At 62.2% G+C, this 461373-nt stretch carries 419 protein-coding genes, 2 tRNA genes, 1 other RNA gene, 5 pseudogenes and 1 riboswitch (2 of these 428 cut by a window edge); of the genes and pseudogenes, 202 read left to right on the forward strand and 225 right to left on the reverse strand.

Translation table 11 applies throughout. The annotated features are described in order from the left end of the window. Together P3T42_RS13565 and P3T42_RS13570 are read right to left on the reverse strand one after the other, a co-directional pair. On the reverse strand, positions 1–1577 hold the 5' portion of the coding sequence (locus P3T42_RS13565; protein WP_429306338.1) for a methyl-accepting chemotaxis protein. It extends 82 nt beyond the left edge of the window; 1577 of the gene's 1659 nt are visible here — the first part of the coding sequence; the start codon lies at positions 1575–1577; its stop codon lies beyond the left edge, outside the window. Positions 1578–1825: 248 nt separating this feature from the next. Next, complete coding sequence (locus P3T42_RS13570) at positions 1826–2212, reverse strand: hypothetical protein (RefSeq protein ID WP_074302146.1); 387 nt, start codon at positions 2210–2212, stop codon at positions 1826–1828. A gap of 203 nt (positions 2213–2415) precedes the next feature. Between P3T42_RS13570 and P3T42_RS13575 the strand changes: the two genes are divergently transcribed. Then, positions 2416–3519 (forward strand): MraY family glycosyltransferase, encoded by a 1104-nt coding sequence (locus P3T42_RS13575; RefSeq protein WP_074302147.1) that lies wholly within the window; start codon positions 2416–2418, stop codon positions 3517–3519. A 113-nt stretch (positions 3520–3632) separates the two neighbouring features. On the opposite strand, the gene P3T42_RS13580 is transcribed toward P3T42_RS13575, so the two are convergent. From P3T42_RS13580 to P3T42_RS13605, 6 genes are all read right to left on the reverse strand, one after another. Further along, positions 3633–5516 carry a polysaccharide biosynthesis protein gene (locus P3T42_RS13580; protein WP_429306339.1) on the reverse strand — a complete coding sequence of 628 codons (1884 nt, stop codon included), beginning with the start codon at positions 5514–5516 and terminating at the stop codon, positions 3633–3635. A 5-nt stretch (positions 5517–5521) separates the two neighbouring features. Further along, a complete protein-coding gene (locus tag P3T42_RS13585) occupies positions 5522–6556 on the reverse strand; it encodes an MraY family glycosyltransferase (RefSeq protein WP_429306340.1) in 1035 nt (344 codons plus the stop codon). Positions 6557–6564: 8 nt separating this feature from the next. Next, positions 6565–7521 carry a UDP-glucose 4-epimerase family protein gene (locus P3T42_RS13590; RefSeq protein ID WP_429306341.1) on the reverse strand — a complete coding sequence of 319 codons (957 nt, stop codon included), beginning with the start codon at positions 7519–7521 and terminating at the stop codon, positions 6565–6567. Beyond that, positions 7518–8366, reverse strand: coding sequence for a glycosyltransferase family 2 protein (locus P3T42_RS13595; RefSeq protein ID WP_429306342.1), 849 nt, complete (start codon positions 8364–8366; stop codon positions 7518–7520). The genes P3T42_RS13590 and P3T42_RS13595 overlap by 4 nt, the downstream gene beginning before the upstream one ends. A 170-nt stretch (positions 8367–8536) precedes the next feature. Then, a complete protein-coding gene (locus tag P3T42_RS13600; protein WP_429306343.1) occupies positions 8537–10570 on the reverse strand; it encodes a hypothetical protein in 2034 nt (677 codons plus the stop codon). Positions 10571–10743: 173 nt separating this feature from the next. After that, a complete protein-coding gene (locus P3T42_RS13605) occupies positions 10744–11748 on the reverse strand; it encodes a glycosyltransferase family 2 protein (protein WP_429306344.1) in 1005 nt (334 codons plus the stop codon). A 749-nt stretch (positions 11749–12497) separates the two neighbouring features. On the opposite strand from P3T42_RS13605, the gene P3T42_RS13610 reads away from it, so the two are divergent. Beyond that, positions 12498–13343, forward strand: coding sequence for a sulfotransferase family 2 domain-containing protein (locus P3T42_RS13610; RefSeq protein WP_429306345.1), 846 nt, complete (start codon positions 12498–12500; stop codon positions 13341–13343). A 149-nt stretch (positions 13344–13492) separates the two neighbouring features. Here the strand turns inward: P3T42_RS13610 and P3T42_RS13615 are convergent, their stop codons facing one another. The 6 genes from P3T42_RS13615 to P3T42_RS13640 form a co-directional block, all read right to left on the reverse strand. Then, positions 13493–14200: a methyltransferase domain-containing protein gene (locus P3T42_RS13615; protein WP_429306346.1), complete on the reverse strand. Its 708-nt coding sequence runs from the start codon at positions 14198–14200 to the stop codon at positions 13493–13495. Then, positions 14178–14579, reverse strand: coding sequence for a GtrA family protein (locus tag P3T42_RS13620; protein ID WP_429306347.1), 402 nt, complete (start codon positions 14577–14579; stop codon positions 14178–14180). The genes P3T42_RS13615 and P3T42_RS13620 overlap by 23 nt, the downstream gene beginning before the upstream one ends. Positions 14580–14589: 10 nt before the next feature. Continuing rightward, positions 14590–15741: a glycosyltransferase family 2 protein gene (locus P3T42_RS13625; RefSeq protein ID WP_429306348.1), complete on the reverse strand. Its 1152-nt coding sequence runs from the start codon at positions 15739–15741 to the stop codon at positions 14590–14592. Between the two features lie 38 nt (positions 15742–15779). After that, entirely contained in the window at positions 15780–17159 is a 1380-nt protein-coding gene (locus P3T42_RS13630; protein ID WP_429306349.1) for a hypothetical protein, read from the reverse strand. A 317-nt stretch (positions 17160–17476) separates the two neighbouring features. Further along, a complete protein-coding gene (locus P3T42_RS13635; RefSeq protein ID WP_429306350.1) occupies positions 17477–18883 on the reverse strand; it encodes an MBOAT family O-acyltransferase in 1407 nt (468 codons plus the stop codon). A gap of 2 nt (positions 18884–18885) precedes the next feature. Continuing rightward, positions 18886–20058 (reverse strand): hypothetical protein, encoded by a 1173-nt coding sequence (locus P3T42_RS13640; protein WP_429306351.1) that lies wholly within the window; start codon positions 20056–20058, stop codon positions 18886–18888. A 733-nt stretch (positions 20059–20791) separates the two neighbouring features. Here P3T42_RS13640 and P3T42_RS13645 point away from each other — a divergent pair. Together P3T42_RS13645 and P3T42_RS13650 are read left to right on the forward strand one after the other, a co-directional pair. Further along, positions 20792–21748 carry a glycosyltransferase family 2 protein gene (locus P3T42_RS13645; protein WP_429306352.1) on the forward strand — a complete coding sequence of 319 codons (957 nt, stop codon included), beginning with the start codon at positions 20792–20794 and terminating at the stop codon, positions 21746–21748. Positions 21749–21922: 174 nt separating this feature from the next. Beyond that, positions 21923–23380 (forward strand): glycosyltransferase family 39 protein, encoded by a 1458-nt coding sequence (locus P3T42_RS13650; protein ID WP_429306353.1) that lies wholly within the window; start codon positions 21923–21925, stop codon positions 23378–23380. Positions 23381–23498: 118 nt separating this feature from the next. On the opposite strand, the gene P3T42_RS13655 is transcribed toward P3T42_RS13650, so the two are convergent. The 10 genes from P3T42_RS13655 to P3T42_RS13700 form a co-directional block, all read right to left on the reverse strand. Then, entirely contained in the window at positions 23499–25010 is a 1512-nt protein-coding gene (locus P3T42_RS13655; protein WP_429306354.1) for an acyltransferase family protein, read from the reverse strand. A 353-nt stretch (positions 25011–25363) separates the two neighbouring features. Then, positions 25364–26857 (reverse strand): mannose-1-phosphate guanylyltransferase/mannose-6-phosphate isomerase, encoded by a 1494-nt coding sequence (locus P3T42_RS13660; protein ID WP_429306355.1) that lies wholly within the window; start codon positions 26855–26857, stop codon positions 25364–25366. 142 nt (positions 26858–26999) lie between these two features. After that, positions 27000–30368, reverse strand: a complete 3369-nt coding sequence (locus tag P3T42_RS13665) for a methyltransferase domain-containing protein (protein ID WP_429306356.1) — start codon at positions 30366–30368, stop codon at positions 27000–27002. Beyond that, positions 30365–31747, reverse strand: coding sequence for an ABC transporter ATP-binding protein (locus P3T42_RS13670; protein ID WP_429306357.1), 1383 nt, complete (start codon positions 31745–31747; stop codon positions 30365–30367). The genes P3T42_RS13665 and P3T42_RS13670 overlap by 4 nt, the downstream gene beginning before the upstream one ends. After that, on the reverse strand, positions 31737–32579 hold the full coding sequence (locus P3T42_RS13675) for an ABC transporter permease (RefSeq protein ID WP_429306358.1): 843 nt from the start codon (positions 32577–32579) through the stop codon (positions 31737–31739). Before P3T42_RS13675 ends, P3T42_RS13670 begins: the two co-directional genes overlap by 11 nt. Positions 32580–32591: 12 nt before the next feature. Further along, positions 32592–33485 carry a dTDP-4-dehydrorhamnose reductase gene (gene rfbD / locus P3T42_RS13680; RefSeq protein ID WP_074302172.1) on the reverse strand — a complete coding sequence of 298 codons (894 nt, stop codon included), beginning with the start codon at positions 33483–33485 and terminating at the stop codon, positions 32592–32594. Next, positions 33482–34033: a dTDP-4-dehydrorhamnose 3,5-epimerase gene (gene rfbC, locus P3T42_RS13685; RefSeq protein ID WP_074302173.1), complete on the reverse strand. Its 552-nt coding sequence runs from the start codon at positions 34031–34033 to the stop codon at positions 33482–33484. Before rfbC ends, rfbD begins: the two co-directional genes overlap by 4 nt. After that, entirely contained in the window at positions 34018–34911 is an 894-nt protein-coding gene (rfbA, locus tag P3T42_RS13690; RefSeq protein ID WP_074302174.1) for a glucose-1-phosphate thymidylyltransferase RfbA, read from the reverse strand. The genes rfbC and rfbA overlap by 16 nt, the downstream gene beginning before the upstream one ends. A 10-nt stretch (positions 34912–34921) precedes the next feature. Then, complete coding sequence (rfbB, locus tag P3T42_RS13695) at positions 34922–35983, reverse strand: dTDP-glucose 4,6-dehydratase (protein ID WP_074302175.1); 1062 nt, start codon at positions 35981–35983, stop codon at positions 34922–34924. A gap of 383 nt (positions 35984–36366) precedes the next feature. Beyond that, entirely contained in the window at positions 36367–37296 is a 930-nt protein-coding gene (locus tag P3T42_RS13700; protein WP_429306359.1) for a GDP-mannose 4,6-dehydratase, read from the reverse strand. 197 nt (positions 37297–37493) lie between these two features. Between P3T42_RS13700 and P3T42_RS13705 the strand changes: the two genes are divergently transcribed. Then, a complete protein-coding gene (locus tag P3T42_RS13705; protein ID WP_429306360.1) occupies positions 37494–38348 on the forward strand; it encodes a symmetrical bis(5'-nucleosyl)-tetraphosphatase in 855 nt (284 codons plus the stop codon). On the opposite strand, the gene P3T42_RS13710 is transcribed toward P3T42_RS13705, so the two are convergent. The 8 genes from P3T42_RS13710 to P3T42_RS13745 all read right to left on the reverse strand — a co-directional run bounded on the left by P3T42_RS13710 (position 38345) and on the right by P3T42_RS13745 (position 45254). After that, positions 38345–39241 (reverse strand): lysophospholipid acyltransferase family protein, encoded by an 897-nt coding sequence (locus P3T42_RS13710; protein WP_429306361.1) that lies wholly within the window; start codon positions 39239–39241, stop codon positions 38345–38347. The genes P3T42_RS13705 and P3T42_RS13710 overlap by 4 nt on opposite strands. Positions 39242–39312: 71 nt before the next feature. After that, positions 39313–40590, reverse strand: coding sequence for a dihydroorotase (locus P3T42_RS13715; RefSeq protein WP_429306362.1), 1278 nt, complete (start codon positions 40588–40590; stop codon positions 39313–39315). A gap of 42 nt (positions 40591–40632) precedes the next feature. Beyond that, positions 40633–41664 carry an aspartate carbamoyltransferase catalytic subunit gene (locus P3T42_RS13720; RefSeq protein WP_074302180.1) on the reverse strand — a complete coding sequence of 344 codons (1032 nt, stop codon included), beginning with the start codon at positions 41662–41664 and terminating at the stop codon, positions 40633–40635. Between the two features lie 109 nt (positions 41665–41773). Then, the gene (gene pyrR / locus P3T42_RS13725) at positions 41774–42295 is read right to left on the reverse strand and encodes a bifunctional pyr operon transcriptional regulator/uracil phosphoribosyltransferase PyrR (protein ID WP_074302181.1); all 522 of its coding nucleotides are present in this window, start codon (positions 42293–42295) and stop codon (positions 41774–41776) included. After that, positions 42282–42722, reverse strand: a complete 441-nt coding sequence (ruvX, locus tag P3T42_RS13730) for a Holliday junction resolvase RuvX (RefSeq protein WP_074302182.1) — start codon at positions 42720–42722, stop codon at positions 42282–42284. The genes pyrR and ruvX overlap by 14 nt, the downstream gene beginning before the upstream one ends. Then, positions 42719–43297, reverse strand: a complete 579-nt coding sequence (locus P3T42_RS13735) for a YqgE/AlgH family protein (protein WP_074302183.1) — start codon at positions 43295–43297, stop codon at positions 42719–42721. The genes ruvX and P3T42_RS13735 overlap by 4 nt, the downstream gene beginning before the upstream one ends. Before the next feature lie 169 nt (positions 43298–43466). Further along, positions 43467–44897 (reverse strand): hypothetical protein, encoded by a 1431-nt coding sequence (locus P3T42_RS13740; protein ID WP_429306363.1) that lies wholly within the window; start codon positions 44895–44897, stop codon positions 43467–43469. Positions 44898–45083: 186 nt separating this feature from the next. Beyond that, positions 45084–45254 (reverse strand): rubredoxin, encoded by a 171-nt coding sequence (locus tag P3T42_RS13745; protein WP_074302185.1) that lies wholly within the window; start codon positions 45252–45254, stop codon positions 45084–45086. 269 nt (positions 45255–45523) lie between these two features. On the opposite strand from P3T42_RS13745, the gene P3T42_RS13750 reads away from it, so the two are divergent. Both P3T42_RS13750 and cysC read left to right on the forward strand, forming a co-directional pair. Continuing rightward, positions 45524–46384 (forward strand): hydroxymethylpyrimidine/phosphomethylpyrimidine kinase, encoded by an 861-nt coding sequence (locus tag P3T42_RS13750; RefSeq protein WP_074302186.1) that lies wholly within the window; start codon positions 45524–45526, stop codon positions 46382–46384. 779 nt (positions 46385–47163) lie between these two features. Beyond that, positions 47164–47763, forward strand: a complete 600-nt coding sequence (cysC, locus tag P3T42_RS13755) for an adenylyl-sulfate kinase (protein ID WP_367117704.1) — start codon at positions 47164–47166, stop codon at positions 47761–47763. 214 nt (positions 47764–47977) lie between these two features. On the opposite strand, the gene groL is transcribed toward cysC, so the two are convergent. The 6 genes from groL to P3T42_RS13785 form a co-directional block, all read right to left on the reverse strand. Continuing rightward, positions 47978–49621, reverse strand: coding sequence for a chaperonin GroEL (gene groL / locus P3T42_RS13760; RefSeq protein WP_074302187.1), 1644 nt, complete (start codon positions 49619–49621; stop codon positions 47978–47980). A gap of 52 nt (positions 49622–49673) precedes the next feature. Then, a complete protein-coding gene (gene groES / locus P3T42_RS13765; protein ID WP_025496518.1) occupies positions 49674–49964 on the reverse strand; it encodes a co-chaperone GroES in 291 nt (96 codons plus the stop codon). A 382-nt stretch (positions 49965–50346) separates the two neighbouring features. Further along, positions 50347–51423: a hypothetical protein gene (locus P3T42_RS13770; RefSeq protein WP_429306564.1), complete on the reverse strand. Its 1077-nt coding sequence runs from the start codon at positions 51421–51423 to the stop codon at positions 50347–50349. A gap of 64 nt (positions 51424–51487) precedes the next feature. After that, complete coding sequence (locus tag P3T42_RS13775) at positions 51488–51967, reverse strand: VOC family protein (protein ID WP_429306364.1); 480 nt, start codon at positions 51965–51967, stop codon at positions 51488–51490. A 55-nt stretch (positions 51968–52022) separates the two neighbouring features. Then, positions 52023–52340 carry an ArsR/SmtB family transcription factor gene (locus P3T42_RS13780; RefSeq protein WP_429306565.1) on the reverse strand — a complete coding sequence of 106 codons (318 nt, stop codon included), beginning with the start codon at positions 52338–52340 and terminating at the stop codon, positions 52023–52025. A gap of 44 nt (positions 52341–52384) precedes the next feature. After that, positions 52385–52882 (reverse strand): DJ-1/PfpI family protein, encoded by a 498-nt coding sequence (locus P3T42_RS13785; RefSeq protein WP_429306365.1) that lies wholly within the window; start codon positions 52880–52882, stop codon positions 52385–52387. Positions 52883–53301: 419 nt separating this feature from the next. Between P3T42_RS13785 and P3T42_RS13790 the strand changes: the two genes are divergently transcribed. Both P3T42_RS13790 and mug read left to right on the forward strand, forming a co-directional pair. Continuing rightward, positions 53302–54327, forward strand: a complete 1026-nt coding sequence (locus tag P3T42_RS13790) for a GlxA family transcriptional regulator (protein WP_429306366.1) — start codon at positions 53302–53304, stop codon at positions 54325–54327. Then, positions 54324–54854, forward strand: a complete 531-nt coding sequence (gene mug, locus P3T42_RS13795; RefSeq protein ID WP_429306367.1) for a G/U mismatch-specific DNA glycosylase — start codon at positions 54324–54326, stop codon at positions 54852–54854. The genes P3T42_RS13790 and mug overlap by 4 nt, the downstream gene beginning before the upstream one ends. Here mug and P3T42_RS13800 read toward each other — a convergent pair. Further along, entirely contained in the window at positions 54815–55747 is a 933-nt protein-coding gene (locus P3T42_RS13800) for a LysR family transcriptional regulator (protein ID WP_074302198.1), read from the reverse strand. The two genes, mug and P3T42_RS13800, sit on opposite strands and share 40 nt — an antisense overlap. Before the next feature lie 258 nt (positions 55748–56005). Here P3T42_RS13800 and P3T42_RS13805 point away from each other — a divergent pair, with 258 nt between their 5' ends. From P3T42_RS13805 to P3T42_RS13825, 5 genes are all read left to right on the forward strand, one after another. Further along, positions 56006–56680: an antibiotic biosynthesis monooxygenase family protein gene (locus tag P3T42_RS13805; protein ID WP_429306368.1), complete on the forward strand. Its 675-nt coding sequence runs from the start codon at positions 56006–56008 to the stop codon at positions 56678–56680. A gap of 105 nt (positions 56681–56785) precedes the next feature. Then, positions 56786–58417 carry an MFS transporter gene (locus P3T42_RS13810; protein ID WP_429306566.1) on the forward strand — a complete coding sequence of 544 codons (1632 nt, stop codon included), beginning with the start codon at positions 56786–56788 and terminating at the stop codon, positions 58415–58417. A gap of 12 nt (positions 58418–58429) precedes the next feature. Then, positions 58430–59506: an HlyD family secretion protein gene (locus P3T42_RS13815; protein ID WP_429306369.1), complete on the forward strand. Its 1077-nt coding sequence runs from the start codon at positions 58430–58432 to the stop codon at positions 59504–59506. Then, complete coding sequence (locus P3T42_RS13820) at positions 59503–61044, forward strand: efflux transporter outer membrane subunit (RefSeq protein ID WP_429306370.1); 1542 nt, start codon at positions 59503–59505, stop codon at positions 61042–61044. The genes P3T42_RS13815 and P3T42_RS13820 overlap by 4 nt, the downstream gene beginning before the upstream one ends. Before the next feature lie 234 nt (positions 61045–61278). Then, on the forward strand, positions 61279–61848 hold the full coding sequence (locus tag P3T42_RS13825; RefSeq protein WP_429306371.1) for an AAA family ATPase: 570 nt from the start codon (positions 61279–61281) through the stop codon (positions 61846–61848). Positions 61849–62027: 179 nt separating this feature from the next. On the opposite strand, the gene P3T42_RS13830 is transcribed toward P3T42_RS13825, so the two are convergent. After that, positions 62028–62933 carry a LysR substrate-binding domain-containing protein gene (locus P3T42_RS13830; protein ID WP_429306567.1) on the reverse strand — a complete coding sequence of 302 codons (906 nt, stop codon included), beginning with the start codon at positions 62931–62933 and terminating at the stop codon, positions 62028–62030. Between the two features lie 166 nt (positions 62934–63099). Here P3T42_RS13830 and P3T42_RS13835 point away from each other — a divergent pair, with 166 nt between their 5' ends. From P3T42_RS13835 to P3T42_RS13845, 3 genes are read left to right on the forward strand one after another with little or no spacing between them, the layout of a single operon-like run. Then, complete coding sequence (locus tag P3T42_RS13835; protein WP_429306372.1) at positions 63100–63645, forward strand: sugar ABC transporter; 546 nt, start codon at positions 63100–63102, stop codon at positions 63643–63645. 7 nt (positions 63646–63652) lie between these two features. Then, positions 63653–63979 (forward strand): hypothetical protein, encoded by a 327-nt coding sequence (locus P3T42_RS13840; RefSeq protein ID WP_429306373.1) that lies wholly within the window; start codon positions 63653–63655, stop codon positions 63977–63979. A gap of 21 nt (positions 63980–64000) precedes the next feature. Then, a complete protein-coding gene (locus P3T42_RS13845; protein WP_429306374.1) occupies positions 64001–64846 on the forward strand; it encodes an MBL fold metallo-hydrolase in 846 nt (281 codons plus the stop codon). Between the two features lie 229 nt (positions 64847–65075). Here the strand turns inward: P3T42_RS13845 and P3T42_RS13850 are convergent, their stop codons facing one another. After that, on the reverse strand, positions 65076–65942 hold the full coding sequence (locus P3T42_RS13850) for a LysR family transcriptional regulator (RefSeq protein WP_429306375.1): 867 nt from the start codon (positions 65940–65942) through the stop codon (positions 65076–65078). Between the two features lie 84 nt (positions 65943–66026). On the opposite strand from P3T42_RS13850, the gene P3T42_RS13855 reads away from it, so the two are divergent. Together P3T42_RS13855 and P3T42_RS13860 are read left to right on the forward strand one after the other, a co-directional pair. Beyond that, positions 66027–66944: a DMT family transporter gene (locus tag P3T42_RS13855; RefSeq protein WP_429306376.1), complete on the forward strand. Its 918-nt coding sequence runs from the start codon at positions 66027–66029 to the stop codon at positions 66942–66944. 120 nt (positions 66945–67064) lie between these two features. After that, the gene (locus tag P3T42_RS13860; RefSeq protein ID WP_074302210.1) at positions 67065–67352 is read left to right on the forward strand and encodes a DUF1330 domain-containing protein; all 288 of its coding nucleotides are present in this window, start codon (positions 67065–67067) and stop codon (positions 67350–67352) included. A gap of 149 nt (positions 67353–67501) precedes the next feature. On the opposite strand, the gene P3T42_RS13865 is transcribed toward P3T42_RS13860, so the two are convergent. Beyond that, positions 67502–68947 carry a DEAD/DEAH box helicase gene (locus P3T42_RS13865; protein ID WP_429306377.1) on the reverse strand — a complete coding sequence of 482 codons (1446 nt, stop codon included), beginning with the start codon at positions 68945–68947 and terminating at the stop codon, positions 67502–67504. Positions 68948–69197: 250 nt separating this feature from the next. Then, positions 69198–69809 (reverse strand): NIPSNAP family protein, encoded by a 612-nt coding sequence (locus P3T42_RS13870; RefSeq protein WP_074302212.1) that lies wholly within the window; start codon positions 69807–69809, stop codon positions 69198–69200. A gap of 116 nt (positions 69810–69925) precedes the next feature. Between P3T42_RS13870 and P3T42_RS13875 the strand changes: the two genes are divergently transcribed. After that, entirely contained in the window at positions 69926–70804 is an 879-nt protein-coding gene (locus P3T42_RS13875) for a LysR family transcriptional regulator (RefSeq protein WP_429306378.1), read from the forward strand. Positions 70805–71157: 353 nt separating this feature from the next. Here the strand turns inward: P3T42_RS13875 and P3T42_RS13880 are convergent, their stop codons facing one another. Together P3T42_RS13880 and P3T42_RS13885 are read right to left on the reverse strand one after the other, a co-directional pair. Then, positions 71158–71355: a hypothetical protein gene (locus tag P3T42_RS13880; RefSeq protein ID WP_429306379.1), complete on the reverse strand. Its 198-nt coding sequence runs from the start codon at positions 71353–71355 to the stop codon at positions 71158–71160. 119 nt (positions 71356–71474) lie between these two features. Further along, positions 71475–72338: an SDR family oxidoreductase gene (locus P3T42_RS13885; protein ID WP_074302215.1), complete on the reverse strand. Its 864-nt coding sequence runs from the start codon at positions 72336–72338 to the stop codon at positions 71475–71477. 229 nt (positions 72339–72567) lie between these two features. Here P3T42_RS13885 and P3T42_RS13890 point away from each other — a divergent pair, with 229 nt between their 5' ends. After that, positions 72568–73461 (forward strand): AraC family transcriptional regulator N-terminal domain-containing protein, encoded by an 894-nt coding sequence (locus P3T42_RS13890; RefSeq protein WP_429306380.1) that lies wholly within the window; start codon positions 72568–72570, stop codon positions 73459–73461. Positions 73462–73582: 121 nt separating this feature from the next. Here P3T42_RS13890 and P3T42_RS13895 read toward each other — a convergent pair whose 3' ends face one another. Continuing rightward, positions 73583–73927 carry a DoxX family protein gene (locus P3T42_RS13895; RefSeq protein WP_074302775.1) on the reverse strand — a complete coding sequence of 115 codons (345 nt, stop codon included), beginning with the start codon at positions 73925–73927 and terminating at the stop codon, positions 73583–73585. A gap of 2 nt (positions 73928–73929) precedes the next feature. Next, positions 73930–74853: an NAD-dependent epimerase/dehydratase family protein gene (locus tag P3T42_RS13900; protein ID WP_429306381.1), complete on the reverse strand. Its 924-nt coding sequence runs from the start codon at positions 74851–74853 to the stop codon at positions 73930–73932. Positions 74854–74983: 130 nt separating this feature from the next. Between P3T42_RS13900 and P3T42_RS13905 the strand changes: the two genes are divergently transcribed. Next, positions 74984–75589, forward strand: a complete 606-nt coding sequence (locus tag P3T42_RS13905; RefSeq protein ID WP_429306382.1) for a TetR/AcrR family transcriptional regulator — start codon at positions 74984–74986, stop codon at positions 75587–75589. Between the two features lie 48 nt (positions 75590–75637). Here the strand turns inward: P3T42_RS13905 and P3T42_RS13910 are convergent. The 8 genes and pseudogenes from P3T42_RS13910 to P3T42_RS13945 all read right to left on the reverse strand — a co-directional run. Next, positions 75638–75973, reverse strand: a pseudogene (locus tag P3T42_RS13910) (nucleotidyl transferase AbiEii/AbiGii toxin family protein); the annotation flags it as partial. Then, a complete protein-coding gene (locus P3T42_RS13915) occupies positions 75966–77066 on the reverse strand; it encodes a type IV toxin-antitoxin system AbiEi family antitoxin (RefSeq protein ID WP_253190301.1) in 1101 nt (366 codons plus the stop codon). The pseudogene P3T42_RS13910 and the gene P3T42_RS13915, both read right to left, overlap by 8 nt. A 225-nt stretch (positions 77067–77291) precedes the next feature. Then, positions 77292–78206 carry an SMP-30/gluconolactonase/LRE family protein gene (locus P3T42_RS13920; protein ID WP_429306383.1) on the reverse strand — a complete coding sequence of 305 codons (915 nt, stop codon included), beginning with the start codon at positions 78204–78206 and terminating at the stop codon, positions 77292–77294. A 42-nt stretch (positions 78207–78248) separates the two neighbouring features. Further along, positions 78249–79583 (reverse strand): MFS transporter, encoded by a 1335-nt coding sequence (locus P3T42_RS13925; RefSeq protein ID WP_429306384.1) that lies wholly within the window; start codon positions 79581–79583, stop codon positions 78249–78251. Positions 79584–79661: 78 nt separating this feature from the next. After that, positions 79662–81041 carry a tripartite tricarboxylate transporter permease gene (locus tag P3T42_RS13930; protein ID WP_429306385.1) on the reverse strand — a complete coding sequence of 460 codons (1380 nt, stop codon included), beginning with the start codon at positions 81039–81041 and terminating at the stop codon, positions 79662–79664. After that, positions 81038–81541, reverse strand: a complete 504-nt coding sequence (locus P3T42_RS13935; protein ID WP_429306386.1) for a hypothetical protein — start codon at positions 81539–81541, stop codon at positions 81038–81040. Before P3T42_RS13935 ends, P3T42_RS13930 begins: the two co-directional genes overlap by 4 nt. A 69-nt stretch (positions 81542–81610) precedes the next feature. After that, positions 81611–82546 (reverse strand): hydroxymethylglutaryl-CoA lyase, encoded by a 936-nt coding sequence (locus tag P3T42_RS13940; RefSeq protein ID WP_429306387.1) that lies wholly within the window; start codon positions 82544–82546, stop codon positions 81611–81613. Then, entirely contained in the window at positions 82539–83825 is a 1287-nt protein-coding gene (locus P3T42_RS13945; RefSeq protein WP_074302222.1) for a hydroxymethylglutaryl-CoA reductase, degradative, read from the reverse strand. Before P3T42_RS13945 ends, P3T42_RS13940 begins: the two co-directional genes overlap by 8 nt. A 166-nt stretch (positions 83826–83991) precedes the next feature. On the opposite strand from P3T42_RS13945, the gene P3T42_RS13950 reads away from it, so the two are divergent. After that, the gene (locus P3T42_RS13950; RefSeq protein WP_429306388.1) at positions 83992–85377 is read left to right on the forward strand and encodes a PLP-dependent aminotransferase family protein; all 1386 of its coding nucleotides are present in this window, start codon (positions 83992–83994) and stop codon (positions 85375–85377) included. A gap of 94 nt (positions 85378–85471) precedes the next feature. Here P3T42_RS13950 and P3T42_RS13955 read toward each other — a convergent pair whose 3' ends face one another. Further along, entirely contained in the window at positions 85472–86740 is a 1269-nt protein-coding gene (locus P3T42_RS13955; RefSeq protein ID WP_429306568.1) for an SGNH/GDSL hydrolase family protein, read from the reverse strand. 144 nt (positions 86741–86884) lie between these two features. Here P3T42_RS13955 and P3T42_RS13960 point away from each other — a divergent pair, with 144 nt between their 5' ends. The 3 genes from P3T42_RS13960 to P3T42_RS13970 all read left to right on the forward strand — a co-directional run bounded on the left by P3T42_RS13960 (position 86885) and on the right by P3T42_RS13970 (position 89006). Next, complete coding sequence (locus tag P3T42_RS13960) at positions 86885–87799, forward strand: LysR family transcriptional regulator (RefSeq protein WP_429306389.1); 915 nt, start codon at positions 86885–86887, stop codon at positions 87797–87799. A gap of 192 nt (positions 87800–87991) precedes the next feature. Beyond that, on the forward strand, positions 87992–88516 hold the full coding sequence (locus P3T42_RS13965) for a DMT family transporter (RefSeq protein WP_429306569.1): 525 nt from the start codon (positions 87992–87994) through the stop codon (positions 88514–88516). Between the two features lie 358 nt (positions 88517–88874). After that, the gene (locus P3T42_RS13970; protein WP_290439589.1) at positions 88875–89006 is read left to right on the forward strand and encodes a hypothetical protein; all 132 of its coding nucleotides are present in this window, start codon (positions 88875–88877) and stop codon (positions 89004–89006) included. Positions 89007–89053: 47 nt separating this feature from the next. Here P3T42_RS13970 and P3T42_RS13975 read toward each other — a convergent pair whose 3' ends face one another. Further along, the gene (locus P3T42_RS13975; protein ID WP_074302225.1) at positions 89054–89596 is read right to left on the reverse strand and encodes a cupin domain-containing protein; all 543 of its coding nucleotides are present in this window, start codon (positions 89594–89596) and stop codon (positions 89054–89056) included. A gap of 816 nt (positions 89597–90412) precedes the next feature. Between P3T42_RS13975 and P3T42_RS13980 the strand changes: the two genes are divergently transcribed. Continuing rightward, positions 90413–91549, forward strand: coding sequence for a branched-chain amino acid ABC transporter substrate-binding protein (locus P3T42_RS13980; protein WP_429306570.1), 1137 nt, complete (start codon positions 90413–90415; stop codon positions 91547–91549). A 114-nt stretch (positions 91550–91663) separates the two neighbouring features. On the opposite strand, the gene P3T42_RS13985 is transcribed toward P3T42_RS13980, so the two are convergent. Beyond that, entirely contained in the window at positions 91664–92140 is a 477-nt protein-coding gene (locus tag P3T42_RS13985; RefSeq protein ID WP_429306390.1) for an Lrp/AsnC family transcriptional regulator, read from the reverse strand. A 170-nt stretch (positions 92141–92310) separates the two neighbouring features. Between P3T42_RS13985 and P3T42_RS13990 the strand changes: the two genes are divergently transcribed. From P3T42_RS13990 to P3T42_RS14035, 10 genes are all read left to right on the forward strand, one after another. Then, positions 92311–93540, forward strand: a complete 1230-nt coding sequence (locus P3T42_RS13990; protein ID WP_429306391.1) for a diaminopropionate ammonia-lyase — start codon at positions 92311–92313, stop codon at positions 93538–93540. A gap of 36 nt (positions 93541–93576) precedes the next feature. Then, positions 93577–94740, forward strand: coding sequence for a M20 aminoacylase family protein (locus P3T42_RS13995; protein WP_429306392.1), 1164 nt, complete (start codon positions 93577–93579; stop codon positions 94738–94740). A gap of 709 nt (positions 94741–95449) precedes the next feature. Then, positions 95450–96418: a CobW family GTP-binding protein gene (locus P3T42_RS14000; RefSeq protein ID WP_429306393.1), complete on the forward strand. Its 969-nt coding sequence runs from the start codon at positions 95450–95452 to the stop codon at positions 96416–96418. A 46-nt stretch (positions 96419–96464) separates the two neighbouring features. Continuing rightward, entirely contained in the window at positions 96465–96968 is a 504-nt protein-coding gene (locus P3T42_RS14005; protein ID WP_144158400.1) for a DUF1097 domain-containing protein, read from the forward strand. 46 nt (positions 96969–97014) lie between these two features. Further along, positions 97015–97758 carry a nitrile hydratase subunit beta gene (nthB, locus tag P3T42_RS14010; protein WP_429306394.1) on the forward strand — a complete coding sequence of 248 codons (744 nt, stop codon included), beginning with the start codon at positions 97015–97017 and terminating at the stop codon, positions 97756–97758. Positions 97759–97779: 21 nt separating this feature from the next. Then, positions 97780–98406, forward strand: coding sequence for a nitrile hydratase subunit alpha (nthA, locus tag P3T42_RS14015; protein WP_429306395.1), 627 nt, complete (start codon positions 97780–97782; stop codon positions 98404–98406). Positions 98407–98414: 8 nt separating this feature from the next. After that, on the forward strand, positions 98415–98798 hold the full coding sequence (locus P3T42_RS14020; RefSeq protein WP_144158392.1) for a nitrile hydratase accessory protein: 384 nt from the start codon (positions 98415–98417) through the stop codon (positions 98796–98798). Between the two features lie 31 nt (positions 98799–98829). Continuing rightward, entirely contained in the window at positions 98830–99879 is a 1050-nt protein-coding gene (locus P3T42_RS14025) for a HoxN/HupN/NixA family nickel/cobalt transporter (RefSeq protein ID WP_429306396.1), read from the forward strand. A 73-nt stretch (positions 99880–99952) separates the two neighbouring features. After that, positions 99953–100960, forward strand: coding sequence for a GlxA family transcriptional regulator (locus tag P3T42_RS14030; protein ID WP_429289056.1), 1008 nt, complete (start codon positions 99953–99955; stop codon positions 100958–100960). Positions 100961–101306: 346 nt separating this feature from the next. Then, positions 101307–101867 (forward strand): hypothetical protein, encoded by a 561-nt coding sequence (locus P3T42_RS14035; protein WP_074302232.1) that lies wholly within the window; start codon positions 101307–101309, stop codon positions 101865–101867. A gap of 481 nt (positions 101868–102348) precedes the next feature. On the opposite strand, the gene P3T42_RS14040 is transcribed toward P3T42_RS14035, so the two are convergent. Further along, entirely contained in the window at positions 102349–102705 is a 357-nt protein-coding gene (locus P3T42_RS14040) for a phytanoyl-CoA dioxygenase family protein (protein WP_074302234.1), read from the reverse strand. Between the two features lie 791 nt (positions 102706–103496). Here P3T42_RS14040 and P3T42_RS14045 point away from each other — a divergent pair. Next, entirely contained in the window at positions 103497–103844 is a 348-nt protein-coding gene (locus P3T42_RS14045; protein WP_429306397.1) for a DUF6176 family protein, read from the forward strand. Between the two features lie 110 nt (positions 103845–103954). On the opposite strand, the gene P3T42_RS14050 is transcribed toward P3T42_RS14045, so the two are convergent. After that, complete coding sequence (locus P3T42_RS14050) at positions 103955–104590, reverse strand: HAD family hydrolase (RefSeq protein ID WP_074302237.1); 636 nt, start codon at positions 104588–104590, stop codon at positions 103955–103957. Between the two features lie 124 nt (positions 104591–104714). Between P3T42_RS14050 and P3T42_RS14055 the strand changes: the two are divergent. Beyond that, a pseudogene (locus P3T42_RS14055) lies at positions 104715–105322 on the forward strand (IS110 family transposase); the annotation flags it as partial. A gap of 977 nt (positions 105323–106299) precedes the next feature. Here P3T42_RS14055 and P3T42_RS14060 read toward each other — a convergent pair. Both P3T42_RS14060 and P3T42_RS14065 read right to left on the reverse strand, forming a co-directional pair. Then, positions 106300–106512, reverse strand: a complete 213-nt coding sequence (locus P3T42_RS14060; protein WP_074302239.1) for a hypothetical protein — start codon at positions 106510–106512, stop codon at positions 106300–106302. A gap of 227 nt (positions 106513–106739) precedes the next feature. Then, on the reverse strand, positions 106740–107624 hold the full coding sequence (locus P3T42_RS14065) for a LysR family transcriptional regulator (RefSeq protein ID WP_074302240.1): 885 nt from the start codon (positions 107622–107624) through the stop codon (positions 106740–106742). Between the two features lie 116 nt (positions 107625–107740). Between P3T42_RS14065 and P3T42_RS14070 the strand changes: the two genes are divergently transcribed. Both P3T42_RS14070 and P3T42_RS14075 read left to right on the forward strand, forming a co-directional pair. Continuing rightward, positions 107741–108955: a serine hydrolase domain-containing protein gene (locus tag P3T42_RS14070; protein ID WP_074302241.1), complete on the forward strand. Its 1215-nt coding sequence runs from the start codon at positions 107741–107743 to the stop codon at positions 108953–108955. Next, positions 108948–110183 (forward strand): MFS transporter, encoded by a 1236-nt coding sequence (locus P3T42_RS14075; protein ID WP_429306398.1) that lies wholly within the window; start codon positions 108948–108950, stop codon positions 110181–110183. The genes P3T42_RS14070 and P3T42_RS14075 overlap by 8 nt, the downstream gene beginning before the upstream one ends. A 451-nt stretch (positions 110184–110634) precedes the next feature. Here the strand turns inward: P3T42_RS14075 and P3T42_RS14080 are convergent. Then, positions 110635–111633 (reverse strand): annotated as a pseudogene (locus P3T42_RS14080) (IS110 family transposase). A 317-nt stretch (positions 111634–111950) separates the two neighbouring features. After that, positions 111951–112850: a LysR substrate-binding domain-containing protein gene (locus P3T42_RS14085; RefSeq protein WP_429306399.1), complete on the reverse strand. Its 900-nt coding sequence runs from the start codon at positions 112848–112850 to the stop codon at positions 111951–111953. A gap of 234 nt (positions 112851–113084) precedes the next feature. On the opposite strand from P3T42_RS14085, the gene P3T42_RS14090 reads away from it, so the two are divergent. Together P3T42_RS14090 and P3T42_RS14095 are read left to right on the forward strand one after the other, a co-directional pair. Then, on the forward strand, positions 113085–113546 hold the full coding sequence (locus P3T42_RS14090; protein WP_429306400.1) for a Rid family hydrolase: 462 nt from the start codon (positions 113085–113087) through the stop codon (positions 113544–113546). 330 nt (positions 113547–113876) lie between these two features. Beyond that, positions 113877–114242 carry a VOC family protein gene (locus P3T42_RS14095; protein WP_429306571.1) on the forward strand — a complete coding sequence of 122 codons (366 nt, stop codon included), beginning with the start codon at positions 113877–113879 and terminating at the stop codon, positions 114240–114242. A 135-nt stretch (positions 114243–114377) separates the two neighbouring features. Here P3T42_RS14095 and P3T42_RS14100 read toward each other — a convergent pair whose 3' ends face one another. The 3 genes from P3T42_RS14100 to P3T42_RS14110 form a co-directional block, all read right to left on the reverse strand. Next, entirely contained in the window at positions 114378–114836 is a 459-nt protein-coding gene (locus tag P3T42_RS14100) for a hypothetical protein (protein WP_074302246.1), read from the reverse strand. 154 nt (positions 114837–114990) lie between these two features. Continuing rightward, positions 114991–115443: a GNAT family N-acetyltransferase gene (locus P3T42_RS14105; RefSeq protein WP_429306401.1), complete on the reverse strand. Its 453-nt coding sequence runs from the start codon at positions 115441–115443 to the stop codon at positions 114991–114993. Positions 115444–115524: 81 nt separating this feature from the next. Next, positions 115525–116763 (reverse strand): EAL and HDOD domain-containing protein, encoded by a 1239-nt coding sequence (locus tag P3T42_RS14110; protein WP_429306402.1) that lies wholly within the window; start codon positions 116761–116763, stop codon positions 115525–115527. A gap of 27 nt (positions 116764–116790) precedes the next feature. On the opposite strand from P3T42_RS14110, the gene P3T42_RS14115 reads away from it, so the two are divergent. After that, entirely contained in the window at positions 116791–116913 is a 123-nt protein-coding gene (locus P3T42_RS14115; RefSeq protein WP_429306403.1) for a hypothetical protein, read from the forward strand. Positions 116914–116926: 13 nt separating this feature from the next. On the opposite strand, the gene P3T42_RS14120 is transcribed toward P3T42_RS14115, so the two are convergent. Further along, complete coding sequence (locus P3T42_RS14120) at positions 116927–117451, reverse strand: DMT family transporter (RefSeq protein ID WP_429306404.1); 525 nt, start codon at positions 117449–117451, stop codon at positions 116927–116929. 45 nt (positions 117452–117496) lie between these two features. Further along, positions 117497–117898: a hypothetical protein gene (locus P3T42_RS14125; RefSeq protein ID WP_429306405.1), complete on the reverse strand. Its 402-nt coding sequence runs from the start codon at positions 117896–117898 to the stop codon at positions 117497–117499. Between the two features lie 210 nt (positions 117899–118108). Between P3T42_RS14125 and P3T42_RS14130 the strand changes: the two genes are divergently transcribed. The 3 genes from P3T42_RS14130 to P3T42_RS14140 all read left to right on the forward strand — a co-directional run bounded on the left by P3T42_RS14130 (position 118109) and on the right by P3T42_RS14140 (position 120036). Next, the gene (locus P3T42_RS14130) at positions 118109–119152 is read left to right on the forward strand and encodes a rod shape-determining protein (protein WP_074302250.1); all 1044 of its coding nucleotides are present in this window, start codon (positions 118109–118111) and stop codon (positions 119150–119152) included. Between the two features lie 323 nt (positions 119153–119475). Next, entirely contained in the window at positions 119476–119727 is a 252-nt protein-coding gene (locus tag P3T42_RS14135) for a DUF1488 domain-containing protein (protein ID WP_074302252.1), read from the forward strand. 111 nt (positions 119728–119838) lie between these two features. Further along, positions 119839–120036, forward strand: coding sequence for a hypothetical protein (locus tag P3T42_RS14140; protein WP_429306406.1), 198 nt, complete (start codon positions 119839–119841; stop codon positions 120034–120036). Between the two features lie 110 nt (positions 120037–120146). Here P3T42_RS14140 and P3T42_RS14145 read toward each other — a convergent pair whose 3' ends face one another. From P3T42_RS14145 to P3T42_RS14160, 4 genes are all read right to left on the reverse strand, one after another. Further along, on the reverse strand, positions 120147–120551 hold the full coding sequence (locus P3T42_RS14145; RefSeq protein WP_367117702.1) for a GFA family protein: 405 nt from the start codon (positions 120549–120551) through the stop codon (positions 120147–120149). A gap of 87 nt (positions 120552–120638) precedes the next feature. Further along, positions 120639–121901 (reverse strand): multidrug effflux MFS transporter, encoded by a 1263-nt coding sequence (locus P3T42_RS14150; RefSeq protein ID WP_074302254.1) that lies wholly within the window; start codon positions 121899–121901, stop codon positions 120639–120641. A 251-nt stretch (positions 121902–122152) separates the two neighbouring features. After that, on the reverse strand, positions 122153–124864 hold the full coding sequence (gene pepN, locus P3T42_RS14155; RefSeq protein WP_429306407.1) for an aminopeptidase N: 2712 nt from the start codon (positions 124862–124864) through the stop codon (positions 122153–122155). A 234-nt stretch (positions 124865–125098) separates the two neighbouring features. Further along, positions 125099–125863 (reverse strand): SDR family oxidoreductase, encoded by a 765-nt coding sequence (locus P3T42_RS14160; RefSeq protein ID WP_074302256.1) that lies wholly within the window; start codon positions 125861–125863, stop codon positions 125099–125101. Between the two features lie 139 nt (positions 125864–126002). Here P3T42_RS14160 and P3T42_RS14165 point away from each other — a divergent pair, with 139 nt between their 5' ends. The 4 genes from P3T42_RS14165 (at position 126003) to P3T42_RS14180 (ending at position 129972) form a co-directional block, all read left to right on the forward strand. Beyond that, positions 126003–126917, forward strand: coding sequence for a LysR family transcriptional regulator (locus P3T42_RS14165; protein WP_429306408.1), 915 nt, complete (start codon positions 126003–126005; stop codon positions 126915–126917). Positions 126918–127080: 163 nt separating this feature from the next. Beyond that, positions 127081–127821, forward strand: a complete 741-nt coding sequence (locus P3T42_RS14170; RefSeq protein ID WP_074302258.1) for an ATP-binding cassette domain-containing protein — start codon at positions 127081–127083, stop codon at positions 127819–127821. Between the two features lie 11 nt (positions 127822–127832). Beyond that, positions 127833–128873, forward strand: a complete 1041-nt coding sequence (locus P3T42_RS14175) for an ABC transporter permease (protein WP_083640832.1) — start codon at positions 127833–127835, stop codon at positions 128871–128873. A gap of 1 nt (position 128874) precedes the next feature. Beyond that, a complete protein-coding gene (locus P3T42_RS14180; RefSeq protein ID WP_253190306.1) occupies positions 128875–129972 on the forward strand; it encodes a sugar-binding protein in 1098 nt (365 codons plus the stop codon). Between the two features lie 69 nt (positions 129973–130041). On the opposite strand, the gene P3T42_RS14185 is transcribed toward P3T42_RS14180, so the two are convergent. Then, a complete protein-coding gene (locus P3T42_RS14185) occupies positions 130042–131559 on the reverse strand; it encodes a PLP-dependent aminotransferase family protein (protein ID WP_429306572.1) in 1518 nt (505 codons plus the stop codon). Between the two features lie 385 nt (positions 131560–131944). Between P3T42_RS14185 and P3T42_RS14190 the strand changes: the two genes are divergently transcribed. Further along, a complete protein-coding gene (locus P3T42_RS14190; protein ID WP_429306409.1) occupies positions 131945–132865 on the forward strand; it encodes a hypothetical protein in 921 nt (306 codons plus the stop codon). Positions 132866–132909: 44 nt separating this feature from the next. Here P3T42_RS14190 and P3T42_RS14195 read toward each other — a convergent pair whose 3' ends face one another. The 4 genes from P3T42_RS14195 to P3T42_RS14210 form a co-directional block, all read right to left on the reverse strand. Then, on the reverse strand, positions 132910–133338 hold the full coding sequence (locus P3T42_RS14195) for a TOBE domain-containing protein (protein WP_074302260.1): 429 nt from the start codon (positions 133336–133338) through the stop codon (positions 132910–132912). Positions 133339–133415: 77 nt separating this feature from the next. Then, positions 133416–134477 carry a glycosyltransferase gene (locus tag P3T42_RS14200; RefSeq protein ID WP_074302261.1) on the reverse strand — a complete coding sequence of 354 codons (1062 nt, stop codon included), beginning with the start codon at positions 134475–134477 and terminating at the stop codon, positions 133416–133418. 57 nt (positions 134478–134534) lie between these two features. Continuing rightward, positions 134535–135848: a glycosyltransferase family 87 protein gene (locus P3T42_RS14205; protein ID WP_429306410.1), complete on the reverse strand. Its 1314-nt coding sequence runs from the start codon at positions 135846–135848 to the stop codon at positions 134535–134537. Beyond that, on the reverse strand, positions 135845–137086 hold the full coding sequence (locus tag P3T42_RS14210) for a glycosyltransferase family 87 protein (RefSeq protein WP_074302263.1): 1242 nt from the start codon (positions 137084–137086) through the stop codon (positions 135845–135847). The genes P3T42_RS14205 and P3T42_RS14210 overlap by 4 nt, the downstream gene beginning before the upstream one ends. Before the next feature lie 618 nt (positions 137087–137704). Here P3T42_RS14210 and P3T42_RS14215 point away from each other — a divergent pair. The 14 genes from P3T42_RS14215 (at position 137705) to P3T42_RS14280 (ending at position 149406) form a co-directional block, all read left to right on the forward strand. Then, the gene (locus tag P3T42_RS14215; protein WP_074302264.1) at positions 137705–137944 is read left to right on the forward strand and encodes a hypothetical protein; all 240 of its coding nucleotides are present in this window, start codon (positions 137705–137707) and stop codon (positions 137942–137944) included. Between the two features lie 93 nt (positions 137945–138037). Further along, the gene (locus tag P3T42_RS14220) at positions 138038–138208 is read left to right on the forward strand and encodes a Flp family type IVb pilin (protein ID WP_074302265.1); all 171 of its coding nucleotides are present in this window, start codon (positions 138038–138040) and stop codon (positions 138206–138208) included. A 96-nt stretch (positions 138209–138304) separates the two neighbouring features. Next, complete coding sequence (locus P3T42_RS14225; protein ID WP_429306411.1) at positions 138305–138535, forward strand: Flp family type IVb pilin; 231 nt, start codon at positions 138305–138307, stop codon at positions 138533–138535. Between the two features lie 17 nt (positions 138536–138552). Beyond that, the gene (locus P3T42_RS14230) at positions 138553–139098 is read left to right on the forward strand and encodes an A24 family peptidase (RefSeq protein WP_429306412.1); all 546 of its coding nucleotides are present in this window, start codon (positions 138553–138555) and stop codon (positions 139096–139098) included. A 229-nt stretch (positions 139099–139327) separates the two neighbouring features. Next, complete coding sequence (gene cpaB / locus P3T42_RS14235; RefSeq protein ID WP_074302267.1) at positions 139328–140167, forward strand: Flp pilus assembly protein CpaB; 840 nt, start codon at positions 139328–139330, stop codon at positions 140165–140167. Positions 140168–140285: 118 nt separating this feature from the next. After that, the gene (locus P3T42_RS14240) at positions 140286–142019 is read left to right on the forward strand and encodes a type II and III secretion system protein family protein (RefSeq protein ID WP_083640834.1); all 1734 of its coding nucleotides are present in this window, start codon (positions 140286–140288) and stop codon (positions 142017–142019) included. A gap of 21 nt (positions 142020–142040) precedes the next feature. Continuing rightward, the gene (locus tag P3T42_RS14245) at positions 142041–142352 is read left to right on the forward strand and encodes a hypothetical protein (RefSeq protein WP_074302268.1); all 312 of its coding nucleotides are present in this window, start codon (positions 142041–142043) and stop codon (positions 142350–142352) included. 26 nt (positions 142353–142378) lie between these two features. Continuing rightward, a complete protein-coding gene (locus P3T42_RS14250) occupies positions 142379–143587 on the forward strand; it encodes an AAA family ATPase (RefSeq protein WP_074302800.1) in 1209 nt (402 codons plus the stop codon). A gap of 19 nt (positions 143588–143606) precedes the next feature. Continuing rightward, on the forward strand, positions 143607–144974 hold the full coding sequence (locus P3T42_RS14255; RefSeq protein WP_074302269.1) for a CpaF family protein: 1368 nt from the start codon (positions 143607–143609) through the stop codon (positions 144972–144974). 55 nt (positions 144975–145029) lie between these two features. Then, positions 145030–146007 carry a type II secretion system F family protein gene (locus P3T42_RS14260; RefSeq protein ID WP_074302270.1) on the forward strand — a complete coding sequence of 326 codons (978 nt, stop codon included), beginning with the start codon at positions 145030–145032 and terminating at the stop codon, positions 146005–146007. A 55-nt stretch (positions 146008–146062) separates the two neighbouring features. Further along, entirely contained in the window at positions 146063–147034 is a 972-nt protein-coding gene (locus P3T42_RS14265; protein WP_429306413.1) for a type II secretion system F family protein, read from the forward strand. 28 nt (positions 147035–147062) lie between these two features. Then, positions 147063–147515 (forward strand): TadE/TadG family type IV pilus assembly protein, encoded by a 453-nt coding sequence (locus tag P3T42_RS14270; protein ID WP_074302272.1) that lies wholly within the window; start codon positions 147063–147065, stop codon positions 147513–147515. Further along, positions 147512–148033, forward strand: a complete 522-nt coding sequence (locus P3T42_RS14275) for a TadE/TadG family type IV pilus assembly protein (RefSeq protein ID WP_429306414.1) — start codon at positions 147512–147514, stop codon at positions 148031–148033. Before P3T42_RS14270 ends, P3T42_RS14275 begins: the two co-directional genes overlap by 4 nt. A 35-nt stretch (positions 148034–148068) precedes the next feature. Beyond that, positions 148069–149406: a pilus assembly protein TadG-related protein gene (locus P3T42_RS14280; protein WP_429306415.1), complete on the forward strand. Its 1338-nt coding sequence runs from the start codon at positions 148069–148071 to the stop codon at positions 149404–149406. A gap of 71 nt (positions 149407–149477) precedes the next feature. On the opposite strand, the gene P3T42_RS14285 is transcribed toward P3T42_RS14280, so the two are convergent. From P3T42_RS14285 to P3T42_RS14300, 4 genes are all read right to left on the reverse strand, one after another. Beyond that, positions 149478–149816: a YbjQ family protein gene (locus P3T42_RS14285; RefSeq protein WP_074302275.1), complete on the reverse strand. Its 339-nt coding sequence runs from the start codon at positions 149814–149816 to the stop codon at positions 149478–149480. Positions 149817–149825: 9 nt separating this feature from the next. Then, positions 149826–151142 (reverse strand): hypothetical protein, encoded by a 1317-nt coding sequence (locus P3T42_RS14290; protein ID WP_429306416.1) that lies wholly within the window; start codon positions 151140–151142, stop codon positions 149826–149828. Positions 151143–151209: 67 nt separating this feature from the next. Beyond that, on the reverse strand, positions 151210–152046 hold the full coding sequence (locus tag P3T42_RS14295) for a glycosyltransferase family 9 protein (protein ID WP_253190307.1): 837 nt from the start codon (positions 152044–152046) through the stop codon (positions 151210–151212). A 580-nt stretch (positions 152047–152626) separates the two neighbouring features. Next, the gene (locus tag P3T42_RS14300; RefSeq protein ID WP_429306417.1) at positions 152627–152992 is read right to left on the reverse strand and encodes a hypothetical protein; all 366 of its coding nucleotides are present in this window, start codon (positions 152990–152992) and stop codon (positions 152627–152629) included. Positions 152993–153174: 182 nt separating this feature from the next. On the opposite strand from P3T42_RS14300, the gene P3T42_RS14305 reads away from it, so the two are divergent. Next, positions 153175–154194 carry a Crp/Fnr family transcriptional regulator gene (locus P3T42_RS14305; RefSeq protein ID WP_074302279.1) on the forward strand — a complete coding sequence of 340 codons (1020 nt, stop codon included), beginning with the start codon at positions 153175–153177 and terminating at the stop codon, positions 154192–154194. A gap of 14 nt (positions 154195–154208) precedes the next feature. Here P3T42_RS14305 and P3T42_RS14310 read toward each other — a convergent pair whose 3' ends face one another. The 4 genes from P3T42_RS14310 to P3T42_RS14325 form a co-directional block, all read right to left on the reverse strand. After that, complete coding sequence (locus P3T42_RS14310) at positions 154209–154535, reverse strand: hypothetical protein (protein ID WP_143788582.1); 327 nt, start codon at positions 154533–154535, stop codon at positions 154209–154211. Between the two features lie 389 nt (positions 154536–154924). Continuing rightward, positions 154925–155491: a GNAT family N-acetyltransferase gene (locus P3T42_RS14315; RefSeq protein WP_429306418.1), complete on the reverse strand. Its 567-nt coding sequence runs from the start codon at positions 155489–155491 to the stop codon at positions 154925–154927. Between the two features lie 83 nt (positions 155492–155574). Further along, the gene (locus tag P3T42_RS14320; protein WP_074302281.1) at positions 155575–156219 is read right to left on the reverse strand and encodes a response regulator; all 645 of its coding nucleotides are present in this window, start codon (positions 156217–156219) and stop codon (positions 155575–155577) included. After that, positions 156216–157631 (reverse strand): cache domain-containing protein, encoded by a 1416-nt coding sequence (locus P3T42_RS14325; RefSeq protein ID WP_074302282.1) that lies wholly within the window; start codon positions 157629–157631, stop codon positions 156216–156218. The genes P3T42_RS14320 and P3T42_RS14325 overlap by 4 nt, the downstream gene beginning before the upstream one ends. 218 nt (positions 157632–157849) lie before the next feature. Between P3T42_RS14325 and P3T42_RS14330 the strand changes: the two genes are divergently transcribed. Both P3T42_RS14330 and mctP read left to right on the forward strand, forming a co-directional pair. Continuing rightward, positions 157850–158047, forward strand: a complete 198-nt coding sequence (locus P3T42_RS14330; RefSeq protein WP_074302283.1) for a DUF3311 domain-containing protein — start codon at positions 157850–157852, stop codon at positions 158045–158047. Further along, the gene (gene mctP / locus P3T42_RS14335; RefSeq protein ID WP_429306419.1) at positions 158044–159525 is read left to right on the forward strand and encodes a monocarboxylate uptake permease MctP; all 1482 of its coding nucleotides are present in this window, start codon (positions 158044–158046) and stop codon (positions 159523–159525) included. The genes P3T42_RS14330 and mctP overlap by 4 nt, the downstream gene beginning before the upstream one ends. 143 nt (positions 159526–159668) lie before the next feature. Here mctP and P3T42_RS14340 read toward each other — a convergent pair whose 3' ends face one another. The 6 genes from P3T42_RS14340 to P3T42_RS14365 all read right to left on the reverse strand — a co-directional run bounded on the left by P3T42_RS14340 (position 159669) and on the right by P3T42_RS14365 (position 167239). Then, positions 159669–160451: a tetratricopeptide repeat protein gene (locus P3T42_RS14340; protein ID WP_429306420.1), complete on the reverse strand. Its 783-nt coding sequence runs from the start codon at positions 160449–160451 to the stop codon at positions 159669–159671. Beyond that, positions 160423–160959 carry a tetratricopeptide repeat protein gene (locus tag P3T42_RS14345; RefSeq protein ID WP_429306421.1) on the reverse strand — a complete coding sequence of 179 codons (537 nt, stop codon included), beginning with the start codon at positions 160957–160959 and terminating at the stop codon, positions 160423–160425. The genes P3T42_RS14340 and P3T42_RS14345 overlap by 29 nt, the downstream gene beginning before the upstream one ends. Positions 160960–161016: 57 nt before the next feature. Beyond that, positions 161017–161850 (reverse strand): hypothetical protein, encoded by an 834-nt coding sequence (locus P3T42_RS14350; protein ID WP_429306422.1) that lies wholly within the window; start codon positions 161848–161850, stop codon positions 161017–161019. A 199-nt stretch (positions 161851–162049) separates the two neighbouring features. Then, complete coding sequence (locus P3T42_RS14355) at positions 162050–164236, reverse strand: prolyl oligopeptidase family serine peptidase (RefSeq protein WP_429306423.1); 2187 nt, start codon at positions 164234–164236, stop codon at positions 162050–162052. 123 nt (positions 164237–164359) lie between these two features. Continuing rightward, complete coding sequence (locus P3T42_RS14360; RefSeq protein ID WP_429306424.1) at positions 164360–166558, reverse strand: prolyl oligopeptidase family serine peptidase; 2199 nt, start codon at positions 166556–166558, stop codon at positions 164360–164362. A gap of 27 nt (positions 166559–166585) precedes the next feature. Then, positions 166586–167239 (reverse strand): glutathione S-transferase family protein, encoded by a 654-nt coding sequence (locus P3T42_RS14365; RefSeq protein WP_074302290.1) that lies wholly within the window; start codon positions 167237–167239, stop codon positions 166586–166588. Between the two features lie 268 nt (positions 167240–167507). On the opposite strand from P3T42_RS14365, the gene P3T42_RS14370 reads away from it, so the two are divergent. Both P3T42_RS14370 and P3T42_RS14375 read left to right on the forward strand, forming a co-directional pair. Next, positions 167508–168731 carry a lanthionine synthetase C family protein gene (locus tag P3T42_RS14370; RefSeq protein ID WP_429306425.1) on the forward strand — a complete coding sequence of 408 codons (1224 nt, stop codon included), beginning with the start codon at positions 167508–167510 and terminating at the stop codon, positions 168729–168731. A 396-nt stretch (positions 168732–169127) separates the two neighbouring features. Next, the gene (locus P3T42_RS14375; protein ID WP_074302292.1) at positions 169128–169355 is read left to right on the forward strand and encodes a hypothetical protein; all 228 of its coding nucleotides are present in this window, start codon (positions 169128–169130) and stop codon (positions 169353–169355) included. Between the two features lie 138 nt (positions 169356–169493). Here the strand turns inward: P3T42_RS14375 and P3T42_RS14380 are convergent, their stop codons facing one another. The 4 genes from P3T42_RS14380 to P3T42_RS14395 all read right to left on the reverse strand — a co-directional run bounded on the left by P3T42_RS14380 (position 169494) and on the right by P3T42_RS14395 (position 175592). Then, the gene (locus tag P3T42_RS14380; protein WP_429306426.1) at positions 169494–171722 is read right to left on the reverse strand and encodes an NADP-dependent isocitrate dehydrogenase; all 2229 of its coding nucleotides are present in this window, start codon (positions 171720–171722) and stop codon (positions 169494–169496) included. A 555-nt stretch (positions 171723–172277) separates the two neighbouring features. Continuing rightward, complete coding sequence (locus tag P3T42_RS14385; RefSeq protein ID WP_429306427.1) at positions 172278–174341, reverse strand: M3 family metallopeptidase; 2064 nt, start codon at positions 174339–174341, stop codon at positions 172278–172280. 143 nt (positions 174342–174484) lie between these two features. Continuing rightward, complete coding sequence (locus tag P3T42_RS14390) at positions 174485–174955, reverse strand: N-acetyltransferase family protein (RefSeq protein WP_429306428.1); 471 nt, start codon at positions 174953–174955, stop codon at positions 174485–174487. Positions 174956–175088: 133 nt separating this feature from the next. Continuing rightward, the gene (locus tag P3T42_RS14395) at positions 175089–175592 is read right to left on the reverse strand and encodes a cupin domain-containing protein (RefSeq protein WP_074302295.1); all 504 of its coding nucleotides are present in this window, start codon (positions 175590–175592) and stop codon (positions 175089–175091) included. A 347-nt stretch (positions 175593–175939) separates the two neighbouring features. Between P3T42_RS14395 and P3T42_RS14400 the strand changes: the two genes are divergently transcribed. The 4 genes from P3T42_RS14400 (at position 175940) to P3T42_RS14415 (ending at position 177566) form a co-directional block, all read left to right on the forward strand. After that, entirely contained in the window at positions 175940–176254 is a 315-nt protein-coding gene (locus P3T42_RS14400) for a hypothetical protein (RefSeq protein WP_074302805.1), read from the forward strand. A 13-nt stretch (positions 176255–176267) separates the two neighbouring features. After that, entirely contained in the window at positions 176268–176615 is a 348-nt protein-coding gene (locus P3T42_RS14405) for a hypothetical protein (RefSeq protein WP_074302296.1), read from the forward strand. Between the two features lie 205 nt (positions 176616–176820). After that, a complete protein-coding gene (locus P3T42_RS14410) occupies positions 176821–177267 on the forward strand; it encodes a lytic transglycosylase domain-containing protein (RefSeq protein ID WP_429306573.1) in 447 nt (148 codons plus the stop codon). 128 nt (positions 177268–177395) lie between these two features. Continuing rightward, positions 177396–177566: a hypothetical protein gene (locus P3T42_RS14415; protein ID WP_429306429.1), complete on the forward strand. Its 171-nt coding sequence runs from the start codon at positions 177396–177398 to the stop codon at positions 177564–177566. A gap of 103 nt (positions 177567–177669) precedes the next feature. Here the strand turns inward: P3T42_RS14415 and P3T42_RS14420 are convergent, their stop codons facing one another. Further along, a complete protein-coding gene (locus tag P3T42_RS14420) occupies positions 177670–178746 on the reverse strand; it encodes a hypothetical protein (protein ID WP_429306430.1) in 1077 nt (358 codons plus the stop codon). Between the two features lie 405 nt (positions 178747–179151). Between P3T42_RS14420 and P3T42_RS14425 the strand changes: the two genes are divergently transcribed. Further along, a complete protein-coding gene (locus P3T42_RS14425) occupies positions 179152–179292 on the forward strand; it encodes a hypothetical protein (protein ID WP_171991773.1) in 141 nt (46 codons plus the stop codon). 117 nt (positions 179293–179409) lie between these two features. Here the strand turns inward: P3T42_RS14425 and P3T42_RS14430 are convergent, their stop codons facing one another. Beyond that, positions 179410–179871 (reverse strand): DUF3331 domain-containing protein, encoded by a 462-nt coding sequence (locus P3T42_RS14430; RefSeq protein WP_429306431.1) that lies wholly within the window; start codon positions 179869–179871, stop codon positions 179410–179412. Positions 179872–179899: 28 nt separating this feature from the next. Beyond that, positions 179900–181609 (reverse strand): thiamine pyrophosphate-dependent enzyme, encoded by a 1710-nt coding sequence (locus tag P3T42_RS14435; RefSeq protein ID WP_074302299.1) that lies wholly within the window; start codon positions 181607–181609, stop codon positions 179900–179902. 261 nt (positions 181610–181870) lie between these two features. On the opposite strand from P3T42_RS14435, the gene P3T42_RS14440 reads away from it, so the two are divergent. Further along, positions 181871–182659: a sulfite exporter TauE/SafE family protein gene (locus P3T42_RS14440; protein ID WP_074302300.1), complete on the forward strand. Its 789-nt coding sequence runs from the start codon at positions 181871–181873 to the stop codon at positions 182657–182659. Between the two features lie 43 nt (positions 182660–182702). Here the strand turns inward: P3T42_RS14440 and P3T42_RS14445 are convergent, their stop codons facing one another. Together P3T42_RS14445 and P3T42_RS14450 are read right to left on the reverse strand one after the other, a co-directional pair. After that, positions 182703–182957: a hypothetical protein gene (locus tag P3T42_RS14445; RefSeq protein WP_074302301.1), complete on the reverse strand. Its 255-nt coding sequence runs from the start codon at positions 182955–182957 to the stop codon at positions 182703–182705. A gap of 210 nt (positions 182958–183167) precedes the next feature. Beyond that, positions 183168–183524, reverse strand: a complete 357-nt coding sequence (locus P3T42_RS14450) for a BON domain-containing protein (protein WP_074302302.1) — start codon at positions 183522–183524, stop codon at positions 183168–183170. A gap of 655 nt (positions 183525–184179) precedes the next feature. On the opposite strand from P3T42_RS14450, the gene P3T42_RS14455 reads away from it, so the two are divergent. From P3T42_RS14455 to P3T42_RS14465, 3 genes are all read left to right on the forward strand, one after another. Then, positions 184180–185574: a TAXI family TRAP transporter solute-binding subunit gene (locus tag P3T42_RS14455; protein ID WP_074302303.1), complete on the forward strand. Its 1395-nt coding sequence runs from the start codon at positions 184180–184182 to the stop codon at positions 185572–185574. Positions 185575–185730: 156 nt separating this feature from the next. Further along, a complete protein-coding gene (locus P3T42_RS14460; RefSeq protein ID WP_074302304.1) occupies positions 185731–186372 on the forward strand; it encodes a 2-hydroxychromene-2-carboxylate isomerase in 642 nt (213 codons plus the stop codon). Positions 186373–186633: 261 nt separating this feature from the next. Further along, entirely contained in the window at positions 186634–187632 is a 999-nt protein-coding gene (locus P3T42_RS14465) for a LysR substrate-binding domain-containing protein (RefSeq protein WP_074302305.1), read from the forward strand. Positions 187633–187652: 20 nt separating this feature from the next. Here the strand turns inward: P3T42_RS14465 and xdhC are convergent, their stop codons facing one another. The 3 genes from xdhC to xdhA are packed head-to-tail and all read right to left on the reverse strand — an operon-like array spanning position 187653 to position 192166. Then, a complete protein-coding gene (gene xdhC, locus P3T42_RS14470) occupies positions 187653–188225 on the reverse strand; it encodes a xanthine dehydrogenase accessory protein XdhC (protein ID WP_429306432.1) in 573 nt (190 codons plus the stop codon). A 25-nt stretch (positions 188226–188250) separates the two neighbouring features. Then, positions 188251–190617, reverse strand: coding sequence for a xanthine dehydrogenase molybdopterin binding subunit (xdhB, locus tag P3T42_RS14475; protein ID WP_429306433.1), 2367 nt, complete (start codon positions 190615–190617; stop codon positions 188251–188253). A gap of 31 nt (positions 190618–190648) precedes the next feature. Then, on the reverse strand, positions 190649–192166 hold the full coding sequence (gene xdhA / locus P3T42_RS14480; protein ID WP_429306434.1) for a xanthine dehydrogenase small subunit: 1518 nt from the start codon (positions 192164–192166) through the stop codon (positions 190649–190651). A gap of 377 nt (positions 192167–192543) precedes the next feature. On the opposite strand from xdhA, the gene P3T42_RS14485 reads away from it, so the two are divergent. After that, positions 192544–193755 (forward strand): MFS transporter, encoded by a 1212-nt coding sequence (locus P3T42_RS14485; RefSeq protein ID WP_074302309.1) that lies wholly within the window; start codon positions 192544–192546, stop codon positions 193753–193755. A 60-nt stretch (positions 193756–193815) separates the two neighbouring features. On the opposite strand, the gene P3T42_RS14490 is transcribed toward P3T42_RS14485, so the two are convergent. From P3T42_RS14490 to P3T42_RS14500, 3 genes are all read right to left on the reverse strand, one after another. Further along, positions 193816–194055: a DUF6900 domain-containing protein gene (locus P3T42_RS14490; protein ID WP_429306435.1), complete on the reverse strand. Its 240-nt coding sequence runs from the start codon at positions 194053–194055 to the stop codon at positions 193816–193818. Positions 194056–194359: 304 nt separating this feature from the next. Then, positions 194360–195589, reverse strand: a complete 1230-nt coding sequence (locus P3T42_RS14495; RefSeq protein ID WP_074302311.1) for a pyridoxal-phosphate-dependent aminotransferase family protein — start codon at positions 195587–195589, stop codon at positions 194360–194362. Positions 195590–195810: 221 nt separating this feature from the next. Further along, positions 195811–196014, reverse strand: coding sequence for a hypothetical protein (locus P3T42_RS14500; RefSeq protein ID WP_429306436.1), 204 nt, complete (start codon positions 196012–196014; stop codon positions 195811–195813). Positions 196015–196604: 590 nt separating this feature from the next. Here P3T42_RS14500 and P3T42_RS14505 point away from each other — a divergent pair. Further along, positions 196605–197348, forward strand: coding sequence for a hypothetical protein (locus P3T42_RS14505; RefSeq protein WP_429306437.1), 744 nt, complete (start codon positions 196605–196607; stop codon positions 197346–197348). A 115-nt stretch (positions 197349–197463) separates the two neighbouring features. Here P3T42_RS14505 and P3T42_RS14510 read toward each other — a convergent pair whose 3' ends face one another. The 3 genes from P3T42_RS14510 to aspT (P3T42_RS14520) form a co-directional block, all read right to left on the reverse strand. Further along, positions 197464–199113 (reverse strand): bifunctional aspartate transaminase/aspartate 4-decarboxylase, encoded by a 1650-nt coding sequence (locus P3T42_RS14510; protein ID WP_429306438.1) that lies wholly within the window; start codon positions 199111–199113, stop codon positions 197464–197466. A 111-nt stretch (positions 199114–199224) separates the two neighbouring features. Then, on the reverse strand, positions 199225–200910 hold the full coding sequence (aspT, locus tag P3T42_RS14515) for an aspartate-alanine antiporter (RefSeq protein WP_074302315.1): 1686 nt from the start codon (positions 200908–200910) through the stop codon (positions 199225–199227). Positions 200911–201106: 196 nt separating this feature from the next. Continuing rightward, positions 201107–202789, reverse strand: coding sequence for an aspartate-alanine antiporter (gene aspT / locus P3T42_RS14520; protein ID WP_429306439.1), 1683 nt, complete (start codon positions 202787–202789; stop codon positions 201107–201109). Between the two features lie 557 nt (positions 202790–203346). On the opposite strand from aspT (P3T42_RS14520), the gene P3T42_RS14525 reads away from it, so the two are divergent. Then, positions 203347–204345: a LysR family transcriptional regulator gene (locus P3T42_RS14525; RefSeq protein ID WP_429306440.1), complete on the forward strand. Its 999-nt coding sequence runs from the start codon at positions 203347–203349 to the stop codon at positions 204343–204345. 30 nt (positions 204346–204375) lie between these two features. Continuing rightward, entirely contained in the window at positions 204376–205374 is a 999-nt protein-coding gene (locus tag P3T42_RS14530) for a 2-hydroxyacid dehydrogenase (RefSeq protein ID WP_429306441.1), read from the forward strand. A 68-nt stretch (positions 205375–205442) separates the two neighbouring features. On the opposite strand, the gene P3T42_RS14535 is transcribed toward P3T42_RS14530, so the two are convergent. Next, positions 205443–205964 carry a plasmid fertility inhibition factor family protein gene (locus P3T42_RS14535; protein WP_074302319.1) on the reverse strand — a complete coding sequence of 174 codons (522 nt, stop codon included), beginning with the start codon at positions 205962–205964 and terminating at the stop codon, positions 205443–205445. 161 nt (positions 205965–206125) lie between these two features. On the opposite strand from P3T42_RS14535, the gene P3T42_RS14540 reads away from it, so the two are divergent. The 3 genes from P3T42_RS14540 to P3T42_RS14550 all read left to right on the forward strand — a co-directional run bounded on the left by P3T42_RS14540 (position 206126) and on the right by P3T42_RS14550 (position 209438). Continuing rightward, the gene (locus P3T42_RS14540) at positions 206126–206908 is read left to right on the forward strand and encodes a crotonase/enoyl-CoA hydratase family protein (RefSeq protein ID WP_429306442.1); all 783 of its coding nucleotides are present in this window, start codon (positions 206126–206128) and stop codon (positions 206906–206908) included. A 134-nt stretch (positions 206909–207042) separates the two neighbouring features. Then, complete coding sequence (locus P3T42_RS14545; RefSeq protein ID WP_429306443.1) at positions 207043–208209, forward strand: MFS transporter; 1167 nt, start codon at positions 207043–207045, stop codon at positions 208207–208209. Between the two features lie 71 nt (positions 208210–208280). Beyond that, positions 208281–209438, forward strand: a complete 1158-nt coding sequence (locus P3T42_RS14550; RefSeq protein ID WP_429306444.1) for an MFS transporter — start codon at positions 208281–208283, stop codon at positions 209436–209438. Between the two features lie 47 nt (positions 209439–209485). Here P3T42_RS14550 and fahA read toward each other — a convergent pair whose 3' ends face one another. Together fahA and hmgA are read right to left on the reverse strand one after the other, a co-directional pair. Next, positions 209486–210814 carry a fumarylacetoacetase gene (gene fahA / locus P3T42_RS14555; protein WP_429306445.1) on the reverse strand — a complete coding sequence of 443 codons (1329 nt, stop codon included), beginning with the start codon at positions 210812–210814 and terminating at the stop codon, positions 209486–209488. Then, the gene (gene hmgA, locus P3T42_RS14560; protein WP_253190308.1) at positions 210811–212190 is read right to left on the reverse strand and encodes a homogentisate 1,2-dioxygenase; all 1380 of its coding nucleotides are present in this window, start codon (positions 212188–212190) and stop codon (positions 210811–210813) included. The genes fahA and hmgA overlap by 4 nt, the downstream gene beginning before the upstream one ends. 268 nt (positions 212191–212458) lie before the next feature. On the opposite strand from hmgA, the gene P3T42_RS14565 reads away from it, so the two are divergent. Continuing rightward, positions 212459–213283 carry an EAL domain-containing protein gene (locus P3T42_RS14565; RefSeq protein ID WP_074302323.1) on the forward strand — a complete coding sequence of 275 codons (825 nt, stop codon included), beginning with the start codon at positions 212459–212461 and terminating at the stop codon, positions 213281–213283. Positions 213284–213346: 63 nt separating this feature from the next. Here P3T42_RS14565 and P3T42_RS14570 read toward each other — a convergent pair whose 3' ends face one another. Next, positions 213347–214132 (reverse strand): IclR family transcriptional regulator, encoded by a 786-nt coding sequence (locus P3T42_RS14570; protein ID WP_074302324.1) that lies wholly within the window; start codon positions 214130–214132, stop codon positions 213347–213349. Positions 214133–214245: 113 nt separating this feature from the next. Between P3T42_RS14570 and P3T42_RS14575 the strand changes: the two genes are divergently transcribed. Next, a complete protein-coding gene (locus tag P3T42_RS14575) occupies positions 214246–215436 on the forward strand; it encodes an acyl-CoA dehydrogenase (protein WP_074302325.1) in 1191 nt (396 codons plus the stop codon). A gap of 105 nt (positions 215437–215541) precedes the next feature. On the opposite strand, the gene P3T42_RS14580 is transcribed toward P3T42_RS14575, so the two are convergent. Continuing rightward, a complete protein-coding gene (locus tag P3T42_RS14580) occupies positions 215542–216180 on the reverse strand; it encodes a peroxiredoxin (RefSeq protein ID WP_074302326.1) in 639 nt (212 codons plus the stop codon). Between the two features lie 339 nt (positions 216181–216519). On the opposite strand from P3T42_RS14580, the gene P3T42_RS14585 reads away from it, so the two are divergent. From P3T42_RS14585 to P3T42_RS14595, 3 genes are all read left to right on the forward strand, one after another. Further along, positions 216520–216822: a DUF883 family protein gene (locus tag P3T42_RS14585; protein WP_007584918.1), complete on the forward strand. Its 303-nt coding sequence runs from the start codon at positions 216520–216522 to the stop codon at positions 216820–216822. 113 nt (positions 216823–216935) lie between these two features. Then, complete coding sequence (locus tag P3T42_RS14590) at positions 216936–217322, forward strand: phage holin family protein (RefSeq protein WP_074302327.1); 387 nt, start codon at positions 216936–216938, stop codon at positions 217320–217322. A 63-nt stretch (positions 217323–217385) separates the two neighbouring features. Further along, positions 217386–217853: a DUF3318 domain-containing protein gene (locus P3T42_RS14595; protein WP_429306446.1), complete on the forward strand. Its 468-nt coding sequence runs from the start codon at positions 217386–217388 to the stop codon at positions 217851–217853. Here P3T42_RS14595 and P3T42_RS14600 read toward each other — a convergent pair. From P3T42_RS14600 to glyA, 7 genes are all read right to left on the reverse strand, one after another. Continuing rightward, complete coding sequence (locus tag P3T42_RS14600) at positions 217847–218323, reverse strand: type IV pilin protein (RefSeq protein ID WP_429306447.1); 477 nt, start codon at positions 218321–218323, stop codon at positions 217847–217849. The genes P3T42_RS14595 and P3T42_RS14600 overlap by 7 nt on opposite strands. Before the next feature lie 12 nt (positions 218324–218335). After that, positions 218336–218830 (reverse strand): pilus assembly PilX family protein, encoded by a 495-nt coding sequence (locus tag P3T42_RS14605; RefSeq protein ID WP_429306448.1) that lies wholly within the window; start codon positions 218828–218830, stop codon positions 218336–218338. Continuing rightward, positions 218827–219660, reverse strand: a complete 834-nt coding sequence (locus P3T42_RS14610; RefSeq protein WP_429306449.1) for a PilW family protein — start codon at positions 219658–219660, stop codon at positions 218827–218829. The genes P3T42_RS14605 and P3T42_RS14610 overlap by 4 nt, the downstream gene beginning before the upstream one ends. Beyond that, the gene (locus tag P3T42_RS14615) at positions 219657–220082 is read right to left on the reverse strand and encodes a type IV pilus modification PilV family protein (protein ID WP_429306450.1); all 426 of its coding nucleotides are present in this window, start codon (positions 220080–220082) and stop codon (positions 219657–219659) included. Before P3T42_RS14615 ends, P3T42_RS14610 begins: the two co-directional genes overlap by 4 nt. Further along, complete coding sequence (locus tag P3T42_RS14620; RefSeq protein ID WP_074302333.1) at positions 220079–220648, reverse strand: GspH/FimT family pseudopilin; 570 nt, start codon at positions 220646–220648, stop codon at positions 220079–220081. The genes P3T42_RS14615 and P3T42_RS14620 overlap by 4 nt, the downstream gene beginning before the upstream one ends. A gap of 151 nt (positions 220649–220799) precedes the next feature. Continuing rightward, on the reverse strand, positions 220800–221282 hold the full coding sequence (gene nrdR, locus P3T42_RS14625) for a transcriptional regulator NrdR (RefSeq protein ID WP_074302334.1): 483 nt from the start codon (positions 221280–221282) through the stop codon (positions 220800–220802). A gap of 6 nt (positions 221283–221288) precedes the next feature. Next, positions 221289–222536 (reverse strand): serine hydroxymethyltransferase, encoded by a 1248-nt coding sequence (gene glyA / locus P3T42_RS14630; RefSeq protein WP_429306451.1) that lies wholly within the window; start codon positions 222534–222536, stop codon positions 221289–221291. Between the two features lie 175 nt (positions 222537–222711). Then, positions 222712–222811: riboswitch (ZMP/ZTP riboswitch) on the reverse strand. Between the two features lie 370 nt (positions 222812–223181). On the opposite strand from glyA, the gene ydfG reads away from it, so the two are divergent. The 9 genes from ydfG to P3T42_RS14675 all read left to right on the forward strand — a co-directional run bounded on the left by ydfG (position 223182) and on the right by P3T42_RS14675 (position 229708). Beyond that, positions 223182–223928, forward strand: coding sequence for a bifunctional NADP-dependent 3-hydroxy acid dehydrogenase/3-hydroxypropionate dehydrogenase YdfG (gene ydfG / locus P3T42_RS14635; protein ID WP_429306452.1), 747 nt, complete (start codon positions 223182–223184; stop codon positions 223926–223928). A gap of 57 nt (positions 223929–223985) precedes the next feature. Beyond that, positions 223986–224465: a tol-pal system-associated acyl-CoA thioesterase gene (gene ybgC, locus P3T42_RS14640; protein ID WP_074302337.1), complete on the forward strand. Its 480-nt coding sequence runs from the start codon at positions 223986–223988 to the stop codon at positions 224463–224465. Positions 224466–224619: 154 nt separating this feature from the next. Further along, the gene (gene tolQ, locus P3T42_RS14645; protein ID WP_074302338.1) at positions 224620–225297 is read left to right on the forward strand and encodes a protein TolQ; all 678 of its coding nucleotides are present in this window, start codon (positions 224620–224622) and stop codon (positions 225295–225297) included. A 10-nt stretch (positions 225298–225307) separates the two neighbouring features. After that, on the forward strand, positions 225308–225760 hold the full coding sequence (tolR, locus tag P3T42_RS14650) for a protein TolR (RefSeq protein ID WP_074302339.1): 453 nt from the start codon (positions 225308–225310) through the stop codon (positions 225758–225760). Then, positions 225757–226770, forward strand: a complete 1014-nt coding sequence (tolA, locus tag P3T42_RS14655) for a cell envelope integrity protein TolA (RefSeq protein WP_074302340.1) — start codon at positions 225757–225759, stop codon at positions 226768–226770. Before tolR ends, tolA begins: the two co-directional genes overlap by 4 nt. A gap of 114 nt (positions 226771–226884) precedes the next feature. Next, complete coding sequence (gene tolB, locus P3T42_RS14660; protein ID WP_429306453.1) at positions 226885–228177, forward strand: Tol-Pal system beta propeller repeat protein TolB; 1293 nt, start codon at positions 226885–226887, stop codon at positions 228175–228177. An 18-nt stretch (positions 228178–228195) separates the two neighbouring features. Beyond that, positions 228196–228705 (forward strand): peptidoglycan-associated lipoprotein Pal, encoded by a 510-nt coding sequence (pal, locus tag P3T42_RS14665; protein ID WP_074302342.1) that lies wholly within the window; start codon positions 228196–228198, stop codon positions 228703–228705. A gap of 15 nt (positions 228706–228720) precedes the next feature. Beyond that, the gene (ybgF, locus tag P3T42_RS14670) at positions 228721–229470 is read left to right on the forward strand and encodes a tol-pal system protein YbgF (protein ID WP_074302343.1); all 750 of its coding nucleotides are present in this window, start codon (positions 228721–228723) and stop codon (positions 229468–229470) included. Positions 229471–229632: 162 nt separating this feature from the next. After that, a tRNA-Lys gene (locus tag P3T42_RS14675) sits at positions 229633–229708 on the forward strand. Positions 229709–230649: 941 nt separating this feature from the next. Here the strand turns inward: P3T42_RS14675 and P3T42_RS14680 are convergent. The 4 genes from P3T42_RS14680 to P3T42_RS14695 all read right to left on the reverse strand — a co-directional run bounded on the left by P3T42_RS14680 (position 230650) and on the right by P3T42_RS14695 (position 233021). Further along, positions 230650–231030 carry a hypothetical protein gene (locus tag P3T42_RS14680; RefSeq protein ID WP_429306454.1) on the reverse strand — a complete coding sequence of 127 codons (381 nt, stop codon included), beginning with the start codon at positions 231028–231030 and terminating at the stop codon, positions 230650–230652. Continuing rightward, positions 231027–231314, reverse strand: coding sequence for a hypothetical protein (locus tag P3T42_RS14685; RefSeq protein ID WP_429306455.1), 288 nt, complete (start codon positions 231312–231314; stop codon positions 231027–231029). The genes P3T42_RS14680 and P3T42_RS14685 overlap by 4 nt, the downstream gene beginning before the upstream one ends. A 151-nt stretch (positions 231315–231465) precedes the next feature. After that, entirely contained in the window at positions 231466–231972 is a 507-nt protein-coding gene (locus tag P3T42_RS14690; RefSeq protein ID WP_429306456.1) for an Imm42 family immunity protein, read from the reverse strand. Positions 231973–231974: 2 nt separating this feature from the next. After that, the gene (locus P3T42_RS14695; RefSeq protein ID WP_429306457.1) at positions 231975–233021 is read right to left on the reverse strand and encodes a hypothetical protein; all 1047 of its coding nucleotides are present in this window, start codon (positions 233019–233021) and stop codon (positions 231975–231977) included. Between the two features lie 146 nt (positions 233022–233167). Between P3T42_RS14695 and P3T42_RS14700 the strand changes: the two genes are divergently transcribed. The 8 genes from P3T42_RS14700 (at position 233168) to P3T42_RS14735 (ending at position 238530) form a co-directional block, all read left to right on the forward strand. After that, the gene (locus tag P3T42_RS14700) at positions 233168–233443 is read left to right on the forward strand and encodes a hypothetical protein (protein ID WP_429306458.1); all 276 of its coding nucleotides are present in this window, start codon (positions 233168–233170) and stop codon (positions 233441–233443) included. An 87-nt stretch (positions 233444–233530) separates the two neighbouring features. Continuing rightward, positions 233531–233926 carry an IS66-like element accessory protein TnpA gene (gene tnpA / locus P3T42_RS14705; RefSeq protein ID WP_133891063.1) on the forward strand — a complete coding sequence of 132 codons (396 nt, stop codon included), beginning with the start codon at positions 233531–233533 and terminating at the stop codon, positions 233924–233926. Then, positions 233911–234105, forward strand: a complete 195-nt coding sequence (gene tnpB, locus P3T42_RS14710; RefSeq protein WP_367117703.1) for an IS66 family insertion sequence element accessory protein TnpB — start codon at positions 233911–233913, stop codon at positions 234103–234105. The genes tnpA and tnpB overlap by 16 nt, the downstream gene beginning before the upstream one ends. A 259-nt stretch (positions 234106–234364) precedes the next feature. Further along, the gene (locus P3T42_RS14715; protein WP_429306574.1) at positions 234365–235024 is read left to right on the forward strand and encodes an N-acetylmuramoyl-L-alanine amidase family protein; all 660 of its coding nucleotides are present in this window, start codon (positions 234365–234367) and stop codon (positions 235022–235024) included. A 67-nt stretch (positions 235025–235091) separates the two neighbouring features. Then, complete coding sequence (locus P3T42_RS14720; protein ID WP_429306459.1) at positions 235092–235508, forward strand: DUF2628 domain-containing protein; 417 nt, start codon at positions 235092–235094, stop codon at positions 235506–235508. 469 nt (positions 235509–235977) lie between these two features. After that, complete coding sequence (locus P3T42_RS14725) at positions 235978–236331, forward strand: hypothetical protein (protein WP_074302349.1); 354 nt, start codon at positions 235978–235980, stop codon at positions 236329–236331. Between the two features lie 392 nt (positions 236332–236723). Further along, positions 236724–237860: a glycosyltransferase gene (locus P3T42_RS14730; protein ID WP_429306460.1), complete on the forward strand. Its 1137-nt coding sequence runs from the start codon at positions 236724–236726 to the stop codon at positions 237858–237860. Between the two features lie 298 nt (positions 237861–238158). Then, positions 238159–238530, forward strand: coding sequence for a hypothetical protein (locus P3T42_RS14735; protein ID WP_074302351.1), 372 nt, complete (start codon positions 238159–238161; stop codon positions 238528–238530). Between the two features lie 104 nt (positions 238531–238634). Here the strand turns inward: P3T42_RS14735 and P3T42_RS14740 are convergent, their stop codons facing one another. Continuing rightward, entirely contained in the window at positions 238635–239261 is a 627-nt protein-coding gene (locus tag P3T42_RS14740; RefSeq protein WP_074302815.1) for a ParB-like protein, read from the reverse strand. A gap of 278 nt (positions 239262–239539) precedes the next feature. On the opposite strand from P3T42_RS14740, the gene P3T42_RS14745 reads away from it, so the two are divergent. Beyond that, on the forward strand, positions 239540–240352 hold the full coding sequence (locus tag P3T42_RS14745) for a mechanosensitive ion channel family protein (protein WP_074302818.1): 813 nt from the start codon (positions 239540–239542) through the stop codon (positions 240350–240352). Positions 240353–240525: 173 nt separating this feature from the next. Here the strand turns inward: P3T42_RS14745 and P3T42_RS14750 are convergent, their stop codons facing one another. Next, positions 240526–241206: a VTT domain-containing protein gene (locus P3T42_RS14750; protein ID WP_074302352.1), complete on the reverse strand. Its 681-nt coding sequence runs from the start codon at positions 241204–241206 to the stop codon at positions 240526–240528. Positions 241207–241461: 255 nt separating this feature from the next. Here P3T42_RS14750 and mutL point away from each other — a divergent pair, with 255 nt between their 5' ends. Continuing rightward, the gene (mutL, locus tag P3T42_RS14755; RefSeq protein ID WP_429306461.1) at positions 241462–243534 is read left to right on the forward strand and encodes a DNA mismatch repair endonuclease MutL; all 2073 of its coding nucleotides are present in this window, start codon (positions 241462–241464) and stop codon (positions 243532–243534) included. A 100-nt stretch (positions 243535–243634) separates the two neighbouring features. Next, a complete protein-coding gene (gene miaA, locus P3T42_RS14760; protein WP_429306462.1) occupies positions 243635–244588 on the forward strand; it encodes a tRNA (adenosine(37)-N6)-dimethylallyltransferase MiaA in 954 nt (317 codons plus the stop codon). 749 nt (positions 244589–245337) lie between these two features. Here miaA and purM read toward each other — a convergent pair. Continuing rightward, on the reverse strand, positions 245338–246405 hold the full coding sequence (gene purM / locus P3T42_RS14765) for a phosphoribosylformylglycinamidine cyclo-ligase (protein ID WP_074302356.1): 1068 nt from the start codon (positions 246403–246405) through the stop codon (positions 245338–245340). A gap of 143 nt (positions 246406–246548) precedes the next feature. Between purM and P3T42_RS14770 the strand changes: the two genes are divergently transcribed. The 7 genes from P3T42_RS14770 to panB are packed head-to-tail and all read left to right on the forward strand — an operon-like array spanning position 246549 to position 252858. Continuing rightward, entirely contained in the window at positions 246549–247625 is a 1077-nt protein-coding gene (locus tag P3T42_RS14770) for an AI-2E family transporter (protein ID WP_074302357.1), read from the forward strand. Between the two features lie 49 nt (positions 247626–247674). Continuing rightward, positions 247675–248427 carry a DnaA regulatory inactivator Hda gene (gene hda, locus P3T42_RS14775; protein ID WP_074302358.1) on the forward strand — a complete coding sequence of 251 codons (753 nt, stop codon included), beginning with the start codon at positions 247675–247677 and terminating at the stop codon, positions 248425–248427. After that, positions 248420–249106, forward strand: a complete 687-nt coding sequence (locus P3T42_RS14780; protein ID WP_074302359.1) for an HAD family hydrolase — start codon at positions 248420–248422, stop codon at positions 249104–249106. The genes hda and P3T42_RS14780 overlap by 8 nt, the downstream gene beginning before the upstream one ends. Then, positions 249103–250689, forward strand: coding sequence for a polynucleotide adenylyltransferase PcnB (pcnB, locus tag P3T42_RS14785; protein WP_429306463.1), 1587 nt, complete (start codon positions 249103–249105; stop codon positions 250687–250689). The genes P3T42_RS14780 and pcnB overlap by 4 nt, the downstream gene beginning before the upstream one ends. A gap of 48 nt (positions 250690–250737) precedes the next feature. Continuing rightward, positions 250738–251292 carry a 2-amino-4-hydroxy-6-hydroxymethyldihydropteridine diphosphokinase gene (gene folK / locus P3T42_RS14790; protein ID WP_074302361.1) on the forward strand — a complete coding sequence of 185 codons (555 nt, stop codon included), beginning with the start codon at positions 250738–250740 and terminating at the stop codon, positions 251290–251292. Next, complete coding sequence (locus P3T42_RS14795; RefSeq protein ID WP_074302362.1) at positions 251289–252005, forward strand: deoxynucleoside kinase; 717 nt, start codon at positions 251289–251291, stop codon at positions 252003–252005. Before folK ends, P3T42_RS14795 begins: the two co-directional genes overlap by 4 nt. A gap of 37 nt (positions 252006–252042) precedes the next feature. Continuing rightward, positions 252043–252858, forward strand: a complete 816-nt coding sequence (gene panB / locus P3T42_RS14800) for a 3-methyl-2-oxobutanoate hydroxymethyltransferase (protein ID WP_074302363.1) — start codon at positions 252043–252045, stop codon at positions 252856–252858. A gap of 78 nt (positions 252859–252936) precedes the next feature. Here the strand turns inward: panB and pabB are convergent, their stop codons facing one another. The 9 genes from pabB to hrcA form a co-directional block, all read right to left on the reverse strand. Then, on the reverse strand, positions 252937–254889 hold the full coding sequence (gene pabB, locus P3T42_RS14805; RefSeq protein WP_429306464.1) for an aminodeoxychorismate synthase component I: 1953 nt from the start codon (positions 254887–254889) through the stop codon (positions 252937–252939). Between the two features lie 28 nt (positions 254890–254917). Then, positions 254918–256060: a molecular chaperone DnaJ gene (dnaJ, locus tag P3T42_RS14810; protein ID WP_074302364.1), complete on the reverse strand. Its 1143-nt coding sequence runs from the start codon at positions 256058–256060 to the stop codon at positions 254918–254920. Positions 256061–256327: 267 nt separating this feature from the next. Then, on the reverse strand, positions 256328–258286 hold the full coding sequence (gene dnaK, locus P3T42_RS14815) for a molecular chaperone DnaK (protein ID WP_074302365.1): 1959 nt from the start codon (positions 258284–258286) through the stop codon (positions 256328–256330). Positions 258287–258427: 141 nt separating this feature from the next. Beyond that, on the reverse strand, positions 258428–258853 hold the full coding sequence (locus P3T42_RS14820; RefSeq protein ID WP_429306465.1) for a thioredoxin family protein: 426 nt from the start codon (positions 258851–258853) through the stop codon (positions 258428–258430). A 46-nt stretch (positions 258854–258899) separates the two neighbouring features. Then, on the reverse strand, positions 258900–259493 hold the full coding sequence (gene grpE, locus P3T42_RS14825) for a nucleotide exchange factor GrpE (RefSeq protein WP_074302367.1): 594 nt from the start codon (positions 259491–259493) through the stop codon (positions 258900–258902). Positions 259494–259806: 313 nt separating this feature from the next. Further along, on the reverse strand, positions 259807–259980 hold the full coding sequence (locus P3T42_RS14830) for a hypothetical protein (RefSeq protein WP_429306575.1): 174 nt from the start codon (positions 259978–259980) through the stop codon (positions 259807–259809). Continuing rightward, a complete protein-coding gene (locus P3T42_RS14835; RefSeq protein WP_074302369.1) occupies positions 259977–260384 on the reverse strand; it encodes an RNA-binding S4 domain-containing protein in 408 nt (135 codons plus the stop codon). Before P3T42_RS14835 ends, P3T42_RS14830 begins: the two co-directional genes overlap by 4 nt. Positions 260385–260435: 51 nt before the next feature. Further along, positions 260436–261506 (reverse strand): ferrochelatase, encoded by a 1071-nt coding sequence (gene hemH, locus P3T42_RS14840; RefSeq protein ID WP_074302370.1) that lies wholly within the window; start codon positions 261504–261506, stop codon positions 260436–260438. A 218-nt stretch (positions 261507–261724) separates the two neighbouring features. Beyond that, positions 261725–262744, reverse strand: a complete 1020-nt coding sequence (hrcA, locus tag P3T42_RS14845; protein WP_074302371.1) for a heat-inducible transcriptional repressor HrcA — start codon at positions 262742–262744, stop codon at positions 261725–261727. A gap of 170 nt (positions 262745–262914) precedes the next feature. Between hrcA and P3T42_RS14850 the strand changes: the two genes are divergently transcribed. Together P3T42_RS14850 and recN are read left to right on the forward strand one after the other, a co-directional pair. Continuing rightward, positions 262915–263817, forward strand: coding sequence for an NAD kinase (locus tag P3T42_RS14850; RefSeq protein WP_074302372.1), 903 nt, complete (start codon positions 262915–262917; stop codon positions 263815–263817). 43 nt (positions 263818–263860) lie between these two features. Then, on the forward strand, positions 263861–265540 hold the full coding sequence (recN, locus tag P3T42_RS14855; protein ID WP_429306466.1) for a DNA repair protein RecN: 1680 nt from the start codon (positions 263861–263863) through the stop codon (positions 265538–265540). A 190-nt stretch (positions 265541–265730) separates the two neighbouring features. Here recN and glnE read toward each other — a convergent pair whose 3' ends face one another. Further along, on the reverse strand, positions 265731–268523 hold the full coding sequence (glnE, locus tag P3T42_RS14860) for a bifunctional [glutamate--ammonia ligase]-adenylyl-L-tyrosine phosphorylase/[glutamate--ammonia-ligase] adenylyltransferase (protein WP_429306467.1): 2793 nt from the start codon (positions 268521–268523) through the stop codon (positions 265731–265733). 175 nt (positions 268524–268698) lie between these two features. Between glnE and P3T42_RS14865 the strand changes: the two genes are divergently transcribed. The 6 genes from P3T42_RS14865 (at position 268699) to P3T42_RS14890 (ending at position 277753) form a co-directional block, all read left to right on the forward strand. Continuing rightward, positions 268699–272916, forward strand: coding sequence for a YhdP family protein (locus P3T42_RS14865; RefSeq protein WP_429306468.1), 4218 nt, complete (start codon positions 268699–268701; stop codon positions 272914–272916). Between the two features lie 140 nt (positions 272917–273056). Next, entirely contained in the window at positions 273057–273899 is an 843-nt protein-coding gene (locus tag P3T42_RS14870; RefSeq protein WP_429306469.1) for a carbon-nitrogen hydrolase family protein, read from the forward strand. A gap of 97 nt (positions 273900–273996) precedes the next feature. Next, a complete protein-coding gene (gene tldD / locus P3T42_RS14875) occupies positions 273997–275463 on the forward strand; it encodes a metalloprotease TldD (RefSeq protein ID WP_074302377.1) in 1467 nt (488 codons plus the stop codon). A gap of 321 nt (positions 275464–275784) precedes the next feature. Continuing rightward, positions 275785–276858, forward strand: coding sequence for a 3-deoxy-7-phosphoheptulonate synthase AroG (gene aroG / locus P3T42_RS14880; protein WP_429306470.1), 1074 nt, complete (start codon positions 275785–275787; stop codon positions 276856–276858). A gap of 221 nt (positions 276859–277079) precedes the next feature. Then, on the forward strand, positions 277080–277424 hold the full coding sequence (locus P3T42_RS14885) for a type II toxin-antitoxin system RelE/ParE family toxin (protein WP_429306471.1): 345 nt from the start codon (positions 277080–277082) through the stop codon (positions 277422–277424). Next, positions 277421–277753, forward strand: coding sequence for a helix-turn-helix domain-containing protein (locus P3T42_RS14890; RefSeq protein ID WP_074302380.1), 333 nt, complete (start codon positions 277421–277423; stop codon positions 277751–277753). Before P3T42_RS14885 ends, P3T42_RS14890 begins: the two co-directional genes overlap by 4 nt. A 77-nt stretch (positions 277754–277830) precedes the next feature. Here P3T42_RS14890 and hmpA read toward each other — a convergent pair whose 3' ends face one another. Then, positions 277831–279036, reverse strand: a complete 1206-nt coding sequence (gene hmpA, locus P3T42_RS14895) for an NO-inducible flavohemoprotein (protein WP_429306472.1) — start codon at positions 279034–279036, stop codon at positions 277831–277833. Positions 279037–279150: 114 nt separating this feature from the next. Next, a complete protein-coding gene (locus P3T42_RS14900) occupies positions 279151–279705 on the reverse strand; it encodes a cob(I)yrinic acid a,c-diamide adenosyltransferase (RefSeq protein WP_074302382.1) in 555 nt (184 codons plus the stop codon). Positions 279706–279917: 212 nt separating this feature from the next. On the opposite strand from P3T42_RS14900, the gene P3T42_RS14905 reads away from it, so the two are divergent. The 6 genes from P3T42_RS14905 to proC all read left to right on the forward strand — a co-directional run bounded on the left by P3T42_RS14905 (position 279918) and on the right by proC (position 286934). Next, positions 279918–281333, forward strand: coding sequence for an FAD-binding oxidoreductase (locus P3T42_RS14905; RefSeq protein ID WP_074302383.1), 1416 nt, complete (start codon positions 279918–279920; stop codon positions 281331–281333). A gap of 77 nt (positions 281334–281410) precedes the next feature. Further along, positions 281411–282904 (forward strand): FAD-linked oxidase C-terminal domain-containing protein, encoded by a 1494-nt coding sequence (locus tag P3T42_RS14910; protein ID WP_074302384.1) that lies wholly within the window; start codon positions 281411–281413, stop codon positions 282902–282904. 103 nt (positions 282905–283007) lie between these two features. After that, entirely contained in the window at positions 283008–284096 is a 1089-nt protein-coding gene (gene glcE, locus P3T42_RS14915; protein ID WP_074302385.1) for a glycolate oxidase subunit GlcE, read from the forward strand. A gap of 8 nt (positions 284097–284104) precedes the next feature. Continuing rightward, positions 284105–285331, forward strand: coding sequence for a glycolate oxidase subunit GlcF (glcF, locus tag P3T42_RS14920; protein ID WP_074302386.1), 1227 nt, complete (start codon positions 284105–284107; stop codon positions 285329–285331). 72 nt (positions 285332–285403) lie between these two features. Next, positions 285404–286102, forward strand: a complete 699-nt coding sequence (locus tag P3T42_RS14925; RefSeq protein ID WP_429306473.1) for a YggS family pyridoxal phosphate-dependent enzyme — start codon at positions 285404–285406, stop codon at positions 286100–286102. 16 nt (positions 286103–286118) lie between these two features. Beyond that, positions 286119–286934, forward strand: a complete 816-nt coding sequence (gene proC, locus P3T42_RS14930) for a pyrroline-5-carboxylate reductase (protein WP_429306474.1) — start codon at positions 286119–286121, stop codon at positions 286932–286934. Between the two features lie 75 nt (positions 286935–287009). On the opposite strand, the gene ubiA is transcribed toward proC, so the two are convergent. From ubiA to recG, 8 genes are all read right to left on the reverse strand, one after another. Then, the gene (gene ubiA / locus P3T42_RS14935) at positions 287010–287873 is read right to left on the reverse strand and encodes a 4-hydroxybenzoate octaprenyltransferase (RefSeq protein ID WP_074302389.1); all 864 of its coding nucleotides are present in this window, start codon (positions 287871–287873) and stop codon (positions 287010–287012) included. Positions 287874–288037: 164 nt separating this feature from the next. After that, complete coding sequence (locus P3T42_RS14940) at positions 288038–288526, reverse strand: Dps family protein (RefSeq protein ID WP_074302390.1); 489 nt, start codon at positions 288524–288526, stop codon at positions 288038–288040. 219 nt (positions 288527–288745) lie between these two features. Continuing rightward, positions 288746–289231 (reverse strand): DNA starvation/stationary phase protection protein Dps, encoded by a 486-nt coding sequence (gene dps, locus P3T42_RS14945; RefSeq protein ID WP_429306475.1) that lies wholly within the window; start codon positions 289229–289231, stop codon positions 288746–288748. A gap of 44 nt (positions 289232–289275) precedes the next feature. Next, positions 289276–289434: a hypothetical protein gene (locus P3T42_RS14950; RefSeq protein ID WP_171991774.1), complete on the reverse strand. Its 159-nt coding sequence runs from the start codon at positions 289432–289434 to the stop codon at positions 289276–289278. 151 nt (positions 289435–289585) lie between these two features. After that, on the reverse strand, positions 289586–291037 hold the full coding sequence (locus tag P3T42_RS14955; protein WP_429306476.1) for a catalase: 1452 nt from the start codon (positions 291035–291037) through the stop codon (positions 289586–289588). Positions 291038–291128: 91 nt separating this feature from the next. After that, positions 291129–291266: a hypothetical protein gene (locus tag P3T42_RS14960; RefSeq protein WP_171991775.1), complete on the reverse strand. Its 138-nt coding sequence runs from the start codon at positions 291264–291266 to the stop codon at positions 291129–291131. Positions 291267–291437: 171 nt separating this feature from the next. Continuing rightward, the gene (locus tag P3T42_RS14965) at positions 291438–292397 is read right to left on the reverse strand and encodes a LysR substrate-binding domain-containing protein (protein ID WP_074302393.1); all 960 of its coding nucleotides are present in this window, start codon (positions 292395–292397) and stop codon (positions 291438–291440) included. Positions 292398–292586: 189 nt separating this feature from the next. Continuing rightward, complete coding sequence (recG, locus tag P3T42_RS14970) at positions 292587–294905, reverse strand: ATP-dependent DNA helicase RecG (RefSeq protein ID WP_429306477.1); 2319 nt, start codon at positions 294903–294905, stop codon at positions 292587–292589. A gap of 190 nt (positions 294906–295095) precedes the next feature. Here recG and queA point away from each other — a divergent pair, with 190 nt between their 5' ends. The 5 genes from queA to secF all read left to right on the forward strand — a co-directional run bounded on the left by queA (position 295096) and on the right by secF (position 301137). Beyond that, positions 295096–296145 carry a tRNA preQ1(34) S-adenosylmethionine ribosyltransferase-isomerase QueA gene (gene queA, locus P3T42_RS14975; RefSeq protein ID WP_429306478.1) on the forward strand — a complete coding sequence of 350 codons (1050 nt, stop codon included), beginning with the start codon at positions 295096–295098 and terminating at the stop codon, positions 296143–296145. 129 nt (positions 296146–296274) lie between these two features. Next, the gene (gene tgt, locus P3T42_RS14980; RefSeq protein WP_429306479.1) at positions 296275–297510 is read left to right on the forward strand and encodes a tRNA guanosine(34) transglycosylase Tgt; all 1236 of its coding nucleotides are present in this window, start codon (positions 296275–296277) and stop codon (positions 297508–297510) included. 146 nt (positions 297511–297656) lie between these two features. After that, on the forward strand, positions 297657–297980 hold the full coding sequence (yajC, locus tag P3T42_RS14985) for a preprotein translocase subunit YajC (protein ID WP_074302395.1): 324 nt from the start codon (positions 297657–297659) through the stop codon (positions 297978–297980). A 145-nt stretch (positions 297981–298125) separates the two neighbouring features. After that, on the forward strand, positions 298126–300168 hold the full coding sequence (gene secD, locus P3T42_RS14990) for a protein translocase subunit SecD (protein ID WP_429306480.1): 2043 nt from the start codon (positions 298126–298128) through the stop codon (positions 300166–300168). Positions 300169–300186: 18 nt separating this feature from the next. Then, positions 300187–301137 carry a protein translocase subunit SecF gene (secF, locus tag P3T42_RS14995; RefSeq protein WP_074302396.1) on the forward strand — a complete coding sequence of 317 codons (951 nt, stop codon included), beginning with the start codon at positions 300187–300189 and terminating at the stop codon, positions 301135–301137. A gap of 107 nt (positions 301138–301244) precedes the next feature. Here the strand turns inward: secF and P3T42_RS15000 are convergent, their stop codons facing one another. The 4 genes from P3T42_RS15000 to P3T42_RS15015 all read right to left on the reverse strand — a co-directional run bounded on the left by P3T42_RS15000 (position 301245) and on the right by P3T42_RS15015 (position 304421). Further along, a complete protein-coding gene (locus tag P3T42_RS15000) occupies positions 301245–302522 on the reverse strand; it encodes an MFS transporter (RefSeq protein WP_429306481.1) in 1278 nt (425 codons plus the stop codon). 102 nt (positions 302523–302624) lie between these two features. Further along, complete coding sequence (locus tag P3T42_RS15005; RefSeq protein ID WP_074302832.1) at positions 302625–303191, reverse strand: YceI family protein; 567 nt, start codon at positions 303189–303191, stop codon at positions 302625–302627. A gap of 97 nt (positions 303192–303288) precedes the next feature. Continuing rightward, complete coding sequence (locus P3T42_RS15010) at positions 303289–303852, reverse strand: YceI family protein (protein WP_429306482.1); 564 nt, start codon at positions 303850–303852, stop codon at positions 303289–303291. 8 nt (positions 303853–303860) lie between these two features. Then, complete coding sequence (locus tag P3T42_RS15015; RefSeq protein ID WP_074302399.1) at positions 303861–304421, reverse strand: cytochrome b; 561 nt, start codon at positions 304419–304421, stop codon at positions 303861–303863. Positions 304422–304844: 423 nt separating this feature from the next. Between P3T42_RS15015 and P3T42_RS15020 the strand changes: the two genes are divergently transcribed. The 8 genes and pseudogenes from P3T42_RS15020 to P3T42_RS15055 all read left to right on the forward strand — a co-directional run. After that, the gene (locus tag P3T42_RS15020) at positions 304845–305564 is read left to right on the forward strand and encodes a paraquat-inducible protein A (RefSeq protein WP_074302400.1); all 720 of its coding nucleotides are present in this window, start codon (positions 304845–304847) and stop codon (positions 305562–305564) included. Between the two features lie 7 nt (positions 305565–305571). Then, the gene (locus P3T42_RS15025; protein ID WP_429306483.1) at positions 305572–306282 is read left to right on the forward strand and encodes a paraquat-inducible protein A; all 711 of its coding nucleotides are present in this window, start codon (positions 305572–305574) and stop codon (positions 306280–306282) included. Next, positions 306275–307933 (forward strand): intermembrane transport protein PqiB, encoded by a 1659-nt coding sequence (locus tag P3T42_RS15030; RefSeq protein WP_074302402.1) that lies wholly within the window; start codon positions 306275–306277, stop codon positions 307931–307933. The genes P3T42_RS15025 and P3T42_RS15030 overlap by 8 nt, the downstream gene beginning before the upstream one ends. After that, entirely contained in the window at positions 307930–308748 is an 819-nt protein-coding gene (locus tag P3T42_RS15035; RefSeq protein ID WP_429306484.1) for a PqiC family protein, read from the forward strand. The genes P3T42_RS15030 and P3T42_RS15035 overlap by 4 nt, the downstream gene beginning before the upstream one ends. Before the next feature lie 110 nt (positions 308749–308858). Next, a complete protein-coding gene (locus P3T42_RS15040) occupies positions 308859–310970 on the forward strand; it encodes a site-specific recombinase (RefSeq protein ID WP_429306485.1) in 2112 nt (703 codons plus the stop codon). A 30-nt stretch (positions 310971–311000) separates the two neighbouring features. Continuing rightward, a complete protein-coding gene (locus tag P3T42_RS15045) occupies positions 311001–312284 on the forward strand; it encodes a THUMP domain-containing class I SAM-dependent RNA methyltransferase (RefSeq protein ID WP_074302405.1) in 1284 nt (427 codons plus the stop codon). Positions 312285–312611: 327 nt separating this feature from the next. Continuing rightward, a complete protein-coding gene (locus tag P3T42_RS15050) occupies positions 312612–312998 on the forward strand; it encodes a VOC family protein (RefSeq protein WP_074302406.1) in 387 nt (128 codons plus the stop codon). A 54-nt stretch (positions 312999–313052) separates the two neighbouring features. Continuing rightward, positions 313053–313745: pseudogene (locus P3T42_RS15055) on the forward strand (helix-turn-helix transcriptional regulator); the annotation flags it as partial. 49 nt (positions 313746–313794) lie between these two features. Here P3T42_RS15055 and P3T42_RS15060 read toward each other — a convergent pair. The 3 genes from P3T42_RS15060 to P3T42_RS15070 are packed head-to-tail and all read right to left on the reverse strand — an operon-like array spanning position 313795 to position 316741. Next, positions 313795–315249, reverse strand: a complete 1455-nt coding sequence (locus P3T42_RS15060; RefSeq protein WP_074302407.1) for an NAD(P)(+) transhydrogenase (Re/Si-specific) subunit beta — start codon at positions 315247–315249, stop codon at positions 313795–313797. After that, positions 315246–315587 carry an NAD(P) transhydrogenase subunit alpha gene (locus tag P3T42_RS15065; RefSeq protein ID WP_074302408.1) on the reverse strand — a complete coding sequence of 114 codons (342 nt, stop codon included), beginning with the start codon at positions 315585–315587 and terminating at the stop codon, positions 315246–315248. Before P3T42_RS15065 ends, P3T42_RS15060 begins: the two co-directional genes overlap by 4 nt. 11 nt (positions 315588–315598) lie before the next feature. After that, positions 315599–316741: a Re/Si-specific NAD(P)(+) transhydrogenase subunit alpha gene (locus tag P3T42_RS15070; protein WP_074302409.1), complete on the reverse strand. Its 1143-nt coding sequence runs from the start codon at positions 316739–316741 to the stop codon at positions 315599–315601. Between the two features lie 220 nt (positions 316742–316961). Between P3T42_RS15070 and P3T42_RS15075 the strand changes: the two genes are divergently transcribed. The 3 genes from P3T42_RS15075 to P3T42_RS15085 all read left to right on the forward strand — a co-directional run bounded on the left by P3T42_RS15075 (position 316962) and on the right by P3T42_RS15085 (position 320317). Next, positions 316962–317462 (forward strand): NUDIX hydrolase, encoded by a 501-nt coding sequence (locus tag P3T42_RS15075; RefSeq protein ID WP_074302410.1) that lies wholly within the window; start codon positions 316962–316964, stop codon positions 317460–317462. Further along, the gene (gene mnmA, locus P3T42_RS15080; RefSeq protein ID WP_429306486.1) at positions 317459–318604 is read left to right on the forward strand and encodes a tRNA 2-thiouridine(34) synthase MnmA; all 1146 of its coding nucleotides are present in this window, start codon (positions 317459–317461) and stop codon (positions 318602–318604) included. Before P3T42_RS15075 ends, mnmA begins: the two co-directional genes overlap by 4 nt. A 102-nt stretch (positions 318605–318706) precedes the next feature. Then, positions 318707–320317: an FMN-binding glutamate synthase family protein gene (locus P3T42_RS15085; RefSeq protein ID WP_074302414.1), complete on the forward strand. Its 1611-nt coding sequence runs from the start codon at positions 318707–318709 to the stop codon at positions 320315–320317. Between the two features lie 93 nt (positions 320318–320410). Here P3T42_RS15085 and P3T42_RS15090 read toward each other — a convergent pair whose 3' ends face one another. Then, positions 320411–321025, reverse strand: a complete 615-nt coding sequence (locus P3T42_RS15090) for a glutathione S-transferase C-terminal domain-containing protein (RefSeq protein WP_074302415.1) — start codon at positions 321023–321025, stop codon at positions 320411–320413. Positions 321026–321229: 204 nt separating this feature from the next. On the opposite strand from P3T42_RS15090, the gene P3T42_RS15095 reads away from it, so the two are divergent. The 5 genes from P3T42_RS15095 to purH all read left to right on the forward strand — a co-directional run bounded on the left by P3T42_RS15095 (position 321230) and on the right by purH (position 327005). After that, positions 321230–322642, forward strand: a complete 1413-nt coding sequence (locus tag P3T42_RS15095) for an aminopeptidase P N-terminal domain-containing protein (protein ID WP_429306487.1) — start codon at positions 321230–321232, stop codon at positions 322640–322642. Positions 322643–322666: 24 nt separating this feature from the next. Beyond that, on the forward strand, positions 322667–323908 hold the full coding sequence (locus tag P3T42_RS15100; RefSeq protein WP_429306488.1) for a UbiH/UbiF/VisC/COQ6 family ubiquinone biosynthesis hydroxylase: 1242 nt from the start codon (positions 322667–322669) through the stop codon (positions 323906–323908). A gap of 178 nt (positions 323909–324086) precedes the next feature. Beyond that, entirely contained in the window at positions 324087–325151 is a 1065-nt protein-coding gene (gene dusB, locus P3T42_RS15105; RefSeq protein WP_074302421.1) for a tRNA dihydrouridine synthase DusB, read from the forward strand. Next, positions 325148–325381, forward strand: a complete 234-nt coding sequence (locus tag P3T42_RS15110) for a Fis family transcriptional regulator (protein WP_007180440.1) — start codon at positions 325148–325150, stop codon at positions 325379–325381. Before dusB ends, P3T42_RS15110 begins: the two co-directional genes overlap by 4 nt. Before the next feature lie 58 nt (positions 325382–325439). Then, on the forward strand, positions 325440–327005 hold the full coding sequence (purH, locus tag P3T42_RS15115; RefSeq protein ID WP_429306489.1) for a bifunctional phosphoribosylaminoimidazolecarboxamide formyltransferase/IMP cyclohydrolase: 1566 nt from the start codon (positions 325440–325442) through the stop codon (positions 327003–327005). A gap of 157 nt (positions 327006–327162) precedes the next feature. On the opposite strand, the gene P3T42_RS15120 is transcribed toward purH, so the two are convergent. Then, positions 327163–327402, reverse strand: a complete 240-nt coding sequence (locus tag P3T42_RS15120; protein ID WP_074302424.1) for a hypothetical protein — start codon at positions 327400–327402, stop codon at positions 327163–327165. 169 nt (positions 327403–327571) lie between these two features. Here P3T42_RS15120 and ruvC point away from each other — a divergent pair, with 169 nt between their 5' ends. The 3 genes from ruvC (at position 327572) to ruvB (ending at position 329942) form a co-directional block, all read left to right on the forward strand. Next, positions 327572–328114: a crossover junction endodeoxyribonuclease RuvC gene (gene ruvC / locus P3T42_RS15125; protein ID WP_074302425.1), complete on the forward strand. Its 543-nt coding sequence runs from the start codon at positions 327572–327574 to the stop codon at positions 328112–328114. Positions 328115–328180: 66 nt separating this feature from the next. Continuing rightward, positions 328181–328762, forward strand: coding sequence for a Holliday junction branch migration protein RuvA (ruvA, locus tag P3T42_RS15130; RefSeq protein WP_074302427.1), 582 nt, complete (start codon positions 328181–328183; stop codon positions 328760–328762). 115 nt (positions 328763–328877) lie between these two features. Then, on the forward strand, positions 328878–329942 hold the full coding sequence (ruvB, locus tag P3T42_RS15135; RefSeq protein ID WP_429306490.1) for a Holliday junction branch migration DNA helicase RuvB: 1065 nt from the start codon (positions 328878–328880) through the stop codon (positions 329940–329942). A 99-nt stretch (positions 329943–330041) separates the two neighbouring features. Here the strand turns inward: ruvB and P3T42_RS15140 are convergent, their stop codons facing one another. The 3 genes from P3T42_RS15140 to tyrS all read right to left on the reverse strand — a co-directional run bounded on the left by P3T42_RS15140 (position 330042) and on the right by tyrS (position 332603). After that, positions 330042–330713 carry a histidine phosphatase family protein gene (locus P3T42_RS15140; protein WP_429306491.1) on the reverse strand — a complete coding sequence of 224 codons (672 nt, stop codon included), beginning with the start codon at positions 330711–330713 and terminating at the stop codon, positions 330042–330044. A gap of 155 nt (positions 330714–330868) precedes the next feature. Continuing rightward, positions 330869–331327 (reverse strand): D-aminoacyl-tRNA deacylase, encoded by a 459-nt coding sequence (gene dtd / locus P3T42_RS15145; protein WP_429306492.1) that lies wholly within the window; start codon positions 331325–331327, stop codon positions 330869–330871. A 28-nt stretch (positions 331328–331355) separates the two neighbouring features. Continuing rightward, positions 331356–332603, reverse strand: coding sequence for a tyrosine--tRNA ligase (gene tyrS / locus P3T42_RS15150; protein ID WP_429306493.1), 1248 nt, complete (start codon positions 332601–332603; stop codon positions 331356–331358). 130 nt (positions 332604–332733) lie between these two features. Here tyrS and P3T42_RS15155 point away from each other — a divergent pair, with 130 nt between their 5' ends. Next, a complete protein-coding gene (locus tag P3T42_RS15155) occupies positions 332734–333867 on the forward strand; it encodes an anhydro-N-acetylmuramic acid kinase (protein WP_074302434.1) in 1134 nt (377 codons plus the stop codon). A gap of 101 nt (positions 333868–333968) precedes the next feature. Here P3T42_RS15155 and erpA read toward each other — a convergent pair whose 3' ends face one another. The 3 genes from erpA to rplM form a co-directional block, all read right to left on the reverse strand. Next, positions 333969–334334, reverse strand: a complete 366-nt coding sequence (gene erpA, locus P3T42_RS15160; RefSeq protein ID WP_074262450.1) for an iron-sulfur cluster insertion protein ErpA — start codon at positions 334332–334334, stop codon at positions 333969–333971. 195 nt (positions 334335–334529) lie between these two features. Then, positions 334530–334922 (reverse strand): 30S ribosomal protein S9, encoded by a 393-nt coding sequence (gene rpsI / locus P3T42_RS15165; RefSeq protein ID WP_074302436.1) that lies wholly within the window; start codon positions 334920–334922, stop codon positions 334530–334532. Between the two features lie 11 nt (positions 334923–334933). Further along, positions 334934–335362, reverse strand: coding sequence for a 50S ribosomal protein L13 (rplM, locus tag P3T42_RS15170; protein WP_074262452.1), 429 nt, complete (start codon positions 335360–335362; stop codon positions 334934–334936). 602 nt (positions 335363–335964) lie between these two features. On the opposite strand from rplM, the gene P3T42_RS15175 reads away from it, so the two are divergent. After that, on the forward strand, positions 335965–336387 hold the full coding sequence (locus tag P3T42_RS15175) for an OsmC family protein (RefSeq protein WP_074302834.1): 423 nt from the start codon (positions 335965–335967) through the stop codon (positions 336385–336387). 146 nt (positions 336388–336533) lie between these two features. Here the strand turns inward: P3T42_RS15175 and rnpB are convergent. The 3 genes from rnpB to pyrC all read right to left on the reverse strand — a co-directional run bounded on the left by rnpB (position 336534) and on the right by pyrC (position 339116). Continuing rightward, positions 336534–336945, reverse strand: an RNA gene (gene rnpB, locus P3T42_RS15180) — RNase P RNA component class A. Positions 336946–337087: 142 nt separating this feature from the next. Beyond that, positions 337088–337924 carry a DUF3025 domain-containing protein gene (locus P3T42_RS15185; RefSeq protein WP_429306494.1) on the reverse strand — a complete coding sequence of 279 codons (837 nt, stop codon included), beginning with the start codon at positions 337922–337924 and terminating at the stop codon, positions 337088–337090. A gap of 130 nt (positions 337925–338054) precedes the next feature. Next, a complete protein-coding gene (gene pyrC / locus P3T42_RS15190; protein WP_074302839.1) occupies positions 338055–339116 on the reverse strand; it encodes a dihydroorotase in 1062 nt (353 codons plus the stop codon). 184 nt (positions 339117–339300) lie between these two features. Between pyrC and P3T42_RS15195 the strand changes: the two genes are divergently transcribed. Continuing rightward, a complete protein-coding gene (locus tag P3T42_RS15195) occupies positions 339301–340251 on the forward strand; it encodes a class II glutamine amidotransferase (protein ID WP_074302438.1) in 951 nt (316 codons plus the stop codon). Between the two features lie 112 nt (positions 340252–340363). Here P3T42_RS15195 and P3T42_RS15200 read toward each other — a convergent pair whose 3' ends face one another. From P3T42_RS15200 to P3T42_RS15220, 5 genes and pseudogenes are all read right to left on the reverse strand, one after another. Further along, a complete protein-coding gene (locus P3T42_RS15200; protein WP_074302440.1) occupies positions 340364–341089 on the reverse strand; it encodes an amino acid ABC transporter ATP-binding protein in 726 nt (241 codons plus the stop codon). Then, positions 341086–341215 (reverse strand): annotated as a pseudogene (locus tag P3T42_RS15205) (amino acid ABC transporter permease); the annotation flags it as partial. The pseudogene P3T42_RS15205 and the gene P3T42_RS15200, both read right to left, overlap by 4 nt. A gap of 62 nt (positions 341216–341277) precedes the next feature. Then, complete coding sequence (locus P3T42_RS15210) at positions 341278–342171, reverse strand: glutamate/aspartate ABC transporter substrate-binding protein (protein WP_074302442.1); 894 nt, start codon at positions 342169–342171, stop codon at positions 341278–341280. A gap of 284 nt (positions 342172–342455) precedes the next feature. Further along, positions 342456–343760, reverse strand: a complete 1305-nt coding sequence (locus tag P3T42_RS15215) for a Glu/Leu/Phe/Val family dehydrogenase (protein WP_074302444.1) — start codon at positions 343758–343760, stop codon at positions 342456–342458. Between the two features lie 227 nt (positions 343761–343987). Next, the gene (locus P3T42_RS15220) at positions 343988–344944 is read right to left on the reverse strand and encodes a LysR family transcriptional regulator (protein ID WP_074302446.1); all 957 of its coding nucleotides are present in this window, start codon (positions 344942–344944) and stop codon (positions 343988–343990) included. 199 nt (positions 344945–345143) lie between these two features. Between P3T42_RS15220 and purB the strand changes: the two genes are divergently transcribed. Continuing rightward, a complete protein-coding gene (purB, locus tag P3T42_RS15225) occupies positions 345144–346532 on the forward strand; it encodes an adenylosuccinate lyase (RefSeq protein ID WP_429306495.1) in 1389 nt (462 codons plus the stop codon). Positions 346533–346646: 114 nt separating this feature from the next. On the opposite strand, the gene P3T42_RS15230 is transcribed toward purB, so the two are convergent. Further along, the gene (locus P3T42_RS15230; RefSeq protein ID WP_429306496.1) at positions 346647–349502 is read right to left on the reverse strand and encodes an RHS repeat domain-containing protein; all 2856 of its coding nucleotides are present in this window, start codon (positions 349500–349502) and stop codon (positions 346647–346649) included. Between the two features lie 45 nt (positions 349503–349547). Then, positions 349548–354002 carry a SpvB/TcaC N-terminal domain-containing protein gene (locus tag P3T42_RS15235; protein ID WP_429306497.1) on the reverse strand — a complete coding sequence of 1485 codons (4455 nt, stop codon included), beginning with the start codon at positions 354000–354002 and terminating at the stop codon, positions 349548–349550. Positions 354003–354061: 59 nt separating this feature from the next. On the opposite strand from P3T42_RS15235, the gene P3T42_RS15240 reads away from it, so the two are divergent. The 4 genes from P3T42_RS15240 (at position 354062) to P3T42_RS15255 (ending at position 364959) form a co-directional block, all read left to right on the forward strand. Beyond that, positions 354062–354211, forward strand: a complete 150-nt coding sequence (locus P3T42_RS15240; protein ID WP_429306498.1) for a hypothetical protein — start codon at positions 354062–354064, stop codon at positions 354209–354211. Positions 354212–354599: 388 nt separating this feature from the next. After that, complete coding sequence (locus P3T42_RS15245) at positions 354600–358958, forward strand: Tc toxin subunit A (RefSeq protein WP_429306499.1); 4359 nt, start codon at positions 354600–354602, stop codon at positions 358956–358958. 57 nt (positions 358959–359015) lie between these two features. Continuing rightward, positions 359016–363719, forward strand: a complete 4704-nt coding sequence (locus P3T42_RS15250) for a neuraminidase-like domain-containing protein (protein WP_429306500.1) — start codon at positions 359016–359018, stop codon at positions 363717–363719. Positions 363720–363984: 265 nt separating this feature from the next. Further along, the gene (locus tag P3T42_RS15255; RefSeq protein WP_429306501.1) at positions 363985–364959 is read left to right on the forward strand and encodes a LysR family transcriptional regulator; all 975 of its coding nucleotides are present in this window, start codon (positions 363985–363987) and stop codon (positions 364957–364959) included. 27 nt (positions 364960–364986) lie between these two features. Here P3T42_RS15255 and P3T42_RS15260 read toward each other — a convergent pair whose 3' ends face one another. The 4 genes from P3T42_RS15260 to edd form a co-directional block, all read right to left on the reverse strand. Then, the gene (locus tag P3T42_RS15260) at positions 364987–365481 is read right to left on the reverse strand and encodes a gluconokinase (RefSeq protein ID WP_429306502.1); all 495 of its coding nucleotides are present in this window, start codon (positions 365479–365481) and stop codon (positions 364987–364989) included. Between the two features lie 10 nt (positions 365482–365491). Next, on the reverse strand, positions 365492–366865 hold the full coding sequence (locus P3T42_RS15265; protein WP_074302460.1) for a GntP family permease: 1374 nt from the start codon (positions 366863–366865) through the stop codon (positions 365492–365494). A 395-nt stretch (positions 366866–367260) separates the two neighbouring features. Further along, a complete protein-coding gene (gene eda, locus P3T42_RS15270; RefSeq protein WP_429306503.1) occupies positions 367261–367902 on the reverse strand; it encodes a bifunctional 4-hydroxy-2-oxoglutarate aldolase/2-dehydro-3-deoxy-phosphogluconate aldolase in 642 nt (213 codons plus the stop codon). A 2-nt stretch (positions 367903–367904) separates the two neighbouring features. Beyond that, positions 367905–369776 carry a phosphogluconate dehydratase gene (gene edd / locus P3T42_RS15275; protein WP_429306504.1) on the reverse strand — a complete coding sequence of 624 codons (1872 nt, stop codon included), beginning with the start codon at positions 369774–369776 and terminating at the stop codon, positions 367905–367907. 294 nt (positions 369777–370070) lie between these two features. Between edd and P3T42_RS15280 the strand changes: the two genes are divergently transcribed. Continuing rightward, entirely contained in the window at positions 370071–370916 is an 846-nt protein-coding gene (locus tag P3T42_RS15280; RefSeq protein ID WP_074302466.1) for a MurR/RpiR family transcriptional regulator, read from the forward strand. A gap of 205 nt (positions 370917–371121) precedes the next feature. On the opposite strand, the gene P3T42_RS15285 is transcribed toward P3T42_RS15280, so the two are convergent. From P3T42_RS15285 to P3T42_RS15330, 10 genes are all read right to left on the reverse strand, one after another. Next, positions 371122–374058, reverse strand: coding sequence for a YadA-like family protein (locus P3T42_RS15285; protein WP_429306505.1), 2937 nt, complete (start codon positions 374056–374058; stop codon positions 371122–371124). Positions 374059–374611: 553 nt separating this feature from the next. Continuing rightward, complete coding sequence (locus P3T42_RS15290) at positions 374612–375028, reverse strand: CopD family protein (protein WP_074302469.1); 417 nt, start codon at positions 375026–375028, stop codon at positions 374612–374614. A gap of 59 nt (positions 375029–375087) precedes the next feature. Next, positions 375088–376359 (reverse strand): glutamate-5-semialdehyde dehydrogenase, encoded by a 1272-nt coding sequence (locus tag P3T42_RS15295; RefSeq protein WP_429306506.1) that lies wholly within the window; start codon positions 376357–376359, stop codon positions 375088–375090. A 216-nt stretch (positions 376360–376575) separates the two neighbouring features. Next, positions 376576–377694: a DNA polymerase III subunit delta gene (gene holA / locus P3T42_RS15300; protein WP_074302473.1), complete on the reverse strand. Its 1119-nt coding sequence runs from the start codon at positions 377692–377694 to the stop codon at positions 376576–376578. 48 nt (positions 377695–377742) lie between these two features. Then, positions 377743–378294 (reverse strand): LPS assembly lipoprotein LptE, encoded by a 552-nt coding sequence (gene lptE, locus P3T42_RS15305; RefSeq protein ID WP_253190312.1) that lies wholly within the window; start codon positions 378292–378294, stop codon positions 377743–377745. 88 nt (positions 378295–378382) lie between these two features. Beyond that, entirely contained in the window at positions 378383–380974 is a 2592-nt protein-coding gene (gene leuS / locus P3T42_RS15310) for a leucine--tRNA ligase (RefSeq protein WP_429306507.1), read from the reverse strand. A gap of 142 nt (positions 380975–381116) precedes the next feature. Then, a complete protein-coding gene (locus P3T42_RS15315) occupies positions 381117–381548 on the reverse strand; it encodes an ExbD/TolR family protein (RefSeq protein WP_074302481.1) in 432 nt (143 codons plus the stop codon). 30 nt (positions 381549–381578) lie between these two features. Beyond that, the gene (locus P3T42_RS15320; protein ID WP_074302483.1) at positions 381579–382283 is read right to left on the reverse strand and encodes a MotA/TolQ/ExbB proton channel family protein; all 705 of its coding nucleotides are present in this window, start codon (positions 382281–382283) and stop codon (positions 381579–381581) included. A gap of 75 nt (positions 382284–382358) precedes the next feature. Continuing rightward, positions 382359–383156, reverse strand: coding sequence for a 4-hydroxy-tetrahydrodipicolinate reductase (dapB, locus tag P3T42_RS15325; RefSeq protein WP_429306508.1), 798 nt, complete (start codon positions 383154–383156; stop codon positions 382359–382361). Positions 383157–383274: 118 nt separating this feature from the next. Next, positions 383275–384096, reverse strand: a complete 822-nt coding sequence (locus tag P3T42_RS15330) for an outer membrane protein assembly factor BamE (RefSeq protein WP_074302486.1) — start codon at positions 384094–384096, stop codon at positions 383275–383277. A gap of 162 nt (positions 384097–384258) precedes the next feature. Here P3T42_RS15330 and fur point away from each other — a divergent pair, with 162 nt between their 5' ends. Further along, the gene (gene fur, locus P3T42_RS15335; RefSeq protein ID WP_074302488.1) at positions 384259–384687 is read left to right on the forward strand and encodes a ferric iron uptake transcriptional regulator; all 429 of its coding nucleotides are present in this window, start codon (positions 384259–384261) and stop codon (positions 384685–384687) included. Between the two features lie 226 nt (positions 384688–384913). Here fur and P3T42_RS15340 read toward each other — a convergent pair whose 3' ends face one another. The 3 genes from P3T42_RS15340 to P3T42_RS15350 all read right to left on the reverse strand — a co-directional run bounded on the left by P3T42_RS15340 (position 384914) and on the right by P3T42_RS15350 (position 387893). Continuing rightward, positions 384914–385402, reverse strand: coding sequence for an ureidoglycolate lyase (locus P3T42_RS15340; protein ID WP_429306509.1), 489 nt, complete (start codon positions 385400–385402; stop codon positions 384914–384916). Between the two features lie 30 nt (positions 385403–385432). Next, the gene (gene alc, locus P3T42_RS15345; protein ID WP_429306510.1) at positions 385433–386443 is read right to left on the reverse strand and encodes an allantoicase; all 1011 of its coding nucleotides are present in this window, start codon (positions 386441–386443) and stop codon (positions 385433–385435) included. A gap of 121 nt (positions 386444–386564) precedes the next feature. Then, entirely contained in the window at positions 386565–387893 is a 1329-nt protein-coding gene (locus tag P3T42_RS15350; RefSeq protein ID WP_429306511.1) for a C4-dicarboxylate transporter DctA, read from the reverse strand. 227 nt (positions 387894–388120) lie between these two features. Here P3T42_RS15350 and P3T42_RS15355 point away from each other — a divergent pair, with 227 nt between their 5' ends. Next, the gene (locus P3T42_RS15355) at positions 388121–388813 is read left to right on the forward strand and encodes a FadR/GntR family transcriptional regulator (protein ID WP_074302497.1); all 693 of its coding nucleotides are present in this window, start codon (positions 388121–388123) and stop codon (positions 388811–388813) included. A gap of 140 nt (positions 388814–388953) precedes the next feature. Here the strand turns inward: P3T42_RS15355 and gap are convergent, their stop codons facing one another. After that, on the reverse strand, positions 388954–389964 hold the full coding sequence (gene gap, locus P3T42_RS15360) for a type I glyceraldehyde-3-phosphate dehydrogenase (protein WP_074302499.1): 1011 nt from the start codon (positions 389962–389964) through the stop codon (positions 388954–388956). Between the two features lie 100 nt (positions 389965–390064). Beyond that, positions 390065–392086 (reverse strand): transketolase, encoded by a 2022-nt coding sequence (gene tkt / locus P3T42_RS15365; RefSeq protein ID WP_074302841.1) that lies wholly within the window; start codon positions 392084–392086, stop codon positions 390065–390067. A gap of 348 nt (positions 392087–392434) precedes the next feature. Here tkt and speE point away from each other — a divergent pair, with 348 nt between their 5' ends. The 3 genes from speE (at position 392435) to P3T42_RS15380 (ending at position 394577) form a co-directional block, all read left to right on the forward strand. Further along, entirely contained in the window at positions 392435–393304 is an 870-nt protein-coding gene (gene speE / locus P3T42_RS15370) for a polyamine aminopropyltransferase (protein WP_429306512.1), read from the forward strand. A gap of 99 nt (positions 393305–393403) precedes the next feature. Continuing rightward, the gene (locus P3T42_RS15375) at positions 393404–393817 is read left to right on the forward strand and encodes a VOC family protein (protein ID WP_074302503.1); all 414 of its coding nucleotides are present in this window, start codon (positions 393404–393406) and stop codon (positions 393815–393817) included. A gap of 19 nt (positions 393818–393836) precedes the next feature. Further along, positions 393837–394577: a 16S rRNA (uracil(1498)-N(3))-methyltransferase gene (locus P3T42_RS15380; RefSeq protein ID WP_074302505.1), complete on the forward strand. Its 741-nt coding sequence runs from the start codon at positions 393837–393839 to the stop codon at positions 394575–394577. A 170-nt stretch (positions 394578–394747) separates the two neighbouring features. Here P3T42_RS15380 and P3T42_RS15385 read toward each other — a convergent pair whose 3' ends face one another. The 3 genes from P3T42_RS15385 to P3T42_RS15395 form a co-directional block, all read right to left on the reverse strand. After that, positions 394748–395308 carry a barstar family protein gene (locus P3T42_RS15385; protein ID WP_074302843.1) on the reverse strand — a complete coding sequence of 187 codons (561 nt, stop codon included), beginning with the start codon at positions 395306–395308 and terminating at the stop codon, positions 394748–394750. Positions 395309–395324: 16 nt separating this feature from the next. Further along, a complete protein-coding gene (locus tag P3T42_RS15390) occupies positions 395325–395753 on the reverse strand; it encodes a ribonuclease (protein ID WP_074302507.1) in 429 nt (142 codons plus the stop codon). Positions 395754–396122: 369 nt separating this feature from the next. After that, entirely contained in the window at positions 396123–398462 is a 2340-nt protein-coding gene (locus P3T42_RS15395) for an NADP-dependent malic enzyme (protein WP_074302509.1), read from the reverse strand. Positions 398463–398627: 165 nt separating this feature from the next. Here P3T42_RS15395 and thiL point away from each other — a divergent pair, with 165 nt between their 5' ends. From thiL to P3T42_RS15415, 4 genes are read left to right on the forward strand one after another with little or no spacing between them, the layout of a single operon-like run. Continuing rightward, the gene (thiL, locus tag P3T42_RS15400) at positions 398628–399623 is read left to right on the forward strand and encodes a thiamine-phosphate kinase (protein ID WP_429306513.1); all 996 of its coding nucleotides are present in this window, start codon (positions 398628–398630) and stop codon (positions 399621–399623) included. Next, positions 399613–400215 carry a phosphatidylglycerophosphatase A family protein gene (locus P3T42_RS15405; protein ID WP_074302513.1) on the forward strand — a complete coding sequence of 201 codons (603 nt, stop codon included), beginning with the start codon at positions 399613–399615 and terminating at the stop codon, positions 400213–400215. Before thiL ends, P3T42_RS15405 begins: the two co-directional genes overlap by 11 nt. A 25-nt stretch (positions 400216–400240) precedes the next feature. Further along, on the forward strand, positions 400241–400741 hold the full coding sequence (locus P3T42_RS15410; RefSeq protein ID WP_074302515.1) for a CinA family protein: 501 nt from the start codon (positions 400241–400243) through the stop codon (positions 400739–400741). A 9-nt stretch (positions 400742–400750) separates the two neighbouring features. Continuing rightward, a complete protein-coding gene (locus P3T42_RS15415) occupies positions 400751–401269 on the forward strand; it encodes a cupin domain-containing protein (protein WP_429306514.1) in 519 nt (172 codons plus the stop codon). A 51-nt stretch (positions 401270–401320) separates the two neighbouring features. On the opposite strand, the gene pyrF is transcribed toward P3T42_RS15415, so the two are convergent. The 16 genes from pyrF to mpl all read right to left on the reverse strand — a co-directional run bounded on the left by pyrF (position 401321) and on the right by mpl (position 420215). Further along, positions 401321–402136: an orotidine-5'-phosphate decarboxylase gene (gene pyrF / locus P3T42_RS15420; protein WP_074302520.1), complete on the reverse strand. Its 816-nt coding sequence runs from the start codon at positions 402134–402136 to the stop codon at positions 401321–401323. A gap of 165 nt (positions 402137–402301) precedes the next feature. Further along, a complete protein-coding gene (locus P3T42_RS15425; RefSeq protein WP_429306515.1) occupies positions 402302–403366 on the reverse strand; it encodes an aldose 1-epimerase in 1065 nt (354 codons plus the stop codon). A gap of 214 nt (positions 403367–403580) precedes the next feature. Further along, the gene (locus P3T42_RS15430; protein WP_429306516.1) at positions 403581–404507 is read right to left on the reverse strand and encodes an SMP-30/gluconolactonase/LRE family protein; all 927 of its coding nucleotides are present in this window, start codon (positions 404505–404507) and stop codon (positions 403581–403583) included. Continuing rightward, a complete protein-coding gene (locus P3T42_RS15435) occupies positions 404504–405304 on the reverse strand; it encodes an SDR family NAD(P)-dependent oxidoreductase (RefSeq protein ID WP_429306517.1) in 801 nt (266 codons plus the stop codon). The genes P3T42_RS15430 and P3T42_RS15435 overlap by 4 nt, the downstream gene beginning before the upstream one ends. A gap of 53 nt (positions 405305–405357) precedes the next feature. After that, the gene (gene araH / locus P3T42_RS15440; protein WP_074302528.1) at positions 405358–406374 is read right to left on the reverse strand and encodes an L-arabinose ABC transporter permease AraH; all 1017 of its coding nucleotides are present in this window, start codon (positions 406372–406374) and stop codon (positions 405358–405360) included. Between the two features lie 69 nt (positions 406375–406443). Further along, the gene (araG, locus tag P3T42_RS15445; protein ID WP_074302530.1) at positions 406444–407973 is read right to left on the reverse strand and encodes an L-arabinose ABC transporter ATP-binding protein AraG; all 1530 of its coding nucleotides are present in this window, start codon (positions 407971–407973) and stop codon (positions 406444–406446) included. Between the two features lie 198 nt (positions 407974–408171). Next, positions 408172–409170: an arabinose ABC transporter substrate-binding protein gene (locus P3T42_RS15450; protein WP_074302534.1), complete on the reverse strand. Its 999-nt coding sequence runs from the start codon at positions 409168–409170 to the stop codon at positions 408172–408174. 191 nt (positions 409171–409361) lie between these two features. Continuing rightward, on the reverse strand, positions 409362–410228 hold the full coding sequence (locus P3T42_RS15455; protein ID WP_429306518.1) for an SDR family oxidoreductase: 867 nt from the start codon (positions 410226–410228) through the stop codon (positions 409362–409364). After that, complete coding sequence (locus P3T42_RS15460) at positions 410225–410905, reverse strand: 2-dehydro-3-deoxy-6-phosphogalactonate aldolase (RefSeq protein ID WP_074302538.1); 681 nt, start codon at positions 410903–410905, stop codon at positions 410225–410227. The genes P3T42_RS15455 and P3T42_RS15460 overlap by 4 nt, the downstream gene beginning before the upstream one ends. Positions 410906–410940: 35 nt before the next feature. Continuing rightward, positions 410941–412071 carry a 2-dehydro-3-deoxygalactonokinase gene (locus tag P3T42_RS15465; protein WP_429306519.1) on the reverse strand — a complete coding sequence of 377 codons (1131 nt, stop codon included), beginning with the start codon at positions 412069–412071 and terminating at the stop codon, positions 410941–410943. Further along, on the reverse strand, positions 412068–413012 hold the full coding sequence (locus P3T42_RS15470; RefSeq protein WP_429306520.1) for an IclR family transcriptional regulator: 945 nt from the start codon (positions 413010–413012) through the stop codon (positions 412068–412070). The genes P3T42_RS15465 and P3T42_RS15470 overlap by 4 nt, the downstream gene beginning before the upstream one ends. A 1114-nt stretch (positions 413013–414126) precedes the next feature. Then, positions 414127–414849, reverse strand: coding sequence for a monofunctional biosynthetic peptidoglycan transglycosylase (gene mtgA, locus P3T42_RS15475; RefSeq protein ID WP_074302545.1), 723 nt, complete (start codon positions 414847–414849; stop codon positions 414127–414129). 135 nt (positions 414850–414984) lie between these two features. Further along, positions 414985–415929, reverse strand: a complete 945-nt coding sequence (aroE, locus tag P3T42_RS15480) for a shikimate dehydrogenase (protein ID WP_429306521.1) — start codon at positions 415927–415929, stop codon at positions 414985–414987. Beyond that, positions 415926–418052 (reverse strand): ribonuclease catalytic domain-containing protein, encoded by a 2127-nt coding sequence (locus P3T42_RS15485; RefSeq protein ID WP_429306522.1) that lies wholly within the window; start codon positions 418050–418052, stop codon positions 415926–415928. The genes aroE and P3T42_RS15485 overlap by 4 nt, the downstream gene beginning before the upstream one ends. Before the next feature lie 130 nt (positions 418053–418182). Beyond that, positions 418183–418785 carry a YqiA/YcfP family alpha/beta fold hydrolase gene (locus P3T42_RS15490; protein WP_429306523.1) on the reverse strand — a complete coding sequence of 201 codons (603 nt, stop codon included), beginning with the start codon at positions 418783–418785 and terminating at the stop codon, positions 418183–418185. Further along, the gene (gene mpl, locus P3T42_RS15495; RefSeq protein ID WP_429306524.1) at positions 418782–420215 is read right to left on the reverse strand and encodes a UDP-N-acetylmuramate:L-alanyl-gamma-D-glutamyl-meso-diaminopimelate ligase; all 1434 of its coding nucleotides are present in this window, start codon (positions 420213–420215) and stop codon (positions 418782–418784) included. The genes P3T42_RS15490 and mpl overlap by 4 nt, the downstream gene beginning before the upstream one ends. A 196-nt stretch (positions 420216–420411) precedes the next feature. Here mpl and P3T42_RS15500 point away from each other — a divergent pair, with 196 nt between their 5' ends. The 10 genes from P3T42_RS15500 to P3T42_RS15545 all read left to right on the forward strand — a co-directional run bounded on the left by P3T42_RS15500 (position 420412) and on the right by P3T42_RS15545 (position 428505). Further along, the gene (locus tag P3T42_RS15500; protein WP_074302553.1) at positions 420412–421065 is read left to right on the forward strand and encodes a UDP-N-acetylmuramate--alanine ligase; all 654 of its coding nucleotides are present in this window, start codon (positions 420412–420414) and stop codon (positions 421063–421065) included. A 10-nt stretch (positions 421066–421075) separates the two neighbouring features. Then, a complete protein-coding gene (locus tag P3T42_RS15505) occupies positions 421076–421627 on the forward strand; it encodes a TlpA family protein disulfide reductase (RefSeq protein WP_074302555.1) in 552 nt (183 codons plus the stop codon). A gap of 194 nt (positions 421628–421821) precedes the next feature. After that, positions 421822–422277: a type II 3-dehydroquinate dehydratase gene (gene aroQ, locus P3T42_RS15510; protein WP_074302558.1), complete on the forward strand. Its 456-nt coding sequence runs from the start codon at positions 421822–421824 to the stop codon at positions 422275–422277. Positions 422278–422346: 69 nt separating this feature from the next. Continuing rightward, positions 422347–422814, forward strand: coding sequence for an acetyl-CoA carboxylase biotin carboxyl carrier protein (accB, locus tag P3T42_RS15515; protein WP_074302560.1), 468 nt, complete (start codon positions 422347–422349; stop codon positions 422812–422814). 107 nt (positions 422815–422921) lie between these two features. Continuing rightward, a complete protein-coding gene (accC, locus tag P3T42_RS15520) occupies positions 422922–424289 on the forward strand; it encodes an acetyl-CoA carboxylase biotin carboxylase subunit (RefSeq protein WP_074302562.1) in 1368 nt (455 codons plus the stop codon). A 3-nt stretch (positions 424290–424292) separates the two neighbouring features. Beyond that, positions 424293–425195: a 50S ribosomal protein L11 methyltransferase gene (gene prmA / locus P3T42_RS15525; RefSeq protein ID WP_074302564.1), complete on the forward strand. Its 903-nt coding sequence runs from the start codon at positions 424293–424295 to the stop codon at positions 425193–425195. Between the two features lie 48 nt (positions 425196–425243). Next, the gene (locus P3T42_RS15530) at positions 425244–426368 is read left to right on the forward strand and encodes a zinc-ribbon and DUF3426 domain-containing protein (RefSeq protein ID WP_429306525.1); all 1125 of its coding nucleotides are present in this window, start codon (positions 425244–425246) and stop codon (positions 426366–426368) included. Positions 426369–426449: 81 nt separating this feature from the next. Continuing rightward, positions 426450–426950 carry a thiol peroxidase gene (tpx, locus tag P3T42_RS15535; protein WP_074302567.1) on the forward strand — a complete coding sequence of 167 codons (501 nt, stop codon included), beginning with the start codon at positions 426450–426452 and terminating at the stop codon, positions 426948–426950. A gap of 111 nt (positions 426951–427061) precedes the next feature. Next, entirely contained in the window at positions 427062–428000 is a 939-nt protein-coding gene (locus tag P3T42_RS15540; protein ID WP_074302569.1) for a carbohydrate kinase family protein, read from the forward strand. Positions 428001–428028: 28 nt separating this feature from the next. Further along, complete coding sequence (locus P3T42_RS15545; RefSeq protein WP_074302571.1) at positions 428029–428505, forward strand: glycine zipper 2TM domain-containing protein; 477 nt, start codon at positions 428029–428031, stop codon at positions 428503–428505. A 219-nt stretch (positions 428506–428724) separates the two neighbouring features. Here the strand turns inward: P3T42_RS15545 and P3T42_RS15550 are convergent, their stop codons facing one another. From P3T42_RS15550 to P3T42_RS15580, 7 genes are all read right to left on the reverse strand, one after another. Then, a complete protein-coding gene (locus P3T42_RS15550) occupies positions 428725–429312 on the reverse strand; it encodes a histone H1-like DNA-binding protein (protein ID WP_074302573.1) in 588 nt (195 codons plus the stop codon). Between the two features lie 30 nt (positions 429313–429342). Then, complete coding sequence (locus P3T42_RS15555) at positions 429343–429660, reverse strand: hypothetical protein (protein ID WP_074302575.1); 318 nt, start codon at positions 429658–429660, stop codon at positions 429343–429345. Positions 429661–429742: 82 nt separating this feature from the next. After that, a complete protein-coding gene (locus P3T42_RS15560) occupies positions 429743–430999 on the reverse strand; it encodes a ribonucleotide-diphosphate reductase subunit beta (protein ID WP_429306526.1) in 1257 nt (418 codons plus the stop codon). 475 nt (positions 431000–431474) lie between these two features. Further along, positions 431475–434483, reverse strand: a complete 3009-nt coding sequence (locus P3T42_RS15565; RefSeq protein ID WP_429306527.1) for a ribonucleoside-diphosphate reductase subunit alpha — start codon at positions 434481–434483, stop codon at positions 431475–431477. 529 nt (positions 434484–435012) lie between these two features. Then, a complete protein-coding gene (gene ampD, locus P3T42_RS15570; protein ID WP_429306528.1) occupies positions 435013–435609 on the reverse strand; it encodes a 1,6-anhydro-N-acetylmuramyl-L-alanine amidase AmpD in 597 nt (198 codons plus the stop codon). Continuing rightward, positions 435606–435926, reverse strand: coding sequence for a PP0621 family protein (locus tag P3T42_RS15575; protein WP_074302583.1), 321 nt, complete (start codon positions 435924–435926; stop codon positions 435606–435608). The genes ampD and P3T42_RS15575 overlap by 4 nt, the downstream gene beginning before the upstream one ends. A gap of 7 nt (positions 435927–435933) precedes the next feature. Beyond that, positions 435934–436851 carry a cytochrome C assembly family protein gene (locus P3T42_RS15580; RefSeq protein WP_074302585.1) on the reverse strand — a complete coding sequence of 306 codons (918 nt, stop codon included), beginning with the start codon at positions 436849–436851 and terminating at the stop codon, positions 435934–435936. A gap of 81 nt (positions 436852–436932) precedes the next feature. Here P3T42_RS15580 and ffh point away from each other — a divergent pair, with 81 nt between their 5' ends. Further along, on the forward strand, positions 436933–438300 hold the full coding sequence (gene ffh, locus P3T42_RS15585) for a signal recognition particle protein (protein WP_429306529.1): 1368 nt from the start codon (positions 436933–436935) through the stop codon (positions 438298–438300). Positions 438301–438463: 163 nt separating this feature from the next. Next, complete coding sequence (locus P3T42_RS15590; RefSeq protein WP_074302589.1) at positions 438464–439015, forward strand: hypoxanthine-guanine phosphoribosyltransferase; 552 nt, start codon at positions 438464–438466, stop codon at positions 439013–439015. A 129-nt stretch (positions 439016–439144) separates the two neighbouring features. On the opposite strand, the gene P3T42_RS15595 is transcribed toward P3T42_RS15590, so the two are convergent. Beyond that, on the reverse strand, positions 439145–439744 hold the full coding sequence (locus tag P3T42_RS15595) for a MarC family protein (RefSeq protein ID WP_074302591.1): 600 nt from the start codon (positions 439742–439744) through the stop codon (positions 439145–439147). Positions 439745–439756: 12 nt separating this feature from the next. Then, entirely contained in the window at positions 439757–441493 is a 1737-nt protein-coding gene (locus P3T42_RS15600) for a proline--tRNA ligase (protein WP_074302593.1), read from the reverse strand. 305 nt (positions 441494–441798) lie between these two features. Between P3T42_RS15600 and P3T42_RS15605 the strand changes: the two genes are divergently transcribed. Both P3T42_RS15605 and P3T42_RS15610 read left to right on the forward strand, forming a co-directional pair. Continuing rightward, a complete protein-coding gene (locus tag P3T42_RS15605; RefSeq protein ID WP_074302595.1) occupies positions 441799–442458 on the forward strand; it encodes an RNA pyrophosphohydrolase in 660 nt (219 codons plus the stop codon). A 76-nt stretch (positions 442459–442534) separates the two neighbouring features. Then, a complete protein-coding gene (locus P3T42_RS15610) occupies positions 442535–443092 on the forward strand; it encodes a CNP1-like family protein (protein ID WP_429306530.1) in 558 nt (185 codons plus the stop codon). Positions 443093–443221: 129 nt separating this feature from the next. Here P3T42_RS15610 and proB read toward each other — a convergent pair whose 3' ends face one another. From proB to rplU, 4 genes are all read right to left on the reverse strand, one after another. Continuing rightward, positions 443222–444340, reverse strand: a complete 1119-nt coding sequence (gene proB, locus P3T42_RS15615) for a glutamate 5-kinase (protein WP_429306531.1) — start codon at positions 444338–444340, stop codon at positions 443222–443224. A gap of 76 nt (positions 444341–444416) precedes the next feature. Beyond that, complete coding sequence (gene cgtA, locus P3T42_RS15620; protein ID WP_074302601.1) at positions 444417–445541, reverse strand: Obg family GTPase CgtA; 1125 nt, start codon at positions 445539–445541, stop codon at positions 444417–444419. 179 nt (positions 445542–445720) lie between these two features. Beyond that, complete coding sequence (gene rpmA / locus P3T42_RS15625; RefSeq protein ID WP_007180330.1) at positions 445721–445984, reverse strand: 50S ribosomal protein L27; 264 nt, start codon at positions 445982–445984, stop codon at positions 445721–445723. 24 nt (positions 445985–446008) lie between these two features. Next, positions 446009–446320: a 50S ribosomal protein L21 gene (gene rplU / locus P3T42_RS15630; protein WP_007180329.1), complete on the reverse strand. Its 312-nt coding sequence runs from the start codon at positions 446318–446320 to the stop codon at positions 446009–446011. Positions 446321–446535: 215 nt separating this feature from the next. Here rplU and P3T42_RS15635 point away from each other — a divergent pair, with 215 nt between their 5' ends. The 13 genes from P3T42_RS15635 to P3T42_RS15695 all read left to right on the forward strand — a co-directional run. Further along, a complete protein-coding gene (locus P3T42_RS15635) occupies positions 446536–447528 on the forward strand; it encodes a polyprenyl synthetase family protein (RefSeq protein WP_074302603.1) in 993 nt (330 codons plus the stop codon). A gap of 49 nt (positions 447529–447577) precedes the next feature. Continuing rightward, a tRNA-Pro gene (locus tag P3T42_RS15640) sits at positions 447578–447654 on the forward strand. A gap of 763 nt (positions 447655–448417) precedes the next feature. Continuing rightward, the gene (gene tssA / locus P3T42_RS15645; protein WP_429306532.1) at positions 448418–449521 is read left to right on the forward strand and encodes a type VI secretion system protein TssA; all 1104 of its coding nucleotides are present in this window, start codon (positions 448418–448420) and stop codon (positions 449519–449521) included. A gap of 51 nt (positions 449522–449572) precedes the next feature. Next, positions 449573–450106, forward strand: coding sequence for a type VI secretion system contractile sheath small subunit (gene tssB, locus P3T42_RS15650; RefSeq protein ID WP_429306533.1), 534 nt, complete (start codon positions 449573–449575; stop codon positions 450104–450106). Positions 450107–450157: 51 nt separating this feature from the next. After that, positions 450158–451663, forward strand: coding sequence for a type VI secretion system contractile sheath large subunit (gene tssC / locus P3T42_RS15655; RefSeq protein WP_074302609.1), 1506 nt, complete (start codon positions 450158–450160; stop codon positions 451661–451663). 54 nt (positions 451664–451717) lie between these two features. Further along, the gene (locus tag P3T42_RS15660; protein ID WP_074302611.1) at positions 451718–452200 is read left to right on the forward strand and encodes an Hcp family type VI secretion system effector; all 483 of its coding nucleotides are present in this window, start codon (positions 451718–451720) and stop codon (positions 452198–452200) included. Positions 452201–452286: 86 nt separating this feature from the next. Next, positions 452287–452859 carry a type VI secretion system baseplate subunit TssE gene (gene tssE / locus P3T42_RS15665; protein WP_429306534.1) on the forward strand — a complete coding sequence of 191 codons (573 nt, stop codon included), beginning with the start codon at positions 452287–452289 and terminating at the stop codon, positions 452857–452859. After that, positions 452859–454739, forward strand: a complete 1881-nt coding sequence (gene tssF / locus P3T42_RS15670) for a type VI secretion system baseplate subunit TssF (protein WP_429306535.1) — start codon at positions 452859–452861, stop codon at positions 454737–454739. Before tssE ends, tssF begins: the two co-directional genes overlap by 1 nt. Next, complete coding sequence (gene tssG / locus P3T42_RS15675) at positions 454703–455779, forward strand: type VI secretion system baseplate subunit TssG (RefSeq protein ID WP_429306536.1); 1077 nt, start codon at positions 454703–454705, stop codon at positions 455777–455779. Before tssF ends, tssG begins: the two co-directional genes overlap by 37 nt. Positions 455780–455845: 66 nt before the next feature. After that, entirely contained in the window at positions 455846–457690 is a 1845-nt protein-coding gene (locus P3T42_RS15680) for a type VI secretion system Vgr family protein (RefSeq protein ID WP_429306537.1), read from the forward strand. A gap of 35 nt (positions 457691–457725) precedes the next feature. After that, positions 457726–460266, forward strand: coding sequence for a DUF2169 family type VI secretion system accessory protein (locus P3T42_RS15685; protein ID WP_429306538.1), 2541 nt, complete (start codon positions 457726–457728; stop codon positions 460264–460266). Beyond that, positions 460263–461321 carry a pentapeptide repeat-containing protein gene (locus tag P3T42_RS15690; protein WP_429306539.1) on the forward strand — a complete coding sequence of 353 codons (1059 nt, stop codon included), beginning with the start codon at positions 460263–460265 and terminating at the stop codon, positions 461319–461321. The genes P3T42_RS15685 and P3T42_RS15690 overlap by 4 nt, the downstream gene beginning before the upstream one ends. 29 nt (positions 461322–461350) lie before the next feature. Further along, positions 461351–461373, forward strand: partial view of a DUF3540 domain-containing protein gene (locus P3T42_RS15695; protein ID WP_429306540.1) — the start only. 658 nt of this gene lie beyond the right edge of the window; 23 of the gene's 681 nt are visible here — the first part of the coding sequence; its start codon is at positions 461351–461353; the stop codon falls past the right edge of the window.

Raw genomic sequence — 461373 nt, forward strand, 5'->3', positions numbered from 1 at the left:
TCGCTGCCCTCGTCCGCCCGCGACTCGCCCGCTTCAAGCTGAAACACGGACACCGCCTCGCGCAACACGGACGCCTGCTCTTCCAGCGATTTCGCCGCTGCAGCCGCCTCTTCCACCAGCGCGGCGTTGTGCTGCGTGACCTCGTCGATCTGGGTAATCGCCTTGTTGACCTGCGCGATGCCCTCGCTTTGTTCGCGGGCGGCTGCTTCGATTTCGCCCATGATGCTGGTCACGCGTTCGACCGACTGCATCGCTTCGTGCATCGTCTTGCCCGCTTCGGCCACAAGCGATGCGCCCTGCTCCACCTTGGCCGCCGACTCGCCGATCAGCTCCTTGATCTCCTTCGCCGCCGTACCGGAGCGCTGCGCGAGACTGCGCACTTCCGACGCCACTACCGCAAAGCCACGTCCCTGTTCGCCCGCGCGTGCGGCTTCGACGGCGGCGTTCAGCGCGAGGATGTTAGTCTGGAATGCAATCCCTTCGATCATGCCGATGATCTCGGCCACCTTGCGCGACGAGGTGGTGATGCCCTCCATCGTTTCGGTCACGCGGCCCACTACGGTGCCGCCGCGCGTCACGGTCTCCAGCGCGCCGTGAGCGAGGCGGTTGGCCTGCTGCGCGTTGTCGGCGTTCTGCTTCACCGTCGCCGACAGCTCTTCCATGCTGGCCGCGGTCTCCTCGAGCGCCGCCGCCTGCTGTTCCGTGCGGCGCGACAGATCGGCGTTGCCCGAGGCGATCTCATTCGCACCCTGGGTAATCGCGCCGGTGCTGCCGCGCACCTTCGATACCGTGTCGATCAGGCCATCGCGCATCTGCGTCAGGGCGCCGAGCAACTGGCCCATCTCGTTGCGCGAACGCACCTTGACGGCGATCGTCAGATCGCCCGCGGCAATACGCTGAAAATGGCGAATGGTCTGGTTGACCGGCCGGATCACCGCCGCCGACAGACCGACGCGCGCCAGCACGCCAATCACGATGGAGATCACGCCGATCGCCGCAAACAGCAGCGTGGCAATGCGAAAACGCGCACCGGCGGTGTCGGCCTGACGCTGCTGGTTATCGGCTTCCAGTTGCTCGAGCGCGTCGATCGCTTTCGCGTACGTGGCGTAGAAACTGTTGGCGGTCTCGCCCTGGATATTGCGGAAGGTGTTGAAGTCGTTATCGGCAAGCGCCTTGAATTCCGGCTCGATGGCCTGATCGACCAATGCCGATCGGGCCGTCTCCACGGCATGGGCGAGCCGCTGCTCGTCGTCGCTGCCGAAAGGACCTGCCGCATAGGTGTGGAAATCGTCATTCGACTCGATCAGCACCTTGTGCGCAGCGGGCAGCAGATCGTCCGTTTGCTTGCCGACGCTGAACAGGGTCTCGTAACTGCCCAATGCGAGCCGCACCTGCAACAGCTTCGCAGAACTGGCGTTCAGATGCGTCAACGCGACCGAATTGCGCTGCACATCGTGCAAGCCGTTGCTCGCGAGCTTGAGCGCGCCGTATCCGACCCCGATCACGGTCAGCAAGAACGCGACGAAGACGCCGATGACCAGCGTCAATCCGCCCCGAATGGTGATGTTATTTAGCATTGTTTCTCCGTAACGTCCTGGTCGAGCGGCGCACGACCAAAGCTCCCTGTTCGCACCTCGCCGCCTCTGCGTTAACGGTCGTCCGGACCCCGGGCTAGATAGGGGGAATCCATGACAGGCAAGGGTTTCGGGGGGTTACGGAGTCACTATGTGGGAGCGGGAGGCTGAATGCTGTCCGGGACGTACGCGAAATATGCGCAATGCTTCGTGCAAGGGGTGAATCGGGCCACCCCATTACGGAGAGACGCTTAGTGTTGCGTAACTTTCCACAGCATGGAAAAGGTCGCGGCCCCGAGGGTCACATAGCCGGTTGACATGCAGTTATCCGAGCGCGGGTCGCATAGGATGGTCAGCTTCTGCTTGCCGCTGAAATCGAGGTTGACCGCCGGGTCAACGGTTCCGCGCTGCGGGGTCGGCAAACTGTAGACGAATGGGTAGCTTTGCTTCGGCGTTTTCGTGTGATCGCCCAGAATCACCAGCGTGCCGGTGTCTTTGGGAGCAGGATCGAAGTGCAGCTCGGCCGTGTCGGCCATTTGCGTGACACCGGTCATCACGACGGGGTGCGAATAGCCGTCGGCCAAGGCACTGCCAGCAATAGAAAACAGAATGAAAGCAACGGTGAACTTGCCAAACATGGGTGTCAATCAGTCAAACAGTAGACCAGCAGTATGACGGAACGGCCGATTCTTTTCAGTGGCGAAGCCGTGCCTTGCTGCGCGGGGCTCCAGGGCCATCAGCGAGAGGGTCGCTGACTGAAACTGTAGTCCGTCCCGGGCCGCTTTTCGAGGCCCGTTCGTTTCGTTTGTATAATGCGGCGTCTTCGCTCAGGCTCACCTTCATGCTCAGTTTCGCGCTCGGGTTTCTCGTCTCTCTGCTGATCACCTTGTTGATCGTGCGCTACGCGCATCTGCATGAAAAATTCTCCACCGATACCGATCTGGCCGGCGTGCAGAAATTCCACGCGCAACCGGTGCCGCGGATCGGCGGCACGGGCATCCTGATCGGCCTGGTGGTGTCGGCCTTGCAGTTGCATCACGCGTATCCGGCTGTGTCCGGGGGGATTCTGGGGCTCGTGGCGTGCGGCCTGCCGGCCTTCGGCTCGGGACTGGTGGAAGACCTGACCAAGCGCGTCTCGCCGCTCGCGCGGCTCGTCTGCACGATGGCGGCCGCTGCCCTCGCCTATTTCCTGCTGAATATCGCCGTCACGCGCATTAGCGTGCCGCCGCTCGATTTTCTGCTGTCCTATGCGGTCATTTCCTGCGCGGTCACGGTGCTGGCCGTGGCGGCGCTGGCGAATGCCGTCAACATCATCGACGGCTTCAACGGGCTTGCCTCGATGGTCGCGTTCATGATGTTCGCGTCGCTGGCGTATGTGGCGTTCGAGGTGTCGGATCCGATCGTGCTGTCCGCGTCGCTCATCATGATGGGCGCGGTGATGGGCTTCTTCATCTGGAATTTTCCGGCCGGCCTGATCTTTCTCGGCGACGGCGGCGCGTACTTCATCGGCTTCATGCTCGCGGAACTGTCGATCATGCTGGTGATGCGCAACCGCGATGTGTCGGCGTGGTATCCGGTGCTGCTGTTCATGTACCCGATCTTCGAGACGTGTTTCTCGATCTACCGGAAGAAATTCATTCGCGGGATGTCGCCGGGGATTCCCGATGGCGTCCACCTGCATATGCTGGTCTACAAGCGGCTGATGCGCTGGGCCGTGGGCGCACGCACAGCACGCGAGCTGACGCGGCGCAATTCGCTGACCTCGCCGTATCTGTGGCTGCTGTGTCTGGTGGCCGTGATCCCGGCCACGTTGTTCTGGCGGCACACGCTGCATCTGTTCTGCTTCGTGGTGGTGTTTGCCGCGACCTACGTGTGGCTCTATGTGAGTATCGTGCGCTTCAAGTCGCCGCGATGGCTGGTGGTGAGGAAGAAACGGCGGGCATAGAAAAAGGCGCATAAGCGCCTTTTTCTTGTCGTACCGTGCTGCTGTCGCGATGGATTCGCTACCTCTACCTGCCCGAGTCGAGCGCCGCAGCGCCCAGAAGCAGCGCTACATTGCTACGAAGCGCGAGCGTTGGTGACCGAAGGCACGCTCTGCAGCGGCGGCGCCAGCGTCGGCTGATATTCCGGCACCCAGCGACGCAGATCGCGCCGTACGTCCTGATCCGGCAACACACGGTGCTGCATCAACCAGGGCAACAATTCGTCCAGCAGGTTATCCGGCACGCCGCGCGCCTGAGCGATCCGCAGTTTCGGATGCGGCGTACGAGTGGTGGTTTCGTCGTCGGCGAGCAATTCTTCGTACAGCTTCTCACCTGGCCGCAGACCGGTGAACACGATGCGGATATGCTCCTCGCTGAACCCATACAGACGGATCAGATCGCGCGCCAGATCGACGATCTTCACGGGTTCGCCCATATCGAGAATGAAGATCTCGCCGCCGCGTCCCATGCTCGACGCCTGCAACACTAGTTGCGAGGCCTCGGGAATCGTCATGAAGAAGCGCGTGATCTCCGGGTGCGTCACGGTGACCGGACCGCCCTTGGCGATCTGCTGCTGGAACTTCGGAATCACGCTGCCCGCGCTGCCCAGCACATTGCCGAAGCGCACCGTTTCGAACTGGGTGCGCGAGCTGGTTTGCTGCAAGGCCTGACACGCCATCTCCGCGAGACGCTTGCTCGCGCCCATCACGTTGGTGGGATTGACCGCCTTGTCCGTGGAGATCAGGACGAAGTGCTTCACATCGTGACGGATCGCCGCCCGCGCCACGCGGTACGTGCCCAGCACGTTGTTGCGAACCGCTTGCCACGCGTTCTGCTCTTCCATCAACGGCACATGCTTGTAGGCCGCCGCGTGAAACAAGATGTGCGGCGCATGGCGCGACAGCACCTCGTCGAGCAGCAAGGAATCCTTGGCATCGCCGATTACCGGCACCACCGGCAAGCCCGGGAAGCGGTCGTGCAGCTCTTCCGTGAGCTTGTACATCGCGTACTCGGACAGATCGAAAGCGATCAGTTGCGCCGGCTCGAAACGCAGGATCTGACGGCACAGTTCCGAACCGATCGAGCCGCCTGCCCCCGTCACCATCACCACGCGATTGCGCAGCAGGGCTTCGACGTGCGGCGTATCGATCTTCACCGGATCACGTCCCAACAGGTCTTCGAGGTCGATCTGCCGGACCCGCGACAGGAACGCCTGACCTTGCGTCAGCGTGGTCAGGGCCGGCAACACCATGGCACGCACGCCGGCGCGCACGCACAGCGTCGCCACGCGGCGCTGTGCTTCAACAGAAGCAGAAGGAATCGCGATGATGGCGTATTCGGTCTTGAGCGACTCGGCCAGTTGCGGCAACTCGCTGATCGAGCCCAGCACCTTGTAGCCGTAGATTTCGCGGCCATGCTTGGCTACATCGTCGTCGAGCAGGCCAACCAGACGCCACTCGCTCGAACGCGACAATTCGCGGGCGAGGCTCGCGCCTGCGGAGCCCGCGCCCAGCACGACGACCGGCTTGCCCTGGCCGACGAGACCACCGTAGAGATAGAACTCCTTGGTCGCGCGATAGAGCGCGCGAGTGCCGCCCATGACGAGGAACAGCAGCAGCGGCGAGACCACCAGCACGGAGCGCGGCACGATCGGTACCGGTTGCACCATCACCGAGACCACCATCGTGACGAGCGCGCCGGCGATAACCGACTTCGAGATCCGCATGAGATCCGGGAGACTGGCGAACACCCACATGCCGCGGTACAAGCCAAAGATGCGGAACATCACGCCGTATACCGGCAGCACCCAGAACAGCGAATGCAACGCCCCGCCCATGAAGTCAGCCGGGACGGAGCCGTTGAAGCGAATGACGTAGGCGGTCAGCCATGCCGCCGCGACCGCAAACAGATCGAACAGGAAGGCACTGAGGGACAGCAAAGAGGCTTTATTTTTTAACATCTGCGTCATACCTCAGAGGATTGTTCAGACAGTGTTGATTGAAAGCGACGCCAACGCAGATCTACTGCCACGCCCAACAGACAGAGCGCGACGATCCATGCAGCGACAACGCACCATTGAACAGCCGGAGGCCGGCCAAGCAAATACACCGCAATCATTATGCCAGCCGCCATCACCGCATACCACGTGATGGCGGTTCTGGCATGGCCCATCCCTGAACGCACCATACGCTGATAGTAGTGCTCCCGGTGCGCTTGCCAAAATTTTTCGCCGCGCAACAGGCGGCGCGCCAAGGTGATGGAGGCATCGGTGATGAACGGCGCGAACACCAGCACCGGAAACCAGATGGGCCAGACGCCGCGAAGCCAGCCCCAATAGCCCAAAGCACCGGCAAGAAAGCCTAACGAGATCGAGCCGGCGTCGCCCAGGAAAATCCGTGCGGGGTGGAAATTAAACAACAGGAAGCCCAGCGCCGCTCCCGACACCAAAGCGCACGCCAAGGCCAGTTCGGGCAGCGGCTGGGCCGAGCTCAGCGCGGCCACGGCATAGCCGCCGAAGCCAAACAGCGCCATCCCGCCGGCGAGACCGTCCGCGCCGTCCATGAAATTGTAAAGATTGACCAGCCAGATCATCAGAATCGACAGGGCCACGAGCATCACCCACGGCACCGGCGCCGGATAGAGCACCACGAAGCCGGCGACGGCGATCAGATGGGCCGCAAAGCGGACGCGAGCCGGCAGTCCGCGACGGTCGTCGACCTGCGACACGGCGGCCAGGAACGCCGCCGCCACGGCCGCGCACCACAGGCCCGGCGCGGCCAGCAGAATGCCCACCACCGCGACCGGCACGATGCCCCAGCCCCCGACGCGCGGCGTGGGCCGGACATGAAGCGAACGATCGTTCGGGATATCCGTGGCGAGACGCCAGGCGAGGCCCGTTCTCAGCAGGACCAGCAGAATCAGCGCACAGGCGCAGGCGGCCACCAGGGCGGCCAGTGCGATAGCCGTCCAGGGCGTCGTCGTAAGCGCTTGCATGACCATGGACGACCTCAGTGCGTGGCTCGATACCAGCGGGCGGTCGCGGCCAGCCCCTGGTCGGTTGTATAGGGAGGCTGCCAGCCGAGCACCGTGCGAATGCGGCTCGTATCGACCTGCAAGCTGCCGATCAGACGATCCACCTGGGCAGAACGGCCGGTCAGGCTGCCCGCCAGGCGCAACCAGCTCGCCGGCACCGGCACCAGGCGAGCCGGCGCCTGCAGATGCCTCGCCAGTGAGCGAGCCAGCTCCGCGACGGTCAGATCCTCGCCGTCCGCGACGTGGAAAGACTGGCCCGCCGCCTGGGGCGCGGTCACACAATGCACCAACGCATCGGCCAGATTGTCCACGTAGACAAGACTGCGCTTCGCGCGAACAGCACCGAGCGGCAACGGTAAGCCTTTGGAAAGGGCCGTCATCAGACGCAGAAAATTGGCGCGCACGTCGGGGCCATACACGAGCGGCGGGCGGACGATCACGATCTCGAGCCCAAAGGCGTTGCCATATTGCACCAGCACCTGCTCGGCTTCGTGCTTCGACTGGCCATAGGGGTCCTGCGGCTGCGGCTGCGCGTCCTCGCGCAGTGGGCGGCCGGCGTCGGCCTCCGCCATGGCCTTGATGCTGCTGACAAAGACCATGCGTCGCACGCCTTTTGCGCGCGCGGCCTCGGCAACCCGCAGGGCGCCGTCGACATTCGTCGCGCGGAATTCGGCAAGCGGGTTCGCAGCCGCGTCCTGCATGACGTGGACACGCGCCGCGAGGTGCACGACGCAGTCAGCCTGAAGTGCGTCAGGCCAGGCCTCGGTGAGGCCCGCGAAATTCTGCCCCGTGTGCACCCATTCCTGGGTTCCTGTCGGACAGCCGCCGGGCTGACGGATCAAGCCGGTCACTTGATGACCGCCCTGCAACAGCGCGCCGCACAGGGCGCGTCCGACGAAGCCGTTGGCGCCGGTGACGAGAACCTGACTCATAGCCACTTCCAGCCGAACCGGTTGAAGAACTTGAACGCGGACGCGACGAACATCTGGATGTGCGTCGAGCCTTTGCGCGCGGCGCCGCCGCCGTGGTGGAGCACCCGCACGTCCGGCGTGTAAACCACGCGGGCGTGCTCATGCGTGCGTAGGCTCAGGTCGTAGTCTTCGAAGTAAAGGAAGTAGCGCGGATCGAAGCCGGCGAGCCCTTTGAGCAAATCCGTGCGGAACAGCATGAAGCAGCCGCTCACGATGGGCGGGTCCCAGACGATGTCGCGGTCGTTGATGACGTCGCGCATTTCGTAGCGCGAGAGCCGTCGCGTGAACAGTCGTCTGATGCTGCCCGGCATGAAGCCCCTGACGAACAGATCGAGCAGCGTCGGATAGCGGCGGCAGAGGTATTGCAAACGCCCTTCGTCGTCGCCGATGCGCGGCGTCAACAGACCGGCCTCGGGATGTTGGGCGAAGAAATCGAGGGCGTTCACCAGGGCGTCGCCGTCGAGATCGATATCGGGGTTCAGGACGAGGTGATAGCGGCTCGCAGACCGTTCGATGGCGAGGTTATGACCGCGTCCATAGCCGACGTTGCCGTGGCCGCTGATGAGGACCGTGGGAATGCCTCGCTCCTGCAGGGTGTTCAGGTCTGCGGAGATGTCCGGCGGCAGTCCGCCGTTGTCGACCAGGTAAAGGGTGACCGCGAAAGCAGGACTGTTGACGCGCAACGCGTTGCATGCGGCCTCCAGACTCGACAACGTGCGAGTGAGGAGCGCCAGGTCCGGCCGGTAGACGACCACGGACACGGACAAGTTATCGCTCTCAGGGCGCGGCGCGTTTGTAGCTGTCATGTTCGTAAGTGGGTGTCGTCTTTGGTCTTCGCGACACTTACATCTGTATGGCCCGCGACGGAACCCCGATTTTGCTCAAATTGGGGGGGGTCGGCAACCTGGCTTTCGTTTTGTTACGGGGGGAAACACCCTCGTAAACGGGGAGGCGGCATGGACTTGCGAGCCTTTGTTCAGGGCTTAGCTGGGGTCTCCACCAACTCCATCGAGCGGAGTTTGAACGATCTCAGGCGGTTGTCCGCGTCAATTTGCGGAATCAAAGGAACGTGGTCGTCAACGCTCAGATTAACCTGGAAAGGCTGTGCCATCGGCAAACCTTGGCAGGTCAAAGGCAAAGAGACGGTCCGTACGCCAACCTTGTTCAGCGGCAACGCTTGGTCCAGGCAACCCGGGCTAGTCACATGCAGCAAAGCGGCCTTCGGAGCGAGGCCTTTGACGAGTTCGCGCGGCACCTCGAACGTCATCCGCAAGACATTCTCGTTTGAACGCCTCAGCATTACTGCAGCGTCGACGCTCACCCACGCGTCTCGATTGCTTTCCCTCTCGAAGATACCTCGTCTATGCGGATAGTCCTCGCGTGCAAAATCAAATCCGCTCGCGAGATCGGCCGGATTGCTGTCTTCCGCCGTGAACGGGGCATAAGACTGGACGGAATCCAGCTTGTACAACGATCCGCCGTTCAGCTTTAGAAGCGTGTGATACGTCGATCTGTCGAGGACGGCATGAATCGACGACTGGCTTATCCCCTCGGTGTACATGTCAGTGACAAAGTATTTGTCCCCAAGCGCGTTGACCTTGGGGGCGAGCCAGTGATCGATATTCATGAATTGACGCTGCGAAAACAGCGATACCACCGGTGCCTGCCACCAAGCAGTGCCAAAGATCGTTGCATCCTGCGGAAGTGAGCGCACCTTATCGGCGACCCGGTACATATCCAATGCATAGCTCGGCGACTGAGGAGGATGCGTGATCGATTGACCACTGCGGACGAGTTGCAATTGACATATGACAACGGGGATTAGCGCAAGCAACATCACCGGGCGCAGTATCTTCGCTTTACCAATCGATGGCTCAGACGCTTCCCGCGGGCGCAGCCAAACGGCAGCAAGAACCCCCACAGTCAGGCACTGCAGCAACAGGAAGCCATCGAGGATTCGGCGCAACCACGTCATCGCAGTCGGACTCATGAACAGCCACCAATAGAAGTACAGGCCGGTCACCGCGACGAGCGACCACAGCACCAGACGCGCATTGGCGCTCCTTCTGCGGTCGCGCGCCAGGATGGCACCAATGACGATCGGCACGACGATACCGATCGCAAGCCATGGGGCTGCTACACCTGTCAGGTCGGCAAGAATGGACAGGTGATGTACACCCTTGCTCAAAAATCCTTCTGCTGCATCCGTTCGATTCGCACCGGACTGCGCACGAATCTGAGCCAATTGAAACCACCACCAATGGACGTAGTCACGGACACTGCCTACCTCGACCAACCGAAAGATTTCCCAAGCAAAAACGGGCACTGCGAAGCCGGCGCACAGAAACCCTAGACGCCGAAACTTGTTGGGTTGCGCAAGCAATGTGCAACCAAGGACAACTATCGCCGGGGCAACGCAAACAAGCGCTACGACCTTCGTGAGATAAGCCATCCCGAACAACAGCCCAACAGAAAACAGTCTCGCGAGGCTGAGGTTCTTGTGCGATTCGGCTGAGGCCAGAACGGCAAGCGCCGCAAGGAACCAGACCATCACCGGTACCTCGCCATAGCCGTTCATCGAATATTCGACAAATCCGGGCGTCGCCACGCAGACCATCACACCGAACAGCGCGAGCCACAGCGGGGCACCGACACGGCGGAGCAGAACCACCATCACGCAAATCAGTGCCGCGATATAGACAAGGTTGACGACCTGACTCGTGAACGGCGTGATCCCGCCCAGCCAGAACGCAATGGTGGCGGGCAAGATAAATGGCCCGTCGGTCTGCGCGGGAAACGGGAAGAAGCGGTCGTAGAAGAATCCGTAACCGTGGCCGTGCAGGAACGACGCAGCGGTATTGAGATTCATCGCGCCATCGAAGCTCGGCGGCGCGACGATTGCGTATCGCACCAAGCCGAGGAAGGTCCACGCGATGATCCCGCTGAACAATACGCTTGCAAGAAGTCCAATGATCGTTGAGCGGGATTGGTCGGACTCGTACGTTTCCATGTCGAAAAAGCAAGCAGTAATGCACCGAAAGACCATAGGCTAGCGTCGTAACGTCAGCTTTCAAGCGCGATCAGTGGTGAGTGGTTACAGTGGCTACCGATAGAACCCGCAAATCGTCCGTTCGCAGAGATGGAGAAGCTGATCATCCCCACTACGCAAAGGTGACAAGAATTTCAACATCTATTCTTGCGCGGAGCAGCGGACGGCCCCGGTATTGCAAGGTACGCGAAACGCTTCGCTTCAAGCCGGCCCTTCGTCACGGTGTCAAGGACGAGCCCACAGATCAGGAACAGGAAACCTAGGAGCGAAAGCGCTGCGCACAACAAAGCGGTCGGCAGACGCGGTACCAGACCCGTCTTGAAGTAGGTCCCGAAAATCGGAATTGCCAAGGCAATCGACAATATCAAGCTTGCTGCAAAGCAAATAGAGAAGAATGCCAAAGGACGTTCCAGCTTAAACAGCTTGATAATCGTCATTAGGATTCTGAAACCATCCCTATAGGTGTTCAGCTTACTTACCGATCCTTCGGGCCGACTACCATAATATGTGTCAACCTCAGCGACCGGCATACGCAATTCAAGCGCGTGCACTGCCAATTCAGTCTCGGTTTCAAAACCCGCTGCATGTGCAGGAAACGACTTCACGTATCGGCGGGAAAAAACCCGATATCCAGATAGCATGTCGCGGAATGCACGTCCAAAAATAGAGGCTGCAAAGCCGGTCAGCATAGCGTTACCGAACCTGTGTCCTGGCCGGTAAGCAGCGGCCTCGTCGGACACGCGGCAGCCGACCACCATATCAAGGCCGTCATTGAGCAGCGTCTCGATCAACTTGGGTGCAACACTCGCGTCATACGTGTCGTCGCCGTCAACCATCACATAAACGTCCGCCTCTACGTCGCCAAACATCCGATGGATCACATTACCCTTGCCCTGAAGGGCCACAGAGCGAACCAGAGCCCCCGCTTCCCGCGCAACTTCCGCCGTTCCATCGGTCGAGTTGTTATCGAACACGTAAATTTCCGCGTCCGGAAGATAGCGCTGGAAATCGGAAATTACCTGTCCGATTGTGCTTGCTTCGTTGTAGCACGGCACGATGACCGAAACTCTTTGATCCACTTTTTCCTCTGCCTGTCTGCTAGCCTCGCCAAGGCGCTTGACGTTCACGCCCCAGTTCATCAAGCTTCGCGCGCGAAAACTGCCAAATCATCAAAGCCGAGATGATACATGTCCGCGCACTTGAAACGAACGCTGGCGAGTAGAAAGGGAGGAATCCGGGCGAAATCTGGCACAGACATCGCCCACAGGCATCGACAATCGTTCGCAAGTGGCGTGCGCTCGAAGGGCACTCCAGCATCGCCGGCTCCTGATCTCATCAACCTGGCCGAGCCAACGACATGACAATTTCTTCCGAACGGCGGTGGTCAAATAGGTTCGGTATAATTGCGGCCGGATGAGGCAGGAAGCGGATGGGTGCTAGCTGCGGGCGCTAGAGCCGCGATACATGGGCACGTAACGCTTCGTTAGGCTGCGGCAAGCCGTCAAATCTGATGAAAAGCGATTGGCGACGAAGGCGATCCAGCGCGGACGTTCGCACTCAGATTCGCAAACCCAGGTAAGGCAAAGCTGGCTTACCACGTTGGGCATTTACTGGAAAAATGCAACCCTCGATCAGATGAGGCCCTGGCCACTCGCTCATGGTAAGCATTCGAACACGCGATCAATCGAACGATAAGTGCCTTTCATCAATTCGGCACAATAACCGTTCGGCGCGTTTTCATCGAAGCAAGATACCGACCTGCCCGAGCCAATCGTTTGATCTGTATAGAAATACGAGTCCCAAGCGTGGGAATCGTTTGCAACGGGTTGATCTGGACCACGAAGCAGGGTAACAGATCGGCCTGAATATATTTTGCAAATTGGCGAAAATGCGCTCAGTAATCATTCACTACCACCTGTTCAAGAACGCTGGCACGACCATCGACAGCATCCTCAGCAGAAATTTCCCAGACGACGCCCACGGTCATATAGAGGGCCCATACCCTTGGTCGACTGTGAGCAGTGAGCAAATGCTGGAATACGCCCTCGCCAACCCCCGCTTGCGCGTAATTTCTAGCCATCAGGCACGATTGCCCCTACCGAAACATCCGGATATCACATTTCTCCCAATTCTATTCGTGCGCCATCCGATTGACCGCTTCGCATCCGTGTACGAGTTTGAGCGTCGTCAGCCGGAACACGATCTGAGCCCAAGCGCGAACATCGCACGCAACGGTGGTATCAGCGAGTTTGCACAGTGGGTAGTCGACCGCGGAGCCACTGCCGTTTGCCGGAACTTTCACGTGACACATCTGGCAGCTACCCAACACGACATGCGCGAAGCGCGCGCGACGCACGAAGACTACCTGCAAGCTTTGGCTCATCTGAAGGCTCTCCCTTTTTTTGGCCTTGTCGAATCGTTCGACAAGGCGCTCAGAGGCGTTCAGGAGTTGGTCCGGCCGCATTTCGGCGAACTCGAACTCGCATTCACTGTGCAAAATTTCAGGACTGATCGACGGGCAACGCTCGGCGAACGGCTTTCTCTTGTCGAAAACCAACTCGGACCGTCTCTCTACCGTGAATTACTAGAGCACAATTCGCTCGACATGTTGCTGTACAAAGAAGCCGAAAAGATGTTCTCAGCCCACACATCGAGGCAAGAGGCCGACCGTCCAGCCGCGACGGCCAAAAGTTTTCCACGCCGTGTTGTACAGGCGCTCTGGCCGCGCACATAATGCACCCCACCCCGACGCATCTGCGTTGCGGGGGTTGGCAGCGCCTGACCTCGCCGGTCGCGAGACCGGGACACCACGCGAAGCCATGGGCTCAGATAGTAGGATCCGTCAACAAGATGCGCGTGTGTAATCAACGCCAATCCGTCAGATCAGTGGCCTACCCTGTGGGACTGCTTGCGGTGGCCGATCAACAATAGGTTGCTGGGCCAAAGTCCGAGACTGACCGTTTCGACCCGGACATCAAAATCAACCAACTCGCTAGCCAATACTTTTAGCTCACTGCGACTGAGCAAGTTTAAATTTGACTCCTGAGCGAAAAATCCCATTCCTATCTTTCGGAGAATGGCCCGGAAAAGTTTCTTGGGTAGCCAGTGAAGCAGCGGAATGGTTGTATGAAACTCAATAGGAAACCAGCGGTTAGGAGTAGTCATAAAAAATCCAACCCTACTAACCCTCGCGCACTCCGCGATCAGCTTTTTCTGGTTTAATTTATCACCAACGTGCTCGATAACCGCTGAAGAATGAACATAATCGAACGCTTGATCATCGAATGGCAAATTCAAGCCATTACCCCGCACAAATCGAGTACCGGGGAATTTTTTTTCAATAAATGATGCGTCGTCTATACCTAACGCAGTGAGTCTGTCCTTATGTGCGTACCACGCAACGAGGTAGTTGGACGATTCATAAGTATCATCGCTGGTCGCGCCCACGTCGAGAATAGACTCAGCCAAGGCAGGGCGCAACGCGCTCAGAAACCGTGAGAACATCCTTCGGCGCTGATATGTAGCCACGCGCACAGGTAGACTATCGGGCGCTGCGACGTTGTACTGGCTATTTGGTATCTTTCGAAACATTGCCGAAAACCCATTTTGACGAAATGATGAAACTCATTCCTGCCGCAAAAATCGTTGCAAGCAGTGAAATCGGGAGGGGCGATACACCCGGAAATTCGAAAGAAACCCCCCGTACAGCAAGCGTTGTCAGCACTAACAAACTCAATTGCACAGCCGCATATCTAGGGAGTGCCCGGTTGTGCGCAGCCGAGCTTCCGAATGTCCATCCGCGCTGAAGCAAGTATGTCACGCCAAAAGTCAACGAGTAGGCGCCCCCGCTAGCAGCCCAAGGGGCAAGTGCGAATGCTTTCTGCAGCAACAGCATGATCAGGAAATAGCAAATGGCACTCGACGTTCCGACCAAAAGAAAGCGAGCCAACGGATGGACAGTCGAGCGCATAGTACACGTGTCACTTGGGTGCAGATTCAATTTCCAAGACTTCTGACAGGAAACTCGTAAATGCGATTTGGAGACCAATCGCAATGGCGGTTCCCGAGGTCACCAAAGTTCTGACCAAGTTTCCATACGGGAGTTGCCCCAATCCGACTCGCCACCACGACAACAGGCAAAATCCGACGCCAACTACACCACCGACGATCAACAGAGCGGCGAAGATAAGTGCTCTCTCAAGGGTAAAAGCTGAGGTTACTTTCTCAAAGGAATACGTTTCCGGTAAAAATCCTCGAAAAGCAGCGTAGCGTCGGGCAACAATCGCAAAAGACAAGCATTGGGCACCGATCAGCATGGTCATGCACCCGGCCACAACACTGTGCACGTCGAGTGCAACGCCGGGCGCCACCTCGATTGGACCAGGTAATGCTGCGAAGGTGACAAGGGACCCGAACACAAGAAACGCAACACCCGGGTAAAAGAACAGCCATCGCGGACTAAACATGAGCAGAAAGCGCAGGTGCCGCCAGCCATCACGCCAAGTTCTCAGATGGGGAGGTCTTGAGCGCCCATCCTTAGATAACGTGGTCGGTACCTCGCAAATCGCGAAACCCGACAGCGCGGCTCTGACGATCATCTCGCTAGCGAACTCCATGCCTGTCGTGGTCAAACCAAGAGCTACAAAGCGCTCGCGGTTAAACCCTCGGAGTCCACAGTGAAAATCGCCGACTGGTATGGAAAAAAATAACCTGCCAATGAAGCTGAGAACGGGATTACCTAGATACTTGTGTAGAAATGGCATCGCTCCATTCGCGATCCCACCTTTGAATCGATTGCCCATGACCAGATCGAAGCCATTGCGCAGTTGCTCCACGAACACGTCTAGATTCGCGAAATCATAGCTATCGTCAGAATCACCCATAATCACATACTTGCCGTTAGCCGCTTTTATTCCATGTAGCAGCGCGGCGCCGTAGCCACGGACAGGCACGTGCACAACTCGGGCACCGCAACTGGAAGCGAGATCAATCGAGCCGTCACTGCTCCCATTGTCGGCGATGAGCACTTCTCCATCGATACCACAACGCGCCAGAAATGCTTTGGCTTTCTTTATACATGTTGCCAGCGTCTCAATTTCGTTTAGACAGGGCATTAATATGGTTAATTCCATTCTCACCAGCCGTTTAATTTAATCCACTTCCAACGAATCTACGAGCTTTTCCGACAAACCAGCCTGGTATTTTGGTCGGTTACGGCGCGGGAATTACGAAAATCAATATATTCAGAATAACCAACAATCTTCTCAGCCGGACCGCTGTTGACATATGAATCGGGCACACTCGCCGACATATACCTAGAATCCCAAACGTAGCCCCATGAAGAAGCCAAGGCCATTACAACAAAAGGGGCAATTATTAATAAATTTCCCACAACCCCGATGCCGTGCATCGAAATAAAGCGAATTGTACTGACGTTCAAGATTAGCGGCAGATAAAGCCAATATCTCAATTCATGCGACTGCGGCATGAATGAAGTAATTATCAAAAGAACGATCGAAAGACCGAGTAACGTGCGCTGTGTTCTGTCGATACGGCGCCACCCGAGAGTTTGCGCGATCAAACATGCGAAAGTTGCAATAACATAGGCTTGGCCAAATCCACCTGTCCTGCTCTGCCCAAACATACGCGAGATATCACCAGCGCCCATCTCGAGACTATAGGCTGGCACCACGCCGCGCTTGATCCAATCAAACTCAGTGATTGATGTTATAAAATAAAATGACCCAATGTGGGGACCGTACTCCGGCCGAACAACATAATTCTGTTCTGGGCCAGAAAATAGCGTTTTGCCGGCCAATTCGACAGTTATTGGATAAAACGGGTTGCTGTGGACCAATAGATTGCGTATTTCCCAAGCGTTTACAGCAACGCCAATCGCAAAAATCCAAAAAAGGCAACTCCACGTTAGACGCCCCTGAAGAAACAAGGCGATCGCGAAGATCACCATAATGACCGAAGCAACCAGCGTGGATTGAAATTTAGTCATTGAGGCTGCTGCAAACACACAACCAAGCAGAAGCCACGATCCTGCCGCAACATTCTTCTTTTCGGCCAACACTTCAACGATGAGAACCAGGCCACACGAGAGCAAAAGTCCTGCTAGCAAATCGTTGTACGACGCAACCGCGTGTATTATAAGCAACGGACTCATGCAGCACGCCATGAGCATAAGTACAGGCGAAACCGCTAATCGGCGCTGCACGAGAATGACAAACCCAGCAAGCACTAGCAATTGTGGGACCACGACTGATCGAATAGTGCCAGTTAGCTTCCACATGAGTCCCTGAGTGAACTCGGAAAGCATTGGAAATCCTCGATAGCGATTCGCGATCGCAGCGCAAAGCTCAAATGTGCCCTTCCCGCCACCGATATTAAACAGGTACGAAGAAAATGGTAGATGATACGCCCAGCTATCGTAACCGATCACCGGAAATGTACACGCATACACAGCCAACAAGCCAATTAGCGAAAGTGCAATTGACAGATCGATACGCCGGCGAAGTTGTGTTGCATCGAGGCCAAGAGCCATAACGGATGTCGGTAATGGTTAGTTTAACGATGCACGAAAGTGGATCACTTCGGAACAGCCATTCCCGTTGTCGTCGTCCCCTTCGGCGGCGATAACAGATGCCGCCTGCCGCACGAAATCTGTTGACCAGCGCCGCGCGATTATACGCGGGCCGAGAAGCTGGAGAGGTTCATTTTTTCAGCCGCACCGAGCTATCCTGCACTGCGCAGCATCCTGTCCGCAGCCACGCTACGGCCCGTCAAGATAGGATTCCAGCAACCGAGCGCGCTGCCGCAGGGAGCAGTCGCCCCGCATCCGTCCTTGCGCTGGCCACGATGTTAGAACTTGAAGTAGATGAAGGGAATTTCGACACCGAACTGCCCGAGCAGTTGAAGCGCGACCAAACCGAATGCGATCGGCACGCCCACCAGTGCATAAGGCATCCGCTCCACCATCCAGTTTTGCAAACGGCGGTGTGTGTCTAGGGCACACCAAGCGGCGCTGATACCAAGCAACCACCAATACTCGCTGCTTGCACCTGCCGTGCTAAGCACATTTTTCGTTACGACCTGCTGGAGGATAGTCGAAGTGGTTGCGAAGTCAGTAGCACGGAACGGCACCCACGCAATGACTACCATAAGGAACGTCAGCGTGGTACTGAGGACTATAGTCAGGGGGCGCAACAGGCTGGGAACAGAGATACGACGTGCGACCGTGCGACCCCAAACGCGGTGAATGCACAGCATGGTGCCATGCGCGACACCCCACACCATGAAGTTCCAACTCGCGCCGTGCCATAGACCGCCTAATGCCATCACAATCATCAGGTTGACGTAGACGCGCAACGGTCCGACCCGATTACCTCCCAATGGGATGTACAGATAGTCGCGCAACCAGTTCGAAAGCGAAATGTGCCAACGCCTCCAGAAGTCCGCGATATTGGCCGCCAGATACGGTCGCTCAAAATTCGAGGGAAACCGAAATCCCAGAAGGGCTGCGCAGCCGCGTGCGATGTCCGTGTAACCGGAGAAATCGAAGTAAATCTGCATCGCGAACGCCACGATACCTACCGCAGGGCCGACAGCTCCGCTTCTCGGGTCATTGAAATATCCATCGGCGACAACAGCGAAGAAGTCGGCGAAGACTACTTTTTTTAATAGACCCTTAAGTATCTGGCAAAAACCCCATTTGACGTCTACCAAAGTCAACCCTGATTGCTGCCGAATCTGGGGGAAAAAATTCTCCGGGCGAATGATTGGCCCAGCTACCAGATGCGGAAAAAAAGAAATGAAGAGCGCAAAATCAACTGGACTCCTTACAGCGGGCACATCCTTCCGGTAAACGTCGCAGCAATATGCGATGCCTTCGAACGTGAAGAAGCTAATTCCCACGGGCAACACAATGCTGAGCGCCCAAGGATGTCCTTGGAGACCCAATAGGGTACTCAATGAATCTGCAAAAAAATCAAAATATTTGAAAAACCCCAGAACTGCAAGATTCAACACAATCGCGCAAGTAACCAGAGCCTTGCGTCGAGACTCCGCCGCATCGTCAATCGCGATACCAAGGTAGAAATTGGCGAGCGTTGAGGCGAACAACAGGATGCAAAGGCGAGGATCCCAAAACGAATAAAAGATGTAGCTTGCACCAACGACAATTATACGTCTCGCGTTCGGCTTAAAAAATGCAAGCAGCACTACTACAACCGCGAAAAATATCCAGTACTCGAAAGAATTGAAAAGCATCTCTACCGGCCCACAGGAAGTTTTTGGGTAACGAGATGTGCGAGTATTGGAGTAAGTAACTCACGACCGGTCTCATTTACGTGCAAAGAATCGAAGAAATACTTCGGCTGCTCCAAAGCGTCAATGGGGCTGGGATCAAGGAGGGTCAACTTTCCATTAGCCGCAAGCTCTCGCAAAGCACCACCGCCGGTGTCCGAATCCGACAGAAATTGCTCGTACGGCCCTCTAGGCGCCTGAAACACAAAGACTGGTATGCCGACTCGCCCGTACTCGTCAGCGATAGCCCCGTACCACCTCAAGCGGTATTGCGTAACCTGATTCGCGGATATCACTGGCTGCTTACCCAGCACGTGCTGCACATAGCCTTGCATCGCCACTACTTTGACCGGCGGCAACCCTGCTCCGGCAAAATCAAAAGAAGCAAGTTCATCGCGGCGCACGTCCGGCACATGCCCAGAAGCCCCCTTGTACCCCAACGACCACTCATAGAAATGGTCATGCCAAAGCCTCGCGTCAAACCTTCGCTTCCTTGGAGCTGCAGCAAAATCGAGTAAATCAAGCCGCGCGGTAGCAATAGGCAGCAGCATGCCTGCGAGCGCATGAATCTTATCGTCGAGCCCTGGGTAGCTTAAAGCAACGTCAAAAGCGTCTTTGTAGGTCGTCAATGGCTGCAAATAGGTCAGGTCATCTGTCCGCGCAGCAGCGTCGTAAGCCTGATGATCGTCATCGAACCTAGGAGCCATTAAAACAATGGCGGAAAATTTATTGAGATTCGGATCGATTTTCCGTAAAAAATAATACCAAACGCGCGGCTCTGTACCGGGCATTCCCGCCTGTACAAAGTTCACGTCCCGCCGACCGCTTGAGAGATTCGCGTTAACAGCAGAAAAGCCCTCACTAACTCGCGAGTCGCCTATAACGATTACATTCTTTGCACCGGGAACAATTTGATGGGATACTAGGCCCTCTCCTTGCTCCGCGGTCCCCATCGTCGAATCCGGCTTAACCCAGTAATAGTAATTACAAAGCCTGAATATTATGAAATTCATAGCGATGAGAAGGAAAATTGCAACAGCAAGCGGCCACGCTAGATGGCACACCAATTGTAGGCCGTTGAACTTGCCTACCAGTTGCTGCTCTTCTCGTTTTTTGTAATCGATTGCCGTCTCGGGCATAAAATCTCACCTGTTAAGCGGGCTATTCGCAAGCCGACAATCAACTTGGGAATCCACGCGATGCTCCCTAAACTCGCCCTTCGACGACGCGCCTAGGCACGCATAGACGACGAGGACAGTCGGCACCCACAAACACTTCCACCAACTCGCTGGCTACCGCTCCCCCGAATCGTCGCGATGTCAGTCGCGCCAACCGACGGCGTGGCACCGTCAACAGAGAGATTGCCAGACGGTCATGGACGCAAAGGCTTCGCAGGACGCCTAGAATCGCCCATAAAGCCTTGCATTGTACAGAGCAAGCTCTAGCTTAGGAACAGTCAGACCCATGGACCGCAAATGGGACACTAACAGCCTCGGCGAAAGCAGGCGAAGCAGGACATCCCCGAGCGGATCTTTCTTTCCGTTCTTGAAACGGGCGCTAACTTGCGGCAAGCTTACGCGCGCCAAAACTGCGCCGCACGAGCGACACAGTTAAAAAAAAGATTGAGCCGTAACCCCACTAGCCGTTGCTGCGGCCTTCGGGCATGATTTCACGTACGCAAAAACAGCGTCCTGCCAGTGATTTTTTGCCCGCCCGCACGGCGGGTCGCAAAGCCAATGGTACGCCGCAGCACAATTCATGTTTCGAATTATGCCCTGTACACCTTCGACGCAGATCCCGTCCAGAGATGCCTGCAATGCGTGGAGTCACTCTGCAGGGTCACGGGAAGCATCACTTGAAAAATTTATTGCAATGAAAAAAACGCTCTTGTCCTTGGTCGTACCCTTCTACAACGAAGAGGAAAGCGTCGAGCAATTCTTCCTGCGGGTACGCCTCGCGCTCGAGGCAATCGAATCAGTGGATTACGAAATAGTCTGCGTGAACGATGGAAGCAAGGACGATACCTTACTCAAGTTGATCGAGGCGGCCAGACACGACTCCAAAATCCACATCATCGATCTTTCGCGAAACTTCGGCAAAGAAGCAGCGCTCACGGCAGGTCTTAATGAAGCGTTAGGCGATATCGTTATCCCATTTGATGCGGATTTACAGGATCCGCCCGAGGTCATAGCGGATCTCGTTATGAAGTGGCAAGAAGGCTACGACGTCGTCGTGGCGAAGCGAGTAGATCGTGCCAGCGACACATTTCTGAAAAGATTTTCGGCGGCCGCATTTTACCGACTTCACAATAAGCTATCCGACGTGAAAATCCCTGAGAACGTCGGTGATTTTAGACTTATTACACGAGAGGTCGTTGAGGCTATAAAACTCATGCCCGAAAGCAGGAGATTTATGAAAGGTCTATTCGCCTGGGTTGGTTACAGGACGGCAACGGTAACTTACGCTCGTGAGTCCAGGGTGGCAGGGAAAACCAAGTTCTCAGCGTGGAAACTATGGAACTTCGCGCTTGAAGGATTGACTAGTTTCGGGACTCTTCCCCTTAGAGTCTGGTTCTACCTGGGACTGGCGGTCGCTCTTCTCTCCCTGGTCTACGCTGGTTACCTAGTTGCTCGGACGATGCTCCTGGGTATAGTCGTACCCGGATACGCCTCGATTATCACTGCGGTCTTGTTTTTGGGTGGCGTACAGCTTATAGGAATCGGCATCATCGGCGAATACGTCGGACGAATTTATGTTGAATCCAAGCAGCGCCCCGTCTACCTGATACGTCGTCGATATCGGGCGATGGAAAAGGAAGACGAAATCTAGATGATTCGGTCGCACCTTTAATCAACAATTATTTTTTATAAACCAATATTGCGACGATAAATCGTTAATTACAATCACTTTGACCAACACAATCCAAATTGAAAATTCAATCGACCGGAGTCGGGTTCAACTTGATTCCAAATAAACTTGCGCCCCATCAAATCCGGAGAGAAAGTGTCGACGCAGATCAACTTTAACTCACCGAAGAATCTTCTTTGGTCCGAAACATCGCAGGGCAAAATATTTGCGCTTTTCTGCATCGTTGCAACCTGTCTGCTATACAACAGCTGGCTCATCACTGGCCATCTATTCTTTTACTTCGACGACTGGAACTGGCTGGAGTTAGCGCAATTTTCACCGTGGAGCACCTATTTTCACGTTCTACCGGACATGATATACAATGACCGCCCGGTCGGCGGTCTGTTCATTAAAATAATCTACCAGATATTTTTTCTAAATCACACCGCGTTTAGTATTTCTTTTTTAGCGCTTCATACCATTAACTGCATATTTCTCTATGCAATTGGATCTCGCTATATTTCCCGAGTTGGGGCGCTTTTAGCCGCGATGTTAGCGGCGACGTGGCTATCATCCCTTACCAGTCTTACTTGGTCTGCGGCGGTATTTGATGTGCTAGGAGCGACTCTTTGCCTTGCGGCAATTTTTGTAAGGCAACTTTCAGTTAAAAGAAACGGTTCGTTTGCTCTCGACGTTTTAGGTGCGCTAATCTTTGCACTGTCGATACGGACTAAGGAATTTTCGCTGGGAAATATTGCCGTTATATTGCTTATTAACCTCCTCGCAGATCGTCAGAAATTCCGCGATGCGGTTAGGCAACTTGCGCCATATCTTGTGGTCTTCATAGTTTATTTTATTCGTTACGCATATCTCGAGGCGCACAAACCTCTCGACAGCGCTAATCCGTATAGCCTGAACCTGAATCCGATATCTATTGCCGGAAATTTTCAATTTTACCTTTCGACCCTTTTTTACAGCAATTTATTTGGTCAACTCTGGACTATATCAATAACTGCGCTGATATTGACTGGACTGGCATTCTCGACAAAAAAATCGATCAATTTATTTTTGATAGGTTTGTTCGGCTTCGCCGCGATGCTTGGCCCTACACTACTATTGCCAAAACATAGAGACGAGTTGTATTTGTACGCGCCACATTTTTTTATGGCCTTGGCGATTGGCGCAACTTACTCCAGAAATCGAATTAGCAAAATTACGGCAATCGCCGTGTGCATAGCAATTTTCGCCATGCCTGTCCTTGCTGGCCGATATCACGATATCGTGAATTACTATGAGACCTTGGCACTCAAGAACACCACGCAGTTATCTTCAGCACAGCGGGCTCTGGGACCTGTTGAAAAAGGAACCCGTGTTTTCATTACCGGCACGACACCAGTGTTTAATCCGTTCTCTTACGGACCTGGAAGTTCACTGAGAGTCGTCTATCGAGACAGTACGATCTCAGTAGTTGAATCGCCGTCTGTCGACACAATGAAAAACGCGTTTTGCAACAGCCGCGAACCTAAAAGAGCGCTTCAGTTTAATGACCAAACGGGGATAGACATTACATCGGAGATGTTATCATTTTGCGATAATCAAACAAAGGAGAAATAATTTTTCATTGAGATTTTTTTTAAAAATCGACCCTATTTCTCAAATCAAATGCATCGCTTGCAAATAGCAGTGCATTTGATTTATTAAATCTTAAAGAAACCTGAACCCGAATTAATCGCTAGTTCGTAAGATTCAACACAACTGCGTTCGAGCGTTCAATCTTGCTAAGTGATCGATACTCCAGAAATAAACTTTTCTCGCCAGCAACACTCAAGAGACCAGGTCTAATTTTGGCCGTCACTACTTTCGGGCCGATTGACGTATCCAGCTTGTGCCCAGCAAATATGATCGCCGTTCCGTCGGGTGGGGTTGAATCGACCGTCATCCATATAGCGGACGCGCCGTCCGGTTGCTCATTGAAAGAGGCCCCCCTCTTGCCCTCTTTCGGACCGAAATCCACAATGCGGACGGGTAACTCCGTCACGGCGATGAGATCGTGGGTTGTCGACACGGACCTCATTACAAAACAAGCTATCAAGAGTACGAGAAGAATTACGCCAAGCCTAGTCGCGGCCGACTGACTAGGGGAAAGCGTTGCACGTTGCTGCTTGTCGTGTAAGCGCTGCATTATAGACGGGAGCAGATGCCCTAGGAGAATGGCTGGCTTTTCGACAAAGCGCCAACTTGCAGCTGCGAACAAACATGCGACTGGCAATGCCAGAATCGTAAGAAGATAAGGATTAATATGGGTTGACGTGACCGAAGTGACAAACTGCTGACACGGCCACCCGTAAATATAGATTCCGTAGCTGAGATCCTGCTTCGGACGCCCAATTCTAGCGAGCAATGGCAATTGACCGAGATACACGATCGCCCAAATCAAGGCCATAAAAAAGAAAATTTCTTGTGCAATCCCCGAGCACAACGCAGCCAGAGTGCCGAGTATTATTCCGTGCCATATTTTTGGATAGATTTTCGGGGAAAGTGAAAACGTTAAAACGCCAGCGAAAAACATTGCGGCGGCACGATGTGCATAAGGAGCCGGGAAAAAGAAATCCGCTCCGGGCAAAGACACACGAGTCGCAAAGCAGCCGATAATTAAAATTATACTAATCAATGCGATGCGACGAAAGTTGGCCAAAAGCCCCAAGGCACCCATCGCCCCCAGAATTAGATACATCTTCATTTCTAGCGGCAGGGTGTGAATTGGCCCATTTATGGCCGATAAGGCGTGATCTCCGAAAGTGCCGTTGATATACCAATTTATGTCAAAACATGAATTTTTAACTATATAGTCGTAAAATCCATCATACAGTGGAGCGAAACGAAAATCACTCGGCGAAGAGAACAGACACGCAAGAAGCGCAGTGATAATCAAGCAAACGAAGAGCCCCGGCCAAACGCGAAATATCCGGCGAAGCGCAAACCGAATTACGTTGCGATCTTTGAAATAACTCTGCGCGACAAAAAGGCCACTAAGGAAAAAGAATGACTGGACGGCCAGTTGCCCCAGACTATTATTCGGCAACAACATTAAATCTATCGGATCCGAATAGCGCGTATCAAATGTCAGTCCAAACGAATGATAAAAGATGACACTCGCAGCCAGAAAGGCTCGAATCAACGTGTAATTATTTTCGTAACCGTTAATCGTCTCGCGTAAGGAACGACTGTTTGTCCAAAGTGACATACGAGGCCAAAGAATATGTGTGTGGAGGAGCAGACTTTCTGAAACAAACCGTTTTCGATTCGCTCGAACCAGTACTTCCGTTTTACTACCTCGCCAGTTTTGCCCGCAGTAATTATAACGGTCGGCACGGGGGGGAAGTCAGTCAAAAGTGGGGTGTCGATGTCACCTATCTGCCGAAGGCAACAACAACGCAGCACGTTGATCTCTCAGGGGTCTAAGTACCAATGTTCCAACCGAAGGGCGGTGGGGTTGGCCATCCCACGTATGTCCTGCCAGCGCAATCAATCTGTGCGCCACCGAGACGGTATAGCTCAAGCCCTCGTCGGTTGGAAGCATTCCTGCTATGCAGACCATTACGACGGTTCCACCGCCGCCGCACCCAACCGCCCATAAACATCCTCAAAACGCACGATATCGTCTTCGCCAAGATACTCGCCGCATTGGACTTCGATCAAGATCAGATCAACGACGCCCGGATTGGTCAGACGATGCTTCCGTCCAGCAGGAATATACGTAGACTCGTTCGGCTGCAACTGCATCACCTGATCGTCACAGACAACATCCGCGCAACCCTGGACGACAATCCAATGCTCGCTGCGATGATGGTGCATCTGCAGCGACAGCGACGCCCCCGGCTTCACGAAGATCCGCTTCATCTTGAAGCGCTCCCCCTCTTCGAGCACGGTATAGGTACCCCACGGACGATGCACCGTGCGATGAAGCACGCAACTCTCGTGTCCGTCACGTTTCAGTTGCGCGACGATCTGCTTCACATCTTCCGCCCGGTCACGACTCGCAACAAGCAAGGCATCGGGCGTATCGACAATCACCAGATCGCGTACGCCAATCGCACCGATCACCCGCCCTTGCCCGCGGATATAGCAGTCATTCACCTCGTACAGAGCCGCAGTGCCTTCAACCCGATTGCCCTGGGCATCCGGCGGCGTCAGTTCACTGACGGCCTTCCACGAGCCGATATCGCTCCACCCAAGGTCACACGCCACCACCGATACATTCTTCGAACGCTCCATGACCGCGTAGTCAATCGATACGTTCTCGACACGCTTAAACGACTCAAGTCCCAACTCAGCGACGTAGCTGCCACTGGAGACACTGCGCGTGCCCTCGGCCAACGCGCTCGCGACGCAATCGGTCATCCCCGGCACCCAATTGTTCAGTTCGTCAAGCATCGTCTCCGGCCGAAAGCAGAACATGCCCGCATTCCAAAGATGGCGACCGCCGTCCAGAAAGCGCTTCGCCACATCGAGCACGGGTTTCTCAACGAACTGCTTCACGGGTACGAGCGCCGTCGGCGCAGACACGCGCTCGTCGACTTCGATGTATCCATATCCTGTTTCCGGGCGCGTCGGCTGGATGCCGAACACCACGATGCCTTTCTCAGATGCGGCTTGCGCAGCAAGGGTCGCTGCGGTCACAAAGGTATCCAGTTTCTCAACCAACTGATCAGCCGGCATGACCAGCAGAACCGCGTCGGCGCCATGGCGCTCGCGCGCTACCAGCGTAGCGGCTGCGATCGCCGCCGCAGTGTTGCGGGGCGCGGGCTCGAGCACAAACCCGAGCTCGACGCCGTCGACCTTCACTTCGGCGCAATCGTCCTTGACGAGAAAGTAGGTATCCCGATTCGTGACGATCATGACCTCGTCGACGCCCGGTAGCGCACAGGCACGCAGATACGCTTTTTGCAGCAGACTTTGCCCATCCGAAAGTCGCATGAACGGCTTCGGGAATGCCTCGCGCGAGACTGGCCACAGTCTCGTACCCGAACCACCGCAAATAATCACGGGAACGAGCTTCGTTGAAGCCCCGGTGGATTCGATAACTTTCATGCTTCACCTCGCAATGGGGCAGCGTTCAACAGATGAGCGCACGAGATCGAAACCTGGCTGCCCGCTAGAAATTTCGGGAACGGCCGGCCCACCGCTACAGCGCGAGCGCACATCCCCGTGAATCTGAAAACTTTAAGCATCGTCAGTACGCGTCCACAGGCACGCCAACATCAATGTCCTGTGCCAAAGCATTTCGCATGGCTGCTCGCGAAAAATGTGCTGCGACATAGCCTCGACCCGCATTCGCGGCCGTGTGCCAGCGATCATCGTCACGCACCAGGGCCACCACATCTTCCGCGAGCTTGTATGGATCGTCCGTGACGGGAACGATGTCCTCCAATCCAGGTAGGCCCTGTGCTCCGACCGGTGTAGTGACAAGCGGGACACCGAAATGCAGCGCCTCGACCACTTTGTTCTTCACCCCTGCACCGAAACGCAACGGCACGATCACAACACGCGCAAGATCGTACAACGCGGTGAGACGCTCATCGCTCACGTACCCGGTCACCGTCACGTTAGGGCCGGCAAGTGCCTTGACCTCGTCCGTCGGATTGGAACCCACCAGCGTCAGGTGAATCTTCGGCAGTTCGGCTCTGATGAGCGGCAGAATCGCCGTTACAAGCCAAGTGGCGGCATCAACGTTCGGCGGATGACCGAACCCCGCCACAAACACAATATTGCTGCGCTCAGCTAGCGCGATCTCGTCACCGGCGTTCGGCCGTGGTTCGAAGAAATAGCCAGGCAAGGTCCGGGCCGTCACACTCGGATCAAGCCGCTTCACCGTCTCTGTCTCCGTGGGGGACGGATAATAAACGACGTCGGCCGCTTTCCAGATCTTCATCTCGCGCACACGCTCTGTCTCGGACTGACGCTGCACCTTTTGATCGCCCGTGATCGCAAACTCGCGCTGCAAGCGCTCGAAATGGATGTCGTGGCCGTAGTAGAGCAGCTTTGCCTTAGGCGCGTATTTGCGCAGCGGCGCGATTAACGATTCACTGATGTGCGGCCGATTCAGGAATGCATAGTCCAGCGTACCGGCATTCTCCTTCGCCCACTCGTCGAACCCGCCCACGAACTCAGCACCGTAGAAGACCTCGACGCCCATGGCCTGCAAAGGCTTCACGTAGACCGGGTCGTACCAAAGATTCTCGGGCCAAAACTTCACACTTAGGCCCATTTCCGTCAAAACGCGGATGACGCACATCACCGATCGCGATCCAGCGTCACGGTCCGGCTGCGGAACATAGTGATCCACGATGAGAATCGATTTCTTGCGAGCGCTTCGATCCCGCGCCACCGTTACATGGGTACCGTTCTCGAAGTGCTCCGCGTCCAACACCTCGCGCCAGCGCTCACGCAGCTTCTTCTGGTTCACAACCTGGTATGCCTTGATACCGGTTCCGGTGTCGGTGCCGTGAGAAATGCCCTCGTAGTGGATGATGACGGATGCCGGCTGGTAGTAGACCTTCTTACCCGTCGCACGCACCTTGAACGCGAGATCCGCATCTTCGCAATAGGCCGGAACGTAGTGCTCGTCGAAGCCACCCAACTCGGTGAACAGATCACGTCGAATCAGAAGAGACGCGCCAGAGCAATAATCCACTTCCTTCACGTAGTTATAGGCGCTCTTGGACGGATCATCGAGTCGCCCGAAATTCCAAGCGGAGCCGTCCTTCCAGAAAATCCCACCCGCCTCTTGAAGACGGCCGTCCGGATACACCAGCTTCGAGCCGACCATGCCGCAATCCGTCCGCGTTTCGAACAGATCCACCATGGTGTCGATCCATCCTGGCGTGACTTCCGTGTCGTTGTTCAGGAAGTAAACAAAATCACCTCGCGCATGCGACGCCGCGTAGTTGCAGGACCGAACGAAGCCAAGATTTTGCGGATTCAATACAAAACGGATGCCCGGAATCTCTTGCATCCTCATGATGTCCGCGTCCCCGGACGCATCCTCGGCGACGATGATCTCAATTGACGCGACAGGTAGGTGCTCGGCGATCGAACGAACGCAAGCCAAGGTATGCGGGAGATTTCCGTAAGTGGGAATGATCACCGAGACACGCGGTGCCTCCACTTGCGTGAACTTCAGGCTAGCAATCGTGCTGTCGATTTCTGCCGGCACAATTGGGCCACGGCCCAATACGCTTGGGAGTGGCTGACCCTGACGTTTCCAGGCCTCGTAGTACACCACGCCCTCGAAAAGAGGACCCGCAACACGGAAAACGAGATCCGCCACCTTCGCCTTTTGCCGAGGAGTCAAAGGCAGAGCCAGATATGCCGCACGGGCCCATTTTCGAGCATAAGGTCGCAGCGGCTTCACGATCGACGCAAAATCGCCTCTTGCAGCACGCACAATTCCTCGGACCGGCGCAGTTATCCTCCACGAAGTCGAAGCATAGACTTCAGTGAGTTTCGCTTGCAACTCACCGACCTGCACCTGCAAGTCGTCGCGCTCGTTCCGCAATTTCTCGAAGCCGGTCCCATCAACGATGGACTCAAAGGCTTGCCGCGCTTCTTCAGCCTCTCGGCGAGCCTCCTCCAGGTCGCGTTTGGCGACCTCGGCTTCTCGCTGAGCTTCTTCTGCCTTTTGCCGTAAGCCCTCAAACGCCTCCAAACCACCCGCAGCGTGATACTGGGTTAGCTGAGCATCGAGATCCAACGCCCATTTCGTACGCTCCTCGAATTCGGTCTGCAGCCGGAAAATCTCTTTGTCTCGCGCTGCGACTTCATCAGTCTGGCGGTTAGCCCACTCGATGATTTCGTCTTGCCTCGCGTAGAGATCGCTGCCTTCTTCGAAAAATACCGAGGCCTGAAGTTTTGACGGCACCGACCCGCTGTCCTTCGAGCATACCGCCAGGAAGTACATGATCGCGTCGAGCTTCGGGGTGCAACCCGCCACCACGTCGTCGCTGAGCGTGTGGGCCGTGTAGGACGTATCGCGCCGGTCTTCGGGCAGGATGATCGAACTCGTCGCCAGTCGTTGACCAAAGTAGGTCACGTCGGAGAAGTGGCGTTTTACGAGCGCATCGAGTTCTTCGAAATACAGTTCTTTAACGTGAAATTCATTCTGGTAATTCCGGTCGTCGGAATATACCTTCTTATTCGGCGAAGAGAGAATGAGAAAACCACCCGGCCGAAGCACGCGATGGATTTCGGACAGCATCTCCTCCTGCTCCAGCAAATGTTCGATCGTTTCGAAAGAAACAACCGCATCGAAAGAAGCGTCCGGCAACGGGAGGTCGCTCGCACTGCCACTCAAAAACGAGAGGTTCTTGACATTCGAATACTGCTCACTCGCGTGCGCAACCGCCTCCGGCGAGATATCGACGCCTGTGACAGTCTTCGCCACTCTTGCGATGATCGCCGAACCGTAACCCTCGCCGCATGCCACATCGAGAACATCCAGCCCTGCGATACCCTGCGAGGCCCACGCATAGCGATGCCAGTGTTCATAGCGGATATCGCCCGCCTCAGTCGGAACGTACCGCTCGCCGGTAAACTGGATCATGCCACTGACCTCTCTTTTTCAACGCTAATGCGCAACATAGGAATGCCAATCAGGCCATGACGCATCGTGCTGTCGACCGTGCGAAATTGCAACGCGTCGTGGAGCCAATGCTGTTGTGTATGATCGAGTTGTGTCCCGGATGCCACGGCGGTGTCGATGGAGTAAGCACCCGCCGGCATCACCGGCATGCGGAACTGGAACGAGGCACGGAACTGGTCTTCCGCGGCGCCCTCGATAAGATCCTCATAACTCAGATGGGTATTGTCGCCAAACAGCCGCTGTCCGAGTCGGTCCTTCACATAGAAACCGAAAATCAGTCCGGAGAGCTCGGCATGAACCTCGACTTTGATTTCCAGCGTGACGAGTTCACCGCCCTGCAGCAGTTGTGTCTGGTTCCCGTCTTCGTCAAGTAACGCAACGTTGACGATCGACGCCCCGCCGGCGCCGAACGCGCTCTTATCCGCGTCCGGATCGAACTCGAATACCTGGGTTACGTTACGATCCTTCAATCCCTCGAGCCTGACATCCACGACATCCCGCGCTTCCATCTTGGCGCGCGCGCGTGCTTTCTTGGCCGCGGTTACCGAAACCCCCTGAGCCTTCCGGTCGAGCACATGTTGCTCGGCGAGATAGGCCTCGACAACTTCCTTTGCCGAGCCGTCCATACGCACGGAGCCACGGTCAAGCCAGACGGCTCGCGAACACAGACTCGTTACCGCGCCAACGTCATGACTGACAAACAACAACGTGCCGTTTTTCTGGAACTCACGCAGGAATCGCATGCATTTCTGCGTGAAGCGCACGTCGCCGACGGACAGCGCTTCGTCCACCACGAGCACGTCGGCGTCCACGTGCGCAGCGATCGCGAACGCAAGGCGAACGTACATCCCGCTCGAATACGTCTTCACCGGTTGTGAGACAAAATCGCCAATCTCGGAGAACTCGATAATCGACTGGTAACGCTCCTTCAACTGCTTTTCGCTCAGCCCATAGAGCATCCCGCTCAGGTAGACGTTCTCTTCGCCAGTGAATTCTGGGTTGAAGCCCGCACCGAGCTCAAGCAGAGCGGCGACCCGACCGTGACGCTGCACCTGTCCCTGTGTCGGGAACAGCGTGCCGCAAACCAGCTGGAGGAACGTCGACTTACCCGAACCGTTCTGCCCGATGATCGCGACCGTCTCGCCGCGGGTAATGGTCAGATCGACGTTTCGCAGCGCCCAGAACTCGCGAAAATATTCCTTCGGCTGCCGACCGATCATCCGCGCGAGGCGCGGCAGAATCATCTGTTTCAGCCGGTCCTGCGGAGCACGGTAAATTTCGTATCGCTTGCCGAGACCCTGTACCTCGACAGCGGTCTGCTTCACGCTATCAGAGCACATCAGCGAATCCTTTCCGCGTTTTTTGAAACCACAATAGTCCGAGCGTAGCAATCACGTAGGCAACCACAGCATAGATCGCCCAGCCGATCCAATTAACCTGTCCACCCCAGATTGCGACAGTGCGAATCTGGTCGATGACGAACGTCAAAGGATTCAGCATGATGACGGAGCGCAAACGCGGCGGCACTGACGTCAAAGGATAGAAAACCGGCGCCATGAACATCAGCAGGGATGACACAATCCCCATCACCTGTCCCAGGTCACGCATGAACACGCCGAACGACGCGAGAAACCACACCAGCCCAGCAATCAGTACCACGAACGGCAGCAGGATCACGGGAACGAAAATCACCGTCCACGGAATATGCCCTTGCCAAAGCAAGATCGCGACAAGGAGGATCACCGACGCCACCAGCATATGGAACAACGCCGTACCAATCGCGATCCACGGCAGCGTCTGAAGAGGAAACACAACCTTCTTGACGTAATTCGGGTTACCCACCACGAGCATCGGTGCACGCGTCAGACACTCGGAAATCAGGTTGTGCGCAAGAATACCCACAAACATCACGACAGCGAATTCAATATGGTCGTCGGATGCCGCCCGCCATCTCGACTTAAACACAAACCCAAACACAAACGTATAAATGCTCAACATCAACAACGGCGTAATGAACGACCAGAAGAGTCCGAGAAACGAACCCTTATAGCGGCCGGCCACCTCGCGTTTGACGAACTGCACGATCAGGTGCCAGTTCTCCGTGAGCGAGTACACGACTGCCAGCGGATGCAGCAGTCGATTTGGTGTTTCCATACCTGTTCCTGTTTGCAATGCGGGACGCGCTTACTGCCCCAAAAGATCGTCCAGCGCCAGCGCGAGCCCTTCGCGCCAGTCGAGGCGACCGAGCCTGAAGCGTCGGTCGAACTTATCGTTGTCGAGCATGGAGTACTGCGGGCGGCGTGCCGGCGTCGGATACTCGTCCGAGGCAATCGGCTCGATCGAGGTCGCCTTGATCGCCATCTTCCCCGACGCGCGCGCACCTTCGATGATCGCGCTCGCGAAGCCATGCCACGTGGTCTGGCCCGCGGCCGTCATATGGAACAAGCCGGACTCGAATTCGCCGGCATTGCGCTCGCGCTGAGCCTGCGCCACCACATGCGCCGTGAGATCCGCAATCATGCGCGCCGAGGTCGGCGCACCCGTCTGGTCCGCCACCACGCGCAGGCTGTCGCGCTCGCCGGCCACGCGCAGCATGGTGCGCAGAAAGTTGCGGCCGCGCGGGCCGTACACCCAGGTGGTCCGCAGCGTGAGCCAGTCGCCGGCCACGTTTTCAATCGCCCGCTCGCCGGCCAGTTTGCTCGCGCCATAGGCATTCAACGGCGCCACCGGATCGAGCTCGACGTACGGTGTGCTCGACGAACCGTCGAACACGTAATCGGTCGAGTAGTGGACCATCAGCGCGTTCTGCGCGCGCGCCGCCTCAGCCAGCACGCCCACCGCCTCGGCGTTCACACGGTTTGCCAACGCGGTTTCGGTTTCCGCGTTGTCGACCGCCGTGTAGGCCGCCGCGTTGACGATCACGTGCGGACGCACCGACGCCACCAGCTTCGCCAGCGTCTCCGGCTTCGCCAGGTCGGCTTCGTTGCGGTCGAACGCCACGACGTCGCCCAGCGGCGCCAAGGCACGTCGCAGCTCCCATCCGACCTGCCCGTTACGGCCAGTCAGCATGATCCTCATTCGAACACCTCTGCTTCGGCAAGCGGCCGCCCTGCCGCATCTTTCGCGGCAACCTGCGGCTCGCCCTCGAGCGGCCATTCGATACCCAGCGCCGGATCGTTCCACAGCAGGCTGCGTTCGAACTCGGGAAACCAGTAATCCGTAGTCTTATAGAGAAACTCGGCGCTTTCCGACGTCACGCAGAAACCGTGCGCGAAACCAGGCGGCACCCACAGTTGCCGCTTGTTGTCGGCGGACAAGACCACGCCCACCCACTTGCCGAAGCTCGGCGAACTGCGCCGGATATCCACCACGACATCGAACACCTCGCCGGACACCACACGCACCAGTTTGCCCTGCGGATGCTGGATCTGGTAATGCAAGCCACGCAGCACGCCCTTCGCCGAACGCGAATGGTTGTCCTGCACGAACTCGGCGTCGACGCCGGTTTCTCTCGTGAATTCGCGTGCGTTGAAGCTTTCGTAGAAGAAGCCGCGCGCGTCACCGAACACCTTGGGCTCGATGATCTTCACGTCCGGCAAAGCGGTCTCAATTACATGGATGGCCATGCCAAGGGGTCCGAAAGTAGATGTTGCAGATACTGCCCATAGGCATTCTTCGACAGCGGCGCGGCCAGCTTCTCGAGTTGCTCCGGGCTGATCCAGCGCCGCCGGAACGCAATTTCCTCAGGGCAAGCCACCACCAGCCCCTGACGCTTCTGCAGCGTTGCGATGAAGGTGGCCGCTTCGATCAGCGAGTCGTGCGTGCCCGTATCGAGCCAGGCATAACCGCGCCCCATGATCTCGACGTTGAGCGCGCCGTTGGCGAGATACCGCGAATTGACATCGGTAATTTCCAGCTCGCCGCGCGGCGACGGCTTGATGTCGGCCGCGATATCGCAGACCTGCTTGTCGTAGAAGTACAGGCCCGTCACCGCGTAGTTGGAGCGCGGCTTGACCGGCTTCTCTTCAATCGAAAGGGCCCGGAACTGCTTGTCGAATTCCACCACGCCGTAGCGCTCGGGATCGTGCACGTGATACGCGAACACGGTTGCACCGTCGTCCTGCCCGGTGGCGCGCTCGAGCTGCTTGGCGAGGTCGTGCCCGTAGAAAATGTTGTCGCCGAGAATCAGCGCCGACGGATCGTTGCCCACGAAATCGCGGCCAATGATGAAGGCCTGCGCCAGACCGTCGGGCGACGGCTGAACCGCATACTGGATGTTCATGCCCCACTGGCTGCCGTCGCCGAGCATCGTCTCGAAGCGCGGCGTGTCTTGCGGCGTGGAGATAATCAGAACGTCACGGATGCCCGCTACCATCAGTGTGGATAGCGGGTAATAGATCATCGGCTTGTCGTAGACCGGCAGCAATTGCTTCGATACGACGTGAGTGATCGGGTACAGACGCGTACCCGACCCGCCTGCGAGAATAATGCCCTTGCGCGCCATGACGGTGCCCTTACGCGCGCTGCGCGTAGTTGGTCTCAACCCACTTGCGGTATTCACCCGAAGCCACTTCGTCCACCCACTCCTGGCTGTCGAGATACCAGCGCACGGTCTTCGCCATGCCCGTCTCGAACGTCTCAGCCGGCTTCCAGCCCAGTTCGCGCTCCAGCTTGCGGGCGTCGATTGCGTAACGGCGGTCGTGACCCGGACGGTCCGTCACATAGGTGATCTGTTCGCGGTACGAGCCGGCCGCCTTGGGACGCTGCGCGTCGAGCAGGTCGCACAGGGTATGCACGACTTCGAGGTTCTTCTTCTCGTTCCAGCCGCCCACGTTGTAGGTCTCGCCGGGCACGCCGCGCGCGAGCACTTCGCGGATGGCGCTGCAGTGGTCGCCCACATACAGCCAGTCGCGCACGTTCTGACCGTCGCCGTACACCGGCAGCGGCTTGCCGGCCAGCGCGTTGGCGATCATCAGCGGAATCAGCTTCTCGGGGAACTGGTACGGGCCGTAGTTATTCGAGCAGTTGGTGGTCAGCGTCGGCAGGCCGTAGGTATGGTGATACGCGCGAACCAGGTGGTCGGAGCCGGCCTTGGTGGCCGAATACGGGCTGTTCGGGGCGTACGGCGTGGTTTCCGAGAACTGCGGGTCGGTTGCGGACAGCGAACCGAAGACTTCGTCGGTCGAAACGTGCAGGAAGCGGAAAGCGGCCTTGTCGGCCTCGCCCAGCGTGTTCCAGTAAGAACGGGTGGCTTCCAGCAGCGTGAAGGTGCCCACCACATTGGTTTGCACAAAATCGGCAGGGCCATGAATCGACCGGTCGACGTGGCTTTCGGCCGCGAAGTGCAACACGGCACGCGGCTTGTGCTCGGCGAAGAGCGCGTCGAGCGCGGCCCGGTCACAGATATCGGCTCGTACGAAGACATGGCGCGGGCTGTCCTGCAGCGACTTGAGCGTGCGCAAGTTGCCTGCGTACGTCAGCTTGTCCACATTCAGGACCGACTCATCCGAGGCGTTCAACCAGTCAAGCACGAAATTGGCGCCGATAAAGCCGGCGCCGCCCGTTACCAGGATCATGAAATTCCCTTCTAGATGTTCGTGGCCGATGCAACCGGACTTGTTGATCTGGTCACCCGCGTTGTGGTCGTATGTAGCGATTTTTATCGCCTTACACCTGCACCCTATATGTAAAAAAGGCGTCAGCACCCGCTATTTTATGAAGCCCCGATTATAAAGCGGCAGCGGGCAAAAACTAGAGACCTAACAACTTGAAACAGCTTGACAAAGTTCATTCCCGAATGGCAGCAAAAAAGGCAAATCTTTCCTGAACTTTATAAAACACGACCTCTGTCAGTTCCGGCACGAATGATCGGAAGAAAACGGCCTGTCACTGCCTGAAGTATTCTGACAGGTAAGACTTACAGCGCTGAAAGATAAGGGCGTTGTGCTGCAACAACGGACTACGCCGCCAACATCCACTCCAGCGTCTGCCGAAACTCGATCGCCTCCAACTCCGGCACCAAGGTCCGCAGCTTGGCGGGCGATCCGACCAGCACCTTCACATCGGTCTGCCGCACGAAGGCCGGATTCACCCGAATCTCCAGATCATGGCCGGTGATGTCGCTGGCCATTGTCAGGATTTCCCTAAGCGTATAGGGCTGCCCGGTACACACGTTCACCGTTTCGCCTACCGCGGCGGAATCGAGCAGCGCCTCATAGGCCCGCACGACGTAGCGCACATCCGAAAAGTCGCGCGCCACGTCGATATTCCCCAGCGAGATCTCAGGCTCGCGCCGCGCGAAATGCTCGACGATCTTCGGTACGAGGAAGTTCGAGGTCTGGCCGCGGCCGGTGTAGTTGAAGGGCCGGGCAATCAGAATGGGCAGCCGGTCGAACCACGTGCGCGCCATCGACTCCATCGCCGCCTTGCTCGCCGCATAGTGATTGACGGGCGCCACGGGAAAGCTCTCGTCGATCGCGTCGCTGGTCACGTTGCCGTAGACGTTGGCACTGCTTGCCACCAGCACCTTGCGCGGCGTATGGCCCACATCCGCACAGGCCTGCAGCAGGTTCAGCGTGCCGAGCACGTTGACGCGGTAAAAATCGAGCGGGTCGTCGTGGCCGACAAAACTGATGGCGGCCAGATGCACGATGTAGTCGGGCCGCACTTCGTCGATCACCTGCCGGCATTGCTCGAGCGAGGTGATATCGAGCCGGCGCCGTGAAGGCGTCCCCGGCGCGCCGGCGCCGGCCACGGTCTCGGTGACCGCGTGGCCGCTCGCGAGCAGACCGGCGATCAGCCATGCGCCGGTAAAGCCACTGGCTCCGGTAACGAGTGTTCGTGTCAGGCGTTCAGCATGCGTTGCTGGTTTCGTCGTTTCTCCGCTCACCCAGATTCTCCTGTTTGCGACGTGTTGGCTACCTGCCTGTGACCTCTGGGCAGCCTGCTCTGCAGCCGGTTTGCTACGGTGACCTGGCGCCGCGCGACAACGTCGCAATAACGTCTCAATCGCGCTGCACCAATCGGGCTATTATGTCACGCTAACGCGCAGCCTCCTGCGCCCGTGCATCCCTGATTCCGCCCCAGATGACCGTCTCCAGCCTGCCGAATTCCATCCCCCTTGCCTTCGGTGACCTGCAAGGTTGCCGCACCCAGTATCAGCAACTGCTCGCGAAGGCCGCGCCTTCCGCCGACACGCCGCTGTGGTTCGCCGGCGATCTCATCAATCGCGGCGGCGAGTCCCTTTCCACCCTGCGCGACATCATCGCATTAGGCGAACGCGCCAAGCCGGTGCTGGGCAATCACGATCTGCATCTGCTGTCGGTATCCGCAGGCATTCGCAAGTCGAAGAAAGGCGACACCATCGACGAGATCCTCGCCGCGCCCGATGCGCAAGACCTGCTGCATTGGGTCCGCCATCGTCCGCTGGTGCATTTCGAGAACGGCATGCTGCTGGTGCATGCCGGCGTGTTGCCGCAATGGGATGTGACGCTCACGCTGGAACTCGCCGATGAACTGCAGCGCGCGCTGCAGGCGCCCAACTGGAAGGAAACGCTGGCGGGTCTGTACGGCAACGAGCCGAATCGATGGAAGCCCGGCCTGAAGGGAATCGACCGTCTGCGGCTCACTTGCACCGCGCTCACGCGCATGCGTTTCTGCAATCCGGATGGCGTGATGGATTTCAGCACGAGCGGCGGCCTGAACTCCGCGCCGCCGGGCTTCATGCCGTGGTTCGACGTGCCGTCGCGCAAGACGGTCGACGTCACGGTGGTGTTCGGCCACTGGGCCGCGCTGGGCCTCTTGATGCGGGACAACCTGATCGGCCTCGATTCAGGTTGCGTGTGGGGCGAGAAGCTGTCCGCCGTGCGGCTCGCGGCCAACCCGGCCGATCGCGCACTGACCCAGGTCGAGTGCGAGGGCTGCCGCGCCTCCGCCGACTAGGCTGAGCGCCCTTGCTGATCGACGCCGTCGATCAGCGTTCCTGTTTGAGCGCCTTGAATGTCTTGAGACGCTTGAGACCTGCCTGCCTCCGCTCCACTCGCCCTGGCAACCGGTGCGCTTTCGAGCGCTGCTGTTGCGCCTGCGCCCATGCCCATGCTCTCGCCTTGCAGGCTGCGTAACGCCGCGCCGATCGTCTGCTCCGCCTGCGCCGCCAGCGAGCGCCGGTCGGCCCCCGGCGCCAGCGCCTCGCCCACGTAGACATGCGCCGTCAGCGGTCCGCCGCGCAGCAGCGCGTCAAGCGACTCGCCGAGCGAGAGCTCGCCGATATACGCCGGCGCCGTCGATTGCCGGCCCTGCGCGTCTTCGTACATCAGGCAGAGCGGTTGCACCGGACTCCCCGCCGAGACGGCCGCCTGAAACATGTTGGCGTGGAACGGCAGCAGCGCCAGACCATCGGACGTGGTGCCTTCCGGGAACACGCACATCAGTTCGCCCGCGCTCAGCCGGTCGGACAGTTCATGCATGATGCGCTTCGCATCGCTACGCTTTTCACGCTGGATGAACACCGTGCCCAGTTGCTGCGCGAGCCAGCCCACCACCGGCCATTGACGGATCTCGGCCTTGGAGACGAACGGCGTCGGCCGCCAGGCGTTGATCACGTAGATGTCGATCCACGAGATGTGATTGGCCACCACCAAGGCGCCGGCGTCGAGCCGCGCGCTGTCGTTATGGACCACGAGGCGCATGCCGCACAGCCGCAACATCTTCAGCGACCACGCGCGATTGAGCGCTTCCCGTTGCGCAGCAGTGGCACGCGGGAACCGCGTCGCCACCGTCCACATGCCGTGCAGCAGGTGCACGATCAACCGGGCCTTGCGAAGTGCGAGCTTCATGGTCAGAACGTTCCGTTTCGGTCGCCAGGGGTCGATGTTAATTTTAGGCGCGAGGCCGGGTCTTCAGGAAATCAGCGCTGTTCGAACGCCACGTGTCCGGAGACGATCGTCGCCCGGACGCGCGCCGGCAATTCGTAGCCGAGGAACGGCGTGTTGTGCCCCTGGCTCTTCAGCGCACGCGGCTCGACCCGCCAGTACGCGTGGCGATCGAAGACGCACAGATCCGCGGCCGCGCCGACTGCGATGCGCCCCGCGTCCAGCTTGAGTACACCGGCCGGCGCCGCGGTAATGCGGTTGAGCGCCTTCGCGAGCGGCACGCCCGCTTCTTCCGCCCACTTCACCGTCAGCGACAGAAACAGCTCCAGCCCGGTCGCGCCCGGTGTGGCCTCGGCGAACGGCAGCAGCTTTTCGTCGTCGTCGACGGGGGTGTGATCGGAGCAGATCGCGTCGATCGTGCCGTCCGCGAGTCCCGCACGGATCGCATCGCGATCGCGCTGCGAGCGCAGCGGCGGGTCGAGGCGGAACTGCGCATCGAAGTAGCCGATGTCCAGATCGATCAGGTGGATATGATTCACCGTCACGTCGCAGCTCACCGGCAAGCCTTCCGCTTTCGCCGCGCGCATCAGTTCGACCCCCGCCGCCGAGGACAGATGCGACAGATGCACGCGCGCGCCGGTCACGCGGACCAGTTCGAAAATCGTATGCAGTGCGATGGTCTCAGCCGAAACCGGCACGCCCGAAAGCCCCAGCCGCGACGCCAGCGCGCCGCTGGCCGCCACGCCACCCTTGCCGAGATACGCATCCACGGGACGCAGCCACACGGTGTAGCCGTAGGTGTTCGCGTACTGCAGTGCGCGCAGCAGCACCTGCGTATCCACCACCGGCACATCGGCCTGCGAGAAGCCGATGCAACCCGCTTCGGTCAGCTCGACCATCTCGGTGATCACCTGGCCTTTGAGGCCCACCGTCAGCGCGCCGAGCGGATACACATGCGCCTGGTTCAGATTGCGCGCGCGGAACTTGAGCATTTCGACGAGGCCCGGCTCGTCCAATACCGGATCCGTGTCGGGCAGGCAGACGAGGCTCGTCACGCCGCCCGCGAGTGCGGCGGCCATTTCCGATTCGAGCGTGGCCTTGTGTTCATAGCCCGGCTCTCGCAGGCGCGCGGCGAGATCGACGAGGCCCGGCGCGATCGCGAGGCCGGTGGCGTCGATCGTCTTCTCGGCCTGGAAATCCGCGGGGGCGCTGCCAAGCGCAACGATCTTGCCCGCTGAGATAAATACGTCCTGCTGCTGTTCGGTGCCGGCTGACGGGTCGATCAGCGTGCCGCCTTGAATATGAATCTTCATGCGCTGCCTTTTTCTGTGTTGCCTGAGACGCTCAGTCGTTGCCTAGTCGTGATTGCCCGCGACGATCCCCATCACCGCCATGCGCACGGCAATGCCGAACGTGACCTGATTCAGGATCACCGATTGCGGACCGTCGGCCACCTGCGAGTCGATCTCGACGCCGCGGTTCATCGGGCCCGGGTGCATCACGATTGCATCGGGCTTCGCAAGCGCGAGACGCTCGGGCGTCAGCCCCCAGCTCTTGAAGTACTCCTGCGCCGACGGCAGCAGCGCACCGCTCATCCGTTCGTTCTGCAGACGCAGCATGATGATGACGTCGACGTCCTTCAGGCCTTCGTCGAGATTGTGGAACACCCGCACGCCCATCTGTTCCAGGCCGCCCGGCAGCAAGGTGCGCGGACCGATGGCGCGCACTTCCGGCACGCCGAGCGTGGTCAGTGCATGGATGTCCGAACGCGCCACCCGCGAATGCAGGATGTCGCCGACAATCGCCACCCGCAGATTCGTGAAGTCCTTCTTGTAGTGGCGAATCGTGTACATGTCGAGCAGGCCCTGCGTCGGGTGCGCATGACGGCCATCGCCGGCGTTGATCACGTGCACGTGCGGCGCGCAGTGCTCGGCGATCAGGTACGGCGCGCCGCTCGACGCGTGACGCACCACGAACATGTCGGCATGCATCGCGGACAGGTTGTTGATCGTGTCGAGCAGCGACTCGCCCTTGCTGGTGGACGAGGCATTGATGTTCAGATTGAGCACGTCCGCCGAGAGGCGCGTCGCCGCAATCTCGAAGGTGGTGCGGGTGCGCGTCGAGTTCTCGAAGAACAGGTTGAACACCGACTTGCCGCGCAGCAGCGGCACCTTCTTGACCTCGCGGTCCGTCACGCTGACAAACTGCTCGGCGGTGTCGAGGATGTGATTGACGATCGCGCGCGGCAGGCCTTCGATCGTCAGCAGATGCTTGAGCTCACCGTTTTTGGTGAGCTGCGGGTTGCCCTTCAGGAAGCCGTGCCGAAAGCGGTCCGGCGACGGCGTCTGGCCGGTAGTGTCCTGGGAAACCTGGGTGGCGGTGTTCATGAGAGACCTGATTCAAACGTGTACGAGTCGTGCTGCGAGTGCGTGTGGGGTGCAGCGTGTTGCTTGGAGCGTGTAGCGTATGGCGTGTGGTTTGCGGCACACGTCGCGCTCAATCGGCGCGTGCTTCGGTGTGGAACGTGAAACGCTCGGTGGCGCCAGTGGTGTCGCGCGCGAGTACGAGCGTAGCTTCAGCCGGCACATCAACCACGCCGCCGACAAAGCGCGCCGCCACCGGCAACTCACGGCCGCCGCGATCGGCCAGCACCGCGAGTTCCACCGAGGCCGGCCGTCCATAGTCGTAGAGCTCGTTCAAGGCCGCGCGCACGGTGCGGCCGGTGTACAGCACGTCGTCCACCAGCACGATGCGGCGCTTGTCCACTTCGAACGGCAGCGCGGTCGGGCTCGCTTGCGCGTGCAGACCTTTCTTCGCGTAGTCGTCGCGATGCAGCGCAACGTTGACGACTCCGAAGGCGGCGTTCAGATCGCGCGCCAGACGCTCCGCGAGCCACGCCCCACCGCTGTAGATGCCGGCCAGCACGGCGCCATCCGCGCCGCCGAGCGCGTCGCCATAGGCGGCACGAATCTGTTCAAGGACGGAGCGATACAGCGCTTCGGCGTCAATGGAACTCATGGTCGTCAGAAAGTCCGTCTAGATATTGCTGGAGGATGATGCAGGCGGCTTCGGCGTCGAGCATGTCCGCGCGCCCTTTGCCGGAGCGAATCTCGGCCTTCGCTTCGACCGACGAATAGCGTTCGTCAACCCACGTCACCGGCAGATTGAAGCGGCCGTTGAGCTGGTTGCCGAAGCGTTTCGCGAGTTGGGTCATTTCGTGGGGTGCGCCATCGGGATGCATGGGCAAACCGACCACCAGCGCATCCGGCTTCCATTCGGCGATCAGCTTGCCGAGCGCCTCGAAGCGGTACTCGCGATTGCGGTTTTGCACCACCACGAGCGGCCGTGCGCTTTTGGTCAGCGAGTTGCCAACCGCCACGCCAATGCGTTTTTCACCATAGTCGAACCCGAGCAGCGTGGCTGCCCGTCCGGCCGCACTGCTCATGCGTGGCCTGCTTCGCCGGAGAGCATGGAGAGGGAAATACCGAGCAGCGCCAGGGCGGCTTCGAGACGTTCTTCAGCCGGCACATCAAATACGATCTTCGGATCGGCTTCGACCGTGAGCCAGCCGTTCTTTGAGATCTCTTCTTCGAGCTGACCCGCGCCCCAGCCGGCGTGGCCGAGCGTGAGCAGGAAACGTTCCGGACCGGTGCCGCTTGCCACGGCCTCGAGCACGTCCTTGGAGGTGGTCATTTCCAGACCGCCTGGCACCGACATGGACGACGTATACGGGCTGCCGTCCTTCGGATAGTGCAGCACGAAGCCGCGCTCGGTTTGCACCGGGCCGCCGAAGTACACGGGGACATGCAGCAGGGGTTCGATCTCCAGCTTCAGATCGATGCGACTGAAGAGCGCTTCCAGATCGATGTCGGTCGGCCGGTTGATCACCAGACCGAGCGCACCGCGCTCACTGTGATCGCAAAGGTAGACCACCGTTCCTGAAAACGTGGGGTCCGCCATGCTGGGCATAGCGATCAGGAACTGGTTGGTCAGATTGATGCGATCGGTACTCTTGGACATAGTTCGGATTTTAGCAAAGACGATGCGGAATGGCGGGCTTTGAGCGTGGGCAGATCAGGTTTGCCGCGATCCATGAACGGCGGATCATGTTGCCACTCTATCACGCGCTTACACCTTGCCAACGACGCGTATTCGGGTGCGCATCCGCGCGTGCCTGGCGCTTAGCCTTTCACGCGCCGCCGCCCTGCTCGATGGCTCGGGTCAGCGCGGCCAGCACAGGGCTGCCGCCGGGCGGCGCGACACCCGCCGCAATAGTGTGCAGCATGGCGCGCAGGCCTTCGGCGCCCTGCTCGAGCGCCCGCGCGTCGGGCGCTTCAACGACCACGTGCGAGCGCACCGCCGGGGTCGACACGCCGGCGTGCGCGCGGCGCCGCCAGGCGAGCCCGAGCGCATCCGCCAGCAGCGCGACGTGACCCAGACCCAGCGCGCCGGCGGCGGCGCCGAGCCGGTAGGCGGCGTCGCCTGCCTGCAACGCTTCGCTCGGATCGGCTTTCTCGGGATGACCCGCGGCCCGTGCATGCTCGGCGAGCGCGGCGATCGCCCCATCTGCGGTCTGCAGGAAATCTTCATAGGCGTGGGCGTTAACGGTCAGCACGCCCAGTTCGCGCGTGCGCGCTTCGCGCAAGCCCGCGCTGGCGCCGATGCCTTGCGCTTCGGCCGCGCCCGCTTCCCACAAGGCTTCCGATTCCTGGGTGGCGGCCACGTGCCAGTCCACCGTCAAGCCATAGTCGCGCAGCAGCTCGACGTGCTCGGCATCCTCTGCCGCAGCGCCGAACAATGCGTAATCGCGCCATAGCAGCGACAGCGTGGCACGCACCATCGAGCGCGGCGCGAGCGGCAAGCCCCGCGCGTGATCGGCGAGCGCCAGATTGCAGCGGGCATGAAAGCGCCGGGCGTCTGCGTCTCCCACCAGGTGACCGCTCACGCGCAACGAGCGGGCACAGGCCGAGGCGAGACGCCAGAAGTCATAGGGATCGGGGGTGGCGAGTTCGGCCAGACAGGCGTCGAGTTCATCGAGCGCGGCGCGCGTCAGGGCGGCGGCCGCGGCGCTGGCCGCGCCGTCGCTCGAATGCGCCCTCAAGACCGGCAGCAGCGCACGCTCGTAGCGCGCCCGCAAGTGCGCCAGCCGTTGCGCGGGCTGCTGGCTGAACGACACCGGCGGCAAAGGCCTCGCGGCAAGCGCGAGATCTTCATACGTAACCGTGAAACCGGGCGTGCGCCGCGCAATCAGCGCGCTGAGCGCCTGATAGTGCGTGAAGAGCGTGGGCGAGCAAGCGAGCTCGCGCAGGTTGTGGCGGCCAATCGCCGCGCGGAAATCGTGCAGCGCCGCGGCGAACAACTGACGTGCGTCAGGTTCTTCCGACGGTTCGGCCGCCGTCAGCGGCGACACCAGCACCAGCGCATCCGCGAGACGCTGCGCCCCGAGCCAGCCCGCCTGGCGCAAGGCCTGAACCGCGCGCAACAGCGCAGCCGCCATCTCGCCGCGCTGCTCGAACGCAAGCTGCGCTTCGGCGAGCGCGAGTTCCGCAGCACGCACCGACCCGCCACGCGGGTTCGGCAGTGCCTCGAAAGAGCCGGGGGGTACGGATCCAGGAATCATGGGCAAGCGGCATGAACACTGACAGACCGGCGCACGGCCGTGCGCGCCAATGAGCACGCGAGCCCGCGACAGGACGATGACGAACTACCGTTGCGACAGAACGTGAAAATACAGGTTCCACGATGCCGCGCTGCGCGGCCGCCAGACGCGTTCATGCCGTCCACCGGACGCACGAACGCCGGATGGTCAGATCTGGACCATCTCGAAGTCTTCCTTGCGCGCACCGCATTCAGGGCAGGTCCAGTTAATGGGAACATCTTCCCAACGCGTGCCCGCCGCGATTCCTTCCTCTGGCAAACCGGCTTCTTCGTCATAAATCCAGCCGCAGATCAGGCACATCCAGCTTCTATATTCCATTCTTGTGTCGCGTCAAAAGGGGCGTTGAAACGAGAGCCATGATGGTACCGTGTTACCGCCCTAATGCCTAGCAATCGAAAGTCGCCATCGTACCGCGTTGCGGGCGCGCTGACCGCCCATCTGGATAAGGCGTGACGCGATCCTCGGTTCGGTGCGAGAAGCCCCTCTCAGCGTGCGAAAAAACGCCCCCGTTGCACTTTAGGCCGCATAATTGAGCCGACTGCGTGCCCGGTGCGCGCTTACATGCTCATTTCCTGCCAACCATCTTCATGCCCAGCGACACGCCTCCGATCGTTCTCACCTTCGGCCTCTCCGACCCGACGGGCGCCTCCGGCCTGCAAGCCGACCTGATGACGCTAGCCAGCATGGGCTGCCACGGCGTCAGCGTGCTGACGGGCTACACCGTGCGCGACTCGGCGAGTTGCGACGAAGTGACCGGGCTGGACCCGGAAGTCGTCGCGACCCAGGCGCGCATGCTGCTCGAAGACATGCCGATTGCCGCCTTCAAGGTGGGCGCGGCGACGCGAGCGGAAGTGGTAAGCGCCATCGCCGAAGTCGTGGCCGACTACGACGACATCCCGCTGATCCTCGCCCCCGACTTCACCCTCGACGACGAACACGTACTCGCCGCCGACGAACTGCGCGAAGCGATCGCGGACCTGCTCGCGCCGCAAACCACCTTGCTGGTCGCCGATCACGCTACCCTGCTCGCGCTGGCGCAGCCGGACGGCGACGCCGAGGCGCCGAGTCTCGACGCGGCGATCTCGCATCTGCTGTCGCAAGGCTGCGAATACATCCTCTCCACGGAAACCGGCACGCATCGGCTCGTCAATACGCTCTTCAGCGACGACGGCCAGTTGCGCCAGGACATGTGGGACCGCGGCGCACACCGCATCATGGGACTGACCGATACGCTGGGCGCCGCGATCGCGGCCTTGCTCGCGAACGGCCAGGACCCGGCCGAAGCCGTGCGTGAAGCGCAGGAGTATCTGTATCAGGCCATGCGCGCTGCGTTTCGTCCCGGCATGGGCGCGTATCTTCCGGACCGGTTTTTCTGGGCGCGCAGCAGCGAAGAAGAAACGCCGCTCGGCAGCGCCAAGGATGCGCCGCCGGGAGAGGCGCGGCACTGAGGGCGCGAGTGGGCGCGGATCGGGGAGTCGGGGCGGCAAAGGCCGGCTCGCCGAACGTCGCCTTAAAGCTTACTCAATACCCACGCTCGCCTTTCATCTGCTTGCGCGCGCCGCTGGATTCCGCGCAACCCGCCCGGTTAAGGTGATGCCCTCACCTCCCTCCGGGGCGTTTCGCCGGCGCACCTGATTAACCCCATCCCCTCAAGCTTCCAGCGCATGGCCTTGGCGTCGATTTGATCTCCGCCGAATTGCATTGCTTCTATCTTGCGGACGCAAACGTTTCCGAACCTACATCGCGCGCCTCTATCCTCACAACGTGACCGGATAGCCATGCCTCACTTCGCACGCGTACGGTTCGTTCGCGGCTCGCAAGGTCATCATGTTACGGACGATCACACGTCTCGCCTGAAGCGCCCGCGTCCCTACAAAATCGTCACCGGCGTATTACTAACGTAATTAAACGTTACAGATGGAATACTTATCACACAGTAGAATTTACGGACTGTAATCTCGCGGGTTGCACATCATGCCCCTACGAATCCTGTCGTTTCATCCGCCGGAACGTGATCCAGCACGCGTGGTCCGTTTCCGCTGCATCGAGATTGAGACAGGTAGCCTCGGCCCCTCAACCGGAATCGACCTCTGCGGGAATCGCTAAAGTGGACAATTCGCCAGCCTACGCCCGCACCCTTTACGACGCCACGCCGGACTCTCCGGACACCTCCTCAGGCGCCCAAACCAACTCCGAAGAATGCCGCTCCATCGCCACCGCGAAACCGGTGCGAGCGTTCCTGCAACGCGTCAGCGGTACCGTCAGCGACCAAGACCGGGCACACATGTTCAGGCAGAAGGCCGTCACGGTCTGGCTCACCGGCTTGTCCGGGGCGGGTAAATCCACGATTGCCTATGAACTGGAACGCCGGCTGATCGAGTTAGGCCATCCGTGCTACGTGCTGGACGGCGACAACGTCCGGCATGGTCTCGGCAGCGACCTCGGTTTTACCAAGGAAGACCGGCGTGAGAATATCCGCCGCGTGGCACACGTCGCGCAATTGATGAACGACGCCGGGCTGATCGTGATTACCGCGCTGATTTCGCCCATGGATGAAGACCGCGCTATGGCTCGCGAGATTATCGGCGGCGAGCGGTTTGTGGAAACCTACCTGTCCGCGTCCGTGGATGACTGTGCACGGCGCGATCCCAAGGGTCTCTACGCCAAGGCACGAGCCGGTGCGATCGCCTCGTTTACCGGTGTGTCGGCGCCCTACGAGCCGCCCGCGAACCCGGATCTGTGCGTGGATACGGCGCGTCAGAGCAAAGAGGCGAGCGTGTCGGGGATCTTCGATTACCTGCACGAGACGTATCTCATGAAGCCCTGAGTGCGAATCGCGACGCGGGCGTGCCTTGAGCCAGCTGCCCGCTCTCGATTGAAGCAACTCACGTTGAAGCAACCCATGCGCCGAGCCAAGCCGGCGCCGGAAAAGAAAAAACCCGCATCGCTGCGGGTTTTTTCTTTCGGGAAGCACGCCTTGCGGCGCGCTTCCCCATGCGTTTCGAACAGGCCTCCTCTCGCGAGAAAGGCCCGAAGCGAAATTACATGTCCATGCCCATGCCGCCCATGCCGCCCGGCATTCCGCCGCCGCCCATCGGAGCATCTTCCTTCGGCAGTTCGCAAACCGCTGCGTCGGTCGTCAGCAGGAGACCTGCCACCGATGCTGCGTTTTGCAGTGCCGTACGCGTGACCTTCGTCGGGTCCACGACACCTGCGTCAACCAGGTCGACGTACTCGCCCGTTGCTGCGTTGTAGCCGTAGTTGCCCGTACCGGCTGCAACTGCTGCCACCACGACGCTGGCTTCTTCGCCGCCGTTCGTGACGATCTGGCGCAGCGGTTCTTCCATGGCGCGCAGAACGATCTTGATACCTGCATCTTGATCGGCGTTAGCGCCCTTCAGACCGGCGATTGCCGTGCGAGCGCGGATCAGTGCAACACCGCCGCCAGCCACGATGCCTTCTTCCACAGCTGCGCGCGTTGCGTGCAGTGCGTCTTCGACACGTGCCTTCTTTTCCTTCATTTCGACTTCGGTCGCAGCGCCGACCTTGATCACTGCCACACCGCCGGCCAGCTTGGCCACGCGCTCTTGCAGCTTTTCACGGTCGTAGTCCGACGTTGCTTCTTCGATTTGCGTGCGAACTTGCTTCACACGTGCTTCGATGTTCGCGCCTTCGCCAGCGCCGTCGATGATCGTCGTGTTTTCCTTGCCCACTTCGATACGCTTCGCTTGGCCCAGTTCGGCCAGCGTTGCCTTTTCGAGCGTCAGGCCGGTTTCTTCAGCGATAACTTGACCGCCGGTCAGGATCGCGATGTCTTCCAGCATGGCCTTACGACGATCGCCGAAGCCCGGAGCCTTGACAGCCACCGTCTTCAGGATGCCGCGGATGTTGTTCACCACCAGCGTTGCCAGTGCTTCGCCTTCGACGTCTTCTGCGATGATCAGCAGCGGACGGCCAGCCTTGGCGACTTGTTCCAGAACCGGGAGGAGGTCACGAATGTTCGACACCTTCTTGTCGTGCAGCAGCACGAACGGGTTGTCGAGCACAGCAACTTGCTTGTCCGGGTTGTTGATGAAGTACGGCGACAGGTAGCCGCGGTCGAACTGCATGCCTTCGACGACGTCCAGTTCGTCTTGCAGCGACTTGCCGTCTTCAACCGTGATGACGCCTTCCTTGCCAACCTTGTCCATCGCTTCAGCGATACGGTCGCCGATCGACGAGTCGCTGTTTGCCGAGATCGAACCGACTTGAGCGATTTCCTTGTTGGTCGTGCACGGCTTGCTGATCTTGCGCAGTTCTTCGATTGCTGCGAACACAGCCTTGTCGATACCGCGCTTCAGGTCCATCGGGTTCATGCCCGATGCGACGTACTTCATGCCTTCGCGAACGATGGACTGAGCCAGAACCGTAGCGGTCGTGGTGCCGTCACCTGCGTTGTCGCTGGTCTTGGAAGCGACTTCCTTGACCATTTGTGCGCCCATGTTCTGGAGCTTGTCTTTCAGTTCGATCTCTTTCGCGACCGACACACCGTCCTTGGTGACCGTCGGGCCGCCGAAGCTGCGTTCCAGGACAACGTTGCGACCCTTCGGGCCCAGCGTGACCTTCACAGCGTTCGCGAGGATGTTCACGCCTTCGACCATCTTGGCACGAGCGGAATCACCGAATACGACGTCTTTAGCTGCCATCTTCTAACTCCTTGAATTCTTGGGATATAACCGGGTAAGTAGCGCTTTGCGCTTACTTCTGCACCACGGCCATGATGTCTTCTTCGCGCATCACGAGCAGTTCGCTGCCGTCGACCTTGACGGTCTGGCCTGCGTACTTGCCGAACAGGACGCGGTCACCGACCTTCACGTCGAGCGCGATTTGTGCGCCCTTGTCGTCACGCTTGCCCGGGCCGACTGCCAGAATTTCGCCTTGATCCGGCTTTTCCGCTGCGGCTTCGGGGATCACGATGCCCGACGCAGTCTTGGTTTCTTGATCCAGACGTTTGACGATCACGCGATCATGCAAAGGACGAAGGTTCATACATACTCCTCTCTTGATTGAGACTGAAGAACGCTGAGAAAACCCGGCTGGCTGAGCCAACCGGCGATGTTGTTAGCACTCTCGTGCAGCGAGTGCTAATTATATGGACGGGTGGTGACAAATTCAAGAAGGAAGGGGGGAGGAAATTTTTACCCTAGGGTAAACCCAGGCGAACTTGTCGAGATTCACTCCGGCGCGTCGGGTGCTTCCGCATTGGGCGGAAGAATTTTGGTGGGCTCAAGTACAGACACGCTTGCGTCCTCGCCATATTCCGCCTGGTACGTCGTCTTGAACGTCTGCTCCTGCTTCTTCCCGGCGGTACCGTATTTGCACCTGCTTCGCCGACGTGGGGCCGGGGCACACCAGGGCGAATTCGTCACCGTCAATGCGCATCGCCCCCCGGAACCAACGACGCACTCCCCTGCGCCGCACCGCATTGATGGCAATGCGGGAAAAAGAAGAAATTGCGCCCACCGCATCCACACAGATTGAACAGCCTCAATCCGCAATGCACGCAGAACGTGGAGTCGTCGCCACCGAGGTTCCATTGTTTGTCGCACGACGGGCAGCGTTTCTTTTCGAGTGAACGAACGGCCTTCTCGTAGCCGATCGTGCGTGCGCGCTCTCCCTGGTCCTGCTGCAATTCCAGTTGCTTGCGCTCGGCATAGCGCTGAAACGCTTTCAGCATATAGAGGCCGGCAAACACCGTGAGCGCGATGCCGACCAGCACCCTCACATAGCCGCCGAAATTCGGCAGATACGGGACCAGTTCGATAAAAAACGCGCTCAACGCAAACAGACCGAAGCCATACACGAAAGGCCAGTAACGAACCTTGCGGTAGCGAATGAACAGCCAGATCGCGATCAGCAGAATGGGCAAGGTCAGCGCGAGGCGCAGGCCAAACACCTGCAACTCATAGTGCCGGGTCGCCTCGTCGAAGCGCTGTTCGGCTGCTGCATCCTCGCTGGCGATTTGCACGTCCAGCTGACTCTGCTGCGCGACGAGTGCCCGTTGCTGGTCGCCGATCGCGTCGATCTGATGCTGCCAGTCGATCGTCACGGCCTGCAGCGAGTCCAGCTTGCGGGTTCTCGCGAGCAGGTCAGGGTCCCGTGTGCTGTCGCCCGTCACTGAGCGCGTGGCCAGCCAGTTGCGGAAACTCTCCTTCTCGTCCGCGTACTGCTTCGCGGCGCGTCCGCGCGCCACCTCCAGGGTTTCAGCCTTTTCATCGAGCGTGTCGCGCTGCGCCTGCAGGTCGCGTCGTGCTGCATCCAGCCGCGCCTTCGCCGGTGCATCCGCGAATTGCTCCATGACGGGCGGCCCGCCATGGGGTGCAAACTCCATGTCGCGGATCACGAGGCTGCCGAGCATGTTCAGAAACACGGCGAAGACGATGGCGATCGCCCATGATGCAAGTCGTAAGAGCCGCGCGGGACCGGTCAAACCGTCGCTGGAGGTCATCATTGTTTTTAGCCTCGGTGGAATGGTAGAGCTCAACGACGAGTTGCTTCGCTGACGCTACGTCTTATGTTTTGACCGCCGCAGCGCGCTCTATCATAGCGATATCGATCTTCTTCATGGTCATCATCGCGTCCATCGCACGCCCTCCGGCATCGCGATCGGACCCGCTGACGAGCTCAAGCAGCCGCCTGGGCGTGATCTGCCAGGAAAAGCCCCAGCGGTCCTTGCACCAGCCGCAAGGCGCCTCCTCCCCGCCGTTGCCGACAATGGCGTTCCAATATCGGTCAGTCTCTTCCTGGCTATCCGTCAGGACGATGAAACTGACCGCCTCATTCGCCTTGAAGGCGGGGCCACCGTTGAGCCCCAGGTAGCGCCGGCCCAGCACAGTGAACTCGATCGTCAGCTCCGCGCCCTGCCCCACGCCCGGCTTCGGCGACACATGGCCGGCACTAACATGGCTATCGGGGAAGGTAGCGGCGTAAAACTCCGCAGCCTCACGCGCTTTGCCTCCATCGAACCACAGGCATGTTACAAGCTCAGTCATTGCAACCTCCTTGTCGGAAACTCGAACCGTCGAGTGGCTTCAATAATACTCGCCGCTACAGATGCAGTTTGATCCCTTCCGCAAAGGCGTGAATGACTGCTTCGCATCGCGCCAGAAGCATCCACTGACCCACGCGGGTCGACACCAGCAATCGCGCCTCGATCAATGCCGCGACGTGCGCCGATACGGTGGACTGAGAGAGCCCGCTGCGCGCGTGAATTGCATTCAACGGCACCCCGCAACCCACGTCGAACGATCCCTGTACGAAGTAGGCGTTCGGCGTCTTCAACCACTTCAGGATCTCGCGCCGGAACGGGTTGGCGAGCGCCTTATGAATCAGATCCTCGTCAAGCGCCGCTTGCGACACACACATCGCAGGAGTTGGACTGCCCTGCGAAGGACTGGTTGGGCTTTGAGTCATGGTTGGCTCGACAGTGACTTGACGATGCTTCTGGCGAACGCTTCGCCAAGGTCTTCCCTGACGAAAGCCAGGGCCATCTGGATAGCGTCACCGACACCGCGCGACGAGTACACGTTGCCATCCTTCAGGCAGCGGCGGTCGGCAAGGCCGGCACGCGCGAGTAGAAACGCCCCGTTCGACACCGATGCGAGCCTTCGCACTCTGCACCCGGCATCGCCAAGCCAGCGCACAAGTTCGCGATGCTCGCGCCCCGAGCCGATGAGCGGCGAACCGGGCACCACGACGATGTCGAATGCAGTACGAACATCCGACAGACACTCCGTCGTGCCCACCGCTACGCCACTCGAGCACAGCACGGGCCCCGGCGACGCTCCCACAAGATGTTGCTCATACAACGTTGCGCCGCACAAACGGTTCGCTTCGTGGAAGACATCCATGGGGCCCGTCACTTCGAGCAGCCGAAATCCTGCGTACAACATCATCGCAACCTGCATGCGCCGTCACTCCTTGTGCTGGGTTACTCTTCCACATCAACGCAGACCGCGACTTTTGAAGCGGCGGCGGCTGTAGCCGAATCCACCAGGTCAAGTCTAATCAGCAGGCATGGGAGAAGAAACACGTGGATGACGCGACGCCCGGCCAATTCACGTGAGATTTCGGCCAACCCGGGGCCAACCCGGAGCCAAACGCAAGACTAGGCGCAGGACCACGCGCGACCCGAATCCCGCCGTCTTGTTACACGGACGCAAAAGTCAATTACCGGTTAGCACATCCCTCTTTCCGGATCATTGCGGTAAGCTGCGATACCGCTCGTCGATACAGATTAGTCAGCCTGGCCCAGTCCTCCGGGCGAAGCCAATCGAAGCATTGCCGGTATCGGAAACGGGTCTACTCACTCCACCAAGGTCACGGCATGAAAGTCGCCATTGTGATATTCGATGGTGTCCAATCGCTCGATGTTGCGGGCCCCCTCGACGTATTCGCGGAAGCCAACACGGTCCTGTCCGGCCAGCAAAAATACGAGGTCTCGCTGGTGGGGCCGCGGGCCGGCGCCGTGACCTGCTCGAACGGCATGCAACTCTCCGTGCCGTTCGGCTATGCGGATCTCGACACGCAATGGGACCTGCTGCTGGTCGCGGGCGGCCCGCAATTGCCCGATGCTCAACTGTCCGGTGACTTCCTGACCTGGCTGCAAAATCAGGCGCGCGACGCGAAACGGTTCGGCTCCGTATGCAATGGGGCGTTCGTGCTTGCGCATGCGGGACTGCTCGACGGCAAGGAAGTGACGACGCACTGGGCAGACGCAGGACGCCTCGCTCACGAATTTCCGCAGGCGCGCGTACAGCCCGACAAGATCTTCGTTCGTGACGGACGCCTCTTTACCTCGGCGGGCGTAACGGCCGGCATCGATCTGTGCCTGTCGCTGGTCGCCGAAGACTGGGGACACGAACTGGCGGTGCGTGTCGCCAAGCGGCTGGTGGTGTATATCCAGCGCGAAGGCGGCCAGTCGCAGTACAGCCCGTATATCGGCGCAGGAAGAGACGAGGATCCGATCATCGGCAAAGTGCACCGTTATGTGACCGAGCACATAACCGATGCGCTTTCTATCGAACAGCTCGCGGAGGCGGTAGCAGTGAGCCGACGGACCTTCTCAAGAGTGTTTTCGAAGTATGCGAAGGTGACACCGTCCGTGTTTGTCGAGCAGGTTCGCGTCGACACCGCGCGCAAGCTGCTGGAAGACACGGACGCACCGCTAAAAACCGTGGCATTCAAATGCGGCTTCCGCAACGCCACGCATATGCGCACGACTTTCTCCCGACGGCTGGATGTCACCCCGAAACAATATCGGCAACGCTTCCGCGGCGAGGCAGGCCAACAGCCGTGGACGAATAACGGTGCCGGCAAGCAGGTCTCTTTGCAAGGACTGTCTCATCTGTGACTGACGCAGCTTCCCCTCCATCGCTTCCCGATGTTCTCGAACCGGGCTTGCCATTGATATTTTGCGGCATCAATCCGGGGCTCCGCTCGGCATCGACAGGTCATCACTTTGCAGGTCGAAGCAATCGCTTTTGGCGAGTACTACATCTGGCAGGTTTTACGCCCGAACAGATTCGTCCTGAGGACAGCCACACGATTCTTCAATACGGTTGCGGTCTCACCACGGTAGTCCCGCGGCCCACCGCACAGGCCGCCGAACTCTCGCGAACGGAAATTGAACTCGCCGGCGAGGCCTTCCGGCAAAAGATCGAGCACTACGCCCCGCGCTACGTCGTCTTTCTTGGCAAGATGGCGCTCGCGGCGATCTCCGGCACACGCGATCTTCAATGGGGGCTGCAAGCGGAGCCCTTCGGTGGCGCACACGCGTGGGTCGTGCCGAATCCAAGCGGACTCAATCGGGCCTTCGACCTCGCTGCACTGGTAGCCGCCTACCGGGAAGTTCGCGTTGCAGTCGCATCCATGCCCTGAAGGTGGGCGTTTTCGCGTAGTGCCTCGGTGACGAACTCCACGAAAGCGCGAATCTTGCCGCTGGTGCTACGCCGCTCTACATGAAGCAGGCTCACCGGAATCGACTCGGGCTCGAACGACGTCAGGATAGGCTGGAGGCTGCCATCGAGCACCTCGGGCGCCGCCTGATACGACAGCAACTGGATAATCCCCACGCCGTCGACGGCTGCAAGCACGGCAGCGGGACCAAGGTCGACAATCATTCGCGGCTGAAGTCTCACAGGCAACCTTGAGCCGTTCTCGTTGAACACCCATTCAAGCGGCGACGAAACGCCCGTGAAAGACACGCAGTGGTGGTGGGTCAGATCTTTAGGGTGAAGCGGCTCTCCATGCGCGGCGAGATAAGCGGGCGCCGCATACGTGCGACGCCGCACATGGCCCAATGGAATCGCGAATGTCGATGAGTCGCCAAGGTGCCCGACACGGATGGCAATATCCACGCCCTCCTCTAACAGCCGTGTCGTGCGATCGGCGTACACCGCATTGATGCTGACGTCCGGATAACGCAGCGCGAAAGCGTTGACCAGAGGCGCCACATAGCGCTGACCAAACAGGACCGGTGCGGAGACGGTCAACGTACCCACTGGATTGAGCGGATCGGCGGCAATGGTGGCTTCCGCATCCGTGATGGTGTCCAACACCTTCCTGCAGGCTTCGAGGTAGGCCAAGCCTGCATCCGTCGGACGCACCGAGCGTGTCGTCCGCGCCAGCAGATGCGTGCCGAGACGCGATTCCAGCGAATTGACCGCCCGCGACACCGCGGCCGCCGACATCGCTACTTTTTCGGCCGCGCCCGTAAAACTGCCCCGGTCGACGATGGCGACAAAAACCTCCATCTCACGCAATTTGTCCATTCGCTTTCCACCCTGATCAAGACGTCCTCGTGCCGTCATTCTATGCGTTGTGATCCGCAGCGTGACGATCGGACCGTTCGCATTGCCGTTATGCAAAGGACTCTTTCAGCTAGCGAGGGTTATCGGAACCTTCGCAAACCGGTTGGCAAAATTCGCAAACTCATTGGCCCAATACTCACTAGCGTGGACTCCAAAGAATTGGGCCGATCCACCACAATGACTTCACGCCGTACAGCCCAACCAACGAACGAGGTTCTCATGTTTACCGCGATGCTTGAAGTTCACCCCATCCCCGAACAGTTCGATGCCTATCTCGGCATGGCCAAGATGCTGCGCCCTGAACTGGAGAAGATCGACGGGTTTATCGACAACAACCGCTATGCCAGTCTCACACGCGAGGGTTGGCTGCTTTCGCTGTCGAGCTGGCGCGACGAGAAGTCGCTCATCCGCTGGCGTAGCCAGGAGACGCACCACAAGATCATGCAGGCTGCGCGCGACCGGGTGTTTTCCGACTATCGCTTGCGCATTGGCCAGACCGTCAGCGATACCCAGGTGCCCGCGGGACAGGTGTTGCGTGAGCAGCGCCTGGACGTCACCGAGGTGGGCCAAGGCACGGCGGTGACGCTGCATGACGGCAAATTCTCGCCGGAGTGGCTCAAGCAGGCTGGCGCAGATGCGGTGGCGAAATCGCTTGGCGTGGATACAAGCGCGCCCGGCCTCGTTTCGTGGGACGTATTCGACGCACTGATGGCGCCAGGGGATGCGATCGCGGTGGTGACGTGGCGTGACCATGCGGCAGTCGAAGCATTCGAACGCAACGCGGCGAAAGCGGATGTGTTGCGCTTGCGGAATATCCGCATCATCCGGCAGTACGGCATGTTCGATCGCCGGGAAGCTCCGCAGTATTTCAAAGAGGCACAAGCGAAGGCGTAAGCCAGCCGCGTTCCGTTATCGAGGTTGGAGGACTTTCATTTTTCATGCGGCTTCCAACCACGATATTTAGATATCCGATCTAATCTTTGCAACAACGAGGTTCCTATGAGCACAGACAATGCCTTGGCAACTGGAGCACAAGCGCCGAGCGCCGCGGCGTCGCCCGCGTCAGTGCCCGCAGTAGTGCCGGCGACCGCGGCCCCTGCACAACTTGCGCCGACGCAAGCCACGCTTTCGCTGCGTCTCGCCATCGGCCTCGTCGGAATGTTGCTGGCGTCTCTCCTCGCCATTCTCAACGAGCAGGTCACTGCATTGTCCATGGCGGACATTCAGGGTGCGCTCTCGATCGGCCATGACGACGGCACCTGGCTGACTGCGCTGTTCGAGGCGGCTAATGTCGCCACGATGGTGTTTGCACCGTGGTTCGGCATCACCTTCACGCTCAAGCGCTTCACCATCGGCGCCGTAATCGCGACGATGCTGCTGGGGTTCCTCTGCCCCTTCGCGCCGAACCTGCCGACGCTCTATGTATTGCGCGTCATGCAGGGAATGGCCGGCGGATGCCTTCCGCCGATGCTGATCATCGTGGCGCTGCGCTATCTGCCGCCCAAAGTAAAGCTGTACGGACTCGCCGGGTACGCGCTCACTGCCACTTTCGGGCCGGCGCTCGGCACACCGCTCGCAGCGTTGTGGACCGAGTATGTTGGCTGGCAAATGGCCTTCTGGCAAATCGTGCCGCTTGGCCTCGTCTGCTGCGTGGCGATCCAGCAAGGACTGCCGCCCGATCCGCTCAAACTCGAACGGCTCAAGGACTTCAACTGGAGCGGATTTCTGCTGGGGTTTCCAGCCGTCGCGATGCTCGTGATCGGTCTTCTGCAAGGCGATCGTCTCGACTGGCTCGACTCCGGGTTCATTCGCGTGATGTTTATCGGCGGCGGACTGCTGCTGGTGACGTTCCTCGTCAACGAATGGTTTCACCCGCTTCCTTTTTTCAAGCTGCAGATGCTTTCGCGCAGAAACTTTACGCACGGCCTGACGACGCTTATGGGCGCCGTCATTCTGCTGGTTGGTGTGGCTGCCATACCCAGCCAATATCTCGCCAAGGTTCACGCCTACCGGCCGCTGCAAACAGCGCCCTTGTCGTTGCTGGTTGCGCTCCCGCTATTGATTACGCTGCCTCTGACGGCCGCTGTGCTGAATCTGCGCCGGGTCGACCACCGTTGGGTGATGGCTATAGGACTGTGCCTGATGATCAGCACCTGCCTGATGGGAAGCTTCATCACCTCCGAATGGATCCGCAACGATTTCTACTGGCTCCAGTCCTTGCAGATCGTGGCGCAACCCATGGTGATCCTGGCGATTCTGATGGGGGTCACGACGGGCTTGCCGCCGACCGAAGGTCCATTTGCGTCGGCGATGTTCAACTCGCTCAAGACATTTTCCGCGGCGGTGGCGACGGGTCTCATCGAAGGGTTGGGTACCGATCGCGAACGCCTTCATTCGAACGTGCTCGTGGACCACCTGGGCAATCACGCGCTTGTGACGAGTCAAAGCATCGACGCGACGCCGGGACTCGGCGAACTTGCACACCGGATCCACGAGCAGGCAGTGGTACTCGCCTCGGCGGATCTCTACCGGGTCATGGCGGGAGTTGCCATCGCCCTTCTTCTCCTGGTGCTCGTGTTACCCGTGCGGATTTATCCGCCGTGGTGCACGACGCCCCCCTCTTCTCGTTAAGGGACGGTCATCATGTCATCCGTTGCTCGCTCTCCCCTCAGGATTATTCGTGTCGCCGCTGTGGCTGTCGCACTCGGCGTTGGTGCATGGGCTTGTTCGAGCCTGTCAGGCAGCTCGAATACCGAATCCACCAACGATGCTTATGTCGACGCCGATTTCACGCTCGTGGCACCGCGTGTGGCCGGCCAGATATCCGACGTGTTCGTCAAGGACAACCAATCAGTCAGGGCCGGCCAATTGCTGGTGCGCATTGACGACCGCGATTTCAAGGCCGCGTTGATGAGTGCAGAAGCGGACGTGACGGCGGCCAGGGCGTCCGTCGCAAACTACGACGCCGAGATCGCGCGGCAGCCCTCGCTCGTCGAGCAGGCGCGCGCGACGCTCAAGGCCGATGATGCATCGATCGGGTTTGCGCGTGCCAATGCTGCGCGCTACCAGAACCTGTCGGATGCCGGCGCAGGCACGGCAGAGGAGCAACAGCATGCTTCGAGCACGCTCGCCGAGCAACTCGCGCAGGAGGCCCACGATGGGGCCGTGCTGGCATCGACCGAGCAGAACCTGAGCATCCTGCAGACGCAGCGCGACAAGGCGGCCGGCGCACTCGCGCGCGCCGAGGCAGCGCTCGATCAGGCGCAGCTCAATCTCTCCTATACGGAGATTCACGCACCGGTCGACGGCAAGGTCGGACGGCGCTCGGTGCGAGTGGGCGCGTTCGTGACGCCAGGTGCGCCGCTTCTGGCGATCGTGCCGCTTTCCGATGCGTACGTCGTAGCCAACTTCCAGGAAAACCAGATCACCCACATGCGGCCTGGCGAGCGCGTGCGGATCAAGGTCGACAGCTTTCCGGGCGTGGTGATTCACGGGCGTGTCGATAGCCTTGCTCCTGCAACCGGTGTGAGCTTTGCGCCGATCGCCCCCGACAACGCGACGGGCAACTTCACCAAGGTCGTCCAACGCGTGCCGGTCAAGATCACCCTTGACCAGGGTCAGGAGGCAGCGTCCGTGTTGAGCGTGGGGCTGTCTGTCGAAACGGAAGTCGCCGTCGGTCAGCATGGCGATGCGTCGGCCGAAACGGGAGAGACAAAATGAAAGCGAGCGACTTTTCCTACCGCGCGTTAATGCTGGAAATATTGGCGTGCCTGGTAATGGCGGGCTGCACCGTCGGACCGGATTTTCAACGCCCCGCGACGTCCACGCCGGCGCAAGTCTTCGATCGCACCCAATCTGAGCAGGCGCCGAGCAAGGCCGTCGAATCCGGTTTCAATTCGGACTGGTGGACGCTGTTTAACGATCCGACGTTGAACGCCCTCGAACAGCAACTGGCCGACGCGAACCTCGATGTGGCCGCGGCGTCGGCGCGTCTTCGCCAAAGCCGGGCCGAACAGCGTGTGGCGGGTGCCGCGGAATATCCCACACTGGACGGCGCTGCTTCGTACGACCGCGAGCGCGGCAGCCCGAACGGCATTCTCGGGCTGCTCGGGGTAAGCCCGACCGACACCCCATCGCAATCCGCTTCGGGCGATACACCGCTGGGCGTGGCGCCATTGCCTGGGTCCAAGGGTTCGCCGGCTTACAACCTCTATCAGGCCGGCTTCGATACATCCTGGGAACTCGATATCTGGGGCCGCAATCGACGCGGCGTCGAAGCCGCCTCCGCCCTGGCGGACGCTTCGTACGAAGACCGGAACGCCGTATTATTGTCTGCCCGCGCCGAACTCGCGCGAGACTATATCGAGTTGCGCGACACACAATCATTGCTTCGGATCGCGAAGCAAAACCTGGAGATTGCTCGCGACACGACGAAACTCACGCAAGTGCGAGCGCATGAAGGCGTGACGACGGATCTGGACGTGGCCAACGCTTCCGCGCAGGCGGCGTCGATCGAAAGCCTCATTCCGACGCTCGAATCGCGCTGCACGACCACGATCAACGCGATTGGCGTCTTACTTGCCGAGGAACCGGGCGCACTTGCGCAAACGCTCGGCGAGCCGCACGACGTGCCCGCGCTGCCGGCTCAGGTGCCGATCGGCTTTCCGTCGGAACTGGTGCAACGCCGGCCCGATATCCGGAAGGCGGAAGCGCAGTTGCATGCGGCCACGGCGTCGATCGGTATGGCAAAGGCCGACTTCTATCCGCGCATATCGCTGAACGGCAGTGCAGGTTTCCAGAGCCTTCAGCTCTCGAGCCTCGCCAACTGGGCGTCGGGACAGTTTGTTGTCGGCCCCTCCATCACGATGCCGATCTTCGAAGGCGGACGCCTCAAGGGGACGCTGCACTTACGCGAGGCGCAACAACAGGAAGCTGCGATCGACTACAAGCGCACCGTACTCGAGGCCTGGCGCGAAGTGGACGATGCCCTTGTCGTCTACGACGCCGAGCAGGTGCGCCGCGACCGGCTCACGGCGGTGGTTGCCCTGAACCAGCGTGCGCTCTCGGTCGCGCAGCAGCGCTACAAGGCTGGGGCACTCGATTATCTCGACGTGCTGAACGTGCAGAAGCAACTACTCGATGCCCAGAGCAATCTGGAACAAAGCCAAGCGACGGCCGCCACGAATCTCATCACGCTCTGCAAGGCACTGGGCGGCGGCTGGCAATCGACTTACGCCGATCCGTATGCGTCGCGTTGATGGTGGACGGCAATGCTTGGGTGGGAGCTGGCCGTCCGGCGATGGGGTAGCGGCTCCTGCTTGTCTCGTTCGGTCCGCTGCACTATGCTTCGGTACATGAACCGATTCCACATCAACTCGATTATTCACGCCGCGAGAGTCCCGGCGGGATAGCGATTGAGTTGACAATACGCCATCACAACCCGCCCAGAAGGCGGGTTTTCGCTTTCTGGGCCCTAATCGGAGCGCCAGGAAATGACGAGTGAGAGCACGTTGGCCGATGAAGTTGAATTGGGTAACCCAGCCGTTCTGCATATGGTCTGCGGCAAGATTGCCGCGGGCAAATCCACACTGACCGCCCACCTCGCAAACGCTCAGCGGACGGTGTTGATCAGCGAAGACGTATGGATCGCACGTCTCTATCCGGACGAAACCCATACGCTGGCCGACTATGTGCGCTGTGCAAGTCGCATCAAGACGGTCCTCACCGGGCACATTCAGGCGCTCCTCTCGGCAGGGCTTTCCGTGGTACTGGACTTCCCGTTTAACACAACCGACACCCGTGCGTGGGGACACGCATTGCTTCGGGCCGCCGGCTGCGAACATCAGCTGCACTATCTGGATGTGAGCGACGAGATTTGCAAAGCTCGTCTAAGGGCGCGGAACGCGTCAGGCGAGCATCCATTCCAGACATCCGATGCACAGTATGAGCTGATCACCCGCTATTTCGTCCCGCCCGCGCTCAACGAAGGCTTCGACATCGTGGTGTACGACGAGACAGGGAATGTCCGTTGTCCAGGCGCGCACGATCTTCAGCCCAAATAAAAGTCCATTTCGTCCGATATCACGAAGGCGATTAGACGTTTATCGGTGTTGAGACTCCCGCAACCATCAGGCCATCACGCAGGACCGGGTAGTCGGCACGCAGATTTGCCGGACCGAACAAGGCATCAGCCGGCCGATTCTGGGTTCCGCACTGGGGCAGTGGCGTCTTGTGATGCGCGTCAGGCGCTGCTGCAAGACGCCACGCCCCGGGCTTCGTGAAGAATCCATTTCGCAAATGCCTGGAGCGGCGCTTCACTCAACTCGATAGGCTCAGGAAGAACAAGGCAGAAGTTTTTAGCGATCGTTTTGCTGTCCGGCCAAGGCGCGACGAGACGGCCTTGTTCAAGCTCTGCCCCGATGTAAAGACGCGGCACCAATGCAACACCCAAGCCGGCTAGCGCCGCCTCGATGAGCATGGAGTGGAGATCGTAACGCGCGCCAACCGCCGAATTGGTCAGCACGATACCGGCCTCTTGTGCATAACGCTGCCATGCGTCCGGATTTTGTCGTCGGTGAAGGCGCGGCAGTTCATCCAGCGATAGGTTCGCATCGGCGCCTGCGAGAAGCGCCGGACTACAGACGGGCACCAGCACCTCCTCCAGCAGGCGATGCACACGCATACCCGCCCATGCTGGATGCTCGAAGTGGATTGCCACGTCGAAACCGCTACCAGCAAGAATGAAGGGTTCCATGCGTTCGGCGATGTGCACGGTAATGTTCGGATGCTGATGTTGAAAGCGTTTCAGTCGAGGGATAAGCCAACGGGTGGCGAAGGTCGGAATCGCGGCGATATCAATGCTTGCGCCCTCGATAGGCTGCCCCATCAGATACAGGCTGTCGCGTTCCAGCCGGTCCAGAATCTCGCGAACCTGCACCGCGTATCGCGTGCCGTTGGGCGCAAGCCGAACCCGATTTCCAATGCGTTCAAACAGCGCGACACTCAAAAACGCCTCCAGGCGACCAATCTGACGACTGATGGCGCCCTCGGTCAGCGCTAATTCCTCGGCCGCGCGGGCGAAGCTGCCGTGTCGTGCCGCGGCTTCAAAAGCCAGCAGCGCGGAATTGCTTGGGATCTTACGTCGCATTGGGTTCTCGCCGATTGATATGCGCTCGACGCCAGCTTGAGCAAACATCACTGAAGGCTGACTTTATATCGTTATATGCGCCGAACACCTCAGATTAGCATTACGTTACCGCAATGAACATGGATCGTTTGCAGCAATCTGCTTACGCGCCACCAAGGATAGCCTGATGATCTACACCGTGGAATGCAGCTTCGCCGATCTCAGCAGCGAAGCCGAATGGAACGACTTCTACAGCCTTGAGAAACTGCCCGCCCTCATCTCGGTTACCGGCTTTCACACGTCGCAGCGCTTCAAGTCGTTAAGCGATGGTTGCCCGGTCTACCTTGCCGTCCACACGATCGACGGTCTCGATGTTCTGACGGGAGAAGAATATCGCCAGAAAGGCGGCGGCAATTTTGCAAGGTGGCAGCAACACATCACCCACTGGCACCGAAATCTCTACAGCGATATCGGCCTTGCACCAGCAGTAAGTGCAGACGAACTCCTCGTGCTTTGTGCAAACGGCCCCGAACCGCTGATCCAGATGGGCCTCACACCGTTGGCGATGCGAGCCGTTGCGCTGGAGAAGTTTCCAGAACGCCGTTGGCTCGCAAAACTGCCTCGGCGAAACGCTCAGCTTGTCGGGAGCTTGTCCGAAGGTGTTCACCTCTACTCCCCGATGACTGAACAACTGACACGCTCATGCACCGTTTCGACCGGACAGGGAACATAGGTCCGCGATGCCCAATGTCACTCTCTATATTCCTGCGGGACACATGCCGTCTCATGGGCGACTTGCCGAGCTTTCCTGCGACTGCATCAAACTCTGTACGAGTGTCCTTGAAGCGGCACTCGAAAACGTTCATGTCATCTATGTCGAAGTTCGGCATGGGTACGGACATCCCGTCTTCGCGGAAGTCCAATATCGCCTTGAGACGTTTCGCACACCCCCGGTAATGAACCAGTTCATGGAAGCCCTGGACGACGCCATCGCGCGCCGCACGGGTCTCACGGCACGCATCCGTTGTTTTGGTTATGCCGCGTCGAGCATTCACGCCCGAAATTAAGAAGTCCTCTGGAGAAGAATTGTGTCCACCGTCACCTTTCCAAGTCAGCGAGCCGGCGATTTCACGATCATCGCAATCAGCGACGGCTACCTCACCGCTAGTCTCGACCTGCTCGCGAATATCGACCCGTCCGAGGCCTCCAGAATGCAAAGTGATGCAGGGCAGCAAGCACCTTCCACCGTGCATATCAATTGCTACGTGGTACGAAGTGCGGGCCGCACCATTCTCATCGACGGTGGGGCGGGAGGCATCAAGCAATGGGGCGGCCGCCTGAGGGCCAATTTATCGCTGGCTGGTGTCGAACCCTCCGAGATCGACACGATCCTGCTCACACACGCTCATCCCGACCATGTTGGAGGGCTAGTCGACCCAGCCGGACACATTGCCTTTCCGAATGCGGAGCTTGTTGCGCATCAGCGAGAGGTCAAATTTTGGCAGGATGACGGAAATCTCAGTCGTGCCAGCGAGCGTGCTCGCGGCAACTTCCTGATAGCGCGTCAAGTGTTCGACGGCTACCGCGACAAGCTCCGTACTTTCGATGAGGGCGAAGTGCTGCCCGGTATCAGAGCGATGCCGCTACCGGGACACACAGATGGGCACTCCGGATATCTTCTCGAATCCCATGATCAAGGCCTGCTTGTCTGGGGAGATATTGTTCATTTTCCTCACATCCAGATTGAACGGCCAGACGTGTCGATTGCATTCGATCAGGACCCTTCCCTCGCGGCCACGACACGATCGCGGCTTCTGGACCTGGTCAGTTCAGAGGGACTTTTGGTCGCCGGTATGCATTTGGGGGAACTCGGCTTCGCGCGAATAAAGCGGACGAGCGGGAGCTATGGTCTGCTTTACGAGGTTGAAGCATGAGGCCACAAACGATAGCGCTTGGCAGTCGCAACATAACGGAGACACCGGGCGATGGCTAGCCTTGAACCGAATAGCCGCCGTCCACCGGGATGATTTTGGAATGTTGATTCTCGCGCTTCGGCTGACTCGATTTACCTGCGCTTTTCGAATGCCGCGAGCTTGGAGCTTGGTTTGCCGGCGCGGGGCCGTTGTCTTCGCGCGAAGTCCAGCGGCGGCTCGTAGCGGGTTCTTACTCCGTGCGGCTTAAAGTACGGATGAGTTGCTCAAACATCGCTCCTGCCGCAGCCGATTGTTTGGCCTGCTTTGAACGGATGACGACCACCTCCATTTCAGGCAAATCCGGGAGTCCGTGACGGCTGTCGAGCACTTTCAGGCCGGCAGGGAGACTGCATTGCGTTAGCACCGCCACCGCCATGCCGCTCTCTGCGGCGGCCAGTTGTCCAGCGACGTTTGGGCTGTGATAGACGATCCGATACTGACGCCGCTGGGATGAAATAGCTTTGAGCACGGCATCGCGCGGTCGACTTCCTGATTCGTGGACGGCGATGGGCAATGGATTACGACGCCAGGCCTCATATCGTTCTTTTCCGACCCAGACAAGCTTTTCTCGAAACAGCAACGTCCCTCTGTCAGCGCGATCCCGCGTGACGACCGCCAGGTCCAGTTCGCCCCGTTCTACTTTGGGAATGAGTGCGGTTGACTGCTCGCAGACCAAAGTGATTTCCACCGCTGGGTAGCGGCTCGAGAAGGTGCGAAGGACTGGTGTGAGATAAGCCATCGCATAGTCCTCCGGCACGCCCAAACTAATGCGGCCTGTGACCTCTGGCCCCCGAAGCGCAGCGATGGCCTCGGCGTGTATATCCAGCATTCTCCGCGCATAGCTCAAAAGCTCACTGCCGGCTGCTGTTAAAAGCATATGACGTGGCCCGCGCAACATCAGCGATTGCCCCACGGCATCCTCGAGCTTCTTCAACTGCATGCTCACAGCGGACTGCGAGCGATAGACCTGCTTCGCCGCTGCCGTGAGCGACCCCGTGTCGGCGACGGCGACAAACGCGCGTAGCCAGTCAAGCTGTAGATCGGGAGATTGGGACATGGCGGTCAACCATTTGAAAATCGAATAATAACGAAACGATAAATTCGCTTTTCGTGACGGTCAACCCATTCCACAATTCAGGACATGAAAAGCGCAACGCCTTGCCCGTCTGAATCTGCCCTGCTGGCCCCATCAAGCACCTCGGAACGGCAAGGCACTGCGTTGATGGTCGCGGGCGGGCTAATTCTCGGGACCATCGGCATATTCGTCGAAGAAGCCCGCCAGGACCCGATGACCACGGTGTTCTTTCGCTGCTTCTTTGGGGTGCTGGCCCTTTCGCTGTGGGGCGCGGCAACGGGACGGTTGCATGAACTCAAACTGCGATGGCGGGAGCTGACGGTGGCACTGGGCGCAGGCGTGCTAATCGTGCTCAATTGGGTTTTGTTCTTTGCCGCCATTCCACGGGTGTCTATTGCAATAGCGACAGTTCTGTTTCACATCCAACCATTTTTGGTCATCGGTCTGGGTGCCTGGTGGCTGGGCGAGCGCGTATCCAAAGCGCAGGTCATTGCTTGCGTTGTAGCACTAGCCGGACTTGTACTCGCCACCGGACTCATTGGAAGCAAGACGAGCTTGATCGCGACATCGTCTTATCAGACCGGCGTCACCCTATGCCTCGTGGGTGCCATCGCCTATGCTGGCTTACCGTTAATCGCGCGCAAGGCAAAGCGAGTTAGTTCGTTTGCGTTGTCCTGGTGGCAGAGTGCTGTCGGCGTGCTGCTTACAGCTTGGTGGCCGCTCTGGCATGGAATGCCGCAAACGACGACTGCATGGCTTTGGTTAGCCGGGCTAGGAAGCATCCATAGTGGCGTCGCGTACGTCGTTCTCTATGCCGGGATGAGCCGGCTGCGCACCAGTCGTGTGGCGCTGTTGCAATTCGTCTATCCGCTGACAGCCATTGTCGTGGACCGGGTTGTATACGGACACCAACTAACCGCACTACAGACCGTCGGGGTCCTAATCATGGCGGGCGCATTGTGGACCGTTCGCCGCGACAGCTAACGCGGCTGCAAAATGCCGTCTGGCGCAGAGGCAACCCCATCGGCTTCGCGCCAGGCAACGGCCACTCGGATCGGGTACCGTTCTACTGCAGCATCGCTCTTCACTTTAAGGAGCCAACACATGGCAGCATTTGTTGTCGTACAGGAATCGATCGAAAACGAAGCTGTTTTCAATCAATATCGCGCAAAGGCGCCGGCGACGATCGAGGCATATGGCGGCAAGTTCCTCGCGCGTGGCGGCAACCTCGAAGTGATGGAGGGCGAATTGCCGTACAAGCGGCTCGTCATCATCGAGTTCCCTACGCGCCAGGACGCAATTGCATGGTACAACTCGTCCGCATACCAAGAAATCCTGCCCATGCGACTCTCAAGCAGTAAAGGCATTTTCGCAGTGGTGGACGGCGTGTGATTGGAGCGCCGAACTGGTTTGGAAAAGCCGCTTCCCGCTCGCCTCGAACGGCTGTTGATGGCCGCCCTGAGACGGCTGGCGGCCATCTCAGGTCGCCCCCAAGCGGTAATTCGCAACGCTCCAGGGCCGGCGTGACTCATCCCCACGGATCAGGGTTGGCGTTTGCCGCGGCCACCAGCGGGTTTGCCAACCGGCTTATGTGAACCGGCAGCTGGCTTGCCGGCGGGTTTGCTGCGTGGCTTTTGCACGCTGAATGGACTACCGCTGGAAAAGGGTGTGCCTTCGCCCACGGCCGCAGCGCGTTGCGCCCCAGGCTTGCGTTTGCTTTCGCCGCTTTGCGGACGTGGCTTTTTGCCAAGCACCTGCACGGCGCCCGGCGCAGCTTGCGACACTTTGGGCTTCTTAGGCTTTTTGGGTTTCTTGATGATCTGGCCCGTCGCGCTCGTTTGCGGCACGCGGTGTTCGGCCTCAAAACCCGGCTCTTCTTCACGGGGCAGCGTTTGCCGGATCAGCGCTTCAATCGCGGCCAGTTGCGGCGCTTCATCGGCACACACAAGGGACACCGCCACGCCGCTGGCGCCCGCGCGGCCGGTACGGCCAATACGGTGCACGTAGTCTTGCGCCACGATCGGCAGATCAACGTTGATCACGAGCGGCAGGTCGTCGATATCCAACCCGCGCGCAGCCACATCGGTGGCTACCAGCATATGTACTTCGCCCGTCTTGAAGCGCTCCAGCGCACGCAGGCGCGCGGGCTGGGGTTTGTCGCCGTGGATGGTGTCGACCGCGTAGCCAGCTTCGTCCAGCATGGCCGCCAGGTAGTCCACGCCGTTGCGGGTTTTGACGAACACCAGCGCGTGCTGCCAGTTGTTCTCAGCCACAAGATGCATGAAGAGGTCGGGCTTGTTCTTTTTATCCACCGTCACCACCCACTGCTTGATCCTGCTGGCCGTGGCATTGGGCGGGCTAACGCTGATATTGACCGGGCCCCTCAGAATGGCCGCCGCGATGGCGCGGATATCATCGGTAAACGTGGCAGAGAACAGCAGGGTCTGGCGCTCGGCGGGCAAGGCAGCAAAGACAGCGTTGAGTTCGCGTGCAAAGCCCAGATCCAGCATGCGGTCGGCTTCATCCAGCACCAGCGTTTGTATTTGATCAAACTGCACTGCGTTCTGGCGATGGAGATCCAGCAAACGGCCCGGCGTGGCAACGAGCACATCCACGCCCTTGCGCAACTTCATCATCTGCGGGTTGATACTCACACCGCCGTAGGCGGCCAGAAATCGTAACTCGAGGCCTTTACCGTAATCGACAAAGCTTTGCAACACTTGTTCGGCCAGTTCACGCGTGGGCACCAGCACCAGAACACGCGCGCGGTTGCTGGACACCGCCGGGCCGTATTGCACTAGCCGTTGCAACAGCGGCAGCGCAAAACCCGCCGTTTTGCCGGTACCGGTCTGTGCCGCAGCCATGACGTCCTTGCCACTGAGCACAGCAGGAATCGCCTTGGCCTGCACCGGCGTAGGTGTCTGGTAATTGAGGTCCTGCAGATTACGCAGCAAGGGATCGATCAGGCCAAGCGAGGCAAAAGACATTGGCGTATTCCGGGCTAAAGCCGCAATTCTAGCGGTTACCGCCTGATTGCGCCGCGCATCATCGTGTCCGGCATCGAAATCGCGGACACGATCCGCACAGAGCCGATGCAGAGCGACGGCGGCGCGAACACCGCAGCGGAGCAATTCTATTCGCTGATCATGTAAGCATTCCTACTCATTCGTGAATTCTGCCCCTTCGTTTGTGTAATCGCGGCCCAACCATTAGGCTTCTGCCGATCGACCTGCGAATTCACCGCAGGGGCGAATTGATAGTCGGTATCCAGATAGTGGACGTCGCCTCATAGAAATTCTCAGGCCCGCCTTTTGGCGGCCAGATTCCATCAGCGTAAGACTTTGCACGTATCGCGATCCGTTCATCCAGGCTTTCCCAGGGCCATATGTGCGTGATGCGCGGCACGCCATCAAGCGCGTACATATTGACTGTCAGAGGGGACCGTTTTGACCGCTCGGGCATCGCGGCCTCCCACGCCTCAATCGTAGGCGCCAGTCCACCGGGTCTTAGCCAGTAGGTGCGAAACTCGTAGTACCTGCCGAACGAGCCCGGCTCGACCGGAGGCAAGAAAGGAAAACCAGCGTAGCTCTCCATCTCGATCGTAGACGTGCTGTCGGCCACCCCGAATGGATTGGCGTGATGTAAAGCACGCGCTCTTTCCTGAGACAGTGTCCCGGGATCGACGAATCCTCGCAGAATACGCACGCTTCCTAGCCGCCCGTTTTCCGAGGTCCATGCGCCGAGCCAGCGCCCCGCGGTTTCGGGATGATTGAGGTAAGCCTCCGCGCTCGCGATTACCTCCGGCAGCTTCAGAATATGCGACGACAAGGTAACCAGTTCGTAGAACATGTCAAATTCTCCTGAGTCCGTGTACGGCGATCAGACGACCGCTACAAAGGAGGCTAGACTTGCTCTCGTCACTTGGGAATTCCTCATCGGTTCACACACTCTGTTAAAAATTCACTATGTTCGACTGGCAAGATTTGCAGTACTTTCTGGTACTCGCGCGCACGGGAACGCTCTCAGGCGCCGCCAGCGAACTGTCGGTCGAACACGCCACGGTTGGGCGGCGTGTCATGTCCCTGGAGTCCGCGCTCGGATTGAAGCTGATTTATCGGCTACCCCGCAGCATCCGTTTGACCGAGGATGGAAAAGCCATCGCCATGCTGGCCCGATCGATGGCACAAGGCGCCCAGGCAGTTGAAACATATGCGTTGCGGGCATCGTCGGCGCTGTCCGGAACGGTCCGTATCAGCGTGCCGCCTACGATCGGCAGTTACTGCATCGCGCCACACATACGCGTGCTACGGGAATCGCATCCGGCCTTGAAGATCGTGATGGAGGGATCTCCCGACATCGCACCGCTGGACCGGGGCGTCGCCGATATTGCCGTTCGCATGGTCAAGCCGGAGGACGGCAGCCTCGTTACGCGCCGCATAGGCACAGTCCGATTCGGTCTCTATGCCAACCATACCTATGCGGCTCGCCCTTCTGCGCAATGGGAGTTCATCGCTTATGACTCGTCGCTGGACCATGTGAAACATCAAAAGTGGCTGCGCAAAAATATCGACGGACGGCCCATCGTATTCGAAGCGAGCGATGCAATTGGGCAGCAGATGGCCGTGCGCAACGGCGTCGGGGTTGCGGTTCTGCCTACGTTGATCGGCGATAACGACGCTGAACTGGTCAGACTCGACATGGGATCCGAGCCGCCCGAAACCGGGCTTTGGCTGGTGACCTACCCCGACCTGCGTCGAACGCCGGCGATCAAGGCTGTGATGGAATTTTTGGTCCATTGCATCGGTCGTGAAACCCGTTACACGGATAAGGATGTGCGCGGATAAGTCGCCGTCGCCGAACGGTTCGCTTTACTCTCCGAGCATGCGATCCTCTGAAAGCAGCCATTCGCTGAATGGCTCGCGGACAGCCAAAGTTGAGCGGTCGCTGCCTGACGATGGTTCGTAGAGCGAAGATACCGATGTCGATTTCGACCTCTTCGTATAGCTACGACGAACGACAGAGGCACGACTCGACATGGCCCGAGGAACGGTTTGAATTTGCCCTCAAGTATCGCCGGCATGGGCATCGGGCCGTGTCTCAAGAGCTAGCTAAGGGTAGCTGAGTGACCGCTTGCGGCCGAACAGGGCATGGTGGCGATCAGCCCACACCGACCCGTTGCAGCCGTTCACTGCTTGCACTAGGCACGCCGGGTATCGTCAATGATCGCTCGCGCGAGCGCAGCCTGCGCGCTTCGAATCTCGCTACTCGAGAGTCCGGTGGCGAGCATATCCTCGATAAGGTTAATGTGCAGTGCGCTAAGCAGGACGTGCGCCGAATATCCCGCGTCGTCCGCTGCCGCTCCGCTCGCGGCTTCCTTGATCAGGCTCCGTAGCAAGCCATGCATCCACCTGTAATGCTCCGACTGCCGCAGTCCGGTGGAGGCTATCCGCAGTTGCTGACATTTGCCGGTTGGGTAAAGAAATACACTGACGAACACTGACCGGCGACCGTGTTTTAGGCCTGCCGCGCGGCAGCGTATTCAGGAGAGTGTGCAAGAGATGAGGACAGTTCGCGGTGGGCATTCGCCTGAGCGAGTAAGGTGTTTGCCTTCGCCTCAAAGGCTTCGACCGCATCCGCGCCAGCGGCGAAGCGAGCAGGAGGCTCATCCTGCGCCGTCAGCGCTACCAACGCAGCGGCAAGCTTGGCCGGATCGCCGCCCTGCTTTCCGCTCATGCCTTTCCACGCGGTCACGGTCTCCTTAGTACGGGATGCGTAGTCTTCGATGGAGAGTTCGGCGTAGGTAGTTGACTCTGCGGTGAGAAGGTCGGTCCGGAAGAACCCCGGCTCCACCAGCATGGTGCGGATGCCAAAGGGAGCAATCTCCTGCGCAAGCGACTCCATCCATCCTTCGACTCCAAACTTTGCAGCAGCATATGCGCTGCAAAAGACAAGACCAGTAATGCCAGCCGTCGATGAGATCGTGACTACCAGGCCAGAGCGCTGCCTGCGCATCACGGGCAATACGGCCCTGGTAACATTCATCGGACCGAACAAAAGCGTTTCGAACTGGCTGCGCACCTGGGCGGCGCTAAGCTCCTCGAAGAAGCCCCCATAGAAGTTGCCTGCGTTGTTGACCAGTACGTCAATGCGCCCGAACTTTTGGACCGCAGCCTTGACGGCGGCGTCGGCATCGACCGGGTTCGTCACGTCAAGCGACGCAATCAACAGACTATCGTGATCGCCGATGGCGTTCCTGATCTTTGCGAGATCGCGGCCGGTCGCCACAACGTCGTGGCCGGCTGCCAGTGCCGCCTTCACAATGTCCACGCCCATGCCACGGCCGGCGCCGGTCACGAGCCAAACTTTCTTGCTGTTCATACGTGGGTCCTTTGTGTCGTGATGCCTCGCCGAAACTTAGGCATCGGGATATGAATCGGGTGGTTTCAGTGTCGCGCGATTGGCACTCAGGCGGTTGCCGAAACCGCTGTACCTTTTGCCTAAAATGACGAAAGCAGCATGAAACTGCACCGATGTCCCGCGGCAGGGGTAAAGTGTGCCTACCGTTTTCTCGTTAGAAATACGCATGAATCGCAGGGCTTTCAAGCCAATGAATACCAGTACCGCCCCTACGGACGGCCTCGCGCGAGCCATTGCACGCTTTGCCCAGTCTGACGGCGACCACACCACAGCTATACCGGCGCTCTCACTTCATCGCCGGAAGGGGCCAACCGAGCCGTTGCATTGCATCTTTAGCCTCGGGCTGGGTATCGTTGCTCAGGGCCATAAGCAGGTATTGGTAGGGAAAGAGGTGGTGAACTACGGCCCCGGCCAGTCACTGCTGACCAGCATCGACCTGCCTGTGATCTCGCATGTCACGCGGGCTAGTATTGAGGAGCCGATGCTTGGCCTGATGCTGACACTAGACCGGCGTGACATCGTGAAGATAGCTGAGGAGATGCAGTTACCGGCTCCCCCCCGAACGCCAGCTTTCACGCCTATCACGATCGAAACCCTTGACGATGCGCTGATAGGCGTCCTGATTCGGCTGATCGAATTGCTGGACCAACCGGTACTGGCTCCGCAATTGGCGCCGCTCTATCAGCAGGAAATAATCGTCCGGCTTCTCGCTGGTCCCCATAGTCCGCAATTGCAGCGTCTTGCAGCCAACGGATCACCGAGCCAACAAATCGCCAGGGCAGTGACCTGGCTCAAACAGAATTTCTCAAAGGAACTATTGGTGGATGATCTGGCCGCGCAAGCGCACATGAGTCCTTCGACGTTCCGTCAGCATTTCCGCAACATCACGGGAACAAGTCCTCTGCAATACCAGAAGCAACTGCGCTTGCAGGAGGCGCGGCAACTGATGCTCAGCCTTGGCATCGACGCGGGAAGTGCCGCAATCCGGGTCGGGTACGAAAGCGCCTCGCAGTTCAGTCGCGAGTACAGCCGCCTGTTCGGTGCGCCTCCGCAGCAAGATGTGAGGCGACTGCGGCTACTGTGATGTATCAAACTGGAGTTGCTCCAAGGCCGCTTTCCGTGTGCGCATTTCAAATACCTGCAGCGCGGATTGCCCGCGCGGCCTGTTAGCGTCCCGGGCTCATTCGTCTGATGGCGAGCAAGCCTCAACCGCGGAGCGCCACAGTAGCTACAACGAGAGCCGAGAAGATCAGCGCCGGGGCAAGATGTCCGAACGGCTCCCGATTTCGTAGCAACGTGAAAAGAGCGCCGATCATGATTGCACCGGCCAGCGTCAAGCCCAAGATTCTGGTTTGCTGTCCAGGAAGAAGTGCCGCGCTAAGCAGCTCGAGAGCGCCACAGAGCCAACGAAACCATGCCGGGTAACCCCAGCGTGCGAAGTCGCGCTTCACCGCACCTAGCCCCGAAAGATTGACCACCCCAGCAACCGCGAACAGAACCGCCACGATCATCGCGAGAACCGATCCTGAAGATGCACTGTTCCACGCCATCGTCATGCTCCCTTGATCTGCTGAAAGTGCTCTCGTACAGAGAGATCCGCAATCAGACCGGGGCCGTGGGGTTCCCACGCAAGCACTCGCCGGGCATGCTGGCCGCTGACTGTCTGATCGAGCGCCAGTGCGTCAGCGAACGGTCCAAGCGATTGGCGAGCATCGTCGAGCGGCCAGAGTTCGACGCGATCGGCGCCGACCGAGGCCCGAATCGCTTCACCCATTTCGGCAACGGCAACGGCATCTTCCGCGACCACGTTGAAGATCTGTCCCGTGACTCGACCGTCTCCGCTTGCCACCCGCTCCACCGCGCTCAGGTAAGCCGTGGCGAGATCGTCGACGTGAACCGCTGGCCAGTGGTTGCGACCATCGCCGACGATCCTCACACTGCCAGTCTGACGGACCATGCCGGCAAGCATGCCGAAAACGCCGCCGCCGTAGCCATGCACCATCGCCGGCCTAAGGATCACTGCGGCAATCGAGCGGCTTGCTGCTAGCGCCTGCACACGTTGCTCCACTGCGGGCCGCCAGGCGATGAGTGGCGTCGGGTTCAGCGCCGACGCTTCAGTCGCGGGCTCCCCCTCCGTATTGCCGTAGACCCAGGTGCCCGACGTATAGACAAATGCCGCGCCCGGATGCAAATGCGAAAGCATCGCTACAGCCGCGGCCTCATCAGCCGCACCGGCGGAAGCATCGTTGGTCGACGCGGTGTGCACCACGCCATCGGCGGTACCGGCAATCGCAGCGAACGACTGTGGCTCACGCAGGTCGCCGGAATGCAGTTTCACTCCGAGACGCGCCAGCGCGCTGGCGGCCGGCGAGTTGGCCTGGCGCACCAACGCCGTCACCTGATGACCGAGGCTAATCGCCTTGCGCGCGACCGCTTGCCCGATGAAGCCCGTACCACCTGTAATGAACAGTTCCAAAGCGTTCCCCTCGATGATTGCCTGCAAAGTTGATAAATCACACAAACGAGACTTATCGGTCTCGTTTTGAGGAATCTAAACGAGACTGGTCAGTCTTGTCAACTACTCGATGATCTGCTATTAATCGGGCATGAACACGTCCTCTCCCCCCGACCTGAGCCCGCTGCAGCACCGTAAGCGGTCCGCTATCCTCGACGGCGCGAAAGCCGTTTTTTTAAGCCAGGGTTTCGGCCTGGCGACGATGGATGATGTCGCCGCGGCCGCGGGCGTCGGCAAACAGACGGTCTACCGCCACTTCAAGTCGAAGGAGGCGCTCTTCGTTGGTCTGGTGGGCTCGATGTGCGCTCAGGTGGGTGGCGTTCTCGCCAGCGCTCAGGACGAGCAATCCGATGGATCACCCGAAGACGAGTTGCGCAAGTTGGGATGGGTGTTGGCACAAATCCTTATCGCGCCGGATTATCTGCGGCTCTACCGGGCCATCGTTGCTGAGGCCGAGCGTCTTCCGGAACTCGGCCAGGTGTTTTACGAAAATGGTGCAAAGGGCGTGCGTGCCTTCGCCGCAAAAATTCTGCGAAGGCGATTTGACGAATCAACTGCTGCATTGCGGGCAGCGACGTTTGTTCAGTTGGTGCTAGGCGACGCGTATCTGGAACTGTCAGTTGGCTACACGGTGCCCGATGTTGAAGCGCGCTTTGCAGTGCAGATTGACGAGGCGGTGGCAGCGGCACTTCGCTAAGGAGCGCCGCATATCCTAAGCGGTACGAAAGTACATCGGTGTCGCCATGCCGAATGGCCGGTTGTGCTCGATCTCGTAGTCGTCCGGGCTGCGCTTGAACAAGAATTTCTGCTGCTGCTTCGGGTGACGTCTGAAGCGCTGCGTTTGCAATAGCAGGTCGATCAGCATGTCGTGGAACTCCCAACTCACCGCGCAGACCGCCACGTCGACATCACGCGTGGCGACAGGGGCCTTAATGTCGTGAAGATGCCACATGAGGATGTCGCGCGCGGTCGCGCCCGCGAGCACGAACCGCGTGCCGAGTTGCGCGCACGCGCCTTTGACGTCTCGAAGCAAGGCGATCGTGAGCGGCTCGACCGGACGTTCGACGGAGACTTTAAGCATTCTTTTTCGCCATGTAGCTTGCGTAGATCGCTTGGGCCACTTCGCGATTCCGGTCGTCGCCCGACATGATCAGATCCGCGTAGACGAGGAGAGGGTGAACGACTCCGCGATCGGACAAGCCCCATCGGTCTTCCGCCGCCACGGGCCAGAACGCATCGAGCACTTCGACGTCACCGCGCTCGTCTGGCCTCAGCATGGCTTTCGACATCATTGTCGGCGCGAGCCCGCCTCGCGCGTAGACAGTCACGGTCGCGGGCTTGAGATTTCGGGTGAGGATGTCTGCCGCCACTTCGCCGCCAAGACGGGCTTGGGGATCGAGCGCCTCCGGGTTAAGCCACCAACTCTTGTCTTTCGCCCAACTGGTAAAGCGTTGCGGGCCGAGCTTGGGGCGCAGCCGGGTCGGATAGAGGCTCACCCAGTCGTCGACCAGTCGGCGGCGGTCGACGATCACCCTGTTCTTGCCTTTGACCACCACCAGACCACGATCCATAAGGTCGTCCATCGCCAGATTCACCGTGTTCAGGGCAACACCCGAGAAGTCTGCGATCGTGCGATAGGGTTCATCCACGAGACCGGGCAAAGTCAGGAGCGCAAAGGTCACGCGCATGCCCTTTGGTGTGGTCGACCGCGACGTCCGGTCCAGACGCTGCAGTGTGGGTTTGCCGCGGCCGACGATCATGATCGTCGCCTCCGGCGCCTGGAGGAAGACGTTGCCCGCGGTGTCGAGGAACGGAATACGTTTGGCGATCAGCTCATCCGCCAGCCGCGGCGTGACATGCTGCGTGACGAGCATCAACGGACGATTGTCTTCAGGCGTGGAGCGAGAGCGCATGCGGTTGACAATGACCCCCGCGCCGAGCGAGCTGGCGCTCGCCTTGATGACTACGGGGATTACGAGGTGCTTTCCCGCAACGTCGAAGCGGATCCACGCGTCCGGGCCATCGTTTGTCGACATCCGCGCGTCGACTTGCCCTTTCCTGCCTGACGCGCTGAGGGGCGTCGCCTGATAGAGGCGCGTCGCATCTGAAAACGCTTCGCAAGCCAGCGTCAGCGCGCGCTGCTCACTACTGGCGAGGCGATCCGAGAAGGTCACGTGCAACTCCCATGTACGTTTATTCACCAGTGTATGATAAAAACATACACAATACAAATAACGTACATATGCCCGGAACGGCGCCTACGGTAGGGAATGTTTAGCTGGTGAGCGATCTATATACGTTATAGAGCGATGTCAGCACATAGAGTCTCGCGGACAACATCGCTAGCCGTCGCGAAAGATTGACCGGTGCCCGCAGCAAAAGCGCGGACACCACCGGCGCTAAGCTTGCCGCCCCACCGCCACTCGAACCGCCTCCAGTTTTCCGGTCCGGCGCGTGGCCGCGATATTCGGATTCGATGTTTCGGCCGTGCAGCATATCAAGGTCCTTCCGTCCGGACCGCTCAGCCCTACCGCGAAGCACGGTTGCGAGGTCCTTATGCGATCGGTCACTCGGCCATGGCGGTCCAGGCGGATAGCCCGGCTGTGCGCCGGGTCGGACACCCAGATCCCATCTTCGGCATCCGCACAGATGCCATCAGGCAACACCCTGTCGCCGTCAGGCCCGAGTTCTGAAAGATCGGCCCAGATCCGCCGGTCGGTCAGCTTGCCTGCTGGGTCAATCGAAAAGGCCGTCAGGCAAGTACCCACGGTCTCGGCGATCACCAGGGTTCCGTCGGATAGCTGCACCGTGCCGTTCGGGAATTGCAGCCCCTGCGCGGCACAACTCACCGTGCCGTCCAGGCGCACGCAAGCGATATCGGCCGTCGGAGGATTCGCGCCGGGTCCGAACAGCGGGTCGGCGTTCGGATCCGCTTCCAGAAGCCCGTAAAAGTCGAACCCAAACGAGCCGACCCATGCGCGTCCTTGCGCGTCGACCTTCATGTCGTTTGCCGCACCACGAGCGACCGGCGACAGATCGGCATGGATCGAAAGGTTTCCGTTTTCTTCGAGTCGCAACAGCTTGAGGTCTCGCATGGATACCACGAGCATCCGGCCATCGGGCAACCAACCAAGGCCCGATGGTTGCGCAGGCACCGTCGCAGCGACGCTGGCACTCCATGTTCGCGGGTCGATCCGCAGCACCTCGTGCGCATAAAAGTCCGACACGTAAAGCAACCCATCGGGCCCCTCGGACGGCGATTCGGCAAAATGAAGACCGTCCCTGACTACAGTTGTATCGACCATCAATTTCATCGCGCGGTTACCCGCGTGTCTCCTGGTGTGTTTGCCAATATCCTAGCGGTGGATCTTCTCAAGCACGGTCTGCGGCGCAATGCGCTTCATGCTCATGGCGGACACCGCCGCAATCAACGGCGCAGCGACGCACCATATGATAAGGGTCGTGGTATAGCCGGCATGGTTCAGAAGCCACGGTCCAGTCAGCGCCGCAACCATGAAGCCGATCCATTCCGATCCCGCGACGAGGTTTGAACCCGTACCGCGCACACGCGTCGGAAATGCTTCGGCGGCAAATCCCACTGCCGAGGTGACATGGCCAAGCGTGAAGAAATAAAATAATGCGTAGAACGCAGTCAGCAGCGCCCACGTGCCCGCATAAAATGCGAGCAAGGCACCCGCTGCAGCGCCGAGTACGAGAAAGACAGCGCACACTTCGCGCCGGCCATATTTTTCGCCGAGAAAGGCCGACAGGACATAGCCGAAAGCGGCAACACCCGTCGCAATCGCCGATGACTCGAACATGTTGGTCAACGAAATATTGAAGTGCGTATACACGGTCGGCAGATAGCTGATGATTCCCGCCGCGCCGAATGCATAGACGAAGTGCCATATCGCCAGGCACACCGACGAGCGGCGCAGGTCCGCTTCGAACAACTGCCCAAAGCGGTTTTGCCGTAGCTGACCATGGGCCTGTTCGATCGCTTTCTCCTCCTGGAAGCGCTCGGTATCGTGGATACCGCGACGTGCCACGATCATCAGCACCACGGGCAGCAGGCCACACACGAACAGCACTCGCCAACCGAAGCGATCGACGATCAGCATGGCTAACAAAGCGCCAACAAAAAAACCCAGCGGATAGCCAATCTGCGCGAGTCCAATCAATCTGCCGCGGACCTTCGCCGGTGCCTCCTCCGCGACCATCACCTGTCCCGACATCCATTCGGTCGCGGCGCCAATCTGGGTGATCGACCGCCCAACGACGAGGATCAGGAAACCGGGCGCCGCAGCGGTGACGAGACTCCCTAGCGCAGCTGCAAACAGACACGCCTGATAAATCGGCTTGCGGCCGATGCGGTCCATCAACGGCCCCGCGACGAACGTCGATATTGCGCCCACCGCGTACAACAACGTGTAGATCACGCCGATCTGATTGTCGGAAATGCCGAGGTCCTTCTGGATCAGCGGATAGGTGAAATTGAAGAGGCTGCCGTCCGCGTTGACGAGTAGCCAGCCGCCCATCGAAAGGATCGTTACCATCCATGCGCGCTTCGGGATGCCTTGCAACCCAAGCACGCCGAGCAAACCACCGCGCCTGTCCGGCATGATGCGCGCCTCTGCCGCGCCCACGGGTTCGAATGCGGCTCGCGCATCTGCGATTTCTTTGTCGATCACGATGTTGTCTCCTGAGTCAAACATTTAACGACAATGGAACGGCTATGCGGATCTGAGCCCGCTAACACCGGTGAATCCTCAAAACAGTTTGACGATGGCCGGCACGCTCAACACGGCGACGTAATAGCCCATGAACTGAACGCCTGTGTTGAACGCAAACGCCCTGGATAACAGCCCGCCGAACAGGCCGACAGTCAGGATGACGGCGAGGCCGAGCAGTTGCCCCTCCCATACGCTGATCACCACGATGAGTCCCGCAAACGTCGCGATGATCGCCTCGTGGCTGAGGCGTCGTGCGACGAACGACGCGGCACGATGCGCATAATTCATGGTCAGCGGGTAAGCGATCAGCGCGGCAAGCAGCACCGACAGCAGCCCAAAACCGAGGAATTCCCACCCCGACATCAATGTGTGCAGGTTGTTGATATGGCCCGTCGCCGTGTCGACAGAAAAGCGCGGTGGCGCGTTGAACAGCGGCGCCGCCGGTCCCGCCGCCACCGGACTGAGCGGCAAACCAAAGGCGATCAACGGAATGAGCGCTTCAGCGATATAGGTCGCCTCGGTCACGCCGTTTCGCGCCGCGATGACCGTGGTCAGTCGCTGATACGCATGCTTCACGCGAGCGCCGACGAGTTCACCCATCACGACCGTCATCGCAACCGGGCTGAAAACGAACGTGGCGCTCGACACCGCTGCGGTTGCCACGGTCCACGCCGTTTGTTGCCGGTCGAGCACCCTGAACGGATTGGGAAAATAGCCGCTCCACCCTTTCACATCCGGCGCGAGGGAAAACGTCGCCTTGCCTGAGCGGCGCATGCGTTGTCTTTCCACCGGCGAAAGAATCGAAAACAGATCGGCGATGAGTGGTCCGATCGCGATCCCCAGGAAGTAACTGACGCTCAACTTGACGCCATACTTTCCGGTCAGGGCCTGAAGCCCGACGATCAGCAGAACGAACGGGATCAGCAACAGCATCGACGCCCATCTGCCGGCGGAAAAGTAAGCGATGCCTAATGCGGCGGCGAGGAAAACCCACGGCGCGGCTTTACTGATCGACCCGCCGAACGGCGCAAGGAGGACCGCGAAGAGCACCGCGAGCGGTACCGCCACAAAGGCCGCGATGATCGCGCCCGACGTCATCTTGCGCAGCGCGATATGGGGCACACCCAGCGCCCGAAGCATCGTCGCCTGTTGCAGAAGCGGTGCCGCCATCGTGTCGCCGGGGATGCCGAGTAGCGCGGTCGGAATCGAGTGCGTCATGTGTTTCGACACCGCGCCCGACATGAAAAACGTGAAGACGCCCGCAGGCGGCACGCCAAGCAGTGCGACCAGCAAGGTGAGCGGCGCAATCGTCGTGGTTTCGTCGGTGCCGGAAATCAGCCCGATACCGGCAAAGACGATGGCGCCGACCAGTCCCATCGATAACGCAACGAATATTTGATGGAGCAGCGGAGTCATGCCTGCTCTCCCTGGCGAGGGGACGGCGCTGCATGCCCATGCGTCGCTTCGTACGACGCGAACAACTCGAGAATGCCCAGTTCCTTCATCTCGGCGCGCGTTGCCGGCGAGAGATCGCTGATCGAGCCAAGACCGCCGGATTCTGCCGCGAGCTGTTCGAGCACGTGAAAACGCTCGCTCTCATCGCTCGCATGCTCGACGACTTCTCGTTTCGGTTTGAACAGGATGGCGCAGACGACGCCCGCTACGAGGCAACCCGCCAGACCCACGAGCATGGCGTAGGCACGGGCGATCGCGCCATCCGCGACGAAGCTCGACAGCACGCTCGTGCCGGCAAGGAACGCGCCGACACTGATGCCGACCCCCAGCACAACCGACCATGCAAGATGGCCGAGGTCGACGGTGTCGCCCCATACTTCCGCATAGCGTGTTGCGGCTGTATCGGTCGACGCGCGATCCGGCATGACGGCCGCCGTCTGACCAGCGCGATACTGTTCCATGTGTCTCCTCCGTATTCGGGGGTTTTGATTGATATGAATGTCAGCCATGACATTCCATGCGTACTCGAACTATCGTTGCATTGACGCTGCACGAGCGCGTCGCGCCGCCATCGCCCTGGCCACGCGCGACGACGTACTTCTCTCGAGTGACGACGAAATGAATTCACCGGCGTCAACCAGGGCTGCAAGGTCGATGCCTGTCTGAATGCCGAGTTCGTTGCATAAATAGACGACGTCTTCGGTCGCGACGTTACCCGTCGCGCCCGGCGAATAGGGGCACCCGCCGATGCCGGATACCGAACTGTCGAACGTCGCGACGCCGGACTGAAGCGCCGCGTAAATATTGGCGACGGCCATGCCCCAGGTATCGTGGAAATGCCCGGCGAGCGCCGACGTGGGCACGCCCTTCGCGCATGCCTCGATCATGCGGCGGGTCTTGAGAGGCGTGCCCGTGCCGATGGTGTCGCCCAGACTGATCTCGTAGCAGCCCATCTGATAAAGCCGCTCGCTCACGCGAGCGACTTGCAGCGGATCGATCTCGCCCTCGAACGGGCAACCGAGTACGCAGGAAACGTAGCCGCGCACCCGCACGCCTTCTCGCAGTGCTCGCTCCACGACGGGCGCAAACCGGTCGATACTCTCGGCGATCGAGCAATTGATGTTCTTCTGCGAGAAGGTCTCCGAGGCGGCGGCAAAGACGGCGACCTCGTCGCATCTCGCTTCCAGTGCAGCCTCCAGACCTTTGAGGTTGGGCACCAACGCTGAAAAAACCACGCCGTCCCGGCGCTCGATTTCGCGAAGTACATGAGACCCGTCGGCCATCTGCGGCACCCATTTCGGCGAGACGAAAGCCGCTGCCTCGATATGGGTCACGCCGGCATTCGCGAGCCTGCGGATCAGTTCGACTTTCGTCGCGGTCGGGACAAACGACGGTTCGTTCTGCAAACCGTCTCGAGGACCGACCTCGACGATCTTCACCTGGGCAGGAAATTGTTCGTCAGGCATCGCGCGGCCCCGCCAGCAAGGCGACAGCGAGGTCTGTGCGGACGTCCTTCGCCGCGATCATCTTTTTGACCACCCAGTCGATATCGGCACCGGTGGCGCCTGCAGCCATCGCGATGTTGCGCGCATGAAGCGCCATGTGACCGCGCTGGATACCTTCCGTGGAAAGCGCCCGCAGCGCGCCCATGTTCTGAGCCAGGCCGACCGCCACGGCGATTTCGCCGAGCTCTTGGGCGGACTTGACGTCCATGATCTTCAGCGCGAGGCGCGCAAGCGGATGGGTCTTGGTTGCGCCTCCAACCAGGCCGACGGGCATCGGCATTTCGATCGTACCGACGAGGTCCCCGTTATTGGCCTTCTCCCAGGTCGTGAGCGAGGTGTAGCGGCCGCCGCGGCAGGCATAAGCGTGTGCGCCTGCTTCGACTGCGCGCCAGTCATTGCCGGTTGCGACGATGACCGGATCGATACCGTTCATGATGCCCTTGTTATGGGTCGCGGCACGGTACGGATCGATCGCCGCAAAAAGATAGGCGTCGATCACGCCGTCGATGATCTCTTCTCCCGAGTATTCCTTCGTCTCGAGCGTCTCGGCCGAGTACCGGACCTGCGCACGTGCGAGCCGGAGATCCGCGAGGTTGGAGAGAATCCGCAAGCGCACCTTGCCGCCCGTGACTTCCTCGATCCGCCCGGCGACCGACTCTGCCATTGTGTTGACCGTGTTCGCGCCCATGGCGTCGCGGACGTCGACGATCAGGTGGGCGACGACCATCGCGCCACGAGGCGTGTCCGGGAACACGTGCACCTCGATGTCCTTGCAGCCGCCGCCCAGGCCGATCAGCACCTTGTCGCGGCTATTGGCGAGTTCAATCAGTTCATCCTTGTGTTTGAGGATGGAAAGACGCGCGCCATAAGGATCGGAAACGCCGAGGACCTGAACCTGCGCGCGCATCAGCGGACCTGTGCTGGAGGTCGCGAAGCCGCCCGCGTCACGGGCGAGTTTGGCCATGAACGAGGCAGCCGCGACGATGGACGGCTCTTCGACGGCCATGGGCACAATCACGTCCCGCCCGTTGATCTGAAAGTAACCGGCGACCGCCAGGGGCAATTCGAAGGTGCCGATGACGTTCTCGATCATGCCGTTTGCGGTCTCGAGCGACAGCGCGCCGGGTTTCGCGAGTTGAGCGTACTGCGCGTCGTCCAGTCCAACGACCTTGCCGAGATGGCCCAGACGCTCAGCCGGGGACAGCGTACGAAAATTCGGAAGGGTGGAATCGATGGTCATGCGTTGTCTCCAGGTGTCGTGAGTGCCGCACTGCGCTGATTGGGCTTGCGACGGTGGGTAGATGGCCGAATAATAGGCCTTGCGTACCCTTTATAAAGGTACAGTAAGCCCAGACAGCCAACTCACTGTACCCAGAACAGTGGATGTATTTTGCGGAGCAACAATCATGATTCGGCGTGAGAAGACCACCCTGTCGGATTCGATGGCGGACAATCTGGCCAGACAGATCGAAGAAGGTGTGTTGCCCGCGGGATCGAAGCTGCCTTCCATTAGGGAATATGCTGAGGCGTCCGGATGCTCGAAGAACACAGTCATCAGCGCGTTCGACATCCTCACCGCGAACGGTCTGATCGAGCCACGGCGTGGCTCCGGGTTTTTCGTGTCGCGCCTCGTGAAAGCGACGGACGAAACCGAGGAGACGTCCACGCTCGATCGGGCGATGGATATCGTCTGGTTGATGCGCGAACAGTTGCAGGTCAAACCCGACGTGCTGAACCTCGGAGAGGGATTTCCTCCGGTCGAATGGCTGGAGGAGACACGTCTCGATCAGTACCATCAGCGTGTCGTTCGCACGGGCGTTGCCTCGCTGTTTCGCTATGGGAGCCGGTATGGCTACGCCCCGCTACGGCAATCGCTTCAGCAGAAACTGGCAGGTTATGAGATCGAAGCCACCCCATCCCAGATCGTTCTCACGCACGGTGCAAATCAGGCAATGGACATGGTCATCCGGTATTTCGTCAAACCCGGCGATACCGTTCTCGTCGACGACCCAGGCTACTACCCGTTGTTCGGCAAGCTGAAATTGAGTGGCGCCAACATCGTGGGCGTGCCGCGCGATGTGGACGGACCGAACATCCAGAAACTCGAAGAATTCCTGATTACGTATCGGCCACGGCTTTTCTTCACGCAGTCTGTCGGCCAGAATCCAACCGCGACCGATACGAGCGCGGCCAAAGCGCATCGAATCCTGCAACTTGCCGAAGTGCATGATCTGACTGTTGTGGAGAACGATGCGCTCGCCGATTTGCGGCCCCGCTCCCTGACCCGCATCGCGACGCTCGATCAATTGCGGCGCACGATCTACATCGGCAGTTTTGCGAAGTCCGTGTCGGCGGCGCTGCGAGTGGGCTTTCTCGCATGCGACGCGTCGCTTGCCAGCGATCTGGCCGACGTGAAAATGCTGACGCATGTGAGCAGTTCCGAATATTGCGAGCGCACGCTCGATGCGATCATTAGCGACGGCCATTTCCTGCGTCACACCAATCATCTTCAGGACAAGCTTCACCGGGCCACGGACGTTGCCGTCAACGCACTGACAAAACTCGGCGCGGAGATTTTCAAGGTGAGCGACCAGAGTCTGTATTTGTGGGCATCGCTACCCGGATACCCCGACTCCATGAAGCTGGCCGAGGCCCTGATCAAACACGGTGTGATTCTCGCCCCGGGCGCGATCTTTTCGCCGAGAAGCGATCAGGCCTCCGCGTACTGCCGATTCAATGTCGCGTATCTGGCGGACAAGCGTTTTGCGGCTGCGCTGCGCGATGTCGCGTGAGGTTGACCCAGGAACGCGCTGTTTGTGCGGAGTGCGATGCCGGCAGCGGTGGATCGAAACGGTGGGTTCCGCTAATTGGCATCGGAACCGGGCATCAGCGGGCCGGTGAACGGGTGTGGCCGATGTCGGGCAGCAAGGCTTCGAGGTCGACGGTTTCGGCCATGACGCGGTTGCCTTCGTCTCCCGGATGCAGGTGATCCCCGGAATCGAACGGCGCACTGATGCGGGCCGGGTGAGCGGGATCGCGTAGTGCCGCATCAAAATCGATGACAGCATCGAACGCGCCGCTGTGACGAATCCACTCGTTCACTCGCTGACGCAGCGCGTCCTTGTCGGGCTGGTAGTAGTTATCGAGCGGCGTGTCGGGCAACGCGCCTTCAAACGGCGTAAGCGTCGCGCCGATCACGCGCACGCCACGGTTATGGGCTTGCTCGATCAGTTGGCGATAGCCCGCCGTCAAAGCATCCAGTGTCGGCCGTGAACCGGTTGGCGCAAAGGCCGTCCCTGGCCAGGAAATGTCGTTGATTCCCAGCATCACAATGACGCTCCGCACACCAGGTTGCGCGAGGACATCACGGTCGAGCCGCGCCAAGGCATTGACGCCCATGCCATCCGACAACAGGCGAGCACCGGAGATACCTGCATTGATGACCGCTACCCCATGCGGCGCCAGGCGAGCGGCAAGAAAATCAGGCCACCGGCTATCTTGGTCCAGGCTGGCTGTCGCGCCATCTGTGATGGAGTCGCCGATTACCGCAATCGCGCGTGTGTCGGGTGCGGCTTCGACGAAAACCCCGGTCAGCAACGGGCGCGCTGTGGTGCGTTCGATGTGAGGACCGGACACGTCCGGTTTCGCAGCAGCAGTCTGGTCGCCGGAAGCGATCCATCCGGTCTGACGACCATCCCAATGGAAGGTGGTAATCGGTGTTTCTTCCGGGAAATACAGACTCACCGCGACCTGTCCAAGCGCGGGTACGGGTAACGCGACAGGGTCGCTGACCAACGATGCGCCAGGCAGGATCGTGGCAACTTTTCGCCCGCCGAAGTTGGCGGTGTTCAGGCTGTCGACGATCACCGCTCCATCCGCTGCAGGCAGCGCAATCGTGGCCTTGCCCACGGTGACCGGCTGCTTTCCATAGGCATTGGACAACACGATGCGCACGCGCGCTCCACCCAGACTGACACGGACCACCTGACGCACGGTCTGGTCACGCAGCGTGGTGGGAACGTTGGTGGGGAACAGGAAATCCGCTCCCCATACCGGCTGCGGACTGGCGGTCCAGGTGGCCACCCAGGTGGGGTCCGTAGCGCTGGCACGGCCAGAAGGCGCAATGGCGCCGGCTGTCAGCGTCAAGGCCAACATTGCGCAGGTCGATGGTTTGTAGCGTTTTTTCATATCAGTGAATTCAATGGCGGTACGAGCGCCAATGATGAATTCAACGACGAATACGGGATAGACTGGCTCCAGTAAAAACATTTGTGAATTGAATTCACCGTGGAGGCCGGCATGGCGCGTCTTGAGGTCAATCGATCTGGCGAACTGGAAGTGTTCGTCCGCGTAATCGAACTGGGCGGCTTCTCGGCTGCAGCACGTGCCTGTGGGATGACCCCATCTGCCGTCAGCAAACTGGTCGGGCGTATGGAACAGCGCCTCGGAACGCGATTAATCAATCGATCCACACGGCAACTTCAACTCACTCCAGAAGGTTGCGTTTTCTATGAGCGTGGCGTGCGCGTGCTGGCGGATCTGGACGAAGCGGAACGTTGTGCCAGTGCACATATCACGCCTCGCGGCAGGCTGCGGGTCAATGCAAATGTGCCATTCGGACATCACTTCCTGTTACCGCTCGCGCCGGAATTTCTGAAGCGCTATCCCGATGTCACACTGGACATCGTGCTGACCGATGAGGTCATCGACATTCTGGAGCAGCGCACCGACGTGGCTGTTCGTGCAGGCCCACTCAAAAGTTCCAGCCTCATGGCACGCAAGCTCGGCCAGACACGCATGGTCATCGTCGGAGCACCAGGTTACCTGGCGCGTCACGGCATACCCTCGATGCCAGATGAGCTGCGGCGACATAATCTCCTCGGGGCAAACTACCTACGTTCTCAGGCCGGTTGGCCCATACGGCACGAAGGTACGGATATCGTGCTTCCCGTAACTGGAAACGCACAAGCCAGCGATGGCGAAGCCTTGCATCGCCTGGCGCTCGCCGGGTTAGGCCTGGCGCGCCTTGCTGCGTTCCAGGTTCGAGAGGACATTGCTGCCGGCCGGCTGTCGGCGGTACTCGAAGCCTTCAACCCCGGTGACGTTGAAGAAGTCCATGCCGTCTTCGTCGGACAAGGTGGCCACATGCCCATGCGAGCGCGAGTTTTTCTGGATTTCCTTGCGGATCGGGTCAGCATTCATGACATACCGTGATGGATAAGAGGTTCGTTGAACTCCGCGCGTGCCGCTCCGGGATTGCCACGAGTCAAGGCTACCAGGTTGCAGACGGGCCAAGGTGCTCGTGAATGATTTGCCACCGATCTCCATCACGTACGACCACTGTGGTGCCTCGCCCCGTTCCCGACGCTGGTTGACCCTCGATCAATCGCGCTGATCTTATTGAAGGTGCAGCCGAATAAGCAACAGGCGTTGGGTGCTGCCATGGCAGCGGTCGGATTGGCTCTCCTTACCATAAGTGACCTCTCTGTTCACATCGGCGACGTCCTGGTCCTCGGCTGCGCAGTGTTTACGGCGCTCCATATCGTCATCCTGTCGAAGGTCAGCAAGAACCATGATGCCGAAGTCCTGGCGTTCATTCAGGTCATGGTGGTCGGCGTGTTGTCTCTCGTATGGTCAATCGCGACCGGAGAATTCTCTACGCCACATACGTCGCAGGCCCTGACCACTATCGTCGTACTAGGCATCGGAGGTACAGCGGTCGGCTATTTCGTGCAAACCAAGGCCCAGGTGGAGTCGCCTCCGAGCCGGATCGCACTTATCCTGGTTCTTGAGCCGGTTTTCGGCGGATTGTTCGGTTACCTGCTGGGGGGCGATCGCCTGAGCGTCATCAATTTATCTGGAGCCGTCCTGATCATCGTCGCCATGGTCGTAACGGAGTTCAAGCTGAGAATGCGTGCCGTGTCGAGCTAGAAACATTGGCGACGATACTGCAGGTTGTTGTTGGTCGATCATCGACGGAATTGGCAGGAAAGTATGGGGACACCCGCCCGGTTTTGACTCGGGCTTCGTTCTCGCCATGGAACTCCGCAACGCCTACGCCCCGTAGGGCCCATCGGGGTGCAGGAGCATATCGATGTTCTCAACGCGAATACAGAAGTCATGGCAAGTAGTGTGCGTTGGGAGGGTCTGCTGTTGCCGGTGTTGATATCCGACGGGTCGCTGTCGAGCCGGAGCACCCGGTGGACGACTTCCAGCGCGAACGGCGGGTTGCAACGGCGAGATCGCAAAAAAGCCGGAACCTCACGCAGCCACTCGACAGCCCTTTCATTTGAACGACATCACGCTCGGCAACAATAACAGCTTCGAGGCTGATCCCGGCTGGGATTCGGTGGTGGGGCTGGGCTCGCCCAAGGGGGATGCGATCGCAGCGACCCTGTCGGAGGTGTCAGTGTATTCATGACGCGACTCGAGCCGGACCCGCCCTAGGGCCAACCTCGCGTGCCCCGATCAGACAGGTGCGTCGCGGCCGCGCGTCAGAAGCGGCGTGGGTTGTGGCTGCCCCTCGTAATAATCGGCCTCGCGCAGGAATCCGTGGCGATGGAGGGCGTCGACAACGAGCGCGCCGCTGTCGGGATAGGTGCACACCTCCGCGGGCGGCTCGGCGCCGATCGCGAGATAGACCAGGTCGCCCGTGCCGTCCGGGGTCACAGGGTTGGCGATCTGATGGGCGATCCCCGTGTCTGCCGGACAGGAAATGCAATCTCCGGGGCGGATCTCGTACACGCGATCGCCGTAGCGGAACAGACCTTGCCCTTCGAGCACGACGAAAATCTCGTCGGCCATAAGGTGCGTGTGCGCCGGGCACGCGCTGTGGCCCGGGGGCACACGCCTGGCGTTCATGCCAAGACGGCCCATCCCGAAACGCCCTGGGCCCGCATCCTTCATCGCAGGCGTCAACTCGCGCTGGAAATGCGTCCAGGCGGCGGGCACTTCGGCTGCGATTTCCGGCGCCGTGTGCATGTTAACAATCATAGGCGCCTTCTCGGTCATGTCGTCCTCTAGTATCCGCGCCAATCAAGCGCGCGCCGATCTTCCGGCATGCGCGCCGCGAGCACAAAATTGTGCCGGAGGGAGCAGAGCCGGTCAAGATTCCGTCGTGGAAGACCGATGCAAGACCAGCGGAGGGGATTACGGAGCAAGACGATCCGCAGCGGCGGGACTGCCGGTCGGTCGGCATCGACACCAAGACGTGGCCTGCACGTCGCGTCCTGCTGATGAACAGAAGGCCCGCGCCCGCTTGCGTGTCCTTGCGGGTGGGGTGATGAACTGTCATCGACACTGCCAGATTCATCGACCGCTTTCGGAGCGCTAGCGACGCTTGAATGTCCTCCGGCATTTTCCAGTGAACGTCTCTTCCTGGCCAACTCCGGCCCGATTCTGACTGAATCACCGATACGCCGCAGACCGCCTGGCGTCGGGCTCAGTTCGACCCACAACGGTCCCCCACAATACGCGCCCGAACGACCATTGCTTGACCCATAGCAGCCACACCTGTTGCTGCGAGCGCAGCATCTGGAAGCGCGATAGTGCCGTTACGCTTCATATCCGCGAACCCTTACAGTTCGCGACGCGATCGTAGCTTTACCGACCGTCGCGGTTGTTCCGCTTTCTCGCGGCGACATGGACATCAAAAATCTCTCACTTTTCCGCATCGGAACGATCAGAAATTGCATCGCAGGACAACCGAAGGATTTTGGCTATCACACCCGTCTTTTACGATCGTTACAGCCTCACGCGATCCAAAAAGGCCGCGGAAGTGCCAGAGTTTCCTTCAATCCGTCGACGCAACCTAGCGAGCGCCCGAGCATGAAAAATCTGAAATTCATCCCTCCTCTTTTGACGATGGTGTTCGCGGTGCAGCCGCTTCTGGCAGAGGCGGACGTCACGGTCGAGATCGGCCAGGTATCGCCATTGACCGGCGAACTGGCTCACATTGGCAAGGACGACGAGAACGGTGTTCGGCTCGCAATCGAGGATCTCAACGCGAAGAAACTCCGTATCGGAGGGCAGCCGGTAACCTTCGCACTGGATTCGCAGGACGACGCCGCCGACCCGAAGACAGCTGTGACTGTTGCGCAAAAGTTGGTCGATGACCGTGTTGCAGGCGTAGTCGGCCACGCCAACTCCGGCACGTCGATTCCCGCGTCGAAGATCTATTCGGATGCCGGCATACCAATGATCACCGAGTCCGCAACCAACCCCAAGCTCACGGAGCAGGGCTACAAGAACGTCTTTCGCATGGTTGCGAACGACGTGCGGCAAGGAATGGTCATTGGCACCTTTCTTGTGAAGGAACTGAAGTCGACGAAGATCGCGATCGTCGACGATCGAACAGCCTACGGACAGGGACTCGCCGACGAAGTCGAAAAAGCAGTCAAGGCTTCGGGAGGCATCGTTGTCGCGCGTGAATACGGTACCGACAAAACCACTGACTGGATGGCGGTCCTCACGACGATCAAGAGCCACGTTCCCGACGGGATCGTCTTCACCGGCGGAGATACGCAAGCGGCCGCATTCGTTCAGCAAGCCCAGAAGCTCGGTCTGAAGGCCAAACTCATCGCAGGTGACGAAGCCTGTACGCCGCAATTCATTAAGCTCGCGGGCGCCGCGATGAACAGCGGCACGTATTGCACGCTGGCGGGAGTGCCGCCGTCGAAAATGCCGCAGGGAGACGCCTTCTTCAAGCGCTACCAGCAGCGGTTCGGCGTTCCGGTGCAACTCTACGCGCCGTATGCGTATGACGCTGTGATGGCGATGGCCGGTGCGATGCAGGCCGCCGACTCGGTCGACCCGAAAGTCTATCTGCCCAAGCTTCAGAACCTGACCCTGGACGGTGTGACGGGAACGATCAAGTTTGACGCGAACGGCGACATTCGCAACGGAGCGATTACTGTCCGGCAGTTTGGTCAGGGCGATTGGCACGACGCGAGCGTCGTCAGATAAGCGACTTCGTCGCGATAGACGACGATGTCCATCGCGACGCCGTGGGCATTGTCAGCCGCGTGCCGGCGGCGATGCAACAGAGACGTCACGTTCCGCGCAGCCGGGTGATCTGCTTCAGTCGTCGATATCTACAGGTACGCCGAGCCCTACTTTCACCCGACTCATGCTCACGAGCGTCTTGAAGCGCTTCACATTGTTATTGGAAAAGAACAGCTGCCGGGTCAGGTCGTTGTATTGCTCCATGTCCCGCACTGTGAGGATCAGTACGAAATCCCATTCACCCGCGACGTAGTAGCACTGCTGGATCTGCGGGCATTGCTCAAAGGTTCGCTTCATGGAATCGAGCAGGTCGATCTGCTCGCTCTCGACTTCCACCATGGAGACGATGGTGAGAGGACAGCCCACCTTTTCGGGCGCGACGATCGCTGCATACCGATCAATCACGCCGTCTTCGGCGAGGCGGCGCAAACGACGGTTTACCGCGGCAGTCGAGAGGTTGACCCGGGCGCCAAGTTCGTTTTGCGGGAGTTGAGCGTCCTGCTGGACCTCGGCTAACAGCTTGCGATCGAAAGCGTCGAGAGTGATAGTCATGAGGCGGGTCCTTGTACGAAAGCGAGAGATTATTGCGCCGGGACCCTAGATTTAGGGATTAATTTGAGCACGTCAAGCAATATTATTTGGGCATTAGTTGACGTATGGATTCCTCGCAGGGGGAATGCGACGGTCCGCCCCGGACACTTATTCACTGGAGCCTCACCGCAATGCTGATCGCTAACAAGCACGCGTCGCACACTGACTATCCCAACGAACTGAAGACAATTCTGAGTGTCGAGTCCGCTGAGCAGAGCCGTGCATGGCTTAAGAACTGGAAGCTTCTCAGTCCGTCCGCTACGCCGCTATGGGACCTGCCCGATGCGGCAGCACGACTTGGCGTGGCGCGCCTGAGCCTCAAGGACGAATCCGTCCGCTCACCACTCGGTAGCTTCAAGGCTCTGGGTGCACCGATCGCGCTCGTACGCCTGATTCTGCGTTTGTGGCCCGAGCATGATCTCGATCCGAAGGGCCTGATCCAGGGACGCTACAAGGAAGTGCTCACGAACCTCGTCGTGATCAGCGCGACCGACGGCAACCATGGCAAAGCCTTGGCCGCAGCGGCGCAAACACTCGGCTGCAATTGCGTGATCGTCCTGCACGCCAATGTGAGCGCTGAACGCGAGCGTGCCATCGCTGCATACGGTGCGCAGATTGTTCGTATCGAGGGCAACTACGACGAGTCGGTGGAAGAAGCGGCGCGCCTTGCAAAAGACAACGGTTGGCACGTGGTCTCAGACACATCTTATGAAGGATATGAAGCCATTCCTCGCGACGTCATGCAGGGCTACGGTGCGATCGCGGCCGAGCTCGTCGAGCAATCAGAAAGTCATGCCGACGAATGCGCCTTCACGCATATATTTCTGCAAGGCGGTGTCGGCGGTCTTGCTGCCGGAGTCGCCAGCTATCTGTGGGAAATTCATGGCAGCAAACGTCCGCGCTTCGTTGTCGTCGAGCCGCAGCAGGCAGACTGCCTGTATCAAAGTGCGCGCGAAGGCCGGGCGGCGAAAGCAACCGGCTCCGTCGATTCAATCATGGCCGGCCTTGCATGCGGCGAAGCTTCACCGCTCGCGTGGAAAATCCTCGAGTCGTGTGTAGACGATTTTATGACGATCAGAGACAAAGACGCGATTGCCGCGATGCGCACGCTCGCAGTTGGAACGGGTGCGGACGTTCCGCTGGTAGTCGGTGAATCCGGCGCAGCGGGCTACGCGGGCCTCGAAGTCCTCATGCAGGATTCGCAACTGGCACGCGCCGCCGGCCTGGACAAAGATTCGCGCGTTCTCGTGATCAGCACCGAGGGAGCAACGGCGCCATCGGTCTACCGTGAATGCGTGGGTGAAACGGCCGACTCGGTGCTTTCACGTCAGGCTCAATGGCTCGAAGCTGCGGTTCGATAAGACAACCTGAATGGCCATCGAAATGGGATAGACGTCATGGAAATCGCCTTGCAATCGCAGTTGAAGAGTTGGCGTCAGCATCTGCACCAGAACCCGGAAACCGGCTTCGAGGAAGTCGCGACTTCGGACTATGTCGCACGCGCCTTGAAGGCCCTCGGCCTCGACGTGCACCGAGGAATCGGCGGTACCGGCCTCGTTGCCAATCTCACGGTCGGCAACGGCCGTGGCGTGATTGGTCTGCGTGCGGACATGGATGCGCTCAATATCGCGGAGAACGCACCGGATCGCCCGTATGCCTCGCGAACGCAAGGTAAGATGCACGCCTGCGGACACGACGGACATATGTCGATGATTCTCGGCGCGGCGCGTCTGCTTGCCGAAAAGAAGAATTTCAGCGGCACCGTACGATTTATTTTTCAACCGGCTGAAGAACATGGCCGCGGTGCGAAAGCGATGATGAACGACGGGCTTTTCGAGCGATATCCCGTCGACGCAATCTTTGGCGCGCACAATATGCCCGGCATGGCCGCCGGAACCTTCGCGACACGCGCGGGCGGCATCATGGCCAGCGAAGACAACTTCGTCATCCATATCAAAGCCCGTGGCACGCATGCAGCGAGACCGCACATGGGCGTCGATCCCATTGTGATCGCGTCGCAAATCGTGCTGGCATTGCAGACAATCGTGTCCCGCAATCTCGATCCGAGTCTGCAGGCGGTGATCTCCTGCACGGAGTTCATTACGGATGGCATCCGCAACGTCATCCCGTCGAACGTCACGATCAAGGGCGACACGCGCAGCTACACGCCCGAAATCCAGGCCATGCTGGCAACCCGCATGCGAGAAATCAGCGAAGGGATCTGTCATACGCACGGGGCTGAATGCACGTTCGAATACACGCACGAATTTGCGCCCACCGTAAACTCGCCGGAATATGTCGACCTTGCCGTTGCGGCGGCCCGCAATATCGCCGGCGCAGACAAAATCGACGCCAGCGTGCAGCCCATGATGATATCCGAGGATTTCGGCGCGTTCCTTCAGGCCGTACCGGGTAACTTTATTTTCATTGGCAACGGCGATACGGGGAAGGAAGGAGGTATCCCGCTCCACAACGCCACGTACGACTTCAACGACGACATATTGCTCACCGGCGCGCGATACTTTGCAGAGATAGCACGACTTGCCCTCCCTCTTTCCTGAGTGACATCCGCTTCGAGTCCCCGGCTTGGTCAACGGCCAGCCGGCTCTCGCCCGGAATTTCAATGTCTCATTCATTTCTGTGAACGGCCTTTCGAATTGAGAGGCTGAATGACGACAATTGGCCGATGCCTGCCTGATGGCGATCGGCAGCACGCGACCCATTGCCGTCATTCAGACCACAGCGGGAGCAGCGACCGCTTCTAAGGTCCAACGGACATTCGCTCGCGCAGGTCGACTACCCATTCGGCGGAGTGTCGTTTTCCTGCAAGGGCCGTTGTTGATTAGCCAAGTCATTTTCGGCCAGTCATTTCCTTCCAGCGGTCAATGTCGACGAGTTGCGCACGCGGCTCGGGCACCACCCCGTCCTGCTGTTGACCGCACATAGGTCAACACTCGTCGTTTTGCTGCTATTGGTTAGGCGCTGCATCAGATCGCCCCGTCAAGAGTCATCTCGCTGCGCTCTCGGCACAACTTCTGGGAAACGTGCACCGATACAGGGTCCGTTAGCGGAGGACATTGCAGGCTCATCAAAGTGCGCCACAGCGCGCTGTCTGTCTGGAATTCACGGTTTCGACAAATCTGGCCACGTAGCCCGGCGAATCACGCCAAATGCATCGGGCATTGGGACACGCGGGTTTTCTCGGCCCGGAAGTCGCTCTATCCGTCTGATCTTCCGGCATTTCTGCCGACGAACATGAGGAGAGTAGAGATGCGACTCAAAAAAATTCCGACTACAGTCGTCACCGGTTTTTTGGGCGCCGGCAAGACGACACTGGTCAATCATCTTCTCGAACATGCGCGACCGGCGCGTGTCGGCATCGTCGTAAATGAATTCGGTGAAGTCGGCATTGACGGCAACCTGATCGTCGCCGATGAAGACGCGCTGGTGGAGATCAATAACGGCTGCGTTTGCTGCACCGTCCGCAAAGACCTCGTCAAGAGCGTGTCCGAACTACTGGCACGCGCCGGCGAGCCTCTAGCGCGGCTGGTCGTTGAGACTTCGGGGCTTGCCGACCCGGCTCCCGTACTGCAAACATTTCTTGCAGACCCTGATGTACGGGAACGCGTTGAACTCGAGTCGGTGGTCGCTGTCGTGGACGCTCATCATTTCCATGAGCAGCTCTACGATGAGATCGCCCGTGAGCAGGTCGTGTTTGCGGATCACATCATTGTCAACAAGACAGATCTCGTCAGTGCTAAAGAGGTGACGAGCCTCATCGCACGTATTCGCACACTCAATCCCACCGCGGCGATCGACATCGCGCGTCATGGCGCAGTCGACGTCGAAGCAGTCTTTGGCATCAAGCACTTCTCGCTGGATACATTGCTCCGTGTCGAGCCCGATCTGCTCGACGAAGGCGCGCATGAGCATGAGCACGACAACTCCATTGCGTCGTGTTCGTTCGTCATTCCGGGACCATTGGACGCTACGCGCTTCAATCGCTGGGCCAATCAGCTCGTGCAAACCCACGGGCAACAACTCCTGCGCATGAAAGGTGTACTGAACCTGCACGAAGAGCGCCGCCGCCTGCATTTCCACAGTGTTCACATGCTGCTCGACTCGAGCTTTGGAAAAGCGTGGGCACATGACGAAGCGCGCGACAGCAAGTTCGTGATGATCGGGCGCGACCTGGACATGCCAGCCATGCGCGAGGGCTTGTTCGGTTGCGTGGCTTGAACGAAACGTTTTCCCTACCGCTGTTACACACATCAGGAGTACGAAGATGAAAAAGTCAGAAGCCTACACCGTCAGCATCGGTGTCCTCGCGGTGGCCGATACATGGCTCACGGCCACCGTCTTTCCCGTGCCCGTGTGGGTCACGTTCATCGCCTGGGCATCGTTCTTCGTGTTAGGCGCCGGGCGCGCGGGTTTCGTCAAAAGCGTGGCCTCGAATCTGGTCGGCGCTGTGATCAGCTCGCTCACCCTGCTCGCCATCGCAACAACGAACGGTAGCGCACTGGCGGTTGCAGTGCTGGTCGGCATCGGCAGCGCTGCGATGGTACAGGCGTCGAAGATCAAGTTGCTGGATGTGCTGCCAGCCATCGTCTGGGGGTTTGCATCGACCGTCGGAACGACGGTGGCCGCAGGCAAGCCCATCACCACCTTGGGACTCAGCAACCCAGGCCTCGTCGCCGCCGCCGCGCTCATAACGGGTGCCGCATTCGGGTTCGTGTCAGAAGTGCTGGGCGATGCACTTGCATTCAAGCGCGAGCACAAGCTGGGATAAGGCGTACGCCGACTGGCTGCCAGTCGCTAACTTTCTGGAGCGAACCATGAAACTACAGCACCACCTCGGGGGCGTCGAGAATCTGGGCCCCGTCAATGTCGAAACGCGGGTCTTCGTGGAACCTTGGGAGCGTCGCATCTTTGGCATTCACACGGCGATGATGGCCGAGAGCAGCCACCTCGGCGATGCGTTACCGGCTTACCCAATCAAGGAACTACCGACTGCGTTCAAAAGCACGTGGACATGGGCGTCTTTGCGCACCGGCGCTGAAGACATGCAGCCCTTCGAGTACTTCAAGTACCGCTACTACGAGAAATGGCTGATGGGCATCTCGCAGTTCTTCGTGGATCAGGGGTACATCACCGCCGATGAATTGACCGAACGCACTTCGCTGTACCGGGCGGATCCCCAGGCTCCGATGCCCGATAGCCCTCGTGCTTCGATCAAGCAGCAGATCGATGCGTATCTCGAGAAAGGAGATTCCGGTTATCACGAACGGCGTGCCCAGGCGCGCTTCTCGAACGGAGAAACAATACGGGTCGCCGATCCTGAAGCGGTCGATCACACCCGTTTACCGGGTTATCTGCGCCGCAAGACCGGAAAGGTGGTGGAGGTCTATCCTGGTACGTTCTCGTACTTCGTTTCAACCGGTGTCGACGGAATCGGTGAGCCGATGGCGGTCTACCGGGTCGCATTCGACGCCGCCGACATCTGGGGCGAGGGCAAGAGCGAGCCCCACACCACGATCTACGCAGACCTGTACGAAGCCTATCTTCAGGCCACCCCCTAACCAGCGCAAAAAGGAATCGTCATGACTCCACTGTTTCAGTATGAAGACGACCGCGAGGCATCGAGCGCAGCCAAAGTACGCGCACTCGAAGCATTGCTGATCGAAAAAGGTGTAATCGGCAGCGACTCGGTCGATGCAGTGCTGCAGCATTTCGAAACCGTCGCCGGTCCGTTCAACGGGGCAAAGATTGTCGCCCGTGCATGGATCGACCCTGCGTTCAAGCAGCGCCTCGTCGAGGATACGCCGAAGGCAATCGCCGAACTGGACCTGCCAGCCGGCATGGCCGGCGCGGAAGGTGAACATATGGCGGCCGTTGCAAACGGTGACGGCGTACACAACCTGATCATCTGCACGTTGTGCTCATGTTATCCGTGGCCCGTGCTTGGCCTGCCACCCTACTGGTACAAGGACCCGGTATTTCGAGCACGCGGCGTGCGCGAACCGCGAGCGGTGCTACGTGAATTTGGTGTGGACGTACCAACGGAAACCGATGTCAAGGTATGGGATAGCAGTGCGCAGATCCGCTGGTTCGTTGTGCCGGAGCGCCCCGCGAACACCGAGCATCTGAGCGAGCAGGAACTGGCTGCGCTCGTGACCCCTGAATCGATGATGGGTGTCGCGCTGGTTGCGTCTCCCGCTGCCACATAAGGTTAATCATGTTTACGCGCTTCGAAGAATATGCGGCAGCGTCGATGCTCGGTGCTGATGATTCTCCCCCTCGGCTGGACGGCAAGCTGTTTTTTTCCAATCGCTGGGAAAGAGATGTGTTCGGCCTCGCGTTGTCGCTTTCAAAAGCAGGGTACTTCGAGTGGGAAGACTTCCGCCAAAGCCTGATTACGGCAATTGCGCACTGGGAATCCGCACCGTGCGAAGGTCAGCCTCGCTGGGACTATTACGAGCGCTTTCTCGAAGCGCTACTGGATGTGGTCGGCTCAAGCGGTGTCCTGTCGCGTGACGAACTCGCGCAGGTCGTGGTCGCCAGACGCGGGGCGACCACGACGCGCACAGCCGCTAAATCTCCGCACTCGAACAGCCATTGAACTTGAGTCCGTCCCAACCCAGGAGAAACACATGGAAACGCTTAACGCCGTGATGACGCGCTTCAGCTCACCTGCACGTCAGAAGGTGGGCGCAATGTATGTCGCGCTTGCGCTCATCAACATCCTTGCATGGACATGGGCATGGATCGTACTGCGCGCTTCACCCGCGCTGATCGGTACCGCCTTCATCGCCTACAGTTTCGGCTTGCGCCATGCCATGGACGCGGACCATATCGCCGCAATCGACAACGTGACACGCAAACTGATGAACGACAGGAAACGTCCCGTGGCGGTTGGCTTTTTCTTCGCGTTTGGCCATTCGTTGACCGTGGTATTCGGCGCGGTGGCGGTTGCGTTCACAACCAAAGCTCTGGCACATCACTTTGATGCGTTCAAAGAGACCGGCGAAGCAATCGGCACCGTCGTATCAGCGACCTTCCTGATCATGATCGGCGCCATGAATATCGTGCTGCTGCCAGGTTTGTTCCGCGCGTTCGGACGCATGCGTCGCGGCCAGCGCCGTGACGGCGACCTTCGCCTGACGCAATTCGAGGGCAATCTGCTGGCGCGTCTGTTCAGGCCGCTCTTTCGTCTGGTCCGCTCGAGCTGGCTGATGCTGCCGCTGGGTATCCTGTTTGGACTCGGCTTCGAAACCGCCACCGAAATGGCATTGTTCGGCACGTCGGCCGCACAGGCCTCGGCCGGCTTTTCGATCTGGACCATCCTCGTGTTTCCATGCCTGTTCGCGGCAGGCATGATAACCATCGATACGACCGACGGCATCCTGATGCTGGGCGCCTATGGCTGGGCCTTCGTCAAGCCCCTGCGCAAGCTTTACTACAATCTGACGATTACGCTGATTTCCACGGTCGTTGCGTTGATAATCGGCGGCGTCGAGGTGCTTGGACTGCTCGGTGACCAACTGAGCCTGACCGGGCCGTTCTGGCAGGCCATCGGTTGTCTCAACGACAATTTCGGCTTGCTAGGATATGGCATTGTCGCTGTGTTCGTGATCGGCTGGCTGGCGTCTGCGTTGCTCTATAAAATGAAGGGGTACGATCGCGAAGCCGCCTCGGCGTGACCCGTGCGCAAACCAGCTCTGACACTGCCCCCCCGACTCTCCATGACCATGACGACCTGAGCGTGTGAACGGGATGAAACAGATCAAAATCGGCGTGATTGTCTTCCCAGGCTTCCAGCTGCTGGATGTTGCTGGACCCAAAGATGCGTTCGCGGAAGTCAAGGTATTGAGTCAAGGCGAGTGCCAATATGAAATGCTCACTGTGGGGACCACGCGCGGCAGTGTGCAGTCGTCGAGCGGGCTGACGGTCGTACCGGATCGCACGATCTTCGACCTGTGCCCGCACTTCGATACAGTGCTGGTCCCGGGGGGCCTCGGAATTTTCGAAACCTTTGACGACCCGGCGCTCAGTGACTGGCTCAAGGAACAATATAAACATGCCCGGCGCGTGTCCGCCATTTGCAATGGCCTGTTCGCGCTTGGATCTGCGGGGCTGCTCAACGACCGCGTGGTGACCACGCACTGGATGGATGTGCCACGTTTGGCCACCACGTTTCCGCGCGCCCGGATCGAGCCGGATCACATCTACGTGAAGGACGGCAGCATTTACACGACGGCAGGAGTGACGGCAGGAATCGATCTTTCCCTGGTGATGATCGAGGAAGATTTTGGCCGAAAAATGGCGCTGGATGTCGCCAAATATCTGATCGTGTATCTGCGACGAGCAGGCGGTCAATCGCAGTTCAGCCCGCTACTCGAATCTCAGGCAGCGCCTGATTCTCAGATGGTGGAGATCCAGCAATATATGCTCGACAATCTTGCCGTGGAGCATACGCTTGCATCGCTCGCCGAGCGCGCTCATATGAGTGCACGCAACATGACCCGCCTGTTCACGAAGGAATGTGGCCTCAGTCCGACACTGTTCCTGAACAACGCGCGTATCGACGCCGCAAGGCGCTATCTGGAGAGCACCGATCTTCCTCTACGCGAGGTTGCCCGACGCTGCGGATTCGATGGTACGGATGGGCTGCGCCGCACCTTCCAGCGGCGACTGCAAATCAACCCGGCTGACTATCGAAGCCGCTTCCGTTCCGCCGATTCGCCTGATCGCACGCGGGATGCTGTCTCTGAGGCACGTTAGAGGCTAGCAACGCACTCGACTTCCAGTCCATTGCCGTAATGCTGCCGATCGTTGCGCAAGTGCTATAGACAGTACTCGAATCTCGGCAGCGGTGGAAGCGGCGGCCATGTCAATGGCCGCTTTCGGAGTTGAAGGGACCCTTGAATGTCCACACCGAAGCGTCGGCGAACGGCGACTTCTGGCCGGCTACAGCTCATGCGGCCGGCACATCGCGACCCCGAACGGTCTCTCAGATCCCTCCAACGCAGCCACTCAAACCGATAAAACTCGATCGTCGGTGCAAGTTCTGAAAGTTGGCGTCAGTCTATACTGACGGCCAGTTCGAAAAATCTACTTAGGTGGCCTGGTGACGATTACGTCTTTGATCGGTGACGTACAGCGACGTTACATTGAATTTTTCACGGCTGCCCGCGACCGCATTTCGGCCTCTGAAGAAAACGTCGCCGCAGAGGTATTAATCGCTCTCAACAACGAACAGATCCCGTATCCGTATCGTTATCTCAGAGTCGATGTGCTCTCCAAAAACTCCGATGACGCGATCAAGCCATTCGAGTTGGCGCTTGACCCAGACCCAAATTTCGAGGCGACCGCATTCAAGTTTGGTGGGCTTCAGGTCGCATTTTATCCGTTCAGTTGGAACAGGGCACAAATCGTTTTCGAAAAGGCGATCGCCGATCAGCAGCAGTTGGACCGATTTATTACTCGGTGGCTCGACGTTGAAGAAACAGAAGCTCATGCCTATGACAATCTTAGCGGGGCGGCTCATTCCTTCACTCCTGTCGAATCGAATGGCGAGTGGTGGTACCTGACAGTTGACTTTGGTACGGCGCCGGCGCAAGCAATGATCGAGTTTATCGAAATTCTGGCGTCTCACGGCATGACGCGGATTACCGTAAAGGCTGGATGACGATCGTCAACGATCTACGCAGCGCGGTCGACAGGCCGCTGTTGGCCGACCGTCGCCTTATTACATTCGCGTAGCGGGCCGGCACCTAGGACTGCAGATTCGCCATGAGCGCCCGCTCGCTTCGAGGAGGCGGTGATTCACGGGGGTAGAGTTCGGCCAGTAACGACAAACACAACGAATAACGAACGGTCTCGCAAGGAATGCAAGAAATCCCGGGCTGCAGAGATGCCCTCGTCGACGTTGTTTCCCTCGTAAAACCAATTGTCGTACGTGGGCTCAAGACTTCGTCCGTCTGACGTTGCGCGGTAAACGTCCCCTCCAAGGAGCAGCCATTTTTGGCCTGCAAACAGGTCCAACGCTTGCCCTGCTTCAGAGAGATCTAGCGCGGCTTCCTTTAGGCCCATATCTTCAAGCGACCGTCCGCTCCGAGCGTAAAGTTCGAGAATTCTGGAGATGGTCATTGGCACTCTCGCGGCGCTGTCTAGCGAAAAACTGGATGGATTGACAAGTCGTCGATCGGCGAAAGACGCCGGATTGTCAGCAATCTGAGGGCGATCGTCAAATGGTCTTGAGCGAACACCTGAAAATCATCAAGCGAGGCTAAGGAGAGTACATCTTGCGCGCGGGAACGGAGGCAGGATCTACTCCATCCGAATTGAATAACAATGATGTCGCGTTCTTGCTCGCTGCGGTTGGGTGAACTTCCGTGAAGCGTTGCGGAGTGTATAGCCAAGCCCGTACCTGCAAATACGGTCGGCCATATCGCGTCATCAGTGGAGTCGTCCTTCACCAGATGCGAGCCCGGCACGACCCCTGTGCCGCCGTTGCTCGCGGACATCGATTGGATGTGGAATCAATAGACGCAAGGTACGGCCATCCTCTATGGTGAAATAGGTATTTTTCGCATCCCGATGCCATGAAATAGCGGGGCCTGCCGTGGGGGTTTACGGGTGAGGTTGCAAAAATGGAAAGCAACGTCCACGACGGAGCACTGCAGCATTTCAGCTACGCTATGCCACATGCGCTCATTGGCAAAGAGGGTTGCCAATCCAGGCTCGAGAGCAATGAGATCGCTGATGATGAATGGCTCACACTCCCAATGCGCTGGCTCGATTCCTAGATTTCGTTCTGGCTGCATTCGATAGGCCGCTGCGATGCTGAGCGTGGCTGCAAGTACTTTGGGATCACCCGAACGATGTCGGGTCACTAATCCATTTGCCAACTGTCGAAGGGCCTGAACTTCCGACCGGTCAAATATTTCCGGAACAATCGAATACCCTTGAACGGAAAACTCCGCATGCCGTTGACTCACAACGCCCCTCTCTTAACTGAGGTGAGGAAATTCTAGTCCGTCGGCTGACCGACGGACCGCTTCTGGACGAACCCGGTCCAACACCGACCTCCACTAGCCGGCGCTCGCAGCGGAAGTGCGAAAGGTGAAAACCGACCCCTAGCGGGCATTCGCGGCGCTCGAAAGCGGTCGTTCACAGCTGTGTCGCATCAAGCCTGCGCAACAATTTGAGCGGTTAAGCTGCGAAATCGAAGTAATATTTACCCGAATAACTTTCACTGTTCTACAGCAACACGCTTCATCGCTCGAAGGCTGCGACTACGGCTTACAAAACGACATTGACGACCTTTACCGTGAAGGAGGGAATGGAAGCCAAGGCCGATGAGTGGCTACGTGTCTTAATCGAGCGAAAGGCGGAATGTCTTGAGACGCTGGATCGAGAAAAGATGCATTTTGAAACGATGTTCAAGTCCGTGCGAGACGGACGTCTGCGTCTAACGTGGTTCGACGTACAAAGCCCGGACGGTGCGCATGTTGGCACCTCGATGCTGGCGATCGACAAGATTCATGTGGATTACTGGCAGCAATGTATTGACCGCGAGATCCCACCAGAGACGTTTGAGCATGTGGTGAACTTCGTCCCCTTTGAGCTTGAGACCATGATAAATCAACGAGGCGAAATTTAGATCGCGCCGCGGCTGGAACAAGCCCAGCGGCAAAGTACCGCAGTCGACCCTGAGCGATCCTTCATTTTTCTCCAAAGTGGACGCTCCGGGCCATCCGTCGAGATCCATGATCACTTGCTCGACGAAAATGCCGCAGCGATCCATGGATGCGTGTCGCAATCCATCAAACCACGATACAACACCGCATCCCACCCGTATTCCCGGGCGCTATTCACGACGGATTCGGAATCGTCAAAGAACAATGGCGGCTCATCTTGCGGCCCCAAGATCTCTTCAATCCTTGCGTAAAATCCGAGATCCGGTTTGAGTACCCCCAAACGCGCCGAATGAAACAGATCATCGAACAGGTTTTCAAAACCCAGCTTGTTCCACAGATAAAAGGCGCGCATGTGCTCTTGATTAGTCGCGATGCACAGCCGGACCTTGCCCGTCAGTCGCAGTCGGCGCACAAGATCCAGCAACTGGAAATTGACCTGACTGTCGCGAGTGAGCCAGTAGCTTGCCACCGTGAACGGCGATCCCCGATAGCCTAGAGCAGGCAAGGTTTCTTCCAGAGCCGTCAGCAATGCCTTGCGACCAGTCAGCACTTCCTTCTCGAACACTTCCCTGATAAACGAGTCTCTAAACCTGTCCGGATTGATTCCGAGATCGGCTTCGATATGCGTGTCCCAACGTCGAAGGCGCTCAAGCTGGCCGGTATATCCGTGGACCAGAACTCCATCTACATCGAAAATTACTGTTCTCAACCCGTTTCTCCCCTACGTCTGTCTAGCGATTGAAAATCATCTAGCGGACTTCCTGCCGTCGCCCTGTTGGGCGACGGGGTTAAAGTGAGTTTGCCGAAACAGCTTTAACCGGAAGGAGGTCATCATGAACTATAGCGGCATCGACCTGCATTCGAACAACAGCGTGGTGAGCGTGATCGACGAAACGGACCGCGTGGTCGCCGAAAAGCGGCTGCCGAACGACCTGGCAAGGATTATGGCGTTCCTTGCCCATGGCAGGCCGATCTGGCCGGCGTCGTGGTCGAATCCACGTACAACTGGTACTGGCTCGTCGACGGTCTGCAGGCGGCTGGTTTTGTCGTCCATCTGGCCAACACCACAGCGATCAAAAAATACGATGGACTGAAGCACAGCGGTGACGAGACCGACGCGCGTTACCTCGCCCACCTGCTGCGCCTGGGCATTCTTCCCACTGGCACCATCCTGCCGGTCCAGCACCGTGAGGTGCGAGACCTTGCCCGCAAACGCATGCAACTGGTGCGCAGCCGCACCAGCCACATCCTCGCCGTCAAGAACATAACGGCGCGCCAGTCCGGCACGCGAATCACGAGCAATCAGGTCAAGCAACTCGATCAGGCTGCAGTTGACCAGTTGCACCTCCCGGATGACGTGGCGCTCGCGGTCCGCGCGAACGTCGCGGTCATCACGACGCTGTCGGCACAGATTGCCATCGTGGAAAGGCGTCTTCAGGAAGCCCTGATCGCTGACTGGTGATAAGCCACCGCAATTGAATGGGATACCGTGCCGCCGTCCCCGATGTGCAGTAAAGCGGATCGCCCGCAACACGAGCCCGTCCTGGATTGGTGCCGGACATCCGGTAACCACGAGTATTGTGCGAGTCCCATGGACGTGTTGCGGCACCAATGGTCTTCTGGGGTGGCAAAGTCACTAGGGCGAGAGGCAACGGATGTACGCCGATCGCTTGATCCTGATGGGGGTCTGGCGCGATCCGTCGCAGCCATGAACTGAAGAGACGGGTGCGCTCAGCTACTGCATTCGGTCAGTGCAATCGGATTAGGTTGCTCAGGTAGCCGAGGGTACTGCTTGCTCACTTGACACCGGGCCCGCTAATGGGTGTCAGCGATCTATACGCCAATGTCGACCGGCCGCTTCTGGCCGATGCCTATCGGAAGCAATCGGCATACGCCGCCCGAAACTTACGGGCCGGCGATCGACAGCACGCGACCCACAACGGTCTTTCAAACCTCCCGAGAGCAGCCATTCCAGCACGGTTGTGTGTTTGATAGGATGCCGCATGTGCCTACACTCGCGCGGCTCGGATACACGCGTCCGCAATTTTAATGAAAAAATTGGTTTGGATTCTTCTCATGCTCGCCGTGATTTCATGGGGGATCTGCTATGCATACGTATCCAGTTCCATTCACTTTGGCTGGCTTGGAACCTTGCTTGCATCGGCTGCAGGAGTACTCGCAACAATATCTGCTTATCTGACAGAAGAGAAAGCGCACACTCGCGGCGGCGTCGTATACAAGTCCAAATCGCCCATCCAGTTTCTCCTCGTTCACCTCTGGTTGGGCTTATTCCTGACGGCAATTGGGCTCTTTAGCGTAATGGGTTGCCTTGGGTACACGACTGGCTTGTAGGAAGCTACAGGTCTAAGAGTTGTTCCCAATTGGTGGACGGTGTCGACCGCCCGAAACTGGCCGTCCTCAACGTTTCTCACGCTCGGACTCGTCCGGCTCTTGCTCGTCTTGGGAGAGAAGGTCAGATAGCTCAGGCGGGGAAAGCCGCTTCATTTTCCTTTCGAGCTTGCGATCGTATTGCCGGTCGTTCGGATGCGAGGCTTGAGCCTTGCGGGCGTACTGCTGTACGAAGCGACCGAGTTCACCGGCTAGCCGAGATTTTGTTCGTTTCGTGGTCATGTTTCAAATCTTGCGCTGCTCGAAGTCATGCGTAGTGTATGCCCACGCATCGATTGCCAACGATTCAGATGCTGACGTCGAACGGCCGGTTGTGGCCGAACCCGGTCCGACGCTGAACTTCCGTACTCGACCCGATAGGGACCTCCGCGTTTCTCCAAAGCTGTCATTCGCGATGACGCAGAGGGTAATAGCGGATCACGTAGCCATTGACGTGCGAAATTACTGCGCTACATATGCAAATGCTCGTGCAGAAAATCGATAAAGACACGCAGCTTCGGCGGCAGGTTTCGTCCTGAAGGCCAGATCACGTTGAGCGCGATGATGCGTTCGACGTGATCATCGAGGATCGAGCGAAGCGAGCCGTCCGCGAGCGCCTGCGTGACCGAAAACGCCGGCAGACAGGCAATGCCCAGCCCGCGCAACGCGAAGCACAATCGCGTTTCGATGTTGTCGCAGACCATCGAGATCGGCAGCGCGATTTCGGGCTCACCGTCCGCGCGACGCAGCGGCCACGATTCGAGCTTTCCCGTATTCGGAAAACGATAGTGCAGGCAGACGTGATTCAGCAGATCGGCGGGAACGGCGGGCGTGCCGTGTTGCGCGAGATAAGCGGGAGACGCGACCAGCAGCAGACCGAAGGTGCCGAGGCAGTGTGCGGACAGACGCGAATCCGACAGCGGACCGGTACGTACCACCGCGTCGAATCCTTCGTCGATCACGTCAACCGTCCGGTCGGTGAAGTTGAGGTCGAGTTGCACGTCGGGATATGCGCGCATGAAGTCGGCGAGCACCGGCAACACGAGCGAGCTGACGAGCGGCAAGCTGACGCGCAACCGGCCGCGTGGCGCTTCGGCCCGGTGCGACAACTCCAGTTCAGCGGCTTCGATTTCAGCGAGTATCCGTCGACTGCGTTCGAGCAACAGCGCGCCTTCGGAGGTCAGCGTGATGCTGCGCGTACTGCGATGAAACAGGCGCACGCCGAGCCGTTGCTCGAGCCTCGCGACTCGCTTGCCGACCGCCGATGCGGACACGCCGAGCAGCCGCCCCGCGTCGACGAAGCTGCGCGTTTCAGCGACCTGCACGAAGACCATAAAGCCATTCAGACTTTCCAAAGAGGCGCTCCACGATTGCGGACAAACTTGTCCGGTCAAAGCGGAACTCTAGCCTGTTTTTCTTTAGTTGGTGCGCCCGTACCATCGTCCGGACTCACACTTCTAAAGGATTCGGCATGTCGGGGCAATCCTTATCAGCCGGCTTGAACGCAGACACGCGCGCGTTGCACCAGCGCGTCAATGCAGCCATCGATGCCGCGCTCGACGAACGGCGGCTGGTCGGTACGGTCGTTCTCATCGCGAAGCGGGGCGAATCTGTCTACCGGCGTGCAGCCGGCCTCGCGGATCGTGAGCGCGCACAGCCGATGCGCGAGGACACAATGTTCCGGCTGGCGTCGGTCAGCAAACCGATCGTATCGACGGCGGCGATGGTGCTGGTCGCGCAATCGCGGCTCAGACTCGACGACGACGTCACACGCTGGCTTGCCAATTTCCGTCCGCGTCTACCGGACGGCCGTGCTGCGCGGATCAGCGTGCGTCAGTTGCTGTCGCATACGGCCGGTCTTGGCTACCGATTTCTCGAGACGGACGAATCGGGACCGTATGCGCAAGCCGGTGTCTCCGACGGGATGGATTCGTCCGGGCTTTCGCTCGAAGACAATGTGCGCCGGATTGCAAGCCTGCCGCTGTCTTACGAGCCCGGCACCGCATGGGCCTACTCGCTGTCGATCGACGTGCTCGGGCTGTTGATCGAACGAGTGACCGGCGCGTCCCTTCAGGACGCGGTTCAGGCACTCGTCACGACGCCGCTCGCCATGGCCGACACTGCCTTCTATGCAACCGATCCACTACGGCTCTGCACACCGTATGTGAGCGACACGCCAACGCCGCACCGGATGCGCGACTCGGAAGTCGTCCCAGTGTTCGACGGCACGTCAGGGATTCGCTTCACGCCGTCACGTGCGCTCGATCACGATGCGTTTGCGTCGGGCGGTGCGGGAATGGTTGGCACCGCCGGGGACTTTCTGCGCTTGCTCGACACGCTGCGCAGTGGCGGCGGAGCATTGCTGCCGGCCGCGCTGGTCGATGAGATGGGCACGATCCAGACCGGCGATGCAGGTCCGCCGGATGCGCCAGGATATGGTTTCGGACTGGGTTTCTCGGTGTTGCGCGATCCGCTGCTGGCCCACTCGCCGGAGTCGGTCGGGACATGGCGATGGGGTGGCGCGTATGGCCATTCGTGGTTCGTCGACCGCGCGCGCGGACTGAGCGTGGTAGCGTTCACGAATACACTGTACGAAGGGATGTCGGGCGGGTTCGTTGCCGAGTTGCGCGATGCCGTGTACGGCGCGGCGCGCGTCTCGAACGACGGAGACCACGAGCATGAGTGACGTCGATCTCGCCGCGTGCGACGTCACGTCCGATGCCGTGGGTTCCGGACGGCCGCAGCGTCTGCCGGTTGCGGGCCTGCTTGTGCTCGCGACGTGCGGTTTCATCACCATCCTGACCGAGGTGCTTCCAGCAGGATTGCTGACGCAGATGAGCGGCGATCTCGGCGTCTCCGAAGCGCTGATCGGGCAGTTCATGACGACATATGCTATCGGCTCGTTGCTCGTCGCGATCCCGCTCGCTATCGTCACGCGTCACTGGCGGCGTCGGCCTTTGTTATTGCTGTCAATCGCCGGATTCGTCGTCGTCAATACAATCACCGCGGTCTCGACGCGTTATCCGGTAATACTCGTGGCGCGATTCCTTGCGGGCGTGTCGGCGGGCGTGATCTGGGCCTTGCTGGCCGGTTACGCCGCGCGGATGGCGCCGCCGCATCTTCGAGGACGCGCTATCGCGGTTGCGATGGTCGGGACACCACTTGCATTGTCGATCGGCATTCCCGTCGGCACGTGGCTGGGTGCGTCGGTGGGCTGGCGGATGACGTTCGGCGCGCTGAGCGCGCTGGCTTTGGCGCTGACGATTTGCGTGCGCTGGATCGTGCCGGACTTTGCGGGGCAATCGTCAAGCAAGTCTGGCGGTGTGGTGGCGACGCTGCGTCGACGCGGTCTCAAGACGGTGCTCGTGGCAACCTTTCTCTATGTGCTTGCGCATAACGTGCTCTACACGTATATCGCACCATTCCTCGCGTTGTCGGGCAGCGCGAATCGTGTCGATGCAGTGTTGCTGGTATTCGGTTTGACGGCACTCGTGGGGATCGGTGTGGTCGGGTTGATGATCGATTCGCGGCTGAGGCAGTTGCAAATCGCGAGTACGCTTTTGTTCGCCTTTGGAGCGGTCTTGATGGGCGTTGCTGCTTATCAAACCGTTATGGTTTTTGCGGGTGTTGCCATGTGGGGGCTAGCATTTGGCGGCGTGGCAACCGTGTTTCAGACAGCAGCGGCGGAAGCGGCCGGCGAACTGGGTGACATTGCGCAATCGTTGATCGTCACGGTATGGAATCTGGCGATCGCGGGCGGCGGCATACTCGGCGCGATGACGATCACCTCGGTCGGTCCCGGAGCGCTGCCGTGGAGCGCGGCCGGATTGCTCGTGATTACGCTTTCGGTGGTGTTAGGGACTTGGCCGCGGGCGCTGCGGCGTAGTAACGGGGTGCCTGAATACGCTCGGTAATGTGCCGAATGACGTTCGTCCGGGATGGGAAACGGCCGTGATTGCTGACGCCCATTAGCGGGCCGATGTCAAGCGAGCAATCCATATCCCCGGCTGCACGAGCAGCCGTTTCCCAATTCTCCGAATGCAGCGGCCAACCGCGCCCGTTTCTTCATTTGCTGGCTGCGACGGAACGCGCCAGACACCCATCTGGATCAAGCGAAGAGCAATACTGCTGGTGCCTTTCGCCCTGGCGGCTATGCCGCCCCGGAAGAACTTTGGTGCCGTAATGCGTCCATGGGATTCGCACAATTGCGTGGGCTGCCGGGTTGTCGGCGCCAATCCACAGCTGGCTCGCATTCCGGGCGATCCGCTTTTACTGCATATCGGGGACGGCGGCACAGCATCCCATTCAATCTCGGTGGCTGTTCGCCAGTCAACAATCAGGGCTTGCCGGTCGCCGTCGAAACTCTTATGCGAAGCAGCGCGTCATATCGAATGGTTTGTGCTCCTTCAGCATATGGAAACATGCGCGGGCGAGCTTGTGCGCCAGGATGGTATTGGTCTTGCCTTTCTTTCGCTCGTAGAAACGTTTGGCCTCGGCGCAATAGCGCAGCGCAAAATTGGCCGCCTCGATGAACGCCCAGGACAGATACGGGTTGCCATTCTTTGTGTTGCCTTCGCCTTTCTTTTTACCGTTGCTTATACGCTGGCTGTCCACGCAGCGCGCATAGGAGGCGAAGTTACCGGCGCTGGCGAAGCGCTCGATGGTGCCCACCTCCAGCAGAATGACAGTTGCAAGGGTTTGGCCGATGCCCGGCACCGTGGTCAGCAGGGTGTAGTCCGCGTCTGGTGCGACCTTTTGTTGAAGACGCTTTTCCACGATGGCGATCTGCGCGGAGAGCGTCGTGATGACCGCGACGTTGGCCCGAAGCGCGAGTGCGACGTCCTCTGGCAGGCGCATTTATTTGATGGTTTCTTCGTCGAGCCGGATGACCTGATTGCTCGTGATTCGCTTGCCGAACTGGCGTGCCGTTATGTTCTCCACCGCGAGAATGCAGCTCGTGCGGCTTCGCACGAGCTGCATGCGTTTCCTCGCAAGATCACGGACGGCACGCTGTTGGGGTGGCAGGATGGTGCCTGTCGGGAGTATCCCCAGGCGCAGTAAATGAGCCAGATAGCGCGCGTCGGTCTCATCCCCACTGTGCTTGAGCCCGTCGTATTTCCTGATCGCGGTGGTGTTGGCCAGATGCACCACGAAGCCGGCGGCCTGCAGGCCGTCGACAAGCCAGTACCAGTTATACGTCGATTCGATTACGACGCCGGCCAGCCCGGCTTGCCACGGGGCAAGGAACGTCAGGATCTTGGCCAGCTCGTTCGGCAGCCGCTTCTCGGCGACCACGCGGTCCGTTTCGTCGATCACGCTCACCACGCTGTTGTTCGAATGCAGGTCAATGCCGCTATAGTTCATGATGGGCCTCCTTCCGGTTAAAGCGCTGTTGGCAAACTCACTTTAACCCCGTCGCCCGTCAGGGCGGCGGCGGAGGCCCGCTAGATGATTTTCAATCTAGAAGTCCCGATCGACTGACCGTTCCTGGCCGCACTGAGTCCGACGGCGATCGGCTCAGTTCGACCCGAACCGGTCACTTGGCTTTCCCGCTAACGGTCATTCAACACGCGCGTGGAAATCCCTCCAAGGTTGTTTCGGGTACCAGAGTAGGTGCAGCCGTGACTGCTTTGTGCCCACCGTGTGAGAATTCCAATGGGCAGGATTGAGCCGGCCACAGATCATGTTTTCTGGTCATGTCGCAAATTCGCGGACACATTCTTAAGCACGTCGGCGAAAGTTGTCGCGACGCGGGTCCGCCCGGCTCCCTTCGGCCATAGCAAACCGAGTTTTCGGGACAATTCAGGATGCGCTATGGGTATCAGGTTGATGCATTCGAAGGCCGCCCCGGCACGTTCAGGAACGATGGTTGCAAGCTGCCCTTCCGCGGCGACTGCCAGAAGAGACTCCGTGGTATCCATTTCTACGACTACCCGCGATTGCACGCCGGCAGCTCTGAACGCCTCTTCAATCAGGATGCGCGTTGAGAATTTTCGCGTGAGCAGCGCAAGGGGAATCGAATCAAGCGTTTTCCATTGAACCCGGTGCTTTTGTGCGAACGGGTGGCCCCGGCCGACGGCCAGGACGAGCCGCTCCGAGAAAAGATACTCGGATTCGACGTCGTTCCGTGAAGCCGGATGGAATGCAATACCGAGATCAAGTGTTCCCAGTGCTAGTTTTTCCTCAAGCTCTGCCGCGAGAAAATCCTGGACCACGATCCGCACCTTCGGGTACTGCTGATTGAAGGACGAGACAGCTCGAGGCAGAAATGAAAGCGGAAATACCGGGATAGCGCCCAAAGTAAAGGTACCTGCATCGAGCTCGTTGAGTTCTTGCATGGCACGCTTGGCTCGCATGGTTTCATTGCACGTTCGCGCCGCATAGTCATGAAAGACCCGGCCTGCCTGTGTGAGGCGAATGGTTCGCCCTACTCTGTCGAACAACGCGATGCCCAGTTCCTCTTCGAGTTGACGAAGGGCGTGCGACAGCGTGGATTGCGCAACACACATCTTTTCGGCTGCGCGTGACAGGTTGTTGAGCTCGACAATAGCCAGGAAATAGCGAAGGTGGCGCAGTTCCATATGTCTCCCGCCGGATTATTGATCAGCGTAACGATATTGATCGACAGTATCGAACGATTTTATCGAATTAATTCATTTTTCCGATCATCGAAACCTACGTACCATCATGCGTTGACACACCTCGATATCCCGATCGACCAATGAGCGGGCTCGTCGCACGTGGTTGATGCACGTGACGGACGGTCAACTCAACTGCCGATGTCAAGTCCGTCGGTCTCACCTTTGGAGCACCTAATGAGCGACACCATTGTGCGGCACCGTACCCCCGCGCGCCTCGAAGCATCGTGGGCACGAGAATTTTCGGAAGCAATTGAGGTCCCCGCGAGCGCGAAAACCATCACGTTGAGTGGGGTAGGCGCACTGCCGTCAAATCTCGACGCCGAACCGCACACGGTAAGCTATTTCGGCGATTTACAAACGCAAACGAAAAGCGTGTTGGATCAGATTCAGCGGATCCTCGAAGGTAAAGGATATGCGTTAGGCGATGTGATTACCGTGCAAGCTCTTTTCGTTGCAGAGCACGCGAAAAATGGTGCGCCAGACTACGGCAGTTTTTCGAGCGTCTATGCCGATTATTTCGGCTCGGCAGCGCAACCCCACCTGCCCACCCGGACTCGTGCACAGGTAGTGGGCCTTGTCGAACCAGGCTGGCTGGTCGAAGTGACTGTGACGGCGGCGAAGGTCATGAAGGTCTGATCGCACCACCATCGATCCGACCTTTTTGTTCACTGATCCCGCGACATTGTCGACAATCCAGACGCAGCAGTCGAAGGGCTGCTCCTGGCCGAACCCGGGCCGACGGCGACTGGCCCTGCTCGACCCACGACGGTCTATGGATATGCTCCAAAGCCGCCATCCGATGACAACCCAAAAATTCAACCACTGTGGCTCCCTATGCATCGATGGCATTAGAATCAGCCGGGAGAGCTACTCTGCACATCCAGCAAACTATCTCTCCCTCGCGCGCCGTGCCAATCGCTATGAACGGAGGAGAGCAAGTCATTTGGTCTAAATCGTATAGGGCAAATTGCCTTATCTACCCCGGATGTAAACAGAGCGGAAACGTTCTATCGTGACACGCTCGGGCTAAGGCACCTGTATCGGTTCGGTGAACTTACATTTTTCGACTGTGGCGGAGTTCGTCTGCTCATCGAGAAGTCCGAGCATCTTCAAAGCCCCGCTCAGGCGTCGGCAATATACTTCAGCTGCAGAGATATCACTTTGGGTGTGAGCGAACTCGAACGACGCGGGGTTGCATTCAAAAGCCGGCCGCACCTTGTTGCGCCCATGGAAGACCACGACCTATGGATGGCGTTCTTCGAGGACCCGGATGGGCACACTCTGGCGCTAATGCATGAAGCGCCGAAAGGTTACATTCCGATGATCACCTAAGGTAACGGCGTCTGCCCAAACTTTTATTCATCTAACAAATACAGGACCGTCAACTCAACGGTCCGTATTTGGCCTCCTCGCACGCCACCGCCACAACGCCCGGCCTAGGCAATACATCAGCGCGTCTCTGGCGTCTCAGCGTACCGGCTCGATCTTGAAAGCATCGACCGCTACACCAAGGTCCACGCCTTCGCCACTGCCGCTCAACGCCATCGACGTCGTTCCCTTGGTCAGCACCTGTGCGGTACCGCTACTCCCTGCACCGGCCGAAGCACCGGCCTGCGCATAACTGCCGTACACATCCCTGATGCTGTAGACATGGGTGATATCGCCGTGGCCGCTGACGTGAAACTTGCCGGCCGTCAGGCCACCGCCATGCACGCTGATGGTGACAGCGGCCCTCTGCCCATTATCGCAAGTTACTCTGCCGCGTCCTTCGGCGTGCTGATAAATCGCCGACCATCCGGACATGCTGAAGGTCAGATGGCATTTCACCGGCGCGCCGCCTGCCTGGGCCGGAGTAGCGGTCAAGCCCGTCAGCGCACCCACGCACAGCAATGTGGCGGCAGTCGATACAAGGGTATGCTTGCTCATAGAAGTCTCCTGGCACGTGAAACATGAACATAGGATAACCAGTGTAACCGTCATTCGCAGTGGCCCACCGGTGATGAACGCAGGAACGCAAATGGGATTGCGAACACAAACCGAATATCTGGTCACGCCGGGTGCCGGTAGACACCACCAATGATCAGGCCAGGTGCTTAGCCATAAATACCCGCTTCAGGCCATTCTCCTCGGCGCGGTGCGTCTCGGCATAACCAATGCGAGAGTAAAGCGCGATATTTTCCGTCATGGTCTCGTGGGTGTAGAGCCTGATGACGCGGTAGCCTGCCGCTCTGGCTGAGTGCTCGGCGTATTCCAACAGGCTGCGGCCTATTCCTGTTCCCTTGGCGGAAGGTGCTACGGCCACGTTGTCCAGTAGCATCGCATCCTGCTCCGGGATCAGCACAAGAAGGCCTTGTATGGCACCTTCCAGTTCGACAACATAGACCCGGCCCTCGCTGATCAGTACTTCATAGTCGTCCAACATCGGTCCCGGCTGCCGCCCGATACGACTGATATAAGGCGAGTAGGCGTGTCGAACGATCTCCTCGATAGCTTGACGGTCAGCGAGAATGGCGATTCGGGGATGGGGATGCATTGGAATGTTTCCGAAGTAGTCGGCGACTAACAGCAGTTCACCGGAACGAGCGCATGGAATCCAAAGCGGCGAGAACCCACATCAATAGCACTCCACAACCTTCCGAACCCCCGCCGGCGAAACCGCCAGCCGTTGAAGTTCCACCCTCGCCGCGTCCACCTCGCCCCGCTCCAGCACTTCCGCAATCGACAGCAATTCGCCGAGCACACCACCACCGCCAAGAATAGCCACCCGGATGGAATCGGAGACAGGCAGCTCCTCGACAAAGCTGCGCAATTCCATGTGATACGCGACATGCAGTAGCGACAGCATACCCGTCAGATAGGCCGTAGCCGCCAGCGAGCGCGATCCGTCCTCCATCGCCTCGATCGCTTCTTCCATGAAAAGCGCCCGTCGTTGCGCAAGCAGCACAAGCGGATCATCCGCGACCGGAAGACCGTCCCGGTTAACGTAAAGCAGAAGTCCACACCAATGCAAAAGTCTGCGGCTACCCGCGATTGACAACGCTTGCTTCAGTGATGAAATGCGCTCCGTTTTACCGTTCGACTGCTCGCTGCTATTTGCAAGCCGCAACAGTTGAGCAACCAGCAGTGGCGTCTCTCTTAGTGCCCCTGCGATACTACCCAACGCGGCATCGCTGCCGACCAGTTCGACCACGTGAAGGATCGCCTTGACTGGCGGCATCGCGTGCTTGCCTGAAAGAATCTGCGGTTTGGCGAAGTAATAGCCCTGCAGCAGATCACAACCCAGTTGCCGGGCCAGCTCCGCATCCTCAGTACTTTCGATTTTCTTGGCGAGCACGACCTTTCCCGCCCGTTTGAACTGACCGACCAGCTCCGCTAACACCGAACGCTCCACAGACGGCCAGTCGATCTTGACGATGTCGACGGAAGGAAGAAACCCTCGGATCTCGTCAGTCATACCCGTGACGTCGTCCAGCGCTATCTGGAAGCCCGCTCCTCGCAACTCGCTGCAGCGGCGCGAGAGGTTCGATGTCAGTTCGGCAGACTTCCTGATCTCCAGAACGAAGCGTGACGCCGGCAGCACATACGGGTAATCCGAAAACAGAAAATCATGCGCGCAGTTCAGAAAGCAGGCCTTACTGGCGGAAAGCCGTTCGAGACCGATCGAGCCCAATGCGCGTTCTATCAGCGCCGTCGTACTCCGCAGTTCGTCCCCTATCCGTGCCGCTCCCGCGGCCCCGTCCCTGAAAAGCAGTTCGTAAGCGACAACGCGCCCCGCCCGATCCATGACGGGTTGACGTGCCACAAACACGTCGGCATCGCCCGGCGCGACGGGATCAATGGGAATGCTGCTCACGACGACCTCTGAAAGGAAGGCTTGAAGATGGATACGACGACACACCTGGGCTCGAACCTCAAGGCAGGATTGTCGGCGATTCCAGCGTGCCTGTCCAAAGGACACATCGTGGCCGCTCGCTGCTTCATGCGAACGGCATGGATTACCTGAATCCAGGCCGGGTTTAAGACCGGGCGGCAGTTGTACCGAATGATTGCGCAGTCTCGCGCGCTGCCCGTTGCCTTCCAATCTGCAACATCGCGATACTGGCAAGAATCAAGGCGATGGCGCTCACTTCCAATACACCAACCTTTTCCCCGACGACCCACCCAATCAGTAGCGCAACGGTAGGTGTAATGTAAGTTGAACCCGAGGCCGCAACGGCTCCGAGTTCCTGCAGCAGAAAGTAGTAGAGCAGAAAGGCGGTTCCGGTTCCCAGGATACCCAGTCCGACCACGGCGCCGGCTGCCGCCCGCCAATCGTGCAGGATGTGCCCTATCCCGGTGAAGTCTGTGAGCACGGTCAGGATCAGCAGGGCCAGTCCCATCTGCCACGTGACCAACGCCAGCGGCGGAAGGCTGAATGGCGATAGAAAACGGCGGACGTAAACATACGACGTCCCGAGGACGATCGAACCGGCCAGCATCCAGAAGACACCGGCGAGATCGATGGGGTTGCCTGCACCTTCCCAAGGCCGCGCCGTCAGCACAATGCCGGATCGAAACAGGCGTACTGCGCGAATTCAGAGGACAAGCTAGCCGAAAACCCGTGTCCATGCTGACCGGAGACGTCGCGCGTGGTCCTCGAAGAGATATGACGCAACGAGCGTCAACAGACCCGAAATCACCCCCGTCACGACGTGCTCCACAAAGGGAAACCGGTAGTGGCTCTTATGCGAGAAGACGTCGCCTGACATCGTCAGCACGCCCATGACCAGCGCGTTGCCGTAGCGGTTTTCGTAGCATTTCGCCGCGGGCGCGAAGGTCAAAAGGATGGCGAGGAGTCCGGTGAAGAGACCCGTCTGAAATGCAATGGTCCAGTGGGCGAGGCTCATGACATTGCCCCAGCTCCCCGGCATGCAACTCATGCACGCGCTGGTCGGCTGCCAGAAACGCTGGACAAACAGCTTGATACGCCGCTTCCATTCGCTTGACACAACGTATCTCCATCTATGCCCTTGCCACGGCTGAAGCCCATACTACACCGCGATGACGCGGCCATCGCTTCGACCGGGACCGCAATGGGCCCGTGCACAAGCGGCACAGCGTCTCGCGATTGATGAAACTGTTATTCTGTCTTCTTCCGACTGTCGCATGGTCGCTCCTGGTGGACCAACCGCCTGGCATGAAGCCAGTCAGGATTTTGCATGTTCGGTTTTTTGCGCAGCTACTTCTCCAACGATCTGGCGATCGATCTCGGCACTTCCAACACATTGATCTACATGCGCGGCAAGGGCATTGTGCTCGATGAGCCGTCGGTCGTGTCGATCCGCCAGGAAGGCGGCCCCAATGGCAAGAAAACCATTCTGGCAGTCGGCAAGGAGGCCAAGCAGATGCTTGGCAAGGTGCCCGGCAACATTGAAGCCATCCGCCCGATGAAGGACGGCGTGATCGCCGACTTCAACCTCACCGAGCAGATGATCAAGCAGTTCATCCGCATGGCCCACACGCCGCGCGTTTTCGCGCCCTCGCCGCGCATCATCATCTGCGTGCCGTGCGGATCGACCCAGGTCGAACGGCGTGCCATCAAAGAAGCCGCGCACAGCGCGGGCGCGTCGCAGGTGTTCCTGATCGAGGAACCGATGGCCGCTGCAACCGGCGCCGGCCTACCCGTCTCCGAGGCGACCGGCTCGATGGTGGTCGATATCGGCGGCGGCACGACCGAAGTCGGCGTGATCTCGCTTGGCGGCATCGTGTACAAAGGCTCGGTGCGCGTGGGCGGCGACCGGTTCGACGAGGCCATCGTCAACTACATCCGCCGCAACTACGGCATGCTGATCGGCGAACAAACCGCCGAAGCGATCAAGAAAGAAATCGGCTCGGCGTTCCCCGGCTCCGAAGTCAAGGAGATGCAGGTGAAGGGGCGCAACATGTCGGAAGGTATACCGCGCAGCTTCACCATCTCCAGCAACGAGATCCTCGAAGCCCTCACCGACCCGCTGAACCAGATCGTATCCGCGGTCAAGATCGCGCTCGAACATACCCCGCCCGAACTGGGCGCCGATATCGCCGAGCACGGCATCACGCTCGCGGGCGGCGGTGCGTTACTGCGCGATCTCGATCGCCTGCTCGCCGAAGAAACCGGTCTACCCGTGTTCGTTGCCGAGGCTCCGCTGACCTGCGTCGTGCGCGGCTCCGGCATGGCGCTCGAGCGCATGGACAAGTTCGGCGGGTTCTTTTCCTACGAATGAGCCTGGCGACGCACCACGCCAGCGCACTATCGAGCCTTTCGGCTAATAAACGACGCCGCCACTCCAAGAAGGGTATACAGTGGGCAAAGGACGGCTCGCGCCTCGCGACCTCCAGCTTCGGGATCAATCATGCAATCAAAGACCAAACCCGCTTCGGCCACTGTCCATAGCGTGAGTTCGTACGCCCACGAACGCCGGACGAATGCCCTTGTTCTCGAGACGGCGGACGCTTTGCGTGCAGAACAGCGCCGCGTGAATGATGCCACTATTGATTCGAACGCCAGTAAGTGGCGTTACTCCGTCACACGCAGGGAAGGCTGATCGTGGCGCTTGAATTCCCCAATCCCAGTCGTAGTTACGATGCCGCAAGACATTGTGTGTGTTTCTGGGGTTACGACAATTCGCGCGAGATCACTTTCCAGATTGACGACGCGATGATCCGAAATCTGCAGCCCGATGCCGGCTCAGACGAGCGTTCGATACTCAGTGCGTTCGACCAGTTCCGCGAGAAGCTCCTCGATATCGCTCGCAAGCGGTATGTAGCCGGCCCACAGAACCGGTATTCCATTTCCTGAGCAACCGTCTCGGGCGATAATTCGCATTCCTGCAGATGGGCGCGGACAAAGCGCGCCACTTCCGCTCGCAGTTCCCGGTCTTCCGGCGCCCCCATAAAGCCGCCGTGGGGCATGGTTTCGAAGATGTGCAACTCGCAGGGAACGCTCGCGCGCAACTGGCCGGCCGACTGGGCCATGGCGGCGCCGTATTGCGCGTCGACGGCGGCTTTGAAGCGCATCCAGCCGTCGATGTCCTCGGGGTGGGGCGGGCTATGCAAAGCGTTCAACGGCATGCCGTCGGCATTCACCGGGCGGCGCAGCGCGGCCTGAGCCTCCGCGCTGATGCTTTGAGGAAAGCGGATGTCATGGACCAGCTCAGCCTCGGGCAACGCATAGCCACACAGCACCGCGCGGCTCAGCTTTAGGACACACATGCAGGGTCAATTCGCCGGCGGCCATTCGGGGTGGCGCGGAATCGGCTCGTCTTCGCAGATCCACGAACGATCGTGCGAAGTCCAGATATGCATAGCAGGCGTGACGCCGGGATCGTCGTCGAGGGTCGGCACTCGCAGAATGACGTGCGGCTGTTCGGGACGTTCGGCAACGAGGTGCGTGCCGCAAACCGAACAGAAGTGCCGCAGCTTGCCCGGAGAAGATTCGAAACTGCGCAACAGGCTCTCGCCGGAGGTCCAGCGAAAGTGCTCTCGCTGCACGCGGGCAGTCGTGGCATATGCACTCGCGTGGGCCTTCTGACACGTCCGGCAGTGGCAGTGAGAAATAGCCGTGGACAGCGCGTCTACCTGATAGCCGACCGCCCCGCATAAGCAGCTGCCTTTCATTTCCATCCGCCTCGATCCAGGTTGATCAACCGTTGACCCGTACGCCTGCCAAACGAATCGCCGTGCGAGCCGCCGCGGCTTACGCGCCGCTACCTACGCCGCCTCGCCGTTGGGGCACGCGACGGCCTCGGTCTGCAGTTGCGCCAGATGCCGCAGCAGTTTCGTCACCATGCCGACGACCGTGAGCGCGAGGATCACGAAGAACACTGCGAGCGGCGTCAGGACCTGCACCGACACGAAGCCGGCGAGTCCCATCATCGCCGACGACACCAGCAACAGCGCACACCCCAGGATCGCGCTCGTCAGGCCGGCGATATGCGGGAACAGCGAATTGCCCTTGGCCATCAGCGTGGGATACATCGCCCCGGCGCAGAAACCCATGACGAGCACGGGCGTGGCGAGTGTCCAGACGCGCAGGCCGGCCGTGAGCGCGAGCACCAGCATCGCGATCGACGACGCCGCCATCACGCGCGCACCGATCTGCAGCCGCCGCTCGGCGCTCGGCAGACGCGGGCTATGCACGCGATTCGACAGACCGCCCAGGAAGTACATCATCCCGATGCCGAGTGCGAGGTAGGCGAAATAGGTCGGCGGCTTGTGCAAGGTGTTCTGCACCATGAACGGCCCGACGATGTTGAACACGAGCAGGATGCTGTAGCACAGCCCCTGCGCGAGAAAGCAGCTCTGGAACACGGGGCTCGAGAGCACTTTGCCGGCGTTGGTCAACAGCGTGCGCGGCGCGAGGTGCACCGGCCGCCGCAGCGTCTCGCGATAGCGCCACACCAGCGCCCACATCACAAGCGAATAGACGAGCAGGAAGACCAGGCAGGACTTCCAGCCGAACAAGGTTTGCAGATGGGCACCGATCACCGGCGCGACAATCGGTGCGAGTCCCCACGCAATCGCCATGTAGGTGAACGCGTGGACCAGCGCCTGGCCGGAAAACGAATCGGTGATGATCGCCTTCGCGAGCAGGTTGGTGGCGGCGATACCGAAGCCCTGCAGACAGCGGGCAAGGAGGAACGTCTCAAGATTCGGCGCGGCGAGCGACAGCAGGCAGCCGATCGTAAAGATGACGAGACCGAAAGCCAGTACGGGCTTGCGCCCATGCGCGTCGGCGACGGGTCCGAAGACGAGCTGGCCGATCGCATAGGCCGCCATGTAGCCCGACACGCTCGACTGGATCGCCTGAGGCGAGGTCGCGAAGAAACGCGCCATGGCGGGTAGCGCGGGTACGTAAATGTCGATCGCGAGCTGCCCGGCGGAGGCGAACAGGCAGATCAGGAGCAGCAGAAACCGCGGCGAGTTCGGCTCGCGCGCGGGCATGGCGGCGCGCTCGGGGATGGTGTGGTTCATGACGACATTGAAGAGGCAGATTCCAGGGGCGCGACAGGTTACGCTGCGGGCGGCCGCAGCGTATGTCTGGCGCCGTCGTCACGTATTGTGCCTGTTATCGCGCAAATCGACGCGATACCCCTTGTTCCGTGTCCGCTTCCCGAGCGTCGGGCGCCGCCTGATTTTCCATGCTCTGCGCAGGTGCGTGCGCGGAGCGCCATGACGGATGGGTACCGGAACGCCTCGATACCCACCGCCACATCACTCGCCGTTCAGCCGAGCGCCTTTTCGACGATCTCGCGTACGGCGCGCGACTTCACCCTCGCCGCGACCTGCTCCAACGCAGCGCGCATTTTCTCGCGCAGCGTGGGCGTGAAGCGATGCCACATTTCGAGCGAACGCGCGAGGCGCGCCGCGACCGCCGGATTCAGCGCATCCAGCGCGATCACCTGCTCGGCCCAGAAAACGTAGCCGGAGCCATCCGCAGCATGGAACTGGGCCGGATTCGCCGCACAGAAGGTGAAGATCAGGGCATAAACCCGGTTCGGATTTTTCAGCGTGAAAGCCGGATGCGAGCTCAGGTTGCGAACCATGTCGATAGTCGGGCGGCTCGCGCTGCCACGCTGTCTCGCCAGTAGTGCGAACCACTTGTCGATGACGAGCGGCTCGGTCTCGTAGCGTTTGTAGAAATCGGCGAGCACCGGTTCCGCGATCGCGTCACCGCGTGTGGTGGCCGCACTCAACAGCGCCGAGAGTGCCGCTTCGCGATCCGTCATGTTGTTGGCCGCGTCGTACTGGGCACGGGCGAGACGGATGGCGTCCGACGGATCGTCGAGTTCCGCGAGGTACGACAAGGCAAGGTTCTTCAGCGCGCGATGGCCGATTGCCTTCGCCGTGGCTTCATACGCACCGGGCGTGCGGTTCTGCTCGTACGCGGCGAGCCATGCGTTTTTCAACGCGGCGGCGAAGCGCTTGCGCACATACTGGCGCGCCGTATGGATCGCGGCGGGATTCGACTCGGCCATCTGCTCGGCCAGGTAGCCCTCCGACGGCAGCATCAGCACCAGTTCCCGGAACGACGGCGACAACGATTCATCGGCTAGCACGCGGCCAAACGCGTCGACGACGGAATCGTCGAGGCTCAATGCGGTGCCTTCGGCAGCATGCTGGGCGAGCGACAGCAGCTCGCGCGTGATGAGCCGTTGGCCGGCGTCCCAACGGTTGAACGGATCGCTGTCGTGGGCGAGCAGGAACGCCAGTTCCTCGGTGGTGTAATCGTATTCGACAATCACCGGCGCCGAGAAATCGCGCAGCAGCGACGGCAGCGGTTGCTCGGCGACATCGACGAACGTGAACGTCTGCGTGGCCTCAGTCAGTTCGAGCACGCGCGTGGTGCCCGGCGCAGCGCTCGCCTCGCCTTCGAGCCGCAGCGGCAGATCCTTGCCGTCCTTGCCGATCAGGCCAATCGAAAACGGCATCAGCAGCGGTCCTTTCTGCGTCTCGCGCGCGGCGGCGAGGCTTTCACCGTAGCTTTGCGTGAGCGTCACGCGGTAGCTGCGCTGCGCGGCGTCGTACGCGGTCTTGACGGCTACGCGCGGCGTGCCCGCCTGGCTATACCAGCGCTCGAACTGCGCGAGGTCGCGCCCGTTGGCATCCGACATGGCATGCCGGAAGTCGTCGCACGTCACCGCCTGGCCGTCGTGCCGCTTGAAGTACAGGTCCATGCCCTTGCGGAAGCCGTCGCGGCCGAACAGCGTCTGATACATCCGCACGACTTCCGCGCCGTTGTTGTACACGGTGGTCGTATAGAAGTTGTTGATCTCGACATAGCTCTCCGGGCGCACCGGATGCGCCATCGGGCCCGCGGCTTCCGCGAACTGCGCCTGCCGCAGCGTGCGGACGTTCGCGATCCGCTTGGTGGCGCGTGCCGCGTCCGCGGATGCATTTGCTTCGTCGCCAGCGGCCATGTCGGCGGAGAATTCCTGATCGCGGAACTTGGTCAGGCCTTCCTTCAGGCTCAGCTGGAACCAGTCGCGGCAGGTGACGCGGTTGCCGGTCCAGTTGTGGAAATACTCATGGCCCACCACCGCTTCGATGTTGGCGAAGTCGGTATCCGTTGCCGTTTCCGGGTTGGCCAGCAGGTACCGCGAACTGAAGATGTTGAGCCCTTTGTTCTCCATCGCACCCATGGTGAAGTCGCTCACGGCGACGATCATGAAGCGGTCCAGATCCAGCTCGAGGCCATAGCGCGCTTCGTCCCAGCGGATCGAATGGATCAGCGAATCCATGGCGTGACGGGTCTTGTCCAGGTCGTGCGGTTCGACCCACACCTGCAGCAGCTTTTCCTTGCCGGAGGCGCTCTTCACGCGCTCCTCGATGCATTCCAGCTTACCCGCGACCAGTGCGAACAGGTAGCTAGGTTTCCTGAACGGATCGTCCCAGCGGGCGAAGTGCCGGCCGTCGGGCAGGTCGCCTTCTTCGAGCAGATTGCCGTTCGACAGCAGCACCGGATATGCGGCCTTGTCGGCGCGCAGCGTGACCGTGTAAGTGGACATCACGTCCGGGCGGTCGAGGAAATAGGTGATGCGCCGGAAGCCCTCGGCTTCGCACTGGGTGAAGAAGTGGCCGCCGGACACATATAGCCCGGAGAGCGTGGTGTTTTCAGCAGGGTGGCAGAGGCTTTCGAGCGTCAGCTCAAACGCGTCCGGCACCTGGTCGATGCTGAGGCCGGACTCGTGCACGTGCACCGCGGTATGCGGCTTACCGTCCAGCGTCGCGGAGACAAACTGGATCTGTTCGCCCATCAGATCGAAACGCGCGGCATGCACCGCGTGAGGATTGCGGCGCACTCGCATCGTGTTGCGCACCCGCGTGCGTTCAGATGCAAGGTCGAATTCAAGCGCGACCGTCTCGATGAGGAACGCGGGTGGCGCATAGTCGGCGCGATGAACGACAGCAGGTGTCGCGATGTCTGAATCAGCCATGATGTCTCACTTGAAAGGTCTGTAGGCGTTGACGAGTGCCGGCATCATGCGAGAAAAACAGGAAATTGAAAACGGATAGGATTGGTCTTTCAGATTTCCTCTTTTATGGTCTGGAATGCGAGGCATGTCCAAAGCGTTCGGCGGAGTAGTTTCAAGCGTGGCGCAAAAACCGAATATGGCGATGCCCGGCATCGCGTTGTCGACGACGCTAATGCTGGGCACCGCCAACGAAGCTTACGTACGCGTAATCGATGCGCCGCCATCGACCAACGAGGCGGTACCGGTCACGAAGGACGAATCATCGGACGCGAGATAAAGCACCGAGCGAGCGAGTTCTTCGGGGCGTGCGACCCGCTTGAGCGCATGCAATCCGGTCACGAAGGCCTGCGACTCGGCGGTATCGTTCATGTCGCGATACATCGGTGTGTCCACAGCGCCAGGCAAAATGGCATTCACGCGCACGCCTTGCGGTCCATACTCGGCAGCCAGCGCCTGCGTCAATCCGATCAACCCTGCCTTACTCGCAGCGTAGGCCGCGGTCCCTGGGAACGCGAATGAGTAGCCGACGAACGTCGACGTGAAGATGATCGATCCACCCCCTTGCTTCACCAGTTCGGGGATCTGGTGCTTCGCACCTAAAAAGGCGCTCGTCAGATTGGTCGCCAATGCGGCCGACCAGCCTTCTTCCGACACACCCGTGCTCGGCCCCATTTCGCCCAAGGTGCCGGCGTTGTTATAGGCGATATCGAGGCGGCCGAAGCGGCTCACCGCGAGCGCGACCAGCGCTTTCGCGAACGCTTCCGACTGCACGTCGCCCGCGAGAAGCGCGACCTCGCCGCCTTCGCTGACGATCTCGGCAGCGAGCGTTTCAAGTTCGGCTTCGCGCCGCGCTGCAATGACAACTTTTGCGCCTTCCGCCGCGAACAGCTTTGCGGTGGCACGGCCAATTCCCGCACTGGCGCCGGTCACGATGGCGACTTTTCCTGTCAGGCGTTCCATGTTGAATCTCCTGCTGCTGTTGGTTGGCCGGTGCCCAATGCCCCGGTCCATGGGAAGCAATATAGGCTTCAGCCGCAGAGGCAGAAAGGCGCAAAACATGGGTATATCATTCAGCAATTGTGAACGATCGGGGAAGCACATGGATCGGCTGCGCGCTTATGAAGTCTTCGTGACCGTGGTGAACCGCAGCAGCTTCACGCGCGCCGCCGATGCGCTCGACACGTCGCCCGCCAACGTCACCCGCTACGTCAATGAGTTGGAAGCGCACCTCGGCACACGCCTGCTGAATCGCACTTCACGCAGGCTTTCTCTCACCGAAAGCGGCGAGACCCTTTTTGCCCGCTGCAAGGCGATCCTCGACGACGTCGCCGAAACCGAGGGCCTGGTGTCATCTGCATCCGTCAAACCGCGCGGACGGCTTCGCATCAATGCTCCTGTAAGCTTTGGCATTCTGTATCTGGCGCCTCTATGGCCCGAGTTCATGCGGAGATATCCCCATGTGGAACTCGACGTTTCACTGATCGACCGCGTTGTCGATATCGTCGATGAAGGCTATGACCTCGCCATTCGCATCTCACACACCGGCTCGACCCATCACGCGGCTCGCAAGCTGGCGACATCGAGAAACATCCTGTGCGCGTCACCGGCCTATCTCGCGCGCTGCGGATATCCGGCGGCACCATCGGACCTGATCGGGCATCGATGCATCGGCTACTCGTACGCGGCCACCGGCGACGAGTGGCAACTGATCGATAGCGAGAACACGGTTCACCCCGTGAAAGTCAACTGTCACATGCACACCAACAATGGCGATACGGCGCGCGCTGCGGCGCTCGCCGGGGAAGGCGTAATCTGGCAACCCACCTTTCTGGTCGGCAAGGACCTGCGCGCCGGCAAGCTCGTTCGGGTCCTGCCTGAGTATCGCTTGCCCGACATTGACGTGCTCGCGTTGTACCCGAGTCGCCGGCACCTGAGTGCCAAGATACGTGTGGCGATCGATTTCCTCGTCGAGGCGTTCGGTGAGCTGCCGCCGTGGGATCGGGCGGATACATGAGGTTGTCCGAGGCTTCGATCCTGGCCCGCAGGTAAACCCGATAACCGCCGGAACCCTGCTTGCCAAACAGCGCCCGTGTGCTATAAAAAAATGCTAGTTAGCACATCTACCGGTCGCTCGGCCGCAGCAACGGGCGGCTCTACGGGAGCGAGCGCGACATTCCATGAGTCTTCTGGAGCTCAGAGACGTTTCCAAGCACTTCGGCGCCATTCGCGCCCTGAACGACGTCACGTTCAGTCTGGAGCCGGGCCAGGTGGTCGGGCTCATGGGAGACAACGGCGCCGGTAAATCGACCCTGGTGAAGGTCATCGCCGGTAACTTTCCGCCCTCGCACGGCGAAATCCTCATCGACGGCAAGCCGGTGCATTTCAACAAGCCGGTCGACGCCCGCGCCCGGGGAATCGAAGTCGTCTATCAGGACCTCGCACTTTGCGACAACCTGACGGCAGCCGCCAATGTGTTTCTCGGCCGCGAGCCACGGCTCGGTTTCTGGCCCATCCGCATTCTCGATCACGCCACCATGTACCGCCGCGCCGGCGAGCTCTTCAAGGAACTGAAATCGGAGACGCGTCCGCTCGATCTGGTGCGGCAGATGTCGGGCGGTCAGCGGCAAGCGGTGGCGATCGCGCGCACGCGTCTCTCCGAAGCGCGGCTCGTCATCATGGACGAGCCGACGGCCGCGATCAGCGTGCGTCAGGTGGCGGAGGTGCTCGAACTCATCAAGCGGCTGTCCGAACATGGCATCGCGGTCATTCTCATCAGCCACCGCATGCCGGACGTCTTCGCCGTCGCCCAGCGCGTGGTCGTCATGCGGCGCGGGCGCAAGGTGGCGGACAAGCAGACCGAAGCGTCCTCGCCGGAAGAAGTGACCGGCCTCATCACCGGAGCCATCGCCACCGCCTGAAGCCGACTCGCATGGGAGTCCCGAACGTGAACGATCCGCAGGAAAGGCCGACGCCCATCGCCGCATTGATGGACGATCCGCAAGCCACGAAGACCCACACCCGCTGGACGGGTCTGCTCGCGAGCCAGGTGTTCTGGGTAGTGCTAGCCACGATCGTCGCCTGCGTCGTGCTGTCGTTCGTCACCTCGACCTTCGCGACGCCGCAGAATCTCTTCAACGTCACGCGCAACTTCGCTTTCGTCGCCATCGTCGCGCTCGGCATGATGGCGGTAATCGTGACGGGCGGCATCGATATTTCGGTCGGTTCGACGATTGGCCTCTCGGGCATCGTTCTCTCGGTGGTGATGAATGCCGGCTATCCGATCTGGGCCGGCATCGGCATGGGGCTCCTGACCGCCGGGATTGTCGGCCTCGTGAACGGTCTGCTGATCGCCTATCTCGACATGCAGCCGTTCGTCGTGACGCTCGGCATGCTGAGCGTCGGCCGCAGTCTCGCGCTGGTGTTCTCCGGCAGCCGGACCATTTTCGATTTCGGCCCCGACGGCAGCAAGCTGCTTGCGCTCGGCGGCGGCAAGACATTCGGCCTCGCCAATCCCGTGTGGTTCCTCCTCGTCCTCGCCGTGCTGTTCTGGTTCGTGTTCGCCTGGACACGCTGGGGCCGCTACGTCTTCGCGATCGGCGGCAACCGTCATGCGGCCAGACTCACGGGCGTGCCGGTGCGCCGCATCATCTGCTCCGTCTATATCCTCGCCGGCCTGATGGCGGGCGTCGCGGCGATTCTCGAAGTCGGCTGGCTCGGCGCGGTGACGACCGGCCTCGGCACCGGCGACGAATTGCGCGTGATCGCCGCGACCGTGATCGGCGGCACCAATCTGATGGGCGGCGTCGGCAGCGCCTTCGGGACCGTGGTCGGCGCCGCACTCATCGAAGTGATCCGCAACAGCCTGATCCTGCTCGGCGTCGACTCGTTCTGGCAGGGCACGGTCGTGGGGGCTTTCATCATCGTCGCCGTGCTGTTTAACCGGCTCGGCGGCGAGCGGCAAGGAGATTGAAATGTCTTTGGGCGCAACGGCCGCGCGACGACCGTTGCCCGAGGGGCGGCCGGATAACGAGGCACTGCCGGACGCCGGGATTCACAAGATCACACAGGAGACGACCATGAAGAAAGTATTGATGTGTCTGGCTGCGATCGGAGGGCTCGCGCTAGCGGCCTCCTCCGTCTTCGCAGCCGATAAGACCCTGGCGCTGGTGGTGAAGGGGCTCGACAACCCCTACTTCGACCTCATGCATCAGGGCTGCGAGCGGGCCAACAAGGAACTCCACAAGGAAGGCTATACCTGCTACTACACGGGCCCGGCAACGGCCGCGGACGAAAGCGCCGAAGTGCAGATCATCGACGACCTGCTGACCAAGGGCGTGGCGGCCATGGCGATCTCGCCCGCCAACGCGCCGGCCGTAGCCGAGGTGTTGCGGCGCCGCAATGTGCCGATTCCGGTCATCACCGCGGATGCGGATCTGTTGCCGAAAGACGCGTCGCTGCGCAAGAGCTACGTCGGCACCGACAATTACGAACTGGGCGTCAAGCTCGGCGAGCAGTTGAAGGCGCTGATGCCGAAGGGCGGCAATATCTGCCTCGTGATGGGCAATCCCGCGGCGGAGAACATCAACCAGCGCGCCCAGGGGACGCGCGACGTTCTCTCCGGCAAGAAGGGCATCGCCAAGCTCGCCGGCGAAAACGGCTGGCAGGAGATCAGCGCCTGCCCGCTCTACGTGAACGACGACGCCGCCAAAGCGAACCAGATGATGCAGGACACGCTGACCGCCAACGCCACCGGTCTCGATGCCTTTGTGCTCGAAGGCGGCTGGCCGTTGTTTGCGCCGCAGGCCTATTCGCAGGTCGTCGCGCCGATCATGGACAAGATCAACAGCGGCAAGTTCGTGATCGTTTCGGCCGATACGCTCGGACCGGAACTGCAGGCCCTCAAGGATCACAAGGTCAATGTGCTGGTTGGGCAGCGGCCGGAGGAAATGGGTTATCAGGCGGCGATGGTCATGCGTGACCTCGCGGAAGGCAAGACGGTGAAGCCGGTCATCCACACCGGGCTCGATACCTGCACCTGGAAGAATGCGGATACCTGCCTCAAGCATTGAGGTGCGGCGGGGCCCGTTGCGACGCTGGATGCGGCGGGCCACGCTGGGCCGAGGCGGCGATCTCGGATATCAAGAACGATGCGAGGCAGGACTGCTACATGACACGTCCTCGACCACGTCGCTATCCGCCCTTTGAGCAACGACCGCGACCTTCCTGCGCGCCTCGCGCTTCAGCGTGGCGGTCAGCTTGCCGAGCGTGACCAGCGCCTTCTCGATCGACGCCGACCACGCGTAGCTGTAGTTCAGGCGGATAAAGTTGCCGTAGGCGTTGGACGTCGAGAACATATATCCCGGCCCCACCGTGATCCGTCTTTCGAGCGCGAGTTCGTACAGCCTGAGCGAGTCGACCTCCGGCGGCAGCTCGACCCATAGCACGTAGCCGCCCATCGGACTCGAGGTCCGGGTGCCCGCCGGAAAGCATCGTTCGATCGTGCCGCGCATCAGATTCGCGTTCTGCTGATACACCTTGCGCAAGCGGCGCAGGTGATGCTCGTAGCGGTCGTTTTTCAGATACTCGGCGATGGCCTGCTGCGGAATCGTCGGCGTGGTCAGCGTATTGAGGAATTTCAGCTTCTCCACCTGGTCGCGATAACGCCCTGGAATGGCCCAGCCAATCCGGTGCCCGGTAGACAGGCTTTTCGAAAACGACGAGCAATGCAACACGAGTCCGTTCTTGTCGAGGGCCTTGAGCGAGCCGGGATGGACCTCGCCGAAGTAGAGCTCGTGATACACGTCGTTTTCGATGATCGGCACGTCGTGGTGCGCGAGCAGATCCACCAGCCGCTGCTTGTTCGCATCGGACATGCGAAAGCCCAGCGGGTTCTGGAAATTCGGCATCACCATGCACGCGGCAATCGGCTCGCGCGCGAGTATCCGTTCGAGCGCATCGAGATCCATGCCTTCGTCGGGATGCGTCTCCACCTCGATGGCGCGCATGCCCATCCGCTCAATCGCATGCAGCATCGCGTAGAACGTGGGCGACTCCACCGCGATCGTGTCACCCGGTTTTGCCACCGCCTGCAGGCACAGATTGATCGCTTCCGTCGCGCCGATGGTCACGATGATCTCGTTCGGGTCGACCGGCTGGCCGTTCTCCAGATAACGCCGCGCGATCTGCCTGATCAGTTCCAGATTGCCCGGCGGCAACTCGTCCGCTGTCCCGCAGGGCGGATCGCGACGCGCAGCGGAATAGCCGTAGGCATTGATCTTCTGGACCGGGAACAGCGACGGGTCAGGATAGGGCGAGCCCAACGGTATCGCATCGTCGCCGCGAATCGAGCGCAGCGTGGAGAGGACGAGACGGCTGACGTCCACCTGTGCCGACACGGCAATCGGTTGCGACGCCCGCAATTCGCGCGCAGCGGGCGGGCCCGGCAGGCGGCCCGCCTGCACGAAATAGCCCGACTTCGGGCGGCTCTGGATCACGCCCTTGCTTTCAAGCAGGAGGTAGGCGTGCAGCACCGTCTTGATGCTCAGACGATGCTGCTGACTGGTCTGCCTGACCGATGGAATGCGTTCGCCGGGAAGGAAAACGCCGCTACGCACCTGATCTTCGATTCGGCTAGCCAGCGCCTCATACAACTTCACGGCCTTCACGTTCGCCTTGGCTTGTTCGGCGTGCCTGGTGTTCAACATGGGCGGAATTCAATTTCGGTCGGGGACACATCCCGCGCAGCATCATGGAGGGCCAAAACCGTAATATACCATCGGATATAACGGTGGGTGTTTTGCAGGCCCGCTTTGTATGTGCCGCGGCATGGGTCGCTGCATGGGCCTTTACACGCCGGCAGCGTGGCGTCACGCGCCTTGCCGCGCCTTGCCGCACGTCACCCGCGCGCCGCTGCATAAGCCACCGGACGCTTATGTGTATATTACGAACCCATGGCGTCGCAGCACCATCCACCCTGCGACCGCGCGCAACACGGCCTTCGGGTCCGCCGTTTATTCAGCTTGAATGCCTTCTGGAGGAAGCATGCTCATATCGCATGGGGTTTTGCGTAAGGCCGCAGCGGCTTTCGCAAGCTGGAGCCTCGCTGCCGCGTTGATAGGCTGCAGCACGCCCGAAGCCTCCGTCCAACCGCACAAGGTCGCCGTCGATGCGTTGCCGAACGGCATTGCCGTACGGCCCGGCGATGGCGCCGTGTTCATCACGGATGACCGCACCAGCAGCGTGCTGACTTCGACCGGCGCGGCCTATACACCATACGCATCGATTCCGGTCGAAGCGGGTCAAGGCAAGAGTCTTAGTCAGTTGAGCCTGACCCGCTCGGGCGAACTGGTCGTCGAGCGCTTCGGCTTTGGCAGCGCGAGCGCGATCTTCGACATTGGGGGCAGCGGCATCGCGGTTCCGCTGGCGGGCCTTAATCCGGCCCGGCGCAGGCTCGGACTGATTGAGCTCGCCCCTGGCCAGTTGCTTTCCACCTGGTTCATCAAGAACGGCAACAACCCGCCGCTGGGTGCGCTGACGCTGGTGACGTACAACCCGGCCACCCACACGGCCAGCGAACGCGATTTGCTGACGGGGCTCGGCAAGCCGGTGGGCATTGCCGTATCAGGGGGCGATGTATTCGTCTCGGATCAGGCCAGCAACACTATCGTGAAGGCGAATCTGAGCGAACTTCTGAATGCGGCCGCACCGGTGACGCCTACGGTGTTCGCGCACGTCGACAGCCCCGATTTGATGACGGTGGATGCACAAGGGCGGCTCTATACGAAGTGCAACAAGAACGGCCTCTGCGAGATCGCACCGGACGGCACGATCCGCGTGCTTGCCAACGACTTCCAGGATGCCCGCGGCGTGGCGATCGACCCCGTGCGTCATGTGCTGTACGCGGTGGATCGCGCGACACCGTCAGGCGGGACCAGCTACGTGCGCACCTTTGCCATCCCGTGACGGCAACGCTTGTCTCGCGATAGCGGCTCGCGGACCTAGCCCGGTTATTGATCCACGCCGACGATCACGCTCGACGCCTTGAAAATGGCGGTAGCGGCTTTGCCGGTGGCGAGACCGAGGCGGTCCACGCTTTCATTGGTGATGATGGCCGCGATCTGCGCGCCGCTTGCGCCGGCGATCGTGACCTCGGCATTCACCGCACCCTTGGTCACGGCCGTTACCGTCCCGGCGATGCAGTTGCGCGCCGACACCTGATTGCTGCTGACGTCCACCATGACGATCACCGACGACGCCTTCACCAGCCCGAACGCCGGCTTGCCCTGGGTCAGCCCAAGCGATTTCGCGCTGCCATGCGTGATGACCGCCACGATGTCGAGACCGTCTTTGGTCCGCAGCGTGATCTCGTCGTTCACGGCGCCGTGTTCGACGTTGACAACCTCACCTTCAAACTGATTCCGTGCACTGGTTCGCATGTTCGATCTCCTGATATCGAGCGCTCACGTGATAGATCGAGCGCGCTCTGTTTAAGGTCAGCGAACAAGTGTACTACCTACCGTCCGGCCACACGCATGCGCGGCGCAATCCGCTTGCGCGCATGCTCGAAGCGCAGCGCCGCAGCCGCCCCCGTCGCGCCTTGGCGCACCGGCAACGCGCTCACCTTGCTGCGGGCCTGATAGCGGCGCCGCACGAGATACACCGGCCGCTCTTTCGACTCGTAGTAGATACGTCCGATGTATTCGCCCACCACACCAATGCCGATCAGTTCGATGCCGCCCATGAAGAGCAGCACGCACAACAGCGACGCATAACCCGGCACCGGATTGCCGAATAACAGCGTGCGTCCGATCATGAAGCCGCCATACACGAACGACAACGCGGCAATCGCGAGACCGATATACGTCCAGCAGCGCAGCGGCACCGTGCTGAAGCTCGTGATGCCTTCGAGCGCGAAATTCCACAGCCGCCATCCCGAGAACTTCGAATGACCGGCGCTGCGTGCTTCACGCTGATACTCGACGATTACCGTGCGATAGCCGACCCACGCAAACAATCCCTTCATGAAGCGACGGCGCTCGGGCAAGCGCTTTAGCGCGTTGACCACCTGCCGGTCCATCAGGCGGAAGTCGCCCACATTCTCCGGCACCTTCAGATCGGACAGCGCGTTGTGGACGCGGTAGTACAGCGCGGCCGCGGTGCGCTTGGCGAACGAATCGCAGGCGCGGTTGGTCCGCCTGGCGGCGACCACGTCGGCGCCGGCGCGCCAGTGTTCGATCATCACCGGGATCAGGCTGGGCGGATCCTGCAGGTCGGCGTCGATGGGGATCACCGCGTCGCCGAGCGCCTCGTCGAGGCCCGCCGTCAACGCCGCTTCCTTGCCGAAATTGCGCGTGAGGTCCACCACGCGCACTCGCGCATCTTTCGTGCTGGCTGCGATCAGCTTGTCGAGCGTCGCATCCTTGCTGCCGTCGTTCACGCAAACGATCTCGAAGCGGATCCCTTCGATGCCTTCCAGCACCGGCACGATCTCGGCAAAGAAATGGTCGACGGCCTCGCCCTCGTTATAGAACGGCACCACCAGCGAAATCAGATTTCTAATGTTATGTGCGGACATGATGCTCCCCTTCCCCTTTGATTCACTTGTTTTGACTCACCTGTTTTTGACCGGCGCCTAACGTCGCCATCCTCGCAGCGGGGCAAGCGGCAAAGCGGTATGCTCGCCGTCCCCTTCCAGCACAACCGGTCCTTGCCGTTCCTGCGCAATCCGCCGCATCAGCATCCACAGCGTCGCCGCAATCACCAGCGGCATGAACTGGAATTTCACCTGCGTCACCACGAGGACACCCGCAATGGGCACGCACCACAGCCCCACCAGCCATTCGCGCTCATAGCGCTTCCAGCCGCGGGCAAGTCCGTGCCGCGCGCACCACGCAATCAGCACGCCCAACCAGGCGAGGTCGTAGTCGAACAGATACGGGCTGACCAGCAGACTGGCGCAGATCAGCACGGCGGCGCGCAGCGCATAGGAAGATTCGCGGCCCCATGCGTTGCATACCGCTGCTGCGGCTGCGAGCGCGGCTGCACCCTGTGCGGCATACGCCCATGCGGCCGGCACATGCGCGAGCGTCGCCAGCGCAAACACGGTGGGTATCCGGGCGAGTGCGGCGCGGCCTGAGGCGACCAGGCCAGCCATCATGCCGGCGTTGTGCAGAAAGGCCACCAACGTCCCGCTGCCGAACATCAGCACGGAAACCGCCAGCATGAGCGCCGCCGTCGCCGCCATCGCGGCAAGCGCGCGCCACGACCGCGAACACAGCAGCGCAAGCGGAAACAGGACGGCCAGATGCGGCTTCATGCATAGCAATCCCAAACAAATACCGGCCATGACGGGATGACGCCGTAGCAACACCAGACCCAGACCCGCGATGGAAGCGGTCAGCAGGCCATTTTGGCCGCTGACCAGGACGAGGGCCGCCCCCGGAAACGCGACAGCCAACAGCAGCGTATGACGGCCCGGCACGATCGCGCACACGACTCTCACAAACAGCGCCAGCGTACCGCCGAGGAACACCACCGCGGCAACCTTGAACGGCAGCAGTGCCAGCGGATACACCACCAGCAGAAAGGTAGGCGGATAGAGCCAGGGCAGGATGCCCGGCGCGCGTGCAATCGCCGCTGTTTCGACGGCGGTCAGTGCCGCGAGGTTGTAGGCGTCGATGGCGTGACGATGCAACGCAAGGAACGACGCGCTCCAGAACGGCAGAAAGTCCATCGCCAGTGGGCCGAAGTCGGGCCGGTGCTGCCACTCGGTCCGATACAGATACACGAGCAGGAACAACGCATAACAGGCCAGCGCGACCAGCGAATAGGTACGCAGACGTCCGCTGTCGAGCCAGTGTTGCCCGCGCGGGGCATGGGGGGTCCGGCTAGCGTGCAGCGGCGAGGGGCGCATGGCCCGCAGAGGATTCGGCGAAATCGGATTCATTGCACGCTCCCAGCGCCGGCGCGCACGCGCTGCACGATCATCAGGAGCATCAGCAACAGGATGATCGGCCCCACTTGCGGCCATTCGGCGACGCGGTTGAAGAACTCATACAGCGGCAGGATCCACGCAAGCGCGAGGATCGTCTGCTCGCCGCGTGCCCAGCCTCGGCGCAGTCCCGTCGCGACCATGCACGCCAGCGCGATCCCCAACCATGTCAGCTCGTAGTGCCAGGTATAGGGATTGGCGATCAAGGTCGCCACGGCGAGAATCGACGCACGCGCGCCGATCTCTTGTGTGCGCCGCCACACATAGCAGGCAGCCGCCGTTGCGACGAGCGCCACGCCCGCTTGCGCGAGATAAGCCAGCGTCAGATCCATGCCGGCGAGCCGGAACGCGGCAAACGGCGTGGACGACGCGAGCCAGAAACGATCACCGTGTTCGAGCGTGATATCGCGCGCCAGGCTGGCGCTAGCAAGAAACAGATGCAGCGACTGCGGCCCGCACACCGCCAGGCTCAACACCGTGAACAGCCCCGCCGTCACCGCCGCGACTGCCATCACGCGCCATGCGCGCGCCGCAATCAACACCAGCGGAAACAGCAGCGCCATCTGCGGTTTGGCGGCCAGCAAACCGATGCAGAGACCGGCAAGGACCGGCTTGCGCTCGACCCAGTACACGGCGAACGCCGCCAGCGCCGCCGTCAGCAACGCGTTCTGTCCAAACGTCGCACACACGAATACACAGGGACAGGCCACCACGACGAGCCGGGCCAACTTCGCATTGCCGAGAGCGTTCGCGAGACCCGACACACGCAATACCGCCGCCACGAAGACCGCCGCGCTTGCCGCCACGAACACAAAGAACGCCGGCCAGAACGGCAACAACGCCAGCGGCGTGACGAGCAGAAGAAACATCGGTGGGTACAGCCATGGCAGAAAGCCGCCGTGCTGATAGCCGTCCAGCAACAGCCTCTCGAGCTTGCCGAACGCGACATAGTCGTAGACCTGCGCCGGCGCGCCATGCAACATCACGTGAGAGGCGACCCAGAATACCGAGAAGTCCGTACCAGGACGATAGCTGCCGCTCGCCGTGAAGCCGTCGCTACTCCAGGCCCACAAGCCCAGAATCGTGGCATGGACCACGAGCGCCACCATGCTATACGCGACCACCCGGTCGCGTCTCACCCAGTCGCGAATGCGGCGCTCTGTGGAGGCTAGTCCCCGAAGAAAGATATCCATCACCCCGCCCTATGTATGCGCCGAATGGCAGTTCGGCGTATCCGGTCACTTATGATTTTGTTTCGATTCCTAAGCATGCACGCTGTGTTTCGCACGCCCACGTTGGGTTCATTGTTGTAGGAAAACAATCCAACTTTCAAGCTCCGCGTTTTCCATCGTGGACGTCAACTGACACTCGTTGCCCTCGGAACGGACGAAATTCACGCACGCACCGCCTCGACGCTCAGGATTTGCGTCAACCGTGAGACATCTTGTCCAAACGGCCCATTTGAAACTCGGCCGTTTTTCGCAAAATCGTCGTTCGTGCGAACTCATGGAAAGTCCCTGGTCGAAAGACGCGAGGCAGACAGCACGGGCGTTTCCGCGCGGTTGGAGAGATCGCCTGGCACCTCGATTCGTCTCAATGTTGCGACAAACCGGACACGGACGCCTCGCCAGGCGCGTGAATCGGCGGGCACCCCCAATGTTTTCGCGGTTTTGCGCGAGCTGGCCCACCCCTTGCGTAGGGATGAGCGCGGCAGTCGAACAGGTCCTGTGCAGATAACGGACCGGACACCGCGGACAGGGGAGCCGACCAGCCCCATGCCCTAGATAAGCAACCGAACACGGGGAAACATCATGAACAACGACACCTTGACGCGGAAGACCCACCGCCTTCACCGCGACCCGCTGAACTGGACGCCGCTGGCAGCTGCCTCGAAGCGTCGCGGCGAGCCGGCCGCCAGCGGTGCGTTCGTGTCGTTGCCCGCATGGCCGGGCTACCGCGATGGCGGCACCCCGACTCCCCTCGACTGCAATGCTGCTTGCCAACAGCTCCCTGTATCCGACGATACGGATCCGCCGCGCGAGATCAGCTAAGCCAGTCCACCATTTTTTGCTGTACCCGCAGTCCCTTCCCGACGCCAATTCCGGCTCAGGGTTATATCCGTAGTAGTCCTCTTGGAGTTAATCATGCAAAAGATCCTCAACAACGCAAAGCGTTTCCTCCGCGACGAAGACGGCGTCACCGCCATCGAGTACGGCCTGATCGCAGCGCTGATCGCCATCGTCATCATTGGTTCGGTGAAGACCCTCGGCACCAACCTGAACACCGTGTTCAGCGACATCGCCGCTTCGGTTTGAGCCTCCCGGCGGCGGACGACTCCATGCCTCGCGTCGTCCGTCCCGCCTGTTTCCGCTGCTTGGGGTCCGCGCCGGCCCATCGACCAGGAGTCAATCGTGAACACAGTCCGTTTCGTTTTCCGAATCGCCCAGCCGATGCCGGTCGCGCCCATTCGTTGGCTTCGTGCCGCCACCGCCGCGCAAGTCTTTGCCGGCGATGAAGACGGTGTGACCTCCATCGAATACGCGTTGATTGCCACGTTGATCGCCATGGTGATCATCGGTACCGTCCTCACGCTCGGCACCAACCTGAATTCGCTGTTCGGCAGTATCGCAACGTCGGTTTGAACCCAGTCACGAGGCTCATGATGCCAGGCTTCCCGCTTCCTCCTCACCCGATCCCCGCATGCGTCGCCTTGCTGGTGATCGTGACGGCAAGCACGGATCTCGTGAGCCGCCGCATCCCCAACCCGATCATCGTGGCGGGGCTCGTCGGCGCCCTGCTGGTGCAAGGTTGGCTGCATGGTCCGCTCGCGGGCAGCGTCACCTGGTTCGCGGGCGCCCTCACCGGCTTCGCGTTGCTGCTGCCGTTTTACCTGCTGCGCGGCATGGCAGCCGGGGACGTCAAGTTACTGATGATGGTGGGCGCGTGGGTCGGCGCATTCATGACCTTCCATATCGCGCTCGCCGCCTTCGTGATCGGCGGTATCTGGTCACTGGCGCTCGCCGCCCGGCGCGGGCGGATCGGGCACCTCGTGACCAACCTGCAGTACCTGATGACGAGCGCCACGCAACGCGGCCTGAGCCGCGCGGCAGGCGAGCCGCCCGCGCTCGAATCGGTCGGCTCGCTGCCCTACGGCGTCGCGATTGCGGCAGGAACCCTGGGCGTGCTGTTCACGACGCTCGCATGAGCACGCTGCCGCACCACGCGAGCCGGGCAGAACGCCGCGCGGCCGCGAAGCAAAGACGGCTCCGGTCGCAGACCGGCACCGGGCATCACGAACACCAGGCAGGCAGCGCTCATGGCGGTTTCGCCGCCCTCATCGCCGCCCCTTTCATTGTCACGCTGGCCGGACGTCAGACAGGCGCTAGCACGCCGGACGACCGTCGAGTTTCACCCGCTTTACGAGGAGTCACGTCATGAAGAACAGTCGCGCATTCGTCATGCTGGCGGTCGCCATGCTGGCAGGATTGGCCGCCGTGGTGTTCGCTTCCCGATGGCTGGTGCAAACCTCGTCGGGCGCGGTCACCCAGGTGGCCGTCGCCACCGACGACCTCAACCTCGGCGAGCCGATCAGCGGCGCCATGGTTCACACCGTCAGCTGGCCGACCAACAGCATCCCACCGGGCGCGTTCACCGATCCGAAGTCGCTCGACGGCCGCGTGCTGCGCGCCAGTCTGCAGCGCGGCGAACCGGTGCTCGAATCGAAGCTCGCGCCGGTCGGCACCAAAGGCGGCCTGTCCGCGGTGATCGGCGAAGGCCATCGGGCCATTACGGTGCGTGTGAACGACGTGGTCGGCGTGGCGGGCTTCGCACTGCCTGGCAATTATGTCGACGTCATCGTCAACACCCAGCAGGACCAGGCCAACAAGAGCGACACGCAGCAAAGCATTTCGAAGACCGTGCTCGAAAAGATCCTTGTGCTGGCTGTGGCTCAACAGGTCAATCGCGACGACACGGCGCCGAAGGTGGTCAACGCCGTCACGCTCGAAGTCACGCCCGATCAGGCGGAAAAGCTGGATCTGGCTCGCAGCGTAGGCACGCTCTCGCTGGTGCTGCGCAACCAGGTGGATGCCGACACGCTCGCCACCGCCGGCGCCACCAAGCTGACCCTGCTCGGCGCTTCGGCTCCTGTGGTGGCGTCGGCTCCGGTCGCCGCGCCGCAACCGACCCGCGTGAAGTACGTCGCCCGTGCGCCGGTGAAACGCGACTGCATCGGCGTGCTGTCCGGCGTGAGCGGCAGTCAGGAATGCTTTTGACGGAGACCGGGATAGCGCAGCGACGGCCTGAAGCCTCGCGCGCCAACCGTAACCCGCACGAACACCACACCAAACAACGACCGCGGTCTACAGCATCTAGCAACGGGGGCACGACAAAATGACTAGCAAACCTGATTTCTCGTCCGGCCAGGCGCCGCGACGCACCAGAGCGAGCCGCGCGGCATGCGTCGCGTGGCTGAGCGCGGGACTGTTGCTCGGCCAGGCCGCACTCGCAGGGGATGAAGGCGCGGCCGCCAAGGCGAGCGCCACCGCCCCCGTCCCGACCGGCCGCCAGCCGCTGCAGATGACCATCAGCATGGCGCCCGCTCCCGCCAGCGCCGCGGGCGCAGCCGCCGCCACCGCACCGCTGCGCGGACCGAACTGCACCGGCTCGATTCGCGGCGAAAGCACCGTGTTCGTCTCGGTGGGCAAGTCCGCGTTGGTGCCGGTCGACGAGCCGGTGCGCAATCGTACGCTCGGCAATCCCGCGGTCGCGCAGGCCACCATGGTCTCGCCGCAAACGCTCTATGTGCTGGGCGAGTCGGTCGGGACAACTAACATGATCGTGCAGGGACGCAGCGGCGCATGCCAGATCATCGACGTGGTCGTCAACGTGGATTCGGGCGGCCTGCAGGCGTCGCTGACGCAACTGATGCCGGAGGAACACGGCATTCGCGTCTCCACCGCGGCGGACAACCTCGTGCTCGCGGGTCATGTGTCGAGCGCCCAGGCCGCACAGCAGGCGGTTGAAATCGCCACGGTCTACAGCAGCCACACCACCGCCGACGGCAGCGGCGCGGGTGCCGGCGCCGGCAAGTCCGGCGGCGTGCTCAACATGCTGACGGTCGATTCGCCGCAGCAGGTGATGCTCGAAGTGAAAGTGGCCGAAGTCGACAAGACGCTGATCAACCAGCTCGGCGCATCGCTCAATATCCAGGGCGGCTTCGGTTCGTGGACCGGCGCACTGGTGAGCAGCCTGCTCGCGGGTGTGTCGAGCGGGATCTCGGTGAACAAGAACAACAAGCTGCCGTTCCAGGTGTCGGTGGATGCGCAAAAGACCGACAACCTCGTGAAGATTCTCGCCGAACCGAATCTGGTGACAATCAGCGGTCAGGAAGCCACCTTCCTCGCCGGCGGCGAAGTGTTCATCCCGGTGCCGCAGAGCAGCAGCACGGGAGCCACCTCGATCGTGCTGCAGCAGGAAGACTTCGGCGTCGGCCTCAAATTCACGCCGACCGTGCTCGGCAACGGCCGCATCAACCTGAAGGTCGCGCCCGAAGTGTCGGAACTCTCGCCCACCGGCGTGACGCTCTCCGCCACCAACATCAGCGGCACGACGATCCTGCCGCTCATCACCACACGCCGCGCCTCGACCACCGTGCAGATGAGCGACGGCGAGACCTTCGCGATCGGCGGGCTGATCAGCAACAACATCAGCGGCGCGCTGAAGGCGCTGCCGGGGATCGGCGAAGTGCCGGTGCTCGGTGCGCTGTTTCGCAGCACGTCGTTCCAGCAGGATCGCACCGAACTGGTGTTCATCATCACGCCGCATCTCGTGAGGCCGCAACGCACCGCCAACGTGCCGCTGCCGACCGACAGCTTCACGCAGCCCAAGGACGCCGACATCTACGCGACCGGCAACATGGAAGGCCGCGCGGCGACGCCGAGGATGGATGCGCCTGCAACGGGCAATGCACCCGTGCCGGCACCGGTGAGCGCTCCCGCCAACGTAACGCCCGCAGCACCTGCAACGCAACCGCCGGTGAACACGAGCGCCGCACCGCAGGCCGCACTCACTGCACCGCAGGACCTTGCCAACGCGGGCAGCACCAACGCCGCGCCCGCTCACTGATGTGACGTAAAGGGGAATTCCATGAAACTCACCACCCTCCTCTGCGCGGCTCGCGCCGCGCTGATCGTCCCGGTGTTCGCCGCACTCGGCGGCTGCATGACCAGCACGCCGATCTGGGACGCGCATTTCGGCGAGGCCGAAAGAGCCGCCACCCAGGCGCAGATCATCGATCCGCAAGCCGCCGAGCACACCGCCTCGCCCGACGGCATCGACGGTAAATCCGCTGCCTCCGCGATGACCCAGTACGACAAGTCGTTCTCGCAACCGGCCACGAACACCAATCCGTTCGTGATCGGCGTGAGCAGCGGCAGCAGTGGCGGCAGCGGCCAATAACCTCAGACAGCGTGGCGCAGACGATCATGATCGACATCCTCATCACCTCGAAAGACGCGGCGCGCCTCTCCCAGGTCGTGCACGTGCTCGGCGAATGCGGCGACTACCGCACCACTCGCGCCGCCGACAGTCCTTCGCTGCTGGTCGAGCGCGGCGACAGCCTCGATGCCTTCGATGTCCTGATCGTTGATGCGGCGTCGACCCAGGATGCCGAGCTGCCCGTGGTGGCGCAGTTGTGCCAGAAGCACAAGCACCTCTCGTGCATCCTGCTCACGCCCGATGCTTCGCCTGAGACCTTGATCGCCGCGATGCGCGCCGGCTTTCGCGATGTGCTGAACTGGCCGCTCGAGCGCCGCGCGCTGGCCGACGCACTGGTGCGCCTCGAAGCGCAGCGCCTCAAGACCCACACGCACACCACCGAGATCGTCTCGTTCATGTCGTGCAAGGGCGGCGTGGGCACCAGCTTCATCGCTGCGAACGTCGCGGACATGATTGCCGGCGCGCGGCAAAAACGCGTGCTGATGATCGACCTCAACCAGTTGTTCGCCGATGCCGCCTTCCTCGTGACCGGAGAAACGCCGCCGTCGACGCTGCCGCAACTGTGTTCGCAGATCGATCGCATGGACGTGGCGTTCTTCGACGCGAGCGTGCTGCACGTCAGCGACACCTTCCATATCCTCGCCGGCGCCGGCGATCCGGTGAAAGCCGCCGAGATCAAGGAAGACCGGCTCGAATGGATCCTCGGCGTGGCTGCGCCGCGCTACGACTTCGTGATCTTCGACCTCGGCCAGACCATCAATCCGATCTCGATGCTGGCGCTCGACCGCAGCGACCAGATTCACATCGTCCTGCAGGCCACCATGCCGCACGTGCGCGCCGGCCGCCGGCTCCAGGAGATTCTCGGCTCGCTCGGCTACGCGGCGGAACGCACGCGGCTGCTGCTCAACCGCTACTCGCGTCACGAGGAACGGGCCCGCGCCGCGATGGAACAGGTGCTCGGCATGCGCCCCTACCAGGTGATTCCGGACGACGTCGCGGCCGTATCCGAGGCGATCAACCAGGGCGTGCCGGTCTCGAAGACGGGCCGCAAGAGCGGCGTGTCGCGCAGCCTGCAGACGCTGGCCGACAACATCGCCGGCGGCGCGTCGAACAGCGGGGCCGAGCGGCCGAAGAGCGAGTCGCTGTTCGCGCGCATGCTCGGCCGCCACCCGGCACCGAACCTTGAAATGCAATAGGACCAACAGGGGAATCATCATGTCGCTTCGTGAGCAGATCACCGCCCAACGTGTCCAGCCCTTCGTCGAACGCTCCGAGATGAGCGGCGCCCAGGGCAGCATGATGCGGGCCGCCTATCAGAAGCTCAAACGCGAGATCCATCTGGCGGTGCTCGAACGCGTCGAACTGGAGCGGCTCTCGCGCATGCCGCCCGACCAGGTGCGCCAGGAAATCGCCGCGCTGATCGGCCGCATTCTCGACGAGCAGAAAGCCCCGGCCAACGACCTCGAACGCAAGCAGCTGGTAGTCGACGTGCATGACGAAATGTTCGGCTTCGGTCCGCTCGAACTGCTGCTGCGCGACCCGACCGTCTCCGACATCCTGGTCAACACGTATCGCCACACCTACGTCGAACGCCGCGGCCGGCTCGAGCCGACCGACGTCACGTTCTACGACGACGCGCATCTGATGAAGGTGATCGAGAAAATCGTCTCGCGCGTGGGGCGGCGCATCGACGAATCGTGCCCGATGGTCGACGCGCGCCTGCCCGACGGCTCGCGGGTCAACGCCATCATCCCGCCGTCCGCGGTGGATGGCCCTCTGCTGTCGATCCGGCGTTTCGCGGTCACGCCGCTGCAGGTCTCGGACCTGATCGAACTGCAGACCTTGACGCCGCCCATGGCGGAAGTGCTCGACGGCCTCGCCCGCGCCAAGGTCAACATCCTCGTCTCGGGCGGCACCGGCAGCGGCAAGACCACGCTCCTGAACATCCTGTCCGGCTTCATTCCGGCCGACGAGCGCATCGTCACGATCGAAGATGCCGCGGAACTGCAACTGCGGCAGGAGCATGTGCTGCGGCTCGAAACGCGCCCGCCGAATATCGAAGGACGCGGCGAGATCACGCAGCGCACCCTCGTTCGCAACGCGCTGCGCATGCGCCCCGACCGCATCATCCTCGGCGAAGTGCGCGGCGACGAAGCCCTCGACATGCTCAACGCCATGAACACGGGCCATGAAGGCTCGCTCGCCACGATCCACGCCAACACCCCGCGCGACGCCCTCACGCGCCTCGAAAACATGATCAGCATGGGCGGCCTGTCGTTGCCGACCAAGACGATGCGCCAGCAGATCGCCTCGGCGATCTCGGTGGTCGTGCAGGCCACCCGCCTGACCGATGGCCGCCGCAAGATCATCAGCATCTCGGAGCTGACCGGCATGGAGGGCGACATGATCAACATGCAGGAAATCTTCACGTTCCGGCGCTCCGGCGTCGATTCGAAGGGCAACGTGCAGGGACATTTCTGCGCGACCGGCGTGCGGCCGAAATTCTCCGAGCGTCTGCAGGCGTTCGGCGTGGCCCTGCCCGAGCGCATTTACGACCCGACACGGCACTTCGACACCGCCTGAACCGCGCGGGCAGCAAGCGCACCCGCACCCGCACCCTTAGCGTCTGGAGACTGGCATGGCCCCGATCTTCTATGCATCCATCGTTCTGCTGTTCGCCGCCATCGTGCTGTCCATCGAAGGCGTGTACGAGTGGTGGAACAGCCGTCACGGGCCCGCCGCACGGCGCATCGAATCGCGTATTCGCGCGGTGTCGGCCGGTGGGCACCTCGACGGCGAACGCCTCTCGATCCTCAAGCAGCGTCTCCTGAGCGAGTCGTCGCTGCTCGACAAGGGCTTGATGTACCTGCCGCGCGTGCATGCGATCGACCTCTTTCTGCAGCAGTCCGGCGTCGGCTGGACGGTCGGGCGTCTGCTCGGCACCTGCGCCACCCTGCCGCCCCTCGCGCTCGCCATTCTGCTGTTCGCCGGCGTGCCGCTGCTGATCGCGCTCGCCGCCGCGCTGGCGAGCGCCGTGGTGCCGCTGCTGTATGTGCGCTTCCGGCGCGGCAGACGGCTGCGCAAGCTCGACCGGCAGTTTCCGGACGTCTGCGACATGCTCGCCCGCGCGCTGCGTTCGGGGCATGCGTTCACCGGCGCAATCGGCATGGTCGGCACGGAATTCGCCGAGCCGATGAGCAGTGAATTCCGCATCACGTTCGACGAAATCAACTACGGCATCTCGCTCAACGACGCCTTGCTGAATCTCGCCACCCGTGTGCCGATCCGCGACCTGCGCTACCTGGTGATTGCCGTGCTGATCCAGCGCGAGACCGGCGGCAATCTCGCCGAACTGCTCGACGGCATCACCGCGCTGATTCGCGAACGCTTCAAGCTGTTCGACAAGGTTCGCGTGCTGTCTGCCGAGGGCAAGCTGTCGGCATGGATTCTGGGGCTGCTGCCGTTCGGCACGGCCGCCATCATGATGACGATCAATCCGGGCTTTCTCGACGTGCTGTGGCAAGACCCGGCCGGCCTGAAACTGCTCTATACCGTACTCGGCTCCATGGTGTTCGGTATGTTCTGGATGCGCCACATCGTCAGGATGCGCGTGTAGCGGCACACCCGTTTAATCGCAGTACTGACCGTTAATAGAATAGTTGGGGGATACCATGCAAACGCCAGATCCGATGCACATGTTGATGCTGTTCGGCGTGTTCGCCATCGTGTGCGGCGCGGCATTCTTTGCGATGCATGCCTTCGCGCCGCGCGACATGCGCCAACGGATCGAGCAGGCCGGCGGCGCGAATGCCGCGCCCGCCGCCGCTACGCCCGAGCGCGACGAGTCGTCGGGCAGCGATTGGCTCGAAAAACTCGCGGACATCTCGAGGCCCATCTCCCAGTTGTCGATCCCTAAGGAAGGCTGGGAAAGTTCCTCGCTGCGCGTGCGGCTCATGAACGCGGGATGGCGTGCGCCGGGCGCCGCGCCCGTCTACTTCCTGGCCAAGACCGCTCTCGCGATCGTCTTGCCGCTGTCGGCCATGCTGTGGCTGGTTCACACCTCGGTGGCGCAAGACACCTACGAATTCTCGGTGGTGCTGTTCGCGTTGGGCGGCATCGGCTACTACCTGCCGAACCTCGTGCTGGCGCGCCGCATTGCATGGCGCAAACGCACACTGTTCGAAGACTTTCCCGACGCGGTGGACCTGCTCACGGTATGCGTCGAAGCGGGCCTGAGTCTCGATGCCGCGCTGATGAAGGTGTCCGCGGAAATCCGCATCAGCAGCCCGGTCGTGGCAAGCGAGCTCGATCTGATGCTGCTCGAAATGCGCTCGGGTTTTACCAAGGACAAGGCGCTGCGCAACTTCGCGCTGCGTACCGGCGTCGACGATATCGATTCGTTCTGCACGCTGCTGATTCAGTCGGAGCGCTTCGGCACGAGTATCGGCGCGTCGCTCAGGGTGCTGTCCGACACGCTGCGCACGCGGCGCCGCATGCGCGCCGAAGAGCAGGCCGCGAAAATCGGGCTGAAGCTGCTGTTCCCGCTGATGTTCTGCATCTTCCCTGCCCTCCTCGTGGTGTTGCTGGGACCGGCGTTCATTCACATCTATCGGGTCCTGCTGCCCGGCATGGCAGGCGCCTGAAAGCGCTACGACACAACACGGAGGACCTATGAAACGTGAACGTCAACGCGGTGCAACAGTGGTCGAGTTCGCACTCGTCTTGCCGGTCCTGTTCCTCGTGCTGTTCGGCGCGGTCCAGTTCAGCTGGTTGATGAACAACTACCTCATGCTGACGGATGCCGCCTCGGTAGGCGCGCATCTGCTCGCCTCCGAACGCGGCTATACCACGCCCTATAGCGACACCGAAGCGGCCGTGCTGGCCGCAACGTCGACGCTGAAGAACACCTTGTCGATCACCATCAAGGTGGGCGGCGCGACCTGTACCAGCGACTCGGCCTGCGCCAGCGCGCTCGGCACCCAAACCCAGCCGCCCGCGACGGGGACGCAGGCCAGCGTGTCGCTCAGCTATGCGTTCAGCGCGCCGTACAAGGGTGCCTTATACAGCCTCAAGTCGATGATGCCCTCGTCGTTGAGCGCCACCATGACGGAGATCGTGCAATGAACACCGGCACCGTGCGTCTCAGGAAGTGGACCTCGTCGCGACCGGCAGCGTCCACGCCGGCACACGCGCGCAAGGCCGCGCCGCGGCAACGGCAACGCGGCATTGCCGCGGTCGAATTCGCGCTGCTCGCGCCGCCGTTGCTGGTCATCGTGCTCGGCATCGCGCAGTTCGGCTGGTTGCTCGGCAACTACGTGATGGTGACCAACGCGGCCTCGTCAGGCGCGCGCTACTTCGCGGCGCAACGCGGCACCGCCACACCGTATACCGCCACCAAGACGCAGGTGGTGAGCTCGGCCGCTTATCTGAACTCGGGGAATCTCTCGATCACGACCTACGTCAACGGAACGCAGTGCACGAGCGATTCGGATTGCGCGACCGCGCTGTCGGCCGCCGCGAGTTCTCCGGCGACCGTCACCGTCACCTACAGCTCGTTTTCCGCACTCTTCAAGGGCACGTTGGCCGGGCTGATCGGCATGCCCGGCTCCCTGAACTCAACGATGGTGGAGCGTGTGCAATGAACCCAACAAGCCATCCGCCTGGCCGGAGGACCAACATGAACAAGACTCTTGCACGCCACCGCGCGCGCGCCGGACAACGCGGCTCCGTGTCCGTCATCGTCGCGCTGTCGTTGATCGCGCTGCTGGCGTTCACGGCCGTCGCCGTGGATGTCGGCTATCTGATGTTCAGCCAGCGGCGTCTGCAGGCCGCCACCGACGCGGCCGCGCTTGCCGGCGCGATGGATCTGTGGACCAAGAGCTGGGCAACCGCCTCGGGCAATGCACAGAACTATGCCGCGGGGCAAACCGCCAGCACGAGCAACACGCTGCCGGGCAATGTCACGGTCACGAGCACGTCGATTCAGGGGCTCAAGCTGGCGAGCGTGACCTTGCCCTATGCGCAGGCGGTCTCGGGCTACAACGGCATACAGGTGACGCAGCAGGCCAGCGTGCCGACGTTCTTCGCGCGGGCCATCGGCATCAAGTCGTCGACGATCTCGGCCACCTCGAAGGCGGGCGCGGGCGGCGGCACCCAGGCGGCCCAATACAACGTGATGATCATTCTCGACACCACCGCGTCGATGAATACGACGGACAGCAACTGCAAGAACGCCAAAGGTGTGGCGCAGACCCGGGGAAATTGCGCGAAGGCCGGCGCCCTTCAGCTACTGACGGGGCTGACCAACGCCGGGGACAACGTCGGCCTGATGGTGTTTCCACCCATGTCCTCCACCTACAACTTCTCCTGTTCGAAAACGCAGCCCGGCACCGGCAGTAGTTATTCCGCCATTGCTTCGGGTGCCAGTTCAACGCTGGCGGGGTACCAGATCGCTTCGCCGTCTTCGGGCTTTCTGAGCAGCAGCGGTTCGGCGAATACGAGTTCCGGCGTGGTGCAGGCGCTGGGGGGCGGCAGTTGCGGCGGCCTCTCGGCGATAGGCGGTCTCGGCACGTTCTACGGCGACGCGATCACCCAGGCGCAAAGCGCCTTGAGCACGCTTTCGGCATCGCAGAACCCGGCGGGACAGAATGTCATCGTGCTGCTGAGCGACGGCGACGCGACATCCAGCAAAGCCCAGTTGGGCAGTACCTTTAGCAGTACCTATAACCAGGAATGCCAGACCGCCATCAACGATGCGGGCGCAGCCAAGACGGCGGGGACGCTGATCTATACGGTCGCGTATATCGGCGGCGAGTCGGCCTCGTCCACCTGCAGCGACGGCTCGGACAGTCTTTCGCCGTGCGCCACGATGGCGTCGATCGCGACCAGTTCGGCTTATTTCTACTCGGACACCTGCTCCAATGCGACGGGCGGCACCGCCAGCCTCAGCACGATCTTCGGGCAGATCACGTACACGTTGACCAAACCGCGGCTGATTCCCGGAGGCGCGACCTGAAGCCGGGCGCAGGATGCCGCGCCGGTTTTGGCGCGGCGCGTCCCTCGTGCCTGTACTTGCGCTCGTGCTTGTTACGCGGCGGCCGGCCGCGCCAAAACCGCCGTTCCATAGCACAGCACTTCCGTCACGCCAGGGGCCACTTCAGTCGCGTCGTAGCGCATCCCCACAATGCCGTTAGCGCCGAACCCAACTGCCTGCGCCAGCATGCGCTCATACGCGTCTTCCCGGGCGCGCTCGCACAGCGACGTATAGAGGGAGATGTTGCCGCCGAAAATCGTCTGCAGCGACGCACCGATCGAACCCACCACCGAACGCGAACGGACAATGATCCCCCGCGCGATACCGAGCGACTGCTCGACCGTGTACCCGGGAATTTCAAATGCGGTCGACACCATGTGACGTTCTACCATTGCGCGCTCTCAAGTTGGATGGCCAGTGGTAGGCAGCTTGCCGTCACGGCGCACGCGGCGCAAGAGTTTTGACGCACGCAGCTTGCGTACGCGTTTGATCAGGCGCAACAGCGGCGATTTGTGCAGGCGTGCCAACTCGCTCCTGACCTCGGCCAATGCCGCGCGTGTCGAGGCGAGTTCGCTCAGCAAGATCTCATCAATGCCCACACCGTCGATCAGCGCGACATCCACCATCCGGGTGGCGCGCCCCGCCGATACCTGCGGCTGCGGCCAGTTCGCCGCCGCGCCGAACGCCATCACCTGGGTGGCCTGGGCCAGCTTGCTGGTCCAGAGCACCAGCGCATCGGCGTCGACGCTCTCGCTGCCCGCCAGGGTCCGCGCGAAATCCAGGGCTTCCAGGTGGACCTGCAATCCTTCGACGGCATCGAAGCCCACGCTGCGTTCGGCCGCCTCTTCGCGGCGCGCGCTGCCGAACGACGGCTTGAGGCCGGTGAGCTCACCGATCCACTGTTCGGCGCCCGCGATATATGCCGGTGAATGGCCCGCCAGATCGCAGTCGAAGATCGCATGGGCGTGCGTCGCCGCGTCTCTTAGCGTCAACAGCCAGTGCGCGAGAAAGGCCCGGTAGGCCTGCAGCGGCGTGATCGCCGCAATGTGTTCCTTATAGACGGCGAGACACGCTTCGACCGTCTGTGCTTGCGCATCGCCGGTCGGCGGCGGCAGCACGACGCCCAGCGCAGCCATGGTCTGCTGGACGAGCGGCACGTGCCGGTTCAACGCCAGCACCACAAACGGCACGGCGACAAAGTGCGGATTGCGATGCGCGGCGAACAATTGCCAGCACGACTGCCACTGCGAGATCGGATTTTTCTCGACCACGATATGCACGGCATCGGGAAAGGTAGCGCGGAACCACTGCAGGCGGCCTAGCGAGCGGCAGAACTTGAGGACCGGCACGCGGCCCTGGTCGTGCGCGCTGCGCATGAGACCGCGCACATAGGCCTCGAGACGTTCGGCGGCCTCCGGGGTTTGGCCGTCGAGGCGGTCGATCGAGAACACCGCGTCGTAGCCGGGGATACCGCGCCCCTGCGGGCCCAGCAGGTGAGCGAACTCGGCAAAGTACGGCGCCTCCAGCGCCGGGTGACCCGAACGCCAGCTATTAGCCGTACTGCTCGCCAACTTGTCCGTGTCGATCGTCGCCAGCATTTCGTGCAAGGGCTCGTAGTAGGCGGTGACGTTGTCGAGCTTGCGAAAGCATGACCATAACCACGTTCCGGCCGTTCTGTAACCGGTATGAAGGAAGACGGCCTGGCATTGAGCGTTCATGGTGTCTGGGGAAAAGGCATGCGGTTGCACCGGACAGGGTCCGGGCAAGGTTGAGGGAGCGCGGGGGTCATGCGAAGCTTGGATTGGCGCGCATCTGGTCGAACGCGCGAGAGACCTGCCTGACGGACAACATGTATTTCCAGTAACGCTCTTTCAGAAATCCGGTGGGCAGAAAAGTGCTGCCGATCAGCACCTGCCCCGCCCCCCAGTCCGGCCGCCAGGTATGCGCAATGCCGCGGCGCATGAACAGCGACAGCGTGGGAATATGCAGGCTCGACGCCAGATGGCCGATTCCCGAGTCGTTGCCGATAAACCAGCCGGATTCGAAAACCCACGCGGCGACGTTGTCGAGCGAACCCAGGTCGGGCAGCGCGAGGCCAAGACGTTCGATGTGAATCCAGTCGGCGCGCTCTTGCGGGGCGACGACGAACTCCGGACTGAAGCCCAGTTCGCGCAGTTTGATGGCAAGGCGGATGAAACGCGAAGGCAGCCAGCACTTGTCGGCAGTGCTGGCGGTGGGGTGAATCGCCACGCGCAGCGGGTACTTCCTGTGTTGCAGTCCGGCAGGCGCCGTCATGCCGTTGCTCTTGTGCGCGCTCGCCAGACCGAACTCGTCCTGGCAAAAACGTGCGAGCCGGTCCGCCATCGAATGCGACGATCGCACCCGGCAAATGTGATCGAGCAGGATCACGCGCGGATGGGCCTGCTCGAGGCCAGCGAACGGCTTGTTTCGATGCATCTGGATAACGCGGTCGAAGCCGCCCAGCCTTGCCGCGAGATCGCCGGCGCTCAGGTCGTCTTCTGTTGCGACATCCGGAAACCAGTCGCGCAACGCATGGATCTGCCGGCCGAACACCGTGACCGCAATACCGCTTTGCTGCAGATTGCGCGCAATCGTCATCATCAGCAGCGAATCACCGATTGCTGGCGAAAGAACCAACGCTACGCTAGAGATTGGCGGTACAGCCGGCCACATAGGTCAATCCGGATAACGCGCCCAATGATGGGAGAACGCTTGCCCGCCCGGAAATGCATCACCGCCTTCCGAACCAGCAGCAGTCTAGAACCGATGCATATTATTAAAGTTACAGAATCGGTTACGGTCGTTTACGTCTGCATAACTTGACGGGGCGCCGCAGCACGGCGAGGCACAATGTCAAATTGACTTGACGTCGAGACCGTCTGGCTGAAAGAATGAAGAAACGCGACGGGTCATATCAATGCGCACACGACGGGGAAATCCTGGACGCCCTGTCCAGGCGGCAACGCGCAATCTCCGCACCCGGAAAATCAGCGGCGACGATCTTCTGATCTGGGGCGGCGTATCGATCGGGGGCTTGTTCACGGTCGTGCTGGCGATACTCGTCTGGTACCTCTGAGCCTTTAACGTTCGGAGTCCGTATCGAATGGCGCGAACCGATCGCCGCGCTGCGCATCACTCTTCGCTCCACTTGCGCCGCTAGCGCGACGCGTGTTCTCCCGACTTACTCCGCACCGTCGGTCTCGATCGCCGGCGTGACAGCATGGGGCGCGATCGAATTCGCGAATGCCGTCGAACCGGGAAAGATGACCGGGATAATCTGCTGAAGCTGGATGGCACACGCCTGTGCTTCGCCGGGCGCATTTAACTCCAGCGCTTCCAGAAGATTGACGAAGGTCGCGAGGAAAGCGTCGGCAACCGGCGTTGCACGCGAGCGTTCGCGCAGGTAAGCGACGTAGCCGAACAGATCCTTGACGAACTCCATTTGCCGGGCGGCAAATTGCTCGCCATCCAGTGCGTCGGAAACAATAGCGTCCGAGGCAAGCGCATGTAATGCGACGGGCAAACGGATGGAGGAGAATTCGCTCATGTGGCAGGCCTCGAGAGCGCAGGCGCCCGTCGAAAATGGTGAGCCCTATCGCGTCTCCGCGAGACGTGCGCAGCTATGATATAAATGTCGAATGAATTTGACAGATTTAGCCAATTTTTGATTCTTTCATTCGACTCAGCGCGCGTCAAGTGAATTTGACACCATTCTAACTATCGAACACCATGAACGATTGGAACGCCCTATTCGATGAAGTAAAAGCGAAGGGCCAGTTCGGTAGCGACGCCCAACTGGCGGAGAGCCTCGGCCTGACGCGCGCGCAGATTTCGGCCTGGCGGACCGGCAAAAGCGACCTCGGTACGCTGACCAAGCTCAAGCTGCTCGACGTGCTCGGCTATGCCGACCTCCGTTCGGCCGTGCTGAGCCTGGTGCCGGAGAAGAGCCGCGATCATATGATTGCGCAGCATCTGTTGCTCGCACAGCGGGTCACGCGTGGCGCGCAAGTCGTTGAAGAAGAAGTGCAGCCTATCCAGGTGGGCCAGCACAAACCCGAGACCAACCGGCTGCTGGCAGCTCTGCCGGCCGAGGAGCGCGAGCGTCTCACCCCGCACCTGTCACCGGTGTCGCTACCCTTGGGGCATGTCGTCTACGAGTCGGGGGATCGTCTGAGCCACATCTACCTGCCGACCACAGCGGTCGTGTCGATGCTGCATGTCATGGAAAATGGCGCGTCGGCGGAAATCGCCGTGGTCGGGAAAGACGGCCTGCTCGGCGTCACCATGTTCATGGGCGGCGAGACCATACCGAGCCGCGCCATTGTGCAAAGCGCGGGCGAGGCTTACAGGCTGAGCGGCGATGTCGTGCGCCAGGAGTTTGCGCGCGGCGGCGCGGTCCAGCATCTGTTTCTGCGCTACACACAAACACTGATTACGCAGATTGCGCAGACCGCCGTCTGCAACCGCCATCATTCGATTGCGCAGCAATTCTGCCGCTGGCTGCTGTTGACGCTCGACCGGGTCGAATCGAACGAGATTCGTATGACCCAGGAGTTGATCGCGAACATGCTGGGCGTGCGGCGCGCGGGGGTGGCCGAAGCGGCGGCCAAGTTACAGGGCGACGGTGTGATCCGCTACCGGCACGGCGTCATCGAGGTACTCGACCGGCCGGCCCTTGAAGCGCACGCCTGCGAATGCTACGGCGTGGTCAAACGGGAATGCGACCGGTTGTTTAGCCGCTTCCTCTGAGAGGGGTCCGGTCGTCAGACCTCGCTGGTCCCCAGCACGTCCCCATGCTTGACGACCGTAGCGATCCAGCTATGCAACTCATGCCGGTCCATCTCCAGCAGCAGCTCCGGCAAGCCGGGTGTGTCGGCTACCGCCAGTACGTTATGCAGCGCGAGAAACGCCTTGGTTTGCGAATACATCACGTGGGCGAGACGCTTGCGCGCTTCCGGGTGAGCCACGCCGGCCGCGTGCGTATCGATGATGGCGTGCGACAACTTTTCGCTGACGTAGCTGAGCGGCACGCCCTGTCGAATTTCGCGTGCCGTGTACGCTGGCCCTCTGGATGACAGATTCAGACTCACAGCCATTCCTCAAATATTTGCAGACGCATCGAATATCACTCTATCGGTATGCCTAACTACCTGCACGGGTGGACCGGCCGGTCGCAAAACGCTTTGAGGTGCGACGGCCTCAGCCTCATCAGGATAGCGCTGCGCGTTTCGCGCGAGGTTCGGAACCGGTAATGTCGGATCGTAAACGGAATGACACGATCGATCTGTGGATCGTTCGTCTATATTTGTGTCGATTTGTCACAGGCGCTTCACGTTCGCCCGGCGGCGCTCCGGCTTCTGCCCGAAGGACGCTCCCCGTCTACCCGGTTGCCGGCAAAGGGTGACTCGCCGCACAAGCCCATCGTAGCGAGTATTTTGCCCGCACAGCCGCGGCGCCGATACGCTCCCACACCCTTATTTCAGCGGGTCCGCGCGTAGACCCGGGTGTTGCGAAGCTGTCCGTCCGGCGCCGCCCGCGAATGACGCAGCGTGCCCTCGTAATCCATGCCGAGCCGCTCGCAAAGCCTGCAGCTTCTGTCGTTGAGATCGTCGGTGAAGGCTTCGACGCGGCGTGCGCCGAGAGCCGAGAAAGCGAAGCCGAGCATCGCCTCGACGCCTTCGCTGATCAGACCTTGGCCAAGATACGGCGTGCGGCCCCACCAGCCCACCTCGAAGGCGGGAATCTCCCAGCGCGGCTCGTGGATACCACCGCAGCCGACCACCGTCTGCGTGCCGCGCAATAGCATGACGAATGGAAAGTCACGGCGCGCCGCGAAGTTCGAAAATCCCGTGCGCGCAAACGCCTCGGATCCTTCGATGGAGGGTTCGTAGACCGCCCACGGCAACGACGCCGGAAACTGCCGCAACTCGGCGAGCGCATCGACTACCGCCTCGTAGACCTGCGGACCGTCGCCCGGCTTCGGACAGCGAATGGTCAGGCGCGAGGTACGAAGGACGTCCGGCACGTCGAGGAGGATAGGCTGCATGCTAAGTTTCGACTAGTTGAGGCGGCGCAGGTGGAAACATTGATCGGAGGAAATATACCGGTTCCGCCGCTTCAATGCCGCTTCTAACGCTTACGCCGATTCTCCACGGCGAACTTGATCAGCTCCGCCTGCCCTTCAATCTCGAGCTTGCGTTTCATATTGAGCCGGTGGGTCTCCACCGTGCGCACGGACAAGCCATTACGTTGTGCAATCTGTTTGCTGGAGAGTCCTTCCGCGAGCGCATCGAGAATGTCCCGCTCGCGTGGCGTCAATTGCTCAACGGGCGTTGGCATGGCCGAAGCCTGGATCATCCGCTCCCCGAGCCCCGCACTGAAGAACGTGCGCCCATCGAGTACCGCGGCAATCGCCTGAACAATCTCCGTCGCGGGCGAATCCTTCAGCACGTAACCGCTCGCACCGGCCCGCACCGCCTGCGTCAGATACTCGATGTTGTCGTGCATCGACAGCATCAACACCCGGATCGCCGGAAACCGCTCATGGAACACACCGGCGAGCGCGATGCCGTTCATCCCGCTCATGCCGACATCCATCAGCGCGAGATCGGGATTTTGCTCGGCCGCGAGCGCCAGCGCGTCATCCGCGCCGCCCGCTTCGCCAACCACCTCGAGATTCGGCACCGCTTCGAGCCGCGCGCGCAAGCCGTCGCGCACCAAAGGATGATCGTCGACCAGAATCAGCCGGGCTGCACGGGACGGCGCGTCGTTCATAGCGAGTTTTCCTGCAAGGTTTGCGGAGCCTGTGCACGTGCCCCGACCGGCACATGCGCCGTCACATTCGTATGACCCGGCTGCGACACCAGAGACAAGCTACCGCCCAACGTATCGAGCCGCTCGCGCATGTTGCGCAGGCCGATGCCGCCACGCGGATCGGCCAGCGCGCGCTGCACATCGAAGCCGCAGCCGTTATCCGCAATCGACAAGGTGACGGCGCTGGCCGACACCTCGAGCGACAGCGACGCGCGCGAGGCCCGCGCATGCCGCACGATGTTGGTCAGCGCTTCCTGGGCGATCCGGAACACCACCGTGTTGACGGCATCGGGCAACACGGCGGCATGGGTGTGGGCGATCTGCGTGAAGCCGATTTCGATCCCGGCCTGCTCGCTCAGTTCACGCGTGAGTTGCTGGAGCGCCGCGGCAAGCCCGAGGTCGTCGAGCATGGCCGGCCGCAGCGCATGCGAGATGCGGCGCACTTCGCGCAGCGTATCGCCGAGGCGCGCGAGGCTCGTGGCCAGCGCGGCCTCCGCCGCCGGCACGCGCGCCTCGCCGCGCTCGAAGCGCATCAGCGCCGATTCGAGCAGCAGCTTCACCGACACCATCATCTGGCTGATACCGTCGTGCAGTTCGCGCGACAGCCGCGCCCGCTCCTTTTCCTGCGACTCGACCACCTGCTGCGCGAGCCGCTTCAACTTCGCATCGGCGCTGCGCGACTCGCTGACGTTCAGCACCAGCGCGCACAGCGCAATCACGCCCAGCCCGGTCAGCGCGATCGCGTCGATCCACATCATCGTGCGCTCGATGTTGGCCGACGCGCGCTGGTCGATGCTCGCGAGCGTCGTATCGACGTCGTCCAGATAGATGCCGGTGCCGACCAGCCAGCCCCAGCGCTCGAGCGGCACGACATAGCCGAGCTTCGGCTCGAGCTTGCCCGTCGACGGGCGATGCCACACATAGCGCACATAGCCGCCGCCGCGCGCCGCCGCAGCGATCAACTGCTGGATCACCAGCGCGCCTTGCGGGTCGCGCATGGTCCACAGATCGCGGCCCACAAGATCCGGCTCGCGCGGATGCATCAGCGAGCGGCCATGCATGTCGTACACAAAGAAATAGCCGTCCTTACCGAAATCCATCTTCTCCAGCGCGGCGAGCGCGCGGCTGCGCAACATTGCGTCGTCCCGTGCGTTATCGCGCGAGGCGTCGTAAAGTGGCTCGATGGTGCTCGTCGCCAGTTCGACGTAGTGCTTGAGTTCGATCTCCTTGCTCGCCAGATAGGCGGCCTGCATCGTCGCATGCTGCGTCCCGGCGAGCGCCGTCGCCTCCTGGCGAACACCGATTTCGATCCCGGCAATAGCGGCCAGAAACGGTACGATGGCGAGCAGGAAGATCTTCGCTTTGAGTTTCATCGCTGAAAGGACGGATGGGCGGTCTACGTAATTGTACGTAGCGTGCTTACGTAGTTGTGCGCTTGTAAGGAGGCAGACGAAAGCGAATACTACACGCCCAGGACGCCGCCCGCATTCGTCGATGCGCCGCGCCGTGCGGCGCGTAGCAATGCATGCGCCGACGATCGACCATTCCTATAAATATATGGCGTTTCAGTTTCAAACCTAAGGAGAAATTCGTGGAGACCACTCATCCGGCCGGCCGTTCATGGCTATGGCTCATCTTGCTGCTTCCGTATATCGCCCTGTTATGGCTGCCGTTCTATAACGACACGCGTCCTTCGTTCGCCGGCTTTCCGTTCTTCTACTGGTATCAGTTCCTGTGGGTCCCGCTCACGTCGCTGCTGATCTACGTCGTGTACCGAGGTCTCAAATGAGCGGATCGATTCCAGTCAACCCGGTCGCAATGGCCGTTTTCATTTTCTTCTTCCTGCTGGTTACCGTGGTGGGTTTCTTCGCGGCGCGCTGGAAAGCAGGCGACCTCACGCAGTTGCATGAGTGGGGCCTCGGCGGCCGGCAATTCGGCGTGGTGATTTCGTGGTTCCTGGTGGGCGGCGATTTCTATACCGCCTATACCGTGATCGCCGTGCCGGCGCTGGTGTATTCGGTGGGCGCCTATGGCTTCTTTGCGCTGCCTTATACGATCATCGTGTATCCGTTCGTGTTCGCAGTGATGCCGAAGCTATGGCAGATCGCCCATGCGAAAAATCACATCACGGCAGCCGACTACGTGCAGGGCGAATACGGCGGCAAGTGGTTCCCGGCTGCGGTGGCGCTCACGGGCATTGTCGCGACCATGCCGTATATCGCGCTGCAACTGGTGGGCATGCAGGTGGTGATCAAGGGCCTCGGCGTGGACGGCGAACTGCCGCTGATCGTCGCGTTCGTGATCCTCGCGCTCTACACCTACACCAGCGGCCTGCGGGCGCCGGCGATGATCGCCTTCGTCAAGGACATCATGATCTACATTGTCGTAATCGCGGCAGTATGGCTGATTCCAGCGAAACTCGGCGGCTACGCGCATGTGTTCGATGCAGCCGATACGTATTTCAAGGCCAAGGGCGGCGCGACCGGCATCATCCTGAAGCCGACCCAGTTCACCGCGTATGCGTCGCTCGCGCTCGGCTCCGCGCTGGCCGCGTTCATGTATCCGCATACGATGACGGCGGTGCTGTCGTCGTCGTCCGCGGCAACGGTGCGCAAGAACGCCATCTTCCTCCCGGCGTACACGCTGCTGCTCGGCCTGATCGCGCTGCTCGGCTATATGGCGATTGCAGCCGGCGTGCATGTGAAGTCCGCTTCGGATGTCGTGCCGGCGCTGTTCGGTACGCTGTTCCCGTCGTGGTTCGTCGGCTTTGCCGCGGCGGCGATTGCGATCAGCGCGCTGGTGCCGGCCGCCATCATGTCGATTGGCGCCGCTAACCTGTTCACGCGCAATCTGTGGCGTCCGATCGTCTCGCCGGATATGTCATCCAGCGCCGAAGCCTCGACGGCGAAGATCGTCTCGCTGGCGGTGAAGTTCGGCGCGCTGCTGTTCATCGTGTTCCTGCCCACGCAGTACGCGATCGATCTGCAGTTGCTCGGCGGCGTGTGGATCCTGCAGATTTTCCCGGCCATCGTGTTCTCGCTGTACACGCGCCGCCTGAATACGCCGGGGCTGTTCCTCGGCTGGCTGGTGGGGATCGTGCTGGGGACCGGGCTGGCGATTTCGCAAGGCCTGAAGCCGGTGTTCGCGCTGCATCTGGGCGATGCGACGTATCCGCTGTATATCGGCCTGATTGCGCTGGCAGCGAATATCGTGGTGACGTTCGTGGTGTCGGTGGTGACGCCGAAGCGCGTGAGCGTTAGCGTTTAAGAAGTTGGTTGAGCGGGCCGGCCTCGATTTCGCAGGCCGGTCCGAGAAGTGGCGTTGCGTTAGTGGCGTTAGTGGCGCTGGCAGCGTCCACGGCATCCGAAGCGTCCAGGGCTCCCCTCAAGCGGGCTCGCCCTTCACCTCACTCAGTATCCCGGCAAGAACGGCGCGTTCAGATTGAACGCGCTCAACCCGACATACCCCGGCGGTTCGTCAGTCAATACCACGTCGCGGCCCGGTTGCCATGCAGCGGCGGCCCGTTCGGCCTGCTTGCGCTGATCGAACGAGACGCCGGTCCTGCCCTCCGCCAACGACGTCTTCGCAAGCGCGTAACCATTTGCTGCCGAAACCACCAGCCACGCACAACCGCGTCGCAAGTCACGGCTCACACCCGTACCCATCAGGTAGGTCCAGCCCAGGTCGTACTGCGCCTTGTTATTGCCGCCACGGGCGCCGAGCGTCAGCCACTTGAGCGCCGCGGCGTAGTCGAGCGTCGCATACTTTCCGTGCTGGTACACGCTGCCCACAATGCCTTGTGCGTTCGCGTCGCCCTGCTGCGCCGCGCGCAGCATCCAGCGCATGCCCTCGGCGTTGTCTTCGGCCACCCCACGTCCGAGCATGTAGAAGCGCCCCACCGAGATTTCCGATTCCGTATAGCCGCTATTCGCCGCCTTGCGATACCACGCCAACGCCTGGGCATCGTCCTTCGGCACGCCGGCGCCATGCTCGTAGAGATAGCCCACCCCTGCTTGACCCACCGGGTCGCCCAGCGCGGCAGCTTTCGCATACCAGGTCATCGAGGCCTTGTAGTCCGGCTTGCCGTCGATGCCTTTATAGAACAGGCTGCCCAGTTCGTCATAGGCCGCCCCATCGCCGCGATCCGCGCCTTTGCGAAGCCAGTTATAGGCTTGCGCACCGTCGGCCTTCACGCCGAGACCCGCGGCGTAAAGCCGGCCGATGCCCGTATAAGCCTGCGCGAAACCCTGTGCCGACCCCTGTCAGATACAAGCCGCCTAGTCCAGCCTGCGCCATTGCGTTGCCTTCCAGCGCGTGCTTGCGGTAGAGCGCTTCCGCCCTGGCATAGCTTTGCGGACCCGGCTGCCGCAGCACATAAAACGACGCGAGTCCAAGGTCGCCCAGCGGATCGCCCGCCTTCGCGGCCTGGTTGAACAGGGCGAGTGCCGCCGCGTCGTCGCGAGGCAACCCTTGACCGAGCATGAGGAGCGTGCCGAGGTCCACCTGCGCTTGCGCGTTGCCGGCCTTGGCAAGCGGCTGCAGTTCGGCCTGCGCATCGGCAAAGCGCTGTTGCTGCATCGCCTGCTCGGCGCTTTTGATATCGGCGAATACGTGCGGCGCGTAGAGTGAAAGCACGCCGGCAATGAGAAGCGCACTTGAACAAACGGGGCGCAACGTGGCGATAAAGTTCGGTCGGGTCACGGAGCGGTACCAGGCGAATGCGTGTTGAGTGAGATGCGCTGTCACGAGGCCGCCGCGCTACAGATAGTCGGGCATCGTCAGCGGCGCCCTCGGACGCGGCACACGGCTCATCTGCAGCATCGTCAAAGCGAGCGCGCCGATGATCGACGTCAAGGCAATCGCGACGCCCCACAGCATGTCATAGGGACGGTAAGCCGGGCCCAGATAACGCGCGAGTGCCGGCGCATAGGGCAGATATCCGAGCAGCGCGAAAGCGTCGACGACAACGAACACCATCAGCGCAACACCGCTGCGCCACACGCGCGAACCCTTCTGCGACAGGAGCGCCCCGACAGCGATCAACACGGCCGATGCGATCAGCGTAGTCCAGGCCGGCCAGCCGGGCAGCACGCGCACGATCCAGCCCGCCGTCGTGCACATGGTGAGGTGGGTCAGGTAGAGCAGCGTGCTCGACAGTACGAAGCACAGCGTGGCGAAGCGCGCGCGCCATCCCGAGGCGGCGTTGTGCCGCGCCGCGTCGTCGCGCAGATAGTGCGTGCCCGCACGGCTGAACAACACCGCTGTCGTCGCTGCGGCAACAGGCACCGCGCACAACGCAAGCGGCCACGGCGCCACGATGAAATACGCAAGGAGTGCCAGGCATGCCGCGCACGCGTACGACACGCGTCCCCAGCCGCGACCGCGCAGCAGCGCGAGGCCGGAGATCAGCGTGACCAGCGACCACAGCAGCGCAATCAGCCACAGCCAGCGCTGCGCGACAGGATAGGCGGCGTAAAGCGACGCCGACGCATGCCGGTACGCCCGCACGAAGCTCGCGAACGACACGAGTGACAGAGCGGACTGCAGGATCATCGAGAAAATCGCGATCCGCACGGTGGTGTAGCGCCTCACGGCACTATGCGTGGACGGTAAATTGGCTGAGGACAAGGCGTAGCGAGGTGGGTAGAAAGGTCTAAGCGGAATGCTTTCTACCCTGCTATATCGGCTCGTCCGCTCGCACCTTGAGGGCACGCGCTCGACGCAAACGTCAAACGCTGCTGTCCCGCGACCGGGCATCCACCCCGCAACACCCAGTCGCGCACCGCCTTAATTAACGCTTCGGCTGAAAACCCGGCTCGCCCATCTGCCACAGCGCGAATGCCCACTCGTCGGCGAGCAGGTTGGCGTACTGCGACACGCTCGAACCGAAGCCGTGACCCGCGTCGTAGTCGATGCGCAACAGCACCGGCCGCCCGCTGCTCGTCGCCGCCTGCATCCGCGCCGCCATCTTCAGCATGTGCCACGACGAGACGCGCGGATCGTTGGCGCCGGTCGTGAAGATGATCGCAGGATACGGCGTGCCGTCATGAATGTGCGTGTAGGCGCTCATGCCGTAGAGCGCATGAAAGCCCGCCTCATCCGATGACGAGCCCATCTCCGGCACGTTCGGCGGTCCATTGGGTTCCGTCTCGAAGCGCAGCGCATCGGACAGGCCCACGTCGTCCATCACGACGCGGAACAGGCCCGGGTTGATCTCCATCGCGCCGCCCATCACGAAGCCACCCGCGCTGGCGCTGTTCGCCGCCAGATACTTCGACTGCGTGTAGTGCTGATCGATCATGTACTGCGCGCTCGCGTTGAAATCGAGCAAGGTGTTGATCTTCCAGAGCTTCTGGCCGGCACGGTGCCAGGCATCGCCATATTCGCCGCCGCCGCGCATATGCGACACCGCGATGATGCCGCCCTGCGCGAGCCACGCTTGCCACGCGGGACGATACGCCGGATCGATCGACACCCCGTAGCTGCCGTAGCCGAACACAACCGTCGGATGCGAGCCGTCGCGTTTCACGCCCTTCTGCGCGATGATCGACACCGGAATGCGCGTGCCGTCATAGCTGATAGCAAACTCGTCGTGCGCTTCGACATCGGCCGACTCGGACTTCGCCGGCGGAATCAGCCCCGTATCGGTCGCGGCGTTGCTCTTCGGATCGTAGGCGAACTCACGCGGCGCCTTCACCCAGCCCTGCAGGTTGAACATGACGCCCGGCTCGCGCGGATCCGTCGTCAAGCTCGCCACCGTGCCGCCGAAGGGCAACGCGATGTCCTGGCTCTCCTTGCCGTCGAAGGACACCCGCTTTAGCTGGAAGCTCGCACCCGCACGTTCGCCGACATACATCGCATCGTTAGCCAGCACGAAAGCGTCGATCACGTTCGGGCCCTCCGGCACGACGACGTCCGCATGCGCGAGATCCGGATGCGCGGCCGGCAGCGAAAGAATCTGGAAGCGCGAAGCACCCTTCTCCGACAGCAGATACAGGCGGTCGCCGTGCAGATGCACGTCCGTCACGCCGTCTGCGGTTTCCGCAAATTTTTGCCAGGGCGTGTCCGCACCATGTATCTGATCGAGTCTCGCCACATAGAAGATGTTGGGGTTGTCATCCATGTTGTGATTCACCACCGCAACCGCATAGGGCGAATCCGGCGACAGCAACACATAGGTCGCCTGACCTTCCGCCACCTCGAGCTTCGCCGACACGCCGCGGCCAAACACGGCCTCGTCGCCCTCGCCGTTGGGATTCTGGCCGAGCACGTGGAGATAGGTCACGGCGTTGTACTTGCTCTTCGCCAGCGGCGTGTCCGGCCCCGGCTTCGGATAGCGCAGATAGAAGAACGAGCGGTTGTCGTTGCGCCATGAGACGACGTCGTCGCCGGCACGGTCGATGACTTCGGCGGTATCGCTGCCCGACTGCGTGTCGATCACATGCAGCACGCTGTTTTCCGAGCCGCCTTCGGAGATGCCATACGCCACGTAACGGCCATCCCATGAAGGCGAATACCAGTCCAGCGCGGAGTGGTGGGCGCTGTCTTTCGCCAGCTTGGCCGGGTCCACCAGAATGTGTTCCTCGCCGTTGACGCCGTCGCGGTAAGCGAGCTTGGGCAGATTGGCGCCCGGCTCCCGCACCTGGTAGAAGATGCGCTCGCCGCGCCGCCTGAAGTCGCCGCGATGCAGGTCGTTACCCGTCAGCGCATCGATGCGTTGCGCAAGCGCGGCGCGGCCGGGAATCGCATCGAGCACCTTGCGTGTGTAATCCGCCTGCGCTTTCATCCAGCTCTGCACTTCGGGGTCCTTCAGGTTCTCCATGTAGCGGTAATTGTCGACGACCGGCGTACCGAAGTAGGTATCCGTCACCGGACGCACAGGCGCCACCGGCGGAGCGTCGGCGGCATGCGCCGCAGCGGAGGCGGCGAGCAGGACAGCAGCAAGCGTGACGGCCGTGAAAGACTGGGTTGGTTTCATTCGAGCTTCCAAAGATACGAGGCGCCGCAAGATTAACGCGACTTGCGGCAGCCCGGCTAGAGAGTCAAAAATCGCGGACGTGAACCCCGCCACGCCCGCTCGACGTGTGTGCTACGGCTACGGCTACGGTTTCGGTTTCGGCTCCGGCTGAAAACCCGGCTCGCCCATCTGCCACAGCGCGAACGACCACTCGTCGGCGAGCTGGTCGGCCGCTTGCGAGAGACTGGAGCCGATCCCATGACCCGCGTCGTAGTCGACCCGCAACAGCACCGGGCGTCCGCTGCTGGTCGCCGCCTGCACGCGCGCCGCCATCTTCAGCATGTGCCACGACGCCACGCGCGGATCGTTGGCGCCGGTGGTAAACATCACCGCCGGATAGGGCGTGCCGTCCTGCACGTGCGCATAGGCGCTCGTCGAGTACAGACCGTGAAAGCCGCTTTCCGTCGAGGTCGAACCAAACTCGGGCACGTTCGGCGGTCCGTTAGGCTCGGTCTCGCCGCGCAGGGTATCGGAATCGCCGACGTCGTCGAGGATCACATGGAACAGTCCCGGATCGATCTCCAGCGCGCCGCCCATCACGATGCCGCCCGCGCTGGCGGCGTTCGCCACCAGGTACTTCGACTGTGTGTAGTGCTGATCGATCAGGTATTGCGCGCTCGCGTTGAAGTCGAGCAGCGTGTTGATCTTGGTGAGCTTCTGACCGGCCCGATGCCACGCCTCGCCATATTCGCCGCCGCCGCGTATATGCGTCACCGCGACGATGCCGCCGTGCGCGAGCCACGCCTGCCATGTTGCGTCGTAGTACGGGTCCATGGAATCGCCATAGCTGCCGTAGCCGATCACCAGGGCAGGATGCGAGCCGTCGCGCGTCACGTCCTTGCGCGCGATGATCGACACCGGAATGCGCGTGCCGTCGTAGCTGGTGGCGAATTCATCGTGCGCCTCGATCTCGTCCGACTCGGTCTTCGCCGGCGGGATCAGTCCGGTGTCGATCGCAGCGTGGGTCTGCGGGTCGTAGGCGAGTTCGCGCGGTGCCTTGACCCAGCCCTGCAGATTGAACATGACGCCGGGCTCACGCGGGTCGACCGTCAAACTGGCGACGCTGCCCGCAAACGGCAAACCGATTGCCTGGCTATCCTTACCGTCTAGCGATACGCGCTGGAGCTGGAAACTCGCGCCCGCACGCTCGGCGAGATAGATGGCGTCGCCGGCGAGATCGAACGAGTCGATCACGTTGGCGCCTTCCGGCACCACCACCTCGGCATGCGCGAGATCCGGACGATCGAGCGGCATCGAGAGGATCTGAAAACGCGACGCGCCCTTCTGCGACATGAAGTACAACCGGTCGCCGCGCAGGCGCACATCGATCACGCCGTCTTCGGGCGCGGCGATTTTTTGCCACGGTGTCTGAGCACCGTCGATCTGCGCGAGCGGCACCACGTAAAACGTATTGGGTGCGTTGTCCATGTTGCGGTTCGCGACGGCTACCGCATACGGCGAATCCGGCGCGAGCAGCACGTAAGTACCCTGTCCTTCCGGCACGTCGAGGCTCGCCGATACGCCTTTGCCGAACACCGCCTGGTCCGCATTGCCGTCGGGATGCTCGCCGAGCACGTGGACGAACGTCACCGCGTTGTACTCGGTTTGCGACGGCGGCGTGTCGGGGCCGGCCTTCGGATAGCGCAGGTAGAAGAACGAGCGGTTATCGTTGCGCCAGGAGACGACGCAGCCGCTTGTGCGATCGATGCGCTCCGCGAGCGTCTTGCCGGTGCTCAGATCGACGACATGCAGCACGCTTTCTTCCGAGCCGCCTTCCGAGACCCCATAGGCCACATAGCGGCCATCCCAGGAGGGCGAAAACCAGTCGAGCGAGACATGATGCGCGCTGTCTTTGGCGAGCTTCGCCGGGTCCACCAGAATATGTTCCGCGCCATCGATGCCGTCGCGATACGCGAGCCTGGGCAGATTGGCGCCCGGCTCCATCACTTCGTAAAAGAGGCGCTGGCCGCGGCGCGTGAACTGATCGCGGTGCAGGTCCTTGCCGCCCAGCGCGAGGATGCGTTGCGCGAGGGCAGCGCGGCCGGGAATCGCATCGAGCACCTTGCGCGTGTAGCGCGCTTGCGCTTTCATCCAGCGCTGGACTTCGGGGTCCTTCAGATTCTCCATGTAGCGGTAGTTGTCGACAACGGCCGTACCGAAGTAGGTATTTGTCACGGGCCGCACCGCTGCAACGGGTGGACCCTCAACCGCTTGCGCGGCCGTGGATGAGGCGAGTACTGCAACTGCGAGAGAGATGGCCAGGAAAGTCTTTGTTGGTGTCATTCGCGCTTCCAGAAGTACGAGATGCTGCTAAGCCTGGCCCACCGGATTGCTCCAGTCGCTCAGGCCTTCTCTTGCATTGAGTTCGATGAACGACGGCAAGGCGCGCACGCGGATGATGTAGGGCATGAGGTTCTCCCGGCTTGTGGCCTTGCGCGGCATGTTGCGGGTCCAGCGCATCAGCATCAGGGCGAGGAAGTCCGCGGTGCTGAGCCGGCCGCCTACGAGGAAGGCACGGCCGTCGGCAAGCGTTGCGCCGAGGCGCTCCCACGCTTCTTCGATGCGACGCTCCGCAAGTGCACGGACCGCTTGTGCGCCGGCCGGGTCGCCGTCGCTATCGGCGTAAAACCAGTCGCGCATCGCGGGCAGCAGTGTGTTGGCAAAGAAGACCATCCACTCGAACCACTCGGCGCGATCGGGCGAACCCGGTGCGGGTGCAAGACCGGCCGTGGGATGGCGCTCGGCCAGCAGCATCAGCAAGGCGGCGGACTCGTGACGCGGCACGCCGTCGACGATCAGCGTCGGCACGCGCCCCGCCGGATTCAGCCGCCGATACTCGGGGTCGTGCTGGGCGCCGGTGTCGATGTCGATGAGGCGTGCCTCGAACGGAATGCCCGCTTCGATCAGCATCCAGTGCACGGCCATGCTGGCCGCACCTGGCGAGTAATACAACACATAGCTCATGTCTCGACTCCGTTTCTGTGTCTTGCGACAACGTCGCCATACCCGGAATATTTGTCTATCGTGCCTTTCGACAACGCTTGCGTCCTGAGGCATCATCGGGATCGGCCAAGGGCGCAAGGGCTAGATGATCGGACAGCATGACGCCTTGCGCAAGCTGATTTGCGCGCTTATCGAGCGTGCAATGCAACATCCGATTCGCCGTGCATAGAGCCGAACGACAACGCCCTCACACGGCGGCCACACTCTCCCATTCCAACGCGAGGTATGCATGCTTTTCAATCCGGCCCGTCACGAACCGCTGCAAACGACCGCATGGGATGAGACCCGGGTGCGCCAGTTCATCACGCGGATCGTCAGGCAGACCGAGGCGCACATGAACGTGGATGGACTGTGGCCCACGCATCCCAACGACGGCGACGGCGAAGACAATCCGCGCGAGCCGCTCACGCCGCTCTATCACGGCGCATGCGGCGTGGTCTGGGCACTCGATTACCTCGCAGCCGTCGGCGCAGTCGAACTCGAACGCGATCCGCTGGCGCATGCCGCGTCATTGCAAGCGTTGAATCGCGCGTGGCTCGAAGCGGATCACAACACCTCCTTCGGCGCGTGGATGATGGGCGAAACGCCCTGGCTGATGCTCGCGTACGGACGCGCGCCCAGCGAAGCGCTTGCCGACCAGCTCGCCGGACTGATCGCCGGCAATATCGACAACCCCACCCGCGAACTCATGTGGGGCTCGCCCGGCACGCTGCTGGCCGCGTCGTTGCTCCATGAGCGCACCCACGACGAACGCTGGGCCGAACTGTTTCGCCGGACCGCCGGCCAACTCGCGGCCGAACTGAAGTGGTCGGAAGAGCGCGGCTGTCATTACTGGACCCAGGATCTGTATGAGAAGGAGTGGACCTTCCTCGACGGCGTCCACGGTTTCGTCGGCACCGCACTGCCGCTGATACGCGGCCGGCATCTGCTCGACGCCGCCAGTTGGAGCGAATGGGAAAGCCGTATCGTCAACACACTGCAACGGACCGCGACGCTTGAAGGCGGCGCGGCCAACTGGCCGGCATTCCTAACGCCGCCCGAAGGCCGCAAGCCGACCATGCTCATGCAGTTGTGTCACGGTGCGCCGGGGTTCATCGTTTGCGTGGCGCATTTGCCGAGCCGCGAGCTGGACCCGCTGCTGCTCGCGGCAGGCGAGGCAGTCTGGGCAGCGGGACCGCTCACCAAAGGATCCAACCTGTGTCACGGCACGGGCGGCAATGGCTATGCGTTTCTCTGCCTTTACCAGCGCACGGGAGACATCAAGTGGCTTGAGCGAGCCCAGGCCTTCGCGATGCACGGCATCGCACAGACCGAGGCCGATGAAGCAACGCACGGGCAATTGCGCTACTCGCTGTGGACGGGCGACCTCGGCTTCGCGATCTATCTGTGGGACTGTCTGCGCGGCGCAGCGGCCTTCCCGACTTTGGATGTGTTCTACGGCGCGGCGGGGTGATCGGTTTGCGTGGCGTGGCGCTACCGCCGGCGCCACGCCGCACCAAACGGCCAAATATCGGGAAATTTCACGATGTGGCATGAGTCGCTGCACTACAAAAAATCGTGGTGCATGGCACAAAGCACCCGTTTCGCAATGCCGTCCCACATTCCACCATCCGGAACAAACTCAATAAGTTACTGTTTTATAACATTATTTTTTATCTGAACGATCACACCACCAACGCTTTCCCGGCGGCTCGCTGACGTAGACTCTTTTACATGAGCTGGCGTTCTGAGCGGCTGGATCGAGCGGCCTACCGCAACCGATCCGCAAAGCCTGCTTTTGAACCGGCCCGCGTCCCGCACGCAGGTCAGCCACGGAATCGCATTTTTTATGATGATCGGGAGAGAAAAAATGAAAGGCTTTCGCTTTGGCTCGACGGAAGGATCGTTCTACATTTTGCCCGGCAAGGACGGCTGGGAAGCATCGTTCGGCAACGAAACGCTTGGGGCGTTTGACAGCCCCCAGCAGGCCGCCGACGACCTCGCACGCGGCGTGTGCTGTCCGCATCTGTCCGAATCCGATACTTCGACGCTTGAAATACCGGAGAAGATCGCCGACTGGGAAATCGTGCACGTCTGAGTGAATCCACGCGCAAATGCGCCGCGGGCGGGTTGCAAGGCAGGGCTTAACGACCCCACCTTGCAACCCGCCCGCGGCGTTTTAACCGAAGCTTATTGACGCAAGCTCGTTGACGTCAGTTCATTGACGTCAGCTTCCTTACGCAACCGCATCCACGATCTTGTTGAGCGTAGCGCTCGGACGCATGGCCTGGCTCGTCAGCTCGACGTTCGGGCGGTAGTAACCGCCGATGTCCACCGGCTTGCCTTGCGCAGCCGCCAGCTCTTCGACAATCTTCGCTTCGTTCTCGGCCAGCGCCTTCGCCACACCGGCGAACTGTGCCTTCAATTCAGCGTCGTCGTTTTGCGCGGCCAGCGCCTCGGCCCAATACGTCGCCAGGTAGAAGTGGCTGCCGCGGTTGTCGATACCGCCCACCTTGCGTGCCGGCGACTTGTCGTTGTCGAGGAACTTGCCCGTTGCCTGATCCAGCGTCTTGGCCAGAACCTGTGCCTTCGGGTTGTGGTACGCGTTGCTCAGGTGTTCGAGCGAAGCGGCGAGCGCGAGGAATTCACCCAGCGAGTCCCAACGCAGGAAGCCTTCTTCGACGAGCTGCTGCACGTGCTTCGGCGCCGAACCGCCCGCGCCGGTTTCGAACATGCCGCCGCCGGCCATCAACGGGACGATCGACAGCATCTTCGCGCTGGTGCCCAGTTCCATGATCGGGAACAGGTCGGTCAGGTAGTCGCGCAGCACGTTGCCGGTGACCGAGATCGTGTCCTTGCCCGCACGAATGCGTTCGATCGAGAACTTCGTGGCTTCGACCGGCGTCAGGATGCGCAGATCCAGACCGTTCGTGTCATGGTCCTTCAGGTATTGCTCAACCTTCTTGATGATCTGGGCGTCGTGCGCACGCGCCGCGTCCAGCCAGAACACCGCCGGCGTGCCGGTCGCGCGGGCGCGGTTCACGGCCAGCTTGACCCAGTCCTGCACCGGCGCATCCTTGGTCTGGCACATGCGCCAGATGTCGCCTTCCTCAACGGCCTGCTCGAGCAGCACCGTGCCGGCTTCGTCCGTCACGCGGACCACGCCGTTCGTCTTGATCTGGAACGTCTTGTCGTGTGAACCGTATTCTTCCGCGGCTTGCGCCATCAGGCCGACGTTCGGCACGCTGCCCATCGTCACCGGATCGAATGCGCCGTGCTTCTTGCAGTCTTCGATCACAGCCTGATACACGTCGGCATAGCAACGGTCCGGAATCACGGCCTTGGCGTCGTGCAGCGCGCCGTCGGCGCCCCACATCTTGCCGGACTCGCGAATCATGGCGGGCATCGATGCGTCGACGATCACGTCGCTCGGCACGTGCAGGCTCGTGATGCCCTTGTCCGAGTTGACCATCGCCAGATGCGGGCGTTGTTCGTATTGGGCCTTGATATCCGCTTCGATCGCTTCGCGCGTTTGCTCGGGCAGATCCTTCAGGCGCGCATACAGGTCGCCGATACCGTTGTTCGGATTGAAGCCGACCTTCGCCAGCGCATCCGCGTGCTTCGCCAGCACGTCCTTATAGAACACCGAGACCACGATACCGAAGATGATCGGGTCCGAGACCTTCATCATGGTGGCCTTCAGGTGCACCGAGAACAGCACGTTGTTAGCCTTCGCATCGGCGATCTGCGCTTCGATGAAGCTGCTCAGCGCCTTCTTGCTCAGCACCGACGCGTCGATAATCTCGCCGGCCTTCACCGCCGTCTTTTCCTTCAGGACCGTCTTGCTGCCGTCAGCGGCCGTCAGTTCGATCTTCACGCTGCCGGCTGCGCCGATCAGCGCCGATTTTTCGCTGCCGTAGAAATCGCCGCTATTCATATGTGCGACGTGCGACTTCGAAGCCGCGCTCCATGCACCCATTTTGTGCGGATGCTTGCGCGCGTAGTTCTTGACCGACAGCGGCGCGCGGCGATCCGAATTGCCTTCGCGCAGCACCGGGTTCACGGCGCTGCCCTTGATCTTGTCGTAGCGCGCCTTGACGTCCTTCTCTTCGTCCGTCGTGGCGACGTCCGGATAGGACGGCAGCTTGTAGCCCTGATCGCGCAGCTCGGCGATCGCAGCCTTCAATTGCGGCACCGACGCGCTGATGTTCGGCAGCTTGACGATGTTCGCTTCCGGACGGGTAGTCAGCGCGCCCAGTTCGGCGAGATCGTCGGCCCCCTTTTGTTCCGCCGTCAGATAATCCGGGAACGCGGCGATGATCCGGCCGGCCAGCGAGATGTCGCGCGTTTCGACGGCGACGTCCGATGAGCGCGTGAAAGCCTTCACAATCGGGAGCAGCGAGTAAGTCGCCAGAGCCGGCGCTTCGTCGGTGAGGGTGTAGATGATCTTCGGCGTTGTAGACATAGCTGATGCGTTGCTTGATGAAGTGATAGACAGAGCGTTGGTCGCGCTGGGCTGGCAAGGCGGCACGGTCGGAACGGCAGACCCATGCGCACCGGACCGGCGCGGCCCACGGACTACTTTTAAGGCGCGCCCGTGAGTATAGGCGTGTTTACCAGAATACGCTTCCGGACCTTGACATAACGGCCGGGATTCGGGTGAGGTCGACCATGCCGATCCGGCACCTTTCCGGCCTCCCGCATGCACCTCGCCGAGCCAGTGAAAGCGCCGTGCGGCGCGGCTTTCGGCGATGTTGAGCCATCCTGGACGCGCGGGCCGGCCCGACGATTCGACGTCCGGCGGGACTCGCCCGCGTTTCGTCAAGCGCCGAAACAGTGCCTTGCGCGCCACGCGGGCAATCGGGCCCGGGCGGTATTGTAAGAAACGGAAGGGTAGTGATTTGAACACGACAAATTTCGTCGTGCGAGGGGGACGACCGGCAGGTGCGGGTATACGGTCAACGGTCGGGCGCACCCGGTAGATGCGCCCGACCGTTCCAACATGACACTACGCGCTGCGTCAGCCCAGCGCGGAGGTTTCCAGCAAGCCGCGTTTTTCCAGCATCGGCTCGACCGACGGATCGCGCCCGCGGAAGCTTCTAAAGGCCGTCGCCGGATCGATCGAGTTGCCCACGCTGTAGATCCACTTCAGCAGACGCTCGGCGGTGGCGCGGTCGAACGGATCGCCGGCCTCCTCGAAGGCGGCGTAGCCATCCGCCTCCAGCACCTCGGCCCACATGTAGACGTAGTAACCCGCCGCGTAGCTGTCGCCCGAGAACAGGTGCTGGAAATGCGGCAGGTAGTGACGCATGCCGATATCCTCAGGCACACCAAGCCGCGCAGCCTGCTCGGCCTGGAACTGCGCGATATCCACGGGCGTGTTGTCGGTGCGCGCGTGCAAGGCCATATCGAGCAGCGCCGGGCCGACATACTGCACGGTGGTGAAGGCCTGATTGAAGCGGCTCGCCGCCTGCAAACGTTCGAGCAGTTCCGCCGGAATCGGCTCGCCGGTTTCGACGTGACGCGCATGACGCAACAGCACTTCACGCTCCCGCGCCCAGTTCTCGAACAATTGCGACGGCAGTTCCACGAAGTCCCTGAGCACGTTGGTACCCGCCAGGCGCTCATACTGCACGTTCGACATCAGGCCGTGCAGCCCATGACCGAACTCGTGAAACAGCGTGCGGATATCGTCGAAGCTCAACAGCGCCGGCGAACCCTTGGCGAAGTTGTTGTTGTTCAGCACGATCGGCAACGTGCCGCCGTTGCGGCCCGACTGCGAGCGCAAGAGGCTCATCCACGCACCGCTGCGCTTGGTCTGCCGCGCGAAGTTGTCGCCGATGAACACGCCGATCATTTTTCCTTCGGAGTCCATCACTTCCCATAGACGCGCGTCCGGGTGATAGAGCGGAATGCCGTGACGTTCCTTGAAACGCACGCCGAAGAGCCGCGAGGCGCAATCGAACATCGCGGTCAACATCGCGTCGAGCGAGAAGTACGGCTTGACCTGCGCATCGTCGATGGCAAAGTTTTTCTGCCGCACCTTCTCCGACAGATAGCGCCAGTCCCATGCGGCAATCGGCGTCGGCTGGCCGAGCTCCACCGCTAGCGCATTCAGGCGCTCGCGGTCGTGCTTCGCCTTGCTGATGGCAGGCTTCCAGGCACGCTGCAGCAGTTCGTCCACAGCCGCCACGGAAGGCGCCATGCGATCGGCCAGCTTGTACTCGGCATAGGTCGCATAGCCCAGCAATGCCGCTTGCTCCTGGCGCAGCGCCACGATCCGCGCCGCCAGCGGGCGGTTGTCGTGCTCGCCGGCCTGGGCACCACGTGCGCCGCGCGCGCGCCAGACCTGCTCGCGCAGATCGCGCCGCTCGGAGAACGTCAGAAACGGCTCCGCGAGCGACGGCGACAGCGTAATCACATGCGTGCCTTCCGGCAGACCGCGTTCGCTCGCCGCCTGCAAGGCCGCGTCCAGAACGAACGGCGGCAGGCCGGCACGCTCGTCGGGCGTGGCGAGCGTCAAGGCGAAAGACGACTCGTCGGCAAGCACGTTCTGCGAGAACTGCGTGGACAGCGCAGCCAGTTCCTCGACGATCGCCGCGAAACGCGCTTTGTCCTGCTCGGCGAGCGTGGCGCCGGCGAGCTCGAAGTCCAGATGAAAACGTTCGAGCAAACGCAGTTGCTCGGTCGTCAAGCCGAGACTGTTGCGCTTTTCATAGAGCGCATGGAGTCGCGCGAACAACGCTTCGTTCTGGTAGACCGCGCTCGAATGCGCCGCCAGACGCGGCGACAACTCGCGCTCGATCGCCTGCAACGCGGGCGAAGTCTCGCTTGACGCGAGGTTGTAGAACACCATTTCGATGCGGTTCAGCCATTCGCCGCACGCATCGAACGCGGCTACGCAATTATTGAAAGTGGGTGCGTCAGCGAGTGTGGCAACGGCTTCGATCTCGCGCTTATGCTGCAGCATCGCGGCATCGAAGGCGGGTGAGAAATGCTCGGGGAGAATGCGATCGAACGGCGGTAAACCGTAAGGTGTTTGCCATTCTTCGAGTAGAGGATTGGCTTCTTGCGAGAGGGACATGGATGGTTTCCTTAACGCGGGGCCACCATTCTATTCCTCGCCAATAGGCGTTTGCATAAATCTCATAGAGGCGAGGCTCAGCGCGCCCTGCCGTCCGGCAAGGCGCGCTGCGTTATGCAGAACACATCTTCTGTAAGCGCGCGTTAAGGTGCTGCGTTCGTCGGCACGACATGCGGATATTCGTAGTCGAGGTATTCCGCACCGGTCCTCACGCATTGAAAACCCGCGGACTCGTAGAGGAAGCGCGCCGGGTTGCCGAGGAACACGCTCAAGGTCAGTTTCGCAAAACCGCGCGCACGCGCATCGTCAATATACTGATCGAGCAGCAGACGGCCGAGACCGCGTTGACGACACTCGTTCACTACATAGATCGAGGCGAGACAGGCTGCGCCGTCGATCGCTTCCCAGAAGCAATATCCCACCGGCACACCGTCCTGCTCGACGACGAACATGCGCTCGAGTGCGGAGGTCCACTGTCGCAAGTGGGAATGCATGGCATCCTTCCAGCGCTGCTCGTGCTCGGGTTCGATGGTCTGGATGTAATGGAGCTCGCCCTTGTAGACCATCGGCAGATCGGTTGGCCGCGCTTTTCTAACTGTTTGTTTCAGATTCAAGCCGCACTCCTTTTGGCGGAAGATCATTCCCGCCAAGGTTGCGCGGACGGCGCATTCTATAGGCGATCCCCGTATCGTGTTGGCGTGATCAATATTCGCGCGCAATGGTTGCGCGCTCAACCAACCTCGGCGCTCACGGCTCGGCGTCCCAGTAATCGAGCGAATTTTCCTTGCGCTGAATCGCGGTGAACAGCCCACCGCGTGCGCCGCGCACGATAGCCTGGTACTTGCCGGAATCGGGATACTCAACCACCTCCGGATCGTCGCGCGTGCTGATGGACAGATACTTCAACGGCGCCTCGGATGAGTTGACGATCTGATGCGGATATTGCGGACCAGGCGGAATGAAAATGACGTCGCCACCACGGATCGGCAGCAACTCGCCCGCCACTCTCAACGTGCCTTCGCCATCGAGGATCACGAACATCTCCTCCTGCGCATAATGAAAGTGATAGGGACATGAGCACTTGCCCGGCGCGACGATATCGATCGAAGCACCGAGTTTCTGTGCCGCCGTCCCCGACGCCAGCCGGGTGCACAGCGTTTCGTAAAGCGGCGCCCGGACTTCGGCATTCAATTCGACCTCGTTGAAGTTTCTGATGAGCTTGGCCGCAAGCTCCCTGGCGGTGTCGTTCACGTTTCCTCCGGTGGACGTTGCATTAAAAACGGTGTGTGCGCACGCAATGGCTACGCCGTTATTGTCTGATCTTTCGGCACCGCCCACCAGGTAAAAGCGCCCGCTGACCCGCACGACCGTGCAGGGCAACTTTACTTCCTGACGCGGGCCGGCAAGCCGTTGACTCACGCCTCACGGCCAATCTTGAGATACGTTTTCTTTTTTGCCAAACGTTTGCGTTCTGCATATCAAGTTCCCGCCTAAGCCTGCCGAAAACGCGTTCATAGCGTCGACGACACTTAAGGGAGCCTCTTGTGAAGCAGCTATGGTTTTTCGTGGCCCTTCTCGCATTGGCCGGATGCGCGCAAATGCCTCCGGTGACCGCCACGCAAGCGCCGAAGCCGCCGGTCAGCAACGAGATCATGAGCTTCACGATTCCGCCGGATGCACTCGGCGCACGCGATCCGCAACTGACCGCCGTGCTCGCCAAAGCGGGCGCGCTTGCTGCAGCGCAAAAACAGCCGACCACTATTCTCGTGACGGCGCTGGGGCAGGACCTGCCGTACCTCAACCAGGCCATCTGGCGAGGCGTGCCGGCCCAACATGCCGTCCGGCTGAGCCTCGATAACCTGACGGCCGGTGCGAATCAGCCGTACAGCGTATCGATCAAGCCCACGCAATAAGGAAGCCGAGTTTATGTATCGCCTGACCTTACTGACAACCAGCCTGCTGCTGGCGACGTCCGCGTTTGCGGGCCAGCCGGGCAGCGACGTGCAGCCCGGGGCAGCCGTGACCGTGGCGTCCATACCGCCCGCGGCGGCTGCGGCGGACAAGGTGTATCCGCCGCTGCCGACCCTCGCCATGCTGCCGCCCGCCACCGATGACGACGACGAGCCGCCCGTCAAACCGTCGAGCAAGAAAAAGAAGGTCCGCACCCAGGACCGGAAATGGGTGCCGCCGACTGCGCACCTTGTGGTCTCGGATGCCTCGCATGCGTACCTCGGCGGCATCGAAAAGCAGCTCGATCTCGCGCTTGCCAAGTAGCGCCGGCACGCCGGCTTCAACCCGCATCAACTCGCATTGACCTGCATTACCCGCATCACCCGTCATTCCCGAGTAACCGCAAAGCGCCCACGCCACACCGGGCTCCATCACCCATCGCCAGCACGCGGAGGCTTCAGCCGTGTCGAACGAACAACCCATCGCTCCGGCGGCTGCACGCCGCCGGGCCACCCATGCGGGCCATGCCGTGCGGCATGCCTACGCAGCCCTCGTCCTGTCGCTGTTGTGCGGCGCCGCGCACGCGGAGGATTGCTTTAACCAGGCCGCCGCCTACCAGGGGGTCAACCCTTCGGTGCTGCGCGCCGTGGCATGGTTCGAATCGAAGGGCGACGCGAGCGCGATCAATCGCAACGCGAACGGCTCGATCGACGTCGGCCAGTTGCAGATCAACTCCATCCATTTCGGCGATCTCGCCCGCGAGGGCGTCCCCCATCGCGCCCTCACCGATCCGTGCGTGAACGTGTATGTGGCGGCCTGGCTGCTCAAGCAAAAGATGGTGAAGTACGGCAACACCTGGCGCGCGATCGGTGCGTATCACTCGGAGTCGCCGAAGCTGCGCGACGCGTATGCGCGGAGCATTCAGAAGATCCTGGTGACATGGGGTGAGTTGCAGGTCGCGCAGAAGTCGGATTAGGTTGGGGTCGATCCGTTGTCCGGGCGGGTCTGAGTGGGCGGCTCGGGCCGGGTCCGCCACGTAGTTGGGGACGGTGGAACAGGGATTGCTGCTCGTTCCATACCTCCACTCCTGCCAGGGAGATCAACGTGACGAGCGCGCCCCGCGATGCAGAGAAGGACCCCGAGCAACCCGCTGACGAACCTGCGACTCCGGTCTCCAAACCGATTGGCGACGCTATTCCCACGCCCGTCGAACCGGGCCTCGATCAGCCGCTGCCGGAGAAGCCGGCGGATGAGCCGGCGGAAAGGAAGCCTTGAAGCTTGAGCCCCCCGCCGACTTCCGGAGACGACACGCGGTCTTGAGGGCCGATCTGCTTCGTTAGCAACGGTCCAACCTTTCCCATTTCCCAAGAACACGCATTCAATGATGCGGAGCAGGCGGCGACGCCGGCTCGTGTGGCGCCTCGGCGCTGGGCGCCGTCGCCGGTCTGCGCTCCGTCTGGGCCTCATGCATCGCCTCGGCGACGATACGCTTCGCGTCCGCGCTGCCCGAGTCGATCACCAGCGCGCTGCCGGCATTGTGCCAGGCACAGGTCCAGCGGCTCATGTATTCGCAACCGCGCGCGACATCGAGCGCGGCGTCGCGTTGCTGTTCGCGCGCGCTCAGGTCGGCGCGCATGCCGAGTGCATCGCGGTTCTTCGGCTGGACGTTGAGGACCGCCGCGAGCCGTGAGTCAGCAGCGGACAGGTTGTCCCGCTGCAGCATCGCGCGGGCGATTTGCAGATTCCTCGTGACATCCGCCTGTACATCGGGGCGCGTCGGGTTCTGGTTGCCTGCGATGTCGCGCTTCGTTGCAGGCGTTGGAGCTGTTGGAGGTGCGGGAGGCGTTGCGTGATGAGGCGTCGCCGCGAGCGCTTCGGCAGGCTTGGGAGCGGTGGTTGGCTTGGGCGCGGCGGCTGGCTTGGGAGCCGTGGATGGCTTAGTGGCAGCAGGGTTTGTGACCTGAGCGGCTTGGGTAGTCGAGGCTTGGGTAGTAGCGGTTTGTTGGGTCGAAGTCTGCGCGGTTGAGGTTTGTACCGCCGAACTCTGCACGCCAGGACTGCGCACGCCTGAGGCTTGCACGGCCGCGCTCTGACTAGTCGTGACCGAGCCGAACACGGCTTTCGGCGCCACATTGCCCACCTCGCGACCCGACCGCAATCCAAAGTACGCCACCCCAGCTACAACCAGCAACGCCAACCCCGACAGCAAGACCAACACCACACCCGGCAGCCGGCGAACTCGCCCCGGCCCGCCCCACGGATCGTGCCTGGCGTAAAAGCGGTCGTCCTCAGCGCCTGCGGGCGTGTTCCACGCAGCGGGCGCGGCGAGTTGCGGTTTGATGGAGGCAGCAGGGGCTGGCAGGCGGGCTGTCGCCGACGAGGACTTCGGTGGCAACCAGCCGAGCGGGTCGAGCGAGTCGGCCTGGTTGGCGCCACAAGAAGGACAGGACAGCAAACGGGTGGCTAAGGTCGCACCACAGTGCCGGCACTGTGTGAAATCGGGCTGATCGGAAGTGATATCACTAAGCATTGGCCGAACCGCCACTCACGTTGCGAGAACAGACATGTCCGCCTGTTGAGCGCGGCACGCGCAAAATATGACTGGCTTGCGCACAAAGATCAATCGGCGATTTCGGCCAATTGGCGGATGAAGGATATTCGCGCGCGTTAGCGACTCAATACCGCGCAATAAGGTGGGATGAACCCCATCCTCAAGACTCGATGTTGAAGCGAGGCAAGCGGTGCGGGACAACGTCCGGCTTGCTGGCGCAAATGTTGCGCGACAGCGCAGACAATTCAGCGCACACTGAGTGGAGGCTCGGACATTTCGCCGGGCACACATGCAAACGGGAGTCTTGTCATGGCAAAAGGTCAAATGCGCAGCAATCGCGAAGTCAAGAAACCGAAGCAGGACAAAAAGTCCGCGCCGGCCACGTTGCCTTCGGGCGCGCCACCCATTCGGGTGACGCCGGCTTCGTCGTCCACAACCAAGAAGCATTAAGCCAAGATCGATAAGGACTCAGGCTAAGGACCCAGCCGAATCGCAGTTCGATTCGGCAACGCGTGTGGCGAGCAGCGCACATGAACGCCACACGCGAGTTCATTGAATTAGTCACGCTCAACCGCGCTGTGCAGCAGTCAACACCCCCGCCGTCAGGCGAGCGGGTTCTCCTCTTTCCAGCCGTGCAATCGCCGCCGCCGAAATCGACTGATGGGTGTTGCTCGCACTGCTTTGCCGCACGTTCGGGCGATAGACCGGGGCCCCCGGCAAAATGGGTTCGCCACTCACCGAACACACGCCCTTACGACGAGCCGTACGCAAATTCCAGGTCTGCTCGCCATACCGGCCTGACGTCGCGTCGGCCCAGGAAATCACGATCGAAGTGGGTGAAAGACGCTCCAGTATCTCTACGCAGGCAGCGTTTCGTCTGGAGTCCCGACCTTTGCCATGCCGTGCCGTCGAAGCCAGGCGAGCTTCGGCATCCCGCTCGGCCCAGGGCGACGACACCGGGGCAAGCAAGGCCAGCATGTGCAACCACCGCTGATCGTCGGCACTGCCGTTGATGAGTCCCATGTCCATGGTCGCGACGCCTCAATGCGGGCCAGTCCTATAAGTTTTCGCGGATCATCGCGAACACGTCGGCGGACTGCCCCTGCAGCAGGGCTTTCGCCGAATACAGGACCATCCCGTACGCCGCGCCCCACTCGATCTTCGGCGGCATCACGAGCGTCATCGTATCCACCTTGACGTTGAGCAGCGCGGGACCGGGCTCGTTCAGCCAGGCGACGACAGCGTCTTCGAGCTCGTCGGATTTCGTCACCGTGCGCCCCCACAGTCCGATCACTTCCGCGACCTTGCCGAAGTCGGGGTTTTGCAGGCCCGTATAGAGCGGCAGCATGCCTTCGGACTTCTGCTCGATGTCGATAAATCCCAGCTTGCCGTTATCGAACACCACCACCTTGATGGGCAGCTTCTCCTGCACGATCGTCATTAGCTCGCCGAACAGCATGGCGATACCGCCGTCGCCGGACATTGCAATCACCTGGCGGCCCGGTTGGCACTTTTGCAGGCCCAATGCCATCGGCATGGCCGCCGCCATCGTGCCGTGCAGCAGACTCGAAAACACCCGGCGTTTTCCATTCGTCTCGATGTGCCGATAGAGCCACACCGTGGGCGTGCCGTCGTCGGCGCAGAAGATCGCATCGTCCGTTGCGTGGCGGTTGATCAGCTCGGTCAGATAGATGGGTGGAATCGTCCCGCGGTCCGAGGCCACAGCCTTGGAGCGGTGGGTTTCGAGCGCCTGAGCATGCCGTGCGACGAGCTTGTCGCGGAACTCGGTCGACGTGCGCGGCTTGAGGCGTGGCAGCAATGCCTCCATGGTGGACTTGATATCGCCCACCAGCCCGAGCGTGACCGGATGGCGGCGGCCGAGATGATCGGGCGCAAGATCGATCTGGACGATTTTGGCCTTCTCCGGATAGAACTGCCGCCACGCGAAGTCGGCGCCGAGCAGTAGCAAGGTCTCGCATTCGGAGACCGCCAGATAGCCCGCTTCGCCGCCGATAATCCCGGTCATGCCGACGTTGTACGGGTTGTCGTGCTCGAGCACGTCCTTGGCGCGGGACGTGTGCGCAATCGGCGCCTTGAGCCGCTCGGCGACCGCGAGAATTTCAGCGTGGGCGCCGCGGCATCCCGAACCGCCATAGATCGCAATCTTGTCGCCCGAATTGAGGATCTCGGCAACGCGGTCGAGGTCGGCGTCGCTCGGCCGGACCATCGGCACGTTCGTGTGCACGGAATACGGGACGTTGTCGTTCGCACTGGCGTGGGCAATGTCGACCGGCACGATCAGCACGGCCACCCCACCCTTCGCAATGGCGGTCTGACAGGCGATCACCGTCTTGCGGCGCGCCTGCTCCGGCGTAATGATCATGTCGCAGAACACGCTGCACGAGCCGTAGATCGCCTTGAAGTCGACCTCTTGCGGAAAGTTGAAGCCGAGTTCCTCGCTCGCCACCTGGGTGGCGATGAGGATAACCGGCGCCCGATTGCGGTTGGCGTCCACCAGGCCGTTAATGAAGTGAAGACTGCCGGGGCCGCAGCTTCCGGCGACGGCCGTCAGGTTGCCGGTCAACATGGCTTCGCCTTCGGCGGCGAACGCGCCTGCCTCCTCGTGACGCACATGGACCCACTCGATCTCGCTCTCGTTGATGTGGTGGGCGATGAGATTCAGCGTGTCGCCCACGATTCCGTAGCAATGTTTGACGCCGGCTGCAGCGAGGGTCTCCACAATGATCTCGGCAACTTTCTTGCTCATCTCCACTCTCCTGAAAGGGATCCATGCACCATGTGCGAAGATTGATTTTGCATGGACCCCTTATCAGCAGATATCACCCCGATGGGGGATCGGTGCCATGCCGATGGCTCCGTGAAAGCAGCGGACACGCTGACCCGCCAGTTTTGCGACAATAGCGCCTTTGCCGCACCGGTTCGCGCCGCGAATCCCACCTCTGCCGTGGGACGCGCCAGGCTCGAGGATGCGGTTCGCAACCCCATACGACCGGTAGCGGTCCGCCCCATGGCACTCCCCCATATCGAACTCCTGTATTCGTTCTCCGGCCTGTTCGTCGGCTTCCTCGTCGGACTGACGGGCGTCGGCGGCGGCTCGCTGATGACGCCGATCCTGGTTCTGCTGTTCAAGATCCACCCCGCCACCGCGGTCGGCACCGACCTGCTGTACGCCGCCGCTACCAAGGCGACCGGCACGCTGGTGCACGGCCTGAAGGGATCGGTGGACTGGCAGGTGACCACGCGGCTTGCCGCCGGCAGCGTCCCCGCGGCCACCGTCACGCTGATCCTGCTGCACCGCTATGGCATGGATACGCCGGGCGCGAGCCGGCTGATCCAGATCGTGCTGGGCGCGGCCTTGCTGATCACGTCGGTGGCGCTGGTGTTCCGGCCGCAACTCGCCAAACTCGGCGCGGGCCGCGAGAGCTCGCTCACCCAGGGCCGCACGCTCGGCTTGACCGTACTGACGGGGGCGGTGCTGGGGGTGTTGGTATCGCTGACTTCGGTGGGCGCGGGGGCGATCGGCGTGACGGTGCTGTTGCTGCTGTACCCGCGGCTGCCCACGACGCGGATCGTCGGCTCGGACATCGCCCATGCCGTGCCGCTGACGCTACTCGCCGGCGCCGGCCACTGGCTGCTCGGCTCGATCGACTGGTCGATGCTGCTGTCCCTGCTGGTGGGCTCGCTGCCGGGCATTGCGATCGGCAGTTACCTATCTGCGCGGGCGCCGGATGCGCTGCTGCGCAACATCCTCGCCGCCACGCTGACGCTGGTCGGCGTGAAACTGGTGATGTCCTGAGGCGCGGGCCGCCGCGCCTTGCGGCCCGACCTGCGCCCGCCCGCTACTTGAAAAACCGGCAGGTCAGGTCGGTTTCGAACTGCCGCACCCAGTAGCCGGCCTCGTCGGCACGATACGACTGGGCCCAGCCGCCGCGCCGCACGGTCACGAGCCGGCGGTGATGGTCGATATCGTCCGGATCCGCCGACCCGGTGATCTCAAAGTGCGCCGGCGCGAAGCCGTGCCGCGCGCACACCAGTTCGAAGGCTGCCCGATCGCCGATCGGCAGGTCCGTATAGCGCTGTTGCGTGGTGTCCATTTCGGTTCACTCCGGGTTCACTCCGGTTCCAAGCCCTTACAGTACGCCTCAACCCGCGAAATTTGTGTGTCATAGCGCACCGCGCATATCGCTCGCATCGGCCAGCTTCGCGGCGTCCTCTACTGCGTCGCCCCGGTCCCCAAAGCAGAACGGGCCCCGGCGAAACGCCGGAGCCCGTTCCAGACACTGCGGCGCACGCGCCGCGGCCGATCAGTTCGGCAGAACCACCGTCAGCTTGTTCGACACCGACGTCACGCCGTCGACACCCTTGGCGACTTCGCCGGCCTTGTCGACCTGACCCTGGTCAGGCACCGAGCCCGTCAGCGTCACTGCGCCGCCACGCGAGCGCACAGCGATGCTCGACACGTCGATACCCTGAGCCTTGGCCAGCGCGCTGCGCACTTTGCGACCCAGTGTACGGTCCGCTTTCTTGACCGTCTTGGCGCTCGGAGCGGCCGGTGCGGCGCCCGTCGTGCCCGTTGCATCGCTTGACTGCGCGTACGTGTTGCACGCGACAACCACCGCCACCACACCACCCAGCGCCTTCAGAAAATCGACCGATTTCATGATTTCTCCTGTTTACTTCGGTTATGACCGCATCTAACAAGCGGCTTCGTTACGACTTCGGGCGGCCGTTGCGGCGCACGCATACGCGCGGCTGGGCCACGGCCGATTTGAGGCTTCGACACGGTGTGCGAGAGGCGAGAGAGGCCGGCCCGAGCCATCGCATTGCGACGCCCAGCCGACGAGCCGCGAAGTCCGCCAACGCGCCCGGTTCTACTTTGTCGTGCCGGGTCGCGCTGCGCAAACGTTGAATCGCAGCAGCGATGCACAATTTAATCTACGCGCGCCAGAAGCGCAAAGGGTTTAGCGCAGGACGCCGGCCTTCATGTTGGGTCCCCGCCGGGTTCCTGCGGGGTTGGCGCGGGGTTTCAAGCAGGGTTCCTGCGCGGTTCGCGTGGGGTTCCGCGCGCGGTTCACGCGCGGTTCACGATTTGTTACGGGTTTATGGAACCGCACCCGCACCGCGCCTGCCGCCACCGCGTCAATCTCATGTACCATCGGCGCGAGTAAGCCGCCTGGCGCGGCCGCCCGGCCTCCGGAGAGAGGCCGGCAGAGGTTTCGTCGAGCCGGACGGGCGGCCCCCGCGCACCACGACGCGGCTCGCCGCCGGCCTGAAGCCGCTCCATTCACCGAACCATCGTCGCCGTCACGTCATCCCATGAAGTCTTCCACCGGCCGCAAACCTGCCCGCCTCGTCGCCCGTTTTGTGGCGATCTCCTGGCGCGATCTGGCGGTGTCGTTCGGTCCGATCCTGTTGATCGCCGCCGCCGCCATCTGGGTCGCCGTGCGCCTGATCCAGCCCGCGCCGCCCGACACCCTGACGATCACCACCGGTCCTCAAGGCAGTTCGTTCTGGAATGCCGCGCAAAAGTACAAGGCCATTCTTGCGCGCAACCGCATCACGCTCAACGTGCTGCCCTCCGAGGGCTCCGCCGAGAACCTGCAGCGCCTGGCCGATCCGCATAGCAAGGTCGACGTCGGCTTCGTGCAGGACGGCGTGGCGGCCGGCCCGGTGCCGGACGGCCTGATATCGCTCGGCAGCGTGGCTTATGTGCCGCTCGCGATCTTCTACCACGGCGCCACCGTGACCCGGCTGTCGGAGTTCAAGGGTCAGCGCCTCGCGATCGGCGCAGAGGGCAGCGGCACGCGCCAGCTGGCGCTGGCGCTGCTGAAGGCCAACGGCATCGAGCCGGGCGGCGCCACCAAACTGCTGCCGCTGTCCGGCGACGATGCGGCTGAGGCGCTGGTGTCGGGCCAGGTCGACGCGGCCTTCCTGACCGGCGATTCCGCCCAGCCGCCGGTGATGGGCAAGCTGTACCGCACGCCCAACGTGCAGTTCTACAATTTCACCCAGGCCGAAGCCTATGCCCGGCGCTTCCCCTACCTGACGCAGATCCATCTGCCGATGGGCGCCTTCGATCTCGGCAAGAACCTGCCGTCGGCGCCGATCCAGATGGTCGCGCCGACCGAAGAACTGGTGGCGCGCGACTCGCTGCATCCGGCGCTCTCCGATCTGCTGATCGACGCGGCCCGCGAAGTACACGGCAAGGCCAACGTGATGCAGCATGCCGGCGAGTTCCCGGCGCCGCTCGCACACGATTTCCCGATCAGCGACGACGCCGCGCGCTACTACAAGTCGGGCAAGAGCTTTCTGTACCGGATCCTGCCGTTCTGGATCGCAAGTCTCGCCGACCGTCTGCTGGTGGTCGTGGTGCCGCTGATCGTGGTGCTGGTGCCGGCGCTGCGGCTGGTGCCGTCGCTGTATGCGTGGCGCGTAAAGTCGCGCATCTACCGCTGGTACGGCGCGCTGATCGCCATCGAGCGCAGCGCGCTCAGCGAGACCTCGGCCGAGGAGCGCGTGACGCTGATCGAGCGGCTCGATGCGATCGAGGAGTCGGTTAACGGACTGAAAATGCCGCTCGCCTACGCCGACCAGTTCTATGTGCTGCGCGAGCATATCGGCTTCGTGCGCGATCGGCTCACGCACGGCGGTGAGCCGCCATTGGACGCGGCCCGGCCATCCGTGCCCAACGAAAGCTCGGAAACGGCCTGAGCGCCCAGCACTTCAGCAAGCACTGAAGATAATGCGGACTGCACGGGACCCCGCCTCCGCGTAAGATCACGACAATCTGGATGGTTTAGCAGACGCGTGTAACAGACGCGCGTGCGCAATCGCTCCGTCCAGATCCGAGCAATCCGGGAGACATTTATGACCGATGGCATCGACGCCACGCAACCGTTGTGGTTTTACGACTTCGTCTCGCCGTTCACGTACCTGTTGCTCGAGCAACACGATAAATGGCCGGGCTTTCCGTTCGTCGTCACACCGGTTGTATTGAACGATCTCTATCAGCACTGGGGCCAGCGCCCCGCCTACGGCGTGGCCGCCAAGCGCGTGTTCATGTACCGTCACGCGCTGTTTCGCGCGGATCAGCTCGGCATCCCGTTCAAGATGCCGCCGGCCCATCCGTTCGATTCGACGAGGCCGCTGCTGCTCGCCGTCGCGGCCAAGGCGGACATCAACTGCGTGCGGGAGATTTTCCGCTTCATCTGGCGCGAGGGACGCGATCCGTCGAGCGACGAAGCGTTCGCCGAACTGTGCGAACGGGTCGGCTTGCCGGACGGTCCCGAGCTGATCCAGCAAGAAGAGGTCAAGGCACAATTGCGCCGCAACACCGCCGATGCGATCGCGCTGGGTGTGTTCGGCGTGCCGACCTTCTGGCTCAACGATCAGCTGTTCTGGGGCGAAGACGCGCTGCCGATGGTGCTGTACTGCGCGCGCACGCCGAACTGGCTCGAGTCGAAGGAAGTGAAGCGGATCAGTTCGCTGCCGTCCGGGCTGAAGGGTTGAAGAACGGAATAGCCAGGAGGCCAAGGCGAGTCGAGCTGAAAGCCCGATGTCAGCGCCTTCGCCGCGCATCGAAGCGGCATGGCGCCACCATGCACGCCACCCATGCCCTGGCCGCCCTGTGATCCCGGCCATACCGCGTCCGCTATGGCGGCCGCACGGCAAACAGGCCTAAGGTTATGCACTTCGCGCCCCGCTCCGCGAGCCGCCTGGGTGGGGGCTCCGAACGACGCCTCTCCCGAGTCTGATCCGCGCACCTGATCCATGGACGACACTGCCGCCTCCCTCGATATCTGGCTCGTGCGCGTGCTGCGCACGCTGCTCGTCGAGCGCAGCGTCACGCAGACGGCGCAGCGCCTGAACCAGACCCAGCCCGCCATCAGCACCGCGCTGCGCAAGCTGCGCGAGACGCTGAACGACCCGATCCTCGTGCGCGGCAAGTCCGGCATGGTGCCCACGGAATACGGCGCATCGCTGCTGCCGTCGGCGCAATGCGTGCTGCGCGAGGTGGATTTTGTCGCGACACCCCATGGCGACTTCGACGCGGGCCGCTCGCGCCGCACCTTCCGGATCGCCGCGCCCGACTATCTGAACGATTTCTTCATGCCCACCGTGATCGCGCAGTTCCGCGAAGCGGCGCCGCACGCGCGTCTGGAAATCGATTCGCTGAACCCCACGCTCGACCACGCCGCCGCGCTCGAAGCCGGTGAACTGGACCTCGTGATCGGCAACTGGCCGAAGCCTGATACGCGCTTCGAGAAAAGCGACCTGTTCGCGGATACGGTGGTGTGTCTGATGCGCGCCGACCATCCGCTCGCGCAGGCGCCGCTGACGCGGGAGACCTATCTGGCGGCCCCGCATCTCGCGCCGACGCCGTACAGCGGCGCCAGCAGCGGCGCGATCGATATCGGCTTTGCACGGGCGGGCGCCGAGCGGCGCATCGTGACGACGCTGCCCTACTTCGGCCTCGTGCCGCAAACGCTGCTGCAATCGGATCTGATCTTCACGACGACGCGCCGCTTCGCGATGCACTACGCGAACATGCTGCCGCTCGCGGTGGTCGATGTGCCGATTCCGTTTCCGCGTATCCGGTGCTACCAGTTATGGCATCCGCAACCGGATCGGCCGAGCGATGTCGGCTGGTTGCGGACCTTGATGTCGCAGGTGTCGGAGCGCCTGGTGGCGCAAAAGGCGCGGCGCGTGAAGAAGCCGGGCGCGGTGGGGAATGCCACGGGGAAGGCGGCCGGAACAGAAGCGGCGTAAAAGCACGCCGCTACGCGAACTCAAACGCTTGCGCAGACCTCGCGCGCCATCGACGCCGTCGGCCGCGCCGCCTCTCGCGAGCGCACCTGCAGCAACTCGGCGCACACGGCCACTGCGATGGATTGCGGCGCCTTGTCGACGATACCGCCCACGCCAATCGGGCAGGTCATCTCTACCAGCCGCTCCAGATCCACCCCACGTTCGATCAACCGCCGCTCGAACTTCACGCGCTTGGTCTTCGAGCCGATCATCCCGAAGTAGGTGAAATCGCGCCGTCGCATGATGCGCGCGGCGAGCGAGAAATCGAGCGCATGGTTGTGCGTCATCACGAGGAAGTACGCGCCCGCCGGTGCGGTGTCGACGATCGCCTCGGGCGTGTCGGTGGCCTCGACCTGCACGTTGGCCGGGACTTCGTCGGGGAACAGCTCGTCGCGCTCGTCGACCCATTGCACGACGCACGGCAGGCTCCCCAGCAAGGCAATCAGCGCATGACCGACGTGACCCGCGCCGAACAGCACGATATGCATCGGTGCCGGACGCGACACAGCATGGCTGCTGCGCCGGCCGATCTGAACGAAAGAAGACAGGTCCATGGCGGGCATTCCGGTAGCGCTTCGGTTATTGACGCGGTGCGGCCGTAGCGGCGCGCACGGCCGCAACCGCTTTCAGGATCTCTTCGCTCGTCGCGGGTGCGTTGAGCGGCGGATTGACCTTGTAGTCGCCCACGCTCGCCACCGCATCACGGACTGCGAAGAACACCGAGAACGGCAGCAGCAGCGGCGGCTCGCCCGTGGCCTTCGAACGGTGGATGCTGTCTTCAGCATTTTTGTTCTTGAACAGCCTGACGCGGAAGTCCGGCGGCGTATCGTTGACGGTTGGGATCTTGTAGGTGGATGGCGCATGCGTCATCAGCTTGCCACCGGGGTTCCACCACAGCTCTTCGGTCGTGAGCCAACCCATGCCCTGAATGAAGGCCCCTTCCACCTGCCCGACATCGAGTGCCGGATTCAGCGAATCGCCCACGTCATGCAGCGCATCGGCGCGCAGCACGCGCATTTCGCCGGTCAGCGTGTCGATCACGACCTCCGCCACCGCCGCGCCATATGAGTAGTAGTAGAACGGCCGACCCTGCAGCTTCGACTGATCCCAGTACAGCTTCGGCGTTGCATAGAAACCGTCGGACCACAACTGCACGCGGGCAAGATACGCCTTGGCGATGATCTCTTCGAACGGCACCACGGCGTCGCCCACGGCCACGCGGTCGTGACCGAAGCGCACGCTGGCGGCGCTCACCTCGCCCGCGCCGTAACGATCGGCGGCAAAAGCGGCAAGGCGCTCGCGCAACTGGCGCGCGGCGTCCTGTGCGGCCTTGCCGTTCAGATCGGAGCCGGTCGAGGCCGCCGTGGCCGAGGTATTCGCCACCTTGCTGGTGTCGGTTGCCGTGACACGTACTCGGTTGAAGCTGATGCCGAGTTCATGCGCGACCACCTGCGCAACCTTCGTGTTGAGCCCCTGGCCCATCTCTGTGCCGCCGTGATTCACCAGCACCGAACCGTCGGTGTAGATGTGCACCAGCGCGCCGGCCTGGTTGAAGTGGGTGACGTTGAACGCAATGCCGAACTTCACCGGCGTGAGCGCCATCCCCTTCTTCAGCACTTCGTTGTTCGCATTGAACTCGCGAATCGACTCGCGACGCGCACGGTATTCGCTGGTCGCTTCGAGTTCGTCGATCAACTCGTGGATCACGTTGTCTTCGACGACCTGGCCATACGGCGTCTGATTGCGCTCGGTCTTGCCGTACAGATTGCGACGGCGCACGTCGAGCGAATCTTCGCCCAGCGAACGCGCGACGTTGTCCATGATGTATTCGATCGCGAACGCGCCTTGCGGACCGCCGAAACCACGGAACGCCGTATTCGACTGCGTGTTGGTCTTGCCGCAGAAGCCGTCGATCGTCACGTCCGAGAGCCAGTACGCGTTGTCGAAGTGGCACAGCGCCCGCGTCATCACGGGACCTGACAGGTCGGCGGAGAAGCCGCAGCGCGAAGTCATGTCCACGTTCACACCTTCGATCACACCCTTGTCGTCATAGCCGACTTCGTAGGTGTAGTGGAAATCGTGGCGCTTGCCGGTGACCATCATGTCGTCGTCGCGGTCCGGGCGCAGTTTCACCGGACACAGCAGCTTCCACGCGGCAATCGCCGCGCAGCAGGCGAACAGGCCCGATTGCGATTCCTTGCCGCCGAAGCCGCCGCCCATCCGGCGGCATTCGACCAGCACGTTGTGCGACGGCACGTGCAATGCGTGCGCCACCAGGTGCTGCATTTCGGTCGGGTGCTGAGTTGAACAGTAGACGTGCATGCCGTCGTCGTCCTTCGGCACTGCGTACGAAATCTGTCCTTCCAGATAGAACTGCTCCTGGCCGCCGAGCAGCATTTCGCCGGCGTCATGATGGGCCGCACGCGCGATCTTCGCGCCGGCGTCGCCGCGAGCGAGCTTCATGGGCGGCAACACGTGCTGATTCGCGGCGCGGGCCTGCTGCGCGGTGAGAATCGCCGGCAGCTCTTCGAAGACGGTTTCGGCGCGGCGCGCGGCGAGCCGCGCTGCTTCATGCGAAATCGCGACGACGATGAACATCGGCTGACCGACATACTGCACCACACCGTCCGCGAGGATCGGATCGTCGCCATGGATGATCGGGCCGACGTCGTTCACGCCCGGGATGTCCTGCGCCGTGAAGACGGCGACCACGCCGGGCGTCGCGCGCACCTTGTCGAGCGACATCGAGACGATCTTCGCATGCGCTTTCGGCGAGAGGCCGAGCGCCGCGTGCAGCGTGCCGGCGAGCACCGGAATGTCGTCGGTGTAGGTGGCGCGGCCGCTCACGTGCAGATGCGCGGACTCATGCGGCCGCGAGATGTGTACCTGGGTGAAATCGTCGAAGTCCTGAACGTCTTTCAGGAACGGTTCTGCTTGCTGATTCATTCGAGTGGTTCTCCGTATCCGGTTGACTGGGTCAGGCGTTCGCGCAGGCGGCCTGCACCGCGCGCACGTCGAGCGCGGATTTGGGCAGCGGATTGTGCGGCCGGGTCTCCAGCCAGAAGCGATACAGCGTGTTCTTCGCCGCCTCGAGGCGATAGTTGCTGGTGGCGCGCATGTCGCTCAATGGCGCGTAGTCGTTGCCGAGCGCGATCATCGCCGCCTGCGCGGTGGCTTCGTGCCATTCGGCGTCACGCAGCACGGTTTCAGCGTGCGTCGCGCGCTTCGAGGTCGCGGCCATGCCACCGAAAGCAATGCGCGGTTCGCGGATCGTGTCGCCGTCGGCAATGAACGAGAACGCCGCGCACACTGCCGAGATATCCGAATCGAAGCGCTTCGAGAGCTTATAGGTGCGGAACTGCAGGTTCTGGCGCACGCCGGTGCGCGTAGGCACCTTCAGTCCGACGACGAACTCGTGCTCGGCCATGTCCTTCTTCTGATACGCGAGGTACAGGTCTTCGAGCGGCATTTCGCGTTCGATCTCGCCGCCGCGCACCACCACATGCGCGCCGAGTGCGATCAGGCCGGGCATCGAATCGCCGATCGGCGAGCCGTTGGCAATGTTGCCGCCGAGCGTGCCGGCGTTGCGGATCGGCAGCGAGGCGAAGCGCTTCCACATCTCCGTCAGTTCGGGATAGTGCTTCGCGATCTCCTCGTAGGCCGCCTCGACGCTCACGCCCGCGCCGATCTCGATCCACTCGTCGGAGACCTCGATGCGCCGCAAGGCTTCGATCTGGCCGACATAGACGATATTGCCCAGCTCGCGCATCTGCTTGGTGACCCACAGGCCGATATCGGTGCTGCCGGCGAGGATGCGGGTGGCCGGTTGGGCCGCCTTGATCTGCGCGAGCGCGGCGACCGTACGCGGCGCGTCGAACTGCTGGCCGGCGAATTCGTAGTGGAAGGTCTCGCCGCGCTTGAGCGTGGCGAGCTTCGCCGACAGCGCGGCGAGGTCGACCGGCGCCATCGGAGCCGGCGCTTCGAACATGCGTACCGCCGCGTCGACGATCGGCCGGTAGCCGGTGCAGCGGCACAGGTTGCCGGTCAGGGCATTGCTGATGTCGTCGCGCGAGGGCACCGTCCTGTTGGCGCAGCTCTGTTCGTGGCCGTGCTTTTCGTACAGCGACCACATCGACATCACGAAACCCGGCGTGCAGAACCCGCACTGCGAGCCGTGGCATTCGACCATCGCCTCCTGCACCGGATGCAGCGAGCCGTCCGGCTGGCGCAGGTCCTCGACCGTGAACAGCGCCTTGCCGTCCAGGGTAGGCAGGAACTGGATGCAGGCGTTGACCGCCTTGAAGTTCACGCCGCCCGCTTCGTCGCGCTCGCCGACCACGACCGTGCACGCGCCGCAGTCGCCTTCGGCGCACCCTTCCTTGGTGCCGGTGCAGTGGGCATCTTCACGCAGGTACTGCAGCACGGTGCGGGTGACGGGCGCATTCGCGATCTCGCGGATCGCGTTGCGGTGGTAGAAGCGAATCGGCTGGGTCATGTCTCTTACTCTTGAGTTGTTCTGTCCGTGGGGACAATGCTGCGGTGACGATTCGAACGCTATCACCGTCAATATCTGCAACCCATAGCGAAGGGCACATGCGGGACATATCGTTGGGACGATAAGGAGACAGGTTTGGAGCGAAGCGCGCTTATATGAGGTGCGTTAAATTGCAGTATTTATTATCAAAATACCGCAATCTAGCCACCTCGTTCGCCATCTAAGCGAGCCCGGCGCGTGAAGCGACACCGAAATCCGTCCTTTATATCGATCCGGCACCGTATTTTTGGCGCAAAAAGTATTAAGCAAGTCCTGCAAGGGAATCGGTTCCATGGGAAAATCACGCCTTCCCGCCGATTTCAAGTCTCGTTTTCCCCATGTCCGCCGACACCGCTACACCGCGCAGCGAATTTGCGACCACCCTGCAGATCATTCCGGTCGTTTTTTTCACGTTTATTTGTTATCTGACCATCGGCATTCCGCTCGCGGTGCTGCCTGGCTATGTCCACGACGACCTGGGCTTCAGCGCGATCGTCGCCGGGGCGGCGATCAGCGTGCAGTACCTGGCCACCCTCGCCTCGCGCGCGCTGGCCGGCCGCTCGGCCGACACGCTCGGTCCGAAGCGGACCGTCGCCATTGGACTGATCGGCTGCGGCACGAGCGGCGTGATGCTGCTGCTCGCCGTGCTGTGCGGACACTGGCCGGGTCTCAGCCTGACGCTGCTGGTGTTGAGCCGGCTGGTGCTCGGTTTCGGCGAGAGCCTGTGCGGGACCGGCGCCATTCTGTGGGGGATCGGCCGCGTGGGGGTGTCGCACAACGCACGCGTGATCTCGTGGAACGGCATTGCCACTTACGGCGCGCTGGCGATCGGTGCGCCGCTCGGCGTGGCGATTGCGCATCTGGTCGGCTATGCGGCGCTCGGCATCGTGGTGATCGCACTGGCTGCGCTTGGCTACTACCTCGCGCGGCACATCGCGCCGGTGCCTGTCGTACATGGCGAACGCATGTCGTATCGCAGCGTGTTCATGCGCGTGCTGCCGCACGGCATCGGACTCGCGCTCGGTTCGGCCGGCTTCGGCTCGATCGCGACCTTCATCACGCTGTTCTACGCTGCGCGGCATTGGCCGAACGCAGCCCTGTCGCTGACCGTGTTCGGCACGCTGTTTATCGGCGCGCGCCTGCTGTTCGCCAATACCATCAAGACGTATGGCGGTTTTCGGGTGGCGATTGCGTCGTTTTCGTTTGAATGCGTGGGCTTGCTGATGCTCTGGCTCGCGCCCGAGCCGCACTTCGCGCTGGCCGGCGCCGCGTTGACCGGCTTCGGCTTTGCCCTCGTGTTTCCGGCGCTCGGCGTCGAAGCGGTCGGCCTCGTGCCGCCGGCCAGCCGCGGTGCGGCGTTGTCCGCGTACTCGGTGTTTCTGGATCTGTCGCTGGGGATTACCGGACCGCTCGCCGGCTATATCGCAGGTGCGTTCGGCTACGGCTCGGTGTTCCTGTTTGCGGCGGCGGCCTCCGCGGCCGCGGTGGTGCTGTCGACCATGCTGTATCTGCGCAACGCCCGCGTACCGAACGCGCCGGCCGCGACCTGACGGGCCAACCCTGTTCCGCCCGGAGTGGCCGACCGGCCGTACCGGGCAGCCTCGCGCCGCTCAAGGAAAGAAAACTTCGTCGATCGAGCGGGTGTCGTCATTGCCGCCGCGCGCCACGCGATGCCCCACCATCAGGCCCGCATCGTAGGCGGCTTCGAGCGCATGGGTCAGATCCTCGATGTGGACAATGCGCAGGTCCTTCGTCAGCTTGCCGGTCTGCTCGAGCTGATCGATGCCGAGGATGTCGGTGGAAATCGTCCGCAGTAACTCAAGACGTTCGTCGTAGATGGTGTTGCTCATTTCGTACCCCCTTTACAGGCGGGGCGTGAGACCTCACATGAGAAATCACTGTTGCCCAATTAGCCTTTGATTTGCGTCATCCTTCAGTTGTAATAATAGTAAGGAAACGCAGGCTTGGCACGTGACCTGCAGTCGCAGGTTGAAGCTCTATTCCAAAAAAGTGACGGCATCTGCGGCGATCAGACGCTCAAATGGGGACAATGTCGCGGCCGGGCGATGTGAACAGCCGCGAACGTACCGCACCGCCCGCCGGCGAGCCGGCCTCAGCGGCCGGCTCGCACCCAGGAGACACCGCGCCGCGCAACTAGCGCGCCGTCACGCTACGCGCCCCGCCCGACAGCGACTTTTCCAACGCCGCCACACCCGCGGGCAAATCGACGGCCACACCCAGATCCAGTACGGTCCGGCCCAGCGCATGCAGCGTCCGGAACAGGTTGTGTTCGCGGCATTGCTCGCCCATCTGCCCGATCCGCACGATCGGCAAACCAAACGAGCCCGATATCTCCACCTGATGATGCCGCGAGATGTGCCCGCAGATATCGCCGGGGCTCAGGCCCTGCGGAACCTCGATGCCGACCACCGAGTTCAGCCGGCACGCCTGCGGTGTGTAGAGCTGCAGACCGAGCGCCGTGATGCCTTCCTGCAGCGCCACGGAACACTTCAGATGCCGCGCGAAGCGCTTCTCGAGCGTCTCCGCGCACACGAGGCGCAGCGCCTCATGCAAGGCCAACACGCCCGACACCGGCGCCGTGTAGTGATAGCCCGCGTTGTGCCAGAAATTCTCCGCCAGCGACGCGTCGAGACACCAGTGCGCATTCGGCGCCGTGCGGCGCTTCACCCGCTCCCATGCGGCATCCGAGAACGCGATCAGGGACACGCCGGGAATCGACGACAGTCCTTTCTGGCCGCCGGTAATCACCGCGTCGATACCCCACGCGTCCATTTCCAGCGGCATCGTGCTGAGCGTGCACACGGCGTCGACGATCACCAGCGCGCCCGCCGCCTTCGCCAGCGCCGCAATGTCTTTCAGATGATGATTCACCACCGTGTTGGAGGTCTCGCCCTGCACGATCGTGACGATCTCCGGCCGCTCGCGGCGGATCGCTTCGGCCACCTGATCAAGACTCGCCACCGTGCGATCCGCTACGTCGAGCGTCGCCACCTCGGCGCCGACGCGCCGGCCCATCTCCGCCATCCGTTCGCTGAAAAAGCCATTCTTGATGCTGAGCACACGCGTGCCCGTCCAGGCCAGATTGGAGATCGCCATTTCCATCGCCGCCGAGCCTGGGCCCGCCACGCCGAGCACCCACTTGGAGCGGGTCTGGAACACGTAACGCGCCATGGTCTTCACCTGACCGATCACCTTCACCATCGTGCTGCCAAGGTGATTGATCACCACCGTATTGGCCTTGGCGACAGCGGCGGGAATCGGCACCGGGCCGGCGCCCATCATCAACAGCGGTTCTTCGGGGAGGATGGCGTCGAGCGATTCGACGTCCGGACAGGGAACGGGTGTGGAAGTAGTGGTGGACATGATCGGTACGGAGGAAGTCAAGGTGCCGGAGGTGCAAGCGGCCTCGCCAACTGTGACGCTGGCGAGGCCGCTTATACGTTGACCAGCGATCATTCACCGATCCGGCCGATTGTGCAAGTTTTTTGACAGCATGGCCTGGCCGTGATGAACGGCCCGTCTCCTCGCCCGCTGCGACGGGTATTCCACTTCGGATCGAGGCTGGTCATGAAGGCTACTCCGCGTCACTCGTAGCCGTTCTCGTCGAGAAGTTTTTCGATCGCAAGCCAGAGCGGACGCTCGTCATAACAGCCGTTGTGCCTCGGGACGTTGCACGGATACAAAGGATGCCCGCGCCCCTCGTCCGGCTCTTCGTCGGGCGTCCGCGTCCACGCTCGCAGTACGCGCAGCAGCGTAAGCGCTTCAGTGTTCGTCTGTTCGATGTTCATGACCGTGCCCTCCAGGCAGGCGCCTCGAACCCGGAGGTTCAGGACGGTTCCGTACCATGCGTGCCGCCCTGGGACTCCGGGGATGAGTTGCCTATTCGCGAATACCTATGTTTACTTCGATTAACCCCTCTTCGACTTTATTCAATCAATACGATCTCGCAGACAACGACAACATAAACGAATCCGGGCGACTTCACTATTTAACCGGCCGCAATGATCGGAATGGCATTTTACGGACTCGCCTGCCGCATCGCACCACAACCTGCCACCCGTGAAAATTGCCAGACCCGCTTTCCATTCCAGCCAATTTTTGTATATCATCAGATCAGTGTCAAGCGCATTTGACGCGCATGTTGAACGAGCCGCTCGAACCCGAGCATGGCTCTTTTGTTGCCTGAAACCATGCACTCGTCATTGACGAACGCCACGTTCCACAGGCAACTCCGCGCGAAATCCAGTCTCTCTGCTTTCAAACGACTCGCACTTTTTAATTAGCATAAAAATTTAACAGCCGTTTAATTCATTTTTTAATGCAATATGCCGCCGGCTCTCTTGTGGGATATCAAGCATCGTCACATGGAGGTTTACCCGTGATCAGCGCATCTTCGCAATGCACAAAAGTATTCCGTTCTGTTTTGACGAATTCCAGTCAGTTCGAAGCGTACGTAAACCGGATCGGGCGGCCGAGGTTTGCCATTAATTGCGTTGGCGATCAATTCGACGAGCAAGGTCCAGGTCTGCTGCCGGACGAATGGCTATTCGCGGATGACCTGGAACGCCTGATGATGGATTTCTTTGCCTGGGAAGCACGCGGCATCCGCATGGAATGGGTCACACCCACGGTCAGCGGCAAGCCCTCGCCAAGGTGGAGAGTGGCGGGCTTATCCGACTACTTCAACAAGTCGGCCTCGCACCTTAACGCGGCCCTTCTCGGTACCTTGTGTCAGGCGATGGGGGCCGACGGCGCGCGCAAGGCCTTTCTCGAAGCAGTTTTCGCAGACGCCGGCAGCTACGGATTCATCGCATTGCATGCGGATCGTTACGACCACTTCATTGAAGAATGGAGAACCAACGACGACAAAGCCGCGCGCCCCGCGGACTATCGGGCAGACAAACGTTTCGGGGTGGTGAGCGCGGTCGGCGAACTGGGCGTCGAGCATGCGTCGGTTCAGTACTGGGCGTCGATCGGCTGGGCGAGCGGTTGGCTCAGCGAGGCGCAACTTCGCGAAGTCGGCCTCTCTTACGATGTGCTGATCGGTCAGACGTGCGTGATCAACGGACTGGGCGAGGTTGAGTGGATCGGCAATATTCCCCTTCCAGACTGCGACTTGTGAAGAAGCCGCTACCCAGCAAGAGCCCGCACGGCCCGACCACGGCCGTACGGGTGCGCCTGGATCGGGGCGGGCCTGGCGGGCGACTCGCATATCACGCTAGCCGCCCGCCAGGTCTTCACTTCACCGCATGCCTGTCCAGCTTGCTGCCGGTTTCCTTGTTGTAACGTTCGACGTACTCCTCGATCAGCTTGCGCATTGCACGGCCAATCTGGCGATAGTCGGACTCGTTGAGGTTGGCGAGCGACACCCGGCCCGACGGATGCTGCGTGCCGAAGCCCTTGCCCGGCAACAGCACCACGCGTGCCTCGCGCGCGAGGCGGAACAGCAACTCGCTCGGCTCCGTATTCTTGAGCAGCCATTCCACGAACTTGCGGCCGAACATGCGCTCGCCGAGAAACTCGATGTCGAGAATCGTGTAGTAGTCGACCTGATTCGGATCGTCGTCCTCGAAGGAGATGCCCACCTCCTCGTACAACGCCTGCTTGCGCTTGCGAATCAGCCGCTTCAACGCGTTCTTGTAAGCATCCGGCGTATCCATCAACGAGAACAGCGAGAACAGCACCATCTGCACCTGCTGCGGCGTCGATAGACCGGCCGTGTGATTCAGCGCGACAGTGCGGCTGTCCGCCACCAGACGGTCGATGAACTTCAGCTTGTCCGGTTCCGTGGTGATCGACTCGTACCGCGTGTGCAACTCCTTCTTCACGTCCTTCGGCAACTCGGCCAGCAGCTTGTCGAGCACGTTGTCGCGATGCGTGGCGATCGTGCCGAGACGCCAGCCGGTCGCCCCGAAGTACTTCGAATAGGAGTACACGAGAATCGTGTTCTTCGGCGCCAGCGCGAACAGCGACACGAATTCGTCGGCGAAGGTGCCGTACACGTCGTCGGTGAGCAGGATCAGGTCCGGGCGCTCCTTGACGATGTCGGCGATATATTCAAGGCTCTCGTCATTGATCTTCACCGAGGGCGGATTGCTCGGATTGACGAGGAAGAACGCCTTCACCTTCGGATCGCGCAGCTTGTCGAGTTCCTTCTTCGAATACTGCCAGCCGCTTTCCACCGTCGCTTCGAGATTCACGACATTGAGCTGATAGTCGTTCAGACGCGGAATCTCGATGTACGGCGTGAAGATCGGCATGCCGAGCGCGATCGTATCGCCCGGCTTGATGAGCCGGTTTTCGCGCATCGTGTTGAAGATGTAGGTCATCGCCGCAGTGCCGCCTTCCACTGCGAAGATGTCGAACTCGCCGACAAACGGATGCTTGCCGATCATCTCGCGGCGCAAATACTGGCCGACAATGATCTCCGAGAGCTTGAGCATGCGGTCCGGCACCGGATAGTTCGAAGCGAGGATGCCTTCGCACATCTCGTACAGGAAGTCGCCCGCCGAAAGACCCAGTTGGTCGCGCACGTACGAGATGGCGCCGCGCAGGAAGTCGATGCCTGGCACACCTTTGTTTTCGCGCAGGAACAGGTCGAAGCGTTCCGTGAGCCCCTCGCGGCGTGGGAAACCGCCCACGCCCTCCGGCATGTAGGCGAACGAGCGCTCCGATTCGCGCATCGCGAACAGGCCCAGTTGCCAGAAACCATGGCGCGGGATGGTCGCCAGAAAGTTCGGGTTGCCGCGGCCGGCGTTGAGCATCGAAACGTTGGCGGCGCGCTCGACCGCCCCGCCGCCAGCGGCCTTGATCAGTTCATCCTTCAGTTCGAACGGGCTGAGTGCTGCCAGCTTGTCCTGTTCGGTTTCGCTTTTGCCTTTTGCCATGATGCATTCTCCATTGCAAGGGTGAGATACGCCGGCGGCGGGCGCTCCTGCGGCAGCGCCGGCGTGAAGGAATGAGAGTGGCGAATCGAGCCTTATGAGACCGGCTCTGCGTTAGACAAGACCCACGACAAGCGGCCCGAGCAGCGTCAGCGCCACATTCGCAATCGCATAGGTAATCGCGAACGGCACGGTGGGCACGGCGCTTTCCGCCTTGTCGAGCACGCCGCCGAAAGCCGGGTTCGCGCTGCGCGAACCGGACAGCGCGCCGGCCAGAATCGCGGCGTTCTTGTAGCCGAGGACATAGCGGCCGAACAGCATCGTCAGCAGCAGCGGGAACAGCGTGACGAACACGCCCAGCAGGAAGATCGTCATGCCGCTCTGCTTGACCGTCACCACGGCCTGCAGGCCGGAGTTCAGGCCCACCACCGCGACGAACGCAGCCAACCCGAAGTCTTTCAGCAACTGCGAGGCCGCCGACGGCAACACGCCGTACATGGGATGCTTGCCGCGCATCCAGCCGAACAGCAGGCCGGCGAGCAGGCAGCCGCCGCCCGAGCCGAGCGTGAGCGGAATCCCCGCCACATTCACCACGATCAGGCCGATCAGCAGCCCGAGCACCAGACCCACACCCATGTAGATGAAGTCGGTCTTGTTGCTGTACGGCAGCTCGTAGCCGGCCGCATCCACGGCACGCTTGGTGTCTTTCGGCGAGCCGTAGAAGGTGATCACGTCGCCGTGTTCGAGCTTGGTCTCCGGCAGGATGGGCAGCGGCTGGCCGGCACGCTTCGCGCCCTGGATATACACGCCATGACGCACGTCGCGATCCACGACTTCGCGTGCAGCGGCGATCGTCGTATGGTTCATGCCTTTGCGGGTGAACACGCCTTCGCGGGTCTGCATCACGACGCCAATGTCGTCCACGTTGGCGATCTCACTGCCGTTCGCGCCGAATGCGACCACAGCTTCGCGGCGGCCGATCACCAGCACTTCGTCGTTGAGTTGCAACGTCAGATCGGGTGTCGGCTCGAGGTTCTGACCGTCGCGCCTGATGCGCTCGATGGTCAACATGTCCTGATGCTGCGTCTCGACTGCCTTGACCGTTTTTCCGGCGCTTACGTCGATCTTGTAGGCACGCCCCACCAGTTCGGGCAACGCACGAATTTGCCCCGCTCCCAGCGACGACGACGAACCGGCAGACAGCTCCTTCTCCGCCTCGATCGACGCCTCTCGCAAGCCCTGCCCCATGAACTTCGGCAGGATGTTCACGCAGACGATGATCGCCCCGAGCGAGCCGAACACATAGGTCACCGCATAAGCGATGGCCACGTCGGACTGCAACGACTTGATCTCGTCGGCGGGCAGGCTGAGTCGCGCGATCGCGTCGCCCGCCGTGCCGATGATCGCCGACTGCGTCAGCGCGCCGCCGGCCAGTCCTGCCGCGAGTCCCTTGTTGAGGTGGAACAGCTTCGCGCACACCACCACAGTGATCAGCGCGGACACCGCAAGGAAGATCGCCATGGCGATTTCACGCAGCGTCTTGCGGTTGAGCGAGTTGAAGAAGCCCGGTCCCGAGTCGTAACCGACCGCGTAAATGAAGACGGCGAACATCACCGACTTCACGCCATTGTCTATGGTGACGCCGAACTGGCTGATCACGACAGCGGCAAGTAGCGAGCCGCCCACCCCGCCTAGCTGGAATTTGCCGAAATTGATCTGGCCGACGTAATAGCCGACTGCCAGAGAGAGAAATAACGCGATCTCAGGTGACTTATGAAAAATGCTATGTAGCCAGTCCATCGTGCCCTCGCTGTGATGAGTGATCGTACTGCCCGGTGTAATTGCCGGCGGACGTCGTGGCACTCCCGTCCGCGGCCCTGACTGCGTCAAGCCCTGTGCGACCTCTGTCTCGCCCCTGTCCTGTCGTTTTGTCGAGCCGCGCGGCGTCCGGTCTGCGTGCGGTCTCTGTGGTATTGCTGCCGTCCTGCCGCAGCGCCTAGCCGAACTTGCCGGCCAACCCCACCACCACTGGCCCCATCAACGGCAGCAGGATGTTGGAAAGCGCATAGGTGATCGTGTAACCGATGACCGGCGTCGAATTGCCGGTCACGCCGACGAGCGCGCTGATAGCCGGCGTGCTGCACTGCTGCCCGGCAATCGCGCCGAGCAGCATGGGGGTTTCGAGCTTGAGAAACATACGGCCGATCCACAGCGACAGCAGCCCTGGAATCAGCACCATGAGAATCCCGACGACCGGCAACGCGATGCCGTACTCGCGCACCAGCCTGATCGCGTCCGGCCCCGCCGACAGGCCGACCGCGGCGATAAACGTCGCAAGGCCGAAGTCCTTCAGGATTTGCGCGGCGGCGGAAGGCAGCGAGCCGATCAGCGGATGGCGCGAGCGGATCCAGCCGAACAGCAGCCCCGACAGCAGGCAACCGCCGCCGGTGCCGAGCGCAATCGAAACGCCGCCGATGCGGCCGCCCAGATGCCCAATGGCCATGCCGAGCAACACCCCCAGCCCGAGATAAACGAAATCGGTCTTCTGGGTCGCGGGCAGCACGTAACCAAGCTGGCGCGCGCCGCGTTCCACGTCGGCCTTGGCGCCGACGAGGGTCAGCACATCGCCGCGGTTCAGTTCGGTGCCCGGCAAGGCCGGCACCGTCGTCTCCAGGCGCGTCACGGCAGCGATATAGACGCCGCGCCCTTGTTCCGGCGTGGCCTGTTCGCGCAACTGCGCGACGGTCATGCCGTGCGCCTCGCGCCGCGTCAGGACCACGTTCACGCGCTCGGCGGCCAGCGCGCCGAAGCGCGCGTCGGATACTTCCGTGCCGATTGCCGGGCCGGCCGCCACCACCGCCTCGCGCCGCCCGGCGACCAGTGCGATATCGCCGGCAGCCAGCAGCAGATGCGGTTCGAGCGCCAAACGCGCGCCGTCCCGGTCCACCTGCTCGACCGTCAGGTTGCAGCCATAGCGCTGTTCGAGCGCTTCGATCGCGAGCCCCGCCGCCGGGCCGACGCGAAACACCCGGCTCACCAGCGCAGGCGCGCCCATGCGCTGGCCTTCGTCGAGCGCGCCGTCGCCGCCCAGCTTGCGCCACACGCGCTCGGCTTCCTCGCGCAAATTGACGCGCAGCAGCAGCGGCGCGAACTGGCTGGTAAACAGCACGATGGTGATCAGGCCGAACAGGTAGCTGACGCTATAGGCCGTCACGATGTTGGCCTGCAGACGCGCGGTTTCGGCCTCGGCGAGGCCCAGCCTGCCAATGGATTCCGACGCCGTGCCGATCACCGCCGACTCCGTCGCGGCGCCCGCCAGCAGGCCGGCCGCCGTGCCGGCATCGAGACGCAGCGCGAACACCGCGGTCATCACGAGCAGCAGCACCGAAACGATTTCGACAATCGACAGCAAGCCGTAGCGCCAGCCCCGGCCGATATTGGCGAAGAACTGCGGGCCGCCGGTGAAACCGAGCGCAAAAATAAACAGGGCGAAGGCAATGTTTTTCAGGTCGGGCGCAAGCCGGGCGCCGGTTTGGCCCAATAGCAACGCCACGATCAACGTGCCGCAGACCCCGCCAAGCTGGATCGGTCCAATCTTGAATGAGCCAATGAAATAGCCTAAAGCAAGGCTCGCGAACAGCGCGATTTCCGGTTGCGACCTGAGCAATTCGCCGATCATGTTCTGGGTTGCCGCTTTACCGTTGATTTATAACAATCGTGAGAAAAAATCGCCTTGAAATTTCTAAAAAGCCAATTCCTGGCAATCCTTCCGGGTGCGACAAGCGGCACATTGCCGCAATGCGATATGCGTCATTGAATTAAGGATTAAGGATTTATTGCACTCGGACGAGGCGAGACCGGGACCCGGAACCTGAGACTCCATGTCGCAGCGTGGCGACGGCCCGCCATTCGAGTCGGATTGCATAAGCGCATTGCTTCCTCGTTGAGTTGCCCAGGTACCATAAAAAGTCAGGTTATTTGGGTCATGGGTCAATACATTGCGTCCCGAATCATGCCGATTCGGTCAATACCTATTACCCTACAGACAAGTCGGAAAATTCCCAAACCCGAATTCGACAAGTCTGATCAATAAATATTGTAATTCGTCGTAATAGTCAATATGATTTTCCACAGTAGTCGCAGCACCCCTGGTCCGGACGATTGCTGATTCGGCCGTTCGTTATGCCGCAGCAAGTCTCACCCTCGCGGTTTTTCTAGCACATGAGGCGAATTCCAATGAACCAGATTCACGCAATGCGAGTTTTCGTCCGGGTGGCCGAAACGGAAAGTTTCCGCCGCGCCGCGCAACAACTCGCGGTATCGAATGCGCTCGTCACGCGCTCCATCGCCACGCTCGAAGCCCATCTGAAAACGCGGCTGATCAATCGCACCACCCGCAATCTCGCCCTGACGGAGGCCGGCACACGCTACCTCGAAGGTTGCCGCGGGCTGCTCGAAGAACTCGATCGGCTGGAAAACGCCCTTGCCGACAGCGAGTCCGAGCCGGGCGGCACGCTGCGGCTCGTCGCCTCCGGTGCGCTCTCGCTGCTCTCGCTGACCCCGCTGCTCGACGGTTTCCGCCGCCAATACCCGAAGGTCAAGGTGCGGCTCACACTGACCGACCGGCATGTGGATCTGATCGAGGACGGTTACGACGTCGGCCTCGTCACCGGCTTCGTCGCGCCCAGCCAGGATCTGGTCGAACGGCCTATCGGCACGCATGCGCTGGTGGTATGCGCCGCGCCCGGCTATCTCGCGGAGCAAGGTGTGCCGCACACGCCGGAACAACTCGCCCTGCACGCGTTCATCGCGCTGCCGGCGGAGCAGCCCAACAGCACCTGGCATTTCACCGGACCGGGCCGGCGCACCGAAGAGGTCACGCTGCAACCGGTCTACTCCGTCAACAGCGCGATGATGCTGCGGCTGGGCGTGCTGGCCGGCATGGGCGTCGCGATCCTGCCGTGGCAAATGGTGGCCGACGACCTGGCAGCGGGCACCCTGACACGCATCATGGACGATCACCGGGTCGACGACCCGGACCTCAAGGTGTCGATCGTCTATCCGAATCGCCAGTTCCTGCCGGCCAAAACGCGCACCTTCGTCAACCATACGCTCGAGCATTTCAGCCGGAGCGTTGCGAGCGCGGACGCCGCCGCCGTGCCGGCAGCGGCGCAAACACCGCTATCGGTGGCCGGCGAGATGAGCACCAGCCTGCATGCGCTACGGGACGCTTAAACTATCGGCATACCGTCTGCGGAGCACCTCATGCGCATGATCCTGTTCAGTAGCCGTCAGTACGACAGCGAAACGTTTAACGAAGCGAACGCAACCTACCGCTACGACCTGCACTTTCAGGAATCGCACCTCGACGCCGAAACCGCTGTGCTGGCAGAGGGCTTCGAGGTGGTCTGTCCGTTCGTCAACGACTGCGCGGACGCAGCGGTGCTCGAGCGCCTGCACGCAGGCGGCACACGCCTGATTGCGTTGCGCTCGGCCGGCTTCAATCACGTCGATCTGGCGGCCGCCCAGCGGCTCGGCGTGACGGTGGTGCGCGTGCCGGCCTATTCGCCGCACGCGGTGGCCGAACATGCGGTGGGATTGATTCTCGCGCTGAACCGGCGCTTGCCGAGAGCGGCCGCGCGCACGCGCGAAGGCGACTTCTCGCTCAACGGCTTGCTCGGCTTCGATCTGCACGGCAGGACCGTGGGTGTGATCGGCACCGGCATGATCGGCCGTGTTTTCGGCCGCATCATGGCGGGCTTCGGCATGCAGGTGCTCGCCTACGACCCCGGCACGCCCGCGCAGGATCTGCTCGCGCTCGGCGCACGCTACGTGCCGCTCGATACGCTGCTCGCCGAAAGCGACGTCGTCAGCCTGCACTGCCCGCTGGTGCCGGACACCTACCATCTGATCGACGAACGCGCACTCGCCAAAATGAAGCGCGGCTCGATGCTGATCAATACGGGACGCGGCGGGCTGGTCGAAAGCAATGCGCTGATCGGCGCACTCAAGAGCGGGCAGCTCGGCAACCTGGGGCTCGACGTCTACGAGGAAGAAGGCGGCCTGTTCTTCGAGGATCATTCGAACCTGCCGCTCCAGGACGACGTGCTGGCGCGTCTGCTGATGTTCCCGAACGTGATCGTCACCGCTCACCAGGCGTTCTTCACCCGCGAGGCGATGAACGAAATCGCGCAGACCACGCTCGGCAATGTGGCGGCGTGGCATGGCGGCACGCCGCGCAACAGGGTGTCCGTGCGCGGCTAGAACAACGGCCAGGGTGCAGCGAAGGCACCGCCCACGCTCAGCCGCAACGCAGCCGGGCAAGGACGCGGCTAAGGCGCCCGATCCATGGTCTGACGAATCGCGGTGCGCGCATCGTCGGCCGCGCCGCACACTTCGCGCAGCAACGCCACTTCGCGCTCGTGCACCTCGACCGGAAACCAGCGAGCGCCGGCATCGGCCAGATAGCGCGCGCGATGCTGGCCGTTGCGAAACGCCACGACGCCTTCGTGTTCGAGTCCAAACCAGCCCATCAGACCCGGCGCGCGGCGCGTCGAAACGGTCACATAAGGCATCTGCGGAATGCGCGGGTTGGCGGGATCGAGAAACTCGCGAATGCCGCGCACCTTGCCCGTATGCCACTCGTTGACGGGCTTCAGGACGTAGTCGGTATTGTCGCGATTCGCGCAGTCGAGCAATTTGCGGGCGTCGACCAGCACAACCTGATGACGGGTGCCGTCGGCAATGAAGACGCGCTTCAGACGAACGTGGTCGTACCACGGGTGTTCGTGCAAAGGCACGATCCAGATGGGCTCCGCCAGAGGCGATTCGAGAGTCGGCGTGGGTGATGACATGGACAATAACAAGTGCAGACTCGATGTGCCGGCGTACGAAGCCGGCATGCTAAAAAAGCGCTTACGCTACGGTTCCCTCGTGAAGTATATGTGACAGCGTCGAGCAATAATCAGCGCGCATAGCAAATAGCTGGCGATCTGGACAGCCCGCGGAGATGGCGATGACACCCGAAGAATTTGGCGACCACGTGAGAATTGAAGCAAGCGAAACCGTGGCGACGATCGTGCTCGAGCGGCCAGCGCGGCGCAACGCGGTCGACCGTCCAACTGCCGACGCACTATCCGCCGCGTTCCGACGCTTCGAAGCCGAACCAAGCTGGCGCGCAGCGGTGCTGTTCGGCGCGGGCGGCACTTTCTGCGCGGGCGCCGATCTCAGCGCGCTCGCAGACGACACGCGCCGCAACGAACTGCACGCCGATGGCAGCGGCCCCGGTCCGATGGGTCCGACGCGCATGCCGTTCACGAAGCCGGTGATCGCCGCGATTGCCGGCTACGCCGTTGCGGGCGGTCTCGAACTGGCCGCGATGTGCGACCTGCGAGTGGTCGAGGAAGACGCGGTGCTCGGCGTCTTCTGCCGGCGCGTCGGCATTCCGCTGATCGACGGCGGCACGATCCGGCTGCCACGGCTGATCGGCCTGTCGCGCGCGCTGGACCTGATCCTGACCGGCCGTGCGCTCGACGCGCACGAAGCCCTCGCGTTCGGCCTCGCCAATCGCGTCGTGCCGCCGGGTACGGCGCGGGCGGCGGCCGAGCGGCTGGCCGCGGAACTCGCCGCGTTTCCGCAGGGCGCCTTGCTGGCGGACCGTCGCTCCGCACTCGAAAACAGCCCGCTCGACGACCTGCCGGAGGCCTTGCGTCGCGAGGGCGCGGGCGGTTATCAGGCAGTCTTCGCCGAGGGCGTAGCGGGCGCGCTGCGCTTTATTGAGCGAAAAACAACACCCTGAGCGCTCGCCAGCAGCACCGTTTTGGCTTAGGTACAATCCCTTACTTGCTTGCCCTGCCGACGCCCGCGCTCTCGTTCCGAAACGCGCGCCGGCCACGCGCGCATCGCGCGGACTTCGTACCGATCTCCCCCATCATGCCTTTGCCTTTGCTTGCCCTCGCCGTAGCCGCGTTTGGAATCGGTACCACTGAATTCGTCATCATGGGCTTGCTGCCCGATGTGGCTCGCGATCTGGCCGTCTCGATCCCCGCCGCCGGCATGCTGGTATCGGCGTACGCGCTGGGCGTGACAATCGGTGCGCCGATCGTCGCCATCGCAGTGGCCAACATGCCGCGCAAGAAAGCGCTGATGAATCTGATCGGCGTGTTTATCGTCGGCAATCTGCTGTGTGCCGTCGCGCCCAACTATGGCGTGCTGATGGCCGCGCGCATCGTCACGGCGTTTTGCCACGGCGCGTTCTTCGGCATCGGCTCGGTGGTCGCGGCGGGGCTCGTCGCGCCGAACCGGCGTGCCCAAGCCATTGCCCTGATGTTCACCGGCCTCACGCTCGCCAACGTACTCGGCGTGCCGCTCGGCACCGCGCTTGGCCAGGCAGTAGGCTGGCGCGCCACGTTCTGGGCCGTCACCGTCATCGGCGTACTGGCGGCAGCGGCGTTGGCGGCGTGTCTGCCCGCGAAGATCGAAATGCAGAAGGCCAGTCTCGTGCACGAGTTCACCGTGCTGAAGAACCCACAGGTATTGATGGTGCTCGGCATCAGCGTGCTGGCATCGACCAGCCTCTTCTCCACCTTCACCTACATCACGCCGATTCTCGAAGACGTCACCGGCTTCACGCCGCATGCGGTGACGCTGGTGCTGCTGCTGTTCGGTCTCGGCCTGACCGTGGGCAGCACACTTGGCGGCAAGCTGGCCGACTGGCGTCTGATGCCGTCGCTGATCGCGTTCCTGCTCGCCATCGTCGTGATCCTCACGATCTTTGCCGGCACCATGCACGCGGCCGTGCCCGCGATGATCACGATCTTCGTGTGGGGCGTGCTCGCTTTTGCGATCGTGCCGCCGCTGCAAATGCTGATCGTCGATCGCGCGAGCCATGCGCCGAATCTCGCCTCGACGCTCAACCAGGGCGCCTTCAATCTGGGTAACGCCAGCGGTGCATGGCTTGGCGGCATGGTCATCAGCGCAGGCGCGCCGCTCACCACGCTGCCGTGGGTCGGCGTTGCGGCGGCTGCCGGCGCGCTCGCCTTGACGCTGTGGTCGGTGCAGATGGGACGCCGCACGCAGAGCGTCGCCGTCACCGGCTAAGCCTGCCTGTCGACGCCGGCGGCGCCTTGCCGGGATGCGCATGACAGACGGGCGGTGTAGCATCTCGCCCGATGAAAGTCATCTACACACGCGATTTTCTCGCACTCATCCTCAGCGTCGCCGTGGTCGGACTCGGCAGCGGCGCGACCCTTCCTCTCACTGCGCTTGCCTTGACCCAGGCCGGCTACGGCACCGACGTGGTCGGCCTGCTGAGCGCCGCGCAAGCGGGCGGCGGCCTGCTCGTGGTGCCGCTGGCCGGCTGGATCGCGGCGCGCTTCGGCGGCCGCCAGGTGATCGTCGGCGCGGTGCTGGTCGTGGGCCTGGCCACGGCGTCGATGCAGATGAGTTCGAACCTGTGGGTCTGGGGCGTGCTGCGCATCCTCTGCGGCGCCGCGTTGATGCTGCTCTTCACGATCGGCGAAGCATGGGTCAACCAGCTCGCCGACGATGCGACGCGCGGCCGCGTCGTCGCCATCTATGCGACGAACTTCACGTTGTTCCAGATGGCCGGCCCGGTGCTGGTGAGCCAGATCGCCGACTTCACCGCCTGGCGCTTTCTGCTGTGCGGCGCGCTCTTCATGCTGGCGCTGCCGGCACTCGCGGCCATCCGCTCGACGCCCGTCTCCAGCGGCGAGCCGCAAGCGCACGATAACTGGCGGCACGTGCTGCCGCAGATGCCGGCGCTCGTGATCGGTACCGGCTTCTTCGCGCTGTTCGACACCATCGCGCTGTCGCTGATGCCGCTCTTTGCGATGGCGCACGGCATCTCCGGCGAGGTGGCCGTGCTGTTCGCCTCCGCCCTGCTGCTCGGCGATACGACCATGCAGTTTCCGATCGGCTGGCTCGCCGACCGCCTTGGCCGCGAGCGCGTGCATATCGGCGCGGCCGTGGTGGTCGTGGTGCTGTTGCCGCTGCTGCCGTGGGCGATCGCGTCGCCGTGGCTATGCTGGCCGCTGCTGTATGTGCTGGGCGCGGCGGCGGGGTCGATCTACACGCTCTCGCTGGTGGCATGCGGCGAGCGCTTTCGCGGCGTGGCCCTGGTATCGGCCAGCTCGCTGGTCGGCGCGTCGTGGAGCGCCGCGAGTTTCGGCGGTCCGTTGCTCGCGGGGGCGTTGATGAAAAGCGTGGGCGATGACGCGATGATCGGCGTGCTGCTGGCGAGTGCGCTCGCGTTTCTGGTGGCGGTGTGGTGGGAAAAGCGGCGTGGGGCGATGCAGGCGCTGCAGTGAGCGAGCGGTGGGGCCAGGGGCCCGCGCCCGTAAGTGCGCCTGCGACTTTAACGCTGCGCCGGCAGAATCTCGCCGCTGCATGCGCCGAAACCGACCCGGTAGCCTTCGCCCTGGCACCATCCGGCAAGCGTCAATTCATCGCCGTCTTCGATGAAGGCGCGCGTTCCACCCTCCTTCAACTCCAGCGGATTCTTGCCGTTCCATGTCAGCTCAAGCAAGCTGCCGTACGAGTCTGCGGCAGGCCCGCTGATCGTCCCCGAACCCATCAGGTCGCCCACTCGCGTATTGCAGCCCGACACGGTGTGATGCGCGAGTTGCTGCGCCATCGTCCAGTACATGTGCCGGAAATTGGTGCGGGCGATGGTCGTCGCCTGTTGCGCGCGCAGCGGGCGTAGCGTGACTTCAAGCGCGATATCGAACGCATGCGCGCCGTCATGCCGCAGATACGCGAGAGGTTGCGGCTCCTGCACCGGTTGCGCGACGCGGAACGGCTCCAGCGCATCGAGCGTGACGATCCACGGGGAGATCGTGGTCGCAAAGCTCTTCGCGTTGAACGGCCCGAGCGGCACGTACTCCCACTGCTGGATGTCGCGTGCGCTCCAGTCGTTAAGCAGCACCATGCCGAAGATATGCGCCTCCGCATCGGCGCAGGCAATCGGCTCGCCGAGCGCATTGCCGCGTCCGACGATAAAGCCGGTCTCCAGTTCGATATCCAGCTTGCGGCATGCACCGAACACCGGGCGCTCCTGGTCCGGCAGCTTGAGCTGGCCGTTCGGCCGCCGCACCGGCGTGCCGCTCACCACCACTGACGAGGCCCGGCCGTTGTAGCCGATCGGCATCTCCGACCAGTTCGGCAGCAGCGCATTCTTAGGATCACGGAACATCGAACCGACGTTCGTCGCATGCTCCTTCGACGAATAGAAATCCGTGTAGCCGGGAATCTGCAGCGGCAGATGCAGCGTGGCGCTTGCCTGAGATACCAGCGCGCGTTCGCGCAGGGCGGCATCGTCGCGCAGTGTGGCGCTTTCGCGGGCCAGCAACTGGCTCAACTGGATACGCACGCTGCGCCAGGCATCGCGTCCGAGGGCGATGAAATCGTTCAGCGTGTCGCGGGCGAAAACCGGTGCGCTTGCGCTTACCCCTGCACCTGCGCCGGCATCCGGTAGACGCAGCAGCCCGCTCGCCTGCAAGACCGCAAGGTCGACGATGCTGTCGCCAATCGCCACGCCCACCCGCCGCGCCGCATGGCGTGTATCGCTGAACACGCCGAACGGCAGGTTCTGGACCGAAAAATCACAGGCGGGATCGTTCGCCGCTTCGATCCAGCTTTTGCGCGACGCATCGAGCGTCGCCTGAAGATCGCTCGCTGCGCTCATCGTTGCTCCGGGTTGAAGTGTTTCTTGAGACCTTGCCAGCACTCGTAGTAGTGCGCCTGCAATTGCGCGGTTTCGAGGGCAAAGCGGGTCGGCTTGATCAGCGTGCGGGTTTCGAACATGAACGCCATGGTGTCGCCGACCTTGTGCGGTTTCGAGGTATCGCTGTGCGACGCCTTCTCGAAGGTACCCGCGTCCGGGCCGTGGCCCGACATGCAGTTGTGCAGGCTCGCGCCGCCCGGCACGAAACCCTCGGCCTTCGCGTCGTAGACGCCGTGCACCAGTCCCATGAATTCGCTCGCCACGTTGCGATGGAACCAGGGTGGCCGGAAGGTATCTTCGGCGGCGAGCCAGCGCGGCGGGAAGATCACGAAGTCGATCGTGTCGACGCCCGGCGTGTCGCTCGGCGAATGCAGCACGAGGAAGATCGACGGATCGGGATGATCGAAACTGATCGAGCCGATCGTATTGAAGCGGCGCAGGTCGTACTTGTACGGCGCGTAGTTGCCGTGCCACGCGACCACGTCGAGCGGCGAGTGGCCGATGTCCGCGCGCCACAGATTGCCGTTGAGCTTGGCGATCAGTTCGAACGCGCCTTCGCGGTCTTCGTAGGCCGCGTGCGGCGTGAGGAAGTCGCGCGGATTGGCGAGACCGTTCGAGCCGATCGGCCCGAGGTCCGGCAGCCGCAGCAAGGCGCCGAAGTTCTCGCAGATATAACCGCGCGCGGCGCCATCGGGCAGCGTCACGGCAAAGCGTACGCCACGCGGGATCACCGCGATCTCGAACGGCTCCACGTCCAGCCGCCCGAGTTCGGTGGCGATGTGCAGCCGCCCTTCCTGCGGCACGATCAGCAGTTCGCCGTCGGCGCTGTAGAAGAAGCGGTCCTGCATCGAACGGTTGGCCGCGTACAGGTGGATCGCGCAGCCGCTCATGGCCTCGGCCGAACCGTTGCCGGCCATCGTCACCCAGCCGTCGATGAAATCGGTCGGCTCGGCGGGCATCGGCAGCGGATCCCAGCGCAACTGGTTGGGCGGGGTCGGCGGCACGTCATGGAAGTTCGCCACCAGACGATGCGACGGCAGCGCCGTGAACGGCTGATGCACTGCCGCCGGCCGGATCCGGTAAAGCCACGAGCGGCGGTTGTGACTACGCGGCGCGGTGAAGGCCGTGCCCGACAGTTGCTCCGCGTACAGGCCGTAAGCGGCCCGCTGCGGCGAGTTGCGACCTTGCGGCAGCGCGCCCGGCAACGCTTCGGTGGCGAATTCGTTGGCAAAGCCCGACTGGTAGCCCGATTGATAGCCCGGCTCGATGTCGGGCCGCGCGGGGTTGCCGGTGGGGTTGTCCGCACTGGCGTGGGCGGAGCTTGGGTGGGCATTCATCGAGTCGTCTCCTCATCCTGACCGGGTTCCTGGGGGCAAGCGTGGCGCAGGCGGCACAAGCGCACCCACCACCGCCGCCATTCTGCGATTTACGAATGGTAAAACGAATTACGAATAGTGAAATTAACGTTAACCCTGAATCATCCGTAGGAACCCCGATATGGTTATCAGCATTTTGTTCATGTGACGGCGGTGCGGACTGCTACCATCGAAAGATGCGGCCAAAGCCGCCTTTCGATGCGCGCACGACGCGCCACCACCACCACACATGATCCCGCAGACTGTTCCCGAACTCGTCGCCCGTGCTGCCGACCATCCGTTTCTCGGCCAGCATCTGGCGTTGGGCGAAGGCATCTATCACGACAGCGCACTGGCCCGTTTCGAAGGGCTGGAACTCGCCAGCGCCTATGAGCCGATCTTCGATATCAGCGTGCATGCGCTTGCCCAGTCGCTGTCGGCCGCACCGGAGAGCGTGGATCGTTTCGGCGACGAACTGGGATTTCAGGCGGTGACGGTGCGCCTCGACGGCGAACCCTACGACCCGTTCGACCGCATCGAGGACGACCCGCAACTGGTCACGCTGGACCGCATGTCGCGCGCGCTGCATGCGATCAATTTTTTCGGCGCGCAGCGCCATGGGCTGTTGTTCCTGCGGGTTCACGAACGCTTGCTGAAGAGCGTGAAGTACGACCATGGCCGGCACTTCTCGACGGTGCTGGTGTCGTTCGGACTCAATCCGTCGCGCATCGTGATTGAATTGCCGGCTGCCGCGGTCGCACACCGCACCTTCCTCGGCTATCTGACGAAGAGCTACCAGCGCTATGGCTTCAAGGTGGCGGGAAATCTGCCGAACGCCGGCCAGATCCTCTCGGTCTCCGACATGGCGCGGCTCGACTTCATCAAGATGGATGCCGGCCTCGCCTTGCGCGACGCCATGGTAAAGCCGCTAGTGGGCTATGCGAATCGCTTGCGCATACCGTTGATCTTCAACCGCGTCGCGAGCGAAGCGCAGTTCGACTTGCTGCAGCAGTACGACGTGCGCTTCGTGCAAGGGCCGCTGTTTGCGGTGCATAGTCACAACGGCACGGTTTGACGTGCACGGCAGAGGAAGTCGCCGGTAATCAGGCGTGCAATCAGGCCTTCAATCTACCCGGGTTCAACCGGCGTCGCCGAGGCGCCGCGCCAACGCCTTCAGCCGCGGCGCGACGCTCTCACGAAACACCTCTTCCCCCATTGACGACGCCGGCCCGCTGCAACTGAGCACCAGCCAGCGCCCTTCGCGCGGCTCGCGAAACGGTACGGCGACCGCGTTCACATCGTCGTGCCAGTCGCGAAACGAATAGCAGCAGCGTTCGAGCGCGAACGCCGCGATCTCCTTCTCCGCGTCCGCCACCAGCGTCGCGCCCTCTTTGCCGGCCGCCTTCTTCAACTCCGCCATCAACGCGGCACGCACGTCGAGCGCTTGCACCGCGAGATACGCGCGGCCCATCGAACTCGTCAGCATGGACAGCTTCGAACCCGACGCGAGACCGAGCGTCAACGCCGTCTCGCTGCGGATCGTGTCCAGATAAATCATGTCGAGCCCGTCACGGCATCCCAACGACACCGCCGCCCCCACCTCGCGCGCGAACGTGCGCATATGCGGCCGCGCCAGTTCGAGCGTGTCGGTGCCCGAGAGCAGCGCGAAGCCGAGTGACAGCACCCCCGCATCGAGCGCATATTTGCCGAGCGACTCGTCAAGACGCAGGTAGCCGAGCACCGTCAGCGTATAAGCCAGACGATTGACGGTGGCCTTCGGCAAGCCGGTGCGCTCGACGAAATCGCGGTTGCCCAGCATCGTCTCGCCGGGCCGGAACGCGCGCAGCAGGTCAAGGCCGCGGGCCAGCGCGACGACAAACTTGCGCTCGTCCAAGGGTTCGAGGGGAGTAGATGCAGGCGTCATCGGGTGATACACTCGGGGCTGATTTGCAAAACATTGTTTCGCATAGCGGAACTCAAGTCAAGCACTTCAAGTCAACACCAGACACATCAGATTCGATTCAGGAGATACGCATCATGGCCGACGCCGCGCAGTTTCACTGGGAAGATCCTCTGTTGCTCGATCAGCAACTCACCGAAGATGAGCGCATGGTGCGCGACGCCGCGGCGGCCTACGCGCAAGACCGGCTGCAACCGCGCGTGCTCGAGGCGTTCCGGCATGAGAAGACCGACATCGAGATCTTCCGCGAAATGGGCGAACTTGGCCTGCTCGGCCCGACCATTCCCGAGCAATACGGCGGTCCCGGTCTGAACTACGTGGCCTACGGCTTGATCGCACGCGAAGTGGAGCGCGTCGATTCCGGCTACCGCTCGATGATGTCGGTGCAGTCGTCGCTGGTGATGGTGCCGATCTACGAATTCGGCTCGGATGCGCAAAAAGACAAGTACCTGCCGAAGCTCGCCACCGGCGAATGGATCGGCTGCTTCGGCCTGACCGAGCCGAACCACGGCTCCGATCCGGGCAGCATGGTTACGCGGGCGAAGAAGGTCGACGGCGGCTTCTCGCTGTCGGGCGCGAAGATGTGGATCACCAACTCGCCGATCGCCGACGTGTTCGTCGTCTGGGCCAAGCTCGAAGAAAACGGCAAGGACGCGATCCGCGGCTTCATTCTGGAGAAAGGCTGGAAAGGCCTGTCCGCACCGACGATCCACAGCAAGGTGGGCCTGCGCGCCTCGATCACGGGCGAGGTCGTGATGGACGAAGTGTTCGTGCCGGAAGAAAACATGCTGCCGAAGGTGAGCGGCCTCAAAGGCCCCTTCACCTGCCTGAACTCGGCGCGCTACGGCATTGCCTGGGGTGCGCTCGGCGCCGCCGAGGCCTGCTGGCATACGGCGCGTCAATACGTGCTCGACCGCAAGCAGTTCGGCCGGCCGCTCGCCGCCAACCAGTTGATCCAGAAGAAGCTCGCCGACATGCAGACCGAAATCACCCTCGGCCTGCAAGGCGTGCTGCGCCTCGGCCGCATGAAGGACGAAGGCACGGCCGCGGTCGAAATCACCTCCATCATGAAGCGCAACTCGTGCGGCAAGTCGCTCGAGATTGCGCGTCTTGCCCGCGACATGCTCGGCGGCAACGGCATCTCGGATGAGTTCGGGATTGCGCGGCACCTGGTGAACCTCGAGGTCGTCAATACCTACGAAGGCACGCATGACATTCACGCGCTGATTCTCGGACGCGCGCAAACGGGCATTCAGGCGTTCTTCTGATTTCCTGAACGTTCCGAGGCGGTGGAAAGAAAAAGGCCAACCCGTGCGGTTGGCCTTTTGCATTGCGGCAGCGCTTCGGCTTGCTGCCGCGGCTTGCTGCTTCGCTTACTTGTTCGGCTGCGGCGTCAGGCGCAGATACGGACGCAGCGCCTTGTAGCCCTTCGGGAATTTCTGCTTGATCACTTCCTCGTCCTTCAGCGACGGCACGATCACCACGTCGTCGCCGTGCTTCCAGTTGCCCGGCGTGGCGACCTGGTAATTATCGGTGAGCTGGAGCGAGTCGATCACGCGCAGCACTTCGTCGAAGTTGCGGCCCGTGCTGGCCGGGTAGGTGATGGTCAGACGAACCTTCTTCTTCGGATCGATCACGAACAGCGAGCGGACCGTGAAGGTTTCGCTCGCATTCGGGTGGATCATGTCGTACAGCTCCGAGACCTTGCGGTCGCCATCGGCGAGAATCGGGAAGCCGACGTTGGCGGCCTGCGTCTCGTTGATGTCCTTGATCCATTCCTTGTGCGACTCTGCGCTGTCCACCGACAGGGCAATCGTCTTCACATTGCGCTTTTCGAATTCGCCGGCGAGTTTTGCCGTCAGGCCAAGCTCGGTCGTGCATACAGGCGTGAAGTCCGCCGGATGGGAGAACAACACGCCCCAGCTATCGCCCAGCCACTCATGGAACTTGATGCGGCCAATGCTCGATTCCTGCTCGAAATCCGGTGCGATGTCGCCAAGACGTAGACTCATGATGCTGCTCCTTTGTATGTTCGGACGGTCCGTTCAGGCTGGCGCCTACGGTACCCCGCAAATTTAGAGCATACGGGAGCGCGCGTACACCGCGAACGAACATCGCGTCACAACTTTATGAGTTTTTGTAATTTTCATCGGAATGGAGGAAACTTTGCGGGACAGATCAACTCCATCATGATCGCGGTATGCCGTTTGACCGCCGGGTGAGGCGGTCGCTAACCGGTCGTGGATTGGCCGGGAACGGATCGTGCGTTGTCGTGCGCTAACCCGCTGCGCTCGCCACGTGACGTTTCTTTGGTTACGATTCACGCATGCCATACGAGATGGGAGCTGTAAATGTCGGAAGTCAACAAGGAGAGATTGATGTCGGATATCAAAACCGTCCTCGCGGACGCTGAAGACCTGCTGAAACAGGCCGCGAGCGCCACCGGCGAACGCGCTTCCGAATTGCGTGAAACGGCGCTGTCGCGCCTGAAACAGGCGAAGGAGAAGGCTGCTGATGTGCAGGTCGTGGTGGTCGAGAAAGGCAAGAAGGCCGCCCGTGCAACGGATGACTACGTGCACGAGCATCCTTGGGCTTCGATCGGCATCGCCGCAGGTGTGGGCGTACTGGTCGGCCTGCTGATCAATCGCAAGTAAAAACAGCTGGCGTTGCCGGGCGGTTTTTCCGGCACGCCGCCGACACGGGTTGACCGGTGCGTGCCTGACCGGTCCGCTTCTTCTGGCGCATCTCACGCGCAAGCGCCCAAGCCATGACGATCGACAATCAATCGCAGCGCGCGGATCACAGTCCCTTGCGCCGCATCCTCAGTTCCGTATTTGCGATCCTGCAAACGCGGCTTGAACTGGTGGGTATCGAACTGGCCGAGGAAAAGGACCGCCTGCTGGGCGTCCTGTTTCTCGGACTCGCGGCGATGATGCTCGCCACGATGGCCTTGATCGCGCTCACGGCGCTGGTCGCCATCGCGTTCTGGGATACCTACCGGTGGCAGGCGCTGGCCGGTATTACGGCGGTCTATGCGATCGCGGCACTGGTCTGCGCGATCAAGGCGCGCAGTGGCTTGCACAGTGCACCGATGGTGTTCGAAGCCACGCTGGCCGAGTTCGAGAAGGACCGCGAGATATTTCGCAAACCGTGACACAGGCCCGGGCACGGCCGCTGGCGCCGCTTGCCCGTTCGACCACCCCTTGCGCCCGACACCATGAGTTCTCGACACCCCGATACCGCCTTCCGCAACAAGCGCCCGGCCGCCCGCGACCTGAGCGCGCCGCACCTGCGTGCACTGCGCAAGGAATTGCTGCTGGTGCGCTCGGAAGTCGAGCGTATGGAACTCGCGCAGGCCGCGGTTGAGTTGCGTCAGGCCGTCACGCACTTCAGTTGGATCAAGTTCATCGTGCCGGGCTTTGCCGGCGGCATGCGCTGGAACAAGGCGCGCGGCGCGACAGCGGGGATCAGCGCGCTGCTCAAGGAGTACCCGCTGGTCAGCTCGATTGTTTCGATGCTGCTTGCCAAACCGTTGCGCGCCACGGTCGCGGCCACCGCCAAGCCGGTGTTGAAATGGGGCAGTCTGGGACTCGCCGCGTGGGAAGCCTATCGCATCTGGCAGCAGATGAAGAGCGACTCGGGCCGGACCAAAGGCGAAGCCGCGGCGCAGGACAGCGGTTACTGAGTGTTCCAGCATATGTTTGAATCCGGCGCGTTGGCGCCATCCGCGGTGCGATTTCCCCGTAGACCCGTTGCGTCGAGCGTGAAGGTGCCGCAGGCATCGTCGCGCATCGGGCCTGTCTCTAGAGGCTGCGCTTCCACCGCGTAGCCGCCGTTCGTTTCGTCAGCAGGTAAGGCGCGCAGCCGGTAGACGGGTGTGCCGAAGGGCGGCGCCTGGTCGAGTCCGCTGGGTAAGGGACTTACTGCGGGGCTCACTGCGGGGCTTACTGCGGAACTCATCCCTGAGCTCACTTCTCCGGCGGCCCCCGCTTCGACAAACTGCGCCGCGCGATACAGCGCCGATGCCGCGTCGATCCGATGCGAACGCGCGACATGACTGCGATACGAGGGGACCGCGTACACCACCAGGATGGCGCCGATCGCCAACGCGATGACCAGTTCGAGCAGCGTGAACGCCGATGCTTGCGACCTCATGCCGATGCGCCTTCAAAACGGCCTGGCGGTAACCCGCCGCCAGTGTTGCTCGGTCGTGCTGCCGGCCACGACCAGCTCCAGTTGCACCCAGGCTTGCGACTCCTGGGTGCGGCCGAAGCCGCGCGCCGTCAGCAGGTAAGCGCTGACCTCGGGACGCGTGCTCGGGCGCCAGGCTTCGGCCAGGCATTGCGGCGCCATGGCTGAGCCCGGCCACACGGCGATGGGCGTGACGGCGCCGGCTGTGAAGGTCGATTCGAGTCTCCATCCGGTTGGTTCGCTAGCCACTGCGCTTGCGACGCGCGCCGTACCTGCTGCGACGGCTCGGGCGCACAGGGTAAGCGCCGAATCGGCGGCATGGAAGGCTTGCAGGGTGTCGCGAAGATTGGCGGACACACGCGCCGCTGCCAGGGAGGTTTCGAACCAGGCGGCGGAAGTGATCAGCATCATCGACGAGATCAGCAGAACGATGGGTAAGGCGGCGCCACGGATGTGAGGTGCGGTCTTCATGACGCACTCACCTCGTTATTGCGGATCGCCACGCGCCGCCAGAATGCCTGGCGCGCGCGCAAGTCTGTTCCTGCGACGTTCGCGCCGTCGCAATCGACGTAGCGTGAGCGCCGCCCCTGAGGCGCACCGCGCACCAGGACGCACAGGTCCACGGCGACGACATTCGCCCATTGATCAGGCGCGAGCGCCGATGCATCGAGCGCGGTCTGCGCGCCGGCTAGCCAGTACCTGGCGCGCAGCCGTTCAACGCCCTCCACCAACGGCTGCGCGGAACCGGATTTGCCATTGCCGTCGCAATACAGCTCGGACTCGCCCGTCGAGGCGCTGAGCTTCGCGAAGAAGCGATTGACGATCATCACGCGACCCGCACCGTAAGCCGCATTCCCGACGCTCACGGCCTGGCCCAGACAGTCGGTTGGCTGTCCCGTGGACGAAGGCCACGTGGAAACGTTGTCGCCAACGTAGCGAATCGCGATGCCATCCGATCGGCTTGTCAGCGCTTCGCAAGTGGGGTTGTCGTCGGTCCCTGTCGGCCGCGCGGCAGAGCATCCGAACAGCGTGGGTTTCTGTTGCGGCTGCGGCTGCGGCAGGTCGGCCGGCACAAAGCCGGTCATCTGGATTTGCTGACCGATCAAGGTGAGCGCCGTCAGGCCGGCTTCGCGAATCTGGGTAGTATCGTCTGCACGGCCAAACGCCGCGCGCTGCGAACGGTACAGGGAGACGGCGCCCACGGTGACGACGAGCCCCAGCGCCACGGCGATGACCAGCTCGACGAGCGTATGCCCGCGCGCTCGAATCCGCCTGCGCGGATGAATCTCACGCGGCTTCATTTCGCGAACGCCAGGGCGACGCACGAGCGGTTGGCGGAGAGCGCCAGATCGCCGCACGATTCGGGCTTGTCGATAATCTCGCCCGGCGTTCGCAAAGTGGCCGCTGCCGACCATGTGACGCGGGCGAACGAAACCCCGCCGCCGCGCTCGCTGACCGACGCATCGCCCTGGGGCAGCAGACTCGCCGCACGGGCGCTCCATTGCCGCAGGACAACGTCGCCGCCGGTCGGCGCGCGTGAGGCCTCGGCTACGGCATCAGCCACGAGAGCTGCATGTTCGCGCGACGCTGCGGCACGCGCCTCGCGCGCGATCCACAACTGCGAAGCAATCAGACCGAGGGCCGTGACTGCGGTCAGCGCGACTGCGAGCATGACCTCGATCAGCGATGCGCCGCATGACTGTTCGACTCGGATGGTTTTCATGACGTCGCTCCACAAGCACCGTCCGCAATGCGCGGCCGTCCGCCCGCAGCGATGCGGATGCAGCGCCGCCAAGGCTCGCCGCGCGTGACCTGCGAAGGCACATGCGGTGCGATGTCGAAGCTGCGAAAGCTGCCGATCAACTGCCCCGCGGGCGGTGTGAAGGTAAGGTTGGTCTGCGTCCCGGCAATACTCACTGCCGCGAGTTCGGTTTGCGCGCGCAATACCGTGGACATTCCACCGCGCTCGACCATCACCGCCCAGCCGCACGACCAGTCCGCGACTCCCACGCGGCACGCTTGCCCCGAGGCCAGACAGTGGCGCGCCGCATCGACGCGGCACACCGTCACGCGCACGCCGCGCCGAACCGCCTCGCTGCGGGCGTAGGACAGCGTCGACAGCAGCGCCCGGGCTCGTGCATCGACCTGATCGCGCATGCGCCAGGCAACCAGCGACGGCGTCGCCATCACCGCAGTGACAGCCAGAACGGCGACCACCACTAGCGTTTCGATCAACGTGAAACCGCGGCGACGCACACGCGGCAATTCGGCATCCTGCTTCATCTGCATTCCTTAGCTTCGAAAGAATGCAACCAATTTACTCAGGCAGGAGCGTGTCGACAATCGGCCGAACGGCCAGGTAGCGAGCGTGCGGCGTCACCGGCAACAATGTCGGCGTGACGCATACAGAAAGGGAATACCGATGCTATTACGAGAACAATCAGCGCTTACGGGGCGGCTTGGGCGGCGTGGCCGCACGGCGAAATTCTTCAATGACGTCTTCGAATTCAGACACGTCTTCGAAGCGGCGGTACACCGAGGCAAAACGGACGTAGGCAATCGTGTCGAGCTCGCGCAACTCGTTCATCACGAGTTCGCCAAGACGCTCACTGCGCACTTCGCGTTCGCCACTGCCCAGCAACTGATATTCGATGCGGGCGACCGCCGCGTCGACCGCGTCCGCAGCAACCGGGCGCTTTCTCAGCGCCAGTTGCATGCTCGCGACAATCTTGCGGCGATCGAATTCAGTGCGGCTGCCATCCTTCTTGACGACCGACGGCAACGCCAGCTCGACCCGCTCATACGTCGTGAAACGTTTGTCGCAGGCCGGGCAGCGGCGGCGCCGGCGAATCGCGGCGCCGTCCTCGGATACGCGGGAGTCCACGACCTGCGTATCGTCGTGCCGGCAGAAGGGGCAGCGCATCGTCGCTTACTTGTAGACCGGGAAGCGCTTGGTCAACTCGGAGACCTGCGTGCGGACGCGTTCGATCGTCGCGGCGTCTTCCGGGTTGTCCAGCACGTCGGCGATCAGGTTACCTACCTGCTCGGCTTCCTTCACGCCGAAACCGCGCGTGGTCATGGCAGGCGAGCCCAGGCGCACGCCGCTCGTGACAAACGGCTTTTCCGGATCGTTCGGGATCGCGTTCTTGTTGACCGTGATGTGCGCCGCGCCGAGCGCCGCTTCAGCGGCCTTGCCGGTGATGTGCTTCGCACGCAGGTCGACCAGCATCACGTGGCTTTCGGTGCGGCCCGAAACGATACGCAGACCGCGCTTGACAAGCGTTTCCGCCAGCACGCGAGCGTTATCCACGACCTTTTGCTGGTATTCCTTGAATTCAGGCGACAGCGCTTCCTTGAACGCAACAGCCTTACCGGCAATCACGTGCATCAGCGGACCACCCTGGATGCCCGGGAAGATAGCCGAGTTGATCTGCTTTTCGAACTCGGCCTTCATCAGGATCACGCCGCCGCGCGGACCGCGCAGGCTCTTGTGGGTGGTCGTGGTCACGAAGTCGGAGTGCGGCACCGGGTTCGGATAGACGCCCGCCGCAACGAGACCCGCGTAGTGCGCCATGTCCACCATGAAATAGGCGCCCACCGACTTCGCGATCTTCGACAGACGTTCGAAGTCGATGCGCAGCGCGAACGCCGACGCGCCCGCGACGATCAGCTTCGGCCTATGTTCCTGAGCGAGCTTTTCAGCGGCTTCGTAGTCGATATCTTCCGCTTCGTTCAGGCCGTAGCTGACGACGTTGAACCACTTGCCCGACATGTTCACGGGCGAGCCGTGCGTCAGGTGGCCGCCGTGGGCGAGGCTCATGCCCATGATGGTGTCGCCCGGCTTGAGCATGGCGAAGAACACACCCTGATTCGCCTGCGAACCCGAGTTCGGTTGCACGTTTGCGGCTTCGGCGCCGAACAGTTCCTTCACGCGGTCGATCGCGAGCTGCTCGACGATGTCCACGTACTCGCAACCGCCGTAGTAGCGCTTGCCCGGATAACCTTCGGCGTACTTGTTGGTGAGCTGCGAGCCTTGCGCAGCCATCACGGCCGGGCTCGTGTAGTTTTCCGACGCGATCAGTTCGATGTGATCTTCCTGACGGCGGTTTTCCTGCTCGATCGCCTTCCAGAGTTCGGGATCGACGTTGGCGATGGTGCTTTGGGCTCTATCAAACATACGGGTTCCGTTGAGTGTGTTCAGGTTGACCGGATCTCGCGCCGAATTTCGTGCAGAAAGCGTAGTGGGTACGCGGCGCTGCTGGCGGCTGGGCCAGCCCTGACGTGGCGGATGAAGATGGGCCGCACACGCGAGGCAGGACAGCCACCGGCGGCGCAGATGAATGCGCGCGGATCACGGCTGCCCAGGCGAACGGCAAAACGGCACCCTGCGCTTCACGGTGGGTCGCTCCACCTTGAACCTGTTTGGTTCTATCGCCAGTCACGCAGGGATGAGCGCGTTAGTGTATTGGAAGCGCCCCGAATAGGCAACCGCGTCTCCGCCAGGCTCACGGCCACGGCGCAAACCCCGTTCACGAGCGTCACAGCCGGTCGTCGCATCATCGGCGTCCCGCCCGGAATCGGAGAGGCAGCGGCTCTCGCCAGCCGGTCGCAAACATCTGATGAAAACGGCACACAGGCAGGAGCCGCCGGCGCCCTGCATGCCCACTCCGGTGCGCCCGATCCGGCCACGGTCCGCGCGCCGACCGTCCCCAGCCAGTCCGCCCGCCTGACGGTAGTCCGCTGGGACCAGGGTCATTCTTGCCGCAGCGCCGCAATGGAAGTAGGCTTGGCAACTTTCCCCCCTCCCGACCAGGAAACCGCAATGATCGTCTTCGTCACCGGGGCGTCCGCCGGATTCGGCGCCGCCATCGCCCGCACTTTCGTCAAGGGCGGCCATCGCGTCGTCGCCACCGCGCGCCGCAAGGATCGTTTGCAAGCGCTTGCCGACGAACTAGGCGAGGCCCTTCTGCCGTTCGAACTCGACGTGCGCGACAGCGCCGCCGTCGCGGCCGTGCCCGCCGCGCTGCCGGAAACGTTCGCCGCCATCGACGTGCTGGTCAACAACGCGGGCCTCGCGCTCGGCCTCGAGCCGGCGCAGCGAGCTAACCTCGACGACTGGCGAACCATGATCGACACCAACTGCACCGGACTCGTACAGGTCACCCACGCGCTGCTGCCGGGGATGGTCGAGCGCCAGCGCGGCCACGTGTTCAACCTCGGCTCAGCGGCCGCCAACTGGCCTTACGCGGGCGGCAACGTGTATGGCGCCACCAAGGCATTCGTGCGCCAGTTCAGCCTGAACCTGCGCGCCGATCTGGCCGGCACGCCGCTGCGCGTGACCGACGTCGAACCGGGCCTGTGCGGCGGCACGGAGTTCTCGAACGTACGCTTTCGCGGCGACGACCAGAAGGCTGCTAACGTCTACCAGAACGTGCAGCCGCTGACGGCCGAAGACATCGCCGACGCGATCTACTGGACCGCGACGCGCCCGGCACACGTCAACGTCAACACGATCGAACTGATGCCGGTTGCGCAGTCGTTCGCGGGGCTCTCGGTGCATCGCGGTTGAACGCCTTGAGCCGGAGCGCCGCCCCGAAAATAACGCCGGGGTGTGCGTTCCGGTAAAATGCGCCGCATGAATATGTCCCCCAGCGAGTCCGGCGCCGAAATCGGCTTCACCTGGCCAATTCGCGTGTACTACGAAGATACCGACGCCGGCGGCATCGTGTTCTACGCGAACTATTTGAAGTTTTTCGAGCGGGCGCGCACCGAATGGCTCCGCGCGTGCGGCGTCGAGCAGGATCGCCTCGCGGAAGAGACAGGTGCATTGTTCATCGTACGCAGCACTGCAGTCGACTATCGTGCGCCGGCCCGGCTTGACGATCTCGTGAAAATTGTCAGCCGCCCTGAACGAATTGGCCGCGCGTCGGTCGATTTCTCGCAGGAGGCCTGGCGTGACGGCACGCTGCTTGCTACCGGAAGCATTCGGGTCGGCTGTGTCGACCGGGTAGCGCTGCGTCCTGCCGCCATTCCAGCACAGGTTCTCGCCGCATTGCGGCGCGGGCCGAAGCTTACTGCGCCCAACGTGTCAACGGACAACGCCTGAACATCGTTGTTACGGGGCCAGTGAACTCGTATCGATCAAGCAACACAAAGCATGGTTCGGCCCGCGGTTTGCCGATGCTTCCGGTTTCCCCACGGAAAGCTTCGACGGACCTTGCAGCCGGACGCCCCCTTTCGGGACGTTACAGCGAACCTATATGAACACTACACAAGATCTATCGATCATTTCTCTCGTTCTTAATGCGAGCCTGCTGGCGCAGGCAGTGATGGCACTGTTGCTGTTGCTGTCGCTGCTGTCGTGGACGTTTATCTTCCGCAAGTGGTTTGCGATCCGCCGGGCGCGCGCGCAAACTGAACGCTTCGAACGCGATTTCTGGTCCGGTGGCGACCTGCAGGCGCTGTATCAAAGCGCAGCGAACAACCGTCACACGATCGGCGCACTCGAACGGATCTTCGAATCCGGCATGCGCGAGTTCCTCAAGGGCAAGGAAAAGCGTCTCAACGACCCGGGCCTGATCCTCGACGGCGCACGCCGCGCCATGCGCGCAGCGTTCCAGCGCGAGATGGACGTGCTAGAGGCCAATCTGTCGTTCCTCGCCTCGGTGGGTTCGGTCAGCCCGTACATCGGTCTGTTCGGCACCGTGTGGGGGATCATGAACGCGTTCCGCGGCCTCGCCAACGTCCAGCAAGCCACGCTCGCCAACGTCGCGCCCGGCATCGCCGAAGCGCTGACTGCAACGGCCATCGGTCTGTTCGCCGCCATTCCGGCGGTGGTCGCCTACAACCGTTACGCGCACGACATCGACCGTCTGGCGATCCGCTTCGAGACCTTCATCGAAGAATTCTCGAACATCCTGCAACGTCAGGCGCACTAAGGAGTCCACGATGGCCGGTTCCTCCAGTCGCTCCTCCAGTATGCGCGGCGGCCGTTCGCGCCGCGCGATGGCCGACATCAACGTCGTGCCGTATATCGACGTGATGCTCGTGCTGCTCGTGATCTTCATGGTGACCGCGCCGCTCGTCGCACCGTCGATCGTCAATCTGCCTACTGTCGGCGGCGCTGCGCCGCAACAGCAAACACCCCCGGTTGTCGTCAATATCCGCGCAGATGGCAACATGAACGTCAAATATAAAGACGACAATGGCGCCATGCAGCAGGAAGACATGACGCGCGCGGATCTGGACAGCTTCGTCACCGACCGCGAGCAGTCGCATCCGGATCAACCGGTGGTGATCGCCGCTGACAAGACGGTGAAGTACGAAGCCGTGATGAACGTGATGTCCGACCTCAAGGCTCGCGGCGTCAAGCGCGTTGGCTTGCTCGTCAAATCGCAATGATCCGCAAGAATTCCGCCCGCCCGCTCCAGCCACCGCGTGAACGCGGCACCTGGCGAGCCTTTGTGCTCGCGCTGGTGATGCACGTGCTGCTCGGGTTCTTCCTGTACCACGGCATTCAATGGCAAAACAGCACGCCGGCCGGCGCCGAAGCCGAACTGTGGACGGACGTACCCGAGGTAACGACGCCCCAGCCGCCCCCGCCTCCCCCGGTGCCGGTGGCCCCTGCCCCGCCGCTGCCTGACGAGCAGGCCGATATTGCGCTGCAGGAAAAGAAGCGTCAGCAGCAGGAAGCCGCCCGCCAGGCGCAGCTCGCCGAACAACAACGCCAGCAGCAATTGCAAGCGCAGCAGGAAGCCGAGGCGAAGCGCCAGCAGCAGCTCGCGGCCGACCAGGCTGCGCAACTGGCCGCCCAGAAGGCCGCGGCAGCCAAGCTGAAGCAACAGCAGCAGCAACAGGCTGACAAGCTCAAGCAACAGCAACTCGCCGACCAGCAAAAGCAGGATCAGTTGAAGCAGCAACAACAGGAAGACCAGCAGAAGCAGGCCCAGGCGGACGCGCAGAAGAAGGCCGATGCGCAGAAGGCGAAGGCAGCCAAGGCGGCGGCCGATGCAGCGCAAGCGAAGAAGGTCGACCAGGAACGTCGGGCGCGGCTCGCGCAGATGCAGGGTATGGCCGGCGGTGAAGGCTCTACCGGCAACGGTCTTGCGAAGAGCGGCACAGGCACTGGCTCGGGTGGCACGTCAACCTCGCCGGGCTACGCGGACAAGGTCAGGCGGCGCGTGCGGCCCAACATCGTATGGTCGGGCGACACGCAAGGCCTGGAAACCGAAATTTCCGTGCGTTGCTCACCCACCGGCACGCTGCTGGACGTGACGGTGACCCGTCCCAGCAGCAATCCCCAATGGGATGCAGCCGCTGAGCGGGCGGTCCGGGCGTCCGATCCGATGCCGGTCGACGTGGATGGAAAAACGCCGTCGAGCTTCAAGATCACCTTGCGACCAGCAGGTTGACAGCAGCCCATGCGCCCCGCCCAGCGTGGCGCGCCCGGGAACGAATTGAACGTTTCCGGGTCTGTCTGCTGTCATACCGTGTTAGAAATCTGATTTTTTGGGAATCCATACAGCATGACTTTGATGACCAAGCTAGGCCTGCGGACTTTGGTGGCGTCGTGCCTGATTGCGGCCGGCGGCGCTGCGCACGCGCAACTCAACGTCCTCGTCACGGGCGTCGGCTCCACCCAGTTCCCCATCGCAACGGCGAATTTCGCCAATGAAGCGAGCTCGCCGCAACAGGTCAGCACGATCGTGCGCCAGGATCTGCAGCGCAGCGGCAAATTCACCAATATCGACGCCGGCAGCACGCCGGTGGCGGAAACGGATTCGGTCGACCTCGGCAGCTGGAAGGCCAAGGGCGCCAACGCGTTCGTGGCCGGCAGCGTGAACCGCCTGCCCAACGGCCAATACGAAGTGCGCTTCAAGCTGTACGACACGGTCAAGGGCGAGAGCCTCGGCGGCCTCGTCCTCGTCAGCCCCGAAAGCGGCCTGCGGATGAGCGCCCACAAGGTGGCGGACTACATCTACGCCAAGCTGCTGGGCGATCGCGGCGTGTTCGCCACGCGTCTGTCTTATGTGATCAAGACCGGCAACCGCTACCAGTTGCAGATTTCCGATTCGGACGGCCAGGACGCGCACATCGCGCTGTCGAGCCCCGAGCCGATCATCTCGCCGGCGTGGTCGCCTGACGGCACGAAGGTGGCCTACGTATCGTTCGAAAAGAAGAAGCCCATCGTCTACATCCACGATCTGCCCACGGGCCGTCGTATCGTCGTATCGGACCAGAAGGGCAACAACAGCGCGCCGGCCTGGTCGCCGGATGGACGCACGCTGGCAGTGGCGCTTTCGCGCACCGGCAACACGCAGATTTTCGCCGTCAACGCTGACGGCAGCGGCCTGCGCCGGCTGACTCAAGGCACCTCGATCGACACCGAACCCAACTACTCTCCTGACGGACAGTGGATCTATTTCACCAGCGACCGCGGCGGTCAACCGCAGATCTACAAGATGCCGGCGCAGGGCGAAAGCGCAGGCGCGGCTCAGCGCGTCACGTTCACGGGCAACTACAACACCAGCCCGCGCGTGAGCCCGGACGGCAAGCAACTGGCCTACATCTCGCGTGTAGGCGGGGCCTTCAAGCTGTACGTCCAGGACTTGCAGTCCGGCTCGGCAACCGGCCTGACCGATACAACACATGACGAATCGCCCAGCTTCGCGGCGAATGGTCAGTACATTCTTTACGCCACACAGGTGAACGGCCGTGGCGTGTTGGCCGCAGTATCGACCGATGGTCGCACTCGGCAGGTCCTGTCCGTTCAGGGCGGCATCGTTCGCGAGCCGTCCTGGGGCCCGTTTATGCAATAACACACAAGGAGAGTAACAATGATGTCCAAACTTCGTATCGTATTTGCCGCATTGCTGGTCGGTGCACTCGCTGCATGTCACTCGGGCGTCAAGCTCGACGACAACGCCAATAAGGGCGGTGCTGTCGCCACGCAACCGAACCCGAATGCAGTCGCACAGGTGAACGTGGACGAGCTGAACGATCCGAACAGCCCGCTCGCCAAGCGTAGCGTCTACTTCGACTTCGACAGCTACTCGGTCAAGGACGAATACCAGTCGCTGCTGGGTCAACACGCCCGTTACCTGAAGGCACATCCGGAACGTCACGTACTGATCCAGGGCAACACCGACGAACGCGGCACGAGCGAGTACAACCTGGCACTCGGCCAGAAGCGTGCTGAAGCTGTGCGTCGCGCACTGTCGCTGCTTGGCGTGCCGGATTCGCAAATGGAAGCCGTGAGCCTCGGCAAGGAAAAGCCGATGGCCGACGGTCATGACGAAGCGTCGTGGGCACAAAACCGCCGCGCCGACCTCGTCTACCAACAGTAATAGGTGATGAGCCGTATGACGCAACGTTTCTCCTGGCTGCGCTTTGCTGCAGCCGCCTGCGTGGCGGGCTCGGCCTTGATGGCCGCGCCGGCTCACGCCGGCATGTTCGACGACGACCAGGCCCGTCAGGCGATTCTCGATCTGCGTACCAAGACCGATAGCCTGTCGAGCCAATTGTCGGCCGCACAGCGGACCATCCTCGATCAGTCCAACCGCCTCGACCAGCTCAACCAGCAGGTCGCGACGCTGCGCGGGCAGAACGAGGACATGGCCAACCAGCTTGCCACGGTGCAGAAGCAGCAGAAGGACTACTACACCGATCTCGACACGCGGCTCAAGAAATTTGAACCGCAGCAGCAGACGGTCGACGGTGTGGAAGGCACGGTACAGCCGGGCGAGACGGACGCGTTCAATGCGGCTTCAACGCAGTTCCGCAACGGCGACTTCAAGAACGCGGCGGCCTCGTTCCGCAGCTTCATCGCCAAGTATCCGCAGAGCCCCTATCAGCCGACCGCGCAGTACTGGCTCGGCAACGCGCTGTATGCACTGCGCGACTACAAGGGCTCGACGGCGACCTGGGAAGGCGTCGTGAAGAATTACCCGCAGCATCCGCGTGCGCCGGAAGCGATGCTCGCGATTGCCAACAATCAGCTCGAACAAGGTCAGAAGGCTGCGGCCAAGAAGACCCTCGAGCAGATCGTCGCGCAATACGGCAGCTCGGACGTCGCACAGTCGGCACAAAGCAAGTTGTCGCAAATCAAGTAGTTTTACAGGTAGCAGTAAACGCGTAGTGTCGGATGAAACGCCACGCGCGCCTCTCGCCGGGAAGCCCAGGGCAGTCGATGCCTTGGGCTTTTCGTTTTGTGGCGCGGCGCTGGATGGGTTGACAGGATCGAAGGCTTATCGCTATAATCCCGCTTCTCTTTTGGGTCGTTAGCTCAGCTGGTAGAGCAGCGGACTTTTAATCCGTTGGTCACAGGTTCGAATCCCGTACGGCCTACCAAGAAAACCAAAGGGTTACAGGCGTAAGGCCTGTAACCCTTTGTCCGTTTACGGCTTCATGTAGGCGCTGTGTAGGCATTCTGGGTCAACATCGAACCATGTCAACCGCCCGGCGTTAGCGCGTTTTGACATCAACGATTTATTGTCTGCCCCTTCACGTACCCAATAGCTAGAGCGATTCCCAAAACCTGTCGAAGGATTGCGCTCTCGGCTTATCGGCCAAGCCCGTGCGCTATATATGCGCCACGGTTGTGGGAGTCAGGTCTCGTAGCGCGACAGTTAATATCGACCGCCCGTGATCTTGCGCTACGGTACCCTTGAGGAACGACAACGCGAGAAGGCGCTGGGTGTGTGGGGAGATGATGTTCATCCGAAGAGTTTACTGATGTTCTTCGCCATAGCCACCCGACCACGCCTTTCTCCTGCCGTCCGATGGCTTTTGTCCCCTCTCATTTTTCCGTGATATTCCAAATGCCCAGCCTCCCAAGTTTCGCAGCGAACTGGACCCGGGCAGAGCGCCAGTCGATTGCGCAGCGCCTTTGCTTTTATGGAATTCATCTTGATTTTTCTATTGCATCAGGCGTTCTGAAGAGAGGCGAGGCGCCGGTAGTAGACCGCGCAACATTTAGGGAACTCCACCGCACGACACCCGATATGCAGCAGTTCACCAAAACGGGATTTTGCCTCCGAGTGGCCACCGAGCGCGATGCAGACTTCGAAATAAATGCATCGCGGAGGACTTCCGCAGGGAAGTCGCCACGCAGTTTTTCTAGCCATGTGATCCCGCACGCACAACCATCAAGGATTGCACAAACCAGATCACAACGCAGCGATACTCGCGGATGCCATAGAGAACAAATCAGGCCGAAGCCGGGTCTGTATCGTCGCGCTCTGGCCTAGTAAAAACCGACACGGCCCTATCCTGCATTTGCTCAGAAACATCTATTTTTCCCGTCCGACATATGGCGATGGCAACGCGAACCACAAACCGCCGGGATCCGGATCGACAGAGCCCAAAGCAATCCACTCATTCACTATCGCGTTCGCGACTTCTTCGTTTGCCTCGCCATATTGTGATTGAAGTATCCAGTCGTACTCGGTGCCGCCGCCACCCACAACGGGCTTCGCGCCTCGCTCTAATAAGGCAAGTACGCATCGATGTACAAACTCAGCGAGCTCACTACCCCTCAAATCAAATCCATCACGTCCGGCTGGGACGATCTGCCACAACCCAACCGCATCGACGGGCAGTTCGTCTGGAACCGTTCGAATGTGCTCGGCAACGGTATGGCCGTAGAGCTTGTGTTTAGCGTCGAGGTTCATTGTTGATGCACCTTAAATCCAGATGGCAAACTGGGATTATTGCTCTTAATCACGTCTATGGTGGTACCGCTAGACTTACTTGTTCTGATACCAAAGACTGAACCATCCGACATTTGGTAGTAAGTCCCGCTGTAGCTTGAAGGAGCTGAGATGGGCGTGGAACCCTGCATTAGTTGCGATTCAATTTGGGCAAATTGCTCGGACGTGACCGTCTGAATATTCTGGCCAGCACCCGGCTTCACAAAACCGACCGGCTGACCATTCGGCAGCAAAATATCGCTCATATTGCCACTGCTTGTGGCACCAGGCGATGTACCCGATCCCGTATTGTTTCCACCGGAGTTGGCCGAAGTAGACGAACCAGAATCGCCTGAATCGTTCCCACCACTATTCAACGTGGCATTGTCCGGCGCATAGCCCGGTGTTTCTAACTGGTCACTGGGAAGTTTCTAATAGGCTATCCAATTCGCGGTAGACAGTGGATGCGACGCGATCGAATTCCCCTAGCCCTAACTCGACCTTCATTACGTTGTTTTCGCCATCGACCGAATACACAATCTTCGAAAGCTCTTGCGCATCCACCAAGTAGATATGCCAAGCATTGAAGATGTCGACGTGTGGGCAAATGTCAAAGCACGCTGGCATGGAATCAGCAGGAATCAGACTTGATAGATCGAGGCCACTTTCGTTCAGAGATTCCTGAATAACGCGGAAAATCTCTTTTTCGTCGCGAAGTGCCAGAGACGGTGCGGTACGCTTGCCGGCGTCGCCAATTATGTATCGCATTGAAAACAGGACGTCGCGCAAGGAAGTCCCTTCATCGTAATCCCCGACTTGTGCACCGCCGATCCAATAGCAGAATTTGCCAAACATCCACGCGCCGCCCGAATGCCCGTTTAGTTCAAACTCGATCCCAAACCTTGCTTTGTCGCCGTATAGCATCCTCATTTCCCCAAGATTTTTAGAACACTCGGAGGAACCTTCGAGGCCGGAATCGTGCCACTGAAATGGACCGTTCCGGCGCTGTCCGAGAAATATTGATAGTAGCCAGTCTCCCCTTGGGCATACCAAGTTCCCATACCCCCAAGCACTGCACCATCTTCGTATGCACTTTGAGCGTCTGCCGGCTCTGGTGTCTTATTAGGGTTGTACAGCGGACTGCTTGTATCGTGCGCCGGGTTAGTCTGATACGTGGGTTTCACCCGCGCGTCCACATTCGACGGATTATAGGGGTCATCTGATAGCACGGGACTTGGAGTGCTGTTGTCCGAACCCTTTGAAAGGGTCGTGTTGTCGGGCACATACCCCGGGGTACCCGATACGGCATTCGGCGTACCTGATACAGCATTCGCAGCCTGTCTCGACGAATTTACCAGCACGCCTCCCGCACTCGGTGCCGGCGGCTCGCCACCCTCAACCACGCCCGCAGACAGACCGTTCGCAGCGCCCCTAGCCATCTGTGTCGTGGGAGGTTGAGACATTATCGCCAGAGCATCGCCGTCCATCTTCGCTTTAAACTGGGCTGCCCAGCCGTCCACCGTCTTGTTTGCCGAATCGAGCGGGCCGGTAATCCACGAGGGCAGGTTGTTCTGCAGGTAGGAAGCGATCACGTTCTGCGATGCTGCCAGATCCTTTTTCGCCTGATCATTGCCGAGGTCATTATTCCGGTTGTAGAGGTCGACGTTCGAGGCCGCTGCAGCCCCCGCCGTGCCCCCAACCAGCGCGCCACCTACCCCGGCGAGGATATTGCTGCTGATGTTGCCCACCAGCGACGAGCCGGTCGCATCCGTCACTGCATCGGCGACAGCCCTGGTCTGGTCGGCGCTTTTCGATGACAGCCCTGCGCCAAGCCCCCCACCCACAGCCGTGAACACGCTGCCGCCCCCGAGACCACCGATGAGCGCGCCACCCACAACCTGTAGTTCAGCGCGCGAGTCGCCGCCTTCCATCCACTGTTTGGCTTCGTCCGAATCCACCGCGAAGGCGGCCAAATCGCGACTCTTGGCGTCCGCCGTGGCCCGTCTACGACGACAAAATCGCGAAAATCGACCTTTCCAAACTGCGTACCTAGCATCTGAAAGACTGGCTGGCGAACCAGATCGACTCGATCGAAGAAGGCGCCGAAGACGAAGACGATTTGCGCCGTGCCAAAGACAGCGCAAACCGCAATCTTGCATCATTGAAAGCGGCTTTGAATCTCGCGTTGCACGACCGGCTGGTTGCGACGGATGCCGGCTGGAAAACGGTCTCAAAATTCAAGGACGTCGGCCGCGGGCGCCGATCGTTCCTGCCAAGCGAGCAACGCCTCGCTTTCGTCGCCGCATGCACCGAAGACATTCGGCAGTTAGTGAAGGCAATGCTCTTTGCAGCGGCTCGGCCTGGAGAGCTTGCCAAAACAAACGTCAAACAGTAACCGTCCGACCCTGACCGTATAGACGCCTGATGAAGGCGACGCCATGCTTTCCGGGGGCACAAATGTGACTGTGTCCACAAAGGAATCATGGACACAGTGACTGAATTCACCGAAGTCAAAGTCGCCCGGAAGTATCGCCGGCGTACCGTGGACGAGAAACGCCAGATCGTCGAAGAGACGTTATCCAGTGGACGTTCGGTGGCGGAGATTGCACGCAGTCACGAAGTGAACGCGAATCAGCTGTTCGACTGGCGCAAGCAGTATCTGGATGGACGCCTTGGCGTGAACGGTCGCGAATGCGCCTTGCTGCCGGTCACCGTGAATGAGGCCAGTGACAGCGGCGCGGCCGAACCGGATGCATCGACGCCTTCGGCACAGGCGTCCGGCACGATCCGAATCCAGTTGCCACGGGGCGAGGTACACGTTGAAGGGAGCGTCGATCCCGACACGCTGCGCGTGGTGATCCAGTGCCTGATCCGATGATTGGTCCGCTGGCAAACACGCGCATCTGGGTTGCCGCCGGATTTACGGATATGCGCTGCGGCTTCGACGGCCTGGCCGCGAAGGTGCAGACCGTGCTGGCGAAGAATCCGGCCCTCTGTCAGCCGCGCAGCATGCGCGAGAAAACACCGGAAATTCTTCATTTTTTGAGTGGCGCTTAACGTGTCGTGGAGTCTAACCAGGCGCGCGCCTATTGTCGCGATAATGGCCGCGGCTTAGAAGCGACAACGCCAATCTCCATGCAATATGAATCGCATTTTCGCGCCTATAGATCGTGAGATTTAGATACACTAAACGCCCAAACGATGCCTGCTTTTCAGCCTCAATGCATTTTGAATATCCGTGAAATCGTTCACGACTTCACCGTGTCAAACCTCACCATTCCGGCGAAATAACGTGACCCGATTCCTGCGTTCAGCACTGATTCCTTTTGTACTCGCGTTGTCCGCAATACCCTGCCATGCGGTCTCGGTTATCGTCGACGCGGGGCACACACCGGCTCGTCCTGGCGCCACCGGCGCGAGCGGGCGTGTCGAGCATCTTTACAACCTCGATCTAAGTGCGGCGGTTGCTCGCGATCTCCAGGCAGAGGGTTATAGCGTGACACGCACGGGCACGGACAGCCGCGAGATCGCGCTTGCGGATCGGCCCAATGCGAAGCCGGACGCCAACTTCTTCATCTCGATTCATCACGACTCGCTGCAGCAGGCATGGATCGATGCAGGACGACGCCGTGAGTTCAAGGGGTACTCGATCTTCGTTTCCGAGCGCAATCCGCACTATCAGGAAAGCCTCGTCTGTGCGAAGGCAATTGGCGAGAAACTGCTCGCGGCGGGCGAAACGCCTTCGCTGTATCACGCCACGCCTATCAAGGGCGAGAACCGTCCGTTGATAGACCGGCGACTCGGCATTCACCGCTTCGACGATCTGGTCGTGCTCAAGACAGCGCCGATGCCGGCGGTGCTGGTTGAAGCAGGCGTCATTGCGAATCCGGACGAAGAACCGCGTCTGCAGAATCCTGACACGATTGCCAAGCTCGCGAATGCGATTGCGGGCGGCATCGTGGCATGCCAGCAGTAACGACACACCTTAGCCGTCCGTCCGCCCAAGCGCCGCTTGCGCCATCCTCTTATGGAGACAAACTATCTTGAGTACGTCCAACGTAGCCGATATCAAACCGAAGTGGCGCGAACGCTTTGAATTCTTCGACGCCTACGGATCGCCCGCGTCTGCCGAGTTTCGTGCGGCCTTCAAGGCGCTGCCGCGCGGCAAAAGACGGCTCATCAATTTCAGTTTCCTCGCCTTCTTCTTCGGCCCATTCTATTTTTTCGCACTCGGTCTGTGGAAGAAGGGGCTGTCGTTGCTTGCCATCGCGCTTGCGATCGCCGTCGTGGAAGTCATCTTCTCGGCCGTCACCGGCATCGATATTCCGCGGCCCGTCGATACCGGCCTCAATATCGCGATCGCCTTCGTCTTTGCCTTGTGTGTCAACTACGCCTACTACCTGAAAGAGGTAAAAGGCAGCCAGGGTTGGAATCCATTCGAAGGCATGCGAGCGTTCTAGGCGAATCACGGCGTGCCTCGATAATGGGGCACTGTCAGCCGTCAAGGTTTGAAACACTATCGTCGCGCGCCAACCTTGCCAATATGGCATGCCGTAGCTATCCGTATTCCATTCATACATATTTTTGAAACGTTTTCTTATGTCAGATTTAAGTCCACAGTAACAAACGTCGCTTGAGACCGGCTAACTGTCTCCGCCAATCGAGCCCGTCCTCTGAGCCACCCCATAGAAATACGCAAACGGCGAACTTACCCGGTCTTTGGGTAAGCGAAGGAATGCGCTTGCGCTTGAAAAAACACCCCCAGTTCGCGACAAATCACGCAGCAGCAAAGTAGCCGTCATTCCCGTTGCTTGTCATCGTATTGCATACACGCTCTCAAAGATCTTTCCAATTTTCGAATGGATAAGGTTTGAATATCCCGAGTGGCTGCAAACCACCGACCTGCCCAATACGACCATGGAGGTTTTGATGCGGCTTTTGCTCTCGAATGCATTTCTGTCGATAGTCAGCAACCCCGCCGATACGTCCTCGCTGACCGTGCGGGCAAGCCGGGCCGGAGATATTGAAACGGTGTTCGGCCAGGGCTTCGAGGTGGTGACATCGCCTGGCCACGTCTATCCGTTCCGCGCGTTCATCCCGCGCCGGATCGTCGCGGACACCATTGCCGCGCATGTCTTCCACATCAACTACGGCAAGTTCAGGGAAGCGGTAGTGGACGCGCCGCTGTACGACGTCTACACGAAGGTGTATGACGCCATGGTCGACCTGCGAGATAGTCCACAGCACGGCACGCCCCCACGCAACGGACTGGGTTCTCTTTGAGCGCCGTGGTCGTGCGACGCGCACTGCCTTACGCATCGCGCCACACGAATGACGTATGAAACGACGATCCGTCCAGCTCGCAAGCGATCAGCCATATCTGCGGGCGCGGTCGTATTTTCCGAATTTCCCCTTAATCAGAACGCCATTTGCAGTACGGAATACTGATATCTCTCGGTTTTATTACACCATCCAGTCAAAGCACGCCTAACGTTCGCCTCTCTCCGCTCACAAGTCGTAAGCCAGTTCTTACGCTGCTAGCATTTCAATCGTCGGGAGAATCGAATGCAACCGGGCAGCATCGCAGTCTGCACGGGTGCACCCAGCTTGCCCGGCGAGAAGACGGTAGTTGCCTCAAGTGTCGGGCTGCCCCACAAACATGGCGAGGACAAACGATGAGCGATACACCGCTGGAGCCTGGATGCGCAACGTCGCATGAGAAACTGACGGTGTTTTACGTGCAACCGCTCGTCACGCGTTATCGCGTCGAGGTTGTCGACTCCCTGAACCGGGCATTCAAGGTGCGAGTATTTGCCAGTTCGCCGGAAGTCGACCCGCGCGGGTTTTCGCGCGAAACGCCCACTTGCGACGAATTCGTGGTGACCGGCATCACCCGTATCTTTTCCGAGCGAGTCAAGCTTCAGACACGGGTCTTCGGACAGATCGTCCGCGTGCGTCCCGCTGCCGTCCTGATCTTTGCCGACATGCGGTATCTGTCGCTATGGCTCGCGCTGCTGGCCGGCAGGGCGCTCGGCGTGCCGGTGATCATTCATGGCCAGGGGCTCTACCGCAACGCGCAGCCGAGCCTGATGCGCAAACTCCGCTACCGCGCCGCGGTTGCACTCTGCACGCGCTATGTGTGCTATTCCGAAGGGTCGAAGCTGTCGCTCGCGCGCATCGGTTGCCCGAGCTCGAAGCTGGTCGTCGCAGACAATTCGTTGCGCGTCTCCCATACCGTCAGGCCAACCGAGAAGTCCGGCAACGAGCAAGGCGTGATGTTTCTGGGGCGCATGCGCGACGGTTCGAAAGTCGAATGCCTGATCGAGGCAGTCGAATCATTGCGCCGAAAAGGCCACGACATCGTGCTGCACCTGGTAGGCGACGGCAAACACGGCGAGCGGCTGCAGCGTACCTATGCGGACCGTCCTTACCTGGTGTGGCACGGCGCGGTGTTCGACGATAGCGAGATCGCCTCGATCAGCCGCGCCTGCCGGATAGGCTGTTATCCCGGCGACGCGGGTCTGAGCGTGGTCCACATGTTCGGCCTGAGCCTGCCACCGCTGATCCACGACCAACCGGCTTCGCACATGGGGCCCGAGCCCGAATACGTGGAAGACAACGCCACGGGGTTCCTCTACCGACGCGACGGCGGAGTCGAGGCGCTGACGACCGAGCTCGAAAAGATCTGGCTCCTGCCAGCGGACGAGATCCGGGCCATCAGCACGGGCGCGTTCTCCAAATATCAGCAACTCAACTCGCCCACCCTGGGCCAGCGTCTCGCCACCATTGTCGACAGCGCCATTCATCAATAACGCGCAGCGGACAAATCTCGTTGCGTGGGTCGACGGAGCGCTGAGTCACTCAGCGTGATGCCGCCAGCCGCCGTTCCTACAGAATGCAGCCAGCCTTTGGTCGGACTATCCCACTCCATCAACAGAGACACTGACAGCACCCCTTCAATCGACTCAATCGGAGTCCGAACATTCGAATTTATTGAGATGTAAAGACGTGTGATGATCGCGCCCGGCTTGCCGATAACGTGTTGCTTCAGCCTGCTGAAGCGCGCACGGGGAAAGCCAACAACAACACCCGCGCTTTCATTCCAACATCATGAGCAACTTTCTGTTCGACCTGGCCACGAACCTCGCGATTCTTGCGACGCTGCTGATCGCGTGTCATCTGTGCAATCTGGCCAGGCCCGACCTCGCGTTAAACGGCGGTTATATCTACGTCCTGCTGGCAGCAACAGCCCTGGTGTTCGATGCCACGCTGACCTTTCTCGTGTTCGCCGATGCGGCGAGCCGCTATGGACAATTCAGCACGCCGAGCGCGTTCGTCGAGCGTGCCTGCTCCTATACGCTTGCTTGCGCGTTGGCGCTTTACTTCGCACGATGCACGCGCATCCGCATGGAAAAGGCCAAAGCCGGTCACGCGCTGGTGATCCACACCTCGCCATACAGCGAGTCGCATCTGCCGATGTGATACCCGTCCAGTGACGCCGCCATAGCGTGGCCTTGGCGCCCCGCCGCGCGCCATCCCGCAACCGGAGCACGCGGCGCCCACGCAGCCAATCCTCCGTCAAGTCGTCAAGCCGGCGTCGCGATCACCCCGGACCAGCCTGGCAGGTAACGCGCCTCGGGGGTATGGGCGAGGGTCTTTGCCTGGTCGAGCGCCTTTGCAAAGTTCTTCGCAATCTTGCTCGCGGACACTCGCGGCCGCAGGAAGTCGGCCCACAGGAACTCGCTGAACGGCGTGGCGTCCTTCGCATAGCCGCCCGCATTGCGCAGCTCGCCGGCGAGACTGCGATAAGGGTCGTCGCTCATTTCGGTGACCACCTTCGGCAGATGTTCGTAGTCGTAGCGCGAGCCGTCTGCCCCAAATGGATGGACCCACTGGTTGTGCTCCATCATGCGCCAGAAAATGGTGAAATCGAGCCACGACAGGTCTTTGAGCACCATCACCTTCACTTCCTTGACGCCCTCTTCGAGCAACGCCCGGCCAAGGTGATGATGGTCGACGATGTAGTAACAGTGCTCCGGCCCGAGCACCGCAGGAAACGAGTGCGCATCGATCGCGGCGCTGCGCTCCTTCTTGTTCAGCGTCTTCCAGTGAGCCCGCTTGAGCGCGACCTCGCGATAGCCCACCGTCATCTGCGTGGGCCGCAATGCCGTGAGCTTTGCCGGGATGAAATGAATGTCTCTGTTCGGGACCATGGTCTGCCTCATCAAATCGTTAAAGACAATTTCGTTGAAAGCCATTTCGCTGAAAGCAATTCCGCGGGGAACGATAGCGCGAATTGCATACGCCGTTAATACCACCGATACATTTCGCATACCTGACAGGAATGGTCCTTGCGCAGGCGCGAGCCGTCAGCTATAACTGGCGAAGACCGAGAGTGAGAGATCGCGCCCGTCGTCGGGCATTGCAGGCGCTGTGTTGAATCGAAGCAGTTCGTCATCCGTCACACGCAACCGACTTGAGCGAGGGCATTTTGAATCTCGAAACCGTACGCATCTTCCTGATGACGCGAGGCATCGACCTCGGCACCAAAGTTCTCGGCGCGATTGTCCTATGGATTGTCGGCCGCTGGGTGATCGGGGTCATCACCGGCCTGCTGCGCAAGCTGCTCTCGCGCAACGGGCGCGTCGACCCTACCCTCGCGCACTACCTCGGCTCGATCCTCGGTGCCTTGCTGAACCTGCTGCTGATCCTTGCGATCCTGCAGGTCTTCGGAGTCCAGACCACCTCGTTCGCGGCGCTGCTCGCAGGCCTCGGTCTCGCCATCGGCACAGCATGGGGCGGCTTGCTCGCCCACTTCGCGGCCGGCATCTTCATGCAGGTGTTGCGCCCCTTCAAGGTCGGCGACTTCGTGATGGCCGGCGGCGTAACCGGCACCGTCCAGGAGCTGGGCCTGTTCGGCACCACGATCATCACGCCGGACAATGTCACGACGATCGTCGGCAACAACAAGATCTTCTCGGACACGATCTCGAACTACAGCGCGCTGCCGGTGCGCCGCGTCGAGCTGACGGCGAAGATCGCCAACGGAGTGGACCCGCTCGATGCGGCCAACCGGTTGCGAGCCGCCGTCGTCAAGATTCCTAACGTTGCGGACAGTCCGGCGCCGGATATCGAGGTGCTGTCGTTCACGCCGGAGGGGCCCTTGCTGTGCGTGCGTCCCTACACGCATACGAACAACTACTGGCAGGTCTATTTCGACACCAACCGCGCCATCATCGAAACCTTTCGCGAAGCGGGCTACCCGACACCGGAAACTCCATTGGTGCGCCGCGCCGCGACCTAGCGAACCCACGCCTCTCCCCTACCGGCCCGCCCTGCGCGGAGGGCCGGCAGGGCCATTTGCGTCGCTCGCCGAGGGCGAAAAAAAGCGGCGCCGCGATATCTCGCGGCGCCGCTTGTGTTTGCAGGGCCCTGACGACGGGCCCGATCGCCGCGCGCAGGCGGCTTGCTGACTGCTTACCGGCTGCCGGGCCCAGACTTCGCAGCCGCCGGCTTGCGCAGCATCTTCCACAGCGCGCCGAGCACCACCGGCACGACCGCCGCGCCAATCCCCACCAGCACGATCACGTTCAGGTACTGGCGAATGAACGGGATGTTGCCGAAGAAGTAGCCCAGCAGCACCAGCAGCAGCACCCAGAACAGCGCGCCCACGAAGTTGAACAGCTGGAAGCGGCTCAAGGTCATCTGCGACGCGCCGGCGACGAACGGCGCGAAGGTGCGCACCACCGGAATGAAACGCGCGAGCACGATGGTCTTGCCGCCGTGCTTCTCGTAGAAATTGTGGGTTTTCTGCAGCGCTGCGCGATCGAGGAAGCGCTCGAGCACCGGAATATGCGAATTGAACACCTTGGGTCCGATCGCCTTGCCGATCAGATAGTTGAGCGTATTGCCCCCCACTGCGGCCACGAGCAACAGCACGATCAGCAGACCGAGGTTCATTTCGCCGCTCGCGCAGAACGCGCCGCCGATGAACAGCAGCGAGTCGCCCGGCAGAAACGGCAGAACGACCAGCCCGGTTTCGCAAAACACGATCAGAAACAGCACGGCGTAGACCCACGCGCCGTATTGTTGAATGAAGACTCCCAGAAACTTGTCGATATGCAAAACAAGATTCACGAACTGCAGCAGCGTGTCCAAAAGCGTCCCTTATTGAGCGAGTGGCGTGAACGGCGGAAGCGGCGCGCCGTCATGACATGGTGAAATGGGCAACGATCCGAGCGCCCGAAGGCGCCGAAATTGACCGCGCCATGATACCGAAAGTGCCCGGCTGCGATAAAAAAACTGCGTACGCGGACGCACACCCGCCGCCGGTTGTCCGCAGCGACGGCTTGAGCCAACCGCCGGATTCCGATGCTCACCAGCCGGTTCGCCACGAATCGCTATAATTTCGCCATGTCCGAATTCTCCGAACCGCCCGTCGACGCCGCCAGCCAACCTGTGGCGCCAGTCCTACGTCCATTGCGGGCGATCCAGCCCTTGCCCGACCTGCTGATCAGCCAGATCGCCGCCGGCGAAGTGGTCGAACGGCCGGCCTCGGTCGTTAAGGAGTTGCTGGAGAACGCGCTGGACGCCGGCGCGCAGACGTTGCGCATCCTGCTCGACGAAGGCGGGGTCAAGCGCATTTCGATCACCGACGACGGCTGCGGCATTCCCGAAGCCGAACTCTCACTCGCGCTGATGCGCCACGCGACCAGCAAGATCCGCTCGCTCGCCGAGCTCGAAGCGGTCGGCACGCTCGGGTTTCGGGGCGAGGCGCTGGCGTCGATTGCCTCGGTGTCGGAGCTGTTCGTCACGAGCCGCACGGCCGACGCCCCCCACGCGGTGCGCATCGAAGCGCAAACCGGCGTGCTGAGCCCCGCGGCCGGCACCCAAGGAACGACCATCGAAGTGCGCGAACTGTACTTCAACACGCCAGCGCGCCGTAAATTCCTGAAAAGCGAGCAGACCGAACTCGGCCACTGCCTCGAGATGATCCGCCGCGCGGCGCTGGCGCGGCCGGACGTGGCGATTTCGGTGCTGCATAACGGCCGTGCGGTCGAGCACTGGAACGCGTCGGAACCGGCCACGCGCGTCGCAAAGATCATGGGCGAGACCTTTGCCACCGCCCATCTGCCGCTCGACGAATCGGCCGGGCCGCTGGCCGTCTATGGCTGCGCCGGCCTGCCGACCGCGAGCCGCGGCCGCGCCGACCAGCAGTATTTCTTCGTCAACGGGCGCTTCGTGCGCGACAAGCTGCTGACTCATGCCGTGCGCGCCGCATACGAGGACGTACTGCACGGCGAGCGCTACCCGTCGTATGTGCTGTTTCTCGATCTGCCGCCCGAGGGTGTCGACGTGAACGTGCATCCGTCGAAGATCGAGGTGCGCTTTCGCGATTCGCGCTCGATCCACCAGTTTGTCTTCCATGCCGTGCAGCGGGCTCTGGCGCGGCATGCGGGCGCCTCGCCGGAAGCCACGGCAGGCGGCCACGCGGCGCATCTCGAACCGGTCGCGGGCAGTCCGGCGTCGTTTGCGGCCACGCCGCTCGGCGGTCTGGCGAGCACAGGCGGGATCAGCGGTGCCGGTGGCATCGGCGGTGGAAGCGCAGGCGGTGGGGCCTTCGCAGGCGGCATGGCGGGTGCTGGAGGGAATGCCGGCGGCGGGTTTGGCGGCGCCCAGGCGGGCAACACCTGGCTGCGTCAGGCGCGTATGACGCAGGGCACGCTGCCGGTCGCGCAACCGTTGGCCCTTTACGACGCGCTGTTCGGGCGCAAGGATAACGGCATCGGCACCGCGCAGGGCGCGACCACGCTGGAGGCGCGCGATTCGGCCGCCGAGGCGCCGTCGTTCTTCGCGCCGCCGGGATCGGCGTCAGGCGGCCCGTCGTTTCATGCGTCGGACGAACAGCCGCTCGGCTTCGCGCTCGGCCAGATTCACGGCATCTATGTGCTGGCGCAGAACGCGCAGGGCCTGGTGATTGTCGACATGCATGCGGCACACGAACGGATTCTGTACGAGCAGTTCAAGAACGCGCTGGCTGACCGGGCGATTGCGGTGCAGCCGTTGCTGATTCCTCTGTCGATGCAGGCCGACCCGGTCGAGATCGGCACGGTGGAGGAAGAGCGCGACACGCTCGACGCGCTCGGCTTCGACCTTGCGGTGCTGTCTCCGACCACGCTGGCGATTCGCGCGGTGCCGGCGCTGCTCAAGGACGCCGACCTGCAGGCCCTGGCCCGTGCCGTGCTGACCGATCTGCACGCTTACGGCGGCTCGCGGGTGCTGACCGAACGGCAGCACGAACTGCTCGGCACGCTGGCCTGCCACCACGCGGTGCGCGCGAACCGGCGGCTGACGCTGGATGAAATGAACGCGCTGCTGCGCCAGATGGAAGCGACCGAACGCGCGGACCAGTGCAATCACGGACGCCCGACGTGGTATCAACTGACGCTGTCCGACCTCGACCGACTGTTCATGCGTGGTCAATGAGCGCGCGCATCGCGAGAAGGCTGCTGCGATCGCGCGCACCACTCACACCACTCACGCCATTCGTTCCGTACGCGCCACTCGCGCCGCGGACATGCCGGTCATGACGCAACCTACCCCCACACCGATTGCCTGCATACTGGGCCCGACTGCCTCGGGCAAGACCGCGGCGGCGCTTGCGCTGGCTGCGCGCAGGCCGGTGGAGATCATTAGCGTGGATTCGGCGCTGGTGTATCGGGAGATGGACATTGGGACGGCCAAGCCGACTGCGGAGGAACGGGCGCGGGTGCGGCACCATCTGATCGATATCGTCGACCCTGCCGATGCTTATTCGGCGGCTGAATTTCGCACGGACACCTTGCGGCTGGTGGGGGAGATTTCCGCGCGGGGGCGGGTACCGTTGCTGGTTGGCGGGACGATGCTGTACTACAAGGCGTTGACGCAGGGCCTGAACGACCTGCCGACGGCTGATCCTGAGATCCGCGCGGCGCTTGATGCGGATGCCTTGCGGGACGGCTGGCCGGCCTTGCATGCGCGGCTGGCTGCGGTGGATGCGGTGACGGCTGCGCGTCTGGCGCCGAACGATTCGCAGCGGATTCAGCGGGCGCTGGAGGTGTTCATGGTGACGGGGCAGCCGATGTCGGCCTTGTTGGCAGCGCCTACGCGTACTGACGATGCGGCGTTGCCGTGGCGGTTTGTGCCGGTGGCGCAGGAGCCTTCGGATCGCGGCGTGTTGCATGCGCGGATCGCGGCGCGGTTTGATGCCATGCTGGCGGGCGGGTTGGTGGAGGAGGTGGAGCGGTTGCGGGCGCGCGGGGATTTGCATCCTGGGTTGGCGTCGATGCGGTGTGTGGGGTATCGGCAGGTTTGGGAGTATCTCGATGGGGGGGGTGATTTTTCGACCATGCGTGATAAGGGGGTTTTTGCTACTCGGCAGTTGTGTAAGAGGCAGCTTACGTGGCTGCGGAGTATGCCGGAACGGGTTGTGGTTGATTGTTGTGCTCCGGACGCTACTGAGCGGGTTTTGCAGGTTGTTGAAGGGGTTATTGCTGGCTGATGTTTTTTTTGTCCTTTCTGACCGGGGTTTTGCCTGCGGCGCCTTGGTTTTGGCTGTCTTCTTCGGGTGTTGGCCTTTCCTTGCATTCTTAGCGGTCTATTTGCGTTGCCCCTGTGCGGGGCGGCACTTACTTTCTTTGCCGCCGCAAAGAAAGTAAGCAAAGAAAGCGGGCTCACACCGCTAGCTCTTAGGTGTCCACATCTTTTACATATCCGGAGTGGTCCGAGACGAGGGCCGCCCTCGCATTTCCCACGTTCGTGACACAGCACTCATCCACCCCACTCCGCACTACGTGCGTCGCGGATGGGTCTGCAAGGGAACCCCGTTTGCCATGGGAACCGGAAGAAGGTCGAGCCGACGAGGTACCGGGGACGCTCGCATGCAAAGCGCCCCGCCCCAACGGCGACAAGCCAGGATAGTTAGAATACCTACAGAATCCGCAGGAGGCGCCATACCCGACGGCGGGGCGCGCAGCGCAACGCTGGAACGGATGACAGCCTTGTCACTAACGTGGATGGTGCGAGGAAGGATCTTGTGTTGGGCCGTTCCCGGATGCAGACTGGGATGGCTCACTACGGGCTGGCGGTTGCAGCCCGCTTTCTTTGCGGCGGCAAAGAAAGTAGGTGCCGCCCCGCACAGGGGCGACGCAAATAGACCGATAAGAATGCAAGGAGAGGCCAACGCCATAGGCAAACAACCAACAACAAGGCGCCGCAGGCAAAACCCCGTCCGGAAGGACAAAAAAAACCTCAAACCACTACAGTCTGCGCCTCACCCTCAAGCGACTTCCGCACAGCCCCGATCGCCCAAACCTGCTCCCCGGCGGCAGCCAGCAAACCAATAGCCTTATCAGCATCCGCAGCAGCAACAACAACAACCATCCCGATGCCGCAATTAAACACACGGTGCATCTCAGCATCAGCCACGCCACCATGCTTCTGCAACCACGAGAACAACGGCGGCAGCGGCCAGGCCCGATGATCCAGCTCGGCAGTCAACCCATCACGCAAAACGCGCGGAATATTCTCCACCAGCCCACCGCCGGTGATATGCGCCATCCCCTTCACCGACACCTGCTCCATCAGCGAAAGCAAAGGCTTCACATAGATATGCGTAGGCGCCATCAACGCATCCGCCAACGACCGCCCATCAAAGTCAGCGTTCAGATCCGGCTGCGCCCGCTCAATAATCTTGCGCACCAGCGAGAACCCATTCGAATGGATGCCACTCGAAGCCAGACCCAGTACTACGTCGCCCGGGACAATCGTGCTACCGTCAATGATCTTGCTCTTTTCGACCGCGCCCACCGCAAAACCGGCCAGATCGTATTCGCCGTCAGGGTACATGCCCGGCATTTCCGCCGTCTCGCCGCCAATCAGCGCGCAGCCAGCCAGCTCGCAACCCTGCGCGATGCCCTTCACGACCGTCGAGGCCGTGCCGACATCCAGCTTGCCGCAAGCAAAGTAATCGAGGAAAAACAGCGGCTCAGCACCCTGCACCAGGATGTCGTTGACGCTCATCGCCACCAGATCCTGGCCCACCGTGTCATGCTTGTTCAGATGAAACGCCAGCTTCAGCTTGGTGCCGACGCCGTCCGTGCCCGAGACCAGCACCGGTTCGCGGTATTTCTTCGGCACCTCGAAAAGCGCGCCAAACCCGCCGATGCCACCCAGCACGCCGTCGCGCATCGTCTTTTTGGCAAAGGGCTTGATCGCGTCGACAAGGGCGTCGCCCGCGTCGATGTCCACGCCGGCGTCGCGATACGACAGACCTTGGGCCGAATCGGTTGAATGCTGGGCGGATTTCGGTTGATTCATGGGGAAGAGCTCGAAGGTCGGTAAAATGCGATTTTACCCGATGCCGACCCGAGTTGGCGCTTCAGCGCTTACTCGGGTCCCATACAGAGTTGCCGGCCAGTTGGCTGGACTTTCCCCTGCGCCAATCATCTGGGAACCGCACTTTGCAGCAAAACTCGTCATTTCTTACGCCGTATCAGCGCCAGGCTTTCATCTGGGTCGCCATCGCGCTCGGCCTCGGCATCCTGCTGTGGCTGCTCAGTCCGGTCCTCACGCCGTTCCTGCTCGGCGCCATCCTCGCCTACATCCTGCAGCCCGGCGTGGCGTGGATGGTACGGCGCCGCGTGCCGCGCAGCCTCGCCGCCCTGCTGATGATGCTGCTGTTCACCATCGCCCTGACCCTCATGATCCTGCTGGTGCTGCTGGTGATCCAGAAAGAAGGCCCGCAGCTCAAGCAGCAGGTGCCCGTACTGTTCGCCCACGTCAGCGCATGGCTGCAGCCCAAGCTCGCGCTGCTAGGCCTCGCCGATTCGCTCGATTTCGCCAGCATTCGCGACCTCGTCACCGGCCAGCTCGAAGGCAGCGCGCAAACCATCGCGCTGTACGCCTGGACCTACCTTCGCACCAGCAGTAACGTAATGATCACCGTGATCGGCAACGTCGTGCTCGTACCGCTCGTTCTGTTCTATCTGCTTTACGACTGGAACCGCATGCTCGCGCGCGCCGAAGGTTTCGTGCCGCGCCGCTGGCTCGACAAGACCGTGCAGCTCGCCCACGACATGGACCAGATGCTGTCGCAATACCTGCGCGGCCAGTTGCTCGTGATGGCCGTGCTTGCCGTGTTTTACGCCGTCGCACTGAGCATCGCCGGCTTCGAGATCGCGCTGCCGGTCGGCATTTTCACCGGCGTGGCCGTGTTCATTCCGTACATCGGTTACGCCACCGGCCTCGCGCTGGCGCTGCTCGCCGCGCTGCTGCAGTTCGGCGACTGGTACGGCTTCGGCGCGGTCGCCGTCATTTACGGGGTCGGGCAGATTCTCGAGAGTTTTTTCCTGACGCCACGCCTCGTCGGCGAACGGATCGGCCTGCACCCGCTCGCCGTGATCTTCGCCCTGCTCGCGTTCGGTCAACTGTTCGGCTTTTTCGGCGTGCTGCTCGCGCTCCCCGTCAGCGCAATCCTCTCGGTAGCCCTGCGCGAATTGCGGCAAGGCTATCTGTCGAGCACGCTTTACAAGAACTGACCATGAGCGAACCGGCTCCTGGCCGCCCCCATTTCCGGCTTCCACTACTGTGCTTCGTCAACTGACGCTCGATCTCGGCACCCCGCCGCCATCGACATTCGACAACTTCTTCGCCGGCGCCAACGCCGAGCTGGTCACGCGGCTGCGCGAGCTGGAAGGCGCGCTCGCCGCCGGTCCGGTGGCCGATCGTACCTTCTACGTGTGGGGCGAAAGCGGCAGCGGCCGGACCCATCTGCTGCAGGCGCTGATCCACGAGGCACAGCCCGGGCACGCCCGCTTTGTCAGCCCGCAAAGCAGTCTTGCAGCCTTTGCCTTCGACCCGCGCGTCGCGCTGTACGCCATCGACGACTGCGACGGCCTGTCCGGCGCGCAGCAGATCGCCGCGTTCAACCTGTTCAACGAAGTGCGGGCGCATCCCACCAGCGCGCTGGTGGCCGCGGGCAACGCGGCGCCCATCGGGCTCGCCGTGCGCGAGGACCTGCGCACGCGGCTCGGCTGGGGCCTCGTATTCCACCTCGCGCCGCTGGCCGACGAAGGCAAGGCCGCCGTGCTCAAGCACGCCGCCCGCGAACGCGGCATCGCGCTCGCCGACGACGTGCCGGCCTACCTGCTCACCCACTTCCGGCGCGACATGCCGAGCCTGATGGCGTTGCTGGACGCGCTCGACCGCTTCTCGCTCGAACAGAAGCGCGCGGTCACGCTGCCGCTCTTGCGCACGATGCTGGCGTCGCCTGCAGGCACCGAAGAACTGAGAACGGCAACCGTTTCACCCGCTTCAAGTAAAATGGGCCCCCATGGCTAATCTCGCTCTCTTCGACCTCGACCACACCCTCATCCCCACCGACAGCGACCACGAATGGGGCCGCTTCATGGTGAAGCACGGCATGGTCGACGCCGACAGCTTCGCGCGTGAAAACGATCGCTTCTTTGCCGACTACAAGGCCGGCAAGCTGGACATTCACGCCTACCTTATCGCCATGCTGACGCCGCTCGCAAAGTATTCGCGCGCGCAACTGGCCGAGTTCCACCAGATGTACATGCACGAGGTGATCAAACCCGCCATCGTGCCGGCCGCGCTCGAGCTGGTACGCCGGCACCGCGATGCCGGCGACCTGTGCTGCGTGGTCACCGCCACCAACGAATTCATCACCGGCCCGATCGCCGCCGTCTTCGGTGTCGACAAGCTGATCGCCTGCGAAGCTGAAACCGTGGACGGCCAGCCGCACTCCGACTACACCGGCCGTCCCACCGGCACGCCCAGCTACAAGGAAGGCAAGATCGTCCGTACCGAGGCATGGCTCGCTTCGCTCGGCAAGACATGGTCGGATTTCGAGCGCAGCTATTTCTACAGCGATTCGCACAACGACATCCCGCTGCTCCAAAAGGTCACTGACCCGATCGCGACCAACCCGGACGACACGCTACGCGCTCACGCGCAGGCAAACGGCTGGCGCATCCTCGAACTCTTTCAACCCACGTGATCAAAAAATTTATCCGCAAACTGTTCGGACAGGATCCGGCACCCGCTGACGACACCGCACCCTCCGAAGCAGACGAAGCCGCCCGCGCAAGCGCCGGGCACGACCGCGAGCGCAACGCCGCCAAGCCGCGCCGCAAGACGGCGCGCGACACCGGCAAGCCCGCGGCGCGCGATCCGGACGTGCCCGTCATCATTCCCGCGGACGTCCACGGCATCAACCCGGCGCTGATCTCGCGGAACGCCATTCGCGTCACCGAAGGACTGCAGCAGGCGGGCCACCGGGCGTTTATCGTCGGCGGCGCGGTGCGCGACCTGCTGCTCGGCATCGCGCCGAAAGACTTCGACGTCGCCACCGACGCCACCCCCGAACAGGTGCAGAAGCTGTTCCGCCGCGCGCGCATCATCGGCCGGCGGTTTCAGATCGTGCACGTGCAGTTCGGCCAGGAAATCATCGAAACCTCGACGTTCCGTGCGCTGGTCGATCCGCCCGCGGCCGACGCCGCTCCGCCGCGGCGCCTGAAGCGCGACGAGCTCGACCGCCGCACCCACGCCGTCGACGCCAGTGGCCGCGTGCTGCGCGACAACGTCTGGGGCGAGCAGCACGAAGACGCCACCCGCCGCGACTTCACGATCAATGCGATGTACTACGATCCGGCCACGCAAACCGTGCTGGATTATCACAACGGCATGGCCGACATGCGCGCCCGCTTGCTGCGGATGATCGGCGACCCGGCCACGCGCTATCGCGAAGATCCGGTGCGCATGTTGCGGGTGGTGCGGTTTGCCGCCAAGCTCGGCTTTGAGATCGAAGACGCCACACGCGCGCCGATCAAGGAAATGGCCGACCTGATCAACAACGTGCCGGCCGCGCGTCTGTTCGACGAAATGCTCAAGCTGATGCTGTCGGGCCACGCGCTCGCCTGCCTGACGCGTCTGCGCCAGGAAGGCCTGCATCACGGCCTGCTGCCATTGCTCGACGTGGTGCTCGAGCAGCCGCACGGCGAGAAATTCATCACGCTCGCGCTCACCAACACGGACAACCGCGTGCGCGCCGGCAAACCGGTCTCGCCGGGCTTCCTGTTCGCCACGCTGCTGTGGCACGACGTGCAGCAACGCTGGCAGGCCTTCGAGGCGCAGGGCGACTATCCGGTGCCCGCGCTGCACCGCGCAATGGACGACGTGCTCGACATGCAGACCGAGAAACTCGCCATCCACAAGCGCTTCTCGTCGGACATGCGCGAGATCTGGGGCCTGCAGTTGCGCCTCGAAAAACGCTCGGGCCGCGGTGCGCTGAAGCTGATGGAACACCAAAGATTTAGAGCGGGGTATGATTTCCTCCTGTTGCGCTGCGAATCGGGCGAACTCGATGAGTCGGTCGGTACGTGGTGGACGGAGTTCATCGACGGAGACGCTGCCGCGCGCGAGACATTGCTCACGCAAGGCGGGAAGGACCGAAGCCCCAAAAAACGGCGGAGGCGCAGCAGTGGCGCCAGGAACCGCCAGCCGGGCGACGGAATGGAGGGCGGCACGACAGTCGACCGCGCAGCAGACGACGTGAGCCAGGGCGGCTCGCACGAAGACTGACGCGGCCAGGCTTCTGGCCGTCGAACGATAGTCGCAGGAAGTTATGCCATGACGGTTGCTTATCTCGGCCTCGGCGCGAATCTCGGGGATGCGCGCCAGACCCTGAAAGACGCGGTGGTGTGCCTGGCCCAACAGCACACCATCACCGTGCTCGCCAAGTCGAGCCTGTATCGCACCGCCCCGATCGACGCCGGTGGCGACGACTACTACAACTGTGTCGTGAAGCTCGAAACGACCCTGCCGGTGCGGCATCTTCTGGCGCTGTGCCACAAGATCGAATCGCACTTCGGCCGCGAGCGGCCGTTTCGCAACGCACCCCGCACGCTCGATCTCGACATCCTGCTTTACGGCGATCACTCAATCGACGAACCCGATCTGATCGTGCCGCATCCGCGACTCACCGAACGCGCCTTCGTGCTGGTGCCGCTGACCGAACTCGCTCCGGATTTGACAATTCCCCAACGTGGCCGCGCCGACGCCTTCCTTGCCGCCGTCGCCGACCAGCGCATCGAAAGAATGAAATCGCCCTGCCAGTGCCCGGTGCTCAACGCGCTCGGCGGCAGCAACGACAGCACCAGCACCACCAAGGGCCGTTGCTCATGAACGCCACTCCGCTGACGGTCACAGCGCCGCAGCTGCGCCCGCCGTTCCGCTACATCGCGATCGAAGGGCCGATCGGTGTCGGCAAGACTTCGCTGGCGCGGCGCCTTGCCGAACGCTGGTCGATGCATCCGTTGTTCGAACGGCCGCAAGACAACCCGTTTCTCGAACGCTTCTATCGCGACACCGCCCGCTACGCCCTGCCTGCACAACTGCACTTCGCGCTGCAGCGCGCGCAGCAGGCCCAGGAAGTCGCGGCGATTCATGCTGCCGGCACGCCGCTGATCGCCGATTTCATGACGCAGAAAAACGAGATCTTCGCGCGCCTGACGCTGCCTGAAGACGAGTGGCAGTTGTATCGCGCGCTCTCGGCGCGGATCGATGCGCAAGCGCCGCGCGGTGCGGTGGGTGGCAATCCGGGCGCGGCGCCGGCACCGGATTTCGTCGTGTACCTGCAAGCCAGTCCGGAGGTGCTGTTTGCGCGCATTCAGAAGCGCGCGGTGCCGATGGAATTGCAGATCTCCGACGCGTACCTGCACGCCCTGTGCGACGCGTACAACGAGTTCTTCTATCACTACGACCGCACGCCGGTGCTGACGGTCAACGCCGAACATCTGAACCCGCTCGACTCGGACGCGGACCTTGCACTGCTCGTCGAACGCATCGGGACGATGCGCGGGCGCAAGGAATTCTTTGTCAAAGGCACGTCGCTCTGAGCGACGGCGCCCTCTTCTTTTTCCAACGGAATACCCCATGAGCTATTTGCAGGAAACGAGCCGGAACGCCATTACCGTCCCGAAACTGCAGGCAATGCGCGATGCGGGCGAGAAGATCGCCATGCTCACCTGTTACGACGCGAGCTTCGCTGCGCTGCTGGATCGCGCGGGCGTCGACGTGCTGCTGATCGGCGACTCGCTCGGTAACGTGCTGCAAGGCCAGACGACGACGCTGCCGGTCACGCTCGCTGAGATCGCCTATCACACTACCTGCGTGGCTCGGGCGCGGCCGTCGGCGCTGGTCGTCGCCGATCTGCCGTTCGGCACCTACGGCACGCCTGAGGCGGCCTTCGCCAGCTCGGTGGAGCTGATGCGCGCGGGCGCCCAGATGGTCAAGCTGGAAGGTGGCGAATGGCTGGCCGATACGGTGCGCTTTCTGGTCGAGCGGGCGGTGCCGGTGTGCGCGCACGTGGGCCTCACACCGCAGTCGGTGCATGCGTTCGGCGGCTTCAAGGTGCAGGGCAAGACGGAAGCGGGTGCGAGCCAGTTGCTGCGCGACGCGCGTGCCGTGCAGGACGCCGGTGCCCAGTTGATCGTGATAGAAGCGATTCCGACGCTGCTCGGCGCCGAAGCTACCAAGCAGTTGCGGATTCCGACCATCGGCATCGGCGCGGGCGTGGATTGCTCGGGTCAGGTGCTGGTGTTGCACGACATGCTTGGGATTTTCCCCGGCAAGCGGCCGCGCTTCGTGAAGGATTTCATGCAGGGCCAGCCGAGTATTTTTGCGGCCGTCGAGGCCTATGTGCGGGCGGTGAAGGACAGCTCGTTTCCGGGCCCGGAACATACGTTCTGAACTGGGCGTTTGGGGTGTGCGGCCGGATGGTGGGTGGTTAATCCGGTCTCATCCGGTCTCATCCGGCCACATACGGTCTCATCCGGCAAGACGCGCCGGCAACGCGCCCCGCAACGCGTTGCAGACTAGAAGCGCCTCGGCATTCAATACGTCGTCCCGCGTCAGCACGCGCTCTGCGGCGCCCAACGCGGCATCTTCCAGCAGCACGCCTCGCATCACACCAGGCAGCACGCCCGACGATAACGGCGGGGTCCACCAGCGCCCCGCCAGCTTGACGAACACATTCGAGCGACCGCCTTCGGTCAGTTCGCCACGCTCGTTGAAAAACAGCGTGTCGAACGCGCCGAGCGCCTCCGCGCTGCGCCAGCCGCGGTCGTATTCGGCGCGGCGAGTGGTCTTGTGATGCAGCAACGCGTCGCTCGTGTCGGTCGCGGCAAAACCGTGATCCGGTGCGAGCAGCACACCCACTTCGCCGTCTTGCAACGGTATCAGCGGCGCAGCGCTGATCTGTACCGCGCCGCTCCTGGCGAGGGCCAACCTGACGCGGTGCGGTGTCTGCGGCGGCAATGCATGGCACTGTGCGTCGAGACGCGCACGCAACTCCATTTCGTCGAATCCGAAGCCGAACCACGTGGCGCTCGCCGCAAGCCGCGCGAGATGGCGCGCAAGGTGCCGGACGCCGGCCTCGCGCGTTGCGTGCATGGTTTCGAACAGCTCGAAACCGGGATCGGCGTCGGTCAGGAAGCGGGCTTTCAATTGGCACTCCGCATGTTCGTCGGCAGCGACGCTGTCCAGTACGATCCCTGCGCCGACGCCCATGCTGCCGCGACGCGCGTGGCCGCTGCTTGCGGGGGCGTCGAGCGTCAGCGTGCGGATCGCGACGGACAGGCAGAAGTCGCCGCAGGTGCCTGTCGAATCCGCCGCATCGAGCCAGCCTATCGCGCCGGTGTACAGGCCGCGCGGCGTACTCTCGAGCGTCTCGATCAACTGCATCGTACGATGCTTCGGCGCGCCGGTGATCGATCCGCACGGGAACAGCGCGCGCAACACCTCGGCGAACGACGTCCGCGCGCGTAACCGCGCTTCCACCGTCGACGTCATCTGCCAGACGGACGCGTACGGCTCGACGGAGAAGAGCGCCGGCACCTTGACCGAGCCGGTCTCGGCGACGCGCGACAGATCGTTGCGCAGCAGATCGACGATCATGACGTTCTCGGCCCGGTTTTTCGGGTCGTTGGCGAGAAACTCCGCTGCGTGGCGGTCGGCAATGGGATCGTCAGGCGCCCGCGGCGCGGTGCCCTTCATCGGCCGCGCACGCAACGTCGCGCCCGCTTTCTCCACAAATAGCTCCGGCGAGCACGACAGCACCCAGCGCTCGCCCGGCAACGCGATCAACGCGCCATACGGCACCGGCTGCCGGGCCCGCAGACGCCGGTATAGCGCAGCCGGAGTACCGAACACGTCGAAGTCGAGCCGGTATGTGTAGTTGACCTGATAGGTATCGCCGATACGCAGCGCGTCGTGAATCGCGCCGATCGCCGCTTCGAATTGCGCCGGATCGACGCTCGCGCGAACGCCGGCCGTTCCCGCCACCGACGGCTGTGCCGCGTCGCCGTCGAGCTGCGCCAGCCATGCATCGGCTTCGTCACGCGAAAGCTTCGCGCATCGTTCGAACAATAAAAAACGCAGCGTGGCATCGCCACGCTGCGTTTTATACGACTGGAGTGATTCAGCACCGGACGGTGGTACGCCGCCCCCGGAGATGTTCCGTTCGGTCAAGGCGAGCCGCGACGTCCCAGATACACGCTCCTCCAGTACAAGCTGACGGCCGAACTCATAATCGCCCAGCACAACGGCATGCAGGCCGCCGCGCAGGTCGGCCGCCACCGCTTCGCACACTGCCTCGAGCGACGCCGCGCCGGCGCAAACCCTTTCGTGCACAAACGCCGTGTACAGACGGCTCGAGCGGCGCGCCGCCGTCGCGTCGCAATCGTCGAGCAATGCGAACACGGCGCCGCGATCATCCACCATCTTGCCTGCCGCCAACTTCAGACTGCGATTAATCGAAGAAGCTCTTCACGCGATCGAACCAGCTCTTGCTTTGCGGGCTATGACGCGCGCCACCCTCGACCAGCGACTTCTCGAACTGCTGCAACAACTCGCGCTGCGGCTCGGTGAGCTTGACCGGCGTCTCAACCTGGACATGCACGTACAGATCGCCGGCGATGCTCGAACGCAGCCCCTTGATGCCCTTGCCGCGCAGACGGAACGTCTTGCCCGACTGGGTGCCTTCGGGCACGGTGAAGCTCGCGCGGCCCGCCAGCGTCGGCACTTCGATCTCGCCGCCGAGTGCTGCCGTGGTGAACGGAATCGGCATCTGGCAATGCAGGTCGTCGCCGTCGCGCTCGAACACCGAGTGCTGCTTGATATGAATCTCGACGTACAGGTCGCCCGACGGACCGCCGTTGATGCCCGGCTCGCCGTTGCCGGCCGAGCGGATCCGCATGCCGTCGTCGATGCCTGCCGGAATCTTCACTTCCAGCGTCTTGGTTTCCTTCACCTTGCCCGCGCCGTGGCAGTGCAAGCAGGGATCGGGAATGTGACTGCCGGTGCCATGGCACTTCGGGCAAGTCTGCTGGATGCTGAAAAAGCCCTGCGACATCCGCACCGAACCCGAGCCGTTACAGGTCGGGCAGGTTTCGGGCTTGGTGCCGGGCTTTGCGCCCGAACCATGACAGATTTCACACGATACCCAGCTCGGTACGCGAATCTGCGTGTCGTAACCGTGCGCGGCCTGTTCCAGCGTGATTTCCATGCTATAGCGCAGATCGGCGCCACGATAGACCTGCGGACCGGCACGGCCGCCGCCGCCGCGTGCGGCGCCGCCGGCCGCCTGGCCGAAGATGTCGCCGAAAATATCGCCGAATGCATCGGCAAAGCCGCCGAAGCCCTGGGCGCCGGCGCCGCCCATGTTCGGGTCGACACCCGCATGGCCGTATTGGTCGTACGCGCCGCGCTTCTGCGAGTCCGACAGCATTTCATAGGCTTCCTTCACCTCTTTGAAATGCTCTTCCGCATCCTTGTTGCCCGGATTGCGGTCAGGGTGATGCTTCATCGCAAGCTTGCGATAAGCCTTCTTGATTTCGTCGTCGCTCGCGTTCTTTGCGACGCCCAGAACCTCGTAGTAATCCCGTTTCGCCATATCGGTTCAACGCCCTCCGCGCAGCAAGGCGCGGCGGCTCCTCTTGAATGCTGGAGTCTCACGACTCGTCCGGCCGCTGCTCGCTCCTCGTTTGCACGATTTGAGCAACGCCCTCCATAAAACAAATGTGCCCGGAGAGCCCAAAAGGCTCACCAGGCGCGATAACCGCTTTGCAGGTTCATGCCCCCGGAGACGGGTGCAGACCGTTTTGCAGCCGAGCCGCACACATTGCTGTGTGCGGCTTTACGGTCAAATGGCGACCTGGCTTTAGTCCTTCTTGACTTCCTTGAACTCGGCGTCGACCACGTCGTCTTCCGGCTGGCTCGCGCCTCCGGCCGAGGCACCGCCTGCGGCACCCGCGGCACCGGCCGCAGCGCCTGCTGCACCCTGGGCAGCCTGCATGTCGGCGTACATCTTTTCGCCGAGCTTCTGCGAGGCCGTTGCCACGACTTCGATCTTGGCTTCGATCGCCGCCTTGTCGCTCGAACCGCTCTTCAGCGTGTCTTCGAGGTCCTTCAGCGAGGCTTCGATCTTTTCCTTCTCAGCCGCTTCCAGCTTGTCGCCGTATTCGGTGAGCGCCTTCTTCGTGCTGTGCACCAGCGCGTCGCCCTGGTTGCGGGCATCGGCCAGCTCACGCAGCTTGTGATCTTCTTCCGCGTTCGCTTCTGCGTCCTTCACCATCTTTTCGATTTCGGCTTCCGACAGACCCGAGTTCGCCTTGATGACGATGCGGTTTTCCTTGCCGGTGGCCTTGTCTTTCGCGCCGACGTGCAGGATGCCGTTCGCGTCGATGTCGAAGCTCACTTCGATCTGCGGCACGCCGCGCGGGGCCGGCGGAATGCCTTCGAGGTTGAACTCGCCCAGCAGCTTGTTGCCGGCTGCCATTTCGCGTTCGCCCTGGAACACCTTGATCGTGACGGCGCCCTGGTTGTCGTCCGCCGTCGAATACACTTGCGCGTGCTTCGTCGGGATCGTGGTGTTCTTGTTGATCATCTTCGTCATCACGCCGCCGAGCGTTTCGATACCGAGCGACAGCGGGGTCACGTCGAGCAGCAGAACGTCCTTGCGATCACCGGACAACACCTGGCCCTGAATCGCGGCGCCCACGGCCACGGCTTCGTCCGGGTTCACGTCACGGCGCGGTTCCTTGCCGAAGAATTCCTTAACCTTTTCCTGCACCTTCGGCATACGGGTCATACCGCCGACGAGAATCACGTCGTCGATTTCGCCAACCTTCACGCCCGCGTCCTTGATCGCCAGACGGCACGGTTCGATGGTGCGTTCGATCAGTTCTTCCACCAGCGCTTCGAGCTTCGCACGCGTGATTTTCAGGTTCAAGTGCTTCGGACCCGACGCGTCTGCCGTGATGTACGGCAGGTTGATTTCGGTCTGCTGGCTGGACGACAGTTCGATCTTCGCCTTTTCAGCCGATTCCTTCAGGCGTTGCAGCGCGAGTACGTCCTTCGACAGGTCGACGCCTTGCTCTTTCTTGAACTCGCCGATGATGTAGTCGATGATGCGCTGGTCGAAGTCTTCGCCGCCGAGGAACGTATCGCCGTTCGTCGAGAGCACTTCAAACTGCATTTCGCCGTCAACGTCGGCGATTTCGATGATCGACACGTCGAACGTACCGCCGCCGAGGTCATACACGGCAATCTTGCGGTCGCCCTTTTCTGCCTTGTCGAGGCCGAACGCGAGCGCAGCTGCGGTCGGTTCGTTGATGATGCGCTTGACTTCCAGACCGGCGATGCGGCCTGCGTCTTTGGTAGCCTGGCGCTGGCTGTCGTTGAAGTACGCGGGAACCGTGATCACCGCTTCGGTGACCGGCTCGCCGAGGTAGTCTTCAGCGGTCTTTTTCATCTTGCGCAGCACTTCCGCCGAGATTTGCGGCGGAGCGAGCTTCTGGTCGCGCACTTCGACCCAGGCGTCACCGTTGTCGGCCTTGACGATCTTGTACGGCATCAGGCCGATGTCTTTCTGCACTTCTTTTTCTTCGAAGCGGCGGCCGATCAGGCGTTTGACCGCGTACAGCGTGTTCCTCGGGTTCGTGACCGACTGACGCTTCGCAGGCGCGCCGACGAGAATTTCGCCGTCTTCCATGTAAGCGATGATCGACGGCGTGGTGCGCGCACCTTCCGAGTTCTCGATCACCTTGACCGAATTGCCTTCCATGATCGCCACGCACGAGTTGGTCGTGCCGAGGTCGATGCCGATGATTTTGCCCATTTTTACTAATCTCCTGACTTTGATCGCTGCGGAAAGTGCCTTGTGCCCATCTGGCGGCAAGGCACGCCGCCTTCAATTCATACCTGCACTCAACATAAGTGCGTCCGCATCGTTTTCAAGACCTTGAATGCAATGCGGTCTTTAATTTTTTTCAATCTCCTGCTGCTTCGGGATTGGCGAGGCAAGCTTCGCCCGCACCTTCTCCCGCGCGGCTGCCACCGCTGCCTCGAACTGCCCGAGGCCGTGCCAGCCGGTTGCCCGGCCAAGCCGCTTGCCATGGTGAAAGAAGAACCACGTCGGCACGCCGTGCAACATGAAGCGGCGGCCCAGCTCGCGGTGCGCGTAGACGTTGCTGTGAAACCATTTGAGCCCGAGCGCGCGAATCGCCTCGGGCTGCGCCAGCATCGCCTTCTTCGCTATTTCACAGTTAAAGCAGTCCAGCCCCCAGAAGAACACCACCGCCAGCTCATCGCCGGCCGCCTCGAGTCCGGCGTCGAACGACTCCGCGCTCAGTTCCTGCATCTCGAACACGGCAAAAGCCGTGGCGTCGACGGGAAGGTTGGCCATAGTAACGGCGTGCCGGCCTTGGCGGCTCTTAAACGCAACCGGGCGCTTACTTCGGCTGTGCGACGGTGACGAGCGCCGGACGCAGCACGCGGTCGGCAATCACATAGCCCTTTTGCAGCACGGAAACGACCGTGTTCGGCTCCTGCTCGGCCGGCACCATGGAAATAGCCTGGTGACGATGCGGGTCGAACTTCTCGCCGGCCGGAGGATTGATCGCGGCCACGCGACCTTTCTCGAGCGCCCCGTTCAACTGACGCAGCGTCAGCTCGACGCCTTCGCGGACCTTCTGCAGGTCGTCCGACGAGTGGGCAACGGCGGCCTCGAGACTGTCGACCACCGGCAGCAGATGCTCGGCAAAGCTTTCGATCGCAAACTTGTGGGCCTTGGTGACGTCTTCCTGCGCACGGCGGCGCACGTTTTCGGTCTCGGCCTTCGCACGCAGGAAGCTCTCCTGCAGCTCGGCAATCTTCGCTTGCGCTTCGGCCAGCGCGGCCTCGACGCCGGCCGGCGCGGCAGCGCCCGGCGCAGCATCAGCCGGGTTCGCGTCGGGCTGAAGCGCGGCGGCCTCGGCGGCCTGGCGCGCGGCTTCTTCGGCGGGCGTGGGATTCTGGCTCGTCGGGTTCTCTTGCGTGTTTTCCATGTCGCTGAAAGTCGTTAGAAAGTTAAAGCCAAGGGCGGCCGCATGGTGTTCGCGGGGGCTCGTTCGCGCGTTGCAAAAACACGACACAGACCACCGCTCATCGTTCGATAAGTTGGGGACCTAAAGCACGATTTCAAGCGGTCAAAACGACCTTTTTGCACCGCAGCAGTGCGGGAGAAATGCCTGGTTACAACCATTACTCTGACTTCATGAGAATGAGATTGAGTGGGGTCGAGGACTGACCTAAACTGCAGATGTCCGCCGGAAAAGGCACGTTTACCCTAGCCCGGTATATACCACTTCAATTCACTCACTACGCGCGTTCGTTCAGCACCTTTCGGGGGAGTACCGTGAAACTGACCTTCGCAATATCCGTGGTCGCCTTGGTGCTCATCGCGGGAACCACGACCATCTGCATGTCCGGGGCCGTCAACGACAGCACGACCGAGTATGGCGGCGTGCATGCCACAATGGAACAGCTGTTCAATCCCCACCTGAAAGTTTGTCGATAGTGCGCCGGTCGCGCTTGGTAGGACGCCCGTGCAAGGCGGCCGCCGGTTCGCGATACGTCTTGCGCCGCTCCTGTTCCACCTGCCGCTTTACCTTGCTGTCCTCGGTTTCCGCGTAAAGCGTTTGCGCCACGCTGGCGGGCCCGCGCACATCGCACATGCCCAGCACCTCGACCTGCCAAACGATCCTTTCGATCTCGACTTCAACGAGATCGCCGACCCGCACGTCCTTTGCCGGCTTGACCGTGGCCCCGCCGATACGCACATGGCCTTTATCGACGGCATCCGCCGCCAGCGAGCGCGTCTTGAAGAAGCGTGCAGCCCAAAGCCATTTGTCGATGCGCAGACGCGCACCCGGTTCGGTTGAAATCCTGTAGTTCATCGATCAGTCCGGCGCCCTAAGCGCGTTCCCTAAGCGCGTTGAAACAAGGCCTCACGCCTCCACCACCCCTTGCAGCGAAGCCGCCTGCACCGGCCAGCCCTGCAGATTCTGCGCGACGATCTCACCAAGCGCGGCAATCCACGCCTGCGAGGCGTTCAGGCAAGGAATCCGGTGAAACTCCTTGCCGCCGGCGTGAACGAACTCGTCGCGAACCTCCATGCCGATTTCCTCGATCGTTTCGAGGCAGTCAGCGGTAAAACCCGGACAAAACACGTCGGCCCGACGGACACCCGCGGCGCCCAGTTCCTTGAGCGTCGGCGCGGTGTAGGGCTGCAGCCATTCGGCCTTGCCGAAGCGCGACTGAAACGTAATGCGGCATTCGACCGATGTCAGCTCAAGCGCCTGCATCAGCAGCGCCCCGGTTTGCTGACACTGGTCGTGATACGGATCGCCCAGATCGAGCGTGCGCTTGGGCACACCGTGGAAGCTCAGCACCAGCTTGTCGCCTGCTGCGAAATCCGGACGGCCGTGAGCGTGCCAATACTGGTGCACCTGCGCCGCCAGCGCCGCGATATAGGCCGGATGATCCGCATATTGGCGGACGGTGCGGATTTCCAGCTGGTTGCGCATGCGCCCAAGCGCCGCAAATGCGGCGTCGAAAGCCGTGGCGGTGGTCGACGACGAGTATTGCGGATACATCGGCACGAGCAGCACACGTTCCGCACCGGCCAGCTTGAGCTGGTTCAGCATGTCCGGAATGCCCGGCATGCCATAGCGCATGGCGTAGTCGACGAGCACCGTGTAGTCGTTCGCCTGCAGCAGATGCCGCAACCCTTCCACCTGCTTCTCGGTGAACACGCGCAACGGCGAGCCTTCCGGCGTCCACACCGCGGCATACTTGCGCGCCGACGAGCGCCCGCGAAACGGCAGGATCAGGAGCCGCAAGATGACCTGCCAGACGGCGGCGGGAATCTCGACCACCCGTGGGTCCGACAAAAACTGCGCGAGGTAGCGCCGCACGGCCTTCGGCGTTGGAGCGTCGGGCGTGCCCAGATTGATCAGCAACACCGCAACACGATGGGCTGTGGCGGGCTGAGATGGCCGCTCGAGGTCGAAACGCATAGGCAACAGGGCTAACCGCTTAAGGCGGGAAATCGATTCAGGTGAAACTCATTATAGCGGCGCGATCCGCCGCCGATACCTGGCCATTCGGCCAATTGGCAAGCTCCGCGCCGCCAGGCATCATTACCGGCATGACGTTGCGGACGTTGACCGGCGGTCGGTTGCAGGCAGTGGCAGTCGCAATGGCATCGGCCGCCGCGCCTGGCGACAGGCGGTTGCTATTGCTGGCTCAGCGTCAACGAAAGCAGACGCGCCGTAATGTCGACGATCGGGATCACGCGGTTATAGGCCATCCGCGTCGGTCCGATCACGCCGAGCGTGCCGACGATCTTGCCGTTCACTTCATACGGTGCGGTCACCACGCTCATTTCTTCGATCGGCACGAGATTCGACTCGCCGCCAATGAAAATCTGCACGCCCTGGGCGTGACTCGACACGTCGAGTAACTGAAGGAGGCTGGTCTTTTGGTCGAATACATCAAACAGCTTGCGCAGCCGCGCCATGTCGGAAGACAGGTCGGCCACTTCGAGCAGATTGCGCTCGCCGGAAATCAATACGGTCTCGCCGGTGTCGGCTTCGTCGGTGCTGGCGGTGACGGCCGCGTGCATCAGCGTAGTCATGTCGCCGCGCAGTTCGTCGATCTCTTCGCGCAGGCGTCGGCGCACCTCGTCGAAGGACAGGCCGGCGAAGTGTGCGTTGATGTAATTGGAGGCTTCCACCAGTTGCGACGGCGAAAAGTCGCGCTGCGTCGCCATGATGCGGTTCTGCACGTCGCCCTCGGGCGTGACGATGATCAGCAGAATGCGCTTGTCCGACAGGCGCATGAACTCGATCTGCTTGAACACATGGCTGCGCCGCGGCGTCAGCACCACGCCGGCAAACTGCGACAGGCTGGACAGCACGCTGGCCGCCGCCGCCACGATCTTCTGCGGCTCGCCCGCCTGCAAGGTGGTCTTGACGGTACGGGTGACGGCTTCTTCGTCCGCGGCGGACTCGACCGTGAGCATGGTGTCGACGAAAAGGCGGTAGCCACGCGGCGTCGGAATGCGGCCCGCCGAAGTATGCGGACTGATTACGAGCCCCAGCTCCTCCAGATCGGACATCACGTTGCGGATGGTCGCCGGGCTCAGTTCGAGGCCGGAATAGCGGGACAATGTGCGCGAGCCGACCGGCTGACCCTCGGCGATATAGCGCTCGATCAGCGTTTTGAGGAGGGTTTGTGCGCGAGGATCTAGCATGACGGAAAATTTTAGCTTAATGACGCAACAACCGCGAGCGCTAACAATACCACTCGGTTCCGCGCGGGTCTCCCCGCGGACCTGGCAGGTAAGGCAGCGCCCCGCCCAGGCCGGGCGCCCGTGTGGCCCGGACGGTTCTTTTCAGTCCCCACCTATGGTGTAATGCCGGCATGCAAGTTACCAGCCAGTTCAAGACCGTTGCGCTAGTCGGGCGCAACAATACGCCAGGCATCGGCGAGCCTCTGACCGCGCTCGCCTCGTGCATCGCCAGGCGCGGCTTCGACGTGGTGTTCGAAGCGGACACCGCCGCGGAGATCGGCATCACCGATTACCCGGCCCTGCGCCCCGCGGAGATCGGCGCGCGCGCCGACGTCGCCGTGGTGCTCGGCGGCGACGGCACGATGCTCGGCATCGGCCGCCAGCTCGCGCCGTACCGCACGCCGCTGATCGGCATCAACCATGGGCGCGTCGGCTTTATCACCGACATCCCGATTTCCGACATGCAGGAAATCGTCCCGCTGATGCTCAGCGGCCACTTCGAGCGCGAAGAGCGCACCCTGCTCGAGGCGCGCATCATGCGCGACGGCAGCCCGATCTACCACGCGCTGGCGTTCAACGACGTGGTGGTGAACCGCAGCGGCTTCTCGGGGATGGCGGAACTGCACGTTTCGGTCGACGGCCGCTTCATGTACAACCAGCGCTCGGACGGGCTGATCGTCGCCACGCCGACCGGCTCGACGGCCTATGCGCTGTCCTCGTCGGGGCCGATCCTGCATCCGCAGTTGCAAGGCATCGTGCTGGTGCCGATCGCGCCGCACGCGCTGTCGAACCGGCCTATCGTGCTGCCGGACGACTCCAAGGTCAGCATCCAGATCGTGGCGGGGCGGGACGTGAACGTCAATTTCGACATGCAGTCGTTCACCGCGCTCGAACACAACGACACCATCGAAGTTCGCCGCTCGCGCCACACCGTGCCGCTGCTGCATCCGGTCGGCCATAGCTATTACGCGACGCTGCGCAAGAAACTTCACTGGAACGAATACCCGTCGCACGAAGACGACATCAAGCCCTGAGCGGATCGCCCCAGCCGGTAACCCACGCCCACCAGACGACCCCATGCTTCGCCACCTCTCGATACGCGACTTCGTCATCGTCGCCGCGCTCGATCTTGAATTCGACAGCGGCTTTACGGTTTTTTCAGGCGAAACAGGCGCCGGCAAGTCGATCCTGATCGACGCCCTGGCATTGGCGCTCGGCGCCCGTGCCGACGCGAGCGTCGTACGTACCGGTGAGGCACGGGCCGACATCACTGCGGAATTCGAAACCCATGCGCAGCTCGAGCACTGGCTCGACCAGCAGGCGCTGGCCTCGGCCGCCGCCGCAGGAGCCGACGACCCGCACGGCAGGACCGTCATGCTGCGACGCGTGGTCGACGCGAACGGCCGCTCGCGCGCCTTCATCAACGGCACGGCGGCGACGCTCGCACAACTGCGCGAGGTCGGCGAAATGCTGGTCGACATTCACGGCCAGCACGCCCACCAGTTGCTGATGCGCCCGGACGCCCAGCGCGAGCTGTTCGACACCCACGCCGGACTGATCGACAAGGCAGGCGCCGTGGGCCGCGCCTGGCGCAACTGGCGCGACAAGGTGCAAGCCATCGAACTCGCCAGGACGCGCGACCGCGAGTTGCAACTCGAGCGCGAACGCCTCGCATGGCAGTTGGCCGAGCTCGACAAGCTCGCCCCGCAGCCGGGCGAATGGGAAGAGGTCAACGCCGAACACAACCGCCTGTCGCATTCGGCCAACCTGATCGACGGCGTCCAGGGTGCGCTCACTGCGCTATCCGAGTCGGACGAGGCGATGATCACGCATCTCGCCTCGATCGTCTCCAAGGTACGCGACCTCGCGGAAATCGATCCGGCGCTGAACGACGCCCTCGCCGCCCTTGAACCCGCCGAGATCCAGTTGCAGGAAGCGGCGTATTCGCTGAGTCACTATGCGCAGCGGCTGGAGCTCGATCCCGAGCGCCTTGCCCAGATCGAGAAGCGCGTCGACGCGCTCCATTCGGCCGCCCGCAAATTCCGCTTGCAGCCGCAGACGCTGCCGGAGGAACACGCCGCGCGTCGCGCGCAACTGGCCGCTCTCGATGCCGCCGCGGATCTGGACAGCCTGCATGCCGCCGAAGTCAAAGCGAAGGAAGCCTATCTCGCCGAGGCCAGGCAGCTATCGAAAGCACGCGCCAAGGCCGCCAAGGCACTGGGCTCGGCGGTCACCACGGGCATGCAGGAACTGTCGATGAAAGGCGGCAGCTTCGAAGTCGCCCTCATGGCACTGCCGGATGGAGGCCCGCACGGGCTGGAACAGGTCGAGTTCCGGGTGGCGGGCCACGCGGGCGTGCCGCTGCGGCCGCTCGCCAAAGTCGCCTCGGGTGGCGAGCTGGCGCGGATCAGCCTTGCGCTCGCCGTGATCGCCAGCGCCGCCAGCCCCACCCCCACACTGATCTTCGACGAAGTGGACACCGGCATCGGCGGTGGCGTCGCGGAGGTGGTCGGACGCTTGCTGCACCAGCTCGGCCGCGCCCGCCAGGTGCTGTGCGTGACCCATTTGCCGCAGGTCGCCGCGCGCGGCGACCATCACTTCCAGGTGGCAAAAGCCGCCAACGGCAAGGGTGGGACGGTCAGCAGCGTCACGCCGCTCGACAAGGCAAGCCGGGTCGAAGAAGTAGCGCGCATGCTCGGCGGGCTGGAGATCACCGCCACGACGCGCAAGCACGCCAAGGAAATGCTGGCAGCGTAAGAGACGCCATCACACAGGGGCTGCGGGCCGTGCCGACACCACGGCGAGGCGCCCCGATACACTGCGGGCCGTCCCACTACCAGAGCCAGAGCGGCCCCTCGCCCGTATTCACAGGTTTCACCGAGCAAATCCGCACAGCACGCTCCAAGCCTTCAGCGCCCCGAGCCCCGAGCCGGCCAGGCCCCAACCCTCACCCGAACACCCGTTGCCACAACGCCAGCACCGCCTGGCGCTCCGCTTCGACGGCGGCCGGCTCGACGCGCGCCTTCTCCATGCCGTCGAGCCTCAGCTTGTGCTGCAACTTGCGGTAAGTGCGATACGCCGCGCCCACCGTCTCGGCTTCCTCCTCGCTCATCATCCCGAAGCGCGACACCTCGCGTAGCAGCGCGATATTGCCGGTATTGCGGATCAACTCCGGATCGCGCGCCGCGTGCAGCAGCACCCAGTATTGAACGGTGAACTCGATATCCACCATCCCGCCGCGATCGTGCTTCAGATCGAACAGTTGGGTCCGGTTCGGATGCCCGGCCTCCACCCGCTCGCGCATCTCGACGATCTCACGCGCGAGCGGCCCTGCCTCGCGCGGAGTGGTCAGAACCTGCTCGCGGATCGCCTCGAACTTCGCGCCGATCTCGGCGTCGCCCGCGCAATAGCGCGCCCGCGACAGCGCCTGGTGCTCCCAGACCCATGCGGTATTCGCCGCGTCGCCTTCGCGCAACTGGTAACGCCTGAACGCGTCCAGATCCGTGACGAGCAGCCCCGACTCGCCATTCGGCCGCAGCCGCAGGTCGACGTCGAACAGCGTGCCCGCGCCCGTGGCCATCGTCAGACAGGTGATCAGGCGCCGCGTGTACATGGCGTAGATCTCCGCTGCGTTCTCGTCGGCGTCGTCGTAGAGGAAGATCAGGTCGAGGTCCGACGCGTAGCCCAACTCCTTGCCGCCCAGCTTCCCGTACGCGATAACCGCAAAGCGCGGCACCTCGCGGTGGCGTCGGGCCAACTGGTTCCAGACGGCTTCGAGCGTGACGTCGAGCACGGCATCCGCGAGCTCCGAGAGCCGGTCGCTCACATGTTCGACGCTCAGCTTGCCGGCCAGATCGATCAGCAGAATGCGGAACACTTCGGCCTGATGGGCATGGCGCAACAGATCCATCTGCTGTTCGACGCCGTCCGCCGCGGCGAGCCGCAAGCGCAGGGTGCGCTTGAATTCGGGCCAGTCGAACGGGCTCGCAATCGCTTCGTCGTCCAGCAGTTCGTCGAGCAGTTGCGGATGGCGGATCAGATAGCCGGCCGCCCAGTGCGAGGCGCCCAGCACCGACAGGACCCGGTGCAGCGCTTGCGGATACTCGGTGAGCAGCGCCAGATAGGCGCCGCGGCGACTCACGGCTTCGAGCAGGTCGAAGAAGCGCGCCACCGTATCGCCGCGCCGCGCCGGCGGCTCCAGCGTGCGCGCGGCTTCGAGCGCGCGTTGCGCCACGATGTCGAAGCGCTGCCGGCTGCGCTCGGCGAGCCCCGCGTAACGCGACGATTGCCAGAGGGCGCGCAGCCGCGCGAGCAGTTCGGCCGGCTCGGCAATGCCAAGCTCGACGAGGCGCGCCTGCAAGGCAACGTCCGCGCTATCGTCGGCCAGCGCGCTGCTCCACACCCACACCGCCGCGCCGTCCTCCGGCGCGCCGCAGCCGTCGCGGCCCGTCACCTTGTCGGCGAAGATCTGATCGAACTGCTGTTCGACCAGCTCGCGGTGCGCCTCGAGTTTCACCATCAGCGCCGCATAGTCGTCGAAGCCCATGGCCTGCGCCAGCGCCGCGCGCTCCTCCGGGTCGACCGGCATCGCGTGCGTCTGCGCGTCGTTGCGATATTGCAAGCGGTGTTCGAGCTCGCGCAAAAAACGATAGGCCTGCGAAAGCTTCACGCACACGGTCGGCGCAAGCAGGCCGTGCGCCGCCGCGTGGCGCAGCACGGCGAGCGTCGGCCGCACGCGGAAACCCGCATCCTGCCCGCCACGAATCAACTGGAACACCTGCGCGCTGAATTCGATCTCGCGAATGCCGCCGCGGCCGAGCTTGATGTCGTCGGCCTTGTCGGGCCGCATCGAGGCGCGGCGTTGCGCTTCCTGGCGGATCTGCAGATGCAGCGCACGGATCGCGCTGATCACGCCGAAGTCCAGATAGCGGCGGTAGATGAACGGCAGAACGATTGCATCGAGCTGCTTCGACAGCCGGCGCGCGGCGTCGCTGCCGCGCTCGGATACGAGCCGCCCCTTGATCCAGGCATAGCGCTCCCACTCTCGGCCCTGCACGTAAAAATACTCTTCGAGCATGCCAAGACTACACACGAGCGGTCCCGAATCGCCATTCGGCCGCAAGCGCATGTCGACGCGAAACACATAGCCATCGGCGGTGACTTCGGCCAGCGCGGCGATCAGGCGTTTGCCGAGGCGGGTAAAGAAGTCCTGCGTGGCAATCGGCGAGCGCTGGCCGCCGGCGGTTTCGCCGTCCTCTTCATAGAGGAAGATCAGGTCGATATCCGATGACACGTTCAGCTCACGCCCACCCAGCTTGCCCATGCCGACCACGCCGAGCGTCAGGCGCTCGCCCTGCGGGTCGCGCGGCTCGCCGTACAGCACTTCGAGATCGGCGGAGAGCACCGCCAGCGCCCGCTGGATGGTCGTTTCAGCCAGATCGGTCATCGCACCGGTCACTTCGGCGACGTCCGCATGACCCGTCAGGTCGCGCTCCATCACGGCGCAGAACACCTCGGTGCGCAACTGGCGCAACGCCCGCTTGAGCCCGTCCTCGGTCAACGCGCCGCCGGCAGGGCCGGCCTGCGCGGCGCACAACGCGTCGAAGCGGGCTTCGATCCGCTCGCGCGTCAACGGCGCGGCAGCCAGCGCCGCAATGCGCTCCGCCAGTTCAGGACGGGCCGCCAGCGCGCGCGCCGCATAGTGTGAATAGCTGGAACTCAGGAGTGTGGCGTCAGTCATCAAAGGTCTGGATCGCTTGTTGCGTCATCCGTCTCATCACGGAGCCTTGAAGCGCGTCGCGCAGGTCGCGAGGCGGCATGGGCACAGGCTTTGACGGATATTCGTCGCGGCTGGCCCGTGTGTTACATTTCGTCGTCAGACCGCAAAACTACCATACGCCCACCCCCGCCGCAGCATGTCCGAGCGAAACGAATCCGCCGCGCCACACGAACCCGGACAAGTCAGGCCAGTGCGCGGCGGCGACCATGTGGTGCTGCGTCACACCCTGAGGGTGCTGGCGGCCATTGCGCTGGTCATCTACTTCATCGCGGCGGCGCTCTTCATGGGGCTGCGCTACGGCTTGCTGCCACGGGTCGACGCGTTCCGGCCGCGCATCGAAGCACTCGTATCCGAGAAAATCCACGCGCAACTCAGCATCGGCAAACTGGCGCCGCACTGGACCGGTTTTCAGCCTGGCATCGACGTCACCAATCTGACCATTCGCGACCATGACGGCAAGGTCGGGCTCGCGATCCCGCACGCCACCGCCACGGTGTCGTGGAGTTCGCTGTGGCAACTCAAGCCGATCCTCTCGAGCCTGATCGTCGATCAGCCCGACGTGCTGATCGCGCGCGGCAGCGACGGCGCGCTATCGGTCGCCGGCGTCACGATGCCGAGCCGGCACACGGGCAACGACACCTTCACCACGTGGCTGCTGCGCCAGCAGGCCATCGTGCTGCGCGGCGGCACGCTGCGGTGGAAGGACGCGAGTCACGACGCGCCGGAACTGGCGCTGCAGAACATCCGGCTCGCCATCCTCAACGACGGCTACGACCACCACCTGGCGCTGCAGGCGCCGCCGGACGGCAGCGTGCTGCACGGTCCGCTCGACTTCCGCGCGCAATTCAAGCACGCGCCGCTCTCGGCGATCGGCAAGCCGATCAACTGGACCGGCCAGGCGTACGTGTCCACCGGCCCGGTCGACCTGCCCGCCCTTGCGCACTACATCGACTTCCCGATCGAGACCTTCGCGGGCCGGGTCGACAACGCCATCTGGATCGAGTTTGCGCAGGGCCGCATGAAATCGGCGAGCGGCGAGCTGGCCGGCACCAACGTCTCGATGCGGGTGCGTCCAACCCAGCCGCGCCTCGACGTGCCGACCGCCAGTTTCTCGTGGAAAGTCGAGGTGGCGGAGACGGGCGACTACACGCTGCAACTGAACCACCTGCACGCCGAACTGGGCCAGCCGCCGCTCGACGACGGCACGCCGCTCACCCGCACGCTCGCCTTGACGACGCTGACCGGCCACTACCGCAGGGCTTCCCTGCAGCACGGCCAGTTGATCAGCGTGACCGGCGACCGCGTCGACCTCGGGATCCTCGCCGAATTCAGCCGCGCGCTGCCGCTCTCCGGACACCTGCTCAACGAGCTGGTGCGCTTCAATCCGCGCGGGCTGGTGGCGAACTATCTGATCGAGGTCGAACGGGCCACGCCGAACTCCGGCGAAGCGGCCACCGAACATAACGCAAGCGGCGCCGAACCGATCGTGCGCTACCGTTTCAAGGCGGACCTGCAGGGCATCAGCGTGGCGGCCCAGGAACCGCCGCCGGGCTTGACCCCGCTCGGTCACCCGCGAGCCGGCTTGCCCGGGGTCGAGAACCTGTGGGGCAGCGTCGATGCCGACGAAACCCACGGCTCGATGACGATCGACACCAACAATGTGGCGCTCACGCTGCCGGGCGTGTTCGACGACCCGCGCCTCAAGTTCGACCGCCTGCAGGGGCGCGGCAACTGGACCGTCAAGCCGGCGGCGCCGGGCGAGGCGCATAAGGCGTTTGCGATCACCGTCCCGGAACTGAGCGTGACCAACGCGGACACCGCCGCAAAGGTCACCGCCGACTACAGCAACCCCGGCCACGGCCGTGGCTCGCTCGATCTGAAGGCCCAGTTCGATCACGCCCAGGTCACGCGCATCGTCCGCTACCTGCCCACCAGCATCAGCGAGAAACTGCGCACTTACCTCGGTCACGGGCTGCAGGCCGGCATGTCGCGCGGCGCGGTCATCGAGGTGCATGGCGACCTCACCAGGTTCCCCTACTCGCGCGATCCGAGTGCCGGTGTGTTCCATATCGTCGCGCCCTTCAAGGGCGGCAAGTTCGACCCCTCGCCGTATCCGCCGCGCCTGATGAAGGACGGCGTGACGCCGAACGTGTGGCCGGCGCTGGACGGCATCGACGGCACCTTCGAGCTGAAAGAGAACGTGCTGCGCTTCGATGTCGATCGCGCCCGTTACAAGCGCATCGCGCTCACCAAGGTCGGCGGCAAGATCGACGACCTGGGCACCAAGGCCTCGCCCCTCGTGATCAGCGGCGACGGCCATGGCCCGCTCGCCGACATGATCGATTACGTCAATGCGAGCGCGCTCGGCGGCCTGTCGAAGCACGTCGGCGAGAAGGTACGCGCCGACGGCCCCGCGTCGCTCGCGCTGAAGCTGACCGTGCCGCGCACGCCGAAGCCGCATATCGCCGTCGAGGGCGCGCTGGGCTTCCAGAACAACCGGCTGAGCATGGACAACGTGCCGCCCTTGTCGCAACTCACCGGCAAGGTTCGCTTCACCGAACACACCGCCCAGCTCGACCGGCTCTCCGGCCAGTTCCTCGGCGGCGACGTCCACGCCAACGGCGGGGTCAAGAACAACGGCAGCTATGCGCTCGACCTGAACGGCCACATTGCCGTCGATGCCGCACGCGGCCTGAACCTGCACGGTCCGGCCGCGCAAGTGCTCACGCGCATGAGCGGCAGCGCGCCCTACGACCTGAGCGTGAGCGGCGCGAAAGGGCGCCTGCCCGACGTTACCGCGAACTCCGACCTGAGCGGCCTCGCGCTCGACTTCCCCGCGCCGTTCAACAAGCCGGTCGGTCAGCCGATGCCGCTGCACTTCACCTTCAAGCCGGCCGTCCCGGCAAGCGACGCCGGCCTGCAGCGCGCCGACCTGCGGTTCGGCCCGATCGCCGCCACCTATCTGCTGCGCCATACGCCAGGGCAACCGCCGACGGTGGTGGTCGGCGCGGTGGGTGTCAACAAGCCGGCCGAACTGCCGACCGAAGGGGTGATCGCCGCGGTCGACATCGACAGTTTCGACGCCGACCAGTGGCGCGCGTTCGTCAACCAGATGCGCAGCAAGGAAGCTGCGGCTGCGCCCGCTGCGTCGGCTTCGGCTTCGGCGTCGGCCACCAGCGCGCCCAATCCGGCGCTGACGCAGTTCCTGCCGAACCGCTTTGCCGTGCACATCGGCATGCTGACGCTGCTCAAGCGCCACTGGGAAAGCGTGATCGTCGGCGCGTCGCGTGACAACGGCAACTGGCAGGCCAACGTCGCCTCGAATCAGGTGTCCGGGCACCTCGCCTGGCTGCCCGGTCCCGTCAAGGGCTCGCCCGGCACGCTGCAGGCCCGCCTCGCCCGTCTCGTGATTCCGTCCGCCACCGAAAACGACCTGCTCGGCCAGGCGATCTCGGCGCCGGCGCAGAACATGCCGTCGATCGATCTGGTGGTGAACGAGCTGATCGTGCGCGACCACAACATAGGCAGCCTGGAAGTCGACGCGCACAATTTCGAGGAAGACGGCGTCCCGGTCTGGCAACTGGACAAGCTCGACATCAGCAATCCGGCCGCCACCCTGACCGCGACGGCCAACTGGCGCACTTCGACGCGCCTCGGCGCCAATGCCGACGAAGACACGCCGAAGCGCACCGTGTTCGATTTCAAGCTCGACATCAAGGATGCCGGCGCCCTGCTCGAACGGGCCGGCCAGCCGCGCACGCTCAAGGGCGGCAGCGGCACGCTGTCGGGTAAGGTGGTCTGGCGCGGCGGCCCGACCCGCATCGACTACCCGACGCTGAACGGCAACCTCGCGGTCGACCTGCAGCACGGCCAGATCCTCAAGGTCGATCCGGGCGTCGCCAAGCTGCTGGGCGTGTTGAGCCTGCAAAGTCTCGCGCGCTTTGCGACGCTGAATTTCCGCGACGTGATCGGCGAGGGCCTGCCGTTCGAAAGCGTCAAGGGCACCGGGCAGATCAGCGACGGCATCGGCCGCACGGAGAACTTCCAGATGGTCACGGCGCCGGCCCGCGCCGAGATGACCGGCTCGGTCGACCTCGCGCAGGAAACCCAGGACCTGCATGTGCATATCGTGCCGACGATCAGCGCCGGCGCCGGCGTGGTCGCCGCCACCGTGATCAATCCGCTGTTCGGTCTCGCCGCACTGGTCGCCGATTTCGCGCTGTCCAAGTCGATTTCAAAAGCCTTCGCGCTGGACTATGCAATCACCGGTTCGTGGTCGAAACCGCATGTCGAGCGGGTGCGCAGCGATCGAGGTAAGATGGACCTGCCGGCTTCGACCGTGGAAGCGCATTGAGCCACCCCGCATTGACCACCGTGAGTGCCGTCTGACGATACTCGCGGCGCCGGACCGGCAACGGTACGCCCTTGATCGACACAGGCAGCGCCCGCAGTTCGCGCCAGCCTGCTCACTGCCGGGAGTCTTTCGAAACGCCCATGAGCGAACACCACGCCCACCCAACTTCCCCTGCCCTGTCCTGCCGCGTCGCCGCCCTGCAAATGGTCAGCACGCCGGATCGCGAGCGCAATCTGGCCGAGGCGGAACGCCTGATCGCCGAGGCCGCGGCCGACGGTGCGCAACTCGTCCTGCTGCCCGAATACTTCTGTTTCATGGGCTTCAAGGACACGGACAAACTCAACGTACGCGAACCCTACGGAGACGGCCCGATCCAGCGTTTTCTGGCGGATGCGGCGCGCCGCCACGGCGTCTGGGTGATCGGCGGCACGCTGCCGATCACCGCGCCGGAAGCCAGCCGCGTCCTCAATACCACGCTGGTTTTCAATCCACAGGGCGAAGAAGCGGCCCGCTACGACAAGATTCACCTGTTCAATTTCGAAAAAGGCGAAGAATCGTTCGACGAGGCGCGCACCATCCGGCCTGGCGAGGAAGTTCGCACCTTCAACGCGCCGTTCGGACGGGTCGGCCTGTCGGTCTGCTACGATTTGCGCTTTCCGGAGCTGTATCGCCGCATGGGCGATTGCGCGCTGATCGTGGTGCCCTCGGCCTTCACCTATACGACCGGCGCCGCGCACTGGGAAATGCTGCTGCGCGCCCGCGCCGTCGAAAACCAGTGCTACGTGCTCGCCGCGGCGCAAGGCGGCAAGCACGAGAACGGCCGCCGCACGTGGGGACATAGCATGCTGATCGACCCGTGGGGCGAGATCGTCGCGGTCCGCGACGAAGGCGCCGGCGTCGTCGCCGGGAATCTGGAGCGCGCACGCATCGACGAGGTCCGCCAAAGCCTGCCGGCCTGGCGCCACCGCGTGCTCACGAGCTAAAGCTGAACTGGACATTGAAAGTACGACGCCGCCCACCCATGTATGCGATGCGCGTGCGCCAACCGAACCCCTTTGTATCGAGCAGAACAGACCTCGCATGAATATCATCGAACCCGGTATCCGCAATCTCGCCACCGCCAAGGACGTGCTCCTCACGCCTTACGGCCTCGACGAAGCCGTGCTCACCCGCACGCTCGCCGAAATCTTCACGCACCGCATCGACTACGCGGACCTGTACTTCCAGGCCACCCGTAGCGAAGCATGGAGCCTTGAAGAAGGCATCGTGAAATCAGGCAGCTTCAGCATCGATCAAGGGGTGGGCGTGCGCGCCGTGTCAGGCGACCGGACCGCGTTTGCCTACTCGGACGACCTGTCGCCCGAGGCGATCCGCCAGGCGGCCCTCGCCACCCGCTCGATCGCCAAAGCCGGCGGCGGCAAGCAGAAGATCAAGGTGGCCTCGTCGCTGACCGGCGTGGCCGGGCGCGACCTGTATCTGCCGTCCGATCCGCTGCATTCGCTCGACGCGACCGCCAAGGTCAAGCTGCTCGAGCGCGTCGAACAGATGGCGCGCAGCCGCGATCCGCGCATCACCCAGGTGATGGCGGGTCTGGCCGGCGAATACGACGTGGTGCTGGTGGCGCGTAGCGACGGCGCGATGGCCGCCGACATCCGGCCGCTGGTGCGCGTCTCCGTCACGGTGATCGCCGAGCAGAACGGCCGCCGCGAGATCGGCAGCGGCGGCGGCGGTGGCCGCTTCGACTACGGCTATTTCACCGACGCCGTGCTGTCGAAGTACGTCGACGACGCCGTGCATGCCGCGCTGGTCAATCTCGACGCGCGCCCGGCCCCGGCCGGCGCGATGACGGTCGTGCTCGGACCGGGCTGGCCCGGCGTGTTGCTGCACGAAGCGATCGGCCATGGTCTGGAAGGCGACTTCAACCGCAAGGGCTCGTCGGCGTTCGCCGGACGCATCGGCGAGCAGGTGGCCGCCAAGGGCGTCACCGTGGTCGACGACGGCACGCTGCCGAACCGCCGCGGTTCGCTCAACATCGACGACGAAGGCAACCCGACCCAGTGCACCACGCTGATCGAGGACGGCATCCTGAAGGGCTATATCCAGGACACGCTGAACGCACGCCTGATGAAGATGCCGGTGACCGGCAACGCGCGCCGCGAATCGTACGCCGCCCTGCCGATGCCGCGCATGACCAACACCTACATGTTGAACGGCGACAAGGATCCGCGGGAAATCATCGCCTCGGTCAAAAACGGCCTGTACGCGGTGAACTTCGGCGGCGGCCAGGTGGACATCACCAACGGCAAGTTCGTGTTCTCGGCCTCCGAGGCCTACATGATCGAAAACGGCAAGGTCACCTACCCGGTCAAGGGTGCAACGCTGATCGGCAGCGGCCCGGAATCGCTCAAGTACGTCACCATGATCGGCAACGATATGGCGCTGGATTCGGGTGTGGGCGTCTGCGGCAAGGAAGGCCAAAGCGTGCCGGTGGGCGTCGGCCAGCCGACGCTGCGCATCGAGAAGATGACGGTCGGCGGCACGGCCTGATCGTCATCTGACGCATACTTCGCGCACGTTAAGCACGGAGTATGCGGATTATCCGCATTTTCGCAGCCCCCTGGTTGTCAACCGGGACTGCACGGGTTATAAAGTCACTCACCCTTTTTTGCCACAGACCTTACTTTCGCCATGTCCGCCAAGTTTTATTTTTACTTTTTTTGGCATCTCAGACCGCTGGCGGATCGAGAGGGGTGTTAGTGCACGTAAGGCACCCGAAATTCCCGAAAAACCGCCAGCGAGTCTGGCGGTTTTTTTTCGCCCTGCGCGAACACACTGCTCACGCTACGAATTGAATCCTGGAGAACAACCATGCCCCCACACAACACCGACGATGTCCGTATTCGAGAATTGAAAGAACTCACGCCGCCCGCCCACCTGATCCGCGAATTCGCCTGCGAAGAAGCGGTGTCGGACCTGATCTACCATTCGCGCCAGTCGATGCACCGCATCCTGCACGGCATGGAAGACCGGTTGATCGTGATCATCGGGCCATGCTCGATCCACGATACCAAGGCGGCGCTCGAATACGCGGGACGGCTGATCGAGCAACGCAAGCGCTTCGCCGGCGAGCTCGAAATCGTGATGCGGGTGTACTTCGAAAAGCCGCGTACGACGGTGGGCTGGAAGGGTCTCATCAACGACCCGCATATGGACAACAGCTTCAAGATCAACGAAGGTTTGCGCACCGCGCGCGAGCTGCTGTTGCGCATCAACGAACTCGGCCTGCCGGCCGGCACCGAATACCTCGACATGATCAGCCCGCAATACATCGCCGACCTGATCTCGTGGGGCGCCATCGGTGCACGCACGACGGAGTCGCAGGTGCATCGCGAACTGGCGTCGGGCCTGTCGTGTCCGGTGGGCTTCAAGAACGGCACCGACGGCAATGTGAAGATCGCCGTCGACGCCATCAAGGCGGCGTCGCAGCCGCACCATTTCCTGTCGGTGACGAAGGGCGGCCATTCGGCGATCGTCTCGACGGCAGGCAATGAGGACTGCCACATCATTTTGCGCGGCGGCAAGACGCCGAACTACGACGCGGACAGCGTCAACGCAGCGTGCGCCGATATCGGCAAGGCCGGCCTCGCGGCACGTCTGATGATCGACGCGAGCCACGCCAATAGCTCGAAGAAGCACGAAAACCAGATTCCGGTCTGCGCGGACATTGGCCGTCAGGTTGCCGGCGGCGACGAGCGGATCGTCGGCGTGATGGTGGAGTCGCACCTCGTGGCCGGCCGCCAGGATCTGAAGGAAGGCTGCGAGCTGACCTACGGTCAGAGCGTGACCGATGCGTGCATCGGCTGGGACGAAAGCATCGCCGTGCTGGAAGGCCTCGCCGAAGCAGTCAGGCAGCGCCGCGTGGCGCGCGGCAGCGGAAATTAAGCGGCCACGCTGCGCGGTAATCCTCGGCAGCATCGCAAGCCCGGCTCGGTGAGCCGGGCTTTTTTTCGTCCTGTCACAGGCCGTTGCGAATCATTTAGTTGGCCGAACGGCCGAATGGTGGCGCGCCCCCCATCCCTGTAACGTAGGTACCCATGGCGGGAACGGAAAGGTATTGAGTTTCCCGGAAGATGGGTATACAATTTTATACATGCAAGGGACACATGGGGAACGAGAAAGAAATCCGCTGGGTAGGCTCCAGCTACAACGATCTGCTGGCATTCCTAGAGGAACCGCGTCGGCAAGCCGGCTTTCAACTGGGCAAAATCCAGGCAGGTCTTGACCCGGACGACTGGAAGCCCTTCGCGGCGGTCGGCCCAAGTACGCGTGAAATCCGCGTCAAGGAGAGTGACGGCATTTACCGGGTGATGTACGTAAGCAAGTTTGAGGAAGCCATTTATGTACTGCACTGCTTCCAGAAAAAAACCCAGGCCACCAGCCGACATGACTGTGAGATTGCAGAGGTGCGGTATCGCGCCATAGTCAACGAGAGAAAGGTATTGCAATGACGATCGACACCAAAATCCGTCACGTAACCAAGCCGGGAGACAACCTCTTCCTTGAGCTCGGATTTGCCCCTGAAGAAGCGGCGCGGCTGCACGCGGCGTCGCAGAAACAGATCAACGACACGCGGCTGCTGAAGGAACAGTTGATGACCGAACTGTCCAGCTGGATCGACGAACACCATCTTAAGCAGGCCGAAGCGGCCGAGATCCTGATGGTGTCGCGCCCGCGGGTATCCGACGTGGTCAACAAGAAGACCGCCAAATTCACCATCGACACACTGGTGGAAATGATGAGCCGGATCGGCAAGCCGGTTACGCTGGCCGTCGGCTGACGCGCGCCGGGTCGGTGCGTGGGGTTTGCCTCGCGTTTGTCCTGTGCTTGCCTCGCGTTCAATCATGCGCCTGGCTTTTACTCGACTGTCCCCGAGCCGAACACCTCGGTATGAATGCGCCCGGCGTCCACACTGAGCGCCACCAGCGCGTCGCGTTGCGCCTGCATGAACGGAACCGGTCCACAGATGTAGTAATCCGCATCGGGCACGCCGCCCTGCGCGAGGAGTTTCGTCAGGTCGAGACGGCCCTCGAAGTCGTAATCCACGCCTTGCCTGTCGGTCGCGTCAATCGCTTCGTAGAACACCGCACGCGCGACGTTCGGATGCGCCGCAACCGTGTCGTTCAACCACTGCCGGAAGGCATGCACGCGGCCGTTACGGCACGCATGGACAAAGGTCACCCGGCGCGGACTCCGCTCGGCAAGCAGCGTCGACAGCATGGAGATCATCGGCGTCACGCCCACGCCGCCGCTCACCAGCACAACAGGCGTCGTCCGGGCGCGCTCGAGCGTGAAGTCGCCCATCGGCGCGCTGACATGCACAATCGTGCCGGCCTCGACACCATCGTGCAGCAGGTTCGACACATGACCCGCCGGCGTGTCTTCACGTCCCGCTTCACGCTTCACGGAGATGCGCAACCAGTGTCCATTCGGTGCGTTGGACAGGCTGTACTGACGCGGTTGATCGACACCCAGCTCATCGACAAAACGCTTCACGCTCAGATACTGGCCGGGTTCGAAGCTGCATGCCGGCGAACCGTCCGCAGGCGCCAGATAAAACGACGCGATCTCGTCGCTCTCGATCTCTTTGCGCGCTACCACGAAGGGCCGGAAGCCGGTCCATGCGGCGCCGCTATAAAGCCTGGCTTCGGCGCCGATCATGATGTCCGCGAGTTGCCCATAGGCCGCTTCCCACGCGTCGAGGGTCGGCTTGTCCACCGCATCGCCAAGCACATCGACGATCGCACCCAACAGATGCCGTCCCACGATCGGATAGTGCTCCGGGCGGATGTTCAGGCTTGCATGCTTGTGGGTGATCCGCGAGACGGCTGAGCCAAGTACGCCGAGATTGTCGATGTTCGCCGCGTAGGCGTAGACCGCCCGCGCGAGGGTTTCCGGCTGGCTGCCGCTGATCTGGTGGGTCTGGTTGAAGACGTTCTTCAACTCTGGATGGTGCGCAAACATGCGCTTGTAGAAGTGCCGGGTAATCGTCGTGCCGTGCGCGGCCAGAACGGGAACCGTGGCTTTGACGCGGGCAATCTGGTCAGTTGTCAGTGTGCTCATTGCGATGTCCTCGCTTAAAGATGCATTTACAATACATCTTTAATGAGACACTGAAACCCCGGCATTTTGTCGCAGTGCAGCGTGCCGGCTGGACGCCTCGTCTATGCAGGTGCCTTACTTCGAGCCGCGCTGATGCTGCCAGAGCACATCGCTGCCGCCGTCCGCCCGATTGAGCACGCGCGCCAGCACAAACAGCAGATCGGACAGGCGGTTGACGTATTGGCGCGGCGCAGCGTTGATGGTCTCACTCTGGCCGAGCGCCACAATGGCGCGCTCGGCGCGCCGGCACACCGTCCGGCACACGTGCGCGAGCGCGGCCGGCCGCGAGCCGCCGGGCAAAATGAATTCCTTGAGCGGCGGCAGCGTCGCGTTGTATTCGGCGAGCCATCCGTCGAGCTGGCCGAGATGCCTGTCAGTAATCATCGTGTGGCCGGGGATGCACAGCTCGCCGCCCAGATCGAACAGATCGTGCTGGATCGCCGTGAGCGCCGAGCGCACGTCGTCCGGCAAGGTTTCGCACAGCAGCACGCCGAGATTCGAATTGAGCTCGTCCACCTCGCCGATCGCCGTGATCCGCAAGTCGTCCTTGCGCACCCGGCGGCCGTCGCCGAGACCCGTGGTGCCATCGTCGCCGGTGCGGGTGGCGATCTTGCTCAAGCGGTTGCCCATGATATGTGCCGTCCTTTCAGTGTCCGAAGCGCCTGCCATTCACCGGGCGCACGCATTCAACGCATTCCACGCTTCTGCCACGCTCCTTCCACGCACATCCCGATAACGCCGCCATTATAGGATCGGCCGTCCGGCCAGGCGCCGGCCGCCGGACGATCGGCGTAAAATGAATCAGAAGCTACAGACGCCATGCCCGTCACCAGGAGACACGTGTGAATCATCCCGCGCCGCCGGCCCCCTTGCGCCGTCCCTTCCCCGCCGAACTGCTCACCTCGCTCAAGTCCGCTTTCGGAGAGCGCGTCTCGACCGCCGAAGCCGTGCGCGCCCACCATGGCCGCGACGAGTCCCCGTTCGACCCGCAATTGCCCGACGCCGTAGTGTTCGCGCGCAATACGGAAGACGTGCAGACCATCGTCAGGCTTTGCGGGCAGCACGATGTGCCGATCATCCCTTATGGCAACGGGTCGTCGCTGGAAGGCCATCTGCTGGCGGTCCAGGGCGGCGTGTCGATCGATCTGTCCGAGATGAATCAGGTGCTGTCCATCAACGCGGAAGACCTCACCGTCACCGTCGAGCCGGGCATCTCGCGCAAGCAACTGAACGAAGCGCTGCGCGACACGGGCCTGTTCTTCCCGATCGACCCAGGCGCGGACGCGAGCATCGGCGGCATGTCCGCGACGCGCGCCTCAGGCACCAACGCCGTGCGCTACGGCACGATGCGCGAGAACGTGCTCGGCCTCACCGTCGTGCTGGCGGACGGCCGCGTCATCAAGACCGGCACGCGAGCCCGCAAGTCGTCGGCGGGGTATGACCTGACGCGCCTGTTCGTCGGCTCGGAAGGCACGCTCGGCGTCATCACCGAAATCACCCTGCGGCTCTATCCGCAACCGGAAGCCGTCTCGGCAGCGGTGTGCACGTTTCCGTCGATGGGCGACGCGGTGCGCGCCGTCATCGAAACCATTCAGATGGGCGTGCCGATTGCGCGCGTGGAGTTTGTCGATTCGCTCGCCATCCGCTCGATCAACCGCCACTCCAACCTCACGCTGCGCGAAGCGCCCACGCTCTTCTTCGAATTCCACGGCACCGAAGCCGGCGTGAAGGAGCAGGCTGAAACGGTGCAGGAGATCACCGCGCAGAACTCAGGCGAAGGCTTCGAATGGGCCACCCGTCCTGAAGACCGAAGCCGTCTGTGGAACGCGCGGCACAACGCCTATTTCGCCATGCTGCAACTGAAGCCCGGCTGCCGCGCCGTGACCACCGACGTGTGCGTGCCGATCTCGCGGCTCGCGGAATGCGTGGTCGAAACCGAACAGGATCTGCTGGCCTCGCCGCTGCCTTGCCCGATCGTCGGGCACGTGGGCGACGGCAATTTCCACGTCGCGATCCTGATCGACCCGGCCAAGCCCGAAGAGCTGGTCGAGGCCGAGCGCCTCAACCAGCGCATCGTGCAGCGCGCGTTGCGGATGGACGGCACCTGCACGGGCGAACATGGCGTCGGTCTGCACAAGATGGGCTTCCTGCTGGAAGAACATGGCGAGGTCGCCGTCGACACGATGCGCTCGATCAAGCACGCGCTTGACCCACGCAATCTGATGAACCCCGGCAAGATTTTCTCCTGGGCCGCTTAAGCCTCGCCCGCTGACACCTGTCACACCTCGCGCGGCATGACCGCGCCCCGGCGCAACAGAGTACGAGGAGACGAAAGATGAACGCACCCGCCGAACTGTCGGCTGAAGTGCTCGCGCAGCGCCAACGCGAGGTCGTGCAGGCACTGATGGCCGTGCTGCCGACCCACTGCCTGCTCTACCGCGAGGAAGACACCGTCGCCTACGAGTGCGACGGTCTCGCCGCCTACCGCCGGCTGCCGCTGGCGGTTGCCTTGCCGGAAACCGAATCGCAGGTGCAGCGCATCGTGCAGATCTGCCACCGGCTCGATGTGCCGATCGTGCCGCGCGGCGCCGGCACGGGTCTGTCGGGCGGCGCCATGCCGATCCGCCACGGCGTCGTGGTGTCGCTCGCGCGCTTCAGAAAAATCGTCGAAGTGGATTCATATGCGCGTACCGCTACGGTTCAACCGGGCGTGCGCAACCTCGCTATTTCTGAAGCCGCCGCGCCCTATGGGCTCTACTACGCTCCCGATCCTTCGTCGCAGATTGCCTGCACGATCGGCGGCAACGTGTCGGAAAATTCCGGCGGCGTGCACTGCCTGAAATACGGCCTGACCGTGCACAACGTGCTGCGGGTGCGGGCCATTACGATGGAAGGCGAAGTGGTCGAGTTCGGCTCGCTCGCGCCCGACGCGCCCGGGCTCGACCTGCTGGCGGTACTGATCGGCAGCGAAGGGATGTTCGCGATCGTCACCGAAGTCACCGTCAAGCTGATCCCCAAGCCGCAGACCGCGCAGGTCGTGATGGCGAGTTTCGACGACGTCGTGAAAGGCGGCGATGCGGTCGCCGGCATCATCGCGGCGGGCATCATTCCGGCCGGTCTGGAGATGATGGACAAGCCGGCGACGCGCGCCGTCGAAGAATTCGTCAACGCCGGTTACGATCTCGACGCCGCCGCCATCCTGCTATGCGAGTCGGACGGCACGCCCGAAGAAGTGGCCGACGAAATCGTCCGCATGACGGCCGTGCTGCGCGAGCACGGCGCGACGCGCATCCAGATTTCGCGCTCCGAAAGCGAACGCCTGCGCTTCTGGTCCGGGCGCAAGAACGCGTTCCCGGCGGCGGGCCGCATCTCCCCGGACTACTACTGCATGGACGGCACGGTGCCGCGTCGCAGTATCGGACCGCTGCTGGCGCGCATCGAGGTGATGGAAAAGAAGTACCAGCTGCGCTGTATCAACGTTTTCCATGCCGGTGACGGCAACATGCATCCGCTGATCCTGTTCAACGGCAACGATCTGGACGAGTGGCACCGGGCCGAGGCGTTCGGCTCGGACATCCTCGAGACGTGCGTCGAATTGGGCGGCACGGTGACGGGGGAACATGGCGTCGGCATCGAAAAGATCAATTCCATGTGCGTGCAGTTCTCGCCCGAAGAACGCGATGCGTTTCACGCCGTCAAGCGGGCTTTCGACCCGCCCGGCCTGCTGAACCCGGACAAGGGCATCCCTACGCGAGCGCGCTGCGCCGAGTACGGCAAGATGCACGTGCGCGGCGGCTTGTTGCCGCATCCGGACTTGCCGCGCTTTTAGGCGGCTTCCCCCGATCCACCGACAACCCGATGCGGGTCCGCTCCGGGTTGTCAGCACGCCTCTGCCAGGTACAATCGAGCGAAACACAACGAAGCAGGACACCATGGAAGAGGACGACACCGTCGCCGCATGGTCCGAACGCATCCGTTCGGCCACCGCCGAAGGCCGCCCGCTACGCATTCGCGGCGGCGGCACCAAGGACTGGTACGGGCAGACGCTGGAGGGAGACATCCTCGACACGCGCGCGCATCGCGGCATCATTGCGTATGACCCGGCCGAGCTGGTCATCACCGCACGCGCCGGCACGCCGCTGCTGGAAATCGAGGCGGCGCTGGCCGACCATGCCCAGATGCTCGCCTTCGAGCCGCCCCATTTCGGGCCCAGCGCCACCCTGGGCGGTTGCATCGCGGCCGGCATCGCCGGTCCGCGTCGCCCGTCCGCCGGGGCCGCGCGCGACTTCGTGCTCGGCGCGGTCATCATGAACGGCCAGGGCCAGGTGCTCCATTTCGGCGGCCAGGTGGTAAAAAATGTGGCCGGTTACGACGTCTCGCGGCTGTTGGCCGGTTCGCTCGGCACCCTCGGCCTGATCCTCGAGTTGTCGGTGAAAGTGTTGCCGTTGCCGAAGGCCGAAGCCACGCTCAAATTCGACATGAACGGCACCGACGCCGTGCGCAAGCTCAACGAATGGGGCGGCAGGCCGCTGCCGATCACCGCGAGCGCGTGGCGCAACGGCACGCTCGCGGTGCGTCTCGCCGGCGCCGAAGCGGCCGTCAAATCGGCGCGCTCGGCGCTGGGCGGCGAGGTGGTCGATGCCGTCGAAGCCGAACGTTTCTGGGCCGGCCTGCGCGAGCAGACCGACCCGTTCTTCGCGGCCATTGGACCGAAGAACGCCCTGTGGCGCCTCGCGCTGCCGTCGATCACCGAGCCGCTGCAACTGCCGGGCGCCCAGTTGATGGAATGGGGCGGCGGCCAGCGCTGGTGGATCACCGACACCGACGCGCAAACCGTGCGCATCAGCGCCAAACAGGCGGGCGGGCACGCCACCATCTTCCGCACCGGTCACGGCTATGACCGCAGCGCGGGCGTGTTCACACCCTTGCCCGCCCCGCTGATGAAAATCCACCGTGGCCTGAAAGCCGCTTTTGACCCAGCCCGCATCTTCAATCGCGGCCGGCTGTACCCCGACTTCTGAGCGGCGCGATGCAAACCAACCTCGCGGAATTCATTCGCCACACCCCCGACGGCGCCGAAGCCGACGCCATCCTGCGCAAGTGCGTGCATTGCGGCTTCTGCACCGCCACCTGCCCGACCTACCAGTTGCTCGGCGACGAGCTGGACGGACCGCGCGGGCGCATCTATCTGATCAAGCAGATGGTCGAAGGCGCGGAGGTGACGCGCAGTACCCAGACCCATCTGGATCGCTGCCTGACCTGCCGCAATTGCGAAACCACCTGCCCATCGGGCGTGCAGTATGGGCGACTGGTGGAAATCGGCCGCAAGATCACCGAAGAAAAGGTGACCCGTCCTTTCGGCCAACGGCTGCTGCGCCGCGTGCTGGCGAGCTTCGTGCCGAACAGCGCGCTATTCACGCCGGCCATGCGGCTCGGCCAGCACGTGCGCGCATTCTTGCCGAAGAAGTTGCGCGACAAGGTGCCGGCGCGCCAGCGCCCGCTCGAGTGGCCCGTCGCCAAGCACGAACGCAAGATGCTGATGCTCGCCGGTTGCGTGCAGCCGGCCATGATGCCGAACGTCAACATCGCCACGGCGCGCGTGCTCGATGCGCTCGGCGTCGAGACGATCGTCGCCGCCGAAGCCGGCTGCTGCGGCGCGATCCGGCTGCATCTGGGCTACAACGACGAAGCGCTCGACGATATCCGCGCCAATATCGACGCCTGGTGGCCGTACGTCGAACAGGGCGTGGAGGCGATCGTGATGAACGCTTCCGGCTGCGGCGCCACGGTCAAGGAATACGCGCACCTGCTGCGCCACGATCCGGCGTATGCCGAGAAAGCGCGGCGCATTGTCGGACTGACGCGCGACATCTCCGAGATCCTGCCGGAGTTCGAAGAGTCGCTCGTCGCCGTGACGCGCCGCCGCGCCGTCCATACCGTGGCGTTCCATCCGCCCTGCACGCTGCAGCACGGTCAGCAGTTGCGCGGCCAGGTCGAGCACGTGCTGGCCGCGCTCGGCATCGAAGTGCGTCTGCCGGCGGACAGCCATCTGTGCTGCGGTTCGGCCGGCACCTATTCGCTGACGCAGCCCACGCTCTCGTATGCGTTGCGCGATCAGAAGCTCGAGAAGCTGCAGGCCCAGGAACCGCAGGTCATCGTCTCGGCCAACGTGGGTTGCATTGCGCACCTGCAAAGCGGCACCTCGACGCCGGTGGCGCACTGGATCGAACTCGTCGAGCACATGCTGTACGCGTGATGAACGAGATGGCGCGGCGGGGGTCCGTATAATCCGGTACATCGTCCCTGTGCAGATTTCTCCTGACGTCTCATGCCCGATCTCGTACACAACCTCCACGCGGTTCTGGAGCGGATTGCCCTCGCCGCGCAACTCGCGGGACGCGACCCGCGTTCGGTCGCCCTCCTCGCGGTGTCGAAGACGTTTCCCGCCGAAGACGTGCGCGCCGCGCATGCGGCCGGCCAGCGTATGTTCGGCGAAAACTACGTGCAGGAATCGTTGACGAAGATCGAGGCGCTGGCGGACCTGCGCGCATCGCTCGAATGGCATTTCATCGGGCCGCTGCAATCGAACAAGACGCGCCCGGTTGCGGAGAATTTCGACTGGGTGCATTCGGTCGACCGGCTGAAGATTGCGCAGCGGCTCGCCGAACAGCGTCCGGCGCATTTGCCACCGCTCAATGTGTGCCTGCAGGTGAACGTGAGCGGCGAGGCGTCGAAAGCCGGTGTGACGCCGGCTGAAGCGGCCGAAGCGGCGCACGCGATCGCCGCCCTGCCGCAACTGCGCCTGCGCGGTCTGATGTCGATTCCCGAACCGGCCGAAACCATCGAAGCACAACGCGCGCCGCATCGCCAGCTACGCGAACTGTTCGAGCGGCTCCGTGCCGACGGACTCGAACTGGATACGCTGTCGATCGGCATGTCGGGCGATCTCGAAGCCGCGGTGCTCGAAGGCGCGACGATCGTGCGCGTCGGCACGGCGATTTTCGGCGCCCGCGATTACTCCCACTGACCTCTCCCGGATCATCATGAAAATTGCCTTCATCGGCGGCGGCAACATGGCTGCTGCAATCATCGGCGGCCTGATCAAACACGGCGTCGCGCCGACCGACCTGTACGCGATCGACCCCAACGAAGACGCCCGCAAGCGCAACGAGCAACAGTTCGGCGTTCGCACGGGCGCCGGCGCGGATGCCGCGCTCGCGCCGTTCGACGCGATCGTGCTGGCCGTCAAGCCGCAGATTCTCAAGACGGTGGCGGAAGGACTGGCGCCGCATCTCGGCGACAGGCAGGTGGTGATCAGCATTGCCGCGGGGATTCGCAGCAGCAATCTGTCGCGCTGGCTCAACGGCCATCAACGCATCGTGCGTGTGATGCCCAATACCCCTGCGCTGATCGGCATGGGCGTCGCCGGCCTGACGGCGACGGGCAGTGTCGACGCAGCAGACCGTGCGCTCGCCGCCCAGGTGCTGGGCGCGGTGGGCGAGACCGTCTGGTTCGACGACGAAGCGAAGATCGATGCCGTGACCGCCATCTCGGGTAGCGGGCCGGCCTACGTGTTCTACTTCATCGAAGCGCTGCAGGAAGCCGCGCGCCAGCTCGGCATGGACGAAGCGCAAGGCCGCGCGCTGGCCGTCGCAACCTTCACCGGCGCCGCACAACTGGCTGCGCAATCCGACGAGCCGCCGGGTGTGTTGCGCGAACGGGTGACGTCGAAAGGCGGTACGACGGCGGCCGCGCTTGCCTCGTTCGACGCGAGCGGCATCAAGGATGCGATCGTGCGCGGCGTGCTGGCGGCCGATGCGCGTGCCAAGGAAATGGGCGACGAGTTCGGCAAGCTGTAAGGGGGATCGAGCGGCCCGCGGCGAACCACCTAGCCGCTTCAGTCCGGCAGACTGCGCGGCCGCGCTGCGCCGCCCTCAGAACGACGCAGCCGCGTAGTGCGCCGCAATCCCCACAAACAGCGCGCCGCCCAGCCAGTTGTTATGGCGAAAGGCGGCGAAGCACGGCATGCGCTCGCGATTGCGGATCAGCGTGTAGTGGTAAATCGCGCAGCCCGCGGCCGCGGCCCAGCCGAGCCAATACAGCGGACCAAAACCCAGCGTCAAGCCAATACGAATGTAGATGCCGAGCGTGAACGCGTAGCACAGCATGATCGCAAAGACATCGTAGCGGCCGAAGGTCAGCGCCGAGGTGCGGATGCCGATCTTGATGTCGTCGTCGCGATCGACCATGGCGTATTCCGTGTCGTACGCCACCGACCAGAACACGTTGGCAAGCAGCATCAGCCAGGCGAGCATCGGCACATGGCCCTGCACGGCGGCAAAGGCCATCGGGATGCCGAACCCGAAGGCGATGCCCAGATACGCCTGCGGGATCGCGAAGAAACGCTTGGTGAACGGATACGAACCCGCCACGAACAGCGCCGCCACCGAGAGCTCTTTGGTCAGCGTATTGAGCGGCAGAATCAGCAGAAACGACACCAGCGCGAGCGCCGCGGCCAGCACCAGCGCTTCCCACGCCTTGATCTTGCCCGAGGTGATCGGCCGGTTTTCGGTGCGCTTCACGTAGCGGTCGAAATCGCGGTCGGCATAGTCGTTGACGGCGCAACCGGCCGAGCGCATCAGGATCGTGCCCAGCGTGAAGATCACCAGCAGCGACAGCGATGGACGCCCTTCCGACGCAATCCACAGCGCGTTGAGTGTCGGCCAGAGCAGCAGCAGGCTGCCGATCGGCTTGTCCATGCGGACGAGGCGCAGAAACAGGGGAAGTCGGGCGAACATGGGCGGGCGTCGTCAAGTGCAGGCGGTGGCCACATTTTAAGGTATGTGCGCGAGGGGCACTGCGAAAGCGCGCAGCGCAATGGCGCGCCGTTTCGGTTTAAGTTCGGCCCACCAAAAACAAAGCCTCCCGTTCAGGGAGGCCCGGTACTTCAGCTCGCTACCGCTTAAGCCAGCATCGAACGCAGCATCCACGCGGTCTTTTCGTGCGTCTGCATGCGTTGCGTGAGCAGGTCGGCGGTCGGCTCGTCGTTGGCGGCTTCCGTTGCCGGGAAAATGCCGCGCGCGGTGCGCACCACGGCTTCCTGGCCTTCCACCAACTGGCGAATCATCTCTTCCGCTGCGGGCACGCCGTCCGCTTCCGGGATCGACGACAGCTTCGCAAACTCCTTGTAGCTGCCCGGCGCATGCACGCCCAGCGCACGGATGCGTTCGGCGATCGAATCGACGGCCAGCGCCAGTTCGTTGTACTGCGTCTCGAACATCAGGTGCAGCGTGTTGAACATCGGACCCGTGACGTTCCAGTGGAAGTTATGGGTCTTCAGATACAGCGTGTACGTGTCGGCGAGCAGATGCGACAGGCCGTCGGCGATCTTCTTGCGATCCTTGTCGCTGATACCAATGTTGACGTGTTGCACGGTTTCTTTTTTGGCCATGACGACTCCTTTTGACGAGTGGTGCGAAGCGGCAGGCAGAGCACGATGCGCCAATGCGCAAACCCTGTACCTGCGAACGTCCGCCAGTTTATCGTACAAATACGCAAACTTTGCACGACCGCTGCCCGCGAGCCGCGTTGCACACCAACGCCAGACCGTCAGCAACCTGAGGTTGCCCACACCACCAGGGCGTTGCCCTCGGCTGTGTCTTCACTCGCGTTACTTTGCGTAGTGATGGGCTTCGACCTTCCACAAATATTCGTCCACGGCACGCGAGATCTGGGTGAAGAGATCGGATGTCGTCGGATCTCCAGCGCTACCCGACTCGACGATCGCCGCAAGCATCTGCTGTCCGTATTTCGCAAGCGCACCCGCGATCTGGCGCACGTGGTCATTGCCGTCCTGCCATTCGAGCGAATACCGTTCGAGCGGCGTTTTGTCCGCCACCTGCTGGACCCGGCCGTCGGCCGTGCCGCCGAGGGCGACGAGACGCTCCGCACTCAGATCGGCCCACTCGATAGCGGCAGTGTGAAGCTCGTCGAACAGCAAATGCAGCGCGATGAAGTTGGGACCCTTCACGTTCCAGTGCGCCTGCTTCGCCTGCCGCTGCATGTCGATCGCGGTGACGAGCGAATGGCCGAGCAGATCCACAGACTCGCGCCGAATCTCTTGCGGCAGGGTATTGCGCGTAGGGTGAAGCGACATGACAACCTCCGTGTGAAAAGTGCAAAAAACTTCGTCGGTCAGGGTTAGTGGCCCGACAGGTGTTGCAGCGCGTGCGACGCGATCAACGCATAGCCGCTCGTCACGATGGCGAGCCCGACCAGCTTGCGCGAGAAGTTGCCGCCAAACACCATCCGTGCGTCACGCGCGAGCCGTGCGCTGCCGGTACTCAACATATGGACCATGATCGTTCTCCTTCGCTTCGTCTTCGAACCGGCAAGACGCCCATGCGCTCGCCATCACTATCGGATCGGCCCAGGCGGTGTGCTTTCACCGCCTGAGCCTGCAGCACCTGCCGGCCCCGTTAGCCGGCATCGCGCATGCTTCGCTTGATACTTACTTCGCAGCCTTCTGGAGTGCCGCCAGCGCAGCCGCCACCCCTTCCGCATACGCCGGATCGATCCGGCGGAAATGCTCCATCTGACGCGCGACGATCTCTTGCGGCACACCGTTGATATGGCGTGCGATGTTGCCGAAGAAGCGCTCGCGTTGCGCCGCGTCGAACAGCCGGAACAGCGCGGCCGGCTGGCTGTAGTAGTCCTCGTCTTCGCGATGCTCGTAGCGGTCCACCACGCCCGCGGCGAGCGGCGGCTCGGCTGCGTTGCGGTCCTGCGCGAAGTCGCCGAAGCGGTTCGGCTCGTAGTTCACCGTCGCGCCGAGATTGCCGTCCGTGCGCATCCCACCGTCACGATGGAACGAATGCTGACGCTGCACACGCGGAGCATTCACCGGGATCTGGTGGTGGTTGATCCCGAGGCGATAGCGCTGCGTGTCGCCGTACGAAAACAGACGCCCCTGCAACAGACGGTCGGGCGAGAAGCCGATGCCCGGCACCACGTTGGCCGGCGTAAAGGCCGCCTGCTCGACGTCCGCGAAGTAGTTCTGCGCGTTGCGGTTCAGCTCGATCGTGCCGACGTCGATCAGCGGGTAGTCCTTGTACGGCCACACCTTGGTGATGTCGAACGGGTTGTAGCGATACGTCGCCGCATCCGCTTCCGGCATCACCTGAATGCAGAAGCGCCATCTCGGGAAGTTGCCGCTGTCGATGTTGCCCACCAGATCGCGCTGCGCGCTTTCACGGTCTTGCGCGACGACCTGGGCCGCTTCGGCGTCGGTGAAATTCTCGATACCCTGCATCGACTTGAAGTGGAACTTCACCCAGAAGCGCTCATCCTTGGCGTTGATGAACGAGAACGTGTGCGAGCCGAAGCCGTGCATCTGACGGTAGTTCTGCGGAATGCCGCGATCGCTCATCAGGATCGTCACCTGGTGCAGCGACTCCGGATGACGCGACCAGAAGTCCCATGCCGCCACGTTGCTGCGCAGGTTCGTGTACGGATCGCGCTTTTGCGTGTGAATGAAGTCCGGGAACTTGAGCGGATCGCGGATGAAAAACACCGGCGTGTTGTTGCCGACGATGTCCCAGTTGCCCTCTTCCGTGTAGAACTTGATCGAGAAGCCGCGCACGTCGCGTTCCGCGTCGGCGGCGCCGCGCTCGCCTGCTACCGTCGAAAAGCGCATGAACAGCGGCGTTTCCTTGCCGACCTCAGCGAACACCTTGGCCTTCGTGTAGCGCGAGATGTCCTGCGTCACCTTCAGCGTGCCGAACGCGCCCGAGCCTTTGGCGTGCACACGACGCTCCGGAATCACTTCGCGGTCGAAGTGCGCCAGCTTTTCGAGCAGCCAGACGTCTTGCAGTACGACCGGGCCACGGACGCCGGCGGTCATCGAATTCTGGTTGTCGGCGACGGGCGTGCCGGCCGCGGTAGTAAGTTTGCTTTCAGACATCGTGTATTCCTGGTGAGGTAGTGTTGTTGTGAGGAAAGCAGGCTGCGCGCGCGGTCTTGCGATGCAGCGGCCCACCCGTCCGGAAGACGACTCAGGCGCTCAGCGCGCGGTCGACCAGCAACGAGAACGCAACGGTGCGCATGCTGCTCAGCGACGCAGCAAGGCGATTGACCGGCACAGTACGTTGGGTGGAAAGCGGCTGGGATTGCTGCGCGTGAGACTGGGTCATGACTTCCTCCGTGTCTTGTGGGATCGGGTGATCCATGGAGGAAACTATAACAATGCTATCGAAAATTAGTATTTGATTAATTTTATCTATTCGATAGGGGCCGACGCTATCGGCCCGAAGTGCTGCCGGCCAGCGCCCGCGGCGGCGCCGGCCTTGCCTCGAAAGGCGTGCTCAGTTCACCGCGACGGGCAGATCGAGCTTGTTCACGCCGGGCAGATCGCAGGCGTTGATGGCGTCGCAGATCGCGTCGATGGCGGGCATGCGCGTGAAGCTCTTGCGCCAGGCCAGCACCACCCGGCGATCCGGCACCGGTTCGTCGAAGGCCACATAGCTGAGCAGCCCCGCATCGATGCCGCCCGCATGCGCCTTCACTTCATGCACCGACATGCGCGGCAGAACCGTGATGCCGACGCCGCTCGCCACCATATGGCGAATCGTCTCGAGCGACGAGCCTTCGAACGTCTTCTGGATGCCGTCCGCATTCTGCGAGAAGCGCATCAGCTCGGGGCACACGCCCAACACGTGATCGCGGAAACAATGACCGCTGCCGAGCAACAGCATGGTTTCCTGCTTGAGGTCGTCCGGATCGATCTTCGCGCGGTGTTCCCAGGCATGGCCGGACGGCAGCGCCACGACGAACGGCTCGTCGTAGAGCGGGCGCAGCATCAGGCCCGTTTCCGGGAACGGCAGCGCCATGATGGCGACGTCGATCTCGCCCTGCTTGAGCAACTCGATCAGCTTGAGCGTGTAATTCTCCTGCAGCATCAACGGCATCTGCGGGACGCGCTTGATCATCTGCTTGACCAGCGTGGGCAGCAGGTACGGTCCGATCGTATAGATCACGCCAAGGCGCAGCGGCCCAACCAGCGGGTCTTTGCCCTGCTTGGCGATTTCCTTGATGGCAAGCGTCTGCTCCAGCACCCGTTGCGCCTGGGTGACGATCTGCTCGCCGATGGGCGTGACACTGACTTCGCTCGTACCGCGCTCGAAAATCTGCACGTTCAACTCGTCTTCGAGCTTTTTGATCGCCACCGACAGCGTCGGCTGGCTGACGAAACACGCCTCGGCCGCGCGGCCAAAATGCCGCTCGCGAGCAACCGCGACGATATATTTCAATTCAGTGAGCGTCATTGGGGACCAATCAGTGCGATGAATTCGATAGGTTTCAGTTATACACCTATGGGGCCAATTCGCCAACCACCCCCGGCACCCGGGATTGCCCGTAAAGGTTACCGACCGTCACCGTTACGTTCGACGTCTTCGGCGACACGCCCGCTTCGAACCGTCGTTCGGACCTTCGCTGGACCTGCATTCGGACTGTCAGGCCTTCAGGTACTGTTCACGCGCCCCGAGCCAGCGCGCCAGATGCTGGGTGACGACGTCCGGATGCGCTTGCAGCAGGTGCGCCGCCGCTTCGCGCGCCGGCTCGATCAGCCAGCCGTCCTGCTCGAGGTCGGCAAACCGCAGCATGGCGGCGCCGGACTGGCGCGCGCCGAGAAACTCGCCGGGGCCACGGATTTCGAGGTCGCGGCGGGCGATTTCGAAGCCGTCGGTGGTTTCGCGCATGGTTTGCAGACGGGCGCGGGCCGTCATCGAGAGCGGTCCGGTGTAAAGCAGCACGCAGACGGACGCCGCGCTGCCCCGCCCGACCCGACCGCGCAACTGATGCAACTGCGCGAGGCCGAAGCGTTCAGCATGCTCGATCACCATCAACGACGCGTTCGGCACGTCCACACCCACTTCGATCACCGTGGTCGCCACCAGCAACTGCACCTCGTTGCGGGTGAACGCGTCCATCACCGCCGCCTTTTCCGCCGGCGCGAGCCGCCCGTGCACGAGACCCACGTTCAGTTCGGGTAACGCCGCGATCAGCGTTTCGTAGGTTTCGACGGCGGTCTGAAGCTGCAGCGTCTCGCTTTCTTCGATCAGCGGACACACCCAGTAGACCTGGCGCCCCGTCAGCGCCGCCTCGCGCACGCGGCCGATCACCTCCTCGCGGCGCGCGTCGGAGACGAGCTTGGTCAGGATCGGCGTGCGGCCGGGCGGCAACTCATCGATGGTCGAGACGTCGAGATCCGCGTAGTAGGTCATCGCCAGCGTGCGAGGGATCGGTGTGGCGGACATCATCAACTGGTGCGGCTGGAAACCGCTCGCGCCGTCCGCCGCGTTCCGCCCCGGAGGAAGTCCCCCTGGGGGATGCGCCTTGGCGCGCAGCGCGAGCCGCTGCGCGACGCCGAAACGGTGCTGTTCGTCGACGATCACGAGGCCAAGACGCGCGAACTCCACGGCATCCTGAATGATCGCGTGCGTGCCGATCACCAGTTGCGCGGTGCCGAGCGCCGCGGCTTCGATCGCCGCACGCTTTTCCTTTGTCTTCAGACTGCCGGCCAGCCACGCGACGCTCACCCCGAGCGGCTCCAGCCAGCCGCGCAGCTTGCGCGCGTGTTGTTCGGCGAGGATTTCGGTGGGCGCCATCAGGGCGGCCTGATAACCGGCGTCGATAGCCTGCGCGGCGGCCAGCGCGGCGACGATGGTCTTGCCGCTGCCCACGTCGCCTTGCAAGAGGCGCTGCATCGGGTGAGGCTGGGTCAGATCCAGCGCGATCTCGCCGCCCACGCGCTCCTGCGCACGGGTCAGCGAAAACGGCAGCGCCTTCAGGAGACGCGCCACCAGCGAGGCCGGGTCGTCGGCCGTCCGCCGCGGCATGCTCGGCGCCGCGCGAGTGCGGCGCTCGTCGTGCGCGCGCTTGAGCGACATCTGCTGCGCGAGCAGTTCCTCGAACTTGATCCGCACCCAGGCGGGGTGCGTGCCGTCCATCAGCGCGGTTTCATCGGAATCCACGCCCGGGTGATGCAGCATGCGCACCGCCTCCATCAGCGGCGGCACGCCGAGCGGCTGCAAGTACGTCCTGGCGACGGCTTCCGGCAACAATTCCGGCAACGCCGTGCGCGACAGCGCGTTATCAATGGCTTTGCGCAGATACGCCTGGCTCACCCCCGCCGTGCTCGGATAGACAGGCGTCAGCGCCTGCGGCAAGGGCGTGTCGCCGTCGACGACGCGCACCGCCGGATGCACCATCTCCATCCCGAAGAAGCCGCCACGGACGTCGCCGCGCACGCGCAGCCGCGCGCCGATCGCCATCTGCTTGACCTGCGAGCCGTAGAAATTCAGAAAGCGCAGCACCAGTTCGTCGCCGTCTTCGTCACGCAGTTTGACCAGCAACTGACGGCGCGGACGATAGGCGATCTCGTTGTCGAACACCACGCCTTCGGTCTGCGCGATGCCGCCTGGCAACAGATGCGCGATCGGCGTAAGCGAAGTCTCGTCCTCGTAGCGCATCGGCAGATGCAGGACCAGATTGATGTCGCTTGTGAGGCCGAGTTTGGCGAGCTTGTCCACGGTTTTGGCGAGCGCCGGCGTGGCCTTGTCCGCGGTCTTGGCGGCCTTGGATGTCTTCGCCGTCTTCGGTGTTCTGGACGTCTCGCCCGTCCCGGCGACCTTGGTCACCTTGGCCGCTTTGGCTTCTTTCCCCGGTCCGGCATTGAGCAGTTCGCCCCCCTTGCCGCGGGCGGCGGGGCGCTTCGGCTCGGCGCTCACTTCGTCAGTAGCAGAGGGCAAACGGCGGTCGGACAAAGGCATGGGCTGCTTCGCAAGTACAATATCGGCTTTCAAAGGTTTCGCGGCCTCGCAGCGCGCCGGCTGGAACCAGCCGTGTGGCGCCGCTGCGGCGTCCCGCAATCATAGCCGCACGCCGCGGGGCTTCGGTGCAATTCCGCCCGGCTTCGGCCCAATTCCGTTTCGTTTCACGTCCAGCATCCAGCCCGTTCGCATGTTCACGCTTTCCGATTTCGATTTCGACCTGCCGCCCGAGTTGATCGCGCAAACCGCCTTGCCGGAGCGCAGCGCGAGCCGTCTGCTCGAGGTAGACGGCCTCGCTACGCCCGCGCGCCTCACTGACCGCCGCTTCGCGGAACTGCCCGACTGCATTGCGCCGGGCGATCTGCTGGTGTTCAACGATACCAAAGTCCTGAAGGCGCGCTTCCTCGGCCAGAAGGCCAGCGGCGGCAAGATCGAGGTGCTGGTCGAACGGCTGACCGGCGAGCGCACGGCGCTCGCGCAGATCCGCGCCAGCAAGAGCCCCGCGCCCGGCACGACACTGCGCCTCGCCGACGCGTTCGACGTGACGGTCGGCGAGCGCGTCGAGCCGTTCTATACGCTGCACTTCCCCGAAGACTGCCTGACGCTGATCGAGCAGTTCGGCCGCCTGCCGCTGCCGCCCTATATCGAGCACGACCCCGACGCCACCGACGAAACCCGTTACCAGACGGTGTTCGCGCGGAATCCGGGCGCGGTGGCCGCGCCGACCGCGGGCCTGCACTTCGACGACGCGCTGCTCGCCCGTCTCGACGCACGCGGCGTGGAGCGCGCCACACTGACGCTGCACGTGGGCGCGGGCACGTTCCAGCCGGTGCGGGTGGAGAACCTCGCCGAGCACAAGATGCATAGCGAGTGGTATCAGTTGCCGCAAACGCTGGTGGAGCGGATCGCCGCGACGAAGGCGCGCGGCAACCGCGTGATCGCAGTGGGCACGACCTCGATGCGCGCGCTCGAAGCCGCCGCGCGCGACGCCGAAGCCGCCGGCCGGCCGCTCGCCGCGACCGCCGCCGAGACCGATATCTTCATCACGCCGGGGTACAGGTTCCGCGTGGTGGACCGGCTGGTGACGAATTTCCATTTGCCGAAGTCGACGCTGCTGATGCTGGTGTCGGCGTTTGCGGGCATCGAGACGATCCGCGCGGCTTACCGGCATGCGATCGAGGAGCGCTATCGCTTCTTCAGCTACGGCGACGCGATGCTGCTGACGCGCAACGACGGCTGACTTCGCTTGCCGTCCAGGCGGCGCTCAGGGTAGTCTGCCGCACCTTGTTTTTCTTTACCCGCCGCCGCGGCTCGCCCGGCGGCGTTCACGTTATGCGCCGGACTGTTCTCCGGTGGCACAGGAGTCCCCATGACCGACGGTCATACCCACGATACAGGCGCCGCCCGCGCCGCTTGCCCAACCTGCGCCGATCACGGCGGCAACCCCGCGGAACGTCCCGCCAACGGCCTCAAATTCGAGCTGCTCACCACCGACGGCCAGGCGCGCCGCGGCCGTCTGACGCTGAATCACGGCGTGGTCGAAACGCCGATCTTCATGCCGGTCGGCACCTACGGCACGGTGAAGGCCGTCCAGCCGCGCGAGCTCGAAGAAATGCACGCGCAGATCATCCTCGGCAACACGTTCCACCTGTGGCTGCGTCCGGGGCTCGAGACGATCGGCGCGCATGGCGGCTTGCACCGTTTCATGGGCTGGAACAGGCCCATCCTGACCGATTCCGGCGGTTTCCAGGTGTTTTCACTGGGCGATCTGCGCAAGATCACCGAAGATGGCGTCACGTTCGCCTCGCCGATCAACGGCGACAAGCTGTTCCTGTCGCCCGAAGTGTCGATGCAGATCCAGAAGGTGCTGAACTCGGACATCGTCATGCAGTTCGACGAATGCACGCCGTACGCGACCAACAACGTGCCCACCTCCCACCAGGACGCCGCCGACTCGATGCGCATGTCGATGCGCTGGGCCCAGCGCTCCATCGACGAATTCAACGGCCTCGGTAATCCGAACGCGCTGTTCGGCATCGTCCAGGGCGGCATGTTCGAAGACCTGCGCGACGAATCGCTGGCGGGCCTGGCGGCGATGGACTTCCACGGCCTCGCGATCGGCGGCCTGTCGGTCGGCGAGCCGAAGGAAGACATGATGCGCGTGCTCAACCACATCGGCCCCAGGCTGCCGGCCGACAAGCCGCACTACCTGATGGGCGTGGGCACGCCGGAAGACCTGGTGGCCGGCGTGGCGGCCGGCGTCGACATGTTCGACTGCGTCATGCCCACCCGCAACGCCCGCAACGGCTGGCTCTTCACGCGCTTTGGCGACCTCAAGATCCGCAATGCGATCCACAAGAACTCGCTGCGCCCGCTCGACGAAACCTGCGGCTGCTACACCTGCCGGCATTTCACCCGCGGCTACCTGCATCATCTGCATCGGGTCGGCGAAATTCTTGGCGCGCAGCTCAACACGATTCACAATCTGCATTACTACCTCGAACTGATGGGCGAAATCCGCGCATCCATCGAGGCGCACGAGTTCGAAGCGTTCCGCAAACGCTTCCACGAGAACCGGGCCAAAGGGGTCGAGCAGGCCGCCTAAAGGGTTTCTACGACAGTTTCATTTCGCGACGGCCCAAATAAGCTTTAACAGCTTGATCGGAAAGCCCATTTGCCGCGCCGTCGTACCAAATGCCGGTGGTAGAATAATCGGCTGATTTTTTTGATCGTTATAACGGAGAGACCAACGTGTCGTTCATTTCAAACGCCTTCGCTCAAGGCTCAGGCGGTGCAGAATCGAGCCTGATGAGCTTCCTGCCGCTGATCCTGATGTTTGGCGTGCTGTACTTCATCATGATTCGCCCGCAAATGAAGCGCCAGAAGGAACATCGCAACATGCTCTCCGCCATGGCGAAGGGCGACGAGGTGGTGACGAACGGTGGCATCGTCGGCAAGGTGACCAAGGTTAGCGACGCGTATGTGGGCGTCGAAATCGCCGAAGGCACGGAAATCACCGTGCAAAAAGCATCGGTCACGACGATTCTCCCGAAGGGCACGATCAAGTCGCTGTAAGGCCTGCTCTCTCGCGTCCGGCGCGGCCTCGCGGAACTGGAGCCAGAATGCCTGTCATGTCATCCATGCAACCAGGCAGGCTGTGTTCCCCGCGCTCATCGCCGGACGCATCGCTTCCAAGCCAACCTTCCCGTTGGACCACTCCATGAATCGTTACCCCCTCTGGAAATATGTCGTGATGGTCGTGGCGCTTGCCATCGGCCTCATCTACACGCTGCCCAATTTCTTCGGCGAAGCGCCGGCGGTGCAGGTGTTGAGCGGCAAGGCAACGGTCAAGCTCGATTCGACGACGCTGTCGCAAATCGAAGCCGCACTGGCTGCCAATCAGATCACTGCTTCCGACGTGACGTTCGACAACGCGTCGAGCAACGCGAACATTCGCGTGCGTCTGTCGGACACCGACACGCAGTTGCGCGTGAAGGACTTGCTGTCGAAGACGCTGAACAGCGACCCGACCGATCCTGACTTCGTCGTCGCCCTGAACCTGCAAAGCGCGTCGCCGCGCTGGCTGACCGCCCTGCACGCGCTGCCGATGTACCTCGGCCTCGACCTGCGAGGCGGCGTGCACTTCCTGCTGCAGGTGGACATGGCAGGCGCGCTGAACAAGAAGCTCGATTCCGACGCCTCGGACGCGCGCACCTTGCTGCGCGACAACAACATCCGCGACGGCGGCGTGAACCGCGTCAACCAGACGGTGGTGATCAACTTCGCCGACAAGGACACCGCGAACTCGGCGAGCACGCAGCTCTCGCGCAGCATCACGGAACTCCAGTGGGCAACCCAGACGGCGCCTGACGGCAGCTATCAGCTGATCGGTACGTTCACGCCGGCGGTGCAGAAGACCGTCGAAGATGCGGCGCTCAAGCAGAACATCACGACGCTGCATAACCGGGTCAACGAACTCGGCGTGGCCGAACCGGTGATCCAGCAGCAAGGCTCCGACCGCATCGTGGTCGAACTGCCGGGCGTGCAGGACACGGCGAAGGCGAAGGACATCATTGGCCGCACGGCGACGCTCGAAGCGCGCCTCGCCGACCCGGTCAATACGCATCCGAATCCGGGCGATCCGGTGCCGCCGGGCGACGAACTGTTCACCGACGCCAACAAGGTGCCGGTGCTGCTGAGAAAGCAGGTGATCTTTACCGGCGACCGCATCATCGACGCGTCCGCGGGCTTCGACGAACACCAGCGTCCGTCGGTCAACCTCCGCCTCGACTCGGCCGGTGGCCGCGCCGTGGCGAGCGTGTCGCGCGACAACATCGGCAAGCCGATGGCCATGGTGCTGTTCGAAAAGGGCAAGGGCCAGGTGCTGACCGTGGCGACGATCCAGTCCGAACTGGGCGACCGCTTCCAGATCACCGGCCAGCCGACGCCGCAAGCCGCCGCCGACCTCGCGCTGCTGCTGCGCGCCGGTTCGCTGGCCGCGCCGATGGACATCATCGAAGAACGCACCATCGGTCCGAGCCTTGGCGCCGATAACATCAAGAAGGGCTTCCACTCGGTGATCTGGGGCTTTGCCGCCATCGCCGTCTTCATGATGGCGTACTACATGCTGTTCGGTGTGGTCTCGATCATTGGCCTGTCGGTCAACCTGTTGCTGCTGGTCGCCGTGCTGTCCATGTTGCAGGCCACCCTGACCTTGCCGGGTATCGCCGCTATCGCGCTGGCGCTCGGTATGGCCATTGACGCGAACGTGCTGATCAACGAGCGCGTGCGTGAAGAGCTGCGTCACGGTGCGCCGGCGCAACTGGCCATCCAGAACGGTTACGCGCATGCATGGGCAACCATTCTCGACTCGAACGTGACCACGCTGATCGCCGGTCTGGCGCTGCTCGCGTTCGGTTCGGGTCCGGTCCGCGGTTTCGCGATCGTGCACTGTATCGGCATCCTGACGTCGATGTTCTCCGCGGTGTTCTTCTCGCGCGGTCTCGTGAACCTCTGGTACGGCGGCAAGAAGAAGCTGAAGTCGCTGGCGATTGGTCAGGTCTGGCGTCCGGCAGCGGTTGAAGGTGCAGGCGCTGCCGCGTATCTGGGCAGCGAAGACGCCGCCACCGACACGGCACGGGCCACGAGCGCCGCCTCTGCCAAGCCGAAGGCCACGGCCCAGGCGCGCGCCGCCGGCAAGCCGACGGTGCGCCGTCGCAACAGCCCCGGCAACACGCCGCAGAAACCGGGTTCATCCCGCTGAGCCCCGGAGAACAAGACCATGGAATTTTTCCGCATTCGCAAAGATTTGCCGCTCATGCAGCGCGCGTTGGTGTTCAACGCAATCTCGCTGCTGACGTTTATCGCTGCCGTGTTTTTCCTGCTGCATCGCGGGCTGCACCTGTCGGTGGAATTCACCGGCGGCACGGTCATCGAAGTCCAGTATCCGACTACCGTGCCGCTCGAACCGGTGCGCGGCACGCTCGCCAAGCTCGGCTACCCGGACGCCCAGGTGCAGAACTTCGGCACCTCGCGTGACGTGCTGATTCGCCTTCCGGTCAAGACCGGCCTGACCTCCGCTCAACAGAGCGATCAGGTGATGGGCGCGCTGAAGGGTGAAGACGCGCAGGTGCAGTTGCAGCGCGTCGAGTTCGTTGGCCCGCAGGTCGGCAAGGAGCTCGTCACCAACGGCCTGCTCGCGCTCGCCTGCGTGGTGGCCGGCATCGTGATCTACCTGTCGTTCCGCTTCGAATGGAAGTACGCCGTGGCCGGCGTAATCGCCAACCTGCACGACGTGGTGATCATTCTTGGCTTCTTCGCCTTCTTCCAGTGGGAGTTCTCGCTGTCGGTGCTGGCCGCCGTGCTTGCGGTGCTCGGCTACTCGGTGAACGAATCCGTGGTTATTTTCGACCGGATTCGCGAAACCTTCCGCCGCGAACGCAAGATGACGGTCATCGAAGTCATCAACCACGCGATCACCAGCACGATGTCGCGGACCATCATCACCCACGGCTGTACGCAGATGATGGTGCTGTCGATGTTCCTGTTCGGCGGTCCGACGCTGCACTACTTCGCATTGGCGCTGACGGTCGGTATTCTGTTCGGTATCTATTCGTCGGTGTTCGTTGCCGCTGCGCTCGCGATGTGGCTCGGCGTGAAGCGCGAAGACCTGCTGAAGGACAAGAAGGAACGCCACGATCCGAGCGACCCGAACGCAGGCGCGCAAGTCTGAGGTTCGAGGCTGTCGCGGGTCGTCGCAAGAAGCACAAAGGCCGGTTCAGTCGAACCGGCCTTTTTCGTTTACCCGCGTGCCGCGCAAACCTGCCGTGAAAAGCCCGCTCAGCTAAAACCCAGCTTCCGCCGCGCCGCGATCAACGCGATCAGGCTCAGCACCGCCGCGAACATCATGTAGAAACTCGGCGCCACCTTCGAGCCCGTGGCGCCGATCAACCACGTGATGATGAACGGACCAAAGCCGCCGAAGATCGTCACCGCGATGTTGTACGACAGGGACATGCCCGTCGTGCGCGTCTGCACCGGGAAAATCTCCGACAGCAAGCCCGGCAACGCGCCGAAATAACCGGTCATCAGGAAGCCGAGCACGATCTGCACGACGATCAGCGTGCCGAAGCTCGGATGAGCAACGAGGTAGACGAAGGCCGGATAGATCAGCACGAACAACAGCACCGCCGACGTCAGCATGATCCGGGTGCGGCCATGACGGTCCGAGAGATGACCCACCAGCGGCGCAAACACCATCTGGATCAGACCGGTGAGCGCAATCGCCGCAAACGCGACCGAGGGCGCGAGGCCGAGTTGCTTGATGCCGTAGGTCGGCATGAACAGCACGAGGTAGGTGGAGACCGTGCCCAGCACCACCACGCCCATCGCAATCAAGAGACGCAGCTTCTGGCTCGCAAGCGTATCGCGCAACGGTGTCGTAGTCGTCTCCGCGGCAAGAAATTCGGGCGTCTCGTCGAGACGCGTGCGGATGTACCACGCCACCGGCCCGATCAGCAATCCGAAGAAGAACGGCACGCGCCATCCCCACGCGGCCATCTGCCCGGCCGAGAGCTTGCCCGTCAGCACCACCCCGAAGCCGGCCGCCAGCAACGTCGTCAGCCCCTGGCTTGCCACTTGCCAGCTCGCGAAGAATCCGCGCCGGCCGGGCTCGTGCTCGGCGAGAAAGGCCGTCGCGCTGCCGAACTCGCCGCCCGCGGAAAAGCCCTGCATCAGGCGCGCCGCCACGAGGATCAGCGGCGCCGCGAGGCCAATGGTCTGGTAGGTGGGCAGGATGGCGATGATCAGCGTGCCGCTCATCATCAGCAGGATCGACAGCGTGAGGGCCGCCTTGCGCCCGGCGCGGTCCGCGTAGGCGCCAATCACGATCGCGCCGAGCGGCCGCATGAAGAACGACACGCCGAAGGTCCCGAGCGTCAGCAGCAACGAGACGGTGTCGTTGCCGGTGGGGAAAAACAGCCTGGCGATCACGACCGCGAAAAAACCGTAGACCACCAGATCGAACCATTCCAGCGCATTACCGATCGACGCGGCTACCACCACGCGCCACGAATTCGGGCGGCTCGCCGCCAGGTTTGCAGACGTCGTTGCGTTCATGCGGATCTCCGTTGCGCTTGGAATTGTCGTTGTAGGGCGATCGATCGCGCCCTTGTACGGCCAGACTGGTTGCGCGCACAACCAGTCCGATGCCGGCGTTTCTTACTGCTTGATCCCTTCAGCCTGAATTTCCAGCCTGGTCTCCATGCTGAAACCATACTTGCTGCCGAAGTCCATGCCGTAGTCCGCGCGGTTGAATTCGGCGCTCGCTTCCACGCCGCACACTTCGCGCTTGAGTACCGGATGCTGCATGCACTTGAACGACTCGATCGTCAGGTTCAGCGGCTTGGTGACGCCATGCATGGTCAGGCTGCCGATCACTTCAACGGGCTTGTCGCCGTCGAACTTGATATCCGTGCCTTTGTAGGTGACCGCCGGATACTTCGCGACGTCGAAGAAGGCGTCAGATTGCAGATGCTCGTCGAGCTTGGTGTCGCCGGTCTGGACCGAAGCCGGGTCGACCGTCACATCGACCGTGCCGGTTTTTGCCGCGCGGTCGAGCGTGACCGTGCCCGAACTTTTCGCGAACTTGCCGCGCCACACCGACAGGCCGCCAAGGTGGTCCGCCGCGAAGCTCGGATAGGTGTGGGTGGGGTCGAGCATATACGTATCAGCCGCCACCGCGCTGAACGAGACGGAGGCAGTCAAGGCGACGGCAGCGATCAGCAAAGTCTTTTTCAAGTCATGCTCCTTTCAGGCTTCAGAAACGCACCGCGCTCGGTGCGGGTTCACAGTGCGGCTGCGGCAGACGTCGCCGCATGACGCCTCATTTGCGTGCTGCAACGATATGAAACTTGATGACGACGTCGTCGGCCACCACCGAGGTGTCTTTCCACTCGCCGGTGCCGATATCGAACTGCGAGCGCTTGATGGGCAGCAAGCCGTCGAAGGCCTGCACGGGCCCCTGCTGGGTGACCGTGACCGGCACCGCCACGGTCTGCGACTTGCCCTTGATGGTCAGCTTGCCGGTCACCGTGAAGCGGTTGCCGCCCGCCGGCGCGATCGCGCTCGAGACGAAGGTCGCCTGCGGATACGTCTTCGCGTCGAACCAGTCCTTGCCGCGCACCTGCTCGTTGTAGCTGTCGTCGCCCAGATCGTAACTGCCCACGTCGACGCTGAACTGCGCGCTGCCCTCGGCCGGCTTCGCCGGGTCGAAGGCGACCTGCGCCGTGAACTTGTTGAACTTGCCTTCGACCGGCACGTTCATCTGCTTCGAGGTCGCGGTAATCGTGCTCTTCGAGACATCGACCTGGGCCAGCGCGCTGCCCGCCGCGCTCAGCGAGGCGGCCGCGAACGCCGCCAGCATGTAGCGATAAAACGAAACCTTCATGGGGGTCCTTATTTGATGAAAGGGATCATGCGCGACAGCAGGCCGTCGCGGTCCAGCCATTGATGCTTGAGCGCCGCGGCCACATGCAGCACGAACAGAACCAGCAGCGTGTAGTTGAGCGCGATGTGAATATTCTTCAGCAGCACCTTGAGCACGGGGTCCGGCGCGATCAGGCGCGGCAGCGGCACGAGGCCCAGATACACCACCGGCACGTTGGCGGCGGAGCTATAAAGATAACCTGATACCGGAATCGCAATAATCAGCACGTAGAGCAGCAGATGCGTCAGATGCGCCGCCGTGCGTTGCCACGAGGCCATGCGGCGCGGCAACGGCGGTGCGCCGTGAGTGGCGCGCCAGAGGATGCGCAGCACCGACAGCCCGAACACGGTCACGCCGATCCACTTATGCCAGGAGAAATAGCGCAGCTTGGCGGGCGTAAAGCCGGGGATGTCGGTCATCACCCAACCGAGGGCGAAGCCGCAGATAATCAGCAGCGCGATCAGCCAGTGAAGCGCGATGGCCGTTCGCGTGTAGGAATCGCGAGCGCCGAAGGTAGGTTTGATTGCCATGAAAGGTCAACGCAAGCTGAGAGGTTAGCGGCGCAAGCGAATGACAACCCGGTTGAACGCAGGCCGGTCATCCCGTATGCGAATCGCGTAGGATCGCGGCCGCCGGCATCACCGGCCTGCCGCGACACACGCCAAGGCCGCCATGCTACCCCAAGCCGAAAAAGCCGGCAGGTCTCGTTCCGGGCAGCATGCCGCGCGCTGTCATACGCCGCAACAAAGCAATTGAACAATTGGGGCCCGCAAATGTCCGATCACCTGTCGGAATGCTTAACGAAGCTCTACGCTTGTCTGACGTGTGTCTCGGACCGGCCCAAATACGCATGAGAGGAAGCCTTTGGTACTATTGCTCCAGGCTTTCGCCAGTCCCTACCGTGCAAGCCTGCGTTGCACGCCCCCGCTCACGTCGTTTTGCCCTTCGGCCGTATGGAACATGACAACCTGATCGCGTGCCACGAGTGCGATACCCTTTTCAAGAAGCCGCAACTGCTCGGCAGCCGCTCCGTGGCCCGCTGCCCGCGTTGCGGCGCGACCCTGTACCGGAGCGCGTATCGGCGGCTGGACGGCATCAGCGCCATGACGCTCGCGGCGCTCTTCACCTTTCTGATCGCGCAGGCCTATCCGATTCTCGAGCTCGACGCCAACGGCATTACCTCGCAAACCACGCTGTTCGGCGCGCTCGTCGCGCTCTGGAACGAGGACATGCAGATCGTCGCGGTGATGGTGTTTTGCGCGACCACGCTGTTCCCGCTCACGGAACTGGTCGCGCTGCTCTATGTGCTGATCCCGATCCGCTCGGGCTATGTGCCGGCCGGCTTCAACCAGGTGCTGCGGGCCATCCAGTTCGTGCGGCCGTGGGGCATGATCGAGGTGTTCATGCTCGGCGTGCTGATCACCATCGTGAAGATGGTGAGCCTCGCCCGCGTGATCCCCGAAGCGGCGCTGTTCGCCTTCGGCGCGCTCACCTTGATGTTCGCGGTGGTGGTCATGTTCGACCCGCGCACCTTGTGGGACATCGCCGACGAACTGACCGCGCGGCGCGCCCGGCCCACGCCGCGCACAGCCGCCGACAGCGCGGCCGCCGCGGTCGGCGCAACGCTGACGGGCAGCGCATCCGGCCAGCCCGCCGCGCCCCACCAGGGATGACTGCACGATGAAATACGTCACCGCGTTGCGCGCGGGCCTGGTTTCCTGCCACGCATGCGGCCGCGTCGCCCCGCGCATCCGCTCGATCACCCCGCAGCACTGCGAGCGCTGCGGCGCGGTGCTGCACCGGCGCAACCCGGACAGCCTGATGCGCACCTGGGCGCTACTGCTTGCCGCCGCCTTGCTGTATATTCCCGCGAATCTGCTGCCGGTGATGCATACCTCGTCGCTGCTCGGCTCGGAAGACGACACGATCATGAGCGGCGTCGTCTACTTCTGGACCTCGGGCGACTGGCCGCTCGCCATCATCGTGTTCATTGCCAGCATCATGGTGCCGATGCTCAAGCTGAGCGTGCTCGTGCTGCTCACCGTGACGGCCCAGCGCCGCTCGCGCTGGCGCCCGATGCAGCGCACCAAGCTGTACCGCATGGTCGAACGGATCGGCCGCTGGTCGATGCTCGACATCTTCGTCGTCACGCTGACGGTCGCGCTGGTGCGCTTCAAGTCGATCGCCGTGATCACGGCTGGACCGGGTGCGATTGCGTTCGGCTCGGTGGTGATTCTGACCATGATCGCGTCGATGCAATTCGACCCACGGCTCATCTGGGACACCGTGGAAGGCACGGACGGCAGTGCGAAGAAAAAGGCGAAACGCGTGACAGGCCCGCAAGACGCGCAAGGCAGCACCCAACACTCTCAGGACCTCAAACATGACTAGCCCGCAAGGACCGACGCCCGCTCCCAGCGCGCCGCGCAACGATTCGAACGGACCCACGCTGCCACCCAACCTGCCCGATCCCGAGATCGAACCGCGCAGCCACTGGTTGCCGTCGCTGGTCTGGGTGATCCCGCTGATCGCCGCGTTGATCGGCATCGCGCTCGTCATCAAGTCGGTGACCGAAAAGGGACCGGAGATCAGCATCAGCTTCAGCAATGCCGAAGGCCTCGAACCCGGCAAGACCCAGGTCAAGTACAAGGACGTCAATATCGGCCTCGTGAAGAACGTCACGCTGTCGAAGGATCTTTCGCACGTCCTGATCCAGGTGCAGTTGACCAAGGAAGCCGAAAACTTCGCCGTCAAGGACACGCGCTTCTGGGTGGTGCGTCCGCGCGTCGGCGCGAGCGGCGTCTCGGGCCTCACCACGCTGCTCTCAGGTGCGTATATCGGCGTGGACGCCGGTCATTCGCAGGACAGCCAGAAAGATTTCGTCGGGCTCGAAACGCCGCCGCCGATCACCGGTGACCAGAAGGGCCACCGCTTCACGCTGCATGGCGATTCGCTCGGCTCGATCGATATCGGCTCGCCGATTTTCTACCGGCGCGTGCAGGTCGGCCAGGTGGTGGGCTTCTCGCTCGACAAGGACGGCACCGGCGTCACCATGCAGGTGTTCGTCGCCGCGCCGTACGACCAGTATGTCGGCGTCAACACGCGCTGGTGGCATGCGAGCGGCGTCGATCTGCGGCTCGATTCGAGCGGCTTCAAGCTGAACACGCAGTCGCTCGCCACGGTGCTGGTGGGCGGCCTGTCGTTCCAGTCGCCGCCGGGGCAGGCGGTCGGTACGCAGGCGCCGCAAAACATGACCTTCCGCCTCGGCTCGGATGAAACCGACGCGATGCGCGAGCCGGACGGCGTGCCGTTGCGCGTGGTGATGAATTTCAACCAGTCGCTGCGTGGGCTGTCGGTCGGCGCAACGGTCGATTTCCGCGGCATCGTGTTGGGTCAGGTGACCAACATCGGCATCGACTACGATCCGAAGACCCGCAACTTCACGATGCCGGTGACGATGAACCTCTACCCCGACCGCCTCGGCAAGCGTTTCCGCGAGTCGGCGCCGGAGCCGGGCAGCGTCGCCGGGGAGGACCTGCTGCAACGCCTCGTCAAGAATGGCTTGCGCGGCCAGTTGCGCACGGGCAACCTGATTACGAGCCAGTTGTATGTGGCGCTCGATATCTTCCCGAAGGCCGCGCCCGCCACGGTCGACGTCCACAGCGATCCGCTCGAGCTGCCGACCATCCCGAACACGCTCGACGAGTTGCAACTGCAGGTGGCCGACATCGCGAAGAAACTCGATCAGGTGCCGTTCGACCAGATCGGGACCAACCTGAACAACTCGCTGAAGAACGCCGATCAGCTGTTCACGCGCCTGAACACCGAGGTGGTGCCGCAGGCCCGCGACACGCTGGCGGCCGCCAAGCAGACCTTCGGCTCGGCAGAGGCGACGCTGCAGCAGGACTCGCCGTTGCAATCGGACGTGCACCAGGCGCTGCAGGAACTGACCCGCACGCTGCAGTCCTTGAATGCGCTGTCGGACTATCTGGAACGCCATCCGGAATCGCTGTTGCGCGGAAAACCAGGAGATCAACCATGATGTTTGCCCGGCTCCCCCGTTCGCCGCGCGGGCTTGCCCGCGCCGCCGCGTACCTCGGCGCCTGTGCCGGACTGCTGGCGCTTGCGGCGTGCTCGTCGTCGCCGCCGAGCCGCTTCTACACCCTGGGCGCCGACGCTGCGCCCGTCACTGCGCGCAGCACGGCTGCGCCGGCGCTGCTGATCGAAGTGCCGCCAGTCGACGTGCCGTCGCAGGTCGCGAAAAATCAGCTCGTGGTCCAGACGGGTCCGACCCAGGTGCAGGTCCTCGAACAGGACCGCTGGGCCTCGTTGCCTGGCGACGAGATCCGCCGCGCGTTGTCGTCCGATCTCACGCAGCAGCTGGGCACGATCGACGTCTACGGCACCGCGTATCCGGAAGGCACGCCGGTCTATCGGGTCAGCGTCAACGTGCAACGCTTCGAGTCGTGGCCAGGCTCGCATGCCTTGATCGACGCCGTGTGGAGCGTACGTGCGGTACGCAGCGAGACCGTCATGACCTGCCGCAGCACCGTCAGCACGCCGGTGACGGCGGGCTACGACGCGCTGGTCGACGGCCATCGCCAGATCGTGCAGCAGATCTCCACGCAGATCGCCGCCGGCATCAAGGCCATGGCGGCAGCGGCGCCGCGTGTCGCCACCGCTGCGCCGGCGAAAAACGGCTCCGGTGTGCCGGCGCGGATCGCCCCGGCGACCGTGCCTTGTCCGTTGCCGGTGGGCCCGAGCGCCGCGCTCGACGGTGCCGGCGGTTTGGCCGGCGATTTGGCCGGCACTCTCGTTGGCGGCCTTGCCGGCACGCACACTGGCGCGCAAGGCTGAGCCGCCGGTATGGCGGCGGCGGACGCGCATCGGGCGTCCGCCGCGCTCTGTGCAGCGACGCCTGCGGCACCTCTCGACGTCAATAACCCAGCGTCCGCATTGAGCATCCCATGTTCCGTTCCCTCCAAACCTTCGTCAAGAAATGGCGCGCGTCGCGCAACAGCGGACACCAGCTCGACGCGCTGCTGGCGATCGCCGATCAGCACGCTCAATATGCGGAACGCAGCGAATGGCTGATCGAACTGGCGCACTGGATCCATCGCGGCGGGACGGTGCAGCCCGTCGCGCAGGAGCCGCTCGCCGACGAGGCGCGCCGGCAGCCCGAGCACACGCGGCTGCGCTATCTGCTGCATGTACTGGATCGCAACCCGCTGTGGAAGGCAAACGTGGCGGGCATTCTGCGCGCGCTGCTGCGCGAGAGCGACGGCATTTCGCTGCTGTGCGACGCCGGCATGCCGGTGCACTCGGCGTTTTTCGGCGCGCTGTTCGAGCGCTTCGAAGCGTCGCTGATTCCGCCCGCGCCGAATCGCCGCGACCTGGCGGCGATCTTCACGCTGATGTTCACGGCGGCGGAAGATGCCGACTGGATCGCGGCGCTGCCCACCGATCTGCTCACACGCATCCGCGATCTGTTCACTTACGAGCTGGACGGCGGCAACCCGCGCGAGGGCGTGCCGTTCTCGCTCGATCTGCTCGCCGCCCTGCACAACCTGACTTGCCAGATCAGCTCAACCGGACTGTCGCAAACGGTGCGCAGCCGTCTGGGCGACGCGGACGTACGCGTGGCCATGGAGAAGCAGCCGTTCTACCGCCTCACCCGCGCGATGCTGGCGCTGGAGTCGGCGCATCAGGCGGAGGAAGCCGGCGCGGACCCGGGCAAGCTGCTGCATGAGGTCAACTATCTGCGCGTGCTGCTGGACGAATGCCGCATCGCCACCGACAACGTCTTTAGCCATCTGTACCGCAACGGTGTGAGCGTCGACATCGTGTTTCAGATCGAACGCATGCGCATGCGTATCCAGCGCGCCGAGCATCTGCTGGACGCGTGGATGGCCTCCGACGACCCGCACGCGAGTTCGCGCCTCGTCGCCGAGCTGGTGAAGGCCAACCATGCAAGCCAGAGCGTCGCGCACCTGATGCGCAGCAACTTCTCCTTGCTGGCGCGCAAGGTGGTGGAATACAGCGCGGATACCGGCGAGCATTACATTGCACGCGACCGCGCCGAGTATCTGAAGATGCTGCGCATGGCCGCGGGCGGCGGCCTCGTCACCGTGGTGACGGTGTGCGTGAAGTTCGCCATCACCGGCGCGCATCTGCAGACGATGCTGGAAGGCTTGCTCGCCGGCGTCAACTACGCGGCCAGCTTCCTGCTGATGCACTTCCTGCATTTCTCGCTCGCCACCAAGCAGCCGGCCATGACGGCGCCGACCATCGCCCGAGAGCTCGACGGCGCGGGCACGCCCGAAGGCGTGGACAGTTTCGTGAGCTCGGTGGTCGCGCTGATCCGCACCCAGGCCGCGGCCGTGTTCGGCAACGTGATGCTGGTCTTTCCGGTGTGTCTCGGAGTACAGCTTCTGTGGCACGCGGTGTTTCACGCCAACATCATCTCGCCGGAGAAGGCCCACGCCACGCTGCATTCGTTCTCGCTGATCGGGCCCACGCCGTTTTATGCGGCGCTGACCGGCGTGCTGCTGTGGTCGTCGAGCCTGCTTGCGGGCTGGGCCGACAACTGGTTCGTGCTGCACCGGGTCGCCGATGCGCTCAGCTACAACCGCCGCTTGCGCATGACGCTCGGGCCGGCCGGCGCCGCGCGGCTCGCGAATTTCTGCCGCTCGAATGTGGCAGGGGTGGTGGGCAATATCACGCTGGGTCTGATGCTGGGGCTCGTGCCCGCCATCGTGAGCGCGCTCGCCTTCAGTTTCGAGGTCCGGCACGTCACGCTGAGCGCGGGGTCGATCGGCGTGGCGCTCGGTGTGCTGGGCAGCAGCGCGCTGGACTTGCCGGAGTTCTGGTGGGCTATAGCGGGCGTGTGCAGCATGGCCATCCTGAACGTGGCGGTCAGTTTCGCGCTCGCGTTTCATATGGCCGTACGCTCGCGCGACCTGCGGCGCAACTATGTGCGCTCGTTGCGCGGGGCGATCTGGCGCCGGGTGTTCCAGCAGCCGCTGGATCTGGTGTGGCCGGTGAATGCCCGGCCGGCGCACCCCGACCGCGTACAATAGCGCCTTATTCAACGCCTCCCGGCAACTTCAATGTCCTTCGATTTTTTCATCCCCTGCCCTCGCGGCCTGGAAGCCGCGTTGGCGGCCGAGCTCGCCGAAATCGCCGCGCGCCACCTGAATGGTGCGCCGTTCACCGCGGGCGCGCAGGTCCCAGGCGGAGTGCATTTCCGCGGCGGCTGGGCAGCCGGCATGGCGGCCAATCTGCATTCGCGCATTGCCAGCCGTGTGCTGCTGAAAATCGCCCACCGGCCGTATCGCAGCGAACAGGACATCTACGCACTCGCGCTCGAACAGCGCTGGGAGCAATGGTTCTCCGCGCGTGAAACGCTGCGCGTCGACGTCACGGCCATCAAGTCGCCGCTGCGCAGCCTCGAATTCGCCACGCTGCGCGTCAAGGATGCAATCTGCGACCGTCTGCGCGAAGTGAGCGGCGACCGTCCCAACATCGACACCAGCGCGCCCGATGTGCGCGTCTTTGTCTTCCTCACCGCCACCGATTGCACGCTGTACCTCGACACGTCCGGCGAGCCGCTCTTCAAGCGCGGCTGGCGCCTCGACAAGGGCGCTGCACCGCTGCGCGAGAACCTCGCGGCAGGCATCCTGCGCCTGACCGGCTGGACGGCCGGCACGCCCCTGTACGACCCGATGTGCGGCAGCGGCACGTTCCTCGCGGAAGCCGCGCAAGTAGCGCTGAATATCGCGCCGGGTGCGGAGCGCCGCTTCGGCTTCGAGAAGCTCAAGCAATACGAAGCCAAAACCTGGCAGACGCTGAAGGCGGCTGCTCTGGACGCCAAGCACGCCGCCCGGACGTCGCGCGCCGATCTGCAAATTTTCGGCAGCGACATTTCCGGCGACATGCTGATCAAGGCACGCGCCAACTTCGAGCGCGCGGGTTTGTCTTCGGTCTCGCTCAAACAGGTCGATGCACGCGGCATGGCGCCGCCGTCGTCGGAGCCGGGCATCCTCGTCGCCAATCCGCCGTATGGCGAGCGGATCGAAGTACGTGGCCGCAACGCGCGTGGCGAGCTGCGCGAGACGCGTGAAAACCGCGAGGACGACAGCTTCCGCCGCGCCCAGGAAGAGGCGCCGGACAGCGAATTCTTCAAGTCGCTCGGCGATGCGTTGAAGCAGCGCTTCACCGGCTGGCACGCGTTCATCCTGACGTCGGATCGCAAGCTGCCCGGTCAGTTGCGGCTGCGCGAATCGACCAAGACGCCGCTCTTCAACGGCGCGCTCGAATGCCGGCTGTTCCGCTTCGATCTGATCGCCGGTAGCGTCAGGCAACGCCCGGCAAACGATACGCCGGCGGCTTGATATAACCGGGTCGCACGTGAGTTGATTGAAAGGCTGCGGATGTCATGTCCGCAGCCTTTTTCATTGCGCAGGCCAATCGGGCGATGTGCCGCCGCCCGCATCCGGACAAACGCTTCGCGCCATCTCGCGGCGCGCTAAAACCTTCGGTTCCAGCAACACCTCGCTTCAAAGTCATTTCAGCGGGGGCGAAGGCTACTGACAGAACGCTGTCAGTAGCCCCGCCGCACACTCCTGATCACGCCATCCGGCGCATCGCAAGGGCCAACCGGGGCCAACCCGGGACGACCTGGACAACCCAGGCCACCCCACCGCCCCAAGGAGAGTGTCATGTCAGCAGCCGCCACCCACATCATTTCCTGGTTCGAGATTCCCGCCACCGACTTCGAGCGCGCCGTGCGTTTCTACGAGACCGCGTTCGCCACCACGCTGCGGCGTGAAAACGTCGGCGGCCAGCCGATCGGGATCTTCCCGTACACCGAACCGGCCACCGGCGGCTGCGTCATCCACAGCCCCACGCTCAAGCCTTCCACCGATGGTGTGATGGTCTATCTGAACGCCGGCCCGAGCGTCGATGCTGTGCTGGCCCGCGTCGAGAAAGCCGGCGGCAAGGTGCAAGGGCCTGTCATCGAGCTGCCGCAGGATATCGGCTATATCGGCTTCTTCACCGATACCGAAGGCAATCGCATCGGACTGCATTCGCCGAAGCATGATTGACGGCATCGCACAGCGCTATGATCGCGGGACCGCCCCGCTCCCTTCCATAAGACGCCCACGATGACGCGCCGTGCCGACCGCCTGTTCCAGATCGCCGAGCTGCTGCGCGGCCGGCGTCTGACGACCGCGCAGCAGCTTGCCGACTGGCTGCATATCTCGCCGCGCACCGTCTATCGGGACGTGCGCGATCTGCAGTTGTCGGGGGTGCCGATCGAAGGGGAAGCGGGGATCGGCTACCGTCTGAACCGCTCGGCGAGCCTGCCGCCGCTCACCTTCACCGTCGACGAACTGGCCGCGCTCGCCGCCGGCGCACGCATGCTGGAAACCTGGGGCGGCGCGAGCTTCGCAAAGGGCGCGCGCGGCGCACTGGCGAAGATCGCCTCGACCATGCCCGCCGACAAGCGCGCGACCCTCGACCGTCTGCCGATCTTCGCGCCGTCGTTTCACATCAAGGGCGAGTTCGCGGAGAAAGTCGATGCGCTGCATCTGGCCATCGACGGCAAGCGGGTCGTCAGCTTTGCGTATCGCGACCGCAAAGGCGCGCACACGGAGCGGCGCGTCTGGCCGCTCGGGCTGTTTTATTGGGGGGCGCGCTGGACCATCGGCGCGTGGTGCGAACTGCGCGGCGACTTCCGCAATTTCGACGTCGAAGAGATTCGCGAGTTGCTGGTACTCGAGCCGTTCCCCGATATGGAGGGCAGACGGCTCGCGGATTTTCTCAGGCACGTCGAGGTGAAACAGCGCTGAGGTCAGGACATCTCGGGGCCACGCCCTACGCGCGGCCCCGAAGCCATTCTCACTCGACCGACTTCACCATATCCTCGATCACCTTCTTCGCATCGCCGAAGACCATCATGGTCTTGTCCATGTAGAAGAGATCGTTGTCGAGCCCCGCGTAGCCGGCCGCCATCGAACGCTTGTTGACGATCACCGTGCGCGCCTTGTACGCCTCGATGATCGGCATGCCGGCAATCGGCGACTTCGGATCGTTCTTGGCCGCCGGATTCACCACGTCGTTCGCACCGAGCACCAGCACGACATCGGTCTGGCCGAACTCGTTGTTGATGTCGTCCATCTCGTACACGAGGTCGTACGGCACCTCGGCTTCCGCCAGCAGCACGTTCATGTGGCCCGGCATGCGCCCCGCCACCGGATGGATCGCGTAGCGCACGTCGATGCCCTTCTCGATCAGCTTGTCGGTAAGCTCCTTCAGCGCATGCTGTGCGCGGGCCACGGCGAGACCGTACCCCGGCACGATCACCACGGTCTCGGCATTGCCCAGCATGAACGACGCATCCTCGGCCGAGCCCGACTTGACCGGCCGCTGCTCCTGCGCGCCGCCCGCGGCCGCCGCGCCCGGTTCGGCGCCAAAGCCGCCCAGCAGCACGTTGAAGAACGAGCGGTTCATCGCGTGGCACATGATGTACGACAGAATCGCACCGGACGAGCCCACCAGCGAGCCGGCGATGATCAGCATCGGATTGTTCAGCGAGAAGCCGATACCCGCCGCCGCCCAGCCCGAGTACGAGTTGAGCATCGATACGACCACCGGCATATCCGCGCCGCCGATCGGAATGATGATCAGCACCCCGAGCGCAAACGCGATCAGCGTCATGATGATGAACGGCAGCCACGCTTGCGTGAGAAAGAAGATCACGCCGAAGCCGAGCATGCCGATCGCCAGCATCAGGTTGATCAGATGCTGGCCCGGATACACCACCGGCGCGCCCTGAAACAGGCGGAACTTGTACTTGCCCGAGAGCTTGCCGAACGCGATCACCGAACCGGAGAACGTGATCGCCCCGACGAAGGTGCCGATAAAGAGCTCAATACGATTACCGTAAGGCAAAAACCCCGGGATCGGATTGTCCGGATCGACGAGGCCGAACGCCGACGGCTCCGACACCACCGCATACGCAATGCACACGGCCGCAAGACCGATCAGCGAGTGCATGGCGGCGACCAGTTCCGGCATCTTGGTCATCTCGACGCGCGCGGCGACGAACGCCCCGATCGCCCCGCCGACCACCAGCGCCGCGAACAGGAGCCCAAGGCCAAGCCCGAGATTCGAGCCGAGCCCGGCGGCCTGCTTGAGGATCAGCGCGATGGTGGTGAGGATCGCAATCGCCATCCCGGCCATGCCGAACGTATTGCCGATGCGCGCCGTCTTCGGATTCGAGAGCCCTTTGAGCGCCTGAATGAAGCAGACCGAAGCAACGAGATAAAGCAGCGTGACGACGTTCAGACTCATTGCTTGCCCCCTTCAATGCGCGCCGCACCGGCAGCGGGAAGCTTCTTCGGCTCTTTCTTCTTGAACATCTCCAGCATTCGCCTGGTGACGAGGAAGCCGCCGAACACGTTGACCGCAGCCAGCGCCACCGCCAGCGTGCCGAAGAACTTGCCCGTATCGCCGACCGTCAGGCCGGCGGCCAGCATCGCGCCCACAATGACGATCGCCGAGATCGCGTTGGTCACGGCCATCAGCGGTGTATGCAGCGCCGGCGTGACGTTCCAGACCACGTGGTAGCCGACGTAAATCGCCAGGATGAAGATGATCAGGTTGATGACGGTATGGTTGATGACTTCCATTGCCGGTGTCCTTATGCCTTGCGCGTGACTGCGCCGTCACGGGCCAGCAGCGTGGCCGCGACGATGTCGTCCGCGAGATCGATGTTGAGTGCGCCTTCCTTGTCGATGATCAGCTTCAGGAAGTCGAGCAGGTTGCGGGCGTAGAGCGAGGACGCATCGGCGGCCACCATCGACGCCAGATTCGTAAAGCCCACGATCTGCACGCCATTTTTGACCACGATCTTGTCCGGCTCGGTAAGCGGACAGTTGCCGCCGCGCCGCCCTTCGTACTCGGGGCCGCGGCCCGCGGCCAGATCGATCAGCACCGAGCCGGGTTTCATGGCCTGCACGGTGTCGACGGAGATCAGCGTCGGTGCGGGACGGCCCGGAATCAGCGCGGTCGAAATCACGATATCGGCCTGTTTGGCGCGTTCGTGGACCAGCGCGCCCTGGCGTTGCAACCAGCTTGGCGGCATCGGTTTTGCGTAGCCGCCGACGCCTTGCGCGGCCTCGCGCTCCTCGTCGGTCTCGTACGAGACCTCGAGAAACTTGGCGCCCAGCGACTCGATCTGCTCTTTCACCGCCGGTCGCACGTCCGAGGCCTCGATCACGGCGCCGAGGCGCTTGGCGGTCGCGATCGCCTGCAAGCCCGCCACGCCGGCGCCGAGTATCAGCACCCGCGCCGCTTTCACGGTGCCGGCTGCCGTCATCAGCATCGGCATGAAGCGCGGGTAGAGGTCGGCGGCGAGCAGCACGGCCTTGTAGCCGGCAATGTTGGCCTGCGACGACAGCACGTCGAGACTTTGCGCGCGGGTCGTGCGCGGCGCGGCTTCCAGCGCGAACGCCGTGACGCCGGCCGCGGCGAGCTGCGCCGCGTTGTCGGCATTGAAAGGATCGAGCATGCCGACCAGCACCGCGCCGCGTTTCAGATGCGGCAATTCGGCTTCGGTCGGGGACTGGACTTTGAGAACGAGATCGGCGCCGAACGCGGTCGCGGCGTCGACGATCTCCGCGCCGACCGCGCTAAAAGCCTCGTCGGGGAAGCTGGCGCCGGTTCCGGCACCGCTCTGGATCGTGACCCGGTGGCCCTGCGATACGTATTTCTTGACCGTCTCGGGGGTGGCGGCAACGCGTGATTCGTGCGCTCGCGTCTCGGCTGGCACTCCGATGTGCATCTTTGACTCCTCCTCGGCCTTGCTGTTATTACGACAGAGCTGCCGACGAGGGACGCCGGCTTGCAATTGCAACGGCTACGACGCCACTTTAACCGAAACCGGGGGGCGCACCGAAATCAGGGACAATCCGGGGGGCCGGCGGGAGCCGCACGGGTCCGCAGTGGCGCCCGAACCGCCGCTTCCCGGCAGCCAGCCGCCATAGACGGTAAAATACCGCCCCATGAATCCCGAAACCTGGGCCGCGCACGTCACCGTGGCCGCCATCGTCGAGCGCGACGGACGCTTTCTCCTCGTCGAGGAGCACACGGACCACGGGCTGCGTCTGAACCAGCCCGCCGGCCATCTGGAAGCGGGCGAAACGCTCGCCGAGGCGGTCGTGCGCGAAACGCTCGAAGAATCCGCGCATCCGTTCACGCCCGAGGCGCTGGTGGGCGTCTACATGACGCATTTCGAGCGCCCGGCCGCAGCCGGCGTCACCTATCTGCGCTTCACGTATTGCGGCAGCGTCGGCGAGGCCGAGGCTCACCGCGCGCTCGATCCCGATATCGTCCGCACGCTGTGGATGAGCGCCGACGAGTTGCGCGCCTGTCCCGAGCGGCATCGCACGCCGCTCGTGATGCGCTGTATCGACGATTACCTCGCAGGCCGGCGTTTCCCGCTCGACTTCGTGCATACGCATTCGGTCGGGCCCACCCGATCAAGCAAGTCAGGCAACCCATGAGCAAGCAGAAAGTCGTAGTAGGCATGTCGGGCGGCGTCGATTCGTCGGTCACCGCATGGCTGCTCAAAGAGCAAGGTTACGACGTCGTCGGTCTCTTCATGAAGAACTGGGAAGACGACGACGACGGCGAGTACTGCTCGACGCGGCAGGACTGGATCGACGTCGTTTCGGTGGCGGATCTGATCGGCATCGACGTCGAAGCGGTCAACTTCGCCGCCGAATACAAAGACCGCGTGTTCGCCGAATTCCTGCGCGAATACTCGGCCGGCCGCACGCCGAATCCGGACGTGCTGTGCAACGCCGAAATCAAGTTCAAGGCCTTCCTCGACCACGCCATGTCGCTCGGCGCGGAAACCATCGCGACCGGCCACTATGCACGCGTACGCGAGGTCGAAGGCCGCTTCGAACTGCTGAAGGCACTGGACCATACGAAGGATCAGTCGTACTTCCTGCACCGCCTCAATCAGGCGCAGTTGTCGAAGACGATGTTTCCGCTCGGCGAAATCCCCAAGACGAAAGTGCGCGAGATCGCCGAGCAGATCGGCCTGCCGAACGCGAAGAAAAAAGATTCGACCGGCATCTGCTTTATCGGCGAGCGGCCGTTCCGCGATTTTCTGAACCGCTACCTGCCCACCAAGCCGGGTCCGATGAAAACCACCGACGGCAAGGTGGTCGGCGAGCATATCGGCCTCGCGTTTTACACGTTCGGCCAGCGCAAGGGCATTGGGCTCGGCGGCAGCAAGGAAGGCAGCGGCGAGCCGTGGTTCGTGGCCGGCAAGGAGATTGCGTCGAACACGCTGTATGTTGCCCAGGGCCACGATCATTCATGGCTGCTGAGCCACACGCTGAGCGCGGGCAATACCAGTTGGGTAGCCGGCCGCCCGCCCGCCGAAGACTTCGCCTGCGGCGCGAAAACGCGCTACCGGCAAGCCGACGCGGCCTGCACGTTCAGCACGGCGGGCGAGGCGGACGGCCACTTCGCGCTCAATTTCGCCGACGCGCAATGGGCTGTCACACCAGGGCAATCGGCCGTGCTCTACGATGGCGAGATCTGCCTGGGCGGCGGCATCATCGAACATGCGGTGACCGCGCAGCCGGCCGTGCGGCAGCCGCAGACCGCTGCGCTGCTCACCGCGCGATAAGTCGTGCGGTGAGCTGTGCAACGAGCAGTGCAACAGGCAAAACGATAAGCGGCGCAGCAACATAACAATCAGCGGTTAACCGCTCTCTGCAATGGAGTCCCCATGTTTTCTCGACGTTACCTCGCCATGTGGTGTGCAGTTGTGCTGCTCGTTGCCTGCGCGGCGCTCGCCGCGGCACATCATCTGTCGTGGTTCTGGATCATCGTCCCCGCATTGCTCGTCGCGCTCGGTCTGTTCGACCTGACCCAGGAACGCCATGCGATCCTGCGCAACTATCCGTTGTGGGGCCACTTCCGGTTCATGTTCGAATTCATCCGGCCTGAGATCCGCCAGTATTTCGTCGAGGACGACACCGACGAAAAGCCGTTCTCGCGCGCCCAGCGCAGCATCGTTTATCAGCGTGCGAAGAACGATGTCGACAGCCGGCCGTACGGCACCGAACTCGACGTCAAGGCGGTAGCGCACGAGTGGATCAGCCACTCGCTCGCCCCCACCCAGCTCGACGGTCACGACTTCCGCGTGGTGGTCGGCCCGGACCGTGCGCAACCCTACTCGATGTCGATCTTCAACGTCTCGGCAATGAGCTTCGGCTCACTCTCGGCCAACGCCATCATGGCGCTCAACCTCGGCGCCAGGAAAGGCAACTTCGCGCACGACACCGGCGAAGGCTCGATGTCGAAGTATCACCGCGAGCATGGCGGCGACATCATCTGGGAAATTGCTTCGGGCTACTTCGGTTGTCGCAACGACGACGGCTCCTTCAATGCCGACAAGTTCGCCAGGCAGGCAAAAGAGCCGCAGGTGAAGATGATTGAAGTGAAGCTGTCGCAAGGCGCGAAGCCGGGTCACGGCGGCGTGCTGCCGGCGGCCAAGATCACGCCGGAAATCGCCGAGACACGCGGCGTGCCGATGGGCCGCGACTGCATCTCGCCCGCCACGCACTCCGAATTCTCGACGCCGCGCGGCCTGCTCGAATTCGTCGAGCGCCTGCGCACGCTGTCCGGCGGCAAGCCGACCGGCTTCAAGCTGTGCATCGGCCATCCGTGGGAGTTCTTCGGCATCGCCAAAGCGATGCTGGAGACGGGCATCCTGCCGGACTTCATCGTCGTGGACGGCGCGGAAGGCGGCACGGGCGCCGCACCGCTCGAATTCACCGATCACGTCGGCGTGCCGCTGCAGGAAGGGCTGCTGCTGGTGCACAACACGCTGGTCGGCATCGGCTTGCGGCAGCGCATTCGCATCGGCGCAAGCGGCAAGATGATCACCGCCTTCGACATCACCAAGACGCTCGCAATCGGCGCCGACTGGGTCAACTCGGCACGCGGCTTCATGTTCGCGGTGGGTTGCATCCAGGCGCAGACCTGCCACACGGGCCGCTGCCCGACCGGGGTTGCGACGCAAGATCCGGTGCGCCAGCGCGCACTGGTGGTGCTGGACAAGTCCGACCGGGTCCTCAATTTCCACCACAACACCTTGCACGCGCTGCAGGAAATCATCCAGGCCGCCGGCCTCAAGCATCCGGCCGAATTGCGCGCGCATCACATCGTGCGGCGGGTGTCGTCGCATGAGGTCAGCCTGATGTCGGATCTGCTGAAGTACCTCGAACCGAACGATCTGCTGAACGGTAACTACCGCTACTCGCTGTACGAAAAGTGGTGGCCGGTGGCGAGCGCCGAGTCGTTTGCGCCGAAGGTGGAACTCGCGGCGACCTGACGCGCGGCTTGCGGACGGCGGCACGGCCTGGCCGCCATCCGTCCGTCCGTCATGCTCGCGCAGCCGCGCTCGGTCCACCGCTCAGCCTGCCGCTCAGTCCGCCGGGAAAGTATCGATGAACGGCTGCCGCTGCGACAGCTTCTGGAAGTGCTTGTCGAGATTCGGATACGACTCGCGCCAGTTCAGACCCGGCGTGCGGAAATCCAGGTAGCCGAGCGCGCAGCCCAGGGCGATATCCGCGAGCGTGTAGCGATTGCCCGCGCACCACGGTTTGCCGCCGAGCCCCTGCGACATTGCCACGAGGCCATCGTCGATCTTGCGTTGCTGGCGCGCCAGCCAGCCGTCCGAGCGCTGTTCGGCCGGGCGCAGCATACCTTCCAGGCGGATCAGCACCGCCGCATCCAGAACCCCGTCGGCGAGCGCTTCCCAGCAGCGCACCTCGACGCGCTCGCGTCCCGACGGCGGAATCAGCTTGCCGACCGGCGACAGCGTATCGACGTATTCGCAGATGACACGCGAGTCGAACACCGCCTCGCCGTCCTCCATCACGAGACACGGCACCTTGCCGAGCGGATTGAAGGTATGGATGGTGGTGTCCGGCGCCCAGACGTTTTCGAGCACCAGCTTGTAGTCGATCCTCTTCTCGGCGAAGACGATCCGCGCCTTGCGGACAAACGGACTGCCGAGCGAACCGATGAGTTTCATCATCACATCTGCCTTTTCTGCTTCTGGAATTGGGCGGAAGTATACGTTGGTTGACGGCCCTCCTGAGCGCCGCGCCCCATCTTCCGGAACAACGCCCACCGGAGCTGTGGACGGATTGCAACATTGCAGCTTCCTGCGCCGCCCGTCCACCTGGCCGGATGGCCAGGGCGCCGAATCCGGATGCCGATTGGGCGCTACAATTGCGCCATGAACCAGCCGAACGAACCCACTCTCGCCATCGACGTTTACCGCAAGCGCCGCGAGCGCGTGCTAGCTGCGCTGCGCGCGGCAGGCGGCGGCGTCGCCATCGTCCCCACCGCGCCCGAAGTGGTGCGCAACCGGGACGCCGACTATCCCTACCGGCACGACAGCTACTTCTACTACCTGACGGGCTTTACCGAGCCCCAAGGGCTGCTCGTGCTGGACGCCAGCGCGGGCGAGAACGGCCCGGCGTCGATCCTGTTCTGCCGCGCCAAGAATGCCGAGCGCGAGATCTGGGACGGCTTCCGCTTCGGTCCCGAGGCCGCCCGCGAAGCGTTCGGCTTCGACGCGGCGTTTGCGGTCGAGGAGATCGAGAGCCAGATGCCGCTCATCCTCGCGGACAAGCCGGCGCTGCACTACGCGCTCGGCAGCTCGGCCCAGCTCGACGAACAGGTGCGCCGCTGGCTCGACGCGGTGCGCGCCAAGGGCCGCAGCGGCGTCGCCGCGCCGGCCGCCGCGCACGACCTCCTGCCGCTCCTCGACGAGATGCGTCTCTTCAAGGACAGCCACGAACTGGCCATCATGCGCCGCGCCGGCGAGATCTCGGCGCTCGCGCATCGTCACGCCATCGCCGCGTCCCGCGCCGGCGTGCGCGAGTACGAACTCGAGGCCGAACTGCTGTACACGTTCCGCAAATACGGCGCGCAAGGGCCGGCGTACGGCTCGATCGTCGCCGCCGGCGCCAATGCCTGCGTGCTGCATTACGCGGCGGGCAACACCATCGCACAAGACGGCGACCTGATCCTGATCGACGCCGCCTGCGAACTCGACGGCTACGCGTCGGACATCACCCGCACGTTCCCGGCGAACGGCCGCTTTACGCCGGCGCAACGCGAGCTGTACGACATCGTGCTCGCCTCGCAGGAAGCCGCGGTTGCCGCCACCCGCCCAGGCGCCCATTTCGACGACCCGCATAACGCGGCCTTGCGCGTGCTATCGCAGGGGCTGCTCGACACGGGCATCATCGAGCGGGGGCTTTTCTCCTCGGTCGACGACGTGATCGAGGAACGCGCCTATGCGCCGTTCTACATGCACCGCACCAGCCACTGGATCGGCATGGACGTGCACGACTGCGGCGACTACCGGGAGCGCGGTGCGCCGCGCGATGCACAAGGCGCATTGCCTTCGCGCATCCTGAAGCCGTCGATGGCGCTGACGATCGAACCGGGGCTCTACATCCGCCCGGCGGAAAACGTCCCCGAGCAGTACTGGAACATCGGCATCCGCATCGAGGACGACGCGGTCGTCACACCGGACGGTTGCGAGCTGCTCACGCGCGACGTACCGGTCAAGGCCGACGAAATCGAAGCGCTGATGCAGGAAGCGCAGGCTGCGGCCGGCGCTGCGCGGCAGGCGTGATCAGACCGAAGCGATAGATAGCCCATGAACGACGTTTCTCAACCGGCCGGTGTGCCGCAGCCAGGCTCACCTGATGCGGCCGATACGCCCGAGGTGCCGTTCGACTTCGACGTGGCGATTGTCGGCGCCGGGCCGGTCGGGCTGGCGCTGGCCGGTTGGCTCGCGCGCCGCAGCGCGACCCAGGCGCTGTCCATCGCGCTGATCGACGCGCGCAAGCCGGAAGACGCGCTCGGCGATCCGCGGGCGATTGCCGTCTCGCAAGGCAGCCGCATGATTCTGGAGCCGCTGCGCTGGCCGGCGGACGCCACGGCGATTCACCGCATCCACGTGTCGCAGCGCGGGCAGTTCGGCCGCACGCTGATCGATCACACCGAGCACGGCCTGCCCGCGCTCGGCTATGTGCTGCGCTACGGTTCGATCGTGCAGGCGCTCGCCGAGGCCGTACGGCCGACCGCCGTGCACTGGCTGCAGTCCACCTCGGCGCAAGCGCCGGTTCAGGAACACGACGGCGTGACGTTGCCGGTCGAATCCGCGCAAGGCCCGCGCAACCTGCGCACGCGTATTCTGGTGAACGCCGAAGGCGGCTTGTTCCAGGAGCAGCAGAAGAAAAGCGGCAGCGCCGGCGGCACGCGCGATTATGGGCAAACCGCCCTGGTCGGCACGGTCAGCGTGTCGGCGCCGCGTCCGCATGTCGCGTGGGAACGTTTCACGGACCAAGGGCCGATTGCGCTCTTGCCCACGGGCGGCGCGCGTGACGCCGACTACGCGCTGGTCTGGTGCTGCTCGCCGGACGAAGCGGCACGCCGGGCTCAACTACCGGACGACGCGTTCCTGCGCGAACTCGGTACGGCTTTCGGCGACCGGATGGGCCGCTTCACGCAGATCAAGGGCCGCGCGGCGTTCCCGCTCGGCCTTAACGCGCTCGATACGCTCGTCAAGGGACGGGTCGTCGCAATCGGCAATGCGGCGCAGACATTGCATCCGGTGGCGGGCCAAGGGCTGAATCTGGGACTGCGCGACGCGCATGCGCTCGCCGACGCGCTCTCGCAGCACGGCGCAACGCCGCTCGCGCTGGCCGCGTTCGCACAGCGCCGTTCGCTCGACCGGCGCCTGACGATCCGCTCAACCGACACGCTCGCCCGTCTCTTCACGGTGGACTTCCCCGCGCTCGCTGCGCTGCGCGGACTCGCGCTGACCGCGCTCGAATTCGTGCCGCCGGTCAAAACCGCGCTGGCCCGGCAGATGATGTTCGGGCAACGTCGCTAGCTCTTCGGGTCATTCGCGTTCCGCGGCTCTATGAACCCGTGCACTTTCATAGAAGATTTAATGGGTTACGACAGCCTCAAGTCGGGTGTCGCGATTCCGTTAACGCTAAAATAGCGGTTTTCCCTCGCATTTCGCGCCCGCCCCCATCACGCTGATGTCCGGCGGTTGCGTCCCTGCCATGCCCACTCTCGGCTCCCACAATCTGCGCAACAACCTGTTCGTCGCCCCCATGGCGGGCGTGACCGACCGGCCGTTCCGCCAGCTCTGCAAGCGGCTGGGCGCGGGCTATGCCGTGTCGGAAATGGTCGCGTCGAACGCGCAGTTGTGGAAAAGCGAGAAGACCATGCGCCGCGCCAATCACGCGGGCGAGGTCGAGCCGATTGCCGTGCAGATCGCCGGCGCCGATCCGGCCATGATGGCCGAGGCGGCCCGCTACAACGTCGCCAACGGCGCGCAGATCATCGACATCAACATGGGCTGTCCCGCCAAGAAGGTGTGCAATGTGGCCGCCGGCTCCGCGCTGCTGCAGAACGAGCCGCTGGTGCAGCGAATCGTCGAGGCGGTGGTGGGCGCAGTGGGCGTGGGGCCGGATGCGGTGCCCGTCACACTGAAAATCCGCACCGGCTGGAACCGCGACAACAAGAACGCGCTGAGCGTCGCGCATCTGGCCGAAGACGCCGGCATTTCGATGCTCACGGTGCACGGCCGCACCCGCGCCGACCTGTATCACGGCGACGCCGAATACGAAACCATCGCCGCAGTGAAGGCCGCGGTGCGCATCCCGGTAGTCGCCAACGGCGACATCACCACGCCGCAGAAGGCGCGCGAGGTGCTCGCCGCTACCGGCGCCGACGCCATCATGATCGGCCGCGCGGCGCAGGGCCGCCCGTGGCTGTTCCGCGAGATCGAGCATTTCCTGCAAACCGGCGAGCTGTTGCCGCCGCCGCGCATCGACGAGATCCAGCAGGTGATGAACGAGCATCTCGAAGATCACTACGCGTTCTATGGCGAATTTACGGGCGTGCGCACTGCGCGCAAGCACATCGGCTGGTACACTCGCGGCCTTTCTGGCGCCAATGTGTTCCGGCACCGCATGAATACGCTGGACACGACGCGCGAACAACTTCTCGCCGTCAACGAGTTCTTCGACGCCCAAAAGGCGCTCTCCGACCGCCTCGTCTACGTGGAAGAGGATGTCAACCCGAACGGCGAGCCGGACCACTCCGACCGACTAGCAGCATGAGCAAGAACAATATCGAACAATCCGTCCGCGACAGCTTGGGCATGTACTTCCAGGACCTCGACGGCTCCAATCCGCATGACGTCTACGACATGGTTATTTCGTGTGTCGAAAAGCCGTTGCTCGAGGTGGTGCTCGAGCAGGCCGGCGGCAATCAGTCGCTGGCCGCCGAGTATCTCGGCATCAACCGCAATACGCTGCGCAAGAAGCTGCAACAGCACGGTTTGCTGTAGCTCGTTGTAGTTTTTTGGCGCCCCTGCCACGTCCACCTTCGGCTTCTCATTCTTCATCATGATCAAGCAAGCGCTCATCTCCGTTTCCGACAAGTCCGGCATCGTCGATTTCGCCAAATCGCTGTCGGACCTCGGCGTCAAGATCCTGTCCACCGGCGGCACCGCGAAACTGCTCGCGGACGCGGGCCTCGCCGTCACTGAAGTGGCCGACTACACGGGCTTCCCGGAAATGCTCGACGGGCGCGTGAAAACGCTGCATCCGAAAGTGCACGGCGGCATCCTCGCGCGCCGCGACCTGCCGGAGCACATGGCAGCGCTTGAGAAGCACGACATTCCGACCATCGACCTGCTGGTCGTGAATCTGTACCCGTTCGTGCAGACGGTAGCGAAGGAAGAGTGCTCGCTGGAAGACGCGATCGAGAACATCGACATCGGCGGTCCGACCATGCTGCGCTCCGCGGCGAAGAATCATCGCGACGTGACGGTGGTAGTCGACCCTGTGGACTACGCGGTCGTGCTCGAAGAAATGCGCGCGAACAGCAACGCTGTGTCGTACAAGACGAACTTCCGTCTGGCCACCAAGGTGTTCGCGCACACCGCGCAGTACGACGGTGCGATCACGAACTACCTGACAAGCCTGACCGAAGAACTGCAGCATGCGTCGCGCAACACCTACCCTGCTACGTTCAATCTGGCCTTCGACAAGGTGCAGGACCTGCGCTACGGCGAAAACCCGCACCAGAGCGCCGCGTTCTATCGCGACCTGTCGGTGCCGGCCGGCGCGCTGGCGAACTACGCGCAGTTGCAAGGCAAGGAACTGTCGTACAACAACATCGCCGATTCCGATGCAGCATGGGAATGCGTGAAGACTTTCGACGTGCCGGCCTGTGTCATCGTCAAGCATGCGAATCCGTGCGGCGTGGCGGTGGGCGCCGATGCGCACGAAGCCTACGCCAAGGCGTTGCAAACCGATCCGACCTCGGCGTTCGGCGGCATCATCGCCTTCAACCGTGAAGTGGACGAGGCAGCGGCACAAGCGGTGGCCAAGCAGTTCGTCGAAGTGCTGATTGCGCCTTCGTTCAGCGCGGCAGCGCGTCAGGTGTTCGAAGCGAAGAAGAATGTGCGTCTGCTGGAAATCGCGTTGGGCGAAGGCCATAACGCGTTCGACCTGAAGCGCGTGGGCGGCGGCCTGCTGGTGCAGTCGCTCGATTCGCACAACGTGCAGCCGCACGAACTGCGCGTCGTTACGAAGCGTCATCCGACGCCGCAGGAAATGGACGATCTGCTGTTCGCCTGGCGCGTGGCGAAGTATGTGAAGTCGAACGCTATCGTGTTCTGCGGCAACGGCATGACGCTCGGCGTCGGCGCAGGCCAGATGAGCCGTGTGGACTCGGCGCGGATTGCGAGCATCAAGGCGCAGAACGCGGGCTTGACGCTGACGGGTTCGGCGGTGGCGTCGGACGCGTTCTTCCCGTTCCGCGATGGTCTCGATGTCGTGGTCGCCGCGGGCGCAACCGCCGTGATCCAGCCGGGCGGCTCGATGCGCGACGATGAAGTCGTCGCTGCCGCCGACGAGCACAACATTGCGATGGTGCTGACCGGCGTGCGTCACTTCCGGCATTGATGTCTGCTTGACCCGGCGATGCTGCGTTGTGCGCTGTTGCAAGGCCGGCGCGCCACACCTCCTGGTCGCATAAACCACGCGAAACGAAACGGCCCGGCAGATTTTTCTGCCGGGCCGTTTTGTCTTGTGCGCGCGGCTGCGCTTGCGCGTACGCCGCTCAATCGTCCGGGTCTTTTCTGGCGTAACCAGCGCTCACCTCGTCGTGGGTGCTGATGTATGTGCTCAAACCCAGACCACGCTGAGCCAGTCGGCTCATCTCCGCCACATGATCGGCTCCGGCACTCGCATCTGTGTACCAATAGGTCACACCGGATCTGAAGCGAACCGCAATACAGCCGACGCCGAGCGCGTAAGCCTCGACGCCCGAGTCACCGCTTAGATTTCGATAGCGCTCCATGCCTGCCTCCTCGGCTGTTTCCGGTTGTCCCGACTACTTATGCCTCGCCCTTACTTCGTCCGGCTGCCGCAAGCGCGGCGAAGCTTTATTCGCGGCTCGGCGGCTTGCGCACCCCGCCGCGCGTCCCGTTCGTTGTAGTATCGCAGGCACTTAGTTCGCAGCGCATCTCATGAGAATTCTCGGCATCGACCCCGGCTTGCGTGTGACCGGTTTCGGCGTGATCGACCAGCACGGTCATCAGCTCACCTACGTGGCAAGCGGCACCATCAAGACCGCTGACGCCGACTTGCCGTCGCGCCTCGGCACGATCTTCGAAGGCATCTCCACGCTGATCCGCCAGCACGCGCCCGATCAATCCGCGATCGAAAAGGTGTTCGTCAACGTCAATCCGCAATCTACGCTCCTGCTCGGCCAGGCACGCGGCGCAGCGATCTGCGGGCTGGTGGCGGGCGGCGTGCCGGTAGCCGAATACACCGCGCTGCAACTGAAGCAGGCCGTGGTGGGCTACGGCCGCGCGACCAAGGAGCAGATGCAGCAGATGGTGGTGCGTCTGCTGAACCTCGCCGGCGTGCCCGGCACAGACGCCGCCGATGCCCTCGGCATGGCGATCTGCCATGCCCACAGCGGCAGCACGCTCAGCACGCTGGGCGGCATCGCACCCTCGCTCGCCAAGAAGGGCCTGCGGGTGCGCCGCGGGCGGCTGGTGGGCTAACGCCTGCCGCGTCCGGGCGCCCCGCGCTGCGCTACACTCGCCCTTTCTCTCACGATTGAACCCGCCATGATCGGTCGCATTGCCGGCGTCCTGCTGGAAAAAAATCCGCCCCACCTGCTCGTCGATTGCAACGGCGTGGGCTACGAGGTCGACGTGCCGATGAGCACGTTCTACAACCTGCCCTCGACCGGCGAACGGGTGGTCCTGCTCACCCAGTTGATCGTGCGGGAAGACGCGCATCTGCTGTTCGGCTTCGGCACCGCCGAAGAGCGCGCCACCTTCCGCGAACTGCTGAAGATCAGCGGCATCGGCGCGCGCATGGCGCTCGGCGTGCTCTCCGGCATGAGCGTGCACGAACTGGCGCAGACCGTCACGATGCAGGACGCGGCGCGTCTGACGCGCGTGCCGGGCATCGGCAAGAAAACGGCGGAACGCCTGCTTCTCGAACTGAAGGGCAAAATCGGCGCCGACCTGGGCGCGATGGCGGGCGCGGTGTCGGCATCCGACCACGCCTCCGATATCCTGAACGCACTGCTCGCATTGGGTTACTCCGAAAAGGAAGCCTTGGCCGCCGTCAAGAACGTGCCGGCGGGCACGGGGGTGTCCGAAGGCATCAAGCTCGCACTGAAGGCGCTTTCGAAGGCCTGATGGAAAGCGAGGCGCCGGGCGTGCTGTGGGGTAAAGCTTCGCACGCCGCGCGCCAAAGCGCACCCTGGCCGTTCGGCCAGCTTCGGCGGCGAGCGCCGCGCGGTACAATGCAACCATGATCGAAACCGACAAACTCGCCGCTGAGCGCATCATCGCTGCCACGCCCGTATCGCCGAACGAAGAAGCGTTCGAGCGGGCGTTGCGCCCGCGTCAGCTCGACGAGTACGTCGGGCAGGAAAAGGTGCGCGGCCAGCTCGAAATCTTCATCGAGGCCGCCAAGCGCCGCTCCGAATCGCTTGACCACGTGCTGCTGTTCGGGCCGCCGGGTCTCGGCAAGACCACGCTCGCGCACATCATCGCGCGGGAAATGGGTGTCAATCTGCGGCAAACGTCCGGCCCGGTACTCGAGCGCGCCGGCGACCTCGCCGCGCTGCTGACGAACCTCGAAAAGAACGACGTGCTGTTCATCGACGAAATCCATCGGCTCTCGCCGGTCGTCGAGGAAATCCTGTATCCGGCGCTCGAGGATTATCAGATCGACATCATGATCGGCGAAGGGCCCGCGGCGCGCAGCGTCAAGCTCGATCTGCAGCCGTTCACGCTGGTCGGTGCCACCACCCGAGCCGGCATGCTGACCAATCCGCTGCGCGACCGCTTCGGCATCGTCTCGCGGCTCGAGTTCTACAACGCCGAAGAGCTGGCGCGTATCGTCACGCGGTCGGCGTCGCTGCTTCACGCGCAGATCCACCCGGACGGCGCGTTCGAAATCGCCAAGCGCGCCCGCGGCACGCCGCGGATCGCCAACCGGCTGCTGCGTCGCGTGCGCGACTTCGCCGAGGTCAAGGCGGACGGCAACATCACCGCGAAAGTGGCCGACGCCGCACTCAGAATGCTGGATGTCGACCCGGTCGGCTTCGACCTGATGGACCGCAAGCTGCTCGAGGCGATCCTGCACAAGTTCGACGGCGGCCCGGTCGGCGTCGACAACCTGGCTGCGGCTATCGGCGAAGAGCGCGACACCATCGAAGATGTGCTCGAACCGTATCTGATCCAGCAAGGTTTTCTGCAGCGCACGCCGCGTGGCCGCGTCGCTACCCTGCTGACCTATCGGCACTTCGGTCTTGCCGCGCCGGACTCGACCAGTCAGGTACGCGACCTGTGGGATTCGGGCGCGACCTGAGTCTCTGCGCGTCGCGCGCTGCATCGGCAGAATCAGCGGAATCGGCAAAACCCGCGAGGCCTGCTCAATGGGCGCGGCACGCGCCCACACCCGTCACACTCAGAGACCGGGTTTGACGATCTTGCGCAGCGTGTCGTCCTCGCTCGGCGCATCCAGATGCGAGACATCCGCCCACGATTTCACCGTTGCCTTGCCGCCGTCGAACTCGACCACATTGACGCTCGTATTGAGCAACGCATAGTCGCGCGGCACTTCTAGCGACAGGTCGCGTGCGAAGCGGTAGACACAATCCAGCACGCCGCCATGCGCGACGCACGCAATGCGGCCGCCAGGATGCGCTGCGACGATCGGCTCGATCGCATCCATCACCCGGTGGTAGAAGGCCCGCATCGACTCGCCTTCGGGCGGTGCGAAGCCAGGATCGCGGGTTTGCCAGCGGTCGTATTCGTCGGGATAACGCTCCGCAATCTCGTCACGGTCGTAGCCCTGAAACGCGCCGTACGAACGCTCGCGCAAGTCTTCGCGCAGATGCAGCGGCAAACCGAGGACATCGGCGACAGGCTGCGCGGTCTGCTGCGCACGTTGCAGATCGCTCGAGTAGATCGCATCGAGCCGGCCGCCCTGCTGAGCTTCATCCGCGAGACGGCGCGCGAGTCGCTGAGCCTGCTCGAGACCGCTCGTCGCCAGGGGAATGTCGATGTGCCCCTGGATGCGCTTGATGCGGTTCCAGTCGGTCTCGCCGTGCCGGATGAAAAGAATCTGCGTGGACATGAGAAGAGAAGGGGCGTCGGTAGCCGGTGGTAGCGAAGCGCTATTGTCGCAAATGCGGCGCGGTGCCGGGGACGATGCTGAAGCTGGTCCTGGCTTGCCCTCGCACTTATCCCCTTGGCCCGTGAAGCGCGAACGGCGCGCGCGGCCGCGAAACCCTAGGCGTGCGTCTGCAACCAGAAGGTGACGGGCCCATCGTTGACGAGCGAGACCTGCATATCCGCCCCGAACTCGCCGGTTTCGACAATCGGATGCTTCGCGCGGGCTGCTGCAACGAAGTAGTCGAACAGGCGCTTGCCCTCGTCGGGCGGCGCAGCCGGCGTGAAGCTCGGGCGCAGGCCGCTGTTGGTATCGGCCGCCAACGTGAACTGCGAGACCAGCAGCAGACCGCCGGCACGCCCTGCCCCGTCGAGGTTTTGCACCGAGAGATTCATCTTGCCGGCGGCGTCGCTGAACACGCGGTAGCCGAGCACCTTCGCCAGCAACCGGTCGGCGGCGGCGTCCGTATCGCCGCGCTCGGCGCACACCAATGCGAGCAGGCCCGCTTCAATGGCGCCCGTGACACGTTCGCCGACGCGCACTTCCGCGCGCCTCACGCGCTGGATCAGCGCAATCACGCGCGGCACTCCGGCATGCGACGCTCCATCACGCCGTCAGCGTCACGCGCGCAAAACGGCGCTTGCCGACCTGCACGACATACTCGCCCGCGTCGACTTTCAGACCCTTGTCCGACACCGTCGCGCCATCGATCTTCACGCCGCCCTGTTCGATATTGCGCAGCGCTTCGCTAGTCGACGGCACCAGATTCGCCTGCTTCAGCAACTGACCGATTGCGAGCGGCGCACCTGCCAGGGTGACCGAAGGAATATCGTCCGGCACACCACCCTTCGCGCGATAGTTGAAGTCTTCGAGCGCACGTTCCGCATCCGCCTGCGAGTGGAATCGCGCGACGATCTCCTGCCCAAGCAGCACCTTGAAGTCGCGCGGATTGCGGCCCGCTTCGATTTCTTTCCTGAAGCCGGCGATTTCGTCCATCGGGCGGAACGACAGCAGTTCGAAGTAACGCCACATCAGATCGTCGGAGATGCTCATCAGCTTGCCGAACATATCCGTCGGCTTTTCGCTGATGCCGATGTAGTTGTTCTTCGACTTCGACATCTTCTCGACGCCGTCGAGCCCTTCGAGCAGCGGCATGGTCAGGATGCACTGCTGTTCCTGGCCGTACTGCTTCTGCAGTTCGCGGCCCACCAGCAGGTTGAATTTCTGGTCGGTGCCGCCGAGTTCGAGGTCGGCATTGAGCGCGACCGAGTCGTAACCCTGCATCAGCGGGTACAGGAACTCGTGAATCGAGATCGGCAGACCGCCCTGGTAGCGCTTGGTGAAATCCTCGCGCTCGAGAATCCGCGCCACCGTGTAACGCGACGCGAGCTTGATCATGCCGTCGGCGCCGAGCGGCATCGACCATTCGCTGTTGTAGCGAATCTCGGTCTTCTCGCGATCCAACACCAGCGCGGCCTGCTCGAAGTAGGTCGTGGCGTTCGATTCGATCTGCTCGCGCGTCAGCGGCGGGCGCGTGGCGTTACGGCCGGACGGGTCGCCGATCAGCGAGGTGAAGTCGCCGATCAGGAAAATCACCGTATGGCCGAGATCCTGCAACTGGCGCATCTTGTTCAGCACGACGGTATGCCCGATGTGGATATCGGGCGCCGTCGGGTCGAGACCGAGCTTGATGCGCAGCGGGACGCCGGTGGCCGCGCTCTTCGCGAGCTTTTGTGCGAATTCCTCTTCGATCAGCAGCTCGTCGACACCCCGTTTGGTAACGGCGAGTGCGTGACGGACTTCATCGGTGATCGGAAAGGCGGGACTGGGCTTGGACGTGGACTCGGTGCTCATGCTGGAACGTGAGGTCGCAAAAAGAGAGATTGTCCCATAGATGCGTGCCGCCGCGTCCGCGGACGGTGGTGGCAGGCGTCTGATAATCTGCGAAGATGGCTCATCACCAGCGACTGACAGGAGCGGCAACGTGGCGCAAGACAGCACGGCGGATGGCATCTATTTCGGATTGATGTCGGGTACCAGCATGGACGGGGTGGACGGCATCGCCGTCGAATTCGCCAAGGGCAAGCCTCCGGTCGTCCTCGCGGAGGCCTTTGTCGGCTTCGCAGAGGGGCTGCGCGAGGCGCTGTTCGGCCTGCAGCACCCAGGCGAGAACGAGATCGAGCGCGAAGCGCTGGCGGCCAATGCGCTCGCCACGCGCTACACGGTGTGTTGCCACGAACTGCTACGCGCGGGCAATCTGTCCGCCGCCGACGTGCGGGCGATCGGCGTGCACGGCCAGACCGTACGGCATCGTCCGGAGAAGGGCTACACGCGTCAGATCAACAATCCGGCGCTGCTGGCGGAGATGGCGCACATCGACGTGATCGCGGACTTTCGCAGCCGGGATGTCGCCGCTGGCGGCCAGGGCGCGCCGCTGGTGCCGGCCTTCCATGCGACTGTGTTCGGTGCGCCGGGCGAAACGCGTGTGGTCTGCAACCTGGGCGGCATCAGCAACATCACGATTCTGAACGCCGCGGGCAGCGTGCGCGGCTTCGACTGCGGGCCGGCCAATGCGCTGCTCGACGAGTGGGCCCACCGCCACCTCGGCAAACCTTACGACCAGAACGGGCACTTCGCAGCGGGTGGCCAGGTGCATCGGCCGTTGCTGAATGCGCTGCTGGACGAACCGTTCTTCACGCAACAGCCGCCCAAAAGCACCGGCCGCGACCTGTTCAATCCGGCCTGGCTCGACGAGAAGCTGCAGGCGTTTGCCGGTCTGCCCCCCGCCGACGTGCAGGCGACGCTCGTCGTGCTGACGGCGATTACGGTGGCACGCGAGATCGAGCGACACGCATCGGATGTCCGCGCGGTCTACGTCTGCGGCGGCGGCGCGCGCAATCCGGTGTTGATGAAAGCGATCCAGGCCGCGCTCGAGGACAGTGGCGTGAGCGGCGTTCCGGTGCTGACTACCGAAGCGCTCGGGGTGCCGCCTCACCAGGTCGAGCCGCTGGCGTTCGCGTGGCTGGCGATGCGCTGTGTGGCGCGCGAGCCAGGCAATCTGGCCGCCGTCACTGGTGCCGCGGGCGAACGGGTGCTGGGCGCGATTTATCCGCGCTGAGCGGCGCTAAGCGGCGCTGAAGGCAGCGCAAACGCACCAATAAGAAACGGGGCCAAAGCCCCGTTTCTGCATACTGCCGGTCCAGCCTTCGATCAGATTGCTTAGACCGAGAACGACGAGCCGCAACCACAGGTGGTGGTGGCGTTCGGATTCTTGATCACGAACTGGGCGCCATTGATGTCGTCCTTGTAGTCGATCTCAGCGCCAACCAGGTACTGGTAGCTCATTGAATCGATCAGCAACTGGACGCCGCTCTTGTTCATCACGGTATCGTCTTCGTTGACGGCTTCGTCGAACGTAAAACCGTATTGAAAGCCCGAGCAGCCGCCGCCCTGCACGAATACGCGCAGTTTCAGCTCCGGGTTGCCTTCTTCGTCGATCAGCTGCTTGACCTTGTCAGCCGCTGCGTCGGTAAAAACGAAGGGGCTAGGCATCTCGGTCACAGGGGTGTCGGTGACTGCGTTCATTCGAACTCTCCAAAAAAGCTTCTAACCGCTATTGTAGGGCTGATCTCGATATCGTGCCGAAGCCCACAAAATCAATGGGTTCTCTTCAGGCGCGACCCTACCGCACGGCAGCCCAATATGAAAAAAGCCGCCAACGCGAACGCGCCGGCGGCTTTTGCAGTGGCCTGGCCCGAAAGCCAGAGCACACCGAAGCGATTAACGCTTCGAGAATTGCTTCCTGCGGCGTGCCTTGTGGAAGCCGACCTTCTTACGTTCGACTTCACGTGCATCACGCGTGACGAAGCCAGCTTTCGACAGTTCCGGCTTCAGCGTTGCGTCATAGTCCATCAGCGCGCGGGTGATGCCGTGGCGAACCGCACCGGCTTGACCCGTTTCACCGCCACCCGACACGTTGACCTTGATGTCGAACGTGACGCCGTGGTTCGTGAGTTCCAGCGGCTGACGCACGATCATCAGCGACGTTTCGCGCGAGAAGTACTCAGCGATAGGCTTGCCGTTGACAACGATGTCGCCCTTGCCTGCCTTGATGAACACACGTGCAGTGGCGCTCTTGCGGCGGCCCGTGCCGTAATTCCAGTTACCGATCATGTGGGCTCCCCTTAGATCTCGAGCGCTTTCGGCTGTTGTGCCGAATGCGGATGCGTTGCTTCAGCGTAGACCTTCAGCTTCTTGATCATCGCGTAGCCGAGCGGGCCCTTCGGCAGCATGCCTTTGACCGCCTTCTCGAGCGCACGGCCCGGGAAGCGTTCTTGCATCTTGCCGAACGTCGTTTCATAGATGCCGCCCGGGTAACCCGAGTGGCGATAGTACTTCTTGTCCGTGGACTTGTTGCCCGTGACACGGAGCTTGCCGGCGTTGATAACGATGATGAAATCACCGGTGTCGACGTGCGGAGTGAATTCTGGCTTGTGCTTGCCGCGAAGACGGTGTGCCACTTCGCTGGCGACACGCCCGAGAACCTTATCCGTCGCGTCAATCACGTACCATTCGCGCGTAACCTCATGGGCTTTTGCGGAAAATGTCTTCATGATCGATCCAAAAATAATTGCTGCGCCCTGTGTTTTTTTCCTGCTTGTAATGTGCGCATCGAGGCGCGTGCAGGCTCTCCCTGTTCTTCCTCCGCGGGCACGAATGCGGAAAAGCCTTGGATTATAAAGGAAATTCCGGCCTCAAGTCAAAATTTGAGGCAAGCGGCGAGCAGGCGAAAAAAAACCCGAACGAGCGGTTCGGGTTTAATCCACCAAAGGAGGAGGGTGGAGGAGACATGCGGAGGTTGCCGGACTGCGACAACCAATGAAAACGATTATATGAGCCGACCTTGTGCGACGCAAGATTATTTGCATTGCGAAATTCGATTTCATAATGTGACAAACGAACAAGCGCCAACATAACACCATAAAACTGTTTTATATCAAATACATAAGCGCGATCCGGCGCACTTTTCGCGTGTCAAAACTAGAGTAAAACCCCTAACGGCATCAGGGCAATCCCGCACCCTCAAACCATGCCGCACCGCAACACGCAAGGCGTCAACGAGCATAACGGCGCGCCGGAGTGCCCTCGGGCGAACACTCAGGCGCCGGGCTACAATGGCATTTCGAATACAAGTTATGCGAGCTGGGGTAAAGGCATGGAATGCAAAGTAAGCTGGATGGGGCAAGACGGCATGGCGTTCGCCGCCGAAACCGGTAGCGGCCACCTCGTCACGATGGACGGCGCGCCGGAAGGCGGCGGCCGCAATCTGGCCCCGCGGCCGATGGAAATGGTTCTGCTCGGCACCGGCGGATGCACCGCGTACGACGTGGTGATGATCCTCAAGAAGAGCCGCCAGGAAATCGCCGGCTGCTCGGTGACGCTGAAGGCAGAGCGGGCCAGCGAAGACCCGAAAGTGTTCACCAGGATCCACTTTCATTTCACGGTGACCGGCAAGAACCTGAACCCGGCTACGGTCGAACGCGCCATCAATCTGTCGCACGACAAGTATTGCTCGGCCTCGATCATGATCGCCAAGACCGCCGAACTGACGCACTCGTTCGATATCGTCGCGGGCTGACCGCCGCGGCGTACGGTGGGCCGGATGCAATCAACCAGCGCCCATGACACGGGCAATCCAACGCGCCAATACGCGCGGCGCCCAATAAACGCGGCACCAAAAGGAAATGCCGGCATCCTCACGGACGCCGGCATTTTTCTATTCAGCGGCAAAGCAGGCCGATAAGCCGGATTCTGTGCACGCGCCGCGCCGAAGCACCGCGCGCGTGGCAGCCATTCCTCTAGGCGCGCCATTGCTGACGCGCTCAAGCTTCCTACCCGCAGACGTGACGGGGGCCCCATCCTGCATCTCGAAGATGCTAGCCTGCCTACTTGGAATTGCTCCGGGTGGAGGTTACCGTGCCGGTCTGCCTCGCAGCAGCCGCGGTGCGCTCTTACCGCACCGTTTCACCCTTACCTGATCCCGGCTTGCGCCGGGCCATCGGCGGTTTGCTTTCTGTTGCCCTGTTCCGCGTGTCACCACGGATGGCCGTTAGCCATCACCCTGCCCTATGGAGTCCGGACTTTCCTCGCCCTCTTTGACCGAAGCCGCAGAGGCCGCGACTGCCTGACCTGCTTTGCTGGCCGGGATTTTAACACCTGCTGACCGGGGCGGACGCGCGCAAGCGCCGAAATAGAAAGCTGGCGTGGCCTGACGGATGACTGCCGCGACGGCCGCCAAGCCGCAGCCCACCGCCCACCACCCACCACCCGCCGCCGGTTCAGCGCGCCTGGCGACGTCCTGAGCGAAACACAGCGGGGTCGTCATAGAAGGCAGCGGCCCCGTTGGCGGGCCACCAGCCGGGGATGCCCAGCACCGGAAGCGGTGCAAACACGCGCGTCGTCAAATCCCGCGTGGATGAGAGCTCACGGCTGACCGCTTCGTCGAGCCAGGCATCGCGCTCCGCAACAGGCCACGAGAAGTACTCGACCGGGACGTCGACGATCCACGTATGTCCCGTGCACGCCTTGTACGGCGCGATCAGCTTTTCGAGCAGCGCGTGACCGAAGCAGCGCACCTCGCACCGTTCGCCCCACGCCGCGCGGTTGGCAACGCATAGCGTCGCCCAGTCGAAGCCGCGTAACGCACGGCTGAGCGCAGGGTCGGCACACGCGAACAGCAGCGCGTTCTCATCGAACAGGGTCAAGGCGTCGCGCTCTCCGCCGCGCGTCGGACCGACACCCAGAGCATCGATGGCAGCCGACTGCCGCGCATTCAGCGCGGCCTTGATGCGCGGGAACGCAAACCAGACCGAGGCGTTGAAGAAGTCGTGCAGGTTATGACGGGTGGGCACGCAACCGGTCGAGGCAATGTGAGCCTCATAGGCCGCGCCTGGTGGCAGATCGTCCTGCGCGATGAAGGCAAGCCGCTGGCCGCGGCCGGTGGTCTGCCGCGACTGCTGGGCGTCGGCGTTCATTTCGGCAAGCAGCGCGGCGTAGCTGTTCAGCGCCGCTTGCTGCCAGCGGATGCCCCGCGCGCTGAACTGGGCGAACCACGGCAGCGACCAGTCGATGTCGGCAAAGCCCGGCTTGCCAACATGGGCAGCGCTGCTTGCCATAGCGCACCCTGTTGCCGCCAGCCCATGCGCAGCGAAGCCCAAGCCTCGGCCGTCGACGACCATCTCGTCCCGTGCGGCGCCCGCCGCGACCGCCCACATCACCGTATCTTGCCCGGCCACCTGCCCTACCTCAGACCAGCCGCCAGCCGATCGTCTCGCCACCGCGCAACGGCACGACCGGCGTATCGCCCACCGGCAGTTCGGCCGGCAGCGTCCACTGCTCGCGGCGCAGGGTGACCTGCTCGCCGCTACGTGGGAGACCGTAAAAGTCCGCGCCGAAGAAGCTCGCAAACCCCTCGAGCTTGTCCAGCGCACCGGCCTGGTCGAACGCTTCCGCGTACAGTTCGAGCGCATGCAGCGCCGTGTAGCAACCCGCGCAACCGCACGCATGCTCCTTCAGCCCCTTCGGATGCGGCGCGCTGTCCGTGCCGAGGAAGAAGCGCGGATTGCCCGAAGTCGCCGCCTCGACCAGCGCCACGCGATGCGTCTCGCGCTTGAGTACCGGCAGACAGTAGTAGTGCGGACGAATGCCGCCCTGGAAAATCGCGTTGCGGTTATAGAGCAGATGGTGCGCGGTGATCGTCGCGCCGAGCAGCTCCGGCGCCACGCCGGCCTCGCGGATATAGTCCACCGCGTCTTTGGTCGTGATGTGCTCGAACACCACCTTCAGCGCCGGAAACGCGCGGCGCAGCGGCGTCATTACGCGGTCGATGAAGACCTTCTCGCGGTCGAACAGATCAATGGATGCATCCGTCACTTCACCGTGCACCAGCAGCGGCATGCCGGTTTCCTGCATGACTTCGAGCGTCTTCGCGCACTTCATGATGTCCGTGACGCCGGCGTCCGAATTCGTCGTGGCGCCCGCCGGATACAGCTTCACCCCATGCACGAAGCCGCTTTCGCGCGCGCGGCGCATCTCGTCGGGCGGTGTGTTGTCGGTGAGGTACAGCGTCATCAGCGGCTCGAACTTCACGCCCGCCGGGATCGCCGCGACGATGCGCTCGCGGTAAGCCTGCGCCATTGCCGTGGTCGTGACCGGCGGTTTCAGGTTCGGCATGATGATCGCGCGGCCGAACTGGCGCGCGGTGTCCGGCAGCACCGCCGCCAGCATGGCGCCGTCGCGCACGTGCAGATGCCAGTCGTCGGGACGGGCGAACGTCAGGGAATCGATCGAAGCAGTGGAAGCAGTCATGGCGTGAAGTTGACCGACCCGGCGCAGCAGCAGCGTTGACGTGAGCAAACCGCCACATTGCGGTCTATGCATAGATCAATTTAGCTATTTGACGCGCCTGGCTCGGTGATATGCTTGGGAAATCATCATTGTAACGGGGTCAAGCCCAAACGGGCCGACCGTTAAGACGCTCCGCCTTAGCAACATGTGCCAACTTCTCGGAATGAACTGCGCCGCGCCGACGGACGTCACGTTCTCGTTCACCGGCTTTGCGGCGCGCGGCGGCGTCACCGATCACCATGCAGACGGCTGGGGCATCGCCTTCTTCGAAGACAAGGCCTGCCGCCTCTTCATCGACCATCAATCGTCCGCGACCTCACCGATCGCCGAAATGGTCAAGCGCTACCCGATCAAGTCGAAGAACACGATCGCGCACATTCGCAAGGCGACGCAAGGGCATATCCAATTGGAGAACTGCCACCCGTTCATGCGCGAACTGTGGGGCCGTCACTGGATCTTCGCGCACAACGGCGACCTCAAGAACTATTCGCCGTTCCTGACCGGCGTCTACCAGCCGGTCGGCACCACCGACAGCGAACTCGCTTTCTGCGCCTTGCTGCAAGGTTTGCGTAAGGCCTTCCCGACCACCCAGCCGCCGCTCGACGAATTGTTCGCAGTACTCGGCACGCTCACGCGCGAGATCACGCAGTTCGGCGTGTTCAACTTTTTGATGTCCAACGGCCAGGCGCTGTTTGCGCATTGCTCGACCAACCTGCACTACATCGTGCGCCGCTGGCCGTTCTCGACCGCGCATCTGGTCGACGCGGACGTGTCGATCGATTTCGCCAAGTACACCACGCCGGAAGACCGCGTTGCGGTCATCGCCACCGCGCCGTTGACCGACAACGAAGTGTGGACCGCGTTCAAGCCCGGCGACCTGCTGATGTTCCAGCACGGCGAAGTGGTGGGCCGCGTGAATGTGCCGGTGCCGCCGTGCGTGCTCGAGAAGCTGCGCAATCCGGCTACGGATGCTTCGGCTTCGGCGCCCGCGCCGGTCGCGGCATCCTCGACCACGGCCATTCGCAATCCGGCAGTGCGCGAGACCGCCACGCTCGATGTCGAAGCGGCAGACGACGCAGCCGCGTTCGAGTCCTGAGGCACACGGCGCCGTTTGACGGGTACGCTCGCTGCATGCGAAAACGCCGCTCCAGAGAGCGGCGTTTGCATGTTTGGCGAGCCTGTCGCGGCGGCGACCGCCGCAGCAAGCCTCAGTGCAAAATCTTCGCCAGAAAATCCTTGGCCCGATCCGACTTCGGATTAGCGAAGAAATCTTCCTTGCGGTCGTCCTCGACGATCAACCCTTTGTCCATGAAGATCACACGGTGCGCGACCTTCTTCGCGAAGCCCATTTCGTGCGTCACGCACATCATGGTCATGCCTTCCTGCGCCAGTTCGACCATCACGTCGAGCACTTCGTTGATCATCTCCGGGTCGAGCGCCGAGGTCGGTTCGTCGAACAGCATGGCGATCGGGTCCATCGAGAGCGCACGGGCAATCGCCACACGCTGCTGCTGACCGCCGGAGAGCTGTCCCGGAAACTTGTCCGCGTGAGCGCGCAGGCCGACGCGATCCAGCAGCTTCAGCGCCTTCGCCGTGGCTTCGTCTTTCGAGCGGCCGAGCACCTTGACCTGCGCGAGCGTCAGATTGTCCGTGATCGACAGATGCGGGAACAGTTCGAAATGCTGGAACACCATGCCGACTTTCGCGCGCAGCTTCGACAGGTTGGTCTTCTTGTCGCCGACCGATTGACCATCAATGGTGATCTCGCCTTTCTGAAACGGTTCGAGGCCGTTGACCGTCTTGATGAGCGTCGACTTGCCCGAGCCCGATGGGCCGCACACCACCACGACTTCACCCTTTTTGACTTCCGTCGTGCAGTCGGTCAGCACCTGGAACTGACCGTACCACTTCGACACGTTCTTGATAGAAATCATCTTGCAACCCTTTTCTGAAGACCTTTAACGAGGCCCGATGCGTTTCACACGGGCCACGAAATCACACGCGCCCGCGAACAGTACCATTTCGACATTCGTGCCGTCACGGCCGTCAATATTCGCGGCGGGTCCAAGCCGGGCCGCGCGGCGCCGGCCCGGCACCCAGCCCCCGGCCAGGCAATGGTCGGCTAGTCGATCGGTTTGTCATTCGGGTTCTTGAAGAGCGCCTTGATGGCGTCGTTTTCCGGGAAGTTCAGATTCAGGCCTTTGGGCGGAATCGGCGATTCGAACCACTTCTGGTAGATCTGATCGGCTTCGCCCGAGGTTTCAACCCGCGCGATTGCGCCGTCCACCACCTTCTTGAACGCCGGGTCGTTCTTACGCATCATGCAGCCGTATGCTTCTTCCGATTGCGGCGCTCCGACGATCACGAATTCGCCCGGATTGCCCCACTTCGCGCGCTCGCCGGCGAGCAGCGCGTCGTCCATCATGAACGCGGACGCGCGGCCGTTGGCGAGGGTCTGGAACGCCTCTCCGTGATCCTTCGCGCTGATGATGTTCATGCCCATGCCCTTGTTCTGGTTCATCTTGCGCAGGAGCCGCTCCGACGTGGTGCCGGCCGTCGTCACCACCGTCTTGCCCTTGAGATCCGGCCAGCCTTTGATGCCCGAATCTCTCCGGGTCATCAGACGGGTTCCGATCACGAAGATCGTGTTCGAAAACGTGACCTGCTGCTCGCGTTCGATGTTGTTCGTGGTCGAACCGCATTCGAGGTCGACGGTGCCGTTCTGCACGAGCGGGATGCGGTTTTGCGGCGTAACGGGCGTCAGCCTCACCTTCAGGTCAGGCATATTGAGCTTCTGCTTGACCGCATCCACGATCTTCAGCATGAACTCGTACGAGTAACCAATCAGGTTCTGCTGGTCGTCGTAGTACGAAAACGGAATCGACGATTCGCGATAGCCCAGAGAAATAACGCCCGTATCCTTGATCTTCTTTAGCGTACCGGCGTCCTGCGCCTGCGCGCCGCCGGCAAACAGCCCGAGCGTCGCGACCAGCAGCGCAGCTTTCCTGACCTTCATAGATGATCTCCTGTCGACCAGTTCGCCGCCCTGGTCCCATGCAAAGCGCGGCAACGAACCCATACCGGTTCAGCACTGTAATTAAATTGAAACCCTTGCTGCAAGCCTCATTGCCGACAGAGTACCTTGCCGGAGCCTTCGCGCACACCCATGTCCGCGCCCGCATGCGATGCGCGCATAAAAAAACGGGCGACATCGAGAAGATGCCGCCCGTCGAGGAGACCCGCGGTCTGGTCGGACCGCGCTAACCACAAGGGAAACGGTAGGAAACTGAGACTACCCGATCACGGATACAGGCCGCGCAGTTCGCGCGCTTCGAGGATGCGCTTACAGGCGACGATAAACGCTGCCGTACGCACCGAGACCTTCTGTTCGCTCGACACTTGCCACACCGCGGCAAACGCTTCGCGCATCACACGCTCGAGACGCTGGTTGATCTCGTCTTCGGTCCAGAAGAAGCTCGAGAAGTCCTGCACCCATTCGAAGTACGACACGGTCACGCCGCCCGCATTCGCCACCACGTCCGGGATCACGAGGATGCCCTTGTCGTGCAGGATGTCGTCCGCCGCGGTCGTAGTCGGGCCGTTCGCGCCTTCGACGACGATCTTCGTCTTGATCTTGCCGGCGTTCTGCTCGGTGATCTGGTTTTCCAGTGCCGCCGGGATCAGGATGTCCGATTCGACCGTCCAGAAGTCTTCGGGCGCGATCGCGTCCGCTTCCGGGAAACCACCCACGCCACCGGTCTTCGCCACGTGCGCCAGCAGCGCCACCGCGTCGATGCCCGTCGATTTGAAAATCGTACCCGTGTGATCCTGCACCGCGACGACCTTCGAGCCGGCCTCCTGGAACAGGCGTGCGGCGATGCCACCCACGTTACCGAAACCTTGCACGGCGATGCGTGCGCCTTCGATGTCGACACCAATGCGGCGCGCGGCTTCCGAGGCCACCACGAACACGCCACGTCCGGTGGCTTCGCGACGACCCAGCGAACCGCCGAGTGCGATCGGCTTACCCGTCACGACGCCCGTTGCCGTTTGGCCCTGGTTCATCGAGTACGTGTCCATCATCCACGCCATGATCTGCTCGTTCGTGTTCACGTCCGGCGCGGGGATGTCGGTGTTCGGTCCGATGATGATGCCGATTTCGCTGGTGTAGCGGCGCGTGACGCGCTCGAGCTCACCACGCGACAACGTACGCGGATCGACGCGGATGCCGCCCTTGGCGCCGCCGTACGGCACGTTCACGGCTGCGTTCTTGACCGACATCCATGCGGACAGCGCCATCACTTCCGACAGCGTCACGTCCTGGTGATAACGCACACCGCCCTTGCCCGGACCGCGCGACACGTTGTGCTGCACGCGATAGCCTTCGAAGTGAGCGACGGTGCCGTTGTCGAGTTCGATAGGTACATCGACGATCAGAATGCGCTTCGGACGCTTGAGGGTTTCGAGCCAGCGCGACAGCGAGCCGAGATACGGCGCGACGCGGTCGACCTGACGCAGATAGTTGCCCCAGGGGCCGAGGTTGTCGCTATTCAGATAGGACGGGACGGATTGCAACGGCGATGCGGACTGCGGTTGGGATGACATGAACGCTCCAAGCGTTTTGACCGAATGACGCCATTGTCGAAAAACGCTAATTTGAAATCCAATGCCGTTTGATCATCCCGTTATGTCTTTTGTGCATAACGTTAAAATTCCGCAAAAAGCTGTCGCATAGGGCGCAACAATGCAGGCGGGTTGCGGCTGCTGCTGCGTTTGCTCCTGCGTATGCTCTTTAGCACCGCGCCTGATGCAACGCGTGGCTTCCGGCGAGCTTACGCTGCGCCTTGAGCGAGCTCTCCGGTCACCGCATCCCAGAGCTGCCGCACCAGTACCTGACGCGGATCCTCACCCTGCGCCGCCAGCTTGTCGCGATACAGGCGGATCTCCATGGTCAGCGTGAACTGCCCTTCCGGCGTGCCGCGAACGGCGCGATCGAGGCGGATCAGCTTGCCCTCCGCGACCGCATCTTCGACGGCGCTATGCGGCAGGAATGCAATGCCGTGTCCGGCCAGCGCCATGGCTTTAAGGCCTTCGGCCATGTCCGTTTCGTAGAGCTGGTCGAGATACAGCCGGCCGGGCGCGTTCGCGATGATCACCTCGGTCATGCGGCCCAGATACGCGTTCGGCGTGTACGACAGATACGGCGCCGGTGCGTCCGGCGTGCCCGGCAGCGTGTAGCGCGCGCGGCCCGCGCGGCCTGGCGCGGAGAACGGACTGATCGGTTCGATGCCGAGCGTCAGCATGTCGTAGCGGGCCGGGTCGAGCGCGACTGGATGGCTCGGATGATGGTAGCCCATCACCAGATCGCAGCCGCCTTCGACCAGCGAGAGCACCGCGTCGTGCACGTTCAGCGCGCGCAGGCGGGTATGCACGGGCCCGAGCTGCGCCTCGATACGCTGCAGCCAGCGCGGGAAATACGTCAGCGAAAGCGTGTGCGGCACCGCGAACTCGATGGTCGCGGCAGGGCTTGCCATGTGGCCGCGCAGCAGCGTGCGCGCCTCGTGGAACTGCGAGAGCATCGCGAGCGCCTGCTCGTAGAAGATCTGGCCCGCGGCCGTGAGGCGCGTCGGATAAACCGAACGGTCGATCAGTTCCGTGCCGAGCCACGCTTCCAGCGCCTGGATGCGGCGCGAAAACGCTGGTTGCGTAACGTGGCGCAGCTCAGCGGAACGGCTAAAGCTGCGGGTTTCCGCGAGCGAAACGAAGTCTTCGAGCCATTTCAGTTCCATGCGGACCCTGCGACGAGCGGGAAAGAAGAAGTCAGCATTCTAGCGGGGCACTGCCTGGGCGACGAGGTTAGCGACCTTCGCGGCCCACCCGACCGGTCCGCCCAGGCACCCAGTGGAATCAGGAGCCCGCGCCGCCCAGTGGTAAAATCGCGGATTCCCTCCGTTTCCGATCTGCTCACCGAGCTGTCACGCCCCCATCATGTCCGACACCCGCCCCGATACCCTGTTCGCGCTCACCGCGCTCTCCCCGCTCGACGGCCGCTATGCGTCGAAAACCGAAGCCCTGCGCGAATGGCTCTCGGAAGCCGCATTCATGCGTCATCGCGTGACGGTCGAAATCCATTGGCTGATCGCACTCTCGCACGCCGGCTTCGCCGAAGTGCCGCGCTTTTCCGAGGCATCCGAACAATTCCTGCTGCAACTGGCCGAGCGCTTCACCGCGCACGACGCCGCACGCATCAAGGAAATCGAGCGCGTCACGAACCACGACGTGAAGGCCGTCGAATACTGGCTCAAGGAATCGGTGAAGGGTCAGCCGGAACTGGAGCGTGCAAGCGAATTCATCCACTTCGCGTGCACCTCGGAAGACATCAACAACACTTCGCACGGCCTGATGCTAGCCGGCGCGCGCGAGCACGTCATCGTGCCGGCGCTGCGCTCGGTGCATGCGCGCCTCGTCTCCCTGGCCCACGCGCAGGCTGCGCAGCCGATGCTGTCGCGCACCCACGGCCAGCCGGCCAGCCCGACCACGCTCGGCAAGGAAATCGCCAACGTTGCGGCGCGTCTCGCGCGTGCGATCGAGCGGATCGAAAAGGTCGAACTGCTCGGCAAGATGAACGGCGCAGTCGGCAACTTCAACGCGCATCTGTCGGCGTATCCGGAGTTCGATTGGGAAGCGTTCTCGCGCGAAGTGGTCGAGAAGCGTCTGAAGCTCAAGTTCAACCCGTACACGATCCAGATCGAACCGCACGACTACATGGCGGAACTGTTCGATGCCGTCTCGCGCGCCAACACGATCCTGCTGGATCTCGACCGCGACGTGTGGGGCTACATCTCGCTCGGCTACTTCAAGCAGCGTCTGAAGGCCGGTGAAATCGGTTCGTCGACGATGCCGCACAAGGTCAATCCGATCGACTTCGAAAACTCCGAAGGCAACCTCGGCCTCGCGAATGCGACGCTGCGCCATCTGGCCGACAAGCTGCCGGTCTCGCGCTGGCAGCGCGATTTGACCGACTCGACGGTGCTGCGCAATATCGGCGTCGCGTTCGGCTATTCGCTGCTCTCGTACGACGCGCTGATCCGCGGTCTGGACAAGCTCGAAGTGAACCCGGCACGTCTGAACGAAGATCTGGACAACTGCTGGGAAGTGCTGGCCGAGCCGGTGCAGACCGTGATGCGCCGTTACGGCATCGAGAACCCGTATGAGCAGTTGAAGGAACTCACGCGCGGCAAGGGAATTACGCGCGAGGCGCTGCGGACTTTCATCGGCGGGTTGAATATTCCTGCGGATGCGAAGGAGCGCCTGCTGGCGATGACGCCGGCTTCGTATGTGGGCAAGGCGATTGAGCTCGCGAAGCGGATTGCCTGAGCGGTGACGCGTTAGCCGCTAGCTGCGGCTGACAGACATGAAAATGGCGCTCCGCGGAGCGCCATTTTCTTTTACGACGTGCCCGGAACGCGACCGGTGCTCGTTGTCGTCGATCTAGCGACCGCCACCGTCATATTTCATTCCAAATTTAATCGCAATAGCTGCTGACCGTGGATTGATCGCCTCCGTAACAAACGATTTTACGGGAACACTCTTGAAATACTCCTTCAATAATTTCAATGTCGCAAATTTCCCTAATCCTCTTATATTAAACTGCTGGACCTGATTATAGGACCCCATACGCCCCACTTGCTCATCAGTCATGCCAGCACGATATGCCTGGGTGTAAGGATGGGCCACAAGATTGCCGATAGAAACCTTCCCGGCCCACTGGTCATACGTCGCCGTTGCCACTCCGATTACCCGCTTATACCTGTCGCTATTACCAGACCTCTTGTCTCCGCGTGGCATCAAAACAAACACAGATTTCTCAATTTTTCCCATTTCTGATTCCAAATTACCAGATTTTGGTTCGGCAATATCAGCATCCTGTTGAGTGTACTCTGCAACTTTCAAACCCAGATAAAGGTTCTCCGATACGGACAGGGCCTTATCCTGGCGACTAGCGGATAGATCATCGGCAGAGTTATAATGGCGAAATCCATACATCGCCCTGGTATATTCCTTCCCATAAAAACGCAAAGTCTTGCGAAGTTCTTCATACGTAAACATATAATCAAGATCCCCACCAACCCGCACGATGTCAAAATCATTGGTCGATTTAAATTTATTTTTCGTATAATCGAATTTTTCAATTTTTAAAGCCCTGGCAGCATCCATCAAAATAAGTCGATTTTTTTCAAAAGTACCCACCTTACGCTGGTATCGCCCCAATTTTATTTTTTCAGAATTAGCACCCCAACCGTCCCAGTACAAAATTGGATTATTTTTCACCATGCAGTATATATTCGCACCATCCACCATGCCCGCAGGATCCGGATTCATCCACCGACACAGCCACGGTGCGTAATACCGATAGCCGTAATAATACAATCCCGCGCCATCCCTCTCTTTTCCGGAATATCGGTTGATTTTATATTTAGACTCACTAGTGCATTGCGCCGCCAGGATGGCGGTGCCGCCGTACGGGTAATACTCTTCTATCGTCAGAATATTTGCCGAACCATCTACCTCCAGCATCACTGAGCGAACCTGATTGTCGAAGCTGTAACGAAACTGGTCGTTGGCGATATCATCAGGTTTGCCGCTATCCCAGTGCAGCACACGAATCTGTGCGCGACCGCTCGCAGAGATAGTAATGACCTGCAACGCTTCGCCAGTACTGACCGTGCCATTGCTGTCGATGCTACTGGTACGCAATTCCAGTCCCGGCAGATAAATCACGTCATCTATCTGCCAGATGTTGCTGGTGACATTGGTCTCACAACGGGTCTGCTTGCGAATGCGCGTACTTCCACGATATTGATAGACTTCGCGATCATTCGCGTCTGCCGCGCCGCCGCGGTCCAGCAGCACGACTGACTGCAACTGATTGCGTCCGTTCCAGGTGAGCGGCGTGCCTGGCTGCATCTGTTTGACATTGCCACGAAGATCGAAATAGCTATTGATGTTGTCCTGCGTGATACTTTTGTTGATGTCCTGCGCGAGCGCACGATTGGAGCCTGCGTCGACAAACAGGGCATTCGTATAAGTCGAGGCTCCGGCGTGCGCAATGTTGTAGAGGTTGCCACCTCGGTCATAGGTGTAGCTACGGGTGTAATTGACGACATTGCTGGTATCAATGACATCGGGTAGTCCCGGGCCCTGCTGGGGAGCGCTCGCGTTCTCGCGCCCGCTGGCGCCTAGCAACTGGTACAACGCGTCATAGCTATAGGTGTTCTGTGCAGCAACCGCCTGATTTCGAAAGTACCGCGTCACTTCATTTGCGTTGCTAATGGACAGAATATTGCCGACCGGATCGTATTGATACTGCAAATCCTGCAACACCGTACTGCGCGTACCGCTCACGGGACGGGTAGTGGTGACACCTAGCAGACGCTGTGTTTGCGGTTCGTAGCTATAGTTGGTCACCACGCCGTTGCCGGCAGTCTCCTGCAACGTGTGGCCTGCCGCACTGTACGTAATGCTGGTTAGCAGGGCCTGCTCGGCGCCCCCTGCAAGGGTGAGAAAGCCCTGACACTGTGCCCCTGCCACGTCGTAGCTAAAGCGTTGCTGATTCCCTTTGGCATCTGTCTGTACTAGTGGTGCGCTGACGGCGTCGTACTGGCAAGCGCTCACATAGGTTTCCGTGGACAGTGCCTGTTTCCAGACACTTTCGTCACTACCTTGCCAGTCGCTCTCCTGCTCGGCGTCAGCGAGCAATTGCTGCGTACTGGCACTAGCCGCTCCTAGCAGCGTAAAGCCGGGGAAAACGATCAGTCCGGCCTCATCATAATGACGGATGAGCTGACCACGCAGATTGTTGTTTTGTGGGGTCGGCGTAGTTGCATCATTGTCGCCGTAGATAAAACGTTCTGACACCCTCTCCGCTTCACTGTCCACCTGTTCAAACACAGCGACAGGGCGGCCCAGCGTGTCAAACTCGGTGCGTGTCACAGTACTCCTGCTGTCTATTGCCCAGGCGAGCTGTCCTTCGATGTCGTAGAGCATCACGCTCCAGCCGGCGTCGACGCTGTCGCTACGCAGGGACTGGCCGGATAGGGACAACTGGCCGAGAATGTTGGGCGGCTGGCTCGCGTTAGTCTGCAACGAGGTAAAAAGACGCGCATCCCATAGCCTGCTTTGCAGACTGTCATCACTCAAGGTCGAGCGGGTAATCAGTTCATCCACCGTTTGTCCGGCGGTGGTACGGTTGTACTGCAATGCCCGGACCAGATTGCCACGGTTATCCACCACTCTGATCGATGGCGTTCCGCTGCAAAGCGATGAGGTGCTATCGGTTATGTTCATGATTGATCCCAATGGGAACTCAGGTATGTAGGCAGGCTTAGATCGTCAGGACATGCTCACTTCGTCGAGCGTATCGTTCTCGTCCTCACTGACGACGAACCATGGGTAATAACTCTGCCGTCGCAAATAATCGAGTGCGGTAACGACCTGAATTTCTCGACCAATGGCATCGTAGTAGTGGGTGTCCGCATAGCCGTTCGTTCGCATTGCCGTGTCGGCCACGTACTGCCAGTCGTCGATAAAATAGGGCTGATAGCTGCGGACCGGTTGCCCCTTGTTGTCGTATTCGATTCGCCCCGTTACAGCCCAGCGGGGATCGGTCGTCACTTCGACCGGTTGATCGTTACCGTCCACGACAAGCTCGCCATCGTTGCCACGTTGCCAGGCTGTACCCACCGCGACTTTTCGGCAGCTTTGCAGTTGTCGTCCGAAACCATCTGCATAAACGACGGTGACTTGAACCTGCTGTGCAGCGTCGTTGGGATAACGATCCGCAACCAGAACTGTGCTATTCACCGGCATCTTTACTGCAGTAGCTAGTACTTCGCGCACGGCCGTCGGTAGCTCCGGAAGATCCAGATTGCCCTTTAGCCATCTATGCCCGGCTGCACGAATATGGCCCCGCTCGGTAACGAATCGCGCTGCCAGCAGATGTCGCCAATATTTTTGGGCCTTCGATGCATCGTCGCTCAGTTTCTCTAGTGAGATCTGTCCCATCCAGCTGAATGAATCGTATGCGCAGATGCTCGCCACTTTCTGGATGGAGACTCCCGCGTTGTCGATGACCTGCGAGACCTTCAGGTCGAAAGGGACCGGATTGTCAGCCAGATTACCGAACCCCGCAGCCTGTGAATTTTCCGTGCCATAGACCGTTGTTGCCAGTGTCCGCCCCATGGCATCAATCTGCACTTCGTGAACGTTGGCGTTCATGTCGGTCATCCTGGTCGGCAGCAGAAACCGGTAGTCATATTCGAACGCGGTCTCATTGCCGAGCGCGTCCTGCACGGACGTCAGCGCACAATAGTGAGCGTCATAGCTCATCGTTGACGCACCCGTCAGCGACGTTTTCTGCTGCGTACCGGGGCGGTAAAAGGCGTCGCTACCGAGGTACGTGACAAAGTCGTGCTGGACACTCCATACGGGATTTTCCTTTGCCCCTGCTACAGGTAGCACAGTAGCCGTCGACACATACCCCGCAGAGGACAGCATTGAGGTCAGCGTAGCCGAGTCCAGAATACCGTCGTAGGCAGCGAGGCAGGTGTCATTCAATTGCGCCGTTTCACTATGATCGACGAGTGCCAAAAGATCGGGTATCCCGCTCTCCGTTCGATAAGCCACGACACTCTGACCACCATACAAACGAGTCGCCGTATCGGCCAGCAAGCCACCACTGACGGTGAGATTTTCAAAATTCAATCCGCCCTTCGGTACCTGACTCGCCTCATACGTCAGCGCGTTGCTGCGCTGCTGGTTCGGCAGCCCTAGCCGCCATCCCTGAAAATCGGTCAAGTGGTACACACTGGCACGCTGCTCGTTCAGGCGCAGTACCTGTTGTTGATCGTCGTACGAACTGTCCCAGCAGGTTGAGGGTAATGTATCCGGATAAGGCGATGTCTCCGCCTGAGCCCGACGTGGATAGTTGACATCTACACTCCAAAGTTGCGAGCCGAATTGATCAATCGTTAGCGCAACCTGCTGACTGACTTGCGGGTCAGTCGCGATGCGTTCATACGTATAGCGGATCTGTTCAAGCGAACTCGGCATAACAACCGGTGCCGAGCCCGATGCCGCAGGCTGTACCTGGCGCACCTGATACCGCGAAACGCTGACGCTGTATGGCACGGAGGCCTTCTCATCGTCATCGAGTCCATACACTTCGCTACGCAGCGCAGATCCTTTGAGTGCGCGATATAACCAGTAACGGGTGGTATCGTCCGGATCGGTCAAAGCGACGTCCTGCGAATCGAACCAGGTTAGGCGCGTTGGATTGACGGTATAGGCAGCGTCATCCACATAAGGTTGCCCGTAAAGGTTTGTCTCATCCTCCTCGCGCCCCATGTGGTACCAGCTTCTGCTTTGCAGAGGCGGCGCAAAAGCGATCGCATCGCCCGTTGCTGAGGCATCCTGATTGGTATCCAGTGCCTCAACGTAACCAAACCCACGAAACTCCCGCTCGTGACCGTCATAGACCCCACAGCGATAGAGATAGCTCTGGCTAAGCACGTTGCCGGTAATCTCGTCGGTGGTCGTCACGGCTGACACCACGTGAACAGGAAAAGGCAACTCACAGACCGCCGAAGCGCTCTCCTTCTTCTCGTCGAGCCACTCCTGCGCCGAGCTGCGGTAGGTCAGCGCTGTGTTCATCCCCATATTGTTGTTCAGGCCATCGAGCAAGTAAGGCTTTACTGCGGCGAGGGTGTAATACCAGTGTTTCGTCGATAGATACGGCTGAGTCAGTACAAGGCTGGCCATCCCAAGTCCCTGCACATCAGTCACGCTTAACTGGCACAGTCGGTCGAAGCGGATCCCGGCGGGCATAGGCAAGTCATGTGGCCCTTCCAGACCATTGCCGCTTTGATTGAACCAGATGTGAATGGCGTCGCTGTCTACGTAAATCAGATCGGCTGCGCCGGAACCATCCAGGTCGGCCAGGTAAACCCGCTCCGGATTGAAACTCACTTCATCCTGGCTCAACGCTGCCAATTGAAAAGACGTGCCGAAACGCCCGCGGCCGAGGTTCGGCCAGACCGTCACGCCGTCGTGCCGGATCCGCACGAGATGTTGCTGTCCCGATCCCAGCACGTCACTAAAGGCGATCATTTCGCGCTCATCCCTGCCGGCTATCGGTAGCGTGTCGTTTTGGCCGACGTCAACACCGGCCGCAAATCCGGTCCGGTGATTTGCGTACAACCGCACGCTTTTCGGACCGATCAGCGCCAGATCGACCACACCCGCCCCGACCAAGTTGACCAGCTTCGCTTGCGGATGGAAAAACTCAATGGGCAGTGCATCAAACGGTGTGAAACCCGACCACTTCCCATCCGGATTCATGCTGAAGAAACCTGCAAGCCCCGGCTGCGTCACCAGCCAGTCCAGCTTGCCGTCCCCGTCGATATCCATCAGCCCCATCTGCTGCGGTTGCATGGCTGGAATCGAGGGTAACGGCTGCCAGCTAGCGTAGGTCACGTCGTCGCCGCCACTATCGGCACGCATCGGCGCGCCGTAGTACCACAGATTGCCGGAGCGGTAGAGGATGCCTGCAATGCCTTCACCATGCAGGTCCACGAGCTGGTAAGGCTGGCCGTCATTCAAGCCGGGGAAGGTATTAAATGCCTGCCATTGCGTGGCGTCCGGCGCAAATTCGAATGGGGTATAGGTGAATTCGCCAGGCGGCAGTTGCTGTACCGTTGCATCGGTTTCATACGCTAACTGTTGCGCGCCCAGCAGCCTACTGAGTACGGGATTCTCATCGTATTCGAGCAGCAGTCGCGCCACCAGCGTGTCCGGCTCGCCGAGTTCTTCCTGGAAATGGTGATACATCAGTACCTGTCGACACAACCGGCAATTGCGCACTTCAAAGCCAAAGTTGTAGTGCGAAAAAGCATCCTTGCGCGGCAGCCAGGCACTGTCCGAGACAGGTGTGTAAGGAGGCGCAATCTGCGAATCGACGCCGCGCTCCCCATAGTCGAATACGAGAGAGAACAACCAGTCCTGCTTGTCCGGGCCTGTTGCGCCTAAGAGAAACAGATCTGCCGACGGCGTTACGTTGCCGTAGCTCGCTTCCACGAGATGGCGGTTTGCCCCGCGTGCACGCTGCGCCTCGTTGCCTGTCATGTCGACACACGAATCATCTTCGGCCCGATAGCGATAATAGATGTGCTGACCGTTGGGCGATACGGACTCTTCGGCCAGCCAGACCGCGATGTCGATAGTTGTTTCGGTCATATGGGCGATCCGCGCTGCCGTTGTCTTGCCCAGACAATGGAGTTGGCCATCCGAACCGTGAACGAGCCAGAAGTCATTTTCCGCGGTGGTACCGGTCCAGTGCTCAATACGATTGAAGCTGCCTTCGATGCGCGGGTAAAAGCGGGTTACCGTATACGTGTCTCCAAGGCTCGAAGAACCGTATGCTGACACCCCCTCTTTCGTGACGATCACGCCGTTCTCATCACGTTCGGGTTCCAGCACCTCACCATCAGGGCCGACGAACTGATCGTCGGCGGTGTATTGCGGCACACCTTGATTGGTGCGGCGGGCAATGGACAACTGACTGAGCCCCCAGCCGACACCGAACGAACTGTTGCCGGTGCCGCTGCTATATCCCAACGACAGGGATGGCGCGTAACCCCGCCCTACCGAAATCGGCAGTGGCAGACTCATTGACGCCATGCCAGTCGGTCCCACCTGCCCCAATGTTGCGCTGACGCCATGCATCGCACCACCGCCCTTCGGCAATGAAGGCTCTGTGATCGCCACTGACGACTGAGCAGAAGTTTTCATAAAGGTATCTCCTGGCGGCGGGCGGAATTGCCGGGGCCCTGCTGATCGGATACACCGGCATGACTATTTATCTTCATCAGGCATATTCAATTCAAATAAAAGCGATATTTATTGCAGTCCAGCATATCGCGCCAGCGAAAATCCAGTCGATCACCCATAAAAAAATCTTCTGCCCCTGCAACCTTGAAGTTCAACATGAACAGCAATGAAATGTCCAACTTTCCGGCATCTGTACATGTAGATCATAACCACACTTTTTCCTTGCAACCGACACTTCAATGATCTAATGTCCGTCTAAAGTTTGACATCGATTTATCACAGCCGGAGTGGAACTCTCGATAAGACGTGTTTCGAACTGGAATCTTAATTTCTTGCGGATAGCCTGCGAGATCCATACGCCATTCTCTTAAATTTATTTATCGAATTCGACATGAAAATTCCTCTTTTTAATTGAATATTTTTTCGCATTCTGCAAATCCTGTTCCGCATCCGTAATCCAAAATTCGCCGATTGCTTGATGGCACTCAGCGAGCATGCTTGCGCGATTACATCCGGATACGACCCTGGGCGAATCTGCTTCCTGAGCGAGGTCATCGAATGAATTCAAGCATCACCACTACGTCGAGCTTGAGCGTCAGTCCATGTATTCTGAATATCGAAACCAGATTAAATCTGCCCGGCGCGTTGAGCGGAGCCGGGTATCTCTCGGTCTTTGACGTTATCCGGCAATCCCAAAGCCAGTTCGTTCGTCGCAACAAGGGCCTGTTGAAAGAACAGAGTGAGCAGGCTTACTGCCTGGCGCTTGGACTGGCCAATCAGGTACGCCGCGCATTTCGTAAAAATCAGCTAACCGCCAGCGTACAGAAAGCCCTGCCCCGCACGCTAAGTGGACAACGCGCGGTCGCACCACTGGCGGGCGGCGCTCAACAGGGGTTAATGACAGGCGGTCCGAGTTGGCAAACGCAGTTTAGCGACGACTTGACGGCGTACTGCCAGAGCGGGGCTCCAGAGGCGGACGATTCTCCCGTCGCTTATCTCAGCTGGCTTTACGATCAGGCGCGCAGCTTTGAACAGAGTGCAAGCGAGGCCGGCCTGAACATCATTAAACTGGAGGACCGCCGCCCTGATTTACCTGAACTGATGGTGAACGATGAGGCCATCAATCAGGTTGTGCCCTCATTGCAACTGGTCAATCAGATTCTGGAAGCGGCGATTACGCCGAGCATTACGGGCTCAACTGTCGATGAAACGCTGGCAGTGACCCGCTATCCGTCGGTACTGCCCTATCACGCCCCGCATGATCAGGTTGAGCTCTCGCTGGACAATGCCGGGGTGCCGCTATCCGGGGTAATCGGGCAGACCGATATCAGCTGGCCATATTTTGTTTCGGCCACGCTGGGAGGAAACAATAGTGAGCAAGCCTGTGCACTGGGCAGCCAGTTGGCGCCCGGGCAGCAAACCATTCTCACCGAAGCGACCAATGCCCCGTCGAAGGCCTTTTATAAGGCGAACTTCGGCTATGACACCGACAGCTATACCCCGTTCGCGGATCCCGATCTGCTGGCCTATCAAGCGGGAATTACCATACCGCAGCTGGAACAGCTGATTGCCAGCAACTGCGGCGGCCCGGGAACGAGCGTGGTGGCATCACCGAATGTGCCTACCGTGAGTGCCGATGCCAGTCAGTACGGCGCGGTGTTCGTGAATTCCGGCAGTACCCCTGCGATAGATCTAGAAGTTGCGCGCCACGGCTATGTCGACGTGATCAGCGGCAACGACACGAACAGATTATTCCTTGCCACCAATGCGACGCCCACAGCGGGTCTCTATAACGCGGGGCTGACAACGTACATCCAGCCGAACAGCTATGCCTATTTCGACGGAAACAGCGACGTCGCGACCCTGATGCGAGGAGATAAAGATTTTACCCTGTCCTTTTGGTTATATCGACTAAGCCTCACCGACTACCAGATGCCTATTTTTAGCAATAGTGGGTCTTGCGCTCAGCTCAGCTATTCCCCCGGATTTAGCCTTAGCACCTACGGCAACACCTCTAAAGCGGGCGTTGCGCTGAACATTAGTGATGATACAGACAAGGATCATTCCACGAGTGGTTGGGATACCAGCGTAGAAATCAATCAATGGACCTATATAGCCATGGTCTGGACTGCCAGCACTAGAATTGCGGACGTTTATGTGGTTAAGGATGGAAATTCTGCTGAAGGTGCGAACATCACAGTCGATGCATCGACGTTAGGAAACATCTACACCGCGGACAATTTCACCTGGGCGTTTAATGCCCTGGGCGATCTGGATACGTCTGATTTTCCAACAAATGGCACCAGGCTTTTTATTTATGACGAAATCGCTGTTTTCGCCGGATGCCTGACGGCCGATCAAATCAGTGATATTACTACATCAAATAAGCCACTATCCGATCTGATTGACTCGCCCGACATCACCAGTTCGCCCTGGATTGCGCCGTCACATTACTATCCTCTCGACAGCGGACTGCACAATCTCTCAGACGCGAACATGGATCGGATAAACCGCATGGTGCGTCTGCAGCGCTGGCTGGATTTGCCCTACGAGCAGGTCGATTTACTGCTCAGTGCCTGCGCCCGTGCGCAGGGTCAAAATAACACGGACTTTTCGTCCAATACACATACCCTGCGAATGCTCGGCGTATTCCGTCAATTCCAGAAGAAATACCAGACTACGGCCTACGAGTTTGCTGCCATCATCAATCAGATTACCCCGTACGCCATCTCTCCCAACGTCCCGTTTTTCGATCAGGTGTTTAATTCGCCGTCCTTGTTCGAAACGCCCTTTGCGATAACCGATGAGAATTTCAGCTACCCACCGGGTACGGCGGATGACGAAAGGATTGTGAAGCAGATTTGCACCGGCCTGAAGATTTCCGAGGCGCAGTTTGGTGCGCTCGCCGGGCACGTCATGGCGAAGCAGGGCGATTCTACTGACAAGACCCTGAAATGTTCACTAGACGTGGTCTCGGCATTCTACCGCCTCGCAATGCTGCCACGCTGGATGGGACTTTCCTTTGCCGAAGGTGTAGCGCTGTTCAGTCTGTTGGCCGATGGTCAGATGGCCTGGAATACGCTGGCCAGCGTGCCGCAACTGGCTTCGCTGGATGGCAGCCCTCCCCAGCCGAAAGACAGCGATATTCTCGACGTGCTAATGGCACTCGACAGCGCAGCCGACTGGGCAAAAAGTCACTCGCAGTCCTGGATCAAAAACTATCTGATCTTACAGGACACACTGGAGCATCCCGTTCCGAACACCAACGTCCTGAATGTCGTCACCAGCATTAACCAGCAATTGCCTGCGGCGCTGCTGACCGAAGCGGATTTTGATGGCGTGGAAGCCCCGCTCATTAGCAATCTTGCTTTAACCGGTTATGCGCAAATTCAAGGAGCCACTGATATACAGGCATATCAGTTCGATTCAACAAACAGCCAATGTGCATGGTTTAGCGATTATCCTAACACGTTAACCAATGGCTCAACCAGTTACAGTATTGGATGCTGGATGTTGATTTCCTCATCCGATTTAACCACTACCACACCAATATTATCAAATTACAATTACAAAAATGGTAATGGAGGCGTTTTAATTACCCCTCAATCAAACAATCATCTTGGCCTTGGAGTTTATGACGCAACTGCAAGCAAAGTAGAGGATGCAAATACCGTCTCCTACCCTCCTGACGAATGGTTTTATTTTACCTTAACATTGGATGTCGAAACGAAAACAGCAACTATCTACGCGCATCTGAGCGATGGCACTTCAACCACGATTGGTAAGGGTTACAGCACATTAACAGAAACGATAATTGCCGGCGCAGGGTGTTCATGGCATCTCAACGAAAATGGCAGCAGAGACTACTACACCACATATTCATACCAGCATGGTTGTTTTGCCTATGATGACTTGTCTGTGTGGGACAGAGTGCTCTCACCCGATGAAATCAAGGCCATAGTCGCTTCAGCCCTACCAGCAACACAAACAGTGCCCGCGACAGTGGTAATGCAACCTGAAAGCTGGATGTCTGCGCTTTGCGGTCTGGTGGACGCTCCCGGGTTGGTACTCCCCGTCTCCCCCGCTAATGACAATAGCGTCTACGACACAATAAACGCGTCCGTCACCACAATCGTCGATGCGATGACCTTTGACCCCTCCTGTACGCAAACTAAAGAGCAGATCGCCAGCAGCGTCACCACCGTCATTTACCAGGCTCTCCTGACCCAAAACGGCATTGCCGACAGCGCGTTGGCCCAGTTGCTGGGCACCCCGCAATCGCTCTCGACTTTCCTGCTGCAATGGGCCACGGACAGTGAGTATCGTCTGCTGTCCGACACATTGAAGCTCAACGGCATCACAGCGCCTGCGGGCATCCCGGACGCCTATCTGCGAGCGCTGTATCAGCTTGGCCGGCGCGCTTCAGTGGTGACGCAGTACCATCTGACACCCGCCACGCTGAACTGCTTTCTTGCCCATCCAGACTGGTTTGGGGTCACCGATCCCGCCTTGACCCTAACGCTTTTATACCGCCTCAGTCGCTATGCCGACTGGCTGACGCTGTCAGGCAAGGAAGACGCAGTACTGGCCTACCTCAACTGGGTCAACGACGATACCTCTCCAAACCCGGACCCGGACCCGGACCCGGACCCGGCCACGGCCGCGACCGCACTGGCCGATCTGCTCGACTGGGATAAGACTGAAGTGCAGGACGCCGCTGGCCAGTTCGGCACCGCTAGCCTGGCGCTCACGGTCCGCGACGTCGACGGCGTGATGCGCCTGCAGACGCTGTCCGAAGAGACCGGACTGTCGGTCAAACCGCTGCTCAGTATCGGCAAGCTGACGCTGAGCTCCACCTATTCGGACTGGCAGGCAGCGGGAGAATCACTCGTCGCCGCACAGAGTGCACAGCAGTGAAGGCCCGGTGCGGGAATACGCCCGCGCCGCATCACACCTGTTTTCATGAGGTTTCCCATGAGCACCGATATCGCTGCATCCCTGAACGAACATCAGCGCGACGCCTTGCTGGCCTATTATCTGGGTCAATATGTGCCGAATAGCAGCAATACTGATTTAACCACTCTGGTGCAAACACCGGAAGACGTGTACGAGTATCTGTTGATTGACCCGTTGGTCAGTAATGCCGTGCCCACCTCGCAGGTTGCGCAGGCCATGTCCAGCATTCAGCAATATATCAACGGTATTGCCCTGAATATGGAACCGGGCTATGACACCCAATATCTGGATCCCGACCATCTGACCCAGTGGAAAGCGGGCGCGAGCCAGTATGACGTGTGGGGCGGAGAGGTGGAACTTGATATTTATCCGGAAGACTATATCGATCCCACGTTGCGTCAGAACAAAACCGAGTATTTCATCGAACTGGAATCGTCACTCGATCAACATGCAATCAATAAGGACAACGCCCAGCAGGCGGTACTGGCCTACCTCAACGAATTTGAGCAGGTGGCCAACCTGGACGTGATCAGCGGCTATCTGGATGGAGATGATCAGACCCGCGACACCTACTATATGCTGGGCAGAACGCGTGAAACGCCATACCAGTACTACTGGCGTTCATTTGACATGAATGAGGATGCGGACAATGTGATGTCTAACAGCGCGTGGAGCCAGTGGTATGCGATGAATACCGCCATCAATGACGATGCGCTCATGGGGTTGCCACGTCTGGCGTATTTCAACAACCGGCTGTATCTGTTCTGGTTTGAGAAAACGTCCTCAGGGAAAGATGTGGATATTTCCGGCACCAGTAGCAGTACTGTAACGACCACCAGCACTTCCTATCAGGCCATTAGCGCCTATTCATCCTACTGCGATTTTAGCATGAAATGGAGTGCCCCAAATTTGCTTGCCCGGATCGACAGTGCCGATATCAAACCCGATACCAAGATATCGCCCCCGTATCCACTTCCACCAGATCAGCCAGATCAGCAGGCGCTTTATTGCAAAAGCCTCTTCGACGCACTCCCAGATTCTCTTTATACCGCGGCACTCTACTACACAACCGACGACAAACTGCTTTTATCTCTTTATTCGAACGTGACCACTACGGATCCATCAACCAAAGGGGGCAGCAATAATTCGAATGGCATATATGGCTATAGCGATTTTTCCCTTGAAATTGATTACTGGTTCAACGTGACATTAATCCAGTCGGCATCCAATGACGCTGATTTGACAATAATTGCGTACGCACTGGACAACTTTGTTGGTGGGACAACAAGCCCACAGTCCATTTCGAGGCAGCAGCTCATTCAGTCAGCATGTAGCGAGGTTGGATGGAATATATGGGAGGTTGGAACACCAACAGTATGCGATCCGACCGGCGACTATACTATGCCCCGTCTGTCCGTAAATAATGTCGTAACAAATTCAGATTCAACACTAACCGTTACCATCGACATTCCGGCCGACTTTGATAGCAGCAAATTTCATGGCTATTCTATCACCAACATTCCAGTACTTCCGGGATACCCATCGAGTTCTCAATCCCTCAGCACAACCATGCCAATATCTCCGGGAGCCGCTGAACCTCAAGATTATGGGGGGAGCGATTCGAGTTCTCAACTCTTTAACACAACCATACTATTAACTCAGAAAACCGTTGAATTTCCAGACTTTACAATTACAAACGTGGAAAGTAAATACCAAACTCTAACAAGTCTATCCGTGTACACTGGCCCGTATTTATTGGATATTTTTCCCTATCATTTTAATTATCCAATTGAAAATGGAACAGTAACCTTCGACCTCCTTATAATGACATCCCCCGGTGAGTCGGCTAAATTCGATAACGATCTTTCAATGTCTATTGGTTATGACGGCACTGCAAATTACATTATATTTGATTTTGCCCCTAAAGACTACCCCCTCATCCATAACACCTGGTCATTCCGGTACGGCATAGGCGACTGGGCGGATATCACAGGTTCACTTGACCAATCGAGCTTTGCGCCCAACCAAACTCCCATTCAAGTAAGTATTGATGTTCCGATATCGTCGGATAACACCGTTAATATCGATTTTACCTATGGATATGAATGGAACAATACCACAGTATGTTTCTATGCGACCTATCCATTGACCTTTAGGGAATTCGGAAATTTCCGGGATACACCGTACATCGCGACCTGCACCGATGCCACTTTGGGTACAGCCCAGTACCTCGACTTTGGAGACGCTACATTTAACGACGGCAAAGAGATTGCCCCCGTCCGTCTTAACACCCTGTTCGCCAAAACCCTCATTGGCCAGGCCAGTGTCAGTCTTGATAGTCTGCTGAACTGGAATACCCAGTTGACAATGGAACCTGGGTTGGGGTCCGGGTCCCCACCTCCCGTACCCATGGACTTCAACGGCGCCAACGGCATTTACTTCTGGGAACTGTTCTTCTACATGCCGCACCTGGTCGCTTACCGTCTGGGTCAGGAACAACAGTACAGCGACGCCCAGAGCTGGTATCACTACATCTTTGACCCCGCGGCACGCGGACGTACGAGCAGTAACGACCACTACCCGGAGCCGGATTACTGGAGTGTGCGCCCGCTGGTTGAAACCCCGGCCGCCGGCGCCCAGGGCACCGTCAGCCAGCTCACCACCGACCCCGATGCGATCGCCTCCGCCGACCCGGTTCACTACCAGAAGGCCATTTTCATGGCCTACGTCAGCAACCTGATCGCATCAGCCGATGCCAGCTACCGGCTATTGACCAACGACGGGTTGAGCCTGGCCAAACTGGGCTACGCCCAGGCCAAAGACCTGCTTGGGCCGCGCCCCGACGTGCACATTTACAGCGACTGGACACCGCAAACGCTATCAGCGCTGGCTGACGGTGTCTATCAGAATCCTGCGCTGCGGACATTTGAACAAAGTAGTCCAACAGACCTGCCCCTGTTCCCCGGCCGTTACGCACTGACGCAAACCGTTGGCACAAATGCGGCCTTCATCGCCCCGCTCAATGCCCAGTTGCTGCAGTACTGGAACCTGATCGACTCGCGCCTGTACAACCTGCGCCACAACCTGAGCATTGACGGACTGCCGATTACCGTGCCGCTGTACGCGGCCCCGATCAACCCGTCGGTACTGATGGCGCAAAGCGTCCAGGGCGGCTCGCTGACCAGCGCTGCCAACGGGGTGGTGGCCACCATCCCGCCATACCGTTTCCGGGCGATGTGGCAAAGCGCTAGCTCGGCCGTGGGCTTCCTCAGCCAGTTGGGACAGACGCTATTGGGCTATTGTGAACGCGACGACGCGGCCGCCCTGCAAGAACTCGATCAGCAGCAGTTACTCACTATTTCGTCCTTTACCATCTCGCTGCAGCAAAACGCGATTGATGCCCTGGCCAAGGACTACGACGCGCTGACGACCAGCAACACTCTGACACAGGCCCGACGGGACTACTACCAATCGCTGTACAACAACGGGATCAGCGCACAGGAGCAGTCGGCGCTCGACACGATGGCGACTATGGCGGCCTTGCTGGATGCAGCGGCGGGCGTAGTCGTCGCAGGGTCTGCGATGAACTGTGCACCAAACATCTTTGGATTCTCCGACGGCGGGAGCGTTTGGGGAGCTGCGCTGCAAGGTGCGGCGAAGTCCTCCGAGGTGAGTGTCACTGCATTGGGCGCCGACACTCAAAGAATACAGAGTTCTGCGGAATACGACCGCCGCCAGGACGAATGGTCCTTCCAGGCAAGCCAGGCGCAGGACGAGATGGATATGATCAGCCAGCAACTTGAAGCGCTGAGTGTCCGTCAGCAGGGTGCGCAAACCGCGCTGGCCCAGGCGCAGGCGCAACAGGCGAACCTGCAGTCGACGCTCAACTTCCTGACCAGCCGTTTCACCCAGTCGTCGCTCTACAACTGGCTGACCGGCCAGTTGTCGTCGCTGTATTACCAGGCTTACGACGCCGTGTTGTCCTTGTGCCTGAGCACGCAAGCGTGCTGGCAGTATGAGATGGGCGATGTGACCACCCGGTTCATCCAGACCAATGCCTGGAGCGACAGCTATCGCGGTTTCCTCGTGGGCGAGACCCTGCAACTGAATCTGCAGCAGATGCAGTCCGCCTGGCTGTCGCGCAACGTACGCCGTCTGGAGCTGACGAAAACCATCGCACTCAAGCAGTTGATCAACGACGACACCACCTGGGGCAACTTCATCAGTAGCGGCAACGTGGATTTCACGCTCGACGAAGCGCTGTTCGATGCGGACTATCCCGGGCACTACCTGCGCCAGTTGAGTCTCGTAACAGTGACGCTGCCAACGTTGCTGGGCCCCTATCAAGACGTGCGCGTAACACTGACCCAGACCAGCAGCAGCGTGCTGCTCAAAGCCGATATCGAAGGCGTGAAATATCTCCGAGATGCCACGACCGGGAACGCCAACAACCTCACGGTCAATCCACGCGCCAACCAGCAGGTGGCTATCTCGTCGGGGCTCAACGACAGTGGGCTGTTTTCGCTCAGCTTCGGCGACGAACGCTATCTGCCGTTTGAAGGCACCGGGGCGGTGTCGAAATGGCATCTGAGTTTCCCGAACCCCACTTCGGACGAGCAGACCGCGCTGCGGGCCTCGCTCAACGATGTGATTCTGCAGGTGCATTACACCGCCCTGTACGGGGGCGCCAGCTTTGAGAGCGCTGTCGCCGCTTTGACGTGATCCCGTCTATTGAATTGGCATTGGAGGCAGCCCTGAGGCGGCCTCCTGCCATACCACCCGACGTGATTCTCGCCCTAGCCGTTTTCGCAATCCGGACGAAATAGATGACAAAGATGTCACCTTCACGTCATGGCGACAACGGCAACGAATCTTATACTGCACACGCAAATTGATTGAAACAACATCGTTTTCCTAAGCAATTTATCCTAGACAAATCGTTTCTCAATGATATTCGCGCGGCTATGCCGCGCATGCGAGGCAATCCGTGGATCAGCTTCAAGCGATGCGACTGTTTGTCAACGTCGCTGACACGCAAAGTTTTCGTCGTGCTGCAAAGCAGCTCGCCGTGTCCAACGCGCTCGCGACGAGATCGATTGCAATGCTCGAAGCCCGCTTGCAAACTCGACTTCTCAATCGCACCTCGCGCCGCGTCTCCCTGACCGAGGCGGGCTTACGTTATCTACAAGGATGCCGCGCCGTGCTTGAGGATTTAGATCATGTGGAAAAATCAGTCGTAGAAAGCGCACGGGAACCGCGTGGCACCCTAAACATATTGGCGGCAGACGCATTATCGGTGCTTTCATTGACACCGCTCCTCGACGGATACCGGCGTCGCCACCCGAAAGTCAATGTGCGCTTGACGTTGGCCGAACGTAGCATGGACATGCTCAAGGATAGCTACGAAAGTCGATACGACGTCGGCCTCGTGACATCGACGATGGTGTCTGACGGCGAACTGGTTCAACGATTGATCGGCACACACCCTTTGGTAATGTGCGCCGCGCCCGCCTATCTCGCGAGTCACGGCGAGCCCGTCACGCTGGATGAACTCGCATCGCACTCATTCGTCGCGTTGCAGGAAGGACAGCACGAGGTCAAGTGGGATATCACCGATGCAGCAGGAATGTCCCAGCCCGTGTTGCTGCAACCGGTTTACACCGTCAACAGTGCCGTGATGGTCCGATCGGCGGCGCTTGCCGGCATGGGTATCGCGATCCTGCCCTCCCCGTTCGTGGACGACGAATTGACTGCAGGAGCACTTAAACGCATCTTGCAAAGCCATCAAATCGATGACCCCGAGAAAAACGTTTCAATAGTCTATCCGCGGCGTCAATATCTTCCACCCAAAACGAGTTCGTTTATCGACTACACCGTGCAATATTTCAACCGCGGAAAACCCGTGGCATCTGCGGCTGGCGACTATTTTTCCCCATATCGGTACGACCCGTCGGAAGATTAAATGCCCGGGTTCAGCCCATCCTCCACGTTAGCGAAGCTTCATCCGCACCAACACCTCATCCACAATCGCATCCGGCGACAGTTCGATACTCACCGTAATCGCCTCGTCCTCGCCCGGCTCTTCCAGCGTGTCCAACTGGCTTTGCAGCAGTGAAGGATCGAAGAAGTGTCCGGTGCGCGTCTGCAAGCGCTCGTGCAGCACTTCATACGAGCCCTTCAGATACACAAACACCACGTCCCTATCGCCGCCGCGCAGAACGTCGCGATACGAGCGCTTCAACGACGAGCACGTGAACACCGCCGCTTCATCCGCGTGCTGCTTTTCCTCAATCGCAGCGCGAATCGTCTTGAGCCACGGCCAGCGGTCTTCGTCGGTGAGCGGAATACCTTTGTGCATCTTCTCCTTGTTGGCCGCGCTGTGAAACGCATCGCCATCCGTGAAGCTGCATTGCAGACGCTCCGCCAGCATTTCGCCAATCCGCGTCTTGCCGGCGCCCGACACGCCCATTGCGATCAGAATCATTCGATACTCCTTACAGGACCGTCGCCAGTGCGAAGGTCAAACCCAAACCCATCACCGAAATGATCGTTTCGAGCAGCGACCATGTCTTGAACGTCTGCCCCACCGTCATTCCAAAGTACTCCTTGATCAGCCAGAATCCGCCGTCGTTGACGTGCGAAAAAATCAGCGATCCCGAACCCGTTGCCAACACCAGCAGCTCAGGGCGCACCTGCACAGCACCGGCCGCGGCGATGGGAGCGACGATGCCACATGCCGTGGTCATCGCAACCGTCGCTGAACCGGTCGCGAGACGAATCAGCGCCGCCACAGCCCATGCAAACAACAGCGGCGACAGATGCGCCGCCGTGGCGGCATTGACGATTTCCTTCGAAATGCCGCTGTCCATCAGCACGCGTCCGAAGCCGCCGCCTGCTCCCACAATCAGCGTGATGCCGGCGATCGGCGCCAGGCACTCGCCGCAAAATTTCTGGATCTGCTCGCGGTTGAAGCCGCGCTTCGCGCCGAACGTCCAGAAGCTGACCAGCACGGCGATCAGCAGCGCTACATCCGAATTGCCGACGAAACGCAGCAGGTCGTTCGGCAACGTGTTCGGTGCAAACACAAGATCCGCCCAACTGCCGATCAACATCAGAATCACCGGCAGCAGAATCGTGAACAACGTCACGCCAAAACTCGGCAACTCACGTTTCGTCTGCTTCTCCTTGTCTTCCGCAGCCGAGCCGAGAAACTGCGCGGCCAGCGGATTGTGCTCGGGCAGCTTGATGTAACGGCTGACCAGCAGCGCGAACAGCGGCCCCGCGACAATCGCACATGGCACGCCGACAATCAGACCGTACGCGATCGTCTTGCCGATATCCGCGTGATACGCCTGCACGGCGAGCATCGCCGCAGGGTGCGGCGGAATCAGCCCGTGCACGACGGACAAGCCGGCGATCATCGGCAGGCCGATCAGCAACAGCGACTTGCCGGTACGCTTCGCGACGTTGAACGCAATCGGAATCAGCAGCACGAAACCCACTTCGAAGAACACCGGCAAACCGACGATGATCGCCACCACCATCATTGCCCAGTGGATATGCTTTTCGCCGAACTTGTCGATCAGGGTCGTAGCAATGCGTTCCGCCCCGCCCGACTCGGCCATCATCTTGCCGAGCATGGTGCCGAGGCCGACCACGATCGCAATGTGACCAAGCGTGTTGCCATTGCCGGTTTCGAACGACTTGACGATGGTGCCCATCGGCATGCCGGCCACGAGTCCAAGCAGCAGCGAGACGATGATCAGGACGAGGAACGGATAGACCTTGAAGCGCGTGATCAACAGGATCAACGCGGCAATAGCGACCACCGCGTAAATCAGCAGCAAGCTGCCATGGCTAGCTCCCATGGAGCGCCTCCTTTTGCATTGTTGGTTATGAGCGCCGGCAAACCTGGCGCCTGGCACTTCGCGCGAAGCTTGGGACGGTTCGGCATTGTCTTGCGCAAACGTAGGCCAGTGTGAACCCAGTCGCGCCGGCTGTCTCCACGCCTCGCGCGAAACCGGTTAATCCCGGTTAGCCGCTCGGACGCTGAATTTTACTGTTTGTTTGCATTCTGAGCGCGCGAAACGCCCAGCCACGATAAAAAAGGAGCCTCGGCGTCGCGACCTGAACGGCTGCAACAACGAGGCTCCTTGAGACTCCGCCCGATTCCCGACGTGACTTCGAACCCATGAGTCACTTGCACGGACGCCAGCCAAACTATCTGCCGGCGCCAGCATCGCGACTCAGATCGGTCTCGCCCTCAGTGGGCCGGTGCGGCGAGTTCAGTCGCCGCACGCGCGAGACGCGTAATCTCGTCCCAGTTCTGCGCCGCGACCGCGGACTTCGGCGTGAGCCACGAACCGCCCACGCAGACGACGTTCGGCAGCGCCAGGAAGTTAGGGGCCGTTTCCGCCGAGATGCCACCGGTCGGGCAGAACTTCAGCGTCGGGAACGGGCCGTAAAACGCCTGCAGCATCGGCACACCACCCGCCTGCTGCGCCGGGAAGAACTTGACGATCTCGTAGCCGAGTTCGAGCGCAACGATGATGTCGCTCGGGGTCATCACACCCGGCAGCAGCGGCAGACCGGCGTCCTGCGCGGCCTTGTGCATGTCCTTCGTCAGACCCGGCGAGACGCCGAACTTTGCGCCCGCTTTCTTGGCCTGCGCGCAGTGCTCCGGCTTCGTGATCGTGCCGACGCCCACCACGATGTCTTCGGCCAACTGGCTCGCGCGTTCGATAGCCTTCAGACCGGCTTCCGTACGCAACGTGATTTCCAACACCTTCACGCCGCCTGCATGCAGTGCACGCGATACGCTCTCACCCTGTTCCGCCGAGTCGAATGCGAGCACCGGAATCACCGGGCCGAGGCGCACGATATCGCTTACTTTCTTTGCCGTCATAGTCAGACTCCTTGTTTCTGCAGCGCGTGGCTTGCGTGAACTTCACCCACCATCGGGCCAAATACCGAGGCGCCCAGCTCCGCAGGCGCAGCGGCCGCACGGAACACACCAAACAGTTCGCGGCCGAAGCCGACTTCGTTTTCCGCCTGATGCTGCGGCACCGCTTCCGGCCGCGCCGCCCATTCGGCCGCATCGATTTCGATGTCGAGCACGCCGGCTTCAGCGTCGATCACCAGCATGTCGCCCGTGCGCACCTTGCCGATCGGCCCTTCCAGCAAGGCTTCCGGTGAGACGTGGATGACGGCCGGCACCTTGCCCGAGGCGCCCGACATACGCCCATCCGTGACGAGCGCGACATGGAAACCCTGATCCTGCAACACGCCGAGCAGCGGCGTCAAACGGTGCAGTTCGGGCATGCCGTTTGCGCGGGCGCCCTGGAAGCGCACCACCGCCACGAAATCGCGCTTCAGTTCGCCCTTATCGAAGGCTTCCTGCACCGCTTCCTGCGAATCGAACACAATGGCAGGCGCCTTCACCTTGCGATGCTGCGCCGCAACCGCCGAAATCTTGATGACGCCGCGCCCGAGCTTGCCCTGCATCAGACGCAGACCGCCGTCCGGCTGGAACGGCTCGCTGATGCCGCGCAACACCGCCGTTTCCTGGCTCTCCGTCACGCCCGGCACCCAGGTCAGCTTGCCGTCGAGCAGCTTCGGCTCTTCGGTGTAGTGATGCAGTCCCTTACCGGCCACCGTGTTGACGTCTTCGTGCAGCAAACCGCCTTCCAGCAGATTGCGGACCAGGAACGCCACGCCACCCGCGGCGTGGAAGTGGTTCACGTCGGCCTTGCCGTTCGGGTAGATCTTCGCGAGCAGCGGCACGTTTTGCGAGAGCTGGTCGAAATCGTCCCAGTCGATCACGATGCCCGCCGCGCGCGCAATCGCCACCAGGTGCAGCGTGTGATTGGTCGAACCGCCCGTCGCCAGCAGGGCGACGATGCCGTTGACGATGGCCTTCTCGTCGACCACGTGGCCGATCGGCGTGTAGTTGCCGCGCTCCACCGTCAGGTCGAGCACGCGACGCGCAGCTTGAGCAGTGAGCGCATCGCGCAGCGGCGTGTGCGGATGCACAAACGCCGAGCCGGGCAGATGCAGACCCATCACTTCCATCAGCATCTGGTTGCTGTTCGCGGTGCCGTAGAAGGTGCAGGTGCCGTGACCGTGATACGCAGCCGCCTCTGCTTCGAGCAGCGCGCCGCGGTCGCACTGGCCGGTGGCGAACTGCTGGCGGATCTTCGCCTTGTCGTCATTACCGAGACCGCTGGTCATCGGGCCGGCAGGGACAAAGATAGTCGGGATGTGGCCGAACTGCAGCGCGCCGATCAGGAGACCCGGCACGATCTTGTCGCAGATGCCGAGGCACAACGCCGCGTCGAACATGTTGTGCGTGAGTGCGACTGCCGTGCTCATCGCAATCACTTCACGCGAGAACAGCGACAGCTCCATGCCCGCATTGCCTTGCGTGACGCCGTCGCACATGGCCGGCACGCCGCCCGCGAACTGCGCGACGCCGCCGTTTTCACGGGCGGCCTGCTTGATGATGTCGGGATAATTCTTGAACGGCGCGTGCGCGGACAGCATCTCGTTGTACGACGACACGATGCCGATGTTCGGCTCGCGGATCTGTTTGATCACCAGCTTGTCGTTGCCTTCGAGGCCGGCAAAGCCGTGCGCGAGATTCGCGCACGACAGCGCGCCGCGCACCGGAAACTTGCCCTGGGCTTTGTCGATGCGCGCCAGATAGGCGGCGCGGGTGGGCTTGCTGCGTTCGATCACGCGTTGCGTGACCTTGAGCAATTGCGAATGCGGGGAAACCATCGAAGCTCCTTCGTCACTGGCTGAAGGCGAACACGCGCGCAGGGCCAGGTGGGGATCGCGGGGACGTCGAATCTAGTCGACCACGAGAGTTTAGTAGAAAAACTACACGATCGCAACGCGAATCCTCTTTGCAGCGCAGCAACTGGAAATATCGCCACGACCCTTTATGCAAGGCCATTGAGCCAAATCCAACAAGCAACTTAGGGAATACACCTACTCACAATATGTAGTTTTTGTACATCCCTAGCAATCAGCTATAGTCCACGCATTCTTCAGCATAGTGCGAGTTTTCCAATGATGCTGTCCCAGCTGGAAGAGATGCGTGAGCAGTTGCGCCCATCCGAGCGCAAGCTGGCCGACTACGTGATCGAAGCGCCGCGCGAGGTGCTCGACCTGTCGATGAACGAGGTGGCCGCGCGCGCCGGCGTGAGCCAGCCGACCATCGCGCGCTTTTGCCATGCGCTCGGCTTTTCGGGTTTCCGCGAGTTCAAGATCCGGCTCGCGCAGGGCATTGCGGCCGAAGTGCCGGCGGTGTATCGCGACGTACGTCCCGACGAACCGGCGCCGGGCGTCGCCGCCAAGGTGCTCGACCGGACCATCGGCGCGCTGATCCAGGTGCGCAACAATCTGTCGTCCGATAGCGTCGCGGCGGCGATTGCGCTGCTCGCCAAGGCGCGGCGGATCGAGTTTTACGGTGCTGGGGGTTCCGGCATCGCGGCGCTCGACGTGCAGCACAAGTTCTTTCGCCTCGGCATGCCGAGCGTCGCGTATTCGGACCCGCATACGTTTCTGATGTCGGCGCCGCTGCTCGGTGAAGGCGATGTGGTGGTGGCGATTTCGAACACCGGGCGCACGCGCGATATCGTCGATGCGGCAACGATGGCGCTCGCAACCGGCGCGAAGGTGATCGCGATCACGCACGGCAATTCGCCGCTGGCGCGGCTGGCGACCGTGGGTCTGTTTGCCAACGTGGATGAGGATACGGATATCTTTTCGCCGATGACCTCGCGCGTCTCGCATCTGGCGATTGGCGATATTCTGGCGGTGGGAGTGGCGCTGAGCCGCGGGCCGGAGCTGGTTGAGAAGATGGCTCAGGCGAAGGAAGTGATTAATCGCAGGCGGATTGATCCGCGGGGGTAAGAGGCGGCGGGCGACGCGGCCGGATGTTACTGCTTAAGCCCACGTACAGCGTCGAATCCACGTGTAGGGTCTGCACGACTCGGAGCGGTCAGCGAGTGCACAAAAAAGTCGGGCTCCCGTTTGGGAGCCCGACTTTTTGCTACCTGCCTATGCGCGGTTCGCCTAAAGCGGCCCGACTGCACCGCCTCTCGCAACCGTCATCCCGTTACCATTGATACGACGCACCCGCACCGACCGTCGTTTCATTGCCGCTCACGCCGGCGCCGATCTTGATCTTCAGATTCTGCGTGATTCGAGCAGACGCACCGACTGCCGCGGCTTGATAACCCTTGTAGGTTGCACCGGCCATACCGACCGCCACCGTCTTGCCCGGATCGACTTCCGGAATCATGGTCAGCGCTGTGGCCGCCGCGATGCCACCATAGGCCGCACGCGCGGTATCGCCGATAGCGGACTGCATCTGCCCAAGGTTCACCGCGTCGGTGGGCGCCTGACCCGGCGCTAGGTTGGTGATGCGGCGCTCGTTGCCTTGGGAGCCGACCGAAACCGTGTTCGCCTGATCGGCCACCGAACCTGCGCCGATCGCCACCGAGTTATCGCCGCTAGCCTGCGCGCCGCCGCCAATCGCGATCGCACCGCTGCCCGTGGCCGATGGCGCCGGGTCGCTGGTGTTATTCACCGACATGGAACTGTTGCCGGTCTGCTGCTGGTTCTGCATCGACTGCGTCAGATTCGACAACTGCTGGTTGGTATCCCACAACTGCGCGCCGTTCACCGCATCCGTGCTCGTCGCGGACAACTCACCGGCCTGCACGTTGGTCAGCTTGACGGCGGCCGCGCTGGTCGAACCACCCAAAGTCACCTGGTTGTGCGCCGACGAGTCGTATGACACCGCATTCGCCACCGAACCGCTCATCGTGCCGACCGTGTTTTGCAGGCTGGCGATGTCGGAGGTGTTCTGCGTAACACGACCGTCGATGTTCGTGATGGCTGCACCCACGTTGTACACCGTCGTCCCGCCGACGCTATAGCTCGGCGCTGAAACGGTGCCGTCCGCGTTGGCGCTCGAACCGCCGCCGAGCGCCGCAGCCGTGCTGGCTGCGTTCGCGTACAACTGCGAGCCGTTCACCGCATCGACGCTCTCTACGCCAACCGTGCCGGCTGCCACGCCCGTTACGACGCGGTTACCCTTCGCACCGGCCATGTTGACGCGCAGACCATCCATTGATGCGCCGACCAGCAGATCACGCGAGGTCGGATCCTGCGTGACGATACCGATGCTGCCGTTGCTGATCTGCGTCTGCAGCGACGACAGACCGCTGTCGAGCGTATCGAGCGCGCCGCCGACCGTGGTCTGCGTGCCGCCCTGCACGTGGTACGTCGGGCCGGTGATCGAACCGTCCGAGTTGACCTGCGCACCGCCACCGAGCGACGACACAACCGGGCTCAACTGGCCGAGATTGACCGCTGAGTTGTTCGTCGTACCGGCAGCGACGCCGAGCAGTTCACGCGCACCTTCGGTACCGGTGAAGTCGACGCTCGAGCCGCCCGTGCTGCTGGCAACCGTCAATGCACCCGAAGTCTGGTCCTGCTGCACGAGGCCCACGGCGCCCGAGTTGATCTGGTTAGTCAGGTTGCTCACCGAGCCTTCAACCGTCGTGACGCGCGTGTCGAGGTTCGAGACGTCGGTGGCGTTTTGAGCGATGTCGCTGCTGTTCTGCGCGATGGCAGCGGCGTTCTGTGCAACGCTCTGGTTGGTCGCATACAATTGCGAACCGCTCACCGCGTCCTTGCTCGAGGCCGACACCTCACCCGCTGCCAGGTTAGTCAGCGTCGTGCCCGACTCGCCGCCCAGCGTGACCTTGCCCATCGTCGTATCGTCGTACGCGACGAAGGAGTTCGTTGCGTTGCCGCTTGTGTCGACCTGCAGACCCGCCGCCTGCAACTGCGCGTAGTTGATCGCGTCGGTGGCTTGCGTACCGGCCGTCACGTTCACGATCTGGCGCGTCGCTCCGGATACACCGACCGAAACCGTGCGGGCACGGTCGGCCACCGAACTCTGGCCAAGCGCGACGCTGCCCGCAATGGCCGACGCCCCACCGCCCAACGCGATCGCGCCGAAACCGTTTGCAACTGCGCCGCGTCCCAAAGCGACCGCATAACCGGCTGTCGCACTCGACTGGTAACCGATTGCGATACCTGAATTTGCTGTAGCTCCTGCGCCGAGTGCCAAGCTCCCGAAATAACCGTTAAATGACGTCGATGCATTGGCACCGATGGCAATGGCACCGTCATAGTCCGAGGTAACCTTTGCGCCAGACCCAATCGCTATTGCGTGAGGAGTGGCGACTATAGACGCGTTGTCAGAACCATTGTTACTGCCCGCCACTTTAAAGTAGGCAGAATTGGCGACACCCATGCCATTGGTGATGTTGCTGACGGTGGTCTGCAAGCTGCTAATATCCGTCGCGCTCGTCGTCACCCGGCCGTCGAGATTGGTGATAGCCGCGCCGACATTGTGTACTGTCGTGCCGCCCACGAGGTACGACGGCGCCGAGATCGCACCGTTCGCCGTCACGCTCGACTCGCCACCGAGCGCCGCTGCAGCACTCGCAGCGAGCCCATACAGCTCGGAACCATTCACCGCGTCCGTGCTCGAGGCCGATACGTCGCCCGGTGCCAGGTTAGTGATTTTGAAGCCGCCCATATCGAGCCCGTTCAGCACGAACAAACCTTTATTCGTGATCCTCAACTGGTCGACGCCACCGGCACCAATATGGGCGGTATTGGGATCGGTCGCCGTGAAATACGCGCCTGCTGCACCACTGCCGTCGTAGGAAACAATCCCGGCCTGCTGTGACGCAGCGTTGCAGTCGCCATTCGTGGTCACCTGCGCGCCGTCCGCGGAAGAGATGCAGTCCGTGTCACCCGGATTCGTCCCCAGGATGCCAACGGCGAAAGAGTTGGGCGTCGCAGCCGCTTCAGACTTTACCGCCGTGCCGAATCCCACCCCGGCTGCCAGCAGCGCCGCAATCAGCGCCTTCTGGTTCCTGCTCGACTTGCCGCGGCCCTTCGCCGTTTCCGATGCGGCCACGTACGTTCCGGTAGTTTCGTTCCATACGCTCTTGTATGACTTGTTCATGATTTCATCCTTCGGGATATCAGGTAACGGGTTCTGCGCGGCGAGAAGTGTCTTAACGGAGACCTACGCGCGTCAGTCAGTGGCAGAAGGATTGAAATCAGGCCAGTCCAAGTCGATATTTTCGGACCATCCCATTAATCCTTCCGGGATGAAGCCACTATAAATTTAGGAATTTCGCCGATTAATAGGACGGTTCTTAAACCATAACCGTCGCTGATAAGATTTTTCCCACGAGAAGCGAGGATTTGTTGGACGTGCGACCGGCGTAAATCCCACACTGGCAAGGCTCACTGATGACAAGGCACGCGAGAAGCGCATGCAGCAGCCCGATCGAGTCGTGCTTCAGATTCGGAAAATTCCGAAGGCAACAATCAGCGGAATGGCAATTCGACGGAAGGAAAGACGGCGCAGAAATGGCCGAAATGAGATTGACGATTCTAGACGAATGTCAATTTACGAAGCGGTGCTTCCGGAGTGGAATTCCGCGCATCCAAACAACCGTGCGCGGATAATCGAATACGCAGAAAAACAGTAAATAGGATTACTCCTATTTTTAAAACGGCTTGATCACGACCAACGCCACCGCCGCCAACATCCCCAGCACCGGCAGCTCGTTAAACATGCGATACCACTTATGCGAACGACGATTCTCGCCACGTTCAAACGTCGCGAGCAACCGCCCGCAATAGACGTGATAAGCGATCAGCAACACGACCACGCCCAGCTTCGCATGCATCCAACCTTGCCCACGCCCAATGCCGATCACAAGCCACAGCCACAACCCGCACGCCAGCGCCGGAAACGCGATAAACGTCATGAAGCGGTAGAGCTTGCGAGCCATGACGAGCAGTCGCGCCGTCGCAGCGGGTTCCGTTTCCATCGCCAGATTGACGAAGATGCGCGGCAGATAGAACAGACCGGCAAACCAGGAAGCAATCAGAATGATGTGAAACGTTTTTACCCAAAGCATCGGCGGTCCTTGTGCGGCTTGTTAGCGTTTGTTTGCTGTCAATCGTGTGAAGCGGCGGGTCACTGACGGCCTTCGCCGTGCCCCAGCACCACATACTTCAGGGACGTCAGCCCTTCCAGCCCTACCGGCCCGCGCGCATGCAGCTTGTCGTTCGAAATGCCGATTTCCGCGCCAAGACCGAACTCAAAGCCATCCGCAAAACGCGTCGAGGCGTTGACCATCACACTTGCCGAATCCACTTCGCGCAGGAAGCGCATCGCGCGGTCGTGGTCTTCGGTGACGATCGCATCGGTGTGATGGGAGCTGTATTCGTTGATGTGCTCGATGGCCGCATCAAGGCCGTCGACTATCTTGATCGCCAGCACCGGCGCCAGGTATTCGGTGCGCCAGTCTTCCTCGGTTGCGTCGACGAGCGGGCCAACGCCGGCTTCCGCCAGCACGGCACGCGCCGCAGGATCCACCCGCAACTCGACTTCCTTGCCGCGATACAGTTTGCCCAACGGCGGCAATACTTCGTGCGCAATACCGCGCGCCACCAGCAGCGTTTCCATCGTGTTGCACGTGCCGTAGCGGTGAGTCTTGGCGTTGTCGCAGACCGTCAACGCCTTCGTCAGATCGGCACGGTCGTCGACATACACATGGCAGATACCGTCGAGGTGCTTGATCATCGGCACGCGCGCCTCTTCCATCAAGCGCGCAATCAGGCTCTTGCCACCCCGCGGTACGATCACATCAACGTAGTCCGTCATCGTGATCAGCTTGCCGACCGCCGCACGATCCGACGTGGCCACCACCTGCACCGCGTCCTGCGGCAAACCGGCGGCTTCCAACCCCTCGCCGATCAGCTTCGCCAGCGCGGTATTGCATTCAAGCGCTTCCGACCCGCCACGCAAAATTGCCGCATTACCGGACTTCAGGCACAGCGCGGCAGCGTCGATGGTCACGTTCGGACGCGATTCATAGATGATCCCAATCACACCGAGCGGTACGCGCATCTGCCCAACCTGGATGCCACTGGGACGGTATTTCAGATTGCTGATCTCACCGATCGGATCGGCCAGCGCCGCGACCTGGCGCAAGCCTTCAACCATCGTTTTCAAAGCCTTGTCCGATAGCGTCAGACGGTCGATGAACGCCGCGTCATGCCCTTTATCGCGAGCCCGGGCCAGGTCGCGCGCGTTGGCGTCCTTCAACTGCGCAGCATCGCGCTCGATGGCGCGGGCTACCGCATCGAGCGCGGCATTCTTCGCCGCCGTCGACGCCCGCGCCATCGCACGCGAAGCGTGACGGGCGCGGCGGCCGAGGTCGGTCATGTACTGGTCGATATCCATGGTGATTCTCGTGGTGCCGCGCACGCTCACGTGCGGCGGACTGACAGAATTAGCGAAACATCAAACGATTGTAAGGCGAGTTACGGCGGCTTGCCTGGCGCGGGGTCAGCCACGAGGTGTAGTCACGCGGTTCGTGGACGCCGGCACGGATGCTGACACCGCGCAAAGTGAAGCACTCGCGTCCACCCGCCCTGCTGCCTAAACCGCTGCACTACCTCAGGCTGGCCTGCGCGCTGTAACGGCTGGCCCCGGCCTGCGTGGCGATGAGGCTGTCGCTGGCGTCACTGGCGAGGCCACTGTCATCGCCAGTTCGAAAAGCCCATCCCATGGATCAGGCGGCGGATCGTTACGGTGATTCCCGGGCGTGCCGCCGGAAAGTCCCTTGACCTGCCGGTCAAGCTTCGCAGCAAGTGCGAGCCCTTTCTCCAGCGCCGCTTCGGTCACACGCGAGAGCGCCGGTCCGATCAACCGCTCACGCGGCCCCCACACGCGGTTCTCGCGCGTGAGCATCGCAAGCGGCTTGCCCGCCGCAACCCCGCGCTTGATCCGCAACAAAGTGCGGACTTCTTCAACCACGGCCCACAGCACCAGCACCGCGGCCTCGCCCTCGCCGCGCAAGCCGTCGAGCATGCGCGAAAGCCGGCCCACATCCCCCGCCAGCATCGCCTCGTTCAACTTGAACACGTCGTAGCGGGCCACGTTGAGCACGGCGTCCTGAACCTGCTCGAAGCTCAACACCCCGGCCGGATACAACAACCCGAGCTTCTGGATCTCCTGATGCGCCGCCAGCAGGTTGCCTTCCACCCGCTCCGCGATGAACGCCAGCGCACGCCGCCCTTCCTCACCGGCGGCCACACGCTGCCCCTGTTGCGAGAGCCGTTGACCCACCCAGTTCGGCAATTGCGCGCGCTCGACCGGATCGATTTTCAGGGCAACGCCAGCCTCTGACAGCGCCGTGAACCACGCGGCCTTTTGCGTCGCCGAATCGAGACGCGGCAACGTGATCATCGTCAGAACGTCGGGGTTGACCGCGGCAGCGAGCGCTTTCAACGCATCGCCGCCATCCTTCCCGGGCTTGCCCGACGGGATCCGCAGTTCGACCAGTTGCTTGTCGCCGAACAGCGACATCGACTGGCTCGCGCCCAGCAGCGAGCTCCAGTCGAAGCCGCGCTCGACCGTGAACACCGAGCGATCGGTATAGCCGGCCGCACGCGCTGCCGCGCGGATGCGGTCGCCCGCTTCCTGCGCGAGCAGGTGCTCGTCGCCGTACACGACGTACAGGCCGGCGAGTCCCTTCGCGAGGTGCGCTTCGAGCGCGTCAAGTCGTAGTTGCATGGCTACGGATCAGCAAGATTGGCAAAACACGGCGATGCGCGGCACGGATCAAAGCGGCGGCGGCGGCAGCGGCGCGCGCGGCGAAATAGGTGGCACACCCTGGCCCGGCTCGGGGTGCAGCGAGTGCACCACGCCGAGGCGGCGTACCAACTGGTCGACTGCGTCGTTTTGCATATCCGTCATCAGAAGCACGGACTCCGAGGCCTTTGCCTGCGAGTACTCATCGCTATAGGTCATCGCCCGGTTCAGCGCAATGGTGCTCTGGGGAATCAGTTGCGTTCCGTCTGCGCCGACGAGCGAGTAGTAGAGCGTGTAGTTCAACTGATACTCCTCGACGACACCGAGCGAGTTCATCGTCAGCACGCTTGTACCGCTGCTTTCGGTTACCCGCAGAATGGCATCGGCATTGGCGGCCGAAGCGACCACCACCGTATCGCTGCCGCCCTGCACCATCCGGCTAAAGCGCCCGATAAAGGCAGGCGGCGCACCCGTCACAGCGAGGCGTTTGAACGGATAGTCCTGCTGACCGCGTAGCTGGAAACCACAGGCGGACAACACCATGACCCCGCACGCCAGCGTCAAAAACGTTCTGCGAGTCACATTGGCTCCTGGTTCGCAGTAAATCCCGTACCCCATTCGTGCGCCGCCGCAGCTCGCAGCGGCCCACTGCTCATTCCCGGCTGCACCGTCAAACGACGATGTTCACGAGCCGTCCCGGCACGACGATGATCTTCTTCGGCGCGTTGCCTTCAGCGAACCTGGCGAACATCTCATGCGCGAGCGCGGCCTGCTCGATCGCGTCACGCGGGGCGTCCTTGGCAACCTTCACCGCGCCGCGCACCTTGCCGTTCACCTGCAGCACCAGTTCGATCTCGGCCTGCTCCAGCGCCTTCTCGTCGACCTTCGGCCAGGCTGCGTCGAGCAGCGTGCCGAACTCATCGGCATAGCCGAGTTCTTGCCACAGTTGAAACGTCGCATGCGGCACCACCGGGTACAGCACGCGCAGCAGCACGCCGTAGCATTCCCGCAGCACCGCCGGCTGGGCGCTCTTGGCGCTGTCGAGCGCGTTGAGCATCTTCATTGCCGCCGACACCACCGTGTTGTACTGCAGACGCTGGTAGTCGAAATCGGCCTGCTTCAGCACGCTGTAGATCTCGCGGCGCAGCACCTTGTCCGTTTCGGCCAGTTGCGCGGCGTCGAACGAACCGCGTTCGCGCAATGCCGCTTCGTTCGCATGACCGAAGCCCCACACGCGACGCAGGAAGCGGCTCGCGCCTTCCACGCCGGCGCCCGACCATTCGAGCTGCTGCTCAGGCGGCGCGGCGAACATCACGAAGAGACGCGCGGTGTCGGCGCCGTACTGGTCGATCAGCACCTGCGGATCGACGCCGTTGTTCTTCGACTTCGACATCTTCTCGACGCCGCCCAGCACCACCGGCTGACCGTCGGCAATCGAGGTGGCGCCGATCGGGCGGCCCTTGTCGTCGTGCGTGACAGTGACGTCGAGCGGGTTGTACCAGGTCTTCTTGCCCGCTTCGTTTTCGCGGTAGTAGGTTTCGTTGAGCACCATGCCCTGCGTGAGCAGGTTCTTGGCCGGCTCGCCGAACTTGACGATGCCCAGATCGCGCGAGACCTTCGCCCAGAAGCGCGAATACAACAAGTGCAGGATGGCGTGTTCGATGCCGCCGATGTACTGGTCCATCGGCATCCAGTAGTCGGTGCGTGCGTCGACCATGGTCTTCGCATCCGGCGCGGCATAGCGGTAGAAGTACCACGACGAATCGACGAACGTGTCCATCGTGTCGGTTTCGCGCTTCGCAGGCGCGCCGCACTTCGGGCAGGTGCAGTTCACGAACGCTTCGGACTTCGCGAGCGGGTTGCCCGTACCGTCCGGTACGAGGTCTTCCGGCAGCACCACCGGCAGATCCTCTTCCGGCACCGGCACGTCGCCGCAGGTGTCGCAGTAGATGATCGGGATCGGCGTGCCCCAGTAACGCTGGCGCGAGACACCCCAGTCGCGCAGACGGTAGGTGACCTGCTTGTCGCCGAGGCCGAGTTCCTTGAGGTCGCTGGCGATCGCGTCGACGGCCTGCGTGTAGGCCATGCCGTCGTACTTGCCGCTGTTGACCAGCGTGCCGTTCTTGTCGCCGTACCATTCCTGCCAGGCGTCGGTCGAGTATTCCTTGCCTTCGAGCGCCACCACCTGCCTGATCGGCAGATCGTATTTCTTCGCAAACGCGAAATCGCGCTCGTCGTGCGAAGGCACGCCCATCACCGCGCCTTCCCCGTAGCTCATCAGCACGTAGTTGCCGATCCACACTTCGACCTGCTCCTGCGTCAACGGATGCGTGACGTAGAAACCCGTGCCCATGCCCTTCTTTTCCATCGTGGCGACATCAGCCTCGGCGACACCGCCGCGCTTGCATTCTTCGATGAAGGCCTGCAGTTCCGGCTTGTCCTCGGCGAGGCGCGTGGCGAGCGGATGCTCGGCGGCCACGGCGCAGAAGGTCACGCCCATGATCGTGTCGGCGCGCGTGGTGAACACGCGCAGCACCTTCTGCTCGCCGTCGATCTCGTATGGGAAGCCGAAGTTCACACCGAAGCTCTTGCCGATCCAGTTCTGCTGCATGACCTTGACGCGCTCGGGCCAGCCGAGGCCTTCGAGGTCGTTCAGCAGTTCGTCGGCGTACTGGGTGATGCGCATGTAGTACATCGGGATCTCGCGCTTTTCCACCAGCGCGCCCGAGCGCCAGCCGCGCCCGTCGATCACCTGCTCGTTGGCGAGCACGGTCTGGTCGACCGGGTCCCAGTTCACGGTGCCGGTCTTCTTGTACGCGATGCCCTTTTCCAGCATCTTCAGGAACAGCCACTGGTTCCACTTGTAGTAGTCCGGGCTGCAGGTGGCGACTTCGCGCGACCAGTCGATCGCGAGACCCATCGACTGCATCTGCTTCTTCATGTACGCGATGTTGTCGTACGTCCACTTGGCCGGCGGCACGTTGTTGGCCATCGCGGCGTTTTCCGCCGGCATGCCGAACGCGTCCCAACCCATCGGCATCAGCACGTTGTAGCCGTTCATCCGCAGATAGCGGTACATCACGTCGTTGATCGTGTAGTTGCGCACGTGGCCCATGTGCAGCTTGCCCGACGGATACGGCAGCATCGAGACGCAGTAGAACTTGGGCTTGTCGGTGGTTTCCGTTGTCTTATAGGCGTCGACGGCGCGCCATTGCCCTTGCGCGGCGGATTCGACGTCGGAGGGAACGTATTTTTCGTGCATGGTGTGATGGGATCGCTGGGTTCGGTGCTTTCGCACCGGGCCTGGTGCTCTGCTTGATGAAATGGCGTCGTTTCCCCTTTTACAGGGGAAAACGCTGATTATACCGTTCGACGAGGGGTCCGCTGCGCGCCGCGCGGCACGGCTAATGGCTCGTCACGGGCGGCGGCGGATCCGTCACGAAGCCAAGCCGCTCGAGCCCGGCCTGCTGGGCGGCGCCCATCACCTGGGCGATGACCTCATAGCGCGTCGAACGCTCGGCGCGTAGCTGGATCTCCGGCTGCTCCGCCGCTTTGCCCGCCTCCACGAAGCGCGCGCGCATCTGCTCGAGGGTCAGGACGGTGCCGTTCCAGTAGATCTTGCCCGCGGCGTCGATGGACAGCGAAATGGTCTGCGGCGTCTGGCGCGCCGGCGCAGCGGCGACTTTCGGCAAGTCGAGCCGGATGGCGTGCGTGAATAAAGGCGCCGTAATGATAAAAATCACAAGCAGCACCAGCATCACGTCGATCAACGGCGTCATGTTGATCTCCGCCATCGGCGCCGCGGTTTGCCGTTTTTCGAGTCCGCCGAATGCCATCTCGACCTCCTGCCTGACCAAGGGTGAACGTTAGGCTGAACTGGGCTGGGCTGATTTCACCTGGGGCGCCACCGGGGCGGGCGCGCAGACGTAGGCGTGCAGATCGTGCGCGAAGCCGTCCAGTTCCTCGGACAACTGCCGCACCATGCGGCCAAGCACGTTATAAGCGAGTACCGCGGGGATCGCCACCACAAGGCCGAAGGCCGTCATGATCAGCGCCTCGCCGACCGGACCGGCGACGTTTTCGATCATCGCCTGCCCGCTCGCGGCAATGCTGCCGAGCGCATGATAGATGCCCCAGACGGTACCCAGCAGACCGACAAACGGCGCCGTGCTGCCCACTGAGGCGAGCAACACCTGGCCAAATTCAAGCCGCCGTTGCGAGGCGGTGAGCGCTTGGCGCAGGGCCCGCAGCACGCGCTCGCTACGTTCGACGCGCGCGAGCAAGGCGCCTGGGATATCCACTTCCGTGGCGTGCAGCGCGGCTTCGGCAAGCGGTGTGAAGACCCGCTCGCTGTCCGCGCGCCGCAACGCGGCGACGCCTTCCGAGAGCGTGGGCGCTTGCCAGAACTGGGCAATCGCGCGTGCCGCCTGGCGCTTCGCGCGGCCCAGCATCCAGCCCTTGACGATCAGGAAGCACCAGCTCGCCACCGACATAGCCAGCAGCACGTAGGCTACGGCATGCGTGATCGTATCGCTGGATTGCAGGTAGTGAAGAATGCCGGTGCCTGCCATTGGACCTCGCCGTCGGAAAGTGTGCGCCGGTTGCGCCTCAAGCGGGCTCGAGGCGCACGCGGGACAGTTGCGCGCTCAGCGCAGGCCGAGCACGTCCTGCATGTCGAAAAAGCCGTTTGCGTGGCCTTCGAGGAAATGCACGGCGCGCAGCGCGCCCTGTGCATAAGACAGCCGGCTCGCCGATTTGTGCGTGATCTCGATGCGCTCGCCGATGCCCGCGAACAGCACCGTATGGTCGCCGACGATGTCGCCGCCGCGAATCGCCGCAAAGCCGATGGTGGACGGATCGCGCTCGCCGGTGACGCCCTCGCGGCCATAGACCGCGCAGTCGTCGAGATTGCGGCCGAGCGCACCGGCGATCGCTTCGCCCATGGCGAGCGCGGTGCCGGACGGCGCGTCCACCTTGTGACGATGATGCGCCTCGATGATCTCGATGTCGTAACCGGTGGCGAAATGGCGTGCCGCGTATTCGAGCAGCTTGAGCGTGACGTTGACACCCACGCTCATGTTGGCCGCGAACACGACGCCGATCTTTTCGCCGGCCGTGCGCAGTTGCGCCTTCTGCTCATTATCGAAACCCGTGGTGCCGATCACCAGCTTGACGTTGTGGCGCAGCGCCGCTTCGAGATGCACCAGCGTGCCGGCCGGGCGCGTGAAGTCGATCAGGTAGTCGGACTGGGCAAACACCTGCTCGATGTCGTCGGTGAGCAGCACACCGGTTTGCTTGCCGAGGAACGCCCCGGCATCCTGGCCGAGCTGCGACGAACCGGGGCGCACGAGCGCGCCGGAAAGTTTGACGCCAGAATCGTTCAGGACGGTTTCGATCAGCATTCGGCCCATACGGCCCGATGCACCGGCAATAGCAATGTTCATGGCAGTCAATGGCAAAAAGCGACACACAGCGCGCCGCGAAAACCGCGAAATGGCGGAAGAAACACAAATGACGGGCTCGCGCTGCGCACGCGGCCCGTCATTGTCAGGGACAACGTTTTTAGCTACCCGTTCCCGGAGCCGATGCGGGCGCCGACGTGAGCGGTGCGTTGTAGGTCGGGCCGTTGTTGCTCTGCGAGCCTGCCGGGCCGACCGGATTCTCTTGCGGCGCACCCGGCACCGTGGGCGGCGGCGGACGCGTGAACTGGAACTGCGGCTGGCCCGGCGACGTAGCGCCTTGCGGAACCACACCACCGTTCGCGGTCGGCGTACCGGCCCGCACCGACGGCGTGATCTTGCCGGTCGGCGCCTGCACGGCGTCCGTTGCACGGTTGGCGGCCTGCGCGGCTTCAGCATTCGGGTCCATCGACTGCCCCGCGGCTGCCGCGGCATCTGCCGGCGGCGTAGCCGTGGCTGCGGCTGCAGCCGTGCCCGAAGCGGCGACCGGCGCGCTGGCTGCCGCTGCCGCGGCTGCAAACGCCTTCTTGCCGCGCTTGTCGCCGTCGATTTCGGCGAGCAGTTCGAGGTTGGACGGCAGATCCTGACCGCCCGACCAGCTCGCAACGCGCTCACCCGCGAAATTCACGACAAAGTCGCGCTGCTGCACAACGCTCGTGTTGCCGCGCTTGAAATAGAACACGTAGTCCCAGCGGTCCGCGTGGAACATGTCGGCGAGGAGCGGCGTGCCGAGCAACTGGCGGACCTGGTCCCGCGACATGCCGACCTGCATCTGGGCAGCTGCCTCTGCTGAGACAAAGTTACCCTGCACAACGGTAATCCGATATGGCGTAATGCTTTGGGCGATTCGCTGCGTTACGCTGTCGTACGTCGAGCATCCGGCAAGAACCGCGACAGTCGCTGCAGCAATCAAGGTACCCCGCATGCGGCTCCCCCGGTAGATCAATAGAGATTTTGAAATCATTTCACTCACCGTGCGGGCCCTGCCAGTGGCGAGCCGCGCGAGTTTCATTGCATCGAAGATGACCTGAACAGCGAAAACACATTACTATTAGAACCCTGCATTGTACTCTAGGGATCCCTTGCCATGACCAATCCAACCGATCTGAAAAATATCGGCCTCAAGGCGACCCTACCGCGCCTCAAGATTCTGGAGATTTTCCAGCACAGCCCGGTGCGTCACCTGACCGCTGAAGACGTGTACCGCAACCTGCTGCACGAAGAGCTGGACATTGGCCTCGCCACCGTCTATCGCGTGCTCACGCAGTTCGAGCAGGCAGGGCTGCTGTCGCGCAGCAACTTCGAATCCGGCAAAGCCGTGTTCGAGCTGAACGAAGGCACCCACCACGATCACCTGGTGTGTATCGACTGCGGGCTGGTCGAGGAGTTCTTCGATCAGGAAATCGAAAGCCGCCAGCAAGCCATCGCCAAAGAGCGCGGTTTCAAGCTGCAGGAACACGCGCTGGCGCTGTACGGCGCCTGCACCAAGGAAAAGTGCCCGCATCGCAAACATTGAAGCGCACTATGGCCGCGCGCCTGACGGCGCGCAAGCGCAGCAAGTAATAAAAGGAAACCCGGGCGATGAAAGTCGACCGGGTTTTTTGCGTTCTGGCGCTGCTGCGTGGTGCGCTAAACGCACTGTCAGCGTGTCCTAAGCGTCCTGGCCTCGCTCGGTGGCTGTAACGGCCGGTAACCGCGGCCATAGCATCGACTCGGACGCCGGCCGCCATGCCCACCCGCCACTAGCGCACAAGACGCCAGGGCTCGACCAGCACAAGCTCGTCGCAGTTAGGCTGCTCGCCGCCTCGATCCACCACCACGAAATCGCTGACACGCTCGAGCGCAAGCAACGGGTGGTGCCAGACCCCCTTTGCATAGTTGACGCCCTGCCAGCCCTCGGTCCAGAACGCGCGCATCTGCGCCGGATCGAATTCGCCCGGCGGCGCGACCACGATCAGGTAGCTCGCCCCCGCAAGCGGAAGGAAAGCCTGACTACCGAGCGGATGCCGCTCCATCATTCCAATTTCGACCGGCAAGCTGCGCGGCTGGGCGCGAAACAGATTGACCAGCGGCCGGCCGCCCTGCTCGCCGACGTCGACCCTGGCAAGATCGTGATAGCGCTCGGTCGTGCCGCCGTTGATCGGGAAGTGGCGCGCGCCGTCCAGTTCGATCACCTCGCCGAACGGTGCGAACGCAGCACGTGTCAGGCGTTCCATCTGCAGAGTCTTCATAGCCCGGTCTCCTCCTTCGCCATTCGTCGCTTACGCCAGTTCGCCCCACAGACGCAGGCGCGACACGCCGCCGTCCGGAAAGATATTGAAACGCACATGCGTAACCGGCCCGAGCGAGGCCAGCTCCGCTTCGAACGGATGCACGTGGTCCATCTGCAGCTTCTGCTCGTCCATCAGCACCGGCCAGAACATCGCCTGCGTGACGAGCGACTCGTCGGTGCCGCCGCTCACGCTCGCGGCCTGCAACGAACAGCGGTCCGGGAAATTGCCCTTGAAGTAAGCGGTGTCGACTTCGACCTTGCGGATCACGCCCGGCTGCGCCAGCGCAACGATCGCCCAGTCGTTACCCGGCTCGCGGCGGCGTCGCGTTTCCCAGCCGTCGCCCATGTTGACGCCGCGTCCGGGCATCAGCATCTGCGAGGCCGGTCCGAAGTGCTGGTTGTTGGCGGCAACCAGGTAGGCGCCGTTTTCGATGGCCGCCAGATCGATCAGACTGCCGCGCTCGACGCGCGCCCAGTCGCGCTTCGGCTGTCCGTACACGCGCAGACGCGCAAGGCCGCCGTCCGGATACAGATTCACGCGCAGATGGGTGAAGGCACGCGTGTCGTCGACTGCGACGTAATGGTGTTGATTGCCTTGCAGCGTCATTGCCGGCACGAGCGCGTGCCATTCGGCGTTGTCCGGCGGCATCTCGCCGTCCGCATGGCAGCCCTCGAGCGAGGCGGCCGGCGGGAAATTGCCAGTGAAGTGGCTCGTGTCCAGATCCACGCCATGGATCACGCCCGGCCGCGCCAGTTGGACCACGCAGTAGTCGTGCCCCGTGGTGCGCTTGCGGCGAGTCTCCCAGCCGTCCATCCACTTGCCGTGATCGTCGTACTTGCCGGGGATGAACACCGCCGGTTGCGGATCGAGCATGCGCTCTTTCGGCGCGAAGAATTCGTCGCTGGCGAAGAGCGCTTTCGCACCGAGGCGCGGGTCGGCCAGATTCATGTAGCGGCGCGTGAAGGCGGGGGCGTTGGGGTCGAGGATCGGAGTAGCCATGGTCTCGGTCAATCGATAGGGAAGGGAAAGCCGGCGGGTGGTGCTGGTCACGCTTGTGGACGCGACGACGCCCGCCGGACGAGGTATGTGCTGAGGTGTGCTGTCGAGGCTGCGCCCTGGATCAGATCGCGGGCGCGGGATCGGCGGAGACCGGCGCAGCGGCTGTTTCCTCACCGGCCGGAACGTACAGATAAGCGGCCTCGCGATTCAACACATGACGGGCGCGGACCTTGTCGATATCGTTTTCCCAAACGGCCACCACGACCGTGGCGACGCAATTGCCGATCAGATTGGTCAGCGCGCGGGCAATCCCGACGAACCAGTCCACCGGCAGGATCAGCACCAGACCGAGCACCGGAATGGCGGGAATCGCGGAGAGTGTCGCGGCCAGAATCACGATCGCCGAACCGGGGATGCCGTGAGCGCCCTTCGACGTGACCAGCGACACCAGCACCACCACGATCAGATCGTGCAGCGACAGCGGCGTGTTGGTGGCCTGAGCGATGAAGATCACCGCGAGCGTCAGGTAGATCGAGAAGCCATCCAGATTGAACGAGTAACCGGTGGGGATCACGAGGCCAACGGTCGAATCCTTCACACCCATCCATTCGAGCTTGCGCATCACTTGCGGCAAGACGGCATCGGAGGATGCAGTGCCGAGCACAATCGACATCTCCTCGCGCAGATAGCGAATCAGCTTGAAGACGCTGAAGCCGGCGAGCCGCATCACCACGCCGAGCACCACCGCAACGAACACAATGCAGCTCGCGTAGAACACCACCACCAGCAGTCCCAGTTGCTCGAGCGAGGCGACGCCATAGGTGCCGGTGGTGAATGCGATCGCGCCCAGCACGCCGAGCGGCGCCAGCTTGATGATGAAGCTCATCACGCGGAAGAAGACCTGGGCCAGTTCGTCGATCAGGCCGCTCACCTTTTGCGCCTTACCGCCAAGCAGCGACAAGGCCGAGCCGAACAGCACCGAAAACACGAGGATCTGCAGGATATCGCCGGTGGCGAACGCGTTGAAGGCCGTGTCCGGAATGATCTTCAGCAGAAATCCTGCGGTGTCCTTCAGATCCTTGGTGTGCTCGGTATAGGTCGTGAGCGACGCGGCATCGAGCGAATGCAGGTTGATGTTCATGCCGACGCCGGGCTTCGTGACATACGCCAGCACCGCGCCGATCAGGAGCGCGATCGTCGTCATGAACTCGAAGTAGACCACCGCCTTCAGGCCGACCCGCCCCACTTTCTTCAGATCGCCCGCGTGCGCCATGCCGCTCACCACGACGCAGAACACGATCGGACCGATCACCATCTTGATCAGCTTCAGAAAGCCGTCGCCGAGCGGCCGCAACGATTGAGCGAAATGCGGAAACAGCGCGCCGATCACAATGCCCGCCACTAGAGCGATCACCACCCGGCCAAACAGCGAATTGAAAAACTTCAACACGGCCTTCTCCCGGTTACGGATATCATCTGTTCATACTGGTCCGACCAGTACTGTTATGGCGAATAGTAGGAAGCCGATATAGTCGAGTCAAGGCGGAAAATAATAGTGTTTACCCGCCTGAATCCACGACGGATGAGCGTTGGTTTGTCGGAAGATTAATTACGCGGTGCGGCCGCCGAAGCCGCGGATTACAATGCCGGTCAGACCGCGCGACTGCCCTGAGGATCATGAAAAACGTTCCGCATACCGTTACCGACTCCGCCATTGCCACGATCCGCGAACGGATCGAAGGCGGCGTGTATCCGGTGGGCAGTCTGTTGCCCGCGCAACGTCAGCTCTCCGAAGAACTGGCCATCAGCCGCGCTTCGCTGCGTGAAGCGCTATCGACGCTCGAGGCGCTCGGGCTCCTGATGATCCGTCCCGGCAAAGGTGTGTATGTGGAGAGCTCACAGGTGTCCGCTGCCAACCCGTGGCGGTTTGCGGAGCAGTCGTCGCTGCCGGATACGTATCAGATGCGCTTTGCCCTGGAAGGCTTCGTCGCGCGCATGGCGGCGCTCGCGATCAGCGACGCCGACCTTGAATGGTTCGAGCAGAACATCGACGCGATGCACAGCGCGCTAGCCTGCAACGAACTGGATGAGGCCGCGCAACTCGACTTCGACTTTCACATGCGCATGGTGAGCATTGCCGGCAATGCGGCAATCGAATCGATCCTGCGCAGCAGTTCGGACATCATGAAGGAGAGCCAGCGCATGCCGTTCTTCCGGCGCGAATTGGTGCTGTCCACGTATCACGAGCATCGCGAGATACTCGACGCGCTCAAGACGCGCGATTCGGCGGCGACCGGCAAGGCCATCGAGGCGCACATCACCAACGCCGCGCAGCGCGCCGGCGTGTTTTTTCCGGTGCCGAAGGGGTAGAGACATTCACGCGCCGGTGCAGATGCAGATGCCGGCCTGAACGCAGGCGTAAAAAAACCGCTCCGAGGAGCGGTTTTTCTATCTGCGAATGCAGCGCGCCAGAGCACGTGAAGCGCACTGAAAGCGCGCCGCAAACCCGCTTACTTCGCGTTCATGAGCGCGACAGTCGTATCCAGCATGCGGTTCGAGAAACCCCACTCGTTGTCGTACCAGCTCGACACCTTCACCAGACGGCCCGACACCTTCGTCAGCGTCGAGTCGAAAGTCGACGAAGCCGGGTTGTGGTTGAAGTCGATCGACACCAGCGGCGCCTTGTTGTAGCCGAGGATGCCCTTCAGCGAGCCTTCCGACGCTTCCTTCATGATCGCGTTGACCTCATCCACCGTCGTGTCGCGCTTGGCGATAAACGACAGATCGACGATCGACACGTTGATGGTCGGGACGCGAATCGCGTAGCCGTCCAGCTTGCCGTTCAGTTCCGGCAGCACGAGGCCGACGGCCGATGCCGCACCCGTCTTCGCCGGGATCTGGCTATGCGTGGCCGAGCGCGCGCGGCGCAGGTCTTCGTGATACACGTCGGTCAGCACCTGGTCGTTCGTGTACGCGTGGATCGTCGTCATCAGGCCGTTTTCCAGGCCGATCTTGTCGTTCAGCGGCTTGACGAGCGGCGCCAGGCAGTTGGTCGTGCACGATGCGTTCGAGATGACCGTGTCCGATGCCTTCAGCACGTGATGGTTCACGCCGTAGACGATCGTTGCGTCCACATCCTTGCCGCCCGGTGCCGAGATGATGACCTTCTTCGCGCCGCCCTTGATGTGCGCGCTGGCCTTTTCCTTGGTCGTGAAAAAGCCCGTGCACTCCAGCACGACGTCGACGTTCAGCTCGCCCCACGGCAGTTCCGCCGGGTTGCGGTTAGCGAGCACGCGGATACGGTCGCCGTTGACGACGAGGTAGTCGCCGTCCACCGACACTTCGCCCGGGAACTTGCCGTGGGCCGTGTCGTATTGCGTCAGGTGGGCATTGGTGTTGGCATCGCCCAGGTCGTTGATGGCGACGATCTGGATGTCGTGCTTCTTGCCGTTTTCATAGAAGGCGCGCAGCGTGTTGCGGCCAATCCGGCCGTAGCCGTTGATAGCGACGCGAATCGTCATGGTTTATCTCCTGATGGCTGAAAAAAATACGTCCATGTTCGGCTCTGCTGGACCAGGTCCTGCCGGGCGTGGGGCGCACGCGGCAGGACCGGACACCCAATCAGCCGAGTGCGGCTTTGGCCGTCTCTACCACGTTCTCGACGGTGAAGCCGAAATGCTTGAACAACACGCCAGCCGGGGCCGATTCGCCGAACGTGTCGATGCCGACCACGCCGCCTTCCAGACCCACGTACTTGCGCCAGAAATCCGTCACGCCCGCTTCGATCGCCACGCGGCGCACACCCTTCGGCAGCACGCGCTCGCGGTATTCGGCGTCCTGCTGGTCGAACACCGTGGTCGCCGGCATCGACACCACGCGCGCCGCGATCCCTTCGCGCGCCAGCGGCTCGACGGCCTTCAGCGCCAGTTCGACTTCCGAGCCGGTCGCCAGCAGGATGACCTTGCGGGCGACGATCTCGTCGTTCCAGTCGCGCAGCACGTAACCGCCCTTGGCGATGTTGGCGATCTGCGCGTCGGTGCGTTCCGAGAACAGCAGGTTCTGACGGCTGAAGATCAGGCACGACGGGCCATGATGTTCCACCGCCTGCGTCCAGGACACGGCCGTTTCGACGGTGTCGGCCGGACGCCAGACTTGCAGATGCGGGATCAGGCGCAGGCTCGCGACGTGTTCGATGGACTGGTGGGTCGGACCGTCTTCGCCGAGGCCGATCGAGTCGTGCGTGAACACGAAGATCGACGGCGCCTTCATCAGCGCGGCGACGCGCAGCGCGTTGCGGCTGTAGTCGGAGAACGTCAGGAACGTGCCGCCGAACGCCTTGAAGCCGCCGTGCAGCGCGATACCGTTGATCGCCGCGCTCATGCCGAATTCGCGCACACCGTAGTTGACGTAGTTGCCCGCGGCCTTGCCTTCCGCGTTCACGCGTACCGGCTTGGCGGCCTTCCAGTTGGTGAGGTTCGAACCGGTCAGGTCGGCCGAGCCGCCGAGCAGTTCGGGCAGCACGGTCGAGAGGCCTTCGATAGCCTGCTGCGACGCCTTGCGGGTAGCGATGGTTTCCGCGCGTTCGTTCGCGCCGGCGATGATGGCCTGCGCCTTTTCCGCCCAGTCGGCCGGCAGTTGCTTGGCCATACGGCGCGTGAACTCGGCGGCTTCCTGCGGATACTTGGCCTGGTAGGCGGCGAACGTCTTGTTCCACTCCGACTCGTTTTGCGCGCCGGCTTCCTTCGCATCCCATGCCGCGTAGACTTCTTGCGGGATCACGAACGGCTCCCACTTCCAGCCGATCTTTTCACGCGTGGCCGCGATTTCCTTCTCGCCGAGCGGCGCGCCGTGCGAGTCGTGGCTGCCGGCCTTGGTCGGCGCGCCTTCGCCGATCACCGTCTTGCAGCAGATCAGCGTGGGCTTGTCCGACAGCTTGGCTTGCTTGATGGCCGCGTCCACCGCGTCGACGTCATGGCCGACCACGTTCGGGATCACGTTCCAGCCGTACGCTTCGAAGCGCTTCGGCGTGTCGTCGTGGAACCAGTGCACCACTTCGCCGTCGATCGAGATGCCGTTGTCGTCGTAGAACGCAATCAGCTTGTTCAGCTTCAGCACGCCCGCGAGCGAGCAGGCTTCGTGCGAGATGCCTTCCATCAGGCAACCGTCGCCGACGAACACGTACGTGTGGTGGTCGACGATCGCCGCGTCCGGCTTGTTGAATTCCGTGGCCAGCAACGACTCGGCGAGCGCCATGCCGACCGCATTGGCCAGACCCTGGCCGAGCGGGCCGGTGGTCGTCTCGACGCCCGGCGTGATGCCGTATTCCGGGTGGCCCGGCGTCTTCGAATGCATTTGCCGGAAGTTCTTCAGTTCTTCGATGGGCAGGTCGTAGCCGGTCAGATGCAGCAGCGAATACAGCAGCATCGAGCCGTGGCCGTTGGACAGCACGAAGCGGTCGCGGTCGGCCCATTGCGGGTTCTTCGGGTTGTGGCGCAGATGACGCGACCACAGCGCAACGCCGATCTCGGCCATGCCCATGGGCATGCCGGGGTGGCCGGAATTCGCTTGTTGAACAGCATCCATAGCCAGCGCGCGGATTGCGTTGGCCATCAGGGAGGTGGGGGCGGGAGACGGGGTCGTCATGTCGAGTCCGGAGAACGAGTCCAAAAAGCGGGGCGCGGGCGGCGGTCCGGAAGCTCGGCGGCCAGTCTGCTACGGCGCACGGTGCGGCGCCTGGAGACGCAATACGGGCAGAGCAAACGGACAAGGCTGCAAAGCGTGACATTCTAACAGATGGTTGTGGCCTTTCCCGGCTGGAAACCGCATGGGCCGGTGGACTTGCGGTCCGGAACGGCCCGGCTTGCGGCTCGGCTTGCAGTCCGGATGCGGCCCGCATGGCGGTCTGGTTGCGACAGCCTCCCAATCGGGCCGGGCTTCGACTTTATAATCCGGGCATCGCCAACCGATCGCGCCCACCGCGCGCCGCCCACCTTGAGCGCTCCGCTGCTATTCCAGCCGACTCCGTACGCCCTGTACGGCTTCCCGAACGCACGGCGGCTCGCGAGTGTCGCCTCGCCGCATCAGCAGATCGAAGTCTGGGACACCCCGCAACTCGGGCGGCTCTTCACGCTCGACGGCCGCCCAATGACTTCCGTCGGCGACGAGTTCATCTATCACGAATGCATGGTCCACCCGAATGCGCTGGCCCATCCCGCGCCGCGCCGCGCGCTTGTGCTGGGCGGTGGCGACGGCGGCGCAGCCCGGCAACTGCTGCGGCATCCGGGCATCACGCGGATCGTCGTAGCGGAACTGGACGCCGAGGTCGTGCGTCTCACCCGCGAATATCTGCCGCAGGTGCATGGCGGCGCGTTCGACGATCCGCGCGTGGAACTGGTGATCGGCGATGCCGCCGATTTCGTCGCGTCCACCGAGGAGCAGTTCGACCTGATCGTATTCGACCTGACGCCGCCCGACTCCCCGGCGGCGAGCCTCTACACGCCCGCGTTCTACGCGCAGCTAAAGCGCGTGATGAATCCCGCTGCGGCCTTGTCGCTGCACCTCGGCGCGCCCTACTTCCACGCCGCGCCCGCGGCCACGCTGCTCGACGGCCTGCGCGCCTCGTTTGCCGTAGTGCGCACGATGGGCGCCTTCGTGCCGCTGTACGGCTCGCTATGGATGATGGCGACCGCCAGCGACACGCTCGACCCCGCCGCCCTCACCCCGGCTGAGCTGACGGAGCGCCTCGCGGCCCGGAAAATCACTGGTCTCGCCTGGTACGACGCCGAGGCGCATGCCGGACTCTTCTCGGCATCTCGCGCGGTGCGCGATAAACTAAGTCAATTCTTAAAGCCATCACGGTAACGCGGCGGCAGAATGTGCGGTTGGTCGGCGCGGAGGTCTGGTGCGCCGGCCCCTGGCCGCGCTGCACTCGCCCCGTTGACCCCGGATCCGGAGAACTCCATGACCGCCTCTCGCCCAGCCGGTGTGCCCTGGTTGACCCCTTATCTCACGGTTCGCGACGCCCGTGCGGCGATCGCGTTCTTCGAAGCAGCCTTTGGCTTCGAATTGCGCGACAGCGTCCAGGACGACGGTGTCGTCATGCATGTCGAGATGGTCTATCAAGGCCAGCTAATCGTGATGTTCGCGCCCGAAGGCGCGTTCGGCTCGACGGCGAAGACACCCAAAAGCGCGGGTGCGATTGCACCGCAATCGTTCTATGTTTATGTCGACGATGTCGACGCGGTTTATGCGCGGGCGCTGGCCGCCGGCGCGAAATCGCTGAGCGAGCCACAGGATCAGTTCTGGGGTGACCGTTTTGCACAGGTGGAAGACCTGGACGGCTACCGTTGGGCGCTCGCTCGCCACCTTTCGTGAACCAATGAGTATTTTCCTGATGCCTCGCTTCTTCGTCGGTACCGCCCTCAAGCCCGACGACATCATGCAGCTTCCCGATGACGTCACGCGGCACATCCTCGTTTTGCGCCTGCAGCCGGGCGATTCGATCGTGCTGTTCAACGGCGAGGGCGGCGAATACAGCGCCGAACTCATCGAAGTGGAACGCCGTTCGGCCACCGTCAAGATTCGCGAATTCCGCGAGATCGAGGTGGAACCGCCCTATCACCTGACGCTCGCGCAAGGCATCGCCGGCGGCGACAAGATGGACTGGCTGATCGAAAAGGCCGTCGAACTGGGTGCATCCAGTTTCGTGCCGCTCACCACTACGCGCAGCGTGGTGCGGCTGTCGGGCGAACGGGCGCAACGGCGCCATTTGCATTGGCAAGGCATCGTGCGTTCCTCGTGCGAACAGTGCGGGCGCAATCGCCTGCCCGATGTCGCGCCGGTGCGGGAAATCGCCACCTGGCTTGGCGCGTTGCCTCGCGCACCCGAAGAAGGCGAGTTGCGCCTGCTGTTGTCGCCGCGCGCGAGCATCAGTTTTACGGCGCTGCCGGCCACACCGCCGCACGGACGCGTGACCTTGCTGATCGGGCCGGAAGGCGGTTTTTCAGCCGCCGAAGAAGCCGCGGCGACCAGTCACGGCTTCACGGCGGTTGGCCTCGGGCCGCGCGTGTTGCGCACTGAAACCGCGGGTATCGCGGTGCTGGCCGCGCTGGCGGCGCGCTGGGGCGGGTGGTAAGCATGTCGAAGTGTCGGCACGCGGCGTGAACGCCGGCGCTGGCGTCGGCACCACAATCAATGCGAGACGAGAGACCATCGCACCGGCAACCGTAGCGCCCACCAAAAGCAAAGGCCCGCCAATCGGCGGGCCTTTGCTTTGTTCAACTATTCGTATTGGATCAGTTTCGATCAGGCGAACGAATAAAACACGCGGAATGCCACCTTGCGCTCGGCCCAGAATTCGGCCGCTTCGCGGAACACGTCGAGCAGCGTCTCGCGCCCTTCCTTGTCAAATTTCTGCGCCACCGGCAGCGCCTCCAGCACGATTACGAAGCCGGGCTGCGTGCCCGCCTTGGCGACAAGGTCGGTCAGGCAATCGTAGAGGGCGTCGTAATTTTTGCCGAAATGCTTCGGAAACAGAAATGAAGTCGCAATCGTTTCGAGGACTTCCTGCTTCGATTGCGCATTCGCGCAATGCGCATACAGAAAGTGCTGGCCAAGCTGGTTGGCTTCGTCAGCGAGATCCTGCACGCGAAACGCGCGGATCGACTGTACGATGTTCGGTCGTACGGTCTTGAAAAGACTCATAGGCCCCTCGTTCGATGAAAGCACAGTGCTGGCTTCGCTCTGGGTGTCCCGTCCGTCACCGGCGGTGCGCATCTGCATGACACGCTGAAACAGATTGCCGTCGCCGGCCGCGAAAAGATCCGTCGCGACTCCGGAGTCGTGCGCGTAGACGTTGTCGCTCATGCCGTTCATCCCGATGTCATTCAACAATACGATTAAAACTCGTGTAGTGGTCGTCCGAGTAGTAGCAGTTATCGGTCCGCTGTAGCGGCCCCCCACAGACAATGCGCCGCGCGCCGCGATTGTGGGCACGCGGCGTAGGAACGGTGTATTCGTGATAATAGCCGCGCCGGTGCGGCGGCAGCAGCCTTTCGTGGTTGCCGAATACGATGCCGTCCTTCTCATACGGGTAAGGCCCGCCTGCGGCAATCAAGTTCAAAGTATTGACTGCTTCACGCGGCAATTGCGCCACCGCGATGGTGCCCTGCACCTGATTATTGCTGTCGCCGGGTGTCGCGCCGGGTGTCGAATAGTCCCGCGCAAACGCGCCGGTGACCATGCTCCCGCACAAACTGCCAAACGCCAGGGCGCCGATGAGCACGCCGCTGCGGAGCCACTTGCGTGCCATGAATCAGGATTCCCGCTGTTAGATCACGAGTTTGACGACCATGAAAGACGTAAGGGTATCGCTAATGGCCCCTGGAATCAACGTTCGCCCGGCAAACGGAAGGTTCCAATGTTGCAGCAAAACGCCGTTTGCGCCGCCTTGACGATTCTTGACAGATTTTTTTATCGCAATCGAGATAAAATTAACTCGACGGTGAAATCCGGAATGAGTGCGTCTGATCCGCTCGATTCCGGGCGCTTCGGAGGTGGAGATACCGTCGTTTCATCTTTTTTGGGTGACAATCCCCTGTACACCCTGCGGCGTGCCCATTGCGGGCACGCCTTTTTTTCGCCCGGTGGCGCGTTGCGGCCCCGCAGACGGGGCCTTCGTTTAACGCGCGGCGATCACGTCCGCAACCAGCAGCGCCGTCATATTGACGATCCGGCGCACGGTGGCCGAAGCGGTCAGCACATGCACCGGCTTCGCAGCGCCCAGCAGGATCGGGCCAATCGCAATGTTATTGCCGGCCGCCGTCTTGAGCAGGTTGTACGAAATGTTGGCGGCGTCGATGTTCGGCATCACCAGCAGGTTCGCATCGCCTTCGAGCGTCGATTCGGGCAGCACTTCGCGGCGCAGGTTGTGATCCAGTGCGACGTCGCCGTGCATCTCGCCGTCCACTTGCAGGTCCGGCGCGCGTTCGCGCAGGATCTCGAGCGTGTCGCGCATCTTCTGGGCCGTCGGCGCATTGCTCGTGCCGAAGTTCGAATGCGACACCAGCGCAATCTTCGGCTCGATGCCGAAGCGGCGCACTTCCTCGGCCGCCATGATCGTGATCTCGGCGAGCTGCTCGGGAGTCGGATCGACGTTCACGTGCGTGTCGACGAGGAAAATCTGCCGGCCCGGCAGCACCAGGCCGTTCATCGCCGCGTAGACATTGCGGCCTTCCTTCTTGCCGATCACCTGATCGATGAAGTGCAGGTGGCGGTGCGTCGTGCTGACCGTGCCGCAGATCATGCCGTCCGCTTCGCCCTTGTTGACCAGCATCGCGCCGATCAGCGTGGTGCGGCGGCGCATTTCGAGCTTGGCCATCTGCGCGCTGATGCCCTTGCGCGCCATCAGCTTGTGATACGACTGCCAGAAGTCGCGGTAACGCTCGTCGTGGTCGGTGTTGACCACCGTGTAGTCCTGACCGTTGACGAGACGCAGGCCATAGCGCGCAATGCGCTCCTCGATCACAGCCGGACGGCCGATCAGGATCGGCTTGGCCAGCTTTTCGTCGACGATGATCTGCAGGGCACGCAGCACGCGCTCTTCTTCGCCTTCCGCGAATACGATGCGCTTTTTCTCCGGTTCGACGCCGCGCGCCAACTGGAAAATCGGCTTCATCGTCGTGCCGCTGTGGTACACGAACTGCTGCAGATGCTGCTCGTAGGCCTCCATGTCTTCAATCGGACGCTCGGCGACACCCGAATCCATCGCGGCTTTCGCCACGGCGGGCGCAACCTTGACGATCAGGCGCGGATCGAACGGCTTCGGAATCAGATAGGCCGGCCCAAACGACAGGTCCTGAATGCCATAAGCCGTCGCGACGATGTCGCTCTGCTCCTGGCGCGCCAGTTCGGCGATCGCGTTGACCGCGGCAATTTCCATTTCCCGCGTCACGGTCGTGGCGCCGGCATCCAGCGCGCCGCGGAACAGGAACGGGAACACCAGAACGTTGTTCACCTGGTTCGGGTAGTCAGTGCGTCCCGTGCACAGCACGGCGTCCGGGCGCACTTCGAGCGCCAGTTCCGGCAGGATTTCCGGGTTCGGGTTCGCCAGCGCGAGGATCAGCGGCTTGTCCGCCATCTGCTTGACCATGTCCTGCTTCAGGACGCCGCCGGCCGACAGGCCGAGGAAAATGTCCGCGCCGCCAATCGCTTCAGCCAGGGTGCGGGCGTCGGTTTCGCGTGCGAAGCGTTCCTTGTCCGGGTCCATCAGCTCGGTACGACCCTTGTAGACCACGCCGGCCAGGTCGGTCACGGTGATGTTCTCGAGCGGCAGGCCAATGTCGACCAGCAGGTCCAGACAGGCCAGCGCCGCAGCGCCTGCGCCGGAGGAGACCAGCTTGACCTGCTTGATGTCCTTGCCGACAACCTTCAGACCGTTGGTGATGGCCGCCGCGACGACGATTGCCGTGCCGTGCTGGTCGTCGTGGAACACCGGAATCTTCATGCGCTTGCGGCATTCGCGTTCCACGATGAAGCAGTCCGGCGCCTTGATGTCTTCCAGGTTGATGCCGCCGAAGGTCGGTTCGAGCGCGGCGATCACGTCCACCAGCTTGTGCGGGTCGGACTCGTTCAGCTCGATGTCGAACACGTCGATGCCGGCGAACTTCTTGAACAGCACCGCCTTGCCTTCCATGACCGGCTTCGAGGCGAGCGGGCCGATGTTGCCGAGGCCCAGCACCGCGGTGCCGTTCGTCACGACGCCGACCAGGTTGCTGCGCGCGGTGAAACGGGCGGCATTCAGCGGGTTCTCGACAATCTCCTCGCACGCGAACGCGACGCCGGGTGAATACGCCAGCGCGAGGTCGCGCTGATTGATCATCTGCTTGGTCGGCGCGATCGCGATCTTCCCAGGGGTCGGGAACTCGTGATAATCGAGAGCGGCTTCGCGGAGTTTGCTATTGACGGGATTCGACATAAGGCGGGCTTGGAAGTGCAGATTAGAATAGGTGTTCGACGGCATTGTAGCGCCAATCCCTGACGCGATTCCTTCAATCAGGGCACAGGTGCCGCGACCGAAACAGGGCCAACGGCAACGAAGCCGTCCACCCGGCGCATTTGCGGCGACGCAGCATTATCACCGTACAATGCGCGCCGTTAGCCGCTTTTCCGTGCACGGATCCCCATCATGCTCTCCGAGTTCTCGCTGATCGACCGTTTTTTCGCGCGCCGTGCCCGTGGCGCGCGCCCCGCTGACGACGGCTCGCTCGGGATTGGCGACGATTGCGCGCTGCTCGCGCCGCGTCCAGGCGAAATGCTGGCTATTTCGACGGACATGCTGGTCGAAGGACGCCATTTCTTCGCCGATGTCGATCCGCACGCGCTAGGCCACAAGGCCTTGGCGGTGAACCTCTCGGACCTGGCGGCGATGGGCGCGCGGCCGCAAGCCTTCACACTCGCGTTCGCGCTGCCGCAGGCCCACGAGGACTGGCTCGCGGCGTTTAGCGACGGTCTTTTTGCGCTCGCCGAACGCTACGATTGCGAACTGATTGGCGGTGACACCACTGCCGGGCCGCTCAACCTGTGCATCACCGTGTTCGGCAGCGTGCCGCCCGGACAGGCGCTGCGCCGCGATGCGGCGCAAGCCGGCGACGACATCTGGATCTCCGGCACGCTCGGCGACGCACGCGCCGGACTCGGCGTGCTGCGCGGCGAGTGGTCGGCCGATGCCACCGACACTGCGACATTTCGCCGCGCCCTCGAACGCCCCGAGCCGCGCGTCGCGCTCGGCCTCGCGCTGCGCGGCGTGGCACGCGCGGCGCTCGATCTCTCGGACGGTCTCGCCGGCGATCTGCTGCACATCCTCGAACGCTCGCATCTGCAGGCGCAGGTCGCAGTCGACGCGGTGCCGCGCTCGGCCGCGCTGCGCCGGCTGCCGGCCGAGGTACAACGCCGCTGCACGCTGGCGGGCGGCGACGACTACGAGCTTTGCTTCACGGCGCCCGCAAGCGCGCGTGCAGCGGTCGAAGCGGCAGGCCGCTCGGTAGCTGTTCCGGTCACCCGGATCGGTACAATAAGCGATCTCCAATCGGCGGCGGACAACCCTGCAATCCGTTGGCTTGACGCAGCCGGCAGCCCGCTCACCTTGACCTTGCAAGGCTTCGACCATTTCCATGCAGACTGAACCCGCGCTCGGCCCCGCAGACGACTTTCGGGGCGGCCCTCCGGCCGGCCCGTCGCATGGCGGTCCGTCGGGAGACACGCCCGGCACGCCCGAGCCGCGCCCCTCGCGGCCACGTCGCGCGACCGCCCGTTTCATGCTGTCGCATCCGCTGCATCTGATTTCGCTCGGCTTCGGCAGCGGCCTGTCGCCGATCATGCCGGGCACGATGGGCACACTGTTCGCCTGGGCGTCGTTCGCGGCGCTCAACCGCTATCTGACGGTGCTCGACTGGGGCGTGCTGATCATCGTGGGCTTTTTTGCCGGCATTTCGATCTGCGGCTTCACGGCGAAAAAACTCGGCATCGACGATCCATCGCCGGTCGTGTGGGACGAAATCGTCGCGTTCTGGCTGGTGCTGCTGATGGTGACGCCGGTGAGCGTCACCGGCCAGGCATGGGCCTTCGTCGTGTTCCGTTTCTTCGACATGGTGAAACCTCCGCCGATCCGTTACTTCGACCGCAGACTGAAAGGCGGCTTTGGCATTATGTTCGATGACCTGGTCGCAGCGTTTTTCACCTTGCTGGTGATCGCGCTGTGGCGCATGTCGGTCTAACCGTCTCACGTTTTCGGACTTACGCATGGCTACCGATTCCGTCGTTCACCAACTCGCTATCCGCGTGAGCAACCGGTTGCGCGACGAACGCCTGATGCTCGTGACCGCCGAGTCCTGCACGGGCGGCATGGTCGCGACCGCGATCACCGATATCTCCGGCAGCAGCGGCTGGTTCGAGCGGGGCTTCGTCACCTATTCGAATCAGGCCAAGAGCGAGATGATCGGCGTGCCGGCCGATCTGATCGAAAAGCACGGCGCGGTCAGCGAACCGGTCGCCCGCGCGATGGCCGAAGGGGCGCTGCGCAATAGCCGGGCGCAGGTGTCGCTGTCGATCACCGGCGTGGCGGGCCCCGCCGGCGGCACCGAGAGCAAGCCGGTCGGCACCGTGTCGTTCGGCTGGAGCAACCGCTTGCATACCGCCGTCGAAACGATGGTGTTCAAGGGTGACCGCGAGAAGATCCGCACCCAGGCGGCCGCGCATGCGCTGCGTGGGGTGCTGGCGTTGCTTGATGAGCGCGAGCGCTAAACACCGACTATGCCGACTCCCGACCTTGCCAAAGACGAACTGATCCGCCGCTTCGATCTGAAGCCGCATCCCGAGGGCGGTTTTTTCCGCGAAACGTATCGCTCGAGCGCGACCGTGAACCGCGATGGGTCGGGCGAGACGCGCTCGGCGTCGACGGCGATCTACTACCTGCTATGCGACGGCGCGCATTCCGCATGGCATCGGATCAGGTCCGACGAAGTCTGGCATTTCTATGCCGGCGAACCGTTGCTTGTCCATGTGCTCGACCAGGCGGGCAAGCTGATCACGCATCGGTTGGGCAATCCGCTGACTCATCCGGGTAGCGTGTTTCAGGCCGTCGTGCCAGCGGGGTTGTGGTTTGCAGCGGAGTGCGAGAATCCGGCGACGTTCGCGCTGGTGGGCTGCACTGTGGCGCCGGGATTCGAGTTCAGCGAATTCGAGTTGGCTGAGGTCGACGCGCTGCGCAGCGCGTATCCGGCGCATGCGAAATTCATCGCGCGGCTGGGGCCGGCGGACCGCCCCGCCTAAATGAAGCGGATGAACGCGGCTGCCGCTTGAACGCCGGTAGCCGCTAGCCCATCACCGATACGCGTTAATCCGATCGCGCGTCTCTTGTGCAGCCTTCGCCGCCGCCTGACCGAAGTCCTCGCCCTTACCGGCGTAGATAATCGCGCGCGACGAGTTGATCAGCATCCCGGTGCCCGCCGCCGTGCGGCCGGCGTTCACCGTTGCTTCGACATCGCCGCCCTGCGCGCCGATGCCCGGAATCAGCAGCGGCATCTCGCCCACGATCCCGCGCACAACTTCGATCTCCTTCGGGAACGTCGCGCCCACCACCAGCCCAAGCTGGCCACTCGCATTCCACTTGTCCGCGGCCAGTTGCGCGACCACCTGATATAGCGGCCGCCCTGCCGTATCGAGAAACTGCAGATCGGAGCCGCCCGGGTTGGAGGTGCGGCACAGCACGATCACGCCTTTGCCCGGGTGCGCCAGATACGGCTCGATCGAGTCGAAGCCCATATACGGGTTCACAGTGACGGCGTCCGCCTGATAGCGCTCGAACACCTCGCGGGCGTACTGCTCGGCGGTGCTGCCGATATCGCCGCGCTTCGCGTCGAGAATCACCGGCAAGCCCGGATGGTTCTGATGGATGTGCGCAATCAGTTGTTCAAGCTGGTCTTCCGCGCGATGGGCGGCGAAGTAGGCAATCTGCGGCTTGAACGAGGAGGCGTACGGCGCGGTGGCATCGACGATCGTGCGGCAAAACTCGAAGATGGCGTCGGCACGGCCGGCCAGCGCAGCCGGGAATTTCGCGGGCTCGGGGTCGAGGCCGACGCACAGCAGCGAATTCGTGCGCTGCCAGGCGTCGTTGAGGGTCTGGATGAAAGTGGGCATGGTGAGCTCGCGGCGGGCCAATGGGAGAAGTGGCGCGTATTTTACCCGTCCTCGCACGCGGGGCACGCCGCCCTGCGTAGCCGCATGCGCCACCACGCGTCACAACACCGGAGCCTTCCGGGAACCGAGTGCGCCGCGGCGGTGCGCCCCAGCCGCCCGCCTGACTCACTGCTTCCGCGAACTCCGCGCCCCTGCCGCTGCGCGCAAGCCGGTCCGCTCGACCGTGAAGCGAAACGACCGCGCGAGGCGCTCGCCGCGCGCCAGCATCGTCATGCCGTGCGATGCCGCCCCACCCGGCAGGTTCACCGCATTGATCGGATGATCCACCGGCTCGAAGCAAAAGAAGTCTTCGCCGGGCGGCGTGTAGAGCACGTAGTAATCGGCATCCGACGCGATCGTCAACGACAGCCGCCGCTTCGGCCAGACAACCGCCGCCTGCCCGCTCCAGCCGGTGAAGGCGTGATTGACGATGGTCTCCGGCAACGGATACGCCACGCCGAACTGCCAGGCCGGCGGCGCCGGCACGTGGCGCACCGGCAGCCAGTCGTCGCCTTGCAGCCACAATCCGGCGGCGGCCGCCGACAACTCCGTCTGCGCATCGCGCACCAGAAACGGATGGATGCCGAGCCCGAACGGCAACGCATCGCGCCCCGTGTTTTCGACCTCGAGCGTAATCACGAGCGTCGGGCCTTCCAGCGCATAGGTCTGGGCCGCGCGATACGCGTAGGGCTTACCGTCGCTGCGGTCGAGCGTCAGGCAGACCTTGTCTTGCCCGGTTTCGGCCACCTGCCAGTGGGCCAGCCAGCCGTCGCCGTGAATCGGCAGCGGCTCGGCGACGCGATTGCGCGGCACGTCGACGCGGCGTCCGCCCACACCGAAGTGGCCGCCGCCGATCCGGTTCGAATACGGCAACATCGGATAGCACGCCAACTGGTTGGGGTCGGTATCGGCGGCGATGTGGCGGCAGCGGCGAAAGATCGGCACTAGCGCGCCGTCGCTGCGCCAGTCGAAGCGCGTGATGCCGCCACCCAGCGACGGCGCCACGTCGAGCCGCAACTGTGCATTGGCCAGCGTCACGCATGCGAACTCGCCCGCACTGCCCTCGCCGACGGCCACAGCCGACGTGCTGGGTCCTGCAAGCACCGGATTGGCGGCGGCGGCAAGCCGGGCGCGGCGTGTCTGTGAAGTGGGTGAAGTGGACGAACTGGAAACGAGATTCGCGACAGTCATATCAGGCTCCATCGAGAGGCATGGGACGTTACCGGCATTGCTGACGGATGTTTATGCGGGCGCCTCGGCTGGCCGCCTCTTTGTGTCCTTGAATCCTTGAATCGCCCGGTCCCTGCGTGCTGCAGCATGCTACGCAATGGCTGCGTTGCCAAGCCCCGTTGCGACCCAACCTGCTCAAAGCACTGTGGCACGCACTCGCGTGCCGCGAAAAAACCTAACTCAACTCACTCGAGCTACGCGCTGCCGGCGCGCCCTGAAAGAGCGCCTCAGGCAACCCGCGCGCGCCAGGTACAGCCACGAACACGCCGCCCGCTTGCGCGTCGCCGGCCAGCGCGGACGCGTCCAGATCGATGCGCGCACTCGTGATGTACAACGTGCCGAGCTGCTCACCGCCGAGCGCCACGCAACTCGGCTGCACGGTCGGCACCGTCACCCGCGCCGTTTCCACACCATCCGCTCCGTAGCGCACCACGCGCGCTCCGCCCCACTGCGCATTCCACAAACCGCCGTCGCGGTCGACAGTCGAGCCGTCGGGCTCGCCGGTCGCATCCGCGAGTTTCGTGAACAGACGGCCGTTCGCAACCGTGCCGTCTGCAGCGTAATCGCACGCGCGAATCTCGCGGGTCGGCGAATCGCAGTAGTACATCGTCGCGCCGTCCGGACTGAAAGCGATGCTGTTCGAAATCGCGGGCGCCGGCAAGGGCAAGCGCTCGAGCGACAGATCGCGGTTCAGACGATAGAACCCGCCCACTGCGCGCAAGGGCGAACCCTCATCCTTCGTACCGAAGACAAAGCGCCCCTGACGGTCGCAACGGCCATCGTTGACGCGCGTGTTCATGCCCGGCTCGACATCGACAATACGCTGAGTCTCGCCAGTTGCAAGGTCGAAGAACGCGAGATGTGTCGCGAGTCCGAGTAAAAGGTAGTGCGGATCGGCGCAGAGCGCAAACGTCGCGAGCCGTTCCGGCATGCGCCAGGAAGTGCTGCTCCGGTCGCGCGGATCGTAGCGCCAGAGGCGCGCGCCTTCGATATCGGTCCAGTAAAAGCGGCCGCTTCGCGCGCACCAGGTGGCGCCTTCGCCGAGGGTGCATTTCGCGTCGATCAGCAGTGTTGCGCGCACAGCACGCTTAGGCTCGCTCACGCCCAACCTCCGTCGACGATGATGTCCTGCGCCGTGATCAGCCGGCTGTCGTCCGCGGCGAGGAAAAGCGCCATGCGGGCCAGATCCTCGGGCATCAACTCGGCGTCGATGCACTGCCCTTCCTTGATCGCACGGCGCCCGGCATCGTCGAGCCACAGGCGCTTCTGCTTCTCGGTCATCACCCAGCCCGGTGCCAGCGTGTTCACGCGGATGTTGAAATGGCCGAGATCGCGCGCCAGACCGCGTGTGAGGCCCTGGACCGCCGACTTCGACATCACGTACACCGGATAGCCGCCGTTCTTCAGCATCCAGCTGATCGAGCCGAGATTGATGATCGAGCCCCGACCGGCCGCTTTCATATCGCCCGCCACAGCCTGGGCCGCAAAGAATTGATGACGCAGGTTGACGGCGATGCCGGCGTCGAACGATTCGGGCGTCACCTCTTCGATCTGGTGACGCTTGTCGTTCGCGGCGTTGTTGACGAGCACCTCGATCGGGCCGAGTGCGGCCTTGACGTCGGCGATCGCGTTGCGCAACGCGTCGATGTCGGTCAGGTCGCACGGCAGGAACAGGGGCTTGTGGCGCGAGTCGCCGAGTTCATCGGCGAGCGCCTCGCCGGCGCTTGCGTCGATATCGAAGAACGCGACCCGCGAGCCCTGCGCCGCGAAGTGCTCGACGAACGACGCGCCGATCCCGGTCGCGCCGCCCGTAATCAGCACGGTCCGGTCTGCAAGGCTCGGATAGCGCGCATATACGTTGTCCGCCTGGCGGGCCTTCGCATTGGCAGGAGACGACATCGTTCGATTCCTATTCTATTGAGGTACTAAGCAACGTAGCGGGACAGCGCGCGTCAATCGCGCGAGCCGCGGTTCTTCAACTGGTCGAGCAGCACGGCGGCGAGCAGGATCGCACCGCGCACGAGGTACTGATAGAACGCGTCGATGTTGAGCAGGTTCATCACGTTCTCGACCGTGCCCATGATCAGCACGCCGATCACCACGCCCGAAATCGTCGCCCGGCCGCCCAGCAGCGACACGCCGCCCAGCACGCATGCGGAGATCACGTTCAGCTCGAAGCCTTCAGCCGCGTTCGGCTGCCCGGAGGTGATACGCGAGGCGAGAATCACGCCGGCCAGCGCGGTGACCGCGCCCTGCACCAGGAAAATATACACACGGGTGCGCTCGACGTTGATACCGGCCAGACGCGAAGCTTCCGGATTGCCGCCGATCGCCAGCGTATTGCGGCCATACACGGTCTGGTTGAGCATCACGCCGAACACGATGAAGCACAGCAGCGTGACCCAGATCGGCAGCGACACGCCGAACATCGACAGGCCGCCCAGCGCGATAAACGTATCCGACGACACCCCCACGGCCTGCCCATGCGACACGATAAAACCAAGGCCGCGAACGATTTCCATGGTCGCCAGCGTGGTGATCAGCGCGTTGATGCGCAGATACGCAATCACCGCGCCGTTGATGAAACCGATCACGCCGCCCGCCACGACCGCCGCGATGATCGCGATGAAGGTGTTGCCGGTGGCGTTGAGCACCATGGCGCACAGCACGCCGGCGAATGCGACGGTGGAACCCACGGACAGGTCGAAGTCACGCGAAGCGAGACAGAACATCATCGTGCACGCGACCATGCCGATCTGCGAGATCGACAACGCGAGCCCGAGCATGTTTTCGATCGAGAAAAAGTGATCGACAGTCAGGGACATCGTGATGAACATGATCGCGAAGATCACGATCAGGCTGTAGTCGGTGACCTGCTGCCACCATTTCTGCTTGTCGTTGCTCTGTGGAATCAGCGCTTCGGCGGCGCCCTTGGCGGCCTGTTGCGCGAGGTTTTCTCTGGCTTGCATTTGATGACTCCTCCCGTTTTCGTCACGGGCTGACGGGTTATTGGGGACTTGCGTCCGTTCGGTTCAGTTTCAGGCCGCCTGCGAGACGGCGCTTTCCAGTGCGGTCGAACTTTGCGGCAGAGCGAGGCTCAGCACGGCCTGTTCGTTGGCCTGGCTGCGCGGCAGTTCGCCGGAAATGCGGCCTTGCCGCATCACCACGATCCGGTCGGATACGCCGAGCACTTCCGGCAGTTCAGACGAAATCATCACAATTGCGCAACCGCGTTCCGCGAGCTGATAGATCACGTTATAGATCTCATGCTTCGCGCCGACGTCGATGCCGCGCGTCGGTTCGTCGAGAATCACCACTTTCAGATCGGGCTCCGCGAGCCAGCGCGACAGAATCGCCTTCTGCTGGTTGCCGCCCGAGAGGAAACGGATCTTCTGGCGGCGGCTCGGCGTTTTGATCTTCAGCAGCTTGATAAAACGGTCCGCCGTGTCCGCCTCTTTCTTGCGGTTCAGGAAGAAGCCCGCACGCAGGTAATGGCGCCGGCAGCTGATGTTGATGTTCTCGGACACGGTCGCCATCGCGACGATGCCCTCTTCCTTGCGGTCTTCCGGACACAGCACGATGCCGTGGCGAATCGCTTCGCCGGCGCTGCGCACCTTGATCGGCTTGCCGTCCAGAATCAGCTCGCCGCTCTTCTTGCTGTCGGCGCCGTACACGAGGTGCATCAGTTCGCTGCGACCCGCGCCCACCAGACCAAAGAAGCCGACGATCTCGCCGCGCCGCACTTCGAAGCTGGCCGGCTCCTTGAGCGCATGCCCTTCGATCGCCTTGGCGGCGAAACGCACTTCGCCGAGTTCACGCGGCTTGTAACTGTAGATATCCGAGATCTCGCGGCCGACCATTTCGGCCACGATCGTGTCGCGCTTCACGCCTTCGAGCGTCGGATGCGACGCCACCTTGCGGCCGTCACGGAAGATCGTACAGGCGTCGCACAACTCGTAGATCTCGTCCATCCGGTGCGAGATGTAGATCATCGCCCGGTTGTCGGCACGCAGATCGCGCACCAGCTTGAACAGCACTTCGGTCTCGCTGTGCGACAGCGAGCTGGTCGGCTCGTCCAGCGCAATCACGCGCGCGTTACGCAGCAGCGCCTTGCAGATTTCCACCATCTGCCGCTGGGCGATGGAGAGCCTGCGCAGCTTCGCATTCGGATCGAGCGCCACGCCCATCGCTTCGAGCCGTTCGCGCACAAAGCGCTTGGCTTCGCGCTTGTTGACCCAGCCGAGTGCATTCGGCAACTGGCCGAGCAGCAGATTTTCCGCGACCGTGAGGTCGGGCACGTATTGCAGTTCCTGGTGAATCACCGCGATCCCCGAGGCAATCGATGCGGCCGCGCTACCGAAGCGCACCTCATTGCCGTCGATCATCAGGCGGCCGGAGTTCGGCTGATATTCACCACCGAGAATCTTCAGCAGGGTCGACTTCCCCGCGCCGTTCTCGCCCATCAGGCCATGCACCTGGCCGACGTTCACGTCGAAGGACACGCCGTCGAGCGCACGCACGCCTGGAAAGACCTTACCGATATTGTCAAAACGCAGCGTCGCTGACACTTCGCCTCCTGTTGCATCCTGTGACCCGTACGGTCCGGCGCGGCTTGCGCCTTTGCCGGCACGACGGTCTGTCTCAACTTCTGTTGCACCTGCCGGCGCGCGCAGTTCATCCACGTCCTGTGCGCGCCGTCCTGGCAGGCAGGCGCGCCGGAGTCACGCTCCGGCGCGCCTGCTCACCGCACGGCTGGAGCCGACGGCTTACTTCGATGCCAGACCCATCTTTTCACGCACGTCCGCGACGTTGTCACGCGTGGCCAGCATGCCGGTCGTCAGCGTGAGCGCCGGCGGTTCCTTGCCTTGCGTGATCCAGTCGTACATCAGCGTCGAGGTTTCTTCGCCATGGCGCTTCGGGCTGATGATGACGGTGCCGTAGAAGCCCGTCGGCGTCGGCTTCTTGAACTCGTTGAGCGCCGAATCCGAACCGCCGATACCGATACCGATCATGTTGTCCGCCTTGAAGCCGCGGCCTTCCGCTGCACGCACGGCGCCGAGCACGGCTTCGTCGTTCAGGCCGTAAGCGATCCAGTGCTTGAACTGCGGGTTCTTGGTCAGCGCGATGTTGGCGGCGTTGAAGGCGTTTTCCGTATCGGTCTTCGCCTGCGGCGCTTCAACCACGTTGGCCTTCGGGAAACCGGCGGCCACGAGCGCGTCGGTCGCACCGCCGGTGCGGTCAACCGCGGTCGGCAACTGGTTGTAAGTCACGTCGATCGCGCCGACGTCCTTCATGTCCCAGCCGCGCTTCTTGATTTCCGCGGCCAGACCATCGCCAACCTGCTTGCCGATGTTGTAGGCCGAAATGCCCATATGCGGCACCGAAGCGATCGGCTTGCCCGCACCGTCGACGAGGCGGTCGTCGACCGTCATCATCTTCAGTCCGTCAGCCTTCGCCTTGGCGACAATGCCCGGTCCGAGCTTGACGTCCGGCGTGCAGATAATGAAACCTTGCGCCTTTTGGGCCGCCAGGTTGTCGATCGCGCTCATCACCTTCTCGCCCGAGGGTGCGCCGATTTTCACCAGCGTGAAGCCCTTTTCCTTGGCAGCGATCTCAGCAAACTTCCACTCGTCCTGGAACCACGGTTCTTCCGGCTGCTTCACCAGAAAGCCGATCTTGACGGAGTCAGCGGCTTGCACGACGGGGGCGTTGAACAGCACACCTGCTGCTGCGGCTGCCAGCGTGAGGAAAATTCTACGTTTCATGTTGCAGTCTCCTGACTAATTAGTAGATAACGAGAAGGTATCGGCCGCGTCTTCTTATCCGGTCCTGACACACGCGGCCAGCGCGTCAACCGGCTAAAACGGATCGTTGCGCTCTGTGGCGCTTCGCATTCTTTTGCTTCGCGGCGGCGCGCTTTCCACGGCGCGCCGCCTTTGTTTCTCCAGACGGTGGCTCAGTCGTGATACAGCGCTGAGCGCCCGCCATCCACCGTGATGCAACTCGCGTTGATGAACGGCGCCTCGTCCGAGGCGAGGAACACCGCCGTCATCGCCACTTCTTCCGGGCGGCCGATGCGCTTCATCGGCTGCAGGTCGAGCGTCGCCTGCTGCGCCGCCGCGGGATCGGGCTGACCGTTCCACCAGTCGTGCGTCAACTGCGTTTCGATGTAGCCCGGTGCGATGGCGTTGACGCGCACATTGCGCGGGGCGTATTCGATGCCGAGCGCCCGGGTCAGGCCAATCACGCCGTGCTTCGCGACCGGGTACGGGAAGCAGCCCGGAATGATCTTGAACGAATGCGTCGAGGCGATATTCACGATGCTGCCCGCGCCGCGTTCCACCATGCCCGGCAACACCGCGCGGCAGCCGTTCCAGACGCCGTCCAGATCGACGGCGAAGCAGCGCCGCCAGTCGTCGTCGCTCATCGTCAGCGGGTCGCAGAAGACGTTGATGCCGGCGTTGTTCACCAGCACGTCAACCGCACCGAACGCGCGCTCGGCTTCGCGCACGGCATGCTGGACCGAGGCGGATTGCGTCACGTCGGTCTGTACGGCGAGCACTTTTGCGGCGCCGGCGGCTGCCGAGCCGGTGGGTGCGCTTGCACCGTTCGTGCCGTTCGTGCCGTTTGCAGCCTGGGTGCCTTGGGTGCTGCTTGCCCTGCACGCTGCTTCGATGTCCTGCGCAGTACGTTGGGCGGTTTCGATATCCAGCTCCGCCAGCACGACAGCCGCCCCCTCGCGCGCAAACGCTAGCGCAATGGCTGCACCGATGCCGCGACCGGCGCCGGTGATCAACGCGACCTTGTTGGCGAGCCGGTTCATTTCTTCGCGCTCGCTCGTGCGATCCGCAGGCCGTTGATATAGGCGCGGGCGTGCGACGCTGTCGCCGCCACGCTCTGGCCCGGCTTGTACAGCGCGGAGCCGAGCCCGAAGCCGTTCGCGCCGGCGCTCAGGAACGGACCCATGTTGTCCGGGGTAATGCCACCGACCGGCACCAGCGGCACTTCGGCTGCAATCACCGCGCGCCACGCCTTGACGACCTGGCAGCCGAGTTGTTCGGCGGGGAACATCTTCAGCACGTCGGCGCCGTTCTTCAGCGCCAGAAACGCTTCGTTCGGCGTGGCCACGCCCGGTGCGCAGGCGAGTCCCTGGGCCTTCGCCATCGCCACCACTTCGGCGTCGCTATGCGGCATCACGATCAGTTCGCCGCCCGCCGACTTGACGTCGTGGACGAAGCTCGCGTGCAGCACCGTGCCCGCGCCGACGATCGCATCCGCCGGCAGCGCCTTGCGGATCGCCGCGATGCTATCGAACGGCTGCGGCGAATTCAGCGGCACTTCGACAATCCGGAAACCGGCTTCGTACAGCGCCTGCCCGTGGTCGGCGGCATCGGCGGGCGTGACGCCGCGCAGAATGGCGATCAACGGACACGCCTCGAAAGCCGCGATCAGACCCGCGTGCGGCAGATACGGGGCGGGCAGATTGATGTGAGGTTGCATGTCGGTTCCTTGTCTGTGTCGTGCGCGGCGGCGCCTTAGCTGGCACGCGCGGCGCCGGGCGCCGGCGTGGCTGCGAGTGTCGCCGCGGAGGTTGCCGCTTGCGCCGCTGCCGGCGCCACCAGGCCTGCCTGCGTCGCGATGCGCCACAGGCCGCGTTCGGTGGCTTGCTTGACCAGCGGCGCCTCGGTACAGCCGAACTGGCTCAGCGCGAGCTGGTAACGCTCGCACAACGCTTCATTGCCGATCAGGCGCAGCGCGTGCCCGGCGAGGCCGGTCTGCTGCTGCGCGAGGACGGCGTCGAGGCCGGCCAGTTCGTGGCCGATCAGCAGGCCCGACAGATAGTCGGGCTGCTGCTGGCCGCCAAGCTGTCCGGTGAGTCCAAGCGTGCGCGTGCTGAATACGGTGGCGAGCGGACCCGCCTCACCTTTTTGCCGCGCGATATTCACGCCGCGCAAAAATGCCTCGGTATCCAGACGATCCGGCGCGACCATCGTGCGGCCGAGAATCGTATGCTCGCGCAACGCCGCGAAAATCTCGCCGGTCATGAACGTATGAAAGCGCTCGATCCTGCCGCCGCGCACCACCACCCATTTCGCGTGCGTGCCGGGCAGGCCAATGAGCTCGTACTGCCCACCGTCCGTCGCTGCAGGGCCATCGCCGAGCGCGCCGAAAATCTGCGTTTCTTCGCCGCGCATCACGTTCGGCAATTCGCCGCGCTGCAGTACGCCTGGCACGATATGCAGCGCGACACCGCTAGCGGTCTGCACGCGCACGATGCCGGCGACCAGCGCGTCGGCACTCGCCGGCGCATCCACGTACGGCGCTTCGAGCCAACCCTGAGCACTACCGACCATCCCTGCTGCGATCACCGGCACGCCGGGTGCGCGCTCGAGCCAGGCGCCGCACGCGGCTTCGAAGGCCGCATCGAAGCCGCCCTCTTCGGCAGGGCGCGGCAGATTCATGATGCCGGCGGTCGATTCGCGCGTGTCCAGCACGTTGCCCGCTGCGTCGAACAGATAGGCACGCAAGGACGTCGTGCCCCAGTCGAGCGCAACCAGCGCGGCCTGATCGAGGCTGACGGCGCGCGTTTTCGATGTCGCGATGGCACTCGCGCCGTCTCCGACGTTCGGGACATGAGCCTGCATGGGAGAACCCGCTTGCGTCATCGTTTGATCCTGCGTGTCGCCGGCTGCGGCACACGCCAGCCGAGTTCCTCCGAGATGGCGCGCGCTTCGCGCTGCACGACGGGGATCAGTTCGTCCATCCGCTCGAGGGACATATACGGAATCGTGCTCGCCACCGACAGCGCCGCGACGATCGCGCCCGACGCGTCGCGCACGGGCGCCGCCACGCAGCGGATCGAGGCTTCGTTTTCTTCGAGGTCGAACGTGTAGCCGCCGGCCGAATAGGTCGTCATGCGCTGCATGAAGGTCGGCAGGTCGGGGCGGTTATCGGGCTTGAAGCTGACGCCGGCCAGCGCGCGACGCGATGCGTCGAACAGCGACTGCCAGGCATCGGGCGTGAGGTCGAGCATCATCGCCTTGCCGATGCCGGTGGACGCGAGCGGCATGCGGTGACCCACACGCGAACGCATTTCCAGGCCGCGCGTGCCGGGGATCTTGTCGATGTAGAGCACGTCGTCGCCGTCGCGCACGCCGAGGTGGATCGTATCGAGCGTCTGTTCGGCGAGCGACTCGAGATGCGGCCGCGCCACGGCGGTAAGCGGCATCTGTTCGAGCGCGATGGTGCCGAGTTCGATCAGCTTCGGACCGAGCAGATAGCCGCCCTGCACCTGACGCAGGTAGCGCGCCTGCACGAGACTGCTGACCAGCCGGTGAGTGGTGCTGCGGGTGGTGCCGAGCGCGGCGCCGAAGGTGCGCAGATCGCGCACGCCGGCGGCGGCCGCTTCGAGAATCGCGAGGCCGCGCAAGAGCGTCTGCGTGCCGGCTTGCTGCGGCGTGATGTCGAGCAGGGTACTCGGCAGCGCGATTTCGTCGACGGGCCTGGATGAGCCCGAAGCGCCGTTCAGCGTGCGGGCGCGCGGTTGGGGCGCGGCTTCGGAACCTGCATCGGACCCGGCGGCGTGAGAGGACATCGCTTTGTTCATGGCGATTGGGCGATTGGTTGGGGTATTACCGCGCGGGGCCGGACTGGCGGCCGGAGAAACGGGACGGAACACGGCAACTGCGTGGTTCCTGCCTGACGGTGATGGGCATGGCTGGTTGTCTCCGATCGTTTGGTCCGCGCCGGCCGCACGGTGTGTGCGGGGGGTGTGGCCTTTTTTTGCCTCGCTGGCGGCGGCTTGGCTCGCGGTTTTGCGGGCTTTGCTGCAGTGCCTTGCGGGCTTGGTGTTTCGGATTGTAGGGCGGTTTTTTTGAAATCTCCAATATGTGAGTGTTGGATTCATATATTGGGATGTGGCGCTTTGCGCGCGGTTTTTGGGGTTGCCTGCGGCGCCTTGGTTTTGTCGTTGTTCCTGCGGGGTTGGCTTTTCCTTGCTTTCCTGTCGGTCTGTTGGCGTTGCCTTTGGCTGTATTTCTGCGGGGTTGGCCTTTCCTTGATTTGTTAGTGGTCTATTAGCTTCGCCCCTGTGCGGGGCGGCACTTACTTTCTTTGCCGCCGCAAAGAAAGTAAGCAAAGAAAGCGGGCTCACACCGCTAGCTCTTAGGTGTCCACATCTTTTGCAAAACCGGAGTGGTCCGAAGACAAGACCCGCCCTCGCACCACCCACCTTCGTGACAAAGGACTCATCCACCCCACTCCGCACTACGTGCGTCGCGGATGGGTCTGCCAGGGAAAGCGGAGCCCGCCGGCGCAAGCAGCACAGGCAAATAACATTAGATATCCTACCGAAATCGCAGAAGGCGCCATACCCGACGGCGGGGCGCGCAGCGCAACGCTGGAACGGATGACAGCCTTGTCACTAATGTGGGCGGCGCGAGAGCGGCTCTCGTCTTGGGCCGTTCCCCGTCGAGTACAGAGATGTCTCACTACGGGCTAGCGGTTGCAGCCCGCTTTCTTTGCTTACTTTCTTTGCGGCGGCAAAGAAAGTAAGTGCCGCCCCGCACAGGGGCATCGCTAATAGACCGATAACAAAGCAAGGAAAGGCCAACACCGCAGGAATACAGCCAGAGGCAACGCCAATAGACCACTAACAAAGCAAGAAAAGGCCAACACCGCAGGAACAACGACAAAACCAAAGCGCCGCAGGCAAAAACCCCTCACTCCGGCAACTCAGCCGCCCCCATCCGATGAGCGATCACCCCCGCGCGTTGCGCGAGATACGGCGAACCCCGATGCTCATCAAAATACTTAGGCCTCGGCAACATCACCGCCAGCCGCGCCGACTGCCCCACGCTCAGCTTCGCAGCCGTCGTCTTGTAGTAATAGTTCGCCGCCGCCTGCGCGCCATAAACCCCATTACCCCACTCGACCGAGTTGAGATAAATCTCGTAGATCCGCTCCTTGTCCATCAAGGTATCAAGCATCCACGTGATGATGACCTCCTGCCCCTTGCGGATATAACTTTTATCCCGCGATAGAAACAGATTGCGCGCCAGTTGCTGGGTGATCGTCGAACCACCCCGAACGATCTTGCCGCGCGCCTTATTTTTCTCCCACGCCTGCAGGATGGCCTCAGTCTCGAATCCGTTGTTGTTAACGAAGTTCGCGTCCTCGGAGGCGATGATCGCGCGCTTCAGATTGCGCGAAATCTGCTCGTACGGCACCCATGTGTGCTGGATCGACAGATCAGGCCGGTCCTGCGAAAGCGTCCATGCGTCCGAGCGCATGAACGCCGTCGACTGCGGATTCACGTAGTTCCAGATGCCAATCTGCACGAAGTAGAACACCTGCGTCGCGAACCAGGCTATCGCAACCACCGCGCCAACGTAAAGAATCCAGCGGGTCGGTCCCGGCCGGCCTGCTCGCCTCGCTCGCGTCATCGTGGTCAGGCTCCTCGTTTCGATGGAATCGGCAACGCCAGGCGCGTCAGTCGGCCCGAGCGCATACGCGGACGTCCGCAAACTCAAGCGACGCAGCAGCTTTCACCCGCTCGTCGTCGAGTCTTCACTTTTCTGTCAGGTCACGCTCGGCGCGGCCAGCATCCGACGCAGTTCAGCCAGCACCGGTGCGCCTTCAGGACGCACGCCGCGCCAGAGGTAAAACGACTCGGCCGCCTGCTCGACCAGCATCCCCAAACCGTCCGCCGCCCGCGCGCCCAGCGCTTGCGCGTGCTGCATGAAAACGGTCGGCTGCGCGCCGTACATCATGTCGTAGGCGAGCGTGCCGCTGCCGAACGCGCCGTCGTCGCACTCAGGCAACGCGGCATCAAGACTGCCGGCAGTTGCATTGATGATGACGTCGTAAGCACCCGGCTCGATAGCCGCCGCGCTGCCGCCGCTCAGCCGGCAGCCGGCTGAGCGCGCCGCCTCGCCGAACTGGCTCACCAGCTCACTCGCTTTCGCTGCGGTCCGGTTGACGATCGTCAGCGTGTGCGGCGCGCGCTCCAGCATCGGCAGCACCACGCCGCGCGCGGCACCGCCCGCGCCCAGCAGCAGAATGCGAGCGCCCTCGAGCGGCGTGGCCAGATTCACTTCGATATCGCGCACGAGGCCAAAGCCGTCCGTATTGTCGCCGTAGATCTCACCAACCTCGAAGCGCAAGGTGTTCACCGCGCCCGCCGCCGCCGCACGCGGCGACAACTGCGTGGCCAGCGCATGCGCCTCCAGTTTGAACGGCACGGTGACGTTCAGTCCACGCCCACCGCCCTCGATAAACGCGCGAACCTGCGGCACGAAGGCGTCGACGGGCGCCAGCAGATGCGTATAGTCGATCGGCTCGCCGGTTTGCTCGGCAAAGCGCGCGTGAATGAACGGCGATTTGCTATGCCCGACCGGATTGCCGACCACCGCATAGCGGTCTCGCGAGCCGGCAACCGAAGTCGCCTCGCCCGTTGCCTGCGTGCCTGCCTGTACGGCGGACTGCGCTGCGGACTCTACGGTGGACCGGTTGGTCTGACTCATTGTCCCGGCTCCGCCACATGCTGACCAGCCGGCGCGTCTTCACCTTCCCGACCGTTGCCGTTTTCCTCCGCACCGGATTCACCAGACGCATTAGCCTCAGTGCCGGCCTCAGCCTCAGCTTCCGCTTCGCTCTGCGCAGAATCGTCCGCGGCGTCCAGCAGTTCTTCTTCGCCCTCGTCGGCTTCGTCAGCCTCTTCGGCTTCGGCGCCGCTCGTGACCGTCGGCGCGTCGAGTACATGCAGCTTCCGCACGGATGCTTCCACGGTCAGCTCATCAATCGACATCACTTCCATCAGCAAACGCGTGCCGCGCGCATGGACGCCCAGCGCCGGCACATGCAGCAGCAACGGAATCTCTTCCAGCCGAACGAGGTCATCCTTCACCACGCTCGCCACCACCTGCTTCCGGTTCTCCTGCTTCAACCAGCGCAGGCACCAGAAGTACTCCATGCGGCGCTGGTGGTCGGCGTAGGCCGAGTAGGTGTCGTCGAAGCCTTGCACGACGGCGAACAGATCGGCGTCCTTCGGCTTGAACGGCGCGGCCAGCTTGGCAGTCACGCCGTGTTGCACGCAAGCGAGCAGTTGCCATTGATTCACAAGGTCGACGTAGCGGCGCAGCGGCGAGGTGCTCCACGCGTACTGCGCCACACCCAGGCCTTCGTGCGGCGCGGCGTTGGTTTGCATGCGCGTGCGCTTCGGCCCGGTCGGCGCACCGAAGGCCCGCTGCGAACGGTAGATGCCCGGCACACCATGGTCATGCAGGAACGCGCCCCACGACGAGTTGGCGAGAATCGCCAGTTCGGCGACGATCGTGTCGAGCGGCGAACCGCGGCGGCGCGGCGTGATGGTGATGTGCTCGCCGTCGACGTAGAAATTGAAGTCCGTATTGCGCTGCACTTCGCGGCGCAGACCGTAGCCTGCCCGCGCCTGCTGGCGCTTCTCGAACAGCGCGAGGGCGAACGGCCACAACACCGCGATATCGTCCTTGTGTGGATATTCGCCGCTGCCGGCGGCGAGCGCCTCTTCAGTGACGAGTTCGTCCAGCGTGTTGTGCCGCAGGTTGTTCTTCACGAACACCCGCTCGGCGCGTGTTTCGCTGGCGACGATTTCCTGAGTCTCGCGATTGACGATCACGTACAGCGACAACGCCGGACGCATGCCGCCTTCAGCGAGCGTGAACGCTTCGACGACGCTGTCCGGCAGCATGGTGATCTTGTCGCCGGGCATGTAGACCGTCGACAGGCGCGTGCGGGCAATCGCGTCGATCGCGTCGCCAGGCGTAATCCCCAGCGCCGGCGCCGCGATATGCACGCCGATCCGCACGCGGCCGTCGGCGAGGTGCTCGACCGAAAACGCATCGTCGATTTCGGTGGTGGTCACGTCGTCGATCGAGAACGCTTCGACGTTAGCGTCCGGCAGATCCTCCGGCAACGCACCGACCGTCACGGCCGCAAAGCCGGTACCGTGCGGGAAGAATTCCGACAGAAAGCGCGCTTCATGCAGCGCGCGCGCCGACGGAATGCCGCCGCACTCGAGCATCAGACGCGCCTGCGAAATGCCGCGCGCGGCCGCTGCGGCTTCGAGCGCCTTGTATTCGATGGTGTTCTTGTCCGGTTTGGTCAACAGACCCAGCGCCTTACCGGCCAACGCCTCCGGCAGCCGGCCCGCTTTCAGCTCTTCCTCGTACTCCGCCTGCACCAAACCTTGCTGGCGTTTGCGTTCGAGGCCGGCGAGCGCCATCTTCAGTTGCTCTTGCGGCGCGCGCTGATACTGGCCGCGCCCTTTGCGGCGGAAGTAGACCGGCGCGCTGTGCATGCGCAGCACCAACGCGGCGCGTTCCACCGGACCGAACGACGCACCGAAATAGTCCGCGCCCAGCGTGGCAAACGGGAATTCATCGTCAGGGGCGCATTCCCACAGGAAATCCAGATCGATTTCCTGCGCGGCGGCGTCCGCCTGCTGGATCAGATCGCCGGCGCTCGGCTTCTCGAATTCGATCAGCACGTCTTTGGCGCGCACCTTCGCGCGCCGGCCGCCCGGCAGCTCGACCTGAAACGCGTCGCCCTGGCGCGACAGCACGCTGCCCGCCTTGAAACTGCCCGATTCCTCAAAGAAAACGTTCACTCAATACTCTCGTTCTGACTTGCATCTGCCGCGGCGCCTGGCGGTGGAATCCGGCCCGCGCGTCGGCAACGTGTTCGTGGTGGTAGGCCCGCCGCGCTCTTGCTGGGCGCCGGCGGCATGAATCAATGAATCAGGCTGCCGCGCGTGGCGCCGGCGGTTCCAGATCCTCTGCGTCGCAAAAGGCCAGCACGTCGTCGACGTACTGCTCGAACTCGCTGATTGCGTGGTCGCTGCCTTCAATCAGCGTGGTGCGGGCGCCCGGATAGTGGGCGAGCATTTCGCGGTAATCGAGCACTTCGTCGCCGGTGGCCGCCATCAAATAATAGCGTTCGGGCCGCGTGATCGATGCGACCCCAAGTGCCCGCAATTCGTCCAGATGATGCGGCTCGACGACGATGCTGCCGCCGCCGTGCCAAAGCGGCTGCTCGCCGAGGTACTGACTGAGATCGCGTTGCGGCACGACCGCCGGATTCAGCAGCACCGCCGACCAGCCGTGCTTTTCAGCCAGATGGGTGGCGAAATAGCCGCCGAGCGAACTGCCCACCACGGTCACCCGCTGCGGCGCTGCCGCCGCGACCAGCGATTCGGCCAGCGCGACGGTCTCGAGCGGCGACACCGGCAGCATCGGGCAGCACCATTCGGCACCGCGGCCCAGCGCGGCCAGGCGCGCCGCCATCACGCGCGCCTTGAACGAATTCGGCGAGGAGCGGAAGCCGTGCAGATAGAGGATCACGCCTCGCCCCGTGCGGATGAATGCGGATGCGGATGCGCCTCAACCGCCGGCCGCGCCGAGAGCGCATCGAGCAGCTTCTGATGGACCCCGCCAAAGCCGCCGTTGCTCATCACCAGCACCTGGTCGCCCGGCTGCGCCGCCGCCACGACCGCTTTGACGAGCGCGTCGAGATTGTCGAAGGCGTGGGCCTTGTCGCCGAGCGGCGCCAGCGCTTCGCCGAGATCCCAGCCCAGCGCGTCGCGTCCGGTGGGCGCGCCATAGCCGAACACGAGGTCCGCGTCCGCGAGGCTGGCCGGCAATTGCGCCTTCATCACGCCCAGCTTCATGGTGTTCGAGCGCGGCTCCAGCACGGCGAGAATCCGCGTACGTTCGCGACCGACCCGCGTGCGCAGACCGGCAACCGTCGTTTCGATGGCGGTGGGATGGTGCGCGAAGTCGTCGTAGACCGTCACGCCGTCGACGCTGCCGCGCACTTCCATGCGGCGCTTCACATTGCGAAAGCTCGTGAGCGACTGCGCGGCCTGCGCGGGCGGCACGCCGACACTGCGCGCCGCGGCGATCGCCGCGATCGCGTTCATGCGGTTGTGCTCGCCCTGCACCTGCCAGTCGACGACACCCACGCGCGCCCCGTTGTGATACACCGCAAAGCGCTCGTCGACCGGCACGCCGTCTTCCGCCGGCAGCGCCTGCCAGCCGCCCTGCACGCCGAAGCGCTCCACCTCGCTCCAGCAGCCGCGCGACAGCACCCGCTCGAGCGCATCCTCGCGCCCGTTCGTGACGATCCGCCCAATGCCCGGCACGGTGCGGACCAGATGGTGGAACTGCGTCTCGATAGCGGCGAGATCGGGGAAAATGTCGGCGTGATCGAACTCGAGGTTGTTCAGAAGCGCCGTGCGCGGGCGGTAGTGGACGAACTTCGAGCGCTTGTCGAAGAAGGCCGTGTCGTACTCGTCCGCTTCGATCACAAAGAAGCTCGAATCGGTCAGCCGCGCCGAAACACCAAAGTTCAGCGGCACGCCGCCGATCAGAAAGCCCGGATTCAGCCCCGCGTCTTCGAGCAGCCAGGTGAGCATCGAACTGGTGGTGGTCTTGCCGTGCGTGCCGGCCACCGCCAGCACCCACTTGCCGTTCAGCACATGCTCGCCGAGCCATTGCGGACCGGACACATACGGCAGTCCGCGGTCCAGGATCGCTTCCATCAGAGGATTGCCGCGCGACACCACATTGCCGATCACAAACAGATCGGGGTTCAGATCGAGCTGCTCCGCGCCGTAACCCTCTATAAGACGAATGCCTTGTGCCTCGAGCTGCGTGCTCATGGGCGGATAGACGCCGGCGTCGCAGCCGGTGACCGTGTGCCCGGCCCCGCGCGCGAGGACCGCGAGACCGCCCATGAACGTGCCGCAGATGCCGAGGATGTGAATATGCATAAGCCTGTGGTGCCGCGCGGGCGTACTTTTTGCGTAGGAGGAAGTGCGCGGGAGGGGCCGAAAAGGTCCGTCCGCAAAGGACGCTATTGTAACCGACGCCCCTTCGATCGCCCTACGCCGAGGCCCTGTGCCGCAGCCCGCCGGGACCCTGGGAGGCCTCAAAAGGCCCGCCTTCATTCTCTAGTATGATTGTGAGATGGTTCGCAAATCACATTTCGATCCGCAGCGGGTGCGCGAGGAAATCGCCATCGCCGCTGCGCGGATGATCGCCGAGGACGGTCTGGACTACTCGACGGCCAAGCGCAAAGCTGCGCGGCAAGTCGTCGGGGAAACCCGCGTGGCCGGCGAATGGCTGCCGGATAACGACCAGATCGAGGAAGAAATCCGCGAGTACCAGTCGCTCTTCCAGGGCGACAGCCAGCCGGTCGTCCTGCGCCGCCTGCGCGGCGTCGCGCTCGACTGGATGCAGCGGCTCGCCCCGTTCAACCCGTATCTGACCGGCGCAGTACTGAACGGCACGGCGGGCGATCATTCGGACGTGTATCTGCAGGCTTTCTGCGACAACCCGAAAGACGTCGCCATCTACTTCCTCAATGCCAACGTGCAATACGACGTGTCGGAGACCCGTCACTTTGCAGGCCGCGGCTATGTGGAGACGCTGAGTTTCCTGTGGCGCCCGGAGCGCGAGGCGCAAGGCGCCGATCCGGTCGGCATCCACGTCGCGCTGTACGGCACCGACGACTTGCGTGGCGCCGTGCGCGCCGACGCCCGCGGCCGCCATGCGCGGGCAAGCGCGCAAGCTGTGCAGGCGTTGCTCGACGAGAGCCGCGTGCCCACTCCCAACAATTGATCGGACAACAATGAAGAGCAAGCGGATTCTGGCCAGTGGGTTCGTCGCGATTCTGGCAGCCGGCGTCGGCATCTTCGCCGGACGCGGCCTGCTGAACGCAAGCGGCGTCGATGTCGCGCAAGCCGCGCAACCGCAGCCGCAAGGCGCCGTCGCGCAGTTGTGGGCCGCCCCCGTCACCAATGCCGACGGCAAGCCGCAGTCGCTCGCGCTGCTTAAAGGGCACCCGGTGGTGATCAATTTCTGGGCGTCCTGGTGCGGACCGTGCGTCGAGGAAATGCCGTCGCTCGCGCAGCTGCATCGCGAATACGCGAAGAAAGGCATCGAGTTCGTCGGACTTGGCGTCGATTCGGACAAGAACGTGAAGGCCTTCCTGCAAAAAGTGCCGGTCGACTACCCGGTCTACGTGATCGGTTTTGGCGGCGCGGACCTCGCCCGCGCGTTCGGCAATAATGCGGGCGGCCTGCCGTTTACCGTCGTCATCGACGCAAAAGGCAACGTTCGGTCGACAAAATTAGGGCAAATCCAGCCGAAAGAGCTGAAACAGACGCTCGACGCCCTGTAAACTTAACATTCGCCTAAGCTTTAATTGTGGTCGGAACGGGCCGGATTGCGCGCAAATTGCCTAAAATTGCGAGAAGATGCGCATCCGGCAAGTTCGCCGAAAGCCGCCGGAATCAATCCTGCTGCGCGGGAAACTAGACAAGTTTCTCTAATCAGCGCTAAAGTGCGCCCAATTCCACGGAAATAGAAGCGACCATGACGCGACTGCTGGTACTGCACGGCCCCAACCTCAATCTTCTCGGCACCCGGGAACCTGAGGTCTACGGTCGCGTGACGCTGCCGCAGATCGATCAGGCGCTGGCCGACCGCGCAGCGGACGCCGGCGTCGAGCTCGCGTCGTTCCAGAGCAACCACGAGGGGGCGCTGGTCGATCGCATCCAGTCCGCACGGCTAGAGAAAACCGATTTCATTCTGATCAATCCCGCGGCGTACACGCACACCAGCGTGGCGGTCCGGGACGCACTGGCGGGGGTCGGCATCCCGTTCGTCGAGATTCATCTGTCGAACGTGCATCGTCGCGAACCGTTCCGGCATCACTCGTATTTCTCCGACCAGGCAGAGGGCGTCATTTGCGGCCTCGGCTGGAAGGGATATCTTTACGCACTCGAATTCGCGCTCGACCGGCTCGCCGCCGGCTCGCAACGCGGCTGATTCCAACACACCTATTCTGGGCCGGCAGGCAGCGCCGCCGGCACTTCACGCATTGAAAGGGGATGCCCAATGGATCTACGTAAACTGAAGACTCTGATCGACCTCGTCTCCGAGTCCGGTATTTCGGAACTGGAAGTCACCGAAGGCGAAGGCAAGGTCCGCATCGTCAAGAATGCGCCGCCGGTTTACGTCCAGCCGTCCGCGTCCTACGCTCCGCAGTACGCCGCACCGGCGCCGGTTGCGGGTGCGCCCGCAGAAGCCCCGGCCGCCGCGCCGGCAACGCCTGCCGCGGTGGCGCCGCAAGGTCACGTGGTGACCTCGCCGATGGTCGGCACGTTCTATCGTGCGCCGTCGCCGGGCGCCGAGCCGTTCGTCCAGGTGGGCGACACGGTCAAGGAAGGCCAGACGATCTGCATCATCGAAGCGATGAAGCTGCTCAACGAAATCGAGTCGGACAAGTCCGGCGTGGTCAAGGAAATCCTCGTCGACAACGGGCAGGCCGTCGAATACGGCCAGCCGCTGTTCGTGGTCGGCTAACGCGGCACGCTTTGCGTTTGCCGTCCGCGCACCTGTTGGATTGGGGTGCGCGACCGATCCTCTGAGGCGGCCGTCCGCGGCGCCCATTGATGAGTCGAAAATCCGCTATGTTTGAAAAAATTCTTATTGCCAATCGCGGCGAGATCGCGCTCCGTATCCAGCGCGCGTGCCGTGAGCTCGGCGTCAAGACGGTCGTCGTCTATTCCGAAGCCGACAAGGAAGCCAAGTATGTGAAGCTCGCCGACGAGGCCGTCTGTATCGGCCCGGCGCCTTCCAACCTGAGCTACCTGAACATGCCCGCGCTGATCAGCGCGGCGGAAGTCACCGACGCCGAAGCGATTCACCCCGGCTACGGTTTCCTCTCCGAGAACGCGGACTTCGCCGAACGCGTCGAGCAGTCCGGCTTCACCTTCATCGGCCCGCGCCCGGAAACGATCCGGATGATGGGCGATAAGGTGACCGCCAAGCAGACCATGATCAAGACCGGCGTGCCGTGCGTGCCGGGTTCTGAAGGCGCGTTGCCCGACGATCCGAAAGAGATCGTGAAAATTGCCCGCCAGGTCGGCTATCCGGTCATCATCAAGGCCGCCGGCGGCGGCGGTGGCCGCGGCATGCGCGTGGTCCACACGGAAGCGGCGCTCGTCAACGCGGTCAACATGACGCGCGAAGAAGCCGGCCGTGCCTTCGGCAACCCGCAGGTCTACATGGAGAAATTCCTGGAGAACCCGCGGCACATCGAAATCCAGATTCTGGCCGACTCGTTCCGCAACGCAATCTGGCTGGGCGAGCGCGACTGCTCGATGCAGCGCCGTCACCAGAAGGTGATCGAAGAGGCGCCGGCGCCGGGTATTGCACGCCGCCTGATCGACCGCATCGGCGACCGTTGCGCGGACGCCTGCAAGAAGATGGGCTATCTTGGCGCGGGTACGTTCGAGTTCCTGTACGAAAACGGCGAGTTCTACTTCATCGAAATGAACACGCGCGTGCAGGTCGAACATCCGGTGACCGAACTGATTACCGGCGTCGACATCGTGCAGGAACAGATCCGCATCGCGGCCGGCGAAAAGCTCGCCTTCCGCCAGCGCGACATCGTGTTCAAGGGTCACGCCATCGAATGCCGGATCAACGCTGAAGATCCGTTCAAGTTCACTCCGTCGCCGGGACGCCTGACGTCGTGGCATATGCCGGGCGGCCCTGGCATCCGCGTCGATTCGCATGCGTACAACGGCTATTTCGTCCCGCCGAACTACGATTCGATGATCGGCAAGCTGATCGCTTACGGCGCAACCCGCGAGCAGGCCATCAAGCGGATGCGCATCGCGCTGTCGGAAATGGTGGTGGAAGGCATTCAGACCAACATCCCGCTGCACCGCGAGCTGATGCTCGACGCGAAGTTCGTCGAGGGCGGCACCAGCATTCACTACCTCGAAAACCGGCTGGCCGCGAAGCAGCAGGCCGCACCGGAAGAAGCGTAAGCCATGAGTTACCGGGAACTGATCGTCGAGCTGGCTCGCGAGCACGCGGAGGAGTTGTCCGACGCGCTGCTCGAGCTGGGCGCCTTGTCCGTGTCGGTGGAGGATGCTGACGCCGATACGCCCGACGAGCAGCCGCTCTTCGGCGAACCCGGTCTCACGCCCGATCGCACGGCCTGGCAACGCTCGCGCGTGATCGCGCTGCTGGCGCCGGAGCACGACCCTGCTGTCCTGCTGACGGCGGCCGCGAACGAACTGGGCTTGAATCCTGCGCCCACGTTCAGCACGCGCGTCGTCGAAGAACAGGACTGGGTGCGGCTCACGCAATCGCAGTTCGATCCGATTCCGATCGGCGAGCGCATCTGGGTCGTGCCGTCCTGGCACGATGCGCCGGACCCTGACGCCCTGGTGCTGGAGCTGGACCCGGGGCTCGCCTTCGGCACCGGCAGCCATCCCACCACGCGCCTGTGCATGGAGTGGCTGGAACAGTCGGTTGCGGCGAACCAGTCGGTGCTCGACTACGGTTGCGGCTCCGGCATCCTCGCGATCCTCGCGAAGAAGTGCGGCGCGAACCCCGTCTACGGGATCGACATCGATCCGCAAGCGGTCGAATCGGCTCGCCATAACAGCGAGCGCAACCGGGCCGAGGTCACCTATGGCCTGCCCGAAGACTGCCCGGCCGGCGAGTTCGATATCGTCGTCGCCAACATTCTGTCCAATCCGCTCAAGCTGATGGCGTCGATGCTGTCGTCCAAGGTCAAGCCGGGCGGACGGCTTGCGCTGTCGGGCATCCTCGCCCGCCAGGCCGACGAAGTGGCGCGGGTTTATCAACAGTGGATCGACATCGCCGTATGGCGTGAACACGAAGGTTGGGTATGCCTGACGGGAACGCGTCGGGAAAGCCATTAGAATAAGACGTATTGTCCAACTAACGGCCCTGCGGCCAATCGGCTCAATATGCTCCTGGCGACGCGCTGTCCTTTCTGCGAAACGGTCTTCCGGCTCGATCCGGCGCAGCTCGCGCTGCGCCGTGGCCTGGTGCGCTGCGGGCATTGCCAGGAAGTCTTCGACGCCTCGAGCAGTCTGTACGAAACCGCCGAGGGCGCCGACTTCGCCACAGCCTCCCCCGTTTCCCCCGCAGCCGTCGCCGCGCTGATCGCGGGCACGCATGCCACGCCGAAGATGCCGGATTTCAGCGCCGAGGCGTGGAATCCGTGGGCGCCGGCGCCCGACGCCGCCATCGACAACCGGCTGCTGCACAACGCCACCAATCTGCCGCTCGCGCCGGTTGCCGCGAGCGTCGCGGTCACGCCGCGGCACGCCGACGAACCCGAATTGCCGACGGCCAGCATCGAAGACCACGCCGCGCATCGCGAACCGGTTTTTGCGGCAGAGCCGGAGCCGGAACCAGAACCGGAGCCGCTCGAAGACGAACCGGCGCTGCAAGACGCACACGCCGCAGCGGCGACGTTGCGCAGTGCCCCGGACCACGAACCGCATTTCGGCACGGCAGCCGCAGCGACACCCTTCGCCGTCAATCCGCCCGAAGACGAAGCCGATCCGTTCCCGGTGGTCCGCGAAACCCGCGCGGCCCCGCCGCGCCGCCTCGGCTGGCGCATCGTCGGCGTGCTGGTCGCGCTCATTCTGCTGGTCGGCCTGCTCGCCCAGCTCGCCTGGTGGCAGCGCGAGACCATCATGGTGGACTGGCCGCAGTCGCAAACGCTCTATGCGCAGGCCTGTGCGCAGATCGGCTGCAGCGTCATGCCGCCGCACGACATCGACGGTCTGCAGGTCGAACCGTCCGACCTGCGGCAGATCGACGGCCCGCACAAACTCGAACTGAAGATGCCGCTGCGCAACCGCTATAACGTCGCGCTAGCGTATCCGGCCATCGAACTCACGCTGCTCGACGACCAGAACAATGTCGCCGTACGCCGCGTGCTATGGCCGCAGGACTACGTCAAACCCGGCACGCCGATCGCAGCGGGTCTCGCGGCGCGCACGACGGAGACCATGATCGTGCATCTCGACACCGGCAACGCAGTCGCCTCGAATTTCCGCGTACAGATTTTTTATCCCTGAACACAAGCTGCAGCTTTTTGCGCGCCCATGGCACCTCGGGCGCGTTCACCGTCAATCCCTGACACATTTTCGGAGCACAACATGAGTCAAGTCACGCTGGGTGGCAACCCGATCGAAGTAGCCGGCACGTTCCCGACCGTGGGCCAGAAGGCAGCCGCGTTTTCGCTGGTCGGCAAGGATCTCAAGCCGGTCACGCTCGCCGACTTCGCCGGCAAGCGCAAAGTGCTGAACATCGTGCCGAGCCTCGACACCCCGACCTGCGCCACCTCGACCCGCAAGTTCAACGAAGCGGCCGGCAAGCTGTCGAACACCGCGGTGATCGTAGTCTCGGGCGACCTGCCGTTCGCGGCCTCGCGCTTCTGCACCACCGAAGGCATTGAAAACGTCCTGACCGCTTCGACCTTCCGCGGCCATGAGTTCGCCCAGGCCTACGGCGTGGACGTCACGAGCGGCCCGCTGACGGGCCTGACGGCACGTGCCGTGGTCGTTATCGACGAAAACGACAAGGTGGTTCACGCCGAACTCGTCGGCGAAATCAAGAACGAGCCGAACTACGACGCAGCGCTTGCCGCGCTGAAGTAAGCAACCCTCGGCCGTCACTGCGCCGCGCCGTGTGCGCGGCGCTTTTACGTCGTCCGGTGCTTTACCTTTGTTAAGTTCTTATCCACTCGGATTTCTACAGGACCACTCATCTTGGCTACGCTGATTTGCGGCTCGCTCGCCTACGACAACATCATGACCTTTGAGGGCCGCTTTCGGGAGCACATCCTGCCCGAGCAGGTCCATATCCTCAACGTGAGCTTTCTTGTGCCGACGATGCGCCGCGAGTTCGGCGGCTGCGCGGGCAACATGGGCTACTCGCTGCACCTGCTCGGCGGCGACGCGCGCATCATGGGCGCGCTCGGCGCAGTCGACGCGCAGCTCTATCTGGACCGCTTCGACCAGCTCGGCATCTCGCGCGAGCACGTCCTCGTGCTGGCGGACACCTACTCCGCGCAGGCGATGATCACCACGGATCTGGAAAACAACCAGATCACCGCCTTCCACCCCGGCGCGATGATGCAGGCACACCTGAACCACGCAGACGAGGCGAAAGACATCACGCTCGCCATCGTGGGACCGGACGGCTACGACGCCATGACGCAGCACTCCGAACGACTTGCCGCCGCCGGCGTGCCGTTCGTCTTCGATCCGGGCCAGGGTCTGCCGCTGTTCGACGGCGCGACGCTGCGCCGCATGATTGAACTTGCCACTTACGTAGCTGTCAACGATTACGAAGCCAAACTGGTGAGCGACAAGACCGGCTGGTCCATCGAAGAAATCGCGAGCCGCGTCGATGCACTGATCATTACGCTCGGCGAGCATGGGGCGCAAATCCACCATGCAGGCGGCATGGAAACCATCCCCGCCGTCACCGCCAGGCAGGTGCTCGACCCCACCGGTTGCGGCGACGCCTTCCGCGGCGGCCTGCTCTACGGCATCGAGAAGCAGCTTGGCTGGGCTACCACCGGCCGCCTCGCGAGCCTGATGGGCGCGCTCAAGATCGAACATCAGGGGCCGCAAAACTACGCGCCCACCCGGGCGGAGATCAACGAACGGTTCAAGCAGGCGTTTGGATACGACCTGTCGTAATGCCGTAGCGCTAATTTGGAGTGAGGGAATGAAAACAACAAGTCGCCTGGTAGTAGCTGCTGTGCTGGTCGGTTCGCTGGCTATGTCGGGATGTGCGTATAACAGCAGCTCGGCGGACGTCTATACGGCGTCGCAAGCGCAGCGCGAAGAAACGGTCCGCATGGGCACCGTCGACAGCGTGCGGGCCGTGAAGATCAGTTCGAACAACGGCCAGCCGAGCGGCCTCGGTGCGATCGGCGGCGGCGCCCTGGGCGCAGTGGCCGGCAGCGCAATCGGCGGCGGGCGTGGCTCGATCGTCACAGGCATCATCGGCGGTATCGCCGGTGCAGTGGCCGGCAATGCGGTCGAAAACGGCGTCGCGATGCGCGACGGTATCGAGATCACGGTGCGCCTCGACAACGGCGACATCCGCGCCATCACTCAAAGCGCAACCGGCGAGATCTTCCAGGCCGGCGACCGCGTGCGGCTGCTGTCGAGCGGCGGCGTGACCCGCGTTACGCACTAGCTGTTCCCCTGAGCCGCTTTGCGCCGCAGGTCGGCGCAGCGGCAGTCTCACACGCATGCCCTTCACTGCGCATGCGTTTTTTTCGTCCTGAGCAAACGCTGCAGGCAAAAAAAATCCCGCCGCCGGAAACCCAGCGACGGGACGGTGATTGAGCAGCGAGACTGACGGGCTACTCAATCATCGGACACATCGAGATGTGCCTAACGACTCGTCAGCGAATTACGGACGGCTGCCGGTCGGGAACGGCCATGCTGCAGCCGGGTTCAACGCGGTCTTCACCGTAGCTGCCGGTGCTGCGCTCGTTGCAGCGGGAGCGGCAGGTGCCGGAGCAGCCTTCTTCGCAACAGCCTTCTTCGGAGCAGCGGCCTTCTTGGCAGGCGCAGCGGGGACCTTGGCAGCCTTCTTCGCAGGGGCCTTGGCGGCCTTCTTCGCAGCAGGAGCCTTGGCAGCCTTCTTCGCAGGCGCCTTCTTGGCAGCGGCCTTCTTCGCCGGTGCTGCCTTCTTGGCAACCTTCTTCGCTGCAACCTTCTTCACTGCAACTTTCTTCGCAGCTGCCTTCTTGGCCGGTGCAGCCTTCTTCGCTGCAACCTTCTTCACTGCGACTTTCTTGGCTGCAACCTTCTTCGCTGCGACCTTCTTAGCCGGCGCAGCCTTCTTCGCTGCAACCTTCTTCACAGCGACTTTCTTTGCTGCGACCTTCTTCACTGCCACTTTCTTCGCAGCGACTTTCTTTGCCGGTGCTGCCTTCTTCGCTGCAACCTTCTTCACAGCGACTTTCTTAGCGGCGGCTTTTTTTGCAGTTGCCATCATTTTCTCCTTCAGGTTTTCAGATGAGAGTCAGTTCAAACTACACCCTTCGTCAAAACCCGCTTCCCGCGGACGCTTCTCAAGGCGGGCGCTACGAAGCGGGCTATTCATCGGCGTACGCAGGTGCTGCGCGCTTACGCTAATGAATACGGTAAGGCGCGCCGTGCCATCGGGCACCGCGCGCCAAGTCCAGTCAGCGTCGGATCTCGACGCCGGCAATCGTTTGATCGAACCGCCGGCCATCGGGCCAGCGGCTTTTTCCGGGGGGAAGTTTGCCCATCCCACTGAAGGGTTCGCAAAGTGCCTGTCATGTTTGTGGGCCGCTAAGGCACCGGGCACGCTTTGCATCAGGCGGTTCTGCTCCTAACCATAACTGCCGCGGCCCTTGCCGGCGGCATCCCCATCGATGAGTCGTCTGCGACGCGCCCGGTCATTCCCAGGACAGTGCGCCGCCAGTCTGATATTCGATTACGCGCGTCTCGAAGAAGTTGCGTTCCTTCTTCAGGTCGATCATCTCGCTCATCCACGGGAACGGGTTTTCCTCGTTCGGGTACAGCGGATCGAGACCGATCTGCTGGCAACGGCGGTTGCAGATGAAGCGCAGATAGCTCTTGAACATCGACGCATTGAGGCCGAGCACCCCGCGCGGCATCGTGTCTTCTGCGTAACGATATTCGAGGTCGACCGCTTGCTTGAAGATTTCGCGGATTTCCGCGCGGAACTCAGCCGTCCACAAGTGCGGGTTTTCGAGTTTGATCTGGTTGATCAGGTCGATGCCGAAATTGCAGTGCATCGACTCGTCGCGCAGGATGTATTGGTACTGTTCCGCGGCGCCCGTCATCTTGTTCTGGCGGCCAAGCGCCAGAATCTGGGTGAAGCCGACGTAGAAGAACAGCCCTTCCATCACACAGGCGAACACGATCAGCGAGCGCAGCAGCGTCTGGTCTGTCTCGAGCGTGCCGGTCTTGAAGGCCGGGTCGGTCAGCGGGTGGATGAACGGAATCAGGAATTCGTCTTTCGCGCGGATCGAGGAAACCTCGTGGTACGCGTTGAAGATTTCGCCTTCGTCGAGGCCCAGCGATTCGACGATGTACTGGTAAGCGTGCGTGTGGATCGCCTCTTCGAACGCCTGGCGCAGCAGATACTGGCGGCATTCGGGCGCCGTGATATGGCGGTAGGTGCCCAGCACGATGTTGTTGGCGGCGAGCGAGTCTGCCGTGACGAAGAAGCCGAGGTTGCGCTTGACGATGCGGCGCTCGTCTTCGGTCAGCCCGTTCGGGTCTTTCCACAGGGCGATGTCGCGGGACATGTTGATTTCCTGCGGCATCCAGTGGTTCGCGCAACCGGACAGATACTTCTCCCACGCCCACTTGTACTTGAACGGCACCAGCTGATTGACGTCAGTCTGGCCGTTGATGATGCGCTTGTCGGCGACATTCACGCGCGCTTCGGAGACGGCGGCCGGTGCGGCAGCGGTTCCTTGAGCGGCAGATTGGGTAGCGGCACGGGCGGCGACGGGAGCGACAGCGATGTCGTTCACGAAGATTTCCTGAGCCGAGGGAGCGTGAAGAGCGGGACGCGTTCCGACTTGCGTACCGACAGCCGTTCCCGAAGCGTTGCGCAACTCGTTCAGTTGCGTAGCGCTCGAGGGAGTTACGGCAGTGATCTCGTCATCCCAGTTGAGCATAAATGTCACCATCAATTTAGAACGGTTTGTACCATCTTTTCACGAGCGTTAAAAGAGTTCGCTGATGAAAAATCCTGTTTTCGATTCGCGTTGCGACCTTCATACAACACTTTGGTCAACAGACTGTCTCTGACGCCTCGTGCGAAGCGATCAAAACATGTGTCGTCGAAGTGCTTCGCTCTCTCGAGAGTGCATCGAGTCGAAGTGATTTCGATGCACTGCAAACGGTGTTGCCTGGCCTCTGTGTGTTGCCCTGGCTGTTGCTGTTTCGTCCGCACGAGCAAGGCAAAGTTCAACGAGCCGTGAGATCGGACGAGCGTGGGTGGTTCGCTTGCTTGCTCGCTTGCTGAGCGCTTCATGTCGAGCGCTTCGTGTTGCCTGGTAATCTGTGTTGCCGCGGGTTACTGCTGCTTGCCGGGCACAAGACAAGTGCCCGGTCGATGCCCGACGAACGCCAGGCATCGACACCCGACTTTTACTGGCAAGCCTCGCACTCGTCGAAGCCAGGATCGCCCGGACGCATCATGCACACCGGACCGTCGGCTTCGGGAGCCGCTTCGACGACGATCGCCGGCGCCGCTGCTGCCGCTTGCAGACCGCCGGACGACGCGCCGCCGGCGATGCTGAAGCCACCCGCCGCGCCGCCCCCAACACCACCCGCACCGCCCGAGCCTTCGCTGCCGCCCGAGCTCACCGCGTTCAGCGCGCCGTGCGCCACCGTCGACTTCTCGACGTGGGTCGCCGCCATCGTGCGGAGGTAGTACGTGGTCTTCAGACCACGCAGCCAGGCGAGCTTGTAGACCTCGTCGAGCTTCTTGCCCGACGCGCCGCCCATGTAGATGTTCAGCGACTGCGCCTGGTCGATCCACTTCTGGCGACGCGAGGCCGCTTCGACCAGCCACGTTGCGTCGACTTCGAACGCGGTGGCGTAGATGGCGCGCAGGTCGGCCGGGATACGGTCGATGCGCGAGAGCGTGCCGTCGAAGTACTTCAGGTCGGCGACCATCACTTCGTCCCACAGGCCGCGCGCCTTCAGGTCGCGCACCAGGTAGTCGTTGACCACCGTGAACTCGCCCGACAGGTTCGACTTCACATACAGGTTCTGGAAGGTCGGTTCGATGCAAGCCGACACGCCGATGATGTTGGAGATCGTCGCCGTCGGCGCGATCGCCACGCAGTTCGAGTTGCGCATGCCGTGGGTGGCGATGCGCGCACGCAGCTCCGTCCAGTCCATCGACTCGCTCGAATCCACTTCCACGTAGCCGCCGCGCGCGTCGGCCAGCAGCTTCAGCGTGTCTTGCGGGAGGATGCCGCGATCCCACAGCGAGCCGCGGTAGCTCGAGTAGCGGCCGCGCTCTTCGGCCAGCTCGGTCGACGCGTAGTAGGCGTAATAGCAGACCGCTTCCATCGACGTATCAGCAAACTTGACCGCTTCTTCCGACGCGTACGGCGTGCGCAGCAGGTGCAGGCAGTCCTGGAAGCCCATGATGCCCATGCCCACCGGACGGTGCTTCAGGTTCGAGTTACGCGCCTTGGCGACCGCGTAGTAGTTGATGTCGATCACGTTGTCGAGCATGCGCATCGCCACGCTGACGGTGCGCTTCAGCTTGTCGTGGTCGAGCACCAGCGTGCCGTCGGCCTGTTCCTTCAGGTGGGCGACCAGATTCACCGAGCCCAGATTGCAGACGGCGATTTCGGCGTCGCTGGTGTTCAGCGTGATTTCCGTGCAAAGGTTCGACGAATGGACGACACCCACGTGCTGCTGCGGCGAACGGATGTTGCACGGATCCTTGAACGTGATCCACGGGTGGCCGGTTTCGAACAGCATGCCGAGCATCTTGCGCCACAGTTGCGCCGCCGGGATCTTCTTGAACAGCTTGATCTCGCCGCGGGCGACCTTGTCTTCGTAAGCCGTGTAAGCCGCTTCGAACTCGGCGCCGAACTTGTCGTGCAGATCCGGGCAGGTGGACGGCGAGAACAGCGTCCAGTCCGCGCCTTCGTGCACGCGCTTCATGAACAGGTCGGGAATCCAGTTCGCCGTGTTCATGTCGTGGGTACGGCGACGGTCGTCACCGGTGTTCTTGCGCAGCTCGAGGAATTCTTCGATGTCCAGGTGCCACGATTCCAGGTACGCGCACACCGCGCCCTTGCGCTTGCCGCCCTGGTTCACGGCCACGGCCGTGTCGTTGACCACCTTCAGGAACGGCACGACGCCTTGCGACTTGCCGTTGGTGCCCTTGATGTGCGAGCCGAGGGCACGCACGCGCGTCCAGTCGTTGCCGAGGCCGCCGGCGAACTTCGACAGCAGCGCGTTTTCCTTCAGCGCTTCGTAGATGCCGTCGAGGTCGTCGTCCACCGTCGTCAGATAGCACGACGACAGTTGCGAGCGGCGCGTGCCCGAGTTGAACAAAGTAGGCGTGGACGACATGAAGTCGAAGCTCGACAGCACGTTGTAGAACTCGATGGCGCGCGCTTCGCGGTCGATCTCGTTCAGCGCCAGGCCCATCGCCACACGCATAAAGAATGCCTGGGGCATTTCGATGCGCACGCCGTCGCTATGCAGGAAGTAGCGGTCGTACAGCGTTTGCAGGCCGAGGTAGCCGAACTGCAGGTCGCGGTCGGCGTCGAGCGCGGCGCCGAGGCGCTTCAGGTCGTACTGTTGCAGCTTCTCGTCGAGCAGCTCGGCTTGCACGCCGCGCTTGATGAAGGTCGGGAAGTACTCGGCGTAACGCGTGCCCATTTCAGCCTGCGTGACTTCCTCTTCGAGGATCTCGCGGCGGATGGTGTGCAGCAGGATGCGGGCGGTGACCTGGCTGTACGCCGGGTCCTTTTCGATCATCGTGCGCGCAGCGAGGATGGCCGAGTCGTAGACCTGGCTCATCGGCACGCCGTCGTACAGGTTCTTCACCGTCTCCGCCACGATCGGCTCGGCGCTCACCGCGTCGCCCAGGTTGGCGCAGGCCGATTCGATGATGTCGCGCAGCGCCACCATATCCAGCGGACGCGTCACGCCGCCGTCGGTGACGCTCAGGCCCAGCGAACCGTTCGGCGCTTCCACCGCGTCATGGCCGCGTTCCTGGGTGCGCTTCTCGCGATACAGCACGTAGGCGCGCGCGACGTTGTGCTCGCCGCCGCGCATCAGCGCGAGTTCGACCTGATCCTGAATGTCTTCAATATGGAAGGTGCCGCCGTTCGGGCGGCTGCGCAGCAGCGCGCGGACCACGCTTTGCGTGAGTTGCTCGACCAGTTCGCGCACGCGAGCCGAGGCCGCGCCTTGACCACCGTTGACGGCCAGGAATGCCTTGGTCACGGCGATGGCGATCTTCGACGGCTCGAACGACACCACGCTGCCATTGCGACGGATCACCTTGTAGTCGGCGAAACTCGTTTGCGACGCGAGCGCCTGTGCGCCTTGTGCCTGGCCGAAGGTCTGGCCAGTGGGTGCGCCCTCGTACCGGGTCGTCACGTTATCGGTGGTTTGCATGTGCAAAGCTCCTGGTCCTGGAAGTGTGCGAAGAGTATTCGCGGATTAGTACGAACGCTGCGCCGCCGCGAGCGCAAGCGATGGGGTGCAGGAAAGAGACCGGCTGAGCCCGGTGGCGGGATGCGACAGCGATGAAGCCAAATTCGATTTGTTGATGGTCTTCATCGTCTGTGTCGCGATCACTGGCTAAGCCCCTTTCCCGAATGCTTCTGGATGCGGCCGGTTCTCTCTACCGGCTGCGCCACAGGAATTTTTTCGCCGCCTGGAATGCTTGCGGCGCCATGCTCGACGAGCCGGGGCGCCGCGTAACTTATGCACTCAGTTATGCACAGAGTTATACACACCAGACACAAGATATAGTGCGAAACTGAATTTCTGGCACCAAGTATAGTGTAGTTTCAAGACAGGTCAAATCGTTTTATTTGTTTTTCAAGGCTTGACATTTGCATCGCCCGGCGCGAGCCGACTCCCCGGAGAACAAGGCTGCGCCTCGCTCTCCTCGCATCACGCAAAGTCGCGCGAAGGGCCGTTACGGCGTTTTGAAAAACTTGAGATAGGGGAAGTACTGATCCGCGAGCGCGGTGTCGCGCTGCAGACGGGGCCACTCGAAATGCGGCCCAGGATCGGTCTTGCGACCCGGTGCGATGTCCGAGTGTCCCGCGAGTGCGGCGATCGGATAGCGGGTGGTCAGCGCCTTCACGAGCGCGCCGAGCGTCTCGTATTGCGCGGCTTCGAATGCGACCGCGTCGGTGCCTTCCAGCTCGATGCCGATCGAAAAATCATTGCAGCGCTCGCGGCCGAAAAAGTTCGACGCGCCCGCATGCCACGCGCGCTGCTCGCACGAGACGTATTGCTCGAGCTCGCCGGCGCGGCGGATCACGAAATGCGCCGACACCCGCACGCCACGCAGATGGGTGTCGTAGTACGGGTGAGCATCGCAATCGAGACGGTTCAGAAAGAGCTCGGCAATCGCGGCGCCGCCGAACTCGCCAGGCGGCAAGCTCATATTGTGGACCACGACCAGGCTCGGCACCGCGCCTTCGGGACGCGCTTCGAAGTTCGGCGACGGCAGCTTGCGCGCGGTCGGCACCCAACCTTGTTCGTCGACCGTGAAGCCGACGCTCATCGGGCGTCGCGGCCTGTCGGTCGCGCGGCGTGACGCTGCGCGTGAGCGGTGCAGCAAAAAGGCTCGCCGGCCACCACGATCGAGTCGCTCGCCGGCGCGTGTACGCCGCACTCGACGCAGCGGATCATCGGCTCGGGCAGCCGCGGCGCTTTGGCCGCGCGTGCCTGCGCTCCCGCGCCATTGCCCGCGGCGCGGCCGCCGGCGGGACCACCGGACGCGCCGGTGCGCTGCGCGTTGTGCGCGTCGGCACGACGCAGCGCCTTGACGAGCCATTGACCGACGACGAACAACAGGATCAGCAGAAAAATTTGTCGCATGGAACGATCACACCACAGGGCGGTGCAGCAGCACCTCGAAAACGAAACGGCTGCCGACGTAGGCGAGCAGCAGCGCCACAAACGACGCCAGCACCCAGCGCAACGCCGCGCGGCCGCGCCAGCCCGACACCTTGCGAGCAGTCAGGAGCGCACCGAACATCAACCACGAAAGAATCGCGAACACGGTCTTGTGATCGAGCCGCAGCGCGCGGTCGACCAGTTGCTCGCTGAACAGGATGCCCGAGAGCAAGGTCAGCGTGAGCAGTACGAAGCCCGCGCTGATCAGACGGAACAGCAGCTTTTCCAGCGTGAGCAGCGGCGGCAGCGTATCGAGCCAGCTCGACAGCCAGCCGTTGCCGGCCGCGGCGCCCTGACGCTGCAGCACGCCGCCGCGCATCGCATGCAGGCGCCGCTCCACCAGCAGCATCAGCACCGCGTGCAGCGCCGCGATCGCAAACAGGCCATAAGCGATGTTGGCGATCAGGAAGTGCAGCTTGAACATCGGGTCGGCCGCATACGACAGCACGTGCACCCCGCCGAAGCCGAGCGGCAGCAACGAGGCGACGCAGGCGAGCGGCAACACGAGCAGGCGCAAACCGTCGAGCGGGAAGAAAAAACTTTCGATCCAGTAGATGCCGGCCCCGAGCCAGAACATCGCGGAGAGCGCGAACGCGAAACCGAACACCATCGCGTCCTGCGGGAAGATGGTGGTATGCAGCAGGACGCCGTGCGCGAGCAGGGCGACGAACAGCAGCAAGCGGCCCGGCGCGCTGAACGCCGCGACCGCCGGCCCGCCAGCCGCGGCCGGCAGGGCCGGCACGCTCTCTAACGCCGGACGCAACACGGTGTGCCGGTGCGAGCGCCAGCCCGCGACGGCAAGACCGCCGTACAGGAGCGCAGTGAGGGCATACAGTACAATATCCATATTCGAAGTTTACACTAGGCCCCAGTTCCGCGACGTGTCCCGCTTCGCGCCCAGCTCCGGCCGCACTGTTCATCGCTCCCCATGCTCGACAATCTGACTCAACGGATGGCGCGCGTCGTCAAGACGCTGCGCGGCGAAGCCCGGCTCACCGAGGCCAACACCCAGGAGATGCTGCGCGAAGTGCGCCTCGCACTCCTCGAGGCCGACGTGGCGCTGCCCGTCGTGCGCGAATTCATCGCCAAGGTGAAGGAAAAGGCGCTCGGCGAGGAAGTCATCAGCAGCCTGTCGCCTGGCCAGGCGCTGGTCGGCGTGGTGCAGCGCGAGCTGACCGCGATCATCGGCGGCGACTACGAAGGCAAGGCAGTCGAACTCAATCTCGCCGTCACGCCGCCCGCCGTCATCCTGATGGCCGGTCTGCAGGGCGCGGGTAAGACTACTACGGTCGGCAAGCTCGCCAAGCTCCTGCGCGAGAAGTACAAGAAAAAAGTGCTTACGGTTTCTTGCGACGTCTACCGCCCCGCCGCTATCGCGCAGTTGAAGACGGTGACCGAGCAGGTCGGCGCGGACTTCTTCCCGTCCGAGCCGGACCAGAAGCCGGTGGATATCGCGCGTGCCGCGGTGGACTGGGCCAAGCGCCACTATCACGACGTGCTGCTGGTCGACACGGCCGGCCGTCTCGGCATCGACGAAGCGATGATGCAGGAAATCGCGGCGCTGCACGCTGAGCTGAAGCCGGCGGAAACGCTGTTCGTGGTCGACGCGATGCTCGGCCAGGACGCGGTCAACACCGCCAAGGCATTCAGCGACGCGCTGCCGCTCACCGGCGTGGTGCTCACCAAGCTCGACGGCGATTCGCGCGGCGGTGCGGCGTTGTCCGTGCGCCATGTGACGGGCAAGCCGATCAAGTTCGTCGGCGTCGCCGAAAAGCTCGACGGTCTGGAAATTTTCTATCCGGACCGGATGGCGAACCGGATTCTCGGCATGGGCGACATTCTCGCCCTCGTCGAAGAAGCGCAGCGCGGCGTCGACGTAGAAGCCGCGCAGAAGCTCGCCAACAAGGTCAAGAAAGGCGGCGACTTCGACCTCAACGATTTCCGCGCCCAACTCACGCAGATGAAGAGCATGGGCGGCCTGTCGTCGCTGATGGACAAGCTGCCCGCACAATTCCAGCAGGCCGCCGCCGGCGCCAACATGGGCATGGCCGAGTCGCAGATGCGCCGCATGGAAGGCATCATCAATTCGATGACGCCCACCGAGCGCGCCAAGCCGGAGCTGATCAAGGCCACCCGCAAGCGCCGCATCGCAGCGGGCGCGGGCGTGCAGGTGCAGGAGGTCAACCGGATGCTGAATCAGTACGAGCAGATGCGCACCATGATGAAGAAGCTGAAGGGCGGCAACCTGCAGAAGATGATGCGCGGCATGAAGGGCATGCTGCCCGGCATGCGCTAGAGCCGAGCCAGGCCCCGGGACGATCCGGCCGGCGTTGCCGCGGGTCATCTCTACGACCAGGGCGCGCGTTTCCGGAAGCGCGGGTATATGCTGTAGCGCGCGCCGTCGTTATCGCAGTTGTTCTTTTTACACTAATGTATACAGATACTCCCCGCCAGACGTCATGAATCGCGAAGAAGCTCTCCACATATTCAGCCACTCCGAAGAAATCGTTTCGGCCCAGGACGTCAACGCGTCGATCAGCGGAATGGCCGCGGCCATCGCTGCCGAAATGAGCGAGGAGTTCCCGCTCGTGCTGTCGGTGATGGGCGGCGCGGCGGTGTTCACCGGCATGCTGTTGCCGCACCTCGATTTCCCGCTCGAATTCGACTACATCCACCTCACCCGCTACCGCAACACCACCAAGGGCGGCAGCGAGATGCAATGGCGCGTGGCGCCGGCGGAGTCGGTGAAGGACCGTGTCGTGCTGGTGCTCGACGACATCCTCGACGAAGGCGAGACCATGGCCGCGATCCGCGACCGCATCCTCGACATGGGCGCGAAGCGCTTTATGAGCGCGGTGCTGTGCGAGAAGATCATTCCGAAGGCCAAGCCGCTGCGCCCGGACTTCTGCGGCTTCGAAGTGCCGGACCGCTATGTGTTCGGCTGCGGGATGGACGCGAAGGGATACTGGCGCAATCTGCCCACGATTCGTGCGTTGACCGACGGGGCGTAAGCGAAGCTGGTTTGAAGTTGGGTGTTTAAGGTTTGAGCGCGGCTGGATCGACCCGGCCGTGCAGAAAAAAAGCGGCCCGCGCGTGGGCCGCTTTTTTGTTTGTCGCCGTTGTTTGTCGATGCGGCCGACTCAGAGTTGATGCACGAAAGACCGGATGCCACCGAGCATCATCTCCACCGAGATCGCCACCAGCACCAGGCCCATCAGCCGCTCGAACGCCATCATTGCGCGCTCGCCCAGCCAGCTCTGAATGCGCTCCGCCAGCATCAGCACGATCGCGCAGACAATCATCGTGACGCACAGCGCGCCGATCCATTCGAGCATTTTGCCGGGCGCCTGGGACGTCAACAGCATCACCGTGGCAAGCGCCGAGGGACCGGCCAATGCCGGGATGGCGAGCGGCACGATCAGCGGCTCGCCGCCGCGGGTGTCGCCGCCCAACGGACCGTCCGGGTGCGGGAATACCATCCTGAGCGCGATCAGAAACAGGACGATACCGCCGCCGATCCGCAAAGACTGGTCGGTCAGGTTCATCATCCGCAGAAAGCGCTCGCCGCTCACCATGAACGCCAGCAGGATCACAAACGCAATCGCCACCTCGCGCAGAATGACCACCGCGCGCCGCTTGGGCGCCACCCCGCGCAGGCAACTGACGAAGAGCGGGATGTTGCCTAGCGGGTCGGTAATCAGAATCAGCAGGACGGTCGCAGACAGGAAGGTGTACTCCACCGCCCTCTCCGCCTAGTTCGCCAGTGCTGCGCGAACCTTCTCCGTCACCGCCTGCGCTGCGCCTTCGACCGGCAGCAGCGTCGCTTCGGTGTCGCGGCGGCCCTGATACTCGATCTTGCCGTCCTTCAGGCCGCGGTCGCCGATCACCAGACGGTGCGGCACGCCGATCAGCTCCCAGTCGGCGAACATCACGCCCGGACGCTCGCCACGATCGTCGAGAATCACGTCAACACCGGCTGCGACCAGTTCCGCATAGAGCTTGTTGGCCTGCTCGCGCACGGCTTCGCTGCGGTCATAGCCCATCGGGCACAGCACGACTTCAAACGGCGCAATCGCTTCCGGCCAGATGATGCCCTTGTCGTCGAAGTTCTGTTCGATCGCCGCGCCGAGGATACGCGTGACGCCGATGCCGTAGCAGCCCATTTCCATCGGCTGCGGCTTGCCGGTTTCGTCCAGATACGTGGCGTTCATGGCTTCCGAATACTTCTTGCCGAGCTGGAACACGTGGCCCACTTCGATGCCGCGGCAGATGTCGATCACGCCCTTGCCGTCCGGCGACGGATCGCCCTTCTTGACGTTGCGGATATCCGCGACGACCGGCTCCGGCAGATCGCGGCCCCAGTTCACGCCGGTGATGTGGTAATCCACCTCGTTCGCGCCGACCACGAAGTCGCTCATGTTCGCGACCGTGCGGTCCGCGATCACCTTGACCGGCTTCTTCGTGTGGATCGGGCCCAGATAGCCCGGCGGCGTACCGAAGGTCGCGACGATTTCCGCTTCCGTCGCCATGCGGAACTCGGCCAGACCCGGTTGCTTGGACGCCTTGATCTCGTTCAGATCGTGGTCGCCGCGCAGCATCAACAGCCAGATGGTCGGCTCGGCGCCTTCGTTTTCCGTGGCGAGGATGATGGACTTGATGGTGCGCTCGAGCGGGATGTTCAGCAGTTCAGCCACCGCTTCGCACTTCGCCTTGCCCGGCGTGGCGGTCTTCTTCATCTCTTCAGCGGGCGCCGCGCGCTGGGCGATCAGCGGCAAGGCTTCAGCCGCTTCGACGTTGGCCGCGAATTCCGAGGTCGGGCAATAGGCGATCGCGTCTTCACCGGTGTCGGCAATCACGTGGAACTCATGCGAGCCGCTGCCGCCGATCGAACCGTTGTCCGCCGCCACCGCACGGAAGTCGAGACCCAGGCGCGTGAAAATGCGCACATAGGCGTCGTACATCTTGCGATACGACTCTTTCAGGCCGTCCTGGTCCTTGTCGAACGAGTACGCGTCTTTCATGATGAATTCGCGGCCGCGCATCACGCCGAAACGCGGACGGATCTCGTCGCGGAACTTCGTCTGGATCTGATAGAAGTTCACCGGCATCTGCCGGTAGCTCTTGATCTGGTTACGGGCGATGTCCGTCACCACTTCCTCGTGCGTCGGCCCGATCACGAAGTCGGTCTGCTTGCGATCCTTGAAGCGCAGCAGTTCCGGCCCGTATTTTTCCCAGCGGCCCGATTCCTGCCACAGTTCAGCCGGCTGCACGGCCGGCATCAGCAGTTCGATGCCGCCTGCCCGGTTCATTTCCTCACGCACGATGGCTTCCACCTTGCGGATCGAGCGCAGGCCGACCGGCAGGTAGTTATAGATCCCGCCGGCCACGCGACGGATCATGCCGGCGCGCACCATGAGCTTGTGACTGACGATTTCGGCGTCGGCGGGGGCTTCTTTGAGGGTGCCGATAAAGAAACGGGAAGCTTTCATTCAGAATTTTCCAAAAGCGGCGGCGCCGGAGCGACCGCCCGAAAGGTGAAAACGGTGGGGAATTCGACAAACGCGCGACAAAAACGTCACGAACACGTGGCAACCCTGCGGACAAACCCTTAGGCCGAGGCCGTCGCAAACCCTGCCCTGCAGTGCAAGCACAGTGCCGCTGCGCCGGATGGCCCACAGGCTACCGCAAACGCGCCCCCTTTGCGGCGAATCGTTCCAATCTGGTGCGATTCGGTGCGTCAGGTCCGTTATCTGTTTATAATCAAAGCAATTTTAAAGGATTCGAAGGTGGTTGTATGCTGGATCGTGAAGGCTTTCGCCCGAACGTCGGCATCATCCTCTTGAACGCGCACAACGAGGTGTTTTGGGGCAAACGGCTCCGTGAACATTCCTGGCAGTTTCCGCAAGGGGGCATCAAGTACGGTGAGACCCCAGTGCAAGCGATGTATCGGGAGTTACACGAAGAAACCGGCTTGCTTCCGGAGCACGTCAAGATCATCGGTCGCACGCGCGACTGGTTGCGCTATGAGGTGCCGGACAAGTTCATCAAGCGTGAAGTACGCGGTCATTACCGCGGCCAGAAACAGATCTGGTTCCTGCTACGGATGGTAGGGCGCGACTGCGACATTTGCCTGCGCGCCTGCGATCATCCGGAGTTCGATGCGTGGCGCTGGAACGAGTACTGGGTGCCGCTCGACTGTGTGATCGAGTTCAAGCGGGATGTATATCAGTTGGCGTTGACGGAACTATCCCGTTTTCTGCGCCGTGCTGCGCCGCGTTCGGAAAAACCTGGCGGCCATCACGGGCCTCGCTATCCACGGATAGCGTCGACCGCGACGGAACTGCAGGAGATGTCGGTAACGACCGTGACGGTCGAGACTACGATTCGCACGACGATCGAGTCCGATTGCGGCCCTGCCGACAACACCCTGACCCAGCCGGGTCTGCGCGACTAAACCCGGTGCGGCTTTCTGCACCGCATCTGCCGGTGCGGCTCATGGACTGCCGCACCGGCGTTTCAAGGAAACCATATTGAAAGCACTTGCTCTCGTCGTGGCGTGCGTCGCCACCGGCACCCTGCTGGCTGGTTGTTCGAGCACACCCAAACCCACCAACAAGGATGACAGCGCGTTTACGTATCTGTTCGACCGCACGTCCAACTGGAAGGAAAACAACGTAGACACGTTGCCGTCGCTGCCGCTGGCGTCCAATCTGATTCCGTTCGATGTGTCCGGCAACACGCCGCTGACCTTCGCGGTGGACGCGAAGTCGCTGTCGGTCGGCAATGATGGCGTGGTGCGCTACACGGTGGTGGTGACGAGCCCGAGCGGCGCGCACAACGTGAACTACGAAGGGATTCGCTGCGATACGTACGAGTGGCGCCAGTACGCCGCTCTCAATGCGGATCACGACGGCTGGGACAGTACTGTCGCTACGCCGTTTGCGCGAATCGAAGACAGCGCGCTGAACGGCTATCAGGCGTCGCTCTATCAGGACTATTTCTGCGCGAACAAGGCGCCGACCGGCGCGGCCAAGCTGATTCTCGAAAACATGCGCTATAAAAAGACCGCCGCCTCGCAGATTCGTTGAGCGTGCACGCGTCGTAGCGTGTCTGGTCTTTCGGGGCTACGCAGCGAGGAGCAAAAGAAAAAGCCGTTCCAGTCTGACTGGAACGGCTTTTTTGCGATACCGCCGCCTTACCCGCGACGACCGCCTGAATCAGACCAGCACAAGGTTGTCGCGGTGGATCAACTCGGGTTCCAGCATATAGCCGAGTACGGCCTCGATATCGCCGCTCGGCCGACGCTGAATCAGCTTGGCCTCGGCGCTGCTGTAGTTCGTGAGGCCGCGCGCCACCTCGCGGCCCGCCGCGCTGAGGCAGGCAATCACCTCGCCGCGTGCAAACGCGCCCTGCACGCCGACCACGCCGATCGGCAGCAGACTTTTGCCGCCTTCCGTCAGCTTCTCGACCGCGCCGTCGTCGATCACCACGTGCCCGCGCACCTGCAGGTGATCGGCCATCCATTGCTTGCGCGCCGCCATCCGTGCGGTGCGCGCAATCAGCTGGGTGCCGATTGCCTCACCCGTGGCCAGACGCGCCAGCACGTCCGGCTCGCGGCCGCTCGCAATCACGGTATTGGCGCCGCTATGCGCCGCCCGCTTGGCGGCGAGAATCTTGGTCAACATGCCGCCACGGCCGAGACTCGACCCCGCGCCACCGGCCATCGCCTCGAGCTCCGGCGCCCCGGCGTCGGCCTGCTGGACGAGCGTGGCGGACGGATCCTTGCGCGGATCGGCGGTGAACAACCCCTGCTGATCGGTGAGGATGATCAGCGCGTCGCCTTCGATCAGGTTCGCCACCAACGCGCCGAGCGTGTCGTTGTCGCCGAACTTGATTTCGTCGGTGACGACCGTGTCGTTCTCATTGATGATCGGCACCACGCCGAGGCGCAGCAGCGTCAACAAGGTGGAACGCGCGTTCAGATAACGTTCGCGGTCGGCCAGGTCGGCGTGGGTCAGCAGAATCTGCGCCGTGCGGATGGCGTGTTCGGCAAAGCGGCTTTCATACACCTGTGCGAGCCCCATCTGCCCCACCGCGGCGGCCGCCTGCAGTTCGTCGATTTCGCGCGGACGTTTGGTCCAGCCAAGCCGCTGCATGCCTTCGGCGATCGCCCCCGAACTCACCAGCACGACCTCTTTGCCCTGCGCGCGCAACGCAGCGATCTGCGCCGCCCAGCGACCGATCGCGGCATGATCGAGGCCGCGCCCGTCGTTCGTGACGAGGCTCGACCCGACTTTCACTACCAATCGCCTGGAGTCTGCGATGACGGAACGCATTGTGCGCGGTCTCCCAAGATAATGCGTGATGCTGGCCGGCGGTCCATGACGAACCCGCCGGCGCCCAAGCGATGCTTTATTCCTGCGGCGCAGGCGGCTCGGTCGGCTCAGCCGAACCTGCGGCTGCCGCCTTCTCGCGGAAACGCACGTCTGCAGCCAGATCTTCCGCCTCGGCCTGGCGCTGCGCGTCCGAATGGGCGGCGATGTGGTCATACACCGCGTAGCACAGCGCTTCGCAACCCTGGCCGGTCAGCGCCGAGATCTCGAACACCGGCCCGTCCCAGCCGAAGCCTTCGAGGAACGCCGAGACGCGCGCTTCGCGCTCGTCTTCCGGCACCATATCGATCTTGTTCAGCACCAGCCAGCGCGTTTTCTCGAACAGCAATTCGTCGTACTTGCGCAGTTCGTTGACGATCGCCTTGGCTTCCACGACGGGATCGACCGCCTCGTCAAACGGCGCGATGTCGACGATGTGCAACAGCAAGCCGGTGCGCTGCAAATGGCGCAGGAACTGGTGACCCAGGCCCGCCCCTTCCGCCGCGCCTTCGATCAGGCCGGGAATGTCGGCGATCACGAAACTGCGGCTCGGGCCGACCCGCACCACACCGAGATTCGGCGCGAGCGTGGTGAACGGGTAATCGGCAATCTTCGGCTTCGCGTTCGACACCGACGAGATGAATGTGGACTTGCCGGCGTTCGGCATGCCGAGCAGACCGACGTCGGCCAGCACCTTCAATTCGAGACGCACCATCCGGCGCTCGCCCGGCTTGCCGTCGGTTTTCTGACGCGGCGCGCGGTTCGTGCTGGACTTGAAATGCAGGTTGCCAAGGCCGCCCGCTCCGCCTTGCGCGATCTGGACGCTCTGGTTGTGCTCGGTCAGGTCGGCGATCAGTTCGCCGGTTTCCATGTCCGAGATGATCGTGCCCACCGGCATGCGCAACGTGATGTCGTCGCCGCCCTTGCCGTAGCAATCCGCACCGCGGCCGTTTTCGCCGTTGCGCGCCAGATGCTTCTTCGCGTAGCGGTAATCGATCAGGGTGTTGATGTTGCGGTCCGCCACTGCGTAGACGCTACCGCCGCGGCCGCCATCGCCACCATCCGGGCCACCGAACGGGACGAACTTCTCGCGGCGCATCGACGCGCTGCCATCCCCTCCGTCGCCGGCGATGACTTCAATCCTCGCTTCGTCAATGAACTTCATGCGTAACTCCGTCCCGTGTCTGTTGCTATTTTGCCGTGCCCGCTGTGCGTTGGACAATCGACCGATCGGCCATCCGCGCGGACTCACGACAACACATACCGCTATGAACCTGCAATGAAAAAGGCCCCGCTAACTTCGCGGGGCCTTTTTCCGGTCCTGAAGCCCGTGCCTGAGTAAACTCAGACTGCTGCCGGGACGACGTTGACCATGTGCTTCTTCGCTGCGCCCTTCGTCGAGAAATTGACGTGGCCGTCCGTCAGCGCGAACAAGGTGTGATCCTTGCCGATACCGACGTTTTCGCCCGGGTGCATACGCGTGCCACGTTGACGCACGATGATGCCGCCAGCGTTGATGGCTTGACCGCCGTAAACCTTCACGCCGAGACGCTTCGACTCGGAGTCGCGGCCGTTACGTGACGATCCGCCTGCCTTTTTGTGTGCCATTTGTTAGCTCCTTAACCGGTGCGCTTACGCGTTGATCGCGTCGATGCGCAGTTCGGTGTAGTTCTGGCGGTGGCCGCCATGCTTCTGGTAGTGCTTCCGGCGACGCATCTTGAAGATAGTCACTTTGGCGTGACGACCTTGCGACACGACGGTAGCCTTGACGGAAGCCCCACTGACCAGCGGCGTACCGAACTTAATCGATTCGCCTTCGCCCACTGCGAGAACCTGGTCGAGCGTGATTTCAGCGTCAATGTCTGCCGGTATCTGTTCTACTTTAAGTTTTTCGCCGACGGCAACTTTATACTGCTTGCCACCGGTTTTTATGACCGCGTACATTGAGAACCTCACTCTGTGTTCATTTTTCCCACGCACCACGCGCGGAAACCCGTGATTATACATAGAGTTAGCTGCGCGGTCAAAACTCGTTGACAGGCGCGGTGCAGCCTCGTAGAGCCCAGCCGGGCGGGGGGCCGCGGGTCCATCCCGCAGGCTGCGGCCCGGAACTGTCGCGATTCGCCTTATAATTCGCGGCACTACCCAAATCAGCCATCATGTCGTCGACTGCCACCCCCTCTCCCAACGCCGCCAGCCTGCTCGCCCCGATTGCCGAAGACATGGAGCAGGTGAACCGCGTCATCCGGCACCGCCTGGCGTCCGAGGTGATGCTGATCAATCAGATTTCCGAGTACATCATCAGTGCCGGCGGCAAACGCCTGCGTCCCGCGCTGCTGTTGCTGGTGGCGGGTGCGCTGGGTGAAACCACCGGGTACCGGCACGAACTGGCCGCGGTGGTCGAATTCATCCATACGGCTACCCTGCTGCACGACGACGTGGTGGACGAATCCGATCTGCGGCGCGGCCGTCAGACCGCCAACGCCCTGTTCGGCAACGCCGCGAGCGTGCTGGTGGGCGATTTCCTGTACTCGCGCTCGTTCCAGATGATGGTCGGGGTCGGCAAGATGCGGGTGATGGAGATCCTCGCGGAAGCGACCAACATCATCTCCGAAGGCGAAGTCCTGCAGTTGCTCAACATGCATGATGCCGACGTGGACGAAGCCCGCTACATGCAGGTGATCCGCTACAAGACGGCCAAGCTGTTCGAAGCGGCCGCCCAGCTCGGCGCGGTCCTCGCCGGGGTCGACGCCACCACGGAAGCCGCCGCGGCGGAATTCGGCCGGCGCATCGGCACGGCGTTCCAGATCATGGACGACTGGCTCGACTACACGGGGACGGCGGAATCCATGGGCAAAAACGCCGGCGACGACCTGCGCGAAGGCAAGCCCACCCTGCCGCTCATTTACCTGATCGAACGCGGCACGCCGGAACAGTCGGCCCTGGCGCGCGAGGCGATCGAACAGGGCGGTACGGACCGGTTCGAGACTATCTTCGAGGCAATTACCCGCTCGGGCGCGCTGGATCACACGCTGGAATGCGCCAAACAGGAAGCCCAGGCCGCGGCCGCAGCAATTTCTTCGTTTCCCGATTCCATTTTCAAAGATAGCCTGCTAGAATTATGTTCTTACTCGACGGCAAGACAGTCTTGAACGAGACTGAAACGCCGGATTAGTCCGAGTCGAGTACAGCAGTACCCATCGGGGTGTAGCTTAGCCTGGTAGAGCGCTACGTTCGGGACGTAGAGGCCGGAGGTTCGAATCCTCTCACCCCGACCAGATTTCCTTGTTAGATCAAGGCAGAAACCGCCCAGCTTGCTGGGCGGTTTTTTGTTTTGGGCGCCTTGATTTGAGCTCGCGTGTCTAGCGGTCTCGTGTGTCTGCCGCGCGGGTCGAGCGCCGGCCAAAGACCTCATCGCACACTCCCCACATTCGCCAGACTGCCGCTCGGATACCGCCGTCGCTTGGCGACGCGAATAGCGCGCGGGCCGAATCCATTCGTCGCGCCTTGTGAAACGTCATCGTTCATCGTCATAGCGGGGCGTGATCGAAACGGCGCCCCGCGACTTCCACCGCCCCTCGCAAACCACAAACCACCCACGCGACGTTCCATTAAACGCGATCGGGACATTTCACTGCAAATTATAAAATTCTTATTTTCAATACAATTCGGATAGCGAATTATATTTTTGCGATGCATCAACCCTTGCAATGTGAAGTAAGCAGCCTTAACATCTCATCACTGATGAAACCATTGCATTATCATTCGGCATGCTAATGATAATTATCCGCTTGAGAGGCAATCCCTGCCTTGCGTGCCATCGTCGTCAAAGGCCCGCAGAATCTTGATCACGCTCCCGCTTCGAAGCCGATAACTGAGATCTCAATAAAATTCCCACTCACTCTTAATTTTTCCTCCAATGCTTAGGATTATTGATTGTTTTATCAGAACAAAATCGATTTCTTAAGAAATAAATCAGATTGATTCTGATCCCTGCGTCCGATTTTCCCGTTCACTCCTAAAGCCCGATGGAGAGTTTTCTTGAGAGACGCTATCGACTTCGACCTCGCCGGCTCGATCAGCCTTGATCAGACTTGCGGCCCCGATCTTGAATATGACGCCGCGTTCATCTCGCTGCAGCAAGCGGCCGTCGGCATGCCGGAGCAGCAATTCGGCGACACGTTGATTCCCGCCACGGCGCCCGACTGGCGGCACGTCGAGCGGGAAGCCGCGGGTCTGCTGAAACGCACCACGGATTTGCGGATCATTGCCCTGATCACCTTGGCGTGGACGGAAATCAACGGGCTCGCCGGCTATGCGAGAGGCCTTGCGCTCACGGCCGACGTACTCGAGCAGCACTGGGGCACGCTTCATCCCCGTCTCGAGACGGCGGGCGAGTTCGATCCGCACCTGCGAATCAATGCTCTTGCCGCGCTGACCGACCCACAGACGCTCGCGCGCAGCGTACGTGCCGCGCCGTTGCTGACATGGAAATCCGCCCCGCTTTCGTTGCGCGACGCTGCCGCGATTCTCGAGAACGGCAAGCCTTCCGCAGCCAGCGCGTTGCCGGTGGCGAGCGGTAGCCTTCAGGCGGAATTGCTCGTCGCTCTCAGGGCCGCGCACACGGAACTAGAGGTCGTGCCGCGCTTGCTGCAGACCGTTGAGCGGATTCGTCGGCAGATTCTCGCGAAGCTCGATGCCGCGTGGGTCCCCGATCTCAGTGCAATCGAAAACCCGCTAAGGGTGGTGTACCACGCCATCCGCGGCGCCCTGCGCGATACGCCGGCGTCGCCACCGGCCGCTCAGACCGCCTCGGCGCCGCCCGCGCCGCCAGCGCCCACAACTGTGCCCCCAACCACGCCCACGGGTCAGTCCGCTGCACAGAACAACGCCGGCCACGAAGGCTCATGGGCAAACACCCCCATACGCTCGCGCGACGACGTCCTGCTCGCATTAGATAGCGCCTGCGCCTACCTGGAACGGACTGAGCCGGGTCACCCAGCGCCCCTGTTGATACGCCGTGCGCAACGTCTGATGCACATGAGTTTTTACGAGATCGTCCGCGATATGGCGCCGGCTGCACTCCCCCAGCTAAGCATGTGGTCAGGTCAGCCTGACACGGCATCCGCTCATCTCAACAATTGACATACGGGCGCCTTGGCGCAATCGCAAGCCCAATCATTGGAGGACATCAGCATGGCCAATTCACGCGCCTTGAAAGCGAGCGCAACCGGGCAAAAATTCATCGCCCGCAACCGCGCCCCGCGGGTGCAGATCGAATACGACGTCGAAATTTACGGCAACGAGCGGAAGGTCGAAATTCCGTTCGTGATGGGGGTGATCGCCGACCTGGCCGGCAAGTCGACCAGACCCTTGCCGGACCTCGAACAGCGCCGGTTCCTCGAGATCGACGTCGATAACTTCGACGAACGCCTCAAATCGATCCAGCCGCGCGTCGCCCTGCATGTGGCGAACGAAATCTCGGGCGACGGCCTGCTGGCCGTCGATCTCTCCTTCGAAAGCATGGAGGATTTTTCGCCGGCCAGCATCGCGAGGCAGGTGCCGGCTCTGAACCAGTTGCTGGAGGCCCGTTTGCAACTATCCAATCTGCTTTCCTATATGGACGGCAAGAGTGGCGCCGAGGAGTTGATCACGCAGACCCTGAAAGACCCCACCTTGCTTAGAACGATCGCGGGTACGTCAAGCTCCGCGGCGGACGAGTCGCAGTAACGCCACGATCAAGCCCCATCCCATTTCATCAGCGTTGGCTGGAAGATCCCCATGAACGACACAGACTCCATCGAACAGCAGCCCGCCATACAAACCCTGCTACCCGGCAATTTGTCAGCCATGCTGATGAACCAGTTCAATCCACGCACGGAGCAGGCGCGGGAAGCGATCGATACGGCGGTGAAAACGCTCGCACTGCAGGCGCTGGAAAATGCGGTCGTCATTTCGAACGATGCCTACCAGACCATTCAGACCATCATCGCCGAGATCGACCGGAAACTCTCCCAGCAGATCAACACGATTATTCACCACGAAGACTTCCAGAAACTGGAGTCGTCGTGGCGCGGCCTGCACTACCTGGTCAACAACACCGAAACCGACGAATTGCTGAAGATTCGTTACATGCCGATCACGAAGTCCGAACTGAACCGCATGCTCAGGCGCTACAAAGGCGTCGCGTGGGATCAAAGTCCCCTCTTCAAGAAAGTGTATGAGGAGGAATACGGCCAGTTCGGTGGCGAGCCGCTAGGTTGCCTCGTCGGCGACTATTATTTCGACCACAGTCCGCCGGATATCGAGACGCTCGGCGAGATGGCCAGGATTGCCGCCGCCGCGCATTGCCCGTTCATTACCGGCGCATCGCCCGCGGTCATGCAAATGGAGTCGTGGCAGGAACTGTCCAACCCGCGCGACCTCAGCAAGATTTTTCAGAATAGCGAGTACGCGGCCTGGCGCCATCTGCGCGAAGCGGACGATTCCCGCTACCTCGGCTTGACCATGCCGCGCTTCCTCGCGCGTCTGCCTTATGGCTCGCGCATCAACCCGGTGGACGCCTTCGATTTCGAGGAGGACACGGAAGGCGCCACTCATGAGCGCTACGCCTGGATCAACTCGGCGTATGCCATGGCGACGAACATCAATCGTTCGTTCAAGCATTACGGCTGGTGCACGTCGATTCGCGGCGTGGAATCGGGCGGCGCAGTAGAAGGCCTGCCCGCCCACACGTTTCCCACGGACGACGGTGGCGTCGACATGAAGTGCCCCACCGAGATCGCCATCAGCGACCGGCGCGAAGCGGAACTGGCCAAGAACGGCTTCATGCCGTTCGTCCATCGCAAGAACTCGGATTGCGCGGCCTTCATCGGCGCGCAATCGCTGCAAAAGCCAGCCGAGTATCACGATCCCACCGCGACCGACAACGCGAAACTGGCCGCCCGCCTCCCCTATCTGTTCGCATGCTGCCGGTTCGCCCACTACCTCAAGTGCATCGTGCGCGACAAGGTCGGTTCCTTCAAGGAACGCGGCGAGATGGAAGCGTGGCTCAACAACTGGATCATGAATTACGTGGACGGCGACCCCGTGAACTCTTCACAGGACACCAAGGCGAGAAAGCCGCTCGCTGCCGCCCATGTGAGCGTGGAGGACATCGAGGATAACCCCGGCTACTACAGCGCCAAATTTTTCTTGCGCCCGCATTATCAATTAGAAGGTCTAACGGTCTCGTTGAGGTTGATTTCGAAGTTGCCGGCGCTCAAGGACGGTGCTGTTGCAGCGTGATTGCTTTAACCATGGCGATTGCTTCTAACAATCCCAAACCTGAAAGGGCATGCAATGTCAGTTGATATGTATATGTGGGTAGACGGCGTAGCCGGTGAGTCCAAAGACGCCAACCATAAGGGCTGGATCGATATCCAGTCGTACTCATGGGGCGCCATGCAGCCAGGCAACATGGCCACCGGCAGCGGCGGCGGGATCGGCAAGGTCAGCTACAACGACCTGCAGGTGGAGACCTTTCTCGACAAGGCCGCACCGGCCGTCCTGAAGTATTGCGCGAACGGCAAGCATCTGCCGAAGGTGGTGATCTCCGTGTGCAAGGCGGGCGGCACGCAAATCGAGTACCTCCGGATCACGCTCTCAGAAGTTCTCGTGACCTCCGTGCAGCAGGGCGCCGCGAAGGCCTCGGAAGCCGTCAAGATCACTTACGGCTTTCAGGCGGCGAAGGTCCGCAAGCAGTACTGGGAACAGACCGACCAGGGCACCAAGGGCGGCGAAAGCGTGCTGGCCTGGGACATCAAGGAAAACCGCGAAGTCTGACGGAGCCGGACCATCGGCGAGCGCGCCGCGCGAACGGGCGGGTCGATCACTGACGCCCGTGCGCGCGGCACAGCCCAAAGCGAGAAATGAGTGTGAACCAGGTCAATCCCTTGCATGAGCATGAGCATCGGCACGCAGTGCGCGCGCGGCGCGAGACACAAGCCGAAAGGCGCGCCGACACCCAGCCGTCGTTACTCGATCGGCTGACCGATCATCGGCTTCTGCAACCGCATGAGTTCGATAGCGGACTCGCGAACCCGCGCGCCATGCTGCGCGACGCGATTCTGCGCGATCTGAGCTGGCTACTGAACAGCGCAAACCTCGACACCACCGGCGACCTCGATGCCTATCCGCACGTCCAGCGCTCCGTCGTGAATTTCGGTGTGGGGACGCTCGTGGGGGCATCGGCATCGGGGGTGGAGTGGACCCAGATCGAATGCGCGGTGCGGGAGGCCATCGTCCGGTTCGAACCGCGCATCCTCGCCGACAGCCTCGAAGTCCGCTGCAGCGCATCGGAGAATGGACAACACGCCCACGCGTTGTCGCTGGAGATTTCCGGCCAGTTGCGGTCGAACCCATCCGCGCCCGCGCTGCGGGTTCGCGCGGCGCTCGATCTGGAAAGCGGCCAGATTGCATTGCGCTCGCAAGGCGTAGCTTGATGGACGCGCGTCTGCTCGACTACTACAACCGCGAACTCGCTTACCTGCGCGAACTCGGCGCCGAATTCGCCGAGGCATTCCCGCAGACCGCCCGCCATCTGGGTATGGGCGGCGCGGAGTCCGTCGATCCCTACGTGGAACGCCTGCTTGAAGGATTCAGCTTCCTGACCGCACGCATCCACTTGAAACTGGACGCGGAATTCCCCCGTTTCTCGCAGCGCCTGCTCGACGTTGTCTATCCGAACTATCTTGCCCCGCTGCCCTCGATGGCAGTCGTAGCCATTCAGCCGAACCTGCGCGAAGGTAGCTTGCAATCCGGCTATACGCTGCTGGCGGGAACGCCGTTGCGCGCCAACCTGGCCAAAGGCGGCCAGACGGCATGCGAATTCCGCACCGCGCATGACGTCACCCTGTGGCCGCTGAGTCTCACCGATCTGAAAATGAGCGGCGAGCCAGGCGATTTGCCGCTGGCGCAAACGGGCCTCGCAGGCCGCGTGCGTGGTGCACTGCGCATCCGTCTGCAGACCTGCGGCGCGACCGGATTCAAGGACCTGCCGCTCGACGCGTTGTCGTTTTTCATCAGCGCACCCGAAACCCAGGCGCTGCAGATCCTCGAACTGGTGTTGGGCCACTGCGTGGGCGTGATCTGTCATGACGCGTCGCAGACCCAGCCCGGATGGTCGTTGCTGGACGAAGACGCCATCCGCCATGAAGGATTCGACGCCAGCCAGGCCCTGCTGCCCTACGGGTCTCGCTCGTTCAACGGCTACCGGCTGCTGCACGAGTATTTCGCCTTTCCGGCGCGCTACCTGTTTTTCAGCATCAAACACTTGCGTCGCGCGTTGCAACGCATAGAGGGCAATACGTGCTCGTTGACGTTGCTATTCGATCGCGCCGCGCCTGAACTCGAGCGCGCCGTCGATCCACGCAGTCTCTCGCTCTTCTGCACGCCCGCGATCAATCTGTTCCCGAAGCGGACGGACCGCATCGCCGTCTCGACGCAACGCTACGAGCATCATCTGGTGGTGGATCGCACGCGGCCGCTGGACTACGAAATCTACGGCGTCGACAAGGTGACCGGGCATTTGCAGCCGGACGGCCGAACCTGCGAATTCCGCTCGTTCTACGGCACCCTGTCCGACGATCCCGACGACCACGGCCGGTACTTTTCGCTGCGTCGCGAACCGCGTCTCGTCGCCGGCCAGGGCGGCCGCAGCGACCATGGCAGTCCACGCACGCCTTATACGGGCAGCGAGGTTTACGTGTCGCTCGTCGACCAGCACGAAGCGCCTTTCCCGGACGACTTGCGGCACATCTGCGTCGACGCGCTCTGTACCAATCGCGACCTCGCTCTGCTGATGCCGCTCGCCGGCAGCAGCGATTTCAGCTTGCGCATGTCGGCGCCGGTCGCAGCCATCAAGGTGCTGCGCGGACCCACCCCGCCGCGTCCGGCGATCGCCGAGAACGAGATCGCCTGGCGGCTGATCAGTCACCTCGGTCTCAACTATCTGACGCTGACCGACCTGGACGGCGCCCAGGGCGCCCAGGCCTTGCGCGAGTTGCTTGAACTGTATGCGGGCGCGGCAGACCCCGGGCTGCTGCAGCAGATCCAGGGCATTCGCAGCGTGCGGATCGAAGCAGTCCACCGCCGCTTGCCGCAAGCTGGCCCGCTGATGTTCGGCCGTGGCGTGTGCGTCTCGCTGCTACTCGACGAACTGGCTTTCGCGGGCGCCAGCACCTATCTGTTTGGTGCGGTGCTGGAGCAGTTCTTCGCGCGCCATGTGTCCTTGAACAGTTTTAGCGAACTCGTGGTGGCAACCCTGCAACGTGGAGAAGTGAGACGATGGGAACCCCGCATCGGCCGCCGGCCGACAGCCTGAGCGCAAGCGCCGGCGAGTCGCTGCGACGCTTCTGGCAGCGCGTTGCCGACGCGCCGCACGCCTACGATCTGTACCACCTGTTGCGTTGGCTCGATGCCCGCGCCGGCGGCCGGGTGCCGCTCGGGCGCGCCACGCATCCCGCCGACGAACCGGTACGGCTCGGTCAACAGCCGTCGCTCGCCTTCGCGCCGTCCACGCTGGCCTGCGCCACCGCACCGCGCGCAGGCGTTCTGCCGCAGGTGTCGATCTACAGCTTCGGCCTGTTCGGACCGAACGGGCCGCTGCCGCTGCATCTGACCGAATTCGCCCGCGACCGGGCTCGCAACTATGACGACCGCACCCTCACGGCGTTCGCCGACGTGTTTCATCATCGGTTGATCCTGCTGTTCTATCGCGTGTGGGCCGATGCCCAGCCGACCGTCAGTCTGGACCGCCGGGAAGGCGCGCGCTTCGACGACTATCTCGCGAGTCTCGTCCATCTCGGCTTACCGGCATTGCGCCGGCGCGACGAGATTCCCGACCACGCCAAATACTCCATGGCAGCTCACCTGGTGCGGCAAACCCGCAATCCCGAAGGACTGCGGCAGATCCTGCGCGCTTATCTCGGCGTACCCGTGGAGATCGTCGAGCATGTGCCGCACTGGATACCGGTCGGCGCGCGGCAGCGCACGACACTCCGCACGCGTGCGAACACTCAGAGACTCGGCGCGGGCGCGATGCTCGGCATCGCCGCGCTCGACGCCCACGCGAAGTTCGAGATCAGAGTCGGGCCGCTGTCGCGCGAGGCGTACCTCGCGTTATTGCCCGGCACGCGGCGGGCGCGCCAACTGACGGACTGGGTGCGTCAGTACATCGGGCTCGAATGGGCGTGGGATCTAAGACTCGTGCTGGCAGCAGATCAGGTCACGGGCAACACGCTCGGCCGCGATCAGCCACTGGGCTGGGGCAGTTGGCTCGGCACGCGGACCCGTCGGTGCGCCGCCGACGACCTCGTCTACTCGCCCGAGACCAGCACGCACCGCCACGCTCAAGCCGAGTAGCACAAGCCGATCCCGCCCGCTACGCCTGCCACCGCACCGCGCCCATCAACCGTCGAGACGTTCTTCATGAGCCACATCATTACCGCGCATACGCCGCTCGATCCCGAGACGCTTCGGTTCCGCGCGCTGCAAGGAAGCGAGACGCTGTCATCGCTCTACGAATTCCGGGTCGAACTCGTCAGCCACTCGGCTTCGCTGGACATGGACGGCCTGCTCGGCAAGCCGCTGACACTGCATATCACCACCCTGAAGGGCAGCACCCGCTATCTCGGCGGACAGATCGCGCGCTGCGAATTCGCCGGCCGCGAAACCGGCACGCCGCGCAGCTATCTCTATGTGGCAACCCTGCGGCCCTGGCTCTGGTACCTGACGAAGACGACAGACTGCCGCATCTTCCAGAACCTCTCGGTGGTCGACATTCTTCGCGCGGTGTTCGGCAAATATGGCTTCCAGGTCGAAGAGCGTCTGCTCGCGCACTATCGCAACTGGGACTACTGCGTGCAGTATCAGGAGAGCGACTTCGCTTTCGTCAGCCGCTTGATGGAGCAGGAAGGCATCTACTACTACTTCCGCCATGAAGCCGCGCAGCAGGTTCTGGTGCTCGCGGACGACATCAGCGCGCACGACCCGCTGCCCGATTACGCCACGCTGCCCTACCTGCCGCCCGATCATCTGGCGCTGCCTCGCGACGAAGGGGTCGATCAATGGCGACCGGCCGCGCAGATCAGCACAGGCGCCTACGCCGTCGACGACTACGATTTCCGCAAGCCCCAGGCCGACCTGTCGCAGGTACGCGCCCACCCGTTGAGCGCCGAGCATGGCGGCTACGAAAAGTACCTGTGGCAAGGCGGCTACATCGAAGCGGAACAAGGTGAACACTATGCGCGCGTGCGTCTCGAGGAAGAGCAGGCTGAACATACCCGCACCCGCGCTCACACCCGCTTGCGCGCCATGGCGCCGGGTTACCTGTTCACGCTGAAGAACTGCCCGCGCCAGGCGGAGAACCGCTCGTACCTGGTGGTCAGCGTCACGTATCGGTTGCAGGAAGGTGGCTATGCAAGCGGCAGCAGCGAGGCGCACTACGGCTTTCATTTCGTCGCGCAGCCTGCGTCGTCGCCGTACCGCGCGCCCAGCGTCACGCCGCTGCCGAAAGCAACCGGCCCACAAACCGCGCTCGTCGTCGGACCGGCCGGCGAGGAGATCTGGACCGACCAATACGGCCGCGTGAAACTGCAATTCCGTTGGGACCGCTATGGCCAGCGCGATGAAAACAGTTCCTGCTGGGTTCGGGTATCGGATGCCTGGGCCGGTTCCAACTACGGCGCCATTCACATTCCCCGGATCGGCCAGGAGGTGGTGGTCGATTTTCTCAATGGCCAGTTGGACCGGCCGCTGATCACCGGCCGCATCTATAACGCCGATCAGATGCCGCCCTTCAGTCTGCCCGCAGCGGCCACGCAAAGCGGCTTCGTCACGCGCACGCCCGGCGGCACGAGCGCCAACGCGAACATGTTGCGCTTCGAGGACCGCCAGGGCGCGGAACAGGTCGCGCTGCATGCCGAGCGCAATTACGACCTCTCAGTGGAAAACGACGCAACGACCAGTGTGGGCGGCAGCCAGACCAGTACGGTCGACGGCAACTCCATGACGGTGGTGGAAGGCACCATGGAAACGGTGAGCACCGACGCGATTTCGATTACGGATGCCGCCACGAGCATTACCGGCTCGTCCGTTGGCTTTGTCGGTTCGGGTGTGAGCATCTCCGGCTCGCAGATCTTCATGGCTGGGTCGAGCATCAACGTTATCGGCAGCAGCGTTGGCGTGACGGGCTCGTCGGTCACCGCGACCGAATCGAGTGTCTCGCAGACCGGCGTGTCGTTCAGCACCGTCGGCTACTCGGTGACGTTCTGAAACCGGCATCTCATGGTCCACACACACCACGCACAATGAAAATCATCAAACCCACGCCACTGGGTGTCCTGACACGCCCGTACCGGGCCGCAGGCAGCGAACACCTGGGCGTCGCGATTCCCATGATGGTGACGCTCGGCGAAGCCCCGCGCCTCGTCAGCGAGTCGGAACTATGGGACACGGTCGGCGCGGAGCTGGCCGGCTTCCCGCTCGATGCGGCGCTCCCCAAACCGCGAGCCGAGTTTCTGCTATCGGCGCATGCCTACGGGCGGTATTGCGACCATACGAATACGTGCCGGGTGGGCATCCGTTTCGCCGGTGTGGAAAAGGCGTTGCTCGTGTCGGGCGAGCGCCACTGGGCAGGTTCGGCGCCCTCGGCCGCCGAGCCGTTCGAGTCCCTCGCGATCGACTGGCCTCTCGCGTTTGGCGGAGCCGGCTATGTGGACAATCCCCGCGGCCGCGGGTTTCACGGCGCGTCGGCAAACAGCGAGCGGTCACAGCAGCAGCTATCTCAACCGCTGTCCAACGTCGAATACCCGGCGGAGCGCTTACGCAGACCCGGACAGATCGTCACACCAGGAAGTTTCACGCCAATCGCAGCCGACTGGCCGCAGCGCCGCGCGCTCTACGGAGCACTCGACGCGCAATGGCGCGAAAGCGATTGTCCAGGCTTTCCATGCTCGATGGACACCCGCTACTTCAATATCGCGCCCATCGATCAGCAATTCCCGGCGCTCGATGCCATGCCGGACGGCGCGGCCTATCGCATCGTTCATATGCATCCCGAACAACCGGTGATAACAGGCGCGCTGCCGCCGCTGCGTGCCCGTTGCTTCCTGCAGCGGCAATCCGAAGACACGCTCGCGGAGATTCGGATGCGTCTGACGACGGTGTGGTTCATTCCGCATCGCGAGCGGGCCATCATGATCTTCCACGGCATAGCCGGGATTCGGGAGTTCGACGCACACGACGTCGCATGTCTGCTACTCGGCGCCGAACTGAGCGGCGAGCCGCGTTCCGCAGCCGACTACCGGCGCACCTTCGACCTGCGCATGGACCGCAAGCACGGTGCGCTCCATGCGCTGCGCGACCAGGATCTGGCGCCACCGGCACTGCTCACCACGGCTGACGACGCGTCCACCGACGCTACGTCGCACGATGCGCTAGAGCGCAATCTGCAGCAACGCGCACGTCAGCAGATCGAGCGAGCGCGTGCGGCAGGCCTCGCGCCTGGCGCTTTCGATGCAGCGCCGACGCAGCCCCCTCGCATCGACCAACTGGCGGAGTTCGTCGAACAGCAGGAAAGGATCGCTCAGGAGCAGCGCGCAACACTGGAAGAGAAGCAGCGTGAGATCGAAGGCCGCCACGCGGCAAGCGGAATGCGCAAGCGCGTCAATCCGCCAACCACGCGGCGTGGCCCGCCCGCGCTATCGCGCGATGGCGCGGCATCACGGCGTGCCGATCGGAAGAAGGACCCACGCCACCTGGAAATCGACGCCGACAAGAAACTCCGCGAGACCTACCGGCATGCCGTCCAGTATCAGGAAGCAGCACCGCGCCTCGACACGGCCGCCGGGCGCGTATTGCAGGAACGCGTTGCCGCGGCGCATGCGCGTGGCGAGTCGCTGGCCGGTTGGGATCTGACCGGCGCGGATCTGAGCCGGATGAGTCTGCGCGGGGCAACGCTGTCCGGCGCGTTGCTGGAAAGCGCCGATCTCAGCGAGACTGACCTGACAGGCGCGGTGCTGGGAAACGCGGTACTCGCGCGCGCCACACTCGTGCGCACGGTGTTTGCGCGCACCGACCTGACGGGCGCCAACCTGTCGCTGGCGCAGTGCGACGGCACCGACTTCAGCGACGCCGTGCTCGATCGTGCGCTGTTCGAGAACACGCGGTTCGAGCGTTGCCGGTTGACCCGTGCTTCAGTCCAGCGAACCCAGTTCAGGGATTGCCGCTTTCTCAGCACCGACTTCAGCGAAGCCACCCTGAGCGACCTGGCCTTCATCGAACAGACTTTCGACACTGTGGATTTCAGCCGCGCCAGCATCCGCAAGCTCGCCTTCATCCAGTGCACGCTTACCCGCGTTGCGTTCGCGAGCGCCGACATAGCAGGCTTCGGATTCGTCGAAACCGTCGCGAGCGGTATTCGCTTCGACGGCGCGATCCTTCGCAAGGCCTGCTTCGTCAAAGAGAGCGTGCTCGACAACGCGGATTTCTCGCAGGCGCACCTGAGCGAAGTCAACTTGCGCCAGGTCCGCGCGCACGGTGCGAACTTCAGCGGCGCGCGGATCGACCAGTGCGACTTCTCCGACGCCCGCATGCGGTTGGCCGATCTACGCGGGGCAAAGATCGCAGACAGCCACCTCGTGCGCACCGATCTGAGCGGCGCCAATCTGGCGCGCGCCGATTTGATGGGCGCTTCGATGCGACGCGCCGTCCTGCACGGTGCGAACTTTCGCGAAGCGAACCTGTTCCGTGCCGACTTCGCAGAGGCAGCGATCGACGACACGACACAGTTCGACGGCGCCTATCTGGACCAGGTCAACTTTCATCCGTTCGCCAAGGCGGCAGCATGAGTCCGGAACGAGATCGACTGCAGCAGAGGGCCCGCAACGGCGAGGTCATCGCGGATCAGTCGTTCGGGAGGCTGTCCCTCGAGCATGGCGATCTGTCGGGCGCCATCTTCGAACGAACCACCTTTAGCGGCACACGGCTGGCCCGTGCGCACCTCAGAGAATCCGTGTTCAACGCATGCCGCTTCACCGACGTCGATCTGTCGAACACCGATCTGTCGAAAAGCGTGTTCCTGAACAGCGAGCTGGTTCGTACGGACTTGTCCGCGAGCCTGCTGGACGATTGCCGGTTGGCCGGCACGCAGGCCAGCGGCACGCTCTTCTCCGGCGTGCGCGCCAGCCGTTTCACCTGCCTGAAAAGCGATCTCGGCGCTTGCCGGTTCGACGACGCGCAGATCGAACTCGGCTTCTTCGACGAAACACCGCTGGCGGGCGCCGACTTCACTGCCGCGCTCATCCGCAAATGCTTCTTCTATCGACTCGACATGCGCGCGGTACGTTTCGCACAGACAGTGTTCGAGCGTGTCGTATTCACCGAGTCGAACCTGGCCGGCCAGCACTTCGGCGGGCAGACGTTTCGCGGCTGCCAGTTTATCGACACCGATCTGCGCGGTGCCGATTTCACGTCCGCGCGCCTCGGTCAGTGCAACTTTCAGGGCGCGTCGCTCGAGCAGGCGCTCATGAATGAGGTCGACGCTGCATGCGCAAATTTCTACCGCGCAAAGGTCGAGCGCGCGCAATGCCGCGGCGCGCAATTCGAAAACAGCATCTGGGCCGAGGCGCGCCTCCGGGCAGCGGACTTCACCGGTGCGAATCTGCGCGGCGCGGTGTTCCATCGCGCCGACGCATCGGACTGCCGCTTCACGCAAGCCCACCTCGAAGGCGCCGACTTTTCGTACGCCGAGCTAAGCGGCGGCAATTTCGATCAGGCCACGTTGGGGCGAACCCAGTTTCATCGAGCCGGTCATGCCGGATGGCACGGCCGCCCGGGCGCTATCGACAATGACCCCGCTCGATTCGCCGCAGAAGAATGGTCGAAGCGCCGAGACGGCGGCTGACCACCATGCCCATCAATCAGAGAACCTCTATGAAATCGACAGTAGCGGAATT

It is taken from the genome of Paraburkholderia sp. GAS38 (assembly GCF_050434965.1).
In the GTDB taxonomy this organism is placed as follows: domain Bacteria; phylum Pseudomonadota; class Gammaproteobacteria; order Burkholderiales; family Burkholderiaceae; genus Paraburkholderia; species Paraburkholderia phenazinium_A.

What these genes read in the sequence shown, in the direction of transcription:
- P3T42_RS13570 (WP_074302146.1), bottom strand. Translation starts at nt 2,212, where the DNA reads ATGTTTGGCAAGTTCACCGTTGCTTTCATTCTGTTTTCTATTGCTGGC.
- P3T42_RS13575 (WP_074302147.1), top strand. Translation starts at nt 2,416, where the DNA reads ATGCTCAGTTTCGCGCTCGGGTTTCTCGTCTCTCTGCTGATCACCTTG.
- P3T42_RS13580 (WP_429306339.1), bottom strand. Translation starts at nt 5,516, where the DNA reads ATGTTAAAAAATAAAGCCTCTTTGCTGTCCCTCAGTGCCTTCCTGTTC.
- P3T42_RS13585 (WP_429306340.1), bottom strand. Translation starts at nt 6,556, where the DNA reads ATGGTCATGCAAGCGCTTACGACGACGCCCTGGACGGCTATCGCACTG.
- P3T42_RS13590 (WP_429306341.1), bottom strand. Translation starts at nt 7,521, where the DNA reads ATGAGTCAGGTTCTCGTCACCGGCGCCAACGGCTTCGTCGGACGCGCC.
- P3T42_RS13595 (WP_429306342.1), bottom strand. Translation starts at nt 8,366, where the DNA reads ATGACAGCTACAAACGCGCCGCGCCCTGAGAGCGATAACTTGTCCGTG.
- P3T42_RS13600 (WP_429306343.1), bottom strand. Translation starts at nt 10,570, where the DNA reads ATGGAAACGTACGAGTCCGACCAATCCCGCTCAACGATCATTGGACTT.
- P3T42_RS13605 (WP_429306344.1), bottom strand. Translation starts at nt 11,748, where the DNA reads ATGAACTGGGGCGTGAACGTCAAGCGCCTTGGCGAGGCTAGCAGACAG.
- P3T42_RS13610 (WP_429306345.1), top strand. Translation starts at nt 12,498, where the DNA reads ATGCGCTCAGTAATCATTCACTACCACCTGTTCAAGAACGCTGGCACG.
- P3T42_RS13615 (WP_429306346.1), bottom strand. Translation starts at nt 14,200, where the DNA reads ATGTTTCGAAAGATACCAAATAGCCAGTACAACGTCGCAGCGCCCGAT.
- P3T42_RS13620 (WP_429306347.1), bottom strand. Translation starts at nt 14,579, where the DNA reads ATGCGCTCGACTGTCCATCCGTTGGCTCGCTTTCTTTTGGTCGGAACG.
- P3T42_RS13625 (WP_429306348.1), bottom strand. Translation starts at nt 15,741, where the DNA reads ATGGAATTAACCATATTAATGCCCTGTCTAAACGAAATTGAGACGCTG.
- P3T42_RS13630 (WP_429306349.1), bottom strand. Translation starts at nt 17,159, where the DNA reads ATGGCTCTTGGCCTCGATGCAACACAACTTCGCCGGCGTATCGATCTG.
- P3T42_RS13635 (WP_429306350.1), bottom strand. Translation starts at nt 18,883, where the DNA reads ATGCTTTTCAATTCTTTCGAGTACTGGATATTTTTCGCGGTTGTAGTA.
- P3T42_RS13640 (WP_429306351.1), bottom strand. Translation starts at nt 20,058, where the DNA reads ATGCCCGAGACGGCAATCGATTACAAAAAACGAGAAGAGCAGCAACTG.
- P3T42_RS13645 (WP_429306352.1), top strand. Translation starts at nt 20,792, where the DNA reads ATGAAAAAAACGCTCTTGTCCTTGGTCGTACCCTTCTACAACGAAGAG.
- P3T42_RS13655 (WP_429306354.1), bottom strand. Translation starts at nt 25,010, where the DNA reads ATGTCACTTTGGACAAACAGTCGTTCCTTACGCGAGACGATTAACGGT.
- P3T42_RS13660 (WP_429306355.1), bottom strand. Translation starts at nt 26,857, where the DNA reads ATGAAAGTTATCGAATCCACCGGGGCTTCAACGAAGCTCGTTCCCGTG.
- P3T42_RS13665 (WP_429306356.1), bottom strand. Translation starts at nt 30,368, where the DNA reads ATGATCCAGTTTACCGGCGAGCGGTACGTTCCGACTGAGGCGGGCGAT.
- P3T42_RS13670 (WP_429306357.1), bottom strand. Translation starts at nt 31,747, where the DNA reads ATGTGCTCTGATAGCGTGAAGCAGACCGCTGTCGAGGTACAGGGTCTC.
- rfbD (WP_074302172.1), bottom strand. Translation starts at nt 33,485, where the DNA reads ATGAGGATCATGCTGACTGGCCGTAACGGGCAGGTCGGATGGGAGCTG.
- rfbC (WP_074302173.1), bottom strand. Translation starts at nt 34,033, where the DNA reads ATGGCCATCCATGTAATTGAGACCGCTTTGCCGGACGTGAAGATCATC.
- rfbA (WP_074302174.1), bottom strand. Translation starts at nt 34,911, where the DNA reads ATGGCGCGCAAGGGCATTATTCTCGCAGGCGGGTCGGGTACGCGTCTG.
- rfbB (WP_074302175.1), bottom strand. Translation starts at nt 35,983, where the DNA reads ATGATCCTGGTAACGGGCGGCGCCGGCTTTATCGGCGCCAATTTCGTG.
- P3T42_RS13705 (WP_429306360.1), top strand. Translation starts at nt 37,494, where the DNA reads ATGACCGTCTCCAGCCTGCCGAATTCCATCCCCCTTGCCTTCGGTGAC.
- P3T42_RS13710 (WP_429306361.1), bottom strand. Translation starts at nt 39,241, where the DNA reads ATGAAGCTCGCACTTCGCAAGGCCCGGTTGATCGTGCACCTGCTGCAC.
- P3T42_RS13715 (WP_429306362.1), bottom strand. Translation starts at nt 40,590, where the DNA reads ATGAAGATTCATATTCAAGGCGGCACGCTGATCGACCCGTCAGCCGGC.
- P3T42_RS13720 (WP_074302180.1), bottom strand. Translation starts at nt 41,664, where the DNA reads ATGAACACCGCCACCCAGGTTTCCCAGGACACTACCGGCCAGACGCCG.
- pyrR (WP_074302181.1), bottom strand. Translation starts at nt 42,295, where the DNA reads ATGAGTTCCATTGACGCCGAAGCGCTGTATCGCTCCGTCCTTGAACAG.
- ruvX (WP_074302182.1), bottom strand. Translation starts at nt 42,722, where the DNA reads ATGAGCAGTGCGGCCGGACGGGCAGCCACGCTGCTCGGGTTCGACTAT.
- P3T42_RS13735 (WP_074302183.1), bottom strand. Translation starts at nt 43,297, where the DNA reads ATGTCCAAGAGTACCGATCGCATCAATCTGACCAACCAGTTCCTGATC.
- P3T42_RS13740 (WP_429306363.1), bottom strand. Translation starts at nt 44,897, where the DNA reads ATGATTCCTGGATCCGTACCCCCCGGCTCTTTCGAGGCACTGCCGAAC.
- P3T42_RS13745 (WP_074302185.1), bottom strand. Translation starts at nt 45,254, where the DNA reads ATGGAATATAGAAGCTGGATGTGCCTGATCTGCGGCTGGATTTATGAC.
- P3T42_RS13750 (WP_074302186.1), top strand. Translation starts at nt 45,524, where the DNA reads ATGCCCAGCGACACGCCTCCGATCGTTCTCACCTTCGGCCTCTCCGAC.
- groL (WP_074302187.1), bottom strand. Translation starts at nt 49,621, where the DNA reads ATGGCAGCTAAAGACGTCGTATTCGGTGATTCCGCTCGTGCCAAGATG.
- groES (WP_025496518.1), bottom strand. Translation starts at nt 49,964, where the DNA reads ATGAACCTTCGTCCTTTGCATGATCGCGTGATCGTCAAACGTCTGGAT.
- P3T42_RS13770 (WP_429306564.1), bottom strand. Translation starts at nt 51,423, where the DNA reads ATGACCTCCAGCGACGGTTTGACCGGTCCCGCGCGGCTCTTACGACTT.
- P3T42_RS13775 (WP_429306364.1), bottom strand. Translation starts at nt 51,967, where the DNA reads ATGACTGAGCTTGTAACATGCCTGTGGTTCGATGGAGGCAAAGCGCGT.
- P3T42_RS13780 (WP_429306565.1), bottom strand. Translation starts at nt 52,340, where the DNA reads ATGTGTGTGTCGCAAGCGGCGCTTGACGAGGATCTGATTCATAAGGCG.
- P3T42_RS13785 (WP_429306365.1), bottom strand. Translation starts at nt 52,882, where the DNA reads ATGCAGGTTGCGATGATGTTGTACGCAGGATTTCGGCTGCTCGAAGTG.
- P3T42_RS13790 (WP_429306366.1), top strand. Translation starts at nt 53,302, where the DNA reads ATGAAAGTCGCCATTGTGATATTCGATGGTGTCCAATCGCTCGATGTT.
- P3T42_RS13800 (WP_074302198.1), bottom strand. Translation starts at nt 55,747, where the DNA reads ATGGACAAATTGCGTGAGATGGAGGTTTTTGTCGCCATCGTCGACCGG.
- P3T42_RS13805 (WP_429306368.1), top strand. Translation starts at nt 56,006, where the DNA reads ATGTTTACCGCGATGCTTGAAGTTCACCCCATCCCCGAACAGTTCGAT.
- P3T42_RS13810 (WP_429306566.1), top strand. Translation starts at nt 56,786, where the DNA reads ATGAGCACAGACAATGCCTTGGCAACTGGAGCACAAGCGCCGAGCGCC.
- P3T42_RS13815 (WP_429306369.1), top strand. Translation starts at nt 58,430, where the DNA reads ATGTCATCCGTTGCTCGCTCTCCCCTCAGGATTATTCGTGTCGCCGCT.
- P3T42_RS13820 (WP_429306370.1), top strand. Translation starts at nt 59,503, where the DNA reads ATGAAAGCGAGCGACTTTTCCTACCGCGCGTTAATGCTGGAAATATTG.
- P3T42_RS13825 (WP_429306371.1), top strand. Translation starts at nt 61,279, where the DNA reads ATGACGAGTGAGAGCACGTTGGCCGATGAAGTTGAATTGGGTAACCCA.
- P3T42_RS13830 (WP_429306567.1), bottom strand. Translation starts at nt 62,933, where the DNA reads ATGCGACGTAAGATCCCAAGCAATTCCGCGCTGCTGGCTTTTGAAGCC.
- P3T42_RS13835 (WP_429306372.1), top strand. Translation starts at nt 63,100, where the DNA reads ATGATCTACACCGTGGAATGCAGCTTCGCCGATCTCAGCAGCGAAGCC.
- P3T42_RS13840 (WP_429306373.1), top strand. Translation starts at nt 63,653, where the DNA reads ATGCCCAATGTCACTCTCTATATTCCTGCGGGACACATGCCGTCTCAT.
- P3T42_RS13850 (WP_429306375.1), bottom strand. Translation starts at nt 65,942, where the DNA reads ATGTCCCAATCTCCCGATCTACAGCTTGACTGGCTACGCGCGTTTGTC.
- P3T42_RS13855 (WP_429306376.1), top strand. Translation starts at nt 66,027, where the DNA reads ATGAAAAGCGCAACGCCTTGCCCGTCTGAATCTGCCCTGCTGGCCCCA.
- P3T42_RS13860 (WP_074302210.1), top strand. Translation starts at nt 67,065, where the DNA reads ATGGCAGCATTTGTTGTCGTACAGGAATCGATCGAAAACGAAGCTGTT.
- P3T42_RS13865 (WP_429306377.1), bottom strand. Translation starts at nt 68,947, where the DNA reads ATGTCTTTTGCCTCGCTTGGCCTGATCGATCCCTTGCTGCGTAATCTG.
- P3T42_RS13870 (WP_074302212.1), bottom strand. Translation starts at nt 69,809, where the DNA reads ATGTTCTACGAACTGGTTACCTTGTCGTCGCATATTCTGAAGCTGCCG.
- P3T42_RS13875 (WP_429306378.1), top strand. Translation starts at nt 69,926, where the DNA reads ATGTTCGACTGGCAAGATTTGCAGTACTTTCTGGTACTCGCGCGCACG.
- P3T42_RS13885 (WP_074302215.1), bottom strand. Translation starts at nt 72,338, where the DNA reads ATGAACAGCAAGAAAGTTTGGCTCGTGACCGGCGCCGGCCGTGGCATG.
- P3T42_RS13890 (WP_429306380.1), top strand. Translation starts at nt 72,568, where the DNA reads ATGAATACCAGTACCGCCCCTACGGACGGCCTCGCGCGAGCCATTGCA.
- P3T42_RS13895 (WP_074302775.1), bottom strand. Translation starts at nt 73,927, where the DNA reads ATGGCGTGGAACAGTGCATCTTCAGGATCGGTTCTCGCGATGATCGTG.
- P3T42_RS13905 (WP_429306382.1), top strand. Translation starts at nt 74,984, where the DNA reads ATGAACACGTCCTCTCCCCCCGACCTGAGCCCGCTGCAGCACCGTAAG.
- P3T42_RS13920 (WP_429306383.1), bottom strand. Translation starts at nt 78,206, where the DNA reads ATGAAATTGATGGTCGATACAACTGTAGTCAGGGACGGTCTTCATTTT.
- P3T42_RS13930 (WP_429306385.1), bottom strand. Translation starts at nt 81,041, where the DNA reads ATGACTCCGCTGCTCCATCAAATATTCGTTGCGTTATCGATGGGACTG.
- P3T42_RS13935 (WP_429306386.1), bottom strand. Translation starts at nt 81,541, where the DNA reads ATGGAACAGTATCGCGCTGGTCAGACGGCGGCCGTCATGCCGGATCGC.
- P3T42_RS13940 (WP_429306387.1), bottom strand. Translation starts at nt 82,546, where the DNA reads ATGCCTGACGAACAATTTCCTGCCCAGGTGAAGATCGTCGAGGTCGGT.
- P3T42_RS13945 (WP_074302222.1), bottom strand. Translation starts at nt 83,825, where the DNA reads ATGACCATCGATTCCACCCTTCCGAATTTTCGTACGCTGTCCCCGGCT.
- P3T42_RS13950 (WP_429306388.1), top strand. Translation starts at nt 83,992, where the DNA reads ATGATTCGGCGTGAGAAGACCACCCTGTCGGATTCGATGGCGGACAAT.
- P3T42_RS13955 (WP_429306568.1), bottom strand. Translation starts at nt 86,740, where the DNA reads ATGTTGGCCTTGACGCTGACAGCCGGCGCCATTGCGCCTTCTGGCCGT.
- P3T42_RS13960 (WP_429306389.1), top strand. Translation starts at nt 86,885, where the DNA reads ATGGCGCGTCTTGAGGTCAATCGATCTGGCGAACTGGAAGTGTTCGTC.
- P3T42_RS13975 (WP_074302225.1), bottom strand. Translation starts at nt 89,596, where the DNA reads ATGACCGAGAAGGCGCCTATGATTGTTAACATGCACACGGCGCCGGAA.
- P3T42_RS13980 (WP_429306570.1), top strand. Translation starts at nt 90,413, where the DNA reads ATGAAAAATCTGAAATTCATCCCTCCTCTTTTGACGATGGTGTTCGCG.
- P3T42_RS13985 (WP_429306390.1), bottom strand. Translation starts at nt 92,140, where the DNA reads ATGACTATCACTCTCGACGCTTTCGATCGCAAGCTGTTAGCCGAGGTC.
- P3T42_RS13990 (WP_429306391.1), top strand. Translation starts at nt 92,311, where the DNA reads ATGCTGATCGCTAACAAGCACGCGTCGCACACTGACTATCCCAACGAA.
- P3T42_RS13995 (WP_429306392.1), top strand. Translation starts at nt 93,577, where the DNA reads ATGGAAATCGCCTTGCAATCGCAGTTGAAGAGTTGGCGTCAGCATCTG.
- P3T42_RS14000 (WP_429306393.1), top strand. Translation starts at nt 95,450, where the DNA reads ATGCGACTCAAAAAAATTCCGACTACAGTCGTCACCGGTTTTTTGGGC.
- P3T42_RS14005 (WP_144158400.1), top strand. Translation starts at nt 96,465, where the DNA reads ATGAAAAAGTCAGAAGCCTACACCGTCAGCATCGGTGTCCTCGCGGTG.
- nthB (WP_429306394.1), top strand. Translation starts at nt 97,015, where the DNA reads ATGAAACTACAGCACCACCTCGGGGGCGTCGAGAATCTGGGCCCCGTC.
- nthA (WP_429306395.1), top strand. Translation starts at nt 97,780, where the DNA reads ATGACTCCACTGTTTCAGTATGAAGACGACCGCGAGGCATCGAGCGCA.
- P3T42_RS14020 (WP_144158392.1), top strand. Translation starts at nt 98,415, where the DNA reads ATGTTTACGCGCTTCGAAGAATATGCGGCAGCGTCGATGCTCGGTGCT.
- P3T42_RS14025 (WP_429306396.1), top strand. Translation starts at nt 98,830, where the DNA reads ATGGAAACGCTTAACGCCGTGATGACGCGCTTCAGCTCACCTGCACGT.
- P3T42_RS14030 (WP_429289056.1), top strand. Translation starts at nt 99,953, where the DNA reads ATGAAACAGATCAAAATCGGCGTGATTGTCTTCCCAGGCTTCCAGCTG.
- P3T42_RS14040 (WP_074302234.1), bottom strand. Translation starts at nt 102,705, where the DNA reads ATGTCCGCGAGCAACGGCGGCACAGGGGTCGTGCCGGGCTCGCATCTG.
- P3T42_RS14060 (WP_074302239.1), bottom strand. Translation starts at nt 106,512, where the DNA reads ATGACCACGAAACGAACAAAATCTCGGCTAGCCGGTGAACTCGGTCGC.
- P3T42_RS14070 (WP_074302241.1), top strand. Translation starts at nt 107,741, where the DNA reads ATGTCGGGGCAATCCTTATCAGCCGGCTTGAACGCAGACACGCGCGCG.
- P3T42_RS14075 (WP_429306398.1), top strand. Translation starts at nt 108,948, where the DNA reads ATGAGTGACGTCGATCTCGCCGCGTGCGACGTCACGTCCGATGCCGTG.
- P3T42_RS14085 (WP_429306399.1), bottom strand. Translation starts at nt 112,850, where the DNA reads ATGGAACTGCGCCACCTTCGCTATTTCCTGGCTATTGTCGAGCTCAAC.
- P3T42_RS14090 (WP_429306400.1), top strand. Translation starts at nt 113,085, where the DNA reads ATGAGCGACACCATTGTGCGGCACCGTACCCCCGCGCGCCTCGAAGCA.
- P3T42_RS14100 (WP_074302246.1), bottom strand. Translation starts at nt 114,836, where the DNA reads ATGAGCAAGCATACCCTTGTATCGACTGCCGCCACATTGCTGTGCGTG.
- P3T42_RS14105 (WP_429306401.1), bottom strand. Translation starts at nt 115,443, where the DNA reads ATGCATCCCCATCCCCGAATCGCCATTCTCGCTGACCGTCAAGCTATC.
- P3T42_RS14115 (WP_429306403.1), top strand. Translation starts at nt 116,791, where the DNA reads ATGGATACGACGACACACCTGGGCTCGAACCTCAAGGCAGGATTGTCG.
- P3T42_RS14130 (WP_074302250.1), top strand. Translation starts at nt 118,109, where the DNA reads ATGTTCGGTTTTTTGCGCAGCTACTTCTCCAACGATCTGGCGATCGAT.
- P3T42_RS14140 (WP_429306406.1), top strand. Translation starts at nt 119,839, where the DNA reads ATGGTTTCGAAGATGTGCAACTCGCAGGGAACGCTCGCGCGCAACTGG.
- P3T42_RS14145 (WP_367117702.1), bottom strand. Translation starts at nt 120,551, where the DNA reads ATGGAAATGAAAGGCAGCTGCTTATGCGGGGCGGTCGGCTATCAGGTA.
- P3T42_RS14150 (WP_074302254.1), bottom strand. Translation starts at nt 121,901, where the DNA reads ATGAACCACACCATCCCCGAGCGCGCCGCCATGCCCGCGCGCGAGCCG.
- pepN (WP_429306407.1), bottom strand. Translation starts at nt 124,864, where the DNA reads ATGGCTGATTCAGACATCGCGACACCTGCTGTCGTTCATCGCGCCGAC.
- P3T42_RS14160 (WP_074302256.1), bottom strand. Translation starts at nt 125,863, where the DNA reads ATGGAACGCCTGACAGGAAAAGTCGCCATCGTGACCGGCGCCAGTGCG.
- P3T42_RS14165 (WP_429306408.1), top strand. Translation starts at nt 126,003, where the DNA reads ATGGATCGGCTGCGCGCTTATGAAGTCTTCGTGACCGTGGTGAACCGC.
- P3T42_RS14170 (WP_074302258.1), top strand. Translation starts at nt 127,081, where the DNA reads ATGAGTCTTCTGGAGCTCAGAGACGTTTCCAAGCACTTCGGCGCCATT.
- P3T42_RS14175 (WP_083640832.1), top strand. Translation starts at nt 127,833, where the DNA reads ATGGGAGTCCCGAACGTGAACGATCCGCAGGAAAGGCCGACGCCCATC.
- P3T42_RS14180 (WP_253190306.1), top strand. Translation starts at nt 128,875, where the DNA reads ATGTCTTTGGGCGCAACGGCCGCGCGACGACCGTTGCCCGAGGGGCGG.
- P3T42_RS14190 (WP_429306409.1), top strand. Translation starts at nt 131,945, where the DNA reads ATGCTCATATCGCATGGGGTTTTGCGTAAGGCCGCAGCGGCTTTCGCA.
- P3T42_RS14195 (WP_074302260.1), bottom strand. Translation starts at nt 133,338, where the DNA reads ATGCGAACCAGTGCACGGAATCAGTTTGAAGGTGAGGTTGTCAACGTC.
- P3T42_RS14200 (WP_074302261.1), bottom strand. Translation starts at nt 134,477, where the DNA reads ATGTCCGCACATAACATTAGAAATCTGATTTCGCTGGTGGTGCCGTTC.
- P3T42_RS14205 (WP_429306410.1), bottom strand. Translation starts at nt 135,848, where the DNA reads ATGAATCCGATTTCGCCGAATCCTCTGCGGGCCATGCGCCCCTCGCCG.
- P3T42_RS14210 (WP_074302263.1), bottom strand. Translation starts at nt 137,086, where the DNA reads ATGGATATCTTTCTTCGGGGACTAGCCTCCACAGAGCGCCGCATTCGC.
- P3T42_RS14215 (WP_074302264.1), top strand. Translation starts at nt 137,705, where the DNA reads ATGAACAACGACACCTTGACGCGGAAGACCCACCGCCTTCACCGCGAC.
- P3T42_RS14220 (WP_074302265.1), top strand. Translation starts at nt 138,038, where the DNA reads ATGCAAAAGATCCTCAACAACGCAAAGCGTTTCCTCCGCGACGAAGAC.
- P3T42_RS14230 (WP_429306412.1), top strand. Translation starts at nt 138,553, where the DNA reads ATGATGCCAGGCTTCCCGCTTCCTCCTCACCCGATCCCCGCATGCGTC.
- cpaB (WP_074302267.1), top strand. Translation starts at nt 139,328, where the DNA reads ATGAAGAACAGTCGCGCATTCGTCATGCTGGCGGTCGCCATGCTGGCA.
- P3T42_RS14240 (WP_083640834.1), top strand. Translation starts at nt 140,286, where the DNA reads ATGACTAGCAAACCTGATTTCTCGTCCGGCCAGGCGCCGCGACGCACC.
- P3T42_RS14245 (WP_074302268.1), top strand. Translation starts at nt 142,041, where the DNA reads ATGAAACTCACCACCCTCCTCTGCGCGGCTCGCGCCGCGCTGATCGTC.
- P3T42_RS14250 (WP_074302800.1), top strand. Translation starts at nt 142,379, where the DNA reads ATGATCGACATCCTCATCACCTCGAAAGACGCGGCGCGCCTCTCCCAG.
- P3T42_RS14255 (WP_074302269.1), top strand. Translation starts at nt 143,607, where the DNA reads ATGTCGCTTCGTGAGCAGATCACCGCCCAACGTGTCCAGCCCTTCGTC.
- P3T42_RS14260 (WP_074302270.1), top strand. Translation starts at nt 145,030, where the DNA reads ATGGCCCCGATCTTCTATGCATCCATCGTTCTGCTGTTCGCCGCCATC.
- P3T42_RS14265 (WP_429306413.1), top strand. Translation starts at nt 146,063, where the DNA reads ATGCAAACGCCAGATCCGATGCACATGTTGATGCTGTTCGGCGTGTTC.
- P3T42_RS14270 (WP_074302272.1), top strand. Translation starts at nt 147,063, where the DNA reads ATGAAACGTGAACGTCAACGCGGTGCAACAGTGGTCGAGTTCGCACTC.
- P3T42_RS14275 (WP_429306414.1), top strand. Translation starts at nt 147,512, where the DNA reads ATGAACACCGGCACCGTGCGTCTCAGGAAGTGGACCTCGTCGCGACCG.
- P3T42_RS14280 (WP_429306415.1), top strand. Translation starts at nt 148,069, where the DNA reads ATGAACAAGACTCTTGCACGCCACCGCGCGCGCGCCGGACAACGCGGC.
- P3T42_RS14285 (WP_074302275.1), bottom strand. Translation starts at nt 149,816, where the DNA reads ATGGTAGAACGTCACATGGTGTCGACCGCATTTGAAATTCCCGGGTAC.
- P3T42_RS14290 (WP_429306416.1), bottom strand. Translation starts at nt 151,142, where the DNA reads ATGAACGCTCAATGCCAGGCCGTCTTCCTTCATACCGGTTACAGAACG.
- P3T42_RS14295 (WP_253190307.1), bottom strand. Translation starts at nt 152,046, where the DNA reads ATGATGACGATTGCGCGCAATCTGCAGCAAAGCGGTATTGCGGTCACG.
- P3T42_RS14300 (WP_429306417.1), bottom strand. Translation starts at nt 152,992, where the DNA reads ATGAGCGAATTCTCCTCCATCCGTTTGCCCGTCGCATTACATGCGCTT.
- P3T42_RS14305 (WP_074302279.1), top strand. Translation starts at nt 153,175, where the DNA reads ATGAACGATTGGAACGCCCTATTCGATGAAGTAAAAGCGAAGGGCCAG.
- P3T42_RS14315 (WP_429306418.1), bottom strand. Translation starts at nt 155,491, where the DNA reads ATGCAGCCTATCCTCCTCGACGTGCCGGACGTCCTTCGTACCTCGCGC.
- P3T42_RS14320 (WP_074302281.1), bottom strand. Translation starts at nt 156,219, where the DNA reads ATGAACGACGCGCCGTCCCGTGCAGCCCGGCTGATTCTGGTCGACGAT.
- P3T42_RS14325 (WP_074302282.1), bottom strand. Translation starts at nt 157,631, where the DNA reads ATGAAACTCAAAGCGAAGATCTTCCTGCTCGCCATCGTACCGTTTCTG.
- mctP (WP_429306419.1), top strand. Translation starts at nt 158,044, where the DNA reads ATGAGCGGATCGATTCCAGTCAACCCGGTCGCAATGGCCGTTTTCATT.
- P3T42_RS14355 (WP_429306423.1), bottom strand. Translation starts at nt 164,236, where the DNA reads ATGAAACCAACCCAGTCTTTCACGGCCGTCACGCTTGCTGCTGTCCTG.
- P3T42_RS14360 (WP_429306424.1), bottom strand. Translation starts at nt 166,558, where the DNA reads ATGACACCAACAAAGACTTTCCTGGCCATCTCTCTCGCAGTTGCAGTA.
- P3T42_RS14365 (WP_074302290.1), bottom strand. Translation starts at nt 167,239, where the DNA reads ATGAGCTATGTGTTGTATTACTCGCCAGGTGCGGCCAGCATGGCCGTG.
- P3T42_RS14370 (WP_429306425.1), top strand. Translation starts at nt 167,508, where the DNA reads ATGCTTTTCAATCCGGCCCGTCACGAACCGCTGCAAACGACCGCATGG.
- P3T42_RS14375 (WP_074302292.1), top strand. Translation starts at nt 169,128, where the DNA reads ATGAAAGGCTTTCGCTTTGGCTCGACGGAAGGATCGTTCTACATTTTG.
- P3T42_RS14380 (WP_429306426.1), bottom strand. Translation starts at nt 171,722, where the DNA reads ATGTCTACAACGCCGAAGATCATCTACACCCTCACCGACGAAGCGCCG.
- P3T42_RS14385 (WP_429306427.1), bottom strand. Translation starts at nt 174,341, where the DNA reads ATGTCCCTCTCGCAAGAAGCCAATCCTCTACTCGAAGAATGGCAAACA.
- P3T42_RS14400 (WP_074302805.1), top strand. Translation starts at nt 175,940, where the DNA reads ATGCCTCCGGTGACCGCCACGCAAGCGCCGAAGCCGCCGGTCAGCAAC.
- P3T42_RS14405 (WP_074302296.1), top strand. Translation starts at nt 176,268, where the DNA reads ATGTATCGCCTGACCTTACTGACAACCAGCCTGCTGCTGGCGACGTCC.
- P3T42_RS14425 (WP_171991773.1), top strand. Translation starts at nt 179,152, where the DNA reads ATGGCAAAAGGTCAAATGCGCAGCAATCGCGAAGTCAAGAAACCGAAG.
- P3T42_RS14430 (WP_429306431.1), bottom strand. Translation starts at nt 179,871, where the DNA reads ATGGACATGGGACTCATCAACGGCAGTGCCGACGATCAGCGGTGGTTG.
- P3T42_RS14435 (WP_074302299.1), bottom strand. Translation starts at nt 181,609, where the DNA reads ATGAGCAAGAAAGTTGCCGAGATCATTGTGGAGACCCTCGCTGCAGCC.
- P3T42_RS14440 (WP_074302300.1), top strand. Translation starts at nt 181,871, where the DNA reads ATGGCACTCCCCCATATCGAACTCCTGTATTCGTTCTCCGGCCTGTTC.
- P3T42_RS14445 (WP_074302301.1), bottom strand. Translation starts at nt 182,957, where the DNA reads ATGGACACCACGCAACAGCGCTATACGGACCTGCCGATCGGCGATCGG.
- P3T42_RS14450 (WP_074302302.1), bottom strand. Translation starts at nt 183,524, where the DNA reads ATGAAATCGGTCGATTTTCTGAAGGCGCTGGGTGGTGTGGTGGCGGTG.
- P3T42_RS14455 (WP_074302303.1), top strand. Translation starts at nt 184,180, where the DNA reads ATGAAGTCTTCCACCGGCCGCAAACCTGCCCGCCTCGTCGCCCGTTTT.
- P3T42_RS14460 (WP_074302304.1), top strand. Translation starts at nt 185,731, where the DNA reads ATGACCGATGGCATCGACGCCACGCAACCGTTGTGGTTTTACGACTTC.
- P3T42_RS14465 (WP_074302305.1), top strand. Translation starts at nt 186,634, where the DNA reads ATGGACGACACTGCCGCCTCCCTCGATATCTGGCTCGTGCGCGTGCTG.
- xdhC (WP_429306432.1), bottom strand. Translation starts at nt 188,225, where the DNA reads ATGGACCTGTCTTCTTTCGTTCAGATCGGCCGGCGCAGCAGCCATGCT.
- xdhB (WP_429306433.1), bottom strand. Translation starts at nt 190,617, where the DNA reads ATGAATCAGCAAGCAGAACCGTTCCTGAAAGACGTTCAGGACTTCGAC.
- xdhA (WP_429306434.1), bottom strand. Translation starts at nt 192,166, where the DNA reads ATGACCCAGCCGATTCGCTTCTACCACCGCAACGCGATCCGCGAGATC.
- P3T42_RS14485 (WP_074302309.1), top strand. Translation starts at nt 192,544, where the DNA reads ATGTCCGCCGACACCGCTACACCGCGCAGCGAATTTGCGACCACCCTG.
- P3T42_RS14490 (WP_429306435.1), bottom strand. Translation starts at nt 194,055, where the DNA reads ATGAGCAACACCATCTACGACGAACGTCTTGAGTTACTGCGGACGATT.
- P3T42_RS14495 (WP_074302311.1), bottom strand. Translation starts at nt 195,589, where the DNA reads ATGTCCACCACTACTTCCACACCCGTTCCCTGTCCGGACGTCGAATCG.
- P3T42_RS14500 (WP_429306436.1), bottom strand. Translation starts at nt 196,014, where the DNA reads ATGAACATCGAACAGACGAACACTGAAGCGCTTACGCTGCTGCGCGTA.
- P3T42_RS14510 (WP_429306438.1), bottom strand. Translation starts at nt 199,113, where the DNA reads ATGGCAAAAGGCAAAAGCGAAACCGAACAGGACAAGCTGGCAGCACTC.
- aspT (WP_074302315.1), bottom strand. Translation starts at nt 200,910, where the DNA reads ATGGACTGGCTACATAGCATTTTTCATAAGTCACCTGAGATCGCGTTA.
- aspT (WP_429306439.1), bottom strand. Translation starts at nt 202,789, where the DNA reads ATGATCGGCGAATTGCTCAGGTCGCAACCGGAAATCGCGCTGTTCGCG.
- P3T42_RS14525 (WP_429306440.1), top strand. Translation starts at nt 203,347, where the DNA reads ATGAACCAGATTCACGCAATGCGAGTTTTCGTCCGGGTGGCCGAAACG.
- P3T42_RS14530 (WP_429306441.1), top strand. Translation starts at nt 204,376, where the DNA reads ATGCGCATGATCCTGTTCAGTAGCCGTCAGTACGACAGCGAAACGTTT.
- P3T42_RS14535 (WP_074302319.1), bottom strand. Translation starts at nt 205,964, where the DNA reads ATGTCATCACCCACGCCGACTCTCGAATCGCCTCTGGCGGAGCCCATC.
- P3T42_RS14540 (WP_429306442.1), top strand. Translation starts at nt 206,126, where the DNA reads ATGACACCCGAAGAATTTGGCGACCACGTGAGAATTGAAGCAAGCGAA.
- P3T42_RS14545 (WP_429306443.1), top strand. Translation starts at nt 207,043, where the DNA reads ATGCCTTTGCCTTTGCTTGCCCTCGCCGTAGCCGCGTTTGGAATCGGT.
- P3T42_RS14550 (WP_429306444.1), top strand. Translation starts at nt 208,281, where the DNA reads ATGAAAGTCATCTACACACGCGATTTTCTCGCACTCATCCTCAGCGTC.
- fahA (WP_429306445.1), bottom strand. Translation starts at nt 210,814, where the DNA reads ATGAGCGCAGCGAGCGATCTTCAGGCGACGCTCGATGCGTCGCGCAAA.
- hmgA (WP_253190308.1), bottom strand. Translation starts at nt 212,190, where the DNA reads ATGAATGCCCACCCAAGCTCCGCCCACGCCAGTGCGGACAACCCCACC.
- P3T42_RS14565 (WP_074302323.1), top strand. Translation starts at nt 212,459, where the DNA reads ATGATCCCGCAGACTGTTCCCGAACTCGTCGCCCGTGCTGCCGACCAT.
- P3T42_RS14570 (WP_074302324.1), bottom strand. Translation starts at nt 214,132, where the DNA reads ATGACGCCTGCATCTACTCCCCTCGAACCCTTGGACGAGCGCAAGTTT.
- P3T42_RS14575 (WP_074302325.1), top strand. Translation starts at nt 214,246, where the DNA reads ATGGCCGACGCCGCGCAGTTTCACTGGGAAGATCCTCTGTTGCTCGAT.
- P3T42_RS14580 (WP_074302326.1), bottom strand. Translation starts at nt 216,180, where the DNA reads ATGAGTCTACGTCTTGGCGACATCGCACCGGATTTCGAGCAGGAATCG.
- P3T42_RS14585 (WP_007584918.1), top strand. Translation starts at nt 216,520, where the DNA reads ATGTCGGAAGTCAACAAGGAGAGATTGATGTCGGATATCAAAACCGTC.
- P3T42_RS14590 (WP_074302327.1), top strand. Translation starts at nt 216,936, where the DNA reads ATGACGATCGACAATCAATCGCAGCGCGCGGATCACAGTCCCTTGCGC.
- P3T42_RS14595 (WP_429306446.1), top strand. Translation starts at nt 217,386, where the DNA reads ATGAGTTCTCGACACCCCGATACCGCCTTCCGCAACAAGCGCCCGGCC.
- P3T42_RS14600 (WP_429306447.1), bottom strand. Translation starts at nt 218,323, where the DNA reads ATGAGGTCGCAAGCATCGGCGTTCACGCTGCTCGAACTGGTCATCGCG.
- P3T42_RS14605 (WP_429306448.1), bottom strand. Translation starts at nt 218,830, where the DNA reads ATGAAGACCGCACCTCACATCCGTGGCGCCGCCTTACCCATCGTTCTG.
- P3T42_RS14610 (WP_429306449.1), bottom strand. Translation starts at nt 219,660, where the DNA reads ATGAAGCCGCGTGAGATTCATCCGCGCAGGCGGATTCGAGCGCGCGGG.
- P3T42_RS14615 (WP_429306450.1), bottom strand. Translation starts at nt 220,082, where the DNA reads ATGAAAACCATCCGAGTCGAACAGTCATGCGGCGCATCGCTGATCGAG.
- P3T42_RS14620 (WP_074302333.1), bottom strand. Translation starts at nt 220,648, where the DNA reads ATGCAGATGAAGCAGGATGCCGAATTGCCGCGTGTGCGTCGCCGCGGT.
- nrdR (WP_074302334.1), bottom strand. Translation starts at nt 221,282, where the DNA reads ATGCGCTGCCCCTTCTGCCGGCACGACGATACGCAGGTCGTGGACTCC.
- glyA (WP_429306451.1), bottom strand. Translation starts at nt 222,536, where the DNA reads ATGTTTGATAGAGCCCAAAGCACCATCGCCAACGTCGATCCCGAACTC.
- ydfG (WP_429306452.1), top strand. Translation starts at nt 223,182, where the DNA reads ATGATCGTCTTCGTCACCGGGGCGTCCGCCGGATTCGGCGCCGCCATC.
- ybgC (WP_074302337.1), top strand. Translation starts at nt 223,986, where the DNA reads ATGCGCCGCATGAATATGTCCCCCAGCGAGTCCGGCGCCGAAATCGGC.
- tolQ (WP_074302338.1), top strand. Translation starts at nt 224,620, where the DNA reads ATGAACACTACACAAGATCTATCGATCATTTCTCTCGTTCTTAATGCG.
- tolR (WP_074302339.1), top strand. Translation starts at nt 225,308, where the DNA reads ATGGCCGGTTCCTCCAGTCGCTCCTCCAGTATGCGCGGCGGCCGTTCG.
- tolA (WP_074302340.1), top strand. Translation starts at nt 225,757, where the DNA reads ATGATCCGCAAGAATTCCGCCCGCCCGCTCCAGCCACCGCGTGAACGC.
- tolB (WP_429306453.1), top strand. Translation starts at nt 226,885, where the DNA reads ATGACTTTGATGACCAAGCTAGGCCTGCGGACTTTGGTGGCGTCGTGC.
- pal (WP_074302342.1), top strand. Translation starts at nt 228,196, where the DNA reads ATGATGTCCAAACTTCGTATCGTATTTGCCGCATTGCTGGTCGGTGCA.
- ybgF (WP_074302343.1), top strand. Translation starts at nt 228,721, where the DNA reads ATGACGCAACGTTTCTCCTGGCTGCGCTTTGCTGCAGCCGCCTGCGTG.
- P3T42_RS14680 (WP_429306454.1), bottom strand. Translation starts at nt 231,030, where the DNA reads ATGAACCTCGACGCTAAACACAAGCTCTACGGCCATACCGTTGCCGAG.
- P3T42_RS14685 (WP_429306455.1), bottom strand. Translation starts at nt 231,314, where the DNA reads ATGAGCGATATTTTGCTGCCGAATGGTCAGCCGGTCGGTTTTGTGAAG.
- P3T42_RS14690 (WP_429306456.1), bottom strand. Translation starts at nt 231,972, where the DNA reads ATGCTATACGGCGACAAAGCAAGGTTTGGGATCGAGTTTGAACTAAAC.
- tnpA (WP_133891063.1), top strand. Translation starts at nt 233,531, where the DNA reads ATGGACACAGTGACTGAATTCACCGAAGTCAAAGTCGCCCGGAAGTAT.
- P3T42_RS14725 (WP_074302349.1), top strand. Translation starts at nt 235,978, where the DNA reads ATGCGGCTTTTGCTCTCGAATGCATTTCTGTCGATAGTCAGCAACCCC.
- P3T42_RS14730 (WP_429306460.1), top strand. Translation starts at nt 236,724, where the DNA reads ATGAGCGATACACCGCTGGAGCCTGGATGCGCAACGTCGCATGAGAAA.
- P3T42_RS14735 (WP_074302351.1), top strand. Translation starts at nt 238,159, where the DNA reads ATGAGCAACTTTCTGTTCGACCTGGCCACGAACCTCGCGATTCTTGCG.
- P3T42_RS14740 (WP_074302815.1), bottom strand. Translation starts at nt 239,261, where the DNA reads ATGGTCCCGAACAGAGACATTCATTTCATCCCGGCAAAGCTCACGGCA.
- mutL (WP_429306461.1), top strand. Translation starts at nt 241,462, where the DNA reads ATGTCCGAATTCTCCGAACCGCCCGTCGACGCCGCCAGCCAACCTGTG.
- miaA (WP_429306462.1), top strand. Translation starts at nt 243,635, where the DNA reads ATGACGCAACCTACCCCCACACCGATTGCCTGCATACTGGGCCCGACT.
- purM (WP_074302356.1), bottom strand. Translation starts at nt 246,405, where the DNA reads ATGAATCAACCGAAATCCGCCCAGCATTCAACCGATTCGGCCCAAGGT.
- P3T42_RS14780 (WP_074302359.1), top strand. Translation starts at nt 248,420, where the DNA reads ATGGCTAATCTCGCTCTCTTCGACCTCGACCACACCCTCATCCCCACC.
- folK (WP_074302361.1), top strand. Translation starts at nt 250,738, where the DNA reads ATGACGGTTGCTTATCTCGGCCTCGGCGCGAATCTCGGGGATGCGCGC.
- P3T42_RS14795 (WP_074302362.1), top strand. Translation starts at nt 251,289, where the DNA reads ATGAACGCCACTCCGCTGACGGTCACAGCGCCGCAGCTGCGCCCGCCG.
- panB (WP_074302363.1), top strand. Translation starts at nt 252,043, where the DNA reads ATGAGCTATTTGCAGGAAACGAGCCGGAACGCCATTACCGTCCCGAAA.
- pabB (WP_429306464.1), bottom strand. Translation starts at nt 254,889, where the DNA reads ATGGTGGATGATCGCGGCGCCGTGTTCGCATTGCTCGACGATTGCGAC.
- dnaJ (WP_074302364.1), bottom strand. Translation starts at nt 256,060, where the DNA reads ATGGCGAAACGGGATTACTACGAGGTTCTGGGCGTCGCAAAGAACGCG.
- dnaK (WP_074302365.1), bottom strand. Translation starts at nt 258,286, where the DNA reads ATGGGCAAAATCATCGGCATCGACCTCGGCACGACCAACTCGTGCGTG.
- P3T42_RS14820 (WP_429306465.1), bottom strand. Translation starts at nt 258,853, where the DNA reads ATGGCCAACCTTCCCGTCGACGCCACGGCTTTTGCCGTGTTCGAGATG.
- grpE (WP_074302367.1), bottom strand. Translation starts at nt 259,493, where the DNA reads ATGGAAAACACGCAAGAGAACCCGACGAGCCAGAATCCCACGCCCGCC.
- P3T42_RS14835 (WP_074302369.1), bottom strand. Translation starts at nt 260,384, where the DNA reads ATGAACTACAGGATTTCAACCGAACCGGGTGCGCGTCTGCGCATCGAC.
- hemH (WP_074302370.1), bottom strand. Translation starts at nt 261,506, where the DNA reads ATGCGTTTCGACCTCGAGCGGCCATCTCAGCCCGCCACAGCCCATCGT.
- hrcA (WP_074302371.1), bottom strand. Translation starts at nt 262,744, where the DNA reads ATGCTAGATCCTCGCGCACAAACCCTCCTCAAAACGCTGATCGAGCGC.
- P3T42_RS14850 (WP_074302372.1), top strand. Translation starts at nt 262,915, where the DNA reads ATGCAAGTTACCAGCCAGTTCAAGACCGTTGCGCTAGTCGGGCGCAAC.
- recN (WP_429306466.1), top strand. Translation starts at nt 263,861, where the DNA reads ATGCTTCGCCACCTCTCGATACGCGACTTCGTCATCGTCGCCGCGCTC.
- glnE (WP_429306467.1), bottom strand. Translation starts at nt 268,523, where the DNA reads ATGACTGACGCCACACTCCTGAGTTCCAGCTATTCACACTATGCGGCG.
- P3T42_RS14865 (WP_429306468.1), top strand. Translation starts at nt 268,699, where the DNA reads ATGTCCGAGCGAAACGAATCCGCCGCGCCACACGAACCCGGACAAGTC.
- P3T42_RS14870 (WP_429306469.1), top strand. Translation starts at nt 273,057, where the DNA reads ATGAGCGAACACCACGCCCACCCAACTTCCCCTGCCCTGTCCTGCCGC.
- tldD (WP_074302377.1), top strand. Translation starts at nt 273,997, where the DNA reads ATGAATATCATCGAACCCGGTATCCGCAATCTCGCCACCGCCAAGGAC.
- aroG (WP_429306470.1), top strand. Translation starts at nt 275,785, where the DNA reads ATGCCCCCACACAACACCGACGATGTCCGTATTCGAGAATTGAAAGAA.
- P3T42_RS14885 (WP_429306471.1), top strand. Translation starts at nt 277,080, where the DNA reads ATGGGGAACGAGAAAGAAATCCGCTGGGTAGGCTCCAGCTACAACGAT.
- P3T42_RS14890 (WP_074302380.1), top strand. Translation starts at nt 277,421, where the DNA reads ATGACGATCGACACCAAAATCCGTCACGTAACCAAGCCGGGAGACAAC.
- hmpA (WP_429306472.1), bottom strand. Translation starts at nt 279,036, where the DNA reads ATGAGCACACTGACAACTGACCAGATTGCCCGCGTCAAAGCCACGGTT.
- P3T42_RS14900 (WP_074302382.1), bottom strand. Translation starts at nt 279,705, where the DNA reads ATGGGCAACCGCTTGAGCAAGATCGCCACCCGCACCGGCGACGATGGC.
- P3T42_RS14910 (WP_074302384.1), top strand. Translation starts at nt 281,411, where the DNA reads ATGAACGCACCCGCCGAACTGTCGGCTGAAGTGCTCGCGCAGCGCCAA.
- glcE (WP_074302385.1), top strand. Translation starts at nt 283,008, where the DNA reads ATGGAAGAGGACGACACCGTCGCCGCATGGTCCGAACGCATCCGTTCG.
- glcF (WP_074302386.1), top strand. Translation starts at nt 284,105, where the DNA reads ATGCAAACCAACCTCGCGGAATTCATTCGCCACACCCCCGACGGCGCC.
- P3T42_RS14925 (WP_429306473.1), top strand. Translation starts at nt 285,404, where the DNA reads ATGCCCGATCTCGTACACAACCTCCACGCGGTTCTGGAGCGGATTGCC.
- proC (WP_429306474.1), top strand. Translation starts at nt 286,119, where the DNA reads ATGAAAATTGCCTTCATCGGCGGCGGCAACATGGCTGCTGCAATCATC.
- ubiA (WP_074302389.1), bottom strand. Translation starts at nt 287,873, where the DNA reads ATGTTCGCCCGACTTCCCCTGTTTCTGCGCCTCGTCCGCATGGACAAG.
- P3T42_RS14940 (WP_074302390.1), bottom strand. Translation starts at nt 288,526, where the DNA reads ATGGCCAAAAAAGAAACCGTGCAACACGTCAACATTGGTATCAGCGAC.
- dps (WP_429306475.1), bottom strand. Translation starts at nt 289,231, where the DNA reads ATGTCGCTTCACCCTACGCGCAATACCCTGCCGCAAGAGATTCGGCGC.
- P3T42_RS14950 (WP_171991774.1), bottom strand. Translation starts at nt 289,434, where the DNA reads ATGGTCCATATGTTGAGTACCGGCAGCGCACGGCTCGCGCGTGACGCA.
- P3T42_RS14955 (WP_429306476.1), bottom strand. Translation starts at nt 291,037, where the DNA reads ATGTCTGAAAGCAAACTTACTACCGCGGCCGGCACGCCCGTCGCCGAC.
- P3T42_RS14960 (WP_171991775.1), bottom strand. Translation starts at nt 291,266, where the DNA reads ATGACCCAGTCTCACGCGCAGCAATCCCAGCCGCTTTCCACCCAACGT.
- P3T42_RS14965 (WP_074302393.1), bottom strand. Translation starts at nt 292,397, where the DNA reads ATGACGCTCACTGAATTGAAATATATCGTCGCGGTTGCTCGCGAGCGG.
- recG (WP_429306477.1), bottom strand. Translation starts at nt 294,905, where the DNA reads ATGCCTTTGTCCGACCGCCGTTTGCCCTCTGCTACTGACGAAGTGAGC.
- queA (WP_429306478.1), top strand. Translation starts at nt 295,096, where the DNA reads ATGTTCACGCTTTCCGATTTCGATTTCGACCTGCCGCCCGAGTTGATC.
- tgt (WP_429306479.1), top strand. Translation starts at nt 296,275, where the DNA reads ATGACCGACGGTCATACCCACGATACAGGCGCCGCCCGCGCCGCTTGC.
- secD (WP_429306480.1), top strand. Translation starts at nt 298,126, where the DNA reads ATGAATCGTTACCCCCTCTGGAAATATGTCGTGATGGTCGTGGCGCTT.
- secF (WP_074302396.1), top strand. Translation starts at nt 300,187, where the DNA reads ATGGAATTTTTCCGCATTCGCAAAGATTTGCCGCTCATGCAGCGCGCG.
- P3T42_RS15000 (WP_429306481.1), bottom strand. Translation starts at nt 302,522, where the DNA reads ATGAACGCAACGACGTCTGCAAACCTGGCGGCGAGCCGCCCGAATTCG.
- P3T42_RS15010 (WP_429306482.1), bottom strand. Translation starts at nt 303,852, where the DNA reads ATGAAGGTTTCGTTTTATCGCTACATGCTGGCGGCGTTCGCGGCCGCC.
- P3T42_RS15015 (WP_074302399.1), bottom strand. Translation starts at nt 304,421, where the DNA reads ATGGCAATCAAACCTACCTTCGGCGCTCGCGATTCCTACACGCGAACG.
- P3T42_RS15020 (WP_074302400.1), top strand. Translation starts at nt 304,845, where the DNA reads ATGGAACATGACAACCTGATCGCGTGCCACGAGTGCGATACCCTTTTC.
- P3T42_RS15025 (WP_429306483.1), top strand. Translation starts at nt 305,572, where the DNA reads ATGAAATACGTCACCGCGTTGCGCGCGGGCCTGGTTTCCTGCCACGCA.
- P3T42_RS15030 (WP_074302402.1), top strand. Translation starts at nt 306,275, where the DNA reads ATGACTAGCCCGCAAGGACCGACGCCCGCTCCCAGCGCGCCGCGCAAC.
- P3T42_RS15035 (WP_429306484.1), top strand. Translation starts at nt 307,930, where the DNA reads ATGATGTTTGCCCGGCTCCCCCGTTCGCCGCGCGGGCTTGCCCGCGCC.
- P3T42_RS15040 (WP_429306485.1), top strand. Translation starts at nt 308,859, where the DNA reads ATGTTCCGTTCCCTCCAAACCTTCGTCAAGAAATGGCGCGCGTCGCGC.
- P3T42_RS15045 (WP_074302405.1), top strand. Translation starts at nt 311,001, where the DNA reads ATGTCCTTCGATTTTTTCATCCCCTGCCCTCGCGGCCTGGAAGCCGCG.
- P3T42_RS15050 (WP_074302406.1), top strand. Translation starts at nt 312,612, where the DNA reads ATGTCAGCAGCCGCCACCCACATCATTTCCTGGTTCGAGATTCCCGCC.
- P3T42_RS15060 (WP_074302407.1), bottom strand. Translation starts at nt 315,249, where the DNA reads ATGAGTCTGAACGTCGTCACGCTGCTTTATCTCGTTGCTTCGGTCTGC.
- P3T42_RS15065 (WP_074302408.1), bottom strand. Translation starts at nt 315,587, where the DNA reads ATGGAAGTCATCAACCATACCGTCATCAACCTGATCATCTTCATCCTG.
- P3T42_RS15070 (WP_074302409.1), bottom strand. Translation starts at nt 316,741, where the DNA reads ATGCACATCGGAGTGCCAGCCGAGACGCGAGCGCACGAATCACGCGTT.
- P3T42_RS15075 (WP_074302410.1), top strand. Translation starts at nt 316,962, where the DNA reads ATGAATCCCGAAACCTGGGCCGCGCACGTCACCGTGGCCGCCATCGTC.
- mnmA (WP_429306486.1), top strand. Translation starts at nt 317,459, where the DNA reads ATGAGCAAGCAGAAAGTCGTAGTAGGCATGTCGGGCGGCGTCGATTCG.
- P3T42_RS15085 (WP_074302414.1), top strand. Translation starts at nt 318,707, where the DNA reads ATGTTTTCTCGACGTTACCTCGCCATGTGGTGTGCAGTTGTGCTGCTC.
- P3T42_RS15090 (WP_074302415.1), bottom strand. Translation starts at nt 321,025, where the DNA reads ATGATGAAACTCATCGGTTCGCTCGGCAGTCCGTTTGTCCGCAAGGCG.
- P3T42_RS15095 (WP_429306487.1), top strand. Translation starts at nt 321,230, where the DNA reads ATGAACCAGCCGAACGAACCCACTCTCGCCATCGACGTTTACCGCAAG.
- P3T42_RS15100 (WP_429306488.1), top strand. Translation starts at nt 322,667, where the DNA reads ATGAACGACGTTTCTCAACCGGCCGGTGTGCCGCAGCCAGGCTCACCT.
- dusB (WP_074302421.1), top strand. Translation starts at nt 324,087, where the DNA reads ATGCCCACTCTCGGCTCCCACAATCTGCGCAACAACCTGTTCGTCGCC.
- P3T42_RS15110 (WP_007180440.1), top strand. Translation starts at nt 325,148, where the DNA reads ATGAGCAAGAACAATATCGAACAATCCGTCCGCGACAGCTTGGGCATG.
- purH (WP_429306489.1), top strand. Translation starts at nt 325,440, where the DNA reads ATGATCAAGCAAGCGCTCATCTCCGTTTCCGACAAGTCCGGCATCGTC.
- P3T42_RS15120 (WP_074302424.1), bottom strand. Translation starts at nt 327,402, where the DNA reads ATGGAGCGCTATCGAAATCTAAGCGGTGACTCGGGCGTCGAGGCTTAC.
- ruvC (WP_074302425.1), top strand. Translation starts at nt 327,572, where the DNA reads ATGAGAATTCTCGGCATCGACCCCGGCTTGCGTGTGACCGGTTTCGGC.
- ruvA (WP_074302427.1), top strand. Translation starts at nt 328,181, where the DNA reads ATGATCGGTCGCATTGCCGGCGTCCTGCTGGAAAAAAATCCGCCCCAC.
- ruvB (WP_429306490.1), top strand. Translation starts at nt 328,878, where the DNA reads ATGATCGAAACCGACAAACTCGCCGCTGAGCGCATCATCGCTGCCACG.
- P3T42_RS15140 (WP_429306491.1), bottom strand. Translation starts at nt 330,713, where the DNA reads ATGTCCACGCAGATTCTTTTCATCCGGCACGGCGAGACCGACTGGAAC.
- tyrS (WP_429306493.1), bottom strand. Translation starts at nt 332,603, where the DNA reads ATGAGCACCGAGTCCACGTCCAAGCCCAGTCCCGCCTTTCCGATCACC.
- erpA (WP_074262450.1), bottom strand. Translation starts at nt 334,334, where the DNA reads ATGAACGCAGTCACCGACACCCCTGTGACCGAGATGCCTAGCCCCTTC.
- rpsI (WP_074302436.1), bottom strand. Translation starts at nt 334,922, where the DNA reads ATGATCGGTAACTGGAATTACGGCACGGGCCGCCGCAAGAGCGCCACT.
- rplM (WP_074262452.1), bottom strand. Translation starts at nt 335,362, where the DNA reads ATGAAGACATTTTCCGCAAAAGCCCATGAGGTTACGCGCGAATGGTAC.
- P3T42_RS15175 (WP_074302834.1), top strand. Translation starts at nt 335,965, where the DNA reads ATGGAATGCAAAGTAAGCTGGATGGGGCAAGACGGCATGGCGTTCGCC.
- P3T42_RS15185 (WP_429306494.1), bottom strand. Translation starts at nt 337,924, where the DNA reads ATGGCAAGCAGCGCTGCCCATGTTGGCAAGCCGGGCTTTGCCGACATC.
- pyrC (WP_074302839.1), bottom strand. Translation starts at nt 339,116, where the DNA reads ATGACTGCTTCCACTGCTTCGATCGATTCCCTGACGTTCGCCCGTCCC.
- P3T42_RS15195 (WP_074302438.1), top strand. Translation starts at nt 339,301, where the DNA reads ATGTGCCAACTTCTCGGAATGAACTGCGCCGCGCCGACGGACGTCACG.
- P3T42_RS15200 (WP_074302440.1), bottom strand. Translation starts at nt 341,089, where the DNA reads ATGATTTCTATCAAGAACGTGTCGAAGTGGTACGGTCAGTTCCAGGTG.
- P3T42_RS15210 (WP_074302442.1), bottom strand. Translation starts at nt 342,171, where the DNA reads ATGAAGGTCAGGAAAGCTGCGCTGCTGGTCGCGACGCTCGGGCTGTTT.
- P3T42_RS15215 (WP_074302444.1), bottom strand. Translation starts at nt 343,760, where the DNA reads ATGTCATCCCAACCGCAGTCCGCATCGCCGTTGCAATCCGTCCCGTCC.
- P3T42_RS15220 (WP_074302446.1), bottom strand. Translation starts at nt 344,944, where the DNA reads ATGGAACTGAAATGGCTCGAAGACTTCGTTTCGCTCGCGGAAACCCGC.
- purB (WP_429306495.1), top strand. Translation starts at nt 345,144, where the DNA reads ATGTCCGACACCCGCCCCGATACCCTGTTCGCGCTCACCGCGCTCTCC.
- P3T42_RS15230 (WP_429306496.1), bottom strand. Translation starts at nt 349,502, where the DNA reads ATGAACATAACCGATAGCACCTCATCGCTTTGCAGCGGAACGCCATCG.
- P3T42_RS15235 (WP_429306497.1), bottom strand. Translation starts at nt 354,002, where the DNA reads ATGAAAACTTCTGCTCAGTCGTCAGTGGCGATCACAGAGCCTTCATTG.
- P3T42_RS15240 (WP_429306498.1), top strand. Translation starts at nt 354,062, where the DNA reads ATGACTATTTATCTTCATCAGGCATATTCAATTCAAATAAAAGCGATA.
- P3T42_RS15245 (WP_429306499.1), top strand. Translation starts at nt 354,600, where the DNA reads ATGAATTCAAGCATCACCACTACGTCGAGCTTGAGCGTCAGTCCATGT.
- P3T42_RS15250 (WP_429306500.1), top strand. Translation starts at nt 359,016, where the DNA reads ATGAGCACCGATATCGCTGCATCCCTGAACGAACATCAGCGCGACGCC.
- P3T42_RS15260 (WP_429306502.1), bottom strand. Translation starts at nt 365,481, where the DNA reads ATGATTCTGATCGCAATGGGCGTGTCGGGCGCCGGCAAGACGCGGATT.
- P3T42_RS15265 (WP_074302460.1), bottom strand. Translation starts at nt 366,865, where the DNA reads ATGGGAGCTAGCCATGGCAGCTTGCTGCTGATTTACGCGGTGGTCGCT.
- eda (WP_429306503.1), bottom strand. Translation starts at nt 367,902, where the DNA reads ATGACGGCAAAGAAAGTAAGCGATATCGTGCGCCTCGGCCCGGTGATT.
- edd (WP_429306504.1), bottom strand. Translation starts at nt 369,776, where the DNA reads ATGGTTTCCCCGCATTCGCAATTGCTCAAGGTCACGCAACGCGTGATC.
- P3T42_RS15280 (WP_074302466.1), top strand. Translation starts at nt 370,071, where the DNA reads ATGATGCTGTCCCAGCTGGAAGAGATGCGTGAGCAGTTGCGCCCATCC.
- P3T42_RS15285 (WP_429306505.1), bottom strand. Translation starts at nt 374,058, where the DNA reads ATGAACAAGTCATACAAGAGCGTATGGAACGAAACTACCGGAACGTAC.
- P3T42_RS15290 (WP_074302469.1), bottom strand. Translation starts at nt 375,028, where the DNA reads ATGCTTTGGGTAAAAACGTTTCACATCATTCTGATTGCTTCCTGGTTT.
- P3T42_RS15295 (WP_429306506.1), bottom strand. Translation starts at nt 376,359, where the DNA reads ATGGATATCGACCAGTACATGACCGACCTCGGCCGCCGCGCCCGTCAC.
- holA (WP_074302473.1), bottom strand. Translation starts at nt 377,694, where the DNA reads ATGCAACTACGACTTGACGCGCTCGAAGCGCACCTCGCGAAGGGACTC.
- leuS (WP_429306507.1), bottom strand. Translation starts at nt 380,974, where the DNA reads ATGCACGAAAAATACGTTCCCTCCGACGTCGAATCCGCCGCGCAAGGG.
- P3T42_RS15315 (WP_074302481.1), bottom strand. Translation starts at nt 381,548, where the DNA reads ATGGCATTCGGCGGACTCGAAAAACGGCAAACCGCGGCGCCGATGGCG.
- P3T42_RS15320 (WP_074302483.1), bottom strand. Translation starts at nt 382,283, where the DNA reads ATGGCAGGCACCGGCATTCTTCACTACCTGCAATCCAGCGATACGATC.
- dapB (WP_429306508.1), bottom strand. Translation starts at nt 383,156, where the DNA reads ATGAACATTGCTATTGCCGGTGCATCGGGCCGTATGGGCCGAATGCTG.
- P3T42_RS15330 (WP_074302486.1), bottom strand. Translation starts at nt 384,096, where the DNA reads ATGCGGGGTACCTTGATTGCTGCAGCGACTGTCGCGGTTCTTGCCGGA.
- fur (WP_074302488.1), top strand. Translation starts at nt 384,259, where the DNA reads ATGACCAATCCAACCGATCTGAAAAATATCGGCCTCAAGGCGACCCTA.
- P3T42_RS15340 (WP_429306509.1), bottom strand. Translation starts at nt 385,402, where the DNA reads ATGAAGACTCTGCAGATGGAACGCCTGACACGTGCTGCGTTCGCACCG.
- alc (WP_429306510.1), bottom strand. Translation starts at nt 386,443, where the DNA reads ATGGCTACTCCGATCCTCGACCCCAACGCCCCCGCCTTCACGCGCCGC.
- P3T42_RS15355 (WP_074302497.1), top strand. Translation starts at nt 388,121, where the DNA reads ATGAAAAACGTTCCGCATACCGTTACCGACTCCGCCATTGCCACGATC.
- gap (WP_074302499.1), bottom strand. Translation starts at nt 389,964, where the DNA reads ATGACGATTCGCGTCGCTATCAACGGCTACGGCCGGATTGGCCGCAAC.
- tkt (WP_074302841.1), bottom strand. Translation starts at nt 392,086, where the DNA reads ATGACGACCCCGTCTCCCGCCCCCACCTCCCTGATGGCCAACGCAATC.
- P3T42_RS15375 (WP_074302503.1), top strand. Translation starts at nt 393,404, where the DNA reads ATGACCGCCTCTCGCCCAGCCGGTGTGCCCTGGTTGACCCCTTATCTC.
- P3T42_RS15380 (WP_074302505.1), top strand. Translation starts at nt 393,837, where the DNA reads ATGCCTCGCTTCTTCGTCGGTACCGCCCTCAAGCCCGACGACATCATG.
- P3T42_RS15385 (WP_074302843.1), bottom strand. Translation starts at nt 395,308, where the DNA reads ATGAGCGACAACGTCTACGCGCACGACTCCGGAGTCGCGACGGATCTT.
- P3T42_RS15390 (WP_074302507.1), bottom strand. Translation starts at nt 395,753, where the DNA reads ATGGCACGCAAGTGGCTCCGCAGCGGCGTGCTCATCGGCGCCCTGGCG.
- P3T42_RS15395 (WP_074302509.1), bottom strand. Translation starts at nt 398,462, where the DNA reads ATGCCGTCGAACACCTATTCTAATCTGCACTTCCAAGCCCGCCTTATG.
- thiL (WP_429306513.1), top strand. Translation starts at nt 398,628, where the DNA reads ATGCTCTCCGAGTTCTCGCTGATCGACCGTTTTTTCGCGCGCCGTGCC.
- P3T42_RS15405 (WP_074302513.1), top strand. Translation starts at nt 399,613, where the DNA reads ATGCAGACTGAACCCGCGCTCGGCCCCGCAGACGACTTTCGGGGCGGC.
- P3T42_RS15410 (WP_074302515.1), top strand. Translation starts at nt 400,241, where the DNA reads ATGGCTACCGATTCCGTCGTTCACCAACTCGCTATCCGCGTGAGCAAC.
- P3T42_RS15415 (WP_429306514.1), top strand. Translation starts at nt 400,751, where the DNA reads ATGCCGACTCCCGACCTTGCCAAAGACGAACTGATCCGCCGCTTCGAT.
- pyrF (WP_074302520.1), bottom strand. Translation starts at nt 402,136, where the DNA reads ATGCCCACTTTCATCCAGACCCTCAACGACGCCTGGCAGCGCACGAAT.
- P3T42_RS15425 (WP_429306515.1), bottom strand. Translation starts at nt 403,366, where the DNA reads ATGACTGTCGCGAATCTCGTTTCCAGTTCGTCCACTTCACCCACTTCA.
- P3T42_RS15435 (WP_429306517.1), bottom strand. Translation starts at nt 405,304, where the DNA reads ATGTCGTCTCCTGCCAATGCGAAGGCCCGCCAGGCGGACAACGTATAT.
- araH (WP_074302528.1), bottom strand. Translation starts at nt 406,374, where the DNA reads ATGCAAGCCAGAGAAAACCTCGCGCAACAGGCCGCCAAGGGCGCCGCC.
- P3T42_RS15450 (WP_074302534.1), bottom strand. Translation starts at nt 409,170, where the DNA reads ATGAAACGTAGAATTTTCCTCACGCTGGCAGCCGCAGCAGCAGGTGTG.
- P3T42_RS15455 (WP_429306518.1), bottom strand. Translation starts at nt 410,228, where the DNA reads ATGAACCGGCTCGCCAACAAGGTCGCGTTGATCACCGGCGCCGGTCGC.
- P3T42_RS15460 (WP_074302538.1), bottom strand. Translation starts at nt 410,905, where the DNA reads ATGCAACCTCACATCAATCTGCCCGCCCCGTATCTGCCGCACGCGGGT.
- P3T42_RS15465 (WP_429306519.1), bottom strand. Translation starts at nt 412,071, where the DNA reads ATGACGCAAGCGGGTTCTCCCATGCAGGCTCATGTCCCGAACGTCGGA.
- P3T42_RS15470 (WP_429306520.1), bottom strand. Translation starts at nt 413,012, where the DNA reads ATGAACAAAGCGATGTCCTCTCACGCCGCCGGGTCCGATGCAGGTTCC.
- mtgA (WP_074302545.1), bottom strand. Translation starts at nt 414,849, where the DNA reads ATGACGCGAGCGAGGCGAGCAGGCCGGCCGGGACCGACCCGCTGGATT.
- aroE (WP_429306521.1), bottom strand. Translation starts at nt 415,929, where the DNA reads ATGAGTCAGACCAACCGGTCCACCGTAGAGTCCGCAGCGCAGTCCGCC.
- mpl (WP_429306524.1), bottom strand. Translation starts at nt 420,215, where the DNA reads ATGCATATTCACATCCTCGGCATCTGCGGCACGTTCATGGGCGGTCTC.
- P3T42_RS15500 (WP_074302553.1), top strand. Translation starts at nt 420,412, where the DNA reads ATGGTTCGCAAATCACATTTCGATCCGCAGCGGGTGCGCGAGGAAATC.
- P3T42_RS15505 (WP_074302555.1), top strand. Translation starts at nt 421,076, where the DNA reads ATGAAGAGCAAGCGGATTCTGGCCAGTGGGTTCGTCGCGATTCTGGCA.
- aroQ (WP_074302558.1), top strand. Translation starts at nt 421,822, where the DNA reads ATGACGCGACTGCTGGTACTGCACGGCCCCAACCTCAATCTTCTCGGC.
- accB (WP_074302560.1), top strand. Translation starts at nt 422,347, where the DNA reads ATGGATCTACGTAAACTGAAGACTCTGATCGACCTCGTCTCCGAGTCC.
- accC (WP_074302562.1), top strand. Translation starts at nt 422,922, where the DNA reads ATGTTTGAAAAAATTCTTATTGCCAATCGCGGCGAGATCGCGCTCCGT.
- prmA (WP_074302564.1), top strand. Translation starts at nt 424,293, where the DNA reads ATGAGTTACCGGGAACTGATCGTCGAGCTGGCTCGCGAGCACGCGGAG.
- P3T42_RS15530 (WP_429306525.1), top strand. Translation starts at nt 425,244, where the DNA reads ATGCTCCTGGCGACGCGCTGTCCTTTCTGCGAAACGGTCTTCCGGCTC.
- tpx (WP_074302567.1), top strand. Translation starts at nt 426,450, where the DNA reads ATGAGTCAAGTCACGCTGGGTGGCAACCCGATCGAAGTAGCCGGCACG.
- P3T42_RS15545 (WP_074302571.1), top strand. Translation starts at nt 428,029, where the DNA reads ATGAAAACAACAAGTCGCCTGGTAGTAGCTGCTGTGCTGGTCGGTTCG.
- P3T42_RS15550 (WP_074302573.1), bottom strand. Translation starts at nt 429,312, where the DNA reads ATGGCAACTGCAAAAAAAGCCGCCGCTAAGAAAGTCGCTGTGAAGAAG.
- P3T42_RS15555 (WP_074302575.1), bottom strand. Translation starts at nt 429,660, where the DNA reads ATGCAAAGCGTGCCCGGTGCCTTAGCGGCCCACAAACATGACAGGCAC.
- P3T42_RS15560 (WP_429306526.1), bottom strand. Translation starts at nt 430,999, where the DNA reads ATGCTCAACTGGGATGACGAGATCACTGCCGTAACTCCCTCGAGCGCT.
- P3T42_RS15565 (WP_429306527.1), bottom strand. Translation starts at nt 434,483, where the DNA reads ATGCAAACCACCGATAACGTGACGACCCGGTACGAGGGCGCACCCACT.
- ampD (WP_429306528.1), bottom strand. Translation starts at nt 435,609, where the DNA reads ATGAGCGTCGGCTTCACGGTCGACGAACAAGGTTGGGTGCCGACCGCG.
- P3T42_RS15575 (WP_074302583.1), bottom strand. Translation starts at nt 435,926, where the DNA reads ATGCGACAAATTTTTCTGCTGATCCTGTTGTTCGTCGTCGGTCAATGG.
- P3T42_RS15580 (WP_074302585.1), bottom strand. Translation starts at nt 436,851, where the DNA reads ATGGATATTGTACTGTATGCCCTCACTGCGCTCCTGTACGGCGGTCTT.
- ffh (WP_429306529.1), top strand. Translation starts at nt 436,933, where the DNA reads ATGCTCGACAATCTGACTCAACGGATGGCGCGCGTCGTCAAGACGCTG.
- P3T42_RS15590 (WP_074302589.1), top strand. Translation starts at nt 438,464, where the DNA reads ATGAATCGCGAAGAAGCTCTCCACATATTCAGCCACTCCGAAGAAATC.
- P3T42_RS15600 (WP_074302593.1), bottom strand. Translation starts at nt 441,493, where the DNA reads ATGAAAGCTTCCCGTTTCTTTATCGGCACCCTCAAAGAAGCCCCCGCC.
- P3T42_RS15605 (WP_074302595.1), top strand. Translation starts at nt 441,799, where the DNA reads ATGCTGGATCGTGAAGGCTTTCGCCCGAACGTCGGCATCATCCTCTTG.
- proB (WP_429306531.1), bottom strand. Translation starts at nt 444,340, where the DNA reads ATGCGTTCCGTCATCGCAGACTCCAGGCGATTGGTAGTGAAAGTCGGG.
- cgtA (WP_074302601.1), bottom strand. Translation starts at nt 445,541, where the DNA reads ATGAAGTTCATTGACGAAGCGAGGATTGAAGTCATCGCCGGCGACGGA.
- rpmA (WP_007180330.1), bottom strand. Translation starts at nt 445,984, where the DNA reads ATGGCACACAAAAAGGCAGGCGGATCGTCACGTAACGGCCGCGACTCC.
- rplU (WP_007180329.1), bottom strand. Translation starts at nt 446,320, where the DNA reads ATGTACGCGGTCATAAAAACCGGTGGCAAGCAGTATAAAGTTGCCGTC.
- P3T42_RS15635 (WP_074302603.1), top strand. Translation starts at nt 446,536, where the DNA reads ATGTCGTCGACTGCCACCCCCTCTCCCAACGCCGCCAGCCTGCTCGCC.
- tssB (WP_429306533.1), top strand. Translation starts at nt 449,573, where the DNA reads ATGGCCAATTCACGCGCCTTGAAAGCGAGCGCAACCGGGCAAAAATTC.
- tssC (WP_074302609.1), top strand. Translation starts at nt 450,158, where the DNA reads ATGAACGACACAGACTCCATCGAACAGCAGCCCGCCATACAAACCCTG.
- P3T42_RS15660 (WP_074302611.1), top strand. Translation starts at nt 451,718, where the DNA reads ATGTCAGTTGATATGTATATGTGGGTAGACGGCGTAGCCGGTGAGTCC.
- tssE (WP_429306534.1), top strand. Translation starts at nt 452,287, where the DNA reads ATGAGTGTGAACCAGGTCAATCCCTTGCATGAGCATGAGCATCGGCAC.
- tssF (WP_429306535.1), top strand. Translation starts at nt 452,859, where the DNA reads ATGGACGCGCGTCTGCTCGACTACTACAACCGCGAACTCGCTTACCTG.
- tssG (WP_429306536.1), top strand. Translation starts at nt 454,703, where the DNA reads ATGGGAACCCCGCATCGGCCGCCGGCCGACAGCCTGAGCGCAAGCGCC.
- P3T42_RS15680 (WP_429306537.1), top strand. Translation starts at nt 455,846, where the DNA reads ATGAGCCACATCATTACCGCGCATACGCCGCTCGATCCCGAGACGCTT.
- P3T42_RS15685 (WP_429306538.1), top strand. Translation starts at nt 457,726, where the DNA reads ATGAAAATCATCAAACCCACGCCACTGGGTGTCCTGACACGCCCGTAC.
- P3T42_RS15690 (WP_429306539.1), top strand. Translation starts at nt 460,263, where the DNA reads ATGAGTCCGGAACGAGATCGACTGCAGCAGAGGGCCCGCAACGGCGAG.